The organism is Streptomyces goshikiensis, from assembly GCF_014650555.1.
Lineage (GTDB): Bacteria > Actinomycetota > Actinomycetes > Streptomycetales > Streptomycetaceae > Streptomyces > Streptomyces goshikiensis.
The window spans coordinates 344,253-799,597 of the sequence record NZ_BMVE01000001.1 but is presented as its reverse complement, the minus strand read 5'-3'; the positions used below and the strand labels follow the sequence as shown (position 1 = coordinate 799,597).

Genomic DNA, 455,345 nt, shown 5'->3' with positions numbered 1-455,345 from the left:
CCGACCTCGACGACGACCGTCTCGCGGCCCGGCTCGTCCTCCGCGTCGTCCGCGGCGGGAGCCGCGAACGCCGGGATCTCGTTGACGAACTCGGTCTCGATCCACCGGGTGTGGACCCGGAAGGGGTCCGAGGTGAACGCCGGGTCGACGACGACCGCGCGGTGGAACGGCACGGCGGTGGCCATGCCCTCGATCTCGAACTCGGCCAGCGCGCGGGCCGCGCGCTGCAGGGCCTGCTCGCGGGTGGCGCCCGTGACGATCAGCTTGGCGAGGAGCGAGTCCCACGCCGGGCCGATCACGGAGCCGGACTCGACGCCCGCGTCGAGGCGGACGCCCGGACCCGACGGCGGGGCGAACCGGGTGACGGTGCCCGGGGCGGGCAGGAAGCCGCGGCCCGGGTCCTCGCCGTTGATGCGGAACTCGAACGAGTGACCGCGCAGCACGGGGTCCCCGTAGCCGAGCTCCTCGCCGTCGGCGATGCGGAACATCTCGCGGACCAGGTCGATGCCGGTGACCTCTTCGGTGACCGGGTGCTCGACCTGGAGGCGGGTGTTGACCTCCAGGAAGGAGATCGTGCCGTCGGTGCCGACGAGGAACTCGACGGTGCCGGCGCCGACGTAGCCGGCTTCCTTCAGGATCGCCTTCGACGCGGCGTACAGCTCCGCGTTCTGCTCCTCCGTCAGGAACGGCGCGGGAGCCTCCTCCACCAGCTTCTGGTGGCGGCGCTGCAGCGAGCAGTCACGCGTGGAGACGACGACCACGTTGCCGTGGGAGTCGGCCAGACACTGGGTCTCGACGTGCCGCGGCCTGTCGAGGTAGCGCTCGACGAAGCACTCGCCGCGGCCGAAGGCGGCCACGGCCTCGCGCACGGCGGAGTCGTAGAGCTCGGGCACCTCTTCGAGGGTGCGGGCGACCTTGAGGCCGCGGCCGCCACCACCGAAGGCGGCCTTGATCGCGATGGGCAGGCCGTGCTCCTTCGCGAAGGCCACGACCTCCTCCGCACCCGAGACCGGGTCCGGGGTGCCGGCGACCAGCGGGGCGCCGGCGCGCTGCGCGATGTGACGGGCGGCGACCTTGTCACCGAGGTCACGGATGGCCTGCGGCGGCGGACCGATCCAGGTCAGGCCCGCGTCGAGGACGGCCTGCGCGAATTCGGCGTTCTCCGACAGGAACCCGTATCCGGGGTGAATGGCGTCGGCACCCGAATCGGCCGCGGCCTGAAGGACCTTCGCGATGTCCAGGTAACTCGCGGCCGGGGTGTCACCGCCCAACGCGAAAGCTTCGTCGGCCGCGCGGACGTGCAGAGCGTCCCGGTCCGGATCGGCGTAGACGGCTACGCTGGCGATCCCGGCGTCCCGGCAGGCCCGGGCAACGCGGACAGCGATTTCGCCACGGTTGGCGATGAGCACCTTGCGCACGATGGCTCCCTCCTTGGAACAAGCTGAGTTTAGGGACAGCCCACACGGCCTTTCGACCCTTCCCCATAGGTGAGCTTGCCCACACGGAGTGTGATTCGAGTACACCTTGAGTCCGGAAAACCCTTGTGGCGCCCCAGGTCAGGGGGATCCCCGACTGCACAGTAACCCCGTCGCCCATACGAGGTCTCTGTCCACCGGGCCAGCGGGCCGCGCCGATTCTTTGTGGAGTCCCTACGAACGGCCTAGGCATTCTTTGCTGCCGGGCCCCCGCGCGCCGCTTTTCCGGGCCGTGCGCGAGGGGGTGAGGAGGCGCCGCCGCGCAACGAACAGGCGCCGAACCCTTGTCCACCGGATTACCCGTTAGTAGCCTCCAGGCGTCGAACGGGCTTGTGCCGTGCTGTGCCGTGCTGTGCCGGGTGGGAGTGGGTGCGTCGTGCTGCTGCGCAGAATCGTGGCCGGGCTGGCCGCGATCGTGCTCGTCGCGGAAGCGGCCGTCCTCGTCCTGGTCCACGTCGTCCTGGGCCGGACCACCGCGAACCAGTCGATGTCCATCGCGGGCAGCGATCCCGATGTCATGTCGAAGGCGACCTACGCGCTGGGCGCCGTCATGGGCGCCTTCCTGCTGCTGTGCGCGGTCCTGCTCGCGGTGGCCGCCGTACGGGACCTCGGGCCCGGGCGTGTCGCCCGGGTCGTGCTCATCGCCGCCGCCGTCGTCCACGGAGTGCTCGGCGCCCTCGCCGTCGGGCTCGCCGGCTGGGGCGTCTTCGCCGCCGTGATGGTGATCTTCTGCCTGATCGTCCTGTCCCTGACGCTCTACGCGGTCAGGGGGGCGGGCGAGGGCCGCCTCGGGGAGGTCACGCCCACAGGTCCGTGATGGACACGCCGAGTTCGCCCAGCAGCGAGCGCAGCAGCGGCAGCGACAGCCCGATGACGTTGCCGGGGTCGCCGTCGATCCCGTCGATGAACGGCGCCGACAGCCCGTCCAGGGTGAACGCGCCCGCCACGTGCAGCGGCTCGCCGCTCGCCACGTACGCGGCCACCTCCGCGTCCGTCGGCTCACCGAAGCGGACCGTCGTCGAAGCCGTCGCCGAGACCCGGCGCCCGCTCGCCGTGTCGATCACGCAGTGCCCGGTGCGCAGCACGCCGGCCCGCCCGCGCATCGACTTCCAGCGGGCCGTGGCCTCCTCGGGGTCCGCCGGCTTGCCCAGCGCCTCGCCGTCCAGTTCCAGCACCGAGTCGCAGCCGATCACCAGGGCGCCCGCGGCCTCCTCCAGGGCGGCCACGACGGCCGCCTTGGCCTCGGCCAGCGCCAGCGCCAGCTCCGCCGGGGTGTCCGCGTTCCGGGTGTCCTCGTCGAAGTGGCTGACGATGACGTGCGGGGCGAGCCCGGCCTGCCGCAGCAGGTTCAGCCGGGCGGGCGAGGCGGAGGCGAGGACGAGGGCGCGGGGTTCGGCAGTCATGGGAGCCATCGTAGGGGCCCCTCCGCGGCCGCCCGGCCGGGCTCAGAAGCCGACGCCGAGGACGTACACCACCACGAGCATGGCGAGCGCGAGCACCACGATCAGCCGCCGGAGCATGGCCTGCGCGTCGCGCATGTCCTGGGGCGGCTCGTCCTTGGGATCAGACCAGAGCATGCCCCGATCCTGACCCCGCGGCGGCCGTGGCGCCTGAGTACGAGTACTCAGGCGCCACCGTCCGTTCACGCCATCTTCCCTACGCGGGCCAGTACGTACGCCCCCACGCGCGCGGCCCCGGCTGCGGCAGGTGCCGCCGGGCCACGCGGGACGGCGCCGCCCACTCGTCCGCCACCGGGGGCGCGCCCGACGGCGCCGAGGCCAGCGCCGCCGCGCGCGCCTGGACCACCGCCAGTGCGGCGGCCAGCTCCTCCGGGGTCGGGTTCCCCTTGACGACCTTGATCACCACAGGACTGACCTCCTACAGGGGGATGTTGCCGTGCTTCTTCGGGGGCAGCGACTCGCGCTTGGTGCGGAGCTGGCGCAGCCCCTTCACCACGTGCGCGCGGGTCTCGGACGGCATGGTCACCGCGTCGATGTAACCGCGCTCGGCGGCCGTGTACGGGTTGAGCAGGGCGTCCTCGTACTCGGTGATGAGCCGGGCCCGGGTCTCCTCGGCGTTGCCCGCCTCCTCCGCCTCGGCGATCGCGCGGCGGTGCAGGATGTTCACCGCGCCCTGTGCGCCCATGACGGCGATCTGCGCGGTCGGCCAGGCCAGGTTCAGGTCCGCGCCGAGGTGCTTGGAGCCCATGACGTCGTACGCGCCGCCGAAGGCCTTGCGGGTGATGACGGTGATCAGCGGAACGGTGGCCTCGGCGTAGGCGTAGATGAGCTTCGCGCCGCGCCGGATGATTCCGTTGTACTCCTGGTCGGTGCCGGGCAGGAAGCCCGGGACGTCGACGAAGGTCAGCACCGGCACGTTGAAGGCGTCGCACGTGCGGACGAACCGGGCGGCCTTCTCCGAGGCGTTGATGTCCAGGCAGCCGGCGAACTGCATCGGCTGGTTGGCGACGATGCCCACCGGGTGCCCCTCGACGCGGCCGAAGCCGGTCAGGATGTTCGGCGCGAACAGCGACTGCGTCTCCAGGAACTCCCCGTCGTCGAGCACGTGCTCGATCACGGTGTGCATGTCGTACGGCTGGTTCGCGCTGTCCGGGATGAGGACGTCGAGCTCGCGGTCGGTGTCGGTGACCTCGGTGTCCGCGTCCTCCGGGAAGGCGGGCGGCTCCGAGAGGTTGTTCGACGGCAGGTACGCGAGCAGGGACTTGACGTACTCGATGGCGTCCTTCTCGTCGCCGGCCATGTGGTGGGCGACGCCGGAGGTGGAGTTGTGGGTGCGGGCGCCGCCCAGCTCCTCGAAGCCCACGTCCTCGCCGGTGACCGTCTTGATGACGTCCGGGCCGGTGATGAACATGTGCGAGGTCTGGTCGACCATCACGGTGAAGTCGGTGATCGCGGGGGAGTACACCGCGCCGCCCGCGCAGGGGCCCACGACCAGGCTGATCTGCGGGATGACCCCGGAGGCGTGGACGTTGCGGCGGAAGATCTCGCCGTACATGCCCAGCGCGCTGACGCCCTCCTGGATGCGGGCGCCGCCGGAGTCGTTGATGCCGACGAGCGGGCAGCCGGTCTTCAGCGCGAAGTCCATGACCTTCATGATCTTCTGGCCGTAGACCTCGCCGAGGGCGCCGCCGAAGACGGTGAAGTCCTGCGAGAACACCGCGACCGGGCGGCCGTCGACCGTGCCGTAGCCGGTGACGACGCCGTCACCGTAGGGGCGGGTCTTCTCCAGCCCGAAGTTGGTGGAGCGGTGCCGGGCGAACTCGTCCAGCTCGACGAACGACCCCTCGTCCAGCAGCAGCGCCACCCGCTCACGCGCCGTCAGCTTGCCCTTGGCGTGCTGCTTCTCCACCGCCCGTGCGGAACCGGCGTGGGTGGCTTCGTCGATGCGGCGCTGCAAGTCCGCGATCTTGCCCGCGGTCGTGTGCGTGTCGATCGGCTCTGAGGGTTGTGACATCGGGGTCGCGGCTCCCTGCGTGGTGTCGTCAACTGCCTGGTCAATTGAATGACTACTGCTGGCTACTGGTGCGTAGCGTATCGGCGGGCAGGGCGCTCGACAGTGCGGCGTTTGACACACCTGAAGTGCCTTGCTTGGCCCCGCCGCCTTGCCTAGGGGCGTGTCGCGCCGCGCGCCGGCCGGCGGTCGCGTCGCATCGCGTCCGTGACGGCCGCGCGGGCCGCGCGTCGGTAGGGTTGTCGCGGAACTTCACTGCCCGTTTCGCCGGAGAAGACGCGCTTGCGCCCGGCCCGGGGCCGGGCATCCAGGCAAGGGGAACTTTGATGCCGTCAGACGCTTCCGCAGGCCACTGGTCGAGCCTCGACCGGCCGCCGCTGAACGCCGCCGCGCTGCGGCGGGCCCTGGTGACCGACGGGGGGCTGTGGACCTCCGTGGAGGTGGTCCCCTCGACCGGGTCCACCAACAGCGACCTCGCCGCCCGCGCCGCGGAGCTGCCCGAGGGGGCCGTGCTCGTCGCCGAGGAGCAGACCGCCGGGCGCGGCCGGCTCGACCGGAGCTGGGTGGCCCCGGCCCGGTCGGGGCTGTTCTTCTCCGTCCTGCTCAAGCCGGGCGCGGCCGTCCCGCAGGAGCGGTGGGGCTGGCTGACCCTCCTCGCCGGGGTGGCCGCCGCGACCGGGCTGTCCCGGGCGGCGGGCGTGGACACCGCGCTCAAGTGGCCCAACGACCTGCTGGTCATCGTGGACGGCGAAGAGCGCAAGACCGGCGGGATCCTCGCCGAGCGGGTCGGTGACGGCGTCGTCCTCGGCATCGGGCTCAACGTCACGCTGACCGACGCCGAGCTGCCGGTGCCAGAGGCCGGGTCGCTGGCCCTGGCGAAGGCCTCCGTCACGGACCGGGAGCCGCTGCTGAAGGCCGTGCTGCGGTCCCTGGAGGAGTGGTACGGCGAGTGGCGCGCCGCCGGCGGCGACCCGGCCGCCAGCGGCCTCCAGGAGACGTACGCGGCGGGCTGCGCCACCCTCGGCCGCCACGTACGGGCGGAGCTGCCCGGCGGCCGCCGGCTCACCGGAACGGCCGAGGCGGTGGACGCGGACGGACGGCTCGTCGTCAGGACGGCCGACGGGGAGCGGGAGCCCGTGGGCGCCGGGGACGTCATCCACCTGCGGTCGGTGCGGTAGCGGCTGACGGGGAGCGGGCCGGGGAACCGGACCGGGGAGTGAGCTACGGCACACCTGCCGTATGGTTTAGGCGATCCCGGCCTTCCCGGCGATCACCCGGTTCGGCAGTGCGCACGGAATGGACAGGAGGCGGCCCTTGACCGTCGACGACTCTACGTCCAGCGCGTCGTCCGGAGGGGGCTCCGGCCCCGGCGGACCCACCGGGCCGGCCGGACCCACCGGGCCGACCGGCGCCGGTACGGGCGGGGGCGCGGGTACCGGGACGCCGATCGGGCGGGACCAGCACACCCCGCACCACGAGGTCGACCACACCGCCCAGCCCACGGCCGACCCGCTCGCCATCCGCCTGGAGCAGCTCATCCTGGGCGCCGAGCGCCGCTACACGCCGTTCCAGGCGGCCCGCAGCGCCGGGGTCTCGATGGAGCTCGCCTCCCGCTTCTGGCGGGCGATGGGCTTCGCGGACATCGGCCAGGCCAAGGCCCTCACGGAGGCGGACGTACTGGCACTGCGCCGCCTCGCCGGCCTGGTCGAGGCGGGGCTGCTGAGCGAGCCGATGGCGGTCCAGGTGGCGCGCTCCACGGGGCAGACCACCGCCCGGTTGGCCGAATGGCAGATCGATTCCTTCCTGGAGGGCCTGACGGAGCCGCCGGAGCCGGGGATGACCCGTACGGAGGTCACGTACCCGCTGGTCGAGCTGCTGCTGCCCGAGCTGGAGGAGTTCCTCGTCTACGTGTGGCGGCGCCAGCTGGCGGCCGCGACCGGGCGGGTCGTGCAGGTCGCGGACGACGAGGAGATGGTCGACCGGCGGCTCGCGGTGGGCTTTGCGGACCTGGTGGGCTTCACCCGGCTGACCCGGCGGCTGGAGGAGGAGGAGCTCGGCGAGCTCGTCGAGGCCTTCGAGACGACGGCGGCGGACCTGGTGGCGGCGCACGGCGGCCGGCTGATCAAGACCCTCGGCGACGAGGTCCTGTACTGCGCCGACGACGCGGGCACGGCGGCGGAGATCGCGCTGCGGCTGATCGAGACGATGGAGGCCGACCCGCAGATGCCGGAGCTGCGCGTCGGCATCGCCTTCGGGACAGTGACGACCCGGATGGGCGATGTCTTCGGGACCACGGTGAACCTGGCCTCGCGGCTGACGTCGATAGCGCCGAAGGACGCGGTGCTGGTGGACGGGGCGATGGCCGAGGAACTGGGCCGCACCGGCGCGGCGCCGGTGTCGGAGAAGGAAGCCGAGTCGGAGGAGGGTGGCGGCGCGTACCGCTTCGCGCTCCAGCCGATGTGGCAGCGCCCGGTACGCGGCCTGGGCGTCGTGGAGCCCTGGTCGCTGACGCGCCGGAAGCCTAAGATCCCCGGGTAACGTTCGTTAACCGGGAGGGTCCGCTGTGCCTGAGGTATCGGAGTTCGTGGCAGTGCGCCGGCATGACGGCGGGGTCGCCGAGCTGGTCCTGGACCGGCCGAAGGCGATGAACGCGGTGTCGACGCAGATGGCGCGGGCCATCGGTTCGGCGTGCGCCTCGCTCGCGGCGGACGCGTCGGTGCGGGTGGTCGTGGTGTCCTCGACCGCGGAGCGGGCGTTCTGCGTCGGCGCGGACCTCAAGGAGCGGAACTCGCTGTCGGACGCGGAGCTGGTGCGGCAGCGGCCGACCACGCGGGGCGCGTACGGGGGCGTGCTGGAGCTGCCGATGCCGACGATCGCGGCGGTGCACGGGTTCGCGCTGGGCGGCGGCTTCGAGCTGGCGCTGGCGTGTGACGTGATCGTGGCCGACGAGACGGCGGTCGTGGGCCTGCCGGAGGTCTCGGTCGGTGTCATCCCGGGCGGTGGCGGTACGCAGCTGCTGCCGCGGCGCGTGGGCGCGGCGCGGGCCGCGGAGCTGATCTTCACGGCGCGGCGGGTGGAGGCGGCCGAGGCGCTGGCGCTGGGCCTGGTGGACTCGGTGGTGGCGGCGGGCACGGACCGCGAGGCGGCCCTCGCCCTGGCCGGGCGGATGGCGGCGAACTCCCCGGTGGGCCTGCGGGCCGCCAAGCGGGCGCTGCGCCTGGGCCACGGCATGGACCTGGCCGCCGGCCTGGAGATCGAGGACGCGGCCTGGCGCACGGTCGCCTTCTCCGCCGACCGGGCGGAGGGCGTGGCCGCGTTCAACGAGAAGCGCCGCCCGGAGTGGCCGGGCATGTAGCCGCCACCGCGGCTCGCGCTTTCCGCCCCCGTGGTCCGGGGGCGGAAGCGGGGAAACTCCCTAACCTGGGGTGATGGGAGTCGACGGGCGGCTGCGGGCCGTCGTGGAGCTCGCGCAGGCCATGGCGGCCGCCTGCGCGCCGCGGGACAGCGTGCGCGCGGCCGCGCGCGGGGCGCGGCTGGCCATGGACGGGTCGTTCGCCGCGATCTCCGCCTGGGAGCGCGAACGCGGCCGGCTCCGGGTGCTCGTCAACGAGGGGGAGCGCCGCCCGGGCGAGGAGGAGTTCCCCGAGGACGAGTCGTATCCCGTGCACGACTTCCCCGAGATCGCCGAGTTCCTCCACGAGCGCTGGGTCGGCGGCGGCGGGCCCCACGCGTGGGTGGTGGGCGCGGGCGCCGGCCGGCGCGGCGAGGCGCTGCGGCGGCGGGGGCGCGGGAGCTGCGTGGTCGCGCCGATCGTGCTCAGCGGACGGGCCTGGGGGGAGCTGTACGTCGCGCGCGATCAGGGGCTGCCCGGGTTCGACGAGGACGATGCCGAATTCGCGACCGTGCTGGCCGCCGTGGTCGCGGCGGGGCTCGCGCAGAACGAACGGCTCGAAGAGGCCCGGCGGCTCGCCTTCACGGATCCCCTGACCGGGCTCGCCAACCGGCGCGCCGTCGACATGCGGCTGGACGAGGCCCTGGAGGAGCACCGGCGCTCGGGGGTCGTCGTGAGCCTCGTCGTATGTGATCTGAACGGGCTCAAGAAGGTCAACGACACCCTCGGGCACGCCATGGGGGACCGGCTGCTGGAGCGGTTCGGGTCCGTTCTGAGCCTGTGCGGCGCGATGCTGCCCGGCGCGCTCGTGGCCCGGCTCGGCGGGGACGAGTTCTGTCTGGTGAGCGTCGGGCCGTCCGCCGACGAGGTGGTGCGCGTCACCGAGGAGGTGTGCCTGCGCGCCGCCGGACTGGAGCTGGGCGAGGGCGTGGCCTGCGGGGTGGCCTCCACCGGGGACCCGATCGGAGTGGTGAAGTCCTCCCGGCGGCTGTTCCGGCTGGCCGACGCCGCCCAGTACAAGGCGAAGGCCGCGCGCTGCGTCCAGCCGGTCGTGGCGGGCCGGGACACCGCCGTCGTACGCCTCGCCGACGCCGCCCAGGAAGGCGCGGGCGAGCGGCGCCGCTTCCGCGGCCGTGCCTGAGGCTGGCTAGTGACATGAAGCGATTCAGTCCGTAGGGTGCTGAATATGGATATGCACACTGTCGTGGTGGGGACGTCCGGGACCACCGCCGAGGATGTCATCGCCGTCGCCCGCGGCAACGCGCGCGTCGAGCTGTCCGGCGAGGCGCTCGACGCCCTGGCCCGCGCCCGCGGGATCGTCGACGCACTGGCGGCCAAGCCCGAGCCGGTCTACGGGGTGTCCACCGGGTTCGGCGCCCTCGCCTCCCGGCACATCAGCCCCGAGCTGCGCGCCCAGCTCCAGCGCAACATCGTCCGCTCGCACGCCGCCGGCATGGGCCCGCGCGTCGAGCGGGAGGTCGTGCGCGCCCTGATGTTCCTGCGCCTGAAGACCGTCGCCTCCGGTCACACCGGCGTGCGCCCGTCCGTCGCCCAGACCATGGCCGACGTGCTCAACGCCGGCATCACGCCGGTCGTGCACGAGTACGGCTCGCTCGGCTGCTCCGGCGACCTCGCGCCGCTCTCCCACTGCGCGCTCGCGCTCATGGGCGAGGGCGACGCCGAGGGCCCGGACGGGGTCGTCCGGCCCGCCGGGGAACTGCTCGCCGAGGCCGGCATCGAGCCCGTCGAGCTGCGCGAGAAGGAGGGCCTGGCCCTCCTCAACGGCACCGACGGCATGCTCGGCATGCTGATCATGGCCCTCGCCGACCTCGGCAAGCTCTACACGTCCGCCGACATCACCGCCGCGCTGACCCTGGAGGCGCTGCTCGGTACGGAGAAGGTGCTCCAGCCCGAGCTGCACGCCATCCGGCCGCACCCCGGCCAGGGGGCCTCCGCCGCCAACATGGCCGCCGTCCTGAAGGGCTCCGGGCTCGTCCGCCACTTCCAGGAGGAGACCGCGCCGCGCGTGCAGGACGCCTACTCGGTGCGCTGCGCCCCCCAGGTCGCCGGCGCCGGCCGCGACACCATGGCGCACGCCGCCCTGGTCGCCTCGCGCGAGCTGGCCGCCGCCGTCGACAACCCGGTCGTGCTGCCCGACGGCCGCGTGGAGTCCAACGGCAACTTCCACGGCGCGCCGGTCGCGTACGTCCTGGACTTCCTGGCCATCGCGGCCGCCGACCTCGGCTCGATCGCCGAGCGCCGCACCGACCGCCTGCTCGACAAGAACCGCTCGCACGGCCTGCCGCCGTTCCTCGCGGACGACGCCGGCGTGGACTCCGGCCTGATGATCGCCCAGTACACGCAGGCCGCCCTGGTCAGCGAGATGAAGCGGCTCGCGGTGCCGGCCTCCGCCGACTCGATCCCCTCCTCCGCCATGCAGGAGGACCACGTCTCCATGGGGTGGTCGGCGGCGCGCAAGCTCCGTACCGCCGTCGACAACCTGACGCGGATCATCGCCATCGAGCTGTACGCGGCCACCCGCGCCATCGAGCTGCGGCACGGGCTCACCGCGGCCCCGGCGAGCCTCGCGGCCATCGCGGCGGCCCGCGCGGCCGGTGTGCAGGGTCCCGGGCCGGATCGTTTCCTCGCCCCCGACCTGGCGGCCGCCGACGAGTTCGTCCGCTCGGGCGGGCTGCTCGCCGCCGTCGAGCCGGTGACGGGCCCGCTCGCCTGAGCGGCCCCGTGACGCTGGAAAGGGCCGCCCCCGGGATCATCCCCGGGGGCGGCCCTTCCTTCGTGTACGGGGACCCGCGCGGGCCGCTATCCGGCCTGGGAGCGGCGTACCGAGAACGCCACGAACCCGGCGCCGAGGCCCAGGCAGAGCGTGCCGCCCAGCAGGTACGGGGTGGTGTCCACCCCGCCGGTGTCGGCGAGCGCGAGCGTGGTCGCGCTCGCGGGGTGCGGCTCCGGTGCGCCGGGCCCGGAGACGGGATCGGTGGCGGGGGCGGTGACGGGATCGGCTACGGGATCCGTGACGGGTCCGGCAGTGGGATCGGTGGCGGGCTCGGCGGCGGGATCCGTGGCGGGTCCGGCGGCGGGGGCGGTGACGGGATCGTTGGCGGGGGCGTCCAGGGTCTGGGTGGTCAGCGCGTTCAAAGTGGTGTGCGTATCGGCGTCCCCGGGGGCGGTGGCGTTCGCCGAGGGGACGAACCAGAGGGCGGCGAGGAGGCTGGTCGCTCCCAGAGCGGTGAGCAGCGGTCGACGTGCGGACACGTGCGATCCCCCTTGGTGCAGCAGCGAATTGGCCGTGTGCGGTGATGCTAAGCAAAGGGGCGGGTCGCGGGAAAGTCGGGGGTCCCACGGGCTTACGCTCCGTTGTATGAACCCTTCTGAAGCATCACGATTTGTCCGTCTCCAGGTTGATTTGGTGCTTGAGGTGCCTGACGCTGAGGCACTCACCGGAGCGGCGCTGGAACACATCAAGGCCGACGAGTTCATGCCCGACGAGGAGCGCGGCCACGCCGGGTCCGCCGTCCGGCAGGACGAATCGGAGGCCCTCGCCTACCTGATCGACCCCACTGACCTGGTCGCGGGCATCCCCGGAGTGGAGCTCGTACAGGCCTCCTGGAGCAGCGAGCCCGTCGAATACGACCCCGAGTCCATGGAGTGGGACATGGACGGGGAAGATGGGGAAGAAGAAGAGACCGACAACGCCTGACCGTGCGGTGGCCCACATTCGAACGGGATGTGGAACCGGCCCGGGCCGATCATGCGTCGTCGGACGAGGCAGGGGGGTGCACCCCCCTGCCGGGTGGGGATGCCTTCCGGCGCGAGCCGGGGGCTCTCGGGGTTCCGGCAACGATGGAGTGACGTGTGAGGACGGACAGCAAGCGACGGAGGAGGTCCCTCGTGGCCATCTCCGCCGTACTCGGTGGCGTGCTGGTGCTTTCGGCGTGCGACGGCGGCGGAGACGACCCGAAGGGCGCCGGCGAGGCGACCGCCAAGTCCCAGGCGGAGGTCGACGCCGCGGCGGCCAAGGACGCCTCGAAGGCGAAGATAGTCATCACCCCCAAGGACGGCGCGACCAACATCGCGCTGAACGAGGGCACGACCGTCGCGGTCACCGACGGCACGCTCACCCAGGTCGAGCTGAAGACCTCCGAAGGCGCCGCCGTGACCGGCAAGATAGCCGCCGACGGAAAGACCTGGAAGCCGGACGCCGCGCTGAAGCGCTCCACGAAGTACGCCCTGTCGGCGACCGCGAAGGACACCGAGGGCAAGGAGGCGCACGAGAACGCCTCCTTCACCACCCTCTCCCCGGAGAACACCTTCGTCGGCTCGTTCGTGCCGGAGGCCGATCAGACCGTCGGCGTGGGCATGCCGGTCTCGATCACGTTCAACAAGCCGATCAAGGACAAGAAGGCCGTCCAGGCGGCCATCAACGTCTCCTCCAGCAGCGGCCAGGAGGTCGTGGGCCACTGGTTCGGCGAGCAGCGTCTGGACTTCCGCCCGGAGGAGTACTGGAAGGCGAACTCCACCGTCACCCTGAAGCTCGCGCTCCAGGGCGTGCAGGGCGCGCCGGGCATCGCGGGCGTCCAGAACAAGACGGTCAACTTCAAGATCGGCCGGAGCCAGGTCTCCACGGTCGACGCGAAGACGAAGAAGATGACCGTCACCCGGGACGGCGCGGTCCTCAAGACCATCCCGATCTCGGCGGGCTCCCCGGCGAACCCGACGTACAACGGCCAGATGGTGATCTCCGAGAAGTTCAAGGAGACCCGGATGAACGGCGCCACGGTCGGCTTCACCGACGGTGACGGCAAGGGCGAGTACGACATCAAGGACGTCCCGCACGCGATGCGGCTGTCGAACTCCGGCACCTTCATCCACGGCAACTACTGGGGCCCCGACTCGGTGTTCGGCTCGGCCAACACCAGCCACGGCTGCGTCGGCCTGAACGACAAGCAGGGCGCGAACGACCCGAGCCAGCCCGCCGCGTGGTTCTTCGACAACTCGCTCATCGGCGACGTGGTCACCGTGGTGAACTCCCCGGACAAGACCATCAAGCCGGAGAACGGCCTCAACGGCTGGAACCTGAGCTGGGCGGACTGGAAGGCCGGCTCGGCCGCCTGACACCATCCGTGAGCGGTGACGGCGGGGACCCCCTGGGGGTCCCCGCCGTCCGTCGTTTCCGGGTGGCCGCGCCGCCCTCCGGCGCCGAAGCGGGCGCCTGGCGGGCGGTGTTCCGGCTCAGGCCCTGACGGGGCCGGAGCCGGGGGGCTTCGTCGCGCGCCCGGCGGGCTGTTCCGAGGCGCCGGAGGAGGCCGAGGAGCCCGAGGAGGCGGAGCCGGCCGCCGGCGCCGACCAGGAGGCCAGCAGGCGCAGGGCGTCCGCCGAGGGGGAGCCCGGGGGCGCGTGGAAGGCGACCAGGGACTGCGCCGAGCCGTCGGGCAGGGCCAGGGTCTCGAAGGCCAGGTCCAGCTCGCCCACCACCGGGTGCCGCAGCTCCATCACCCCGCGCGTCTTGTTGTCCGCCAGCGTGTGCGCCGCCCACAGCTCGCGGAACCGCTGGCTCTTCACCGACAGCTCCCCGACCAGCGCCGACAGCTGCTCGTCCTCCGCGTGCCGGCCGGCGTAGATCCGCAGATTGCTCACCACCTGGCAGGCCCGGCACTCCCAGTCCCGGTACAGCTCTCCCATCGCCTCGTCCAGGAACACCTGCCGGACGAGGTTGCGCTCCTGCGGCGGCAGCGCGCCGAAGTCCCCGAAGACCGCCGCGCCCAGCCCGTTCCAGGCGATGACGTCCAGCCGCCGCCCCACCAGGTACGCCGGTACGCCCTCCATCGCGTCCATGAGGGCCCGCAGCTCCGGCCGGACCTGTTCCGTCCGGGCGTAGGGGCGGCGCATCCGGGTGCGCGGGCTCGCCAGGTGGGTCAGGTGCGCCGACTCCGTGCCGTCCAGGCGCAGCGCCCGCGCGATCGAGTCCAGGACCTCCGCCGACACGTTCTGGCCGTGGCCCTGCTCCAGCCGCGTGTAGTACGCGACGGAGACCCCCGCCAGCTGGGCCAGCTCCTCCCGGCGCAGCCCGGGCACCCGGCGGTGGCGCCCGTAGTCCGGCAGGCCCACGTCCTCGGGGCGCAGCCGCGCCCGGCGGGAGCGGAGGAACTCGCCCAGTTCGGCTCGCTGATCACGCTGGTCCATGCCCCGATTATCCCCGGCCCGGGATGGCCCGCGGCGGCTTGTTCCTGACCCCGCCAGTGGTAGGAACGCCGGTCATAGGCAGGACAGGGGTCTGGGAAGCCCGCCCGGGGCCGGGCATCGTTGGCACGGCACCACCCATGGCCACACCCCGAGGAGCACCCCCATGACCGTCACCCAGGTCGCCGCCTACGCCGCACCGGCCGCGAAGGCCCCGCTGGAGCGCACCACCGTGCCGCGCCGGCCGGTCGGCGCGCACGACGTGCTCATCGACATCAAGTACGCCGGCATCTGCCACTCCGACATCCACCAGGTCCGCGACGGCTGGGGCGAGGGCCTGTACCCGATGGTCCCGGGGCACGAGATCGCCGGTGTCGTCGCCGAAGTCGGGCCGGAGGTCACGCGGTTCGCGGTCGGCGACCGGGTCGGCGTCGGCTGCATCGTCGACACCTGCCGGACGTGCGAGTACTGCCTGGCCGGGCAGGAGCAGTACTGCGTCGAGGGCATCACCGGCACCTACAACGCCGTCGACCGTCAGGGCGAGCGCACGTACGGCGGCTACTCGTCGCACATCGTCGTCGACGAGAACTACACCGTCCGCATACCCGACGGCCTCGCCCTCGACGTCGCCGCCCCGCTGCTGTGCGCGGGCATCACCCTCTACTCGCCGCTGAAGCACTGGCAGGCGGGCCCGGGCAAGAAGGTCGCGGTGGTCGGCCTGGGCGGCCTCGGCCACATGGGCGTGAAGATCGCGCACGCCCTGGGCGCGGAGGTCACCGTCCTGTCGCAGTCGCTGCGCAAGCGCGAGGACGGCCTGAAGCTGGGCGCCTCGCACTACTACGCCACGAGCGACGAGACCACCTTCGAGAAGCTCGCCGGCAGCTTCGACCTGATCCTGTCGACGGTCTCCGCGCCGCTGGACCTGGGCGCGTACCTGGGCCTGCTGCGGGTGGACGGCGCGCTGGTCAACGTGGGCGCCCCGGAGGAGCCGGTCGCGCTGAACCTGTTCTCCGTGATCGGCGGCCGCAAGACCCTGGCCGGCTCGATGATCGGCGGCATCGCCGAGACCCAGGAGATGCTGGACTTCTGCGCCGAGCACGGCCTCGGCTCGGAGATCGAGCTGATCCGCGCCGACGAGGTCAACGAGGCCTACGAGCGCGTCCTGGCGAGCGACGTCCGCTACCGCTTCGTCATCGACGCCTCGACGATCTGACCCCCGGCGCCCCGCACACCGCCCCGCACCCGCCCCGCCCACCGAAGAGTGGGCGGGGCGGGGGCGCGTCACCTCACTCGGCCGCCGGCGCCTGGGCCACGCCGATCGGGCAGGAGACGCCCGTGCCGCCGATGCCGCAGTAGCCCGCGGGGTTCTTGTCGAGGTACTGCTGGTGGTAGGCCTCCGCCGGCCAGAAGGGGCGCTCCGCGGCCGGGAGGACCGCCGTGGTGATCTCCCCGTGGCCCGCGCCGGTGAGGACGCGCTGGTAGGCCGCGCGGGAGGCCTCGGCCTCCGCCTGCTGGGCGGGGGAGTGGGTGTAGACCGCCGAGCGGTACTGGGTGCCCACGTCGTTGCCCTGGCGGAAGCCCTGGGTCGGGTTGTGGGACTCCCAGAACAGCTTCAGCAGGGTGGCGTACGGGACCAGCTCCGGGTCGAAGACCACGCGGACGACCTCCGTGTGGCCGGTCATGCCGGAGCAGACCTCCTCGTAGGTCGGGTTCTCGGTGAAGCCGCCCTGGTAGCCGGCCAGCGTCGTCCACACCCCGGGGGTCTCCCAGAACTTGCGCTCAGCGCCCCAGAAACAGCCCAGGCCGAAGTCCGCGACCTGCAGCCCGGCCGGGTACGGGCCGGCGAGGGGGTTGCCCAGGACGGTGTGCACGGCGGGGAGGTCGAACAGGGGGGTCGCGCGGCCCGTCAGGGCCTCCTCGCGGGTGGGGAGCTCGGGCGTGCGGCGGTACGAGAACATGATTCCCTCCTAGTGGTCTCCCGTTAACGGGAGACGGCGGCCCGGGATTCCCCGGACCGTCCGCTCAGCCCAACGCGGTGACCCGTACCGCCCAGTCCCGCGCGTACACGTACCGGGACCTCGGGCTGGCCGCGTACGACCACGGCGGCGCCCCGATGTGCCCGTCGACGTGCCGGAACTGCTCGACGGCCGCCGCGTCCCGGTCCTGCCAGAACAGCAGGTACGCCAGCATGTGCCGCATCCGCACGGCCCGCGGGTCGTCCGGGTCGGCCGCCGCGAGGTCGGCGAGCGCCGCGTCCACCGCCTCGCGGATCTCCGGCGCCTTGTAGAACACCTCCGCGGTCAGCTCCGGGTCGTGCGCGTCCTGCTCGAAGTAGGCGAGGAGCGGGAGCAGCGTCAGCAGTTCGCCCGGCTCGCCGGCGGCCGCCGACTCCCGGGCGAAGGACAGCGCCAGCTCGTGGGAGCCGTGCCACTTCTCGCACCAGTACTGGAGGGCGTGCGTGTGCGCCGTCAGCACCTTCGGGCCGCGCGCCGTGATCTGAGCCCACAGCCGCTCGTAGTCCTCGTGCGGGTAGCCCAGGCCGATGCCGACGGACTGCTCGACCATGTACGGGACCGGGTCCGCGGGGTCCGCCACCCGCTGGGCCTCGCGGGCGGCCGCCTTCGCCTTCTCCAGCAGGTCGTGGAAGGTCCGGAGGCGCTCCTCGGCGATGTCGCCGGCCGCCCCCTCGCCGCGCGCGTTCCACGCCACCACCACGGCCGTGTCGGCGGCGACCAGCGCGAGCGCCGGGTGGGAGGGCTTGGCCTCGCGCCAGGCCCGGAGCCAGCCGTCGTCCCCGGCGGCCGCCCCGGCCAGCACGCGCACGCGCAGCCAGCGCTCCTCCCAGTCCCGGCCGGCCGCCTTCAGGTAGGCGGCGCCGACCTCCCAGTCCCCGTCGGCCAGCGCCGCGAGGACCGCGGTCCGCTCCGCCGGTACGGGCGCCGGGTGGGCGGTGTCGAGCTCCGCCTCCGGTACGAAGCCCAGCGCGACCACCTCCGCCGCCCGGCGGGACTTCAGGTCGGCCTCGTCGGCCCCGGCGGCCTCTGCGGCCTCGCCGGCCCCGATGACGGCCCGGACCGGGCGGAGGCCGCGCAGCGCGTACACGGCGCCGGCGAGCAGCAGCGCGCCGAGCAGCAGCACGCCGAGCAGGATCGGGAGGGTCACGGGGCAAGCACCGGCTTCCGCAGGGGTTCGGTCTCGGACTGGTCCGCGAGGGCCGCCGGCGGGACGGGGCCGGGCGGGCGGAAACCCGCGAGCAGGACCGGAGCGCGCTCGGCGCGCAAGGTTGCGCCCATATGAAAGATCCCCCCACGGGCTGGTGCGTTGTTACGCGCACCCTATGAGCTGTGGTTTTGCCCCGTGGGGGCCGGGTCGGCAGAGCCCGTTCGCCGGGGCCGGGCGCCGGGGCCGGGGCGTCACAGCGGCAGCGTCGCCGGGGACCCGCCGTTCGCCTCGTAGCCCGCCACCGCCAGGGCGCGGTAGACCGCGTACATCTCCGCCGGGTCGTCCGAGAAGGACCACGGCAGCGCGCCCACGTAGCCGTCCACGTGGCGCACCTGCTCCATCGCCTCCGCCCAGCGCCCCATCGGCACCAGGCACCACAGCAGCATGTGCCGTACGTGCGCCGACATCGGGTCGTCCGGGCGCGCGGTGCCCACCGCGTACAGCGCGCCCTCCACCGCCCGCGTCACGGTCGCGCTGCCCCAGAAGTTCGTCAGCACCACCTCCGGGACGTGCTCGTACACCGCGAACAGCGGCAGCGCCGCCAGCAGCGAGCCCCGCGGCGCCCGGGCGGCCGCCGTCTGCGCGAACGCGTCCGCCTTCTCCCGCGAGCCGTGCCACTTCTCGCACCAGTAGTGCAGGGCCGCCAGGTGCGCGCCCATGTGCTCCGGCGCCCGGTCGATGATCTTCGCCCAGAGCGCGTCGAACTCCGCCTCCGAATACCCCAGCGCCCGCGCGACCGCGAGCTCCGTGATGTACGGGACCGGGTCCCCCGGCGCCAGCAGCGCGGCCTTGCGGCAGGCCTCGCGGGCCTCCTCCAGGATGATCCGGTGGTCGGCCGAGCCGACCCCGCCCGAGGCCCGCCAGGCCTGCTGCACCAGCAGCTCCGCGTGCACCTGCGCGCCGCCCGGGTCCTTCTCCGCCTCCAGCCGCCACGCCTTCAGCCACGGGGCGCCGGTGCCGGGCTGCTCCACCAGCTCCAGCGCCGCCGCGCCGCCGAAGGCCTGCACGCGCTGCCAGCGCCGCTCGCCCTGCCTCGGGGTCCCGGCCAGCAGCTGCGAGGCCGCCTGCCACTGCCCGGTGCGCCGGACGTTCTCCAGGGCGTCCATCAGGTCCTCGTCGGGCCCGGGGACGCGGATGTCGAGCTGCTCCTGGCGGGCGAAGCCGTAGTTCTCCGGGTCCGCCGCGTCGCTGCTGCCGGGGACGGCGAGGCGGATGCCGGCGCGCCTGCGCCTCAGGTACGGCCCCATGATGACCACGAGCATGGCCATCGCGATCAGGATCCAGAGAATCTCCATGGCCCCAAGCGAACCAGACGCACCCGGCCGAAGGCCAATGCCCGGACGACGGGGCATAGCATCAGCCCATGAGCGACGACAGCCACGAGCACCAGAGCTTCGAGACCCGCGCGATCCACGCGGGCAACACCGCGGACCCGCTGACGGGCGCGGTCGTACCGCCCATCTACCAGGTGTCCACCTACAAGCAGGACGGCGTCGGCGGGCTGCGCGGCGGTTACGAGTACAGCCGCAGCGGCAACCCGACCCGGACCGCGCTGGAGGAGAACCTCGCGGCGCTGGAGGGCGGCCGGCGCGGCCTCGCCTTCGCGTCCGGGCTCGCCGCCGAGGACTGCCTGCTGCGTACGCTGCTCTCCCCGGGCGACCACGTGGTCATCCCGAACGACGCGTACGGCGGCACGTTCCGCCTCTTCGCCAAGGTCGTCTCCCGCTGGGGCGTGGAGTGGTCGGTGGCCGACACCTCCGACCCGGCGTCCGTACGGGCCGCCCTCACCCCGAAGACGAAGGTCATCTGGGTCGAGACCCCCTCCAACCCGCTGCTCGGCATCACCGACATCGCCGTCGTCGCCGACATCGCGCGGTCGGCCGGCGCCAAGCTGGTCGTCGACAACACCTTCGCCTCCCCCTACCTCCAGCAGCCCCTCGCGCTCGGCGCGGACGTGGTCGTGCACTCGCTGACCAAGTACATGGGCGGCCACTCCGACGTGGTCGGCGGCGCGCTGATCGCCGCCGACGCGGCGGTCGGCGAGGAACTGGCCTACCACCAGAACGCGATGGGCGCGGTCGCCGGTCCCTTCGACTCCTGGATCGTGCTGCGCGGCATCAAGACGCTGGCCGTGCGCATGGACCGGCACTCGGACAACGCGACGAAGGTCGCCGACATGCTGACCCGCCACCCGAAGGTCACGAAGGTCCTCTACCCGGGCCTGCCCGACCACCCGGGCCATGACATCGCCGCCAAGCAGATGCGTTCCTTCGGCGGCATGATCTCCTTCCAGGTCGCCGGCGGCGAAGAGGCGGCCGTCGAGGTCTGCAACCGCGCCAAGCTGTTCACCCTGGGCGAGTCCCTCGGCGGCGTCGAGTCCCTCATCGAGCACCCGGGCCGCATGACCCACGCCTCGGTGGCCGGTTCGGTCCTGGAGGTCCCGGGCGACCTGGTCCGCATCTCCGTCGGCATCGAGAACGCCGACGACCTCCTCGCGGACCTCACCCAGGCCCTGGGCTAGCCCCCACCGCCCGGCCCGCACCCCGGGCCGGGCTCCGGGTCCGCGGCCCGCTGCCCGGGCTCGCTGCCCGGGCGGGCCCCGGCCCGCGCCGGGCCGGGCCCTGGGCCCGGTGGCGTCACCAGCCCTCCAGGGGTGGGGAGACGCCGCTCGGCGGGACGGTCCAGGGGTGGGTCAGCAGGGCCCAGACGGCGAAGACGGCCACCGCCGCGAACAGCACCGTCCAGCCGAACCGGCCGGCCGCGCGGCGGCGCCGCAGCAGCCGGTCCCCGCGCTCGGCGGCGCTCGCCGCCAGCCCGGCCGGGACCACCGGATGCGGCCCCTCCAGCAGCTCCCTGACCTGGATCTCCTTGCGGTCCGGCATGCTCATGCGGCGCCCTCCGCACCCCGGCCGGAGGCCGGCCGCATGGCCGACACCGCCCGGTTGCACAGCACCCGCACCCGCTCGGGCGTCAGCCCCAGCTGCGCCGCGGCGACCTCCTCCGCGACCCCCTCGTACACCCGCAGCACCAGCACCAGCCGCTCCGGCGGGCTCAGCCGGGCGAGGATCCCCGTACCGGCGGGATGCCGGCGCGCGGTGCGGGCGTAAGCGACGCACAGCTCCCGGCGGGTGTCGTCGTACGGGTCGTCGCCGCGCACCCGCCCCCAGTGCGCGTACGTCCGCGCCAGCGCCCCCGCGAGGAGCCGGCGCGCGACGGGGCACTCGGCGCCCGACGCCGGGTCCGCCTCGGCGGTCAGCAGCACCGCGACGTGCAGCAGCCGCCCCGCCGCGCCCGCGACGAAGGCCTCGAACTCCGCGTAGGGGCCGGCTCGGTGGTCCACAGCCTCATACTGCGGCCGGTGGGACCACCCGGGTCAAGAGGCGGGACGCACCCGCCTCGACCGGTTCTCAGGAGGCGGGTCCGGCGTCGGCGACCGCGGCCATCAGCTCGGACAGCGAGACGTTGAAACGGGTGAGGAGTCCGGTGAAGGACTCGCGCTCGTCCTCGCTCCAGCCGTCGGTCACACGGGCCATCAGCTCGCGCCGCGAGGACCGCACTTCCTCCAGCCGGGCCAGCCCGCGCGGCGACAGGGCGAGCACCACGGCCCGGCCGTCCTCGGGGTGCGAGGTGCGCTTGACCAGGCCGCTGTCGACCAGCGGCGCGACCTGGCGGGTGACGGTGGAGGAGTCGATGCCCATGCCGCACGCGAGCGCCTTGACGCCCATCGGGCCTTCCAGGTCGAGCCGGTTGAGCAGCAGGTACGCGGCGCGGTCCATCGAGTTGCGGGCCTGGCCGACCCCGCCCAGGCGGGTCTGTTCGGCCCGGCGGGCGAAGACCGCCACCTGGTGCTGGAGCGCGTCGAGGAGACCGGCTCCGGCGGGTGCCTCGGTCTGCGCGGGCAGATCGGAATTGGCCGGGTTGGAGGGCATGGCCGTGGGCTCTCTTCGCGTGGTCGGACAAGGATGGGGGACAGAGTACGCGGCCGTACGGCGGCCCGTACGGCTCGTACGAGAACTCGTGCGGGCACTTCAGAACCGACCGGAGAGGCTGTTCCGGCTGGCGGGATTTCGCCCCTGCCGGACCTGTCGGACACGTCCCGCCGGGTTCCGCGCGGGCTGCGAGACTGGCGGCATGAACTACCGCGTGCCCACGCCCGTCCCCCAGGTCATCCTCGACGACGTCCGGGGGGCCCAGAAGATGCTGTCGGGCGTCTCCCGGGTCACCGCGATGGAGGGCAGCCGGCACCTCTCGGCCCTGACCGGTTCCCCGGTGCACCTCAAGTGCGAGAACCTCCAGCGGACGGGTTCCTTCAAGCTGCGCGGCGCATACGTGCGCATCGCGGGCCTGCGCCCCGAGCAGCGCGCCGCCGGGGTGGTCGCGGCCAGCGCCGGCAACCACGCGCAGGGCGTCGCGCTGGCGTCCTCCCTGCTCGGCGTCCGCTCGACGGTGTTCATGCCCGTCGGGGCGCCGCTGCCGAAGGTGGCGGCCACGCAGGAGTACGGCGCCGAGGTGGTCATGCACGGGCAGGTCGTGGACGAGACGCTCGCGGCCGCCCAGGAGTACGCCGACCGCACCGGGGCGGTGTTCATCCACCCCTTCGACCACCGCGACATCATCGCGGGCCAGGGCACGGTCGGCCTGGAGATCCTGGAGCAGTGCCCCGAGGTACGGACGATCCTGGTCGGCATCGGCGGCGGCGGGCTCGCCGCGGGCGTGGCGGTCGCGGTGAAGGCGCTGCGGCCGGACGTGAAGGTCATCGGCGTCCAGGCGGCGGGCGCGGCCGCCTACCCGCCCTCGCTGAAGGCCGGGCACCCGGTCTCGATCGACAACCCGGTGACGATGGCCGACGGCATCAAGGTCGGCCGCCCCGGAGACGTCCCCTTCCACATCATCGGCGAGCTCGTCGACGACGTCCGCACGGTCTCCGAGGACGCCCTCTCCAGCGCGCTGCTGCTCTGCCTGGAGCGGGCCAAGCTGGTCGTCGAACCGGCGGGGTGCAGCCCGGTGGCGGCCCTGCTCAGCGAACCCGGGCTGTACGGGAACGGCCCGGTGGTCGCGGTGCTGTCCGGCGGGAACGTCGATCCGCTGCTGCTCCAGCGGGTCCTGCGGCACGGCATGGTGGCGGCGGGCCGCTACCTGTCGCTGCGGCTGCGCGTGGCCGACCGGCCGGGGGCCCTGGCCGGACTGCTGGGGGTGTTGTCAGTGGTGGATGCGAACGTGTTGGACGTGAGTCACGTACGGACCGATCCGCGGCTCGGGCTCACGGAGGTGGAGGTGGAACTGCACCTGGAGACCAAGGGCCCGGAGCACTGCGCCGAGGTCGCGCGGTCGCTGCACGGCGCGGGATACGCGGTGGTCGGCTGAGGCCGGTCCGGACCACGACCGTGACGGCGGTGACAGTCGCGGACGCTCACGCGGGACGTGTGACGCCGGAGTTCCAAGGCGTTGCGGGCGTTCCCGTGGTGTGACGCGACATGACGCGATACGGTTTTTCCGGCCCGTGGATCCTTCGTACGGCCGGGCGCGGCCTGCCCGGCGATCCTGGATCCGCCTAGGACCGCGGGCGATTGCGCTCGCCCCATCCGCTGGGAGAACCCATATGCCAGGCGCCATTTACGCCGAGGGTCTGGTCAAGACCTTCGGTGATGTCCGGGCTCTGGACGGCGTGGACCTCGATGTCCCCGAAGGCACCGTGCTGGGCCTGCTCGGCCCCAACGGCGCCGGCAAGACCACCGCCGTGCGCGTCCTGACCACCCTGCTCCAGCCCGACAGCGGCAAGGCCGTCGTCGCCGGGATCGACGTCCTCAAGCACCCCAACGAAGTCCGCCGCGCCATCGGCCTCTCCGGCCAGTTCGCCGCCGTGGACGAGTACCTGACCGGCCGGGAGAACCTCCAGATGGTCGGCCAGCTCTACCAGATGAGGAGCAAGGCGGCGAAGGCCCGGGCCGGCGAGCTGCTGGACCGCTTCAACCTCGCCGACGCCGCCGACCGCACCGCGAAGACGTACTCCGGCGGCATGCGCCGCCGCCTCGACCTCGCGGCCGCCCTCGTCGTCCGCCCGCCCGTGATGTTCATGGACGAGCCGACCACCGGCCTCGACCCCCGCAACCGCCAGCAGCTGTGGGAGGTCATCCAGGAACTCGTGGCCGGCGGCACCACCCTGCTGCTCACCACCCAGTACCTGGAGGAGGCCGACCACCTCGCGGACGACATCTGCGTGGTCGACCACGGCAAGGTCATCGCCCGCGGCACCTCCGACCAGCTCAAGGCCCGCACGGGCGGCGAGCGCGTCGAGGTCGTCGTCCACGAGCGGGACCGGATGCCCGAGGCGCGGGCCGTCCTCGCCGGCTTCGGCAAGGGCGAGGCGACGGTCGAGGAGCACACCCGCAAGCTGACCGTGCCGGTCGCGGGCGGCGCCAAGCTGCTCGCCGAGGTCATCCGCGAGCTGGACGGCCGGGGCATCGAGATCGACGACATCGGCCTGCGCCGCCCGACCCTCGACGACGTCTTCATCTCGCTCACCGGCCACGCGGCCGCGCTGACCGGGGAGGAGCCGGGCGAGGGCCAGGCGGGGACCAAGGGCCACGGCCGCAAGGCCCACAAGGCGGCGAAGGAGACGGCCCAGTGACCACCATGTCCCCGACCCCGGAGCTCGCCGCACCCCGGCCGCGCGGCGGCGTCGTACAGAGCGTCAACGACTCCCTGGTCATGGCCAAGCGGAACCTGATCCGCATGTCCAGGATCCCCGAGATGATCATCTTCGGGGTCATCCAGCCGGTGATGTTCGTCGTGCTCTTCAGCTACGTCTTCGGCGGCTCGATCAGCGTCGACGGCAGCACCTCGCCGGCCGCCTACCGCGAGTTCCTGATGGCCGGCATCTTCGCCCAGACCGTCACCTTCGCCACCGCCGGCGCGGGCGCCGGCATCGCGGACGACATGCACAAGGGCCTGATCGACCGGTTCCGCTCACTGCCCATGGCGCGCGGCGCGGTCCTGACCGGCCGCACCCTCGCCGACCTCGTCCAGACCACCCTCACCCTGGTCGTCCTGGCCGTGGTCGCCCTGCTCGTCGGCTGGCGCACCCACACCAGCCCCCTGGAGGTGCTGGGCGGCTTCGCCCTGCTGCTCCTGCTCGGATACGCCTTCTCCTGGATCGGCGCCCTGATCGGCCTGTCGGTGCGCACCCCGGAGGCGGCCACCTCGGGCGGGCTGATCTGGCTGTTCCCGCTGACGTTCATCTCGAACGCCTTCGTCCCCTCCGAGAACATGCCGCCGTTCCTGCGGCACATCGCGGAGTGGAACCCCTTCAGCGCGACCGTCCAGGCGGCCCGCGGGCTGTTCGGCAACTTCCCGCCCGGGTACGAGGCGCCGGCGGCCTGGCCGATGCAGCACCCGATCATCGCGTCGGTGGTGTGGTCGGTGCTGATCATCGTGGTCTTCCGGACCCTCGCGGTCCGTAAGTACCGCTCGGCGACGGCCTGAGCCCCGGACGTACGGGAGCCCCCGCCCGGACCGTGGTCCGCAGGCGGGGGCTCCCGTACGTACGTCTTTTCGCGCGGGGGTGATCAGCCGGTGAAGGGCTTGACGTCAAGGATCTTGACGGTGGCCTTCTTGCCGTTCGGCAGTTCGTACTCGGCGTCCTCGCCGATCTTCTTGTTCAGCACCCCGCTGCCCAGCGGGGACTGGGGGGAGTACGTCTCGAACTCCGAGGACGCGTACTCGCGGGAGGCCAGCAGGAACTCCATGGTGTCGTCCTCGTCGCCGTCGAAGGCGATCTTGACGAGCGTGCCCGGAGCCACCACACCGTCGGAGGCGGGAGCCGTCCCGACCTTGGCGTTCTCCAGGAGCTGCGTCAGCTGCCGGACCCGGAGCTCCTGCTTGCCCTGCTCCTCCTTGGCCGCGTGGTAACCGCCGTTCTCGCGCAGGTCGCCCTCCTCGCGGGCGGCTGCGATCTTGGTGGCGATCTCCGTGCGTGCGGGACCAGAGAGGTAGTCCAGCTCGGCCTTCAGCTGGTCGTACGCCGCCTGGGTCAGCCAGGTGACGCTCTCGCTCGTCTGGGTCACGGGTGCTCCTCGTCGGTACAGGGGACTACAAAGCCGCCAGCGGCGGGCGAAACCACGAGCCTAACAATTCGGGAAGAAAAGGGGGAGGACACCCACTGTATGAAGTGTGTCATTGACCGCGCGTGGCATTCCAGATCTCGCTCGTGCCGAAGTGGCTGTCGTACAGCTCCTGCACCTCCAGAAGGCTTTCCGGAGGCACCTTTCCGTACCGGATGCGCTCCAGGTGACGGAAGTACTCGAACCGCTCCACGCCGGGCGTGATGATGACCAGCATGTCGGCGATCTCCCCGGGCGCGGCGGCGAAGGCGTGCTGCTGCCCGGGCGGCACGATCACCACGTCGCCGCGCTCGGCGGTGACGACCCGCTCGCCCGCGAGCAGCTGGGCCGTCCCGTCCAGGATGTAGAACATCTCGGCCGACCGGCCGTGGTGGTGCGGGCGGGCGCCGTTCGCGCCCTTGCCGAGGGTCACGCGCATGCTGGACAGCGCCCCGCCGACCGCGTCGCTGTCGACGAGCAGCCGGTTGGTGGAGTCGGGCGCCGACCGGATGACCTCGGCGTCGGCGGCCCGGACGACCACGGAGTCGTCGAAATCCGGAATGAACAGGGACATGGCGTCTCTCCTCGCGGGGCGGGGCGGGCAGGGAGATCCAGTCGACCGCAGGGGCGGGGCGATCCGCCCGTCCGCCGGACGTCTGTGTCAGGTCGCCGCGCTGCCGGGGCGGGGAAGCCGGGGAAAGAGAGCGGGGTCAGCCCGCGGTGGTGGTGGCGGTCGACGGCTGGCAGCCGACCAGGTCGATCATCGTGGCGCGGCCGGTGGTCTTCAGCGTGACCACCTCGTCGACCCGGCTCTCCCGCTGGCCGAACGTGTAGTCCGCGCGGCCCACCTCGGCGTGCTCCTTGTTCTGCGAGATCAGGGTGCAGACACCGGTGACCGAGGCCTCCTTGCGGACCTCCAGGTGCACCTTCACCTCGGAGTCCGAGACCACCTGGAACTTGATCACCTCGGCGCTGACGGCCTGGCCCGCCACGTAGTCCCAGCCGATCCAGCCGACCACGCCCAGCAGGCCCACGCCCAGCACCGAGCCGACGATCTTGAGCTTCCGGTCGGCGCGCTCGTCCGCCGACCGGCCGTAGCGGCCCTCGGGGAGGCCCTCGCGCACCGAGCTCATGATCGTTCCTTCCATGGAATTTTCCGCCCCCCGATTCGGTCAGTATAGGAACCGCCCACGCTGACGAATCACAGAGGATCCTGTCTTGACCGAGCAGCTTCGACTGATGGCCGTCCACGCCCACCCCGACGACGAGTCGAGCAAGGGCGCGGCCACCATGGCCAAGTACGTGTCCGAGGGGATGCCCGTGCTGGTGGTGACCTGCACCGGCGGCGAGCGCGGCTCGATCCTCAACCCCAAGCTCCAGGGCGACAAGTACATCGAGGAGAACATCCACGAGGTCCGCGCCAGGGAGATGGACGAGGCGCGCGAGATCCTCGGCATCGAGCAGGAGTGGCTCGGATACGTCGACTCCGGCCTCCCCGAGGGCGACCCGCTGCCCCCGCTGCCCGACGGCTGCTTCGCCCTGGCGGACGTGGAGGAGGCCGCGGGCCGGCTGGTGAAGAAGATCCGCGCGTTCAAGCCGCAGGTCATCACCACGTACGACGAGAACGGCGGCTACCCGCACCCCGACCACATCATGACCCACAAGATCTCGATGGTGGCCTTCGACGGCGCCGCCGACACCGAGAAGTACCCGGAGGCCGAGTTCGGCCCGGCGTACCAGCCGCAGAAGCTGTACTACAACCAGGGCTTCAACAAGCCGCGCACCGTCGCCCTGCACGAGGCGCTGCTCGCGCGCGGCCTGGAGTCCCCCTACGGCGAGTGGCTGGAGCGCTGGAAGGAGTTCGAGCGCACCGAGCGGAACCTGACCACGCACGTGCCCTGCGCGGACTTCTTCGAGATCCGTGACAAGGCGCTCATCGCGCACGCCACCCAGATCGACCCGGACGGCGGCTGGTTCCGCGTTCCCCTGGACCTCCAGAAGGAGGTCTGGCCCACGGAGGAGTACGAGCTGGCGAAGTCGCTCGTCGACACTTCCCTCCCCGAGTCCGACCTCTTCGAGGGCATCCGGGAGAATGCGTAGTCATGAGCGCTACGCAGGCAGCACTGAACGAGCTCCTTCCGCTGGCCGGTGACACCTTCGACAAGAACAAGGTGACCCCCGGACTCCTGGGGTTCCTGGTGTTCGCGGCCCTCGCCCTCGGGGTGTGGGGCCTGATGAAGTCGATGAGCCGGCACATGGGGCGGGTCGACTTCCAGGAGGCCCCCGAACCGGGCACCGCGTCCCCCTCGCCCGACCGGGCCCCGTAGGCCCCACCCCGCGGCGACCCCCGAGCGCCGCCCGCCCCCAGCGGGCCGGGCGGCGACTCACCCCTGCGCGCCGGCGGGCCGGGGCTCACGCGTCCCGGGCTCACGCGCCGCGGGCTCACGCGCCGCGGGCCGGGGTGGCCTCGGGCTCACGCGCCGCCGGCTTACGCGCCGCGCGCCCCGGCGGCCGCCGGCTTACGCGGCCGGTACGCCCATGATCTCCCGCGCCCGCAGGTCCGGCACCATGCCCAGCCGCCACGCCTGCCAGCCCTCCGCCGGGTCCACGCCCCGGCCGAGGACCACCGCGTACGTCTCCAGGCAGTCCTCCAGCCGCGCGTCCCGCGCCGGGTGCGGGGCCGCGGACAGCCGGCCCAGCTCCACCTCCGCCTCCTCCGGGCCGCCCGGGAGCGCGTACGGCAGCAGCGTGCAGCGCAGGAACCGCGCCCAGTCTTCCCCGCGCCGGTCCCCGTACGAGATGAACAGCCGGACCGCCTCCTCGCACAGGTCCACCGCCTGCGGCACCCGCCCGTTGCCCGCGTCCACGACGGCCAGCTCCAGGCAGGTCCACGCCTCGCCGTGCGCCAGCCCGATCCTGCGGAAGTCCGCCCGGGCGTCGACCAGCAGCTGCCGCGCGAACCCGGAGTTCTTCAGGTTCCCCGTCTGCGCCGCCCGCTGGTCCCGGGTCACCCGGCCCGAATGGTGGCGGGCGTGCGCCAGCCCGTACACGTCCCGCATCCGCGAGAACATCGTCCGGGCCCGCTCCAGCTCCCGCACCGCCGGATCCAGCTCGCCGCCCTCCTCCAGCGCCTGCCCGAGGTAGTACAGCGTCCACGCCTCCCCGCGCGCGTCCTCGGCCTCCCGGTGGCGGGCCAGCGCCTCACGGAGCCGCTCCACCGCCGGCCCCGGGTCGCCGTCCAGTACCCGGGCCCGGCCCAGCTGGGTCAGGGCCCAGGCCTCTCCGCGGTCGTCGCGCGTGCGCCCGTACAACTCCAGGGCCCGGCGCAGCTCGGCCTCCGCGCGCTCGACCCCGCCCATCCGCAGGTACACCTGGCCGAGCTGGAAGTGCGCCCAGGCCTCCCCGTGCACGCTCTCGCTCTCCCGGTGCAGCTCCAGCGACCGCTCCAGCAGCCCCACCGCCTCCCCGAGCCGCGCCCGGTCCCGCTCCACCGCGCCCAGCGCGTGCAGCCCCCACGCCCGGTCGCCCGCCAGCTCCTGCGGCTCCTGGAGCACCAGCGCCTCGCGGATCCGGGCCGAGGCCTCCGTCAGCTGGCCCTGGTGGTGCAGGGTGATCCCGAGGGAGATCAGCGCCATCCCGGCGCCCGCGTCCTGGTGGGCCTCCCGGTACTGGTCCACCACCGAGGTCAGCGTGGTGCGCGCCTTGTCCAGCTCGCCCAGCTGGCGCGCCGCGATACCGGTGCGCCACTGCACCGAACGCGCCAGCCGGCCCTGGTCCACCGCCCGCGTCAGCTCGTTGATCTCGCCGAGCCGGTACAGGTCCCCGCGCAGCAGGCAGAAGTCGCAGAGCGCGCCCAGCAGGTCCAGGACGGCCTGCTGGTCCACGCCCTCGGAGTGCCGCAGCGCCGCCGTGATGAAGCTGGACTCGTCGTCCAGCCAGCGCAGCGCCGCGTCGAGGGAGGCGAAGCCGTGTCCCCCGAACTGGTTCGACCGGGTCGACATCTTCCCGTCGACCATCCGGATCACCGAGTCCGCGAGCTGCGCGTAGTTCCGTATCAGCCGCTCGTGCGCGGCCACCGACGCCTCCCGGTCCTCGTCCGCCGCGAGCCGCTCCGCCGCGAACGCGCGCACCGCGTCGTGCATCCGGTACCGCTCCCCGCGTACGTGGTCCAGCAGACCGGCCTGCGCCAGCTCGCGCAGCAGCCGCCCGGCCTCCACCCGGTCCGCGTCGATCAGCGCCGCCGCGGCCGACGGGCCGAGGGAGGCCCGCCCGGCCAGGGTGAGCAGGCGCAGCAGCCGGCGCCGCTCCTCGGCCAGGTCCGCGTAGGCGAGGCCGAGCGCCCGGCGCACGGGCTCGGCCGCCCCCTCTCCCTCTCCTTCTGCTTCCGCTTCCGCTTCGGCGAGGGCGGCCTTCGGGCCGAGCGGCGCCAGCACCCGCAGGGCCAGCGGCAGCCCGGCGCCCAGCGCGAGGAGCCGGCCGAGGACGCGCTCCTCGTCCTCGTACGGGGCCAGGCCCGCCTCCTGCGCCACCGACAGCACCAGCTCCGCCGCCTCCGCCTCCTCCAGCCGCGCCAGCGGCAGCTGGTGCACCCAGGCGGAGAGGCCCGCCGGGAGCTCCAGCGGCTCCCGCGCCGTCACCAGCACCAGGCTGTCGGAGCGCTCCGGCACCAGGATCCGCAGCTGCGCCGCGTCGACCGCGTCCTCCACCACCACCGTCACCGGCTGGCCCTGGAGGTGCTGGTGGTACAGCTCGGCGAGACGCCTGACCTGCTGCTCCGCCGAGGAGCCCTCGCGGAACAGCAGCTGCTCGCGCGGGGCGCCCAGCCGGTTCAGCAGGTGCAGCAGAGCCTCCCGCGTCGACAGTGGGGCCTCCCCGGGGGAGCCGCCGCGCAGGTCCACCACGCAGGCGCCCTTGAACTGGTCCCGCAGGCCGTGCGCCGCCCGCAGCGCGAGGGCGGTGCGGCCCACGCCGGGTTCGCCGTGCAGCACCACCACGACCGGGCGGGTCTCGGTACTCGCCCGGGCGGCCCGCACCCACTGCTCGATCCGGGTCAGCTCCGGACGCCGCCCGGCGAACGTGCCCGCCGTGCCAGGGAGTTGGCCGAAGGACTGCTCCAGCGTGCTGCGCCGGCGGGCTTCCGCGCTGCGGTCGGAGCGGCGCGGCTGCGGCACGGCCGGACGGGGCGCCCGTGCGGCGGCCGCCACGGTGCGCTGCTGCTCCAGGAAGGGGCGGATGCCGCGCACCTCCAGCGCCGTCAGCCACTGGAGCTTCAGCTGCTCGGGCCCGCCCGGCCGGCCGAGGGCGCCGGCCCGCCGGTTCGCGGCCGGCAGGTGCAGGGCCGTCACCTTGGCCACCGTCGTGGCCGCCCCCGCGACGCCCACGACGGCCCCGGTGGTCAGCGCCGTACCCGCCGCGACGCCGAACGCGAGGTCCGCGCCGATCGCGGCGGCCGCCGCGACGGCCGTCACCAGTAAGGCCGTGGAGGCGTTGCCGCGCCGGAACGCCTCGCCGAGGGACTCGTCCCCGTCGGCCGCCTCGTCGAGGGCCCGGACGTACGCCTCGTACTCGGTGGCGGCGCTCGTCGCCAGCCCGTCGAGCGCCTCCCGGCCCCGCGCCAGCAGCGCCTCCCGGTCGGCGGGCGCCCCCGTCACCGCCGCCCGCCGCACCTCTTCCCCGACGGCCCGCTCCAACAGCCGCTCGGCCTCACCGCGATGGCTGTCCCGCATCGGCATCCTCCTGAGAGAGCTCCGGCAACGTGCGCCAAGTGTCCGCCGGGAGGTCCGTGAACGCGAGAGAATCTGAGCTAGTTCAGAGGGAGCGCTCCAAAATTGCCAAGTTTCCCCACCCAAACAGGAGTTGTGCCGCTCCAGCCCCCAACCCGGCGCCCGCACCGCCGCCGCCGCTGACACGCTGCGACCGGAACCCGCCCGCGAGGGACTGCGCGGCGCCCTCCGAGGAACCACCACCGCAGCGCGGGCTACAGCGGCTGCCACCGGTGCCAACGCACCTACTGAACTCGCAGGTGCCCCTACCAGGCGCGACCCCATGGAGTGGTGGCATAAGTGCCAGTAGTTACGATCTCGGCGTGAAGATCAATGCCCGGATATAGGAGCAGCTTGCCGCCTCACCTGACTGATTCACGGAACCTTGCAGGCAGCGATGGCCGCTGCTGCCGGGCAGCTGGTTTCCTTCCCGAGGCGCATCCAGCCCATGAGCTGTTTGTGCGTTGTTGGCTGTTCTAGCCTTGCCCCGAAGATCAAGAGGGGGTCGGATGCCGAAGGTGCCTGAGAGTCGGCGCGTTGGGCGCATGGCTGTGAATGAGGTGCGTGCGCTCCTGGAGCGGCATGGGCACATCGTGCAGGAGGTCGACGGCGGTAACGACCACGGTGAGGACCTGCACGTCACCTTTGTGCAGAACGGCGAGCGAACAGCGGACTCGCTGGTCGTGCAGGTCAAGGGCGGGGTCTCGACGCGTACCAGAAGGGGCCATCGCGTCCGAGTCGGGGATCACGGGGGCAACTGGCGCGACAGTAGCCTGTCGGTGCTCTGTGTAGTCCATGATCCTGAGCGGGGAGGCCTCTTCTGGGCCAATGCGACCCGTCAGCTCCGCCGAGCCGAAGCGCTCCGCAAGGAGCTGAAGTCTGTTGTCGTCTCACGGGAGTCCGTGCTGGATGACGACACCATCGGGACTTTCGTGCAGAGCATGCGGAACCGCTTGGTTTGGGAACGTCAAGGGGTTGGCCGTTGGGCTGACATGGCGGATGTCGAGTTCACTCCAAACGACATCGTTAAGCCCTTCGAGAACGAGTACGGCGAACCCATGATCTTCTGGCAGCAGCGTGGGGAGCCGTTCGCAGTCCTGCTTCATCATGATCTCGAATGGGATCCCGTGCGCGTTCAAGAGAAAATGCTCCGCTTCTATCCCATCCCGATGATCGGCAGTGTCATCCTCAACAGCGCGGAGGCGCACTGGCTCATGGGGTGCTTCAAGTCCACGGAGTGGTGGCGCCGACCGGTCGAGCAGCGCGATCTTGCCTGACCTCTGGGGTTCCTTGAAGTTGCCTGTACCTGACGTCGTGCGGGTCGCTTCCATGGCCCGTCAAAGCAGGTGAACTGAAGGAGAGCGTCGGGCTGATCGTGCGGAACTACGCGTGGGTTGATTACTCACGTCCGCAACTGCTCGGGCAAAGGCACGGAAGGTCAAGACCCGCTCGGGGGCGCTCAGGCCACGCAGCGTTGACAAGAGGCCGACCAGAAGGGCCAGCGGGTAGATGGCGCGCTGGAAGGAGAGTGCGCCAGTGCAGATCGCGGTAGACAGCAGTGCCACGGTCACGATGTTTTCCCTTTCGGAGTGACGGCGCACCGCCCGGTGCGCTGACGCTCATACAAGGTTGCGTGGTACCGGGACTCCTAGGCGCCTTGTGCGCCAGAGGGCTCGAAGTGCCTGGTCAGGCAGATAGTGTCCGGACTTCCGGTCCGGATGCGTATGAGGTGTTGCCGTCAGATGTCACGCCCACATCAGGACCGAGGCGAGAGTGATGGCTGCTTGGGGGGCCTCGACTCTCTCGTCGCAGCGGGTCGCGATGCCGCGCCATGCTTGAGGCGGCTGAAGCATCGCTCCACGGCGTTGCGTCGTTTTCAAGGTTCTTTCTTGCTGTCGCGATGAGCCTGCTGGGAAACGGAATGCGGGATGGCTCGGCGTCACAGCCAGGTCCGAATGGCCCCGGAAGTGCGGCCATTGTCGTCCGGGAAGCGGTGAGTAGTACCTGGGGCCACCCCGGCCCTATCCATGGGACATCCAGCGGCCCTGTTCAGGAGGTTCCGACCACCAAGCCGCTTTCGATCCTGCATGGGCTCGGGTAGTAGGAGATGGGTAAATGCCTCCTCGACATTGGATAGTTAGGGTCGTGTCAGTGCACGAACCCTCGGGTCGGATCGCGTGGTGGCACGTTCCTGAACTCCTCGAACCACCCCTCGGGGCGAAGGTCTCCAATGCCCATGCGCTGGTTCAGTGGGTCGTCCGGGTGTTCCAATCCCTGCATCATCGGGTCGTAGAGGAAAAGTACATCGTGGTCCTGAAAGAGTAGATCTGAACAAACGGGCCAGTCGTAGTCGCCTTGCTGCTCGGGGAGCCCTTGGGTGAAGTCGTCGACTAGATCCGGTTCATCGCATGTCATTCCCGAAGCGCTTTCCAGGGCAAAGTGGAGCGCCAGTTCCTCTGCCGTGCATCGTGGTTGAGGCGGATGGCCGAGGGTGATGTCCGCGTTGAGATCGTCCAAGGCTCTTAGTACCCTGCGTCGCCAATGCCGTGGCTGGCCCCATGTGGACGCGGGCAAGCATGCGAAGAAGATCCCGAAGCTGTTCGCGGATATTGGCTGGTCGCCCAGTTCATCCAGCTCATCATGAGCCATATCGGCGAGGATCTCCAGGTTGCAACTAAGGATGCGAGACGTGCGGGGCGTCATCCGCCACGGCTTTTCGTCCTCCTCGTCCCAATCGGCGTCAGGGTCCCAAGTTTCCAACCCTGGCTCGTGGCCCTTTTCGGGCCGGTAGATTCCCGGTCTATTGAAGTACGCGATCGCTACCGCATCTCCACCCTCTGCAGCGCGGACATACCACTCGTGGGCTTCGTCATGTTGGCTGTGCCGCTGGGCGATCACACCCCGGAGCCGCATGGCCAGGGCATCCCCCTGGGCTGCGGCCCTCTCGTAGCAGGCCGCTGCTTCGTCCCATTGCCTTTCAATCTCGTGCAGGGCGCCAAGGGCTCGGGCTTGCAATGGAGTACCTGTCTCAGCCACCGTCCGGTACCACGAGGACCACGTGTGTTCGGGACGCCGTTCGCGCTGTACGAACGCTAGGTCGTGCATAGCGGCATGGTCACCTCTGGCCGCCAGCGGAGAGAAGCAGCGCTCGGCGAGTACCAGGTGACCGAAGCGGTAGGCAGACCGCCCGACAGGCAGCAGCTCGCTACCGCCATTCGCGTGCGTAACTGCCGCTTCCCACACCTCGTCAGGGATGTCCACAGCTTCGCCGACGCCGGCATTGGCGTCCACGAGGTAGTCGAACGGCCGCCAGGATTCCGCGGTATCCGTGGCAACTAGCATTCCCGCTACACCGAACTGGACCTCGGTTGCCCAGCTCAGAGCCTGCTCGAGGCTCTCGGCTTGCAGACGGGAGGCGTCCCCGGCAGTGAGATAGCACGTAGTCAATGCCACCAGGGTCTCAGCGGGCAGAGGAGTGGAGATGCCTGCTCGTGCAAGATCGATGGCTGCTTGGACTATGGCCGCGCCACGAGGATGGCCGCTCGGCTGACGTCGGGTCGTTAGGAATTCTTCGAGAAGTTTTGGCCCGGCCGCGAGGTACTCTGCGATGCCGTGAACGCCGTGGTGGCGGGCTGCGTCAGCCAGACGCATGTCGGGGTTCGGGTTTGCCAGGTGCGTGCGGAGCCTACGCATTTCCGCCTCGGACCACTGTCGTTCCAGAACGAGAGGTTCGATGAGGTTCAGGATCCGGGATCCTAGGCGGCGCGCAGACGCCAAGCCGGCTCCCGCGCCCCTCAATGCGCGCTCACTGTAATTGCAGTACACCTCGGAACGCATGGTGGCCATGACCACGACCTGCTGCTCCAGGAGCGCGGACAACATGCCTTGGTCGAGGCCGCCAGGGAGAAGGAAGCGGTCGAGGTCATCCAGCCAGAGCACCCACTTCCGGCGGCCGGGTCCCGGTAGGGATATGTGCGACAGCACGGGGCTCAGGTCGCTTGCCGCTGGTGGTGCAACGATCCAGTGATCGGGCAGTTCGCGTCGTACGGCCTCGAAGGCGCACCGTGATTTTCCGGCCGTGGATTCGCCAACCAATAGGACGAGACCCCCGCTCTCTCTGGCTTCTGCCAGTTGAGCCGATACTGTGCTGTCTGCGTCCCGTGGCACATAGGCCGGTAGTGGAGGAGCACCCTCGAGGCGAGTCGTTCGGTGTACGCCCAGTTCCAGGGGCTTGGCGTCAGCCACCGGGCGGATCGGGATCCGGGCTGTGCCTGCGGTGAGGTGCTGCAATTCGTTTCGTGTCGGAGTGGGATTCTTGGCTCGCGCCGCGCGCAGAAGGCGATCCCAAACTGCCGGGTCGGCGAGTGCGGCTGGGAGGACAGTGTTTCGCTGGCGAGTCAAAGCATCGACAGCGCGGAGAAACTCTTGGAAGAGTTTATTCGTCGGTGTGTGCTTTCCGCTTCGCCAATCGCTGATGCGTTGCACGGACAGCGAAGTTCGCCCTAGACGATCTCTGCTCGCAGAGCATATGGTGGCTGGCTTAGGGTAGTCGGCCGCAGCGAAAAGAGCCTCCAGGTGATCCCGGAATTTCCGCTTTCCCCTGTGCTCACCCATGAGGAAATGATCTTCCGGCGCCGTCAGATGGTTCCCAGGTCGACAATGACGGAGAAGGGTGCGGCAGCCTTGATCACGCCGGTGAACATCTCCCCGTCCCTGTAGGCCTTGGTGGCGGGGTCCAGAACGTAGGTGTAGATGATCGGGACGCCGGTGGCGGCCTGTTCGACCCGCCAGTAGAAGGCGATGCCGGCCTTGGCGTACTGGTCCACCTTCACGATCCGGTCGGTGGTCTCCGAACCGGGCGACACGACCTCGACGACCAGGAGTACGTGCTCGGGGCGGGTGGGCGTGAGGTCGATGGTCTCCGCCCGGTAGACGATGACGTCCGGACGACGGTTGGTGAGCGGAACGTCCTGCAGGCGGACGTCGAAGTCCGTGTCTGCGTTCCAGTCCGGGCCCGCAGCGGCGTCCAGGGCATTGGCCAGGACCCGAGCCAGCCGGTTGTGCCGTTTGGAGGCGCTCGGGCTCACGACGACCATCCCGTCCACGATCTCGATGCCGGCGCACTGCTCCTCGGACCAGGAGTCGTACTGCTCCGCGCTGATCTGCGTATGCATCCACGCGGGCGCCACCATCTCGGCGGTCATGGTGTACCTCCTTCGAGGAGCCTCGGCAGGCCCAGCGCTGCTGCGCCCAGCCTACTGTTCCGAGGTGTCGGGCAGCCCGATTCGGGGGAAGGCCGCGAAAAGTTCGACGCCGACTCCGAGGGGAAGGAGCCGCCCGCCACGTGATGGCTCTCAAGTGCAGTTCAGCCAAGCGAGGCGGGCTCGCGAGGGTTTCGTCGGTCGCGCCAGCCGTTGTGAGAGGCTGGATCTTATGAACCGGTTGGCTGGTGTGACCTCGCCTTATCTGCTTCAGCACGCTGACAATCCGGTCGACTGGTGGCCGTGGGAGCCGGCGGCGTTCGAGGAGGCGCGGCGGCGCAATGTGCCCGTCTTGCTGTCGGTCGGTTACTCGGCGTGTCACTGGTGCCACGTGATGGCGCACGAGTCCTTCGAGGACGGGGCGACGGCTGCGTATATGAACGAGCACTTCGTGAACGTCAAGGTGGACCGGGAGGAGCGGCCCGACGTCGATGCCGTCTACATGGAGGCGGTGCAGGCGGCGACCGGGCAGGGGGGATGGCCCATGACCGTGTTCCTCACCGCCGACGCCGAGCCGTTCTACTTCGGGACCTACTTCCCGCCCGAGCCCCGGCACGGGATGCCCTCCTTCCCGCAGGTCCTCGAAGGCGTGCACACCGCCTGGACGGGGCGGCCCGAGGAGGTCACGGAGGTCGCGCGGCGCATCGTGGGGGATCTGGCCGGGCGCCGGCCGGACTACGGCAAGGCCGCCCTCCCCGGCCCGGAGGAGCTCGCGGGGGCGCTGCTCGGGCTGACCCGCGAGTACGACGCCGCGCACGGCGGATTCGGCGGCGCGCCGAAGTTCCCGCCGTCCATGGTGCTGGAGTTCCTGCTGCGCCACCACGCCCGCACCGGTTCCGAGGGCGCGCTCCAGATGGCCGCCGACACCTGCGAGGCGATGGCCCGGGGCGGGATCTACGACCAGCTCGGCGGCGGGTTCGCCCGGTACTCCGTCGACCGGGAGTGGGTCGTGCCCCACTTCGAGAAGATGCTCTACGACAACGCCCTGCTGTGCCGGGTGTACGCGCACCTGTGGCGGGCCACGGGGTCGGAGCTCGCGCGGCGCGTCGCGCTGGAGACCGCTGACTTCATGGTCCGGGAACTGCGCACCCGCGAGGGCGGCTTCGCCTCCGCGCTCGACGCGGACAGCGAGGATCCGGAGACCGGGAAGCACGTCGAGGGGGCGTACTACGCCTGGACCCCGGACCAGTTGCGGGAGGTGCTGGGCGAGGCCGACGGGGAGCTGGCCGCCGGCTGCTTCGGCGTCACCGAGGAGGGCACCTTCGAGCACGGCACCTCCGTACTGCGGCTGCCCCAGGACGGGCCGGCGGTGGACGCGGAGCGGTTCGCGTCCATCAGGGCGCGGCTGCTCGCCGCGCGCGGCGGCCGGCCCGCGCCCGGGCGGGACGACAAGGTCGTGGCCGCCTGGAACGGGCTGGCCATCGCGGCGCTCGCCGAGTGCGGGGCGTACTTCGAGCGCCCGGACCTGATCGAGCGGGCGACGGAGGCCGCGGACCTGCTGGTCCGGGTGCACTTCGACGCGGCGGCCGGCGGCCCGCGGCTGGCGCGGACCAGCAAGGACGGGCGGGCCGGCGCCAACGCCGGGGTGCTGGAGGACTACGGGGACGTCGCCGAGGGGTTCCTCGCGCTGGCGGCGGTGACCGGCGAGGGGGTCTGGCTGGAGTTCGCCGGGTTCCTCGTGGACCTGGTCCTGGACCTGTTCACCGCCGAGGACGGCTCCCTGTACGACACCGCGCACGACGCGGAGCGGCTGATCCGGCGCCCCCAGGACCCCACCGACTCGGCGGCCCCCTCCGGCTGGACGGCCGCCGCCGGGGCGCTGCTCTCGTACGCCGCGCACACCGGTTCGCAGGCGCACCGTACGGCGGCCGAGCGGGCGCTCGGGGTGGTCCACGCGCTGGGTCCGCGCGTCCCCCGCTTCATTGGGCACGGGCTGGCGGTGGCCGAGGCGCTCCTGGACGGGCCGCGCGAGGTGGCGGTCGTGGGCGACCCGGACGATCCGCAGTGGGCGGCGCTGCACCGCACCGCGTTGCTGGGAACGGCTCCCGGGGCGGTCGTGGCGGCCGGACCGCCGCGGGCGGCGGACGGGAGCGGCGGGGAGTTCCCCCTGCTGGCCGAGCGCACACCCGTACGCGGCCTCCCGGCGGCGTACGTGTGCCGGCACTTCGTCTGCGCGCGGCCCACGACGGATCCGGTCGAGCTCGCGGAGCAGTTGGGTACGGTTCGCCCCTGAAGGAACGGGAGGGCATCGTCCATCCCGCACCGTCAATCCCGCATCCTCCCGGGCGTGTTGAGGAACGCGATCGCTAGTGCTGGTACGCCGCGAGGGAGATGCCGACGTAGTGCGCGACGAAGGCCGCGAGGGTCAGCGAGTGGAACACCTCGTGGAACCCGAAGAAGCGGGGTGAGGGGTTGGGCCGCTTGATCCCGTAGATCACGCCGCCCGCGCTGTAGAGCAGACCGCCGACGATCACCAGGACCAGCACCGCGATACCGCCGGTCCGCAGGAAGTCGGGCAGGAAGAAGACCGCCGCCCAGCCCATCGCGATGTAGCACGGCGTGTACAGCCAGCGCGGGGCGCCGACCCAGAACACGCGGAAGGCGATGCCGGCCGCGGCCGCGATCCAGACCGCCCACAGCAGCGTCCGCCCGGTGGACGGCGGCAGCAGCAGGACCGTCAGCGGGGTGTACGTCCCCGCGATGATCAGGAAGATGTTGGCGTGGTCGAGGCGGCGCAGGATGGCCTCGCCGCGCGGCCCCCACGTCCCGCGGTGGTAGACCGCGCTGACGCCGAAGAGCAGGCAGGCCGTGAGGATGTAGACCCCGCAGGCCACCCGGGCCCGGGTCGAGCTGGTGAAGGCCATCAGCACCAGGCCCGCGACCACCACGGCGGGGAACATCCCCGTGTGCAGCCAGCCGCGCATCAGCGGCTTAATCTCCGGTCCCGGCACGGCCACCGCGGCGGCATCAGAAGTCATGGCCGCCATGGTACCTACGGGTCCGTAGGTTTCTGTTAGTCCTCTTTACGGAAGATTGACGGGAGTGGCGATGCTCACGTGAGAGGCCCTCTGGACATATGCGCACATGCACCGGATGATCAGATGAGTGCGGTCGGCACCGGATGAGCGGAGCGCGAAGCGTCCGGGTCGCAGCCCCCACGGGGCAAACACCAAACAAACCCCTCAACAAGGAGCAATCGTGGCGCGCGACAACGCGGCTCCCACTTCCGTCCCGACGACCCGCCCGACGGAGCACGCAGAACTGATCTCCTGGGTCGACGAGATCGCAGCCCTCACCCAGCCGGACCGCGTCGTCTGGTGCGACGGCTCCGAGGCCGAGTACGAGGCCCTGTGCGAGGACCTCGTCTCGAAGGGCACGTTCAAGAAGCTCGACCCGGCGAAGCGCCCCAACTCGTACTACGCCGCCTCCGACCCCTCCGACGTCGCGCGCGTCGAGGACCGGACCTTCATCTGCTCCGAGAAGGAAGAGGACGCGGGCCCGACCAACCACTGGAAGGCCCCTTCGGAGATGAAGGAGCTGTTCGCGGGCGAGCAGGGCATCTTCCGCGGCTCCATGAAGGGCCGGACGATGTACGTCGTCCCGTTCTGCATGGGCCCCCTCGGCTCCGAGCTCTCCGCGATCGGCGTCGAGATCACCGACTCCGCCTACGTCGCGGTCGCCATGCGCACCATGACCCGCATGGGCAAGCCCGTCCTCGACGAGCTCGGCACCGACGGGTTCTTCGTCAAGGCCGTCCACACCCTCGGCGCTCCGCTCGCCGAGGGCCAGGCCGACGTGCCGTGGCCCTGCAACACCACCAAGTACATCTCGCACTTCCCCGAGACCCGCGAGATCTGGTCCTACGGATCCGGCTACGGCGGCAACGCCCTCCTCGGCAAGAAGTGCTACGCGCTGCGCATCGCCTCCGTCATGGCGCGCGACGAGGGCTGGCTCGCCGAGCACATGCTGATCCTCAAGCTCACCCCGCCGCAGGGCGAGGCCAAGTACATCGCCGCCGCGTTCCCGAGCGCCTGCGGCAAGACCAACCTCGCCATGCTGGAGCCCACGATCCCCGGCTGGACCGTCGAGACGGTCGGCGACGACATCGCCTGGATGCGCTTCGGCGAGGACGGCCGCCTCTACGCGATCAACCCCGAGGCCGGCTTCTTCGGCGTCGCCCCCGGCACCGGCGAGCACACCAACGCCAACGCCATGAAGACGATGTACGCCAACACCGTCTTCACCAACGTCGCGCTCACCCCCGACGGCTCCGACGTCTGGTGGGAGGGCATGACCGAGGAGGCCCCGGCCCACCTCATCGACTGGAAGGGCAACGCCTGGACCCCGGAGTCCGAGACCCCGGCGGCCCACCCCAACGCCCGCTTCGCCGTCCCGGCCTCCCAGTGCCCGACGATCGCCCCCGAGTGGGAGGACCCCAAGGGCGTCCCGATCTCCGCGATCCTCTTCGGCGGCCGCCGCGCCTCCGCCGTCCCGCTGGTCACCGAGTCCTTCGACTGGAACCACGGCGTCTTCATCGGCTCGAACATCGCCTCCGAGAAGACCGCCGCCGCCGAGGGCAAGGTCGGCGAGCTGCGCCGCGACCCGTTCGCCATGCTGCCGTTCTGCGGCTACAACATGGGCGACTACATGGGTCACTGGGTCGACGTGGCCAAGGGCAAGGACCAGGCCAAGCTCCCGAAGATCTACTACGTGAACTGGTTCCGCAAGAACGACGCGGGCAAGTTCGTGTGGCCCGGCTTCGGCGAGAACAGCCGCGTCCTGAAGTGGATCGTCGGGCGCCTCGACGGCACCGCCGAAGGCATCGAGACCCCCATCGGCGTCCTCCCGACCGTCGCGTCCCTGGACACCGACGGCCTGGACCTGCCCGCCGAGGACCTCGACTTCCTCCTCACCGTCGACAAGGAGATCTGGCGCGACGAGGCCGCCCTGGTCCCCGAGCACCTCAACACCTACGGCGACCACACTCCGAAGGAGCTGTGGGACCAGTACCACGCGCTCGTCGAGCGCCTGGGCTGAGCCCGACCGCCCGGACCACGCTCCGGGCCCATGAATGTGGGAGCCCCCGACCAAGCGGTTCCCACCGCAGCACCGGCCAAAAAGTCATATCTGCCAGGAGTGTTGTCCGCTCTCCTGACAGGTAGGCCGTGTGCGTCTTCTGACGGCGGGTCTCTGCTTCGCGGAGGCCCGCCGTCAGGCGTTTCCGGCACCTTCGAAATGCTGTGTGAGTCCGTGGGTGCTGGTGGGCGGGGCGGGGGGCCGGGAGGATCGACGCCATGGGCGTGAGTGCGTTGAAGTGGCAGGGGTGGCTGGTCGGGCTGCTGGTTCTGGCCGGACTGCTGGTGTTCGCCCCGCTGGGGCTGTACGTGTGGGCCAGCGGCGAGCCGGCGCCACAGGCGCCCGCGACGGCGGCGGGCTCGGTACGGGTCACCGGATGCCGAATCGATCCGGCGAGCCGCCGCGTGGTGGCCGGGGTCGAGGCCACGGGCCAGGGGTCGTACGTCGTCACGGTCGAGTTCCGGGACCAGGCGGACCCGGGACCGGGAGTCCGCTCGGCGCAGGCCCTCGTCAAGATCCCGGGCGTCACCCCCGCCACCCCGGAACGAGCCGAAGCCATCGGCCCCGTCTGGCCCCCGGCAACCATTCCCTGGTGCGGGGTCGCCCAGTCCACCCGAACCGAAGACGAGCCCGTCCCGGGCACCGGCTGAGGGGCGCGGGGCCCGCCCCGGGCCCGGTCAGCCCCGCAGGACGTGGCACCCGGTCCGGAGCCTCCGCGGCACCGGACCGGGGCCGTCAGTGGGCGCCGGCCATCCCGACGGAGTCGAGGGCGGCGGCGTGCGCGTCCATCCGCTCGGCGGCGAGGATCGCGGCGGTGGTGTCCGCGCGGGACGCGGCGACGAGCAGCGCGCGGGCGGCGAGGTCGTGCGCCCGCTGGTGCAGCGTCACGGTGTCCCCGGTGTCCCCGGTGGGCGCGTGCGGCAGACGGGCGGGCTGCTCCCCGCGCAGCCGCGCGACCTGGCCGGCGATCCGCTCGGCGCTCTCGACGAGCCCGAGCTCGTCGGTGACGGCGAGCAGGGCCGCCAGATGCCCGGCGAGCTGGATGTCCAGCGCCTCGCCGCGGCTGCTGTGGGGGTAGTCGGGATGGTCGCCGTTGCCGGTGCCCACACGGTGGACGACCGACTTGGTGCGGATCGGCTCGTACATGAGGGGGCCTCCTGCGTGGTCAGGAGGCCAGCCTACATTGGATTGGTTCTAAAGTTGAGCCGCATCCGGATATGAGACGGCGTCTGTCTGACGGTGGCCGGATGACTACATCTGTCCGTAACCGTCGAGGAAGTTGCCGATCCGGGTCACCGCGTCCGCCAGGTCCGTCGCGTTCGGCAGCGTCACGATCCGGAAGTGATCGGGCTCGGGCCAGTTGAAGCCCGTCCCGTGCACGACCATGATCTTCTCTTCCCGCAGCAGGTCGAGGACCATCTGCCGGTCGTCCTTGATCTTGTAGACGGACGGGTCCAGCTTCGGGAACAGGTACAGCGCGCCCTTGGGCTTCACGCAGGTGATGCCGGGGATCTGCGTCAGCAGGTCGTACGCCGTGTCGCGCTGCTCCAGCAGGCGGCCGCCCGGGAGCACCAGCTCGTTGATCGACTGCCGGCCGCCGAGGGCGGTGGCGACCGCGTGCTGCGAGGGCATGTTCGCGCACAGGCGCATGTTGGCCAGGATCGTCAGGCCTTCGATGTACGAGGAGGCGTGCTTCTTCGGGCCGCAGACCGCCATCCAGCCGGCCCGGTAGCCCGCGACGCGGTAGTTCTTGGAGAGCCCGTTGAAGGTGAGCGTCAGCAGGTCCGGGGCGATCGCGGCGGTGTTCGTGTGCGTGGTGCCGTCGTAGAGGATCCGGTCGTAGATCTCGTCCGAGCAGACGACCAGGTTGTGGCGGCGGGCGATGTCCGTGAGCCCGCGCAGCATCGCGTCGTCGTAGACGGCGCCGGTCGGGTTGTTCGGGTTGATGATCACGATCGCGCGGGTGCGGTCGGTGACCTTGCGCTCGATGTCGGCGAGGTCGGGCATCCAGTCGGACTGCTCGTCGCACCGGTAGTGCACGGCGGTACCGCCGGCGAGGCTGACGGAGGCGGTCCACAGCGGGTAGTCCGGCGCGGGGACGAGGACCTCGTCACCGTCGTCGAGCAGCGCCTGCATGGACATCTGGATCAGCTCGGAGACGCCGTTGCCGAGGTAGATGTCCTCGACGTCCAGCTCGATGCCCTTGGTCTGGTAGTGCTGCACGACCGCGCGGCGCGCGGAGAGCAGCCCCTTCGCGTCCCCGTAGCCGTGGGCGTTGCCCAGGTTGCGGAGCATGTCCTCAAGGATCTCCGGCGGGCACTCGAAGCCGAAGGCCGCGGGGTTGCCGGTGTTGAGCTTGAGGATGCGATGACCTGCTGCTTCGAGCCGCATGGCCTCTTCGAGGACGGGGCCGCGGATCTCGTAGCAGACATTGGCGAGTTTCGTTGACTGGATCACCTGCATGACGGGAGCTTACGGGCCCTGCGGGAGGCCTGCAGGGATATTGGGGTCGGAGAGCAAGGTTGATATGCCCCGTTTCGCGCGATGCGGAGGCGCTGCCCCGGCGCGCCCTTGGAAAGGGCGGCCGTGCCGGCGCCCTGGCCTGCGGAATGGGTGGGTCCGGGAGGCGGGCGGGGGGCGGTGTTGCGCTCGTCACCCCGGGAGGGCGGGTGCGCCGTATGAGTACGTGGCATGAGTACGCCGGATGAGTACGCGCACTCATGCGGCGGGGTGCCCTCGCGGCGAGGCTTGCCCGGTGAGCCGGCGCGGGGTCGCGGGGTGTGGGTCGGGGGTTGTGCGTCGGGCCTGACGTTCGTGCTGGTGGCGCTGGTGTTGGCCAACTAAGGGGTAGGCAGTGAAGTTCGTAGTCGGTGATATGGCGATCACCACGGCGGGTATGGACGGCGACGACCGCGCGATCGAGTTCCAGGTGACGGCGGAGTCCGAACCGGAAGGCACGACCCGCCCGGGCCACTTCGCGATCCACCGTGACCACGAGGCCGGCTGGGAAGCCGCCCGCCTGACGGTCGACCCGGACTCGGGCGGCATACCGGTGGCGGCGGTGGAGTGGGCGGTGGAGTTCGCGCGGGAGTACTTGTAGGGGGAGCGGGGGTGGGGCGCGGGGGCGAGCGGTGTCTTCGTCGGGCGGGATGGAACCGTACTGGGGACTTCCCGCCAGTCTCACTGTCCTTCCGTGTCGGTCCGCCCTGTCAAGGGCGCTCACTGCGTTCGCGTCGCTTCGCGATGGCCTTCGGCCACCCTTGACAGCCCGGCCCGCCCCGGAACGCCAATAAGCCTGCCGGGAACCCCCCAAAGAAACGGTCAGGGGGGAGCGAGACCGCCCAGCCGTCGCGAAACGCCCGACCGGGACCCGCGCAGAGCGGAACCGCCGCCCTCCGGGCGGAACCCCCTCCGAGCCTGCACCCCACGGCATTCCAGAGCACCCAGCCAGCGGTCAGGCGCCCCAGATCGCTACCCGCCTGCTTCTCGGCTTGGCGGCTGCGGCCCGTCTTGGGCTGGACATAAGCCGCCGACGGCCAGAACGCGGTGCGGACCGGCCGGCGGCCGCAGGTAGTCGGGTGGTGTGGCCTGAGGCGGTCGGATGCGTCATTTCGTGCAGGTTGGAGGCCATCGGACCTCCAGAGACCCCAACCTCACCCCATTCCTGTCCGGATTGGGGTGGTTTGGTGGGTGGGTGTGGGCTGTTGGGTCGCCCTGACTGCAATCCAGGCTGATCTCTTCGTCTTCTGGCTACAAGAAGCCACCAACAAGCCGCAGTCGCGTGGGCGAGAAGCACATGGAGAGTGTGGGCGGCTTGTGTCCAGCCACGGCCGGTCCGCAGTCGCGTGGGCGAGAAGCACATGGCGAGTGTGGGCGGCTTGTGTCCAGCCACGGCCGGTCCGCAGCCGCTGAGCCGAGTGGCAGGCGGGTAGCGATCTGATGCGCGGTAGGCCCCCTTCGCTGCGCTCGGGGCTTTCCGGGGCGCCGCCCCAGGCCCCGCGCCTCAAACGCCGGCGAGGCTGGAACGCGGGGCGGCGTTTCCCGCCGAGCGGGAGCCCCGGCCGGGCGTTTCGCGATGGCTGGGTGGTCTCGCTCCCCCCTGACCGTTCTTTGGGGGTTTCCCGACAGTCTTTGGCATTCCGGGGCGGGCCGGGCTGTCAAGGGTGGCCGAAGGCCATCGCGAAGCGACGCGAACGCAGTGAGCGCCCTTGACGGGCCGGACCGACACGGAAGGACAGTGAGACTGGCGGGAAGCCCCCAGCACTGTCCTGTCCCGCCCCGCGTGGACCCCGCACACCCCCCGCCCCGCCGAGCCCCCCACCCCCGCCCCGGCGGTGACAATGGCCCCGTGAAGCCACTCGAGATCATTGCGGGGGATGCGACCTGTCCCCAGGCCAAGGGGCCGAAGATCATCGCGCATGTCTGCAACGACATCGGCGGCTGGGGCAAGGGCTTCGTGCTGGCTGTTTCGAAGCGATGGCCCGAGCCCGAGGCGCGGTACCGGGAGTGGCATCGCGGGCGGAGCGGCAACGACTTCGGGCTGGGCGCGGTCCAGCTGGTGCGGGTGCAGCCGGACGTGTGGGTGGCCAACATGATCGGCCAGCGCGGCACCCGGACCGGCAGCAGTGGCCCGCCGATCCGCTACGACGCGGTGGAGCGCTGCCTGGCGACGCTCGCCGACCACGCCGTCGAGCTGGGCGCCTCGGTGCACATGCCGCGCATCGGGTGCGGGCTCGCCGGCGGCAAGTGGTCCCGTATCGAGCCGCTGATCACCGGCGCGCTCTGCGCGCGGGACGTGGACGTGACGGTCTACGAGGTCACGTGAGCCGCCCGAGCCGGGCCGCGCCGTGTCGCCAGAGCCGCAGCAGGTGCGGGGCCTTCGGGGGCGCGCCCAGCGGGCACACGGCGAAGTGGGTGATCCGGCAGGTGCCGTCGGCGGCGGCGTGGGCGAGGTTCGCGGCGGTGCCGTCGCCCGCGATGTGCCAGCGCTGACCGGCGGGGACCAGGTGGTACGGCACGCCGCCGGGCTGGATCAGGACCCACCGGCCGTCCGCCGTGCGGTGCCAGACCGCCGGATCGCCGCAGGCCCGGCAGGTCGCGGGGCGGCCGGCGCGGGCGTCGGGCCTGCCGATGCCCGCGAGGGCCTCCGCGAGGACCTGCCCCAGCAGCACCGGGCCCTCCGGCTGCACCGGGCTCGGCATCGTCGCCATCACCGGATCACCGGAGCCGGGGTGCGTGGCCACCGCGACGCGGTCGCCGGCTGCCTCCGCGCTGGCATGCCTCACTCATCGCCCGGCCTCCCCCTGATCCCACTGATCCCAACTGATCCCGCGATCCCGCGATCCCCTGCCCCGAGCGGGTGTTCGCCGGGACACCTACCCATGCGGCCGGTGGGCGGAACCTCGATCGCCGCACCGGCCGCGGGCGGTGCGGGCCTTCCGCTCAGGGGTCGAGCAGGCCCACGGCGATGCCGCCGCCGAGCAGCAGGCCCACGTGCGTACCGAACAGGGCGAACCACTCCCAGGGGCCCATCCGGAAGCGGACGCGGGCCGACACGGACCACCCGTACGCCGTGACGAGGGCGGCCAGGATCAGCAGCGGTGCCCACAGGGCGATCCACCAGCCGGCCGTGCCGCCGTGGCGGACGCAGGCGAGCAGGGCGCCGGAGAAGAGGGCCGCGAGGCCCCAACCGGGCTTCTCGTTCGCGTCGGTGGTCGGGGTGCGCGCTGTCGTGTCCATGCTTGGCACGCTACCGAGAGCCCCGGGCCGCTTCCCAGGCATTGCGGCCCGGTCCCCGTACGTGGCGGGCCGGGCGGCTTCAGCCAGCGCTCTTCGCGGGCTGCGGCGCGACGGTGATCGTGCACAGGCGCTTGGTGGCCCGGGTGAGGGCGACGTACAGGTCGCGCTCGCCTCCGGGGCGGGCGGCGGTGATCTCGTCCGGGTCGACCACGACGGCGGCGTCGAACTCCAGGCCGCGCGCCTGCGAGGCCGGCACCAGCCGGGCGTGCCGCTCGATGCCCGCGGCCGCGAGCTGCTCCACCCTGCCGTCGGCGCAGATCACCCCGGTCAACTCGCCCGGGTGCGCCGCGCCTTGATCCCGCAGCTCCCGCAGCAGGGTGACGACGAGCGATTCGGGGGCGGCGGCAAGGGTGCGGGGTGCTTCGCCGCGCCGGATCGAGCGGATCGGCGGGCGGCCCGGGGAGATCCGGGCGAGCAGCTTCTCCGTCGTGGCGAGGATCTCCCGCGTGGTCCGGTAGCCGACGGTCAGGGTGCGCAGGTCGAAGCGCCGTCCGAGGTGCGGGCCGAGTGCCTCCTGCCAGTCCCGGGCGACCGTGGCCGGGCCGGCCTGCGCGAAATCGCCGACCAGTGTCATCGATCTGCCCGGGCAGCGGCGTACGACCATCTGCCACTGCATGGCGGTGAGTTCTTGCGCCTCGTCGACGACGACGTGACCGAAGACCCGCTCGGGCGGGCCGTCGACCAGGCTCGACGCCTCGTCGAGGAGCGGTACGTCGGCGTCCGTCCAGGGCGCACCGGGTGAGCGCCGCAGCAGGGCCCGCTGCTCGTCGGTGAGCTGTGGCAGGTGCGCGTCGAGCGCGTCGGCGTCCGTCAGCAGGGCGCGGACCACGTCGCCGGGAGTGAGGCGCGGCCACAGCTCCTCGACGGCCCGGTCGAGCGGGGCGTCGTCCAGGAGGTCGGCGCGCACGGCGTCGGCGTCGAACTCGCCGGCGCCGGTGGCCGGCGCGTCGTCAACACCGAGGCGGCGCAGGTCCGCCGCCGCGATGCGGTCGAGGTCGAGGCCGGTCAGTTGCTCGACCTGGGCGTCGATGAGTTCGAGCGCTTCGGCGCCGCTGCGGGCGAGCTCGCGGACGAGGTCGTCGACCAGCAGCTCCTTGAACAGCCGGCGCGCCCGGTTGTGCGCGAGCCCGCTGGTCTGTGCCGATGTCCGCGCCCGTGCGACGTCCTCGTCCCGCAGCCGGATCCACTCCTGTCCGACCCGGACGTCGAATTCCGTGTCCGGGGCCTGCCGCGAGCGGACCACGGCGGCGAGCGCGCCGGCCAGCGCGGAACTTCCCTTCAGGCGCGCCGTCTCGAAGGCGTCCGCGGCGCCCGGTGCGACGCCGGCCAGTTCCTCGCAGGTCGCGAGGACGACATCGTTCTCGCCGAGGGAGGGCAGGACCTGGCAGATGTAGTCGAGGAACCGCGCGTTCGGTCCCAGGACGAGCACGCCGCGTTCGGCGGCCTTCGGGAACGCGTACAGCACGTACGCGGCGCGGTGCAGTGCCACCACGGTCTTTCCGGTGCCCGGGCCGCCCTGCACCACCGTCACCCCGCGGTGCGGCGACCGGACGATCGCGTCCTGCTCGGCCTGGAGCGTGGCGACGGCCGCGCCCATCCGTCCCGTGCGCCGTTCCTGGAGCGCCGCCGTCAGCGGGCCGTCGCCGATGAGGTCCCGGGCGGTGGGTGCGGAGCCGTCGAGCAGCTCATCGCTGACCCCCAGCACCGTGCGGCCCTTCAGGCGCAGGTGGCGGCGCCGGCGCAGGCCCATGGGGTGAACCGGCGTCGCCTCGTAGAAGGGCCGCGCGGCCTCGGCCCGCCAGTCCAGCAGCACGGGCAGCTCGTCGGCGTCCCGGTGCAGCCCCAGCCGCCCGATCCGCAGGACGGTCCCGTCCGCCAGGTCGATGCGGCCGAAGACCAGCCCTTCCTCGGCGCCCTCCAGCCGGCGGACCTCCCCGGCCAGCCGCCCGGCCGTCACGTCCCTCTCGTAGGTCTCGGCCGCACCCTGCGGCGGAGTGGCGAGCACGTGCGCCAGCTGCTCCCGCGTTCCGGCGAGCCGCTCGTCGAGCAGCTCGCCGATGACGGACACCTGCTCCCGCTCCCGCTCCACCTCGTGCGCGGCAACATCGTCGATCTGAGTCAAGAAATGGCCCTCTCGAATGGATCGCCACTAGGTCGAGGCGCCACTATGCGGAGGGATTTCGGAAAAGTAAACATTGACCAGACCGGCCGGAATGTGGCCTGTTATTCATCGCGCGGGCCGTATTACGGGAGGTAGCGCTCGATGACCTCCGGGCCCTCCTTCTCGATCAGCTGGCGGGCCTTTTGGATCCGCTCCGGAGTCGGGTCCGCGCCGGTGGCCATCACGAGGTCTTCGGGGTCGTACGGGCGCTCGCCGCCGGTGTAGAGCTTGGCCGGCCGGCCGGGCTGCTGGTCCGATTCAGTGTCCATCGCATGCTCCCTCCAGTTGCCCCCTGGCCCCCATCGTGCGGCGACATCGCCATGAACGCACTTCGGCCGCCCCGCGCCCCCGCTCAGGTGGTGACGGCCACCAGCGCCGTCAGGGCCGCGATGGCGGCGCAGATGCCCAGGTTGACCACCCGGTGCTCCCAGAAGACCGCGACGAACTCGCGGATCGTGGCGCTCGGCCAGAAATACGCGGCCGTCGGCGAGCCCAGCACCTGGCCGTTGACCCCGGCCCTGCGGGCCGTCATCGCGGCCCGGAAGGCGTGGAAGCTGTTGGTGACGACGACGCAGCGGTACCCGGGGTTCTCCTCCGCCATCAGTTCCCGGCTGAAGCGGAGGTTCTCCTCCGTGGTGCGGGAGCGGTCCTCCAGCCGTACGTGTTCCCGCGCAACGCCCCGCGCGATCAGCCAGTCCGCCATGGCCCGGGCCTCCGGGACCGCCTCGCCCGGCCCCTGCCCGCCCGAGGCGAGCAGCAGCGGCGCCGGGCCGCCGCGGGCCAGCTGGGCGGTGTGGATCCGGTGGCCCTTCTCCAGGCGGGAGGCCAGCAGCGGCGGGACGTCCTCGCCGCCGGTGAGGCCGGAGCCGAGCACCACGACGTAGTCGACGTTCCCGCGCACCGTGATCCGCCCGTAGAGGCAGGCGTAGGCGAGGAAGCAGACGAAGAGGAAGGAGACGTAGCCGGCGAGCAGCACCAGGCACACCACGAGCGAGTCCACCAGGCGCGAGCCCCGCTCGGGGACGGTGGCGACCAGCGCGATCAGGGCGAAGATCCCCACTCCCGCCGCCAGGGACAGCAGGTTGGCCGGGCTGGTGCCCTCCTTGCGGACCATCGTCAGGCCGTTGCCGATCAGGAAGGCGCCGAGCGCGAGGATGCCGAGGGACGGTACGAGGAAGACCAGCAGCATCGCGATCGTGTCGAGCGGCGACGGCAGGCCGGGGAGCAGGAACACCACGCCGATCGAGGCGAACATCAGCGTGAGGCCGAGGAGGACGGCGTTCTGGAAGCGCCTGCGGTCCGCCCGCGCGCTCACGCAGAAGAGGAGGAGGCAGAGCGCGGCGGGGCCGAAGGCGATCATGGCGCCCATGGTAGGCGGGGGCGGTGACCCCTCAGCGGCCGTCGTGCGGCGTGCGGCGGACGGAGCGGCCGGCGAGGACGTCGGTGCGGCGGCCGTCGCTCATGACGAAGCGGCCGTCGATCAGGACGTACGGGATCCCGGCCGGCAGCACGCGCGGGTGCTCGTAGGTGGAGCCGGCCGCGACGGTCTGCGGGTCGAAGAGGACCAGGTCGGCGCGGTACCCCTCGCGGACCAGGCCCCGGTCGGGCAGCCGCAGCCGGGCCGCGGGGCGCCCGGACAGGTGGGCCACGCACTCCTCCAGGGACAGCACGCCGAGTTCGCGGACGTAGCGGCCGAGGTAGTGGGGGAAGGTGCCGTACGCCCGCGGGTGCGGCTTCGCGCCGCGCAGGATGCCGTCCGAGCCGCCGGTGTGGACGGGGTGGCGCATGATCGCCCGGACGTTCTCCTCGTGGCCGACGTGCTGGAGGACGGTGGACCCCAGGCGGTCGCCGAGGAGCAGCCGGCGGGCGCTGTCCCAGCCGTCGAGGCGGGTGCCGACGTACGCCCCGTACGCGGGGTCCGCCGTCCCCGAGATCTCGATGGCCGACCAGTCGACGGGCACCCCGTGGCAGCCGTCGGCGCCGGTGACCTCCAGCGCGTACCGGATCCGCTCGGCCTCGGCGTCGTCGCGCAGCCGGGCCAGCACCGCCTCGGGGCCGCCCTCGCCCGCCCAGCTGGGCAGCAGCGCGACGAGGGTGGTGCAGCCCGGGGTGTACGGGTAGGAGTCGAGGGTGATGTCGGCGCCGCCGGCGAGGGCGTCGTCGAGGAGGGCGAGGAGCTCGCCCGCGCGGCCCTCGTTCTCGCCGAAGTTCATGGTGGCGTGGGCGAGGTGGAGCGCGCAGCCGGCGGCCCGGGTGAGCTCGACCATCTCCGCGTAGGCGCCGAGCGCGCCGCGCCCGTACGAGCGGTGGTGCGGGCAGTAGTAGCCGCCGTACGCGGCCACCACCCGGCACAGCTCGGTGAGTTCGGCGCCGGAGGCGTACATGCCGGGGGTGTAGGTGAGCCCCGAGGACATGCCGACGGCGCCCTGCGCGAGGCCCTCGGCGACCAGCCGCCGCATCCGGTCGAGCTCGGCGGGGGTCGCGGGGCGGTCGTCCCAGCCGAGGGCGTACGCGCGGACGGTGCCCTGGGGGACGAGGTAGGCGGCGTTCACCGCGATGCCGGTGGCGTCGAGGCGGTCGAGGTACTCGCCGACGGTGCGCCACCCGAAGTCGACGTCGTCCTCCGGGTCCCAGGGGGCGCCGCCGTTCCAGCCGGCGATGGCGGCGCGGACCTCGGTGAGAGTGCGGTCGTCCACGGGGGCGTACGAGAGGCCGTCCTGGCCGAGGACTTCGAGGGTCACGCCCTGCGCGGCCTTGGCGCTGTGGTCCGGGTCGCGCAGCAGCGCGAGGTCGCTGTGGGCGTGCATGTCGATGAACCCGGGCGCCAAGGCGAGCCCGTGGGCGTCCAGGGTGCGCCGGCCGCCCGCGCGGACGCGGCCGATCTCGGTGACGCGGCCCGCGTGGACGGCGACGTCCGCGGTGTAGGAGGGCCCGCCCGTGCCGTCCACGACGCGGGCCCCGCGGATGACCAGGTCCACCGGCGCGGCTAGAAGAAGGTCCGGACGTAGTCGGTGACGGTGCCGTCGGCCGCGACGACCGGGATCAGCGGCCACTTCTCGAAGATGGTGCAGGGGTGGGACATGCCGAGGGCCACCCAGTCGCCGACGGCGACGTCGTCGGCGGAGTCGGTCTCCAGCCAGGCGTGCTGGTCGGAGAGCTTGACGAGGCGGATGCCGGTGGCGGGCCGCTCCTCGCCGGTCAGCGCGTCGCGCACCAGCTCGGCCTCGGGCAGGCCGAGGTCGTACGCGACGTCGCGCTTGCCGGCGTTGACGAAGGCCTGGGTGGGGGAGGGGCGGGAGACGACCTGGGTCCACAGGCGGAACGCGGGGCGCAGGCCGCCCTCCTCGGGGACCCGGTTGAAGGGGGTGAGGCGGGTGTACCAGCCGTGGTCGTGGGAGACGTACGCGCCGGAGCGCAGCAGCCGCAGGGTGGGCCGGGACAGTTCGGGCAGCTCGGCGAAGACGTCGGCGACGGCGTCGAACCAGGCGGAGCCGCCGGCGCTGACGACGATCTCGTCGAGACCGGCGGGGAAGCGGCCGGCCTTGTCGAACTCGACGACGAGGCCGGTGAGGCGGCGCAGGTAGGCGTGGACGGACTCCGGGTCGGCGCCGGGGACCTCGGCCTCGTACCCGGCGATGCCGACGAGGCGCAGGGTGGTGGTCTCGGCGACGGCGTCGGCGACGGCGCGGACGTCGTCGTCGCTCCGGGCGCCGGTACGGGCCCCTTCGCCGGCGCCGAGTTCGACGACGACGTCTACGGTGGCGCCCTGCCCCTGGAGGGCCCGGTCCATCAGCTGGACGCCGCGCACGGAGTCGACGTAGCAGACGAAGCGGAAGCCGGGGTCGGCGGCGAGTTCCGCGGCGACCCAGCGCAGGGCGGCGGGGTCGACGAGCTCGTTGGCGAGGAAGATCCGCTGGATGCCGAAGGCGCGGTAGACGCGGGCCTGGTGGGGCACGGCGGCGGTGATGCCCCAGGCGCCGTGGTCCAGCTGGCGGCGGAACAGCTGCGGGGCCATGCAGGTCTTGCCGTGGGGCGCGAAGGCGAGGCCGTGGCGGCCGGCGTACTCGCCGAGGGCGGCGAGGTTGTGCTCCAGGGCGTCCGCGTCGAGGGTGAGCACCGGGGTGGTGAACCCGCCGGTGTGCAGGTTCCGGCGCTCGGCGGCGAGGTCGCCGACGGTGAGTCCGAGCGACGCCGCGTCCGGGGGCAGGCCCTTGAAGCGGTGGTCTGCCGGTTCGGCCGCGAGGGCCTGGACGGGGTCGCTGGGCATGTGCGGTGCCTCCCGGGGCGTTGCGGGTGGTGCAACGGTCGTTGCGTATGGCGCTGCGAGCTGTCTAACATCCCGGGTGACGGCGGGTCAACGTCCGCCCTGCCGCACGCTCCCGCCGCGCAGCGGTGCGCGGAGCGGAAACGGGAGGGGCACGGCGTGAGCCAGTCGGTGGAGCGGGCGCTGGGGATCCTGCCGCTGCTCGCGCGGGGTCCGGCCGGGCTCGGCGAGGTGGCCGAGGAGCTCGGCGTGCACAAGAGCACCGCGCTCCGCCTGCTGCGCACCCTCGGGGAGCACGGCTTCGCCTACCGGCAGCCCGACGGCCGCTACCGCCTCGGGTCCCGCCTCTTCGCGCTGGCCGCCGAGGCCGTCGAGAACCTCGACGTCCGCGCCGTGGCCCACCCCCACCTCGTCGACCTGGGCCGGCTCACCGGCCACACCGTCCACCTCGCCCTCCACCAGGACGACGAGGTCGTCTACATCGACAAGGTCGAGAGCCGCTACCCCGTCCGCCTGTACTCCCGCATCGGCAGGCCCGTCCCCCTCACCGTCGCCGCCGTCGCCAAGCTGCTCGTCGCCGACCTCCCGGAGGACGACCGCGAGGCGCTGGCGGGGCGGATCGAATACCCCCGCTACACCGCCCGCTCGACCCCCGGACCGGAGGCTTTCCTGCGGGAGCTGGCCCTCGTACGGGAGCAGGGCTGGGCCGCCGACCTCGGGGGGCACGAAGAGGCCGTCAACTGCGTCGGCGCGCCCGTCCGCGGGCCCGACGGGCGGGTCGTCGCCGCCCTGTCGGTCTCCGCGCCCACCGTGGTGGTGGACGCCGAGGGGCTGCTCGAACTGCTGCCCCTGGTGCGCCGTACCGCCGACACCATCAGCCGGGAGTACTCCGGCTCCGCACAGAGGGACCCGTCGCCGTCATGACCGAGAAGACCGCCGTCACGCCCGCCACCCACACCGCCCCGCCCGCGAAGTTCTCGCACGGCGTCCGCAAGGGGAACATCCTCCAGGTCGCCGGCCAGGTCGGCTTCCTCCCGCACGTGGAGGGCCGGGCGCCCACCCCCGCCGGGCCGACGCTGCGCGCACAGACCCTCCAGACGCTGGAGAACGTCCGCTCGGTGCTGGAGGCCGGCGGCGCGAGCTGGGACGACGCGATGATGATCCGCGTCTACCTGACCGACACCGGCCACTTCGCCGAGATGAACGACATCTACAACGCCTACTTCGAGGAGCAGGGCCTGAAGGAGGCCCCCGCCGCCCGGACGACCGTGTACGTCGGCCTGCCGGCCGGGCTGCTCGTCGAGATCGACGCGCTCGCCGTCCTGTCGTAGGGCACGCGGAGGGGCGCCCCCCTGGCGGTGGGGCGCCCCGGATCACCTGAGCGCTATGCGCCGAGCGTCACGCGTCGCGCGTCACGCACCCGTGCAGTACTGCGCTTCCTTGCCGATCGCGCGGTACATGCAGTCCGCGTTCTCCAGCAGCTGGAGCACCGCGTCCTTGTTCCGCGCGGTCTCGCGGTCGATCACCTCGTCGGGCGGGTAGAAGCCGCCGCCGCCCGAGGACGGGTACATCTCGAAGGTGTAGGAGAAGATCTTCTGGTTGCCCCACAGCCAGTCGTCGATCGTGCCGTCGGTGATGTAGAGGTCGCTCGACTGCTCCGCCGTGTAGCCGTTGCTGGCCGCCATGCTGAGGCCGGTCTTCTTGTACGCCGCGAGGTCGTCGGCGGTCATGCCCGGCGCGGTGTCGTTGTACGTCCACCCGAACGGCCACATCACGAGCTCGCTGTACGTGTGGAAGTCGATCGCGGCCTTGATCTGCTGCTTGCCGCCGACCACCCGGCTGCGCACGAAGTCCGCGACCACCTTCACCTCGGGCGCCGACTCGCCGGCCGCGCCCCGGTAGGTCTCGGAGCTCTTGCTGCCGCTGGAGCCGCCGCAGCAGCCCCACTTGTAGTCCCAGTTCCGGTTCTCGTCCGTGCCCACGTACGAGGAGCCCGAGTTCGGCTGCCGGTTCTTGCGCCAGGAGCGGTACGAGCCGGTCGCGATGTCGTACTCGCCGCCGTCCGGGTTGAGGTCCGGGATGATCCAGATCTCGCGGCCGTTGACCATGTTGGTGACCCGGCTGTCGCTCCCGTACTTGGAGCCGAACTCCTTGAGCAGGTACAGGGCCATCTCGACGGTGAGGTGCTCGCGGGCGTGCTGGTGGTGCGTGAAGAGCACCTCGGGCTCGTTCTCGTCGGTCGCGACGTTGTCGCTGATCTTGATCGCGACGAGATCGCGGCCCTGGTACGACTTCCCGATGACCCGCTTGCTCATGATCCCGGGGTACTGGGCGATGCGCTGGTCGATCTCCGCGTTCGCCTCGGCGTAGTTGTGGTACTTGGAGTCCGCGGACGGGAAGTCCATCGGGCTCGCCGCGATGCCGGGCAGGGAGCGGTCCGGCGGGCCGGGCAGGGCGGTCATCTCGTAGCCGAGCGCCTTCAGGCTCCTGGCCTGCATGGTGTCGGCGCTGACGACGACGGTGTGGTCGTCCACCTCGTCGATCGAGACGCCCGTGCGCAGCAGGGCCGTGCGGTCGGCGACCGTGGAGGGGCCGTGGATCCGGTACTGGGTGACGGCCTCGTCCTGGGTGGCGGTGGACGGGGTGGGCGGTGGCGACGCCGTGGCGCTCATCCCGTAGGCGGGTGCGCCGAGTGCGAGCGCCAGGAGGGCGGCCGTGACGGCCGCCCTTCGGCGGGTGTGGAGCCGCATGCGATCTCCTGGGTGGGGAGTGTGGGGGTAGCCGTGCGGACGTGCGCACAGCGTGCTCTCGTGGCATGTCACGGTCAAGAACCCGGTGTGTTCGCCGGGCCGATTCAGGCCACCCCCACACGTACCGCCTACGGGAGCGCGTGGACCTTCGGACCCACCGCGTTCGACCAAGCGTGACCCGCCTTGGCGTCCCAGTTGGTCGACCAGGTCATCGCGCCGCGCAGCCCCGGGTAGGTCTTGGACGGCTTGAAGGACCCGCAGCCCGTTCCGCGCGCCAGGCAGTCGAGGGCGTTGTTCACGACGGCCGGGGAGACGTAGCCGCTGCCCGCGCCGCTCGGCGAGGCCGGTACGCCGATGCCCACCTGCGAGGGGTCGAGGCCGCCCTCCAGCTGGATGCAGGCGAGCGCGGTCAGGAAGTCCACCGAGCCCTGGGAGTAGACCTTGCCGTCGCAGCCGTTCATCGAGCCGCTGTTGTAGTACTGCATGTTGACGACGGTGAGGATGTCCTTGATGTTCAGGGCCGTCTTGAAGTAGCCGCCCTGGGTGGACTGCATGTCGATGGTCTGCGGCGCCATCGTGATGACGAGCGAGGGGCCCGCCTTCGACGACAGCGAGCGCAGCGCCTGGGTCATGTAGGTCGGGTTCAGGCCGTTCTCCAGGTCGATGTCGATCCCCGTGAACCCGTACTCCTGCATCAGCGCCCACGCCGAGTTCGCCAGGTTGTTCGCGGAGGCCGGATCGTTGACCGAGATGGTGCCCTTCTCGCCGCCGATCGAGAGGATGACGGACTTGCCGGCGGCCTTCTTCGCGGCGATGTCGGCCTTGAACTGGGCGACCGTGTAGCCGCCGAGGCCCGCCGAGTCGAGGTTGAAGGTGATGGCGCCGGGCGTGGCGGTGGCGTCGGCGAAGGAGACGGCGATGATGTCGTACTGCGCCGAGACGTCGGAGAGCTTCTGGACGGTCGCGCCGTTGTTGAAGTTCTGCCAGTACCCGGTCAGGGCGTGCCTCGGCACCGACGGGTTGGGGTTCGGGTTGCCGCCGCCGGTGGTGGTGCCGGTGACGGGCGCCGATCTGGGCCCCTCGCCCGCCGCGTTGTACGCGCTCACCTGGAAGGCGTACGAGGTGGCCGGCGCGAGCCCGGTGATCTGGGCGGAGGCCGAGGGGACGGTCTGGACGCGGACCCCGTCCTGGTAGACGTGGTACCCGCCGGCCCCGCCGACCGGGTTCCACGAAAGGGTGAGCCCGTTCGCGCTCTGGCCGGAAACGGCGGCCCCGCCCGGGGCGCCGGGAACCGACGGGCCGGGGTCGGTGCCGCCGCCCCCGTCCGGGCCGAGGACGCTGAACTCGTCGACGGTGTAGGCCGGCTGGCCGTACCAGCCGTGCGTGTAGACGGTGACCTGGGTGGTGTTCGGGCCGGTGGAGAAGGTGGTGGAGAGCTTCTGCCAGCCGGAGCCCGAGCCGGGGGTCCAGGTGGAGACGTCCTGGGTGCCGGTCCCGGTCGCGCCGAGGTAGACGTAGGAGCCCTGCACCTGGGCGCTGAGCGTGTACGTGGAGTTCGGCTTGACCGTGACGGTCTGGCCGCAGCGGGCGTTGTCCGGGCCCGCCGGGGTGGCCTTGAGGGCGCCGGCCCCCGTGTGGACGGGCGAGGAGACGGCGGCGCCGCTGCCGGCCGAACACGACCAGCCGGCGAGGCCGGACTCGAAGCCCCCGTTGCGGACGACGTTGACGTCGGCGGCCTGCGCGGTGCCGGTGGCGAGGGCGGTCAGACCGCCGGCGGTCAGGGTGGCGGCGCCCAGCAGGGCGAGGGAGCGTATGCGGTTCACGTGGGCTCCGGTGGGGGGAGAAGGGGATGTGAAGAACGCGCCGGGGGCATGTGGGGTGCCCCGCAGCCAAGTTGGTCTAGTCCAATCCCCGTGTCAAGGGTCTGTGCGATGTGGCTTGTAACGACCGTCCGGCCGATCCCTGTTGTCCGGATTTCCCGCCACCTGTGACAGGTGCTCAGGGCACGGGAATTCCCAAGGCCCTGCCCTGCCAGGGGTGACGCGGATATGGTGCTGGGGCAAGGGGGAAGGGCGCCGATCGGGTGCGGTCGCGCAGCACGTGCGCGTACGCGCCGGCCGTCGGGAAGGCCCGGGGCGTACAGGGTGAACGGGGGTATCCGCGTGCTGACCGCCATCGCTGTCACCAGCGCCGACCTGGTACTGCCGGCCCCTGACCGGCACACTCCGGCGGCCGCCGTCCTGCACCCGCCGGACCGGCTCGACCTGGAGGGCTCGCTCGCCGAGACCACCGCCCTGCTGGAGCGGTACGGACACCTCGTGGTCGTCTTACCGCCCTGGCTGCCCGCCGCGACGACCCGGCGGCTGCACACCGTACGGGCGATCCTGGAAACCGACCGGATCGCGCTCCTCGACATCGACCTGCCACCGCTGGCCACCGCCCTGCTGGTACGCCAGCTGCGCCAGCTCAGCGTCTGCGACTTCAGCCCCGGAGTCATCGCCTCCGCCGCCCGGCTGCTCTCCCACTACATCTACGCGGGCGCCCTGCTGGGCTCGGTCGCCAAGCTCGACCGCGTCCCCGTCGGCCTCGGGGCCCACGCCCGGTCCTGGTCCCCGAGCGCGCAGTTCGCCGTACTGGCCAACCCCGCGCCGCACCTGGTCAAGCTGGGCGGCGGAGGCGGCAGGGGCGGGGGCGGGGCGCACGCCGGGGGCGCGGGACTGCCGCCCGGGCCCGAGTTCGCCACCCACCTCACCTTCGCCCGGGGCCAGCTCGCCTCCGACTGGGTGACGGCCGAACTCGCCCCCGCCTGGCAGGTCCAGGGCGTCATGGAGAACCCGCTGCCCGCCGACTCGCCCGGCTGGTGGGCCACCGGAAAGCTCGTCGAGTTCGCCGCGGCCATCCCGGATCCCGCCGTGCTCTACCAGCTGGTCGCCTCGGTCCGCCGCGAGGAGTGCCGCTGGTGCGGCGCCGAGCTGATCGGAGACCGCTGCGGCTTCTGCTCCGCCCCGCTCACGGCGCCGCCGCCGCAGGCCGCCGCCGACGCCACCGCCCCGTACAGAGCCAGATCCTGACCGCCCGAACGATCGAAGAACGGCGAGGTAGTACGGCACATGAACTCACGCCAGCGCCGCGGCGTCATCCTGTTGCTCCTCTCGGTCCTGTGCGCCCTCGCGGCGTTCGCCGGGGTGGTCATGGTGATCGGCGACGTCAACTCCAAGGTCGGGTCCGAGGTCGTGGCCTACCGCGTGAAGGGTGACATCGCGCCGTACAGCCCGCTGTCGGCCGGGCAGTTCGAGCAGATCACGGTTCCCAAGCGCTGGCTGTCGGACACCGCCGTCAGCGACCTCGGCGCGCTCAAGGACAAGATCGCGCTGACCACCCTCAAGAAGGGCTCGCTGCTCCAGACGGACATGTTCGTCGCCCGGCCGCAGCTCCAGGCCGGGGAGCAGGAGATCGCCATCATGATCGACGCGGCGACGGGGGTGGCGGGCAAGATCACCCCCGGGGCCAGGGTCAACATCCTGGGCACCTTCAAGGGCAAGAAGCCGACCGACCCCGACCAGTCCCTGGTCATGGTCGCGGGCGCCCGGGTCATCAACGTCGGCAAGCTCACCCCCCTCGACAAGACCAGCGACAAGAAGGGCCCGAGCGAGGCCGTCCCGATCACCTTCGCCCTCAGCACCAAGGACACCCAGCGCGTCGCGTACGCCGAGTCCTTCGCGGAACACGTCCGCCTGGCCCTGGTGGCGGCCGGCCCCGAATCACCGGTGAGCCCGGGCGACCGTTCGTACACCCTCGAAGGGGACAAGTGAGGCCCGGATGACGACCCGAATCCTCCCCGCGGTCGGCGACCCGGACGCCGCCCGCGCCATCTCCACCCTCCTCAGCCAGCTCCCGGCCGCCGAACCGGCCGCGCCCGTCACCGACTCCACCACGCTGCTCGACACGCTGGGCCGGCTGGCCACCGAGTCGATCGACGAGCTGCCCGAGGTGGTCCTCGTACACGAGCGGATCGGCCCCCTGCCGGCCCTGGAACTGATCCGCGAGGTCGCCCTCCGCTTCCCGGCGGTGGGGGTCGTCCTGCTGTCCTCCGACGCCGGGCCCGCCCTGTTCTCCGCCGCCATGGACTCGGGCGCGCGGGGCCTGATCGGCCTGCCCGTCGCCTACGAGGAACTCGCGGCCCGGGTCCAGGCCGCCGCCCAGTGGTCCGTGGGCGTACGCCGCCACCTGGGGCGCGGCACCGACGTGTTCACGGGCCCCGGCGGCCGGGTGGTCACGGTGACCGGCGCCAAGGGCGGCGTCGGCACCACCTTCACGGCGGTCCAGTTCGCGCTGGCCGCGGCCGCCTCGGGGCGGCGCACCGCGCTGGTCGACATGGACCTCCAGGCCGGGGACGTGGGCTCGTACCTCGACGTGCGGTTCCGGCGCTCGATCGCCGACCTCGCCGGGATCCAGGACATCTCGCCGCGCGTGCTCCAGGACGCGGTGTACGACGACCGGACCGGCCTCGCGCTGCTGCTGGCCCCGGGCGACGGGGAGCGGGGCGAGGAGGTCGACGACCGGGCCGCCCGGCACATCGTCGGCGCCCTGCGCGGCCGCTACGAGCTCGTCGTCATCGACTGCGGGACCCAGGTCACCGGCGCCAACGCGGCCGCGGTGGAGATGGCGGACGTGGCGGTGCTGGTGACCACCCCGGACGTGGTCGCGGTGCGGGCGGCGAAGCGGATGGTCCGGATGTGGGAGCGGCTCCAGGTGCGCAAGGCGGAGGACACCTCGATGGTCGTCAACCGCTGGAGCAAGCACACGGAGATCCAGCCCTCGCTGATCCAGAAGATCACCAAGACCCGGTCCACCCGCACCCCGGTGCCCGCGGCGTTCAAGGAGCTCCAGGCCGTCGTGGACGCGGGGCGGGTGCAGGACCTGGACAACCGGTCGAGCGTGAAGCAGGCCCTGTGGACGCTGGCCGGGGAGCTGGGACTGCTGTCGGCGCCCCAGGAGGCGGCCGGGGCCTCCGGGGCGGCGGGGGCCGGCGGTTCGGGCGGGGCCGGTGGTTCCGGCGGTGCGGCCGGGGCCGGGGCCGCGCTGGCGGTGCGCGCCGGCGGGCCGGTGGCCCGGCTCGGCCGCGGCGACCGGGGCGCGCTCGGCATCTGGTCGCGGCGCGGGCGGGAGGGCTGAGGCATGCCCCCACGCGGACGCGGACGGGTACGGGACGGGGGGCAGGTGGCGATCGAGTTCGTCGGCATGCTGCCGCTGATCCTGCTGCTCGTGGCGGCGGTGTGGGAGTGCGTCCTGATCGGGTACGCGTTCTCGCTGGCGGGCAACGCGGCGGACGAGGCGGCGCGGGCCGGGGCGGTGAAGGGCGACGGGGCGTGCCAGGAGGCGGCGGCCCGGCATGTCGGCGGCGCCTGGGAGGCGAAGGCGGACTGCGGAACCTCGGGCGACCTCTACACGGTCACGGTCACCCTGAACGTCCCCGTATTCGTCCCGGGTCTCAACACCGGGCTCAAAATCGAGGGCCACGGCGGCTCCCCGAACGAGAGGGAGGAGTGACATGGCACCGCACGCGCACTCCACCTGGAGCCGTCGCCGCCGGGACGGTGGCGACCGGGGCCAAGTCGCCCTGGAGTACCTCGGCTTCGTCCCCATCCTGCTGCTCGTCGCACTGTGCGGCATCCAGCTCGGCTGGGCCGCGTACGTCGTCCAGCAGGCGGACACCGCCGCCCGTACCGCCGCGCGCGCGGAGGCCCGCGAGCCCGGCGCCGGCGCGGCGGCCGGCAAGCAGGCGATCCGGCCGAGCCTCGCGGGCGTGACGAGCGTGGACGTCGCGAAGACGGCCGATGCCGTGACCGTGACCGTGACCATCCCGATCAAATCGATCGTGCCCGGAGTGGCCGCGACGAGCGCCAAACGCACCGCCGTCATGCCCAACGACGACCCGGAGGTGACCGGACCATGAGCCTGCGTTCCCGGGTCAGCACGCCCGACGACCGCCACAGCCCGCGCGAGGACGGCCGGCTGGTCTCCTCGTACCGCGCCAAGCTGCTGGAGGAGATCGACCTCGCCGAGATGTCCGCGCTCGCGCCCGCCGAACGCCGGGCGCGGCTGGAGCGCGTGCTCGGGCACATCATCAGCCGCGAGGGCCCGGTCCTGTCCACCGCCGAACGGGCCCAGCTGATCCGCCGGGTCGTGGACGAGGCGCTCGGCCTGGGCGTGCTCGAACCGCTCCTCGAAGACGCCTCGATCTCCGAGATCATGGTCAACGGCCCCGACCAGATCTTCGTGGAGCGCGGCGGGCGGGTGGAGCAGCTGCCGCTGCGCTTCGCCTCCAACGAGCAGCTGATGCAGACCATCGAGCGCATCGTCTCCACCGTCAACCGCCGGGTCGACGAGGCCAATCCGATGGTCGACGCGCGGCTGCCCAGCGGCGAACGCGTCAACGTCATCATCCCGCCGCTCTCGCTGACCGGCGCGACCCTCACCATCCGCCGCTTCCCGCGCGCCTTCACCCTGCACGAGATGATCGGCCTCGGCTCCCTCGACGAGCAGATGCTCCTGCTGCTGTCCGGGCTGGTCCAGGCGAAGACGAACCTGATCGTCTCCGGCGCCACCGGCACCGGGAAGACCACCCTCCTCAACGCCCTCTCCGGTCTGATCCCGGAGGGCGAGCGGATCATCACCATCGAGGACTCCGCCGAGCTCCAGCTCCAGCAGGCGCACGTCATCCGGCTGGAATCCCGCCCGGCGAACGTGGAGGGCAAGGGCCAGATCACCATCCGCGACCTCGTCAGGAACTCCCTGCGGATGCGCCCCGACCGCATCATCGTCGGCGAGGTGCGCGGCGGCGAGACGCTCGACATGCTCCAGGCGATGTCCACCGGCCACGACGGCTCGCTGGCGACCGTCCACGCCAACAGCTCGGGGGACGCCCTGATGCGGCTCCAGACCCTCGCCTCCATGTCGGAGGTGGAGATCCCGTTCGAGGCGCTCCAGGACCAGATCAACAGCGCCGTGAACGTCGTCGTCCAGCTCACCCGCTTCGGCGACGGCTCGCGCCGGATCACCGAGATCTCCGTCCTGGAGTCGCACGGGCGCGAACCGTTCCGGATGACCACGGTCTGCCGGTACGCGGCCCGGCCGATGGGGCCCGACGGGCGCGTCCAGGGCCACTTCGAGTACTACCCGCTGCCGCGCCGGATCGCGGACCGGCTCTACATGAACAACCAGCCGATCCCGCAGGCGTTCGGGGTCGCGCCGCAGGACGCCCTGAACGACCCGCTGACCGGGCACTTCCCGTACGCCCCGCAAGCCCTCCCCCCGCACCCCCGGAACCCCCGGACCGCCCTGTGAACCCACTGATCCTGCTCACCCTCGGTGCCACGGTGCTGGCCTGCCTGTTCGTCGTGCTGGGCCTGCACGCGTACGCCGCGGGCCGAGCCCAGCGCGCGGCGCTCATCGAACGGCTGTCGGCGAGCGGGGCCCCGCCGCCGCTGGGGCGCAGACGCCGCTTCCAGGGCGTCGACCGGCGCCTGCGGAGGACGGAGCTGGGCCGGAGGATCGAGCGGAAGCTCGGCGTCACCGGCCTGGACCTCACCCCGGGCGAGTTCCTCGTCTACGTGCTGGCGGCCGTCGTCGGCGTCTGGCTGGTCTCGGCCTCCTTCCTGGCCCCCTTCTTCGGCCCGGTCGCCGCCGTGATCGGCCTGTGGGCGGCCAACGCCTTCCTCAACTGGCAGCGCTCGCGCCGCAACGAGCGGTTCATCAACCAGCTCCCCGAGCTCGCGCGGATCCTGGCCAACGCCACCCAGGCGGGCCTGGCCCTGCGCACCGCCATCGGGATGGCCGCCGACGAACTGGAGGCCCCGGCGGGCGAGGAACTGGCCCGGGTGGCCGACCGGCTCGCCATCGGGCACTCCATCGAGGAGTCCCTCGGCGAGATCACCGAGCGGCTGCCCTCGCGCGAGCTGGTCGTACTGGTCTCCACCCTCGTGCTGTCCGCGCGGGCGGGCGGCGCGATCGTGGGCAGCCTGCGCAACCTCACGGTGACGCTGGAGCAGCGCAAGGAGACCCGCCGCGAGATCCGCACCCAGCTCTCGCAGGTGACGGTGACGGCCTATCTGGTACCGGTCATGGGGCTGGGCTCGCTGCTGCTGGTGGACGCGATGATGCCGGGCGCCCTGGACCGTATGACGGGCGCCGTCATCGGGCAGACCGCCGTCCTGGTCGCCATCGGGCTCTTCACGCTCGGGTTCGTCCTCATCCGCCGCCTGTCCAAGATCGACGTATGAGGAGGCCGGCATGATCGCCCTGCTCCTGGCCTTGGCCGTGGCCCTCTCGGTGCTCGGCGCCTTCCACGGCATCCGGCTCTACCGGGCCGACGTCAAACTCCCCACCGACCTGGAACTCGCCCTCGAAGTCGGCGCCACCCGTACGACGGCGGTCGGCTCGGCCGTCGACCGCGCCGGCATCCGCTACGCGCCGCTGGTGCTGCGCCTGATGGGCCCGGACCGGGTGGCCCGCAAACGCCGCCAGATCGACACCGCGGGGAACCCGTCCGGCCTGACGATCGACCGCTACGCGGCCCGGCGCGCCGTCTACGCCTTCCTGGGGGCGGTCGGCGCGTTCGCGATGCTGCTCAACGGGCAGTTGGTGCTGGCGCTGCTGATGGTCGCGTTCGGGCTGTTCTGGATCGAGTTCGGCCTGTGGTCGGCGATCCGGATCCGGCGCGACCACATCGAGCGGACCCTGCCCGACTTCCTGGACGTACTGGCGGTCGTCGTCAGCGCCGGCCTGGGCTTCCGGCCCGCGCTGGAACGGGTCGCGGACAAGTACGAGGGGCCCTGGTCCGACGAGATCCGGATCACCCTCCAGCAGATGACCATGGGCGTCAGCCGCCGCCAGGCCTTCGACGAGCTGCGCCGGCGCAACGACTCCGAGCAGGTCGCCCAGTTCGTCACCGCCCTCCAGCAGGGCGAGGAACTGGGCTCCCCGATCGTGGAGACCCTGATCGCCCTCGCCGAGGACATGCGCCGCACGGACGCCCAGAACGCCCGCCGCCGGGCGGCCCGGGCGGTGCCGAAGGCGACGCTGGTGGTCACGATGTTCATGCTGCCGGGCACCATGATCCTGCTGATCGGCGGATTCGTGTACGGCGCGGACGTCGACTTCGGCGCGATGTTCGGGGGCGGCTGAGCCATGGCGGTACTCGATGTCACCCTCGGCTCCCGGGACCGGCCGGCCGCCGCCCGCGCGATGGCGCCCTCGCCGGCGCTCCAGGCCGGCGCGTTGCAGGCGCTGTGCCGCCAGGTGTTCGCGTTCCGGCTGGTGATGATCGGGCTGGGCACGCCGCTCGCCCTGGGGCGGACGGCGCCCGGGGGGCCGACGTACCTGGTGGGCGGGGCCGTCCTGGTCACCTTCATGCTCTCGTACGGGCTCTTCCGCGACTGGGAGCGGTTCGGGCCGCTGCTGCTGAGGCACCGCTGGCTGCTCGCCGCGGACATGGCGTTCAGCGCGCTGTTACTGATCGCGGCGCGGCCCGCGTCGCCACTCGGCCTCGTCGCGGTGTGCACCCCGCTGCTGGCCGGGCTCGTCTACGGCTGGCGCGGCTCGGCGGTGTACGCGGCGGTCCAGGCGGTCATCGTGGCCCTGGCGGCCGAGGGGCTGACCCTGGCGGTCCTGTGCGTACTCGCGGGCGCCGCCGGTGCCTGCCTGCGGGACCTCCTGTTCCGTTTCGGCTCGGCGAGCCAGGCCCTGACGGAGACCCGGGCCCGGCTCGCGGTGGCCGAGGCGGTCCGGGGCGAACGGGAGCGGCTGGCCCGGGAGATGCACGACTCCGTGGCCAAGACCCTGCACGGCCTGGCCCTGTCGGCGGACGCCCTGGCGCGGACGACGGACCCGGCGGCCATCCGCCGGCAGGCCGAGCTGCTGTCCGGCGCGGCCCGCCGGGCCGCGGCCGAATCCCGCGAGCTCCTGACGGACTTGCGCCGTGACCTGGACGCCCCGGGCGTCTCGTTGCTGGGCGAACTGCGCCGCCTCGCGCCCGCCGGTACGGAGATCCGCGCGACGGGCACCCTGCCGGTGGTGCCCGGCGTGGTGGCCCGGCAGCTGCTGGCGGTGACGGCGGAGGCGCTGGAGAACGCCCGCCGGCACGCGGGAGCCGCGCGCGTCGAGGTCGAGGCGGGCGCCGACCAGACCCGCCTCACCCTGGCGGTACGGGACGACGGCCGCGGCCTGCCGGCCGCCGGGGCCGACCTCTCGCTCCTTCGGGAGGCGGGGCGTTTCGGGCTGCTCGGCATGACGGAACGCGCCGCCTCGATCGGCGCCCGCATCCACATCGGCGCCCGCCCGGACGGCCTGCCCGGCACCGAGGTCCGCCTGGACCTCCCGCTCGCCGCTCTGACCGGGGAGGGTGGCGCATGACGCCCCTGCGCGTCCTGATCGCCGACGACAACCCGGTCGTCCGCGCGGGCCTGACCGCCCTGCTGGCCACCGCCGAGGGCATCGAGGTGATCGCCCAGGCCGCCGACGGCGGCGAGGCCCTGCACCTCACGCGGCTGCACACCCCGGACGTCGTCCTGCTGGACGTGCGGATGCCCGGGGTGGACGGCATCTCGGCGCTCCCGCACCTGGTGCGGCTGGCGCCGGTGCTGATGCTGACGTACAGCCGCGAAACCGAAATCGTCCGGGAGGCGCTGCTGTTGGGTGCGGGCGGCTATCTGGTCCACGGTGAATTCACGCCGGAGCTCCTGGTCACAGCCGTCCACGACGTCCACGCGGGCCGCCCCCACCTCAGCCCGACGGCGGCGGGCACGCTGCTCTCCGACCTACGGGCCTCTTCGCATCCGCAACGAACTGTGGCACAGTCTTCTCAGCGCCTGCCCAACCACATTGCTTTCGGGTTGAGTTCACGCGAGGAGGAGGTCATGGATCTCATCGCGTCCGGGATGAGCAACCAGCAGATCGCGGCCACCTGCTTCATCAGTGAGAAGACGGTCAAGAACCACATCAACCGGATCTTCGCGAAGCTCCAGAGCGCGACGCGCAGCGAGGCCATAGCCCGCTGGCTGGGAACCGCCCGTCCGGGGGTGGCCGGACATGGGTAGACACCGTGCGCAGTGGGTCCGTAATTGGGCCCCGGGACCCTTTGCAGCTGCTGTCCTCCCGCCGTACCGTCCGCGAATCGACACCGGCGACGGACCTGGAGAGGCCCCCTATGCAGAATCTGATCCTGCTCAAGGAGATCGTCGAACAGCGCATCCGGATGCGCACGAGCCGGGGCGGGGACGAGGGCCAGACGGTCTTCGAATACCTCGGGATCATCGTGATCATCGTCCTGATCATCGGGGCGATCGTGGGGTCGGGGCTCGCGGCGAGCATCGCGAACGCCATCACCCAGGCTCTGGCGGACATCACGGCGCACTGATGGGCGCGGCGGGGGCGCGGGACCAAGGGCAGGCCTTTCCCATCTACATCGTGGTGGTGACGGGCCTGCTCTTTGCCGCGCTCGCCTTCTTCGTCGTCGGAATGGCCGGTGACACCCGCAGTGACGCGCAGGGCGCCGCCGACGCGGCGGCGCTCGCGGCCGCCCGTGAAGCCAGGGACACGGTCTTCGCGGGCGGTGACCTCCTTGCCCTCACCTCGGCCGACTGGGAGAGGATCCTCGGCGGTGACCGCTTCGAGCTGACGGGAGCGTGCGCCAAGGCCGCGGCCTTCGCCGCGTCGAACGGCGCCACTGCCGAGTGCGAGCCGCACCTCCCGAAGTTCACCGTCGCGGTGACCACGGACGACACCGTCGGGAAGTCGGTCGTCCCGGGCAGCGAGAGCGTGCACGGCAAGGCCACGGCCACGGCTGTCATCGAGTCGCGCTGCACCCTCGTGTCCGGGCCGCCCCCCAGCCCCGCCCCCGAGCCCACCCCCACCGGAACGGCCAGCCCGTCGCCGTCACCGAGCGGAACGCCGAAGCCCAGTGTGGTTTCCCTCAGGTGCAAGGGCGGCACATCCGTGGACGTGGACCCCTCGAAGCCGGGTCCGCTGACCCGGCTGGCGAGGAAACTCTTCAGCGTCCGACTGACCGACTGACAACGAACGACAGACAAGGAAGCGGCGTACATGAGCATTCGGCAGAAGGTGAAGGTCCGCGGGGGAGCGGTCGTTGCGGTGGCGGCGGCCTTGACCCTCACGCTGGCCGGATGCGGTGGCGGCGACGACAAGCCGAAGGAGCCGCAGAAGTCCGCGCCCGCGCAGGGCCAGGGCAGCACTCCCCAGAAGTCCGCGTCGGGTGAGGGGAAGAGCCCCGCGCCCACCGAGGTGATCGCATCGGTGAAGGGCCTGGCCGGCCTCGTCATGGACATCAATGAGGTCGCCCGCGACCAGGACGGGTATCTGACCGTCAGCGGTCAGATCAAGAACACGGGCACCAAGACGTTCGCCCAGATGGCCACTTGGCGCGGCGACGAGAAGAACGCCAGCCCCGGGTCGGTCGCCGGAGCCACCCTGGTCGACAGTGTGGGCAAGAAGCGGTACTACGTGCTCCGTGACACGGAGGGCCGGTGCGCGTGCACGATCGGCCTCACCATGATCAACGCGGGGGAGAGCGTCCCCTTCTTCGCCCAGTTCCCCGCACCGCCGACCACGACCACCGAGGTCGTCTTCGGCCTGCCGACCTTTGACACGGCCACACTCAAGATCTCCGGGTGACCCCATGACCACACGCCACCGCACCTCCGCCGCGACGGCCGTCGTCGGGCTCGTCATCGCCGGCGCTCACTTCATGGGCGCGGCCAGCGCCCACGCCGACGACGTCAAGCCGTCCACACCCCCCGGTACCGAGGCTTCCGCCTCGCCGCCCGTGGCCGTCAAGCCGGACTCGCCGCGCCTCAAACTCCCCCAGGGCGGGGTCCTCGCGGCGCCCAAGGTGCTCGACATGGTCGAGGTCGTCGAAGACCTCGGTGGTGAGCAGCGCCGGCAGGAGACCAATCAGACCGTCATGATGGCGCTGCAGTCCGAGGTGCTCTTCCCGGAGGACAGCTCGGTGTTCAACGCCCAGGCGGCCGCGCGGATCCAGGCCATCGCCAACGAGATCAACCAGCAGAAGGCGACCCGCGTCCGGGTCTTCGGGTTCACCGACGACCAGGGCAGCTACGAGCACGGCAAGGAGCTGTCCAAGAAGCGCGCCGACGCCGTGCAGGTGGAGCTGGCCAAGACCGTCACCAACCCCAGCGTCGTCTTCGACGTCCGGGGTTACAGCGAGGACTACCCGATCGCCGACAACGGCACCGAGGAGGGCCGCAAGAAGAACCGCCGGGTCGAGATCACCTTCCCGCGCGGCGCCGCCGGCTAGGCGTTCGGCGGTAAGGGGGGTCGGGCTGATGGCCGATCATGGGGTGATGCCGCTCCGTTCGCACGAGGTCGATCTGTTCGAGAGCTCCAGGGGCCGTCTGGAGGCGATCGCCTACCGGCTGTTGGGGTCGGCCGGGGACGCCGAGGACGCCGTGCAGGAGGCGTTCCTGCGGTGGCACGCGGCGGACCGGGAGCGGATCGAGACGCCCGAGGCGTGGCTGACGAAGGTGCTCACCAACCTCTGCCTCAATCAGCTCACCTTGGCGCGGGCCAGGCGCGAGACCTACGTGGGGCAGTGGCTCCCGGAGCCGGTCCTGGCGGGGGACCGGATGCTCGGTCCCGCCGACACCGCCGAGCAGCGCGAGTCGGTGTCGATGGCGGTGCTCACCCTGATGGAGCGGCTGTCGCCCAATGAGCGCGCGGTGTACGTGCTGCGCGAGGCGTTCGGCTACGCGCACCGTGAGATCGCGGAGATCCTCGACCTCACCGAGTCGAACTGCCAGCAGATCCACCGCCGCGCCAGGCAGCACCTCGGCGCCGAGCGGTCCCGCACCGAGGTCGACGGGGCCGCCGCGGAGAAGGTGGTCCGGGAGTTCCTCGCCGCGGCGCTCAGCGGCGACACCGAGCCGCTGATCCGGCTGCTCACCGCCGACGCGGTCAGCGTGGCCGACGGCGGCTCCGGGGTTCCGGCCCGCAGGACGCCGGTCGTCGGTGCGCTCGGTATCGCGCGCTACCTGCGCGGTCTGTTCCGGCCGGGCAAGGCGAAGCGGGACCGCGTCGGCGGCAGCGTCGCCCTCCATGCCGCCGTCGTCAACGGCGGCCCCGCCGTGGTGATCGTGGCCGGCGGGCGCGTCCTCGGCGTCATGTGCCTCGATACGGCCGCCGACGGCGCCGTCGGGGCGATCCGCATCCAGGTCAATCCCGACAAGCTGGAGCGCATCACGCGCCAGTGGGCGGCCGCGGGCCCCCGCCAGGCCCTCGCCGAGGTGTGGTGACCCACGTCACCTCCGCGACCTGTCAGGGATCGCGGGGCTGTCCGGTTCAAGGGGGGAGTCCAACCGGATAGGGAGCCAGCCATGAAGCACCGCATAGTCGTCCTCGGAGCCGGGTACGCCGGAGCCGTCACCGCCGGTCGCCTCGCCAGGCGGCTGCACCGCGACGACGTCGAGATCACCCTGGTCAACGCAGACCCCGAGTTCGTCGAGCGGGTGCGTCTGCACCAGCTCGCGAGCGGGCAGGAGCTGCGCAGCCGCCCGCTGCGCGACCTCTACGCCGGCACCGGCGTCCGGGTCCGGTCGGCGTGGGTCACCGCGGTCGACGCGGACCGCAAGACCGTCGACCTCGCCGGAGAGGACCCCGCCGGCGAGACCCTCGGCTACGACAGCCTCGTGTACGCCCTGGGCAGCACCAGCGCCGGTCAGGGCGTCCCCGGGGTCGCCGAGTACGCCCACAACGTGTCCGGCAAGCGGGACGCGCTGCGGCTGCGGGCGCGCCTGGCCGAGTTGGAGCCGGGCGGGACCGTCCTGGTCGTCGGCGGCGGCCTGACCGGGATCGAGGCGGCCGCCGAGTTCGCCGAGGCGCGCCCGGACCTCAAGGTCGCCCTCGCCGCCCGCGGCGGCGTCGCAGACCAGCTCAGCGACAAGGCGCGGCGCCACCTGCGCGGCGCGTTCGACCGCCTCGGCGTCACGGTCCACGAGGGCGTCGACGTCACGCGCGTCGAAGCGGACGGGGTGGTCACCGGTGCGGGCGGCCGGCTCCCGGCCCAGGTGACCGTGTGGACCGCGGGGTTCGCCGTGCACCCGATCGCGGCCGCCACCACCCTGGAGGTCTCCGACACGGGCCGGATCGTCGTGGACGCCACCATGCGTTCGCTCTCGCACCCCGATGTGTATGCCGTCGGTGACGCCGCCCTCGCCGAAGGGGCGGACGGCAAGCCGCTGCGGATGGCCTGCGCGACGGCGTCGCCGATGGCGTGGCAGGCGGCGGACGCCCTCGCCGCGCGCCTGACGGGACGCAAGGTCCCGGAGACCACGATCGGCTACGTCACCCAGTGCGTCAGCCTGGGGCGCCGCGACGGAATCCTCCAGAAGGTGACCCCCGAGGACGAGGCCACCTCCACCGTCCTCACCGGCCGCGCCGGCGCCCGCGTCAAGGAACTCATCTGCGCGGGCGCGGCCTGGAGCGTCTCGCACCCGACGCTGATGCTGCCGAGCCGCCGCCACCGCCTCGCCCCGGCCCCCGCCCGGGAGGCTCGTCTCACCACGACCTGACGGGACAGCGCCTAGCCGACGCGGCTCGCGTTCAGCAGGACGTGGGCCGCCTCGCGGGCCCGGACGGCCGGGGCGGGGCCCGGGGTGAGGGCCGCGACCGCCGTCGCGCCCTCGGCCAGCAGCAGGAGCTGGTCCGCCAGGTCCTCGCGGTCCGGGCCGACCAGGTCGCCCAGCAGGGCCCGTAGCTCCGCCTTGTGGCGGCGCACCACGTCCAGAACCCCGGCCGGGCCCGCACCCAGTTCCCCGTATGCGTTCAGGAACGCGCAGCCGCGGAAGTCCGGCTCGGAGAACCAGCGGCCGAGCCAGTCGAAGACGGCCGCGACCGGATCGGCGGAGCCCGCCACCGCCTCGCGCAGGCTCGCCGTCCAGCGCTGGTCGCGGCGCTCCAGGTAGGCCGTGACCAGGGCTTCCTTGGCGGGGAAGATCCGGTAGAGCCGCTTGAGCGGGACGCCCGACTCCGCGCGGATGCGGTCCATGCCGACGGCCTGGACCCCCTCGGCGTAGAACAGCGCCTCGGCGGCGTCCAGCAGGCGGGTCCGCGCCTCTTCGTCGTCCATGGCAGCAGCGTAATGCAGATCCCTTGCCAGGAGAACGGTCGTTCTCTACGGTTGAGAACGATCGTTCTCGCAGCTCGTCCCGAGAGGTTCCGCCATGACCGCTGACGCCGTTCGCCCACCCCTGCCCCCGTTCACCGAGGAGAGCGCCCTCGCCAAGGTCCAGGCCGCGGAGGACGCCTGGAACAGCCGTGACCCCGAGCGCGTCGCCCTCGCCTATACGGAGGACTCCGTCTGGCGCAACCGCGACCGCTTCCTCTCCGGCCGCGCCGAGATCCGCGCCTTCCTCGCCGACAAGTGGCGGCGCGAGCTCGACTACCGGCTCCGCAAGGAGCTGTGGGCGTACACCGGCAACCGCATCTCCGTCCGCTTCGAGTACGAGTGGCACGACACGACCGGCCAGTGGTGGCGCAGCCATGGCAACGAGCAGTGGGAGTTCGACCCCGACGGCCTGATGCGCCGCCGCGAGGCCAGCATCAACGACGTCCCGATCGCCGCCTCGGAGCGTCGCCTCGGCTGAGCCGGACCCGCGAGCGGCCGCGACGAGCGCGGCGAGGGCCGCGCCGGCCGCGGTCGCCGCGGCGAAGGTGAGGGTGAGGGGGAAGGTGGGGGTGGGGGTGAAGCGGGGGCGGCGTGACATGGCGGCGTCCTGTTCAGGGGCGGTGCGCCGCGGTCGGTTCCGACGGCGCGCATGTCACCGAAGGTAGCCGAGTTGGTTACGGAGCGTAATGACCTCTCCCCTGAATCCCCCGATCGAGTGAGGGGGGAGCCCCTGGCCGCTACTCGTGGGAGTGGGCTTGCGTGATGAGGTCCATGGCGATCGTGAGGGCCGCCTGCCGGGTCTCCTCCGGGTCGGCCTCCACGTGCTGGAGGAACATCATCCCGGCGTGCAGTGTGAACAGGGCGCTCACGCACCGCACCTGGTCCTCCAGGGGCCGGTCCGCCGCCTGCAGGAGGCCCACCAGGAGGAAGAGCCGGCGCTTCATGGTCTCGCCGATGCTCAGCTCCCGCATCGTCGCCTGGTTCTCCTGCATGAAGCGGAACAGCGACGCGCCCGCCGCCATCGCCTCGCTGTAGCGGCGCAGCACTTCCCGCCTCATCTCCAGCGTCTTCGGCTGCTCCTGCGCCCACTCGATCAGCTCGTCGACCGGTCCCGTCAGGTCGTCGAAAAGGCTGATGATGATGTCTTCCTTGGTCTTGAAGTGGTAGTACAGCGCCGCCTTCGTGACCTCCAGCCGTTCCGCGATCTCCCGCAGTGAGGTCTTCTCGTAACCCTGTTCGGCGAAGAGCTCCAGCGCGACGTCCTGGATTCGCTGGCGCGTATCGCCCCGCCGCTGCTGCGGACCGCTGCTGCTGGACATGACGCTCTCCCCAAAAGTTACTTACTTGACGACCGGCTAGTGACCGGTTTACCTTCCCCAGTGTAGAGAACTAGCCGGGCGACAAGTAAGTCCCCGGCGCTCGGGTGCCAGGGGAGTGGAACAGCATGGGCGACGTGACGAACAAGGCGGAGACCTCGGAGGAGGTGAAGCCGCGCAGCGTACGCGTCGTACTCATGGCGCTCATGATCGCGATGCTGCTGGCCATGCTCGACAACATGATCATCGGCACCGCGATGCCGACGATCGTCGGTGAACTCGGCGGTCTGGAGCACCTGTCGTGGGTGGTCACGGCGTACACGCTCGCCACCGCCGCATCCACCCCGATCTGGGGGAAGATCGGCGACATGTACGGGCGCAAGGGCGCCTTCCTCACCTCCATCGTGATCTTCCTGATCGGCTCCGCCCTCAGCGGCATGGCCCAGGACATGGGGCAGCTGATCGGCTTCCGCGCCGTCCAGGGCCTCGGCGCCGGCGGTCTGATGGTCGGCGTCATGGCGATCATCGGTGACCTGATCCCGCCCCGCGAGCGCGGCAAGTACCAGGGCATGATGGCCGGCGTGATGGCCCTCGCCATGATCGGCGGCCCGCTGGTCGGCGGCACCATCACCGACCACATGGGCTGGCGCTGGTCCTTCTACATCAACCTGCCGCTCGGCGCGGTCGCGCTGGCCATGGTCACCGCCGTCCTGCACCTGCCCAAGAAGCGGGCCAAGGGCAAGATCGACTATCTGGGCGCGGCGCTGCTGACCCTCGCCATCACCTCCACCGTCCTCGTGACGACCTGGGGCGGCACCGAGTACGCGTGGGGCTCCGCAGAGATCCTCGGCCTCATCGCCGTCGGCGTCCTGTCGACCGCCGCATTCCTCTACGCCGAGACCAAGGCCGCCGAGCCGGTCATGCCGCTGCACATCTTCCGCAGCCGCAACTTCACCCTCATGAGCGTGATCGGCTTCCTCGTCGGCTTCGCGATGTTCGGCGGCGTGCTCTACCTGCCGCTCTTCCAGCAGTCGGTCCAGGGTGCCTCCGCCACCAACTCGGGGCTGCTGCTCCTGCCGATGCTGCTCTCGATGATGCTCGTCTCGCTCATCGCGGGCCGCATCACCACCAGCAGCGGCAAGTACAAGATGTTCCCGATCATGGGCGGCGCCCTCATGGTCGTCGGCATGTTCCTGCTCGCGCAGATGGACACCGGTACGAGCCGCCTCATGTCCGGCGTGTACATGGGCATCCTGGGTGCGGGACTCGGCTTCCTGATGCAGATCACCATGCTGGTCGCGCAGAACAGCGTGGACATGAAGGACATGGGCGTCGCGTCCTCCTCGGCCACCCTCTTCCGTACGCTCGGCGGCTCGTTCGGCGTGGCGCTGATGGGTTCCCTGTTCACCACCCAGGTCACCAACACCATGGCCGACCGCCTCGGCCCGGAGGCCGCGGGCGCCGCGGGCTCCGCGCAGCTGGACGCCGCGAGCCTGGCCAAGCTGCCGGAAGCGATCCGCGAGGCGTACCAGTACGCCGTCGCCGCCGGCACCCACTCGGCGTTCCTGCTGGGTGCGGGAGTCGCCGTACTGGGCTTCGTTGCCGCCTGGTTCGTCAAGGAGGTCCCGCTCAAGGGAGCGGGTCCGGCGGCCAAGGCGCCCGCCGACGGCGCGAGCGAAGGCGACGCCGGCGCGGCCACCGGTGACGGCGGTCCGGCCCGGGCGCACGAGGCCCTCGCCCACTGACCGACGCCCCGACGCACCCCCGCCCACCGCCCCGGCCGGGTCAGGAACTTCCTGACCCGGCCGGGGTCTTTGCGTTTGATCTGATGCCAATTCAGGACGATCATGGACCAAGTTCCCGCGACGTAAACGTAGATTTTATGGCTATTGGGTGGGAACCCCTCAGCTGGGGCGGACGTCATGACCCTTGGAGGGATCACAACGGCGGATGAGGAGGGGACGGTTCATGGGGTTCATGGCGCGGATACGCAGCCAGGGGGTACGGGCCCGGATAGCCGTCGCGGCATCGGCCGCGGCCGTGGCGGCGACCGTGTGGGGAGCGGTGGCGCTCGTCGACCCCGGCCACCACGGCTCGCGGGACGGCGCCTCAGGGCAGACGCAGAATCAGAACCGCACCCCGGACGGCAAGAACGGCAAGAACGGCGAAGGTGAGGGCGGCGGGAACGGCGGCCCCGCCGGCAGCGGCCCGCTCGTGCCCGAGACCATCGCCCACGCCTCCGAGAGCGGCGGCGACGCCGTCAACATCACCATCGACGACGGCCCCGACCCCCGCTGGACCCCCCGGATCCTCGACGTGCTGAAGCGGTACGACGTCAAGGCCACCTTCTGCATGGTCGGCCCGCAGGCCAAGGCCCACCCCGACCTGGTCAAGAAGGTCGTTCAGGGCGGGCACCGCCTCTGCGACCACACCATGGACCACGACACGCGCATGGACAAGAAGCCCGTCGCCTACCAGGAGCAGCAGATCCTGGAGGCGAAGAAGCTGATAGAAGAGGCCGCGGGCGGCGCCAAGGTCGAGTACTACCGGGCTCCCGGCGGCGCGTTCACCCCCGACAGCCGGCGCATCGCCGCCGCGAACGGGATGCGCCCCCTCGGCTGGAACGTCGACACCAAGGACTTCGAGAAGCCCGGTGTCGCCGCGATCGTCAACGCGGTCAAGCGCGAGATCGACAACGGCCCGACGGTCCTCTTCCACGACGCCGGCGGCAACCGCACGCAGTCCGTCGAGGCGCTCGACCAGGTGCTCGCCTGGCTGGGGGAACAGGGCCGCCCGACCGGCTTCCCCGTGCGCACGGAGGCCGACACGCCCAGCGCCTCGGCTCCGCCCTCCTGACATGCCGTCCGACGCGCCTTGCCGACGCGCCCTCCCGACGTGCCTTGCCGACGCGCCCTCCCGACACGCCTTGCCGGCGTGACCTCCTGACACGCCGTCCGTCGCCGAACGGGTGAGGGTCGGCGCCCCGGCCGCGCCCGCGGTGTTCCCTGGTCGGCAGCAGCATCCTTACGCCTGACCAGGAGGCCCCCGTGATCGCCCCGAGCCAGCTGTCCGAACCCGCCGTCCGCGCCTTCGTCAACGCCGTCAACGCGGGCGACCGGGCCGCCTTCCAGGAGGCCCTCACCCCGGGCGCGACCATGTCCGACGACGGCTCGGACCGCGACGTCGCCCAGTGGGCCGACAAGGAGATCTTCTCCTCCGGCGGCCACATGGACGTCGAGACCGAGGCCGACGGCGGACGCTCCCTCGTCGTCGCCTACCGCAACGACACCTGGGGCGAGATGCGCACCGCCTGGCGGTTCGAGGTCACCGCCGACGGGCGCGTCAGCCGCTTCGAGACCGGCCAGGCCTGAGGAGCGCTCAGAACGCGCTCCCCGGGCCCGGCCCCGCCCCGTGGCGGCCCCTATCCGGCGGCCCGCGCCGCCTTCATCACCGCCGCCGTCAGGCGCTCGTTCTCCGGAGCGGCCCCACCCGGGAAGCCGAACCGGCGGCGCGTGTACGCGTACGCCACGCCCGACTCAGGGTCGCCGAAGCCCACACCGCCCGCCGCGCCGCTGTGCCCGAGGGCCCGCGGTCCGACTCCGGGCATCAGCTCGAAGCCCAGCGCGAAGTGGTCCGGCTCCGGCGTGACCAGGCCCTGGCCCGGGGTGTGCGGCTTCGCGAACTCGGCGGCCGTGTCCGGCTTCAGCAGCGGGGCCCGGCCGTCCACCTCGCCGATCGCCGCCGCGTACATGCCCGCGATGCCGCGCGCCGAGCCGACCCCGCCCGCCGAGGCCGGGCCGAGCTCCTTGACCTTCGGGTGGTTGGCGAAGGCCACCAGGTCCATCGGCGGGTCGGTGTGCCAGTTGAACGCGATCGGCATCAGCGCGGGTGGCGCCGGCTGGTCCGCCATCCGGGCCAGCTGCTCCTGCGTCGGCAGCGGCTCCAGGATCGGCTTCCAGCGGCCCTCCGCCTCACGGGGCAGTCCCAAGAACAGCTCCAGGCCGTACGGGGCGCGGATCCGCTCCTCGTAGATCTCCTGGATGGAGCGCCCGGTCGCGCGCCGCACCACCTCGCCGGTCAGCGCGGCGATGACGAACGCGTGGTAGCCGTACGCCGTTCCCGGTTCCCAATACGGCTTCTGGCCGACCAGCGCCGCCGCGATCCCCGCGTCGTCCGCGAGCTCCTCGACGGTGAACCCCTCGGGCCGGTTGATCAGGCCCGACTTGTGCGCCACCAGCTCCCGTACGGTCAGCCGCTCCTTGCCGTCGCCCGTGAACTCGGGCCAGTACCGCGACACCGGAGCGTCCAGCTCCAGTACGCCGTCCTGCACGAGCAGCGCCACCACCAGGTGGGCCGCTCCCTTGGTGATCGAGTAGACGCCGGTCAGGGTCTCCCCGTCGGTGTCCTCGCCGGCCCACAGGTCGACCACGGGCCGCCCGTGGTGAAGCACCACCAGCTGGGCCTCGGGCGAGTGCGGTTCGGCCGCGGCGAAGGCCGCGAACTCGTCCCGCACCGACTCCCAGCCCGCCGCCACCGTGCCGTTGACGCTCGCGTTCCCACTCATGTCATCCCCCGTACTCGGATCGTCAGGTCCTGTCCGTCCCGACCAACGGAAGATCATCAGCTCGTATTCCTGGGGTCGCACAGAACGTGTCACCTCCGTGTCCGCCCCGGCCTCCCTTACGGGTGAATGCGCGCCCGGTGTCGTTCCGGCCCGCGCCGGGCCCCCGTTGGGCCGGGCATGAACCGCACCCGCATCGTCGCCCTCGCCCTCGCCGCCACGGCGGCGGCCCTCGTCCCCGCCCTCGGCCAGGGCGCCACGGCGGCGGAGGGGACGTACCTCCAGGACCCGGCCGGCGGCGAGAAGTCGATGAAGTCGATGTGGACCAAGGACGAGATGCACAAGGTGGAGGGGCAGCTCCGCTTCTTCCCCGGGGTCCAGTACAAGACGGTGACCCGGCCCGGCCCCTCCGGCGCCCCGGAGTTCGAACGGAAGGCGGGGGACCCCAAGACGCTGGCCTGGCAGCCCTCGTACGAGTTCGGCTGGACGGTGTCCGACTCGACGCTCGTGAAGAAGGCGCTGAACACCAAGGAGGGCAGGCACCCGATCGTCGTGCACGCCGTCCTGCGCGCCCCCGACCGGAGCAAGGCGGGCGAGGTGCGGCGCGAGCTCCGCGATCGTCCGGCCACCGGGCGGGAGAAGGTCCCGGGCGGGAAGCGGATCGCATGTGACACCGGCGAGTACACGGTGGAGTGGTCGGTGACCCGTTCCGGATACGGGACGGTGTCGGGGACCCTGCGCTGGGACTCCAGCTGCGAGCAGTACCGCACCGCGTTCACGACGGGCGAGGGGCCGCGGTAGGAGAGCGGCAGGGGAGAGGGGCCGGCCGCCCCGCGCACCTCGTGAGTGCTCGTCGGGCGGCAGGGCCGCGGCCTTGGATCAAGGGCCGTAGCAGCCATCATGCCGCACGGGATGGGTGGCGGCAGGGTCGAAAGTCCCGGATCGGGCGGCCGTTCAGTGCTTCTTGGTGGCCTTGTTCGCCGTGGCGGCGATCTCCTCCAGGACGGCCTTCGGATCGCCGTTCGGCGCGACGGCGCGGCCGATGTTGCGCTTGACGGTGTCGCTGACCGTCACCCAGGACGGGTCGTTGACCGGGTAGAGCTGAGCACCGCGCAGGGCGGTCAGGAAGAACAGGTCGTTCTTGTCGAGGCCGCCGCCGGCCAGGGTGCGGGACGCGGAGACAGTCGAGGGCAGCAGGTGGTAGCGGTTCGCGAAGTCCGACAGGTTCTCGTCCTCGTAGACGAAGTCCAGGAACCTGCCGATCTCGGCCCGCTTGCCGTTCTGCTTGAACGCCATCATCCAGTCCGCCACGCCCACGGCCGGCGGGGTCTCGCCGGCGCCGAGCGAATCCGAGACGGGCATGGGGAGGGTGCCCACGCTGACGCCCTTGGCGCGCGCCTCGTGGAGCAGCGACGGGTAGCCGTTCAGCATGCCGACCTCGCCGCGCACGAAGGCGGCGAAGGCGTCGGCGCGGTTGAGCTGCGCGGGCGGGACCGGGCCGGTCAGGCCGGGGGAGACCAGGTTGGTCTTGATCCACTGGAACGTCTCGATGTTCTGGTCGGAGGCCAGGCTGTAGTTGCCGCTGCTGTCGGCGTAGCCGCCCCCGTTGCTCAGTTCCCAGATCATCGCCTCGGCGTGCGCCTCCTCCGGGCCCAGCGGCAGGGCGTACGGGTACTTCACGCCCTTGTCCTTGAGCGCCTTGGCGGCGGCCTTCAGGTCGGCCCAGGTCTTGGGCTCGCCGACGCCTGCCTTGGAGAACAGGGTCTCGTTGTAGAAGAGGAGACGGCTGCTCGCCACGAACGGCAGGCCGTAGAGGGTGTTCCCGACGGATCCGGCCTCGGCGAGCGGCTGGAGGAAGTTCGCCTCGGCGGTGACCGGGAGGAGTTCCTCCGCGGAATAGAGCTTGTCCTGCGCCGCGAAATCCGAGTACGAGCCCATGAGTGCCATGTCCGGCGCTTTTCCGGACCGGACCATGGCGGAGACCTCGCGGTCGATGTCGGCCCACGGCAGGAGCCGGACCTCGACCTCGATGTCCGGGTTGGCGGCGGTGAAATCCTTCGAGACCTTGTCCCAGAAAGCCTTGGAACTGGTGGCCGGGCCGTCGCCGTATTCCGCGGCGACCAGGCGCAGCGTCGCGCTGCCGCCCGCGTCGTCCGCGGAGCCGCCGCAGCCGGAGAGCGGTATCAGCATGCCGAGCGCCACGGCGCCCGCGGCCGCGCTGAAGATTCTTCGTTGCACGGGTGGGTTCCCCTGAATTTCTTTCGAGTCCCGTTACTGCTGGTGAGTTGCTCCGGGCCGGGGGTGTTCCTCCGTGGCCCGTTGGCCGGAATTCTCTCCTGACGGCGGGGCAGTTGATGTCATTGGGGCGGTACTTGTGGTCAATGCTCCAAGTGGGGGATTTCCGGCTGGTGTTTTCCGATATGTGATCCACAATTCCCACGCGCGTAGACATGCCGAAAGGCCCGTTTTCGGTGCGGGAGGGCGCGCGGGACGGCGGGCGGCGGGCGGGATGGCGGGCGGCGGGCGGGATGGCGGGCGGGGCGCCGCTCAGACGACCAGGACCCGGCGCCCCCGGGTGTGGCCGGCGCGGCTGTCGGTGTGCGCCGCCGCCGCCTCGCCGAGCGCGTACGACTTCTCGACCGGGATGTGGAGCCTGCCCCGGGAGATGAGGCCGACGGCCTCGGCGAGCGCCTCCGGCACGCTTCCGGCCACGCCGGAGAACCGGACGCCCAGCCGCGGCGCGCCGAGGTCGGCGATGGAGACGACCTTGCGCGGGTCCCCGGTCAGCTCGACGAGTTCGCGGATCACGCCCGAGCCGGCCAGGTCGAGGGCCGCGTCGACCCGGCCCAGGCCCCGCACCCGTTCGGCCCAGCCCTCGCCGTAGGTCGTGGCGAGGGCGCCCAGGCCGCGCAGGTAGTCCTGGTTCGCGGCCCCGGCCGTGCCGATCACCGCGATGCCGCGCGCGCGGGCGATCTGCAGCACCGCCGACCCGACGCCGCCGGACGCGCCGCTGACCAGCAGCGTCTGCCCGGGCCGCACGCCGACCTCGCGGATGACGCGCAGCGCGGTCTCCACCACCGACGGGTACCCGGCCGCCTCCTCGAAGGTGAGCCCCTCGGGCATCCGGGCCCAGGCCGTCAGCACGGCGAATTCGGCGTACGTGTCGGCGCCTTCGCCGAACACGCGGTCGCCGACCTCGACCCCCTCGACGCCCTCGCCGACCTCGTCCACCACCCCGGCGGCGTCCAGGCCGACCCCGGCGGGCAGCTCGACCGGATGGGCTCCCAGGACCTGGCCCTCCCGGATCCTCCAGTCCACGGGGTTGACGCCCGCCGCCCGTACGGCGATGCGTATCCGGCCGGGGCCCGCGTGGGGCTCCTCGGCTTCGACCAGGTGCAGGACCTCGGGACCGCCGAACTCGGCGAAGCTGATTTTCCTCATGCGGTCGAAGGTAGCCCTAACCGTTAGGATTTCACAACGGTTGTGGATTCATACCTGGTAGCGTCAGCGTATGATCGAGCCGTCCGGACGCCGCGAACGCAAGAAGGCCGCGACCCGTCAGAAGATCGCTGACACCGCGCTGAGCCTCTTCCTGGAGCGCGGGTACGACGCCGTGGGCATCCGTGAGGTGGCGGCCGAGGCCGATGTGGCCGTCACCACCGTCTTCGCCCACTTCGCCTCGAAGGAGGCCCTGGTGTTCGAGCGGGACCAGGACTTCGAGGAGCGCCTCACCCGGGCGGTGACCGGCCGGCCCGCGCACGAGCCGCTCATCGCGGCGCTGCACCGCGAGGTCCGGGCCCTGGTGCGGCACTGCACGGCGGAGGGCAGTGCCCCCGTCCGGCGCATGATCGAGGGATCGCCCGCCCTGCGGGAGTACGAGGAGTCGATGGGCCTGCGTCACGCGCAGGCGCTGGCGGCGGCGCTGGCCGCCGATCCGCACCTGTCCCGGAGTACGACGGCCTGCCGGGCGACCGCGCGGTTCGCCATCGACGCCTACGCGCTGGCCTGCCGGGCGGACGATCCCGGGGCCACGGTGGACGAGGTCTTCCGGATGATCGAGGCGGCCTGGGAGGCCACCGCGCCCTGAGCTACTGGTCGGCGAACTCGCCGGCGTACGGGTCGGGCTCGCCCGTCTCCGGGTTGCGGCCCTCCTGCCAGCGCCGCTGGGCCTTGCGCCAGTGCACGAAGCTGAGGTGGCCGCCGTCCCAGAAGGTGATGCTGACGGGGCTCACGTCGAACTCGTCGGAGCACAGCCGGTAGAGGAATTCGGCCATCCCGTACGGATACACGGCGAACGTGTCGGCCGAGTGCCGCCCGCAGACCAGGACCGGCCAGCGGTCCGGATCGGGGTCCGTGGTCAGCCAGCACAGGATGTCCGAGCCGCCGGTGACGCCCCAGGCGATGATCGACTCCGGGTCCACGTCGAAGGCGGCGCGCCCGCCCTCCGCCTCCCAGGCGTGCCGGGCGTTCGCGGTCTCCTCGGCCATCTCGGCCGGATCCCACTGGAGTCCGGGCTTCGGCAGCGGCAGCAGGATGCTGGCCTCGCCGTTGATGGAACCGGCCCCGAAACGGCCCATGAAGGCGACGAAATCGGCCGGGAACCGGGTGGCCCAGGCCGCCTCGGCGGCCCGCCAGTCGATGTCCTCGTCAGCGCCATGCGTCGCCGGCATGATCTGCTCCAGCGCCTTGATCCGCGCGTTCTCCGTCATGCCGCTCCCCTGACACCCCAGCCCAACCGCCCCAACCTACCGCCGGGCCGGGCGCGGGACCTAGGGGGTGTCCGCCGCGGGCTCCACCGCGAGCGCGGTTCCGACCCGCAGGCCCCAGCCGGCCATGGCCCCCGCCTCGGCCTCCAGGACGTGCCGGGAGCGCGGGCGGGGCAGGCCGAGCCGGCCGGGGGGCATCGTGGTCAGGGCGATGACGCGCAGACCGCGGTCGAGGTAGGCCACGTCGATGGCGAACCGCATCCGGAAGGTGTGCACGCTCGCCGCCGGGGTGAGCAGCAGCGCCCCGTCGATGCCGTCGCGGCCGAGGAGGCCGCGGGTGCGGGCGCGGTAGGAGGCGGCGATCTCGACGGGGACCGTCGCGGGGGCGTCGCCGACGCGCAGCGCGGCCGCGCCGTCGCGCCACCGCCGGTACGGGTGTCCGTGCATGCCGTCCGCCCCCCTCGGCCCCGCAGCCCGGGGCCCGCGCTCGCCGGTCGCCGCTCGCCGGTCAGCCTAGGCCCTGTCGCCGCAGCCGCAGCCGCAGCCGTCGCCGCCGTCGCCGCCGCGGCGACCGGCGCTCGGCGGGGCTCCGGCCCCGTGGTTGGGTCCCCGGGCCCATGCCCGGGGCGGCGGCGGGGCCTACCGTCGGCGGATGAGCGTGGTCGTGATCACCCTTCTCGCCGCCGCGTACGGCGCGGCCGGCGGGCTGCTGCTGCCCCGCGCGGCGTACCGGCTGTCGGTGGCCCCGGGCGAGCCCTGGCGGGCCCACTGCCCCGCGGGGCACCCGGTCCCGCGCTGGCTCGGCCCCGCCCGCTGCCACGGCGCGCCGTACGGGGCGTCCGCCCCCGGGGTCGCCGCCGTGTGCGCCCTCGTCTGCGGGGCGCTGGCGGCGGCCGGCGGGGCGCGGCCCGAGGTGGGCGTGTACGTGGGGCTCGCGCCCGGGCTCGTCCTGCTCGGCCTCGTCGACCTCGCGGTGCACCGGCTGCCCGACGTACTCACCCTGCCGCTGGCCGCACTGGCCGCCGCGCTGCTGGGGGCGGCGGCCCTGGCGCCCCGCGCCGCCGGGTCGTGGCGGCTCGCGCTGCTGGGCGGGGCCGCGCTGGCGGGCGCGTACCTCCTGCTGTTCCTGATCAACCCGGCCGGCATCGGCTTCGGAGACGTCAAGCTGGCGCTCGCCCTGGGGGTCGCTCTTGGGTGGTACGGGTGGGGGGTATGGGCCCTCGGGGCCTTCCTCGGCTTCGCCTACGGGGCCCTCTACGGCCTCGGACTCCTGCTGGGAGGCCGTGCGGGGCGCCGTACGGCGTTCCCGTTCGGGCCCTTCATGGCGGCCGGAGCCCTCACCGGAGTGCTGCTGGGCGGATTCGGAGCGTAATCATCTTGCGCCAATGCACGCATCACGCTTTACGAAGGGTTATGGTGGAACCCCCCCCTCGGGCCGGTCCGTATCCCCCCCCACGGACCGGCCCGTTTTATTTTTTCCCCGCCCTCGGGCCAAAAGCGCAGGTCAGCCGCGCTGGGCCCAGATGTTGGTGCCGGGGGTGGAGACGGCGAAGGAGTCGATCTCCTTCAGCTCCTCCTCCGAGAGGGGCGCGCCGGCCAGAGCCGCCAGGTTTTCCTCCAGCTGGGACACGCTCGAAGCGCCGATCAGAGCCGACGTCATCCGCTCGTCGCGCAGCACCCAGCTCAGCGCCAGCTGCGCCAGCGACTGCCCGCGACGGGTCGCGATGTCGTTCAGCCCGCGCAGCCGCCGCAGCACGTCCTCCGACAGCAGATCCGGGTCCAGGGACTTGCCCTGGGTGGCCCGCGAACCCTCCGGGATGCCCTTCAGGTACTTGCCCGTCAGCAGCCCCTGCGCGAGCGGCGCGAAGGAGATGCAGCCCATGCCGTTCTCCTCCAGGGTGTCCAGCAGCCCGTCCTCCTCCGTCCAGCGGTTGATCATGGAGTACGAGGGCTGGTGGATCAGCGGGCGCACACCCATCTCGCGCAGGATCCCGGCCGCCTCGGCCGTCTGCTCCGCGCTGTAGGAGGAGACGCCGACGTACAGCGCCTTGCCCTGCTGGACCGCGGACGCGAGGGCGCCCATGGTCTCCTCCAGCGGGGTGTCCGGATCGAAGCGGTGCGAGTAGAAGATGTCGACGTAGTCCACGCCCATGCGCTTCAGCGAGGCGTCGAGCGAGCTCATCAGGTACTTCCGGCTGCCCCACTCGCCATACGGGCCGGCGTGCATCTCGTAGCCGGCCTTGGTGGAGATGATCAGCTCGTCGCGGTGGGACGCGAAGTCCTGCGCGAAGATCTTGCCGAAGTTCAGCTCGGCGGAGCCGGGGGGCGGCCCGTAGTTGTTGGCCAGGTCGAAGTGGGTGACGCCGAGGTCGAAGGCCCGGCGCAGGATCGCCCGCTGGGACTCCAGCGCCTTGTCGTCGCCGAAGTTGTGCCAGAGGCCGAGGGAGACGGCGGGGAGCTTGAGGCCGCTGCGGCCGGTGCGCCGGTACTCCATGGAGTCGTAGCGCGAGGGCTCTGCCCGATAGGGATTGTTATCAGTCACGATGTCCTCCCTATCACGGACTTGTGACACACCGGGTTGGGTACCCGATCCCGCCGAGCAGTAATGTGGCCGCCTCGGGGGAGACCGCAATCCGCACGGGGGCATTGCACGGAGGGGCTCGAAGATCGTGAAGCTGCGCGACCTGGTGTACAGGCTCTATGCACGCCGGGTGGAGGGCCGCATCGACCATGACGCGGCGCCCAAGCACATCGGCGTCATCCTGGACGGGAACAGGCGCTGGGCGAAGGCGTCCGGCGGTACGACGGAACAGGGCCACCAGGCGGGGGCCGACAAGATCTCCGAGATGCTCGGCTGGTGCACCGAGACGGACGTCGAGGTCGTCACCCTGTGGATGCTGTCCACGGACAACCTGGACCGCCCGGAGGTCGAGCTCCGACCGCTGCTCAACATCATCGAGAACACCGTGCGGGGCCTCGCCGCGGACGGCCGCTGGCGCGTCCACCACGTCGGCAACCTCGACATCCTGCCCGAGCGCACGCAGTCCGTGCTGAAGGAGGCCGAGCAGGCCACCCACGACGTCGACGGGATACTCGTCAACGTCGCGGTCGGCTACGGCGGCCGCCAGGAGATCGCCGACGCGGTCCGCTCGCTCCTGCTGGAGCACGCCGAGAAGGGCACCTCCTTCGAGGAGCTCGCCGAGATCCTCGACATCGACCACATCGCGGAGCACCTCTACACGCGCGGCCAGCCCGACCCGGACCTCGTGATCCGCACCAGCGGCGAGCAGCGCCTGTCCGGGTTCATGCTGTGGCAGAGCGCGCATTCGGAGTACTACTTCTGCGAGGTCTTCTGGCCGGCCTTCCGTAAGGTCGACTTCCTGCGCGCGCTGCGCGACTACGCGGCGCGCCACCGGCGGTACGGGTCCTGACCCCGCCGGATCCCGGGCCCGCCCCCGGGATCCGGCCATCACCTGATGCCCCCTCGGGAACACCGGGGCGTCACCTCGGGAGCCCCTCGGGCCCCTCTCCGTCCTCCGCGCAAAGCCTTCACCAGCGATTCACCGAGCGTCCGTCATATGCCATGGCATGGCCGGGCGCGTTCGGGGAATATCCCTTTCAGGTCGACGCCCGATCCACGGGTGTCGAGTCTCAGCGGACGGCATGGGGTCGTCCGCCCGGGAGGCCCTTTGCACCAGGACGCACGTGCGGTTCGCACGGACGGAGTGGGAGGGCCGGAAGTCGGCCCTGGCATGGGTGCCGATGACCGGTCCGGTCTTCATGGCCCGACCTCTTCCGAGGGGGTACGTCCTTCCGTGGTGACCAGCACAAAGCGCCGCCTGCCCGACAGGCGGACCTACGTCCTCGACACCAGCGTCCTGCTGGCAGACCCCAACGCGATCTCGCGCTTCGACGAGCACGAGGTCGTGCTCCCGATCGTGGTGATCACCGAGCTGGAGGCAAAGAGGCACCATCCCGAACTCGGCTACTTCGCCCGCCAGGCCCTGCGCCTGCTCGACGACTTCCGGGTTCGCTACGGTCGCCTCGACGCCCCCATCCCACTGGGCGATCTGGGCGGAACCCTGCGCGTCGAGCTCAACCACTCCGACCCCGGTGTCCTGCCGGCCGGCTTCCGGTTGGGGGACAACGACTCGCGGATCCTCGCCGTCGCCCGCAACCTCCAGGCCGAGGGCTACGACGTCACGGTCGTCTCGAAGGATCTCCCGCTGCGCATCAAGGCCTCCTCGGTCGGGCTGCTCGCCGAGGAGTACCGGGCGGAGCTCGCGATCACCGACGCCGGCTGGACCGGCATGAGCGAGCTCAGCCTCTCCGGGGAGCAGGTGGACCTCCTCTACTCCGAGGAGCGCCTCTACGTCCCGGAGGCGGCGGAACTTCCCGTGCACACCGGTCTGGTCCTCCAGTCCGAGCGCGGCAAGGCCCTGGGCCGGGTCACGGCGGACGGCAACGTGAAGCTCGTGCGCGGCGACCGCGAGGCCTTCGGGCTCCACGGGCGCAGCGCCGAGCAGCGCATCGCGCTCGACCTGCTGCTCGATCCGGAGATCGGCATCCTCTCCATGGGCGGCCGGGCCGGCACCGGGAAGTCGGCGCTGGCGCTGTGCGCGGGCCTGGAGGCCGTGCTGGAGCGGCGGCAGCACCAGAAGGTGATGGTCTTCCGGCCGCTGTACGCGGTGGGCGGCCAGGACCTCGGCTACCTGCCCGGTGACGCGTCCGAGAAGATGAGCCCCTGGGCGCAGGCGGTCTTCGACACCCTCTCGGCCGTGGCCGGGCGCGAGGTCATCGAGGAGGTGCTGAACCGGGGGATGCTGGAGGTCCTGCCGCTCACGCACATCCGGGGCCGGTCGCTGCACGACGCGTTCGTGATCGTGGACGAGGCGCAGTCGCTGGAGCGGAACGTCCTTCTGACCGTTCTGTCCAGAATCGGCGCGAATTCGCGGGTGGTTCTCACCCATGACGTCGCCCAGCGGGACAACCTGCGGGTCGGCCGCTACGACGGAGTCGTCGCCGTGGTCGAGAAGCTGAAGGGGCATCCGCTCTTCGCGCACATCACGCTGACGCGTTCCGAGCGGTCGCCGATCGCCGCGCTCGTCACCGAGATGCTCGAAAGCCTGTAACCCTCGAAAGGGTCAAATCCCCCATAGCGGGAAGGCGAGTTGGCGCCGCCCGGCAAAGGCCCGAGAGCCTAGCCGGGCGGCGCGTCGCTGCACAGCCCTTTGCTCAAAACAGCGTCGTCACAGCAGGTGTGACCTTTCCCACGCAACTCAGAATTGCCTTGCGGCGTCGGGGTCCGGCAGAGTCTGTTTTCCGTCAGGCCCCGCATACGGCACACCTGTAGCACTTGCACCACCCGCACCCCTCGTGGGTGCGAGCAGCACCCACAACTCCAGACCCGACCGCCGTATGCCGCCCGAGTTTCACGCGCGGCTCCTCGCAGAGGAGTTGCCCACGGGCCCGCGCCTCCAGTGACCGCATCACCACGGAGGCCAGTGTCGAGGGGCACTATTGCGCCCGCGCGGTCACTGCGGACGCTGCTGGAAGGACACCGTGTGAGCCGGATCTCGGTCCGGGGGTTCGCCGTGGCTTCGGCCACCGCGGTCACCACCGTCGGCGCAGTCGTTGGCGTCGCGACGGGCGACCCCGCCGCCACCAACGACCTTGAGACGACCGCGTCCGGCGCGACTCTCCTCACTGACATCCCGGTCGGCGACCAGGCCGTCGTCCAGAGCGCGTCCCTGACGCAGCAGGCCGACGCCATCGCGCACGCCGCCGACGCCGACGCCAAGCGCTCGGCCGAGGAGGCCGCGCGCGTCCAGGCCGCCGAGGACGCCAAGGTCAAGAAGGCCGAGGCGCAGAAGGCCGCGGACGAGAAGGCCGAGAAGGAGAAGAAGGAGCGGGAGGAGAAGGAGCAGGTCGCCAGCCGCTCCGCCACCCGCGACGCGGGCGACTTCGAGGTCCAGGGCTCCTACACGGTCGCCCAGGTCAAGGCCATGGCCCAGCAGATGATCCCGGCCGGGCAGTTCCAGTGCTTCTCCAACATCGTGAACCACGAGTCGACCTGGAACTACAAGGCGGTCAACGCCGGGTCGGGCGCGTACGGTCTGGTCCAGGCGCTCCCCGGTTCGAAGATGGCCTCGGCCGGTGCCGACTGGCGCAGCAACCCCGCCACCCAGATCAAGTGGGGCCTGAACTACATGAACGAGCGCTACGGCAGCCCCTGCGGCGCGTGGAGCTTCTGGCAGGCCAACAGCTGGTACTAGGAACGGGTCCGGCCCCGTGCCGGTCGCCCGCCCCGGGGGAGCCCCGCACCGTATCGACGGTGCGGGGCTCCTCGCGTGTACGGTCGTCGAGGTGCGATCGCACGGGACAGACGGGGGTAAGAGAGCGACATGGTGAACACTGCAGGCTGGATCGGCCGGCTGGGGAGCCGGCTGAGCCGGATGGAGGCGCGCCTCGACGAACGGCGCGCCGAGGTCGAGGCCGAGACCATGGGCGTACCCCAGAAGCCCGCCGCCTCAGGCGTGGCCGTGGCGCCGCCGGTCGTCGTGGCGGGTCCGCGCGAGCGCCCCGACCCCGTCACGGCCGTCCCGTGGGGGATGCGGGTCGCCGCCGAGGTCAGCTGGCGGCTGCTGCTGCTCGCGGGCATGCTCTGGGTGCTGATGAAGGTGATCAGCGAAGTCCGCCTGGTCGTCCTCGCCTTCGTCGCCGCCCTGCTCGTCACCGCGCTGCTGCAGCCCTTCGTGGTCCGGCTGCGCCGGCTCGGGCTGCCGCGCGGGCTGGCGACCGCCGTGACCGCGATCCTCGGCTTCGTGGTCATCGGGCTCGTCGGCTGGTTCGTGGTCTGGCAGGTGATGGAGAACCTCGACGACCTCTCCGACCGGGTCCGCGACGGCATCAACGAACTCAAACTCTGGTTGCTGGACAGCCCGTTCCACGTGACCGAGAAGCAGATCAACGACATCGCCAAGAACCTCACGGACACCATCGGCACCAACACCGAGGAGATAACCTCCGCCGGTCTGCAAGGCGTGACGGTCCTCGTCGAGGTGCTGACGGGCATGCTGCTCGCGATGTTCTCGACGCTGTTCCTGCTGTACGACGGCAAGCGGATCTGGAACTGGGTGCTGGGCCTGGTCCCCGCCCCCGCCCGGCCGGGAGTCGCGGGCGCCGGCCCGCGCGCCTGGCGGACGCTGACCGCGTACGTGCGCGGCACGGTGCTGGTCGCGCTCATCGACGCCGTCTTCATCGGCCTCGGCCTGTACTTCCTCGACGTGACGATGGCGGTGCCGCTCGCGGTCTTCATCTTCCTGTTCGCGTTCATCCCGCTGGTCGGCGCGGTGATCTCCGGGGCTCTCGCGGTGGTGGTGGCCCTGGTGACCCAGGGCGTGTTCACGGCGCTGAGCGTGCTGGCCGTGGTCCTGCTCGTGCAGCAGATAGAGGGGCACGTGCTCCAGCCCTTCATCCTGGGCCGGGCGGTACGGGTGCACCCGCTCGCGGTGGTGCTCTCGGTGGCCGCCGGCGGCATGATCGCGGGCATCGGCGGCGCGGTCGTCGCCGTCCCGCTGGTCGCCGTCACCAACACGGTGGTGGTCTACCTGCGGGCGTATTCACAGGACCACCAGCACGGTGGTGCGCCCGTGGCCGGCGCGGCGCCGCACGGGGCGACGGCGCTGGGCGAGGGCGTCGACGACCCGGTCTGAGGCGGACCGGGACGAGGGGTAACGGGGCGAGGGGGGCGGGGATGATCGGCGAGCCCGAGTTCGACGGGGAGTGGGAGAGCGCGCGGCCGGGAGAGCGGGCGGAGCCGGAGCGGCTGCCCGGGCCCACGGGGGCGCCCCGAGGGCGCTGGTGGTGGCTGCTCGGCGGCGTGGTGCTGGCCTCGGCGGTGTGGGGCGGCGCCCTGGTGGTGCAGGATCGTTTCGCCGCCTCTGCTGCCTCCGCCGGGCCGAGGATCTCGTACCGGCACGTCGAGGACCTGTGCGCGCGGGCGCGGCTGTCGGAGCTGGTCCGGCTCACCGGGCAGCCCTTCCAGGAACGGCACACGACGCACGGCAGCGACCCCGCCCTGGACTGGGCGAGCTGCGGGACCTCCGCGGTGTGGAGCGAGGGTCGGACCTCGTACGGGAGCGAGGTGCTGGTCGAACTGCACCGCCGGAGCGAGCCCGGGACCGAGTTCGGCCTCGGCCCCGGCCGCAGGCTCGGCATGCCACCGAACGCCTTCGACGTGTCGGAGGTGCCCGGCCTCGGCGAACGGGCCCTGTACAGGCGGGGGATCGGGCTCGACAGGGCCGAACTCATCGTCCTCGACGGCGGCGCGGTGTTCACGCTCAGCACGGAGTGGTTCGAGGACACCGGCCCCGATCCGACCGCTCCCGCGCCCACGGGCGGCCCCGACGAGACCGGGCTCCAGACGGCCATGATCGAGGACATGCGGAGCCTGATGGAGCGGCTGCGCGCCTGAACGCGCGGTGCCCCCGCCGCCGGTGACGGCAGCGGGGGCACTGGGCTTCGTACGGGGTACTACTCGGCGGCGAGGGCGGCCTCGGCGTCGAGGGTGACCGCGACGGCCTGGATCACCGAGGCGATCTTGAAGGCTTCCTGGATCGTCTCGCGGTCGACACCGGCCTTGCGCAGGACCTGCTCGTGCGAGTCGAGGCACTGGCCGCAGCCGTTGATCGCGGAGACCGCGAGCGACCACAGCTCGAAGTCGACCTTCTCCACGCCCGGGTTGCCGATGACGTTCATCCGCAGACCGGCGCGCAGGGTGCCGTACTCCGGGTCGGAGAGCAGGTGCCGCGTGCGGTAGAAGACGTTGTTCATCGCCATGACCGCGGCGGCGGACTTGGCGGCGGTGTACGCCTCCGGCGACAGGGCCGCCTTCGCCTCCGGCTCCAGCTCACGCAGGACGCGCGGGGAGCGGGCGGCGATCGCGCAGGACAGTACGGTGCCCCACAGCTGCTGCTGCGGGAGGCCGCTGTTGCCGATGACCGAGCCGAGGTTCAGCTTCAGGTCCTTGGCGAAGTCCGGAACGGCGGCCTTGAGGGAGTCGAGGGACATCCGTCACTCACCGGCCAGCAGCGCGCCGGCGTCCAGGGTGCCCTCGCCCTTGTTCCAGTTGCAGGGGCACAGCTCGTCGGTCTGCAGGGCGTCGAGGACCCGCAGGACCTCCTTGGGGTTGCGGCCCACGGAACCGGCGGTCACCATCGTGAACTGGATCTCGTTGTTCTGGTCGACGATGAAGACGGCGCGCTGCGCGAAGCCGTCCTCGCCCTCGACGCCGCAGGCGCGCATGAGCTCGTGCTTGGAGTCGGCCAGCATCGGGAAGGGCAGGTCACGCAGGTCGGCGTGGTCCTTGCGCCAGGCGTGGTGCACGAACTCGGAGTCACCGGAGACGCCCAGGATCTGCGCGTCGCGGTCGGCGAACTCGTCGTTCAGCTTGCCGAACGCGGCGATCTCGGTCGGGCAGACGAAGGTGAAGTCCTTGGGCCAGAAGAACACCACGCGCCACTTGCCCTCGTAGGTCTTGTGGTCGATCTGGGCGAACTCGCTGCCCGCTTCGAGCGAGACACAAGCGGTCAGATCGTACGAGGGGAACTTGTCGCCGACAGTGAGCACGCGCTCTCCTAGTGCATTGGAAAGTGGCCCTTTTGGGGGCTTTCCGAGAGGGTTGGACGGATCTCACATGCTGGCACACCTGCATTGATTACAGAAATAGATACTCTTGTCCCGGGTGATCGGAGGTACCTATCAGTGGCTGTCGGTAATAGAGGACTCAAGCAGGCGACGCTCGCGCAGCTGCGCGCCTTCGTGGCCGTCGCGGAACACCTGCACTTCCGCGACGCGGCCGCCGCCATCGGCATGAGCCAGCCCGCGCTCTCCGGATCGGTCTCCGCGCTGGAGGAGGCCCTCGGCGTCCAGCTGCTGGAGCGCACCACCCGCAAGGTGCTGCTCTCCCCGGCGGGCGAGCGGATCGCCGCCCGCGCGCGCGTGGTGCTCGACGCCATGGGTGGGCTGCTGGACGAGGCCGAGGCGGTACGGGCGCCCTTCACCGGCGTGCTGCGCCTCGGGGTGATCCCCACGGTGGCCCCGTACCTGCTGCCGACGGTGCTCGGGCTGTTCCACCGGCGCTACCCCGGCATGGACCTCCAGGTGCACGAGGAGCAGACCTCCTCGCTGCTGGAGGGGCTGACCGGCGGGCGGCTCGACCTGCTGCTGCTCGCCGTACCCCTGGGGATGCCCGGGGTCAGCGAACTGCCCCTGTTCGACGAGGACTTCGTACTCCTCGCGCCCCGGGACCACCCGCTCGCCGGGCGGCGCGACATCCCGCGCGAGGAACTGCGGGGCCTCCAGCTCCTGTTGCTCGACGAGGGGCACTGTCTGCGGGACCAGGCGCTGGACATCTGCCGCGAGGCGGGGCGCACCGACGGGGCGGACGTCACCACGACCGCCGCCGGGCTGTCCACGCTGGTCCAACTCGTCGCCGGGGGACTGGGGGTGACGCTGCTGCCGCGCACCGCGCTGCGGCTGGAGACCACCCGCAACGAGTACCTGGCCACAGGCTGCTTCGCCGAGCCCGCGCCCTCGCGGCGGATCGCCTTGGCGATGCGCACCGGCGCGGCCCGGCAGGAGGAGTTCCGGGCCATCGCGGCCGCGCTGCGCGAGGCCGTACGCCCGCTCCCGGTGTGGCCGACGGACTGATCCGGGCCTGCGGGAACGGGCGTACGGGCGTACGGGTCGTAAGGCGCGAGGGGGGCGTACGGGCCCGCCCGCCCGGTGTCACTCCGTGCGCAGGCCGTCCGGGCGCATCAGCCGCAGCAGCGGCGGCAGGCTGAGCAGGGTGACCACCAGGGCGACCCCGGCGCCGATGCCGGTCATCGCCGCCACCGAGGCCCAGTCGACGCGGACCCGTACGTTGCTCATCCGCATCAGGACCGCGCCGAGCGCGAGGCCGACGGTGTTCGCCAGCGCCAGGCCGAGGCCGATCGGCAGGGCCGTCTGCCAGAGCACCGACAGGCTCAGCGTGGAGCGCTTCGTACCGAAGGCGACCAGCGAGGACAGCAGCTTCCTGCGCTCGCGCAGCTGCTCCAGCTGGGAGACCAGCAGGCTGGCCCCGATCAGCACCAGCACCAGCGTCGCGCCGACGAACAGGCCGGTCCGGATGGAACCGAAGCGTGCGGAGGTCCGGGTCTGCGTGAGGGTCATGGCCGTGGCCAGCGGCTCGGCCTTGAAGGACGCGTTGCGGGCCAGCTCCAGCCCGTCCGGCACGGCCGGGTCCACCAGCACGTACACCTGGGCGAACTGGTGGGTCCCGAGGCTCTTGGGGGCGGCGGCCGGGGTGAGCAGGACGCCGGTGCGCAGCAGCCCGATCGGGTCCTTGTGGGCGGGCGCCGGGCGGGCGTCGGCGGGCACGGTCCAGGCGACCGGCGCGGAGCCGTCCGCTCCGGCTTCGGTGCCGCGCGGGTCGCCGACGTACAGCGTGGTGCCCGGGGCGGCGGGGGCTCCCTGCGGCGCGGAGGGGTCGGGGGCGCCGGTCAGGACGAAGGCGTCGCCGTCCTCGCAGGAGGGCAGCCGGGCGAGTTCGGCGAGGGCGGCGCAGCTGCCGATGTGGAGGTTGACGTCCTGGTCGGCCCGGTCCGGGTCGGGTGAGCCCGTGGTGGAGCGCAGCGCGACGGCCTTGGTGATGCCCTTGCTGCGGGCGACGGTCGCGGCCAGCTCGTCGAGCTTCGCATCGGTGCCGTGCCGGGGCATGATCGACACCGTGGCCCGGGCCGGGTCCTGGCCGGTGTCCTTGGTGTATTCGCCCTCCGTGCCGGCGAAGAGCATCTGGAGGGCGATGGCCCCGGCGACCGCGACCGCGATGCCGCCCACCAGCCGGGCGGCGGTGCCGCTGGTGAGCTGGAGCCGGCGGACGGCCAGCTGCCAGGAGACCCCGCCGGAGCCGCCGAGCCGGCCGACGACCCGCTCCAGGAGCCAGGGCAGCAGCACGGTGATGCCGACCAGCAGCAGGACGACGCCGCCGGAGACCTGCCACTGGTTGAACTGCCCGCCCTCGTTGCCGCGGCCCATCATCGGGGCCAGCAGGCCGAGTCCGGCGAGCGGCAGCAGCAGCCGCCACCAGATCCGGCGCCTGCGGGGAGTGGCCGTACGCACCACGCCCAGCGGTTCGATGACCACGCCCCGCAGCGCGAGCAGGGTCACGGCGACGGCCGCCGCCGGGACCGCCAGCGCGATGAGGGAGGCCAGCCAGAACTCCGGGTTGAGGTCGTGGGGGAAGACGCTGCGCTGGGAGATGCTCACGGCCCCGGCCAGCTGCCGGGCGACCAGGAAGAATCCGGTGCCCACCAGCAGGCCGATCACCGAGCCGGCGAAGGCCTCGCCCGCCGCGATCCGGCGCACCATCCGGCCGTCGGCGCCGACCAGGCGGAGCGCGGCGAGCCTGCGGTCGCGGCGGTCGCCGCCGAAGCGGACGGCGGCCGCGATGAACACGGCGACCGGCATCAGGAGCGCGACGAAGGTCAGCACCACCAGGAGGGTGAGGACGGGATCGAGCGGCGGGGCCTCGATGTGGTTCTCGAAGGCCGTGATCCGTTCCACGTACGTGCCGTCGGCGATTTTCCCGAGCTGGTCGGAGCCGATGTAGAAGTAGAGGTCGCCGGGGCCGACCAGGCCCTCGTCCCCGATGGTGGAGACGATCTTCCCGTCGAGGCGCTCGCGCAGCAGCTTGCCCTCGGCGGTCTTCATCAGCTCGTCGAGGGCGGGGGAGACGGCCATCTCGCCCGGGCCGGGGAACGCGGTGAGCCCGGGCGGCAGCGGGGCGTCCGGGCCCTCGGGCTGCAGCAGCCGGCCGTCGACGCCGTACGAGCGGTACGACTGGTCGACCTGCGCGGTCAGCAGGGTGTCGCGTCCGGGCCGCTCGGCGGTCGGGGAGCTGAACGTGGTGCGCGCGGCGCCGCGCTCGTCGCGGGCCGACATCGCGGACGGCAGCGCGCTGGTGATCAGCAGCAGCGCGACGCCGAGGCCGACGCCGATGCCGGTGAGCAGGGTGCGGGTCCAGCCCTCGCGGCCGCCGGCGAAGGCGAACCGGGTGCCGAGGGCGAGGTCGCGCGCCCAGGTGCGGGGCTTGCTCATACGATGCGCTCCATGTCGCGGGACTTGCCGTCGCGCACGACGATCTCGCGGTCGGAGTAGGCGGCCACCCGGGTCTCGTGGGTGACGAGGACGACGGCCGCGTTCGCGGACCGGGCGGCCTCGGTGAGCAGTTGCATCACCAGCTCCCCGTTGAGGGAGTCGAGGGCGCCGGTGGGCTCGTCGGCGAATATCACGCGCGGCTGGGTGACCAGGGCGCGGGCGACGGCCACGCGCTGGCCCTGGCCGCCGCTGACCTCGCCGGGGCGCTTGGAGCCGAGATCGGCCACCTCCAGCTCGGACATCCAGTGCAGGGCGGTCCGCTCGGCCTCCTTGCGCCTGACGCCGGCGAGGCGCAGCGGCAGGGCGACGTTCTCCACGCAGGTGAGCTCGGGGACGAGCTGGCCGAACTGGAAGACGAAGCCGAACTCGCCGCGCCGCAGGGCGCTGCGCTCGGAGTCGTTCATCGCGGACAGCTCGCGGCCGGCGTAGGTGATGGTGCCGGAGTCGGGCGTGACGATCCCGGCGAGGCAGTGCAGGAGCGTCGACTTGCCGGAGCCGGAGGGCCCCATGACGGCGACGACCTCACCGGGGTGGATCGAGAACTCGGCGCCGTCGAGCGCCTTGGTGGGCCCGTACGCCTTGCGGAGGTCCGTGGCGCAGAGCAGGGTGCCGGCCGGGGTCATCGGCGTACCTCCTGGGCGAGCTGGCCGAGGCGGGCCGCGGTGAGTTCGAGCCACCGCAGGTCCGCTTCGAGATGGAACAGGGCGTGGTCGCAGACGAGCTGGTCGGCGAGGTCGCCCTTGCGCTTGCGCTGGGTCAGGATCCGCATGAGCCGCAGGTGCTCGGCGCGCTGGACGTCCAGCAGCTCGGCGGCGCCGCGGCCGGTGAGCAGGGCGAGGACGACCTTGGTGTAGAGGGTCGAGTGGAGGTACGGCTCCGGCTTCTCCGGCTGGGAGAGCCAGGTCTCGACATCGGTGATGCCGGCGTCCGTGATGGCGTACCGCTTGCGGTCGGGACCGCCGCCGCTCTCTATCCCGTCGACCTCGACGAGGCCGTTCTTCAGGAGGCGGGACATGGTCGAGTAGACCTGCCCGTAGGCGAGGGGGCGGTCGTGGCCGAACTTCTCGTCGAAGGCGCGCTTGAGGTCGTAGCCGTGGCGCGGGCCGGCCTCCAGGAGGCCGAGCAGGGTGTGACCGATGGACATGCCGGTGACTCTACACCGGGTGTATACCCTCGGTGTATACGCACCGGGTATAGATCCGGAAACGGGCGCGGCCCCGGATCTCCGCAGAGGTCCGGGGCCGCTGTCTTCCGTACGGGCTAACCCTGCGGGCTCCGCCCGGCGCCCTGGTCGGGGGGCTTGGGCGGGCGGCCGCGGGGCGGGATCGGGCCCGCGCCGCCGGGGAGGCGGCCGGCCTCGCCCAGGGCGCGGCGGAGCAGGAACTCGATCTGCGCGTTCGCGCTGCGCAGTTCCTCGCCCGCCCAGCGCGCGAGGGCGTCGTACACCTGCGGGTCGAGCCGGAGGAGTACCTGCTTGCGCGCCTGCCGGCCCGCCTTCGCGGGCTGCTCCGGTTCGCCGTCGGTGTCGGGGCTCACTGGTAGAGGGTGCCCGTGTTCACGACGGGCTGGGCCGCGCGGTCGCCGCAGAGGACCACCATCAGGTTCGAGACCATGGCCGCCTTGCGCTCCGGGTCCAGATCCACGATGCCCTCCTCCGCCAGCCGGGTCAGGGCCAGCTCGACCATGCCCACCGCTCCTTCGACGATCTGCTTGCGCGCCGCCACGACCGCGCCCGCCTGCTGGCGCTGGAGCATCGCGGAGGCGATCTCCGGAGCGTACGCGAGATGCGTGAAGCGGGACTCGATGATGTGCACGCCGGCCGCCTCGACCCGGGCGTGGAGCTCGACGGCGAGCTTCTCGGTGATCTCCTCGGCGTTGCCGCGCAGGGACAGGCCGCCTTCGTCGTGCGAGTCGTAGGGGTACTCGATGGCGATGTGGCGCACGGCCGCCTCGGTCTGCGTCTCCACGAACTCCGTGAAGTCATCCACCTCGAACACCGCCCGCGCGGTGTCCTCGACCCGCCAGACCACGACGGCGGCGAGCTCGATGGGGTTGCCGTATGCGTCGTTGACCTTCAGGACGGCCGTCTCGTGGTTGCGGACGCGGGTGGAGATCTTCTCGCGGGAGGTCAGCGGGTTGACCCAGCGCAGTCCGTCGGCGCGGATGGTGCCCCGGTAGCGGCCGAAGAGCTGGACCACGCGGGCCTCGCCCGGCGCGACCGTGTTGAGTCCGCTCATCGCGATGATCGCGGCGAGGACCAGCAGGATGCCGCCGAGGATGAGCGCGACCTTGGCGCCGACCGTCGTGGCCGCGGCTCCGAAGGCGATCAGGCCCGCGCCGGCTATGACGCCCAACAGGCCCAGCAGCAGGGCCAGTCCGCCTCCGACGGAGCGCGCCGCGACCTCCCGTACGCCGTGCGAGGTCCCCGTAGCGGCGTTCGTGTCCGCGTCGATGGCTGATGCGTTTGTCATGGACTGCCCCCGTTTGTTCGGTCGTGGTCGCTCGGACCCTCTAGCAAAGTGATATCACTTTTTGGGTTCTCCGCAACCCTTCCGCCATCCTGTACGTCGGTTCCAGTGATGTGGGTGCTGATTCTCACGTCCGAAATGACCTGTATTGATCAGGGTTAGCCAACCTTTGTCACAGCCTGCGGTGTTAGCTTTCTGAGCTGACGTCGGGGGGGTAATCGAGCGGAGCGGGAGCGATGGGCCGAGCAGAAGCGCGACGGGCGCAGCAGCAGCGCGGAGCGCGGCGGGCACCGGGCGGGCGCGCCAAGAGTGGCAAGGACGGCAAGGGCAGCGCCGGCAAGCCGAAGGGCATACGTCGCTTCTTCACCTGGAAGAAGGTCCTCGGAACCTTCTTCGGGCTGATGCTGCTCGGCATGGGCGCTCTGGTGTTCCTCTACTACTCCGTGGAGCCGCCGGACCCGAACGAGAAGGCGACGCTCCAGAGCAACGTCTACAAGTACTCCGACGGCACGCTCATGGCGCGCACCGGCGGCCTCAACCGCGAGATCCTCCCGATCAGCAAGATCCCGGAGGACGTCCAGACGGCCTTCATCGCGATCGAGAACAAGTCCTTCTACAAGGACAGCGGCATCGACGTGATGGGTGTGGCCCGAGGCCTCTTCAACACCGTCACGGGCAAGGGCAAGGCCGGTGGTTCGACGATCACCCAGCAGTACGTCAAGAACTACTACCTGACCCAGGACCAGTCGGCGACGCGCAAGGTCCGGGAGCTGATCATCTCCCTCAAGGTCGACCAGCGCATGGAGAAGCCCGAGATCCTCGCCGGTTACCTGAACACCAACTTCTACGGCCGCAACGCCTACGGCATCCAGGCCGCGGCCCAGGCCTACTACGGCGTCGACGCCGAAAAGCTGACGCTGGAGCAGGGCGCCTACCTCGCCGCCGTCATCCAGGCCCCCAGCCAGTACGACTGGGCGACCGCCGGACCGAACGGCAAGCGGCTGGTCATGATCCGCTTCAACGCCGTCCTCGACAACATGGTCGAGATGAAGAAGCTGACCCCGGAGAAGCGCAAGGAGATCAAGTTCCAGGAGCCGATCCAGCCCAAGGCGCCCCCGGGCATGGAAGGCCAGAAGGGCTACCTGGTCCAGGCCGCCGAGGACGAGCTCGACCGGCAGGGCATCCCCGAGTCGGAGCTCAAGGCCGGCGGCTGGACGATCACCCTCAACATCGACAAGAACCGCCAGGCGGCGATGGAGAAGGCCGTCCAGGACGAGCTGGAGTCCAAGCTCGACCGCAAGGACACCAAGAAGCGCCCCGTCGACCAGAGCGTGCAGGCCGGCGCCACCTCCGTGGACCCGAAGACCGGCGCGATCGTCGCCATGTACGGCGGCCTGGGCCGGTCCCAGCAGTGGAACAGCAACGCCCTGCGCACCGACTATCAGCCCGGCTCGACCTTCAAGCCGATCGTGCTCGCGTCCGCCCTGGAGAACAAGGCGACCACCCAGGACCACAAGCCGATCAACCCGAACACGCTCTACGACGGCACCAGCAAGCGCAAGGTGGTCGGCAGCGACGTCCCGTTCAACCCGCAGAACCAGGACGACAAGGACTACGGCGACCCGATGATGACCGTGCAGGAGGCCACCAACTGGTCGGTGAACTCCGTGTACGCGCAGATGATCGTGGACACCAAGCCGTCGGCCGTGAAGCAGACGGCCCTCGAACTGGGCATGCAGGACCGTGACGGCTGGCCCGGCGACAAGCCGGCCATGACGCTCGGCACCATGAGCGCCAACACGCTGGAGATGGCCGGCGTCTACGCCACCTTCGACAACCACGGCAAGAAGGTCACCCCGACCATCGTCAAGAGCGCGACGCACAAGGACCGGCAGTTCAAGCCGGCCCCCGCCATCGGCGGCCAGGCCATCACCCGCGAGACCGCCGACACCGTCACCAAGGTGCTCACCGGTGTCGTCAACGAGGGCTCGGCGAAGGTCGTCAAGAGCTCCGCCTACGAGGCCGCCGCCAAGACCGGTACCACCGAGAAGAACGTGGCCGGCTGGTTCACCGCCTACACCCCGGAACTCGTCACCGTCGTGGCGATCTTCGGTGAGGAGCCGGGCACCCACACGCAGGTCACCCTGACCGGCGCCGCCGGTGGTGGCCGCGCCGGTGGTGGTACCTTCCCCGCCGAGATCTGGCAGGCGTACACCCTCGCCGCGCTCAAGGGCGTCAAGACGGGCGAGTTCAAGCTGCCGGACGCCGAGATGGGCACCCCGCAGGTACCCAGCCGCAGCGCCTCCCCGTCGTCCTCGCCGAGCCAGTCCGCGAGCACCAGCTCGTCGCCGAGCACCAGCCGCTCGCCGAGCAACAGCCCGGACCCGAGCCAGAGCTCGACCAAGCCGGACCCGAGCACCAGCCAGAGCCCGGTCAAGCCGAGCACCAGCCAGAGCCCGGTGAAGCCGAGCACGAGCCAGAGCCCGGTCAAGCCGCCGCCGATCCTGCCCGTCCCGGGCAACTGACGCCCACCGGCAGCCGGTACCGACACCGCCGCCCCGCAGCGCTCGCGCTACGGGGCGGCGGTGTTTTCGCTTCCGGTCCGCTTACGGTTCCGCTTCCGGGCGCCCGCGCCTCAGCCGCCCGAGACCGCCGCCGCGATCCGGTCGCCGACGGCCTTGTCGATGGCGCGCCAGTACTGGAAGGCGCGCTCCAGCACCGGGCCGCTGACCCCGTCCGACAGGTGCCCGCTGACGTTCGCCACGAGACGCTCGCGCGCCGCGTCGTCCAGCACCTGCCGCACCATCGTGCCCGGCTGGCCCCAGTCGTCGTCGGCGCTGCGCAGCGCGTACGCCTCCCGCACCATCTCGCCCGCCGTGGCCCAGCCGGCCGGCTCGCCGAAGCGGCCCACATCGGCCGCCGGGCCCCCGTACGAGTTCGGCGCGTACGGGCGGGCCGCGGCCGACGCCTCGAAGCGCATCGCGCCGTCCTTCGCGTACGAGGAGACCTGCGAGCGGGCCCGGTTCGGCGGGAGCTGCGCGTAGTTCGCCCCGATCCGGTACCGGTGCGTGTCGGGGTACGAGAACAGCCGGCCCAGCAGCATCTTGTCCGGCGACGGGCCGATGCCCGGCACCAGGTTGGAGGGCTCGAAGGCGGCCTGCTCGATGTGGACGAAGTAGTCGTCCGGGTTCTTGTCCAGGGTCATCCGGCCGACCTCGATCAGCGGATAGTCCTCGTGCGGCCACACCTTGGTCAGGTCGAACGGATTGAAGCGGTAGTCCGGCGCGTCCTCGAAGGGCATGACCTGGACGTACATCGTCCACGTCGGCGCCTCGCCGCCCGCGATCGACTCGTACAGGTCACGGCGGTGGAGGTCCGGGTCCTCGCCCGCCATCCGGTCGGCCTCGTCCTGGGTGAGGAACTCGATGCCCTGGTCGGTCTTGACGTGGTACTTCACCCAGAACTTCGCGCCGCCGCCGTTGACCCACAGGTAGGTGTGCGAGCCGTAGCCGTTCATGTGCCGGTACGACTTCGGGATGCCCCGGTCGCCCATCAGCCACGTCACCATGTGCGCGGACTCGGGGGACAGGGTCCAGAAGTCCCACTGCATGTCGTGGTCGCGCAGCCCGTTGTCGGGACGGCGCTTCTGCGAGCGGATGAAGTCCTGGAACTTGCTCGGGTCGCGTACGAAGAAGACCGGCGTGTTGTTGCCGACCAGGTCGTAATTCCCCTGGTTCGTATAGAACTTCAGGGCGAAGCCGCGCGGGTCCCGCCAGGTGTCGGGGGAGCCCTGCTCGCCCGCGACCGTCGAGAACCGGGCCAGCATCTCGGTCCTGCGGCCAGGCTGGAAGAGGTCGGCCTTGGTGAACTGGCTGACGTCGTTGGTCACCTGGAAGACGCCGTACGCGCCCGACCCCTTGGCGTGCACCACCCGTTCGGGGACCCGTTCGCGGTTGAACTGGGCCATCTTCTCGATCAGGTAGTGGTCCTGGAGCAGGATCGGGCCGTCCGGGCCGATGGTGAGCGAATGCTCGTCGCTCTCCACCGGAATCCCGGTGTTGGTGGTCGTGTACGGGATCTTCCGCGCTTCCTGGGTCACGAGGCGTCCTCCCCTGGGGTCGGTCGGTTCGTCTCCTCACACGCCTACCCAGTCAACGCCGATCATGCGCTCCCGGCAACGGGAGCTCGAACCAGACCACCTTTCCGCTGCTCAGCCTGGTCGCGCCCCAGCGGCGGGCCATCCGGTTGACCAGGAACAGGCCGCGGCCGCCCTCGTCGGTGTCCCGGGCGCGGCGCTGGCGGGGCAGCTGCGGGGAGTCGTCCCCGACCTCGCAGCGCAGCACGTCCGTACGCAGCAGGCGCAGCGTGACGGGCCGCTCCGCGTACCGCACGGCGTTCGTGACGACCTCGCTCACCAGCAGCTCCAGGGAGTCCTGGAGCTCCTCCAGGCCCCACCGGGTCAGCGCGCGGCGGGCGAACCGGCGGGCCCGGCCCGGAGCGGTCTCCTCCGGGTCCAGGAACCAGTACGCGACGTCGCTCGGCGCGATCCCGTCGAAGCGGGCCGCGAGCAGCGCGATGTCGTCGTCGCGGTCGCCCGGGCCGAGCATGTCGAGGACGTCGTCGCAGAGCGCCTCCAGCGGCGGCGGGTGGTCCAGGCCGGTCAGCTGGGCGGTGGTGGCGAGGCGCTCGCGGAGCTGCTCGATGCCGGTCCACACGTCGCGCAGCCGGGACTCCACCAGGCCGTCGGTGTAGAGGAGCAGGGTGGCCCCGGCGGGCGCGTCCAGCTCCACGGCCTCGAAGTCCACGCCGCCGACGCCGATCGGGGCGCCGGGAGGCACCCTGAGCACCTCGGCGCGGCCGCCCAGGTGCAGCAGCACGGGCGGTGGGTGGCCGGCGTTGGCGATGGTGATCCGGTGCGAGACGGGGTCGTAGACGGCGTAGAGGCAGGTGGCCATCCGGTCGGAGCCCAGGCGCTGCGCCTGCTCGTCGAGGTGGTGCAGCACCTCGGCCGGGGGCAGGTCGAGCTGCGCCAGCGTCTGGGCCGTCGTCCGCAGCTGGCCCATGATCGCGGCGGAGGTCATGGAGTGGCCCATCACGTCGCCGACGACGAGCGCGACCCGGCTGCCGGGCAGCGGTATGGCGTCGTACCAGTCGCCGCCGACCCGGGCCGTCTCGGCGGCGGGCAGGTAGCGGGAGGCGAGGCGGACCCCGGTGGGCTGGGGCAGGCCGTCGGGGAGCATGGTGCGCTGGAGCTCGTCGGCGATGTACGCCTCGCGGCCGTACAGGACGGCCTTGTCGATGCCGAGCGCGGTGTGGGTGGCCAGCTGGGCGGCGACCAGCAGGTCGTTGGTCTCGAAGGCGGGCCGGTCCGGGGTGCGCAGGAACACGGCCGCGCCGATGACGCGGCGGCGGCCCCGCAGCGGCGCCAGGATGGCGCGCTGCCCGCGCGGTACGGGGTGCTCGGAGCCCAGCAGCTCCGGGAGGGCGGCCTTGGCGGCGGCGGAGGACCCGAAGACGGGCCGGACGCCGCGCAGCACCTCGGCGAGCGCCCCGCCGGAGCGGATCTCGCACAGCTCGGCGGCGGGCAGGTCACCCTGCGGGCCGACCAGCGGCAGCTGGCTGAAGTCGAGCTCGCCGGAGGGCCCGAGGAACCCGGCGCCGCCGAGCAGCCCCGCGCCGCCCATCAGGCCGGTGGGCGCCGGGACGCCCGCGGTCCGGTCGCTCTCGGCTCCGGTCAGGTCGTCGATCGGCCGGAGCCGGTCGGTGCGCCGGAGCCTTAAAACGACCGGGCCGACGGGGCGTTCGTCGCCCACGGGCAGGGGGTCGCGCAGGTAGACGAGGATGGCGTCCGAGAACGTCGGCACGGTGGCCCGGCACAGGCCGAGCACGATCTCGTCGAGGTCGATGCCGCGCGCGATCCGCCGGGTGGCGGCGCCGACGAACCGCAGCCGGTCGCCTTCCCGCCGGGCGGAGTTGATCTCCGGGATCACGCCGCCGCCGGACAGGCCGGCGCCGGCGCCGGCCTCGCCGTCCAGGACGTCGGCATCGGCGCCGGTGTCGATGGCGTCCGCGGCGTTGCGGGCGGCCGCGCCGTCCCGGGTGCGGGCCGTGACCTGGCCGCCCTCGCCGGCGGCCGGATCGGCCGTGGCCCGGGGCCGGGGCAGGCCGGAGGCCTCGGAGTGCGGGCGGGCGTCGGAGCCCGCCGCGCCGGCGCCGTCCGGTTCGTTGCCCGGGACCTGCGCATGCGTGCGCACGGCCTCGGCGGCCGCGATCGGCGCCTTGCCGTGGCCGGCGTCATCCGTTCCTCCGCCGGAGGCGACGGGCTGCGGGCCCTCCTGGGAGGTGGGGTACTCCGTCACGCGTGGAATTCCGTCCGTTTGCGCTCGATGTGCGCTGCACTCAACTCGGTCAGTCGCGGTATACCCGCTCAGCGGCAGGGGCACCACCGCCCCGAGGTTCCGCGTCCCGCTCGTTACCTCTCGCTCTGCGTTGATCTCCGGTCAAGTTCCGTGTACGGCACGTTATTTACGGATGTACAAGCACGCGGTGCACCGCGTGCCACCCAGCGGAGGACGATCCTACGTTTGAACCCCGGGGGCGCATCAAGGGTCTCATGAGGTCATATGCGCCGGGGTGCGGTCCCAGTCCTCGGGGAGGACCGGAACACCCCAGGCCGGATCCGGTCTCCAGTCCTGCCAGCGGTCGCGGAAAGGCGGTCCCCACGCCCGGATGACCTCGACGGCGGCGAGCCCGGCCTCCCGGACCCGCTCCGCCTGCTCCCGGCCCATCAGGCCGAGCTGCTGGGCCTGCGCGAACTCGTCCTCGTCCAGCCACTGCCAGCTGCGGTCCGGGTGCACGGCGATGTCCAGGAAGTGGTCCTCGGAATCCACCCCGCCGGCCCACCGGGCGCGGGGCTCCTCCAGGTTCACGTACCAGTTCTTGAACCGCCAGCCGCGCTCCCAGAACAGCCACACCGACCACGGGTCCCGGGGCCGGGCCAGCTTCAGCACCCCGGTGCCGAACCAGCGCGCCCGTACGGTGGTGCGCGGCGCGGTGTAGCGGGTGGCGAGCGGCTCCGCATGGACGGGGGTGCCGTCGGCGAGCACCGGCTTGACGCACTCGGTGCCGGGGGCCATCCACACGGCCAGCAGCTCCGGGGTGTCCTCGACCACGGTCACCGGGCGGCAGATGTGGACCTGGCCCTTCGACCCCGGGGCGTGATCGCGGTACCGCCACAGGATCTGCTCCCCGGGTGCCCAGCGCGTACCCGTCCAGCGCGTGTTCTGCGCGTCGCCGCCCCCGCGACCTCCGGTGCCTGTCATGCGCAGATCTTAGGGCTGGTGCCCCCGCGCCCGCTGCGGTGCAGGTCACCGAGGTGTGCGGGCGCGGGAAACGACCGGATCCGGCCCCCGGGGAGAAACGTTTTTCAGGGTCGCGTCATGCCCAGGACGTCGAGGGCGGCGTCCAGCTGTTCCAGGGTCAGGTCACCCCGGTCGACGTAGCCGGAGTCCAGTACGACCTCCCTGATCGTCTTGCGTTCGGCGAGGGACCTCTTCGCGACCTTGGCGGCCTCCTCGTACCCGATGTAGCGGTTCAGCGGGGTCACCACGGAGGGCGAGGACTCGGCGTACTCCCTGGCCCGCGCCACGTTGGCGGTGATTCCGTCGATCGTCCGGTCGGCCAGCAGCCGGCTCGCGTTGCCGAGCAGCCGGATCGATTCCAGCAGGTTCCGTGCCATCACCGGGAGCATCACGTTGAGCTCGAAATTGCCCGCCGCGCCCGCCACGGCGACCGCGGTGTCGTTCCCCGTCACCTGCGCGGCGACCATGAGCACGGCCTCCGGGACCACCGGATTGACCTTCCCGGGCATGATCGAGGACCCCGGCTGGAGGTCGGGCAGATTGATTTCGGCCAATCCTGTGCGCGGGCCGGAGGCCATCCAGCGCAGGTCGTTGCAGATCTTGGTGAGCGAGACGGCGATGGTGCGGAGCATCCCCGAGGTCTCGACCAGCGCGTCCCGCGCCCCCTGGGCCTCGAAGTGGTCGCGGGCCTCGGTCAGCGGCAGCCCGGTGGCGGCGGCCACCTCGGCGATCACGGCGGCCGCGAATCCGGGCGGGGTGTTGATCCCGGTGCCCACCGCGGTCCCGCCGAGCGGCAGTTCCGCGAGCCGCGGCAGGGCGGCGCGCAGCCGCTCGACCCCGTAGCGCACCTGGGCGGCGTACCCGCCGAACTCCTGGCCCAGGGTGACGGGGGTGGCGTCCATCAGGTGCGTGCGGCCGGCCTTGACCACCTCGGCGAACTCGGCGGACTTGCGCTCCAGGGCGGCCGCGAGGTGCTCCAGGGCCGGGATCAGCTCGCGGGTGACGGCGGCCGTCGCGGCGATGTGGATGGAGGACGGGAACACGTCGTTGGAGCTCTGCGAGGCATTGACGTGGTCGTTGGGGTGGACCTCGCGGCCGAGCCGCTCGGTGGCCAGGGTGGCGATCACCTCGTTGACGTTCATGTTGGACGAGGTCCCGGAGCCCGTCTGGAACACGTCGACGGGGAAGTGCTCGTCCCAGCGGCCCTCCGCGACCTCGGCGGCGGCGGAGCGGATCGCCTCGGCGAGGTCCTCGTCCACCACACCCAGGCGCGCGTTCACCGCGGCGGCCGCGCCCTTGACGCGGGCGAGGGCCTCGATGTGGGCGCGCTCCAGGCGCTGCCCGGAGACGGGGAAGTTCTCCACGGCGCGCTGGGTCTGGGCCCGCCACTTGGCGTGCGCGGGGACCCGTACCTCTCCCATCGAGTCGTGCTCGATCCGGTGGGAGCCGGGGGTCGCGCTGGGGGTCGCACCGGGGGTTGCACCTGCGCTCTGATCATCGGTCATGTTCATTGCCTCCTCAAAAAGTTGAGCAATTGTCTTGTCCGCGGTGTTCCCAACTCCCCTACCGGCCAGTAAATACCGTGGGTAACACCGACAGGGGAGGCGTTCATGGCACGTGTGCGTACCAGACCCGGGCTCAGATCTACCTTCGCCGCCGTCGCGGCGATCGCGGCCGCCCTCGGGGGCGTCACCGCCGTCACCCCCATGGCCCAGGCGGCCACCCCCGCCGCGGCCGTGACCCCGCTGCCGCCCGAACTGGAGGCCGTCCGCGCGGCGGAGGCCACCCGGATCTACGGCGACCCGGCGATCCGCCCGCTGAGCGAGCGCAAGACCGGCCTGATCTCGCTCGGCGACAGCGAGATCTCGGGCGAGGGCGTCGGCAACTACGACCCCGCCACGAACACGTCCGCCAACCAGTGCCACCGCTCGCCCGACTCCGCGATCCACCGCACCGGCATCCCGGCGGACCTCACCTTCAACGTCGCCTGTTCCGGCGGCTACACCGGCAACATCCGGATCGGCGGCAGCAAGCAGTACGCCGACGAGCTGGTGCAGAGCGACAGCCTCGCCATCAAGGCCCGCAACACGAAGATCAAGATGGTGCTGCTGGTCGCCGGCGCCAACGACGACCTCCAGTTCGGCCCGGTCATGACCGACTGCGTCACCCGCTGGGTGCTCAGCCAGGGCACCTGCGAGCCCAAGTACTCCGCGGGCTGGCAGGCCCGCGTCGACGGCCTGAAGCCCAAGGTGGAGGCGACCGTCGCCGACCTCAAGACGGTCATGCGCGGCGCCGGCTACGCCGACTCCGACTACAAGCTCGTCGTGATGGGCTACCCCAGCCCGATCGGCCCCGACTTCTACGACAACCCGGCCTTCCCCGGCAAGCTCCCCGGCGGCTGCGCCGGCTACGACTCCGACGCGCAGTGGGGCCGCAACGTCGCGGTGCCGGCCTTCGAGAAGGGCGTGCGCGCCGCCGCCCTCGCGGCGGGCGCCACCTACCTCGACAACTCCCGCCTCTTCCACGGCCACGAGGTGTGCATGGAGGACGCCTGGGCCCGCGGCCTCTACCTGGACCTCGGCGACCACTTCCCGTGGGACGAGAACACCGCCCGGCAGTCCTTCCACCCCAACTACCGGGGCCACGGCGCCTTCGCGTCCTGCCTGACCCAGCTGTACGACTCGGGCCTGCGCGAGGCCTCCTGCGCCGACCCGGCGAGCACGGGCACCCCGGTCCTCCAGGCCGGAGCCTGGGACTCCCTCTACGCGCCCCTGAGGAACGAGGCGACCGGCAACTGCCTCGACTCCTTCGGCGGCGCCAGCGCGAACGGCACCAAGGTGGTCGGCTGGGACTGCCACGCCGGCCGCAACCAGGGCTGGTGGTACGACCCCGCGACGAAGTCCGTCCACGTAGAGCTCACCCACGACCGCTGCCTGGACGTCCCCGGAGCCAACTACGGCGCCGGCGCCGCCCTGATCCTCTGGAACTGCCACGGCGGCGCCAACCAGCGGTTCGTCCGCGACGGCGCCACCCTGCGCCCCGCGGCCGCCACCGGCATGTGCCTCACCGTGGCCGCCGCGCACGAGCCGCTGCGCCTGCAGACCTGCGACGGCTCGGCGAAGCAGCGCTTCGCGTAGCGGAGCTGACCGCACTCCGATCGACCCGCACTCCGATCCCGAATCCCCCCACACCCGGCCGGCGCACCCCGGCCGGGTGCCCGTACGCCGGACGCTCACAGGGCGTACAGGTGCTCCCGTACCTCCCGGGGCCGGTTGGTGATGATCGTGTCCACGCCGAGGCGCAGGCACAGCTCCACGTCCTCCGGCTCGTCCACGGTCCACACCCGCACCGACAGCCCCCGGGCCTTCAGCCGGCCGACCAGCCCCGGATCCCGGCGGACCAGCTCGATCCCCGGACCCGCGTGCGTGGCGAACGGCGGCCGCACGGGCCGCAGCCGCCGCTCCATCAGGTACACGGCCGGCAGCCCCGGCGCGAGCCGGTGCATCCGGGTCAGAGCGGTCCGGGAGAAGCTCATCACCTCGACGCGCCCGTCGGAGCCGTCGGCGAGCCCGTACGCCCGCAGCACCCTCACCAGCTCGGCCTCCAGCGCCCCGCCCGCCCGCGTCGGGTGCTTGGTCTCGACGGCCAGCCCGACGGGCCGGTCCGCGGCCAGCGCCTCCTCCAGCAGGTCCTCGAAGAGCAGCACCCGCGCGCCGCGGTGCTCCGCGCCCTTCCAGCCGCCGAAGTCGAGCGCGGCCAGCTCCTCGTACGTCATCTCGGAGACGACCCCGCGCCCGTCGGAGGTCCGCTCGACGCGCCGGTCGTGGACACAGACGAGGCGGCGGTCGGCGGTGAGCCGCACATCGCATTCGAGGGCGTCGGCCCCGTCGGCGATGGCCTGCCGGTAGGCGGCGAGCGTGTGCTCGGGATGCTCGTGGGAGGCCCCGCGATGGGCGACCACCCTGGTCGCGCGGGCGGTGGAGAGGAACAGCCGGGTCATGCCACCGACGTTATCCGGCCGCGCCGCCCCGGCGGGCGCAGCATGCCGCACCAATGGGCGAACAGCTCGTGACGCTTCACCGCGCCCGTGCGCGGCGCCCCCGGGGCGGGGGCGCCGCGGGTGGGTCAGGCCAGGCCCGGGCCGCGGACCGGGATGTGGGTGAAGGTCGGCTCCGGGGCCGGGTTCTGGAAGAAGTCGTTGCCCTTGTCGTCCACGACGATGAACGCCGGGAAGTCCTCGACCTCGATCTTCCAGACCGCCTCCATGCCGAGCTCCTCGTACTCCAGGACCTCGACCTTCTTGATGCAGTCCTGCGCGAGGCGCGCCGCCGGGCCGCCGATCGAGCCGAGGTAGAAGCCGCCGTGCGCACCGCACGCGTCCGTCACCTGCTGCGAGCGGTTGCCCTTGGCCAGCATGACCTTCGAGCCGCCCGCCGCCTGGAACTGCTCGACGTAGGAGTCCATCCGGCCTGCCGTGGTCGGGCCGAAGGAGCCCGAGGCGTAGCCCTCGGGGGTCTTCGCCGGGCCGGCGTAGTAGACCGGGTGGTCCTTCAGGTACTGCGGCATCGGCGCGCCCGAGTCCAGCAGCTCCTTGATCTTGGCGTGCGCGATGTCGCGCGCCACGACCAGCGGGCCGGTCAGGGACAGCCGGGTCTTGACCGGGTGCTCGGTCAGGGTCGCGAGGATGTCGTCCATCGGCTGGTTCAGGTCGATGGAGACGACGTCCGAGGAGTCGCTGAGGTGCTCGTCCGTGGTGTCCGGGAGGAAGCGGGCCGGGTCGCGCTCCAGCTGCTCCAGGAAGACGCCCTCGGCGGTGATCTTCGCGGTCGCCTGGCGGTCCGCCGAGCAGGACACGGCGATCGCCACGGGAAGGGACGCGCCGTGGCGGGGGAGGCGGACGACGCGCACGTCGTGGCAGAAGTACTTGCCGCCGAACTGAGCGCCGATGCCGATCTTCTGGGTCAGCTCGAAGACCTGCTGTTCGAGGTCGACGTCGCGGAAGCCGTGGCCGAGCGGCGAGCCCTCGGTGGGGAGCTCGTCCAGGTAGTGGGCCGAGGCGTACTTCGCGGTCTTGAGCGCGTGCTCCGCCGAGGTGCCGCCGACCACGATCGCCAGGTGGTAAGGCGGGCAGGCCGCGGTACCGAGCGAGCGGATCTTCTCCTCCAGGAACTTCATCATGGAGGCCTCGTTCAGGACCGCCTTGGTCTCCTGGTAGAGGAAGGACTTGTTGGCCGAGCCGCCGCCCTTGGCCATGAAGAGGAACTTGTACGCGCCGCCGTCGGTCGCGTACAGCTCGATCTGCGCGGGCAGGTTCGAGCCGGTGTTCTTCTCCTCCCACATGGTGAGGGGGGCCATCTGCGAGTAGCGCAGGTTCAGGCGCGTGTACGCGTCGAAGATGCCGCGGGACAGGGCCGCCTCGTCGGCGCCCTCCGTCAGCACGTTCTGGCCGCGCTTGCCCATCACGATCGCCGTGCCCGTGTCCTGGCACATCGGCAGGACGCCGGCCGCCGCGATGTTCGCGTTCTTCAGCAGGTCGAGCGCGACGAACTTGTCGTTCGACGAGGCCTCGGGGTCGTCGATGATCCGGCGCAGCTGCGCGAGGTGCGCGGGGCGCAGGAAGTGCTGGATGTCGTGGATCGCCTCTTCGGCGAGCTTGCGCAGCGCCTCCGGCTCGACCTTGAGGAACGTACGGCCGTCGGCCTCGAAGGTCGAGACGCCGTCCGCGGTCACCAGCCGGTAGGGGGTGGCGTCCTCGCCCAGGGGGAGGAGATCGGTGTACTGAAACTCTGGCATGACGGCAGTCATTCCTCACTCGGCAGACAGCACTGACGACCATTTGGCAGCGCGGCTATCCAGCGTAGGACCTCCCTCCGGCGCCGTGCTTGTGAGGTAAGGCTCACTAGCCGCCGCGACGCGGATCTCGGCCGCTATCGCGATCTATCGTGTCTGGCTATGCTGAGCGGCGTGGACTTGGAAAAGCACCCCGCCGCCCCCGCCCCCGCCGCGCCCGCCGGTCTGCGCGCCTCCGACGCCGACCGGGACCGGATCGCGTCGATCCTCGCCGACGCCCTCGCGGAGGGCCGGCTGACCGCCGACGAGCACTCCGAGCGCCTCGACTCGCTGTACGCCGTGAAGACGGTCGGCGAGCTGGAGGTGCTGGTACGTGACCTGCCCGTGCCCGGCACCACCCCGCAGGTCCCGGCCGCCGGGGCCGGTTACGCCGTCGGTCCGGCGGCGGGCGCGGCCGTCGACACCGTCGTCGCCGTGTGCAGCAGCTCCGCCCGCAAGGGCCGCTGGCGGCCGGGCGCGCACACCCGGGCCGTCTCCGTCATGGGCGACATCAGCATCGACCTCACCGAGGCCGTCTTCGAGCAGCAGGTCACGGAGATCAACGTGACGTGCGTCCTCGGCAACGTCGAGGTCCTGGTCCCGGAGAACGTCACCCTGCGCGGCTACGGCAGCGGCGTCCTCGGGAACTTCGAGGTGCGCGGCGAGGGCCGGGGCGAGAGCGACCCGCAGGCGCCCGTCGTGATCGTGCGCGGCTTCGCGCTGCTGGGCAACATCGAGGCCCGGCCCAAGCCCGGCGCGCGCCTGGTGAACCTGGCGCTGAAGTTGCAGAAGCGCCCGAAGGGGTAGGACCGTCCCACGGGCGCATGTCAGCGTCATGTTTCGGTCGAAGCCCCGCCCCACGCGGCACGGGGTGCATAGGGGCGCGCACAGCGGGTAGGGACAGGTGCATCGTCTCTCGCTCGCGTATACGTCGTCAGGAGTAGACCGTGCAGCATCCGCCGCATCAGTCCCTGCAGGTAGCCGCCGTACAGAGCCTTCAGGGGCGTCCGGCCGCCGTGCCGAAGCCGCGGGTGGCGGCGAGGGAAGAGGACGGCCCATGGCACGCGGAGGCGGTGTGCCGCCGGGACGAGGCGGGGCTCTTCTTCGCCCCCTCCAAGGAGCCGACCGCCGCCAGGCTCTCGCGCGAGGAGGCCGCCAAGCGGGTCTGCGCCCGCTGTCCGGTCATGGTCGCCTGCCGGGAACACGCGCTGCTCCAGCCGGAGCCGTACGGGGTCTGGGGCGGGCTGACGGCCGCCGAGCGCCGGGTGGTGCTGGCCCGCAGGCGCCGCCGGGCGGCGGAATTGCGCCAGGCTCCGGGGGCCGGACCGATCGCCGCCGCCGGCTAGGAAGCCGCCGTTCGGACTCGCGAGAGCCGATCCAGCCGTTCAGGAAACGCCGGAGGGGCGGTCCCGCCGCACACGGGAACCGCCCCTCTCGTCTGCCGTCGGCCGGACCGGCGGCCGTCCCTACTGGGCGCGGTCGAAGTCGATCGCGCTGTACGCGCGCAGCTTCGACAGGCGGTGGGTCGAGTCGATCTGCCGGATCGTGCCCGACTTCGAGCGCATGACCAGCGAGGACGTGGTGGCGGTCTCGGAGCGGTAGTGGACGCCGCGCAGCAGCTCGCCGTCCGTGATGCCGGTGGCGACGAAGAAGACGTTGTCGCCGGAGACCAGGTCGTTGGTGTGCAGGACCCGGTCCAGGTCGTGGCCCGCGTCGATGGCCTTCTGGCGCTCGGCCTCGTCCTTCGGCCACAGCTTGCCCTGGATCGTGCCGCCGAGGCACTTTATGGCGCACGCCGAGATGATGCCCTCGGGGGTGCCGCCGATGCCCAGGAGCAGGTCCACGCCGGTGCCCTCGCGCACTGCCATGACCGAGCCCGCGACGTCGCCGTCGGAGATGAACTTGATGCGCGCGCCGGTCTCGCGGATCTCCTTGACGATGCCCTCGTGGCGGGGGCGGTCCAGGATGATCACCGTGACGTCCTCGACAGCCATGTTCTTGGCCTTGGCGACGCGGCGGATGTTGACCGAGACCGGGGCGTTGATGTCGACGAAGTCGGCGGCCTCGGGACCGGTGACCAGCTTCTCCATGTAGAAGACCGCGGACGGGTCGAACATGGTGCCGCGGTCGGCGGCCGCGAGCACGGCGATGGCGTTCGGCATGCCCTTGGCGTTCAGGGTGGTGCCGTCGATCGGGTCCACGGCGATGTCGACCTCGGCGCCGGTGCCGTCGCCCACCCGCTCGCCGTTGAAGAGCATGGGGGCCTCGTCCTTCTCCCCCTCGCCGATGACGACGACGCCGTTCATCGAGACGGTGGAGATCAGGGTGCGCATGGCGTTGACCGCGGCGCCGTCCGCGCCGAGCTTGTCGCCGCGCCCGACCCAGCGGCCGGCGGCCATGGCGGCGGCCTCGGTCACCCGGACGAGTTCGAGGGCGAGGTTGCGGTCGGGGGCCTCGGGAGAGACTTCGAGCTGGGGCGGCAGGTTGTGCTCGGTCATCGGAGCGCACCTTTCTGTACGACGACGGCCGGGATGTGAGGGTGCTGGAACTCTATCGGTACGTCGATAAATTGAGCAGACCGGGTCACGTATGAGCGGCGTATCGGTCAGCTGATTGGCCTGAGCGGACGTCTTGCGTCCCACCGGGTGCGCCGCGCCGCCCCCCGGGCGGTGATCGCTCCCGGGGATGCGGGACGATGGTGCCGTGGCAGGTATGAAAGGCAAGCAGACGATCTGGGACATGGTCCGGTCGCTGGCGGTGATCGGTCTCGTCGTCGGGGGGATCTACATCTTCATCCCGCATGACGAGGACGGCGATCCGACACGCGTGGTCGACTACCGGGTGGAGACGATCACGGCCCGGCGCGCGGCCCCGTACCCGCTGGCCGCGCCCGTCGGCCTGGCCAAGGAGTGGCGGGCGACCTCGGTGGAGTACGAGCGCAAGAACGCCAACTCCTGGCACCTCGGCTTCCTCGACCCGCAGGACCAGTACGTGGCCGTCGAGCAGTCCAGCGAGCCGTCGGACAAGTACCTCGCGAAGATCACCCAGCAGGCGAAGGCCACCGGGCAGACGCAGCAGGTCGGCGACACCGCCTGGGAGCGCTGGGAGGGCGAAAAGTACGACGCGCTCGTCCGGCGGGGGGAGGGCTACGTCACCGTCGTGACCGGTACGGCCCCCTTCGAGCAGCTCGGCGCGATGGCGTCGGCCCTGGAGTTCAAGCAGACGCCCGCCGCCGGCTAGGGCCTGTCCTCCGGACGTGAAGAAGCCGCCCGCCCCGGGATCCGGGGCGGGCGGCTTCTTCGTGGCGCGGGGCTCAGACGGTCGTGACGACCTGGTCGAACTCCAGGCGCGGGGCGCGGCCGAACGCGGCGGGCTCGTCGCTCGGCTTGCCGATGTTGACGACCATCAGCGGGGTGTGGTCGTCGTCCAGGAACTCCTTCTGGAGGCCCGCGAAGTCCGCACCGGTCATCGGGCCGGCGGCGAGACCGGCGGCGCGGACGCCGACGATGAAGTACGCGGCCTGCAGCGCGGTGTTCAGGAGCGCGGACTGCTCGCGGACCGGGCGCTCGGCGAAGAAGACGTCCTTGGCCTGCGGGAAGTGCGGCAGCAGAGCCGGGAGCTCCTCGTGGAACTCGTTGTCGGCGGAGAGGATCGCGACCAGCGGGGCGGCGGCGGTCTTGGCCTTGTTGCCCTCGGCCATGTGCCGCACGAGGCGCTCGCGGGCCTCGGCGGAGCGGACCAGGGTGATGCGCAGCGGCGTCTGGTTGAAGGCGGTGGGGCCGTACTTCACCAGGTCGTAGATCGCCTGGACCTGCTCCTCGGTCACCGGCTCGTCGGAGAACGAACCAACGGTGCGAGCCTCGCGGAACAGCAGGTCCTGCGCGGCGGAGTCAAGAACGAGAGACATCGGAAAGCCTTCTTACGTACAGGGGGGTGAAGCCGATGTCCCGACTCTACGACGCAGATAGATGAAACTTCAACTAAATCCGCTCCGAGGTGAGGCGGATCACTTTCGGCCACCCTCCGGATCCCCGTCCGGGGTCCCGGCCTCCCGGGCCGCCAGCGCCGAGTCCAGCCGGGCGCGGGCCCCCTCCAGCCAGTGCCGGCAGACCTGCGCGAGCTCCTCGCCCCGCTCCCACAGGGCCAGGGACTCCTCCAGCGAGGTACCGCCGGCCTCCAGCCTGCGGACGACCTCGACGAGTTCGTCGCGCGCCTGCTCATACCCAAGCGATGTATCGGTTTCAGCCATTCCCGTTTCCCACCTCGAATGTATCCAGTGTCAGTTCAGTGCTGCGGCGGGCCGTCGACCCGTACGTGGAACTCGCCCTCCGCGACCCGCGCGCGCAGCTCGTCGCCCTCCGCGACCTCCTCCGGCGAGCGCACCACGTGCCCGTCCGCCCGCTGGAGCACCGCGTACCCCCGCTCCAGCGTCGCCGCCGGGGACAGCGCCACCACCCGGGCCAGGGTGTGCGTCAGCTCCGAGTCCGCCCGGTCCAGCAGGTGCCCCAGGGTCCGCCGGCTGCGCGCCAGCAGCGCCTCCACCTCCTCCTCCCGGGTCTCCACCATGCGCTGCGGGTGGACGAACACCGGGCGCGCGAGCGCGTGGGCCAGCCCCCGCTCCTCCCGGTCGAGCAGCCCCCGGACCGCGCGCAGCCCCCGGCCCTGCAGCTGACGTACGCGTTCCAGCTCCTCGTTGACGTCCGGGACCACCTTCTTCGCGGCGTCCGTCGGCGTGGAGGCCCGCAGGTCCGCCACCAGGTCCAGCAGCGGGGAGTCCGGCTCGTGCCCGATTGCCGAGACCACCGGGGTCCGGGCCGCCGCCACCGTCCGGACGACCTCCTCGTCGGAGAACGGCAGCAGGTCCTCCACGCTGCCGCCGCCGCGGGCCACGATGATCACGTCCACCTCGGGCAGCGCGTCGAGCTCCTGGACCGCCCGGATCACCTGTGCCGCCGCGTGCACCCCCTGGACCGCCACGTTGCGCACCTCGAAGCGGACCGCCGGCCAGCGCCGCCGGGCGTTCTCCAGTACGTCGCGCTCGGCCGCCGAGGCCCGCCCCACCACCAGCCCGATCAGCTGCGGCAGGAACGGCAGCGGCTTCTTGCGGTCCAGCGCGAACAGCCCCTCGGAGGCCAGCGACCGCTTCAGCCTCTCCAGCCGGGCCAGCAGCTCGCCGATGCCGACCGGCCGTATCTCCGTGGCCCGCAGGGACAGCTGCCCGCGCGGGGCGTACCACTCCGGCTTGGCCAGGACGACGACCCGCGCGCCCTCCGTCACGGCGTCCGCGACCTCGTCGTAGACCTGCCGGAAGCAGGTCACGCTGAGCGAGATGTCATGCGAGGGATCGCGCAGCGTCAGGAAGACCACCCCCGCCCCCGGCCGCCGCGAGAGCTGCGTGATCTGCCCCTCCACCCACACCTGGCCGAGCTTGTCGATCCAGCCCCCGATGAGCCGGGACACCTGCCCGACCGGCAGCGGCGCGTCAGCCGACGTATTCAGACCCATGCACGCAGGCTAACGGGCCGCGCCGACAGAGGTCAGGGGGCGTCCCCCGGGGCGTCCTCCGCGCGTCGCCCGCGCTGCGCCACCAGCACGCACAGGCCCACCACCAGCCACACCGCCCCCACCAGCTGCGCCGTCCAGGACGCCTCGACGATCACCGCGACGGTCACCAGCGCGCCCAGCACCGGGATCACCAGGTGCTTCCACCAGATCGGCGGACCCTCGGCGCGCCGGACCACGAACCAGCCGACCACCGAGGCGTGCAGCAGGGTGAACGCCACCAGCGCCCCGATGTCGACCACCGAGACCAGGTGGTCGAGACCGTCGTCGCGGCGCGCCGCCCACACCGCCGCGACCAGCGTGATCGTCGCCGCCACCAGCAGGGCCGGCCGGGGCGTCCCGTCCGAGGTGCGCGCCAGCGCCCGCGGCAGCCGCCGCTCCCGGGCCATCGCGAACACCAGCCGGCCGGCCGCCGCCTGCCCGGCCAGCGCCGCGAACGCCGCCCCGATCGCCTTGCTGGCGGCGACCAGGTCGTGCAGCCAGCCCCCGACCGAGAACTCCACCGCGTCGTAGAACGCCGGCCCCTGCCGCCCCGGATCGGCCGCCAGCTCCGCCGAGGACACCGGCATCAGCAGCGCCACCAGATAGCTCTGCGCGATGAACAGCACCCCGGCCATCGCCAGACAGCACAGCACCGCCCGCGCCACCTTCTCCGAGCCGCCCGTCGCCTCCTCCGCGAAGGAGGCGATGGCATCGAAGCCCAGGTACGAGAGCACCGCCACCGACACCGCGCCCAGTACGGCGGCCGTCGGGAAACCCAGCGAGCCGTCACCGGTGAACGGTGACAGCCAGCCGCGCTGCGCCCCGCCCTGGACCAGCACCGACACCGCGGCCACCACGAACACCAGCAGCACCGCGATCTCCAGGGCCAGCACGGCGAACCCCACCCGCGCGGCCGCCCGTACGCCCCACAGGTTCAGCAGGGTCGTCACGATCACCGCCAGAGCCGTCCACACCCACCGGGACACCTCCGGGACCAGCGCGTTCATCGCGATCCCGGAGAACAGATAGGCCACGGCCGGGATCAGCAGGTAGTCGAGCATCGCCATCCACCCGGCGATCAGCCCCGGCCCCTCGCCGAGGCCCTTGCGGGCGTAGGTGAACACCGAGCCGGCCTGCGGGGCGACCCGCACCATCTGCGCGTAGGAGAAGGCGGTGAAGCCCATCGCGACCGTCGCGAACAGGTAGACGAGGGCGACCGCCCCGTGCGACTTGGCGTCGAGGGTGCCGAACACCCCGACCGGGGCCATCGGAGCGATGAACAGCAGCCCGTAGACGACCAGGTCCCGGAAGCCGAGGCTGCGCCGGAGCGAGGTCCGCTCCGCACCGGGCTCCGTCACGGCCGCCATCGTTCCTCCGGGGTATGGGCAGTACGGACATTCGACCCAGTCTGTGCCGAACGGGCGACGACCGGCCTGCTGGAGTCCCCCGTACGATGGAGCACATGACTGCTCCCGCTTCCCGCCGTGTCCTGCTCGCCGCCCCCCGCGGCTACTGCGCGGGCGTCGACCGAGCCGTGATCGCTGTCGAGAAGGCTCTCGAGCAGTACGGTGCGCCGGTCTACGTCCGCCACGAGATCGTGCACAACAAGTACGTCGTCCAGACGCTGGAGAAGAAGGGCGCCATCTTCGTCGAGCGGACGGAGGAGGTGCCCGAGGGCTCCATCGTGATGTTCTCCGCGCACGGCGTGGCCCCGGTGGTGCACGAGGAGGCCGCCCGCGGCAAGCTCGCCACGATCGACGCGACCTGCCCGCTGGTCACCAAGGTGCACAAGGAAGCCATCCGGTACGCGAACGAGGACTTCGACATCCTCCTCATCGGCCACGAGGGCCACGAGGAGGTCATCGGCACCTCCGGCGAGGCCCCCGAGCACATCACCATCGTGGACGGCCCCCACGACGTGGAGAAGGTCCAGGTCAGGGACGAGTCGAAGGTCGTCTGGCTGTCGCAGACCACCCTCTCGGTCGACGAGACGATGGAGACGGTCGACGCGCTGAAGACCAAGTTCCCGCTGCTCGTCTCGCCGCCGAGCGACGACATCTGCTACGCCACCTCCAACCGCCAGGCCGCGGTCAAGGTGATGGGCGCCGACTCCGACCTGGTCATCGTCGTCGGCTCGAAGAACTCCTCGAACTCCATCCGGCTCGTCGAGGTCGCCCTGGACGCCGGCGCGCGCGCCGCGTACCTCGTCGACTTCGCCAGCGAGATCGACGAGGCCTGGCTGGAGGGCGTCACCACCGTCGGCCTGACCTCGGGCGCCTCGGTGCCGGAGGTCCTCGTCGAGGAGGTGCTGGAGTGGCTCACCCAGCGCGGCTTCGCGGACGTGGAGATCGTCAAGACGGCCGAGGAATCGATCGTCTTCTCGCTGCCGAAGGAGCTGCGCCGCGACCTGCGCGCGGAGGCGGCTCGGCTGATCGCCGAGAAGTAGCGCGCGTCGTTTCGTACGGTGAGTCCATGCAGATCTTCGGTGTGGACATCGGCGGTTCCGGGATCAAGGGCGCTCCCGTGGACCTGGAGCGCGGCGACCTGGTGCAGGAGCGCCACAAGGTACTGACACCACAGCCGGCCACCCCCGACGGGGTGGCCGGCTGTGTCGTCGAGGTGGTGCGCCACTTCGACTGGGACGGGCCCATCGGGGTGACCTTCCCCGGGGTCGTCACCGGCGGTGTCACGCGGACGGCCGCCAACATGGACAAGGCCTGGGTCGGCGTCGACACGGCGACCCTGCTCAGCGACCGGCTCGACGGCCGTCCGGTCACGGTGCTGAACGACGCGGACGCCGCCGGGGTCGCGGAGATGACGTACGGGGCGGGGCGCGGGCGCTCCGGCACGGTCATCCTGCTCACCCTGGGTACGGGCATCGGCAGCGCCCTCTTCACGGACGGGCACCTGGTCCCGAACTCGGAGCTCGGCCACCTGGAGCTCAAGGGGCACGACGCGGAGACCCGGGCGTCCGTCAAGGCCAAGGAGGACGGGGACCTCACCTGGGAGCGCTGGGCGCACCGGCTGCACAAGTACCTGGCGCACGTGGAGATGCTGTTCTCCCCGGACCTGTTCATCATCGGGGGCGGGGTCAGCCGCAAGCCCGAGAAGTTCCTGCCGCTGATCGAGGGCATCAGGGCCGAGATCGTGCCGGCGAAGCTGCAGAACAACGCGGGCATCGTCGGCGCGGCGATGGCGGCGAAGCACTAGCCGGGGCCGGGAAGCGGTCAGGCCGTGCGCCGCTCGGTCTCGCGCTTGGTCCAGCGCTTGGTCCAGCGCTTGGTCTAGCGCTTGGCCTTGGGCCGCTTCCCGATCAGCGCCGCCTTGCGGACGAGCGCGATCAGCGCGGCCACGAGGGTCCCCGCGTACAGCCAGCCGGCGTGCAGGGACAGCGCCGAGACCACCCCCATCAGCTGACCGCCGAAGCCGCCGGAGCCGCCCGCGATGGGCCACACTCCGGCGGCGAAGGCGAGGGGGGCGCTGATCGGCGCGGTGATCAGGTCGGCCGGCCGCACCCAGAGGGCGATGGCGGCGGCGACGGGCAGGAAGAGCAGCCCGTACACGAAGAGCGACGAGCCGAAGAGCAGCCAGACGATGCCGCCGGCCAGCAGCATCGTCACGCACCCGAACAGGCCGCCGCCGAGGCCGGTCAGCTTCGGGCGGGGCAGCCGGCGGCCGGCCACGGGCGCACCGGGCCGCCCGCCGCTCTGGGCGGGCACACCGGCGCCCGTGTGCGCGGCGGCGTCGCCGGCGGCCGGAGCGCCCGGCTGCTGTCGCTGCGGGTGAACGACGGGTCGCGTCCTGTATTGCTCCACCCCACCAAAGTAGGCGCGGACCGTGCGGTTCCGGCGGCCGGACACGCGTACATCCACCCCCACTCATCGGAAAGTAAACTGTCCGGTGGCCCACTCCCGGGCCGCCGCCCCCTCCAGCTACGGGAAGTCGCCAACGTGTCGCTCACGATCGGAATCGTCGGCCTGCCGAATGTCGGCAAGTCGACCCTGTTCAACGCCCTGACCAAGAACGACGTGCTGGCGGCCAACTACCCGTTCGCCACGATCGAGCCGAACGTCGGCGTCGTCGGCGTCCCGGACCCGCGCCTCGCGGTCCTGGCCGGCATCTTCGGCTCGCAGAAGGTCCTCCCGGCGACGGTCGACTTCGTCGACATCGCCGGCATCGTGCGCGGCGCCTCCGAGGGCGAGGGCCTGGGCAACAAGTTCCTCGCGAACATCCGCGAGTCGGACGCGATCTGCCAGGTCATCCGCGCCTTCAAGGACGAGAACGTCGTCCACGTCGACGGCAAGGTCTCGCCGAAGGACGACATCGAGACGATCAACACCGAGCTGATCCTCGCGGACCTCCAGTCGATCGAGAAGGCCGAACCGCGCCTGACGAAGGAGTCCCGCCTCCAGAAGGAGAAGGTCGCGGTCCTCGCGGCCGTCGTCGAGGCCAAGAAGATCCTCGAAGCGGGCGACACCCTCTTCTCCAAGGGCATCACCAAGGGCACGGAGCAGGGCGACCTCCTCCACGAGCTGCACCTGCTGACCACGAAGCCGTTCCTCTACGTCTTCAACGTGGACGAGGACGAGCTGACGGACGACGCCTTCAAGGCGGAGCAGAGCGCCCTGGTCGCCCCGGCCGAGGCCATCTTCCTGAACGCGAAGCTGGAGCAGGACCTCTCCGAGCTGGACGACGAGGAAGCCCTGGAGCTCCTCCAGTCGGTCGGCCAGGAAGAGCCCGGCCTCGCCACCCTCGGCCGCGTCGGCTTCGACACCCTGGGCCTCCAGACGTACCTGACGGCCGGCCCGAAGGAAACCCGCGCCTGGACGATCAAGAAGGGCGCCACCGCCCCGGAGGCCGCCGGCGTCATCCACACGGACTTCCAGCGCGGCTTCATCAAGGCCGAGGTCATCTCCTTCGCGGACCTCGTCGCCTGCGGCTCGGTAACGGAAGCCCGCGCCAAGGGCAAGGCCCGCATGGAAGGCAAGGAATACGTCATGCAGGACGGCGACGTGGTCGAGTTCCGCTTCAACGTCTAGCGGCTGCCGTGTCACCACGTCACTGACGTGGCAGACGCGCAGGTCAAAAGGGGTCGGCTCCGTCTGGAGCCGACCCCTTCTGCATGCCCGTGCTTTGCTTTCAGCTGGTTCGGGGTGGTGTGAGCTTGTCGAGGTCCAGGCTGACCTCGAAGGGCACCGGGCGCTGGAGGGCGCCGCGGAAGATGCCGGCGGGTGCGTAGGCGCCGCTCGGTTCGTCGAGCTCGTAGACGTGGACGACGGGTGCGCCGTCCTCGCGGTTGCGGGCATCGAGGCGGATCGTCATCTCCCGCTCGACCTCGAAGCCGGCCGGCGCCTGCGCCATGAGCGTGGTGGTCAGGGCGGTGACGAGGCGGCCGTGCCAGGACCGCTGCGGCGACAGCACGAAGACGAGGGCTCCGTCGATCAGCTCGGTGTGGCGGGGTGCCTCGGGGAGGCGGTCGAGGTCCTCCGCGAACCAGCCTTCCGCGCGCGGCGGGCGCATCCCGTCGGGCAGTGCGGTCATGGGGCAACCCTAGCGATCGCGGCCGTCGGGAGAGGGGGTTGGTTACAGGGCCTGGACCGCGGCGATGGTGAAGGTGGTTGGGGTGCCTGTGGAGGGGGTGAGGGGGCCGTCCTTGTCGAATTGGGAGCGGACGACCAGGGTGCGGCCCGGGGTGTGGGTGAGGGTGGTGGGGATCTGGAGGGCCGGGTCCGTGAGGGTGCGGGTCAGGCGGGCTCGGGTGCCGTCGGGGGAGAGCCGCCAGCGGGTCAGGGTGTTGGTGGTGTTGTGGGCCGCGCGCAGGGTGCCGTCGGGGGAGAGGTCGAGGCCGTCGGCGTGGAGGAGGTCGCCGCCGGTCAGGGTGACCCGGGTGATGGCGCCGGTGCGCAGGTCGAGGCGGTGGAGTTCGCCGGCCGTCATGTCGACGGTGAGCAGGTAGCGGCCGGTCCGGTCGGCGGTGATGCCGTTCAGGGTGACGGCGCCGGCGGGCTGCGGCCTCAGGTGGCCGCGCAGGTCGAACGCCGTGCGCAGGGCGCCGGAGCCGGCGGCCAGCTGGGCCGGGGTGACGCGGTAGACCACCCCGCGGAAGCTGTCCGTCAGGTAGGCGGTGCCGTCGGGGGTGATGGCCAGGTCGTTGACGAAGGAGGCCTCGCCGCCCTCGACCTCGAAGTGGGCCAGGCGGGTTCCGGTCCGGGGGTCGTAGACCGCGACGCCGGCGGTGGAGTCGGTGACCCACAGGCGGCCCCGGGCGTCGACGCGCAGTCCGTTCGCGGTGTGGCGGCCGTCGGTGCCGGCGGGCAGGAACACCTCGGCGGTGCGGGCGCCGGGGCGGGCCCGGTAGATGGTGCCGTCCGCGTACGAGCCGACGTAGACCGTGCCCGTGCGCGGGTCCGCGGCGATGCCCTCGGGGTAGACCTTCTCGCCGGGGAGGGTGAACGCCGTGGAGATCTTGGGGGTGGGGGGTGTGGCGTGGGCGGTCGTCGTGGCGGTGAGGGTGGCCGCCGCCGTGAGGGTGAGTGCGGTGAGGGGGAGGAGGGCGCGTCGCATGTTGTGTGTCCTCTTCTTGGTAGGTGAAGGCGAAGGTATGTTAGAGCTCTAATGTTTGCAAGGGGCCGTAGGATGCGGCCATGACCTCCATGCCCGCCGAGGAGCGCATCGGCTCCCACATCAAGCGCGCCGAGCAGGCGCTCCTCGCGGCGAAGAACGGGGCCCTGAAGCCCGCCGGCGTAACGGTTCCGCAGTACGCCGCCCTGCTCTGGCTCTCCGAGAAGCCGGGCATCTCCGCCGCCGCCCTCGCCCGGCTCTGCGGGGTCACGCCGCCGACCATGAACACCGTGCTGAAGAACCTCCAGGAGCGCGGGCTCATCGAGCGGACCCCGCACGAATGGCACCGCAACGTCCTGGAGACCCGGCTCACCGAAGAGGGCGACGCGGTGATGCGGCGAGCCGACACCGATGCCGTCCGCGTCGAGCGGGCGCTCGCCGCCGCGTTCTCGGACGAGGAGCGGGAGCTGCTGATCGCGCTGCTCGGGCGGTGTGCGCGCGTGCTCGACGAGCAGCGCTGAGCGCGCCCCGGCGATCGTGTTTTTTGCCTGGATTTGGAACTTTCCCGGGTGTTCCGCCATCAGGACATGTGGGGATGCCCAGCCGTTCTGTCCCGTCCCCCGGGGCAGTCATGACCGTTCGGAGCGAAGTTCGTGCACGACTACCCGCAGCGCCCGCAGTCCGATGGCCAGGAGCCGTACGAGCCCGCGCGCCGCTCGCCCGGGCGGTCGCGCCGCGTGGTGTGGATCAGCGCGGGCCTGGTCTGCGCGCTCGCGCTCGGCGGCAGCGGCTTCGCGGCCTGGAAGTACGAGTGGTTCTCGGGCAACGGGGAGACCGTGAGCTTCGGCAAGAACCGGCCGCCTGCCGCGAAGCGGCAGGAGACGCCCGCCCCGGCTGCCTCCGGCGAGCCCTCCCCGGCCGCGCCGACCGGTGACCCGGACGTGCTCATGCCGGCGGGCCCGAAGGCCGCCTTCAAGCAGACCGCCAAGCTCGACGACGGCACGATCATCGCCAAGACCCGCCTCGCGGGAGCGAAGTCCGGCTTCGAGGGCGACGTGTGGGTGTGGGCGCCCAAGGAGTACGACGACCCGAAGTACGCCGAGAGCGCCTTCCCGGTCCTCATCGCCCTCCCCGGCGGCAACGGCTACCCGGGCAACTACTGGTCCGACCGCAGCCTCGGCCTCCAGAAGGCCATCAGCGAGGGCGTCAAGGCGGGCACCAGCCTGCCGTTCATCGTGGTCATGCCGGTGCTCAACCCGGACGCCAAGTACTACTACGACGGCTCCGACATACCCGGCCGGGCCAAGATGGGCACCTGGCTCTCCGAGGACATACCGGACTTCACCCGCGCCAACTTCCGTACGTACAAGTCCCGCGACGGCTGGGCCTTCATGGGCTCCTCCTCGGGCGCGTTCGTCGGCATGAAGCTGCTCCTGCAGTACCCGGACCGGTTCAAGGCCGTGATCGCCAGCGGCGGCGAACTCGTCCCCGACTCCCCGCTCTGGAAGGGGCACCAGGCGGAGATGGACGCGAACAACCCCGAGAAGCTCGCGGGCAAGCTGATCGACACCAACGGGCCCGAGGTCTACATCAACTTCCAGATCGGGACCAAGGAGAGCGGCAAGCCGGCGATGACGCGCTTCAAGGACACCTACGGCAAGGGCCCGGTCAAGATGACCATCCGCGACATCCAGAACGGCGAGCACAACGGCTGGCACTACGTGCGGGGCATGCGGGAGGGCTCGCTGGAGTGGATCAGCAAGGTGCTCAAGGCACCCAAGCCCGCGACCACGGGCTGAGCCGGCCGGCGCGGAGTGGCGTTCGCCACGCCCCCGCGCCCACGCGGGCGGTCCGGTCGTTCAATCCTCTGTAATGGGTGTGAGGGGGACCGACCGGTCCCACCCGCGCTCCCTCGGAAGCGCCGGAGAGGAAACGGACATTTCCGTGCGGCAACACGACGACCACGACGACCACGACGACCAAGGCCCCCGGCGGCGCAAGCGCCTCCTCCTGATCAGCGGCGGCCTCGCGCTCACCCTCATCGCCGGGGGCGTGGCGGCGTACCAGTCGGGCCTCTTCTCCGACACGGGGGATCCCACCTCCTTCGGGAAGACCGAGCAGAAGACGGCGGCCGCCGCCGAGATCCAGCCCGGCATGAGCATGCCCACCGGCCCGGCCGCGGAATTCGTCCGCACCTCCCGGCTGCCCGACGGCACGCAGATCGCCCGCACCACCCTCAAGGGCAAGAAGTCCGGCTTCACGGGTGACGTGTGGGTGTGGGTCCCCAAGGAGTACGACGACCCGCGCTACGCCAAGAGCGGCTTCCCGGTCCTGATCTCCCTCCCCGGCGGCCGCGGCTACCCCAAGAACTACTGGGGCACCGGTCCCGCCCTCGGCCTCCAGCAGGCCGTGACCGACGGGGTCAAGGAGGGCACCAGCCTGCCCTTCATCCTCGTCATGCCGGTGATCAACGCCGACACCAAGCACCACTACGACGGCTCGGACATCCCCGGTGAGCCCAAGATGGGCACCTGGATGGCCGATGACGTCCCGGATTTCACGAGGGCCAATTTCCGCACCTTCACCGACCGCGACGGCTGGGCCTTCATGGGCTCCTCCTCGGGCGGCTTCGGCGCCTTCAAACACGTCCTGAAGTACCCCGACCGCTTCAAGGCGGTGATCGCCAGCGGCACCGACTTCGTCCCCGACTCCCCGCTGTGGAGGGGGAACACACGGGCCATGGACGAGAACAACCCCGAGAAGCTCGCCGAGAGGCTGATCGAGGAGGGCGGCCCGGACGTGTACGTGAACTTCCAGATCGGCACCGAGGAGAGCGGCCGCGAACGGGCCGAGCAGTTCATGCGGGAGTACGGGAAGGGCCCCGTGCACACCCGGCTCCAGGTGATCGAGGATGGTCAGCACAACGGAAAGTCGTACGTGCGCGGCATGAGGGAGGGCTCCCTGGAGTGGATCAGCAACGTGATGCGGGCGCCGACACCCGACCCCGCCGTGGGATGAGCCCCGCGGTGAAGGGGGCCTACGCCGCTGCCGCGGCCGGGGTCGCCGCGGTGGTCGCGGTGGCGGTCCTCCAGGTGCCGGCCGATTCCGACGGGGTGGCCGCCCGCCCCTTCCCCACCGTCGGCGTGCTCATGGCGGGCGGGGAGCACTGGTGCACGGCCAGCGTGGTCGACAGCCCCCACGGCAACGTCGTCGCCACCGCCGCGCACTGCGTGGCCCCGGCGGGCGAGGACGGGGAGCCCGGCGAGGTCGCGCACGACGGCCTCGCCATCGGTGAGCTCGCCTTCGCCCCCGGCTTCTCCGGAGAGGGAGCGGGGAGCCAGCCCTTCGGGGTGTGGAAGGTCCGCTCGGTCCACGTCGACGACCGCTGGACGAAGTGGGGCGACGACACCGCCGACTTCGCCTTCCTGACCGTCGAGCCCGACGGGGAGGGCCGCAGCCTCCAGGAGACCGTGGGCGAGGGCGGGGCGCCCGGCCCCGACTGGACCTCCGGCTACGAGCGGGAGGTCACGGTGGTCGGCTACCCGGAGTCCGACCGCAACCCGGAGAACAAGCCCGTCTCCTGCACCACGCAGACCCGCCACGACGAGGACGACCCCGACATGCTGTACATCGGCTGTTCGGGCTTCTGGACGGGCACCAGCGGGAGCCCCTGGATCGCCGACCGGGGCGGGCCGGGGGAGCCGGGCCGGCTGATCGGCGTACTGAGCGGCGGGGACACGGACGTGGACTCCACTGCCGCCCTCTTCGACGAGCGGGCGAAGGCCCTCTACGACCGGGCCGCCCGGGACTGAGCCGCGCCGCCCGCGCCACGCCGCCAGGGTGCCGCGGCCAGTGCGCCGGCCCTAGTGCGCCAGGCCCGTCTTCGCGCCCGCGCCGCACAGCGGCAGTACCGCGGTGCGTCCGCGCAGCGGGTCGCCGGGCGCGCCCGGGCCCACCGCCGCCCAGCAGGCCGCGGCCGTCGGCTCCACGAACAGCCCGCGGCGCGCCAGGTCGAGCTGGGCCGCCCGCAGCCGGTCGTCCGGGACGGTCAGGAAGGTGCCGCCGCCGGCGCGGACCGCCGCCAGGATCTGCCGGGCCCGCGGCGGGGCCGGGATCGCGATCCCCTCGGCCAGGGTCGGCCGCTGCTCCACCGGGGCGGCGTCCTCGGCCCCCGCCGCGAAGGCCTCGGCCAGCGGGGCCACCGCCTCGGACTGCACCGCGATCAGGTCCGGCGGCCGCACCCCGCGCCGGGCCAGCTCCGCCACCGCCAGGGCGGCGCCGAGCAGCAGGGTGCCGTTGCCGACCGGGACGACCAGGGCCTGCGGCAGCCGGCCGCCGAGCTCCTCCCAGATCTCGTACACGTACGTCTTCGTACCGTGCAGGAAGTACGGGTTGAAGACGTGGCTGGCGTAGAAGACGCCGGGCTCGTCGGCGGCAGCCCGGGCGGCCAGCGCGGCGGCCTCCCGGCCGCCGGGGACGACGCGGACGGCGGCCCCGTGGGCCCGCATCTGTCCGGTCTTGCGCTCCGAGGTGCCCTCGGGCACGAAAACTTCACAACTCAGCCCGGCCCGCGCGCAGTAGGCGGCGACGGCCGTTCCCGCGTTGCCGCTGCTGTCCGCCACCACCCGCCGCGGGGCCAGCCGGCGGGCCACCTCGGCGAGCATCACCGCGCCCCGGTCCTTGAACGACAGCGTCGGCATCAGGTAGTCGAGCTTGGCGTGAATCCGCTCGGCCATCGGGACCAGCGGGGTGTTGCCCTCCGACAGCGTCACGGCGAAAGCCCCCGGCAGCGGCAGCGCGGATCCGTACCGCCAGAGCGAGGGGGGTCCGGCGGCCGGGTTCAGGGGCGCGGCCGGGTCCGGCGTGAAATCGAGGTCCCAGGGCCCGGCGCACAGGGGGCAGCGCCACGGCGCCGTCCGTACGTCCGCACGCGCGCCGTCGTCGGGGCAGACGTAGCCGGGCAGTGCGTGCGTCATGTGCGCTTCACCTTTGCTCAATCATGGCCGGTGTATGGCACGGATGTTACGCGTCCGTTGTCCTCTTGTGGGATGCCGGGACGGTGGGTCAACCTTTCGGAGGCGGCGGTCCGGCCGACAGGAATTCTTGTCATGGACATGCCCGCACGGGCGGTCCTGCGTGCCCACGCACCCCCACGCACGTCCGCCCGGATCCCCATGTCCCACCCGGACCGCCGCCGCCACCCCCGCCAACCAGGAGGACCCCCACATGTCCGTGATGCGTCACACCCGCCGGAGGATCGCCGGCATCAGCGCGACCGCCGTCGTGGCCCTCGCGCTCGGCGCGGCCGCCGCGTTACCCGCCGCCGCGGCGGACGGCGCCCCGCAGGGCGTCATAGAGAACGCGGGCGCCGCCGACGCGGTCCCCGGCAGCTACATCGTGACCTTGAAGGACTCCGCCGCCCGCTCCACCACCGACAGCGGGAAGGCCGTCGCCAAGCGGTACGGCGCGAAGATCGACCGGACCTACAGCGCCGCCCTCAACGGCTACTCCGTCGCCGTCTCCGAGGCGCAGGCCAGGAAGCTCGCCGCCGACCCGGCGGTCGCGTCGGTCGTGCAGAACCGGGTGTTCACCGTCGACGACGCCCAGGGCCCCCAGGGCACCCAGCCCAACCCGCCGTCCTGGGGCCTGGACCGCATCGACCAGCGCGCCCTGCCCCTCGACAACAGCTACACCTACCCGGACAAGGCCGGCGAGGGCGTCACCGCGTACATCATCGACACGGGCGTGCGCATCACCCACGGCGAGTTCGGCACCCGCGCCTCCTACGGGTACGACGCCATCGACAACGACAACACCGCCCAGGACGGCCACGGCCACGGCACGCACGTCGCCGGCACCGTGGCGGGCAACACCTACGGCGTGGCCAAGAAGGCCAAGATCGTCGGTGTCCGCGTGCTCGACAACAACGGCTCCGGTACGACGGCCCAGGTCGTCGCGGGCATCGACTGGGTGACCCGCAACGCCGTCAAGCCGGCCGTGGCGAACATGTCCCTCGGCGGCGGCGCGGACTCCGCGCTCGACACCGCGGTACGCAACTCCATCGCCGCCGGCATCACCTACGGCGTCGCGGCGGGCAACGAGTCCACCGACGCGAGCACCAAGTCCCCGGCGCGCGTCGCCGAGGCCATCACGGTCGGCGCGACCACCAGCACCGACGCCAAGGCCAGTTACTCCAACTACGGCTCCATCCTGGACATCTTCGCCCCCGGCTCCTCGATCACCTCCTCGTGGGGCACCGGCGACACCGCCACCAACACCATCTCCGGTACGTCGATGGCCACGCCGCACGTCGTGGGCGCGGCCGCCCTCTACCTCTCGCAGAACCCGGCGAGCACCCCGTCCCAGGTCTCCGCGGCCCTGGTGGGCGCGGCCACCCCGAACGTGGTCACCGGTCCCGGATCCGGCTCCCCGAACCGGCTGCTGTACGTCGGCGCCGGCACCACCCCGCCGAACCCGGGCACCCGCTTCGAGAACACGGCCGACTACGCCGTGGCCGACAACGCCACGGTCGAGTCCCCGCTCACCGTCAGCGGGATCCCCGGCAACGCCCCGGCGGCGCTCCAGGTCGCGCTCGACATCAAGCACACGTACATCGGTGACCTGAAGGTCGACCTGATCGCCCCCGACGGCACCGCCTACAACCTGCACAACCGGACCGGCGGCAGCGCGGACAACATCATCAAGACCGTCACGGTCAACGCCTCGTCCGAGGTCGCGAACGGGGTCTGGAAGCTGCGCGTGAACGACAACGCGAACGCCGACACCGGGAAGATCGACTCCTGGGCGCTGCAGTTCTGAGCGGCTGAGCCGAGGGTTAGGTGAACAGCTGGGGCGGCCGCCGGTGCGGTCGCCCCAGCTGCATGCATTCGCGGCTTTCGGGTAACGCGTGGCCATGGGGTTTGAGTGACCAGGCTTCATCACTTCGGGTGAAACTCTGGCCCTTGCTTGCGGTGCACAACCGTCGGTTGCCAGGGTGTAGCTGTCTGTCAACCTGATGGGAGTGGCCAGTGACTTTCGGTGAGCAGCCGGCCTATCTGCGCGTCGCCGGGGATCTGCGACGGAAGATCGTCGATGGGTCCCTGCCCCCGCACGCCCGGCTTCCCTCGCAGGCCCGGATCCGCGAGGAGTACGGGGTCTCGGACACGGTCGCGCTGGAGGCGCGCAAGGTCCTGATGGCGGAGGGGCTGGTCGAGGGCCGGTCCGGGTCGGGTACGTACGTACGGGAGCAGCCGGTGCCGCGGCGGGTCGCGCGCTCCGGGTACCGCACGGGCGGCGTCTCGACGCCGTTCCGGCAGGAGCAGGCGGAGGCGGGTGCGCGCGGGACCTGGGAGTCGGGCAGCGAGCAGACGGCCGCGCCGGCGGAGATCGCCAAGCGGCTCGGCATCGCGGCGGGCGACCGCGTGATGCGGACGCGGTACGTCTTCCGCGACGCGGGCGAGGCGATGATGCTGTCGACCTCGTGGGAGCCGCTGGCGGTGACAGGGCGCACGCCGGTGATGCTGCCGGAGGAAGGGCCGCTCGGGGGCTCGGGGGTCGTCGACCGGATGGCCGCGATCGACGTCGTCGTGGACAACGTGGTGGAGGAGGTCGGCGCGCGGCCGGGGCTGGCGGAGGAGATCCTGCTCCTCGGCGGGGTGCCGGGACACGTCGTGCTGGTCATCGGGCGTACGTACTTCGCGTCCGGACTGGCCGTCGAGACCGCCGATGTGGTGGTTCCGGCCGACCGGTACCGGCTCGCCTACCACCTGCCCGTGCGGTGAACCGGGCGGTGTGACGAGGCGTCATACCGGCCGGATCCGGTGCGAAGAAGAGCGCCCGCACCTGCGTCGTCGCCGGACTCGCCCCCGGCGCGCGTCCGTTGGGCCGCGCGTGAGTACTGCCGCGCCCGCCCCCGCCGCCGCCGTCACCTGGGAGGACGGCCGCCGGTGACCCCGTGCGCCCGCTGTGAACCGGCGCGCACGGCGCACTCGTACGCATGGCCGGATGCGTACGCCTGTGAGGTACCTCTTCGTGAAAAACCGTATCCGCTCTGTAAAGGTCGGGCGTAAGGTCGGGCATATGCGCAATGGGGTTTCCCGGGCGGGTACATCGGCGGAGGGTGAAGCGCGATGAGCGAGAGCGGTGCCCTGCTCCCATGGCTGGTCATACGTCAGGACGACAACGGCAACCGCTATCGGGTGGGCCGGTACGCCACCCGGTCCGAGGCCCAGAAGGTCGTCGACAGCCTCGGCGGCCACGGGCACAAGCAGCTCTACTGGGTCGAGCGGCTCGGTCAGGGCAGCCAGACGGCCACGAAGAACTGAACGGCGGGCCGGCCGGGCCACTGACATAGGCTCCGCCCATGACTGTACGCGTGGTCGTGGGCGGAGCCCTTTGTCATGACGGGCGCCTGCTGGCCGCCCGCCGCAGCGCGCCGCCGGAGCTGGCCGGCCGCTGGGAGCTGCCGGGAGGGAAGACCGAGCCGGGCGAGTCCGTACCCGAGGCGCTGGTGCGCGAACTGCGCGAGGAGCTCGGCGTCGAGACGCAGGCGCTGGAGCGGATCCCGGGGGAGTGGCCCCTCAAACCGGGCCTCGTGCTGCACGTGTGGACCGCCCGGCTGGTGTCCGGGGAGCCCGTTCCGCTGGAGGACCACGACGAGCTGCGCTGGCTCGGGCCGCAGGAGCTGGATTCGGTGGACTGGCTCGACCAGGACCGGCCGGCGGTCGCGGAGGCCGGCCGCAGACTGCGCGCCGAAGGCCGGGCCTGACGACCGGGCCCGATGCCCTCCCGCCCGATGCCCTCCCGCCTGACGCCCCCGCCTGACGCCCGCGACGCCCCCGCGCGATGCCCGCGCCTGGTCCGCGCCGGGGCGGAGGCGGGGGGCCGGGAGCACGTCGGGTCGCACCGGGGCGCATGGTGCTCGCGCTGTAGGCCGTCTGCGCCACAGTGCGCCGGTGCGTGTGGGATCGAGTGGTACGACGCCCCAAATGTGGGGTATGTCGCTATTGGTTCCTCTCTCATGCTCCTCCTCGTGGCTCTGTCCCTGCTGAACCCGACTGGGGTCGCTGCCGGCCCGGGAAGTGATCGGCGTGATCGACACAGACGGTGAATGCGCCGAGTGGGCCTTCCCCGCCGAGCCCGGCGCCGTCCGCACCGCCCGCCACGCCGTGCGCGGAAAGCTCCGGGCCTGGGGCCTTGAGGCGGTCGGCGACGTGACCGTCCTGCTGGTCAGCGAGCTGGTCACCAATTCCCTGCGCCACGCGTCCGGGCCCATCGGGGTCCGGCTGGTACGGCCGGATCCGGCCGCCGGGAACTCCGAGGGGGGCGCAGCACTGCTCGTGGAGGTTTCCGATCCGCTTCCGGATCCGCCCCGCGAGCGCGTCGCGGAGCCCGATGACGAAGGTGGCCGCGGACTCCACCTCGTGGCCGTCTCGGCGCGGCGCTGGGGGACCCGGCACGGGAAGTCGGGCAAGACGGTGTGGTTCGAGTTGGCTCTTCCTGGTCAGTAACAAGGGGAAGGATGGCCGACGATCACCGGACGTGGCCGGAAACTAACGGGACCTTTTTGTGATCGTGAACGTCGTGCCGTCCGGGGCCGTGGTGCTGAATACTTCGGTCATGGCCGGTCCGGTTGCGGTGAGCTGGAGGGGACGGTCGCGTGAGCGAGATACCTGCGCAGGCACATCAGGCCCGAGTGCCCGAGGAGTCATGGCACGACTCCATGTGGCACAGCAGCCCGCCTGGCTCGATATATGACTACATAAAGGTCGCGTCGTTCTCGATCGGTCCGGACGGGCTCGTCGACCAGTGGAGCCTGCGCGCCGAGGAGCTGTTCGGCCTCACCGCGGCCCAGACGGTCGGCCGCGATCCGGTCGAGGCCTTCATGCCGCCGGAACTGCGCGCCGGCGGGCACCGAAAGGTGGCCGAGATCCTCGACGGCAAGGAATGGACGGGTCTCGTCCCGTTCCGGATCCCCGGCGGCGACGGTGCGCACGGGGTGGCCGAGATCTATGTGATGCCGACCAGGGCGGAGACCGGTGAGCGAGCCGCGCTGTGCGTCGTCGTCGACGTACGCGCGCTGCGGCGGATCGAATCCGATCTCGCCGCCTCGCAGGCCATATTCGGCCAATCTCCTTTCGGATTCCTCCTCTTCGGTACGGACCTCACCGTGCAGCGCGCCAACCGCCGTTTCGCGACCGTGTTCGGCGGCGACGCCGAGGAGCACCGCGGCCGCACCGTCCACGACTACCTCCCCGCCCACGAGGCCGACCGGATGTCCGACGCCCTGCGCCGGGTGCTGGAGACCGGGGAGTCCGTCACCGATCTGCGGATCACCGGCGCCGCCCCGGGCAGCCGGGACAACCGCCACTGGTCCATCAACCTCTACCGGGTGCACGGCGGCTCCGGCCGCCCCATCGGCGTCGCCGGTCTCGGCACCGACGTCACCCGGCGCCACCTCGCCGCCCGCGAGGCCGCCGGGGTACGGCGCAACCTCGCCCTCCTCAACGAGGCCGGGCACCGGATCGGGAACTCCCTCGACCTGGAGACCACCGCCCGGGAACTCCTCGACGTCACCGTCCCCGGCTTCTGCGACCTGGCCTCCGTCGACCTGTACCAAGGGCTGCTGCTCGGCGACGACGACCGGCCCGCCCGGCCGCAGGGCCCGGGGCTGCCGTCGCTGCCCGGACAGGGGGCCGGGCGGGCCCCGTCCGCGCCGCTGCGGCGGGTCGCCTTCGCCTCGGCGGTGTCGGACGCGCCGCTGTCGGGTCCCGGCGCGCTGGTCTCCGTAGGGGAGGTACACCGCTACCCGGCCGCCTCGCCCGGAGCGCTCGCGCTGCGGACGGCGCAGCCCCGGCTGCTGGTGTCCGGCGGGGCGGACGACCTCGTGCAGTCCACGCTCGTGGTGCCGCTCGTGGCGCACGACACCGTGGTCGGACTCGCCCAGTTCTCCCGTACGAAGGGCAGCGAGCCCTTCGGGGAACGCGACCGGGCCGTGGCGGTGGAGCTGGCCGCGCGGGCCGCGGTCTGCATCGACAACGCGCGGCTGTACCGGCGCGAGCACGAGCGGGCGCTGATACTCCAGCGCAGCCTGCTGCCCCCGGGCGACCCGGAGGCGGCGGGACTGGACATCGCCTGCCGCTACCTGCCGGGCAACGCGGCGACCGAGGTCGGCGGCGACTGGTTCGACGTCATCGAGCTGCCGGGGCACCGGACGGCGCTGGTCGTCGGGGACGTCATGGGCCGCGGACTGCGGGCGGCGGTGGCCATGGGCGAACTGCGCACGGCCGTAAGGACGCTCGCGCTGCTGGACCTCGAACCGGCGGAGGTGCTGAGCGCGCTGGACGAGATCGCCCGGGGGCTCGGCGCGCCCGGCGGCTCCCAGCAGGCCTCGCGGGCGGCGCTGCACTCACGGGACGCGGACCGCTCGGAGGTCTACCTCGCCACCTGCGTGTACGCCGTCTACGACCCGGTGACGCGCCGCTGCACGATCGCCAACGCCGGCCACATGCCGCCGGTGCTGGTCGAACCCCCGGAACCGGGAGGCGCGCCGCGGCCGGGGCTGCTGCTGGAGGTGCCGACGGGAATGCCGCTGGGCGTGGGCGGGGAGCCGTTCGAGGAGGTGGAGGTCGACCTCCCCGAGGGCGCGCTGCTGGCGCTGTACACGGACGGGCTGGTCGAGTCGCGGGACCACCCGCTGGAGGAGGGCCTGCGGGGCCTGCGGGAGGCCCTGGCCGATCCGGTGCGGCCGCTGGAGGACGTCTGCGACCACGTACTGAACACGCTCGACACGCGGCACGGGGAGGACGACATCGCACTGCTGATGGCACGGGTGCAGGGGCTGCCGGTGGACGCGGTGGGGGACTGGCAGCTGCCGAGGGAGGCCCGGTCGGTGGGGCGCGCGCGGGAACTGGCGCGCGCGAAGCTGCCGGCCTGGGGGCTGGAGGGGCTGCTGGACACCACCGAACTGCTGGTCAGCGAGCTGGTGACGAACGCGCTGCGGTACGGGGAAGGGGAGATCCGGCTGCGGTTGCTGCTGGACCGGACGCTGGTGTGCGAGGTGTGGGACGCGAACCTGGTGCAGCCCCGGCGGCGGCGGGCGCGGGACACCGACGAGGGCGGGCGGGGGCTCCAGCTGGTCGGGATGCTGTCGGCGGGCTGGGGCACGCGGCGGACCCACCGGGGGAAGACGGTGTGGTTCGAACTCCCGCTGCCGGGGGCTGACGGGGAGTCCGTCTCGGAGCTGTCGGCGGAGCAACTGCTGAGCATGTACGGCTGACCGGCCCCTCCGGGGGCGTGTCGGCGCCGCCCGTGCCGGGGGCGCCGCGGCCCCCGGACCCCGGCCCTCCGACCGCCGGACGGGCCGGATCAGCGGGACTTGAGGGCCGCCAGGCGGGCTTCGATCTCCGAGGACGTGCCGAGGTCGTCCAGGGCCTCGAACTGGGCGTCCAGGGAGGAGGCCGCCAGTTCCTGCTTGCCCAGGGCCTTGGCCTCCTCCCGGCGGACCTTGTCCTCGAAGCGGGCCAGGTCGCTCGTCGGGTCCATCACGTCGATGTTCTTCACCGCGTCCATCATCGTGTTCTGCGCCTGCGCCGTCTTCGCCCGCGCGACCAGCTCGTCGCGCTTCGCCTTCAGTTCCGTCAGCTTGTTCCGCATCGAATCCAGCCCGGACTTCAGCTTGTCCACGACCTCCGTCTGCGCCGCGATCGTCGGCTCCGCCGTCTTCGCCTCCTTCTCCGACTGGAGCTGGCGGCCCAGCGCGACCTTCGCGAGGCCGTCGAACGTGTCGGCGTCCCCCGCCGCCCCGGACGCCCGCAGCTCGTCCGCCTTGCGGCTCGCCGCGAGCGCCTTGCGGCCCCACTCCGCGGCCGCGTCCACGTCCTCCGTGTGGTCCGCCTCCAGCATCCGCAGGTTGCCGATGGTCGTCGCGACCGCCGTCTCCGCCTCCGTGATGTTGTTCGTGTAGTCGCGGATCAGCTGGTCCAGCATCTTCTGCGGATCCTCCGCCTGGTCCAGCAGGGCGTTGATGTTGGCCTTCGCCAGCTGGGTGACGCGGCCGAGGACGGTCTGCTTGCTCATGATCCTGATCTCCTTGGGTGAAGGGGTGCGGCGCATCGGTCGCGGCCGCCTCAGAAGCGGCCGCCGCCGCCCATCCGGCCGCGCGTGCCGCCGCCGCCGAAGGAGCCCGGGCCGGGTCCGCCGCCCCCGCCGAAACCGCCGCCGCCGAAGCCCCCGCCGCCGAAGCCGCCCCGGCCACCGCCGCCCCCGCCGCGCAGGATCTCGCCGAGGATGATCCCGCCGAGCACCGCGCCGCCCATCCCGCCGCCCTGCCGCCGGCCGCCACCGCCGGCGTAGGGGTCCTGGTAGCCCCGTACGTCCTGTTCCGCCAGCTGCTGCGCCTGCCGCGCCAGCGCGTCCGCCTGCTGGGCCTCGGCGAGGGCCGCCGCCGGATCCGAGTCCGTCAGGGTCAGCGACCGCTCCAGGTGGCGCTGCGCCTCCGCGAGCCGGGTCCGGGCCTGGCTGCCGACCGCGCCCCGGCTGGTGGTGACGTAGTCCGCCGCCGCGCCGATCGCGCTGCGGGCCGTCAGCAGCGCCTGGTCCAGCAGCGCCACCGCCCGCCGGCGCCCCGATTCGCGCTCGCGCGCCCCCGCCAGGGCCTCGTCGAGGGCCGCGTCCGCCTCCTCGGTGCGCCGCAGTGCGTCGATCGGGTCGTAGCGGCCGCCCGCCCGCTCCCGCCGTACGTCGGCCAGGACCGCCTCCGCCCGGCCGATCCGGCCGCGCAGGTCCGCCGTGGAGACCCCCTCCGCGGTGCCGCTCAGCAGGCCGCGCGCGTCCGCGAGGTCCGTCTCCGTCTCGGTGAGGGCGCCGTCCAGCTTCCCGGCCGCCTCCGCGAGTTCCTGCGCCCGCCGCTCCACCGCGTCGACCAGGGTCGCCACCTGGTCCACCGCGCCCTCGGCGGCCCGTACGTGCACGGCCGCCCTGCCGTTGTCCCCGGCGTCGATCGCGACCCGCGCCTCGCCGAGGTTGGTCGTCGCGAACAGCAGCCGGGCCTTGGCCTGTTCGGCGTTGGAGGCCACCGGGGCCGAGGCCGAGTCCGCGTACCGGCCGGCGAGGGCGGTCAGGGTGGCCTCCGCCGTCGTCGTACGGCCGGCCAGCTCGCTGAAGTGCGCCTCCACGGTGGCCAGCGCCGCCGGGGCGTTCTTCTCCAGGTCACGCAGCCGGTCGAAGTCCGCCGACTCGGCGTCGAGCCGCCGGTTCGCCTCCGTACAGCGGGCCACGATCTCGTCCAGCATCCGCCGCCGGGTCGCGTCGTCCTCCGGGTAGGCGTCGTCGAGCTGCTGGCGCAGCCGGAAGGCCTGGGTGAGCTCGCTCTTGGCGTGCTCCAGGGCGGCGGTGAAGGTGCCGACCGCCTCGTCGCCGAACTGGGCCGAGGCGAAGCCGAGTTCCTCGGTGCTGGTGCGGACCGCGTCGTCGGTGTCCACGAGCAACGCCTTGGCCTTGGAGTCGAGTTCCGGCAGCGGCAGGGCGGTCGTGGTGGCCGGCTGCGCGCCCCAGCCGGTGGTGCCCCTCGCAGCGGCTCCGGTCTTGCGCCGGCGCCGGGTGTACGCGAACGCCCCGACGGCGCCTGCCGCGCCCACGACGACCACCGGGAGCACGAAGTCCCCGGCCCCGCTCTGGCCGCCCGCCCCGCCGCCCGGGTCCGCCTCGCCCGGGGTGATCTTCGGGACGGGTACGGGCTGCCCGCCGAGCACCGCGTCGTAGCCGTTCGCCGCGCCGATCGCGGCGCCCGCCCAGTCGTTCTGCCGCAGGGCGGGCTCGATGGCGGTACGGGCCACCGCCGCGAGCTGCTCCTCGGTGAACCCGGAGTCCGCGTCGGCCGAATAGGCGTACTGCCGGGCCCCGGTCGCCACCGCGAGCAGTACGTCGTCCTGGCCGAGGCCGTTCTTCTGCGCGGTGGCGTCGGCCCAGCTCTGGGCGGAGCGGCCGGAGAAGTCGTTCACGTAGGTGACGAAGAGCTGGATCTTCCGGTCCGCGTACAGCTTGTCGAGCGCGGCCACGACGGCCGGCCGCCGGTCGCCGAGGGCGCCGACGCGGTCGGTGATCTGGCCCTGCGCGGACAGGGTGACGGGGTCGTCCGCCCGGGCCGACGGCGCCCCGGCCACCCCCCACCCGCCGAACGCGAGCAGCGCGGCGGCGAGGGCGGACAGCGTCCTGCTACTCGGCGGGGTCACATTTGGGAGATTATGGGCGCTTCCCCGCCCCCGCACCCGGAGTGGCCCCGACCGGGCGGGTGCGGGGCGGGGCCACCGCCGCCGGGAACGGCCGGGGTCGCTACGGGGCGGTCCGGCGCCGGATCTTGTTCCCGAGCCACACCAGCGGGTCGTACGCGCGGTCCACGGCCCGCTCCTTCAGCGGGATCAGCGCGTTGTCGGTGATCTTGATGCCCTCGGGGCAGACCTCCGTACAGCACTTGGTGATGTTGCAGAGGCCGAGCCCGTGGTCCTCCTGGGCGGCGCGCTTGCGGTCCAGGCCCGCCTCCTGCGCCGCGTCCAGCGGGTGCATGTCCAGTTCGGCCACCCGCATCAGGAAGCGCGGTCCCGCGAACGCGGGCTTGTTCTCCTCGTGGTCCCGCACCACATGGCAGGTGTCCTGGCACAGGAAGCACTCGATGCACTTGCGGAACTCCTGCGAGCGCTCCACGTCCTCCTGCCGCATCCGGTACGCGCCCGGCGCCACCCCCTGCGGCGGCACGAAGGCCGGCACCTCCCGCGCCTTGCGGTAGTTGAACGACACGTCCGTCACCAGGTCCCGGATCACCGGGAAGGCCCGCAGCGGGGTGACGCTGATCGTCTCCTCCCGGGTGAAGGTCGACATCCGGGTCATGCACATCAGCCGCGGCCGCCCGTTGACCTCCGCGCTGCACGAGCCGCACTTGCCGGCCTTGCAGTTCCAGCGGACCGCCAGGTCCGGGACCTGGGTCGCCTGGAGCCGGTGGACGATGTCCAGGACCACCTCGCCGTCGTGCACCTCGACGGTGAAGTCCCGCAGCTCGCCGCCCTCCGTGTCGCCCCGCCAGATCCGGAAGCGGGCGTCGTAGGTAGTCACTCGTAGAGCTCCTCTTCGGCGAGGTACTTGACCAGCTCGTCCTTCTCGAACAGCGCGAGCAGGTCGGGGCGGATGGGTTCGGTACGGGTGCGGACGAGGGCGATCCGGCCGGCCGCCGGATCGGCGGGCGCCGGGTCCACCGGGCGGCACAGCAGGTTCACCGGCCGCCAGTCCCGCTCCATCGAGGGGCAGTCCTCGCGGGTGTGCCCGCCGCGGCTCTCGGTGCGTTCCAGGGCCGCGCGGGCCACGCACTCGCTGACCAGCAGCATGTTCCGCAGGTCCAGGGCGAGGTGCCAGCCCGGGTTGAACTGCCGGTGCCCCTCGACGCCGGCCCGGGCCGCCCGTACCCGCAGGGCGGCGAGCCTCTCCAGGGCCTCGGCCATCTCGCCCGCGCGGCGGATGATGCCGACCAGGTCGTTCATGGTCGTCTGGAGCTCCTGGTGGAGCGTGTACGGGTTCTCCGCGCCCTCGTCGGCGTGGAACGGGGCCAGCGCCTCCGCGGCGGCGGCCTCGATCTCCGCCTGCGACACTGCGGGGCGGCCGGCGGAGGCGGCGTACCCGGCCGCGTGCAGCCCGGCGCGGCGCCCGAAGACCAGCAGGTCGGAGAGGGAGTTCCCGCCGAGCCGGTTCGAGCCGTGCATGCCGCCCGCGACCTCGCCCGCCGCGAAGAGCCCGGGGACCCCGACGGTGGCGGCGCTGTCCGAGTCGACCGCGATGCCGCCCATCACGTAGTGGCAGGTCGGGCCCACCTCCATCGCCTCGGCGGTGATGTCCACGTCCGCCAGCTCCTTGAACTGGTGGTACATCGACGGCAGCCGCCGGCGGATCCGCTCCGCGGGCATCCGCGTCGACACGTCCAGGAACACCCCGCCGTGCGGGGAGCCGCGGCCCGCCTTGACCTCGGAGTTGATGGCCCGGGCCACCTCGTCGCGGGGGAGCAGCTCGGGCGGGCGCCGGTTGTGGTCCGGGTCCTCGTACCAGCGGTCGCCCTCCTCCTCGGACTCCGCGTACTTCTCCTTGAAGACGTCCGGGACGTAATCGAACATGAACCGCTTGCCCTCGCTGTTGCGCAGCACCCCGCCGTCGCCGCGCACCGACTCGGTGACGAGGATCCCCTTGACCGAGGGCGGCCAGACCATGCCGGTGGGGTGGAACTGCACGAACTCCATGTTCAGCAGGGGAGCCCCCGCGAGCAGGGCCAGCGCGTGGCCGTCGCCGGTGTACTCCCAGGAGTTCGAGGTGGTCTTGAAGGACTTGCCGATGCCGCCGGTGGCCAGCACCACCGCCGGGGCCTCCAGGACGAAGAACCGGCCGGACTCGCGCTCGTAGCAGAAGGCCCCCGAGACCCTCGGCCCTTCCTTCAGGACCCTGGTGACCGTGCACTCCTGGAAGACCTTGAGCCGGGCCTCGTGGTCCCCGTACTCCTTGAAGTCCTCCTGCTGGAGCTGGACGATCTTCTGCTGGAGGGTGCGGATCAGCTCCAGGCCGGTCCGGTCGCCCACGTGTGCGAGGCGCGGGTACTCGTGTCCGCCGAAGTTGCGCTGGGAGATCCTCCCGTCGGGCGTGCGGTCGAAGAGCGCGCCCCAGGTCTCCAGCTCCCAGACCCGGTCCGGGGCCTCCTTCGCGTGCAGCTCGGCCATCCTCCACTGATTGAGGAACTTGCCCCCGCGCATGGTGTCGCGGAAGTGCACCTGCCAGTTGTCGCCCTCGTTGACGTTGCCCATGGAGGCGGCGATCCCGCCCTCCGCCATCACGGTGTGGGCCTTGCCGAACAGGGACTTGCAGATCACGGCCGTACGGGCGCCCCGCTCGCGGGCCTCGATCGCGGCCCGCAGTCCGGCGCCTCCCGCGCCGACCACGACCACGTCCCACTGCTGCCGGTCGACTTGAACCATGTCAGAAGATCCTCGGGTCGGTGAAGGTGCCGCTGGCCAGCAGGTACACGTAGAAGTCGCACAGGGCCACGCTGATCAGGGAGGACCAGGCCAGCAGCATGTGGCGGGCGTTGAGCCGGCTGACCCACCCCCACAGCCGGTAGCGCACCGGGTGCTTGGAGAAGTGCTTCAGGCGGCCGCCCATGATGTGCCGGCAGGAGTGGCAGGACAGCGTGTACGCCCAGATCAGCGTGATGTTGACCAGGAACAGCAGGGTTCCGAGGCCCATGTGGCCCCACGCGTAGTCGCCGTCGCGGAAGGTCAGCACGGTGTCGTACGTGAGGATGCCCGCGACGGGCACCGCCGCGTAGAAGAAGTACCGGTGCGCGTTCTGCAGGACCAGCGGGAAGCGGGTCTCGCCGCTGTACGCGGCGTGCGGCTCGGCGACGGCGCAGGCGGGCGGCGAGGCCCAGAAGCCCCGGTAGTACGCCTTGCGGTAGTAGTAGCAGGTCAGCCGGAAGCCGAGCGGGAAGACCAGGATCAGCAGGGCGGGGGACAGGCCCCACCAGCTGCCGAACAGGTCCAGGTTCGGGCCGCTGCGCATCTCCCGGCAGTTCTCCGCGAGACACGGGGAGTAGAACGGCGAGACGTACGGGGCGGCGTAGTAGTCGGCGTTCGCGAAGGCCCGCCACGTCGAGTAGACGATGAACGCGAGCAGCCCGGCCGCGGTGCCGGCGGGGGCCAGCCACCACCGGTCGGTCCGCAGGTGCCGGGCCGCGATCGCGGCGCGGGTGGGGCCGTGGACGCCGGTCGGCTGCCGGGATGGTTCCGTACCTGTGGCCAAAGGGAACTCCGGGTGGAGTGATGAAGGGTGACCGGGGGCGTGCGGACCGGATCAGGGCGCCCGGCGGTTCCGGGCACCGAGACCCTCGTCGTCGGTGTCCGTCCACAGCGAGCTGTCGTACGGGGTGTCGGGGATGGTCACCATCCCCGACGGGTCCGGGGGCGCGGATCCGCCGCCCGCCGGGGGCCGGTGCGCGGCCTGCCGCTCCAGCTGCTCCACCTTGCGGGTGAGCTCGTCCAGGTTCCGCCGTACGGCGGTCAAATCGTCTTGCAGGGACATGACTTGCCCTCACTTCCGCGGGGTGCGGTGGCAACGCTCATGTGCGCCTGAGAGTGTCGCGCCTCCCGTCCCCGGTTGTGAAGGGACGTGCGGCGATTGCGGGCGCGCAGGCGCGATCCGTGCGCCCCTGCCCGCCCCCTTCCCCTCCCCTTCCCGGTGGTCCGCACCCGCGTCCGGCGCCGCGGCCGCAAGCCGGATTGGTCCGCACGGGTGGGGTTGGCGGCGTGGCGCGGGCCCGCTGCGGGAGGTCCGGCGGGCGGTGGATTTCAGTGGGTTCCGGCACCCAGTGTGATCAGCTCCATATACCGCCAAACGTGATCAAGCCGCCTGAGCCCCCGCTTCCCCACGCCCCGCCCCGGAGGTACCACCCATGTCCCAGAGAAGGCGCAGGTCCTTGGCGTTCCTGACCTCGGGAGTCCTCGCACTGCCGCTGCTCGCGGGCTGCGGCGCGGGTGACGAGGAGGGCGGTCCCGTCGCCGCCGGACAGGACATCGCGATGACCTCCCGCGACAGGGTCGCCGACGGCGGGGTCGTGCGCTGGGCCGTGGACACCCTCCCCGACACCCTGAACACCTTCCAGGCCGATGCGGACGCCACCACCGCCCGGATCGCCGGGGCGGTGCTGCCGCAGCTCTTCGTCATGGACGCCAAGGGCCAGCCGGTGGCCAATCCGGACTACCTGGAAAAGGCCGAGATCGTCGCACGCGAGCCCAAGCAGGTCGTCCTGTACAAGCTCAACCAGCAGGCGGTGTGGAGCGACGGCCGGGAGATCGGAGCCGCCGACTTCGTCGCCCAGTGGCGGGCCCTGAACGGCAAGGACTCGGCCTACTGGACGGCCCGCAACGCCGGGTACGAGCGGATCGAGAAGATCGAGCGCGGCAAGACGGACCTGGAGGTCAAGGTCACCTTCGCCAAGCCGTACACCGACTGGCGCTCCCTGTTCACGCCGCTCTACCCGAAGCAGGTCACGGGCACCCCGGATGCCTTCAACGAGGGGGCCCGCGGCGCCCTCAAGGTCACCGCCGGAGCCTTCAACCTCGGCGCCGTCGACAAGAAGACCGCGACCGTCGCCCTGACCCGCAACGCGCGCTGGTGGGGCCGGCCCGCCAAGCTGGACACCCTGGTGCTGACGGCGGTGCCCCGGGCGGAGCGGCCGGCCGCGCTGGCCGCCGGCAAGCTCGACATGGCGGAGATCGACCGCACCGGCGCAGACCGGATCGCGCTGGCCCACCGGGACGCGAAGGCCGCCAAGGGGGCCGAGGGGGCCGGCGGAGCCCCGGCGCACGGGCCCGGGGCCTCGGTGACCGCCGCGCAGGCCACGATGTCCTGGGCGATCGCCTACGGCGCGGACGAGAGCAAGGCCAAGGAGGAGCAGGCCAGCCGGGCCGCGAACGCCGAGGCCGCCAAGAAGTACGCCGAGGAGCAGAACGCCCTGCGCACCTTCGCGGTCCGCAAGTCCCTGGAGCCGGCCTACACCCAGCTCGCCATGAACGGCGCCTCGGGGCCGCTGGCCGACGAGCGGGTCCGGCGGGCCGTGGCCCGGGCCCTGGACCGCAAGGCGCTGGCGGAGATCGTCCTGAAGCCGCTGGGCCTGCCCGCCAAGCCCGTCGGCAGCCACCTGGCCCTGGCCGGGCAGCCGGCGTACGCCGACAACAGCGACGCCCTCGGCGGCCAGGACACCCAGGCGGCCCAGGCACTGCTCGCCGACGCGGGCTGGAGGCGGGGCGGGAAGATCACCGAGCCGGCGGGCGCGAAGGCCGGCCCCGAGGCGAGCTCCGAGGACGACGGGAAGACCCCGGCCGGGCCGGGCACGGGGAACGACGGCCTGTACGTCGTCGGCCAGGACGACGAGCGCAACGGCGACGAGCGGGGCGGGGACGAGCGGGCCGGGGACGAGCAGGGCGGGGCCGGGAACCCGCAGGACGCCCGGCCCGCCGCCGGTCCCGGACTGTCCCCGGCGCTCACGGTCACCCCGCTCGCCGCCCAGCAGCAGGCCTCGCTGCTCGCCCAGGCCGACGTGGCCCGGGCGGCCGCCGGCCCGGACGCGGCGCGGGACACCGCCACCACCGACACCGACGCCAAGGGCGCCCCGGTCCGCGAGGGCGACGGGGCCGGGCAGGGGAAGGCCTCGGCGGCGCCCGCCCCGGCCAAGCAGGCCCGTACCTCCGGCAGCATGCTGGCCAAGGACGGCAAGGCGCTCAGCCTGCGCTTCGTCCTCCCCTCGGGCCCCGGCTCGGAGTCGCTGCGCGCGGTCGGCGAGCGCATCGCCCAGATGCTCCAGAAGGTCGGCATCCAGGCCGAGCTGAAGAAGGTCGCCGACGAGAGCTTCTTCAAGGACCACATCGCCTCGGGCCAGTACGACCTGGCGCTCTACTCCTGGCCCGCGACCGCCTACCCGGCCACCGACGCGCGGCCGATCTTCGCCAAGCCGGAGCCGGCCGCCGACGGCTCGCTCCTCGTCGAACAGAACTACACCCGGGTCGGCACCGACCACATCGACCAGCTGTTCGACCAGGCCCTCGGCGAGCTGGACGAGGGGGCCTCCCGCGATCTGATCCGCAAGGCGGACGCCCGGATCTGGGCCGCCGCCGGATCCATCCCGCTCTACCAGCGTCCCGAGCTCGTGGCGGTCAAGCCCAGCCTGGTCAACGCGGGTGCCTTCGGCCTCGGCGCCCCCCGTTTCCAGGACATCGGCTGGAAGAAGTCCCCGGCCGCCACGGAGAAGAACGCCAAGGAGAAGAAGTAGTGACAAAGAGGTGCCAGTCAGGTTGACCCGCGGGTCACAAGCTCAGATGTGACTCAATTCCCTTGCCCGCCGGACACCCCGGCGGGCAAGGTCGTGCATACCCGTTGACCCGCGTGTTTTCCCTTAGTTTCACCGCTCCACCGATGCCCGGGACCCCCCACCCCAGACCCGGTCCTCCTCAGTCATCCGGCCTCTTGACAGACCCCCCGGCGGGCAGTTCCCGCCACGCGACGTACGATGGGGTAAGGCCGTGGCAGGTTTTCCGCCCGGTCGAGGCGCGCGTGCCGGACCGTACGCGACGCCATCCACGATCCCGGGAGAAGCGCCGAAGTGCCCACGCGCCACGACATCCGTAACGTCGCCATCGTCGCCCACGTCGACCATGGCAAGACGACCATCGTCGATGCCATGCTCAAGCAGGCCGGTGCCTTCGCCGCCCACCAGCACCTCGACGACCGCATGATGGACTCGAACGACCTGGAGCGTGAGAAGGGCATCACGATCCTCGCCAAGAACACGGCGGTGAAGTATCACCCCAAGGACGGCGGGGCCCCGATCACGATCAACATCATCGACACCCCCGGCCACGCCGACTTCGGTGGTGAGGTCGAGCGCGGTCTGTCGATGGTGGACGCCGTAGTCCTGCTGGTGGACGCCTCCGAGGGTCCGCTGCCCCAGACCCGCTTCGTCCTGCGCAAGGCCCTGCAGGCGAACATGCCGGTCATCCTCTGCATCAACAAGACGGACCGCCCGGACTCCCGGATCGACGAGGTCGTCAACGACACGTACGACCTGTTCCTGGACCTGGACGCCACCGAGGAGCAGATCGAGTTCCCGATCGTCTACGCCTGTGGCCGTGACGGCGTCGCCTCGCTGACCAAGCCCGAGGACGGCACCGTCCCCGCGGACAGCGACAGCCTGGAGCCGTTCTTCTCCACCATCCTGGAGCACGTCCCCGCCCCGGTGTACGACGACGAGGCGCCCCTCCAGGCCCACGTCACCAACCTGGACGCCGACAACTTCCTCGGCCGCATCGCCCTGGTCCGCGTCGAGCAGGGTGAGCTCCGCAAGGGCCAGACCGTCGCGTGGATCAAGCGTGACGGCACGATCTCCAACGTCCGCATCACCGAGCTGATGATGACCGAGGCGCTCACCCGCAAGCCGGCCGAGGTGGCCGGCCCGGGTGACATCTGCGCGGTCGCCGGTTTCCCCGACATCATGATCGGTGAGACCCTGGCCGACCCGGAGAACCCGATCGCGCTCCCGCTGATCTCGGTCGACGAGCCGGCGATCTCCATGACCATCGGTACGAACACCTCCCCGATGGTCGGCCGCGGCGGCAGCGGCAAGGGCGCGGACGCCAAGTCCGCGGTCAAGGACCGCAAGGTCACCGCCCGCCAGGTCAAGGACCGTCTGGACCGCGAGCTGATCGGTAACGTCTCGCTCCGCGTCCTCGACACCGAGCGCCCGGACGCCTGGGAGGTCCAGGGCCGAGGTGAGCTCGCGCTCGCCATCCTGGTCGAGCAGATGCGCCGCGAGGGCTTCGAGCTCACCATCGGCAAGCCGCAGGTGGTCACGCAGGAGATCGACGGCAAGACCCACGAGCCGGTCGAGCGCATGACGGTCGACGTCCCCGAGGAGCACATGGGCGCGGTCACGCAGCTCATGGGCGTCCGCAAGGGCCGCATGGACAACATGTCGAACCACGGCTCCGGCTGGGTCCGCATGGAGTTCGTCGTCCCGTCGCGCGGCCTCATCGGCTTCCGTACGGAGTTCCTGACGAACACCCGCGGTACGGGTATCGCCCACTCGATCCACGAGGGCCACGAGCCGTGGTTCGGCCAGCTGGTGACCCGTAACAACGGTTCGCTGGTCGCCGACCGCGCCGGTTCGGTCACGCCGTTCGCGATGATCAACCTGCAGGAGCGCGGCGTCCTGTTCACCGAGCCCGGCACCGAGGTGTACGAGGGCATGATCGTCGGCGAGAACTCGCGCTCCGACGACATGGACGTGAACATCACCAAGGAGAAGAAGCTCACCAACATGCGTGCGGCTTCCGCGGACAACACCGAGAACGTGGTGCCGCCCCGCAAGCTCTCCCTGGAGCAGTCCCTGGAGTTCTGCCGCGACGACGAGTGCGTCGAGGTGACCCCGGAGGCCGTCCGCATCCGCAAGGTCGTCCTGGACCAGAAGGAGCGCTCGCGCACCGCGTCGCGCGCCAAGTCCGGTAAGTAGTACCGGGGTTCCCCAGGCGGCGCCTGGGGACCGCCCGTAGTCCGGCTGACGAACAGCCCCTCCCGTCACAAGTGTGGTGACGGGAGGGGCTGTTCGCGTTTGTCAAGCGGATTATTGCGTTCAGGTGTCCGCATTCCGACCGTGACACTCCGGAAGGTGAGCTAACCGTCCGTTTCGCACGTGTCTGTCTCCTATCCGTTTGTCCGGATTTCGGGTTTTCGCCATGCGGTGATGTTGTGAAAACGAGACCACTTAAGTGTGGTTTACGGTCTGGGCGTCCCTGAGGATGGCTCCATTGAGCTCGGGTCAATGGGTCACGCGCTGTGGGGAGCGCCGACTCACGAGCACACACGATGGGACCGGATTTCGCTGTCAGGGGTGTCAGCGGGAGCCGGGTCCTTCACGTATCGACAGTGACTCCTGAGGAGGCAATTACCCATGCGCGGAGCAACGAGCGCCAAGTGGGTCGCGGGTGCCGTCGTCGTGGCGATGGCCGCTACGGCTTGCAGCACCAGCAAGGACTCTGACTCCGCCGGCAAGTCCGGCGGCAACATCACCGTGGTGCTCGGCGAGCCGCAGCACGGCCTGGTGGGTCAGAACACCGCCGAGTCGGAGGGCGCGGAGGTTCTCCACGCGCTCTTCACCGGTCTGGTCGACTACGACAACAAGACCAACGAGCCGAAGCTCGCGGTCGCCGAGGCGATCGACACCACGGACTCGAAGACGTGGACGATCAAGCTGAAGGACGGCTACACGTTCCACAACGGCGAGAAGGTCGACGCGCAGTCGTTCGTCCGCGCCTGGAACTGGGGCGCCAACCAGGACAACGCCGCTGAGGGCCTGCCCTTCTTCGACAAGATCGAGGGCTCCGAGGAGCTGGCGCCGGGCAAGGACAAGAAGCCCACCGCCACCGAGCTCAAGGGTCTGAAGGTCGTCGACGAGAAGACCTTCACCGTCACGCTGAAGGCTCCGTTCTCCCAGTTCAAGACCATGCTGGGCTACAACGCCTTCTACCCGCTGCCGAAGGCGTTCGAAGCCGACCCGAAGAAGTTCGGCGAGGCCCCGATCGGCAACGGTGCCTTCCAGATGGACGGCGCGTGGGACCACAACAAGCAGATCAAGGTCAAGCGCTACGACAAGTACCCGGCCGAGGGCCGCGCGAAGCTCGAAGGCGTCACCTTCAAGATCTACGACAACCTGGACACCGCGTACAACGACCTGCGCGCCGACAACATCCAGATCGTCGACAAGCTCCCCGTGTCCGCGCTCGCCACCGTCTCCCAGGAGTTCGGCGACCGCTACATCTACAAGCCCGAGTCGGGCGTGGGCTACCTCGGTCTGCCGCTGGCCACCAACCCGGAGGCGTTCGGCAAGATCGAGATCCGGAAGGCCATCTCGATGGCCATCGACCGGGACGCCATCACGAAGACCATCTTCAACGGCACCCGCAAGCCGGCCGACGACTTCATCAACCCCATCATTCCGGGCTACCGCAAGGGCGCCCTCGGCGAGGTCGGCACCTACAACCCGACCAAGGCCAAGGAACTGTGGACCCAGGCGGGCGGTGTTCCGGGCAACAAGATCGAGCTCGGTTACAACGCCGACGGTGGCCACAAGGAGTGGATCGAGGCCGTCGCCAACCAGCTGAAGGCGAACCTCGGCGTCGACGTCACGGCCAAGCCGTACGCCAAGTTCGGCGACATGCTGGACGACCTCCAGGCGAAGAAGTACAAGGGCGCCTTCCGTATGGCGTGGTCCATGGACTACCCGGCGGCCGAGAACTACCTGCGTCCGATCTTCTCGAAGGTCGCGATCGAGACCGGCTCCAACTACGGCGGCTATGTCAACGAGGAGTTCGAGACCACCATGGCGGAGGCCGACAAGGCCACCGACCCGGCCGAGGGCCTGAAGCTGTACCAGAAGGCCGATGACATCGTCATCAAGGACCTTCCGTACATCCCGGTCTTCACCTACATGTCTTCTTCGGCCTACTCCAAGTCCGTGAAGAACGTCGAGATCGACGCCCAGGGCCGTATGGACCTGGCCAAGGTCGAGCTCAACTAACACCCCTCTTCACCAAGGGGACACAGGGGGCGGGCAGACGGAATCAGGTTTCCGTGTGCCCGCCCTATCCCCTGTTCTTCATGTTGGAGGTCTGATGGGCCGCTACCTCATCCGCCGACTCATACAGGCGATCCCTGTACTGCTCGGTGCCACGTTCCTGATCTACCTGCTCACGTTCGCCATGCCGGGCGCTGACCCGATCCAGCTCCTCGCGGGCGAGAAGAAGGCAGACCCCCTCGTCGCGGCGATGCTGCGCGAGAAGTACCACCTCGACGACCCGTTCCTGCTGCAGTACTGGAACTACATCACCGGCGTCTTCCAGGGCGACTTCGGTGAGACCCTGTCCGGTCGCAAGGTCCTCGACATGATCACCGAGGCCTTCCCGTACACGATGAACCTCGCCATCGTCGCCTTCGTCATCGAAGCGATCGTCGGTGTCGTGGCCGGCATCATGGCTGCCCTGCGCCGCGGCAAGTTCATCGACCAGCTGGTGCTGATCTCCACCCTGCTCGTCATCTCGATCCCGGTCTTCGTCACCGGTTTCGTGCTCCAGCTGACGCTCGGCGTCAAGCTCAAGAACGAGTGGGGCATCGACTTCTTCTCCCCCTCCTTCAACGAGGCCGACGGGTTCCGCGCCTACCTCCTCCCGGCGTTCGTGCTCGCCTCGACGTCCCTCGCGTACGTGGCACGGCTGACGCGTACGAGCCTGATGGAGACGATGCGCGCGGACTACGTCCGCACCGCCACGGCCAAGGGCCTGCCCCGGCGCCGCGTCGTCGTGAACCACGGTCTGCGCAACGCCATGATCCCGATCGTCACCTTCCTCGGCGCCGACCTCGGTGGCCTGATGGGTGGTGCGGTCATCACGGAGCGCATCTTCAACATCCACGGAGTCGGCGGCCTGCTCGCCAAGTCCGTGTATCTGAAGGAAGGCGCGGTCGTGGTCGGCGGTGTGACGCTGCTCGTCCTCGTCTACCTCATCGCCAACTTGATCGTGGACCTGCTCTACGCCGTGCTCGACCCGAGGATCCGCTATGCGTGACACAACTACGGTGGAGGACTCGATGACCGACACCCAGATCGCCGGAGCCCCCTCCGCCGGCGCCGTGGTCTCCAAGGGCGGCCGCAAGAAGAAGAAGGACCGCGAGGCGAGCCTCTGGTCCGACGCCATCGACGACCTGCGCCGCAACCCGGTCTTCCTGATCGGCGCGTTCCTCGTCCTGTGCCTGCTGGTCATCTCGGCCGTGCCGCAGTGGTTCACCGACGGCAGCCCGTTCGACAGCACCGCCTGCGTCCTCCAGGACTCGCTCAAGACGCCGTCCGCCGAGCACTGGTTCGGCTACGACATCCAGGGCTGCGACGTCTACACCCGTACGGTGTGGGCCGCCCGCAACTCCGTGATCGTCGGCATCGTCACGACCACCCTGGTGACCGTCATCGGCGGCGCGCTCGGTCTGCTGGCCGGCTGGACCGGCGGCATCGTGGACAGCATCCTGTCCCGCTTCACCGAGATCTTCTTCGCGATCCCGCTGCTCCTCGGCGGCATGCTCATCATGTCGGCCCTGCCGGGCAACGCCTGGACGGTCTCCCTGGTGCTCGCGATCCTCGGCTGGCCCCAGATCTTCCGCATCATGCGGTCGTCGGTGCTGCAGAACAAGAACAACGACTACGTCGTTGCCGCCCGCGCCCTCGGCGCCGGGACCCTGCGCATCACCCTGCGCCACATCCTGCCGAACGCCATCGCCCCCGTCATCGTGGTCGGTGCGATCAGCCTGGGTGTCTACATCTCCGCCGAGGCGGCCCTGTCGTACCTCGGCATCGGTGTCCAGCCCCCCGAGATCTCCTGGGGCCTGATGGTCAGCGACGCCTCCGTGCGCTGGCTCCAGGCACCGCATGTGCTGCTGTTCCCGGCCGTCGCGCTGAGCATCACCGTGCTCGCGTTCATCATGGTCGGCGACGCGGTGCGCGACGCCCTCGACCCGAAGCTGCGCTGAGGAAGGGCGTACGTTGACCATCATCGACAAGACCTCGAACGTCCCCGCGCCCCGTTCGGCGCCGGAGGGGACCCCCCTGCTCGAAGTGCGCGACCTGCACGTCGAGTTCCACACCCGCGACGGTGTCGCCAAGGCCGTGAACGGTGTCTCGTACTCCGTGAGCGCGGGCGAGACCCTCGCCGTCCTCGGCGAGTCCGGTTCCGGCAAGTCCGTGACGGCGCAGGCCATCATGGGCATCCTGGACATGCCCCCGGGCAAGATCCCGCACGGCGAGATCCTGTTCCAGGGCACCGACCTGCTCAAGCTGCCGGCCGAGGAGTTCCGCAAGGTCCGCGGTTCGAAGATCGCCATGATCTTCCAGGACGCGCTGTCCTCGCTGAACCCGGTTCACACCGTCGGCGCCCAGCTCGGCGAGATGTTCCGCGTCCACCGCGGGATGTCCAAGAAGGACGCCACGGCCAAGGCCGTCGAGCTCATGGACCGCGTGAAGATCCCCGCCGCCAAGGCGCGCGTGGGTGACTACCCGCACCAGTTCTCCGGCGGTATGCGCCAGCGCATCATGATCGCCATGGCGATGGCCCTGGAGCCCGACCTGATCATCGCCGACGAGCCCACCACGGCTCTCGACGTGACGGTCCAGGCCCAGGTCATGGACCTGCTCGCGGAGCTCCAGCGCGAGATGAACATGGGCCTCATCCTGATCACCCACGACCTCGGCGTCGTCGCCGACGTCGCGGACAAGATCGCCGTCATGTACGGCGGCCGGATCGTCGAGACCGCCCCGGTCCACGAGATCTACAGCCGCCCCGCGCACCCGTACACGCGCGGCCTGCTCGACTCGATCCCGCGCCTGGACCAGAAGGGCCAGGAGCTCTACGCGATCAAGGGCCTGCCGCCCAACCTGCTGAACATCCCGAGCGGCTGCGCGTTCAACCCGCGCTGCCCGAAGGCCCAGGACATCTGCCGCACCGACGTGCCGGTCCTGCACTCGGTCACCGAGCAGGACGGCACCGAGATGCCGGGCCGCGGCAGCGCGTGCCACTTCTGGAAGGAGCAGCTCCATGGCTGAGCTCACCAAGAACGCCACCGAGCGCGAGCCGATCCTCCAGGTGCGCAACCTGGTCAAGCACTTCCCGCTGACCCAGGGCATCCTGTTCAAGAAGCAGGTCGGCGCGGTCAAGGCCGTCGACGGGGTCTCCTTCGACCTCTACCGCGGTGAGACCCTCGGCATCGTCGGCGAGTCCGGCTGTGGCAAGTCCACCGTCGCCAAGCTGCTGATGAGCCTGGAGAAGGCCACCGCCGGCGAGGTCTTCTACAAGGGCCAGGACATCACCAAGCTGTCCGGCAAGGCCCTGAAGGCCGTCCGCCGCAACATCCAGATGGTGTTCCAGGACCCGTACACCTCGCTGAACCCGCGCATGACGGTCGGCGACATCATCGGCGAGCCCTTCGAGATCCACCCCGAGGTGGCCCCGAAGGGCGACCGGCGCCGCAAGGTCCAGGAGCTCCTGGACGTCGTGGGCCTGAACCCGGAGTACATCAACCGGTACCCGCACCAGTTCTCCGGCGGCCAGCGCCAGCGCATCGGCATCGCCCGCGGCCTCGCGCTCAACCCGGAGATCATCATCTGCGACGAGCCGGTCTCCGCGCTCGACGTGTCGGTGCAGGCCCAGGTCATCAACCTGATGGAGAAGCTCCAGGACGAGTTCGACCTGTCCTACGTCTTCATCGCGCACGACCTCTCGATCGTCCGGCACATCTCGGACCGCGTGGGCGTCATGTACCTCGGGAAGATGGCCGAGATCGGCTCCGACGCCGAGATCTACGAGCACCCGACGCACCCCTACACCCAGGCGCTGCTGTCGGCCGTCCCGGTCCCGGACCCGGGCGCCCGCGAGGGCCGCGAGCGGATCATCCTCACCGGTGACGTCCCCTCGCCGGCCAACCCGCCGTCGGGCTGCCGCTTCCGCACCCGCTGCTGGAAGGCGGAGGAGCGCTGCGCCACGGAGGAGCCGCTGCTGGCGATCCCGTCGCGCTTCCACGGCGTGAACACCCCGGCCGCGCACGAGTCGGCCTGCCACTTCGCGGAGGAGAAGGCCATCCTGGCCGTCTGATCCCGCACGGCGGTACGCAGTCCCGGCAGCGCCCGGGACCGGAGGAATCCGGTCCCGGGCGCTGCCCGTTCCGCAACCCGGTTGCGTACGGGGCGGGGCCGGGCCGAGGGTGGGGGCATGTCCTTCATCGTCCGACCCGCCGGGCCCGGTGACGCGGCCGACATCTGCGCCCTGCTCAACGCCGTTGACGTGGCCGAGATCGGCAGACCGGAGACGGACCTCGCCGCCGTCGAGGCCGACCTCAACCATCCCGACGTGGACCTGGCCACCGACTCCTGGCTCGCCTTCCAGGACGGCCGGCTCCTGGCCTACGCCCTGGTCTGGGCGGACTCCGGCCCCGGCCGCGTCGACTGCGACCACTACGTCCTGCCCGGCCACCCCGGGGCCGCCGCCGCGCTGTTGGACCGGATGGCGGTGCGCGCCCGCGCCATGGGCGGCGCCGCCGGGCCGGGCGTGCTGCGGCTCCAGCTCAACGTGCGGCCCACCCTCGACCTCGCGCTGCTGACCGCCCGCGGCTACCGCACCGTGCGCCGCCACCAGGTGATGACGCGGGCGCTGGAGCGCGCGGCCGACCTCCCGCCGGCGCCGCCCGAGGGCCTCACCCTGCGCCACTGCGCCACCGACGAGGCCGACCGGCGCCGCGCCCACGCCCTCGTCGAGGAGACCTTCGCCGCCCACTTCGGCCATGTGGACCGCGCGTACGAGCCCTGGCTTGACCACCTCGACGCCCGCGACCTCGACTGGTCGCTGGTGTGGATCGCGAGCCTGGCCGGCCACGGCGACGCGGCGGTCCTGCTCACCCGCGACGACCGCACCAGCATGGGCTGGGTCAGCCACATCGGCGTACGGAAGGAACTGCGCGGCCGCGGCGTCGGCGGATTCCTGCTGCGCCACGGCTTCGCCGCGTACGCGGCGCGCGGCCGGGACACCATCGGTCTGGGCGTGGACGTCCACAACGAGACCGGCGCGCTCGGGCTCTACGAGGCGCACGGCATGCGCCTGCACTACGCGGTCGACACCTGGGAGCTGGCGTTGCACCCGCAGGGGTGACAGGCGGGGGACGCGAGGGTGCAATCGGCCGAACCGTGAGTGCTCGGCGCCCCACATAGGGTGACATGGGGCCCAAGTGAGTCTTGGGATCCATGAGGAGGCACTCCATGCGCGGAGCCACCCACGCCAAGTGGGCCGCATGTGCGGTGGCCGTCGCCCTCGCGGCGACGGCCTGCGGCGGCGGTAGCGACGGCGGCGGAGGCGGTGGCGGCGGCGCGGGGGTCGTCAGCTCCTCGTGGGGTGACCCGCAGAACCCGCTGGAGCCGGCCAACACCAACGAGGTGCAGGGCGGCAAGGTCCTCGACATGCTCTTCCGGGGCCTGAAGCGGTACGACCCGAAGACCGGCGCGGCCCTCAACATGATCGCCGACAAGATCGACACGACGGACAGTCAGAACTTCACCATCACCCTGAAGGACGGGTGGAAGTTCAGCAACGACGAGCCGGTCACGGCCCAGTCCTTCGTGGACGCCTGGAACTACGGCGCCGACGTGCGCAACAAGCAGAACAACTCCCCGTTCTTCTCCGACATCGTCGGCTACGCGGACGTACACCCCGCCTCCGGTGAGCCCAAGGCCAAGACGATGTCCGGACTGGTCGTCAAGGACCCCAAGACCTTCACGGTCGCCCTGAAGAACAAGTTCTCCACCTGGCCCGAGACCCTCGGCTACCAGGCCTTCTCCCCGCTGCCCAAGGCCTTCTTCACCGACCACGCCGGCTGGCTGAACAAGCCGGTCGGCAACGGCCCGTACCTGGTGGACTCGTACACCAAGGGCACCGGCATGAAGCTGCGCACCTGGAGCGGCTACCCGGGCCCCGACAAGGCGCTGAACAGCGGAGTCGACCTCAAGGTCTACACCGACAACAACACCGCCTACACGGACCTGATCTCCGGGAACCTCGACCTCGTCGACGACGTTCCCGCGCAGCAGCTCAAGAACGTCAAGAACGACCTCGGCGACCGGTACATCAACCAGCCGGCCCTGATCATCCAGACCCTCACCTTCCCGCTGTACGACCCGCAGTGGAGCAAGGAGGGCATGGAGAACGTCCGCCGCGGCATCTCCATGGCGATCAACCGCGACGAGATCACCAAGCAGATCTTCCGCGAGACCCGCACCCCCGCCAAGGACTGGACCTCCCCGGCCCTCGGCCAGAAGGGCGGCTTCAGCGCCACGCTCTGCGGCGACGCCTGCAAGTACGACCCGGCCGCGGCCAAGAAGCTCATCCAGGACGCCGGCGGGCTCCCCGGCGGCAAGGTCACGCTGACCTCCAACGTGGACACCGGCTCGCACCGCGACTGGATGGACGCCGTCTGCAACAGCATCAACAACGCGCTCGGCGAGGGCCCGGTCTGCACGGTCAACCCGGTCGGCACCTTCGCCGACTTCCGCAACCAGCAGAGCTCCTTCAAGCTGACCGGCCCCTTCCGCTCCGGCTGGCAGGCCGACTACCCGCTGATCCAGAACTTCCTCCAGCCGCTCTACTACACCGGCGCCTCCTCCAACTACGGGAAGTTCAGCAACCCGGACTTCGACAAGCTCGTCGACGAGGCCAACCAGGAAAGCGACGCGGCCAAGGCCATCACCAAGTTCCAGGACGCCGAGAAGATCCTCGTCCAGCAGATGCCGTCCATCCCGCTCTGGTACCAGAACGGCAGCGCAGGCTACGCCGAACGCCTCACCGACGTGGCGCTCAACCAGTTCAGCGTCCCCGTCTACAACGAGATCAAGGTCAGCTGACCCACCGTCGGATCGATCCTGGAGCAGTCCATGGGACGTTATGTGATCCGGCGGCTGCTCCAGATGATCCCGGTGTTCATCGGCAGCACGTTCCTGATCTTCTTCATGGTGTACGCGCTCGGCGACCCCGTCGCGGCCCTCTTCGGCGACAAGGCGCCCGACCCGGCCACCGCGGCGCGCATCCGCAAGGACCTCTACCTCGACCGCCCCCTGTGGCAGCAGTACCTCCACTACATGGGCCAGATCTTCCAGGGCGACTTCGGCACCGCCTTCAACGGCCAGCCCGTCACCGAGCTGATGGCCTCCGCCTTCCCCGTCACCCTGCGCCTGACCCTCGTCGCGATCTTCTTCGAGATCGTCATCGGCATCACCCTCGGCGTGATCAGCGGCCTGCGCCGCGGCAAGTCCGTCGACACCTCCGTGCTGGTGCTCACCCTCGTCGTCATCTCGGTGCCGACCTTCGTGACGGGCTACCTGCTCCAGTACCTCTTCGGCGTCAAATGGGGCTGGGTGCGCCCCACCGTCTCCCCGGACGCCCCCCTGAACGAGCTGATCCTGCCCGGCATCGTCCTCGCGCTGGTCTCCCTCGCCTACGTCACCCGGCTCTCGCGCACCTCCATCGCCGAGAACGTCAAGGCCGACTACGTCCGCACCGCCACCGCCAAGGGCCTGCCGCGCCACCGGGTCGTCACCCGGCACCTGCTGCGCAACTCCCTCATCCCGGTCGTCACCTTCATCGGCACCGACATCGGCGCGCTGATGGGCGGCGCCATCGTCACCGAGCGGATCTTCAACATCCACGGCGTCGGCTACCAGCTCTACCAGGGCATCCTGCGCAACAACTCGCCGACGGTCGTCGGCTTCGTGACCATCCTCGTCATCGTCTTCCTGGTGGCGAACCTGCTCGTCGACCTGCTCTACGCGGTCCTGGACCCGAGGATCCGTTATGCCTGAGCCGGAGCGGCCGGAGCCGCCCGAGCGCTACGAGCCCCCCGCCTACGACCCGCTGCAGCCCGGAAAGGGAGAAGCCATCGCGCCCACCGGCCAGGGAGGGCCCATAGACCTCGCGCTGGACGAGGCCGAAAGCCTCGAAAAGCCCCTGGGCGACGACCCCACCGGGCCCGGGCCGCGGGAGAAGGCCCGCTCGCTGTGGTCCGACGCCTGGCACCAGCTGCGCCGCAACCCCGTCTTCGTCATCGCCTCGCTGGTGATCCTCTTCCTCGTGGTCATCTCCATCTGGCCACAGCTCATCGCCAGCGGCGACCCGCTCCAGTGCGAGCTGTCCAAGTCCCAGCAGGGCGCTGAGCCCGGCCACCCCTTCGGCTACGACACCCAGGGCTGCGACGTCTACACCCGCACCGTCTACGGAGCCCGCGCCTCCATCACCGTCGGCATCTGCGCCACCGTCGGCGCGGCCCTGCTCGGCTCGGCCCTCGGCGGGCTCGCCGGGTTCTTCGGCGGCTGGGGCGACTCGCTGCTCTCCCGGGTCGCCGACATCTTCTTCGGCATCCCCGTCGTCCTCGGCGGCCTCGTCTTCCTGTCCGTCGTCACCAGCACCACCGTCTGGCCGGTCGTCGGCTTCATCGTGCTGCTCGGCTGGCCGCAGCTCGCCCGCATCGCCCGCGGCTCGGTCATCACCGCCAAACAGAACGACTACGTCCAGGCCGCCCGGGCCCTCGGCGCCGGGAACGGCCGGATGCTGCTGCGGCACGTGGCCCCCAACGCGGTCGCGCCCGTCATCGTCGTCGCCACCATCGCCCTGGGCACGTACATCGCCCTGGAGGCCACCCTGTCCTTCCTCGGCGTGGGCCTGCGCCCGCCCACCGTCTCCTGGGGCATCGACATCTCCAACGCCGCCTCCCAGATCCGCAACGCCCCGCACATGCTGCTCTACCCGGCCGGCGCGCTGAGCATCACCGTGCTCGCCTTCATCATGCTCGGCGACGCGGTGCGCGACGCCCTCGACCCCAAGCTGCGCTGAGGAGTGGGCACCATGCTGCTCGAAGTCCGCGACCTCCACGTGGAGTTCCGTACGCGGGACGGGGTCGCCAAGGCCGTCAACGGCGTCAACTACTCGGTGGCCGAGGGCGAGACCCTCGCCGTGCTCGGCGAGTCCGGCTCGGGCAAATCGGTGACCGCCCAGGCCGTGATGGGCATCCTCGACACGCCGCCGGGCCGGATCGCGGGCGGCGAGATCCTGTTCAAGGGCAAGGACCTCCTGAAGATGAAGGAGGACGAGCGCCGCAAGATCCGCGGCGCCGGCATGGCCATGATCTTCCAGGACGCGCTGTCCTCGCTGAACCCGGTGCTCAGCGTGGGCGCGCAACTCGGCGAGATGTACGAGGTCCACCGCGGGATGTCCCGCAAGGCCGCCCGGGCCAAGGCCGTCGAGCTGATGGAGCGGGTGAGGATCCCGGCGGCCAGGGAACGCGTGGGGGACTACCCGCACCAGTTCTCGGGCGGCATGCGCCAGCGCATCATGATCGCCATGGCGCTGGCCCTGGAACCCTCCCTGATCATCGCCGACGAGCCCACGACCGCACTGGACGTCACCGTGCAGGCCCAGGTGATGGACCTGCTCGCCGAGCTCCAGCGCGAGCTGAACATGGGCCTCATCCTGATCACCCACGACCTCGGGGTCGTCGCCGACGTCGCCGACAAGATCGCCGTCATGTACGCGGGCCGGATCGTCGAGTCGGCGCCCGTCCACGAGATCTACGCCGCCCCCGCCCACCCGTACACGCGCGGCCTGCTCGACTCGATCCCGCGTCTGGACCAGAAGGGCCAGGAGCTCTACGCGATCAAGGGCCTGCCGCCGAACCTCCTCGCCATCCCGCCCGGCTGCGCCTTCAACCCGCGCTGCCCGATGGCCCGGGCCGCCTGCCGGGCCGAGGTGCCGCCGCTGGCGGAGGTCGCCCCGGACCGCGCCAGCGCGTGCTTCTTCTGGAAGGAGTGCGTCGGTGCCTGAGCCGATCCTCGAAGTGCGCGACCTCGTCAAGCACTACCCGCTGACGCAGGGCATCCTCTTCCGGAGGCAGATCGGCGCGGTCAAGGCCGTCGACGGGGTCTCCTTCGAGCTGCGGGCCGGTGAGACCCTCGGCATCGTCGGCGAGTCCGGTTGCGGCAAGTCCACCGTCGCCAAGATGCTGGTCAACCTGGAACGCCCGACCGCCGGCTCGATCGCTTACAAGGGCGAGGACATCACCAAGCTGTCCGGCCGCGCGCTGAAGGCCGTCCGCCGCAACATCCAGATGGTGTTCCAGGACCCGTACACCTCGCTGAACCCGCGCATGACGGTCGGCGACATCATCGGCGAGCCCTTCGACATCCACCCCGAGGTGGCGCCCAAGGGCGACCGGCGCCGCAAGGTCCAGGAGCTGCTGGACGTCGTCGGCCTGAACCCGGAGTACATCAACCGCTACCCGCACCAGTTCTCCGGCGGCCAGCGCCAGCGCATCGGCATCGCCCGCGGCCTGGCCCTGCGGCCGGAGATCATCGTCGCGGACGAGCCGGTCTCCGCGCTGGACGTCTCCGTCCAGGCCCAGGTGGTCAACCTGCTGGCGCGGCTGCAGAGCGAATTCCGGCTGTCCTACGTCTTCATCGCGCACGACCTCTCGATCGTCCGGCACATCTCCGACCGGGTGGGCGTGATGTACCTCGGCCGGGTCGTGGAGATCGGCACCGACACCCAGATCTACGACCACCCCACCCACCCGTACACCCAGGCCCTGCTCTCGGCGGTGCCCGTCCCGGACCCGCTGGCCCGCGCCCACCGCGAACGGATCATCCTCACCGGGGACGTCCCCTCGCCGGCCAATCCGCCGTCGGGCTGCCCCTTCCGCACCCGTTGCTGGAAGGCGGAGGAGCGCTGCGCGAAGGAGGTCCCGCTGCTGGCGGTCCCGGAGGCGTTCCGGCCGGAGGGGGCGGCGGATCCGGCGGCGGACCGGGCGGCGGACCGGGCGGCGGACCCGGCGGTGGAGCCGGCGGCCGGCCGGACGGCCCATCCGGCGGCCCACCCCTCGGCCTGCCACTTCGCCGCCGAGAAGCGGGTGGTCCCGGGGCCGGGGGACCTCGCGGCGCCGCCCGCGCCCCCGCCGGTCCGGCCGGACGGCCCCGATGTGCCCGGTTCGCCGTCGAAGGAGTAGCCGGGGCCCGCGCCCCCGGTCAGTCCGGCAGCAGTCCCAGCTGGCCCACGTGGGCCAGGGAGTCCGCCAGCTGGGCGGCCAGCCGGACCTCCACGGACTCGGCCGTGCCGAGCGTCGGGCTCGGGGCGGTCCGGGCCAGGTCCCCGGCCGGGGCCGCCGCCAGGTAGCCCTCCACCCTGTCGTGTACGGCGTCCAGGTAGCCCAGCAGCACCGCCGCGCCGGGGGCGTCCGCGCCCCGGAAGGCGGCCGCCTCGGCGGGCGTGTGCCCGTAGCCGGTGTCCGAGGGGTCCGCCGGGCGGCCGAAACGCGCCGCCCAGCCCTGCTCCACGTACACCTGGGGGAGCCCGGCGAGCTCGGACAGGTTCCGGTCCTGGCCGCGCGCGACGTGCCAGACGAGCCAGGCGGCGCTGTTCGCGTCCGGCCCGGGCTCCCGGCCGAGCGCCCCGGCATCGACCATCCGGGTGAGTTCCGCCCGTACCTGTCGGAACATCAGCAGCGCCAGCCCCTGCCAACCGCTCATTTCTCGCCACCCCCGAAAACCGCTGTGAACCCTGCCGTCACCACCGTAACTCGGTTTACACGGTGGCAACTTGACCGTTTCTGTCCCGAGATCTGGCCCGTGCAGCCTGGCTGACGTGCGGCCGTGCGGGTGCCGACAGCCGGCCGGGAGGTGAACGAGCCCCCCGGCCGGCCTTTCCGTGCTCCTGAACATGCGCGGCATGCGCCCCTCGTGCTGCCGGATTTCGATCGATGCGCTGGTACGGAAAGTTATGATCGGTAGCGCACGGTGGGTATGAGTCCGCCGAGCACGAGTACGCGTACCGATGTCCGCTCGACGTGGAGGTGAAACGCCGTGGCACTATCGATCTCTGCCGTGGTGCTGCTGGCGATCATCGTCTTCCTGCTGGTGCGCAGGTCGGGGCTGAAGGCCGGGCACGCGTGCGTCTGCGTGCTGCTCGGCTTCTATCTGGCGAGCTCTTCGATCGCCCCCACCCTCAGTCAGCTGACCACGAACGTGGCCGGCATGATCAGCGGCCTCAAGTTCTAGGCGGTCGCCCGGTCGGGCCGGCCCGCGGCCGGTCCGGCGGCGCCGGGGGGACACCCTCTACGCTGACCCCATGAACGGTCTTCCCGCCCGTCGTCTGCTCCTCGTGCACGCGCACCCGGACGACGAGTCGATCAACAACGGCGTCACCATGGCCAAGTACGCCGCCGAGGGCGCCCACGTCGCGCTGGTGACCTGCACCCTCGGCGAGGAGGGTGAGGTCATCCCGGCCGCGCTCGCCCACCTGACGGCCGACCGCGAGGACGCCCTCGGTGCCCACCGGGTCGGCGAGCTCGCCGCCGCCATGGCCGAACTCGGCGTCACCGACCACCGGTTCCTCGGCGGCCCCGGCCGCTTCCGCGACTCCGGGATGATGGGCACCGAGCAGAACCGCCGCCCCGGGGCCTTCTGGTCCGCCGACGTGGACGAGGCCGCCGCGTACCTCGTGGAGGTGATCCGGGAGCTGCGCCCGCAGGTGCTCGTCACCTACGACCCGGACGGCGGGTACGGGCACCCCGACCACATCCAGGCCCACCGCGTCGCCGTCCGCGCCGCCGAGCTGGCCGAGGAGGCGTCGTACCGGCGCGACCTCGGCGAGCCGCACCGGATCTCGAAGGTCTACTGGAACCGGGTGCCGCGCTCGGTGGTCGAGGAGGGCTTCGCCGCGCTGCGGGCCGCCGGCGGCATGGCGGCCTTCCCGCAGCCGGCCGCGCCCGAGGACGTGCCGGGGGTGATCGCCGACCGGCGGGTCACCACCGAGATCGAGGGTGACGAGGCGTCGGTGGCGGCGAAGGCGGCCGCGATGCGGGCGCACGCCACGCAGATCGTCGTGGACCGGCCCTTCTTCGCCCTGTCGAACAACCTGGCCCAGCCGCTGTTCGCGCGCGAGTACTACGAGTTGGTGGCGGGCGAGCCGGGCGCTCCGGCCGGCGAGCGCGAGCGCGACCTGTTCGCCGGGGTGACGGCGTGACGGGCCCGGTGGCCGGCGGCGGGCTGACACCGGCCCGGATCGCGGCCTGCCTCGGCCTGTTGGTCGCCGGGGCCGTGGTCGGCGCGGCCGGCTGGCTCGCGCTGGACCTCTGGTTCCCGGGCGGGCTGCTGCTGGCCCTGGCGGCCCTCCTCGGGCTCTTCCTCGTGGGCCGGATCGCCCTCGGCGGCGGCATCGGGGTGGGCGCGGCGGCGGCGGGCTGGTTCCTGTCCTACGTCCTGCTCAGCGCCCCGCGCTCGGAAGGGGACTTCCTGCTCACTTCGTCCGGAATCAGCCTGTACGCATACCTTTTGGGCGGGACGGTGCTGGCTGTGATCTGTGCCACGGTGCGCGGCCCGTACGACCGGCCCGTTCCTGCTCCGCGGCCGCGGGGCTGACAAGTCGTCGGTCTCCGTTCCCGGACGGGTATCGGCTGGTTGACGACGGGTCGGCGCGGCTCGGACGCCGCTGTCACGGGCGTGCGCGGGGGGCTTGCGGGGGGTCAAGAGGAATCCCTGATTCCCTGGCGTCAATTGCGCGCGGGCGACGGCCAGTATGGTGGACGGGCCGCCGAGCTGCCCGCGCACGGTATGACGGGCGGCGGAGCCAACCGGGAGAACCTGCCTTGAGTCGTGAAACTGACAGTTCGTCCTCCGGGCCCCAAGGGCGCGGTGGAGCCGCTTACCCCTCGGGTACGCCGCCGTATGGAACCGGCCAGTATCCGTCCACGGACGCTGCGGCGACCACCCCGGAGGAGAACCCTGTGACGTCGAAGCCGTCCACGCCCGACACCGACGGGCCGAAGACCGAGACCACCCTGACGACCCGGATCCGGATCAACATCCCGGGTTCGCGGCCGATCCCACCGGTCGTGGTGCGCAAGCCGGTCGCCGCCGCCGACGCCGAGGCCGGCGCCGAGGCCGCCCCGGCGCCCCCGCGCGAGCCGAAGCCGAACGGGCGGCCCCGGCCGACCCGGGTCGAGGCGGCGCCCGAGCCCGGCGACGGGCCGGTGCGCGCCGCGCTGCCGCCGTCTTCCTCCGCGCCCGCCGGGGGACGGCCGCCGGCTCCCGCGCAGGGGCAGGCCCCCGCGCCGGCTCCGGCCGAGCCCGCCGAGCCCGCCAGCAACTGGTTCGCCCCGCGCAAGGCGGCCCCCGCCCCGCCCGCGGCCCTGCCGACCCGGCAGCCCGGCGCGAGCGCCGGCTACCCGAACCCGGCGGGACAGCGGCCCGGCAACCCCGGTGGCCCCGGCAACCCCGGCGGCCCCGGCAGCCCGGGCGCTCCCGCCGCGGGCGGCCGCCCGGCGGGCTACCCCTCCGCGCCCGCCCCGGCGGGCCAGGGCCCGGGCGCGCCCGGCCCCGATGCCCGTACGGCCGGGCCCGGCGCGCCCGCGGGTCCCGGATTCGACGGACGCCCCGACGGCGGCTACGGCCGCCAGCCCGGCGGGAACGGTTTTCCCCCGGCCGGCGCGGGCCCGCGGCCCGGCGCCCCCGGCGCGGGCTACGCCCAGGCGCCCACCGCACCCACCGCCCCCGGCGGGCCCCGCCCCGGGGCCGGCTATCCGGCCGCGCCCACACCCGGCGGCCCGGGCGTCGGCGGCCCCGGCGGCCCCGGCACCCAGGACTTCCCGGCGTACGACGGCGGGCCCACCACCGAGGCCTTCCCCGCCTACACCGAGCCCGCCGGCCCCACCGGCGGCCCCGCCCTCGGGACCGCGCCCGTGGGCGCCGACGAGCCCGTCTGGCCCGGCCCGGACCTGAACGCCCCGGCGACAGGCGCCGTACCGGGCGGCCCCGGCCCGCTGCCGGTCCCGCCGCGCGGCCCGGAACCCGTCGCCCCGCCCCGGGACGCGGCGCAGCCCGCGAAGGGTGCCAAGGCCGCGGCCCAGCCCGCCAAGCCCGCCAAGAAGGGCCGCTCCAAGGTCGCCCTGCTCGGCGGCGCCGTCCTCGGCCTGATCGGCGTGGCCTACGGCGCGGGCCTGCTCCTGAACCACTCCGACGTGCCCAAGGGCACCACCGTCCTCGGCGTGGACATCAGCGGCAGCCGCGACGAGGCCGTCGCCAAGCTCCAGCGGGCCTTCGGCAACCGCGCCGAGGCCCCGCTCCAGCTGAGCGTCGGCGGCAAGCAGGTCGAGCTGAAGCCGGACAAGGCCGGGCTCACCCTGGACGCCCAGACCACCGTCCGCAACGCGGCGGGCAGCGACTACAACCCCGTCACGGTCATCGGCTCGCTCCTCGGCAACGAGCGCAAGGCCGAACCCGTGCTGCCGAAGGACGACGAGAAGCTCCAGGTCGCCCTCCAGGAACTCGCCTCGACCTCCGGCACCGCGACCGAGGGCACCATCAAGTTCGAGCCGGGCAAGGCCGTCGCCGTCCCCGGCAAGGCCGGCACCAGCATCGACGTGGACGCCTCCGCGGAACTGGTCTTCAAGGCCTTCCAGGCCATGGTGGCCTCCGGCAAGGCGCCCGTGGCCGAACTCCCGGTCGCCACCAAGGAGCCCGTCGTCGGCCAGGAGGAACTCGACCGGGCCATGAAGGACTTCGCCGCCCCGGCGATGTCGCAGAACGCGGTCGTCACGGCGGGCGGCAAGTCCATCCCCTTCGGCCCGAAGGTGTCCCTCCCGAAGATCCTCAGCATGCAGGTCGTCGACGGCCACCTCGTCGAGAAGTACGACCTCGAAGCGCTCAAGCAGCTCTACGGGAACACCTTCGACGGGGTCATGATCATGCGCGGCACCGGCGAGAAGACCGCCGTCACCCCGCAGGACGTCGCGGGCGCCCTCGGCAAGGCCCTGCGCGGCAGGACCGTCGCCGAGCGGACCGTCACGATCGACACCAACCCGAACTGACCCGCACCACCCCGCGCGCCCCGCGCGGGCGCCGCATGGCCGAGCCCCCACCCGGACCCCGGGCGGGGGCTCCGTCGTACCGCGTCGTCGCACGTCGTCCCGCGTCGTCCCCCGTCACTCCGCGGCCATGACATCTGTCATCCGCAGCCCACGACCGGCGACACTGCCGCGCGCACCCCCGTACGGGCGATCCTCGACGCATGACGACGACCGCGACGCACACAGCCGCCGCCCCGGACACCGGCCACCCCGGCGCCGTGGTGAGCTTCGAGAACGTGACCAAGAGCTACGGCGCCGTCCGGGCGGTCGACGGCCTCTCCTTCGCGCTCCACCCGGGCGAGACCGTCGCCCTCCTCGGCCCCAACGGAGCCGGCAAGTCCTCCACCCTCGACCTGCTGCTCGGCCTGCGCCCCGCCGACTCCGGCTCCGTCCGGCTCTTCGGCACCACCCCGCGCGAGGCCATCGCCGCCGGCCGGGTCGGCGCGATGCTCCAGACGGGCGGCCTGATGGAGGACGTCAGCGTGCGCGAGCTGGTCACGCTCGCCTGCGCCCTGCACCCGCGCCCGTACCCGGTGGACGAGGTGCTCAGCCGCGCCGGAGTCGCGGAGATCGCGGGCCGGATGGTCAACAAGCTCTCCGGCGGCCAGGAGCAGCGCGTCCGCTTCGCCCTCGCCACGGCCGGGCACAACGACCTGATCGTCCTCGACGAGCCCACCACCGGCATGGACGTCACCTCCCGCCAGGCCTTCTGGGCCACCATGCGCGAGCAGGCCGCCGCGGGCCGCACGGTCCTGTTCGCCACCCACTACCTGGAGGAGGCGGACGCGATCGCCGACCGGGTGATCGTCCTGAACCGGGGCCGGGTCCTCGCCGACGGCACCGCCGCCGAGATCAAGGCCAAGGCCGGCGCCCGCCGGATCGCCTTCGACCTCGACGGCTCCTGCGCGGACGAGACGGCGCTGCGCGGACTCCCGCACCTGACCGGCTACGAGCGCCACGGCGACACCGTCAAGCTCCAGTCGAGCGACGCCGACGCCACCGTCCACGCCGTCTACGCCCTCGGGCTCTACCCCCGCAACCTGGAGGTCGCGGGCCTGGGCCTGGAGCAGGCCTTCATCGCCCTCACCGAGGCCGAGGAGGCCGACGCGTCATGCTGAACACCGGATCGACGAAGCTCATCAAGCTCGAAGTCACCCGCGCCCTGCGGAACAAGAAGTACCTGTTCTTCACCGTCCTCTATCCGGCCGCCCTCTTCCTGATGCTCGGCGGCACCCTGAGCGGCTCCACGAAGGTCATGGGCACCGAACTGACCATGCCCGCCTTCTACATGGTCGCCATGGCCTCCTTCGGCGCCCTGACGGCCGTCCTGGTGGGCAACAGCGAGCGGATCGCCAAGGAGCGCGAGTCGGGCTGGGTGCGCCAGCTGCGGCTGACCGCGCTGCCCGGGCGCGGCTACGTCCTCGCCAAGACCGCCAGCGCCGGCGTGCTCTCGCTGCCCGCGATCCTGGTCGTGTTCGCGGTCGCCGCCGTGGTGAAGGGCGTACGGTTCGACCTCTGGCAGTGGTTCGCCCTGACCGGCGCGATCTGGGCAGGCAGCCTGGTCTTCGCCGCCCTCGGCGTGGCGATCGGCTACCTGGCCAGCGGGGACAACGTCCGCCCCATCACGATGCTGTTCTACTTCGCCCTGTCGATCCTCGGCGGCCTGTGGATGCCCACCGCCGCGTTCCCGCAGTGGCTGCAGTCCGTCTGCGAGTGGCTGCCGACCCACGCCTACGCCGGTCTCGGCCAGGCCATCGAGCTGGGAGGCGCGCCGCACGCCAAGGACGTGGCGATCCTCGCCGTCTACTTCGTACTGTTCACTGGTGCCGCCGCCTGGCTGTACCGCAAGGACTCCCTGAAGGCGTGACGAGAGTGACGAGACCGAGCGGCGTGACGGGGCCGGTGACCGAGACCGGCGGGACGGGGCGGGCGGGGCCGAAGGGCGGGCCCCGGATCGGGCTCCGCCCCGAGACCCGCCGGCAGAAGGCCGTGAAGGCGCTGTGGGTCGGCCTCTGGCTGTTCTACCTCAGCGCCCCCGTCACCGACCTCGTCAGCGGCGGACACAGCCTCGGGGCCCGGCTGCTCGGCGGCCTGGGCCTCGCGGCCTTCGTCGCCTCGTACCTGCTCCTGGTCTTCCGCACCGCCCGGCAGACCGAGGTGCGGCGCGTGCTGGTCTCGGTGGCGGCGCTCTCGCTGACGGCCACGGTGCTGTCGCTGTCGCTGGGCCGCGAATGGCTCGTCCTGTTCGTGTTCGTGTCGGTCTCCTCCGGCGCCGCGCTGCCGGGGGAGATCTCCCGCTTCACGGTCCCCGGCGTCACCGCCCTGCTGGCGCTGACGGCCTTCGCGGTGCCCGACGGCGACGAGTACCTCGCCGGGCTGCTGATCCCGGCGCTGATGGGCGGGTTCGCGATGGTCGGCATCCGCGCGATGATCCGCACGACCATGGAACTGCGCGAGGCGCGGGCCACGGTGGCGCAGCTCGCGGCCAACGAGGAGCGGCTGCGGATGGCCCGGGACCTGCACGACCTCCTCGGCCACTCGCTGTCGCTGATCACGCTCAAGAGCGAGCTGGCGGGGCGGATGCTGCCCGGGCAGCCCGACGCGGCGGCCCAGCAGGTCGCGGACATCGAGCGGGTCAGCCGGCAGGCGCTGGTGGACGTACGGGAGGCCGTGAGCGGCTACCGGCGGCCCACCCTGCCCGGCGAACTGGCGGGCGCGCGGACCGCGCTGACGGCGGCGGGCGTGCTGGCGGACCTCCCGGCGGAGCCGGTGGAGGGCCTGCCCGAGGAGGTGGAGTCGGCGCTGGCGTGGGCGCTGCGGGAGGCGGTGACGAACGTGGTCCGGCACAGCGGTGCGCAGCGCTGCACGGTCCGGGTGGAGCTCCTCCAGACCCTCGCGGGGAAGGTGGTGGAGCTGTCGGTCGCGGACGACGGCGGGGGCGGCGGAGCGCCGCCGGTGCCGGGGAACGGCCTGACGGGCCTGACGGAGCGGCTGGAGGCGGTGGGCGGCACCCTGTCGGCCGGTCCGGCCGGAAAGAAGGGCTTCCGCCTGCTGGCCCGCGCCCCCCTAGGATCGGGATCATGAGCGAACTCCCCATCCGGATCCTCCTCGCGGAGGACCAGTCCATGGTCCGGGAAGCCCTCGCGGCCCTCCTCGGACTGGAGCCGGACATCGAGGTGTTGGCACAGGTCGCGCGCGGGGACGAGGTGCTGGCGGCGGCGCGGGCGCACGACGTGAACGTCGCGCTGCTGGACATCGAGATGCCGGGCATGACGGGCATCGAGGCGGCGGCGTCGCTGCGGACCGCCGTCCCGCACGTCAAGATCGTCATCCTGACGACCTTCGGCCGCCCGGGGTACCTGCGGGGCGCGATGGAGGCGGGCGCCTCGGCGTTCCTGGTCAAGGACGCGCCGGCCGCGCAGCTCGCGGACGCGGTGCGCAAGGTCCTCGCGGGGGAGCGGGTCATCGACCCCACGCTGGCGGCGGCCGCCCTGGCGGAGGGCGCGAACCCGCTGACGGACCGCGAACGGGAGGTCCTGCGGGCGGCGGAGTTCGGCGCGACCAACGCCGAACTGGCCGAGCGGCTGCACCTGTCCCCGGGGACGGTCCGGAACTACCTCTCGACGGCGATCCAGAAACTGGCGTCGCGCAACCGCGCCGAGGCGGTGCGCGTGGCCCGCGAGAAGGGCTGGCTCTAACCCGCGCCCGCCGCCCCCCCCCGGGCCTGCGTCCCGGGCCGTTCCGGGCCTGCGCCCCGTGCCCGGGCTCCGGGCCGCGCCGGGTCCGGCCCGTCCCGGGTCCGGGCTGTGGCAGGCCGGGCCATCGGGCCGCCGGGGCGGGACGGGTCAGTTCAGCAGGGCGCGGGCCGAGCCGGCTTCCGCGCGGATGCGGGCGGCGGCGCCGGGGTCGACGGCGTCCACGACCTCCGCGTACGCCTCCAGCTCGGCCGCCCCCGCCGTGAACTCGGCGCGTTCCACCAGCAGCCGCGCCCGCTCGTACCGCAGCGACGCCGGGTGCGAGGGCAGCAGGAGCGAGAGGTCCAGCGCCCACAGGGCCACCGCCGACTGCTCGGGGCGGGCCGAGGCCCACGCCCGGATGTTGTTCAGGATGCGCAGGACGATGTCCAGCGTGCGCGCCGGCTCCCGCGGGGCCCGCGCCAGCTCGGCCGTTCCGGCGCCCAGGGACGCGCCGCCCGCGAAGGGGTCCACGACCACGCCCTCCTCCGGATCCCCGAAGCCCACCACGAAGTGCCCCGGCAGGGCGAGCCCGTACACCGGCGCCCCCGCCCGCCGCGCGACCTCCGTCCACACCACGGACAGCAGGATCGGCAGGCCCCGGCGCCGCCGCAGCACCTCGTGCAGTAGCGAGGACGAGAGCCGTTCGTAGTCCGCCGGGGTGCCGTGGAAGCCCAGCCGCCCGCCGAGGAGTTCGGTCACCGCCGACGCCCACGCCCTCGCGCCGCGCAGCCCGTACGGCAGCATCCCCGCCAGCCGGTCCAGCTCGATCTGCGCCCAGTCCATGGCCCGTTCGTCCAGGTCCGGGTCCGCCTCCGCCGCCAGCAGCAGGCACAGCGCCGCCAGGTCCGGACGCTGCGAGCGCGCCTCCGCCGCGAACCGCTCCCGCGCCTCCCGCGCCGCCCCGGAACTCACGCCGCCGCCCGGAAGTGGTGGTACATGTGGTGCGTCGTGAAGCCCATCCCGTCGTACAGGCCCCGCGCCCCCGGGTTGTCCGCCTCCACCTGGAGCCACGCCGCCGACGCGCCCTCCTCCAGCGCCCGCCGCGCCAGGGCCGCCATCACGGCGGTCGCCAGGCCCCCGCGCCGGTGCTCCGGGTCGACCTCGACCGCCCCGAACCCGGCCCAGCGCCCGTCCGTCACCATCCGCCCGATCGCCCGGCCGGGCAGCGTCGCGAACCACACCGACGGGCCCTCCACCAGCATCCGCCGGGCCGGCCCGGGGTCGCGGACCCTTCCGTACCGGGCCAGCCACTCCTCGTCCGGGACCCGGGTCAGCCGTACGTCGTCGGCCGCCGCGGCGTCCAGGTCGCCGACCGGCGCCAGCGCCCCGACACGGACCTCCGCCGACACCTCGTTCACCCAGCCCCGCGCCTCCAGCTCCGCGCACAGCGCCTCCTGGGTGCCCACGGCCCCCGTCGCGGCCTGCACGTACGCCGGGAGCCCGCGCTCCGCGTACCAGGACGTCACCCGCGCGAGTGCTTCGTCCAGCGGCACCCCCGGGTCGCCGATCGGCAGCACGGAGTTGGCACGGCGGGTGAACCCCCCGGACGCGCGCAGGACCCACTCGCCCAGCGGCTCGCTCTCCAGCGGCACCCAGGCCCGCGCGGTGATGCGGGCCAGCTCCTCGAAGGAGGCCGCGGGGCCCCGCCGCCGGGCCGGCGCCGCGGGCACGACCTTGCCCGCCACCAGTGACGATTCCGCGATGCGGACCGTCTTCGCGTTCTTCTGTGTGATCACGAGCACACCCTCGTTCCAGGATGTGAGAACCCCTACCGCGTCACTGAACCCGGGGGGTCCGCCGCGCCCTGGATCCACCCGTCGTACAGAGACTCGTTTACCCACGTCAGCGGGGGTGATACGGATCTCCAGCAGTCCACCGGCAGTGATTTCCACAGCTCTGTCCGCCCCTCCTGTTCGGATCGTGCCCGGGAACGGAGATACTAGGTGTGGGCATCGACGACGCCGCGCTCCCGCGCGATATGGAAAGCCCTACCGAGGAGGAACGAGAGCGTGACCTACGTCATCGCGGAGCCTTGTGTCGACGTCAAGGACAAGGCATGCATCGAAGAGTGCCCCGTCGACTGCATCTACGAGGGCCAGCGGTCCTTGTACATCCACCCGGACGAGTGCGTCGACTGTGGTGCGTGTGAGCCGGTCTGCCCGGTCGAGGCCATCTTCTACGAGGACGACACCCCGGAGGAGTGGAAGGACTACTACAAGGCGAACGTCGAGTTCTTCGACGAGCTCGGTTCGCCCGGTGGTGCCTCCAAGCTGGGCCTGATCGAGCGGGACCACCCCTTCGTCGCCGCGCTGCCGCCGATGGGCGAGGGCCACTGACGCCCTGCGCCCCAGGCGCTTCGCGTGCTTCGGTCCCGTACGGCCCTCCGGCCGCGCGGGACCGAGCCGTTTCCGGCGCCGGGAGCGCGGATCGCACCGCTCCCGCCGCCCCCACCCCTCCACGCCCCAGAGAGAGCAGAGCACCGTGGCCGCACTTTCCGCACGTCTTCCCGCCTTCCCCTGGGACAAGCTGGAGCCGTACAAGGCGACGGCGGCGGCCCACGCGGACGGCATCGTCGACCTGTCGGTCGGCACCCCCGTCGACCCGGTGCCGCAGCTGATCCGGCGCGCCCTCGTCGAGGCCGCCGACTCCCCGGGTTACCCGACGGTATGGGGCACGGTCGCCCTGCGCGACGCGATCACGGGCTGGGTGCGCGGCCGTCTCGGCGCGAGCGCCGCCGGGCACCGCAACGTGCTGCCGGTGGTGGGCTCCAAGGAGCTGGTGGCCTGGCTGCCGACCCAGCTGGGGCTGGGCGCCGGGGACAAGGTCGCCTACCCGCGGCTCGCCTACCCGACGTACGAGGTCGGCGCGCGCCTGTGCGGCGCCGAGGCGGTCGTGTACGACGACCCGACCGAGCTCGACCCGGCGGGCGTGAAGCTGCTCTGGCTCAACTCCCCGTCCAACCCCACCGGGAAGGTCCTCCCCAAGGAAGACCTGATCCGGATCGTGGCCTGGGCGCGCGAGCACGGCATCCTCGTCTTCAGCGACGAGTGCTACCTGGAGCTGGGCTGGGAGGCCGAGCCGGTCTCCGTCCTCCACGACGAGGTCTGCGGCGGCTCCTACGAGGGCCTGGTGGCCGTCCACTCGCTGTCCAAGCGGTCGAACCTGGCGGGCTACCGGGCCGCGTTCGTCGCCGGTGACGCCGCGGTCCTCCGCGAGCTGCTGGAGATCCGCAAGCACGGCGGCATGATGACCCCCGCCCCGGTGCAGGCGGCGACGGTGGCGGCGCTCGGCGACGACGCGCACGTCGAGGAGCAGCGCGGCCGCTACGCCGCCCGGCGTGCGGCGCTGCGCGGGGCCCTGGAGGCGCACGGCTTCCGCATCGAGCACAGCGAGGCCAGCCTCTACCTGTGGGCGACCCGGGACGAGCCCTGCTGGGAGACGGTGGCCCACCTGGCCGGGCTCGGCATCCTCGTCGCCCCGGGCGACTTCTACGGGGAGGCCGGCGAGCGTTTCGTGCGGGTCGCCTTCACGGCCACGGACGAGCGGGTCGCGGCGGCGGTCAAGCGCCTCGGCTGACGGGGCGGCCTGAAGGCCCAAGGCCTGACGGCCCGACGGCCCGCCGCCCTGACAGCCCGAAGGGCCGGGAGCACCAGCTCCCGGCCCTTCGGCGCGTGCGCGGGGCGGTGGTCAGCCGCCCAGGCCGGCCAGCGGCAGCCCGCCCAGCGGCAGCTCCGGCGCGGCGGGCAGACCCGAGGTGGCCTGCCCCGCGGCCGGCAGACCGCCGAGCAGCGATCCGGCGGTGCCGGTGAGCTCGCCGGGCGCGACCGGAACGGCCTGGGCGGCCGCGTCGGGGGCGGTGAGCCCGCCCAGCTGCGGAAGCTGCGGTACGGCGTCCAGGCCCGCGGCGCTGGCCGCGCCGGCCGCACCGACCACGGGAGCTGCGCCGGCGGCGAGCAGCAGCGCGGCGCGGGCGATCCGGCGGGTCAGGGGGAGGGTCATGATGCTCCTAAGCGGTAGCGGCTGAGTACGCCGTGTACAACCGCTCGTGGGGCGGGCGAAGTTGCGGACTCCGAAGGTAAAGGATCGGTAACGCATCGTTTAATCGGCTTCCGCGACAACCGCATTGGATGTGCGCCGACCAGGCCTTTGTGCCCCTCCCGGCCCCCGTGGGGCGGCCGCGCCGGTCACCCCCGTGCGGGGGACGCCCCGTACACCTGAACGCGGCTCACTGGGCCACGAAGATCCGTACCTCGTTGTCGGTCGCGCCGTGCGGGTCCGCGCCGCCCCGCTTGCCGGCGCCGCTCGTGTCCTGCCAGGCGCCCCTGGACTCGCCCGCGACCCAGCCCTGCTTGGCGTAGGAGACCCGGGTGATGCCCAGGGAGCGCGAGTTGGCGACCGCCCAGTGCGCCAGCGCCTTGCCCCGGCGGGACTCGGCCTCGTCGCCGTCCGGCTTCAGGGGCAGGTTGATCTCCGCCTCCCCGCGCGCCTTGCCGGAGTGCCCGGCCGCGGCGGGTGCGCCGGCCAGCACCTTCTTCCCGAAGATCCGCACCAGTTGGGTCCGTACCTTCTCCGGGTCGCCCGGCGCGGTGGGCGCGGGGCCGCCACAGGTCAGGGAACCCCGGCCGCCGAACGCCGCCGTCAGCACCATGGCGTCCGGCTCGTGCTTCGCGTACGCCTGCGGGAAGCCGCTGCGCTGCACCTTCTGCGCGGCCACCGTCAGCGGGAGCCGCGAGTAGCCCGGGACCTCGACCAGGTGGTCGTAGAAGATCCCCGACGAGTACACCGGGTCCCTGATCTCGTCCGGGCTGCCCCAGCCCATCGAGGGCCGCTGCTGGAACAGGCCGAGCGAATCCCGGTCGCCGTGGTTGAGGTTGCGCAGCGCCGACTCCTGCATCGCGGTCGCCAGCGCGATGGTCACCGCCCGGTCCGGCAGGCCCTTGGAGACGCCGACCGCGGCTATCGTCGCCGCGTTCGCCGCCTGCTCCAGCGACATGTCGAACGACTCGCGGGTGCCGCCCCGCCCCGCCTCGTCCGCGCCGGTGAGGACACTGGCCGTGCAGTGCGGACCGCCACCACCCTCGTTCGACTCGTACTGCACGGCGAGATATCCGGCGAGCGCGAGCAGCACGAGCAGGCCGGCGGCCTTGCGGCGCGGGCGACGGCGCCGCTGACGGGAGTGATCGCTCTGAGACACGCGGCCCACCGTACTTGAGCCATCTGACGCGTCCAGCGGCCGGACGTACCGGGCTTCGTCACACCACGGGGCGTTATGGTCAGAGCCATGTCCGAATCCGAGCTGGACCTCACCCTGGACGCCGCCGAGCTGACCGCCCGGCTCGTCGACATCCCCTCCGTGAGCGGGGACGAAAAGGTACTCGCCGACCTCGTGGAAAACGCGCTGCGCGCCCTGCCGCACCTCACGGTGGACCGCCACGGCAACAACGTCGTCGCCCGTACGGACCTCGGCCGCGCCGAGCGCGTCGTACTGGCAGGTCACCTCGACACCGTGCCGATCGCCGACAACCTCCCGTCGCGCCTCGACGAGAACGACGTCCTGTGGGGCTGCGGCACGACCGACATGAAGTCCGGCGTCGCCGTACAGCTGCGCATCGCCGCGACCGTGCCCGAGCCGAACCGCGACCTCACCTTCGTCTTCTACGACCAGGAGGAGGTCGCCGCCGACCTCAACGGCCTGGGTAAGGTCGCCGAGGCCCACCCCGAGTGGCTGACCGGCGACTTCGCGGTCCTGCTGGAGCCCTCCAACGGCGAGGTCGAGGGCGGCTGCCAGGGCACCCTGCGCGTGCTGCTGCGCACGGCCGGCGAGCGCGCCCACTCCGCCCGCAGCTGGATGGGCTCCAACGCCATCCACTCGGCGAGCCCGATTCTCGCCAAACTCGCCGCCTACGAGCCCCGCAAGCCGGTGATCGACGGGCTGGAGTACCACGAGGGCCTCAACGCGGTCCGCATCGAGGGCGGCGTCGCGAACAACGTGATCCCCGACGCCTGCACGGTGACGGTGAACTTCCGCTACGCCCCGGACCGCTCCGCCGAGGACGCCCTGGCCCACGTCCGGGAGGTCTTCGCGGACTGCGGCGTCGCGGAGTTCGTGGTCGACGACTCCTCTGGCGGCGCCCTCCCCGGCCTCGGCCACCCGGCGGCCGCGGCCTTCATGGAGGCCGTCGGCGGCCGCGCCATGCCGAAGTTCGGCTGGACCGACGTGGCCCGCTTCAGCGCCTTCGGCATCCCGGCCGTCAACTACGGCCCGGGGGACGCCCTGCTGGCCCACAAGGTCGACGAGCGCGTCGAGACGAAGGCCATCTTGCACTGCGAGGAACGACTCCGCGCCTGGCTGACCTCCTGAATTCCGCCTCTCGTCACCTTTGTGCGCCTACCCTGATCCAACGATCAGCAGGAGGGAGCACATCATGGGCAACCCCGAAGGCAACGCTCGTCGCCGGCCCCACGAGCAGCAGCTCGGGCCGGTGCTGCGCAGGCGGAGCCAGGTGCAGGCGGGCAGTACGACGGACCAGCGGCTGCTGGATTCGGACGGGCCCTCCGAGTGGGTGCACACCGATCCCTGGCGGGTCCTGCGCATCCAGTCGGAGTTCATCGAGGGCTTCGGCACGCTGGCGGAGCTGCCGCCGGCGATCAGCGTGTTCGGATCGGCCCGTACTCCGGTGGACTCGCCGGAGTACGAGGCGGGCGTACGGATCGGGCACGCGCTCGTCGACGCCGGCTTCGCCGTGATCACGGGCGGTGGCCCGGGGGCGATGGAGGCGGCCAACAAGGGCGCCCGCGAGGCGAACGGCGTCTCGGTCGGCCTGGGCATCGAGCTGCCCTTCGAACAGGGCCTCAACCAGCACGTCGACCTGGGGCTGAACTTCCGGTACTTCTTCGTCCGCAAGACGATGTTCGTGAAGTACAGCCAGGGCTTCGTGGTCCTGCCGGGCGGCCTCGGCACCCTGGACGAGATGTTCGAGGCACTGACCCTGGTCCAGACCCAGAAGATCACCCGGTTCCCGATCGTGCTGTTCGGCACGGAGTACTGGGGCGGCCTGATCGACTGGCTGAAGAACACGGTCATCGCCCAGGGCAAGGCCTCGGAGCGCGACCTCTACCTGTTCCACGTCACGGACGACGTGGACGAGGCGATCGCGCTCGTCACGAAGGAAGTCGGCAAGTAGGACCCGCCGGGCCTCAGGCCAGTCCCCGGCGGCCGACCGCCGGGGGCCGGTGGCCCTGGATCGAACGCACCATGTCGAGGACCTGCCGCGTCTCCGCGACCTCGTGGACGCGGTAGACCTGGGCGCCCAGCCAGGCCGAGACGGCCGTCGTGGCCAGGGTGCCCAGCAGGCGCTCCTTGACCGGCGCGTCGAGGGTCTCGCCGACGAAGTCCTTGTTGGACAGCGAGACCAGCACCGGCCAGCCGGTGTCGGTCATCTCCGACAGCCGGCGGGTGGCCTCCAGCGAATGGCGGGTGTTCTTCCCGAAGTCGTGACCCGGGTCGATCATGATCCCGTCGCGGCGGACGCCGAGCGCGACCGCCCGCTCCGCGAGGCCCACCGTGACCCGCAGGATGTCCGCCATCACGTCCTCGTACGCCATCCGGTGCGGCCGCGTCCGCGGCTCGACCTCGCCCGCGTGCGTGCAGACCAGCCCCGCCCGGTGGCGCGCGGCGACCTCCGCCAGCTTCGGGTCCACGCCGCCCCACGCGTCGTTGAGCAGGTCCGCGCCGGCCGCGCAGACCGCCTCGCCGACCTCGTGCCGCCAGGTGTCGACGCTGATCACCACGTCCGGGTGGCGGCGCCGGACCTCGGCGACGAAGCCGACGGTGCGCCGGGCCTCCTCGGCCGCGTCCACGTGCTCGCCCGGACCCGCCTTGACCCCGCCGATGTCGATGATCGCGGCGCCCTCGGCCACCGCCTGCTCGACCCGGTCCAGGGCGGGCTCGTCGCGGAACGTCGCGCCCTGGTCGTAGAAGGAGTCCGGCGTCCGGTTCACGATGGCCATGATCACCGGCTCGTGGGTGTCGAACTCGCGCCTGCCCAGTCGCAGCATCCCGTTCTTTCCTCCTCCGGCGGCCCTCGCGCCTCGCTCGCGACCTTAACCTGATGGCTGAAGCCGCCCTCAGTCTGTCAGGGAGTTGATCGTGTTCTGGTTCTTGCTGATCGCGCTGGTCGTGGTCGTCGCCGCGGTCACCCTCGCGGTGGTCGGCGGCGGTTCGCAGGCCGTACTGCCCGAGGCCGAGCCGGACCGGGTGGCCGACGGGCTGCCGCAGGCCCGCCCGGTGGCGCGGGCCGACATCGACGCGCTGCGGCTGCCCGTCGCCGCGCGCGGCTACCGGATGGCCGAGGTGGACGACGTACTGGACCGGCTGGCGGCGGAGCTGGCCGAGCGGGACGAGCGGATCGCCCTGCTGGAGGCCTCGGTGGAGGCCGCCCGCGCCGGATCCGCGCCGGGACCCGACCTGACGAAGCGGGCCGGGCAGTGACGGCCGTGGCCGGGGCGGACGGCGGGCTGCGCTGCCCGTGGGCGCTGTCCACGCCGGACTACGTCGCCTACCACGACACCGAATGGGGCCGTCCGGTCCACGGGGACGACGCCCTGTACGAGCGGCTGTGCCTGGAGGCCTTCCAGTCGGGGCTGTCCTGGCTGACGATCCTGCGCCGCCGGGAGGGCTTCCGGAAGGCCTTCTCCTCCTTCGAGATCGCGAAGGTCGCCGCGTTCGACGAGAGCGACGCGGAGCGCCTCCTCGCCGACGAGGGGATCATCCGGAACCGGGCCAAGATCGCGGCCACCCTCGCCAACGCCAAGGTCCTGGCCGGCTGGGAGCCGGGCGAGCTGGACGCCCTGATCTGGTCCCACGCCCCGGAGCCGGGCCGGGCCCCGCGCTCGATCGCCGACGTACCGGCGGTCACCGCGGAGTCCACGGCCCTGTCCAAGGACCTCAAGAAGGCGGGCATCCGCTTCGTCGGCCCCACCACGGCCTACGCGCTGATGCAGGCCTGCGGCCTCGTCAACGACCACCTGGCGGCCTGCGTCTCGCGGGAGACGGCAGCGCCGCCGCGGGCCTGAGCGGGCTCAGCGGCCCAGGTACCGCGGCGGCTGCTTGGCGAGGAAGGCCTTGACGGCGATCCCGTGGTCCTCGGAGGCGCCGGCCCGGGTCTGGAGGACGTCCTCGTGGGCCAGGGAGTCCGCGAGGGAGTGCGCGGCCCCGTACGCCAGGGACTCCTTCAGCGCGGCGTAGGCGACCGTCGGCCCGGCGGCCAGGGCCCGGGCGACCGACTCGGCCTCGGCGGCCAGCGATTCCGCGGGGACCAGGCGGTTGGCGATGCCCAGGTCGTAGGCCTCCTGCGCCTTGAGCGAGCGCGGGAAGAGCAGCAGGTCACTGGCGCGCGAGGCGCCGATCAGGCGCGGCAGGGTCCAGGAGACGCCGGAGTCGGCGGTCAGCGCCACGCCCGCGAACGAGGTGTTGAAGGACGCCGTGTCGGCGACGACGCGGAAGTCGGCGGCCAGCGCGAAGCCGAAGCCCGCCCCGGCGGCGACCCCGTTCACGCCCGCGACCACCGGCTTCGGCATCTCGGTGAGCGCCCGCACGATGGGGTTGTAGTGCTCGGAGACGGTGCTCATCGTCAGCGTGGTGCCGTGCTCGCGGTCCGAGGCGAGGTTCCCGATGTGCTCCTTGAGGTCCTGGCCGACGCAGAAGGCGCGGTCACCGGCGGCGGTGAGCAGCACGGCCCGTACCGCGGAGTCGCCGGCGGCGGCCTGGACCGCGTCGCGCAGGGCGACCTTGGCCTCCGTGTTCATCGCGTTCATCGCGTCGGGACGGTTGATCGTGATGGTCGCGAGTCCGTCGGTCACTTCGTAGAGCACGCTGTCGGCCATGGCAGGGGGTCCCCCTTCGTCGCGGGCTTGGCTACCGGCCGGTACCGGCCGGTGCAAGGGCCAGCATGGCGGACCGGACCGCCGCCGGACATGTGATGTGCGTCAAAGAAAGCGAACGGCGGTCCCGGCGCGGAGCGGCGAAGTATCGCAGGCGGCTCCCCGAAATGAGTGGTTTTGGTCAAGCGCGTTGCACAAGCGTTCCCTGCCGATGTTGGTCATCGGGTCCTGACATGCGGGATAATGGCCAAGAAGCATTGTGTTCGATGCCGGGCATTAGGCGCCTGAATGGGGCCGTCGGCTGACGATGAGCTGGTTTCAGGAAGGGGAACGAGCATGGCGGCCATGAAGCCGCGGACGGGCGACGGCCCGCTCGAGGTCACCAAGGAGGGGCGGGGCATCGTCATGCGCGTACCGCTTGAGGGCGGCGGTCGGCTTGTCGTCGAGCTGACTCCGGACGAGGCGGACGCCCTGGGTGACGCCCTGAAGAAGGTCGTCGGCTAACCCGCTGACCGCACTTTCAGCAGTCTGAACTCTGCGCTGCCCCGATCGCTACCAGCGGTCGGGGCAGTGTTGTGTCCACCGGGTGCCGCGCCCCCGGTCCTCCCGTACGGCCCATCCGGGTCATCCGGTCCGTCCGGCTCTTCAGCGCCGGACCACGCAGAGCAGGCCGTCGCCCACCGGGAGCAGCGCCGCCTCCAGGACCGGGCTCTCGCGGACGGCGCGCAGCAGCTCGCGGACGCGGAGCACCTCGACGGCCTGGGCGGTGGAGTCGACCGTCTGGCCGTCGGAGAAGACGCCCTCGAAGCAGACCAGCCCGCCGGGGCGCAGCAGGCGCAACGATTCGGCGAGGTAGTCGAGGGACTCGGTGGGGTCCCCGTCGCAGAAGACGAGGTCGTACCCGCCGTCCGCGAGCCGGGGCAGGACGTCGAGCGCACGGCCGGGGATGAAGCGGGCGCGGTTGCCCGCGAAGCCGGCGGCGCGGAAGGCCTGGCGGGCGAAGGCCTGCCGGTCGGGCTCGGGATCCACGGTGGTGAGCACCCCGTCGGGGCGCATCCCGTGGAGGAGGTGGATGCCGGAGACGCCGGTTCCGGTGCCGATCTCCGCGACCGCCTTGGCGTCCGCGGTGGCGGCGAGCAGGCGCAGCGCGGCACCGGTGCCGGGGGAGACGGAGCGCAGGCCCGCTTCCCTGGACCGGTCGCGGGCCCATCGCAGAGCGTCGTCCTCGGCGACAAACGCGTCGGCGAACGCCCAGCTCGTCTGCCGGTTGCCGCTAATGACCCTCTCCTGTCCCCATAGTTGGCGCAACGGTGACTGTATCCGCTGACGTCGGGAACCCGCAGATGGGACCGGGCGTTGTGAAGGAGAGACGCCGGATGGATGAGGGATAGACAGGGACGGTGCCGGGCAGATCGCCGGTCCGGGGCCGTCGGGGAACTGAATGCCCGTGCAAAGTTACTGCAAAAACACTTATCCCAAGCTGACGGAGGGGGTGGCTATGGTAGGGACTCCACTGGACACCACCAGAGCCGACAGGGGAGGTGCGGCTGCGCCTGTGGATCGTGGGGGCGTGTTGAAACGCCTCTTCTGGTCATCGGGTGAGCCGAAATCCGTGACCTACATTGCTGACCGCTTCCACACCGCCACCGCAACCACCGCGACCTTCGCCACCGATGCGGGCTCGCAGGCGTGGACCCCTCCTTCCTGGGAGGAGATCGTCAGCACGCACAGCGCGCGGGTCTACCGCCTTGCCTACCGTCTGACGGGTAACCAGCACGATGCCGAGGACCTGACGCAGGAAGTCTTCGTCCGCGTCTTCCGCTCGCTGTCCACCTACACGCCCGGCACCTTCGAGGGCTGGCTGCACCGGATCACCACGAACCTGTTCCTCGACATGGTGCGCCGCAAGCAGCGGATCCGTTTCGACGCCCTCGGCGACGACGCGGCCGAGCGGCTGCCGAGCCGCGAGCCCTCCCCGCAGCAAGTGCTGCACGACACCCACTTCGACGCGGACGTGCAGCAGGCGCTGGACACCCTCGCGCCCGAGTTCCGCGCGGCCGTGGTGCTGTGCGACATCGAGGGCCTGTCCTACGAGGAGATCGCCGCCACCCTCGGCGTGAAGCTCGGCACCGTGCGCAGCCGTATCCACCGGGGCCGTTCCCACCTGCGCAAGGCGCTCAAGCACCGGTCCCCGCAGGCCCGCGCGGAGCAGCGCGCGCTGGCGGGCGCGGCCGTGGGTGCCCCGGGCGCCGGGGGAGAGGGCGGAGCCGAGTGAGCGGAGCCAGTCCGACCCCCGCCGAACAGCACCTGGGCGACCGCCTCGCCGCCCTGGTGGACGGGGAACTCAGCCATGACGCGCGCGAGCGGGTACTGGCCCACCTGGCCACCTGCGCCAAGTGCAAAGCCGAGGCCGACGCACAGCGCCGTCTGAAGACGCTGTTCGTGGAGAGCGCGCCACCGCCGCTGTCCGCCGGGCTGCTGGCCCGGCTCCAGGGCCTGCCGGGCGGGGACCTCGACGGTTCCTCCGGGCTGCCCGGCCAGGTCGGCTCCGCCGGTTCCGCCCTTTCCCACGGCCCGCCCGGCGCTTCCGGTCCGGGTTCCCCGGCCCGCTCCGACCCCTTCGCCACCTTCGGGTACGCCGCGGCGGCGATGCCGCGCGAGGGCTTCCGCATCCACGAGGTGGGCCGCTCCCGGCGCCGCTTCGCGTTCGTCGCGGCCGGAGCGGTGTCGCTGGCCGCGCTCGCGCTCGGCGGCACCCTGCCGATCGAGACCGTCGAGCCCCAGGTGCGCGGTGACGTACCCGCCACGCGGCCCGGTCCCGCCGTGTCGGTGACCGATGCCGTCATCCTGGACCGGCTGCCCACCCCGAGCGTGGCGCTGCCCGGCCTGCGGCCCGGCGGACCACAGCCGCCGGTCCGGCCCTCGCAGACCCCGTCGGCCCGGCCCGTGTCCCTGTCCCGCTGACGGGGTGGGCCCCCGGCGGGGGCGCGGACCTGGTTGAATCTGGGGCAGATGCGCCGCCCGGGCGGTGCGCCAGGTACGCGGGGAGCGCCCATGTCCGACAGCCAGCAGACCGATCCGGCCACGCTGTGGTGGAGCCGGCCCGACGGGCTGGCGGACGCGCGCCGCGACGGGGTACCGGCCCCGCGCCCGCACGCCGAGGGTGACACCGCCGCGGGAGGCGCGGGAGGCGCGGGAGCGTCCTCCCCGGACCCGTCGGAGCCGGGGACGGAGGCGGGTTCCGGGCCGCGCTACGACCCCTGGGCCGTCCGCCCGCTGCACGTCGTGGACACCGGCAAGGTGCCGCGCGGGATCCGGATCTGGCAGGTCGTCGCGATCAGCCTGGGCGCCGCCCTGCTCGCCGGCGGTACCGGCGGCTACCTCGGTGTCCTCGCCGAGCGCCGCAGCAGCACCCGGCTGGAGCTCCCCCAGGCCGCCGCGGTCAGCAGGGACCGCGCTCCCGAGAGCGTCGCCGGGATCGCCGCCGGCGCCCTGCCGGGCGTGGTCACCCTGCACGTCAGCGGCGGCGGGGGCAGCGGCACCGGAACCGGCTTCGTCCTCGACCCGCAGGGCCACATCCTCACCAACAACCACGTGGTCGCCGACGCCAAGCGGATAACGGTCACCTTCAGCACCGGCGAGAGCGTCGGCGCCGAACTCGTCGGCCGCGACAGCGGCTACGACCTGGCCGTGGTCAAGGTGACCGGAGTCCGGGGCCTGCGGCCGCTGACGCTCGGCAACTCCGAGAACGTGAAGGTCGGCGACCCGGTGGTGGCCATCGGGGCGCCCTTCGACCTCTCCAACACCGTCACCGCCGGCATCATCAGCGCCACGGGCCGCCCCATCACCGCGGGCGGCGACAAGGGCGACGGCGGCGACGTCAGCTACGTCGACGCGCTCCAGACCGACGCCCCCATCAACCCCGGCAACTCCGGCGGCCCGCTCCTCGACGCCCAGGCGCACGTGATCGGCATCAACAGCGCGATCCGGGGCGCCGACGAGGGCCAGGACGGCAAGGACGGGGCGCGGCAGAGCGGCAGCATCGGCCTCGGCTTCGCCATCCCGGTCAACCAGGGCAAGCGCGTCGCCGAGGAACTGATCCGCACCGGCCACGCCACCCACCCCGTCATCGGGGTCACCCTCGACATGCAGTACACCGGCGACGGTGCCCGCGTCGCCGCCAAGGGCGACGACGGCGCGTCCGCCGTCCCTCCCGGCCCCGGGGCGCGCGCCGGGATCAGGCCGGGCGACGTGATCACCAAGGTGGACGGGCAGCGGGTCCACGGCGGCGACGAGCTGATCATCAAGATCCGGGCGCACCGCCCGGGCGACGCGCTGAAGCTGACGGTCCTGCGGGAGGGCCGGGAGCACACCCTGAATGTGGTGCTGGGATCGTCGAGCGGGGCCTGACGCGCCGGAACGACACCTTCCGGCCGAACTCCGGTCGGGAAACGACTTTCGGGACCATTCGCGTGTAGTGGCCCGGCGAGAACGGCGGGTACCGTGGTCGGGGCCGGACGTGGAGAGATTCGAGGAGCGGCAGGGTGTTCAACGACATAGGCGGCCTTGAGCTGGTCACGATCGTGGTGCTGGCCATCCTCGTTTTCGGACCGGACAAGCTCCCCAAGGTCATCCAGGACGTCACCGGGTTCATCCGGAAGATCCGCGCGTTCTCCGACAGCGCCAAGCAGGACATCCGCTCGGAGCTCGGGCCGGAGTTCAAGGACTTCGAGTTCGAGGACCTGAACCCCAAGACGTTCATCCGCAAGCAGATGGGCGAGAACGAGGACCTCAAGGAGCTCCGCAGCAGCTTCGACCTCCGCAAGGAACTGAACGAGGTCACCGACGCGGTCAACGGCAGGGAGCCGGAGTCCGCGCCGGCCGCCGCCACGCCGGGCGCCGCCGCCGCTTCCACCGGCCCGGACCTCCTCAAGAAGCCCGCCGCCCCGGCCCCCGAGGCCCGTACCCCCTTCGACGCCGACGCCACCTGAGTTCCCGGCCTGCCCGGCGATCCGCGGTCGGATGGCTATCCTCCATCTGTCCGGACGCAGGAAAGCGTGGGGGAGCCCCGTTCCGGACCCCACGGAACGAGAGGCCGCTCAGATGGAGACGACGAGCAGTAGCCGGGTAGGCGTACAGCCCGCCGAAGCACCTGCCCCCGCTGCCGCACCCCCGCAGACCCCCGCGCCGGGCGTGCCCCTGGAAGCCGCCGTGCCCGTTCCGGCGGCCCGCCGGACGGCCCAGGGGTACCTGCGGGCCGACTTCCCCTGGTACGGGCTGGACGGGGCCTTCACCGGCCCCCGCTGGCTCATGCAGGTCGCCGCCGCCGCCGACGGCACCGTGGAGCACGGCTCCACCGGCCACGGGGACGAGCCCTCCGCGCGCGGCGAGCTCGCCACCGGGGAGAAGGAACGCTTCGCGGTGGTCGTCACCGTCGCCAGCAACCCGCTGCGCCGCAGCGGCGACGGCACCGGAGTCCTGGAGGCCACCTCGGTCTCCTCGGCGGCATGGCTGGCCGGCTCGGGCCTGCTGTCCTACAGCTGGCCCGGCCAGATGGACCACGGCCTGCGCAACGAGTGGCTCGACCAGCAGACCGAGGCCGCGTGGGAGCTCGCGGACGACCTCGGCGGGGACGACTGGTCGACGCTGTCGCTCCCGGTCGACGGGGAGCCGACGCCGTTCCACTACCGCGAGTCCGAGTTCGGCTGGGTCCTCGCCGGCTCCGCCCCGGGCGGGGTGCACCTGGGCGCGTACGGGCGGGGCATGAGCGCGTACGGGATCGGCTTCTCGGTCATCGGCGACCTGACCACGTACGAGTAGCGGGGCGCGGGTACGGAAAAGGGCACCGCCCGGTCGGCGGTGCCCTTCACGCTGTACGGCCCGCGCGGGCCGGTGGGGCGTCAGAACTTGTTGCGCGGGGTGATGCCCAGGGACATGCCCGACAGGCCGCGGGCGCGGCCGCCCAGCTTGCCCGCGATCGTGCGCAGCGCCGCGCCGGCGGGGGAGTCCGGGTCGGACAGCACGACCGGCTTGCCCTCGTCGCCGCCCTCGCGCAGCCGTACGTCGATCGGGATCGAGCCCAGCACCGGCACCGTCGCACCGACCGTCTTGGTCAGCCCGTCGGCGACCTTCTGGCCACCGCCGGAGCCGAACACGTCGACCATCTCGTCGCAGTGCGGGCACGGCAGGCCGGACATGTTCTCGACCACGCCGACGATCTTCTGGTGGGTCTGCACGGCGATCGAGCCGGCCCGCTCCGCGACCTCGGCCGCGGCCTGCTGCGGGGTGGTCACGACCAGGATCTCCGCGTTCGGCACGAGCTGGGCCACGGAGATCGCGATGTCACCCGTGCCCGGCGGCAGGTCGAGGAGCAGCACGTCCAGGTCGCCCCAGAACACGTCGGCCAGGAACTGCTGGAGCGCGCGGTGCAGCATCGGGCCGCGCCACACCACCGGCGCGTTGCCCGGGGTGAACATGCCGATGGAGATGACCTTCACGCCGTGCGCCGACGGCGGCATGATCATGTTCTCGACCTGGGTGGGACGGCCGTCCACACCCAGCATGCGCGGCACGCTGTGGCCGTAGATGTCCGCGTCGACGACGCCGACCTTGAGGCCGTCCGCCGCCATGGCCGCGGCCAGGTTCACCGTCACCGACGACTTGCCGACGCCGCCCTTGCCGGACGCGACCGCGTACACACGGGTCAGCGAGCCCGGCTTGGCGAAGGGCACCTCGCGCTCGGCGGTGCCGCCGCGCAGCGTGGCCGCCAGGTCCTTGCGCTGCTCGTCGCTCATCACGTCGAGGGTGACGGCGACCGAGGTGACACCGGCGACCTTCTCGACGGCCTCGGTGACGTTCTTGGTGATGGTCTCGCGCATGGGGCAGCCCGACACCGTGAGGTAGACCGTGACGGCGACCGCGCCGCCCTCGCCGATCTCCACCGATTTGACCATGCCGAGTTCGGTGATCGGCCGGTGGATCTCGGGGTCGTTCACCGTCGCCAGCGCGTCCAGGATCGCGTCCTGCTCAGGCACGGCGGCGGAGCTTGTGTCGGTAGCCATGTCCCGATGGTACGGCTCGGTAGCAGGCGTCAGGAAAGCCTGTCAGCGGTCACCTTCGTCACGTTCCTTCGGGAATAGCCGCCGCTCGTCCATCTCCTTGATCAGGTCCTGGAACTCCGACCTGATCCAGTCGCGCGTCGCGACCTCGCCCAGGCCCATGCGCAGCGAGGCGATCTCCCGGGTCAGGTACTCGGTGTCGGCGATGGAGCGCTCGTTCTGCTTGCGGTCCTGCTCCAGGTTGACGCGGTCGCGGTCGTCCTGCCGGTTCTGCGCGAGCAGGATCAGCGGGGCCGCGTACGAGGCCTGGAGGGACAGCATCAGCGTCAGGAAGATGAAGGGGTACTCGTCGAACCGCAGGTCGTCCGGCGCGAAGATGTTCCACAGCACCCAGACGATGATGACCAGGGTCATGTAGACGATGAACCGGCCCGTGCCGAGGAACCGCGCCACCCGCTCCGACAGCCGCCCGAAGGCCTCCGGGTCGTACACCGGGAGCAGCCGCCTCCGGTCGGCCCGCGGCTGGTCCAGGCGCCCCCGCGGCGAGCGGGTCAGCGCGCTCGACCCGGCCCCGGAGCCGGCCGCCTTGGCCCGCAGCCGCTCGGCGACCTCCTCCTCGCGCCCCGAGAGCCCGTGCTCGCGCGAGTACTCCCGGGCGTGCTCGCGGGCCAGCTCGCGCCGTACGCGGGCCTGCTCGCGGCGTCCCTCGCGCGCCGGGTCGCGCCGTCGTTCAGCGCCCATCGGGAACCTCCTCGGAGTGGAAGTCCGTCTCCCGCCAGTCGTCGGGCAGCAGGTGGTCCAGTACGTCGTCCACGGTCACCGCGCCCAGCAGCGAGCCGCTCTCGTCGACGACCGGCACCGCGACCATGTTGTACGCGGCGAGGTAGCCGGTCACCACCGGGAGCGAGGCGTCCGGCCGCAGCGGCGGCAGGTCGGTGTCCACGATCGAGCTGACGAGGGTGAACGGCGGATCGCGCAGCAGCCGCTGGAAGTGCACCGTGCCCAGGTACTTGCCGGTCGGCGTCTCGTCCGGCGGGCGGCACACGTACACCTGCGCCGCGAGCGCCGGCGACAGGTCCGACTGCCGTACGCGCGCCAGCGCGTCCGCGACGGTGGCGTCCGGCCGCAGCACGATCGGCTCGGTGGTCATCAGACCGCCCGCGGTGTTCTCCTCGTACTCCAGCAGGCGGCGCACGTCGGCCGCGTCGTCCGGCCGCATCAGGGTCAGCAGCCGTTCCTTGTCGTCCTCGGGCAGCTCGGAGAGCAGGTCGGCCGCGTCGTCCGGGTCCATCGCCTCCAGGACGTCGGCGGCGCGCTCCTCCTTCAGCTTGCCGAGGATCTCCACCTGCTCGTCCTCGGGCAGCTCCTCCAGGACGTCCGCGAGCCGGTCGTCGTCGAGGGCGTTGGCCACCTCGGCGCGCCGCTTCGGCGTCAGGTGGTGCAGGACGTTCGCCACGTCGGCCGGGCGCATCTGCTCGAAGGTGGCGACCAGGTTCTCGGCGCCCTGCCCGTGCTCCTCCAGCGAGAAGCCGGTCACCGCCGACCACTCCACCGTCAGGGTCTCGCCGCGCCGGCGCAGCGCGCCGCCCTTGCCCTTGCGCACGAAGATCCGGTCGATCTCCCAGTCGCGGCGGGCCGGCAGCTGCTGGATGGCCACGTCCAGGACGCTGACCTCCTCGCCCGTGGCGACCAGCGTCACCCGGCGGTCCAGCAGTTCGCCGAGGACGAGCCGCTCGGTGGGGCGCTGCTCGAAGCGCCGCATGTTCACCACGCCGGTGGTGATGACCTGCCCGGACTCCACGCCCGTCACGCGGGTCATGGGGACGAAGATCCGGCGCCGGCTGACCACCTCGACCACCAGGCCCAACAGCCGCGGCGGGCGGCCGCCGACGCGCAGCATCGCGACGAGGTCGCGGACCCGGCCGACCTGGTCGCCGTTGGGGTCGAACACCGGCACACCCGACAGATGCGAGACGAAGATCCGCGGGGCGCCTGCAGCCATCCGAGCGCCTCCTAGAGCGTTCATCACCAGTCCTGCCGTGCCTCAGGCTAGCCCGTGCCCCGCCGGGCCGCCCTGGTGGGGCGGCCGCCCAGGTGTCCCACCGGGCCACCCCGGCCGGGAGCGGGCCGCGCCGCGCGGCCGGGTACGCTGCCTGCTGCCCACGGAACCGACGAGAGGCACCAGCTCGTGACCGCGTACTCCCTTGTCGCCCGGCTGCGCCGGGCCGCGTTCGCCGGCGCCCTGTGCGCGGGCCTCGCCGTCGCCGGCACGGGCTGTGGAGCGGATCCGGACGAGGGCACCAACGGGGTCGGCAAGCTCCCCGCCGACAAGATCGCGGGCAAGGCGAAGGAGGCGGCCACCGCCGCCGACGCCGTGCACCTGTCCGGCACGCTGGTCAGCGGCGGCGGAACCTTCACCCTGGACATGAGGCTGGGCGCCGACGGCGGCTCGGGCGAGGTGAAGTCGAAGGAGAACACCTTCCGGCTGCTGCGGGTGGGCGAGCAGCTCTACCTGAAGGCCGACGCCGCGTTCTGGGGGCAGTCCGACTCCGCCGGGAAGCTCGGCGACAAGTACGTGAAGGTGCCCGCGAACGACCCCTCGTACAAGCAGTTCCGCGGCTTCACCGACATGGACGTGCTGCTGGACGTGCTGCTCACGCTGGACGGCAAGGTCGCCAAGAACGAGGAGTACGCCAAGGTCGGGCACACCCGGGCGGTGCAGCTCACCGGGGACCAGGGCAAGGGCGGCAAGCTGTCGGTCTCCCTGGAGGGCACCCCGTACCCGCTGCTGATGGAGCGGGCCGGCGGCGCCGGGCGGGTGGAGCTCGGGGAGTGGGGCAAAACCTTCCCTCTGGCGGCGCCCGCCCAGGACGAGACCGTCGACTACGGCTCCCAGCTGCCGACGACCAAGGGCCAGAACACCGGCGGCGGGGCCTCGCCCGCGCCGAAGGGCTCCGGGCAGGGCAGCGACCCGGGCAAGCCCTGACGTACGGGGATCCGCGCGGGCGCCGTGGCCGGCGCCCGGGGTCTCAGCGGGCCGGCGTCCGGCGCCCCGGGTCTCAGCGGGCCGTCTTCCTCCGCTTCAGCAGCAGCTTCGGCAGGCCCGCAGGAACCGGCTCGCGGGTGATCGCGGGGGACTCCAGCGGGGCCGCGGCCAGCGAGCCGTCCGGCAGACCGGCGGCGACCGCGACCGGCTCCAGGCGCAGCAGCCGGCACTCGCGCGCCCACCGGTCCGTCATCGTCTCCGAGTCGGGGGCGTTCAGCCGCTTGCCCTTGAGCTCGGCGACCGCGGCCTCCCATTCCTCGCCCCGGGGCGGGAGTTCCCGTACCGCCGCCGTCCAGGCGACCAGCCGCCCGCCCTTGTCCTTGCTGCGCACGGTGACCTCGGCGGCCGCGCCGTCCGCGAGCCCCGGGAACGGCTGCTCCCCGGGCCCGTCGCCCAGCACGTGCGCGGCGCCGTCCAGCCAGGCGTGCCACAGGGCCCGGTCGGCCCCGGCGCCCCGGACCCAGATGAGGCCGGACTTCTTCGTGGCCTCCTCGACGAGGGCCAGATCGAGCGTGCTGAGAGTCATGCGCACAGCGTAGGGGGTGCCCCCGGGGCGCTCAGAGCCAGCCGTGGCGGCGCAGCGAGCGGTGGATGGTGAAGCAGGACGCGGCGATCGCGGCCATCACCATGGGGTAGCCGTAGCGCCAGTGGAGCTCCGGCATGTGCTCGAAGTTCATGCCGTACACCCCGCAGATCATCGTGGGCACGGCGATGATCGCCGCCCAGGAGGTGATCTTGCGCATGTCCTCGTTCTGCGCGACGGTCGCCTGCGCGAGATTGGCCTGGAGGATCGAGTTCAGCAGCTCATCGAAGCCGACGACCTGCTCGTGCACCCGCGCCAGGTGGTCGGCGACGTCACGGAAGTACTTCTGGATGTCCGGGTCCACCAGCCGCATCGGGCGCTCGCTCAGCAGCTCCATGGGCCGCAGCAGCGGGGAGACGGCCCGCTTGAACTCCAGCACCTCGCGCTTGAGCTGGTAGATCCGGCCCGCGTCGCCGCCGCGCGCGGCGCCCTTGGCGGGGGCGGCGAAGACCTCGCTCTCCACCTCGTCGATGTCGTCCTGCACGGCCGCGGCCACCGCGATGTAGCCGTCGACGACGTGGTCGGCGAGGGAGTGCAGGACCGAAGAGGGGCCCTTCGACAGCAGGGCGGGGTCGTCCTGGAGGCGGCGGCGCAGCCCCTTGAGGGAGCCCTGGCCGCCGTGCCGGACGGTGATGACGAAGTCGGGGCCGGTGAAGCACATCACCTCGCCGGTCTCCACCACCTCGCTGGTGGCGGTGAGTTCGGCGTGCTCCACGTAGTGGATGGTCTTGAAGACGGTGAAGAGGGTGTCGTCGTAGCGCTCCAGCTTCGGCCGCTGGTGCGCGTGCACCGCGTCCTCCACGGCCAGCGGGTGCAGCCCGAAGATGGCGGCGATCCCGGCGAACTCGCCCTCGGTCGGCTCGTGCAGGCCGATCCACGCGAAACCGCCGTCCTCGCGGACCCGGCGCATCGCCTCACGGGGCGTCAGCCGGTCGGATCCCAGCAGGCGCCGGCCGTCGCGGTACACGGCGCAGTCGACGACCGCGCTGCTCGCGGACGGGTCACGGGTGGCGTCGTAGCCGGGCTGTGCGGGAGTGGACCGGCGCAGCGCGGGACGTACGGCGGCACGGAGGTAGGGCAGCATCGACATCGCAGGCTCCTTCGCACGCACGGCTGCGGACCGTACGGGTGGGAGGCCTTCCGCACCGCGGGCGGGCAGGCCCGGGCAGACGGAAGGAGCAGGACGGGAGGACAAAGGTCTGCCGTCGCTCTTCTACTGATCGAGGGATCAGAGGGGCCGCAATGCGCCCGTCGTGGAAGTGGAAGAGCGATTGGTACTGCACGATCGACTTCGATCCATCGCAGCCCCACCTCCTCCGGCCGGTCCCCCGTGAGGGACGTCCTGTCGTTCACAGCCTTGACAACGGGCTTCTGCACGCGGCCTGAACCAGCTGTCAACACTATCAGCCGACGGATGGTCAAGAGCCGCCCTTTACCCGGGGGATACGAGTTCTATGCTCGTTCCATGGCAGAAATTCTGGCCCTTGTGGAAGCCCGGCTGCGCGACGCGTTCGGTGACCCCGACGCCCGCGCGGCCGTCACCTTCCTCGGCACCGACCGCATCGAGGTACTCCGCTTCGTCGAGGGCGACCTCGTGCGCTACGCGACCCTCGGGATGTCCGCACAGCCCATGACCGACCCGACCGCCGTGGTCGCCGACCCGGTGCGCGGCCCGCGCGCCGAACTGGTGCTGACCGTGCGGGGCGGACTGGCCCCCACCGACCGGGTGCTGCGCCCGCTCGCGGTGCTGGGCGCCTCCCCGCAGGTGGAGGGGCTCGTCGTGGCCCCCGGCGCCTCGCTCGACGTGGGCGAACCGCTCTGGGAGGGCGCCGCGTTCACCTCGGTGCTCGTCGGCGAGCCGGGCGGTCTGGTGGCGGACCTGGAGCTGGCCGAGCCCATGGACCCGGTGCTCTTCTTCCCCCTCCTCCCCATGACGGCCAACGAGGCCGCCTGGAAGCGGGTGCACGGCGCGGCGGCGCTCCAGGAACGCTGGCTCGCGCGCGGCACGGATCTGCGGGACCCTCTGCGTACGGCCGTCGCGCTGGACTGACCGCCCGGACGGGTGATCGCGTCTTGACGGGGCGCGCGGCGGGGAGGAGCGTGGCTTCCTATGAGGGGCGAACCAAGTTGCCCGAAGTGCGGTGGCCGGGTCAGGGCGCCCGGTCTGTTCGCCGACTCCTGGCAGTGCGCGGTGCACGGTACGGTCCACCCCTTGCAACCCGTGATCCCGCCGAGCGTCGAGGGCCTGAGCGTGGTGGTGCACCGGGCGCAGGTGCCGGTGTGGATGCCGTGGCCGCTCCCGGTGGGCTGGCTGTTCACCGGGGTCGCCTCGGCGGGTGACGACCGCAGCGGGGGCCGGGCCACGGCCGTGGCCTGTTCGGGCCCCGGGCCGCTGGGCGGCATCGGGGAGCTGCTGCTGGTCGCCGAGGAGCTCGGCGTCGGCCTGGGCGCGCGGTACGCGGGCATCGACGGCCCGGACCCGGGCTCGTACATCAACGTCTCGTCCCCGCCGCACGCCAAGGTGGTCGCGGCGGGCCGCCCCACCCCGCTGTGGCACGTCACCGACACCCCCGACGACCGCGCCGTGTTCGCGGGCGAGGCGCGGGGCCTGTGGCTGTGGGCGGTCGTCTGGCCGGAGCAGTCGGGCCTGCTGATGTACGACGAACTCGTCCTGACGGACCTGCGCGACGCGGGCGCGGAGGTCGAACTCCTCCCCTGCGGCGCCCTGAGCCCCCGCATCCTCGGACCGGCCTAGGTCGCGGCGGAGCGGGGGTCCGGGGCGCGGGTATCCTGGGGTGTCCCCCCGTACGCGCGAAACCATGGAGCTCGGCTGTGCGCATCGACCTGCACGCCCACTCCACGGCTTCCGACGGAACCGACAGCCCCGCCGAGCTGGTGCGCAATGCCGCCGCCGCCGGGCTGGACGTCGTCGCGCTGACCGACCACGACACCGTCGGCGGATACGCCGAGGCCATCGCGGCGCTCCAAGGGATCCCGGCGGGCCTGACCCTGGTGACCGGCGCCGAGCTGTCCTGCCGGCTCGACGGCATCGGGCTGCACATGCTCGCGTACCTCTTCGACCCCGACGAGCCCGAGCTCGCCCGGGAGCGGGAGCTCGTCCGCGACGACCGCGTCCCGCGCGCCCGGGCCATGGTGGCCAAGCTGCGCGACCTCGGCGTGGACATCACCTGGGAGCACGTCGCCCGGATCGCCGGCGACGGCTCCGTCGGGCGGCCGCACATCGCGACCGCGCTGGTGGAGCTGGGCGTCGTACGCAGCGTCTCCGACGCCTTCACCCCCGCCTGGCTCGCCGACGGCGGCCGCGCGTACGCCGAGAAGCACGAGCTCGACCCGTTCGACGCCATCCGCCTGGTGAAGGCGGCCGGCGGGGTCACCGTCTTCGCGCACCCGGCCGCCGTCAAGCGCGGCCGGTGCGTTCCCGAGGCCGCGCTGGGCGCCCTCGCCGCCGCCGGTCTCGACGGCATCGAGGTCGACCACATGGACCACGACACCGACACGCGCGCCCGGCTCCGCGGCCTGGCCGGCGACCTCGGTCTGCTGACCACCGGGTCCAGCGACTACCACGGCAGCCGCAAGACCTGTCGCCTCGGGGAGCACACCACCGACCCCGAGATCTACGGCGAGATCACGCGCCGCGCCACCGGGGCCTTCCCCGTCCCCGGCGCGGGCGGAAGCACCGGGCGGTAATTCCCGCCCCTGGCCGCTTTTCCCCGCTTCCCCCATCCCGCGGGGCTCGCCCTGTTGTGCACACCCCTCTCTCCTGCAAGGCATCACTGTGTTTGACTTCGCCGTCTTCGGATCCCTTTTTCTCACGCTTTTTGTGATTATGGACCCGCCGGGCATCACGCCGATCTTTCTCGCGCTGACCTCCGGCCGGCCCGCCAAAGTCCAGCGCCGCATGGCCTGGCAGGCCGTGTGCGTGGCCTTCGGCGTCATCGCCGTCTTCGGCATCTGCGGCCAGCAGATCCTGGACTACCTGCACGTCTCCGTCCCGGCGCTGATGATCGCCGGCGGTCTGCTGCTCCTGCTGATCGCGCTCGACCTGCTCACCGGCAAGACCGACGAGCCGAAGCAGACCAAGGACGTCAACGTCGCGCTCGTCCCGCTCGGCATGCCGCTGCTCGCCGGGCCCGGCGCCATCGTCTCCGTGATCCTCGCCGTCCAGAAGGCCGACGGGTTCTCCGGCCAGGTCTCGGTCTGGGCCGCGATCGCCGCCATGCACGTCGTGCTGTGGGTGACGATGCGCTACTCGCTCGTGATCATCCGGGTCATCAAGGACGGCGGTGTCGTGCTCGTGACGCGGCTGGCGGGCATGATGCTCTCCGCGATCGCCGTCCAGCAGATCATCAACGGCGTGCTCCAGGTCATCCACACCTCCTGACCTGCGGCCGGACACACGAACGCCCCCGCGACCTTCGGGTCGCGGGGGCGTTCGACGTTTTCACGAGGTGTCAGGAGGACGCACTCTCGGCCGGTCGGATCAGAATGCGCTGGCCGATCGCGGCCGCCTGCTGCACGATCCGGTTGACGGAGGCCGCGTCCACGACGGTGCTGTCCACGGCGGTTCCGTCGACATCGTCCAGGCGCAGAATCTCGAAGCGCACGGGCTTCTCCCTTCGTCAGTGTTCTCCATACACAGGGTTCAACGAAGTGTAAGGCGCAAACATTCCCTACGCTAAGGAAATTTTTTCACTGACTAACTACCGGGGCTAACGACCGGACGGCGTCACCGCGCGGAGGCCTCCCAGAACGCGGCCAGCGCCGCCGCCGTCGCGGCCGGCTCCTCGGCGTTCGGCGAGTGCTCCGTACCCGGGATCACCACCCGCCCCGCGCCGAGGCGCCGGGCCATGTCGTCCATCGCGGACACCGGCCAGACCGGGTCGCTGACCCCCGACAGCACCAGCTTCGGCAGCTCCGGGGCCACCCGCACCAGGTCGTCGATCCGGTCGGGCTCCGATATCAGCGCCCGGCCGGTGCCGATCAGCTGCTCCGGGACCGTGGCCAGCCACCGCCCGCGCAGGAACTCCAGCATCTCGGGGGAGTCCGCGGCGGCGTCCCGAGGGTCCTGGGCGCGCATGGCCGCCCAGATGGCCGGCATGTCGTCCCCCATCGCCTCCAACGCGGCGACCAGCAGCTTCGTCCGGCCGCGCTGGTCCTCGCAGACGGCTCCGGGGCCGGTGCTCAGCAGCGCGAGGCTCGCGAACGGGGCCGGATCGCGCACCACGGCCGTCCGGACGACCAGCCCGCCGAGCGAGTGGCCGAGCAGGTGCAGCGGGCCGGCGGCGCCGAGGGCGCCGGCCTGGGCGAGCACGTCCCGGGCCAGCTCGTCCAGCGTGTACGCGGACTCCTCGCGCGGGCCCGGGCTCTCGTGCTGGCCGCGCCCGTCGACCGCGACCACCCGGTAGCCGGCCGCCGCCAGCGGCTCCAGCATCCCGATGAAGTCCTCCTTGCTGCCCGTGTACCCGGGCACCAGGAGGGCGGTGCCGCGCACCGGCGCACCGGCCTCGTGCACGGCGAACTCGCCCCGTGCGGTGGCCAGGAGGTACGCGCGGGCGTCGGAGGGCAGTGTGAGGCGCGGCGGCTTGCTCATGTCCCGAGGTTACCGGCCCGTAGGGAAGTACGCAGAAGGCCCCGACCCCCTGGAAAAGGGGATCGGGGCCATCATGCGAGCGGGGTTACGCCTCCGGCGCGGCCTCGGCGACCTTGCGGGTCCGCGTGCGCTTCGGCTTGACCGGGGCCTCCTCGGCGGCGGCAGCGGCCTCGACGGGGGCGGCCTCGGCGACCTTGCGGGTCCGGGTGCGCTTCGGCTTGACCGGAGCCTCGTCGGCGACGGCGTCGACCGCGGCGGCCTCGACCGGCGCGGCCTCGGCGACCTTGCGGGTCCGGGTCCGCTTCGGCTTGACCGGAGCCTCCTCGGCAACGGCGACGGCGGCGACGGCCGGGGCCGGAACCTCCACCACGGGGGCCTGCGCCACGACCTCGGCGACCGGAGCCTTGCGGGTCCGGGTGCGGCGGGCCCGGACGGGCTCCACCGGCGGGGCCATCTGGAAGTCCGGCTCGACGACCGGGGCGGCCGGAGCCACCACGGCCGGGGCGGCCTCGACCAGCGTGCCCGGAGCCGACGCACGGGTACGGCGACGGCGCGGCCTGCGCGGCTCGTCGGCGGCCGGCGCCTCGGGAGCCTCGACCGCCGGGGTCACCGGAGCGGCGACGACGGCGGCCTCGGAGCCCAGCTCCGAACCACCGCGGGTACGGCGGCGCTGACGCGGCGTACGGGTGCGCGCGGGACGCTCCTCCGCGACCGGCGCGGCGGCGGCCGGGCCGCGGCCGCCACGGCCACCGCGGCCGCCGGTCTCGCCCAGGTCCTCCAGGTTCTCGGCCTTCAGGCCGGCCCGGGTGCGCTCGGCGCGCGGCAGGATGCCCTTGGTGCCGGCCGGGATGTTCATTTCCTCGAACAGGTGCGGGGACGTGGAGTACGTCTCGACCGGGTCGTGGAAGTCCAGCTCCAGCGCCTTGTTGATCAGCTGCCAGCGCGGGATGTCGTCCCAGTCGACGAGCGTGACGGCGATGCCCTTGTTGCCCGCGCGGCCGGTGCGGCCCACGCGGTGCAGGAAGGTCTTCTCGTCCTCGGGCGCCTGGTAGTTGATGACGTGCGTGACGCCCTCGACGTCGATGCCGCGCGCGGCGACGTCGGTGCAGACCAGCACGTCGACCTTGCCGTTGCGGAACGCCCGCAGCGCCTGCTCGCGCGCGCCCTGGCCCAGGTCGCCGTGGACGGCGCCGGAGGCGAAGCCGCGCTTCTCCAGCTGCTCGGCGATGTCGGCCGCCGTGCGCTTGGTGCGGCAGAAGATCATGGCGAGGCCACGGCCCTCGGCCTGCAGGATGCGGGAGACGAGCTCCGGCTTGTCCATGTTGTGCGCACGGAAGACGTGCTGCTTGATGTTGGCGACCGTCACGCCCTCGCCCTCGGGGGAGGTGGCGCGGATGTGCGTCGGCTGCGTCATGTACCGGCGGGCCAGTCCGATGACCGCGCCCGGCATGGTCGCCGAGAACAGCATCGTCTGACGCTTCGGCGGCAGGTAGTTGATGATCTTCTCGACGTCGGGCAGGAAGCCCAGGTCGAGCATCTCGTCGGCCTCGTCGAGGACGAGGGCCTTGACGCGGGAGAGGTCGAGCTTCTTCTGCCCGGCCAGGTCCAGGAGGCGGCCCGGGGTGCCGACGATGACGTCGACGCCCTTCTTGAGCGCCTCGACCTGGGGCTCGTACGCGCGGCCGCCGTATATGGCGAGGACGCGGACGTTGCGGACCTTGCCCGCGGTCAGGAGGTCGTTGGTGACCTGGGTGCACAGCTCGCGGGTCGGAACCACCACGAGGGCCTGCGGGGAGTCGGTCAGCTGGTCGGGGGTGGCCCGGCCGGCCTCGACGTCGGCGGGGACGATGACCCGCTCCAGCAGCGGAAGGCCGAAACCGAGCGTCTTGCCGGTTCCGGTCTTGGCCTGGCCGATGACGTCCGTGCCGGAAAGGGCGACGGGGAGGGTCATCTCCTGGATCGGGAAGGGGGACACGATGCCGACGGCCTCAAGGGCTTCGGCGGTCTCGGGAAAGATCCCAAGGTCTCGGAACGTAGTCAGGGTGCTGCCTCTTCTGTGAGACGCGGCGCGAGGCGGCGAGGGGGGTCGTACCGTGCCGGGCTTGCAGTACTGCGCCCCCACGTTCGGGGGCGCCACACAAAGCTGCGCGGGACCACTGGCCTTCGCTCAAGCGCTTCTGCCGCTGAGGGGGCCCCTCGTGGGACGCGGTACGCATGAACGTACGCATCACGCCGAGGGCGGTCAGGTGGAGCCGATCGGGCCACCGACCGGGCATCCTCATTCTGATGGCCCGCCGAGTATTCGGCAGGCGCATTACCACTGTACCCCGGATTCGCGCAGCTGTGTTGGGTGAATTCACCTGGGAGTCGCGTTTACACGGGCTGACTGCGACAAGAGGCGGTGCCTTGCGGGCCCTTTCGGCGGGCTATTGTGCGGTGCATGTCGACCGTTGAAAACGCATCGCCCGCCGACGACAGCAACCCCGCCGAGGCGGTCGGAATCGCAGCCCAGGACTGGGCCACCGCCTCCGCCTCGCCGCAGTACCGGGCCGCCGTCGAGGACCTGCTCGGCGCGCTCGCGTACGGAGAGCTCGCGGCCTTCGAGCGCCTGGCGGAGGACGCGAAGCTCGCGCCCACCCTTGACGACAAGGCCGAGCTCGCGAAGATGGCCTCCGCCGAGTTCCACCACTTCGAGCGGCTGCGCGACCGGCTCTCGGCGATCGACGTCGAGCCCACCGCCGCGATGGAGCCCTTCGCCAAGGGCGTCGACGACTTCCACCGCCAGACCGCACCCTCGGACTGGCTGGAAGGCCTGGTCAAGGCGTACGTCGGCGACTCGATCGCCAGTGACTTCTACCGCGAGGTCGCCAGCCACCTCGACACCGACACCCGCGCCCTCGTCCTCGGTGTGCTCGACGACACGGGCCACGGCAACTTCGCCGTCGAGAAGGTGCGCGCCGCGATCGAGGCCGATCCGCGCTGCGGCGGCCGGCTCGCGCTGTGGGCCCGGCGGCTGATGGGCGAGGCCCTCTCGCAGGCCCAGCGCGTGGTCGCGGAGCGTGACGCGCTCTCCACGATGCTGGTCGGCGGCGTGGACGGCATGGCCGCCGGTTTCGACCTCGCCGCCGTCGGCGAGATGTTCACCCGCATCACGAAGGCGCACACCAAGCGGATGGCCGCGCTCGGCCTCGCCGCCTGAGCCCCGCCCGTACGTACGCCGGCCCCGGCGCGGAAACACTCCGCGCCGGGGCCGGCGTACGCCGTGCTCCGGAAGACGGCTACTCGCGGTGTTGGTGTTCACCCCCGCGACGGAAGTGAAAACGGAGCCCTCTGGGGCGACCTCCCGGCCCCCGCCGCGGGACGCAGCAGCAGCGACAGGACGACCGCCGACACCAGCACCCCGCCGCCGAAGACCGCGGGCAGGTTGTTGTGGCCCGGGCCGAGCGCGGTGTGGGTGAGATACGCCCCGAAGAGCGCCCCGAGCATCCCGCTGACCAGCACGATTCCGGGAGCCGGCAGCCGGGTCGCGAGCAGGCGCACGGCCGCCGCGGACAGGGCGAGGCCCAGCAGAGCGGAGCCGAGCACTTCGATCAGCAGCATGGATTTCCCTCCCGAGGTCAGGCAACCGGTTCAACTGCGGTCCTACCCGAAGCGGAAGACAAGGAAACGGCCTGGTGGAATCATCCACCAGGCCGTTTCCCGTGTTCTCGGTGCTTTGCAGCCGACTCCTCAGAGCGCTCCGAAACCGACCTTGCGCGCGCTGGGCTCGCCCAGATCCACGTACGAGAGCCGCTCGGACGGCACGAGGACCTTGCGGCCCTTGTTGTCGGTCAGGCTCAGCAGCGGCGCCGAGCCGGACAGCGCCGCGGTGACGATGCGCTCCAGCTCCTCGGCGCTCAGGTCGCTCTCCAGCACGATCTCCCGGGGTGCGTGCTGCACGCCGATCTTGACCTCCACGGCTTTGTCCCTCCGACGGTCCGGTTCGCGCGATCAGCCGCGCCGTACCCGGACCACATTAGCCCGGAGAGGGGACGCGCACGCCGCGCTCCGAGCACGCTCGCAGCGAACATCGGCATGTCAGGCGCGGTCGGGCGGCGCCGGACACCGCCGGACGCCGTCAGGCCTGGCCGGCCTCGGCGGCGTGCAGCGGGAAGCCGGCGATGCCGCGCCAGGCGAGCGAGGTCAGCAGACCGACCGCGGTGTCGCGGGCGACCGGGCTCTCGCTCGACAGCCAGTACCGGGCCACGACCTGGGACACCCCGCCCAGGCCCACGGCCAGGAGCATCGACTCGTCCTTCGACAGGCCGGTGTCCTCCGCGATGACGTCCGAGATCGCCTCCGCGCACTGGAGCGAGACCCGGTCGACGCGCTCGCGCACCGCCGGCTCGTTCGTCAGGTCGGACTCGAAGACGAGGCGGAAGGCGCCGCCCTCGTCCTCGACGTACGCGAAGTAGGCGTCCATCGTCGCGGCGACGCGCAGCTTGTTGTCGCTCGTCGAGGCGAGCGCGGTGCGCACGGCCAGCAGCAGCGCCTCGCAGTGCTGGTCCAGCAGCGCCAGGTAGAGGTCGAGCTTGCCGGGGAAGTGCTGGTAGAGCACCGGCTTGCTGACACCCGCACGCTCGGCGATGTCGTCCATGGCCGCCGCGTGGTAGCCGTGCGCGACGAAAACCTCCTGGGCCGCGCCCAGCAGCTGGTTGCGCCGGGCTCGGCGCGGCAGTCGCGTGCCCCGGGGACGCGCTGCCTCCGTCTGCTCGATGGCTGTCACGCCGCCTCCCACTTTCTCTAAGAACACAGTGCGATCTGCGCCGCGCCGCCATCGTACTTTTCGGTAACCGAATCTGGAGGGTTCAATCCGAGTTTTCTCGCGGTACGGACCGGTCTGACGCGCTGGTCAGCGGTAGTCGTCCTCGTCCAGGGGAACCACCCGCGCCTGCTCGAAGGCGTCCCCGTCGGCCGCTTCGCTCCCGTCCACGGAGGTGAGCGGGTCGTCCTCGCTCGGCTGCAGCTCGGTGTGCTGCTCAGCCGCGTCCGCCTCGGGCGCTTCCGCGTCGAGGGCCTCTCGGAGCTGCTCCCGGAAAGTGTCCGGTTCCGCAGGGTCGACAGTCATGCCGCTCCCCTCGCCTTCCACGCCGCCTGATCGAGCACGGCCGTACTCACTACGAGCCTAGGAGGATCGCGGGGGAGCCGCCAGAGCAGACCTGTGACGGCGAACACAAGAGGCCGGGCGTGATCGTCTCGTAACATTGCCCCATGTCTTCGACCGAGCTGCCGGGCGTACGGGCCAATCCCGAGCCGTCTTCCCAGGTGGGAGCGGTCCGAGTGGCCGACGGAGAGCAGCTGCGCACCGTCCGGCTGTCCGGACTGGAACTGAACGTCCGGGTACGCCCGCCGGAGCGGGAGGGGTTGCCGCCCGCGCTGTTCGTGCACGGACTCGGCGGTTCCTCGCAGAACTGGTCCGATCTGATGGCGCGGCTGGCCGACACCGTCGACGGCGAGGCCCTGGACCTGCCGGGCTTCGGCTGGTCCCCGCCGCCCGCCGACCGCGACTACTCCCTGACCGCGCTCGCCCGCGTCGTCATCCGCCACCTCGACGCCGCCGGGCGCGGGCCCGTGCACCTCTTCGGCAACTCCCTCGGCGGCGCGGTCTCCACCCGCGTCGCGGCCGTCCGGCCGGACCTGGTGAGCACGCTGACGCTGGTCTCGCCCGCGCTGCCGGAGCTGCGCGTGCAGAAGTCGGCGGTGCCGACCGCACTGTTGGCGCTGCCCGGGATGGCGGGGATGGTCGGGCGGCTGACCCGGGAGCTGAGCGCCGAGCAGCGCACCCGCGGAGTGATGGGCCTCTGTTACGGGGACCCCGGGCGGGTGACGCCGCAGGGCTTCCGCGACGCGGTCGAGGAGATGGAACGGCGCATGGCGCTGCCGTACTTCTGGGACGCGCTGACCCGCTCCTCGCGGGGCATCGTCGACGCGTACACCCTGGGTGGGCAGCACGGACTGTGGCGCCAGGCGCAGCGGGTCCTCGCTCCGACCCTGCTGATCTACGGCGCCCGGGACCAGTTGGTCTCGTACCGTATGGCGCGCAAGGCGGCCGCGGCCTTCCGGGGTTCGCGGCTGCTGTGTCTGCCGCAGGCCGGGCACGTGGCGATGATGGAGTACCCCGAGGTGGTGGGAGCCGCCTTCAGGGAGATGCTGAGCGACACCGGAGTGGGCGCGGGTGCCACCGACCGGAACGCCGGCAACGACGACAACGACAACGACGACGGCAGAGGCTGACACCGTGGGACGACATAGTCGCAAGGAGCCTGCCCCTGGGAGCGGGCCCGCCCCCGCCCGGCCGGCGCCGGCGGAGCCCGCGCCCTACGAGGCGCACGAATCGTACGGAACGCAGGAGGAGTCGGGGGCCTACGAGGCGTACGCGCCGCCGCAGGACTCGCACGCCTCCGCCGACGGATTCGACGCCTTCAGGGCCTCGCGCGATCCGTTCGGGCAGTACGGGCGCACCGCCGAGCCCACCGTCACGCACCCGGGGTACGTGCCCCCGGTGAGGCCCGGCCCGGCGGCGCGCGGCGGGGACCACCCGCAGCTGCGCGAGCCCGGTGGTGCCTGGGGGGCCGCTCCCGAGGCGCCGTCCGCCGGGGGTCCGGCCTCCGACGGCCCGGCCGGCGACGGCCCGGCCGGCGACGCCGCCCACGGGGAGTGGCAGGGGGTGCCGCGCACCCGGCTCTCCGGGGCGGCCACCGTCCCGGAGACCGTCGCACCGGCCTCCGTGACCCCGGCCGCCGGGTTCCCGCGGGTCACGCTCGGGCAGTCGGAGCTCGACGCGGAGACCTCCACCGGCTCCCACCGCCTGGTGCCCGGACCCCGCAGACCGGCCGGGCCCGCCGGTCCGGTGACGCGGACCGGTACGGCGGGCCCGGCAGGCCCGGACGCGACGGCCTACCCGGCCTACCCGGTCGACCTGGACGACCCGATCGACCCGGCCGAGGACGAGGACGTCCCGTCGGCCGGCCCCTCGCGGAGCCGGAAGGCCCGCGTGTACACCGGGATGGCCGCCCTGGCCGTCACCACCGTCCTCGCCGTGGTCGTCGCCGGGCAGCTGACGACGACGGGCAAGACCAGGTCCGACGCCGTCAGCGCCGGGGACGACTCGGGCCGCGCCGTGCCCGGCCAGTCCGCCGCCTCGCGCGGCGACGGCCGTGCCACCCCCGGCGCGGCGGCCCCGGCCGCGCCGGAGCTGACGTTCGAGCAGAAGATGGCCCTGCAGTTCCCCATCGACGCGAAGCTCAAGGGCCCGGGGACCTTCGACACCGTGCCCGGCGTGGCCAAGGCGCCCGGCAAGGGCAAGCTGGTGCGCTACCGCGTCGATGTCGAACAGGGCCTGGGCCTGGACCCGCAGCTGTTCGCCGAGGCGGTCCAGCGCACCCTCAACGACGACCGCAGCTGGTCCCACAAGGGCGCGATGACCTTCGAGCGGGTCCCGGGCGGCGAGGCCGACTTCGTGATCACGCTGGCCAGTCCGGGGACCACCGGGTTCTGGTGCGCCAAGTCCGACCTGGACACCACCGTCGACAACGTCTCCTGCGACTCCGCCTCCACCCAGCGGGTGATGATCAACGCCTTCCGCTGGGCGCAGGGCTCGGTGACGTTCGGCCCGAACGCGATGTTCGCCTACCGGCAGATGCTCATCAACCACGAGGTCGGGCACCGGCTCGGACACGGGCACGTGAGCTGCCGGACGCCCGGCGCGCTCGCTCCGATCATGCAGCAGCAGACGAAGTCCCTGGACCTCGAAGGAATTCACTGTCTGCCCAACCCTTGGGTGTTTCCGAGCAGTTGACGGGAAATGGCGGTGCGTGGACCGAATTCGGCATTGACAACCTGTCCGATGATCGGTAATTGTTCTCCGCATGTCGCACCGCCACACCACTTCCGCGAGCGCCGCCATTGAGCGGGCGCTGCTTGGTGTGACCGCGCACAGCGTGTCCGACGTTCTCTGTCGCTGACGCCTGCCTGAGCGCGCGACGCATTTCTTCTCCCCGTTTCGCCGCGCCCGGGCCCGCCCATGCCCGCGGGTGCGGCTTTTCCTTTGACGCCGTTCATTGATCCGGCATTCGACGACTGCCGGACGCCGCCCCTCGCGTGGCCCCCTTCCGCATTCCCCTTCACGCCGAGAGGTCCCTTTCCCATGCTCCGTCAGTCCCACACATCGCGCCGCGTGGCCGCGGTCGCCGTCAGCCTCGTACTGGCCGGGGGCGCCGCGGCGTGCGGGCCCAAGGGCGGTACGGAAAAAGCCGGTTCGGGCTCCGGCGCGCCGGGCGGTGCCCCGCGCGAGGGCGGCACGCTGACCGTCCTGAACGCCGAGCCGCAGAGCGACTTCGACCCGGCCCGCCTCTACACCTCGGGCGGCGGAAACGTTCCCTCGCTGGTGTTCCGCACGCTCACCACCCGCAACCGCGAGGACGGCGCGGCCGGCACCAAGGTCGTACCCGACCTGGCCACCGACACCGGCAAGGCGAACGCCGACGCCACCGAGTGGACGTACACCCTCAAGGACGGCCTGAAGTACGAGGACGGCACCCCGATCACCACCGCCGACATCAAGTACGGCATCGAGCGCTCCTTCGCCGCCGAGCTGTCGGGCGGCGCCCCCTACCTGCGGGACTGGCTCGTCGGCGGCGAATCGTACGAGGGCCCGTACAAGAACGGCGGCAAGGGCCTCGACTCGATCGTCGTCCCCGACGAGAAGACGATCACCTTCAAGCTGCGCAAGCCCGAGGGCGAATTCCCCTTCCTCGCCACCCAGACCCAGTTCGCCCCCGTGCCCAAGGCCAAGGACACCGGCGTCACCTACGAGGAACACCCGGTCTCCTCCGGCCCGTACAAGGTCGTCAAGAACGAAGGCGACGGCGAGCACCTTACCCTGGAGCGCAACGAGCACTGGGACCCGAAGACCGACGAGGAGCGCAAGGCCTACCCGGACAAGATCGACGTCCGCTCCGGTCTCGACGTCGCCGTCATCAACCAGCGGCTCTCCACCAGCTCCGGCGCCGACGCCGCCGCCATCACCACCGACACCAACCTCGGCCCCGCCGAACTGGCCCAGATCGGCGGCGACAAGCAGCTCGCGGCGCGCGTCGGTACCGGCCACTTCGGCTACACCAACTACCTCGCCTTCAACCCCAAGGTCGCCCCCTTCGACAACCCGAAGGTGCGCCAGGCCATCTCGTACGCCGTCAACCGCACCAGCGTCGTCAACGCGGCGGGCGGCTCGGCGCTGGCCGAGCCCGCCACCACCTTCCTGCCCGAGCAGGAGGCCTTCGGCTTCACGAAGTACGACCACTTCCCGGCCGGCGCCACCGGCGACGCGGCGAAGGCCAGAGAACTGCTGAAGGAGGCCGGCTTCCCCGACGGCATCAGCATCACCCTGACCCACAACACCGCCCAGAACCGGCAGACCGGCCCCGAGATCGCGACCGCCGTCCAGCAGGCCCTCGCCGCGGCCGGGATCACCGTCAAGCTGGAGGGCCTGGAGAACAACGCCTTCAACGAGCGGCGCTGGGACGCCAAGAACACCCCCGGCTTCTTCCTCTCCCGCTGGGGCGCCGACTGGCCGTCCGGCGGCCCCTTCCTCGCGCCGATCTTCGACGGCCGGCAGATCGTCACCAACGGCTCCAACTACAACCACGCGCAGCTCGACGACCAGGCCGTGAACACCGAGATCGACGAGATCGCCAAGCTCACCGACCTCGCCGCCGCCGGCAAGCGCTGGGGCGCGCTCGACAAGAAGATCGGCGAGCAGGCCCTCGACGTACCGCTGTTCCACCCGGTCTACAAGCGGCTCGTCGGCAAGGACGTCAAGAACGTCGTCATCAGCGACTGGACTGGCGTCCTCGACATCTCGCAGGTCTCCGTCAAGTGACCGTCCTCCTCGAACCGGCCGCGCCCGCGCCCGGGGCCCTCGCCCCGGGCGCGGGCCCCGCGCCCCGGGCCTGGCGCCGGCTGCGCCGCCGGCCCGCCGCCCTCCTCGCGGGCGGCGCACTGGCGCTGCTCGTCCTCCTCGCCCTCGCCGCGCCCCTGCTCGCCCAGCTCAGCGGCCAGGACCCGAACGCCTACCACGACGACCTCGTCGACTCCGCGCGCGGCGGCGTCCCGCTCGGCTCCTTCGGCGGGATCTCCGGCGACCACTGGCTCGGCGTCGAACCCGGCACCGGCCGCGACCTGTTCACCCGGCTGCTCTACGGGGCACGGGTCTCGCTGCTCGTCGCCCTCGGCGCGACCGTCCTCCAGGTCCTCCTCGGGGTCGTCGCCGGACTCACCGCCGCCCTCGGCAACCGCCTCCTCGGCCGGCTCATCGCCCGCGTCACCGACGTGATGATCGCCCTGCCGCTGCTGGTGCTCGCCATCGCGCTGACCGCCGTCGTACCGCCCGACTTCCCGAGGCCGCTGCTGCTGGTCCTGGCCATCGGGATCCTCGACTGGGGCGGCGTCGCCCGCATGGTGCGGGCCCAGACCCTCTCCCTGCGCGGCCTCGACTTCGTCGAAGCCGCCCGGCTGTCGGGCAACTCCACCCTGCGGATCGCCCGCCGCGAACTGCTGCCCTCCCTCGCCGCGCCCGTCATCACCCTCGCCGCGCTCAAGGTCCCCACCAACATGGTGATCGAGGCCTCGCTCTCCTTCCTCGGGGTCGGCGTCAAACCGCCCACCCCGTCCTGGGGACAGATGCTCTCCGGCGCCCAGACCTGGTTCCGCGCCGACCCCGCCTACGTGCTCCTCCCCGCCGGGCTGCTCTTCGTCACCGTGCTCGCCTTCACCGTCCTCGGCGACGGCGTCCGCACGGCCCTCGACCCGCGCGCGGGCTCGCGCCTGCGGGTCGGCACCAGAAAGGAGCGCACGGCGTGACCCGCTTCGTGCTCGGACGGCTCGGCGGGGCCCTGCTGGTCCTGCTCGTCCTCTCCCTCGCCGTCTACGCCCTCTTCTACGTCGCCCCCGGCGACCCCGCCCGCCTCGCCTGCGGGGAACGCTGCAACCCGGCGCAGATCGCCCAGGTGCGCGAGCAGCTCGGACTGAACGACTCCGTCGTCGTGCAGTACCTGCACTTCCTCCAGGGACTGCTGGCCGGCCGCGACTACTCCGGCGGCGCCGCCGTGCTGCACTGCGACGCGCCCTGCCTCGGATTCTCGTACCAGAACGACCGGCAGGTCACCGAGCTGCTCCTGGAGCGGCTGCCCGCCACCTTCTCGCTGGCGCTCGGCGCGCTGGTGATCTGGCTCGTCGTCGGCGTGGGCACCGGACTGCTGTCCGCGCTGCGCCGAGGCGGGGCCACCGAGCGGGTCCTGACCGTGCTCACCCTCGCCGCCACCGGCACCCCCGTCTTCATCCTCGGGCTGCTGCTCCTCATGGCCGTCTGCGCCTACCTCCAGTGGCTCCCCTTCCCGACCTACGTGCCGTTCGGCGAGGACGCCGAGCAGTGGGCGTGGAACCTGCTGCTGCCCTGGATCACCCTCGGTGTCTTCGAAAGCGCCAAGTACGCCCGCATCACGCGCAGTTCCACCCTGGAGACGCTGGCCGAGGACCACATCCGCACCTTCCGCGCCTACGGGGTGGGGGAGCGGGCCCTGGTCACCCGGCACGCGGTGCGCGGCGCCGTCGCGCCCGTGATCGCCCTCAGCGCCGTGGACTTCGGGACGATGATCGGAGGCGCCGTGCTGACCGAGTCCCTGTTCGGCATCCCCGGCCTCGGCAAGACCCTCATCGACGGGGTCCGGGTCGTTGACCTGCCCGTCGTCGTCGGAGTCGTCCTGGCCATCGGCACGGCCGTCGTGATCGCCGGAGCCGTCGCCGACCTGCTGTACGCCGTCGCCGACCGAAGGGTGACCCTGTCATGAGCGACCTCCTCGTGGACGTGCGCGACCTCGTCGTCGACTTCCCGGTCGGGGGCCCCGGCGCGTACGTACGGGCCGTGGACGGCGTCTCCTTCACGATGGGTCCGGGGCACGCCCTGGGCATCGTCGGCGAGTCCGGGAGCGGCAAGTCCACCGTGGCCGCCGCCCTGCTGGGCCTGCACCGGGGCACCGGCACCCGGCTCGGCGGCACCGTACGCGTGGCCGGCACCGACGTCGGCGGCGCCTCCGCCGCCGAGCTGCGGCGGCTGCGCGGCGCCACCGCCGCGATGGTCTTCCAGGACCCGCTCAGCTCCCTCGACCCGTACTACGCCGTGGGCGACCAGATCGCCGAGGTGTACCGGGTCCACGCGGCCGTCTCCCGGCGGGCCGCCCGCGCCCGCGCCGTGAGCGTCCTGGACCGCGTCGGCATCCCCGACGCCGTCCGCCGCTCCCGCGCGCGGCCGCACGAGTTCAGCGGCGGCATGCGCCAGCGGGCGCTGATCGCCATGGCCCTGGTCTGCGAACCGCGGCTGCTCATCGCCGACGAGCCGACCACCGCGCTGGACGTCACCGTGCAGGCGCAGATCCTGGACCTGCTGCACGGGCTGCGCCGGGAGGAGGGGCTCGGGCTGCTGCTCGTCACGCACGACGTGGGCGTGGCGGCGGAGAGCGTGGACGAGCTGCTCGTCATGCGGGACGGCCACGCGGTGGAGCGGGGACCGGTGGCGGAGGTACTGGCCGGCCCGGCGGACCCGTACACCCGGGCCCTGCTGGCGGCCGTACCCCGGCTGGACGCACCGCGAAAGCCCCGCCCGTCCCGGGAGACGGCCACGACGGCCGCCGGGGTGGCCGGGGTGGCGGGTGGGGACGGGGCGGAGGTGCCCGTCGTCGAGGCGCTCGGGCTGCGGCGGGAGTTCGGGCGCGGCAAGCGCCGGGTCACCGCCGTCGGCGGCGTCTCGCTCGCCGTCCGCGCGGGCGAGACCCTCGGCGTCGTCGGCGAGAGCGGCAGCGGCAAGAGCACCCTCGGCCGGATGCTCGTCGGGCTGCTGGAACCCAGCTCCGGACGGGTCCGCCACGCCGGCGACGAAGCCCGCGGCATCCCGGCCGGGGTCCAGATGGTGTTCCAGGACCCGGTGTCCTCCCTCAACCCGCGCCGCTCGGTCGGCGAGTCCATCGCCGACCCGCTGCGCGCCGCCGGGGAACGCGACGAGGCGGCCATACGGGCCCGCGCCCTGGCGCTCCTCGAACGCGTCGGACTGGAGCCCGGGCACTACGACCGCTACCCGCACGAGTTCAGCGGCGGCCAGCGCCAGCGCGTCGGCATCGCCCGCGCCCTGGCGCCCCGGCCCCGGCTGATCGTCTGCGACGAACCCGTCTCCGCCCTCGACGTCACCACGCAGGCGCAGGTCACCGCCCTGCTGGCGGAGCTCCAGCAGGAGCTCGGCATCGCGCTCGTCTTCATCGCGCACGACCTCGCCGTGGTCCGGCAGGTCAGCGACCGGGTCGCCGTCATGCGCAGCGGCGAGATCGTCGAGGAGGGCCCGGTGGACGAGGTGTACGACCGGCCGGCGCACCCCTACACCCGGCAGCTGCTGGACGCGGTACCGGTCCTCGACCCGGAACTCGCCGCCGCCCGCCGCCACAGGGCCGTAGGCCCTTCCTAGCGCGCTCGAACGCGAACCGTACGGGAAAGTTACGACTCTTCACCCCTTCCGGTGGCGCGACGGACAACCGTCCGTCGCGCCTTCGGCATATCCGCTTGAGTTCTTCCGCGGCGGGTCGCCGGACCGACGACGACCGCCTGGACGGGAGATCGGGGGTGCCACTCGTGCGGATCGGACTGCTCACCGAAGGTGGTTATCCGTATGCGACGGGAGAGGCGAGGCTGTGGTGTGACCGGCTGGTGCGCGGGCTCCCGCAGCACGAGTTCGAGCTCTACGCGCTGAGCCGCAGCGCCGAGCAGGAGGAACACGGCCGGGTCCTCCTGCCGGAGCACGTCACGCGCGTCTGGACCGCCCCGCTGTGGGCCCCCGCCGACGACGGCCGCAGCTACAACTGGCGCGAGCGCCGCCGCTTCGCCGAACGCTTCCGGGAACTGGTCCGCGGGATCTGCGCGGCCGAGGCCGAGCCCTTCGCCGCCGGACTGTACGGACTGGCCGAACTCGCCCGGGAACAGGGCGGGCTGTACGCGGCGCTGCGCTCCGAGACCGCCGTGCGGGCCGTGGAGTCGGCCTGCCGGGCGCCGGGCGCGAGCCGCGCCGTAGGGACCGCGCAGGTGCCGGACCTGCTGGAGTTCGTCGACGAACTGGAGCGCGCGCTGCGGCCGCTGTCCCTCGACTGGTACGAGGAGCTCGGCGCGGTGGACGTCTGCCACGCGGCCGCCGGCGGGGTCGCGGCCCTCCCCGGGCTGCTGGCCAAACGCTTCTTCGGGGTGCCGCTGCTCGTCACCGAGTACGGGGTCCGGCTGCGCGCCCACTACCTGGAGCACTCCGACGGGAGCCGGCGGCCCGCCGTGCACGCCCTGCTCGCCGCCTTCCACACCCGGCTCGCCGGCGAGATCTACGCCGAGGCCGACTTCCTGACCCCCGGCAACGCCCACGCCCGCCGCTGGCAGGAGCGCTGCGGCGCCCGCCGGGACCGGCTGCGGACCGTCCACCCGGGGATGGAGGCGGACCGATTCGCCACCGTCGGGGAGGCCGGCGACTGCGGGGACCCGGACACGCTGGTGTGGGTCGGCCGGGTGGAGCCCGCCAAGGACCTCATCGCCCTGCTGCACGCGTTCGCCGAGGTGCGGCGGGCCGAACCGGGCACCCGGCTGCGGATCTTCGCGACCGGCGCGGCGCCCGACTACCTCGCCGACTGCCGGTCGCTGGCCGCGCAGCTCTTCCCGGACGAGGCCGCCGACGCGGTCACGGCGGGGGAGAACCCCGTCACCTTCGAGGAGATCGGCGGCCCCGAGGTGCCCTCGTCGGCCGATGCGTACGGGGCCGGGCGGGTGGTCGTGCTGTCCTCCGTCGTCGAGGGCTTCCCGATCACCCTGGCCGAGGCCATGTTCTGCGGCCGGGCCACCGTGTCCACCGACGCGGGAGCGGTCTGCGAGGTGATCGGCGGGACCGGGCTCGTGGTGCCGCCGCGCAACCCCCGGGCGCTGGCCGACGCCTGCCTGTCGCTGCTGCGCGACCCGGACCGGGCGCGGCGGCTGGGTGCGGCCGCGCGGGCGCGGGCGCTGGAGCTGTTCACCGTCGAGCAGAACGTGGCCGCCTTCCGGGAGATCTACCTCCAGCTGCTGGCCCGGGGCCCCGCCCGGCCGGACGGGGACGTCCCGTTCGCCCAGCCGCCCGAGGCGCGGGTCCCGGGCCACTGGACGACGCCGACATGGGCGCCGCTGCCGGACCCTGCGGGGGCGGCGGGCGCCGGCGGCGCGCGTGCGGGCACCGGGCGGGCCGGTGCGGACGCGGATGCGGACACGGGTGCCGAACGGGCCGGTGCGGGTACCGGGCGGGCCGGTGTGGACGTCGGTGCCGAACGGGCCGGTGCGGGTGTCGGTGTGGGTACCGGGCGGGCCGGTGCGAGCGCCGGGGGTGGCGAACGGCCCGGTGGCGGGGGTGTTGGCGGCGCTGCGGGCGGGGGCGACGCCGCCGCCGGGGCCGCCCGGAGCTCGGAGGCCGCCGTATGAGCGTCGAGGAAGCGGTACCCGTGACCCCCCGGCGGCGGCCCGCCGGGGACCCCGTCAAAGCACTGCTGCACCGGCACCGGGCGCTCTGCGAGCGGGCCGTTGACCCGCTGGAGATCGCCGCCGGCCTGGAGGCGCACGGCCTCACCGACCGCACCGCCGCGCGGTTCCGGCACCGGGACGTCTTCTCCCTCGCCGAGGAGCTGTACGCGCGGACCCCCCGCGGGGACGCCCCGCCGGGCCCCGCCCGGCCGGCCCGTACCGCGGCCCCGCCGGCAATGCGCCGCCTCGGGTACGCCCTGCTGCCCGGGGCCCTCGCCCTCGGCGCGAGCGCCGCCGGGGTGGCGTGGGCCGGGCCCGTCGCGGTCGCGGCGGTGGCCGCCGCCCTGGTGTGGCCCGGCCGGACCGCCGGGGGGCGGTTCCCCGGGCTCGCGCACCTGCTCGCGGCGCTCGCCGTCGGCTGGGCCACGTACCGGCACGGCGCCGTCCTCGCCGTCGCCCTCGCCCTGGCCGTCCTGCCCGGGTACCTGGCCGCCGCCGGATACGCGGCCCTGGCCCGGCGCAGGCTCGCCGGGAGCCGGGCCCTGGAGGAGTTCGCCGCCGGGGCGAGGCCGCTGTTCCTCGGGGCGCTCACCCTGTTCACCGCGGCCGCCGCGGGGGCGGCCGCGCTCGCCGGGGCGCCGCTCGCCGAGGCCGTACCGCTCGCGGTGCTGCTGTTCCTGACCCGGCTGCTGCTCAGCCACGGAGCCCGCGGCGCCCACCGCAGGCCCGTCGCCGCCGCGCTGGCCCTCGCGCTGGTCCCGGCGGCCGCGGCCGCCGCCGCCGCGGGGCTCCTCGTACTCGCCGTCCTCGCGCTGTCCCGCGCGTCGGCGCACGCACCCGTCGGGGACGACCGGCCCTGACACCCGTAACCCCTCTGTCCCTCTGTCCCCTTCTGTTCCCCGTCTTTTCGCCACCCGTCCTTCGGAGCCGACGCCGAAGCCCCGTACCCCCTTCCCACCGACCAAGGAGAAACAGGATGACCGGCCAGCCAACCAACCAAGGGGCCGCGCGATGAGGGTGCTGCTGATCGGAGCCAACGGATACCTCGGACGCTACGTCGCCGACCGGCTGCTCGCCGACCCCGCCGTCCAGCTCACCGCGCTCGGCCGCGGTGACGACGCGGACGTCCGCTTCGACCTCGCCACCGGGAGCCCCGGCGCGCTCACCCGGTTCCTCGACGCCGTCCACCCGGGCGTCGTCATCAACTGCGCCGGCGCCACCCGCGGCGGCGCCCGGGAGCTGACCCGGCACAACACCGTCGCCGTCGCCACCATCTGCGAGTCGCTGCGCCGCAGCGGCTGCGGGGCCCGGCTCGTCCAGCTCGGCTGCGCCGCCGAGTACGGGCCCAGCCAGCCCGGTTCGTCCACGGCCGAGGACGCCGTGCCGAGACCCGGCGGGCCGTACGGCGTCAGCAAGCTCGCCGCCACGGAGCTGGTCCTCGGGTCCGGGCTGGACGCGGTCGTCCTGCGGGTCTTCTCGCCCGTCGGACCCGGCACCCCGGCCGGGTCCCCGCTCGGCCGGCTCGCCGAGGCCATGCGGCGGGCGATGCAGGCAGGGGACGGCGAGCTCAAGCTGAGCGGGCTCGGCGTGCAGCGCGACTTCGTGGACGTACGGGACGTGGCGCGGGCCGTGCACGCCGCCTCGCTCTCCGCGGCCCAGGGCGTCGTGAACATCGGCACCGGCCGCGCGGTCCGGCTCCGGGACGCGGCGGCCGTGCTCGCCAGGGTCGCCGGGTACGGAGGCTCGCTGTACGAGCTCGACGTACCGAACGCGGGGGACCGGCAGCACGGCGCCGGACACGGTCCCGGTCACGGTCCCGGACACGGCCTCGGCGCGGGCCACGGCCACCCGGGGCGGCAGGCCGGCCTGGCCGCGATCGGCTCCCCGCGGTCCGAGGCGACGCCCGAGCAGCTCGCGGGCGCGCTGCCGCCCCCGTACCCCTACCCGGACGGCTGCGGCGCCTGGCAGCAGGCCGACGTGCGCACGGCCCGCGACCGGCTCGGCTGGCGGCCCCGGATCAACCTGGAGGAGTCCCTCGCGGACATCTGGATGGAGGCGGCGTGCCGCATCTGACCACCCCGCCGGGGGCCCGGCTGCCGGGCGCCCGGGCCGGCGGCATGGGCTTCGGGATCCCCGGGTACGCGCACCCGCTGCTCGCCCCGGTGGAATGGGCCGAGCTGACCCGGCCCGGGACCCCGCTGCACTGGGCCGTGCTCAACGTGACGGACGGGCCGGGCGGCCGGCCCGACCCGCACTGCACGGAGGCGGCGGCCAGGCTCCGGGAGGCCGGCGGGACCGTACTCGGCCACCTCGCGATGCGGAACGGGAAGCGCTCCTTCGGGGAGCTGGTCTCCGACGCCCACCGCTTCCGGGACTGGTACCGGGTGGGCGGGTTCTACCTCGCCGACGCCCCGGCCGACCGGGGGGAACTCGAAGCGGTGCGCCGGGTCGTGGACACCCTGCGGGGGCTCGGCGACGGGCTCCGGATCGTCCTCGGGCACGGCACCCACCCGTACGCGGGCTATGCGGACGCGGCCGACCAGCTGGTGACCTTCTCCGGGGCGTGGGCCGACTACCGCTGGTCGCAGGTGGCCGAATGGACCTCCGAGCACCCGCCGGAGCGGTTCTGCCACCTGGTGCACGGGGTGCCGCGCACGCATCTGGAGGAGGCCGTCCGGATCGCGCGCTGGCAGGGCGCCGGCACCGTCTGGTTCACCGACCGCAGGGGCGCCGGGGACCGGGACCCATGGGCCTCGATGCCCGCGTACTGGGACGAAATCGTCTCACGCATCGGACTGGGTGTCTCGGAATGAAGAGGGGCGTGGCAGTGTTACGGGAAGAACAACCGTTCAGACATAGCAATCTACGGAGTCCCCGTGTCGCTGCCACCCCTGGTCGAGCCGGCTGCTGAGCTCACCGTTGACGAGGTCCGTCGGTACTCCCGCCACCTGATCATCCCGGATGTCGGGATGGACGGTCAGAAGCGCCTGAAGAACGCCAAGGTGCTGGCCGTGGGCGCGGGCGGCCTCGGCTCGCCCGCCCTCATGTACCTGGCCGCGGCCGGCGTCGGCACGCTGGGCATCGTGGAGTTCGACGAGGTCGACGAGTCGAACCTGCAGCGCCAGATCATCCACAGCCAGGCGGACATCGGCCGTTCCAAGGCCGAGTCGGCCCGTGACAGCGTGCTGGGCATCAACCCGTACGTCAACGTGGTCCTTCACGAAGAGCGGCTCGAAGCCGAGAACGTGATGGAGATCTTCAGCCAGTACGACCTCATCGTCGACGGCACGGACAACTTCGCCACGCGCTACCTCGTCAACGACGCCTGCGTACTGCTGAACAAGCCGTACGTGTGGGGTTCGATCTACCGCTTCGACGGCCAGGCCTCGGTCTTCTGGTCCGAGCACGGGCCGTGCTACCGCTGCCTGTACCCGGAGCCGCCGCCGCCGGGCATGGTCCCGAGCTGCGCCGAGGGCGGCGTGCTGGGCGTGCTCTGCGCGTCCATCGGGTCCATCCAGGTCACCGAGGCCATCAAGGTCCTCACCGGCGTCGGCGAGCCGCTGGTCGGCCGTCTGATGATCTACGACGCCCTGGAGATGCAGTACCGCCAGGTCAAGGTCCGCAAGGACCCCGACTGCGCGGTCTGCGGCCCGAACGCGACCGTCACCGAGCTCATCGACTACGAGGCCTTCTGCGGCGTCGTGTCGGAGGAGGCCCAGGAGGCGGCCGCCGGCTCCACGATCACTCCGAAGCAGCTCAAGGAGTGGATCGACGGTGACGAGCCGATCGAGATCATCGACGTCCGCGAGGTCAACGAGTACGAGATCGTCTCGATCCCCGGTGCGAAGCTGATCCCCAAGGGCGAGTTCCTGATGGGCACGGCCCTCCAGGACCTGCCGCAGGACAAGCGCATCGTCTTGCACTGCAAGACGGGTGTCCGCAGTGCGGAAGTTCTCGCCGTCCTGAAGTCCGCGGGCTTCGCGGACGCGGTGCACGTCGGTGGCGGCGTCATCGGCTGGGTCCACCAGATCGAACCCGAGAAGCCGGTCTACTAGGCCGCACCGGAAGCCGTATCGGAAGCAGTACCGAGGAAGGGCCGTGCCCGCGCCGAATCGCGCGGACACGGCCCTTCTCTCACACCCTCTCCTCTCACACCCCGAGGGGCTCGGGAGGGGCGGAAGGCGCGACCGACGGAGTCTTGGTCGGCGTGCAGACCGTGTTCGCGCCCGGCACCTTCCCGTCCAGCAGGTAGGAGTTCACCGCCGCCTGCACGCACGCGTCGCCGCTGTTGTACGCGCCGTGCCCCTCGCCCTTGTAGGTGAGCTCCACCCCGACGCCGGGGCCGAGCCGCTCCACCATGTTGCGGGCGCCCTCGTACGGGGTCGCGGGGTCCCCGGTGTTGCCGATCACCAGGATCGGCGCGGAACCCGGGGCGGACACGTCCGGGGTCTCCCACGCGCCCGGGACCGGCCAGTCGGTGCAGCTCATCAGCGCCCAGCCGAGGAAGTCCCCGAAGACGGGCGAGGCCGCGCGGAAGGCCGGCAGCTTGGCCTTCGTCTGCGCCAGCGTGTAGCGGTCCTTGAAGTCGGCGCAGTTGATCGCCGTGTTGGCCGCGCCGATGTTGCTGTAATTGCCGTTCTGGTCCCGGCCGTTGAGCGCGTCGGACAGCGCCATCAGCAACTGCCCCTGCCCGCCCTCGGCCTCGTCCAGCCCCTGCTCCAGCAGCGGCCAGAGCTCCTTGGAGTACAGGGCCTGGGCGATGCCGTTGGTGGCGGCGGACTCGGTCAGCTTCCGGTCGCCGATACCGGGGATGGGGTGCGCGGCGAGCTCCTTCTGTAGCTTGATGATGTTGTCCTCGATCTCCTTGGCGGTGCTGCCCTGGATCCGGCAGTCGTCACCCCGGTTCACGCAGTCCTGCGCCCAGTTGCCGAGGGCCAGCTGGAAGCCCTTCGCCTGGCCGAGCGCCCCCTCCTCGGAGGTCTTGGTCGGGTCCACGACGGCGTCGAAGACGGCCCGGCCGACGTTCTTCGGGAAGAGGTGGGCGTAGACCCCGCCGAGTTCGGTGCCGTAGGAGATCCCGAAGTAGTTCAGCTTCTCGTCGCCGAGCGCCTGGCGGATCCGGTCCAGGTCGCGGGCGGCGTTCTCGGTGCCGACGTGCGGCAGCACCTTCCCGGAGTTCGTCTCGCAGGCCTTCTGGTACTGCTTGATGCCGTCGACGAAGGCCTTCTCCTGCTGCGCGGACGCGGGGGTGTTGTCCTGCGCGTAGTACGCGTCGAGCTGCTTGTTGTCCTCGCAGCGGACCGGCGCGCTGCCGCCGACCCCGCGCGGGTCGAAGCTGACCAGGTCATAGCGCTCGCGCAGCGCCTCGTACTCCTTGGCCGCGCCGGGGAGCGTACTGATCCCGGATCCGCCGGGCCCGCCGAAGTTGAAGACGAGCGACCCGAGCCGCTTGTCCTTGTCGCGCGCCTTCGCGCGGATGAGGGCGATCGGAATGGTCTCCCCCTCGGGCTTCGCGTAGTCGAGGGGCACGTGCAGGGTGGCGCACTGCCAGTCCTTCGGCGGCGCCTGCCCACCCCCCTCGGCGGGGGTCGGCGCCTCGCACTCCCCCCACTTCAGCGGCTCGGCCCCCTCGGTCCCGCCGGCCCTGGTCTTCTGCTCCCCGCCACTGTCGGAACAGCCCCCGGCCAGCCCCACGGCGACGACGACGGCAACGGCGGCCCGCAGCACATTTCTCGACATGCCCCCATCCTGCGTTCCCCGCCTCCCCCCCGCCCCCGCGCTGACCCATTCGGGTAGCGCCGGCGCGGGGCCCCGCCGGGCGTCAGATCGCTTCCTTGCGGGTCAGGAAGTTGAAGGAGATCCAGCCGGGGAGGACCGGGAGCCAGAAGGTCATCAGGCGGAACAGCAGGACCGCCGAGATGGCGACCTGCTTGTCCAGGCCCGCCGCGATCAGGCCCAGGGTCAGGGTGGTTTCCACCGCGCCCATGCCGCCGGGGGTCGGGGCTGCCGAGCCGAGGGCGTTGCCGGCGAGGAAGACGACCGCGATGCTCGCGTAGCTGATGGCCTGCCCGCCGCCGAAGGCACGGATCGAGGCGTCCAGGCACATCACGAAGCAGCCCGTCAGCAGCAGCATCCCGCCGATGCCGGTCACCAGCTTCTGCGGCCGCTGGAGCACGTCCAGCATGCGCGGCACCACGCCCGCGAACAGCGCCCGTACCCGGGTCACCACGAACTTCCGCAGGAACGGCACCGCCGTCACGACGAGGACCAGCACCGCGACCGTCAGCAGACCCGCGATGACCGTCCTCGACGGGGTCATCTCCGGGGTCTTCTCCGTCCCCGTCAGGTAGCCGAACGCGAGCAGCAGCAGGACGTGGCTGGCCAGCCCGAACAACTGCGAGGCGCCCACGCTGGCCACCGCCAGACCGGGCCGGACCCCGGAGCGCTGGAGGAAGCGGGTGTTCAGCGCGACTCCGCCGACCGCCGCCGGCGCCACCAGCTTCACGAACGAGCCCGCCACCTGCGCGAGCACCGTCCGCAGGAACGACACCCGCTCCGGTACGAAGCCCAGCAGGCTCATCGCCGCCGCGAAGTACGTCAGGACCGAGAAGGCCAGCGCCGCCCCGACCCAGCCCCACTGCGCCGAGCTGATGATCGTCGCGAAGTCCACGTGGGCCAGCTGCGTCAGCAGGAAGTACGCGCCGAACGCGCCCGCGATGAACGAGACCAGCGTGCGCGGCCGGATCCGCTCCAGCCGGGCCGGCTCCACCGGCGCCTGCGGGCGGATCAGCAGCACCTGCCGGCGGATCTGGCTCAGCAGGTCCTCCTCGCGGGCCTCTTCGAGCGCGTCGTCCAGCGCCCGCTTCTCGGCCTTGCGGTCAGCGGCCGGAGTCGTGCCCGTGGCCGTGCCCGAGACCGCCTCCCGCGCCGCCTTCGCCGCCCGCGAGGACTCCAGTACGGCTTCCCGCTCCCGGTCCGCCCGCTCCCGGGCGAGCCTGCGCAGCGTCGCCCGCGTGGAGCGGCTCAGCGCGATCGGCTGGAGCAGCGGCAGGCAGTCCGCCACCGCGTCCGGGCCGAGCACCGACACCGCCGAGGCCACCGACCGCTCCGCGCCGACCCGTAGGCCCAGCGTGGTCAGGAGCTGCGCGATGTCCATCCGCAGCACCAGGTCGCCGGCCGCGATCTCGCCGCCGCGCAGGTCGGTGAGGATGACGTTGCCGGAACGATCCACCACGAGGGCGTCACCGGTCAGCCTGCGGTGCGCGATCCGCCGCGACTGCAGCGCCCGCACCTGCTCCCAGGCGTTGCGGGCCAGCCCGTCGGTGATCTCCTCGTCGGGGAGGGAGTCCAGGGACCGGCCGCCCAGGTGCTCGTACACGAGCATCACGGCGTCCGGGCCGAGCTCGGAGGTGGCGATCAGCTTCGGCGCGTTCGCCCCCGCCGCGATCGCCGCGTACGCGAGCAGCGCCTCCTGCTCCAGCGCCTGGCGCAGCGAGGAGTTCAGGCTGCGCCGGACGGTGATGCCGCGCAGGGTGAGCCGGCGCCAGACCCGGTAGAAGAACCCGTGGGCCTGCTGTTCGCGGTCCACGACCGTGACGTCGAGCGCAGGCCCGTCCTCCAGGGTGACGTGGTAGCTGCGCCCCCGGTCGGCGTCGTAATCGGATCCGTCGGGTGATTCGGCGCGCCTCGCGCTGACCGGCTGGAAACCGACCCGGCGCAGCCCGGCGAGGAGGTTCTGCCCGGTGGGCCGGACGTTCGGCGAGCCGACGGCGTAGAGGGTCCCGTACGCGACGCTCCAGCCGATCAGCACGGTCAGGATGATCGAGAACGGTGTGGTGTAGCCGCCGACCAGCATCGCGAACGCGTCGAGCAGCAGCACCAGCCACAGCGCGACCCGCCAGCGCGGCCTGCGGGACATCCCCACGGCCGTCATGTACGCGATGACCGGCGCGAGGTATCCGTGCACCGGGTCGGTGAGCGCCCCGCCGGCGCCGGCGGAGCGGGTCAGGGCGTCCTGGATGCTCTCCGGGGCGGCCTCGGAGACCCACAGGTCGGTCGCGAGCGTCACCCCGTGCGCGAGGACGGCGGCGAGCACGCCGTCGGCGATGCGCAGTCCGTCGCGTTTGATCAGCCGCTCGATGGCGAAGGCGACGGGCACGAGGAGCACGGCGATGCTGGAGACCAGCCCGGCGACCTTGATGAGCAGGTCCGGCGCCTGGCCGGTGCCCTTGCTGATGTCCGCTTCCAGGCCGACGGTGGTGCCGTGCGCGAAGGCGGCGATGGCGAGGACGACGGCGATGCCGAGGACGCCGACGAGCAGCCGGACGAGGTCGGACGGCCGGTGGACGCGGGCGGCGAGCAGGGGCTCGTCCACCTCGACCTGGTCGGCCGCCGTCGGGGCGTGGTCGTGGTCGCCGTTGCCACCGGGCTTCGGGGCCTGCGGGTCCTGTGGGGCCCGCGGGGCCTGGGGTTTCCGGGCGTCGGGGCGCGTGGAGGCGCCGCCGTCCGCCCGCGGTGAAGGAGCGTCGGAGTGCGCGGCGGAGCCGCCGTCTGGGCGCGCGCCGTCGTCCGTCGCATCGCCGTCCGGAGGGCTCACACCCTGCTCCTTCGCCTTCACATCCGTCTCTTCTTGATCACGTATCACGCGTCACCGCCCGGAAGATGGTGGCACGGACGGGCGGGCGGGGGAGGCATCAGGGTGCGCGCCATCGCGGAAGGAAACCTTCCAAGGTCTTGTCGGTGACGTACGGCACCATGTGCCGAATGAGCGAAGAGCTGCCCGCGTACGCGGAGCGGGTACTGGACGCGGCCGAGCGGATTCCGCCCGGCCGGGTGATGACGTACGGGGACGTCGCCGAGTGGCTCGACGAGGGCGGACCGCGCCAAGTCGGGCGCGTCATGGCCCTGTACGGGGGAGCCGTGCCCTGGTGGCGGGTGGTCAGGTCGGACGGCAGGCCCCTTCCCGGGAGCGAGCTGCGCGCGCTGGAGCACTACCGGACAGAGTCCACCCCGCTGCGCGAGACCGCCACCGGAGAGCAGCGGCTCGACATGCGCAGGGCGCGCTGGGACGGGCGGGACGGGGGATCCGGGCCGGGCGGAAGGGACGAGGCTCACATCTGACAGCTTCCGCCATGGGGCGCCCGGGCGGGAGGTCGAAGACGCGTACGGGGGAGTGCGCGCGGGACCCCGCGCGCCACCCGGGGTCCCTGCGGGGGACGTGCCCGTTGGCGTAGCGTTGCCTCTTCGGCCATCGCCGCGACCGCGGCGCCGGCGGACCCGGCAGCCCGGGCGGACCGTGCAGACCCCGCAGACCCCGTAGACCCACCAGGACCGGCAGCTCACGTGATCACCTCTCCCTCCGACCGCTCCGAGCGGCGTACGCGGACCCCTGACGCGTACCGCCTGGTGCGCACCGGACCGGACCGGGTGGTTCCTCCTGTTCTGGACGCAGCGCAGCGCGCTGTGGTTGACCACCCCGGCGGACCGCTCCTCGTCCTGGCCGGCCCCGGTACGGGGAAGACGACCACGCTGGTCGAGGCGGCCGCCGCCCGCGTCGAGGCCGGCACCGACCCCGCCCGGATCCTGATCCTCACCTTCAGCCGCAAGGCGGCGGTGGAACTGCGCGACCGGGCCGCGCTGCGCCTCGGCGGGGCGCGGGCTCCGCAGGCCACCACATTCCACTCCTTCTGCTACGGGCTGGTCCGCGCCCACCAGGACACCGACCTGTTCGCGGATCCGCTGCGGCTGCTGTCCGGTCCCGAGCAGGACGTGATGGTCCGCACCCTGCTGGAGGGCCAGCGCCGGCAGCGCTCCATCCGCTGGCCCGACGACCTGCGGGCCGCGCTGACCACGCGCGGCTTCGCCGACGAGGTCCGCGCGGTGCTGGCCCGGGCCCGTGAGCTGGGCCTGGGCCCGCACGCCCTGTCCGACTTCGCGGCCCGGCTGGGGCGGCCGGACTGGCAGGCGGCGGCGGCCTTCCTCTCGGAGTACCTGGACGTCCTGGACCTCCAGGGCACCCTCGACTACGCGGAGCTGCTGCACCGGGCGGTGCTGCTGGCGGAGCGCACGCCGTCGCTCGCGGCGGCGTACGACGTGATCTACGTCGACGAGTTCCAGGACACCGACGCCTCGCAGCTGCGGCTGCTGCGGGCGCTGACCGGACCCGGCGGGACGCTGGTCGCCTTCGGCGACCCCGACCAGTCGATCTACGCGTTCCGCGGCGCCGACATCAACAACACCCTGGACTTCGAGGGCGCCTTCCCGGGCGCGCGGGTGCGGGCGCTGACCGTCGGCCGCCGCTCCGCCTCGGCCCTGCTGGCCGCGACCCGCCTCCTGACCTCCCGGATGCCGCTGACGCGGCTGCCGGCGGCGGCGGTCCGCGCGCACCGGGGCCTCACGCCCATCCGGGAGGGCGGCCGGGTCGAGGTCTTCACGTACCCGACGGCGGGCGCGGAGCTGGACAACATCGCCGACGTCCTGCGCCGGGCGCACCTGGAGGAGGGCGTGCCGTGGCAGGACATGGCCGTCTTGGTCCGCGCCGGCGGCCGCACCCTGCCGGCGATGCGCCGCGCCCTGATCTCCGCCGGAGTCCCCGCCGAAACCGACGGCACGGACACCCCGCTGCGCCACGAACCCGCCGTCACCCCCCTCCTCACCGCCCTCCGCCTGGCCGCCCTCCCCCTGACCACCACGGCCGTGGACCCCGCCACCGACGGGGCCGAGCCGGCGGCGGGTGCCGTGGTGATTCCGGCGCAGTCGGCCGGGCCCTCGGCCGCCGAAGGCGCCGACGCGGGCGAGCGGGAAGGCTTCCCCGCCGCCGCGCTCGCGGACGACCCCGCGGCGGAGCCGGACGGCGACGTCGGCTCGGCGGTCGCGGAAGCGGACGCAGCCGCCGACGCGGTCGCGGTCGCCGACGCTGACGCGGTCGCCGATGCCGACGCGGACGCCTACGCGGACGGAGTTGCCGACGCCGACGGGGACGGCAGCTCCGCTGCGGAGGCGGGTGCCGGGGACGCGGGGATCGGGGTCGAGGCGGCCATCGCGCTGCTCGGGTCGCCGCTCGGGGGGATGGACGCCGCCGATCTGCGGCGGCTCGGGCGGGCGCTGCGCGACGAGGAGCGGGCCGCCGGGGTCAAGGTGCCCGCGCCCTCGGACGTACTGCTGGCCCGCGCCCTCGCGGAGCCCGAGCGGCTCACCGCCCACGACCCCGCCTACGCCCGCGGAGCGCAACGCCTCGGCCTGCTCCTGCGCAAGGCCCGCGAGCTGCTCCAGGGCGGCGGCACCGCCGAGGAGGCCCTGTGGGTCCTCTGGGACGGCACCCCCTGGCCCCAGCGCCTGGAGCGGAGCGCCCGCCGCGGCGGCGCGGCCGGCCGCAACGCCGACCGCGACCTCGACGCGGTGTGCGCCCTCTTCGACACCGCCGCCCGCGCGGAGGAACGTACCGGCGGCCGCGGCGCGCTCAACTTCCTCGAACAGCTCGAAGCCGAGGACATCGCCGCCGACACCCTCACCGGCAAGACCGCCCGCACCGACGCCGTACGGCTGATGACCGCCCACCGCTCCAAGGGCCTGGAGTGGTCCCTCGTCGTCGTGGCCGGCGTCCAGGAGGGCCTCTGGCCCGACCTGCGCCGCCGCGGTTCCCTCCTCGAAGCCGACCGCATCGGCCGCGACGGCCTCGCCGAACCCCTCACCCCCGGCGCGCTCCTCGCCGAGGAACGCCGCCTGTTCTACGTCGCCGCCACCCGCGCCCGCGACCGCCTCGTCGTCACCGCCGTCAAGGCCCCCGCCGACGACGGGGACCAGCCCTCCCGCTTCCTCACCGAACTCGGCGTCACCCCGAAGGACGTCACCGGCCGGCCGCGCCGGCCCCTCGCCGTACCCGCGCTCGTCGCCGAACTCCGCGCCACCACCGTCGACCCCGAGGCCTCCCCGGTCCTGCGCGACGCCGCCGCCCGCCGCCTCGCCCGCCTCGCCGCGCTCACCGACGAGGACGACCGCCCGCTGGTCCCCGCCGCGCACCCGCAGCGCTGGTGGGGCCTGTACGAGCCCACCCGCAGCAGCGTCCCGCTCCGCGACCGGGAGCGGCCGGTGGCCCTCTCCGGCTCCGCCCTGGACCAGCTCGCCAACACCTGCTCCCTCCAGTGGTTCCTCGGCCGCGAGGTCAAGGCCGACGCCCCCTCCACCGCCGCCCAGGGCTTCGGCAACGTCGTCCACGTCCTGGCCGACGAGGTCGCCTCCGGCCGGACCCCCGCCGACCTCGCCGTCCTCATGGAGCGCCTCGACACCGTCTGGGACGCCCTCGCCTTCGACGCGCCCTGGAAGTCCCGCCAGGAGAAGGAGAACGCCCGCGCCGCCCTGGAACGCTTCCTGCGCTGGCACACCACCGACCGCGGCGGCCGCGAGCCCGTGGCCACCGAGCACGACTTCGACGTCACCCTCGAAGCGGGCGAGTACGCCGTCCGCATCCGCGGCTCCATGGACCGGGTCGAGGCCGACCCGCAGGGCCGCGCGTACGTCGTCGACTTCAAGACCGGCAAGGGCGCCCCCACGAAGGACGAGGTCGCCCGCCACCCCCAGCTCGCCGTCTACCAGCTCGCCGTCCGCGAGGGCGCCGTGGACGAGGCCTTCGACGGGCTGCGCCCCGAGGCCGGCGGCGCCGAGCTCGTCCAGCTGCGCCAGGGCGCGGCCCAGCGCGACGGCGGCGACGCCGTGCCCAAGATCCAGGCCCAGCGGCCGCTGGAGGGGGAGTGGGTCGGCGACCTGCTCGCCACCGCCGCCGGGCGGGTCCTGGACGAACGGTTCGCCCCCGCCGCGGGCAAACACTGCGACCACTGCTCGTTCCGCAGCGCGTGCACGGCCCGCCCGGAGGGACGCCAGACCGTGGAGTGAGTCCGCGGGCCGAGACGGCGGCGGGGAGTGTCAGTCGGTCGGGCTAGCCTTTTCACGTGTCCGCGCGTCCGTCCGTCCTCACCGACCCCGAGCAGCTCAAGGAGCTCCTCGGTATCCCTTTCACGCCCGAACAGATGGCCTGTGTCACCGCTCCCGCCGCCCCGCAGGTGATCGTCGCGGGCGCCGGATCCGGCAAGACCACCGTCATGGCCGCCCGCGTGGTCTGGCTGGTCGGCACCGGCGCCGTCGCGCCCGAGCAGGTCCTCGGCCTGACCTTCACCAACAAGGCGGCCGGTGAGCTCGCCGAGCGCGTCCGCACGGCCCTCGCGCGGGCCGGCATCACCGACCCGGATCCGTCGCCCGTCCCTTCCACCGCCCCTTCCCCGGACCTATCCCCGGCCGGGGACGGCGCGGCCGGCGGCGAGCCGCGGATCTCGACGTACCACGCCTTCGCCGGGCAGCTCCTCAAGGACCACGGCATGCGCATCGGGCTGGAGCCCAGCGCCCGGCTGCTCGCCGACGCCACCCGCTTCCAGCTCGCCGCCCGCGTGCTGCGCGAGGCCCCCGGCCCGTACCCGGCGCTTACCAAGTCGATCCCCGACCTGGTCAGCGACCTCCTCGCGCTCGATGCGGAACTCTCCGAGCACCTGGTCGCGCCGGCGGACCTGCGCGCGTACGACACCGCGCTGCTGGATGTGCTGGCCGGCACCAAGCTCGGCAACGAGGACCTGCGCAAGGTGCCCGAAGCGGTGCGCGGCCGCCTCGAACTGGTCGAGCTCGTCGCCCGCTACCGCGCCGCCAAACGCTCCCGCGACCTGCTCGACTTCAGCGACCAGATAGCCCTCTCCGCGCAGCTCGCCACCACCCGGCCCGAGGTGGGCGCGCTGCTGCGCGAGGAGTTCCGGGTGGTCCTGCTCGACGAGTACCAGGACACCTCCGTCGCGCAGCGGCTGCTGCTGTCCGGCCTCTTCGGGGGCGGCACGGGGCACGCGGTGACCGCCGTCGGCGACCCCTGCCAGGCGATCTACGGCTGGCGCGGCGCCTCCGTCGCCAACCTCGACGACTTCCCCGAGCACTTCCCGCACGCGGGCGGCCGCCCCGCCACCCGCTTCTCGCTGAGCGAGAACCGGCGCAGCGGCGGCCGGCTGCTGGACCTGGCCAACGGCCTGGCCGCGCCGCTGCGCTCGATGCACGAGGGCGTCGAGGCGCTGCGCCCGGCGCCGGGGGCGGAGCGGGCCGGCTCGGTGCGGTGCGCGCTGCTGCCCACGCACGCCGAGGAGCTGGAGTGGCTCGGCGACTCGGTGGCCCACCTGGTCCGCACCGGGACGGAGCCGCGCGAGATCGCGGTGCTGTGCCGCTCGGGCGGCGATTTCGCGCGGATCCAGGCCGCCCTGGTGGCCCGGGACGTGCCGGTGGAGGTGGTCGGCCTCTCCGGGCTGCTGCACCTTCCGGAGGTCGCCGACCTGGTCGCGGTCTGCGAGGTCCTCCAGGACCCGGGCGCCAACGCCGCGCTGGTCCGGCTGCTGATCGGGCCGCGCTGGCGGATCGGCGCGCGCGACCTGGCGCTGCTGGGCCGCCGGGCGCGGCAGCTGGTCGCCCGGACCCCGGGCGAGGTGGATCCGGACGAACGCCTCGCGGCGGCCGTCGAGGGCGTGGACCCGGTCGAGGTCGTCTCCCTCGCGGACGCGCTGGAGACGTTCCTGGACGGCTCGGGGCACTCCTCCGCCGCGCCCGTGGACGAGCTGCCGTTCTCGGCGCAGGCCCGGGTCCGGTTCGCGCACCTCGCCCAGGAGCTGCGCGACCTGCGGCGTTCGCTCGCCGACCCGCTGATGGACGTACTGCACCGGGTGCTGGCCACGACCGGGCTGGATGTGGAGCTGTCGGCGTCGCCGCACGCGCTGGCGGCCCGCCGCCGGGAGACGCTCTCCAACTTCATGGACGTGGCGGCCGGCTTCGCCTCCCTGGACGGCGAGGCCTCGCTGCTCGCCTTCCTGTCCTTCCTGCGTACGGCCGCCCAGTACGAGAAGGGCCTCGACCACGCGCTGCCGGGCGGCGAGAACACGGTGAAGGTGCTCACCGCGCACAAGTCCAAGGGCCTGGAGTGGGACGTGGTCGTGGTCCCGGACCTGTGCGCGGGCTCGTTCCCGAAGGAGAAGGCCCCGGAGGCCTGGACCTCGTACGCGAAGGTCCTGCCGTACGCGCTGCGCGGGGACGCGGAGACCCTGCCGGGGGACCCGGCGTGGACCTCGGCGGGCCTGAAGTCCTTCAAGGCGGCCCTGAAGTCCCACAAGGAGGTCGAGGAGCTGCGCCTCGGGTACGTGACGTTCACGCGCCCGCGTTCCCTCCTGCTCGCCTCGGGCCACTGGTGGGGGCCGACCCAGAAGAGGCGCCGGGGCCCCTCGGCGTTCCTGGACGCGCTGCGCCGCCACTGCGAGGCGGGCCACGGCGAGATCGAGGCCTGGGCGGACGAACCCGATGAGGAGGCGGTCAACCCGGCCCTGGCGACCTCCGACACCCCGGACCACTCCTGGCCCCTCCCGCTGGACCCGGCCTCCCTCGCCCTCCGCCGCCACGCGGCGGCCCTGGTCGAGTCCCACCTGGCCGCCCCGCCCCCGGCGGCCCCCGCGGCCCCGGCGGACGACCTGTGGCCGGAGGCGGACCTGTGGGGCGCCGACGGCGACGCGGTGCCCGCCGACCCCACCGACCCCGCCGGGGACGAGCCGTGGCCGCAGGACGACCCGTGGCCGGAAGCGGACCCCTGGCCGGCCGACGACGCCGACGCCGCCGACGTCGAGGACGCCCCCGCGCCGGGCCGGGACGACCCGTGGCCGGACGCCGGCGCAGCCCTGCCCGGCGGAGCGCCGGTTCCGGGAAGGGACGGGGCCGGGGAAGCGCCCTCCCCGCGCGGGCTCACGCCCGAGGAGGCGCGGGCCGTCGCCTCCTGGGACCGGGACCTCGACGCGCTGGAGGGCGAGCTCCGCCGAGCGCGGGCGGTCGTCCGCGACGTCCCGCTCCCGTCGGCCCTCTCCGCCAGCCAGCTCCTGCGCCTCGCCGCCGACGAGCAGGCCTTCGCCCGCGACCTCGCCCGCCCCATGCCCCAGCCCCCCCAGCCCGCGGCGCGTCAGGGCACGCGCTTCCACGCCTGGGTGGAGTCCCGCTTCGACGAGCTCCCGCTCCCGCTCCTCGACGTCCTCGACCCCGAGACCGAGCTCCCCGGCGGCGACCAGGAGATCGCCGACGAGGCCGACCTCGACTCCCTCAAGGCGGCCTTCGAGCGGAGCGACTACGCCGAGCGCACCCCCCACCGCATGGAGGTCCCGGTCCAGCTGACCCTCGCCGGCCGCGTGATCCGCGGCCGGATCGACGCGGTCTACGCGAACCCCGACGGCACGTTCGAGATCGTCGACTGGAAGACCGGCCGTTCCACCGACGCCGACCCCCTCCAGCTCGCCGTGTACCGACTGGCCTGGTCGGAGACCACCGGCACGCCCCTCACCCACATCACCGCCGCCTTCCTGCACGTCCGCAGCGGCCGTGTGATCCGCCCCCGCAACCTCCCGGGCCGGGCCCGCCTTGAGCGGATCCTCCAAGGCGGATCCGACGCGGACGGTGACCTCGGAGCGGACGGATAGGCTCGTGGCCATGAGCGCATCCCCGGCGGACAGTGCCGTCCGCACGTACATCGACACCCACCGCGCGGACTTCCTCGACGACCTCGTCGACTGGCTGCGCATCCCTTCGGTCTCGGCGCAGCCCGAGCACGCGGGCGATGTACGCCGCAGCGCCGAGTGGCTCGCCGCGAAGCTCAAGGAGACCGGCTTCCCGGTCGCCGAGGTGTGGGAGACGGACGGCGCCCCCGCCGTCTTCGCCGAGTGGCCCGCCGCCGACCCGGCCGCCCCCACCGTCCTCGTCTACGGGCACCACGACGTCCAGCCGGCCGCCCTCGCCGACGGCTGGCACACCGACCCGTTCGAGCCGGTCGTCAAGGACGGCCGGATGTACGCCCGCGGCGCCGCCGACGACAAGGGCCAGGTCTTCTTCCACACGCTCGGCGTCCGCGCGCACCTCGCCGCGACCGGCGCCGACGCGCCCGCCGTGCACCTCAAGCTGCTCGTCGAGGGCGAGGAGGAGTCCGGCTCCCCGCACTTCCGCGCGCTGGTCGAGCGCGAGGCGGAGCGCCTGGCCACCGACATCGTGATCGTCTCCGACACCGGCATGTGGTCCGAGACCACGCCCACCGTCTGCACCGGCATGCGCGGCGTCGCCGACTGCGAGATCGACTTCCACGGCCCGGACCAGGACATCCACTCGGGCGCCTTCGGCGGGGCCGTGCCCAACCCGGCCACGGCCGCCGCCCGTCTCGTCGCCGCCCTGCACGACGAGGACGGCCGCGTCACGGTCCCCGGCTTCTACGACAACATCGCCGAGCTCACCGACGCCGAGCGCGAGCTGATCGCCGAGCTGCCGTTCGACGAGGCCGAGTGGCTCCGTACGGCCAAGTCGCACGCCGCCGCCGGCGAGAAGGGCTACTCGACGCTGGAGCGCGTCTGGGCCCGCCCCACCGCCGAGGTCAACGGCATCGGCGGCGGCTACCAGGGCCCCGGCGGCAAGACCATCGTGCCCGCCTCCGCACACCTGAAGCTCTCGTTCCGCCTGGTCTCCGGACAGGACCCGTACGAGGTCGAGGCCGCCGTCCGGGAGTGGGTCGCGGCCCGGATCCCGGCCGGGATCCGGCACTCCATCACCTTCGGCGCCCCCACCCGGCCCTGCCTGACCCCGCTGGACCACCCGGCGCTCCAGTCGGTCGTCCGGGCTATGGGCCGCGCCTTCGGCCAGAAGGTCCGCTTCACCCGCGAGGGCGGCTCGGGGCCCGCGGCGGACCTCCAGGACGTCCTGGACGCGCCCGTCCTCTTCCTCGGGATCTCCGTACCCTCCGACGGCTGGCACTCGCCGAACGAGAAGGTCGAGCTGGACCTGCTCCTCAAGGGCGTCGAGACGACCGCCCACCTCTGGGGAGACCTCGCGGAGAACTGGCCCGCCCCCTGACCGCCGCGCGCCGCGCCGCCCGGCGCGGCCGCGCCCACCCACGTCCGTACGCCTGCCTTGTCCCACCACCGGGGGAGTTGGAAGTACCTGTGAGCACCCATACCGAGCCCGAGCGCCCGATCTCGCTCGCCGCGCCCAGCGGAATCGACCGCGCCGCGCACCACCGCCTCGACGAGGCCTGGCTCGCCGCCGCCTGGAGCCACCCGACGACCCGCGTGTTCGTCGTCTCCGGCGGCCAGGTCCTGATCGACGACACCCCCGACGGCGGCTCCGGGATCGTGATGACCCCCGCCTTCGAGGCCCCCGTCACCGAGACCCACCGCTACTTCCTGGGCACCGACGAGGACGGCGTACGGTACTTCGCGCTGCAGAAGGACGCGCTGCCGGGCCGCATGGACCAGTCGGCCCGCCCGGCCGGTCTGCGCGAGGCCGGGCTGCTGCTGTCCCCGCGCGACGCCGGGCTGATGGTGCACGCCGTCGCGCTGGAGAACTGGCAGCGGATGCACCGCTTCTGCTCCCGCTGCGGCGAGCGCACCGTGGTCGCGGCCGCCGGGCACATCCGGCGCTGCCCGGGCTGCGGCGCCGAGCACTACCCGCGCACCGACCCGGCCGTCATCATGCTGGTCACCGACGAGCACGACCGGGCGCTGCTGGGCCGCCAGGTGCACTGGCCCGAGGGGCGGTTCTCGACGCTGGCCGGGTTCGTGGAGCCGGGCGAGTCCATAGAGCAGTCCGTGATCCGCGAGGTGTGGGAGGAGGCGGGCGTCCGCGTCGGCACCGTCGAGTACGTCGCCAGCCAGCCCTGGCCGTTCCCGTACAGCCTGATGCTGGGCTTCACCGCCCGGGCCGTCACCTCGGAGATCACCGTGGACGGCGAGGAGATCCAGGAGGCCCGCTGGTTCTCCCGCGAGGACCTGCGCGCCGCCTTCGAGAGCGGCGAGGTGCTGCCCCCGGCGGGGATCTCCATCGCCGCGCGCCTGGTCGAGCTCTGGTACGGCGAGCCGCTGCCGCGCCCCACTCCGTAACGTTCGTCACAGCAGAAGGCCCCCGCCGGGAGGCGGGGGCCTTTCTGAGCACAGCGGGTCAGACGGCGAGGGCCTGCTTGACCTGGGCCAGGCTCGGGTTGGTCATGACGGACTCGTTGCCGCCGACCGACTTCACGAGGACGGTCGGAACCGTCTGGTTGCCGCCGTTCGCCTGCTCCACGAACGCCGCGGACGCCGGGTCGAGCTCGATGTTGATCTCGTTGTACGCGATGCCCTCGCGGTCCAGCTGCTTCTTGAGGCGGTTGCAGTAGCCGCACCAGGTCGTGCTGTACATCGTGACGGTGCCCGTGTCCTGCATGCTGCGCTCTCCTTCGTGGGGGCTCGTTGGTCCGAGTACTCGAACGTACGGGACCGCCCCGCCATTCCCGGCCGCCACCGGTACGACGGATCCACCGTGCCTGTGGACAGATTTCTCGCCCGACCCACCAGACCTGGCAGCATGGCGGGGTGACAGCAGCAACGCACTCCTCAGCTTTCCCCGCCGCCGCGGACTCGGCCGACGCGGTGCTCCTGGGCCTGGACCCGGAGCAGCGCGAGGTCGCGACGACCCTGCGCGGACCGGTGTGCGTGCTGGCCGGTGCCGGTACGGGCAAGACCCGCGCGATCACCCACCGCATCGCCTACGGGGTCCGCTCCGGCCAGCTGATGCCCGCCAGCGTGCTGGCCGTCACCTTCACCAACCGCGCCGCGGGCGAGATGCGCGGCCGTCTGCGCACCCTCGGAGCGGGCGGGGTCCAGGCCCGGACCTTCCACTCCGCCGCGCTGCGCCAGCTCCAGTACTTCTGGCCCAAGGCCGTCGGCGGCGAGGTGCCCCGCCTCGTCGAGCGCAAGATCCAGCTCGTCGCCGAGGCCGGCGCGCGCTGCCGCATCCGCCTGGACCGGAGCGAGCTGCGCGATGTCACCGGTGAGATCGAGTGGGCCAAGGTCACCCAGACCGTCCCCGCCGACTACCCGGCGGCCGCCCTCAAGGCCGGCCGCGAGACCCCCCGGGACCTGGCGGAGACCGCCCAGATCTACGGGACGTACGAGCAGCTCAAGCGCGACCGCGGCATGATCGACTTCGAGGACGTGCTGCTCCTCACCGTCGGCATCCTCCAGGACCGCCGCGACATCGCCGAGCAGATCCGCACCCAGTACCAGCACTTCGTGGTGGATGAGTACCAGGACGTCAGCCCGCTCCAGCAGCGCCTGCTGGAGCTGTGGCTCGGCGACCGCGACAGCCTCTGCGTCGTCGGCGACGCCAGCCAGACGATCTACTCCTTCACCGGCGCGACCCCCGATCACCTGCTGTCCTTCCGCACCCGGTATCCGCAGGCCACCGTGGTCAAGCTGATCCGCGACTACCGCTCCACCCCGCAGGTGGTCCACCTCGCCAACGGGCTGCTGAACCAGGCCAAGGGCCGCGCCGCCGAGCACCGGCTGGAGCTGGTCTCGCAGCGCGAGCCCGGCCCCGCCCCGGTCTACGCCGAGTACCCGGACGAGCCCGCCGAGGCCGAGGGCGTCGCCGGCCGGATCAGGGACCTGATCGCCGCCGGCGTCCCGGCCGGCGAGATCGCCGTCCTCTACCGCATCAACGCCCAGTCCGAGGTCTACGAGCAGGCCCTCGCCGACGCCGGGGTGCCCTACCAGCTGCGCGGGGCCGAGCGGTTCTTCGAGCGCGCCGAGGTCCAGAAGGGGCTCCTCGCCCTGCGCGGGGCGGCCCGCTCCGCCGGCAGCGGCAACGACCCGCTGCTCGACGGCGTCGTGGAACTCGGCTCCCAGGTCCGGGCCGTGCTCAGCTCCACCGGCTGGAGCACCGAACCGCCGGCCGGCTCCGGCGCCGTGCGCGACCAGTGGGAATCCCTGGCCGCGCTCGTCCGGCTCGCCGAGGATTTCGCCCGGGCCCGGCCCGGCGCCACCCTGGCCGACCTCACGATCGAGCTGGAGGAGCGCAAGGCCGCCCAGCACGCACCGACCGTCCAGGGCGTCACCCTCGCCTCGCTGCACGCGGCGAAGGGCCTGGAGTGGGACGCCGTGTTCCTCGTCGGCCTCACCGACGGCATGATGCCGATCACCTACGCGAAGACCGATGAGCAGGTCGAGGAGGAACGCCGGCTGCTGTACGTCGGCGTCACCCGGGCGCGGCTCCACCTGACGCTCTCGTGGGGCCTCTCGCGGGCTCCGGGCGGCCGGGCCTCCCGACGCCCCAGCCGCTTCCTGAACGGCCTGAGGCCGGGCTCAGCGGCCCCGGGCGCCCGCGAGGGCGCGGCGGCCGAGCGCGGCGTCCGCAAACGCGGCCGCCGAGGGCCGGTGCTGTGCCGGGTCTGCGGCAAGACCCTGACCGAGGCCGGCGAGCTGAAGCTGATGCGCTGCGAGGACTGTCCGTCCGACATGGACGAGGGCCTCTACGAGCGGCTGCGGGAGTGGCGCGCGACACAGTCGCAGGAGCAAGGTCTGCCCGCGTACTGCGTCTTCACGGACAAGACCCTGATGGCGATCGCGGAGGCCGCGCCCTCCGAGGCGGGCGAGCTCTCGATGATCTCGGGGGTGGGCGGCCGCAAGCTCGACCGGTACGGGGCCGACGTCCTGGCCATATGCGCAGGTGGGGACCCCGGGGGCAGTGGTGCTGACGACGCGTAGAAACTCGTCGGAAAAATAGTTTGCACATGCCCAGCGAATCCCCATAGGTTCTTAGCAACGGAAACGGTGGCTTCTCCGAAGCCCCGGATCCGTGCTGTACTTATCCGAATACGCATGGGACAGGCCCTCCGGGGCCGAGTCCCCGAGACGCCGAGAGGAGGCGAGACCAGTGACCAGCTTCATGACCTTCACCAAAATGACCGATCGCTCGGTTGCCGCTTCCTGCCTGCTCGGCTCCTCTGCTCTCCTGCCCTCCCTCCGTGGTACCGGTCTGTCCGCGATTTCCGCCGACAGCCGCGCCTTCCTGGCCGCGCCCTCCGCGCTGTCGGCGAGTGAGCGCAATGAGCGACCGATCCAGGCACCGGTGGCAGTAGTGGCTGAAGCCCAGGCGCATGGCGCCTATGGATTCGCCGCCGCAGCCGGTGCCGGATCCCTGAAGAAGCAGACGACGACGCAGCACCACCTGATGTGGGCCTTCCGCGGGCTCGAACCCTGGAGTGATCCAGCCTGATCTCACGATCAGGCCGGCGCCTTCAGGGCCGCGGAACCCCACCCGGGATCCGCGGCCCTTCTGTTTGTCCCCGACCGGGGACGGACGCCCGAAGGTGCCTCGGGACTGGAAAGACCAGGTACCAGCCGACCCCGGCCGACCCCGGCCGGAACGACTAGACGACAAAGACGAGGAAGAAAACACCGTGCAACTCGAAGCGCACGCCCCGTCCGTACCGCAGACCCAGACCCTCTCCCCGCCCGCAGTCCCGGAGGACTCCACCTTGACTCCGCTCACCGCGCTCACCGCGCTCGACGACGCCATCGAGAACCTCGGCGTACCCGTTCCCTGCCGCACCTTCGACCCCGAGGTCTTCTTCGCCGAGTCCCCGGCCGACGTCGAGTACGCCAAGTCGCTCTGCCGCACCTGCCCTCTGGTCGAGGCCTGCCTCGCCGGGGCGATCGAGCGCCGCGAGCCCTGGGGCGTCTGGGGTGGCGAGCTCTTCGTCCAGGGAGTCGTCGTGGCCCGCAAGCGCCCGCGTGGTCGTCCGCGCAAGAACCCGGTCTCGGCATGACCGCCCTCGGAACCATCGACCGTCCCCTCACGCACGACCCGCTGAAGCAGGCCCTCATGACCCCCAACACCACCACGAGCGAGCAGCCGCACGGCTCCGCCACCGCAGACTTCATCACCGCAGGCGCGATGACCTCGCGTCAGAACAGGACCCGCGAAATGCAACTCATCCCAGAAGCCCTGGCTCGTGCCCATATGGACGACCGCATGCGTGAGGTCGACGCCGAGCGTCAGGCCCTGCGCCTGGTCGCCGCGCGCCGCATGCAGCGGCGAGCCGAGCGCGTTTCCCTGCGCGCCCGGCGGGCCCTCGCCATGGCCGTCATGCACTAAGGAGCCGGCAACGGCTCAACCCCGGGGGGACCGGTCCGAAGGGACCGGTCCCCCCGGTGCGTTGCTGTGGGCCGTCCCGCCCCGGCGGGGATATCGTCTGGTGGTGGACCAGCCGAATCCCCACCCCACCCCGTCGGGACATCAGGCCCAGCCCGTCGTCTGCGCGCGCTGCGGCACACAGTCCCCTGACGGCGCCCCGCCCACCTGGACCTGCTCGGTGGAGAACGGGAGCAGACAGTACTTCTGCGTCGACTGCGCGCGCGCCAACCTCCGCGCGATCGAGGGCCGGCTCGACTCCTCCTGGTGGTGACCGGCCCGCAGCCGCTCAGTCCTCCGGCAGGAACCCCGGAAGCCACTCCTCCAGCTCGTCCCGCAGCCGCACCGTCGCACCGAGCTGGCACAGCACCCCGATGGTGCTCAGCGTCACCCGGTGGATCAGCAGGTACGAGGGCGGCAGGTTGATCTGCCGGCCCAACTGGTGTGCGGGGGAGCGCGGATCGCCGATCCTGGCCGCCTGGCCGCGCAGCCACGGCCGGGTGAAGGTGAACTCCTCGGCCTCGGCGGGCTCGATGATCGGCTTCAGGTAGTCCAGCACCGCATCGGGATCCAGCTCGATGCTCTCCCGCACGAACCCCTCGTCGCGCAGGTGCCCGTAGACCCCCTCGGCGTCACCGTCCAGCGTCATCCGCAGCGACCTGCCGATGGGCTTGGGCCAGCCGCCGGGCAGCCGGTCCACCGTGCCGAAGTCCAGCACGCCCAGCCGCGTCCGCCCGTCGGCCCCCGATATCAGCCGGAAGTTGCCCGGGTGCGGATCCGCGTGCAGCAGCCCGGTGCGCGCGGGCCCCGAGAAGAGGAACCGGGCCAGCAGCTGGCCCGCGCGGTCACGCTCCTCCGGCGTGCCGTCCGCGATCACCTCCGACAGCGGGGTCCCGTCCATCCACTCGCTGACCAGCACCTGCTCGCCCTGGTGCACGACATCCGGGACGACCACGTCATCGTCGTCCACGAAGGCGTCCGCGTGGCTGCGCTGCGCCTCCGCCTCCAGCTCGTAGTCCAGCTCCTCCGCGACCCGGTCGCGGAGCTCCTTGATCAACGGCTTGATGTCCATGCCGGGGATCAGCGGGCCCAGCAACCCGGCGAACCGGCCCAGCTGTTTGAGGTCCGACAGCAGCGCCTCCCCGGCGCCCGGGTACTGGATCTTGACCGCCACCGGGCGGCCGTCGTGCCACACCGCCCGGTGCACCTGCCCGATCGAGGCGGCCGCGGCGGGCTTCTCCTCGAACTCCTCGAACAGGTCCCGCCAGTCCTCGCCGAGCCGCTCGGCCAGCACCTGGCGCACCGTCCCCGCGGGCAGCGGCGGGGCCGCCTCCTGGAGCTTGGTCAGCGCCGCCCGGTAGGGCCCGGCGACCTCCTCCGGCAGCGCCGACTCGAAGACCGACAGGGCCTGCCCGAACTTCATCGCACCGCCCTTGAGCTCACCGAGCGTGCGGAACAGCTGCTCGGCCGTGCGCTGCTGGAGCTCGCGCGCCACCAGCTCCGCCGACTTGCCCCCGATGCGCTTGCCGAGCCCCCAGGTGGCCCGGCCCGCGATACCGAGCGGCAGCGCGGCCAGCTTGACCGTGCGGGTGACCGCTTTCCGGGGAAGATCAGACACAACGCCCCTCCAGTTCCCAGACAGCTGTGCCGCGAGCGGCAGCTCAGGGATGTCCCCCGAACCTTCAGACACAGGCATCCTGTCATGGCCGTCCCGGCGGCCCCGGGGCAGGCGCCCGCCCGATCGTGGCGGGATCCTGCCGTCGCCGGACAGTGCCCGCCCCCATGGGACAGCATGGTTGCCCGGCAGCCGTTGCCGGCGGTGAGGGGGCTGTGGATGGCGGGGCGGGGACCTTCGAGGCAGGAACTGATCCGACGGCGCCGCTCCAACGGATTCATCGGACGGCAGGGGCAGGTCACGGGCTTCCGGGAGGCCCTCAAACAGCCCCTGGACGAGGCCGGGCAGTTCCTCTTCCACGTGCGCGGCCCGGCCGGCGTCGGCAAGTCCACCCTGGTGCGGCAGCTGGAGACGATCGCCCGCGAAGGGCAGGCGGTCACCGCCTGTGTGGACGAGGCGGCCGCGGACGCCGTCGAGGCGATGGAGGCCATCAGCGCGCAGCTCGCCCAGCAGGGCGCGCCGCTCAAGGCCTTCGACAAGCTGCTGACCACCTACCGCCAGCGCAGGCACGAGGCCGACGCCGGAGTCGCCGGGGCCGCCGCGGGCGCGGACCCGGCGGCCGGCGGGGCGCCCGCCCCGTCCCCGTCGAGCGTGATCGCCTCCCAACTGGGCCTGGTGGGGCTGGGCATGATCCCCGGTGTCGGCGCCTTCACCGGCGCGGTCGACCCGAACCAGGTCGCGGCCGGCGCGGACCGCGTCAAAGCGCTCCTCAGCACCCGGTTGCGCACCCACGGCGACGTCGAACTCGTGCTCTCCCCAATGGACGCCCTGACCCCGGTGTTCCTGGAGGAGCTCTCCGACGTCGCCCGCCGACACCCGTGGGTCGTGCTGTTCTTCGACACCTACGAGCGCACGGGACCGGTGCTGGACACCTGGCTCCGGGACGTACTGGTCAGCGAACGCCACGGGGAGCTGCCCGCGAACGTACTGGTCACCCTCGCCGGACAGTCCCGGCTGGCCGCCCGCTGCTGGGAGGACTGGTACGACCTGGTCACCGACTGGCCCCTTGAGGTGTTCACGGACGCCGAGGCCCGCCAGCTGCTCGCCGGAAAGGGAGTGACGGACGAGCGGGTCGTCGAGGTGATCCTGCGCCTGTCGGGGAGGCTGCCGGTCCTGGTCTCCACCCTCGCCGAGAGCCAGCCCGGCAGCGTGGAGGAGATCGGGGACCCCAGCGGCACCGCCGTCGAGCGGTTCCTGAAGTGGGAGGCCGATCCCGCCCGCCGGGCCGCCGCCCTGGCCTGCGCCTTCCCGCAGGAGCTGGACGAGGACGTCTTCCGCGCGGCGGTCGAGGAGGAGGCCGCCGAACTGTTCGGCTGGCTGCGCTCGATGCCCTTCGTCACCGACCGCTCGGGCCACTGCCGTTACCACGAGGTCGTCCGCGGTGCGATGCTCCGCCTCCAGCGCCGGCAGTCCCCGGCGCGCTGGGAGCAGTTGCACACCCGGCTGGCCGACGCGTTCGGGCGGCGCCGCGCGCGGCTGGAGGAAGCCGCCGCTCCGGCCGACGGCTGGTGGGAGGACGAGCGCTGGCGCGGCCACCGGCTCCAGGAGACCTACCATCGCCTGTGCGCCGACGCCCGCGCCGCTCTCCCGGCTGCCCTGCGGGAACTGCTCGACGCCTACGACCACGGCACGATCAGCCTGCGCCGCTGGGCCCAGACCCTGATCACGGCCGGCCGGGACTGCGACGAACCCGCCGTCACCGGCTGGGGCGAGCAGGTCATGGAGTCCCTGGGGGAGGAGCCGCACGACGAGATCGCCGTGCTGACCCTCCTCCTGGCCCGCGCCGGTCTCGACCCCGAGGGCCAGTCGCTGGCCCTGACCCTGCGGGGCAGGAACCACCGCAACGCGGACGCCTATCCGCAGGCCCTCGCCGACTACGAGTACGCCCTCGCCCTCGACCCGGAGAACGAGCGCGCCCACTTCGGCCGCGGCCGGACCCGTCATCTGACGGGGCGGCTGGACGAGGCGATCGCGGACTACACCCGCGCCGTCGAACTCGCGCCCGAGGACCTCACGAACGTCTCCTACCGGGGCCTCGCCCTCCAGGTCGCGGAGCGGTACGAGGAGGCCATCGCCGACTTCGACCGGAGCCTGGAGCTCAGGAGCGACTACGAGTGGGCGCTCACGAGCCGCGGCGCCACCTTCCGGCTGATGGGGCGGTACGAGGAGGCATTGGCCGACTTCAACCGCGCCGTCGACCTCGATCCCGGCAGCGCCTGGGCCCACGCCAGCAGAGGCGCCGCGTTCAACTCGATGGGGCGGTACGAGGAGGCGCTCGCCGACTTCGACCGCGCGATCGAGCTCAAGCCCGACTTCGACTGGCCGCTCGCCGGCCGGGGAGACGTCTACCGCTCCCTGGGCCGCCACGAGGAGGCGGTGGCCGAGTTCACGCGGGCCATCGCGCTCACACCGGACTACTGGTGGGCCCTCGCGGGCTGCGGATACTCCTACACCTCCCTGGGCCGCAACGAGGAGGCGGTGGCCGTCTTCACGCGGGCCATCGCGCTTGCCCCGGACGACCGCTGGGCCCTCGCCGGCCGCGGCGACGCCTACCGACGGCTGGGCCGTCCCGAGGAGTCCCTGGCCGACTTCGACCGCGCGATCGACATCGAGCTCACCTACTCCTGGGTCCTGGCCCGCCGGGGTGACGTCTACCGCTGCCTGGACCGGTACGGGGAAGCCGAAGCCGACTTCACCCGGGCGATCGCGCTCGATCCGGACGACGGCTGGGCGCTCACGCACCGCGGTATGACGCGGGCGATGCTGGATCGGCAGGATGAGGCCGTGGCCGACTACGACGCGGCCATCGGGCTCGATCCGGACGACGGCTGGGCCCTCGGCCACCGGGGCATGTCCCACCGGATGTCGGGTCGGTACGAGCAGGCGCTCGCCGATCTCGACCGGGCCGTGGAGATTGCCCCGGACGACTCCTGGCCGCTCACCAGCCGCGGTCTCCTGCACCGGCTGCTCGGCCACCACGACGCGGCGCTGGCCGACCTCACCCGCGCCCTCACCCTCGAACCCGACAACGCCTGGTCCCACTACGAGAGCGCGGTGGTGCTCCATGCCCTGCGGAACCCCGATCGCGACGGACACCTGACCCGGGTGGTCGAACTGCTCACGCCCGAGGCGGCCGAGGAGACCCCGGACCCGGCGGACGTGGGCAACCTCCTCCTCGCGCACTGCCTGTGGGACCGACGGGAGGCGGCCGAGCGCCACCTCGCCCGGTTCCTCGGGACCAGCCCGCCGCCCGGGCAGCTGCACGAGCTGCTCCTGGCCCTGCGCAGTCTGCTCCCGCTGGTCCCGGCCGCCGGGCCCTGGATCTCGGAGTTCTGCCGCACCGTCGAGGCGGCCCGCGCGGCGCCCGCCTAGCCACCTCCTCATGAGGGCACCGCCTGCTCCGAGGGGACGGCCGCAGCGCAGGGGCAGTCCCGGTGGGGGCGGACCGGTGAGGAGTCCCAGTGCAGGGCGGGCAGCGCCGCCTCCCAGCGGGTGGCCGTCGAGGCGGGGAGTTCCCCGTCGAGGAAGGACAGGGCATGGGCCGCGGCCAGGCCGGCCACCGCCGTGGACAGCCCCAGGTCACAGGCGGCGGCCGCGCGCCGCCGGTGCGCCGAACGCCACTGGACCAGCATCCGGGGCCAGGCCGGGTCCCGGTCGACCCGGTCGCGCTCCATGCACCCCGCGCAGGCCGTGGCGCCCGGGAGGACCAGGGGGCCCACCACCCCGGTGCCCTCCAGCACCCCCGCGTACAGATGCGGGGTGCCGGAGGCGATCCAGTCGGCCGCGCCGCCCGGATCCGGGGCCCAGGCCTGGAGCCCGTCCCTGGGGGCGACCACCACCAGGGCCAGCCCCGGCTCCGGCCCCTCGGCCTCGGCGGCCCGAGGCGCCCGCCCCGGGGCCGACTCCCGCACCAGCGCCCCCGCAGCCTCGGCCCGCAGCCGGCCCACGCAGCCCGGGCCCAGCCCGCCCGGCGCCACATCGGCCGCCTCCACCCGGCCCCCGTCCATCACATCGACCCGGCCCACCCCGGCCCCCGCCAGGACGGCGGCGATCAGCGCGCCCACCCGGCCGCTGCCGCGCACCTGCACCCGTATGGCCCGGCGGGCGGCGATCCCGCGCAAGTCCCCGCCGGGCTGCCGGCGCACCAGCGAGAGCGAGGCCAGGTCGGGCCCGAGCCGCTCCAGAGCCTCCGGCCGGCGCCGCACCTCCTGGGCGCGCGGTCCGCCCGCCGTGGCGTCATCGAGCAGCCCCGCCCCCGCCAGCCGCCGGACGAGCTCCGCCACCTGTCCCTCCGGCAGGCCCATCCCCGCCGCCTCCTTCCGCAGCAGCTCCATCCCCCGCGTGCCGTCGATCCGGTCGATCAGCGATCCCGTCGCCGTGTCCACCGGGCCGAGCACCACCGCGTGCGCGGGCGTCACCCCGAATTGCACCGTCTGAAGGTCCCGCCAGGCCCGGGCGAGCGCCGGCTTCACTTTCGGATACATGGCAATCCCCCTCGTACGAGAGCGGCCGACCGCCGCCCCAATTGCTCGTGCTCACAGCGTGCCCGTCCACCGCATTCGGTGCGGGAATTTGTCCACAGGCAAGGGGTATTAGGCATATGAGATGAAGAAAAGGGGTGTTTCCCGCGCGATCCCGCGCGTTCCCCCGCGACCGGCGAATCGATCATGATCGAAGGCCGCACGGGTGGCACTTCCGCCGCGACGAACGGGTACCTTCGGTGGCGTGTCCGCCGACCCTTCGCAGCGCGCCGTGGAAGTCCGCCGGAGCGCGCGCCGCCGCAGGACCGTATCCGCCTACCGTGAGGGTGACCGGACGGTCGTCCTGATCCCCGCCCGGATGTCCGAGGCGGAGGAACAGCGCTGGGTGGGCGTCATGCTCGACAAATTGGCCGCCCAGGAGAGCAAACGCACCCTCGGCGACACGGAACTCACCGAGCGGGCCGAGCGTTTGTCGGAGCAGTACTTCAGCGGCCGCGCCCGCCCCCGCTCGGTGCGCTGGGTCACCAATCAGAACACCCGCTGGGGCTCCTGCACCCCCGCCGAGGGCAGCATCCGGCTCTCGCACCGCCTCCAGGGCATGCCGGAGTACGTCGTCGACTACGTGCTGCTCCACGAGCTGGCCCACCTGCTCGTACCCGGCCACGGCCCCCGTTTCTGGGAGCTGCTGGAGGCCTACCCGCGCACCGAGCGGGCCCGCGGCTACCTGGAGGGAGTGGTCGCCGCCGAGCGCCTCCCCAAGGTCCCCGCGGCCCGGGAGGAATGACCCGGCGTAACGCAGAGTGATGTGTACCGGCTCGGTACCGACTTGGCCGGATGTCGGCAGGAGCCGTTAGCCTGGGCCGCACGCATTCACAGTCGGGATGGGGGACGGTCGTTACGTATGGCCAGGGAATTCCAGCGAGGTCACAAGGCCAAGATCAGCGATCTGACGGCGGGCACCGACCTGTACGTGGGCGTGTCGATCGCCGGGCCCGGACTCACCTTCGACATCAGCTGTTTCGGGCTCGACGCGAATGAGCAGCTGTCGGACGACCGTTACTTCGTCTTCTACAACCAGCCGAAGTCTCCGGAAGAGTCCATTCAGCAACTCGGCGCGCAGGCCGGTGACAGCGAATCCTTCCGGGTGACCCTCGACCGGATTCCGGCGGGCATTCACCGGCTCTCCTTCACCGCGTCCGTCGACGGCGACGGCCAGATGTCACAGATCGGTCCGGGCTACATCCGGATCGTGGCCGGCGGCGAGGAAGTCGTCCGCTACTCCTTCACCGGTTCAGAGTTCAGCACCGAGCGCGCGCTGATGATCGGTGACTTCTACCTGAAGGACGTATGGCGCTTCGCCGCCGTCGGCCAGGGTTTCGACGGCGGGCTCGCCGCGCTCCTGAAGAACTTCGGCGGCGAGGTCGCCGAGGAGGAGGCGGCGCCGGAGCAGCAGGTCCCGGCCCAGGCCACCGGTGCGCCCGGGTTCGCCCCGCCGCCGCAGGCCGCCGCCCCCGCGCCCTCCTTCGGCGCGCCCGCGCAAGCGCCCGCCCAAGCGCCCGCCCAAGCGCCCGCGCCCGCCGCGGCGTTCGCCGCCCCGCCCCAGCCCGCGGCCCACCAGCCCGCCGCCCCGCAGCAGCAGCCGGTGCACTCGGCCCCCACCATGGTCGGCCCGCTCACCACGCCCCCGGCCGCGCCGTACGGCCAGCCGCCGCACCCCCCGCAGCAGCCCGGACCGCCCTCCTACGGCCAGGTCCCGGGCCGCCAGCCCGGCTACGGCGGCCAGGTGCCGCCGCCCGCCCCGGCCCCCGCGCCGTACGGCCAGCAGCCCGCTTACGGCCAGCAGCCCCCGTACGGGCAGCAGCCCTCCTACGGCCAGCAGCCCCCGTACGGCCAGGCCCCGGGCCAGGCCCCGGGCCAGGTCCCCGGCCAGCAGCCCGCCGCCGGAGCCGGCCTCGCCGCCGCCCTCCAGCCGTACAAGGAGGCCCCCACCGGGGCCCGCTGGACCCCGCAGAACCAGCAGCTCATGCGGGTCGACCTGTCGATGGGCGGCCAGGCCGTCCTCGCCCGCCAGGGCAGCATGGTCCTGTACCAGGGCAAGGTGGACTTCAGCTACAAGGGCGCGGGCTTCGCCGGCCGCATCGTCGGCAACGCCACCGGCCAGGAGATGCAGCTGATGCGCTGCACCGGCCGCGGCCAGGTCTTCCTCGCCGAGACCGGCGCCCACCTGCACGCCATCGAGCTCCAGGGCGACGGGATCTGCGTCTCCGCCGAGAACGTGCTCGCCTTCGACGAGTCCCTCCAGCACGAGGTCCGCCGCATCGAGGGCCACGGCATCCCCGGCGGCGCCCTGTTCACGATGCAGTTCCAGGGCTCCGGCACGGTGATCGTCAAGACGCACGGCGTGCCCGTCGTCCTGCCCGTCACGCCGACCACCTTCGCCGACAGCAACGCCATCGTCGCCTGGTCCTCCGCCTCGCAGGTGATCATCTCCAGCCAGGTCCGGCTGCGGCGCAACGCCTACCCCGGCCACAGCGGCGAGACCGTGAACCTCCAGTTCCGCGGGGCGCCCGGCAACTTCATCGTCGTCCAGCCGTACGAGGTCTGAGGGAGCCCGTCATGAACGCAATGAACCAGCAGCTCGCGGGCTACGCCCCGACCCCCGTCACGGCCCGCATGGAGAACCACGGCCGGGCCATGCTCAAGGTCGCCATGCAGTCCGGCCAGGACCTCTTCGCGCGCACCGGCTCGATGGTCGCGTACGAGGGCTTCGTCCAGTACGAGCCGAACCCGCCCGCCGTCCGCCAGATGGCCTCGCAGTGGCTCACCGGCGAAGGCGCACCGCTGATGAAGTGCACCGGGGACGGCCTGCTCTACCTGGCCGACTACGGCGCGGACGTCGTCGTCATCAACCTCAACAACGACGCGCTCTCCGTCAACGGCACCAATCTGCTCGCCTTCGACGCGCACCTCCAGTGGGGCGTGGAGCGGGTCAAGGGCATGGCCAAGTTCGCCGGCCAGGGCCTGTTCAACGTGCAGATCTCCGGCACCGGATGGGTCGCGATCACCTCCCGCGGCACCCCGATCGTGGTCGACTGCGGCCGCGGCGAGGACGAGACGTACGTCGACCCGGACGCGCTCGTCGCCTGGTCGCCGAACCTCAAGGTCAAGGGCAAGCGCAGCTTCAAGGCCTCGTCGATGATCGGCCGGGGCAGCGGGGAGGCCTACCAGATGGCCTTCTCCGGCCAGGGCATCGTGGTCGTACAGCCCAGCGAGGACAGCACCGACCGGCTCCGGGCCCGGGGCTGAGGGGGAGAAGGCACATCATGCAGAGCTCACTTTTCGCCCACGCCGAGGCGCAGTCCCAGGAGCGGTACGCCGTCCAGAACCCGCAGCTGCTGCGGGTCTCGCTGACCGGCTCCGACGACGTCCTCGCCCGCAAGGGCGCGATGGTCGCCTACCAGGGCATCATCGACTTCGACGGCGAGTACCAGAGCGCCAATCAGCGGGGTGCCCGCCGCCGCACCGGCGAGGGCCTGGACCTGATGCGCTGCTCCGGGCAGGGCACGGTCTACCTGGCCAACCTCGCCCAGTACGTGCACGTCGTGGATGTGGACCAGGACGGCCTCACGGTCGACAGCAGCTACGTCCTGGCCCTGGACTCCACCCTGCACACCGAGGTCATCGCGGTGGACAGCCAGTACGGAATCTCCGGATCCGGCAAGTACCAGCTGAACATCACCGGCCGGGGCAAGGTCGCCCTGATGACCTCCGGGCAGCCGCTGATGATGCAGGTCACACCCGACAAGTACGTCAGCGCCGACGCGGACGCCATCGTCGCCTGGTCGACCTCGCTCCGGGTCCAGATGCAGGCCCAGACGCACTCCACGGGCGTGTGGCGGCGTCGCGGCAACACCGGCGAGGGCTGGGAGCTCAGCTTCCTCGGCACCGGCTTCGCGCTGGTGCAGCCCAGCGAGGCGCTGCCCCCGCAGAACGCCCAGCTCGGGCAGGGCATGGCCGCGCAGTTCGGCATGGGGCAGCAGGGAGCGCACGCCCAGAACCAGAACAACGCCTGGAACTGATTTTTTACGAGAACACCTGGAAGGGGCGCTCCCGCCGATGCGGGGCCGCCCCTTCCGTCCACTCCTCCACCCTTCGCCGGGGCGGTCCCTCAGAGCCGGGCCAGCGTCCCCTCCAGCAGGCGCACGACCGAGGTGTCGGCCACCGCCGCCACCGTCTCGTACGGGAACCAGCGCAGGTCCAGCGATTCCTCGCTGATCTCCGCGACCGCATCGGCCGGAGCCAGCGCCGCGTACTGGACGTCCAGGTGCCAGTTGCAGGGCGCCGGGATCGGGTGCCGGTCCAGCCGCACCGGCCCGCCCGGCAGCAGGTTGAGCCCGGACGCGATGCCGGACTCCTCGACGGCCTCGCGCAGCGCCGCCTCGGCGAGGGTGCTGTCCCCGGGCTCGCAGTGTCCGCCCATCTGCAGCCAGATGCCGAGCTTCTTGTGCAGGGTCAGCAGCACGCGCCGCCCCGCCGGGTCGATCACCAGAGCGCTGCCGGTGACGTGCCCCGCCTGGCAGGGCTTGTAGACCCCGTCCGGATGCGCGGCCAGGTGCTCCAGGTAGACGTCCCGCAGGGCGCGCTGCTCCTGATCCTGACCCTCGTACTTCTCCAGGACCAGGACCGTGTCGTCGTAGAGGCTCACTTCTGCTCTTCGCCCTCGCCGTCGCCCTGCTCGCCCTGCTTGCCCCGCTCGTGCTTCTGGGCGGCCTCGCCGAGCATCTTGTCGATCTCGGAGAAGTCCAGCTGCTCGCGGTGCACGAACCCGTCCGGGTCGTCCAGGTCGGAGGCCGTCGGCAGCATGTCCGGGTGCTCCCACAGGCCGTCCCGGCCGTCCACGCCGCGCGCGTCGGTGAGCGAGGCCCACAGCCGCGAGGCGTCGCGCAGCCGGCGCGGCCGCAGCTCCAGGCCGATCAGGGTCGCGAAGGTCTGCTCCGCCGGACCGCCCGAGGCGCGCCGCCTGCGCATGGTCTCGCGCATGGCGTCCGCCGAGGACAGACGGGGCTTGGCCGCCTCGTGCACGACGGCGTCCACCCAGCCCTCGACCAGCGCGAGCGCCGTCTCCAGGCGGGCCAGGGCGGCCTTCTGCTCGGGGGTGTCCTGCGGCTGGAACATGCCGCCCTGGAGCGCTTCCTGAAGCTGCTCCGGGTTCGACGGGTCGAGCTGGCCGACCACGTCCTCCAGCTTCGAGGTGTCGACGGTGATGCCGCGGGCGTAGCCCTCGACGGCGCCGAACAGGTGCGAGCGCAGCCACGGCACGTGCGCGAAGAGCCGGGCGTGCGCCGCCTCGCGCAGCGCCAGGTACAGCCGGACCTCCTCGGCGGGCACGCCGAGGTCCTTGCCGAAGCCGGCGATGTTCAGCGGCAGCAGCGCGGCCTTGCCGGCCGGGCCGAGCGGCAGTCCGATGTCGGTCGAGCCGACGACCTCACCCGCGAGGGTGCCCACGGCCTGGCCGATCTGCTGGCCGAACATGGCGCCGCCCATGGAGCGCATCATGCCGAGCAGCGGGCCCGCCATGGCCTGCATCTCCTCGGGCAGCACGCCGCCCATGGCCGCGCCGACGCGCTCGGCGACCGGGTCGACGAGTTCCTTCCACACCGGCAGGGTCGCCTCGACCCACTCGGCACGGCTCCAGGCGACGGCGGTGGTGGCGCCCGAGGGCAGCGAGGTCACCCCGTCCAGCCAGTGGTCCGCGAGGCGCACGGCCTCCTCGACGGCCGACCGCTCGGCGAGGCCGACGCTGGCGTCCTTCACGCCGTCCGGCGTGCCCTGGGCGACGGTCTGGCGGGCGATGTCCTTCGCCATGTCCCAGTTCACGGGACCGCCCTCGTAGCTCAGCATCTGGCCGATCTGCTGGAAGGCCGCGCCGAGGTCGTTCGGGTTCATGGAGCCGAACATCGCCGCGAACGGGTTGTCCGCACCTCCGAGGCCCGCGGGGCCGCCCGCGCCGCCCGGCAGCCCGCCGGCGAACCCGAACGGATTCGGGCCGCCCTGACCGCCCTGGTTGCCCTTCTTCTTGCCTTCGTCGCCGTCTTCCGGCTCCTCCGGCGGAAGGCCGAATCCGAATGGGGTGTCGCTCACGGGTTTCCTCGGCTCGTAGGGCCGTCGGCGGGTGCCGACGGGCAATGGTCCGACAACACCACCCAGCGTAGACACCACACCCGCTTCGGGGCTCGGTGCTCCGCCGGGTCCTGGGCTGCGGCAGGATGGACATCACCTGGTAGGTACGCGTTCACGCGCGTCCCCTACTGAAGACAACCGCTGGAGACGCCTGGTGAGTTCCCCAGATCCGCATGCGTTGGACAAGCACAGCCCGGACAAGCACAGCCGCGCGCCGCACGACGCCGAAATCCGCCCCGAGCACGGCGACGGCGCCCAGAGCGTTCGCCAGCCGCGAAATCCGGCGGGTCCCGCCCGCCGGGGCCCCGTGATCGCCGTCACCGGCGCCGCGGGCGGGGTCGGCGCTGCCCTGGTGAGCCGGCTGGTCGCCTCCGAGGAGGTCAAGGCGGTCGTCGCGATCGACGAGCGGCGGGGCGACTGCGCCGAGGCGCAGTGGCACGTCCTGGACGTACGGGACCCCGCGATCGCCGAGAAGCTGCGCGGCGCGGACGTGGTGGTCCACCTCGCGCTGGACCTCGACCTGGAGACGGACCCGGCGGCCCGTACGGCGTACAACGTGCGCGGCACCCAGACCGTGCTGACCGCCGCCGCCGCGGCCGGCGTGCACCGGGTCGTGCTGTGCACCTCGGCGATGGTCTACGGGGCGCTCCCGGACAACGACATCCCGCTCTCGGAGGACTCCGAGCTCCGCGCGACCGCCGAGGCGACCGGTCTCGCCGACCTCCTGGAGATCGAGCGGCTGGGCCGGCGGGCGCCGCGCGCGCACCCGGGCCTGAACGTCACGGTGATCCGCCCCGCGGTCCTGGTCGGCGGTACGGACACGGCGCTGACCCGGTACTTCGAGTCCCCGCGCCTGCTCGTGGTGGCGGGCTCCCGGCCGACCTGGCAGTTCTGCCACGTGGAGGACCTGGTCAGCGCCCTGGAGTACGCGGCGCTGGAGAAGGTCGAGGGCGAGCTGGCGGTCGGCTGCGAGGGCTGGCTGGAGCAGGAGGAGGTCGAGGAGCTGAGCGGCATCCGCCGCATGGAGCTCCCCTCGGCGGTGGCGCTGGGCGCGGCCGCCCGGCTGCACCGGATCGGCCTGACGCCGTCCCCGGCCGGGGACCTGGCGTACACGATGCACCCGTGGGTGGTCAGCGTGAGCGGGCTGCACGCGGCCGGCTGGCGGCCCCGCTGGACGAACGAGGAGGTGCTGGCCGAGCTCCTCCAGGAGGTCGCGGGCCGCCACACGGTCGCGGGCCGCCGGCTGGGCCGCAAGGACGCCGCCACGGCCGCCGGCGCCGCGGGCGCCACGGTCGCCCTCCTCGGCGCCGCCGCCGCGGTCCGCCGCGCGCGCCGCCGCCGCGGCATCTGACCCGGGGTGGAGGCCCCAGGGCCTCCAGGCTGCCCCCGGGCGTCGACCGGGGCCCCGGAGCCCCTGCCCGGGGGCTCCGGAACCTCACCTGGCGGCCCCCGGAGCCGCTCCCCGGCTCCCCGGTGGACTGGATCCTCACCCTGTGGGCCCTGGCGGCGGTCCCGGGTGCGGGAAGCCCCACCGGTGGGCACCGGAGCCCCTGCCAGCGCCCCGGATCCTCACCCTTGGGCTCGGGATCCTCGCCCCGGCGCTCCCGGCGCTCCCGGCGCTCCCGGCGCTGCTCCCGGGGGACCGGAGGCCCCGCCCGTGGGCACCGGAGCCTGTCCCCGGGGGTCCCGGGGGTCCCGGGGGTCCCCCGAGCCGCCCCGGCGGGGCCGGGGGTTCTGTAGGAGGCTCCATATCCGCAGGTCGTACACCCGGTCGAATCGGCTCTATCGCCGGGCGGGACGGGTGGTGCACGATGGCTGCATGGCACCGCATTTCGACCACCCCGGCGAGCAGGCCGCCCAGGACCCCGTCCGGCTGCTCGCGATCCGTGAGACCCCGCTCTCGCTCGACGAGGTCTTCAAGGCCGTCGGCGACGACGCGACGGGCGGTACGGCGCTCTTCGTCGGCACGGTGCGCAACCACGACGGCGGGGCGGACGTCGATGCGCTGGGCTACTCCTGCCACCCCTCCGCCGAGGCGGAGATGCGCCGCGTCGCCGAGCGCGTCGTGGCGAAGTACCCGGTCCGCGCGCTCGCGGCCGTGCACCGGACCGGGGACCTGGCCGTCGGCGACCTGGCGGTCGTCGTCGCCGTCTCCTGCCCGCACCGCGGCGAGGCCTTCGAGGCCTGCCGCATGCTGATCGACGACCTCAAACACGAGGTTCCGATCTGGAAGCACCAGCGGTTCTCCGACGGCACCGAGGAGTGGGTCGGGGCCTGCTGACCCCGGTGAAGCCCCCGCGTGCGGGGTTGCCCCCGCAAGGCGGTACCGTCACACCCGTTCGGCCGCGCAACACGCCCTCGATTTGCGTAACCCCCCTCCGGGCATGAGCGTTGAAGCCACCAACGACAGGTACTTTTCGGGGTAGGGAGGCAGGCCGATGGCGTCTCTGGCGTGGTTGCTGATTCCGCTCTTCGCCGCGATCGGGGCGGCGATATGGGGCAGCTGGGCGGCCCGCGACCGCACGCAAGGCGACATATCCGAGCTCGCGGGTTACGCGCGATTCCGCGAGGCGATGGACCGGTCCGACCGGTCCGAGTCGAGGGCTCCGGCAGCGAGGGCCACGGCGCATTCCGGTTCCGACGCCGTCTGAGCGTCCCGGGAGCGCGCCGGTGAGGATCCCCGCCGGTGAGAATCCCCTGAGAGTTCCGCGCACGGCGCTCGTACGGACCGGCCCCGGGGGCCGCCCGCCAGGGCAGTCCCGTACTGTCGATCCATGCCACGCCGCACTGCGACGATGCTCGCTTCCACCCTCATGCTGTTCGTGCTGTTCTGCACGGGGTTGTTCATCAAGGTCCCGTACGCCGAGATGAGCCCGGGCCCGACCGTGAACACGCTCGGGGACTCGCGCGGCGAGGCCGTCCTCAGCATCTCGGGGCGCAAGACGTACCGGACCAGCGGGCACCTGAACATGACCACGGTCCGCGTCACGGGCGCGGACTACGACATGAACCTGCTGGAAGCGGTGTACGGCTGGCTGGCCGGCGACAACATCGTCGTGCCGCACGACAACCTGTACCCGAACGGTAAGACGGACAAGGAGTCCACGCAGGAGAACGCCGAGGAGTTCAGCCAGTCGCAGGAGAGCGCCAAGGTGGCCGCCCTCAAGCAGCTCGGCATCCCGGTGAGCGCCCGCGTCGTGGTCTCCTCCGTCGTCAAGGCCAGCCCCTCCGAGGGCAAGCTGCACGCCGGCGACGTGATCCAGGCCGTGGACGGCACCCCGGTGAAGGAGCCCGGCGACGTCGCCAAGCTCGTCACCAAGCACAAGGCCGGCGAGCCCGTCGAGTTCACGATCGTGCCCGCCGCCGAGGCGGCCGAGGCCGAGCGCGCGCACCGTGAGCCCGGCGCCCCGACCAAGATCACGATCACCTCGGGCAAGGCGGAGGGCGACGGTCACGCCATCGTCGGCATCCGGGCGGGCACCGACCACACCTTCCCGTTCACGGTCGACATCAAGCTCGCGGACGTCGGCGGCCCGAGCGCCGGCCTGATGTTCGCGCTCGGCATCGTCGACAAGCTGACCCCCGAGGACCTGACCGGCGGGAAGTTCATCGCGGGCACCGGCACCATCGACGACGAGGGCAAGGTCGGCCCGATCGGCGGCATCCAGATGAAGACCATCGGCGCCCGCCAGGCCGGAGCCGAGTACTTCCTGACCCCGGCCGAGAACTGCGCCTCCGCCGCCGCCCACGTGCCCGACGGGCTCACCCTGGTGAAGGTCTCCACCATCGGCGACGCCACGAAGGCGCTGGAGAAGATCGGCAAGGGGGACACGGCCGGGCTGCCGCGCTGCGACAAGCCCTGACCGGCCCCCACGGCCGTACGGCGCGCCCTACGAGAAGGTCGCGGCCAGTGCCTCCGCCAGCCCGGGCACCAGGCCGCCGCCGGTGAGCACCTCGGTGGAGGAGTCCTTCTCGCGCAGCCGGACGGCGGACTCGCGCGACCCGTCGCGCAGGACGGCCACCGTCAGCCGCACCTCCTGGCGCTCCGGGTGCCCGGCGACCCACTTCGCCAGCTGCTTGTCACTGAGCCCCTCCGGTACGGAGGCCTCCGCGGACGGCGGCAGCATCAGCCGCTCCACCGTCAGCGCGCAGCCGGCGACCGACGGGGGCCACTGGATCGTGCCCAGGAACTTGTCGAGGGCGGTCCCGGCCGGCAGCTTGTCCTGCTCGATCGGGGTGAGGGAGGACTTGCCGGTGTCGTCCTGGTCGAGGCCGAGCTGGCTCGCCAGGCGCGGCTCCTGCCTGCGGAGCTTTGCGGTGTCGACGAGGGCGAACAGCCGGGCGGGCTGGTCCCAGCCCAGGCCGGCCGCGTACTCGTCGATCTCAAGGCAGGCACGGGTCAGCGGACTGGCCGCCATGGGAGTGCCGGGGGAAGGCGAAACGTTGGACATGGACAACATCCTGCCTCCTTTCCGACGGATACCGGGAACTGACTAAAGCCTCAGTAAGTTGCATGAGTGGGCCCTACGATCGGGGGCCCCGTTGAATACGAGACCCAGCGACTTTCAGAGGTGCGCACCTTGGCTTTCCAGATGCCGGACCGCGGCGGAGGCCCTTCGGGGCCACGGATGAGAGTCGGCCGCCCGTCCCGGCGTGCCCGCACTCTGCTGATGACCTTGGGTGTCCTGGCCGTTCTGGCCATGGCGTTCATCATGTTCGCGGGCTTCTGGACGGACTGGCTCTGGTTCCGCTCCGTGGACTACACCGTGGTCTTCACCACCACGCTGTGGACCAAGATCGGCCTGTTCGCCGTCTTCGGCCTGCTGATGGCGGGCGCCGTGGGCCTCAACATCTGGCTGGCGTACCGGCTGCGGCCGCCGCTCAGCGCGATGTCGATGGAGCAGCAGAGCCTCGACCGTTACCGGATGAGCATCGCGCCGTACAAGAGGTGGCTGCTCCTGGGCATCGCCGCGCTCGTCGGCATGATCGCGGGAGCCTCGGCGGCGGGCCAGTGGAAGACCTGGCTCATGTATGTGAACGGGGTGCCCTTCGGCACGAAGGACCCCCAGTTCAAGATGGACGTGTCGTTCTACACGTTCGACCTGCCCTGGTACCGCTTCCTGCTCGGCTTCGGCTTCGCCGCGGTCGTCCTGTCGGTGATCGCCGCCGCCGTCGTGCACTACCTCTACGGCGGACTGCGCGTGACCAGCCCGGGCGCCCGGGCCACCGACGCGGCGACGGGGCACCTGTCGGTGCTGCTCGGCCTCTTCGTCGCCTTCAAGGCGGTCGCGTACTGGCTCGACCGGTACGGGCTGGCGGTCAAGTCCAGCGACTTCAAGGCCGCCGACAACTGGACCGGCCTGCGGTACGTGGACGCCAATGCCTACCTGCCCGCCAAGACGATCCTCGTCGCGATCGCAGCGATCTGCGCCGTGCTGTTCTTCGCGACGCTGTGGCGCCGCGCCTGGCAGCTGCCGGTCATCGGCTTCGGCCTGATGGTGCTCTCGGCGATCCTGATCGGCGGGCTCTACCCGGCGATCGTGCAGAAGTTCCAGGTCCAGCCGAACGAGCAGGCCAAGGAATCCCCGTACGTCCAGAAGAACATCAAGGCGACGCGCGACGCCTACGGGATCGCCGGCTCCGAGGTCTCGGACTACCCGGGCGTGCCGCAGACGGACGACAAGACCAAGCTGCGGCAGGCGGCCGACACCACGGCCAGCGTCCGGCTCCTCGACCCGAACATCGTGTCCCCGGCCTTCCAGCAGCTCCAGCAGGTCAAGGGCTACTACGCCTTCCCGTCCACGCTCGCCGTGGACCGGTACAGCGGCCAGGACACCGTCATCGGGCTCCGTGAGCTGAACATCGGCGGCATCCCGAAGAACAACTGGATCAACGACCACTTCAAGTACACGCACGGCTACGGCGTGGTCGCGGCCAAGGGCACCACCGTGAAGGACGGCGCCCCCGACTTCACCCAGTCCGACCTGCCCTCCAGGGGCATGTTCGGCACCGACTTCGAGCAGCGCATCTACTACGGCGAGCGGACGAAGCAGTACTCGATCGTCGGCGGCCCGCAGAAGGAGCTCGACTACTCCGACGACAAGGGCGAGAAGGAGACGAGCTACCAGGGCAAGTCCGGGGTCAACCTGGACAACCCGGTCAACCGCGCCGCGTACGCGCTCGCCTTCAGCGAGCCGCAGATCCTGTACTCGGGCGCCATCGGCGAGGGCTCGCGGATCCTGTACAACCGCACGCCCAAGGAGCGCGTCGAGGCCGTCGCGCCGTGGCTGACCATCGACGGCGCGCCGTACCCGGCCGTCGTCGACGGGAAGGTCGTCTGGATCGTCGACGCGTACACGACCACGAACGGTTACCCGTACGCCTCGCGCACCACGCTGGGCGACACGACCGCGGACTCGCTGACCAACAGCCAGCGCGCGGTGGTGGCGCAGGAGAACCAGGTCAACTACATCCGGAACTCGGTGAAGGCCACCGTCAACGCCTATGACGGCACGGTCAACCTGTACCAGTGGGACACCAAGGACCCGGTCCTGAAGACCTGGATGAAGGCGTTCCCGGGCACCGTGAAGCCCAAGAGCGACATCTCCAAGGCGCTCATGGACCACCTGCGCTACCCGCAGGACCTCTTCAAGGTCCAGCGCGAGCTGCTCACCCGGTACCACGTCACCGACCCGCAGACCTTCCTCAGCGGCAGTGAGGCCTGGGCCGTCCCGGACGACCCGACGGCCAAGGCGGGTACGGCGCTGCCGCCGTACTACCTGTCGATGAAGATGCCGGGCCAGCAGGAGAAGGACCAGGTCTTCTCGCTCACCACGACGTTCACGCCGAACGAGCGGCCCAACCTGAGCGCCTACATGGCGGTCAACGCGGATCCGGGCACCCCGGATTACGGGAAGATCAGAATCCTGAAGCTGCCGACGAGCAAGCCCGTCGACGGCCCCAAGCAGGTGCAGAGCAAGTTCCAGTCGGAACCGAAGATCGCCGAATCCATCCGCCTGCTGCGCGGTGGCGACTCCGAGGTCGAGTACGGGAACCTGCTCGCGGTACCGCTCGAAGGCGGGATGCTCTACGTGGAGCCGGTGTACGTGCGCAGCTCCACGCTGAAGTACCCGCTGCTGCGCAAGGTGCTGGTGACCTACGGCAACCAGACGGCCTTCGAGGACACCCTGGACAAGGCGCTGAACGTGGTCTTCGGTGCCGAGGCGCCGACCACGCCCGTGCCGCCGCAGCAGCCGCCGGGCGAGGGCACCGTCACACCGCCGACCGCGCAGAACCCGACCGTCAAGGCGGCCCTGGACGACGCGACGAAGGCCATCGACGCCGCCGAGAAGGCCCGTCAGGCCGGCGACTGGGCGGCCTACGGCAAGGCCCAGGACGAGATCAAGGCCGCGCTGCAGCGGGCGATCGAGGCCGAGGCGAAGGCGACGGCGCCCAAGACGGGCGGCTAGGCCGGGGCTGGACCGCCCGCCGGTCCCTTGGTAATGGCTCCGTCCCGCGTCGTGATACTGTGGTTTCACCGACGCGGGGTGGAGCAGCTCGGTAGCTCGCTGGGCTCATAACCCAGAGGTCGCAGGTTCAAATCCTGTCCCCGCTACTGAAGATGAAGGCCCGGATCCATGGGATCCGGGCCTTCGTCATGTCCGGGGCGGACGTGGTTTCACGACGTGGGGTAGCTGGGGCGGGTGAGTTGGGGCAAGACCGTGTTTGACTTGTCTCCCTGTGGGCATGTCGACAAAACGCTGTAGTGACCTCACTGGCTGCGACATACCAGGTGTACGCGGGTAGCAGGTGATGCGACGATGGGATTTATGGGGGACAGGTCAACTCTGCTGGAGACAGGGCGGTTTGTGAGGGCGGAGGCCGAGCCGGACGCGGGTGCCGTGGAGGAGGCTCAGACCGTTAACGCGCAGACCGCACTGACCGATGCGGATTTCGCGGATGAGGCGTTCGTCGAGGCGGACGCGGCGAGCGACGCCGAGCTCGAAGCCCGGCACCGGGTGGCCGCCGACAAGGGGGACGCGGGTGCCATGAGCGTGCTCGGCGCCCTGCTGCTGCGCCGCGGCGACCTGGCCGGGGCTGAGCCCTACCTGCGCGGCGCCACCGCGGAAGGGGACCGCGCCGCCGCGAACAACCTGGGCGTGCTCCTGCACCAGCGCGGCTACCCCGACGAGGCGGCCGGCTGGTGGCGGGTCGCCGCCGTCGCCGGATCCGCCCCGGCCGCGCACGCGCTGGGCCGCCACTACCGCGAGCGGGGGGACGAGCCGGCCGCCGAGTACTGGATGCGCCAGGCGGCGGAATCCGGCCACGCGCTCGGCGCGTACGGGCTGGCCGACCTGCTGGAGCACCGCGGCGACAAGGGCGTCGAGCGGTGGTTCCGGGCCGCCGCCGAACAGGGGCACCGCGAAGCGGCGTACCGGCTGGCCCGGCACCTGCGCAAGGGCGACCCGGCCGAGGCCGAACAGTGGTACAGACAGGCCGCCGCGCGCGGGCACCGGCGCGCCGCGCTGCACCTGGGCGCGCTGCTGGAGGCGCGCGGCGAGCTGAAGGAGGCCGGGCGCTGGTACCTGACCTCCGCCAAGCAGGGCGAGGCGCGCGCGGCGTGCGCGCTCGGTTTCCTGCTGCGCGACGCCGGGGACGAGGAGAGCGCGGCCGCCTGGTGGCACCGGGCCGCGCAGGACGGCGACGGCAATGCGGCGAACGCGCTGGGCGCCCTGCACGCGGCGCGCGGGGAGACCCAGACCGCCGAGCGCTGGTACCGGGCCGCGATGGACGCGGGCGACCAGAACGGGGCGTACAACCTCGCGCTGCTGTGCGCGGCGCAGGAGCGGACCGCGCAGGCCGAGCAGTGGTACCGGCGCGCGGCGTACGCGGGGCACCGCGAGGCCGCCAACGCGCTGGCGATCCTGCTCCTCCAGGGCGGCGACGCGGCGGGCGCGGAGCCGTGGTTCTCCAAGGCGGCGGAGGCGGGGAGCGTCGACGCCGCGTTCAACCTCGGCATCCTGTTCGCCAGTCGCGACGAGGACCGGACGGCGCTGAAGTGGTACGAGCGGGCCGCGTCGGCCGGGCACACCGACGCGGCGCTCCAGGTCGGGATCGCGCTGGTCCGGGACGGGGAGGAGCGCGCCGCCGAGCGGCACCTGCGGTGCGCGGCGGGCGGCGGCAGTGCGGAGGCCGCGTTCCGGCTGGCCTCCCTGCTGGAGTCGCTGGCCCCGGCGCCGGAGCCGGTGGCGCTGGGCGAGCCCGCGGGCGGCGTCGCGCGCACCGAGAGCGAGGAGTGGTACGAGCGGGCGGCCGAGCAGGGGCACCGGCGGGCGCAGGTCCGGGTCGGGATGCTGGCCGCCGCGCGGGGCGACCTGGCGGTCGCGGCGCGGTGGTACCGGGAGGCGGCGGAGGCCGGCTCCCGCAACGGGGCGTTCAACCTGGGGCTGCTGCTGGCCCGGGAGGGGAACGAGCCGGAGGCGGCCCTGTGGTGGACCCGGGCGGCGGTGGCCGGGCACGGCCGGGCCGCGCTGCGGCTGGGGCTGCTGGCGGCGCGGCACGGGGACCTGGCGGAGGGGCAGAAGTGGTGCGTGCGGGCCATGGAGCTGGGGCCGGCCGAGGTCTCGGAGCGGGCCGCCCGGTTGCGCGACGCGCTGGCGGAGGAACTCTCGGCCTGAGCCGGCTGCTGCCGGCCCGGCCGGCCGGCCTGCCGCCCGCCTGGCCTGCCCGGATGCCGTCCGTTAAGCGATTTGCATCTGCTGGCAGCGTCCCCGTACAGTTGGGTTTACCGACGCGGGGTGGAGCAGCTCGGTAGCTCGCTGGGCTCATAACCCAGAGGTCGCAGGTTCAAATCCTGTCCCCGCTACTGAAGTACTCAGGGCCCGGATCCAATGGATCCGGGCCCTGAGTCGTTGGCCCGTGGAAATTTGGCCGTGGAAATTTGGCCCGTGAGAAGTCGGGCGGCACGAAGGGGCCCCGGGAGCGATCGCTCCCGGGGCCCTTTTTCGCGTGCTCGGCGGCCAGGCGCTACGCGCAGTTCGGGCAGAGGCCGCGGTACGTCATCTCGACGCCCGACACCGTGAAGCCGAAGCGCTCCGAGTCGGGGAGGTCGGCCAGCGGGTTGCCGGCCGGGTGGACGTCTCGGATCGCGCCGCACTTGGCGCAGACCAGGTGCTGGTGCGGGCGGTGCGCGTTCGGGTCGTACCGCTTCGCGCGCCGGTCCGTGGACACCTCCAGGACCTCGCCGAGGGTCACGAGCTCGCCGAGCGTGTTGTAGACCGTCGCCCGGGAGATCTCCGGCAGCTTGGCCACGGCGCGCGCGTGCACCTCGTCGGCCGTCAGGTGTACGTGGTCACCGTCGAGCACCTCGGCCACGACGCGCCGTTGTGCGGTCATGCGCCATCCGCGTCCGCGAAGTCGTTCCAGCAGGTCACTCATACCCGCCAGCCTAACAGCGCGGCGATCCCGTGTAGAAGTCGAAGCAGTGTGGAATTGGATACCAGCTTGACTTAGACAAAGTCCATCGTAGGATCGATTACGGCACACGCCAAGGACAGGTGCAGGTGGCAGGAATGACGCAGGAGGCGCACGTGACGCAGGGACCGCTCACCACGGAGGCCGGGGCTCCGGTCGCAGACAACCAGAACAGCGAGACCGCCGGCATCGGCGGGCCCGTTCTCGTCCAGGACCAGCTGCTCCTCGAAAAGCTCGCCCACTTCAACCGCGAGCGCATCCCGGAGCGCGTGGTGCACGCCCGCGGCGCCGGTGCGTACGGCACCTTCACGCTGACCCGGGACGTCTCCCAGTGGACCCGCGCGAAGTTCCTGTCCGAGGTCGGCAAGGAGACCGAGACCTTCCTGCGCTTCTCCACCGTCGCAGGCAACCTCGGCTCGGCCGACGCCGTGCGCGACCCCCGCGGCTGGGCGCTGAAGTTCTACACCGAGGAGGGCAACTACGACCTCGTCGGCAACAACACCCCGGTGTTCTTCATCAAGGACGCCATCAAGTTCCCTGACTTCATCCACACCCAGAAGCGCGACCCGTACACGGGCTCGCAGGAAGCCGACAACGTGTGGGACTTCTGGGGCCTGAGCCCCGAGTCCACCCACCAGGTGACCTGGCTCTTCGGCGACCGCGGCATCCCCGCCTCCTACCGCCACATGAACGGCTACGGCTCGCACACGTTCCAGTGGAACAACGAGGCGGGCGAGGTCTTCTGGGTCAAGTACCACTTCAAGACCGACCAGGGCATCAAGAACCTCACCCAGGCCGAGGCCAACGTCCTCGCAGGCGAGGACCCGGACTCCCACCAGCGCGACCTGCGCGAGTCCATCGAGCGCGGCGACTTCCCGAGCTGGACCGTGCAGGTCCAGATCATGCCGGCGGCCGAGGCGGCCCAGTACCGGTTCAACCCGTTCGACCTCACCAAGGTGTGGCCGCACGAGGACTACCCGCCGATCGAGATCGGCAAGCTGGAGCTCAACCGCAACCCGGAGAACGTCTTCGCCGAGGTCGAGCAGAGCGTCTTCTCCCCGGCGCACTTCGTCCCCGGCATCGGTCCCTCCCCGGACAAGATGCTCCAGGGCCGGCTCTTCGCGTACGGCGACGCCCACCGCTACCGCGTCGGCATCAACGCCGACCACCTGCCGGTGAACCGCCCGCACGCCACCGAGGCGCGCACCCACTCCCGCGACGGCGCCCTCTACGACGGCCGCCACAAGGGCGCGAAGAACTACGAGCCGAACAGCTTCGGCGGCCCGTTCCAGAGCGACCGTCCGCTGTGGCAGCCCATCGCGGTCACCGGCGGTACGGGCGACCACGCCGCCCCGGCGCACTCCGAGGACACCGACTTCGTGCAGGCGGGCGACCTCTACCGGCTGATGTCCGAGGAGGAGAAGTCGCGCCTGGTCGAGAACCTGTCCGGGTTCATCGCCAAGGTCTCCCGCGACGACATCGCCGAGCGGGCGATCGACAACTTCCGTCAGGCCGACGGGGACTTCGGCAAGCGTCTGGAGGCCGCGGTCCAGGCCCTCCGCGGCTGAGCATCCGCACGCGCCGAGGGCCGAGGGGCCGGACCCGCCCGGGGTCCGGCCCCTCGGCCTGCGCGGTCAGGCGGCCAGGCGCCGGGCGGCTACGCGGCCACGCGGCTGCGCCGGGCGGGTACCCAGCAGCGGATGATGTCGCGTACGGAGACGATGCCCACCGGGCCGCCGTCCTCCAGCACGATCAGGTGCCGGAAGCCGCCGTGCGCCATGGCCTCGGCGGCTTCCTGGAGCGTTGCCTCCGGGGTGCAGAAGACGACGTTGTTGGTGGTGTGGGCGCCCACGGACTCCCGGTCGGGATCGTGGCCGGCGCCGATCGAGTTGAGGATGTCGCGCTCGGTCAGGATGCCGATGCCGCTGTGTTCGGGATCGAGGACGACGGCGGCGCCGACGCGCCGGCCGGACATCAGGCAGGCCGCCTGACGGAGGGAATGGGCGGGTCCGAGGGTGAGGATCACGGTGCTCATGGCGTCGCGGACGAGCATGAAGGGAGCCACCTCCTGGGTGAGCCGTCCGCCTCGCACTTAGAGAAGGGCTTCACAAGCGCACAAGCGGGCGGATCCTCAGATTCCCACGAACACGGAGGGTCATCAAGAGGGCGCGCTCAGCACGCGCTCGGCACGCGCGTGCCAAGGGAGCGCACGGGCCGCGCGTCAGGCGCGCGGGCGCAGGTGCCCCAGCATCTCCTCGTGCAGCAGCCCGTTGGACGCCGCCGCGTTGCCGCCGTCCACCCCGTCGGCCCCGTCCAGGCTGGTGAAACGGCCGCCCGCCTCCTGGACCACGACCGCGAGGGCCGCCATGTCCCACAGGTTCAGCTCCGGCTCGGCGCACAGGTCCAGCGAGCCCTCCGCGACCATCATGTACGGCCAGAAGTCGCCGTACCCCCGCGTGCGCCAGCAGGCCCGGGTCAGCTCCAGGAACCCGGGGAGCCGGCCCTGCTCCTCCCAGCCGGTCAGCGAGGAGTACGCGAAGGAGGCGTCGCCCAGGGAGCCCACCTTCGAGACGCCGAGCCGCACCGGGTCGCCGCCCAGCGCGCCGCCCGCGAACGCGCCCCCGCCCTGCGCCGCCCACCAGCGGCGGCCGAGCGCCGGCGCGGAGACCACGCCGACCACGGGACGGAAGACCCCGTCCGCGCCCTCGGCCATCAGGGAGATCAGGGTCGCCCAGACGGGGACGCCGCGCACGTAGTTCTTCGTACCGTCGATGGGGTCCACGACCCAGCGGCGCGGGCCGGAGCCCTCCAGGCCGTACTCCTCGCCCAGGATGGCGTCGTCCGGCCGCGCGGCCAGGATCCCGGCCCGGATGATCTCCTCCGCGGCCCGGTCGGCCTCGCTCACCGGCGTCATGTCCGGCTTGGTCTCGACCTTGAGGTCGAGGGCGCGGAAACGCCGCGTCGTGGCGGCGTCCGCCGCGTCGGCGAGTTCGAGGGCAAGGCGCAGATCATCGTCATACTCGGGCATGGCCGAACAGTATCGGGACTGCCCCGGCCCGGCGAACGAGGTCCGCGGTGCGGCCGCCCACGCGCCCTTGACAGGATCTGTCGGCCCGTCAACTCTGGCGGCAGGGAGTCCGGGGGAGCCGAGGGGAGGCGCGGATGCCGGCAGCGCGGGAGTCCTTGCTGGAGGCGGCGGGAGCGGCGCTCTCGGCGCGCCCCTGGCCGGCCGTCCGGATGGTCGACGTGGCGGCGGCCGCCGGGGTGTCCCGGCAGACCCTCTACAACGAGTTCGGCGGCAAGGCGGGCCTGGGCCGCGCCCTGGTGCGGCGCGAGGCCGACCGGTACCTGTCCGGGGTGGACCGGGCCCTCGCCGCCCCGGCGGAGCAGGGCGAGCGCCTCGCCGCCGTGGCGGAGTGGACCGTACGGGCGGCCCGCGCGCATCCCCTCGTACGGGCCCTGCTGACCGGGTTCTGGGACGGGAGCCTGCCCGTGCCGCCGGGGGAGCCCGCCCGGCCCGGGGCGGCGGCGCTGGGCCCCGGGGACCTGACCCGGGCCGTGCGCGAGCGGGCGGCGCTCGCGCTCACCCCGGAGGACGGGGCGCGGCAGGGGGAGCTGGCGCTGCGCCTCGCGCTCTCCTACGTGATCGTCCCCGGCGAGGAGCCCGGGATCGGGGAGCTGCTGCGGCTGCTCAGTGCGCCGAGCCGGACAGCTGGAGACCGATGACGCCGAGGATCACCAGCGAGATCGAGACGAGTTTCAGCGTGGACACCAGGTCGCCGAGGAAGACCATCCCGTAGATCGCGGTCCCGGCCGCGCCGATGCCCGTCCACACCGCGTAGGCGGGGCCCACGTCCAGCTTCTTGAGCGCCAGCGTGAGCAGGCCGAAGCTGCCGAGCGCGAAGCAGGCGAACGCCACCGTCGGCCACATCCGGGTGAAGCCGTGGGACAGCTTGAGGCAGACCGCGAAGCCCGTCTCCAGGATCCCGGCGACAATGACGAGCAGCCACGCCATGGCGAATGCCTCCCCGCGTCACGTGACGACACGTCACTTGGTGCGATGATGGATTTATCCCGACACGGCCGTCGACAAACACGGCGCACCCGGCTGCGACCCGCCCGCGACCCCGCCGGCGCGCCCGGCGGCCGCTCGGCGCCACCCGGCGGTCAGTCGCCCTCGCGGCGCTCCCGCGTCTCCAGCAGCCGCCGCAGCGAGTACAGCCGCGCCGGGTCCGCGTGACCGTCCTCCACCCACGCGTCGAGCGCGCAGTCCTGCTCGTCGTGGCTACAGGCGCGCGGGCAGCCCTCCGTCCCCGGCACCAGGTCCGGGAAGGCCAGGATCACCCGGGACGGATCCACGTGGTGCAGGCCGAAGGAGCGCACGCCCGGGGTGTCGATGACCCAGCCGTCGCCCGAGGGCAGCGGCAGCGCGAGCGCCGAGGTGGTGGTGTGCCGGCCGCGGCCGGTCACCGCGTTGACGTGGCCGGTGGCGCGCTGGCGGCCCTCGGCGACGAGCGAGTTGACCAGGGTGGTCTTGCCGACGCCGGAATGGCCGACGAAGGCGGTGATCCGGCCGTTCAGGCGCTCGCGCACCCGCTCCGCCGCGTCCCCCGTCGCCAGCTCCTCGCGGTTGGTGACGACGTAGTTCACACCCAGCGTCGAGTAGATCTCCAGGATCTTGTCCGCTGAGGTGAGGTCGGACTTGGTGAGCACCAGCAGCGGCTCCAGCCCGGCGTCGTACGCGGCCACCAGACAGCGGTCGATCATGCGGGGCCGGGGTTCCGGATCGGCCAGGGCCGTGACGATGGCCAGCTGGTCGGCGTTGGCGACGACCACGCGCTCGTACGGGTCGTCGTCGTCGGCGGTGCGCCGCAGGACGGACTTGCGCTCCTCGATCCGCACGATCCGGGCGAGGGTGTCCTTCTTGCCGGACAGGTCGCCGACGATCCAGACCCGGTCGCCGACCACCGCCGCCTTGCGGCCCAGCTCACGGGCCTTCATGGCGTGCACCGTGCGGTCCTCGACCAGGCAGGTCAGCCTGCCGCGGTCCACGGTGAGGACGAAGCCCTCGGCCGCGTCCTCGTGCTTGGGGCGGATGCTGGTCCGCGGCCGGTTGCCCTTGGGATTGGGCCGCTGGCGGATGTCGTCCTCGTCGGTGTGCTTGCCGTACCTGCGCATGACCGGCCCTACGCTCCCGCGCCCCGGGCCGTTCGGCCGAGCATGTCGGCCCACATCCGCGGGAAGTCCGGCAGGGTCTTGGCGGTCGTCGCCACGTTCTCGATGAGGACGCCGTCCACCGCGAGGCCGATCACCGCGCCGGCGGTGGCCATCCGGTGGTCGTCGTACGTGTGGAAGGTGCCGCCGCGCAGCGGGCGCGGGCGGATCCGCAGGCCGTCGGCGGTCTCGGTGACGTCGCCGCCGAGGCCGTTGATCTCCCTGGTGAGCGCCGCCAGCCGGTCCGTCTCGTGCAGCCGCAGGTGGGCGACCCCGCGCAGCACCGACTCGGAGTCGGCGAGCGCGGCGACGGCCGCGATGCCCGGGGTGAGCTCGCCGACCTCGCCGAGGTCCACGTCGATGCCGTGGATCTTGCCGGTGCCGGTGAAGACGAGACCCGCGTCGGTCAGCTCGCAGGAGCCGCCCATCTCCGTGAAGATCCGGCGCAGCGCGTCACCGGGCTGCGTGGTGCGGCGCGGCCAGTCCGGGACCGTGACGGTGCCGCCGGTGATCAGGGCGGCCGCCAGGAACGGCTGGGCGTTGGAGAGGTCCGGCTCGACGGTCATGTCGCGGCCCAGCAGCGCGCCGGGCGAGACCCGCCAGACGTCCTTCTCGCCGCCGGCCTCGGGGGTGTCGACCTGGGCGCCCGCCGCGCGCAGCATCTCCACCGTCATCCGGATGTGCGGCATCGACGGCAGGTTGTCGCCCACGTGCCGGACCTCGACGCCCTGGTTGAAGCGCGGGGCGGAGAGCAGCAGCGCGGAGACGAACTGGGAGGAGTTGCTGGCGTCGATCTCGACCGTGCCGCCCTCCAGGGCCCCGCCGCCCTGGACGGTCAGCGGCAGGGCGCCGCGGCCGTCGTCGTCGATCCGGGCGCCGAGGGTGCGCAGCGCGGTGATGACCTGGCCGAGGGGGCGCTCGTAGGAACGCGGGTCGCCGTCGAAGCGGATGTCGCCCGAGGCGAGGGTCGCGACGGGCGGCAGGAAGCGCATGACCGTGCCCGCGTTGCCCACGTCCACGGTGGCCGGGCCGTGCAGCGCGGCCGGGATGATCCGCCAGGCCTCGCCGCCGGCTCCCTCGCCGCCGGAGCTGGAGGAGACGGTCTCCTCGATGCCGACGCCCAGCGCGCGCAGCGCGTCCGACATCAGCTGGGAGTCGCGCGAGCGCAGCGGGCGGCGCACCCAGCCCGGTTCGGAGGCGAGCGCGGCCAGGACCAGCGCGCGGTTGGTGACCGATTTGGACCCCGGCACGGTCACGGTGGCGTGGACGGCCCCGTCCGCGAGCGGGGCGGGCCAGAGGGCGTGGAGCGCGGAGGTCTCGGTCATGGGGCCCACTTTAGTGGCTACCCACGGGCCCCGATCTTGATCACGGGCCCGTCTCAGAGGCCGAGGAGCCAGCGCCCGCCGCCGATCAGGGAGCACAGCGCGACGGCGTGGAAGAGGAACAGCCAGACCACCGGGTGCACATGGGTCAGGCGCCCCAGCTGGTCCGCATCGGAATCGGGCGCTCCGCCGTGCCTCCGTTTGGCTTGAAGTTCGAAGACCGGCCGGACCCCGCCCAGCAGCAGGAACCACACCACCACGTACGCGAACGCCGCCTGGACCTCGGCCGAGGTCAGCCAGGACACCAGCACGAACGCCGCACCGGTGAGGACGACCGTCAGCGCCCCGTACGCGTTGCGGATCATCACCAGCATCGCGACCAGCAGCGCGGTCGCCGCCCACAGCAGCAGGGTGATCCGGTGCGCCGACAGCAGCGCCGCCCCGCCGAGGCCGAGCAGCGAGGGGGCCGTGTACCCGGCGGCGGCGGTCAGGATCATGCCGAGTCCGGTCGGCTTGCCGCGGCTGACGGTGACCCCGCTGGTGTCCGAGTGCAGCCGGATCCCGTCCAGGCTCCGCCCGGTCAGCAGGGCGAGCAGCCCGTGTCCGCCCTCGTGCGCGATGGTCACGGCGTTCCGGGACAGCCGCCACAGCGGGCGGGGGCCCACGGCGGCCAGCGCCACCAGGCCCGTCACGATCACCAGCCACAGCTCGGGCGGGGTCTGTATGCCCGTGAGCCGGTCCCACAGGCCGGCCGTCGTGGTGCTGTCCATAGAGTGGCGGACTCCTTGCGGTGGTGGTCGGGTGTCGTGGCAGTGTGGCAGCCATGTGCGGACGGTATGCGGCGGGTCGTGGGCCCGAGGACCTGGTGGAGCTCTTCGGCATCGAGAAGTGGGAGCCCGAGGAGACCCTGGCGCCCGACTGGAACGTGGCGCCGACGAAAGAGGTCCACGTCGTCCTCGACCGTCCTGTGAAGGACGCCGCGGACCCGCGTCCGGTTCGTCAGCTGCGCGTCCTGAAGTGGGGCCTGGTCCCCTCCTGGGCCAAGAGCCCCGAGGGCGCCGCCCGGATGATCAACGCCCGGTCCGAGACCGTCGCCGAGAAGCCGTCCTTCAAGCGCCCCTTCGCGCAGCGCCGCTGCATCATCCCGGCCGACGGCTACTACGAGTGGGTCACCGCCCACGACGAACGGCAGCTGGAGGTCGAGGGCAAGCGGAAACGGGCCCGCAAACAGCCCTACTTCGTGCTCCCCGCCGACGGCTCCGTCTTCGCCATGGCCGGGATATACGAGTTCTGGCGCGACCGGACCCTGCCCGACGAGCACCCGATGGCCTGGTGGGTCACCTGCTCGGTGATCACCACCGAGGCCGAGACCGGCCCGCTGGCCGTCGCCCCCGCCGAGGGGCCGGGCTCCCTCTCGGAGATCCACCCCCGGATGCCGCTGATGCTGACCCCGGACAAGTGGGACCCCTGGCTGGACCCCGCCCGCACCGACCCCGACGAGCTCGGGCACCTGCTGGCACCGCCGGCGGGCGCCCTGATGCGCGCCTACCCGGTGTCCACCGCCGTGAGCAACGTGCGCAACAACGGGGCCGAGCTGCTGACGGAGCTGGCCGCGCCGGAGGAGGCGACCCTCTTCTGACCCGGCATGATCGGCGCATGACCACGCGTACCGAGAGTGTCGACACCCCGGCGGGCGAGGCCCGTGTCACCTGGCACCCCGCGACCGGCGGCGCCGCCCGGCTCGTGCTCGCCGTGAGCCACGGGGCCGGCGGCGGCATCGAGGCCCGGGACCTGCGGGCCCTGGCGGCGGCGCTGCCCGCCCGAGGCATCACCGTCGCCCTGGTCGAGCAGCCCTGGCGGGTGGCCGGGAAGAAGGTCGCCGCCGCGCCGAAGGTGCTGGACGAGGGCTGGCGCGGGCTGTGGCCGGCGCTGACGCGGCCCGGGCTGCCGGTGGTGGCCGGCGGGCGCAGTGCCGGGGCCCGGGTGGCGTGCCGGACCGCCGCGGGGCTGGACGCGGCCGGGGTGCTGGCGCTGTCGTTCCCGCTGCACCCGCCGGGCCGGCCGGAGAAGTCCCGGGCCGCGGAGCTGCTGGGCGCCGGGCGGCCCGCCCTGGTGCTCCAGGGCGGCCGGGACCCGTTCGGCCGACCCGAGGAGTTCCCACCGCCGGCCGCGGACCATCCGTACCGGCTCGTCGAGGTCCCGTACGGTGACCACGGCTTCGCGGTGCCCAAGAAGGCCGGGACCACGCAGGACGAGGCCCTCGCGGTGATCACGGAAACGGCGGCCGAATGGCTCCTGGAACTCCCGCTCTGAGCGTGACCTGACATATTCGGGGGTGATCCGCCTCACCTTTGCCGCCGGAGCCGCCCACCGGACCGGAAACGGGCCGAAATCCCGTGCCGCGCCTGGGAATGCGCCGCCCGGCCGGGCTGTTGACCCACATGTCGGTAAGCACGGGAAACGTCGGAGGAGAGGGAGCGCATGCCCCAGGTCATCAGCCAGAACCGTCCGCAGGCCGCTGACCTGGACTGGACGGTGCTTCCTGCCCCCAAGCGCGGTCGGCTTCGGGCGGCGGAAGCCCGGGATGGTCGACTATTCTCCGATTCGAGCGGGTCCGCTTTCGGAGCCGCCACGCAGTCGGAGGAGGTGGGTCCTGTCGCTGGGACCGACGAAGGCCACGCGGAGGAGACGACCCCCGAGCGCAACGCGCGCTTCGAGCGGGACGCCCTCGGCTACCTCGACCAGATGTATTCGGCCGCGCTGCGCATGACGCGCAATCCGGCCGACGCCGAGGACCTGGTCCAGGAGACGTACGCGAAGGCATACGCGTCCTTCCACCAGTTCCGCGAGGGCACCAACCTGAAGGCGTGGCTCTACCGCATCCTGACCAACACGTTCATCAACTCGTACCGCAAGAAGCAGCGCGAACCCCAGCGCAGTGCGGCCGAGGAGATCGAGGACTGGCAGCTGGCGCGGGCCGAGTCGCACATGTCGACCGGTTTGCGTTCCGCCGAATCGCAGGCGCTCGACCACCTGCCCGATTCGGATGTGAAAGAAGCGCTGCAGGCCATTCCGGAGGAGTTCCGCATCGCGGTCTATCTTGCCGACGTAGAGGGCTTTGCGTACAAGGAGATCGCGGACATCATGGGTACACCCATAGGGACAGTCATGTCGCGACTGCACCGTGGCCGCCGTCAACTCCGCGGAATGCTGGAGGACTATGCCCGTGAGCGCGGGCTGGTCCCCGCCGGCGCGGGAGAGTCGAACGACCTGAAAGGCTCGGGCTCATGAGCTGCGGAGAGCCGCACGAGACGGAGTGCTCTGAGGTCCTGGACCACCTGTACGAGTTCCTAGACCACGAGATGCCCGACAGCGATTGCACGAAGTTCGAGACGCACTTCGGCGAGTGCAATCCCTGTCTGGAGAAGTACGGCCTCGAACAGGCCGTGAAGAAGCTGGTGAAGCGCTGCTGCGGGTCGGACGACGTGCCGAGCGACCTGCGGTCCAAGGTGATGGGGCGGATCGAGCTGATCCGCTCGGGGCAAGCCGTGCCCGAAGGTGACATCACCGATGTCACCGCCGGGCCGGCCAGTCCCGCGACCGGCTGACGGTCGGCCTTTCGAACAACCGCCCCCGGAAGGGCACTTCGTTCACTCGAAGGTGCTAATCCGGGGGCGTCCGCATGGCCCAAAGTGAAAATGCGGCTCGGTTCAACCGGGCCCCCCTTTATTCTCCCCATTCGGTGCCGGTCGGACCGGCGCCGGGGAGGAGAGCGCCATGCGGGTACTTCCGCCGGCGGCGCGCGGCTACATCCTGTGCGCCGTCCTCGCCGCGTCCGCCTGCGCCGTCCCGGCACTGCTGCGGCCCGCCGCGACGCCCTGGGCGGCGGTGGCCGTCCTCGCGGTCCTCTACGCCGGATGCGAACTCGTCAAGGTCTGCCCGCCGGCGGGCCGCCGGGTGCCCGAGGGCATCGGCTCCTTCTTCCCCGTGCTGCTGGCCGCCGTGTTCCTGCTGCCGCCCGCCGCCGCCGCGCTCGTCGCGATGCCCGGCGGGTACGCCGCGACGGTGACGGACCCGCCCGTCCGGGTACGCCGGGTCTGGCACGCGGCGCAGCAGGCGCTGGCCGCGTGGACCGCCGGGCAGGTGTACGGGCTGCTGAACGGGCCCGCCACGCTCGGCGCGGGCCCCGTCGGCCGGACGGGACCGCCCGATCCGGCCGGCCGGATCGCCGACTTCCCGTACGCGCTGCTGCCCGCGGCGGCCGCCGCGGTCGCCTTCTGCCTGGTGCTGAGCGCCCTCGAAGCGGGCGTCCTGGCCGCCGCCGAGCGCCGCTCCGCCGCCTCCGTCCGGCGCGGGCCGCCGGCCGCCGCCCTCGCCCTCGTCCCGCACTGCGTCCACGGCCTCGCCGGGCTGATGATGGCCGTGCTGTGGCGCAGCCCGTACGGGCTGCCGGCCGCGCTGCTCGTGCTGCTGCCGATGTACATCTCCTGCTGGGTCTTCGCCCAGTACCACCGCGAGCACGCCGCGCACCGGGCCACGATCCGGGCACTGGTCCAGGCCGTGGACATCAAGGACCGCTACACGCGCGGGCACAGCGAGCGGGTCGGCCAGGCCTCCGCGATGATCGCCCGCGAGCTGGGGATGGCCGGGGAGCGCCTGGAGGTCGTCCGGATCGCCGGGATCCTGCACGACGTCGGGAAGCTCGGCGTGCCGACCCGGCTGCTGCGCAAGGACGGGCCGCTGACCCCCGAGGAGCGGCGGGTCATCGAACTGCACCCCGAGTACGGGCACGAGATCGTGCGCGGCATCGGCTTCCTCGGCGAGGCCCGGTCGGCGATCCTGCACCACCACGAGCGGATCGACGGCTCGGGCTATCCCTACGGGCTCGCCGGTGCGCAGATCCCCGAGCTGGCCCGGGTGGTGGCGGTGGCCGATGCCTTCGACGCGATGACCTCGACCCGCTCCTACAGCCGGGCCCGGCCGGTGCCGGCGGCGCTGGCCGAGCTGGAGCGGTGCGCGGGGGCGCAGTTCGACCCGGCGATGGTGAGCGCCCTGACCGACGCCATCGCACGGCACGGCTGGCACCCGGTGGTCACCTCGGACGAGGACCTCCAGGTCATCCCCGCGGGCGACGCCGGGAACGCCGGAGCTGCCGGGAACGCCGGAGCTGCCGGGCCCGCCGGAGCTGCCGGGCCCGCCGGGCAGGCCGGGAACTCCGCGAACTCCGCGAACTCCGCGAACTCCGCGAACTCCGCGAACTCCGCGAACGCCGGGAACTCCGCGAACTCCGCCGACTCCGGCGACGGGGCCGCCCGCGCCCCGGCGGCCGCGGGGCAGCGGCCCGTGCCCGCCGGGGAGAGCGGCCGGCGCCGGGGCGGCGGCGGGGGCGGGGGCCGGGGATGAGGCCCTGGGACGCGTGGGCGGTGCGCGGCGCCGCGGTGGCGCTGGCCGCCGCCGGACTGGGGCACACCCTGTGGCACGGCGTCGCCGAGCCCGGCACCGCCCTCGCCTTCGCCGCCCTCGTGGCCCTCGGCGAACTCGCCCGCCGCGACCACCACGAGCACCGCGCCGCCTCCGCCGGGCACCTGCCCGCCGAGGACCGCCGGCCCGCGCCGCTCGGCTCCGCCGCGGCCCTCACGTACGCCCTGCTCGGCGAGGCCGCCGGGCATCCCACCCGGCACGGGGCGCTCCAGACCGTGGCCGTCGTCTTCGCCGCCGCCCTGGCCGCCGCCGTCCCGTACATCGCCCGCGGCGGCGGCCACGCCCTCGACCACGTGGCCCGGCGGGTGCTGACCGTCGCCTTCGCCGCCGCCTGTTTCCAGCCGCTCCACGACTCGGGGCGGCTGGAGGACCTGACCGGGCGGGGCCCGTGCCTCGTCGGCTTCCTGCTCGCCCTGCTGGGCCTGACCTCCCTGTGCGACGCGGTGCTCGCCGCCGCGCTGGCCCGGGCCGGGACCGGCTGGCCGTACGGGCCGCTGCTGCGCGACGAGCTGCGCGCCCAGCTCGGCATCGGCTCGGCGATCTGCGCGACCTGTGTGGTCATGGCCCTGGGCGTGGCGGTCGCCGGGCTGTGGGCCCTGCCCGTGTTCAGCGTGCCGCTGCTGCTGACCCAGATGTCCTTCCACCGGATCACCGAGATCCGCGTCACCTACCGCCAGACCATCACCTCGCTGGCCCGGGCCACCGAGATCGCCGGCTACACCCGCCCCGGCCACGCCCGCCGGGTCGCGGCCCTGAGCTGCGCCGTCGGCCGGGAGCTGGGGCTCTCCGAGCGGGAGCTCACGGTGCTGGAGTACGCGGCCCTGATGCACGACATCGGGCAGCTCTCCCTCGTCGACCCCGTCCCGGCGGGGGCCACGGCCGAGCTGCCCGCCGCCGAGGCCCGCCGGATCGCGGAGCTCGGCGGGGAGGTGGCCCGCCGGACCGGGGTCCCGGCGGAGGTCGCCGTCGTGGTGGAACTCCAGGCGGACCCGTACCGCCGCCAGCCCGTCGCCGCCCGTATCGTGCGCACGGTCAACGCGTACGACGACCTGGCGGCGGCGGTCCTTCACCCGGGCGGCTCACTGGCGGCCCTGGAGCAGCTCAGGCTGGGCACCGGGCGGGACCACCACCCGGAGGTGGTGGAGTCCTTGGCGAGGGTTCTGGCCAGGGGAGGACGTGCCAGAGTTGTTCCCGCCCGACCGGGGTAACCCATGGGTAATGAGCGGTCGTCCGAGCGGGCATGGTTGGATGCCAGTGAGAGTGTCAGTGTGTCCGCAAGGCTGCACCGTAGTCCCCCAGCCACCGCTGGGAGGGTGCCCCCAGGCAGGCGGGAATCGTGAGGATCTTCGGGAAGGTACGGCATAGGCCCTCCGCCTCGTGGCGGCAGGCCACCGACCGCGCGTTCACGCTGATCGGCGACGGTCGGTACGAGGACGCGGGAGCGCTCCTGACCAGAGCGGCGGACCTGGAGCCCTGGCTGTCCGAGTCCTGGTTCAACCTGGCGCTGCTGCACAAGTTCCGGCACGACTGGGAGCAGGCGCGGGCCGCCGGGCTGCGCGCCGTGGCCCTGCTGGACCGGGAGAACGGCGCCCCGGACTGGTGGAACGTCGGGATCGCCGCGACCGCGCTCCAGGACTGGCCGCTGGCCCGGCGCGCCTGGCAGGCGTACGGGCTGAAGGTGCCCGGGGAGGCCGCCGGGAACGGCGAGCCGGTCGGCATGGAGCTGGGCAGCGCCGCCGTGCGGCTGTCGCCGGAGGGCGAGGCCGAGGTGGTGTGGGGCCGCAGGCTGGACCCGGCGCGGATGGAGGTCCTCTCGATCCCGCTGCCCTCCTCCGGGCGGCGCTGGGGCGAGGTGGTCCTGCACGACGGGGTGCCGCACGGCGAGCGGGTCACCGCGGCCGGGCCCTCGTACCCCGTGTTCGACGAGATCGAGCTGTGGGCGCCCTCGCCGGTGCCGACCTGGGTGGTGCTGCTGGAGGCGGCGACCGAGGCGGACCGCGACGCCCTGGAGCAGCTCGCCTCGGACGCGGGATTCGCAGCCGAGGACTGGTCCTCCTCGGTGCGGCTGCTGTGCCGGACCTGCTCGGAGAGCGCGATGCCGAGCGGCGAGGGTGACGGGGAGCACCTGGACCCGCACGACCACAGCGAGCCGGGGCACCCCGGGCCGCTGGGTCACCGTACGACCGGATCGGGCTCGTTGTGGGTCCCCGAGCGCGAGTGCGGGATCGCGGCGCCGGCCGGGCTGGTCCGCGGGCTGCTCGACGGCTGGGTCGCGGACAGCCCGGACAGCCGGGAGTGGCGGGATCTCGAAGAAGTCTGCTGAGCCGGGGCCGTAGGCTGTACGGGCACATCGGTGGCCATCGGCGACCACGGGTGAACGGGACTTACGGAAGGCGTACGGCGGACATGGCGCAGCAGGAGAACGAGGTTGTCGGTGTGGTCGGGGACCCGAACGACGGGTACGTCGTGGACACCGAGAACTGTGCGGAGCGCGAGCTCGCCCACCGCGAGCGCGGCACCGCCCGCCCGATCACCGTCGTCGGCAACCCGGTGCTGCACCGGGAATGCAAGGACGTCACCGAGTTCGGCGAGGACCTGGCGCGGCTGATCGACGACATGTTCGCCAGCCAGAAGGCCGCCGAGGGCGTGGGCCTGGCCGCGAACCAGATCGGCGTGGACGCCAAGGTCTTCGTCTACGACTGCCCCGACGACGACGGCGTGCGCCACACCGGCGTCGTGGTCAACCCGAAGCTGGTCGAGCTGCCGGCCGCCTCGCGCGTGCTGGACGACTCGAACGAGGGCTGCCTGTCGGTCCCGACCGCCTACGCCGCGCTGGCGCGCCCGGACTACGCCGAGGTCGAGGGCCGGGACGCGCAGGGCAACCCGATCAAGGTGCGCGGCACGGGCTACTTCGCGCGCTGCCTCCAGCACGAGACCGACCACCTGTACGGGTACCTGTACATCGACCGCCTCTCCAAGCGCGACCGCAAGGACGCCCTGCGGCAGATGGAAGAGGGCACCCCGCGCTACGAGACGGTTCCGAACGCCTGAGCCGCGGTCCGCGGGTCCGGCCCGCGGAAGGCGCGCCGGAAGGCGTTCGGCGTGGTGCCCAGCGCCCGCAGGAAGTGGTGGCGCAGGGCGGCCGCGTTGCCGAAGCCGCAGCGTCCGGCGATCGCGTCGACGGTGTCCTCCGTGGACTCCAGGAGCTCCTGCGCCAGCAGCACGCGCTGCCGCAGCACCCACTGGTACGGGGTGGTGCCGGTCTCCTGGAGGAAGCGGCGGGCGAAGGTGCGCGGGGACATCGCCGCCCGCTCGGCCAGCTGCTCGACGGTGATCTCGTCCTCCAGGTGACGGGCCATCCAGCCCATCACCTCGCCCACCGTGTCGCACTCGGTGCGCGGCAGCGGCCGCTGGATGAACTGGGCCTGGCCGCCGTCGCGGTGCGGCGGGACGACCATCCGCCGCGCCACCGTGTTGGCCACCTCGGCGCCGTGCTCCTGGCGCAGGAGGTGCAGGCATGCGTCGATCCCCGAGGCCGTGCCCGCGGCGGTGATCACCGGGCCCTCGTCCACGTACAGCACGTCGGGATCCACCCGGGCCTTCGGGAAGCGCCGGCTCAGGGTCGGGGAGTGCATCCAGTGCGTGGTGCAGCGCCGGCCGTCCAGGAGACCGGCCGCGCCGAGCAGGAAGGCCCCGCTGCACACGCTCAGCACCCGCGCGCCGCGCTCGACGGCCCCGCGCAGGGCGGCCAGCAGCGGCTCGGGGTACTCGCGGGTCGTGGCCTCGCGGTCGGCGGGGACGCAGATCAGGTCCGCGCTCTCCAGCCGCTCCAGCCCGTACGGGACGACGATCTCGAAGTGCCCGTCACCGGTGGGGGAGCGGCGGTCCTCCGCCGAGCAGACGGCGAAGTCGTACACGGGCAGCCCCATGTCGCTGCGGTCCACTCCGAAGACCTCGCAGAAGATCCCCAGCTCGAAGGGGGCGACACCGTTGACGAGGGCGACGGCCACATTGGTCAGCATGCCCTCAGTGTGGCAGTAATTCGCTCTTCCATGACAGTGCTGCCACTGTCGATCATGGCGGATCGGGCGGACAGTAGAGACATGAGCACCTTCGTGAGCTACCTCGCCGTCCTGGCCATCGCCGCCGTCCTGCTCGGCCCCAGCCTGTACGGGGCCCTGCGCGACCGGCGGACCGACCGGCAGCTGCGGGCCGCCCTGACCCGGCTGGTGTGGCTCCCCCGCCAGCGGGCCGGAGGCCTCCCGCCCACCCCGCGCCGGCGCGGCATCCGGCTCGCGGGCCGGTACCGGGGACGGCGCCTGGCCCACTAGCCCGCAGGGCCGCCGGGCCCGTCGGCCCGGGAACGCGAAGAGCCGGCACGCGGTCGTCCACCGCGTACCGGCTCCCGGTGCCCGTGCGCCTGCGCGCACGGGCGGGTCGCTGCCGTGCCTAGAAGTCCTCGTCCAGGTCGACCGTGCCCTCGACCGCGACCTGGTAGGCCGACGGACGGCGCTCGAAGAAGTTCGTCAGCTCCTGGACGCCCTGGAGCTCCATGAACGAGAACGGGTTCTGCGAGCCGTACACCGGCGCGAAGCCGAGGCGCACCAGGCGCTGGTCCGCGACGCACTCCAGGTACTCGCGCATCGACTCGGTGTTCATGCCCGGCAGGCCGTCACCGCACAGGTCGCGGCCGAACTGCAGCTCCGCGTCCACGGCTTCCTTCAGCATGTCGGTGACCTGCTGCTGGAGGGCGTCGTCGAAGAGCTCCGGCTCCTCCTTGCGGACCGTGTCCACGACCTCGAACGCGAAGTTCATGTGCATGGTCTCGTCGCGGAACACCCAGTTGGTGCCGGTGGCGAGGCCGTGCAGCAGGCCGCGCGAGCGGAACCAGTACACGTACGCGAAGGCGCCGTAGAAGAACAGGCCCTCGATGCACGCCGCGAAGCAGATCAGGTTCAGCAGGAAGCGGCGGCGGTCGGCCTGCGTCTCCAGCCGGTCCAGCTTCTCGACCTCGTTGATCCACTTGAAGCAGAACTGCGCCTTCTCGCGGATCGACGGGATCTCCTCGACCGCGTCGAAGGCGGCCGCGCGGTCGTCCGGGTCGGGCAGGTAGGTGTCGAGCAGCGTCAGATAGAACTGGACGTGCACGGCCTCCTCGAACAGCTGGCGCGACAGGTACAGGCGCGCCTCCGGGGAGTTGATGTGCTTGTAGAGCGTCAGCACCAGGTTGTTCGAGACGATCGAGTCACCCGTCGCGAAGAACGCGACCAGCCGGCCGATCATGTGCTGCTCGGCGGGCGTCAGCTTCGCGAGGTCTGCGACGTCCGAGTGGAGGTCGACCTCCTCGACGGTCCAGGTGTTCTTGATCGCGTCCCGGTAGCGCTCGTAGAAGTCCGGGTAGCGCATGGGGCGCAGGGTCAGCTCGAAGCCCGGGTCGAGGAGGTTCTTCTGGTCGGTGGAGCTCATTACTGGCAGGCCTCGCAGGACTCGGGGTTCTCAAGGGAGCAGGCCAGCGCCTCGGCGTCGACGACGGCCTGGGGCAGCGCGACGGGGGTGGCCGCCTGCGCGGCGCGGGCGATCTTCGTCGCCGGGCGCGAACGCAGGTAGTACGTGGTCTTCAGGCCCTGCTTCCAGGCGTACGCGTACATCGAGGAGAGCTTGCCGATGGTCGGCGTCTCCAGGAACAGGTTCAGCGACTGCGACTGGTCGAGGAACGGCGTACGGGCGGCCGCCATGTCGATCAGACCGCGCTGCGGGATCTCCCACGCCGTGCGGTACAACTCGCGCACCTCGGCCGGGATCCAGCCGAAGCCCTGGACGGAACCGCTGGCCTCGCGCAGCGCCTCGCGGCTCTGGGCGTCCCACACGCCGAGCTTCTTCAGCTCCTCCACCAGGTAGCCGTTGACCTGGAGGAACTCGCCCGACAGGGTCTCACGCTTGAAGAGGTTGGAGACCTGCGGCTCGATGCACTCGTACACACCGGCGATGGAGGCGATCGTCGCCGTCGGGGCGATGGCCAGCAGCAGTGAGTTGCGCATGCCGGACTCGGCGACCCGGGCGCGCAGCGCGTCCCAGCGCTCCGGCCAGTTCAGCTCGGTGTCGTAGTGATCCGGGTGCAGGACGCCGCGGGCGGTGCGGGTCTGCTCCCAGGCCGGCAGCGGGCCGCTGCGCTCGGCGAGGTCGCAGGAGGCCTCGTACGCGGCCAGCATGATGCGCTCGGAGAGCTTGGTGGACAGCGCCTTCGCCTCGGGGGAGTCGAAGGGCAGCTTCAGCTTGAAGAAGACGTCCTGGAGGCCCATCGCGCCCAGACCCACCGGACGCCAGCGGGCGTTGGAGCGCCCGGCCTGCTCGGTCGGGTAGAAGTTGATGTCCACCACGCGGTCGAGGAAGGTCACGGCGGTGCGGACGGTCTCGTCCAGCCGCTCCCAGTCGATCTCGCCGGTCTCCGTCAGGACGAACGCGCCCAGGTTGACCGAGCCGAGGTTGCAGACGGCGGTCTCGCCGTCGTTGGTGACCTCGATGATCTCGGTGCACAGGTTCGAGGAGTGGACGACGGTGCCCGGCTCGGCGGTCTGGTTCGCCGTGCGGTTGGAGGCGTCCTTGAAGGTCATCCAGCCCTGGCCGGTCTGCGCGAGGGTGCGCATCATCCGGCCGTACAGGTCGCGGGCGGGCATGGTCTTGCGGGCCAGGCCGTCCGCCTCGGCCTTGCGGTAGGCGGCGTCGAAGTCGTCGCCCCACAGGTCGACCAGCTCGGGCACGTCGGCCGGGGAGAACAGCGACCAGTCGGCGTCGGCGTTCACGCGGCGCATGAACTCGTCCGGCACCCAGTGCGCCAGGTTCAGGTTGTGGGTGCGGCGCTGGTCCTCACCGGTGTTGTCGCGGAGCTCCAGGAACTCCTCGATGTCCGCGTGCCAGGTCTCCAGGTAGACGGCGGCGGCGCCCTTGCGGCGGCCGCCCTGGTTCACGGCGGCGACGGAGGCGTCGAGGGTCTTCAGGAACGGCACGATGCCGTTGGAGTGGCCGTTCGTACCCCGGATCAGCGAACCGCGGGCGCGGATGCGGGAGTACGACAGACCGATGCCACCGGCGTGCTTGGAGAGGCGGGCGACCTGGTGGTAACGGTCGTAGATCGAGTCGAGCTCGTCCAGCGGGGAGTCCAGCAGGTAGCAGGAGGACATCTGCGGGTGCCGGGTGCCGGAGTTGAAGAGCGTGGGGGAGGACGGCAGGTAGTCCAGGCGGCTCATCAGCCGGTAGAGCGAGGCCACTTCCTCGACGGCCTGGACGCTCTCGTCCGCGGCGAGACCGCAGGCCACGCGCAGCATGAAGTGCTGCGGGGTCTCGACGACCTGGCGGGTGATCGGGTGGCGCAGCAGGTAGCGGCTGTGCAGGGTGCGCAGGCCGAAGAAGCCGAAGCGGTCGTCCGCGCCCTCGGCGAGCGTGTGCTCGACCAGCGCGTCCAGGCGGGCCGCGTGGGCCTCGACGAACGCGGCGGTGCGGTCGGCGATCAGGCCCTCGCGGTGGCCGACGGCGACGGAGGCGGAGAAGGAGGTGGCCCCCTGGCCGGCGGCCTCGTCGCGGACGGCGAGCGTCAGCAGGCGGGCGGCGAGCCGGGAGTACGCCGGGTCCTCGGAGATCAGACCGGCCGCGGCCTCGGTGGCGAGCGAACGCAGCTCGGCCTCGTCGGCGGCGGCGCTGCGGCCGCGCAGGGCGGCGGCGGCGACCCGGCCCGGGTCGGTGTCGGGAAGGTCGGCGGTCAGCTCGGTGAGGGTCCGCAGCAGCGCGGCCCCAGGTCCCCCGGTCTCGATTCCGGTGTCGGACGGGTCGGACTCGGCGCGCGGTGCGGAAGGCGCGATGGTCACGGGGGGAGCTCTCCCTCGCTCGGCTCCGGGGCACCTGCGGTGCGGGGCGCGAGCGGGCGCGCGCGGACAGGGACCTCGGAGGGCACACCGCGCGGCGTCCACCGGCCCAACCGCGGGGCCCGGACGTATCGGCACCCGGTTCGGTCGAGCCGGGCGCACTGTCGGCAGGTCATCGGACTTGCGGTGACACCAATGGGTGTACTTCATACCGTTGCGGGACAGTTCCGGATTCCCACCGGATTCCCCTGCGACGACAGCGAGGATGAGCATACATGTGGGGGGCCGTTGATGCGCGACCCCCCACATCTTGTGTCGGGCTGCTACCAGTCCAGTACGCGCAGCTCCAACGCGTAGGTCGGCGGCGCCGCCGTGGGGACCGGTGACCAGTCCCGTTCCGGGGCCCGTACGAAGCCCGGCCGCTCGTGGATCCGGTGCGCGGCGGGGCTCCGCGCCCGGGTGGAGAGCAGCGGACGGTTCACCCCTTCGATGGCCGCGGCGCGCTCGGCGTAGGCCCGCACCAGCGCCTCACCGACCCCTTCCCCCGCCCCGCCCGGCCGACGGCCGGCATCTCGCGGGAACGACTCCGGGACCGCTGTCGGTGCCCGGCGCTATCGTCGGATCAGACCGTCGAGCAAGGCATGACCGTGATGACCGATCAGCGCCCCCACATGCGGACCGAGGATTTCGAAGCCGTCGCGCGCATAGCGGCCGGCGAGCGACGGCCGCCGGTACGAGAGCATCCACATCGTTCCGTACGGCTCGGACATCGCGCTCCCCGACCCCGTCGGGATCACCCTCCAGACCGAGGTGCTCAAGGACTGGGTGCGCTGAGGAACGGGGAAGGGCCCCGCCGCATCCGGCGGGGCCCTTCGCGGAACCGGTTCAGCAGCAGCGGAAGCCCTCGCGGGGGTCCGCCTCGCGGGAGTCCGTGCGGGCCCGCTCGAAGGCGCGGCGGGTCAGGACCTCGGCCGCGGGGTCGTGCGCGCGGGCGTGCGCGACGTACCGGTCGTAGGCCGCCTCGCCCGAGAACTCCCGGACGAAGTACCGCGCCCTCGCCAGCGCCGCGCGGACCCCGCTCACGCCACGGGCTCCTTCGTGCGGCCGCCGCCCGAGTCCAGGCCGGCCGCGGCGAGCTCGGCCCGCTCCTCGGCCGTCGGGATCAGCCCGGCGGGGGCGACGATCTTCGACTCGGTCCAGGGGACCTCGGAGAGCCGGACGCTCGAAGGGTCGCTGATGGCCTTGAAGCAGGTCCGCGCCGCGTCCAGCAGCACGATGACGATGAGCAGCGCGAACAGCGCCGACAGGGCGCCGTCCACCGTGGCGTTGGTGACCACGGTGTGCATCTCGTCCATGTTCTTGGCGGGCGGCAGCACCTTCCCGGCGTCGATCCCGGTCTGGTACTTGTCGCGCTGCGCGAAGAAGCCGACCTTCACGTCGTCCGAGAAGATCTTCTGGTAGCTCGCGGTGAGCGTGACCGCCACGTCCCAGGCCAGCGGGACCCCCGTCACCCAGGCCCACCTGAGCCGGCCGGACTTGATCAGCAGCGTCGTACAGACGGCCAGGGCCACCGCGGCGAGCAGCTGGTTCGCGATGCCGAACAGCGGGAACAGCTGGTTGATGCCGCCCAGCGGGTCCTTGACGCCGACCCACAGGAAGTAGCCCCAGCCGCCGACGACGACGGCGCTGGCCAGCCACACGCCGGGCTTCCAGCTGATGTCCTTGAAGGACTTGTGCACGTTGCCGAGGGTGTCCTGGAGCATGAACCGGCCCACGCGGGTGCCCGCGTCGACGGTCGTCAGGATGAACAGGGCCTCGAACATGATGGCGAAGTGGTACCAGAAGGCCTTCATGCCGGCCCCGCCGATGACGGAGGAGAAGATCTGCGACATCCCGAGTGCGAAGGTCGGCGCGCCACCGGTACGGGAGAGGAGGCTGGTCTCCTCGACGTCCTTCGCGGCCTGCGCGAGCGCCTCGGGCGAGATGGCGAACCCGAAGTGGGTGACGGCCTGGGAGGCGGTCTCCACGCTGGTGCCGATGACGCCGGCGGGGGAGTTCACCGCGAAGAACAGGCCGGGCTCGATGATGCAGGCCGCGATGATCGCCATGACGGCGACGAAGGACTCGGTCAGCATCGCGCCGTAGCCGATGACCCGGACCTGGGTCTCCTTCTGGATCATCTTCGGGGTGGTGCCCGAGGAGACCAGGGAGTGGAACCCGGACAGGGCGCCGCAGGCGATGGTGATGAACACGAACGGGAACATCGAACCGGCGAAGACCGGGCCGTCGCCGCGCGCCGCGAAGTCGGTGACCGCGGGCATCTTCAGCGTCGGCATCGCCAGCACCACGCCCACCGCCATCAGCGCGATGGTGCCGACCTTCATGAAGGTGGAGAGGTAGTCGCGGGGCGCGAGCAGCATCCACACCGGCAGCACCGACGCGATGAACCCGTACACGATCATCCAGACGACCAGCGTCTCCTTCTCCAGGGTGAAGGTGGAGGCGAACGAGGACTCCGCGACCCAGCCGCCCGCGACGATGGCGAGCAGCAGCAGCGCGACGCCGATGACGGAGACCTCGGTGACCCGGCCCGGTCGCAGGACGCGCAGGTAGACGCCCATGAAGAGGGCGATCGGGATGGTCATGCCGATGGAGAAGACGCCCCAGGGGGAGTGCGCCAGCGCGTTGACGATGACGAGCGCCAGCACCGCCAGCAGGATGACCATGATGGCGAACACGGCGATCAGGGCGGCGGCTCCGCCCACGGGGCCGATCTCGTCCCGGGCCATCTGCCCGAGCGAACGCCCGTCGCGGCGGGTGGAGAAGAAGAGGGTGACCATGTCCTGGACGGCGCCGGCGAAGATGACGCCCGCGACGATCCAGATGGTGCCCGGCAGGTAGCCCATCTGCGCGGCCAGTACGGGACCCACCAGCGGGCCGGCCCCGGCGACGGCGGCGAAGTGGTGGCCGAAGAGCACCCGGCGGTCGGTGGGGTGGAAGTCGACACCGTTGTCAAGGCGTTCGGCGGGGGTGGCACGGGTCTTGTCCACCTTCAGTACGCGGTCCGAGATGAACCGCGCGTAGAAGCGGTAGCCGATGGCGTACGAGCCAAGGGCGGCGGCCAGCAGCCACGCGGCCGAGATCTCCTCGCCGCGGGAGAGGGCCAGGACGCCCCAGCCGATGGCGCCGATGAGGGCGACGAGCACCCAGGCGGCGACCGACTTGGGCGAAAGGCCGCCTGTGGGGGGAGGCGAGTCCGGAATGGTGTCCGGACTCGCCGTGTTCCGTTCTGTACCAGTTGCTTCCGGTTCCGGCATGATCCCTCGTCCCCTCGTCGATCATCTGCGTAAGCGCAGGGAATCTACGGGGGCCTGCCCGGTGAACGTAAGCCCCCGTCCGCATAGCGGTACGAGAGTCAACTACGGATCAGACGGCGGGGCGCTGGAGTCGGGCGACGAACTTGTAACGATCGCCCCGGTACACCGATCTGACCCACTCGACGGGCTCGCCGTCGGCGTCCAGCGAGTGCCGGGAGAGCATCAGCATGGGCAGCCCGACGTCGGTGCCGAGCAGCCCGGCCTCGCGCGGGGTCGCCAGGGAGGTCTCGATGGTCTCCTCGGCCTCAGCGAGCCGTACGTCGTACACCTCGGCCAACGCCGTGTAGAGGGAGGTGTACTTGGCCAGCGAGCGGCGCAGCGCGGGGAAGCGCTTGGCCGACAGGTGGGTGGTCTCGATGGCCATCGGCTCGCCGCTGGCCAGGCGCAGCCGCTCGATGCGCAGCACCCGCCCGCCGGTGGCGATCTTCAGCAGTCCGGCGAGGGTGTCGTCGGCCGTCACGTAGCCGATGTCCAGGAGCTGGGAGGTGGGTTCCAGGCCCTGGGCGCGCATGTCCTCGGTGTACGAGGAGAGTTGGAGGGGCTGGGAGACCTTGGGCTTGGCGACGAAGGTGCCCTTGCCCTGGATGCGCTCCAGCCGGCCCTCGACGACGAGCTCCTGCAGCGCCTGCCGGACCGTGGTCCGGGAGGTGTCGAACTCGGCCGCGAGCGTGCGCTCCGGCGGTACCGGCGTGCCGGGGGGCAGCGTCTCGGTCATGTCGAGCAAGTGCCGCTTGAGTCGGTAGTACTTGGGCACGCGCGCCGTGCGGGTCGCCGCCCCGCCCTCCGGCTCCGTGTTCGCCCCTTCGGTGGCCATCGCCGCCCGCCTTCCCGACTCCAGTTTCGCTGCCGTCACCGGCTCCTCCGATATGTGCGGTCACATCGTGACACGGGTGGGAGGACAGGCCTCCTCCCTCCCCCAGGTGTCGGTCCGGTAACGGACCGATCACCCGCTCATTAGACCCTTGACACCCCTATAGGTCTAGGCCAAGCTCCGGTTACTGGTCTACACCAATATGGATCAGATCCCGGCCCCACGTGCAGTACTTCGCGTATGTCGCCGCGGCGGGCAAGGGAAGTGCAGGCAGGCATCCCTGAGGAGGGTGGCGTGAAGCGCAAGCTCATCGCGGCGGTTGGAGTCGCGGGCATGGTGATCGGCCTCGCGGCGTGCGGTGATTCCGACAGCAAGGGGGGCGACGGCAAGGCCTCCGGTGCCAAGGAGCTGACCGTCTGGCTGACGGTCGACGCCCAGAACAACTGGCCGGAGCTGGTGAAGGCGGCCGACGACGCGATTGTCGCCAAGCACCCCGGTCTCACGGTCAAGCACGAGTACTACGGCTGGCCGGACAAGAACGCCAAGCTGGACGCCGTCCTCGCCACGGACAAGGCCCCCGACGTCGTCGAGATGGGCAACTCCGAGATGATCGGCTACATGTCGACCGGCGCCTTCTCCGAGGTCGACGCGTCGAAGTTCGAGAACTCGGCCGCCTGGCTGGACGCCCTCAAGGAGTCCGTGACCTACGACGGCAAGACCTACGGCGTCCCCTACTACGCCGGTGGCCGCGTGGGCACCTGGCGCAAGGACATCGCCGCCGAGGCGGGCGTCACCGCCGCGCCGAAGACCTGGGCCGAGTACACCGCCGCCCTGGACAAGATCCAGGCCGCCAAGGGCGACAAGTTCAGCGCCCTCTACCAGCCCTCGCCGGACTGGTACGCCGCGATGTCCTACGTCTACGACGCCGGCGGCGCCATCGCGAAGAAGGACGGCGACAAGTGGAAGGGCACCCTGTCCTCCGCCGAGTCGCTGAAGGGGCTCCAGCAGTACAAGGAGCTCATCGACAAGTACATGCACGCGGACAAGACCAAGGACGAGTCCGACCGCCCGGTCGTCTTCGGCCAGGGCAACGCCGCCGCCATCTTCGCCGCCGCGTGGGAGGGCGCCACCGCGGCCGACCCGAAGAACGACAAGGTCGGCGGGCTGAAGGACAAGCTGGAGAACTTCGTCCAGCCCGGCCCGAACGGCAAGAACCTCCCCGTCTTCCTCGGCGGTTCGGACCTGGCGATCCCGGCCAAGTCCAAGGCCAAGGACATCGCGGCCGAGTGGATCGGCGCCTTCACCGGCGCCCAGGGCCAGAAGGGCCTCATCGCCAAGGGCAACCTGCCCAACAACAAGACGGACCTCGGCCCGCTGAAGGCCGACCCGAAGACCCAGGTCGGCGCCACCGCGGCCGAGTCCTCCTGGTTCGTCCCGACCGCCCCGGGCTGGGGCCAGATCGAGAAGGGCAAGGTCCTCCAGACCATGCTCCAGGAGATCGGCACCGGCAAGAAGTCCGTCGAGGACGCGGCCAAGGCCGCCGACGCGGAGATCGACAAGGTCATCAACACCAAGTGACCTGTAGCCGGCAGGGCCCCGCCAGGGCGGCGGGGCCCTGCCGCCCGTCAAGAGAGGGACCTGCGAGGAGCGCGCGATGAGTGCCGCACAGACAACCGCCGCCGACCTGCCGCCGGCGAAGCAGAAGACGTCCACCGGGCCCGGAGCCGGGACGGGCAGCACGGGCGCAGCCGGGAAGCCGGCCCGCAAGGGGGCCGTCGCGACCCCCTGGCTGCTGCTCGCCCCGTGCCTGCTGGTCATCGTCCTCGTCATGGGCTACCCGCTCTACAGACTGGTGTCCCTCTCCTTCCAGAGCTTCGGCAAGTCCGAGCTGTGGGGCTTCAAGGAGGCGGAGTTCGTCGGCTTCGACAACTTCGCCAAGATCCTCGGCGACGGCGTGTTCTGGTCCGTCGTCCTGCGCACCGTCGTCTTCACGGTCGGCGCGGTCGTCCTGACCATGGTCATCGGGATGCTGATCGCCCTGCTGCTGCAGAAGGTCTCCGGCGTGGTCAAGGCGCTCATCAGCATCGCCCTGGTGGCCAGCTGGGGCATGCCGATCATCGTCGCCACCGCCGTCTTCAAATGGCTCTTCGACGCCGACTACGGCGTCCTCAACTACCTGATGAGCCGGCTGCCGGGCGTCGACATGATCGGCCACAACTGGTTCGCCAGCGGCCCCCAGGGCCTGATGGTGATCATGCTGCTGGTGGTCTGGGGCGCGGTGCCCTTCGTCGTCATCACCCTCAGCGCGGGCCTCACGCAGGTGCCCAAGGAGCTGGAGGAGGCCGCCCGGCTCGACGGGGCGGGCGCCATCGGGGTGTTCCGGCACGTCACCCTCCCGATCCTGAAGCCGATCATCGTCATGCTGACGACCCTCTCGGTCATCTGGGACATGGGCGTCTTCCCGCAGGTGTTCGTGATGCGCAACGGCAACCCCGAGGCCGAGTTCGAGCTGCTGACCACCTACTCGTACCAGCAGGCCTTCGTGGTCAACGACTACTCGGGCGGCTCCGCGATCGCCCTCGTGACCGTCCTGCTGCTGCTCGGGGTGGTCGCCGTCTACATGCGCCAGATGCTCAAGATCGGAGAGGTGGAATGACCCTCACCACCCCGTCCACCCGCAAGGGCGGCACGTCCAGGCTCGGCTGGAACGTCATCGGCCTGCTGGTCTTCGCCGTCGTGGGCTTCCCGGTCTACTGGATGCTCAACACGGCCTTCAAGCCCGCCAAGGACGCGATCGACCCCAGCCCGCAGTTCTTCCCGCGCACCTTCACGCTGGACAACTTCCGGCGCGCGCTGGAGATATCCGACTTCTGGGGTCCCGTCGGCCGGAGCCTGATCGTCTCCCTCGTCGTGGTCGTCATCGGCATCGCCGTCGGCCTGCTGGCCGCCCTGGCCATCTCCCGCTTCGCCTTCCGCGGCCGCAAGATCGTCATCGTCGGCATCCTCGCCGTCCAGATGGTCCCGCTCGTCGCGATGATCATCCCGGTCTTCCTGCTGCTGAACGACCTCGGCCAGTACGACAAGCTCACCGGCCTGATCATCACGTACCTGACCTTCATCCTGCCCTTCACGGTGTGGACCCTGCGCGGCTTCATCGTGAACATCCCCAAGGAGCTGGAGGAGGCCGCCCAGGTCGACGGCTGCACCCCGACCGGTGCGTTCCTGCGCGTGGTCTTCCCGCTCCTCGCCCCCGGCATGGTGGCCACCTCCGTCTACGGGTTCATCCAGGCGTGGAACGAGTACCTCTACGCCCTGATGCTGATGAGCCAGCAGAACCAGACCGCCACCGTGTGGCTCGGCAACTTCACCACCAAGAACGGCACCGAGTTCGCGCCGATGATGGCCGGCTCCACGATGATGGCGATCCCGATCGTCGTCCTCTTCCTCATCGTCCAGCGCAAGATGGCCGCGGGCCTCACCGCCGGCGCCGTGAAGGGATGACGCCGTCATGACCGTCCTCGCGCACCGCGCAGACACCCTGACCCGCGACGCCCTCGCGGTGCTCCAGCCCGGCTTCGAGGGCACCACCGCCCCCGCCTGGCTGCTCCGCCAGGTCGGCGAAGGCCTCACCGCCGTCGGCCTGTTCGGCCGCAACATCGCCTCGCCCGAGCAGCTCGCCTCGCTCACCGCGCAGCTGCGGGCCGAGCGGGAGGAGGTGCTCGTCGCCATCGACGAGGAGGGCGGCGACGTCACGCGCCTGGAGGTGCGGGGCGGCTCGTCCTTCCCCGGCAACCTGGCCCTCGGCGCCGTCGACGACACCGGCCTGACCCGGGAGGTCGCCCGCGAGCTGGGCCGCCGCCTCGCCGCGTGCGGGGTCAACCTCAACTGGGCCCCCTCCGCGGACGTCAACTCCAACCCGGACAACCCGGTCATCGGCGTACGGTCCTTCGGCGCCGACACCCGCCTCGCCGCCCGGCACACGGCCGCGTACGTGGAGGGCCTCCAGGCCTCCGGAGTCGCCGCCTGCACCAAGCACTTCCCGGGCCACGGCGACACCAGCGTCGACTCGCACCACGCGCTGCCCCGCATCGACGTGGACCTCGACACCCTGGCGGCGCGCGAACTCGTCCCGTTCCGCGCGGCCATCGAGGCGGGCACCAAGGCCGTCATGAGCGCGCACATCCTGGTGCCCGCCCTCGACCCGACCCGGCCCGCCACCCTCAGCCCGCGGATCCTGACCGGTCTGCTGCGCGAGGAGCTCGGCTACGAGGGCCTGATCGTCACCGACGGCATGGAGATGAACGCCATCGCCGGGACGTACGGCATCGAGCGCGGCTCGGTGCTGGCCATCGCGGCCGGCGCCGACGCCATCTGCGTCGGCGGCGGGCTCGCCGACGAGGCCACCGTCCTGCGGCTGCGCGACGCCCTGGTCGCGGCCGTGCGCGAGGGGTCGCTGCCCGAGGAGCGGCTCGCCGAGGCCGCGGCGCGGGTACGCGTCCTGGCCGAGTGGACGCGGCGGGGCGGGCCGGGCGCGCGGCCGGAGGGGAGCGGCGCGCCCGGCATCGGCCTGGAGGCCGCCCGCCGCGCGGTGACCGTGTCGGGCACGGCGGCGCCGCTCGCGACGGCCCCGTACGTGGCCACGCTGGCACCCGTCGCGAACATCGCGGTCGGCGACGAGACCCCGTGGGGGGTCGCCGCCGAGCTGGCCGCGCTGCTGCCGGGGACCGGCTCCGGGGTCTATCCGGAGGGCGCCACCGCCGGGGACGTCCTGGCCGCCGCGGGCAACCGCAGGGTCGTCGCGGTGGTCCGCGACGCGCACCGGCACCCGTGGATGACGAAGGCGGTGGACGCGCTGGTCGAGGCCCGGCCGGACACGGTCGTCGTGGAGATGGGCCTGCCGCGGGCCGAGCCGAGGGGGGCGCTGTACATCGCGACGCACGGGGCGTCGCGGGTGTGCGGCCGCGCGGCGGCGGAGGTCATCGCCGGGGTCGCCGGGGCGTAGCCGGTACGCAGGAAGGGCCGGGCTCCCCGTGAGGAGCCCGGCCCTTCCTGCGTACCCGCGCACTGCCTAGATGCCCTGCCAGGAAGGCTTGTTGGCGTAGGTGTGGCGGAAGTAGCCGGCCAGCTTCAGCTTGGAGGCGGCCGCCTCGTCCACGACGACGGTCGCGTGCCGGTGCAGCTGGAGCGCGGAGGCCGGGACCAGCGCGGACAGCGGGCCCTCGACGGTCTGCGCGACGGCCTCGGCCTTGCCCTCGCTGGTGGCGAGGAGGACCAGGTGGCGGGCGTCGAGGATGGTGCCGATGCCCTGGGTGATGACGTGGTGCGGGACCTGGTCCATGTCCTCGTCGAAGAAACGGGCGTTGTCGACGCGGGTCCGCTCGGTCAGCGTCTTGATGCGGGTGCGCGAGGCGAGGGAGGAACAGGGCTCGTTGAAGCCGATGTGCCCGTCGGTGCCGATGCCGAGGAGCTGGAGGTCCACGCCGCCGGCGGCGGCGAGCGCCCGGTCGTACGCCTCGCAGGCCGCCTGGATGTCGGCGGCGGAGCCGTCGGGGCCCATGAACGAGGCCTCGGTCAGCCCGAGGGGCTCGACGACCTGGCGCAGGACGACGGAGCGGTAGGACTCGGGGTGCCCGGGCGGCAGGCCGACGTACTCGTCGAGCTGGCAGACGCGGGCCTTGGATACGTCGACCGCACCGGCCTTGACCTTGGCGGCGAGGGCCTCGTAGACGGGCAGCGGGGTAGAGCCGGTCGCCACGCCGAGCAGGGCGTCGGGCTTGCGGCGGACCAGGGCGGCCATGGCCTCCGCGATGAGCTCGCCGCCTGCCTTGGCGTCCGGGACGATGACAACTTCCACGCGGGGCCTGCCGATCTGGAGAGGACGGTGTGGTATAGACCAATCTACCAGAGCCGCCCCCCTTCCGGCCGAACGCGGCCCCCTTCCATGGTGATCCCGTCGGCCCCCCGTCGCCCGCCCGTGGGGCCCCGCCGCCGCGCGACCTGCCGCGCGGCGGCGAGGGGTTCACAGGAGGGCCAGCTGGAGGCCGCCCGTGGCGCGCAGGTGCTGGCCCGTGATCCAGCGGGAGTCCGGGGAGGCCAGGAAGGCCACGACGTCCGCGACCTCCTCCGGGCCGCCGATCCGGCCGAACACCGAGCGGGACGCGGCGTGCGCCCGGGCCCCGGGGTCGGCCAGCCAGCCCGCGTTCAGATCGGTGTCCGTGATGCCGGGGCCCACGGAGTTCACCGTGATCCCCCGCGGCGCGAGCTCCGCCGCCAGTGAGACCGTCAGCGCGTTCACCGCGCCCTTCGCCGCGATCGTGGCCAGGATCGCCGGCAGGGCGATGTCCGGGGTGCCGGTCACGTTCACGATCCGGCCCCCGTCCCGCAGCCGCGCCAGCCCGTGCCGGATCACGAAGAACGGGGCCTTGGCGTTCAGCGCGTGGACCCGGTCGTACGCCGCCTCGTCCGTGTCCGCGATCCCCCCGAAGTGCGGCGCGCCCGCGTTGTTGACCAGGATGTCCACCCCCTCCGTGGCCAGCGGATCGGCCGCGTACGCCGCCCACAGCGCCTCCGCGTCCCCCGGCACCCCCAGCTCCGCCCGTACCGCGAACGCCTCGCCCCCCTCGGCCCGGATGCCCGCGACGACCGTCTCCGCGGCCGCCGCGTCGCGCCCGTAGTGGACGGCCACCCGCGCCCCGTCCCGCGCCAGCCGCTCCGCGATCGCCCGCCCGATGCCCCGGCTGCCGCCCGTGACCAGCGCCGTCCTGCCCTTGAGCACGCCCATGACGCGCCCCCCTCCGCAATGTCTAGTGGTCGCTACAGAAAGGGACCGTACCAGATTCCATAACGCCCGCTATAGAATCGGCGCATGGTGACCGGACAGCGCGGCAGGCCCCGCTCCTTCGACCGCGACGCCGCCCTCGACACGGCCATGCACGCCTTCTGGGAGCGCGGCTACGAGGCGACCTCGATCTCCGATCTGACCAGGGAACTCGGGATCGGCGCCCCCAGCCTGTACGCCGCCTTCGGCGACAAGCGCAAGCTCTTCGACGAGGTCGTCGTCGTGTACGGCAGCCGGTACGCGGACTTCGCGGCCGTGGCGCTCGCCGAGGAGCCCACCGCCCGCGCGGCCGTGGGCCGGATCCTGCGCGAGGCCGCCGAGATCTACACCGACCCGGCCCATCCGCCGGGCTGCCTGGTGATCAGCGCGGGCACCAACACCACCTCGGCGGAGGTCGCGGACGCCCTGCGCCGGCGGCGGGACGACAGCCTGGCGATGTTCGAGAGCCGGATCCGGGCCGACGTGGCGGCCGGCGCGCTGCCCGCCGACACCGACGCGCGGGCGCTGGCCCGCTATGCGGGGGCCGTGCTCCAGGGGATGTCGCAGCAGTCGCGCGACGGGGCGACCCGGGCGGAGCTGGAGGCGGTGGCGGAGCTCGCACTGCTGGCCTGGCCCGCGTAGCGGAACCGGCGCGAGTGCGGGGGAGTGGGGCCGCACGTTCCTCTGGGCCACGGTGCCGGGGCGGGACCCTCAGCCCGCCCGGCACCGTAGCCCGGAGTACTAACGGCCACAGGGTGTGCGGTTCCCGGCGGCCGGTTGGGAGGTGCCTGCGCGGTCAGGGCAGAGCGCGCGGCTTACCTCGATCCGTCCTCCTGTGCGGGGAGGGCGGAAGCTTAGAGCAATTGTGGACTAGACCAATCTCTTCTGTCCATCCAATGACAAGGCCTTCGTTGCCGTCACTTTCTCCAACAGTACGCGGGTTCCGGCCATCCTGGATACTCCTGAGTATGCGCCGTGGGGAAAGTCATGGCCCGTACCCGGGGTACGCTCGCCGGGTGCCCTCCATGAACGACCTCGTACGCCAGCACACCGCTCTCAGTGAAACCGACCTGGAGTGGCTCCACCTGCTGGTCTCGGAGTGGCAGCTGCTCTCCGACCTCTCCTTCGCCGACCTCGTGCTGTGGGTTCCGACCCTCGACGGCACCCGGTACGTGTCGGTCGCGCAGATGCGCCCGAACACCGGTCCGACCTCGTACCAGGACGACATGGTCGGGCACCTCGTGCCGCGCGGCCGCCGTCCGCTCCTCGACGCCGCGCTCGACGAGGGCCGGATCGTGCGCGAGGGCGACCCGGAGTGGCGCGAGGAGGTGCCGGTCCGCGTCGAGTCGATCCCCGTCCGCCGCGAGGGCCGGGTCCTGGGAGTGATCGCCCGGAACACCAATCTGCTCACTGTGCGTACACCGAGCCGGCTGGAGCTGACCTACCTCCAGTCCGCCTCCGACCTCGCCCAGATGATCGCGGCGGGCTCGTTCCCGTTCCCCGGCCAGCAGGTCGACATGGACGCGTCGCCGCGCGTCGGCGACGGCCTGATCCGTCTCGACGCCGACGGCGTGGTCACCTACGCGTCCCCGAACGCGCTCTCCGCCTACCACCGGCTCGGCCTCGCCTCCGATCTGGTCGGCCAGCACCTGGGCACCACCACCACCGAGCTCGCCCCCTCCCGCGGCCCCGTCGACGAGGCGCTCGTCAAGCTCGCCAGCGGCTGGGCGCCCCGGGAGACCGAGGTCGAGGGCAACGGCGGGGTCATCCAGCTGCGGGCGATCCCGCTCAAGCCCAAGGGCACCCGGATCGGCTCCCTCGTGCTCTGCCGCGACGTCACGGAACTGCGGCGTCGCGAACGTGAATTGATCACGAAGGACGCGACCATCCGGGAGATCCACCACCGGGTGAAGAACAACCTCCAGACGGTGGCCGCACTGTTGCGGCTCCAGGCCCGGAGAATGGATTCTCCTCAAGGGCGCGAGGCGCTCAACGAGGCCGTGCGCCGCGTCGGTTCGATCGCGATCGTGCATGAGACGCTCTCTCAGAACCTGGACGAGCGCGTCGAGTTCGACGAGATCGCCGACCGGGTGATCGCGATGGTCGCGGAGATCTCCCCGGGCAAGGTGGTCTGCCGGCGCGCCGGCCGCTTCGGGATCCTGGACGCGGAGGTCGCCACCCCGCTGTCGATGGTGCTGACCGAGATCCTGCAGAACGCCCTGGAGCACGCCTTCACCCAGGGGGAGGGCGGCGCCGTCGAGGTGACCGCGTCCCGCTCCGGCGCCGGCCGCGCCGACGCCCGCCTGTTGATCACGGTGGTCGACGACGGCTGCGGTCTGCCCGAGGGATTCGACCCGCAGCGGGCCGGCAACCTCGGGCTGCAGATCGTACGGACCCTCGTCGAGGGAGAGCTCGGCGGAACGTTCGACATGCTCCGGGTGGAGCCGCGCGGCACCAAGGTCGTCCTCGACATCCCGGCCAGCCCGCAGAAATGACCCGCGGGGCCGGTCACCCAGGGTGACCGGCCGGTGTCGCCGCCGGACCCCGCACAGCACTGAGCCCCGGACCGAAGGTTCTCGGTCCGGGGCTCAAGAGCACGTTGCTGAGCGCTTGTCAGGTACTACGCGCTGCGGCTCGAGGCTCGAAAGTCGATGTCAGGCGGTGGCGTTGCGCGCCCGATTGCGAGCGGCGCGGCGCTTCATGGCGCGGCGCTCGTCCTCGCTGAGACCGCCCCAGACGCCGGAGTCCTGACCGGACTCGAGCGCCCACTGCAGGCACTGCTCCATGACGGGGCAACGGCGGCAGACGGCCTTGGCTTCCTCGATCTGCAGCAGCGCAGGACCGGTGTTGCCGATGGGGAAGAAGAGTTCCGGGTCTTCCTCGCGGCAAACGGCGTTGTGACGCCAGTCCATGGCTGCTCCATCTCCTTGTATTGCGGGCAGGTTGCTTGTGAATGTGAACGCTTTCACGAATCCCCTCGTGAGGGAAGGGCCGACGCCCAGTTTCCTGGTGCGGTCCGTGATTCGTGGTGGGGTTCTGGCGGTCTGTGTGGGTGCCGGGTTGTGCGGGCTGTCCCGATCGCCATGTAGAGATTCGCAAACCTCGGACGGGGATACAACCCCTTCCGGAAAGTTTTTTTTGATTCGTCGGTGTCTACTAGGTCACAGCCCTACTTCCTAGGGGTGGACCGACGTGTATACGTTCGAGTGAAAGGACTTTCGGCCCCTCCACTCACACAATCACACGCAGTGCACGGCGAACGCCTGTGAACCGAACGCTGGTGCGCAGACCGAGGTGGTCTCCGTCCATCTGGAACGGAAGCGGAACCTTCGAATGCAAGGTGAAGTCGGTCAGATCGTGCAGAGACACCGCATGCTTGCCGTGCGGACCGCGCTCAGGAGTCGAGGTCAGGAGCTGTGTCGCGTAGCGGGCGACCGCCGGAGTTGACAAACGGTTGAGGGCCAATACGTCAAGTGCGGTATCGAACGATGCGTCGGGAGAGGCGTACAGCGGACGATTGCCCAGGTATGTCCACGGCGAGGTGTTGCAGACTATGGACAGCACCAGATCCGGCACCGGATCCTCGCCGGGCCGCTCCAGCGTGACCGTGCCGTGCCGCCGGTTCGGCTCCTCCAGGAACTGGCGCACGAGCTGTCGTACATAGAGGGCGTGCGTCGAACGCTTGCCGCGCTCCCGCTGCTGCTCGACCCGCCCCACCACACCCGCGTCGAAGCCGAAGCCCGCGCAGAAGGTGAACCAGCGCTCCGGAACCGACTCGTCCGCCGTGCCCGGGGTGCCGCCCGCCAGGCCCAGGCCCACCGTCCGCTCGCGCCGCTCCCGCAGCGCGTCCAGCAGGGCGCCGGTCGCCTCGACCGCGTCGTTGGGCAGTCCGAGCGCGCGGGCGAACACATTGGTGGAGCCGCCGGGGACCACCGCCAGCCTCGGCAGCCGCTCCGGGTCGGGCCCGTCGTGCAGCAGCCCGTTCACCACCTCGTTGACGGTGCCGTCGCCGCCGAGCGCGACCACCAGGTCCATGCCCTCCAGGGCCGCCTTGCGGCCGAGGTCCCGGGCGTGGCCGCGGTACTCGGTGGTGACCGCCTCCAGCTTCATCTCGCTGGCCAGGGCGTGGGTCAGGACGTCACGCGTGCGCGCACTGGTGGTGGTCGCTGCTGGGTTGGCCACGAGAAGTGCACGCATGAGCGCCAGCCTACCCACCCGTCCACGGGCGACCCATACTGGCCGTCCCCTCCCGGGCCGGCGGGGCGCGGCTACCCTGCTGGGGTGAGTAAGAAGCCTGCCTCGAATGCCCCCGCGACCGAAGCGACCGGTGCGACCGGTACGGGTGCCGCTGCCGCCGCGCTGCCCGGCCGGCTGACCGCCGCCGCCGCGCTCACCGCGCTGGAGGGCCTGGCGCTGGCCGGCCTCGGCGTCTACATGCTGTTCGTGGGCATCGCCGGCGACCCCGACTCCCCGCAGCAGGCCGAGACCGGGGGCGTGACCCTGCTCGCGCTCGCCGCGCTGCCGCTGATCGCGGCCCGCGGGCTGCGCCTGGGCCGCCGCTGGAGCCGCGGCCCGGCGCTGATCACCCAGCTGATGGCGCTCCCGGTGGCGTGGACCCTGTGGACCACGGGCGGGGCGATGGCCGCCGCCGCCGTGGGTCTGGCGCTGGCGGCCGTGGCCGTCGTGGCCCTGCTGGTGAACCCGACGGCGACCGAGGCTCTGGGAATCGGGCCCGGCGAGCGGACCCGATAGCCCCTGCGGCTACTCCTCGACGAGGAGCTTCTCCCGGAGCTGGGCCAGGGTCCGGGCCAGCAGGCGGGAGACGTGCATCTGCGAGATGCCGACCTCCTGCGCGATCTGCGACTGGGTCATGTTCCCGAAGAACCGCAGCAGCAGGATCCGCTTCTCCCGCGGTGGCAGCCCCTCCAGCAGCGGCTTGAGGGACTCCCGGTACTCGACGCCCTCCAGCGCCTCGTCCTCCGAGCCCAGCGTGTCCGCGACCGCCGGGGACTCGTCGTCCGTGTCCGGGACGTCCAGGGACAGGGTGCTGTAGGCATTGGCCGATTCCAGCCCCTCCAGCACCTCCTCCTCGGAGATCCCGAGCCGCTCCGCCAGCTCGTGCACGGTCGGCGAGCGGCCGTGCTGCTGGGACAGTTCCGCCGTGGCCGTCGTCAGCGAGAGCCGCAGCTCCTGCAGGCGCCGGGGCACGCGCACCGCCCAGCCCTTGTCGCGGAAGTGCCGTTTGATCTCTCCCACCACCGTGGGGGTGGCGTACGTGGAGAACTCGACGCCGCGGTCGGGGTCGAACCGGTCCACCGACTTGATCAGGCCGATCGTCGCGACCTGTGTCAGATCGTCCAGCGGCTCGCCGCGGTTGCGGAACCGCCGCGCCAGGTGCTCGACCAGCGGCAGGTGCATCCGGACGAGCCGGTTGCGCAGTTCCGCGCGCTCCACCGAGCCCTCGGGCAGCTCCCGCAGCTCGAAGAACAGGGCCCGCGCGCCACTGCGGTCGCGCGGATCCGCCGCCGCCAGGGGCGGCGCCGGTGTCACCGGGGCCGTGGCAGCGGCCTCCGGTGACTCTGGCTGGTCGTGCTGGTTGTCGCTCATAGGGCCCGCCCGTCGCTCCGCCGAGTCCAAAAAGCCGTATTCCGCATCCGCGTCAGCCGGGTGCGGCCGGGCGTGCTGCTGCTCCGGGATGCCGCCGTCGACCTCGTGCCGTACCCGGGGCAGATCCCCGCCCCGCACCGGGATCTCCCCGCCGCTCACGCCGGGCCTGGTCCCGCGCCGCGCTGTTTGTAGAGGCTGATGCTCACTGTCCGGTTCTCCTCGACGGTGGCCTCGACCTTGCCGGCCAGGGCCGAAAGGACCGTCCACGCGAACGTGTCGCGTTCCGGTGCGCGGCCGTCGGTGGTAGGTGCCGAGACGGTCACCTCCAGCGAATCGTCCACCAGCCGGAAGACGCAGCTGAGGACGGAGCCCGGCACGGCCTGCTGGAGCAGGATCGCGCAGGCCTCGTCCACCGCGATGCGGAGGTCCTCGATCTCGTCGAGAGTGAAGTCCAAACGTGCCGCGAGTCCGGCCGTGGCCGTTCGCAGCACAGACAGGTAGGCACCCGCAGCCGGCAGCCGGACTTCCACGAAGTCCTGGGTCCCGGGCTCGCCTGCGATCTGGGACACCCTCACCTCCAAGGTGGTACGAGCTCTGTTCGCCGGTGACGCTACCGCGATCCGGTCGATCGTGTCGCGGCACCCCTCATGGCACCCGAAAGGAGCGCCCAGGACGGCCATGCCTCTGTCAGTGACTGATGGTAAGCCCATGGGCACGCACAGTGGCTAGGGGTCTGCGGGGCCCAAATCAGGGGAACCGGCGGAGGGTTGAACTACCCCGCCTCAGACGATCGAACCGTCGACATAGCACCACCGCCACGTCTCGCCCGGTTCGAAGCTCCGGATCACCGGATGGCCCGTCTCCTGGTAGTGCGCCGTGGCGTGCCGGTGGGGGGAGGAGTCGCAGCACCCCACGTACCCGCACCACAGGCAGAGCCTCAGTTGCACCGGGTGGCTTCCGAGCGCCAGACAATCCGGACAGGTCTGCCCACGTGGGACAGGCTCGGGGCGCGGCAGTTCGGGAACATGGGTGCACTCGCTCATGATGGCCAGCGTACTGAGGTACGGGCGTGCTCAGTCGGATGAAATCGAGCGAGGGTGATCTTCGATGGAGGTATTGCCACTGGTGGCGCTGGTCGCCGGCAGTGCCGTCGTGGCGGCAGTGGCCCGCCGGACGCCGGTGCCGGCACCGCTGCTGCTGGTCGCCGCCGGGCTGATCGCCGGGTACGTCCCCGGCGTGCCGCCGTACGCCCTGGACCCGCACATCGTGCTGCCGCTGCTGCTCCCGCCGCTGCTGTACACGGCCGGCGTGGACAGTTCGTACCTGGACCTGCGGGCGAACATCCGGCCCGTCGCGCTGTTGTCGGTCGGGTACGTGATCTTCGCGACGGTGGTCGTCGGGTACGCGGCGTTCCTGCTCGTGCCGGGGCTGTCGCTGCCGGTGGCGCTGGTGCTGGGGGCGGTGATCGCGCCGCCGGACGCGGTGGCGGCGACCGCGATCGCCCGCAAGCTCGGGCTGCCGAACAGGATCACGACCATCCTCCAGGGTGAGTCGCTGGTCAACGACGCGACCGCGATCACCGCGTACAACGTGGCGCTGGCGGCGGTGATCGGGACGAGCGCCGGCTGGGCGGGCGGCATCGCGGAGTTCCTGCTGGCCTCGGTGGGCGGCGTCGGCGTCGGCCTGCTGCTGATGGTGCCGATCCACCACCTGCGCAAGCGGCTGCGCGAGCCGCTGCTGCAGAACACGCTGTCGCTGCTGATCCCGTTCGTGGCGTACGCGGCGGCCGAGCGGGTGCACGCCTCCGGGGTGCTGGCGGTGGTCGTGGTCGCGCTGTACCTGGGGCACCGGAACTGGCAGGTCGACTTCGCGACGCGGCTCCAGGAGGCGGCGGTCTGGAAGATGGTCGCCTTCATCCTGGAGTCGGTGGTCTTCGCGCTGATCGGACTCCAGCTGCCGGTGGTGATGAAGGGGCTGGGCGAGTACCAGGGGGTGGACGCGGCCTGGTACGCGGTCGTGGTGTTCCTCGTCGTGGTGGTGGCCCGGTACGTGTGGGTGTTCCCGGCGACGTTCCTGCCGCGGGTGCTGTCGGAGCGGGTCCGGCGGCGCGAACCCGAGGTGAACTGGAAGGCGCCGGTCGTGGTGGGCTGGGCGGGGATGCGGGGCGTGGTCTCGCTGGCGATCGCGTTCTCCGTGCCGATCAGCGTGCCGCACCGGAACCTGATCCTCTTCCTGACGTTCACGACGGTCATCGCGACGCTGGTGGTGCAGGGACTGACGCTGCCGCCGCTGATCCGGGTGCTGAGGCTGCCGAAACGGGACGTGCAGGCGGAGACCCTCGCGGAGGCGCAGGCGCAGAGCGAGGCCTCGCGGGCGGCGGAGGAGCGCCTGGAGGAACTCCTCGCGGACCCCGGCAACGACCTGCCGCCACCGCTGGTGGAACGGCTGCGGACGGTGCTGGAGCGCCGGCGCAACGCGGTGTGGGAACGGCTCGGCGAGGTCAACGCGGTGACGGGGGAGTCGGCGGACGACGTGTACCGACGGCTCGCGGGCGAGATGATCGAGGTCGAACGGGAGGTGTTCGTGGCCCTCCGGGACCGCCGCCAGATCGACGACGAGATGCTCCGCGCCCTCCTGCGCCGCCTGGACCTGGAGGAGGCGGCGGCCTACCGCGAAGAGTCCCCGTAGCCCCTGCGGGCCGGGGCCGGGGGCCGGACGCCCGGGGGCTACGGGCGTCCCGTGACGACGGCGGCGAGGGTGGTGCCCGGGGGGAAGGCGCCGGAGCGGGTGAGCTCCGTCAGGGCCCAGAGCAGTTTCGCCACGTAGATCCGCTCGACCGGGAGGCCGTGCCGGGCCTCGAAGTCGGCGGCGAACGCCTCCAGCTCCGCCGGGACGCGGGCGTAGCCGCCGTGGTGGAAGCCCTCCGCGAGGCTCCAGTCGCCCGCCGGGGCGCCGAACGCGGCCAGCTGGAGGGAACGTATCTCCGCCCCCAGGAAGCCGCCCGCAAGGACCGGCACGCCCAGCGCGCGCCCGCCCGGGCCGAGGCCCGCCGCCAGGCCCGCGAGGGTGCCGCCGGTGCCGCAGGCCACCGCGACCACGTCCGCCGCGCCCCGCAGCTCCCGCCCCAGCTCCGCACAGCCCCGCAGGGCCAGTGCGTTGCTGCCGCCCTCCGGCACCACGTACGCCCCGGCCGCGCCCGCCCCGGCGAGCAGCCGGGCCAGTACCTCCGGCTCGGCCTTGCGGCGGTACTCCGCCCGGGAGACGAACCGCAGCCGCATGCCGTCCGTCGCGCACCGCGCGAGGGACTCGTTCAGCGGCCGCCCGGCCAGCTCGTCCCCGCGGACCACGCCGATCGTCGGGAGGCCCAGCAGCCGCCCGGCCGCCGCCGTGGCCCGCAGGTGGTTCGAGTACGCCCCGCCGAACGTCACCAGCGCCGGGAAGCCGCCCTCCACCGCCGCCCGCAGGTTCGGCGCGAGCTTGCGCCACTTGTTCCCGGGCAGCTCCGGATGTACGAGGTCGTCCCGCTTCAGCAGCAGCCGTACCCCGCGCGCGGCGAACCGCTCGTCGGTGACTTCGACGAGCGGGGACGGCGGCCGGGGCTGCAAGGGGTTCACCCGCCCATTGTCGGCGGAGCCCGGCCCGGCCGCCGCGCTACTTCAGGCGCTCCGCGACGCGCACGCGCATCGCGTCCATCGTGAAGCCCCTGGGGTCGATCTTGCCGGGCTGCCATTCGCGGTGGCCGATCACCGAGCGCGCGGTCCAGCCGTGCACGCGGCACAGCGCGGCCGCCGCGCGGGCGATCGCGTCGAGCTGCACCGCCGGCCAGGGGTCTTCGCCGTTGCCGAGGTTCTCGCACTCGAAGCCGTAGAAGTGCCGGTTGCCGTCGGTGTCGGCGCGGTGGTCCACGGGGAGGCGCTTCTCCGCGATCACCGCCGCCAGGACGTCGGAGTCGCCCGCGCCCGCGTGGTTGGCGCGGCCGTAGCCGACCAGGTGGACGCGGCCGTCCTTGGTGATCACGCCGTGGCAGAGCGGGCCGGGCAGGTCCTCGTCGCCCTCGCGGCAGAGCCGGACGGTGTACCCGGTGCCGTGCGTGACGGTGTGGTGGACCATCACCCCGTGCACGGGGCCCCAGGGGCCCTTGTGGTTGCGGTTGTGAGTGCGCCAGGCGCCGACCTCCACGACGGTCAGGCTTTCGTGCCGCAGTGCGCTGATGAACCGGTCCGCGGACATGGGTGAGGCCATGACCGCCTCCTTTGCGGTGCGTGGTGGTGACCTTTCGTGGTCACCCCGTTACGTACCGGTGTAGTGGAGGCGATCCTTCCGCCGCTAGTGGATTCGTACGGCGAGCGAGCCGATCCGGACACCCGTCCCGGCCGCACCGGCCACCCCGGCCGGCCCGCCCGCCGCGGGGGTCACCCGGCTGCCAGCCAGAGGTCCGGGCCGAACACCTCGTAGTGGATGTCCGCGGCGCGGACCCCCTTGGCCAGCAGCTGCGCACGCGCGGCCCGCATGAACGGGAGCGGCCCGCACAGGTACGCGGTGGTGCCGGGCGCGACCGGGACGTCCGTCAGGTCGAGGCGGCCGTGGGAGTCGCCCGGCTCGGCGTCCGCCTCGTACCAGAACCGGGCCGAGGCGTCCGGCAGCTTGTGCGTCAGGCTCCGGTGGTCGCCGCGCAGCGCGTGGTCGGCGGGGGAGCGGTCGGCGTGCAGGACGGTCACGGGCGCGGTGTGCCCGGTGTCGGACAGGTGCTCCAGCATCGACAGCATCGGGGTGCAGCCGATCCCGGCGGAGGCGAGCAGCACCGGCGCGCCGGAGTCCCGCAGGACCAGGTCGCCGTACGGGGCCGAGACGCGCAGGGTGTCGCCGGTGCGGACGCGGGTGTGGAGGTGGTGGGAGACCTCGCCGTCGGGGCCCGCCGCGGCCGGGCCGTGGACCCGCTTGACGGTGATCGCGCGCACCGCGGAGCCGGGCGAGCGGGAGAGGCTGTACTGGCGGATCTGCCGGGCGCCGTCGGGGAGTTCGACCTGTACGGAGACGTACTGGCCGGGCGCGAAGGCGGGGGCGGGGGCGCCGTCGGCCGGGACGAGGTGGAAGGTGGCGCAGTCGGCCGTCTCCTCGAACCGGGCGGCGATCCGCCAGTCGCGCCAGACGTCGCCCGCGAGCACCTGCCGCTGCGCGTAGAGGCGGTCCTCGATGGCGACGAGGGCGCCCGCCATCAGCCAGTAGACCTCGTCCCAGGCCTCGGCGACCTCGGGGGTGACGGCCTCGCCGAGGATCTCCGCGATGGCCTCGAAGAGGTGGTGGTGGACGATCTCGTACTGCTCGCGGGTGATGCCGAGCGAGGCGTGCTTGTGGGCTATCCGGTTCAGCATCACGTCGGGGCGGGTGCCGGGGTGGGTCAGGAGGTGGGTCGCGAAGGCGGCGATGGAGCCGGCCAGGGCCTGCTTCTGGGCGCCGGAGTTCTGGTTGCCGCGGTTGAACAGGTCGCGCAGCAGGGCCGGGTGGGCCGCGAACAGCTTCGCGTAGAAGAGCTCCGCGATGTCGCCGATGGCCGCGCCGACGGCGGGCAGGGTGGCTCGTACGGTCTCGGTCGACTTCTCCGACAGCATGCGGAACTCCTCGGTCGCGTTAATTGGAATCTGAAATGCGTATTTTTGGGCGTGGTGCGTGGGGGGATGGGGGCACCTGTTCGAGGCGTGGGGTCCGGGCAGCGGGAACCGGCCACCCGGCCCGGGGTCAGGGGTCTACGGTCCGCCCCGGCGGGCCGCTCGAAATGCCCAGCAGCAGCGGCCCGGTCGGGGCCGCCACCAGGTCGTTCACCGTCAGGGGGTCCAGGGCGGCGAAGAACGCCTCCTGGGCCCCGCGCAGCGCGCCGCGCAGCACGCACGCGCCGCGCAGCGGGCAGGGCACGGCCCCGTCGCAGTCCACGACGTCACCGGCGCCCTCCAGTTCACGGACCACCCCGCCCACCGAGGCGGCCCGTCCGGCGGCGGTGAGCGCGAGCCCTCCGCCGCGGCCGCGCCGCGCCTCGATCAGCCCGAGGTGCCGCAGCCTGGCCACCACCTTGGCGCTGTGCGTGTACGGGACCTCCATGGTCGCCGCCACGTCGCGCGTGGTGGGGAGGTCCGCGTCCGCGACGGCCAGGCGCATCAGGACGCGGAGCGCCAGATCGGTGAATCGGGTCAGCCGCATGGCGCCACCGTACGGAAAGTTGCATCTGTCTTGCAAGTTAAAGCTGACGGTTGGCGTGAGGTGGCTGAAACCGGTGGGGCTCAAGGGGCCTGGGACGCGGGAGCTGACCCCAAAGAGTGCCCAGACCCACACGGAGTAGTCCCACCCTTTTGTGTAATGGTCCCACCACGTCGTGTGCTGAAGGCTGGCCCAGCAGACCCATGGAGTGATCGAAAGGGAAACACATGTCGGTCCAGGCAGGTTCCGAAACCGAGGCCCAGTCTCCGCCGCAGCGCAGTCTCGCGACCTCGGCCGCACGGAACTTGGCAACCACGACGAAGTCCGCGCCGCAGATGCAGGAGATCACCTCGCGGTGGCTCCTGAAGATGCTGCCGTGGGTGTCGGTACAGGGCGGCACCTACCGGGTCAACCGGCGGCTGAGCTACTCCGTCGGCGACGGACGCGTGGAGTTCATCAAGACCGGGACCCAGGTCCAGGTCATCCCGGCCGAGCTCGGCGAGCTCCCGCTGCTGCGCGCCTACGAGGACCTCGACGTCCTCACCGAGCTCGCCGCGCGGTGCCAGCAGCTCGACTTCGCGGCCGGCCAGGAGCTGACCTCCTTCGGCAGCCCCTCCGACAAGGTGTTCCTGCTCGCTCACGGCCGCATCGACCAGGTCGGCCCCGGCCCCTACGGCGAGGACGCGGTCCTGCAGACCGTCGCCGACGGCGCCTACTTCGGCGAGGACTCCCTCGTGGACGAGGAGGCGATCTGGGAGTACACCGCCCGCGCCGCCACCTCCGGCACCGCCCTCGTCCTGTCCCGCCAGGACTTCCAGCTCCTCGCCGACCGCGTCGACAGCCTGCGCGCGCACGTCGAGTCCGTACGGTCGCTGCCCGCCCAGCGGACCAACAAGTACGGCGAGGCCGCGATCGACCTCTCCGCCGGCCACCAGGGCGAGGCCGTCCTGCCCGGCACCTTCGTGGACTACGAGGCCAAGCCGCGCGAGTACGAACTCTCCATCGCGCAAACGGTCCTGCGGGTGCACACGCGCGTCGCCGACCTGTACAACCAGCCGATGAACCAGACCGAGCAGCAGTTGCGGCTCACGGTCGAGGCGCTGCGGGAGCGCCAGGAGCACGAGATGCTCAACAACACCGACTTCGGCCTGCTCCACAACGCCGACTACGACCAGCGCATCCAGCCGCACGACGGCGTGCCCAGCCCCGACGACATGGACCAGCTGCTCAGCATGCGGCGCGGTTCCAAGATGTTCCTCGCCCACCCCAAGGCCATCGCCGCCTTCGGCCGCGAGTGCAACCGGCGCGGCCTGTACCCCGAGTCGATCGACGTCGGCGGCCACCGGGTGCCGTCCTGGCGCGGCGTGCCGATCTTCCCGAGCAGCAAGATCCCGATCAGCGACGCGCGCACGACGTCCATCCTCTGCATGCGCACCGGTGAGGAGGAGTCCGGGGTCGTCGGCCTCCACCAGCCCGGGATCCCGGACGAGATCGAGCCGAGCATGTCGGTCCGCTTCATGGGGATCAGCGAGCAGGCGATCATCTCCTACCTGGTCACCGCCTACTTCTCCGCCGCGGTCCTCGTGCCGGACGCGCTCGGCGTCCTGGAGAACGTCGAGATCGGCCGCTGGCGCTGAGCCGGCCGGCCGGAACGCGGGAGCGGACGCAAAGGACACACGGGACACGCCATGGCGACCACTGAGACCATCACGGCCGGCGAGGGCCACGAAGCCGCGGCCCTGCTGGAGCGGACGAGAGACGCCGTCAATCCGGAACTGCGCCGGACGGTCGAGAGCCTGCCCGGTTCGATGCGGCGCGTCGCGATGTACCACTTCGGCTGGGAGCACGCGGACGGCACCCCGGCGGCGGGCAACGCGGGCAAGGCCATCCGGCCCGCCCTCGTGCTCGCCGCGGCCCGGGCCCTGCGGGGGCCGGCGGACACCGGGGACGGGGACGGGGACGACGGTCTGCGGGCCGTCGTGCGGGCGGCGGTGGCCGTGGAGCTGGCGCACAACTTCACGCTGCTGCACGACGACGTCATCGACAAGGACGTCCGGCGTCGCGGCCGGGCCACGGCCTGGACCGTCTTCGGGACGCCGGACGCGATCATCACGGGCGACGCCATGCTCGCGCTCGCGCTGCGGCTGCTGGTCCAGGACGGGCATCCGGCCTCGGCCGCCGCCTCGGCCCGGCTGGCGACCTGCATCATCGAGCTGTGCGCCGGCCAGCAGGCGGACTGCGCCTTCGAACAGCGCCCGGACGTCTCGCTCGACGAGTGCCTGACGATGGCCATGGCCAAGACCGGGGCCCTGCTGGGCTGCGCCTGCGCGCTCGGCGCGCTGTACGCGGGCGCGGGGCCCGACGAGGTCGACGCGATGGACGCCTTCGGGCGGGAGGCCGGGCTGGCCTTCCAGCTGATCGACGACCTGATCGGCATCTGGGGGGATCCGGGGCACACCGGCAAGCCCGCCGGGGCCGATCTGATCGCCCGCAAGAAGTCGCTCCCGGTCGTGGCCGCCCTCACCTCGGGCACCACGGCGGGCAAGGAGCTGGCCGCGCTGTACGCGGGCCCCATGACCGGGGACGACGTGCACGCGGCGGCCGCGGCGGTCGAGCGGGCCGGCGGCCGCGACTGGGCGCAGGCCCATGCCGCGGACCGGATGGGCCGGGCGGTGCAGCAGCTGTCCCGGGCCGTTCCCGACCTCGCGGCGGCGGGCGGGCTGCTGGCGCTGGCGGAGTTCGTCACGCGCCGTACCAGGTGACCTCGTAGGACGCGTCCGGCGGCGGCGCGCAAGCCCTGTTCCGGCACCATCAGGTGCCGGAACAGGGCTTTCCGCGCATTCGGGGTCAACTCTAGGATCGCTCAAGGCTGTTGAGGCGTGAGCGAAGGGTGTGACCCATGGTGCTGGAGATACGTCAGGCGGACCAGTCCGACCGGGACGCGGTGGCGCGGCTGCTGGACGTGGCCTTCCGCGACGACCCGGTGAGCGGCTGGGTCTTCCCGGATCCGGAGCACCGGGCGGCGGTGCACGGGAAGTTCCTCGGCGTCTTCGTGGACGTGGCGCTGGAGGAGGGCCGGATCGACTGCGCGGTGGACGGCTCGGCGGCGGCGCTGTGGCTGCGGGTCCCGGCTGGTGACCCCGACGCCGAGGCCGCCGAGGACGAGGTGCCGGCGCGGATGCGGGCGGCGGCCGATCCCGACAACGAGCGGTGCGAGCTGGTGGGGCGCCTGACGGGCGCGGTGCACCCGACCGCCGAGGAGCACGAGTACCTGCTGATGATCGCGGTCGCGCCCGGCCGGCAGGGGGAGGGGCTCGGCACGGAACTGATGCGTCCGGTGCTGGAGCGCTGCGACCGCGAGGGCCTGCCGGCGTATCTGGAGGCGAGCAGCGAGCGCAGCAAGGTGCTGTACGAGCGGCTCGGCTGGGAGGTCACGGGGGAGCCGGTGCGGCTGCCGGGCGGGCCGCTGATGTGGCCGATGTGGCGCAAGCCGCGGGGCTGAGACGGGGCGGGCCGAGGGGTAAGGGGCTTGTCGAAGTACTTCAGGTGCAGTACTTTGCCTGACGTGCCCTGATCGAGGGGTGCGGTCGAGCGAAAGAGATCTACTTGCGCAAGCTCACGTATTACGTCGGCACGTCCGTCGACGGGTTCATCGCGGACCCGGATGGGGACGGTGACTTCCTCACCCGCTGGACCGACCCGGAGTACATCGCCCACATGGCGGCGGAGTTCCCGGAGACCCTGCCCACCCACGTCCGGGCCCTCATGGGCGTCGGCGCGGGCGCCGCGAAGCGCTTCGACACGGTCCTGATGGGGCGCGGCACCTATGACCCGGCGCTCAAGGCGGGGATCACCAGCCCCTACGCCCACCTGGAGCAGTACGTGCTGTCCCGGTCCCTGACCGAGTCGCCCGACCCGGCCGTGAAGATCTTCAGCGGGGACGCCGTGGCGCTGGTGCGCGAGCTGAAGGCGCGGCCCGGCCTCGGGATCTACCTGTGCGGAGGCGCCGACCTGGCCGGCCGGCTGGCCGACGAGATCGACGAGTTCATCGTCAAGACGTACCCGGTGTTCGCGGGCTCCGGCATCCCGATGTCGCGCGCCGGCTTCGCGCCGCGTGGGCTGGAGCTGACCGGGGTCAAGACCTTCGGCGGCGGCCAGCTCGTCACCACCTACGCCCGTGCGCTCTGACCCCCCGCGCGGAGGGAAACCGGCCTACCGTGGAGGTATGACCGGTCAGCAGCGCGGCGAAGAGCAGGCACGCATCAGGGTCGCACCGCAGGCCGGACACGCGCAGCGCGTGTGCCCGGCCTGTGGCGGATCCGTCGACACCGTCGTCAGGCGGCGCAAGTCCCTGGGCATCTTCGTACCGGAGTGGGTGGCGGGTTCCTGCCGGAACCCGGACTGTCCGGCGTCCGTCGCCCCGGCGGCCGGCTAGCCCTTCGACCCCAGGCCGGAGCCGACCAGGCCGTTGGCCCACAGCTGGTTCACGCGGGAGCGCTCCGCGGCGTTCGGGTTGGGGTTCTGGCACGAGGTGCCCGGACCGCCGCCCGACATCAGCTCGGAGCACGGCCCCGAGTAGTGGTCCGGCAGACCCAGCACGTGGCCCGTCTCGTGCGCGGTCACCCGGGTGGAGTTGTACTGCTGGTTCTGCTGGTAGTCGAGGAAGATGTAGCCCCGGCCGTGGCCGTCGGTGCTCGCGTAGGAACCGCGCGAGTCGTTGCCCTCGTAGTACGAGAAGTTCCCGCCGGAGGAAACCTCCTGGAGCTTGACGTTGGACACCGAGCTGTTCCAGATCTGCGTGGAACGGGCTATCTGGCTACGGAAGCTCGGGGCGTTGCGGGTGTTGTACGTGACGGTCACGGCCCGGATGCCGGGGTTCGCGGCACGCTGCTCGGCCACCGAGCGCCGGACCGCGTCGAAGAACGCGGCGTTGGCGGACTCGTTCTCCTGCGAGCGCTCGTACGCGGCGTAGCTGGCGGCGTTGCCGACGGGCGCCGGGGCAGCGCTGGCGGTGGGGGCGACGCCGACGACGGCCGTGGCCAGGCCGAGGCCGAGGGTGGCGGCCAGTACGGCCGTTCGGGAGGTACGGGAGTGGCGCATGTGGGGGGGCTCCTACTCATCCGGTGCGGGGGGTGGGTGGTTCGGTACCGGATTCTGCGGGAGCGGAAGGGGGCGGGGGATGATGTCAGCCACCGATAGCTCCGGGTTATCGGAGGGTTTCGGCAGGCCAACTTCCCTGAGAATGGCGGGATTCGGTGGGTCGTCAGTGGCTGGTGCGGTCCACTGGCCCCGGCCTACCCTCTGGACATGGAGCTTGAGGTCAGGCACCTGCGCGCCCTGTGCGCCATCGCCGACGCCGGCAGCCTGCACAAGGCGGCGCGGCAACTCGGCGTGAGCCAGCCCTCGTTGACGACCCAGCTGCGCCGGATCGAACGGGCCCTGGACGGCGAGCTGTTCCTGCGCGAGCGGACCGGCTGCCGGCCCACCCCGTTCGGGCGCACCGTACTCGGCCGGGCCCGTCCGCTGCTCGCCGAGATGGCCGCGCTGGTGGCCGAGGCGCGTGCGGTGGCCCGGGGGCCGAGGCTGCGGCTGGGCTCCACGGCGAGCCGCGCCCTGCCGGGATGGCTGCGCCGGCTGCACCGCAGGCTTCCGGACACCGAGACCACGCTGGTGGTGGACCTCTCGGCCAACGCGCTGCTGCGGATGGTGGATTCGGGTCAGCTGGACGTGGCGTTCGTGCACGAGGTCGAGGGCAGCCCGCTGCGGGTGCCCGCCGGGCTGGAGATGCGGGTCCTGATGGAGCGGGAGCCGCAGTTCGTGTCGATGTCCCGGGACCATCCGGCGGCGGCGCGGGCGGTGGTGGACCTACGGGACCTGGCGCGCGACCGGTGGACGGTCGACCCGTCGGTCGACGGCGAGTGGGACGGCCTGCGGCGGGTCTTCGCGGGCGCGGGGCTCGATCCGCCTGTCCTGCACGCCGACTACCACACCGCGACCTCGCTGATCATCTCCGGCGAGGCGGTGGCGCCGTGCCAGCCGACGTCCGGGCCGCGGGACGACATGGCGATCCGGCCGCTGTCGGGGGACCCGCTGGCGGTGCGGCTGCTGCTGGCGACCCGGCCGGGGGCGCACGCGGAGGTCTTCGAGGACCTCCGCTCGGCCTATCGCGAGGCCGCGCTGCGGACGCCGCCGTACCGGGCGTGGCTCCACCACCACGAAAGCCCCCTCCTAGCCGCCTAACCCCTCCGGGGCGCTACCCCGACCACCTGCCCGCGCCGGCCCCCGGCTGCTCCTGCCCCGGTCGCGCCCGCGCCCGCCCTGGCTACGTCGCCTGCCCGTACGCCCGCCAGCGCCGTCTGTCCGGGTGCTCCGGCCGCACCGCTTGGCCGCGCCTGCCTGGTTGCTCGGGTGGCTCGTCTTGGGCTGTGGCCCGGGCCATTTCAGCCTCGCCGGCGTTTGAGGCGCGGGGTCTGGGGCGGAGCCCCAGCAGACGGCCCGCGGGGCCGAAGCCTGCCCTGACGTGCGGCGCCGTCGCCGGGGGCCAGCCCCCGGACCCCCGCGCCTCAAACGCCGGCGGGGCTGAGATCGCGCCGTCGCCGGGGGCCAGCCCCCGGACCCCCGCGCCTCAAACGCCGGCGGGGCTGGGGTTGCGCCGGCCGGGCCGAGTGGCGGGGCGGGGCGGGGCCCCAGCAGGCGGCCCGCGGGGCCGAAGCCTGCCCTGACGTGCGGCGCCGTCGCCGGGGGCCAGCCCCCGGACCCCCGCGCCTCAAACGCCGGCGGGGCTGGGGTTGCGCCGGCCGGGCCGAGTGGCGGGGGCGGGGCGGAGGTCCAGCGGGCGGCCCCCGGACCCCCGCGCCTCAAACGCCGGCGGGGCTGAGGCCGGCGGCCGGAGGCGGGTGGCTTGACTTCGGGGGGGCGCGATATATCGTGTCTTTCGGGAGACGCGATATGTTGCGAGCGTCGAGACCCAGTCCGCGCACGTCCGAGGAGGATCCGCAATGACAGAGCAGACGTCGACGCGGTCGGTCGCCGAACCGCAGAAGCTCACCTTCGACGAGCCCGTCGCCGAGCTCCACGTACGCCTGGTCGGCGGGACCGTCAACGTCGTCGCCTCCGACGAGGGCCCCGCCCGGCTGGAGGTCGCCGCGGTCGACGGGCCGCCGCTCCAGGTCGTGCAGGACGGCGGCGTCCTCACCGTTTCCTACGAGGACCTCCCCTGGAACGGCACCCGCGGCTTCAAGGAGTGGCTCGCGGCCAAGCCCTGGAAGGCCTGGTCCGCCGGCTCCGGCGACGGCAGCGGCCGCAAGGCCTGGGAGCGCAGCGCCACCGTCACCCTCACCGTCCCCGCCGCGACCCGCGTCCAGGTGGCCACCGTCAGCGCCGCCGCGTTCGTCTCCGGCATCCGCGGCGGCACCGACGTCAACGGAGTCTCCGGCGACGCCACGCTCGTCGGCCTCTCGGGCAGGGTCAAGGCGCACACCGTGTCCGGCAGCGTCGAGGCCCAGTCCGTCACCGGCGAGCTCGGTTTCCACTCCGTCTCCGGCGGCCTGACCGTGGTCGACGGCGCCGGCGGCAGCGTACGGGCCGACTCCGTCAGCGGCGACATGCTCATCGACCTGGCCCTCGACCCGGCCGCGCCCAGCCCGGTGGACATCTTCCTCAACTCCGTCTCCGGCCAGGTCGCGATCCGTCTGCCGCACCCGGCCGACGCCCGCGTCGAGGCCAACACCGCCACCGGCGGGGTCTCCAACGCCTTCGAGGACCTCCGGGTCTCCGGCCAGCTGGGCGCCAAGCGGATCACCGGCACCCTCGGCGCGGGGACCGGCACCCTGCGGGCCACCACCGTCTCCGGGGCCATCGCCCTGCTGCGCCGACCGGCCGCCGACGCCGCGACCCCCTCCGCCCCCCTCACGCTCGACAAGAAGGTGCTCTGACATGCCGCCCGTCTTCGCCCACGGACGCCTCCGCCTCTACCTCCTGGGGCTCCTGGACGAGGCGCCGCGCCACGGGTACGAGGTGATCCGCCTGCTGGAGGAGCGCTTCCAGGGCCTGTACGCGCCCTCCGCGGGCACCGTGTACCCCCGGCTCGCCAAGCTGGAGGCCGAAGGCCTGGTCACGTACGCCACCGAGGGCGGGCGCAAGGTGTACTCCATCACCGAGGCGGGCCGCGCCGAACTGGCCGACCGCCGCGGCGAGCTCGCCGACCTGGAGCTGGAGATCCGCGATTCGGTCTCCGAGCTGGCCGCCGAGATCCGCGCGGACGTCAGGGGCGCGGCCGGCGATCTGCGGCGCGAGATGCGGGCCGCGGCCTCGGCGACCGCGACCCCCGTCGAGGACGCGTCCTGGGCGGCGGCCAAGGAGGAGCTGCGCAAGGCGAAGCACGAGTGGAAGGAGCAGGCGCGGCGGGCGAAGGACGAGAGCCGCCGGGCCCGCGAGGAGGCGCAGCAGGCCCGCCGCCAGGCCAAGGAGGCGCAGGAGCGGGCCCGTGAGGAGGTCCAGCGCATCGCGGCCCAGTTCCAGGAGCAGTTCGCGAAGTCGGGCGGCATGCTGGGCAGCCTGGCCGGCGCCTGGCTCGGCGGCGGATCCGCGGGCGCGGGCTCCGGCGGCGGTGCCACCGGTGCCGGCGGCGCCGCCAACGCCACGAGTGCCACCGCCTCGGCCGCCGCCGGCTCCGACTGGGCCGAGGACCTGGCCCCGACGGCCGACCCGGCCCGGGACCTGGACCGGCTGCTCGACCGGTTCCGCGACGACGTCCGCGACGCCGCCCGCGACCACGGGGTCTCCCCGGCCCAGCTGGCCGAGGCCCGCGCCCATCTGGCCGCGGCCGCCGCCCGCGTCACCGGCACGCTCAGGGGTTAGGGGCCCGTCAGGCCCGACTCGGCCGCCTCGTAGGTGACCCCGTGGTCCGCGAGGACCTCGCAGACCGTGCCCGGGCGGGACAGCAGGGCCAGGAGCAGGTGCGGGGCGGCGATGTGGCGGTCCCCGCGGCCCACGGCGATCCGGAGGGACCCTTCCAGCACCCGCTTCGAGCCCGGGGCGAAGGGGACGTGGCGGCCGGCCGGCTCCGGGCGGCCGAGGGCCGAGCGGAGCGAGGTCCCGAGGGTCCGCCGCCGGGGGGCCGTGGCCGCGAGGGCGCCCTCGCCGTGGGTCTCCTCCACCCGGGACAGGATCCGGGTCAGGTCGATCCCGAGGCCGGCCAGCGCCTCCTCGTCGGCCCTGGACATCCCGCCCCGGCGGCGGGCCCGGGCGAGGCCGGCGGCGACCGCAGCCCGGTCCACGCCCAGCGGGTCCAGCGCTCCCTGGGCGAGCAGCGCCAGCAGCAGGTGTTCCTCGGTGACGGTGGCCGCCCCGGCCCGCCGGGCCTCGGCCACGGCGCCCGTCACGGCGTCCCGGGCCGCGGTCGTGAAGCGCTCGAACATCAAACCCTCCCGTGCTTCTTGTGCACGGCCTGCCGGCTCACGCCCAGCTCGGCCGCGATCTCCTGCCAGGACCACCCCTGCGCGCGGGCACTGCGCACCTGTACCGCCTCCAGCTGCTCCAGCAGTCTGCGGAGGGCGGCCACGGCACGCAGGCCCACGCGCGGGTCGCGGTCACCGGCCCGTTCGGCGAGATCAGTGGCTTCCGTCATGCCCGTCAATGTAGGTTGACGAGCGGAGGTCGTCAACCCCGGTTGACGTGAGTGGGAGGGTGAGGGGTGCGCGGCCGGTCCGGTCAGACCGTCAGGACCACCTTGCCGAACAGGTCGCCCGACGCGAGCTTCTCGAAGCCCTCCCGCGCCCGGTCCAGCGGCAGCACCTCGTCGATCACCGGCCGCACGCCCGTCGCCGCGCAGAAGGACAGCAGGTCCTCCAGCTCGTCCTTCGAGCCCATGGTCGAGCCGACCACCTTCAGCTCCAGGAAGAAGATCCGGGTCAGCTCGGCGTGCGCCGGCCGGTCCCCGCTGGTGGCGCCGGAGATGACCAGCGTCCCGCCCGGCCGCAGCGACTTCACCGAGTGCGACCAGGTGGCCGCGCCGACCGTCTCGATCACCGCGTCCACCCGCCGGGGGAGCCGCGCGCCCGGCTCGTACGCCTCCAGCGCGCCCAGCTCCACGGCCCGCTTGCGCTTGGCCTCGTCCCGGCTGGTGGCGAAGACCCGCAGGCCCGCCGCCTTGCCGAGGGCGATCGCGGCCGTCGCGACCCCGCCGCCCGCGCCCTGGACCAGTACGGAGTCACCGGGGCGGACGCCCGCGTTGGTGAACAGCATCCGGTACGCCGTCAGCCACGCCGTCGGCAGGCAGGCGGCCTCCTCGAAGGACAGCTCGGCGGGCTTGGGCAGGACGTTCCAGGCCGGGACGGTCACCTGCTCGGCGAAGGTCCCCTGGTAGCGCTCGGTCAGGATGGAGCGCGGCTCGTCGGGGCCGACCCCGTGGCCGCTCTGGCCGATCACGGAGTGCAGGACGACCTCGTTGCCGTCCTGGTCGATCCCGGCGGCGTCGCAGCCGAGGATCATCGGGAGTTTGTCCTCGCCGAGGCCCACCCCGCGCAGCGACCACAGGTCGTGGTGGTTGAGCGAGGCGGCCTTGACGTTCACGGTCACCCAGCCGGGGCGGGCCTCGGGGGCCGGGCGCTCGCCCAGCTCAAGGCCGCTCAGCGGCTGGTCACGGTCGATTCGGGCGGCGTAGGCAGCGAACATGCCGCCAGACGCTACCGCTCGGTAGGGGCTGCCACCAGGCCCGGCTTCCCCGGCGGGTTCGGATCAATGGGATCCGCGGGAACCGGGCGGGTGCGGGGCTGCGTCCAGATGGGTGGGCGGGGGACCGGAGCGGAATAGTGAGACACCTTGTCAACTGCGGCTCCCCCATGGGTTCTTGCGCCATCGGAGGATGGAACCGGAACGTCATGAACCAGCCCCGGGGCGGGGTAATATTCAAGCCGCGCGGCACTGCTCGTCATGAGCCTGTCATTCCGGCTCGACGGCCCCACGACGAACGACCCCTCCCGGTTCGGGGGCCAGGAGGGTGCGTTCCGCCGCGTCCCCCGGACGCCCGTACGGGTGTCCCGGGTGCCGCGTCACGCGAAAGGGCCCGGCCGGAGTGATCCGGCCGGGCCCCTTCACGTGGAACCGGGTGACGCTCAGGCCAGGCGGGCCACGCCGTCGGCCTTCGCCGCGGCGGCGACCGCGGCCGAGACGGCCGTGGCGACGCGCTCGTCGAACGGCGAGGGGATCACGTAGTCGGCGGCGAGCTCGTCACCCACGACGCCGGCGATGGCGTCGGCGGCGGCGATCTTCATGCCCTCGGTGATCCGGGTCGCGCGGACCTTCAGGGCGCCCGCGAAGATGCCCGGGAACGCCAGCACGTTGTTGATCTGGTTCGGGAAGTCCGAGCGGCCCGTGGCCACGACCGCGGCGTACTTGTGCGCGACCTCCGGGTGGACCTCCGGGTTCGGGTTGGCCATGGCGAAGACGAAGGCGTCCTTCGCCATCGAGGCCACCGCCTCCTCGGGCACCGTGCCGCCGGAGACGCCGATGAACACGTCGGCGCCCGCGAGGGCGGACTCCAGCGAGCCGTTCAGGCCGCTCTTGTTCGTCAGGCCCGCGATCTCCGCCTTGACGTCCGTCAGGTCGGAGCGGTCCGCGGAGACGACGCCCTTGCGGTCGGTGACACAGACGTCGCCGATGCCCGCGTCCACCAGGATCTTGGCGATGGCGATGCCCGCCGCGCCCGCTCCCGAGATCACGGCGCGCAGGTCGCCGAGGGTGCGGCCGGTCAGCTTCGCCGCGTTGCGCATGGCGGCCAGCGTCACGATCGCCGTGCCGTGCTGGTCGTCGTGGAAGATCGGGATGTCCAGGGCTTCCTGGAGCCGGCGCTCGATCTCGAAGCAGCGCGGGGCGGAGATGTCCTCCAGGTTCACGCCGCCGAACGAGGGCGCGAGACGGATGACCGTCTCGATGATCTCCTCGGTGTCCTTGGTCGCGAGCGCGATCGGAACCGCGTCGACCCCACCGAACTGCTTGAACAGAATGGCCTTGCCCTCCATCACGGGGAGGGAGGCCTCGGGCCCGATGTCACCGAGTCCGAGCACGGCCGTACCGTCGGTGACGACGGCCACGACGTTGGACTTCCAGGTGTACTCGTGGACGAGCTCCGGGTTCTCCGCGATGGCGGTGCAGACCTTGGCCACACCCGGCGTGTACGCGAGGGACAGGTCGTCCTTGTCGTTGACGGGCACGGTGGCCTGCACGGCCATCTTGCCGCCCCGGTGCAGCGCGAACACCGCATCGGGGTTGTTGTCCGTCCCGCTGTCGCTGCGAGGATTGACGATCTCCGCTGCCACTTTCTTGGCCCCTTAAGTTTTTGAATCGTTGAGGGTGACCACTCCTGGTTAAGGGGTGGGCGGGCACCGCGTCCGTACTCCGCGCCGACGGCTTGCCCGTCTGCGCGGAGGGGAGGTTCGTACGCGCGGGCGCGCCGCACGCGCGCCCTGAGCCCCTGGTGAGGGGTGTAAGGATCCGTTTTACCGGAAGAACGCTCGCCCAGACGAGTCGATTCCTGCTCGACCCTAAGCCTGCTGTCCCGGTTTTGGCGAAAGGTCCAAACCTTACTGTCCAACAGTCGAGACGCACAGTAAATGCTGCGGTGAAAGTCGCTGGTCACAGCGCATAGTCCGGCCGGAAGAGCCAGCGCCCGCAGGGCTGATGGGCCGCCGGGGATGTCCGTTATCCGATTTTGACCTGACGAGCTGCCTGAATGCGTCAGTCCGAATGGCAAGATGCCGTAACCACACAAGGTCGCGACACTCGATGGTGCGTGCCACGACCGTTTTCGGATGCTTTCCACCTGTCGGAGGAACCAGCCCATGACCGCAAGCACCACCCGTCGTACGACCGCCGCCCGGTCCCGCATCGCCGCGGTCGGCGCGATCGCGGTCGCCGGCGCCCTCGTCCTCACCGGCTGTGGTGACCAGACCGAGAGCGGCGGCTCGTCCACTCCCTCCTCCTCGGCCAAGAAGGACAACACGGCCCCCCTCTTCTCGGCCCTGCCGAAGAAGATCCAGGACGCCGGTGTCATCAAGGTCGGCACGGACTCGGCGTACGCGCCGATGGAGTTCGTCGAGGGCGGCAAGATCGTCGGTGTCGACCCCGACATCGCCGAGGCGCTCGGCAAGCAGCTCGGTGTGAAGTTCGAGTTCACCGCGGGCACCTTCGACGGTCTGATCACCTCGATCTACACGGGCCGCCAGGACGTGATCATGTCCTCGATCACCGACAACAAGAAGCGCCAGGAGGGCCTGGACGACAAGGGTCAGAAGATCGGCAAGGGCGTCGACTTCGTCGACTACTTCTCCTCCGGCCTCTCGCTCCTCGTCAAGAAGGGCAACCCCGAGGGCATCAAGTCGATGGACGACCTCTGCGGCAAGACCGTGGCCGTCCAGCGCGGCACCATCTACGAGGACACCTTCAAGGCGCAGGCCGAGAAGTGCGGTGACAAGAAGCTCACCATCCAGGCCTTCGACACCGACGCCGAGGCGCAGACCCGCGTCAAGGCCGGCGGCGCCGTCGCCGACCTGAACGACTACCCGGTCGCCGCCTACACCGTGAAGACCTCCGGCGGCGGCAACGACTTCGAGATCGCCGGCCAGCAGAGCGACGTCGGCCTCTTCGGCATCGGCGTGAGCAAGGAGAACACCCAGCTCCGCGACGCCCTCAAGCAGGCCCTCGACGCCGCCATCAAGGACGGCTCCTACGGCAAGGCTCTTGAGAAGTGGAACGTGCAGGACAGTGCCGTCAAGTCCGCGACGGTCAACGCCGGTCAGTAAGTCCCGCGCTCCACGCTCCACTGAAGGGCAGTCATTGTGACTGACAAGATCGAAAAGGGTCCGGCCGACACCCCGCCGGCCGGATCCGGCGCCTCGGACACCCCGTACGAGGCCATCAAGGCAATCCCGGTGCGGCACTACGGCCGCTGGGTCAGCGGCGTGATCGTGGTCGCGCTGCTCGGCTGGCTCGTCTACGCCTTCTCCCAGGGCAACGTCATCTGGGCGACGGTCAAGGACAAGCTGTTCGACCCGGCGGTCCTCAGCGGCCTCGGGAACACCGTGATCATCAGCGTTTCCTCCATGGCGCTGGGCCTCCTGCTCGGCATCGTGTTCGCGGTGATGCGCCTGTCCAAGAACCCGGTGACGGGCGCCGTCTCCTGGCTCTACATCTGGTTCTTCCGCGGTACCCCGGTGTACGTCCAGCTGCTGGTGTGGTTCAACCTGTCGCTGATCTTCCAGTACATCAACCTCGGTCCGATCTACAAGAACGAGACCGTCGACGTCATGACCCCGTTCATGGTCGCCCTCCTGGGCCTCGGCCTGAACGAGGGCGCGTACATGGCGGAGATCGTCCGGGCCGGCATCCAGTCGGTCGACGAGGGCCAGACCGAGGCCGCCCACGCGCTCGGCATGCCGCAGACGAAGACCATGCGCCGGATCGTGCTCCCGCAGGCGATGCGCGTGATCATCCCGCCGACCGGCAACGAGTTCATCAACATGCTGAAGACCTCGTCACTGGTCTCGGCGGTGCAGTACACGGAACTCCTGCGGGCTTCGTCGAACATCGGCAACACGGCCGGTGCCATCATGGAGATGCTGTTCGTGGCCTCCTTCTGGTACCTGGCTCTGACCAGTGTGTTCAGCGTCGGCCAGTACTACCTGGAGCGCCGCTTCGCCCGTGGTTCCACGCGGAACCTGCCGCCGACGCCGTTCCAGCGCCTGCGTGCCAACCTGAACATGTTCCGCCGTACGGAGGTCGCGCGATGACCGCTCAGCCGATGGTCAAGGCCGAGGGCGTCCACAAGTCGTACGGCGCCGCCCACATCCTGCGCGGCATCGACCTCGAAGTCGCCCCGCGCGAGGTCTTCTGCCTGGTCGGCCCGTCCGGCTCCGGCAAGTCGACCTTCCTGCGCTGCATCAACCACCTGGAGCGCATCAACGCCGGGCGCCTCTCGGTGGACGGCCAGCTGGTCGGGTACAAGCAGAAGGGCGACAAGCTCTACGAGCTGAAGGACAACGAGGTCGCGGCCCAGCGCCGCGAGATCGGCATGGTCTTCCAGCGCTTCAACCTGTTCCCGCACATGACGGCCATCGAGAACGTCATGGAAGCCCCCGTCATGGTCAAGGGCGAGAGCAAGGCCGTGGCGCGCGAGCGCGCGGTCAAGCTGCTCGACCGCGTGGGCCTCGGCGACAAGGGCGGCAACTACCCGACGCAGCTCTCCGGCGGCCAGCAGCAGCGCGTGGCGATCGCCCGCGCGCTGGCCATGGAGCCGAAGCTGATGCTCTTCGACGAGCCCACCTCGGCGCTCGACCCGGAGCTCGTCGGTGACGTCCTCGACGTCATGCGGGACCTGGCCGAATCGGGCATGACCATGATCGTGGTCACGCACGAGATGGGCTTCGCCCGCGAGGTCGGGGACAACCTCGTCTTCATGGACGGCGGCGTGGTCGTCGAGTCCGGGCACCCGCGCGAGGTCCTGGGCAACCCGCAGCACGAGCGGACGAAGGCGTTCCTCTCCAAGGTGCTGTAGGCGCGTCACGTGGTTGAGGGGCGGTACGGGAATCCCGTACCGCCCCTCACGCGTGGCCGGGCCGCCCGGCCTCCGGCTACCTGACGCCGAGCACCAGGGCGTCCGAGGGCGAGCGCCAGACCGTACGGGCCTCCGAGAAGCCCGCCTCGCGCAGCGTCCGGGCGTGCCAGGCGGCGTCCGGGGTGTCGCCGTCGGCGTGCTCCCCGTAGATCTCGAAGCGGCGCTTGGTCGGCTCGGCCAGCACCGGGTCGGCGGCCGCCTCCGCCCACCAGTCGGCCCAGTCGAGGGCGCCCGCCGCCCGCGCCCGGTCCATGCCGGCGTGCCGGTGGGCCCGCTCGGCGGCGTTGATCAGCGGGGTCGTCGGGTCGGGCATGTGGTCGGCGTTCATGAAGACGCCGCCCGCGCGGACCAGCGGGGCCAGCTGCCCGTAGAGCACCGCGAGCCGGGGGCTGTGCAGCCAGTGCAGGGCGGTGGCCGTCAGCACCGCGTCGTACGAGTCGTACGGGAGCGCCGAGGGCCAGTCCGGGTCCTTCAGGTCGGCGGTGACGAAGCTGACCCGCTCGTCCCCCGCGAAGTGGCCCCGGGCGATGGTCAGCAGCGCGGGGTCCAGGTCGACGCCCGTGCTGGTGGCGTCCGGGAAGCGCTTGAAGACGCGGTCCGTGATACTTCCCGTACCGCACGCGAGGTCCAGCACCCGGGGGGCGGGGCCCACCAGGGCCTCGACCATGTCCAGCATCACCCGGAACCGCTCCTCGCGGTCGGGCATGTACCACTCCTGCTGCCGGTCCCAGCTCGACTGCCAGGCCTGCCAGTCGGTCACGGTGTCCACCATCCCGAACCCCTCCACACGTAATACCCTCGAAGACGTCTCAGCCGTTACCCGAGACCCTAATCCGCAGCCGTAAGGACTACAAGTGGAACTGGCCCATTACTCGGACCACGCCGTGCGTCTGGTCAACACCGAGGAGCCGGCCCGCAACAAGGACGCGCTCACCTCCGTGGACGCCGTCCGTGCCCTCTTCGGCCCCGGAGTGCAGGCCGCCCGCCGCGTCACCGACGCCGACGTGACCCGCTTCCGCAACGTGCGCGGCCGGCTGCGCGCCGTGTTCGAGGCCGCCGACGGCGGCGACCACGTCCTCGCCGTCGACCTGCTGAACTCGCTGCTCATGGAGTTCCCCGTCAGCCCCCAGGTCTCGGGCCACGAGACCCTCGGCGAGGACGGCGCGCCCAACTGGCACATCCACCTCGCCGACCACCCCTCGAACGCCTCCGCCGGATACGCCGCCATCGCGTCCTTCGGGCTGGCCTTCCACCTCACCGAGCACGGCCCCGACCGCCTCGGGCTGTGCCAGGCCGCGCCCTGCCGCAACGCCTACCTCGACACCTCGACCAACCGCTCCCGGCGCTACTGCTCCGACCGCTGCGCCACCCGCGCCAACGTCGCCGCCTACCGCGCCCGCAAGCGGCTGGAGGCCGAGACGTCCGCCCACAGCGGGCGCAGCGCCGAGGCCGCCCAGGACAGCCGCGCCCTCAGCGAACGCTGATCCGCCGGGAGCGGCCGCAGCCGCAGCACGGCCGTCGCCAGCACCAGCTCCTCGGGCACCGTCCCGTAGACGGTGCTGTCGCCGGTCTCGTTGTACGGGTTGTCCCCGAGCACCCACCAGCCGCCCGGGCGCCGCTCCACGGCCCGCTTCACCACCAGCAGGTCCTGCTGGAAGGGATGCCGCAGCACCACCACGTCACCCGGCCGGACCGCCTTGCCGTGGCGCACCACCAGCCGGTCCCCGTGCAGCAGCGTGGGCACCATCGACGGGCCCGTCACCTCGAACACCTCGAAGCGCGTCCGCGAGCGCCTGTTCTCCACCATCGCCTGGCCTCCTCGGCCTCCTCGTCCCTCCCCGCATGCTGCCGCACGCGCCCGTACATTCGCTCACCCCGCCTCCCGGCACCCTGGACTTTTGTCCTAAGCCCACGGGGGCGGCCGAGAATTCCGGTATCCGAGCGAGTAATCTCCCCCTTGAGAAGACGATCACGAGGAGGAATTACCCCATGCTTTCCCGCCTCTTCGCCCCCAAGGCGAAGGTCTCCGCCCACTGTGACCTGCCGTGCGGCGTGTACGACCCTGCCCAGGCCCGCATCGAGGCCGAGTCCGTCAAGGCCGTCCAGGAGAAGTACCAGGCCAACGAGGACGCCGACTTCCGCGCGCGCGCCATCACCATCAAGGAGCAGCGGGCCGAGCTCGCCAAGCACCACGTCTCGGTGCTGTGGAGCGACTACTTCAAGCCCCCGCACTTCGAGAAGTACCCGCAGCTGCACACGCTGGTCAACGACACCCTGAAGGCCCTCTCGGCCGCGAAGGCGTCGAACGACCCGGCGACGGGCCAGAAGGCCCTTGAGCTCATCGCCGAGATCGACCGGATCTTCTGGGAGACCAAGGCCGCCTGATCCGGCAGCCCCGGCTCACCGCCGGCCGCACAGCAGAAGGGGCCCGACCGCACACCGGTCGGGCCCCTTCGCGCGTCCCTGACGTCCGCCTGACGTCCGCCGGGCGTACGCCGTGGCTACTCGTCGTCGGCCTCGTCGTCGTCCAGGCGGGCCAGCCAGGTGGCCAGACGCTCCACCGGGACCTCGAAGTCCGGGTTCAGGTCGACGAAGGTGCGCAGCTGCTCGGCGAGCCACTCGAAGGTGACCTCCTCCTCGCCGCGCCGCTTCTCCAGCTCCTCGATGCCGCGATCGGTGAAGTACAAGTCGGGCTCCGTGCCGTGATGAGGGTGAAGGGGTGTTTCCCGCCAGGATAATCCGCTTACTGGGAGAGATCTCCCGCCCTCCCCATTCCCGGCGCTAGCCTGGAATGCCTAGGCGGGGCACGTGGGAGTCGGGGGCCAGCGGATGCCGGACGGGCGCACGGGCGGCTCCGCACGCGCCTTCGAGCTCCTGGAACCCCTCGTCCGGGCCGCGACCGTACGCGTCCACGCCCCGCCGGACGGGTATGGATCCCATGGCACCGGACCCACGTGGGGGAGCGGCTTCTTCATCGCCCCCGGCTGGGTGCTGACGTGCGCGCACGTGGTCGGCGAAGGGGGTGCTGCGGTGCGTCTGGTGGGACGGGAGATCGGCATCACCTTCTCCGCCGGCGCGGGCGGCGCCACCGGGACCGTCGCCGGGCGCGTGGAATGCGTCCTGCCCGAACGGCTGGAGCGGCAGCGGCCCGGCCGGCTCGCCCTGTGGGACCTGCCCGACCTCGCGCTCGTACGGGTCCTCGCGCCCGTCACGCACGCCTGCGTCTGGCTGACCGACCGGGCCGGGCCCCGGCTGGCGGAGGCCGCCTACTTCGGCTGCACCGAGGACCTCGGGATCGCCGAGATCACCGGCCGCACCACCCGGCTGCGCGGCACCGCCGCGAACGGGGCCGCCATCCGGCTCGGCGACGACGACGAGATCGAGCCCGGCATGTCCGGCGGGCCCGTGGTGGACCTGGCCCGCGGCGAGGTCGTCGGCGTGGTCAAGGCCCGCCGGCACACGGGCGGCGGCGGACTCGCCGTGTCCGTGGCCCAGTTGCGCACCCTGCCCATGGCCGCGACCGGGCAGACCGGGCTCTACCGCCGGGTCATGCAGGCCCACGACCTCTACCACCACGACCAGCACCTCAGCGACCTCGACAGCCGGCGCACCTGGACCGACGTCCACGAGGAACTCGCCGCCGCCGACCCCGACCCGTACGGCGGCCGCCGGCTCACCCCCGGCGAACTCACCACCCTGTGCGGGCTGCTCGCCGAGCTGCCCCCGCCCGGCTCCTCCGAGGCCGTCCGCGCACTCGCCGAGGCCGCCCGCGGCGAGGAACCCGACCCCGCCCTGCCCGCCCCGCTGAGCTGGCGCGACGGCCTGGGGCTGCTGCACGATCCGCCCGGCGGCTCCGGCGAGGCCGCCGCGATGCTCCGCTACGCCACCGACGTGAGCGTCGCCGACCACCGGGAGCCGCCGTCCCCCGGAGCCGACGAGGAACTCTGGGACTGGGTACGGGTCACCGCGGCGCGGCTGTGGCGGCCGCTGCGCCGGGAGCTGGCCGAGCGGCACGACCGCGGCCTCGCCGAACGGGCCCGGCGGCGGCGGGCGTCGGCCGGCCGGGCGCCGCACGGACGGGCCCGCGCGGCCGAGGGGCTGCCGCCGGGGCCCTCGGTCCTGCTGGAGGCGTGGGCGCACGGCTGGGAGGACGTCTACGACTGGCGGGTGTCCGTCCTGGCGGGCCCGACCCGGCCCGCGCAGGCCACCCCGGTGGACTCGGGCGTACGGGCCACCCTGGCGCGGCTGCCGGAGGCGCTGCGGGCGCCGCTGGCCGAGGGCTTCCGGCGCTGCGACACGCACGAGGCGGCCGCGCTGCTCGAAGTGGCGGTCGAGCCGGAGCTGTTCGGGCTCGCGGTGGACGAGTGGGTGGTGGCCGGCGGGGTACCGGTGGGCACGCAGCGGCCGGTGGTGTTCCGCTACGCCGGGGTCTCGCAGACCGCGGGCGGCCGCTGGGCGCGGGTCCAGGCGGGCCCGCCGGCCGGTCAGCGGGCGGACTGCTCGCGGGGGCGGCCCCGCAGCCCCTCGCCCCCGTGGCTGGCCGGGCTGGCGGAGCACACCGTCCCGGTGCTGTGCCGGGCGGCGGAGCGGGAGCCCACGCTCGGGGCGCTGCACGGGGTGCGGGAGGCGGGGTACGGGGTGGCGGTGTGCCGGCGGCCCCCGGGGGACCCGGGGGTGTCGTGCGCCCCGTTCCACCGGGGGCTGCGGGAGGAACTGGCCGAGGCGGGGCGCGGCGAGGTGCTGCCCCTGCGGCTACGGGCCCTGCGGGCACGGGCGCACGGGGCGGACCCGGACGCGTACTGGGCGGTGGGGGTGGGGCTGGTCTGGGACGACCCGGGCCGGCCGCTGCCGGAGGACGAGCCGTTGCGGGGTGACCTGTGACGTGCGCGAAGGAGCGTCCATGAATGACGAGTGGCTCATCTACCGGGGGGTCGGCGAGCCCCACGACGGGATCGGCGCGCTGCCCGGTCCGCCGCCCTGGCGGGACTTCGACGGGGGCCCGGCGGCGGAGCCCGCCGACGCCGCCGCGGGCGAAGGCGGCGGGGCCGCGGGCGCGGGGGGCGGCCAGGGACCGGACGCGCCGGACGGGAACGTGGCCCGGCGCCTCGGCGCGCACCGGCAGGCCGCCGAGGCGCACCGGCCCGAACCGGAGGAACTGGAGGCGGTCAACGCCGCCCTCTACCTGCGCCGCCCGCTGCTCGTCACCGGCTACCCCGGAACGGGGAAGTCCACCCTGGCGCACGCCGTGGCCCACGAGCTGAAGCTCGGCCGGGTGCTGCGCTGGCCCGTGGTCTCGCGCACCGTCCTCCAGGAGGGCCTGTACCGCTACGACGCCATCGCCCGGCTCCAGGACGTCCAGATCGCCGCCGGCGGGCGGGCGGGCGGCGCGTCCGGCGGGGCGTCCGGAGGATCGTCCGGGATCGGCAGGTACATCCGGCTCGGGCCGCTGGGGACGGCCCTGCTGCCCACCGCCCGGCCCCGGGTCCTGCTCATCGACGAGCTGGACAAGAGCGACATCGACCTGCCCAACGACCTCCTGAACGTGCTGGAGGAGGGCGAGTTCACGCTGCCCGAGCTGGAGCGGGTCGCCGACACCGAGCCCGAGGTGCGGGTGCTCACCGACGACGGGGCGAAGGTGACCGTCCGGGACGGCCGGGTGCGCTGCCGGGCCTTCCCGTTCATCGTCCTGACCAGCAACGGCGAGCGGGACTTCCCGGCCGCGCTGCTGCGCCGGTGCATCCAGCTGAAGCTCGGCCAGCCCGGGGAGAAACGGCTCGCCACCATGGTGCGGGCCCATCTCGGCGAGGAGGCCGCCCGGCTCGGCGCCGACCTGATCCGGGAGTTCCTCAGCCGCTCCCGGACCGAGCTCGTCGCCGCCGACCAGCTGCTCAACGCCATCTACCTGACCCACTACGCCGCCCCGCCCACCCGGGAGGACCTCGCGGACCTGCTCATCCAGCGCCTCGACCGGCCGAGGTGACGCCATGCGGGAGCTGATCGCCCTGCTCCGCGCGGCCGGGCTCGATCCCTCCGCCGCCGAACTCGCCGACGCGCTCTGGCTGGCCGGGCGCACCGCCCGGGCCGCGGCCGCCGGGGAGCCGCCGGGGACGCCGGGGACCCCGGAGGGGAGCCCGCCCCCCGAGGGGCCGCCGCAGGGGCCGGAGCCGCCGCGCGAGCAGGCACCCGTACGGGAGGAAGCGGCCCCCGAGGATCCGGTCAGCCTCTACGCGCCCCGGGCCCGCCGGGCCGCCGGACCCGAGGCGGAGGCGGGGACCCCGCTCGGGGGCGGGGTGCCCGTACGGGTGCCGGGGGCGGCCGCGCTGCCGCGCGTCCTGGAGGTCCAGCGGGCCCTGCGCGCCCTCCAGCGGCACCGGCCCGGCGTCCCGCCGACCCGTACGGTGCTCGACGAACAGGCCACCGCCGAGGCCAGTGCCCGCGCCCTCGGGCTGGTCATCCCGGTGTTCCGGCCGCAGACGCGGCGCGAGGCGACCGTACGGCTGGTGATGGACGCCTCGCCCTCCATGGCGGTGTGGCAGGACATGTTCGAGGAACTGCGGGCCGTCTGCGAGCGGCTCGGGGCCTTCCGGGACGTCCGGGTCTCCTATCTGCACCGGCTCGCGGACGGCAGGGCCGTCCTCGCGCGCGGGCCGGCCGCGGGATCCGGGGAGCGCTCCGGGGACCAGCTGCGGGACCCGACCGGGCGGGCGCTGACCATGGTGGTGTCCGACTGCGCCGGCCCCGTGTGGCGGGAGGGCGAGGCCCAGCGGCTGCTGTACCGCTGGGCCGAGTGCGCGCCGTGCGTGGTCGTCCAGCCGCTGCCGCAGCGGCTGTGGGGCCGCAGCTGGCTGCCGACCGAGCGGGGCGGCCTGTGCCGCGTCGAGGGCGGCGGCGGAAAGCTGGCCTTCACCCCGGACCGCTCCCGCCGTCCCGGCCGCCCGGCCGGCCGGCCCGCGGAATCCGCGGGCGGGCGTGCGGGCGGGGACGGGCTGGTGGTGCCGGTGCTGCCGCCCAGCGCGATCGCGCTCGGGAGGTGGGCCCGGCTCGTCGCGGGGCTGGGCACCGGGCCGGTCCCGGCCGAGGTGGGGCGGGTGTTCGCCGACCATCCGGCGGCGCCGCTGCCGCCGCCCCCGGCCGCGCGCCCGCCGCGCGAGCTGGTGCGGCGCTTCCGCTCCTCGGCCGCGCCCCGGGCCGTACAGCTGGCGGTGTACCTGTCGGCGGCGCCGCTCACGCTGCCGGTGATGCGGCTGGTGCAGCGCACCATGTTGCCGGACTCGGAGCCCTCCGACCTGGCGGAGGTGCTGCTGAGCGGGCTGCTGCGGCGCACCGGGGACCCGGGCTGGTACGAGTTCGTACCCGGGGTGCGCGAGGTGCTTCTGGGGCCGCTGGGGCGGGACGAGGCGGCGCTGGTGCTGAAGCACTCCTCCGAGTACGTGCTGGCCCACTTCGGGCGGGGCGTACGGAACTTCCCGGCGCTCGCGGTCACCCGGCTGACCGGGACCCCGGTGGCGGAGGCCGACGTACGGACCGGCGTACCCGGCGAGGCGTCCGGCGAGGCGCCCGTCGAGGGGGAGACTCCGGAGCCGGTGCCGGACGGGCCGGTGCCGCAGGCGTTCGCGGAGGTCTCCGCCCAGGTCGTACGGCGCTACCTGCCGGAGCCGCCCCCGCCCGACCGGGAGGGCGCACCCCCGCCGGCGGCGCCCGCGCGGGACTGGGCCGTGCGGACGGCGCGGGCCCGGCTCGCCGACGGCGACGAGCGCGCCCTGTACGAGGCGGTCACGGTGCTGCGGCGGGCCGTGACCGTACCGGCCGGGCCCGAGGACCCGCCGGGCGAGGCGGAGTGCGAGCTGGCCGGGGCGCTGCTGCGGCTGTGGGCGGTGCGGCGGGAGACGGACCTGCTGGCCGAGGCGGAACGCGCCGCGCGGGCCGCGCCCGGGCCGCCCGGGCGGCTGGCGCTGGGCCGGGTGCTGCACGAGCGGGCCCTGGCCGCCGCCGGCGAGCCGGACGCCGCGCTGCTGGCCGCGGCGGAACGGGAGTTCGCGGCCGTCGGCTCCGACCCGGCGGCCGGCCGGGAGCTCCGGCTGGAGGGCGCGGTGCGCCGGGCGGAGTCCCTGATCCTGCTGAGCGGGCTCCGGGACGACACCGGGGCCCTGCGGGAGGCGCGGGACACCCTGGAAGCCCTGGCCGGCCAGGACGCGGGCGTACGGCTCGCGCTCGGGCGGGTGCTGCTGGCCCTGGCGGCGCACGCGCCGGACCCGGCGGAGCGCGAGGAACTCGCCGCTCTGGCGGCGCGGCGGCTGGAGGCGGCGCTGGCGACGGCGCCGGAGGAGCCGGAGGAGCCCGGGAGCGAGGCGCGGCGGCGGATCCGGGTGGAGCTGGCGACGGCCCTGTCGTACCTGCCCGGGCGGCTGGAGGAGGCGGCCGCCGAGCTGGCGCGGGCCCTGACGGAACCCACCGGGGACCCGGAGCTGCGGGTGGCCGCGCTGGTGTGCCTGGCGCGCGTGCACCGGGCGCGGTACGCGCGGGACGCGGACCCGGCGGCGCTGGAGGAGGCGGCCGAGGCGTACGGACGGGCCCGCCGGCTGATCCCCCGGGACGGGGACGCGTACGGGGAACTCCTGCCCGAGTGGGGGGACGTGCTCCTGGAGCGGGCCCGGGCGACCGACGGGCGGCCGTTCGCGTCCACGGCGGTACGGGTGCTGCGCGAAAGCCGGGCGGCGGTCCCGAGATCGGACCCCCGCTCGGCGCGGAGGCTGCTGCGGCTGGCGGAGGGGCTGCGGCTGCGCCACGCGTACGAGGGGGACCTGGTGGACCTCCGGGAGGCGGAACACCTGCTGGACCTCGCGGTCCGGCAGGGCCGGGGGCCGCTGGAGCGGGCGCGGGGGTGGCGGGAACACGGCGACGTCCAGCGGGAGATCCACCGCCACACCGGGGCCGCGGAGCGGCTGGACCGGGCGGCGGACTCCTACCGGCGGGCGTGGCGGGCGGCGATGGAGGCGGACGAGGAGGGGTGCGGGGTCGCCTGCGGCGATGCGGGGGCGGCGGTGCGGCTGGGGGCGGTGGTGCAGGGGCTGCGGGGGGAGGTGCTGGAGGCGCTGGCGCGGCCCCGGGCGGCCGTCGCCGCCTATCGCTCCGCGCTGGACCTGTGGAACCGGGCCGGGGTCCCGCCCCCCGAGGCCCTGACCGCCCGCCTCCGGGCCCTGGAAACCGACCTCTGATGCCCCGCGCGGCGCCGTCGCCGGGGGCCGGCCCCCGGACCCCCGCGCCTCAAACGCCGGCGGGGCTGGGTCTGCCCGGCGGGGCTGGGTCTGCTCGGCGGGCTGGATTGCCCGGAGGGCAATTTCAGCCCCGCCGGCGTTTGAGGCGCGGGGGCTCGGGGGCAGGCCCCCGCAACGGCGCCGCAGTGACGACACGACGACCAACGGAGGTACACGCATGGGGACTCGGCCGTACGGGACCGGCGAGGTCATCGGCGGGGCGGGCTGCGCCGGGGGCCTGCCGGACCTCTCGGGGCTGGATCTGGCCGCGTTGCGGGGGATCGAGCACCCCGTGCTCGCGCAGGTCATCGCCGGCATGGTGCAACGGGTCACGCATCCCGCCGAGATCCTCAACGCCTTCGACTCCGGAGTCGACTGACCCGAGAAGGGCCGGAGTTGACCGCTTTCCGCCGTTAGCCGCGCCCCCGGGCAGGGCAGGGATGGACAAGTCCGGAGGGAGGTGCGGCGATGAGGCAGACGGGCACGAGCGACGCCGTGCTGCCCGCCCACCGGTTCCACGCGCCGTGGCCGTACGTCCAGCTCGACGTGCCCGCCCTGCGCGCGGCCGGGCAGCGGCCGCACCCCATCCGGCAGTTCGTGCTCAAGACCCGCAGCCGCTGCAACCTCGCCTGTACCTACTGCTACGTCTACGCCATGGCCGACCAGGGCTGGCGCGACCAGCCCCCCGCCATGACCCCCGCCACCATCGCCCGCGCCGCCCGCCGGATCGCCGAGCACGCCGCCGCGCACCGGCTGGCCCGCGTCGACCTGGTCCTGCACGGCGGCGAGCCCCTGCTCACCGCCCCCGCCGGGCTCGCCGCGCCCGTCGAGGCCGTGCGGGAGGCGCTGCGCGAGCTGTCCCCGCAGACCAGGGTGACCGCCGCCGTCCAGACCAACGGCACGCTCCTCACCCGGGGCCGGATCGCCGCCCTCGCCGCCGCCGGGATCCGGGTCGGCGTCAGCCTCGACGGCGGGCTCCCCCTCCACAACGCCCGCCGCGTGGACCACGCCGGGCAGCCCGGGTTCGGCGCCGCCGCGCGCGGACTGCGGCTGCTCGCCCGGCATCCCGAGAGCTACGCCGGGGTGCTCTGCGTCATCGACCTCGCGCAGGACCCGGTGGAGACGTACGAGAGCCTGCTGGCGTTCCACCCGCCCTCGCTCGGCCTGCTGCTGCCGCTCGCCAACTGGAGCGACCCGCCGCCGGGCGGTCCGGGGGGCGGCGGCACCCCGTACGCCGACTGGCTCCTCGCCGTCTTCGAACGCTGGTGGCACGACCGCGTGCGCCGCACCCGGGTCCGCGTCTTCGAGGAGGTCATCGCCCTGCTGCTCGGCCTGCCCGCCGCCACCGAGACCCTCGGCCTCGCCCCCGCCAGCACCGCCGTCATCGAGACCGACGGCAGCATCGAACAGGCCGACTCGCTGAAATCCGCCTACGAGGGCGCCGCCGCCACCGGCCTCACCCTCGACCGGCACACCTTCGACGACCTCCTCGACCATCCCGGACTCGCCGCCCGCCAGCTCGGCCGGGAGGCGCTGGCCGACGGCTGCCGCTCCTGCGAGCTCGTCGAGGTCTGCGGCGGCGGGCACTACCCGCACCGCTACCGCGCCGGCGAGGGATTCCGCCAGCCGTCCGTGTACTGCGCCGACCTCAAGGTCCTGATCAGGCACATCGGCCAGGCACTGCACGAAGCCGCCCAACAGCCCCGGCAGGCCGCCTCATGACCCACCGCACCCACCACCACGACGCCCCCGCCCGAGCCGCCTCCGCGCCGCCGGGCGCCCTCTCCGCGTTCAGCGTCACCCACCACACCCTGCACGCCCTGGCCTCCACCGAGCCCTCCGCCGAGGGCAGCCGCCTGGTGAGCGACGTCCGCCGCTCCAAACGGCTCGTCCTGCTGCGCGCCGTCCTCGACGCCGCCCCCGGCGGGCCCGGCGGCGAGAGCGGCGAGCACTGGGCCCTGCTGGAGGAGGCCGAACGGCACGACCCCGCGGCGGTGCGCGACGTACTGCACTACCCGGCGACCGGGGCGTGGGCCGAGGAGACCCTGCGCCGGCTGCACGCCCCGTACGGGCCCGCGCCCGACCTCGGCCACCTCGGGGCGCTCGCCGTCGCCGCCGCGCTGCGCGCCGGGATCGGCTTCAAGGCCACCCTGCGGCCCGTGCACGGCCGGCTCGTGCTGCCCACCCTCGGGCTGCTGCGCCCGGCGCGCCCCGGCCCGCTCGCCCTCGACGAGCGCTCCTGGGACGCCGACGCGGACACCGCCGCCGGAGCCGCCGCCTCCGACGCGCTGCCCCTGCACGTCCTGCCCGGCGGGCGGACCGCCCTCGACGACCTCGACCCCTACCGGGCCCCCGCCGCCGGGCACCCCGCGCCCGTCCGGCCCGCCCGCAGGCTCACCCCGAAGGGCCACAAGCGCTGGGACACCCAGTGGTCCGGCGCCCTCACCCTGCTGGAGCGGTACGACACCGCCCGCGCGGAGGAGATCGGCCGGCTGCTGCGCTCCGTGGTCCCCCTCGCCGGCGGCTCCCGCTCCAACGGCGCCACCCTGCCCGCCGCCGCCGGCTCCCTGCTGGCCCGGGCGCAGGCCCCGCCCGCGCTCGCCGCGACCCTCGTGCACGAGGTCCAGCACGGGAAACTGGCCGCGCTCGCCGACATCCTCACCCTGCACACCGCCGACCGCACCCCCCGCTTCTGGGCCCCCTGGCGCAGCGACCCGCGCCCCCTGGAGGGGCTGCTGCACGGCGCGTACGCCCATCTGGCCCTGGCCGGGTACTGGCAGCGCGCCGCCCTCTACGGGGCCCGCGGCGCGTGGGCCCAGCACGCCCGGATCCGGGCCCAGGTCGCCGCCGCCCTCCCCGTCATCCGTGCCTGCCCGGAACTCACCCCCGCCGGGCGCGAGTTCACCGACGCCATGGCCGCCGCCGAGAAGGCCATGGACGAACTGCGCCCGCCCGGCGACCAGTACGCCACCGCCCGCCGGGCCCTGGACAGGGAACGGCGCGCCTGGTGCGCGGCGCACCCCGAACTCTCCGCCTTCATACGGGCCTGACGACCCGTCCGCTGCGATACCTTTCAACCCCGTCCACCACCGCCCGGAGCCCAGGGAGACGGCCCTATGACCGGTACCGGTAGTCGTCAGGACCGCGACTCGGCCGCGCGGCCGCAGCGGTTCGTCATCAGCTTCGCGGGCTTCAACCGCCCCTGGGCCGTGTGGATCGCCCACCGCCTGGAGGAACACGGCCACCGCGCCACCCTTCAGCGCTGGGACCCGCAGAGCACCCCGGGCGTCAGCCAGGCCCTCGACGACCTCGCCCGGGGCGGCGGCCGGGTCCTCCTCGTCCTCAGCGAGCGCTACTTCTCCGCCGGCACCCACACGGAGGAGGAGTGGAACGCCGCCCTGCGCGAGGTCACCGACCGCCACCCCGGCGCCTTCGCCGCCGTCTGCCTCACCGACGCGCCGCTGCCCAGCGCCGTCGCCGCCCTGGAGAAGACCGACCTGTGGGGCCTGGACGCGTACGAGGCCGAGTACCGCGTCCTGCGCCGGCTGGAGCTGCCCACCGACCGGGTCGGCGCCGAGACCGGCCGCCGGGGGCCCCGCTTCCCCAACGACCCGCCCGAGATCTGGGGCCGGGTGCCGCGCCGCAACCCGCGCTTCACCGGCCGCAACGACGTCATCGGCAGGCTGCGCGCCGCGCTCACCGACGCCCCGCCCGGTGCCTCCACGGTGACCCTGCTCGGGCTGTCGGGCGTCGGCAAGACACAGGTCGCCACCGAGTACGCCTACCGGTTCGCCTCCGAGTACGAGGTGGTGTGGTGGGTCCCCGCCGAGGACCGGCCCACGCTGCGCGAGCGGCTCGCCGACCTCGCGCCGGCGCTCGGCCTGCCGCGCGGGGCGGGCAGCTACGGCGAGCTGATCCGGGCCGTCCTGGAGGCGCTGCGGCGCGGTACCCCGTACGGGCGCTGGCTGCTGGTCTTCGACGGCTGCGACAACCCGGACGACCTCGCCGACCTGCTGCCCTCCGGCACCGGCGACGTGATCATCACCTCCCGGAACCGGGAGTGGGCCTCCCGGCACACCAGCCTCGTCGAAGTCCCGCTCTACGCGCGGCCCGAGTCGGTCACCTTCATCCGCCGCCGCGCCCAGCGCCTGACCGGCCCGGAGGCCGACCAGCTCGCCGAGGCCCTGGAGGACTACCCGCTGGCCCTCGACCAGACCGCCGGCTGGCTCGCCGACTCCCCGCTGAGCGTCGGCGACTACCTCGCGCTGCTGCGGCGCCGGCTGGACTCCCACGAGGCCGTCACCCTCTCCGACGACTACCCGCTGCCCTTCCCCACCGCGCTGGCGATACTCCTCAACAACGTGCGGGAGAACTTCCCCGACGCCCTCGCGCTGCTGCGGCTGTTCGTGTTCTTCGCGCCCGGGCGGGTGCCGCTGCGGCTGCTGCGCGAGTTCCCCGCCGACGACGTGCCCGAGCACCTGGCCGGGCTGATCAACGACCAGATCCGGTGGAACGCGGCCCTCAACAAGCTCGTGCAGTTCTCCGTGGTCCGCCTGGAGTACTCCGACCTCTCGGTCGAGGAGGGCGGCGGCGGGCTGGAGACCGTCCAACTGCACAGCATGGTCCACAACATCGTCCGCGAGAACCTCGGCGAGGAGGAGTCCGCGCAGCTGTCCCGCGCCGTCCGCCAGGTCCTCGCGGCCGCCGACCCCGGCCGGCCCTCCGACGCCCGGCTGTGGCCGCAGTACGCCGAGCTGATCCCGCACCTGGAGACCGCCGGGGTACTGACCAGCACCAACCCCCGCATCCAGGCCTTCCTGTTGCAGTGCCTGCGCTACCTGGCCCTCGCCGGGGAGTACCGCACCTGCATGCGGCTGTGCGAGGAGACCGACCACGTCTGGCGGTTCATGCTGGGCGAGGACCACCCCAACGTCCGCGAACTCGGCTACCAGTACGGGGGAGCGCTGCGCAACCTCGGGCTGTTCCGCCGTGCCGAGACGCTGACCCGCGCGGTCGCCGACCGGCTGAAGGAGGAGCGCGGCGAGCGCGACCTGGAGACGCTGCGGGCCACCGCCGCGTACGGGGGCGTCCTGCTGTGCATCGCCAAGTTCGAACCGGCGCGGGAGCTGTTCGAGCACGGGCTGGCGACGTACCGGGAACTGCTCGGGGAGGACGACTCCACGACCCTGAACGCCCAGAACAACCTGGCGGCGACGTACCGGCTGCTGGGGCGCTACATGGACGCGTACGAACTGGACCTGGACACCCTGCGGCGGCGCGAGCGGGTGCTGCGCGCGCAGCACATCTCGACGCTGTCCTCGGGCATCGCCTGCGCGATGGGGCTGCGGCTGATGGGCCGCTACCGGGAGGCGCAGACCCGCCAGGAGCAGGGGCTCAAGCTCAACACCCAGGTGCTGGGCCCCGACCACCCGCAGACCCTGCGGGCCGAGCACAACCTCGGCATGTGCCTGCGCCGGTCCGGGGACATCCCGGGCGCCGGGCTGCGGCTGCGGGGGGTGTGGGAGCGGGCCACCCGGGTGCTGGGGGTGGACTACCCGTGGACGCTGATGGTCGCCTCCGACTACGCGACCTACCTGCGGGAGTACGGGGACGTCGGCGAGGCCCGCCGGATCTCGGAGCACGTGATCCGCGGCTACCAGTCACAGCTGGGGCTGGCCCACCCGTACAGCATCGGCACGGTCGGCAACCTGGGGCTGGTGCTGCGGGCGCAGGGCGAGCGGGCGGAGGCGCTCTCGCTCGCGGAGCAGGCGCTGGTCGGCATGCGGGGCGCGCTGGGGGACCTGCACCCGTGGACGCTGGGCTGCGCCCTGAACGCGACCGGGCACCGCAACATCACGGGCCGGCTGGAGGACGCGCTGACCCTGAGCCGGGAGACGCTGCGGGGCGCGGAGCGGGTCCTGGGCCCCGACCACCCGATGACGCTGAGCGCGCAGATCGCGCTGGCGGCCGATCTCCGGTCGGTACGGGAGGACGAGGAGGCCGCGAAGCACGAGGAAGCCGGCATCAAGGCCCTCACCCGCACCCTGGGCCCGCAACACCTCCACACGGTCGTCGCCAAACAACGCACCCGCCCGTACTGGGACTTCGAACCCCAGCCCTAGCCAGACCCCGCGCCTCAAACGCCGGCGAGGCTGGATTTGCCGGCCGGGGATGCCGGAAGGCCCGGTCCCCTTGGGGGCCGGGCCTTCCTGTTCAAGCCAGCGCAGCGGTTACGCCTCGAAGACCTCGTTCATCAGCAGCTGCTGCTCCGCCTGGTGGCGCTTCGCGGAGCCCACCGCCGGAGAGGAACCGTGCGGACGCGACACGCGCCGCAGGCGCTCGGCCGCCGGGACCTCCGCGCCGACCGCCAGGTCGAGGTGGTCGATCAGGTTCAGCGCGATGAACGGCCACGCACCCTGGTTCGCCGGCTCCTCCTGCGCCCAGATGTAGTTCGCCGCGTTCGGGAACTTGGCGATCTCCGCCTGGAGCTCCGCACCCGCCAGCGGGTACAGCCGCTCGATGCGGATGATCGCGGTGTCCGTGATGCCGCGCTTCTCCCGCTCGGCCTCCAGGTCGTAGTAGACCTTGCCCGCGCAGAAGACGACCTTGCGGACCGCGTTCGGGTCCACCGTCGCGTCGCCGATCACCGGACGGAACGCACCGCTGGTGAACTCCTCCGCCTTCGACGCCGCCGCCTTCAGACGCAGCATCGACTTCGGGGTGAAGACGATCAGCGGCTTGTGGTGCGGGTTGTGGACCTGCCAGCGCAGCAGGTGGAAGTAGTTCGACGGCAGGGTGGGCATGGCCACCGTCATGTTGTCCTGCGCGCACATCTGGAGGAAGCGCTCGGGACGCGCGGACGAGTGGTCCGGGCCCTGGCCCTCGTAGCCGTGCGGCAGCAGCAGCGTGACGCCGCTCGTCTGGCCCCACTTCTGCTCCGCGGAGGAGATGAACTCGTCGACGACGGTCTGCGCGCCGTTGACGAAGTCACCGAACTGGGCCTCCCAGAGGACCAGCGCGTCCGGGCGGGCCAGCGAGTAGCCGTACTCGAAGCCCATGGCCGCGTACTCGGAGAGCAGCGAGTCGTAGACGTTGAAGCGGGCCTGCTCGTCCGACAGGTACTGCAGCGGGGTGTAGTCCTCGCCGGTCTCGCGGTCGATCAGCACCGCGTGGCGCTGGCCGAAGGTGCCGCGGCGGGAGTCCTGGCCCGACAGGCGGACCGGGGTGCCCTCCATCAGCAGCGAGCCGAAGGCGAGGGTCTCGCCCATGCCCCAGTCGATGGTGCCCTCGTCGATCATCGCCGCGCGGCGCTGCAGCTGCGGCAGCAGACGCGGGTGCACGGTGACGTTCTCGGGGATGTTGACCTGGGACTCGGCGATCGCCTTGACGACGTCCTGGGAGACCGCGGTGCTCACGGCGACCGGGAAGTCGCCCTGGCCCTGGGTGCCCGGGGCGGCCGGCGGGGCGACCGCCGGCTGCGTGGCGGCCTCGCGGACCTCCGCGAAGACCTTCTCCAGCTGGCCCTGGAAGTCCTGGAGCGCCTGCTCGGCCTCTTCCAGGGTGATGTCGCCGCGACCGATGAGGGACTCGGTGTACAGCTTGCGCACCGAGCGCTTCTTGTCGATCAGGTCGTACATCAGCGGCTGCGTGAACGCCGGGTTGTCCGACTCGTTGTGACCGCGGCGGCGGTAGCAGATGAGGTCGATCACGACGTCCTTGTTGAACGCCTGGCGGAACTCGAAGGCGAGGCGCGCGATGCGGACCACGGCCTCCGGGTCGTCGCCGTTCACGTGGAAGATCGGCGCCTCGATCATGCGGGCCACGTCGGTCGCGTACATCGAGGAACGCGAGGACTCCGGGGCGGCGGTGAAGCCGACCTGGTTGTTGATGACCACGTGCACGGTGCCGCCGGTGCGGTAGCCGCGCAGCTGCGACATGTTCAGGGTCTCGGCGACGACACCCTGGCCGGCGAAGGCCGCGTCACCGTGCAGGGCCAGCGGGAGGACGGTGAAGTCCGTGCCGCCCTTGTTGATGACGTCCTGCTTGGCGCGGGCGACACCCTCCAGGACCGGGTCAACGGCCTCCAGGTGCGAGGGGTTGGCGACGAGCGAGACCTTGATCTGCTCCCCGTCGAGGCCCGTGAAGGTGCCCTCGGCGCCCAGGTGGTACTTGACGTCGCCGGAGCCGTGCATCGACTTCGGGTCGAGGTTGCCCTCGAACTCGCGGAAGATCTGCGCGTACGACTTGCCGACGATGTTGGCCAGCACGTTCAGGCGGCCGCGGTGGGCCATGCCGATGACGACCTCGTCGAGGCGGGCCTCGGCGGCGGAGTCGATGACCGCGTCGAGCAGCGGGATGACGGACTCGCCGCCCTCCAGGGAGAACCGCTTCTGGCCGACGTACTTCGTCTGCAGGAAGGTCTCGAAGGCCTCCGCAGCGTTCAGGCGGCGCAGGATCCGCAGCTGCTCCTCGCGCTCCGGCTTGGAGTGCGGGCGCTCGATGCGGTCCTGGATCCAGCGGCGCTGCTTGGGGTCCTGGATGTGCATGAACTCGACGCCGGTGGTGCGGCAGTACGAGTCGCGCAGCACGCCGAGGATGTCGCGGAGCTTCATCATCGACTTGCCGGAGAAGCCGCCGACCGCGAACTCGCGCTCCAGGTCCCACAGGGTGAGGCCGTGCTCGGTGATGTCGAGGTCGGGGTGCTTGCGCTGCTTGTACTCCAGCGGGTCGGTGTCGGCCATGACGTGGCCGCGGACCCGGTAGGAGTGGATCAGCTCGAAGACGCGGGCGGCCTTGGTGACGTCGTCGTCGTGCGAGGCGTCGATGTCCCGGAGCCAGCGGACCGGCTCGTACGGGATGCGCAGCGCCTCGAAGACGTCGTCGTAGAAGCCGTTCTCGCCGAGCAGCAGGTTCGCGACGATGCGCAGGAACTCGCCGGAGGCCGCGCCCTGGATGACCCGGTGGTCGTAGGTCGAGGTCAGGGTCATGACCTTGGAGATGCCCAGCTTGTTCAGGGTGTCCTGCGAGGTGCCCTGGAACTCGGCGGGGTAGTCCATGGAGCCGACGCCCATGATGACCGACTGTCCGGGCATCAGGCGGGGCACGGAGTGGACGGTGCCCAGGCCGCCGGGGTTGGTCAGGGAGACCGTCACACCGGTGAAGTCGTCCATCGTCAGCTTGCCGACGCGGGCGCGGCGGACGATGTCCTCGTAGGCCTGCCAGAACTCGAAGAAGTTGAGGGTCTCGGCCTTCTTGATGCCGGCGACGACGAGCTGGCGGTCGCCGTTGGGCTTCACCAGGTCGATCGCGAGGCCGAAGTTGACGTGCTCCGGCTTGACCAGGGTCGGCTTGCCGTCCTTCTCCGCGAAGGAGTGGTTCATGGCCGGCATGGCCTTGATCGCCTGCACCATCGCGTAGCCGATCAGGTGCGTGAAGGAGATCTTCCCGCCCCGGGCGCGCTTGAGGTGGTTGTTGATGACGATCCGGTTGTCGAACAGGAGCTTCACCGGGACGGCGCGGACGGACGTGGCCGTCGGGACGTCGAGGGAGGCGTTCATGTTCTTCGCCACGGCGGCGGCCGGGCCGCGGAGCGTCACCAGTTCGGGGCCCGCGGGGGCCTCGGTGGCGGGCGCGGCCTTCGAGGCGGCGGGGGCGGCGGCCGGAGCCTTGGCCTGAGGGGCGGGCGCGGCCGGTGCGGCGGCCTGGGCCTGGGAGGTGACAGTCACAGCAGGGGCACCAGAGGGGGTGGCAGGAGCAGGGGCAGGAGCTGGCGACACGGGCGTCGGCGCGGCCGTCGAGGGGGCCGCGGCGCGCGCCGCCCCCGTGGCGGCGGCGTCGGCGGCCTGCGGGGCCTTGGCGGCGGGGGCGGCGGCCTGTGCGGAGGCGCCGTCCGTCGTCGTGGAGGACTTCTCGTTCTCATCCGCCTTGACCGGAGTGGCGGCGCCGCCCGGCTTGTAGTCGGCGAAGAAGTCCCACCAGGCCCGGTCGACCGAGTTCGGGTCCTGGAGGTACTGCTGATAGATCTCGTCGACGAGCCACTCGTTCGCGCCGAAGCCTGAGGCGGGGTTCTTCCCGCCCCCTGCTGCTTCGGTCGTGGTGCTCGGGTTACTGGGGGACTGTGGCGACACGGCGGCAACCGCCCTCTTCCGCTTCACAAGGTATGGACAGCGGGAATAAAGGCTACGCCTCCCGAACCGCTGGATGCAGACCGGGCGGGACTTACGTCGCGTAGGTCACATCGAACGGCGGGTTTCGCCGCCTGGAATGGCGGGAAACTAGCGTGGTTCGGGTAGGGGGCACCCAGGTTGCGGCCCCCTTGGCTTCGCACCCCTGACGGACCCCGGCGCATGTGGCCGAGATCATGTCCTTCCCACTCGAACCCTACGTCAAGGTGACGCCTGGGAGCTGCCCGGAAGGGTGACGAGGATTCGGCAGCCCCGTGACGATTCGGCCACGCCGATGTGCCCTCCGTGCAGTTCCACGGCCCAGCGGGCGATGGCCAGGCCCAGGCCGGTGCCGCCGTCGCCGCCGCTGGAGCTGCCCCGGTTGAACCGCTGGAAGACCCGGTGCCGCTCCGCCTCCGGGATCCCGGGGCCCTCGTCCCGCACCTCCACGGCCAGGCTCCCGGGCGCGTCGCCGGGCCGGGCGCGGACGGTGACCCGGCCATGGGTGGGGCTGTGCTTGACCGCGTTGTCGATCAGGTTCGCCACCACCTGGTGCAGCCGCTCCACGTCCGCGTACGCGGTCAGGTCGGGCGGGAACACGTCCAGGTGGAGGTGGACGTCGTTGCGGGTGTGCCCGCCCGAGCCGGTGGACAGCCCCGGCCGCCCGGCGGCCGCCAGCCCCGACTCCTTGAGCACCCCCGACAGGTACGGCCACACCTCGAAGCGGCGCGCCCGCAGCGGCACCACCCCGTTGTCGACCCGGGACAGGTCCAGCAGGGTGCCCACCAGCCGGCCGAGCCGCTCGGTCTGCTTCAGCATCGTGCGCATGGTCTCGGGATCGGCGGCCGAGACCCCGTCGACGACGTTCTCCAGCACCGCCCGCAGCGCCGCGATCGGGGTGCGCAGCTCGTGGGAGACGTTGGCGACCAGCTCCTTGCGGTGCTGGTCCACCGCCTCCAGGTCGTCGGCCATCAGGTTGATGGTGGAGGCCAGGTCGCCCAGCTCGTCGCGGCGGCCCGCGCCGCGCACCCGGCGGGTGTAGTCGCCGCGGGATATCGCCCGCGCCACGGTGGTCATGTCGTCCAGCGGCGCGGTGAGGCTGTGCGCCACGAACTGGGTGATCAGCATCGAGGCGATCACCGAGAAGACCGTGATGAAGCGCAGCTCCGTCGCGGTGCGCAGGGCGACCAGCAGCAGGCCCGTCGTGATGAAGACCGAGACCACGACGAGCGTGCCCAGCTTGGTCTTGATCGAGAACGGCGAGAAGGGCCGCAGGCCGTTCGCCGGGCGCGGCCGGCCCGCGCCGTGCCGGAGCCCGCCGCTCGGCCGCGGTCCCGCGGCCTGTCGCGGCGGCCCGCCCGGCGGTCGGCCGCTCACGCCTGGGCCGGGGTCTCCAGGGCGTACCCGACGCCGTGGACCGTACGGATCCGCTCCGCGCCGATCTTGCGGCGCAGGGCCTTGATGTGGCTGTCGACCGTACGGGTCCCGGACGCGTCGGCCCAGTCCCACACCTCGGCCAGCAGCTGCTCCCGCGAGAGCACCGCGCGCGGCGTCCCGGCCAGGCAGACCAGCAGGTCGAACTCGGTCGGCGTCAGGTGCACGTCCTCGTTGTGGACCCGGACCCGTCGCTGCGCGTGGTCGATCTCCAGATCGCCCAGGCGCAGGGTGGCCCCGCGCGGCGCCGTCGCGGCGATGGTGGCCCGCTCGACCCGGCGCAGCAGTACGTGGACGCGCGCCGCGAGCTCGCGCATCGAGAACGGCTTGGTCATGTAGTCGTCCGCGCCGACCCCGAGCCCGACGAGCATGTCGGTCTCGTCGTCCCGGGCGGTGAGCATGAGCACGGGGACCGGCCGCTGGGCCTGGACCCGGCGGCAGACCTCCAGCCCGTCGAACCCCGGCAGCATGACGTCCAGTACCAGCAGCTCGGGCAGCCAGGTCTCGGCGGCCGCCACGGCGGCCGGGCCGTCGTAGGCGGTCTGCACCTGGAATCCCTCGGCGCGAAGCCGGGCCGAGATGGCGTCGGCGATGGTGTGGTCGTCCTCGACCACGAGCACGCGCCGCTGGGCACCTGGAGTGGCCGCGGCGCCATTGTGGGTGGTGTGTGTCTGTTCCATGTCCCGCCCCTGAAGATCCCGCGTGATGGGGTGCAGCGTAGAGGAGCCACCGGCCTGCGGCTATGCGGGGTCCGGACAGGAACGGCTGCGGAGAGTGAGGGACGAGGGGTGCCCGCCCTTCACGGAACGGTCACCGGGCATATGCGGGATCGTCAGGAACCCCACAGCTAAGCGGAATTAGAGCTTCAGCTCATGGCCGTCGGGGGAGGACCGGGCTCTCCGTGGCGTTCGGCACATCCGGCCCGATCCGGACGGCAGGCCTATCCCTCGGAGGGGGGCAGGGCGGAGAGGACGTCCTGGAGGGCGGGCGGGACGGAGCCGTCGGCGGTGACCACCTCGAAGCCGCCGTGGACGATCGTGTACTCGAAGCCGTCGTAGACCGGCGTGCCGCTCTTCGAGACCCGGGGCAGGTGGGCGAAGTCCGCCGCCGCCAGCGCGGAGCGCAGCCGCTCCAGCTCCTCCGGGGTCAGCTTCCCGCTCCCGGTCGGCTTCGCGTCCCCGTCCAGCCGGGTCCACGAGCCGTCGCCCTTGACCAGCACGCTGCTTGTCCTCCCCGCGAAGCCCCCGGTCCGGGTCATCCGGACCAGGCTCTCGGCCGGGGAGGGCGACGGGGGCGCGGACGCGCTCGGCGTCGCGCTCGCCGTCGGGCTCGCGGAGGCCTCCCCCGAGCCGCCGCCCGCACCGCACGCACACAGGACCACCACGCTCACCAGCGCGGCACCCACCACTCGCAGCCCTCGCACGCCCCCACCTCTCCGCGGAACCCGGTCGAACCCCGAGTATGGAGTCCCCCGCACCCCCACGGACAGCACCCGGAGGCAGTGATCAGCCGCATGGCCCCCTGGCGCTGGCTCCCCCCGCTGCTCGCCCTCCTCCTCGGCCTCTGGGGTCTGGAACGCGGCGGCCCGGGCGGCAGCATGTGGCGCGACGAGTCCGTCACCTGGCAGGTGGCCCACCGCCCGCTCGGCGGCCTGTGGCGCCTCCTCGGCGAGGTGGACGCCGTCCACGGGCTCTACTACCTGCTGATGCACGGCGTCTTCGGCCTCTGGGACGGCGGCCTGTGGGCCCTGCGCCTGCCCTCCGTCGCCGCCACCGCGCTGGCCGCCGCCGGGGTCGCCGCCGTCGGGCACCGGCTGGCGGGGGAGCGGGCCGCGCTGTGCGCCGGGGCCGTCTACGCGGTGCTGCCGCCCGTGCAGATGTACGCCCAGGAGGGGCGCTCGTACGCCCTGGTCGCCGCTGCGGTGGCGTGGGCGACGTACCTGATGCTGCGCGAGCGCTGGGTCGCCTACACGGCCGTGCTGCTGCTGGGCTGCTGGCTGCACGAGTTCGCGGTACTGGCGCTGCTCGCCCACGCGTTCACCGCCGGGCGCTCGCGCGGCTGGCGGTGGAGCGCCGGGGTGGTGGCGCTGCTGCTGTTGCCGCTGGCGGTGGTGAGCGTGCGCCAGGCGGAGCGGCAGCTCGGCTGGCTCGGGCGGCCGAGCTGGCAGGACTGGGCGGCGTACGGGGTGGTCGCGGCGGCGGCGCTGCTGCTGGCGCGCGGGGCCGGGCGGGAACTCGTACGGGTGGCGCTGCCGCTCGTCCTGTTGCCGCCCGGCCTGCTGATGGTGATCTCGCTGATCAACCCCTGGTACGTCGACCGGTACGTGCTGTACGCGCTCGCGGGGCTCGCCCTGCTCGCCGGGGCGCGGCTGGCGCGGGCGCGGGCCCGGTGGGCGTGGGCGGCGGTGGCCGCGCTCCTGGTGCCGTTCGCGCTCTGGTCGGTGTGGCTGCGGACCCCCGAGAGCCGCAAGGACGACGTGCTCGCGGTGGCCGCCGCCGTACGGGAGCGGGCCCGGCCGGGTGACGCGGTGCTGTTCATGCCGGCACGGCGGCGCGAGTGGCTGCTGTCCTCGCCGGACGTGTACGCGTCGGTGCGCGACCTGGCCCTCGACCGCTCCCCGGCCGCCTCGCACAGCCTCTGGGGCACCGAGCTGGGCCCGGCGGCCATCCGGGGCCGACTGGCGCACGCGCCGCGGGTGCTGGCGCTGCTGGACCCGGTGGGGCAGCCGCTGGACCCGTACCCGGCGGAGGCGGCGAAGCGGGAGGCGCTGGCGGCGGGGTTCGAGCTGTGCGGGGTGAGCGAGGTCCGGGGAGCCCGGGTGGCGCTCTACGCACGACCGGGACGCTGTGCAACGTAGGGCGTCAAATTACACCGATATCAAGGGAATTGCGGCTCGTCGGGATGACTTTCCGCATTCGCTCCTCTTCCGTCCGTGCGCGGGTCTACCGTTTTTTCTGACCTGATCGGCGCTGTATCCGGTGGAGTGGGGATGCCCTGTGGCGAAGGCGGACAACAAGGCGATGGCGGGTGGGGCGACGCGGCTGGTGTCCCATCTGGCGCGGGCGTTAAGGGAGAAGGAGAACCTCACCCAGAAGGCGCTGGGGGAGAAGCTGGGGTACACGGGGTCGGCCATCAGTGCGATGGAGACCTGCGCGCAGCCCCCGAGTGACCAGATGCTGGTCAAGCTCGAAGAGGCGATCGGCGCCGGTCTCGGGGTTTTCGAGGAGGCGAGGGAATGGGTGCGGCTGGAGAAGTTTCCGCTGCACTTCCAGGATTTCGCCGTCCTGGAAAAGGAAGCCTTGACCCTGTGCATGTTCGAGACCCATGTGATCAACGGGCTGTTCCAGATCCCAGCCTACGCACGTGGTCTGATTGCGGGCGGCTTCCCGGTTCTCTCAGACGAGCGGGTCGAAGAGCTGGTAGAGGGGCGGATGGCACGCGCAGAGCTATTTAAGCGCGAGCCCGTTGCGCTCATCGAGCTGATCCTGGACGAGTCCACGCTGTACCGGGGCGTTGGCAGCAAGGCCATCATGCGAGAGCAGCTCCAACATCTCGCCGAACTCGCTCAGCGTCGCAATGTGACCGTGCAGGTCCTTCCGCTCGACAGCGGATTTTCCGGTGAACATGCAGGCGCACGTGGGGGGATGACCCTCATCGAAACCCCCAAGCATGACCGGCTCGTCTACATGGAGACTCAGGATGAAAGTCTGACGATCAGCGACCGGGCAAAGGTAAGCCTGTACTCCCAGCGGTATGCGAGGATGCGCGCACAGGCCCTTGGCCCACGTGAATCACTGGGCCTTATCCAGCGGTTGGCGGGAGAGAAGCAGTGAGCAACACCCTGCGGTGGTTCAAGTCCAGCTACAGCGACGCCAGCGGCGGCCAGTGCGTCGAGGTGGCCTACGACTGGCACAAGTCGAGCTACAGCAACGACAGCGGCGGCCAGTGCGTCGAGGTGGCGGCCTGCGCCCACGCCGTTCACGTCCGGGACTCCAAGGACCTCGCCGTCCCGTCCCTGGCCCTGGCGCCCTCCGCCTGGGCCGACTTCACCACCTGGGCCGCGCGCTAGGTGAAGGAGGATGTACGGCGGGCCGCTCTCCGGCGGCCCGCCGACTCTTCCGGAGGTTGTGCGATGACCGGCCCGCTCGTGGGGACCGACTGGCTGGCGGAGCGCCTCGGGGCGCCCGGACTCGTGGTGTTCGACGCCTCCGTCGGCGCGCACCGTGGTGCGGACCACCAGATTCCGGGGGCGCGGCCCTTCGACCTGGACGGCGACCTGTCCGACCACGAGGCCGCCGCCCCGCACACCATGCCGGGAGCCGCCGCGTTCACTGCGGCGATGCGGGATCTGGGCGTCGACGACACCAGCACCGTGGTCGTCTACGACGGCTTCGGCATCTACTCCAGCGCCCGCGCCTGGTGGATGTTGCGCGCCATGGGCTTCGACCGGGCGGCCGTGCTCGACGGCGGACTGCCCGCCTGGAAGGCGGCCGGGCTGCCCCTGGAGGCGGCCGGTCCGGCGTACGACGGACCGCGCGGCTCCTTCACGGCCCGCCCCCGCCCGGGGCTGGTGGTGGACAGCGCCGCCATCGAGGCCGCCCTGGCCGACCCGGCTGCGGCCGTGCTCGACGCCCGTACCCGGGGGCGGTTCGCCGGTACCGCCCCCGAGCCGAGGCCCGGGCTGCGCGGCGGGCACATGCCGGGAGCGGTGAACCTGCCCTTCGGGGACCTCCAGGACCAGGCCGGGCGGATGCGGCCCGCCGCCGAACTCCGCGAGGCCTTCGCGGCGGCGGCCGGGGAGCGGGAGCGGCTCTACGTCAGCTGCGGCTCCGGGGTCACGGCGTGCGTCCTGGCCCTCGGCGCCGACCTCGCCGGGTACCGGCAACTGGCGGTGTACGACGGCTCCTGGAGCGAGTGGGGCATGCCCTCGGCGCTGCCGGTGGTGACGGGGGGTTAACCCCACCCCCGATCCGGGTACCGGCCCCATCGGCCGGGCGGGTCGCGGTCCGCAGACTCGGGGCATGACTTCCCACGCCATGTCAGCCCGGCTCTTACCCACGGCGGTCGTCGCCCTCGCGGCGGGGCTGCTGCTGTCCGGCTGCCATCCCAGCGACGGCTACCGCAAGACCGACCGCGCCGACACCGAGGTCACCGAGGCGGTCACGGCGGTCGAGGTGACCGAGGGCCGGTCCGGCTCCGTCGAGGTCACCCCCGGCAAGGGGCCCGGAGTCACCGTCCGCCGGGTCGTCCACTACCGGGGCGACACCCGGCCCACGCCCGGCCAGCGCGTCTCGGACGGGGTGCTCACCTTCAGCGACGGCTGTACGGGGAGCTGCTCCATCGACTACCGGCTGGAGGTCCCGGCCTCCGCGACGGTCCGGGTCGACAACAGCAGCGGCCGGATCTCGGTGACGGGCGTCGCGGGAGCCGAGCTGGTGTCGGACTCCGGGAAGGTCACGGCCGAGCGGATCGCGGGCCCGCTGAAGGTCCGTACCTCCTCGGGCGACATCACCGCCGCCGCGCTGGGTGGTTCGAGCGCGGACATCCGTACCGACTCGGGCGACGTCCGCGCGGACTTCGCGGCAGCGCCCGCCGCGCTCGCGGCGAGGAGCAGCTCGGGCGACGTCACCCTGAAGGTGCCCGCCGGCCCGTACCGGGTGGAGGTCTCCACCGACTCCGGCAGCCGCGAGGTGTCGGTCCCGACGTCCCCCTCGGCCGAGGCCCGGATCTCGGCGAAGACCAGCTCGGGCGACGTCCGGATCTCGGCGCCGTAGCGGGCGGCCCGACACCGCCCGTCCTCCGGCGCCCGGGACCCGCCTTCCCCCTACGATGTCCGGCATGTCCGCCTTGCGGGGTTCGCTGGGGCCGGCCGCCCGGCTGATCGTGTGCGCCGTCGTCCCCTGGGGACTGTGCGTCTGGCTCGGCACCAGCAGCGCCCCGGTGCCGGCCGCCCTCCCGGCGGTCCTGATCCTGCGCGAGGACGTCTTCGCGGCGCCCCGGCTGGCCCTGGAGCGGATGGCGGGGGTGGTGGTGGGCGTGCTGATCGCCGTGGCCGTCCTGCACTGGCTGCCGCTGTCCACGGCCTCGTTCCTGCTCGTGACGGTCTGCGGCTGCGCGGGCATGTACCTGCTGGGCGGAGCCGCCGGCCCGAACCAGCAGGTCCTGATCTCCGCGCTGATGATCTACGCGACCGCGACCCCGGGCTACCCGCTGGCCCGGCTGGAGGAGAGCGCGGTCGGGGTCGCCGTCGTGGCCCTCCTCGGGCCCCTGCTGTGGCCGCCCGACCCCTACCGGACGGCGCGGGCCGGGCTGGACGCGTACCGGACCGAGGTGGCCGCCCGCCTCGGCGCCATCGCCGACCGGGCCGCCGCCGGGCAGCCCGCTCCCGCCGGGCCGGAGGCCGCCCGGCTCTGGCGACGCCCGCAGGCCCTGGCCGCCGCCCTGGACGGAACCCTCGCCCGGCTGCGGCTCGTCCCGCTGAAGCGCGCCGACGGCGCACGCCTGGCGGGCCTGCGGCCCCGGCTGGGGCTGGCCGCGCGCACCGCTCTCACCCTCCAGTTCTTCACCGGCGAACTCACCGACCGGGCCCGCGCCACCGCCGCCACCATCGGCCCGGACCCGGCCGTGCGCGCGCTGGAGCCCCTCCTGCGGGCCACCTCCCGGGCCCTGGACGAGGCCCTGCGCGGAGCGGACTGCACGGCGGAGCTGACCCGCGCCCGCGCCCTGGACGCCGCGCACCGGGCCGCCTTCCCCACCCGCCACGACGCGGTCCTGCGCGCCGGCCTCCACCTCACCCACGAGGCCCTCGCCGACCACCTGTCCACCGCGCCCTGACCGGGTCGTCGGAGGTGTTCGCCCGGGGCGAACGGGAGTTGGGGAACATCCGGCCGCGCAGGTGCATTGAGTCGGCATAGCTCAACTTGACTGCCGGAGGGAAGATCATGGCTTCGACGTCCGTCACACTCACTCTGCCCGTGCTGCCGCTCGACGAAGAGGTCGTGCTGCCGGGGATGGTCGTTCCGCTGGACCTGTCCGACGCCGAGGTGCGGGCCGCCGTGGAGGCCGCCCAGGCCGCCGCGACCAGCGGGAAGCCCCGGGTGCTGCTCGTACCGCGGATCGACGGCACGTACGCGGGCACCGGGGTGCTCGGCACCGTCGAGCAGGTCGGCCGGCTCTCCGACGGAGACCCCGGCGCGCTGATCCGCGGCCGCGGCCGCGTCCGGATCGGCGCCGGCACCACCGGGCCCGGGGCCGCGCTCTGGGTCGAGGGCCAGACCGTGGAGGAAAACGTCCCCGATCCGCTGCCCGGGGCCGTCGCCGAGCTGGTCACCGAGTACAAGGCGCTCGCCACCAGCTGGCTCAAGAAGCGCGGCGCCTGGCAGGTCGTGGACCGGGTCCAGCAGATCGAAGGGGTCTCGGCGCTCGCCGACAACTCCGGGTACTCGCCGTTCCTGACCGTCGCCCAGAAGGTGGAACTGCTGGAGACCGCCGACCCGGTCGCCCGGCTCCGCCTCGCCATCAAGGCGCTCAGCGACCACCTCGCCGAACAGGACGTCGCCGACTCCATCGCCAAGGACGTCCAGGACGGCGTGGAGAAGCAGCAGCGCGAGTTCCTGCTCCGCCGCCAGCTGGAAGCCGTGCGCAAGGAACTGCGCGAGATCAACGGCGAGAAGGACGGCGAGGAGTCCGACGACTACCGGGCCCGCGTCGAGGCCGCCGACCTGCCCGAGAAGGTGCGGGAGGCCGCCCTCAAGGAGGTCGACAAGCTGGAGCGGTCCAGCGACCAGTCGCCCGAGGGCTCCTGGATCCGGACCTGGCTGGACACCGTGCTGGAGCTGCCCTGGAACGAGCGCACCGAGGACGAGTACGACATCCTCGGCGCCCGCGCCGTCCTCGACGCCGAGCACGCCGGCCTCAGCGACGTGAAGGACCGCATCACCGAGTACCTGGCCGTCCGCAAGCGCCGCACCGAGCGCGGCATGGGCGTCATCGGCGGCCGCCGGGGCGGCGCCGTACTCGCCCTCGTGGGTCCTCCGGGCGTCGGAAAGACCTCCCTCGGGGAATCGGTGGCGCACGCCATGGGCCGCAAGTTCGTCCGCGTCGCCCTCGGCGGCGTCCGCGACGAGGCCGAGATCCGCGGCCACCGCCGCACCTACGTCGGGGCGCTGCCCGGCCGGATCGTGCGGGCCATCAAGGAAGCCGGCTCCATGAACCCGGTCGTGCTGCTCGACGAGATCGACAAGGTCGGCTCCGACTTCCGCGGCGACCCGGCGGCGGCCCTCCTGGAGGTCCTGGACCCCGCCCAGAACCACACCTTCCGGGACCACTACCTGGAGGTGGAGCTGGACCTGAGCGACGTCGTCTTCCTGGCCACCGCCAACGTGCTGGAAGCCATCCCCGAGGCGCTCGCCGACCGCATGGAACTGGTGCGCCTCGACGGGTACACCGAGGACGAGAAGGTCGTCATCGCCCGCGACCACCTGCTGCCCCGGCAGCTGGAGCGCGCCGGGCTCGGCGCCGACGAGGTCGTCCTCGGCGAGGACGCGCTGCGCAAGCTGGCCGGCGAGTACACCCGCGAGGCGGGCGTGCGCACCCTGGAGCGGTCCCTCGCGCGCCTGCTGCGCAAGGTGGCCTCCCAGCACGAGCTGGGGCAGCGGGAACTGCCCTTCCGGATCGGCGCCGACGACCTGCGCGGGCTCATCGGGCGCCCGCACCACGTCCCGGAGTCCGCGCAGGACCCCGCCGAGCGGCGCACGGCCGTCCCGGGCGTGGCCACCGGCCTCGCGGTGACCGGGGCCGGCGGTGACGTCCTCTTCGTCGAGGCCTCGCTCGCCGACCCCGAGACCGGCGCCGCCGGCCTCACCCTCACCGGGCAGCTCGGCGACGTGATGAAGGAGTCCGCGCAGATCGCGCTCAGCTTCCTGCGCTCCCACGGCGCGGAGCTGGAACTGCCCGTCGCCGACCTGAAGGACCGGGGCGTGCACATCCACTTCCCGGCCGGCGCGGTGCCCAAGGACGGCCCGAGCGCGGGCATCACGATGACGACGGCGCTGGCCTCGCTGCTCTCCGGGCGGCAGGTGCGCACCGACGTCGCGATGACCGGCGAGGTCTCCCTGACCGGGCGGGTCCTGCCGATCGGCGGGGTCAAGCAGAAGCTGCTCGCCGCGCACCGGGCCGGGCTGACCACCGTGATCATCCCCAAGCGGAACGAGGCCGACCTGGACGACGTCCCCGCGGAGGTGCTGGAGGGGCTGGAGGTCCACCCGGTGACGGACGTCCGCCAGGTCCTGGAGCTGGCCCTCGCGCAGACGGAGGCCGCGTTCACCACGGCCGCCTGACCCGCCGCACCCGGCGCCGCACCCCGCCTCCCTCCGGGCGGCCGCACACGGCCCGGGACCCCGCTCCGGCGGGGCCCCGGGCCGTCGGCGCGCCCGCTGGGAAATACTGGGCACTTCACACCAGACCAGGTGCCACACACCACCGACGGGAGCAGCACGTGCACGCGAGCGAAGACCAGGAGTTCCTTGCCTTGGAGCGGGAGCTGTCCGTCTTCCTCCGGCGTGCCCGCGCCTCCTCCGGCGAGATGGCCCGCGCCCTCCACCCCGAGCTGGAACCGGCCGCGTACGGACTGCTCGTCCGGCTGGAGGACGCCGGGCAGCAGCGGGCCACCGAACTCGCCGCCTACTTCGGCGTCGGCAAGGCCACCATGAGCCGGCAGCTGCGGGCCCTGGAGGAGCTGGGCCTGGTGGCCCGCGAGCCGGACCCGGCCGACGGCCGCGCCTTCCTCGTCGGGCTCACGATCGAGGGCCGGGCCCGCTTCCTGAAGGTGCGGGTGGCCCGGCGCGAGCAGTACATGCGCAAGCTGTCCGGCTGGGACCGGGGCGAGGTGGCGGAACTGGCCCGGCTGCTGAACCAGCTGAACACCCTGCAACAGGGTGAGGAGTAAGGGCGAGGAGTAGCGGCCGGGGGCCGCCCGGCTCACAGCTCCGCGTACACCGCCGAGGCGTCGTCGTGCCGCTTGTGGCGGGCCGGGGGCCGCGCCGGATCGGACTCGATCGCGCGGACCCGGCGGATCAGGCCCTCCGCGCCCTCCTTGCGGAGCACCGCCAGGCAGTCCGCCCAGTCGCCCTCCCCGAACGTGTCCGTCCAGCGGCTCGCGCCGTCCGTGAGCGCGGCCACCGCCCGGACCTCCCCGCGCGGGGTCCGCCCGGTCACGGCCCGCGAGGCCACCGCCGGGTCCGCGGCCGCCGTGAAGAAGCCGCCCTCCGCGTTGCGCAGCGCGTCCGTCGCCGCCACCGAGGCGAGGACCTCGGCGGGCACCCGGTCCAGCCGGTCGTCCAGCACCGCGGTCACCCCGCCGCCGGGCGCCTGGAGCAGCAGCACGGAGTCCGAGAGCACCAGGTGCTCCACGTACGCCCCGTCCCAGCGCACCACGACCACCGTCGCCTGCGGGGTGCGGACGTGAGAAAGGTCACAGGTGTCCCGGTGCGCGTCGGCGGTTTCGCGGATGGACTCGGCCAGAATCCGGTCCAGCGGCATGTCCCGCCGCGATCCGGACAGTTCGGTCAATCGGCCGCCGAGCCGGGCCGCGAACCACGGCACGCCGTGCGCGCAGCCGACCTCGCCGCGCGGTGGGGTGACCCCGTCCAGGACCACCAGGACGCCGCCGCCCGAGGCCGGGATCGCCGCCGACACCCAGTCCTCGTTGGGGTGTTCCGGGTTGCCCGCGAGGGAGGCCAGGTCGATGCGCATACGGACATTCTGCCCGGCAGGCGGTTCATCAGGGGAAGGGACCTCCACCGAAGGTCCGTACCAAGTGGGGTGGATGAGGACCGCCCGTCCCCGCCCGCCCCCGGGATGTGGGCGGGCATACTGCCAAAGGCCGTGTCGATGTTTCAACCGACCGTCCACGGCGGCGCCCTGACGCACGGACTCCGAGTTGGTCGCCAACTCTTCCGTACTGTTCACTCGTTCAGGTGGCCGGGCGGGCGATGTGCGTCTCTCTCCCCAACACACTGCGAAGGTCTGAGGCGGTACGAGGGGGCAGGGGGCGTTTACTTGTTGACCGGCCGTTACCTCGGCCACACGAGTAGACGAGCTAGAGCACACGTACAGGATTGCGAGCACCGGTGCAGAAGAAGCGGTCTCGGAAGAACGGCACCGCCAGCGACGGACCAGCCCCCGCTCCCACAGGACGTCGTGTCCGTGTGCGCAGCAGGCTGGTCGTCGGCGTCGCCGTCGCCGGTCTCAGCGTCCTGGCGGCGGGCAGCCCCGCCGTCGTCTCCGCCATGGCGGAACTGAACGACTCCCAGCGGCTGGTCACCCTCGCGGAACAGTCCGGGCAGACCCTCACCCTCGCGCACCTCCTCGGCGACGAGCGCGACGCCGTCGTCGAGTACGCCGCCAAGGGGCGCCCCGCCGCCGGCAAGGCCACCGTCCAGGAGCGCGTCACGCGCACCGACCGGCAGCTCGCCGAGGTCCGCGCCGAAGCCGACGAGGAACTCGCCCGCGCCCTCGCCCGGGTCCAGGGCGTCCGCACCGAGGCCGTCGACGGCAAGGGCACCGCCCTCGCCGCGCACCAGGCCTACGCCGGCGTGATCACCCAGCTCCTCGCACCCGGCGACCGGCTCACCGAGCTCACCCCGCCGCGCGCCGAGGCCGCCCTCGCCACCACCCGCCCGCTCGCCCCGCTGGGCCAGGCCGTCGAGCAGGCCTCGGCCACCCGCGGCCTGCTGCTCGCCGCGCTGGCCGTCCCGCGCGGCGATCAGCCCGCGAACGCGGCCGTCGTGGACGAACTGACCACCGCCGCCCAGCGCACGCGGGTACGGGAACAGGCCGCCCTCGACGAATTCACCCGGGTCGCCCGGCCCGACGTGCGCCAGACGCTCGCCGCCACGGTCACCGGCCCCGAGGTCAAGACCGCCGACGACTACCTGAGCCGCCTCACCGACCGGCCCACCCTCAGCGCGGCCGACCGCAAGCTCGACGGCGCCGCCGTCGGCTCCGCGCTCACCGCCCGCATCGACCGCATGCGGTCCGTGGAATCCACCCTCGCCGGCCAGCGCGCCACCGCGCTCGCCACGCTGCGGGACGACGACGTGACCGCGCTGGAAGCGCTCGTCGCCGCGCTCGGCCTGCTCTTCCTCGTCGTCGTCGGCGTCTCCACGGCCATCGCCCGCTCGCTGACCCGGCCGCTGTCGGTGCTCAGACGCGGCGCGGCGCGGCTGGCCACGCCCGAGGGCTCGGTCGAGCCGGTCCGCTTCACCGGCCGCAACGACGAGTTCGCCGAGGTCGTACGCCACCTCAACGCCGTACGCGACCAGACGGTCTCGCTGCACACCCGCATCGCCGGCCTCGACGCCGACCGGCGCCGTCTCATCGGCCGGGGCGAAGCGCTCGTGGCCGGCCGGGAGACGCTCGAAGCGGAGCTCAGGGAGCTGCGGGCCGGGCTGGAAGAACACCGCCGCGTCATGTCGACGACCTCGGTGTCGCTCTCGCTGCGCACCCTCGGCCTGGTGGAACGCCAGCTGACGGTGATCGAGGAGCTGGAGTCCAGGGAGCAGGACCCGGACCGGCTGGCGACCCTGTTCAAGCTGGACCACCTGGCGACGGTGATGCGCCGCCACAACGAGAACCTGCTGGTCCTGGCCGGGCAGGAACACGGCCCGGGCGCGGGCGGACCGGTGCCGCTGGTCGACGTCATGCGGGCGGCGGTCAGCGAGATCGAGCGCTACGAGCGGGTCGAGCTGGCGGCGCTGCCGTCGTTCACCCAGGTCGCGGGGCACGCCGCCGACGACATCTCGCACGTGCTGGCCGAGCTGCTGGAGAACGCGACGACGTTCTCGCCGCCGGAGGCGCGCGTGAAGGTCTCCGGGTGGCTGACGGACGCGGGTGAGGTGGTGCTGTCCGTGGTGGACCGCGGCATCGGCATCACCGGGGACCGCCTCGCGGCCCTGAACCTGCGGCTGTCCACCCCGGAGGCGTACGACGAGGAACCCGAGGCGGAACACGGCCTGGGCCTCGGCCTGTACGTGGCCGGCCGGCTCGCGGCGCGGCACGGCGTCACCGCCGAGCTCCGGGCGGCGCGGGACGCGGGCACGGAGGCGCTGGTCGTCGTCCCCGCGACCCTGCTCCCGACGGCGCCGCCGCTGCACGCCATGACGGCACCGGACCTCGTCCTGCCGGGCGTCGTCGCGGAGGCCAACGAGAACACCCTGCCCTGGGGGCGCGGCGCCCGCCGCCCGTCGCCTCCGGCGCAAACCCCGGCCGAGCCCGCCCCGGCGGCCCCGGAGGCCGGGGCTCCCGCCCTGGAGGAGGGCGAGCAGCTGCCGTCCGCCGACGAGGTGTTCACCGTTCCGGGGCCGGAGGCCGAGCTGCTGGCCCGGGTCGTCCCGGACGCGGCGGAGGCCGAGGCGTTCGCGGCTCCCGCCCCGGAAGCGGACGTACCGCCCGCCGCTCCGGTCGCGGACGGTGACCTGCCGTCGGCCGACGAGGCCGCGGAAGCGGACGTACCGTCCGGGGACGAGACCGGGGTTCCGGATCCGGCCGGTGTGACCGGGACGGTGCCGGGGGAGATGCGGTGGCCCGTGCCGCTGCACGAGGCCGCGCCGCTGGCCGCCCCGCCGGCCGCGCCCGCCGAACCGGCTGCACCCGCTGAACCGGCTGCACCCGCTGAGCCCGCCGAACCGGCCGCGCCGTATGCGCCGGCCGCGCCCGCTGAACCGGCTGCGCCCCATGCGCCGGTCGCGCCCGCTCAGCCCGCCGCGCCCGGCGGACCTGCCGCGCCGGCCGCGCCCGCCGAACCGGCCGCGCCCGCCGAACCGGCTGCACCGGCTGCACCCGCTGCGCCCGCCGAACCGGCTGCGCCCCATGCGCCGGCCGCGCCCGCCGCGACCGGCGGACCGGCTCTGACCGCCGAACCGACCCCGGAGGGGCACAGGCGGGCGGAGGACGCCCACGGCAGCTGGGTGCCCCGTCAGGGCAGCCACCCCGACGAGGCCGTCACCGACAAGGGCCTGCCCAAGCGCACCCCCCGCGCCGTGGCCGCCCCCCGCGTGGACAGCGCCGCAGGCGCGCGCCCCGAGCCGCCGCGCCGCGTCGACGCCGACGAGCTGCGCCGCCGGCTCGGCGGGTTCTACCAGGGCGCCCAGGACGGCCGCCGCGTCGTCGCCGCCGAACTCGCGCACGAGCAAGACACCGACCAGGGGGACACCGCACAGGAGGCACGCACATGACCGCGCCCAGTACGTACGGACTGAGCACCCAGGCCCGCAACCTGCAGTGGCTGCTGACCGACCTGGTCGAGGAGGTGCCCGGCGTCAACTCCGTCGCGGTCGTGTCCTCGGACGGTCTGCTGCTGCTCTCCTCGGAGCCCGCCGCGGTCAGAGACGACTCCGGCCAGGCCACCGGCACCGGCCGCCCCAAGGGCCCCCGCGGCGCGTCCGCCGACCTGGCGACCATCGTCTCCGGTCTCGGCAGCCTCACCACCGGCGCCGCCGCCCTCATGGACGGCGGCGGGGTCAAGCAGACCATGGTGGCGATGGAGCACGGCTCCGTCTTCGTCATGGCCATCAGCGACGGCTCCCTGCTCGGCGTGCACGCCGCCCCGGACTGCGACATGAGCGTCGTCGCCTACCACATGGCCCTGTTCGTCGGCCGCGCCGGCCACGTCCTGACCCCCGAAGTCCGCAGCGAGCTGCGCCAGTCGATGGAGAAGACCCCGTGAGGAGTACGGCCTCCGACCGGCTGCCGATACGCGGCGCCGACCGCCGCCCCGCCCGTGTGCGCCCGTACTCCCTCACGGGCGGCCGCACCCGCTTCACGCAGGTGCTGCACGTCGAGACGTTCGTCGCCGCCCTGGAGCCGAAGGCGTCCGAGCCGCAGCCCGGCGAGGGCAAGGGCGACCGCATGCCCGAGATGCCCGCCATCGTCGAGGTCTGCCGCCGCATGCGCACGATCGCCGAGATATCCGCGCTGCTGAAGCTGCCCCTCGGGGTCGTCCGCGTCCTCGTCAGCGACCTCGCCGACCAGGGCCGGATCCGCGTCTACGGGACGGGGCACGGCGCCGGCCGCCCCGAACGCGCGCTGCTCGAAAGGGTGCTCGGTGGCCTTCGCCGTCTCTGAAACCGCCGCCGCCGCTTCCGCCGCCGCGATCCTCGACGACGAGCCCGTCCAGCCGTGGCAGTACGACCGCTCGCGCGCCCCCGTCGCCGTCAAGGTGCTGGTCGCGGGCGGGTTCGGGGTCGGCAAGACCACCTTCGTGTCGTCCGTCTCCGAGATCACCCCGCTGCGCACCGAGGCGGTGATGACCCAGGCCAGCGTCCCGACCGACGACCTGTCCGGCACCCCGGACAAGGCCACCACCACCGTCGCCATGGACTTCGGCCGCGTCACCCTCGACGACGACCTCGTCCTCTACGTGTACGGAACCCCCGGCCAGGAGCGGTTCTGGTTCATGTGGGACGACCTCGTCCGCGGGGCCATCGGCGGGCTGGTCATGGCCGACACCCGCCGGCTGCGCGACTGCTTCCCCGCGCTCGACTACTTCGAGAGCTGCGGGCTCCCGTACGCCGTCGCCGTCAACCACTTCGAGGGCTCCCGCTCGTACGAGCCGGAGGACGTGCGCGAGGCGCTCAGCATCCCGCCGTCGGTACCTGTCGTGATCATGGACGCGCGGAGCCGGGACACGGTCGTCGAATCCCTGCTGGCGCTGGTGGGCCACGCCCTCGACAACACCCCCGAATAGACCCGAATCGAGAACGTGAGATGCGCAGGATACTCGTCGTCGGGGCCGGCCAGTCCGGTCTCCAGCTCGCCCTCGGACTCCAGGACAAGGGGTACGAGGTCACCCTCATGTCCAACCGGACGGCGGACGAGATCCGCACCGGCCGGGTCATGTCCACGCAGGTCATGTTCGACACCGCGCTCCAGCACGAGCGGGACCTCGGGCTGAACTTCTGGGAGCGCCAGGCCCCCCGGATCGAGGGCATCGGCGTCTCGGTCGCCGGCCCCGACGGCAGCCGCCCCGTCGACTGGCTCGGCCGGCTGAGGGGCTACGCCCAGTCCGTCGACCAGCGCCTGAAGATGGCCGGCTGGATCGATACCTTCGTCCAGCGCGGCGGACAGCTCGTCATCCACGGGGCGTCGGTCGCCGACCTCGACTACTTCTCCCGTACGTACGACCTGGTGCTGGTCGCCGCGGGCAAGGGCGAGCTGGTGTCGATGTTCGGGCGGGACGCGGCGCGCTCCCCGTACGAGGCGCCGCAGCGCGCGCTGGCGGTCTCGTACGTCCACGGGCTGGAGCCGCGCCCCGAGCACCCGCGGACGGAGGCCGTGCGCTGCAACCTGGTGCCGGGGGTCGGCGAGCTGTTCGTGATGCCGACGCTGACCCTGTCGGGGCGGGCGGACATCCTGTTCTGGGAGGGCCTCCCGGGCGGTCCGCTGGACGTCTTCAGCGGGGTCAAGGACCCGGCGGAGCACCTGGCGCTGACGCTGCGGCTGATGGAGCGGTTCACCCCCTGGGAGTACGAGCGGGCGGCGAAGGCGGAGCTGACGGACGCGGGCGGCACGCTCGCCGGCCGGTACGCGCCGGTCGTCCGCAACCCGATCGGCCGGCTCCCGGGCGGCGGTCTGGTGCTCGGCGTCGCGGACGTGGTCGTCGCGAACGACCCGATCACGGGGCAGGGTTCGAACTCGGCCGCCAAGTGCGCGGCGTCGTACCTGTCGTCGGTCCTGATGCACGGGGACAAGCCGTTCGACGAGGCGTGGATGAAGGCGACGTTCGACAAGTACTGGTTCACGACGGGCAAGCCGGTGACCCAGTGGACGAACGCGATGCTGGGCGTCCCGCCGGAGCACGTGCTGAACCTGATCGGCGCGGCCGGGCAGCTCCAGCCCGTGGCGGATCGTTTCGCCAACGGCTTCGACAACCCGGCCGACTTCGACGCCTACTTCTACGACCCCCAGGACACCGCGGACTACCTGGCAGAAGCCTCCGCGAAGCCCCAGGGCTGACCCCGACGCCTCAGCCCCCGATCCCGGGGGCCTCCGTCCGTATGCCTCGCGGTCGAGCAGGGGGAGCGAAGTGGACCGGAAGAAGACGACGCTCCTGGCCGGTCTCGGAGTGCTCGGGCTCGGGCTCGCGGCCACGGGGGCCTACGCCCTTTCAGGGGGGTACTCCGTGGAGTCCGGCCCCTTCGCCCCCGATCCCCATTGCCGGACGGTCCTCGCGCGGCTGCCCGGTGAACTGCTCGGGAAGGAGCGCGACCCGGTGGAGGGGCGCGGCGTGGCGGGCTGGGGCGGCGGCTCCATCGTGCTGCGCTGCGGCGTCGAGCCCCTCGCCCCCACGGTCAACACGTGCATGAACGTCAACGGCACTGACTGGGTCCTCGACGAGGAGCGGGCCAAGCGCGGCGGGCCGCGGGTGCTCACCACTTACGGGCGCGTCCCCGCCGTGGAAATCGCCTTCGAGGACGACGGCCTCCTGGCGGGGGACGCCCTCGTCGTCATCGACGGGGCCGTGCGGGACCTCCCCCAGAAGTCCAAGTGCCTCAGCCTGAGCGACACGTGACACCTGCCCGAGGGGCTAACCCGGGGCCTCCTCGGCGGAGTAGCCGGTGTCGTCGCCGGCGGCCGGGTCCGAGGGGTCGGGTTCCGGCAGGGGCGGTGGGGTGAAGCGGGTGAGGGGGGTGCCGTCGGAGTCGGGGCGGACGGCGCCGAGGAGCGGGTTCGCGGCGATCGGCGAGACCTTGACCTTCGTTCCCGGCCGGGGCGCCTGGATCACCTTGCCCTCCCCGATGTAGAGCGCCACGTGCGTGGCCTTCGGGAAGTAGACCACCAGGTCCCCGGGCCGCAGCTGGTCCAGCGGCACCCGGGGCAGCCGTTCCCACTGCTCCTGGCTGGTCCGGGGGATGGACCGGCCGGCGTGCGCCCACGCCTGCGAGGTGAGGCCGGAGCAGTCGAAGGACCCCGGCCCCTCGGCGCCCCAGACGTACGGTTTGCCGATCTGGGCGGTGGCGTAGGTCAGCGCCGCGCCGCCCGCGGCGGTGGGCGTACGGGTACGGGGGCTGCCGAGGGCCCCGGACCTCAGCAGCTCCCGCTGTGCGTCGGCGGTGTCGGCGGCCTCCCGCTCGTCGAGCTGCGCGAGCTCACCGGGGGTGAGCGCGGCCAGCGTCCGCTCGACCTCCTTCAGCTGCCGGCCGACCTCCTCCTTGCGCTCCCGCATCTCCCCGACCAGCTCGGCCTTGGTGTCCCGGGCCTTGCGGGCGGCCGCCGCGAGCCGGCCGGTCTGCCGCTCGCCCTTGGCCAGCCGGGCCAGCAGGGCGGCCTGCCGGGCGCCCTCGCGGGCGGCGATACGCCGCTCGTCCAGGGCGGCCTGGGGATCGCCGCTGAGCAGCATCCGGGCGTACGGGGAAAGCCCCCGGGCCCCCTGGTACTGCTCCCGGGCCAGCCGGCCGGCGACGGCCCTCTCGGTGGTGAGGGCCCGGCGGGTCCTGCCGAGCTCGGCGGTCAGCCGGTGCTCCTCGTCCTGGCGGGACCTGAGGGCGGCCTCGGTGGAGTTGTAGGCCTCGGCGGCCTCCTCGGCCTTCTGGTACAGACCCTGCAACCGGGTCAGCAGCGCCCCCACCGGTTCCGCCCGCGCCTGCTGGGGCGGCGGGCCGACGACGAGGAGCGCCGCGGCGACGCAGGCCGCGCGGAGCAGCCGGTTCGACATGTGATCACCTCCGGGCGGCCGATGCTGCCACTCCCGGTATGACAAATCGCCGCCCCCGCACCGGGGGTGCCGCCCGGCTCACCCGTCCGGCCGGTCAGGGGTGGAGGAGCAGGGCCTTGGCGGCCGCGAACTCCTCCGGGGTGAGCAGGCCTTCGCGGGCCAGCCCGGCCAGCTGTGCCAACTCCGCCGGCAGCCCGGCGTACGGCTCCGCCGCCCGATCCGCGGCCCGGGCCCCGGCCCCGCTGCCGGCCCCGGGCTCGCCGCCGGGTCCGGCCGCCCGGCCGACGCCGCCCGGCTCCGCCCCGCGTTCGGCGGGCTCCGACCAGTCTGGCTCGTCGGCGTCGTCCGGCTCGGGGTACGGCGGCTCCTCGGCGTAGGCGCCCGCCTGCTCCGGGTACGGGGGGTGCGCGGGGTACCCGCGCCGCGCCGGCTCCCCGGCGCCGTCCGGTTCCGGCGGCTCCTCGGTGTTGGCGTCGGCGTCGGCGTAGGGGTCGGCATAGGCGTAGGCGCCGGCGCCCTGTTCGGCGGAGCGGGAGCGTCCGGCGTCCCCGTAGCCCGGCGCGGTCCCCGTGGTCGCCCGCGCGAGCAGGCCCCGTAGCAGGGGGCGCCCCGCAGGGCGGATCGCCGCCGACACCGTCACGCCCACCGGTCGGATGAACATCAGGCCGCCCCCACCCGTTCCACCGGGATCCGGACCGAGCCGGCGATCCGCCCGCCCGCCGCCCGTACGGCGATCGCCGCGTCCTCGGCCCACACGTGCTCCACCACCAGCAGCAGCGCGCAGCTGCCCCGGTCCAGGAGGTCCGCCGCCTCCCGTACGTCCTCCGGCCCGATCAGCCGCGCCGCCTCCCGGTGCGCCAGCAGCCCCCGTAGCTCCATGAACTCGTCGAACTCCGCGGCCATCACCTCGCCCGCCGCCGTCTTCGTCGCCACCAGCCCGTCGATCAGCCGGACGACCCCCGCCTTGCGGAGCCCCATCACGGCCTCCACCGCCGGTACCCGCAGCTGCTCCTCGGGGAAGGCGAGGACGATGAATTCCACAGGTCCCATGTGCCGCGGCACCCCACTCCTGACCGTTGCGACCACTTCTGACCGCACATCCGGACATCAGGCAAACGCTTCTGACGACTCTTCGGCACACTATGACATAACCGGACATAGAGCCCGCCCGCTTGCTACGTTTCCGGTATGAGCGCTCTGACGGCGAAGGTGGCCGAGCCCGCCCCGCCCCCGCCCCCCGGCGCCCACGCCCACCGGCGCCGCCGCGGCGTCGAGCTGACGCTGCTCGCCGGCGCCGTCCTCGTCTGCGTCCTCGGCTACCTCTACGTCGCCGTCGCGGACGGCGGCCACCTGCCGCGCCCCACCCCGCGCTACGCCGGCGGCCTCGCCGCCGCCGCGCTGCTCGCCCACCTCGCCGTCCGCCTGCGCGCCCCGTACGCCGACCCGCTCGTGCTGCCGATCGCGTTCCTCCTCAACGGCCTCGGCCTCGTCCTCATCCAGCGCCTCGACCTGACCACCCCCGGGCACCCCACCGCCGGGGAGCAGCTGCGCTGGTCGGCCCTCGGGCTCGCACTGTTCGTCCTCGTCGTCGCCGCGCTCCGCGACCACCGCGCGCTCCAGCGCTACGCGTACCTCTCCGTCGCCGTCGCGCTCGCGCTGATGCTCGTCCCGGTGTTCTTCCCCGCCGTCAACGGCGCCCACATCTGGATCCGCTTCGCCGGGTTCTCCTTCCAGCCCGGGGAGTTCGCCAAGATCCTGCTCGCGGTCTTCTTCGCCGCCTACCTCGCCGCGAACCGCACCGCCCTCGCGCTCGGCGGCCGCCGGCTGTTCTGGAAGCTGAAGCTCCTCCCGGGCCGGGTCCTCGGCCCGATCCTCGCCATCTGGCTGCTCAGCGTCGGCGTGCTCGTCCTCGAACGGGACCTCGGGACCTCGCTCCTCTTCTTCGGCCTCTTCGTCATCATGCTGTTCACCGCGACCGGCCGGATCGGCTGGATCGCCATCGGGCTGATCCTCGCCGCCCTCGGCGCCTACGCCGTCGGCACCTTCGAGCCCCATGTGCACAGCCGCGTCGAGGACTGGCTGAATCCTTTCGCCTCGATCGAGCGCGGCGAGGGCCCCGGTCAGCTCGCCCAGTCCCTGTTCGCCTTCGGCGCCGGCGGACTCCTCGGCTCCGGCCTCGGCCACGGCCAGTCCTTCCTCATCGGCTTCGCCGCCAAGTCGGACTTCATCCTCGCCACCGCCGGCGAGGAGCTCGGCCTCGTCGGCCTCAGCGCGATCCTGCTCCTCTACGGCCTCCTCGTCGCCCGCGGCTTCCGCGCCGGGCTGGGCCTGCGCGACCCCTTCGGGCGGCTCCTCGCCACCGGGCTCGCCTCGATCGTCGCCCTCCAGGTGTTCGTCATCACGGGCGGCGTCACCGGACTGATCCCGCTGACCGGCATGGCCATGCCGTTCCTCGCCCAGGGCGGATCCTCCGTCGTCACCAACTGGATCATCGTCGCCCTGCTGGTCCGGCTCAGCGACTGCGCCCGAAGGCCCCGCCCGGACGGCCCGGACGGCCCGGACGGCACGGAGCCGACGGGCCCGCCGGAGCCGCCGACGGGGCCGGCGGATCCGGCGGAGACCACGGGGGTCGCCCGGTGATCCGCTACATCCGCTGGTGCGCGTACTTCTGCGCCCTCCTCCTCGCCGCCCTGCTCGTGAACGTCGCCCGCGTGCAGGTCTGGGAGTCCGCCGCCGCCGCGTCGAACCCGGCCAACAAGCGGCCCGCGATCCAGCGCTACGCCGAGCGCCGCGGCGACATCCTGGTCGACGGGCGGCCCGTCACCGGCTCCCGCGACAGCGGCCAACTGCTGCGCTACGAGCGGACGTACCGCAACGGCCCGCTCTACGCGCCCGTCACCGGCTTCTCCTCCCAGACGTACGGGACCAGCTTCATCGAGCGCGCCGAGGACCGGATCCTGGCCGGCACCGACCCGGGGCTCTCCGCCTTCCCCCTCTGGTACGAGCTCTCCCGCGGCCGCCCGCCCGGCGGCGACGCGGCGACCACCATCCGGGCCGCGGTCCAGCTCGCCGCCTACACCGGGCTCGGGGGCAAGCGCGGCGCGGTGGCCGCCGTCGAACCGGCCACCGGGCGCGTCCTCGCCCTCGTCAGCAGCCCCTCCTACGACCCGTCCGAGCTCTCCGGCACGGGCGCCCGGGTCAAGGCGGCCTGGGCCCGGCTCAACGCGGACCCGGCCCGGCCGATGCTCAACCGGGCGCTGCGCGAGACGTATCCGCCGGGCTCCACGTTCAAGATCGTGACGGCGGCGGCCGCCCTCGACTCCGGGGTCGTCACCGATGTGGACGCGCCCACCGAGACCCCCGACCCGTACCCGCTGCCCGGCACCAGCACCCTGCTGCCGAACACGAGCACCGGCTGCGCCGACGCCTCGATGGCGGAGGCGGTGCAGTGGTCCTGCAACACCGTGATGGCCAAGATCGGGGTCCGGGTCGGGCTGCGCGGGATGGTGGAGGCGGCGCGCCGGTTCGGTTTCAACGACGGCGGGCTGTACGTGCCCTCCTGGGTGTCGCGCTCGAACTTCGACACCGACATGAGCCCCGACCAGCTGGCGCTCTCCGCCATCGGGCAGTTCAACACCACGGCCACCCCGCTCCAGATGGCGATGGTCGCGGCGGCCGTCGCCAACGGCGGGGAGGTGCTGTCCCCGTACCTGGTGGACCGCACCACCCAGGCCGACGGCTCACAGGTGCGGCGCGGCGACCGGCGGGGCCTCGGCCGAGCCATGAGCCCGGCCACGGCGCTGCGGCTACAGGAGCTGATGGTGAAGGTGGTGGAGGACGGCACCGGCCGCAACGCCGCGATCCCGGGCGCGACCGTCGGCGGCAAGACGGGCACCGCCCAGCACGGGGTCGGCAACGCGGGCACCCCGTACGCCTGGTTCATCTCCTGGGCCAAGGCGCAGGACGCGCCCTTCCCGGCGGTCGCGGTGGCGGTCGTGGTCGAAGACGCCTCGGCCCGCCGCGGCGACATCAGCGGCAACAGCGCGGCCGCCCCCATCGCCCGCGCGGTCATGCAGGCCGCCCTCGCCACCCCCACCCGCCGCCGCTAGCCCACGCCCCGCCGCCCGTGCCTGGCGGCGCAGCCGCGGGAGAGGTGGCTGGCAGCCCCGGGCAGCTGGGCCGCACCCCGGACCGGTTCGCCCGGCGGGGTGGCGTACCCGGCCCCGGCGTCAGCCCGGCCGGTGGCCGTCCGCGATGGCGGCCTCGACCTCCGCCACCCGCTCCCGCTCCTCCGTCGCGAACCGCTCGCGGTCCAGCGCCTCGGCCATCTCCTCGTCCTGGCGCATCAGCAGGTCCAGGTTGGAGTCGCCCATCTCGAAGACGCCCATCTCCAGGTACGCCTTCTGCAACCGCTCGCCCCACAGCCCGATGTCCTTCACGCACGGCACGATCCGGCTGAACAGCAGCCTGCGGAACAGGTGCAGGAACTCCGACTGCTCGCTGAACTCCCGCGCCTCCTTCTTCGAGACGCCGAAGTTCTCCAGTACCTCCACGCCCTGCAACCGGTCCCGCATCAGATGGCAGCCCTCGATGACGAACTCCTCGCGCTCGCGCAACTCCGCGTCCGTCAGCTGCTTGTAGTAGTCCCGCAGCGCCATCCGCCCGAACGCCACGTGCCGGGCCTCGTCCTGCATGACGTACGCGAGGATCTGCTTCGGCAGCGGCTTGTCCGTCGTATCGCGGATCATCCCGAACGCGGCCAGCGCCAGCCCCTCGATCAGCACCTGCATGCCCAGGTACGGCATGTCCCACCGGGAGTCGCGCAGCGTGTCGCCGAGCAGCCCCCGGAGGCTGTCGTTGACCGGGTAGAGCATCCCGACCTTCTCGTGCAGGAACCGGCCGAAGATCTCGGCGTGCCGGGCCTCGTCCATGGTCTGGGTGGCGGAGTAGAACTTCGCGTCCAGGTCCGGCACGGATTCGACGATCCGGGCCGCGCACACCATCGCTCCCTGCTCACCGTGCAGGAACTGGCTGAAGTTCCAGGCGGTGTAGTGCCGGCGCAGCTCGCCCTTGTCCTTCTCGGTGAGTTTCGCCCAGTGCCGGGTGCCGTGGAGCGTCAGTGCCTCGTCCGGGGTGCCGAGCGGGTCGTACGGGTCGACCTCCAGCTCCCAGTCGATCCGCTTGGCGCCGTCCCACTGCTTGTCCTTGCCCTTCTGGTAGAGCGCGAGGAGCCGTTCGCGACCGTCGGCGTACTCCCAGCTGAACCGGGCCGCGCCGGTGGCCGGGACCTGCCAGACGCCCTCGCCCGGGCCGGTGGTGTAGAGCTCGTGCGTCGACACTGACGCCCCCTCGTCTCGCGTACTGCCGTACAAGACCGGACAGTTGGCAGGGTCACACGTTGGTAGACAGCGGGTCAACAAGTCGTGCGCGGGGGATTGACGACCTTGCTGACAGGCAGTCTCATAAGAAGTGACCGCTGGTAACGCCGGAAACAAGGGCGAGGTGCCCCCGCCATGACGACCACCGCAGACCGCACGGGCCACGAGGGCCTCACCGTCCTCCGCGACGCGCTCGGCACGCTCAAGGACCGCGAGGAGATCGCCGCACGGCTGCTCGACTCCTCCGCCAAGCACTCCTTCGACCCCGACAGCGAACTCGACTGGGACGCCCCGCCGATCGACGGCAAGTACTACTGGCCCCCCGAGCTGCTCTCCCTCTACGACACCCCGCTCTGGAAGAAGATGGGCGAGGAGCAGCGCATCGACCTCTCCCGCCACGAGGCGGCCGCCCTCGCCTCCCTCGGCATCTGGTTCGAGATCATCCTGATGCAGCTCATGGTCCGGCACATCTACGACAAGTCCCTGACCAGCAATCACGTCCGTTATGCGCTCACCGAGATCGCCGACGAGTGCCGCCACTCGATGATGTTCGCCCGGATGATCAAGAAGTCCGGGGTGCCCGCGTACCCGGTCTCCCGCGCCAACCACAACCTCGCCCGGGTCCTCAAGACCATCTCCACCACCCCCGGATCCTTCGCCTGCACCCTGCTCGGCGAGGAGGTCCTCGACTGGATGCAGCGCCTGACCTTCCCCGACGAGCGCATCCAGCCCCTCGTGCGCGGCGTGACCCGCATCCACGTCATCGAAGAGGCCCGGCACGTCCGGTACGCCCGCGAGGAACTCCGCCGCCAGATGCTGACGGCCCCGCGCTGGGAGCGGGAACTCACCCGCGTCAGCTGCGGCGAGGCCGCCCGCGTCTTCTCGCTGGCCTTCGTCAACCCCCAGGTCTACGACAACATCGGCCTGGACCGGCGCGAAGCCGTCGCCCAGGTGAAGGCGAGCGGCCACCGGCGGGAGGTCATGCAGACCGGCGCCAAGCGGCTCACCGACTTCTTCGACGACATCGGCATCCTGCGCGGGGTCGGCCGCCGGCTCTGGCAGAGCTCCGGGCTCCTGGCCTGAGCAGGTCGCCGCCCCGGGGCCGCCCCACGGGCTACCCTGCGGGCATGACCGTACGCGCGTACCGCAGGCTGAGCGTCGAGGAGCGGCGGGCCCAACTCCTCGACGCGGCCCTGTCGCTGTTCGCGCACCGCGCCCCGGAGGACGTTTCCCTCGACGACGTCGCCGAAGCCGCCGGCGTCTCGCGCCCGCTGGTCTACCGCTACTTCCCCGGCGGCAAGCAGCAGCTCTACGAAGCCGCCCTGCGTTCGGCGGCCGACATCCTGGAACTCTGCTTCGCCGAACCCCAGGCCGGCCCGCTCACCCAGCGGCTCTCCCGGGCCCTGGACCGCTACCTGGCCTTCGTCGACGAACACTCCGCCGGCTTCTCCGCCCTCCTCCAGGGCGGCAGCGTCGTCGAGACCTCCCGCACCACGGCCACCGTCGACGGCATCCGCCGGGCCGCGGCCGACGCGATCCTCCTCCACCTGGGGGTCCCGCAGCCGGGGCGGCGGCTGCGGATGATGGTCCGCACCTGGATCACCGCCGTGGAGGCGGCCTCGCTGATCTGGATCGACGAGGGCAAACAGCCCGGCATCGACCAGCTGCGGGACTGGCTGCTGGACCAGTTCATCGCCCTCCTCACCGCCACCGCGGCCACCGACCCCGAAACGGCCGCGGCCGCCAGGGCCGCACTCGCGCTGGAATCCCCGCAGGGCCCGGTCGGGGTCCTGGCCCGGCGGGTGATCCCCGTGGTCTCCGGGGCGGCGCACCTGCTGTGACACTGGTGGGGTGAGAAGCGAACCCACCCCCTTCGAGGGCGGCCCGATGGACGGCCGGGTCCTCCCGGTCCTGGTCGGCCCGACCGGGCACCCGCCGAAGTGGTACGAGATCCCCGTCCCGACCCCGGACGGCGGCCCCCCGACGGTCCTGCTCTACGAGCGGGTCCCGGCGGGCTACTCGAAGCGGCTGCACCTCCAGAAGGGCTGGAAGTACGCCTACGCCCCGTCAGGCCAAAAGCCCAAGATCCGCTGGCCCTGGACCAAACCCCAGCCCCCGGCGTAACCAGACCCCCGCGCCTCAAACGCCGGCGAGGCTGAAGACGCCAGCCGGTGTCGGGGGTGGGGTGGGGTGTTGTCCGGGACGTAAAACGTGATTTGTGGCGCGCGGTACCGCCGCACGGCGACAGCACCCGCCCAACCGCCATAAATCATGCAGTCCCGGACAACACCCCACCCCACCCCCGTCACCGGCCCCCGCCGCGGCCCGGGATCACCGGGAGGCGCCGCCGGGGGCGACCGACCCGGGGCCACCGGCCGGGCGCTGCCAGCTACCGGTGGCTAGCCGTCATGCCCCGCCGGACCCCTAGCACCCGGCCGCCGGAGGCCACGGCAGGGTGAGCACGGCCTCCGCCCCGCCGCCGCTCCCCGCGTTGCGGAACTCCAGCCGCGCCCCGATCGCCTCCGCCTGCCCCGCCGCGATCGTCAACCCGAGCCCGTGCCCCTTCCCCCCGCCGCCGCCCCCGCCACCCGCGCCCCCGCTGCGGAACCGCTGTGGCCCGTGCGCCAGCAGGTACTCCGGGTACCCCTCCCCGTGGTCCCGTACGGTCACCACCGGCCCGGCCACCGTCAGCACCACCGGCCCCCGCCCGTGCCGATGCGCGTTGACGACCAGATTCCCCAGCACCCGCTCCAGCCTCCGCCGGTCCGTCTCCACGTGCGCGTCCCGTACGACGACCACCTCCGTGTCCGTCCCCGCCGCCCGCACGACCCGCTCCGCGACCCGCCCCAGCCGATGCAGGTCCGTCTCGACGACCCCGCTCCCGGAATCCAGCCGCGAGATCTCCAGCAGGTCCTCCGTCAGCCGCCGCATCGTCCGCACCCGCTCCCGCACCAGGTCCGTCGCCCGCCCCTCCGGCAGCAGTTCCGACGCCGCCTGCAACCCCGTGAGCGGCGTGCGCAGCTCATGCGCGACGTCCGCCGTGAACCGCTGCTCGCTCACCAGCTTCGCCTGCAACGTCCCCGCCATCGTGTCCAGCGCCCGCGCGACCGTCGCCACCTCATCAAGCCGCGCGGACCGCGCAGACGCACCGCGCCCCGCACCCCCGGCGTCCCCGACCCTCGCGTCCAGCTCGCCCCGCGAGATCCGCCGCGCCACCGTCGCCGTCTGATGCAGCCGCCTCGTCACCCGCCGCACCGCGAACCCGCCCACCAGCAGCGTCCCGCCGATCGCCAGCACCGAGGACCCGATGATCGCGTTGTCCAGCCCCGTGATCGTCCGCGCGCTCTGCTCGTAGTCCACGGCCGTGGCCAGCGCCCGCCCGTCCGCCGGGGCCGCCGCCCACATCGTCGGCCGGCCGTCCCGCTCGGCCACGACCGTCCCCCGCCGCCCGCTCAGCGCCAGCTGCCGCAGCGACTGCGGCAGGGCCGCCGGGTCCAGCCCCGACTCCGGCGGCAGCGCCTCACCCGCCTCGTACGCCCGCGTCGCGTCGTGCAGTTGCTCCAGCGCCTTGTCCCGCGCCGCCGACACCGTCTGACGCGTCACCCCCACGTGCACCAGCACGCCCAGCACCGCCGCCAGCGAGCAGCACATCAGCACGATGAAACACGCCGACTTCCAGGTCAGCGAAGCACTCCAGGCGGGCAGCCTCACGCCGCCCCACCCGAACCAGTCGCCCCACCCGAAGCACCCGAACCACTCGGCACCCGCACGATCTGCTCCCGGGTCGGCAGCATCGTCCGCTGCCCCTCGTCCCACGACCACGCGGTGATCAGCTCGTACCCCGGGTTGCCGCTCGGCATCCGCAGCACCACGTCCCGCCCGGCCAGCTCCACGCTGACCAGCGTCTGCGTCGTCGCCATGATCCGGTTCAGCCGCCCGTCGGGATCGGCCGTGTAGACCCGTACGGACATCATCTTGTCGGGCAGCTCGATGCCGACCACGACCTCGTCCCGCCCGTTCCCGGTGAGGTCCCGGTAGTAGGGCTTCAACACGGGACACCCCGAACCCGAACCCGCACCCTCGCCCGCATCCGCACCCTCCGCCGCGCACGCCCGGATCGCCGCAGCCGTCTCCTCCGGCATCCCGTCGGGCCCGACCTCGGCCCCCGGGCGCGCCCGCAGCTCCGCCTGGACCAGCGCCACGGGGTCGACCTCGTGCACGTTCTGGTTCCGGACCCGCGGCAGCCCCTTCACGTACTCCGGCGGCGCCCCGCCCGGATCGGCGGGCGGTACGTCGGCGCCCGCGCGCTCCGGCCACAGGTGTACGGGACCACGGGCGGTCGGGACCGGCCCGGCGCTCGCCAGCCCGCCGGTGTCACCGCAGCCGGTCAGCAACGGCAGCAGCGCGGGCAGCAGCAGAACGGCTGAGGCGGTACGCAAGGGAAACATCTTCACGGCCCCGAGGGCCCTTTCTGCATGGCGGTCGTATGACGTGACGATCGGTCCCGTCAACCTTATGCAGAGGAACGCCCCTTTTGCCCCCGTGTCCGCGCGCTGGACACTCAGCCGCTCGTATGGCCCCGGCGCAGCATCGCGAAACCGAGCCCGGCGGCGCCGGTGGCCGCGATCCCGCCACAGGCGGCGAGCAGCAGCAGGCCGTCGCCCGGCCCGCCGGCCGGCGCGTCCGGCCTCAGCGCCTCGGCCGCACCCGCCCGCCCGGCCGCGACCGCCCCGCCCTTCCCGTCCGCCCCGGCCCCCGAAGCGGCCCCCGCCCCCACCGGCGCGGCCCGCTCCGACGCCCGCTCCGACGCCACCACGACCTGCCCGTCCCGGACCCCGGTCTTGTGCCCGCCCCCGTCGATCCGGTGCGAGCCGTCCGCGGCCGGCCGGGTCTCGCCGACCCACGAGGACAGCCGCCCGTCGGGCCGCAGCGCGGCGTGCAGCTCGCCCGCGTCGCCCCGGGCGGGCACTCCGTCGCGGCTGGTGAGCGTGGCCACCGTCGCCCCGTCGCGCAGGATGTCCGCCTGGTACGCGTTCTTCGCGACCCGGTAGACGCGCGCGGTGGACACCCCGTCCGCCAGCGAGAGGCTCTTGAGCAGGACCCGCTGCGAAGCGGTGACGGCGGGGGCGCCCGAGGCGGCGGCCGCCGGCAGTCCCTCGGCGAGGGCCGCGGCGGCGGGCAGCGCCAGCAGGCTTCCGGCGCATGCGGTCACGGCGGCGGCGCGTACGAGGGTGCGACGGCTGACGGTGCTCACGGAAACCCTTCGGTGGTCGGCTGGCAACGGGAGGCGGCCGGACGGGCCGCCACGGGCCGCACGGGCCCCGCCACCACGCCCGACCCCGACGGCGCCAGACCCGACGGCCCGGCCCGGACGGCCCCGGCCCCGACGGCCCACGGCCAACCTAGACGCCCGCCGTTGCGAAAGGCCGGTGACCGTGTAACAGCGAGGCGGCGAGGTCCCGGCGGAGTTGTTACACGAACGCCGGGTTGTCCACAGGTACTCAACCGGGGGATTGCCGCACGCGCCCCGGCCTGCTCCCATGGACGGCGGGGGTGAGGACGATGCGGGGACTCAGAGTGCTGCCGAGCGGCCGGCCCGGCCGCGGCAGGCTGTATGTGAACCTGCCCGACGGCCAGGCCGTGGCCTGGTACGACCGGGAGACCAACCGGATCAGCGTGCTCCGGGACGAGCACCGCGAGGCGGTCCTGGCGGCGTTACGCCCGTACCTGCACCAGGGCTACACCCTGGGCCCGCCCCCCGTCCCCACGCCGGTGGACCTGCGCAGACTGGCCCTCCCGCCGGATGAGGACCTGGCCCCGAACCGCCCGGGCGAGGCCCTGCTCGGCGAGCTGGCGTACGGCTCGGCCGGAGCCAGGGCCCGGCACCGGCTGCGCCCGGAGGTACTGGCCCAGCAGCGGATGGGGGAGGAGCTGGACGCCCTGGAGTCACCCGACTGGCGGGTGCTGCATGCCGTGGCGCTCCCCGGGGCCGGGGTGATCGACCACCTGGTGATCGGCCCGTCCGGCATCCTCTGCGTCCGCACCGTCCCGGGCCGCCGCCAGCGCGCGGCCGTCGGGGACCTGCTGCTCACGGTGGGCCGCGCCGAACCCCGCCAGGACCCTCGCTGGATCCGGCAGGCCGCCGCCCGCGCGAGCCGGGCCCTGACGGCGCCGGTGACCCCGGCGCTGGCCCTGGTGGAGGCCTCCCGCATCGAGGTGGCCCCCACCGTGCGCGACATCCGCGTCCTCCAGCCGGCCACGGCCCTCCCGTACCTCTCCGAGGCCCCGGCGACCCTCAAACCCCCGGATGTCGAGGCCCTGTTCGCCCTGGCCCGCGACCGCCGCACCTGGGCGGGGCGGTCCGCCGGCCCCGTACCGCGCGGGCCCCGCCGGTAGCGGGGGAGCCCCGCGCGGGCGCCGTCACCGGATGGGACGGCGCCGAGTGTCGCGCGCCCGGACCCCGGCATAGCCTGAGGGCCCCAGGGAAGGAGCCACCCATGAGAGCCACCTGGAAGGGGGCCATCTCCTTCGGCCTGGTCACGATCCCGGTCCAGCTCTTCACGGCCACGGAGGAGCACGACATCCCGCTCCGCCAGGTGCACGAGAAGGACGCCTCCAGGGTCCGGCTGCGGCGCGTGTGCGAGGCCGAGGACGTGGAGATCCCGTACCAGGAGATCACCAAGGGCTACGAGGCCCCGGACGGCAGCATGATCATGCTCTCCGACGAGGACCTCGCCGACCTCCCCCTGCCCAGCAAGAAGCTCATCGACGTGCTGGCCTTCGTCGACGCCGGGAGCATCGATCCGCTGATGTTCTCCAAGGCGTACTACGTCGGCACCTCCGACAAGGCCGCGGCCAAGCCGTACGCCCTGCTCAGGGAGGCCCTGACCGAGTCGGGGCAGATCGCCGTCACCAAGATCGCCATCCGCTCGCGGGAATCCCTCGCGGTGCTGCGGGTGCACGAGGACACGCTCGTCCTCCAGACCTGCCTGTGGCCCGACGAGGTCCGCCCGGCCGCCGGGATCACCCCCGAGGGCGATGTCACCATCCGCCCGCAGGAACTCCAGATGGCCAAGTCGCTCATGGAGATGCTGTCCCAGGACTTCGACATGTCCGCGCTGCACGACGACTACCAGGAAGCGCTCCAGCAGGTCATCGAGGCTCGGCTGCAGGGCATCGAGCCCCCGCACGAGGAGGCGGCCGCCCCGGCCGGCGGAAAGGTCATCGACCTGATGGCTGCCCTGGAGAACAGCGTCCGCGCGGCCCGCGAATCCCGCGGCGAGCCGGGATCGGGTGCCGAAGCGGCGCAGGTGCACGAGCTGCCCGTCCGTACGGGGGCCGGCAAGACGCCCGCGAAACGAGCCGCGAGGACGGCGTCGAAGACAGCCGCGAAATCCGAGGCCCCGGCCCGCAAGGCGACCGGCTCGGCCGCAGCCAGGAGCGCGGCCGCGCCCAAGGACACCGGCGGCAAGAAGACGACCGCGAAGGGGACCACGGCCAAGAAGACGGCATCGAAGACGGCCTCGAAGACGACGAAGAAGGCGGCCTCGAAGACGGCCACGGCCAAGAAGACGCCACAGAAGCGCGCATCGGCCTGAACCGACGTCCCCCCACGCCGGACGCCCTGAACCGCCCCCTTTGCCCCGATCCATGGCAGTCTCATCGTATGGCGCCGATCACGATGGTGGAGGGGCGTCGCATCTCCCTCAGCAATCTCGACAAGGTCCTGTACCCCGAGACCGGCTTCACCAAGGGCGAGGTGCTGCACTACTACGCCACCGTCGCGGGATCGCTGCTGGCCCACGTCCACGACCGGCCGGTGTCGTTCCTGCGCTACCCCGACGGCCCGGACGGCCAGCTGTTCTTCACCAAGAACCCGCCGCCCGGCACCCCCTCATGGGTTCCGACCACCCCCGTGCCCCGCTCCGACGACCCCGCCGCCGAGCAGATCGTCGTCGCCGACCTGCCGTCCCTGATGTGGGCCGCGAACCTCGTCGTCGAGTTCCACACCCCCCAGTGGACCGTCGGCAGCCCCGCCGTCGCCGACCGTCTGGTCTTCGACCTCGACCCCGGACCGCCCGCCACCGTCGTCGAGTGCTGCGCCGCCGCACTGTGGCTGCGCGGTCGGCTCGCCGCCGACGGCCTGGACGCCTACGCCAAGACCTCCGGCTCCAAGGGCCTCCACCTGGCCGTTTCCGTGGAGCCGACCGCCTCCGACCGGGTGTCCGCGTACGCGAAGGCGCTCGCCCAGGAGGCCGAGCGCGAGCTCCCCGGGCTCGTCGTCCACCGGATGGCCAAGGCGCTGCGCCCCGGAAAGGTGTTCGTCGACCACAGCCAGAACGCCGCCGCCAAGACCACCGCCGCGCCGTACACGCTGCGCGCCCGCGCCCGGCCCACCGTCTCCGCGCCCGTGTCGTGGCAGGAGGTGGAGGCCTGCCGCACCCCCGCCGACCTGGTCTTCCTCGCCGGTGACATCCCGCCGCGGCTGGCCCGCGACGGCGACCTGCTGGCCCCGCTCACCGACCCCGGCCGCGCAGGCCGCCTCCCCGGCGGGACCCCGCCGTGATCACCGTCGCGCTGGCCGAAGCCGTCACCACGCTGCCGCGCGCGCCCGGACTGGCGTACGAGCCGAAGTTCGACGGACACCGGCTGGTCGTGGTGCGGACCGTGGAGGACGTGGTGCTCCAGGCCCGCTCCGGCCGCATCGTCACCGCCGCCTTCCCCGATCTGGCGGCCGCCGCCCGCCAGTTGCCCGCCGGAACCGTCCTCGACGGGGAGGTGGTGGTGTGGCACGAGGGCCGGACGGACTTCGCCCTGGTCCAGCGCCGGGCCGCCGCGACGGCCGCGCGGGCCGCCGTGCTCGCGCAGAGCCTGCCGGCCTCGTACGCGGCGTTCGACGTCCTGGAGCTGGCCGGGCTCGACCTGCGCGCCCGCCCGTACGAGCGCAGGCGCGCCCTCCTCGTCGACCTGCTGCTCCCGCTCGGCCCGCCGCTCCAGCCGGTGCCCATGACCACCGACCCGGAACTAGCCGCGACCTGGTACGAGACGCTGCCGGCGAGCGGGATCGAGGGCCTCGTCGTCAAACGGCTGGACCAGCCCTACCCGGCCGGGCGGCGCTGCTGGCGCAAGCTCCGGCACACGAACGTGCGGGACGCGGCGGTCGTCGGGTACACCGGGTCACCGCGCCGACCGGTGGCGCTGGTCCTCGTACTGCCGGTCGGGGACGAGACGCCGCTGGTGTCGAGCCCGCTGACGCCGGCGCTGCGGGCGGAGGTGGCGGCGGTGGTGGCGTCCGGCCCGGGAGCCGTCGGCGCCGCCGGTGCGACCGTCACGGCGATCGGCCTCGGTGAGGTCCCCTTCCGGCCGCTCGACCCGCCGCTGACGGCGGAGGTCCGGCACGCCTCCGCACGCCACCCGCCGCCGGAGGTACTCCGGCTGCGCACGGACCTCTAGGAAGGCGGTCCGGATTTCGTGATGGCTAGGCGTGGGCGCCGCGCCCCGCGTCCGGGGGAGCGCCGGGCTGTACGTGCGGGTGCGGCCCCTTCACCTGCTGGTGGCCCGCTTCCCGTTCGGCGCGCACCTCGTCCGGGTGGGTGGAGGTGGTGGAGCCGAAGTTGCCGTAGCCCTGCATCTCGTGCGGCCGAAGGCCCCCCTCGGGGATCTCCACCGGGTCGCGCTCCTCGCGGACCTCGTAGACCGCGCCGCCGTCGGGCAGGTGCGGCTGGCTCTCGGGGGTGGGGGGCGGGGGCTCCTTGGCCCGGACGCGCTGGCCCAGTTTGAAGGCGCCGAGCAGGAACCCGACGATGACCAGCCCCGCGAAGAAGAACCACACGATGTGGCTGATGATCGCGTCCACGCTGAGAGTCATGTCCATACGGTCAGTTTCACTTACTTATGTCTGATATGCGCACCTCTGGCCGGATGGCTTGACCCGTTCGGGGTACGCGCCAAGAGCAAGCGCACCCCGGGCGGAAGGAGCCCCCGTCATGCCCCGCGGATCTTCCCCGAAGCGGGAACGCCAGTACGAACACATCAAGGAAAGCGCCGAGCGGCGCGGCGAGTCCGAGGAGCGGGCCGAGGAGATCGCCGCCCGGACCGTCAACAAGGAGCGGGCCCGGGCGGGCGAGTCCAAGACCGCGAGCAAGCAGTCGCTGGAGGACATGTCCTCGTCCCGGCGCGGCGGCCTGCACTCCCACTCGGGCGCGCAGGGCCCCACGTACGACCAGCTCTACGCCGAGGCCAGGCGCCGCAACATCCACGGCCGCTCGGACATGAACAAGGCCCAGCTCGAACGAGCCCTGAACACCACCTGACCCTCACCCGCACCATCAGCCACGCAAGGGCCCGTCGGAATCCCGCACCCCGCGGGCGTCCCGCCCGCCGAGCACCGCCAGCATCTCCGCGCAGATCGCCAGCGCGGTCTCGGCGGGCGTCCGCGCCCCGAGGTCCAGCCCGATCGGCCCGTGCACCGTCTCCAGCCGGGCCTGCGCCACCCCGGCCGCCAGCAGCCCGTCCCGGCGCCGGGCCGTGGTCCGCCGGGAGCCGAGCGCGCCGACGTACGGGATCCCGAGCGCGAGCGCCGCGCGCAGCGTCGGAACATCGAACTCCGGGTCATGGCTGAGCATCGCCAGGCAGGCCGCGTCACGCCGCGCCGCCAGCACCTTCTCCGCCTCCGCCGGCTCCGTCACGATCACCGCCTCCCAGCCCAGCAGCCCGGCCTGACGGGCGATGAGCTCCCCGAGCTCGCCGCCCCCGCCGATCACCACGTACGGGGCCGAGGGATACGCCTCCACCAGCACCAGCCCCGACCCGCCGTACAGGGCGTCCCGCCCGGGCCGGCGCGTCGCCAGCAGCTCACCCGCCCGCCGCTCGGAATCCGTACCCGGTACGTCGGTGGCCCGCACCACTTCGCTCACGGCCCGGTCGGCCCCCTCGCTCAGCCGGGTCACCAGCGCCACCCCGACCCCCTCGGCGAGCAGCTCCCACCACGCCGCCGGCACCGAAGCCAGCGGCTGCAGCAGGATCTCCGCCCGGCCCCCGCAGGTCAGCCGCGCCCGGGCGGCCTCGTCCGCCCCGACGGAAACCTCGCACACCCGCGCCGTCTCCCCGTCGCGCAGCGCCCCGGCCTCGGCGACGAGCTCCGCGTCGAACACCCCGCGGTACAGCGCCCCGACGCACTCCCCGCGCGGATCGATCAGCACCGCCCCGGCCGGATCCCGCGGCCCGAACCCCTCCTCGGCCACGGGCCGCGCCAAGAACCCGCCGCGCCCCTCGGCCGCCCACAGCCGCGCCGTCTCCGCAAGCTCCCGCATCGCGATGCCCCATCCTCGTCGTCAGAGCCGCCCAAGCCCCGGTCGCGGCCTCACCGTCAACCTACGCACGCCCCCCACCCCAATCCACCCCCCAAACCCCCAACCCCACCCACCCCCCCTCGTACAGACCACCGGAACCCCCACCACTGCGAGTGCCCGCCGCTCGCCCGCCACGGCGCCCGTTGGGGCAAGCGCCGTGGCGCGGAACAAGAACCGGGGTGGCAGATCCCTTGGAGCGGCGAGCGCTCGCGAAGACCTCGCCGGGATCCGTTCCTGCACAGGTGAGTTGCCCAACATCGGACCCTCCGCGCAGTACGGCTACGTCGAGCACGCCGACGCCCGCGCCTACGCCGACCAGGCCGGGCAGGCGGTCTCCGCCAGCCAGACTTCGACAGCGGTGCCGCGTCCGCCACATGGGAAACCGGGCTGACAGAGGTGGCCACGCGCAGGCGGCCAGGGCAGAGCGGGCCGCCACGAGCCCCCTGCCGACCCCACGAGTTCGTCATCGGAGGCCGACCGAGGAGGGCCCGGGTAAGGGCCCGCAGGGTGGCGCCGTTGCTCAACGACGTTGTCAGTGGGGCGTGTGAGCCTAGGCGGCATGATGCACTCCGCGACCGTCCTTCTTCCGGGGCGCGAGGAACTCGCGCAGGGGACTCCCGAGACCGCGGCCTGGCTGGTCATGTTCCTCCTGGACTTCAGTACCGTTTGGATACCCCTTCTCTGGATCGTCACGGGGCTTCTTCTCTTCTGCCCGCGCAGACGGCCCGGGGGATGGCTGACTTCCGGCCCGCTGCGTGGGAACAGCTCGGCCCGGAAGCGAATCGATGAACTGCGGACGGCACTCTCGGCCGCGGATGGGGCGCGGGTCGCTCTGCCGGACGCCGCCGTGCTCGCTGCCTGGGTGTGCGCACACCGGCGCTGGGCAACGGCACGACAGTTGCTGTACGGCCCGCCGGGCTTGGCAGCAGGCCTGATGCTCTACGGAGCGCTCGGAGGATGGGGCGGGCCTTTGCTTCCGACCACCGCTGCTGTCAGTGCCTGCTTGTTGGCCCTCACGGCTGCGGCGACAGCTGCTGAGGCGGTCTCGCGGCGCAGAGCGGATCCCTATGGAGAAGCCGCGTTCCGAGGTGTCGTGGCCCTGGAGGCACTGGTGCTGCCGGACAGCGCGGACAGCAGGGTCAGGACTCTGTGGGAGTCCCTCCGGGGGCGGGACCGGCGGCCGACGGGGTACTTCCCCGTGGACTGGTCGTACCGCACCGTCGAGGAGTTCTGTGTCGCGCTGGAACGGCTGGCGCGCTGTGCGGTGCTCAGCGGCGACCGGGTGGGCAGGGGGCGAAGGGAGGCCCAGGTCCGCGTGTACACGGCACATGTGTTGGAGTCCCTTGAGAATTACCGGCTGGCTGCCGTGGCGCACGCCGCCGCGGTCGATGCCTCAGCCGGCGCACCGGACCGCGGAGCCGACGAGAGTGCCGCGGTGCGTGAGGCTCGCAGCCGGGTGCTGTCTCTGGTCTCCGGTGTGCTGGCGGATGTCTGCCGAAACCGGTTGATCGTTCCGGAGCTGGCCTGGGAAGACTTGCCCGAGGACCGGCGGACAGCGCCGAGCCGTGGGACGCGGCGACAGACCGTCTGGCAGGCCGCAGCGGCCGTCACGATTCTGATCGTGCTAGCGGGCCTGTTCACCTGGGCCGGTGCACCCGGCGAGTTCGTCTCCCCGATTCTCTTCGGACTCAGTGGCGCCATCGGCATCCTTCTGCCCCGCGCGCGCTGGACGGCCTGACCCTACGGCCGGGCGATCACGGAACCCGGCGCCCCACACCCGCGTCGATCCCGCGCCTGTGACTGCAGGTGGCGGACTACACGCAAGGCCACAGGGGGAGGGGCACGATCCGCAGACCAGTTCTACGAGCGCGCCCGACGGATGAGCGGTGACGCGTCAGGCTGACGTGTGGCCCGCATGCCCCTCGCACGGGACCACCGCGTGACAACGACAAAGGCCCGGACTCAGTTGGACTGAGTTCGGGCCTTCATGCTTGGCAGGTCAGCAGGTTGAACACGCTGGTCTTGCTGAAGTGCCCCGGCAGGATTCGAACCTGCGCACACGGCTCCGGAGGCCCCGTGCGTCTCACGCGTTTCAGGAGGCCAGAGCCTCGGGGGTGCCTCTTCGTAGCTGATTGGTCCACAGATAGGCCGTGACTGGCTCGGCCAGCGATGCCTCGCCGTGTTGGTGGTCCTTATGGATTCGACTGTGATGGGCCTGCTGCTCCCTCGATGCAATGCTGGTGAAGCTGTCAGTGCGGTGATCTAGGGTCAACCCATGACCGCTAGCGTTGAAGTGATCAACCCCGGCGACGTGCGCACACGCACTGAGATCCGTGCAGCGTTCGGGGGAAGCCCGCAGGGAGGGATCTGTCCCTCTGACGACATGCACAGCGTCAACCTCTACTCGGACCCGGACGTCGGTGAGCAGGCTGGCTACTACGACGGCTGGTTGGCTGAGGAAGACGAGCTTGGGCCTGTCTTCGAGTACACCGGTGCCGGCAAGTCTGGCGACCAGACCTTTGACGGAGTCGCAGGCTCAGGTAACCGGGCGATTCTGCGGCACGCGGAGCAGGAACGGGTACTCCGCGTATTCACGCGGGTCGGCAAGCTGCCTGGAAGCGACACGAAGACGCACCGATACCTAGGGATGTTCACGCTGGACGGCATGCAGCCGTATGTGTGGCGCAGAGTCCATGGTGAGGACGGCGAGGAACGCAGTGTCGTTGTGTTCCGGCTGCGCCCCGAAGGTGCTGTCCAGCATGCCGCGCAAGACGTGATCCCTGTTGCCGAAGAGACCATTGCCGAGCTCGTTCCCTTTCAGGCCGTCACCGCGGCGATGTTCCAGTCAGAACCGGCGACAAGTGGCGCTCTGCCGCTTCCCAAGCAGCGCGTCCGCAAGGGGACTACCGGACGGAAGGCGGCTCCCAACGCGGAGACCAGCGGCACCTTTGTGGTTCCTGAGGCATTCGGCACCAAGCTGAGCATTCGTGCTGCCACGGCCGCCACGGTTGCCGTCCGGCATGAGGCTGAACTGACGCAGGCCTACAAGGCGCACCTGGAGTCTGCCGGACACCAAACCGGTGCCTTTCAGATCAAGGTGAAGGGCCTCACCTCAACGCTCCGTACCGACCTTTATGACGCGACGGATCACGTGCTGTACGAGGCGAAGGGATCGAACTCGCGAGAGGACATCCGGATGGCCCTGGGCCAGATCCTCGACTACAGCCGCTACGTCAAGACGCCGGAACATGAGGGTGAGCCCAAGCGTGCCATCCTGCTGCCTGCGGCTCCCGCGCCCGACGTGTATACGCTGCTCGATCGATATGACGTCGAGGTGGTATACCGATCCGACGATGGCCGTTTCGTTGGATCGCTAGTTCCTTAGGGCGGTCGCAACCGCAGCTAGCTCCTCTCCGCCGCCGCGTTGCTAGCAGGGGAGAGGAGCTAGCGCATGCTCGCTAAATCGTCCAATGCCTGGATAGCTGCCCCAATGGTGTGGCGCCAGAATAGGGGATGAGGTCGAGAGGATTCATCCATGCGTCTGAGAAATGGATGTTGAGATGAAGAGCCAGTGCAAGCAAGATGTCTTGTTCTGGTTCGGCATCTACCTGGAAAAGCGACGCGCCCGCCACCGGAGACCTGAAGAGTGAACCCGTGCGGGCATCTCCCCACTGCAAGTGCCCCTTGCCCGCAACCCACACGCTGTCCGGCCACTCAATAGGGTTTCGGCTTCGGCACCAGTCCACAAGATGGGCTCCGATGGTCTCCAACTTGAGGCTGTCGAACGCGACAACCATGCCCGACGTCGGGAAGAAGTCATATCTCTCGCCGTATGCCTTAGTGGAGCGAGGGATGATCCCAGAGATCGGCCGGTATGCCGTCTTGGGCATCTTGCGCATCCTGCTGATCTTGCTGCAGGCATCCGTGAGTTGTGTCCGATCGAGCTTGGTCTTGACTTCGACTACGCCGTACACGCATTCATTCGGGATGATGCGGAAACCCTGAAGGCTGGTAAATGGGGGTGTTCCGCGATCAATGAGGACAATGTCAGACTGCGGCGATACGTCGCCATTCGTTGCGATGACCTCTACATTGTGAACCGCTTCGACGTGAGTCGGTAGATATCCAGAAAGAAACTGCTGGATGAGGACCTCGCGCGACGTGCCGGCTTCGCCGTTGTGATTAAAGTTCTGAGACTGTTCAAAGTCGGCTCGCATCCTCTTCGCCACTGAACCTAGGATCTTTCCAAGCTTCTCTTGGGTCATGCACGGATCTTAAAGGTGTTGCCTGCTTGCCGGGAGATCAGAAGTGGCGGCGAGCGTGGCCTGAAATCAACTATTCGGCCTGTCTGGTTTAGGCCAGATCGCATCGTGGTTGTGGCTTGCGTTGGCGACTACTGCCACCCAGTCTCGGCCCTCGGCCTGAGTGCTGAGTCCCCAGGCCCTCTTGCGTAGCTCCGTTCCAGGAAGCACGGTTTGTGGGGATGCTGCTCGGCGCTTCGGCGCCACCAGGGGAGGGCGGTACGTCTTGGGCACAGCGACTTCATGGGCACGCACAACCTTCGGGGACGTGGCCGACCAGCTTGCCGAGGTGATTCCGCATTGCCTCGTAAGAGCCCACGACAGGGCTCGCCACGGACATGAAGGTGTCCACACTCAGACGCTGGAGGCGTATGGCCACGGCCTGCACGCCGTGCAGTACGAGGAGCTGGCAGCAGGCCTAGCTTCCATCGGTGATGCCACCCCCGTCCGCTTGCAGGGGCGTACGGTGATGATTGTCGGCGGCCAAGTGATCTACCCGATCCGTTACGCGAAGAAGGACGTGCCCGTCACTGCCGCCCGACTGCGTAAGGCTGTCGGCTTCCGTGCAGACCTCATACGCCGCCATGGACCGGAGCCGATGCAGCAAGCCTTCGACTTCGGCCTGGAGGAACTAGACGGGCCCGAGGCTCATCCAGACCTCGGACTTCTCCCTGAGGACGTCCGCCTAGTCCTCGTCGCCTATGCGTGCTCCATGGAACGCGGCATCATGCGCATCGAGTGGGGCTCCGCGGAACTGCGCCACGAAGACCGCTACCTCATCTGGCACCACCACGAACCACTTGTGCACAGCTCCAACGGGAGCCAGCTCTAACGGTGTTGATCAGCGGTCAGCCGGATTCGTATCAACCGACCACGCGAACCGTGCGAACCTTAGGGCTCGCCCTGGCCCCCGCCGTTGAGCGCTGTTCCCCGCCCTACCTGGCATGCGTCTGGCACGGCCGACCTTCTGATCCGTAGCTCTAGCCAGACCGGTCAGCGGCGGTCATACCGGCCGCTTCACGGCCTCGCCCATTCGTTACCAGTCAGGCTCGGTTGTTGTGGTTGCAGTACGCCGCTGCCGTACCGAGGCCCCTGCTGCGTCACTCAAAGGCTGGTGCGACGGAGCGGCATCGTCGCCCGAGTGCAAGGGTGACGCTCCCCACCAGCAGAGCTACCACGGGAGACGGTGCAGGTATCCGATCCCACCTCATCGCCGGCAATCAACCCCATCCAGAGGCCCGGTGAAACCAAGCTGCGACGCATAGAGTGGGGCGTGCAGCGTCCAACAGTCGCGCGCGGGAACCCACGGCGCCCGAAAACCCTGAACAAATAACCCAGGGGGGGAATTGTTCGAGACGGTAACCATCTCAGCAGATCAGGCAGCTACACTCCTTGAACGACAAGAGGGACATTTCCTCGACTTCAAGGACAAGAGAATCGCGCCAGCAAAAGTGGCTCGAGCCGTATCTGCTTTCTGTAACGCAGATGGCGGAGACCTCTACGTTGGCATAGGCGAGCGATCGCCAGGCTTTCAATGGGATGGTTTCAGTGACCCCGAAGATGCAAATCAGCTAATCCATGCACTTGAGGACGTCTCTCCTTTCGGAACGGACCTTGATGCAGAGTTTCTCCTTGCAGATCAACTGCCAGGATATGTTCTGCACATCAACGCGAGGAAATCTCGCGCCATCCGAAAGACAGCCGACGGAAAAATATACAAACGCCTTAGCGCTCAGAATACTCCCGTAATTTCCGAGGATGCACTTACCGCCCTACGCAGACAAAAAGGGCTTGAATCGTTCGAATCCGAGACCCTACCAATCGATGTAGACGTCGTAACGAACTCGGAAGCAATTATCGAGTACCTGCTTAGCGCTGTTCCCGTCGCAGAGCCCGAGACTTACCTCAGGAAGCAACATCTTCTGGCATCAGGAAAACCGGTCGTAGCCGCGGCCCTTCTCTTCGCTGATGAACCCCAGGCCTGCCTCCCGAAGCGATGCGGCATCAAGATTTACAGGTACAGCAGCGAGGAACAGTCCCGAGACAGGCTGGTGGAAGACCCGGTCACCGTCGAGGGAGCCCTCTACAAGCAGATCTACGACGCTGTCGACAAGACTGTCGAGATCGTCGCTGCGGCAGCCTATCTTGACGAGGATGGCCTTCGAAGCGTCAAGTACCCACACGAAGCCCTGCATGAGATCATCGCAAATGCCGTCCTGCATCGAGACTATTCAGTAACGGACGACATTCACATTCGAATCTTTGAGAATCGAATCGAGATCCAGAGCCCTGGGCGACTTCCTGGCCACATCACAACCAGCAATATTCTCGACGAGCGCCTCAGTAGAAATCCCTACCTGGTTCGCCATCTAAACCGCTTCCCGAATCCTCCAAATAAGGATGTAGGCGAAGGCCTAAACACTGCCTTCGAATCGATGAAGAAGCTGAACCTTCGGTCTCCCATCATCGAAGAAGGAGAAAATTCGGTCCTCGTAGTCGTTCGACATGAGAGCCTCGCTTCTCCCGCCCAGCAGGTCGTTGAGTATCTGAACAGCAGCGAGTCAATCAGAAATGAACAGGCTCGCAAGATGACTGGCATCGGAAGCGAAAGCAAGATGAAGAAGATCTTCGAGAGTTTGATCGAGGCGGGCGAAATCGAGCATAAGCCTGGAACAGCTGGTCGTGGGTACGCGTACCAGTTGAAGCAGAAACGCAGTGATTCGGTCTAGCTAACTGGGGGACACCTTGGCAGGGCCGTCAGAGTCAGGCGGCCCGCCATCGTCGCCCACCACTTACCCCAACTCCCATCCCGTCTGCCGTGGCTGCTCGGCTTGTCCTGGGCCGACGGCAGACGGGATGGGAGTTCCCCGCCTCAACCCTCCACGGGCCGGCCCCCGCTAACGGTGCCCCCGCCATCCCGGAGTCGGAGCGCCCCCGCCGGAGGCATGTCGGTGAGTGATGGCACCGCCGGCCGTATGGGACTGCCTCATGCCGTTTGGCCTATCCCGCCTTGCAGGGGCGGCCGGCGGCGGAGCGGAGCGCAGCCGGGTGCTTGATGAGGTAGAGAAACCTGTAACAGCTCGCTCTGTCATCGGCGGTCTTGCCGACCCAGCCACCAGCTGCTGGCATATGTGTGGCGACGGCACGCAGGGGGGGGCGACTGATGAGCGATCTGACGGTGCATCCGTGGAAGAGGCATGGCAAGGATCGGCTCTATGTGAACCTGCCGGACGGAACCGCTGTCGCTTGGGCGGATCGAGCGACGATGACCGTGACGATCAAGGTTCGGAAGTATCAGGACGAGGTTTTGGCTCTTCTTCAGCATCACCTCGGAGAGGGGCTTTCTGTCAGCTCCACCCCTTCGTCTCCTCGCGGACCCCGCCCTGCGGCTCCTTCTCGGCAGCCTGGACATCCCACTCACGCGACCCCGAAACACCGATCCGAACGGCCGGCGCCTCTCCCACCCCTCAGCCCTAGTGAGGACTTGGCCAGGAACCGGCCCGGCTCCCGGGTCGTCGGGATGATCGCCGAGCGAGGTCCGTCGACAGTTCAACGGCTCAAGGCGAAGTTACTGCGGCAGTCCTCGGAGTGGGACAGCTGGTACGCCGGCCTGGAAGGCGAACGACGGGTGGGACGCGAGCTGGAACGCCTGTCCCCACTCGGTTGGCGGGTGCTTCACGGCGTCGAGAAGAGCAACGGCGGAGACATCGACCACTTGCTGATCGGCCCCGGCGGCGTGTTCAGCATCAACACCAAGAACCACCAGGGCGCCTCGGTCTGGGTCGGCGACTCGATGGCCAAAGTCAACGGCGGGAAGCCACGGCCGTACGCTGCGGCGAGCCGGGCAGAGGCGGACTTCGTGCGGCGGGTGCTGGGGCGGTACTGCGCCTTCGAGGTGCCCGTCGAACCGGTCCTGGTCTTCGTCGGCATCGCATCCCTGAACCGAGCAGCGACGCAGTATGCCGTCCGCATCTACCAGGAGAGGGAAGTGGCGGCTCTGGGCCCGCTCGCCGGAAAGCTCACTCCGGAGCAGGTGGAGCACGTACACAGCGTCGCTCGTCACCGACGTGTCTGGCTACGCGCCTGAAGCCATGCCGGCACGGTCGTTCGTAGGCCTCGGCCACGCTGTTCGGGACGTGCTGGCTGATCATGTAGCCCTGTTCGGGGGAGACCAGCAGCCGCTGCAACGCGCCGACCAGCATGTCGATGACCAGACGGGCATGCCCTATGGAGTCGACGTACGCCGGGATGTACTCCGGGGGCTTCCAGTCGGCCGAGGTCGTGGGGCTGGTCGAGTCGGATCTGACGCTGCCGGAATCCGGTTGGGGAACCGCTGTGCTCCACCGGACTCGACCCAGTGCGGGCCAGAGGTGGACCGATTCAGGGGAGAGCCACGACGACCGCGGGCTGAAAGAACCGGCCCGCCAAGGAGGTGCGGCGTGTGCTGATCCCGCCCCAGCTCGTCTCCGTCCTTCAGAGGCACATCGACACCTTCGGGGCGGCCGAGGACGGGCGGCTTTTCTTCAGCGAGTGTGGGGGAGTGGTGTCGTCTTCGACGTACTACCGGGCCTGGCAGGAGGCGCGGCTCCTGGCTCTGCCGCCGGCCGTCGTCGCGTCCCCGCTCGCGCGGCGACCGTATGACCTTCGGCACTCCGCTCTCTCTGCCTGGCTCAACGCGGGCGTCGACCCGACCGAGGTTGCGGCGCGAGCGGGCAACAGTGTGGAGGTCCTGCTCGGCCGGTACGCCAAGTGCCTCGACGGCCGCCAGGAGGTCGGCAACCGGCGGATCGAGGAGCTGCTCCGCGAGTACGAGTGAGAGGTGGGCCGTTGTGGCCCGAGGCCCCTGGGGAAACCCGGGGGCCTTCGTGTTTCCCTGGCTGACCTGGGGAGTTGTGGAGAGGTCCAGGCCGCGAATAGGCCGCAGAGGCTGTCATGGGGCTGCATCGCTTGGCACATGGCTGCGCATACGCGAAGACCCCGGTCTCAGCGTTGCCGCTGATGGCGGGGTCTTTGGGCACTTCTTGCGAAGTGCCCCCGGCAGGATTCGAACCTGCGCACACGGCTCCGGAGGCCGTTGCTCTATCCCCTGAGCTACGGGGGCGTGTCGTTCGCGTTGCGGCGACGGGTTGAACACTACCAGCTTCCGCGGGGTGATCAGGAACGGATTGCGGGGCTGGGGGAAGTGGGTCGCTCTGAGGGGGTGGAAGTGGCAAAAACCCGGACGCGGGGGCCGCCCCGGACCTACTCTCGAGTTGTGCCAGGCGTCTCGGGCCGGGTGCTTGTTGTCGACGACAACAAGGTCATCCGGCAGCTGATCAAGGTCAATCTCGAGCTGGAGGGCTTCGAGGTCGTGACCGCGAACGATGGTGTCGAGTGCCTGGACATGGTCCACCGGGTGTGTCCGGATGTGATCACCCTTGATGTGGTCATGCCGCGGCTCGACGGGTTCGGGGCCGCCGCGCGGTTGCGGGCCGATCCGCGGACGCGGCATCTGCCGCTCGCGATCGTGAGCGCCTGTACGCAGAACGAGGTGGAGGCCGGCATCGCCGCCGGGGTGGACGCGTTCATCGCGAAGCCCTTCGAGCCCGCCGAGTTGGTGCGTGTCGTGCGCCGGCTGGTCGAGAGGAAGGACCGGTGGGAGCGGAAAGGAGCTCCCGCCGGGAGAGGCAGAGGGTGAGGGCGAGGGTGAGGGGGAGGGCGAGGGGAAGTCGTAGGGGGAGTCGTGGGGGCGGCTTTCCTGTGGTGGTGGGTGGTGGTGTTCACATGGCGAAACCCTTCGCGTGACGCGGGGGTCTCTCCCCTAGGCTGGGTCCCGTGACCCCCGCTGACCTCTCCCGTACCGTCGTGCGCGCCGTGCGCCGCGCCGTCGAGGAGGGTGAGCTGCCGGCCGGGACCGGGGTTCCGGAGCGGGTGGTCGTCGACCGGACGCGGCCCGGTGGGGTGGGGGAGTACGCCACCGCCGTCGCCTTCCAGATCGCCAAGCGGGCCGGGACGGCTCCCGCCGAGGTGGCCCGGGTGATCGCCGGGATGCTGGCCGGGGTCCCCGGCATCGAGCGCGTCGAGATCACCGGCGCCGGGTTCCTGAACTTCGTACTGGCCGAGCGGTCCGCCGCCGAGCTGGTGCGCGAGGTGCGCGAGCGCGGGGCGCGGTACGGGTTCGCGTCGCCCGACGGGGAGCTTCGGGCGCGGGTGGTGGGGGACGCCGTGCGGCGGATCCTGTGGAGCCAGGGGCAGGAGGGTGGCGGCAGGCTTTCCGTTGCGCCGCTCGCGCGGCGGGACCGGGGGGTCGTCGCCCTGTACGGGGCCGACGCCGCCGCCTGGGCGATGCTCGCGGTGGCGCCGCACGAGACGGCCGTCTTCTCCCCGCGGCTGCTCCTCCAGGACGAGGCCGCCAACGAGTTCTTCCGCGTCCGGTACGCCCACGCCCGCAGCCGGGCCCTCACCGTCAACGCCGCGCAGTTGGGGTTCTCCGCCGAGCCCGGGCCCGTGGGCGGCGAGGGCGGGGCGGTGGTGCGGGGGCTGCTCGACCACCCGCTCGTGCTCGAAGCCGCCGCGCACCACCGGGCGCCCGAGCGGGTCGTGCGGCATCTCGTCGAGCTGGCCGACGCCCTGCTCGACTTCCAGTACCGCGTCCTGCCCAAGGGGGACGAGAAACCCTCGGCCGCCCATCGGGCCCGGCTGGCTCTTGCCGAAGCCGCCGGGACGGTGCTGGCCGGCGGCCTGGCCCTGCTCGGCATAGACGCTCCCGACTGCCTGTGATCAGCCTGTGATCAGTGAAGAGAGATTCCGATGAGCCGTTCCGCGCACCCCGCCGGGCCCCGCCACGCCGACGTCCTGCCCGAGGGGCACTACTCCCCGCCGCCCGCCGACCTCAACGCGCTCGACGAGAAGGTCTGGTCGCGCACCGTCGGCCGCGGCGAGGACGGCGTCGTGAGCGTGGGCGGCGTACCGGTGACCGAGCTCGCGCAGGAGTTCGGCACCCCGGCCTTCTTCCTCGACGAGGAGGACTTCCGGGCCCGCTGCCGCGCCTGGGCGCACGCCTTCGGGCCGGACGCCGACGTGTTCTACGCCGGCAAGGCGTTCCTCTCCAAGGCCGTCGTGAAGTGGCTGAAGGAAGAGGGGCTCAACCTCGACGTGTGCTCCGGCGGGGAGCTGACCACCGCCCTCGCCGCCGGGATGCCCGCCGCGCGGATCGCCTTCCACGGGAACAACAAGTCCGTCGCCGAGGTCACCCGCGCCGTCGAGGCGGGCGTCGGGCGCATCGTGCTCGACTCCTTCCAGGAGATCGCCCGCGTCGCGCACATCGCCCGGGAGCGCGGCGTGCGCCAGCCCGTGCAGATCCGGGTGACCGTCGGCGTCGAAGCGCACACGCACGAGTTCATCGCCACCGCGCACGAGGACCAGAAGTTCGGCATCGCCGTCGCCGACGGCTCCGCCGCCGAGGCGGTCCGGCGTGCCCTCGGGCACGACAGCCTGGAGCTGCTCGGCGTCCACTCCCACATCGGCTCCCAGATCTTCGACATGGCCGGCTTCGAGGTGTCCGCCAAGCGCGTCGTACGGCTGCTGGCCGCCGTGCGCGACGAGCACGGCGTCGAACTCCCCGAGATCGACCTCGGCGGCGGGCTCGGCATCGCCTACACCTCCGCCGACGACCCGCGCGAGCCGCACGAGATCGCCAAGGCGCTGCACGAGATCGTCGCCCGCGAGTGCGAGGCGGCGGGCCTGCGCGCCCCGCGGATCTCCGTCGAGCCGGGGCGCGCGATCGTGGGCCCCACCGCCTTCACGCTGTACGAGGTCGGGACCATCAAGCCCCTCGAAGGGCTGCGGACGTACGTCTCCGTCGACGGCGGCATGTCCGACAACATCCGTACGGCCCTCTACGACGCCGAGTACGCGGTCACCCTGGTCTCCCGTACCTCCGACGCCGAGCCCATGCTCGTCCGCGTCGTCGGCAAGCACTGCGAGAGCGGCGACATCGTCGTCAAGGACGCGTTCCTGCCGGCGGACCTCGCGCCCGGTGACCTCCTCGCGGTGCCGGCCACCGGGGCGTACTGCCGGTCGATGGCCAGCAACTACAACCACGCGCTCCGCCCGCCCGTCGTCGCCGTGCGCGACGGACAGGGGCGCGTGATCGTCCGGCGCGAGACGGAGGAAGATCTCCTGCGCCTCGACCTCGGATGATGAAATAGGTGTCTCACTCAATGGACCGAGGATGGAAACTGCTGTCCATTGAGTGAGACTGGGTGACACCCGGTGCGCAAAACGCGCACCGGGAGCGATGGAAGATCGAAAGGCGTAGGTCGAATGATGCGTACGCGTCCGCTGAAGGTGGCGCTGCTGGGCTGTGGAGTGGTCGGCTCAGAGGTGGCGCGCATCATGACGACGCACGCCGACGACCTCACGCAGAGGATCGGCGCGCCCGTCGAGCTCGCCGGCGTGGCCGTGCGCCGCCCCTCGAAGGTGCGCGAGGGCATCGATCCCGCGCTGATCACCACCGATGCGACCGCCCTCCTCAAACGGGGTGACATCGACGTCGCCATCGAGGTCATCGGCGGCATCGAGCCGGCCCGCGGCCTGATCACCACCGCCTTCGAGCACGGCATCTCCGTCGTCTCGGCCAACAAGGCGCTGCTCGCCCAGGACGGCGCCGCGCTGCACGCCGCCGCCGAGCGGCACGGCCTGGACCTCTATTACGAGGCCGCCGTCGCCGGCGCCATCCCGCTGGTCCGCCCGCTGCGCGAGTCCCTCGCGGGCGACAAGATCAACCGGGTGATGGGCATCGTCAACGGCACGACGAACTTCATCCTCGACAAGATGGACTCGACGGGAGCCGGCTACCAGGAGGCGCTCGACGAGGCCACCGCCCTCGGGTACGCCGAGGCCGACCCCACCGCCGATGTCGAGGGCTACGACGCCGCCGCCAAGGCCGCGATCCTGGCCGGCATCGCCTTCCACACCCGGGTCCGCCTCGACGACGTCTACCGCGAGGGCATGACCGAGGTCAGCGCCGCCGACTTCGCCTCCGCCAAGCGGATGGGCTGCACCATCAAGCTCCTGGCCATCCTGGAGCGTGCCGCCGACGGCGCGTCCGTCACCGCCCGCGTGCACCCGGCGATGATCCCGCTCAGCCACCCGCTCGCCTCCGTCCGCGAGGCGTACAACGCCGTCTTCGTCGAGGCGGAGGCCGCCGGGCGGCTCATGTTCTACGGCCCGGGCGCGGGCGGTTCGCCGACCGCGTCCGCGGTCCTCGGCGACCTCGTCGCCGTCTGCCGCAACAAGATCGCCGAGGCAACGGGGCCCGGCGAGTCGGCGTACACCCAGCTGCCGGTCAGCCCGATGGGCGACGTCGTCACCCGGTACCACATCAGCCTCGACGTGGCCGACAAGCCGGGCGTCCTCGCCCAGGTGGCGACGACGTTCGCGGAGCACGGTGTGTCGATCGACACTGTCCGCCAGCAAGGACGTCCGGACGGGGTCGGCAATGAGGCCTCCCTCGTCGTCGTTACCCACCGCGCCCCCGACGCCGCCCTCTCCGGGACCGTCGAGGCGCTGCGGAAGCTGGACACCGTCCGCGGTGTGGCCAGCATCATGCGCGTTGAAGGGGAGTAAAGGACCCATGAGCAGCAATCGCACCCACCAGTGGCGCGGCATCATCGAGGAGTACCGGGACCGCCTGCCGGTGACGGACACGACCCCGGTGGTCACGCTCCGTGAGGGCGGTACTCCCCTCGTCCCGGCGCAGGTGCTCTCCGAGCGCACCGGCTGCGAGGTGCACCTCAAGGTCGAGGGCGCGAACCCGACGGGGTCCTTCAAGGACCGCGGCATGACCATGGCGATCACCCGGGCCAAGGAGGAGGGCGCCAAGGCCGTCATCTGCGCCTCCACCGGCAACACCTCCGCCTCGGCCGCCGCCTACGCGGTGCGCGCCGGGATGGTCTGCGCGGTGCTCGTGCCGCGCGGCAAGATCGCGCTGGGCAAGATGGGCCAGGCCCTGGTGCACGGCGCCAAGATCCTGCAGGTGGACGGCAACTTCGACGACTGCCTCGACCTCGCCCGCGCGCTGTCCGACAACTACCCGGTCGCGCTGGTCAATTCCGTGAACCCGGTGCGCATCGAGGGCCAGAAGACGGCCGCGTTCGAGATCGTCGACGCGCTCGGCGACGCCCCCGACATCCATGTGCTGCCCGTCGGCAACGCCGGCAACATCACCGCGTACTGGAAGGGCTTCAAGGAGTACAAGGCCGACGGCCTGGCCTCCCGTACGCCCCGCGTGTGGGGCTTCCAGGCTTCCGGTTCCGCGCCCATCGTGCGCGGCGAGGTCGTCAAGGAGCCTCACACCATCGCCACGGCGATCCGGATCGGCAACCCGGCTTCCTGGGACTACGCCCTGGCCGCGCGGGACGAGTCGGGCGGCTTCATCGACGAGGTGACGGACCGCCAGATCCTGGCGGCGTACCGGCTGTTGGCCGCCCAAGAGGGCGTCTTCGTCGAGCCCGCCTCGGCCGCCTCGGTCGCCGGTCTGCTCAAGGCCGCCGAGCTCGGCCTGGTCGACCCGGGCCAGAAGATCGTGTGCACCGTCACGGGCAACGGTCTGAAGGACCCCGACTGGGCCGTCGCCGGCGCCCCGCAGCCGATCACCGTCCCGGTCGACGCCGAGGCCGCCGCGGTCCGTCTCGGCCTGGTCTGACGCGGTAACCCCGTTGCCGGGTTCCGGCAGGCGCGGAGATGACTCCGCACGCCCGCCGGAATCCGGCAACTCGCCCCGTAAAGCACCAGAAGTCCACCAGAAGTCCACCAGAAGTGAAGGCGGAACGGCCGGATCCGCGCGGAGGGGCCGACACGCATCGTGCGCCTCCCGTGCGCCCTATGTCGCGAGAGAACCTTCCTTCGATACGCTGTACTTACATCCGCCACCGCGCATATGACCGCGGTGCTGCCCCAAGGGCCTTCGGGTGTCGTACGTTCTCCAGTACATTCGCAGCGAAGATCCCGCCCGTCACCCGATCTCGCACAGTCACAAGGAGTGTCATCAACCGATGGCAGGTCCCGCGTTCCGCGCCGCCGCCGTACGGGTGCGCGTCCCCGCCAGCAGTGCCAACCTCGGCCCCGGCTTCGACGCCCTCGGTCTGGCCCTGGGGCTCTACGACGACGTGGTCGTCCGGGTGGCCGACTCCGGCCTGAACATCGACATCGCGGGCGAGGGCGCCGACACCCTGCCGCGCGACGAGAGCCACCTCCTCGTACGTTCCATGCGCACCGCGTTCGACCTGCTGGGCGGTCAGCCGCGCGGCCTTGAGGTCGTCTGCGCCAACCGCATCCCGCACGGCCGCGGCCTCGGCTCCTCCTCCGCCGCCATCTGCGCCGGAATCGTCGCCGCCCGCGCCGTGACCATAGGCGGCGAGGCCAGGCTCGACGACGCGGCGCTGCTGGAACTCGCCTCCGAGATCGAGGGCCACCCCGACAACGTCGCGGCCTGTCTGCTCGGTGGATTCACCCTGGCGTGGACGGACGGCGGCAGCGCCAAGGCCATCAGGATGGAGCCCTCGGATTCCATCGTTCCGGTGGTCTTCGTCCCCTCCAAGCCCGTCCTCACCGAGACCGCGCGCGGCCTGCTGCCGCGCAACGTCCCGCACGTGGACGCGGCCGCCAACGCGGGCCGCGCGGCCCTGCTCGTCGAAGCCCTGACCAGGCGTCCCGAGCTGCTGCTCCCCGCGACCGAAGACCGGCTCCACCAGGAGTACCGGTCCCCGGCGATGCCCGAGAGCGTGGCACTCGTCAACCGGCTGCGGGCGGACGGCATCCCCGCGGTCATCTCCGGCGCGGGCCCCACGGTCCTCGCGCTGGCCGACAACGGTGCGGCCGACAAGGTCGCGCAGCTCGCGGGCGAGGGGTGGGCGGCCAACAGGCTGGCCCTCGACGCCGCGGGCGCGAGTGTCCTTCCGCTGGGCACCCAGGGCGGCTAGGCCGTCAGGGTGCGCCGTGAAAGCGGGCGGTCAGGGCAGGCCGCCCGCCCGGAAGGCGCGATTGCCGGTGATTGAGAGGGGGAATATCTTTTGGATCCGGTAGTGTTAATCTCAAGTGCGCATCCGAAGCCGCCATGGCTCGGTGCTCAGTGTCCCCATCCGGGACCACCTTTCTTCCGGGAGCCTCCCCGACTGCTTTGATCGCTGCCAGCAGTTTCGGGCACGCTCCGGAATCGGCGTGACATTCCCACGCTTTCAGCTCGGGGGCTTCTCGCCGGAACCACCCACGCACGTTTCTTTCCGCCGTATTTCTACCGGCGGACCACCGCCCCGGCACGGTCCACACCTAGGGCCGTCGTCGGACAGCACAACCGGTCGCCGAGCCAGACAGGCCGACGTCCGCTCCAGGGAAGGACCCTTCGTGAGCGACACCACCGATCTGATGGGCGCTGCCGACACCAACGTCGACACCAGTGCCCCCGCCGCGGGCGCCGCACCCAAGCGCCGCCGCTCCGGCACCGGCCTTGAGGGCATGGTCCTGGCCGAGCTGCAGCAGGTCGCGTCGGGCCTCGGAATCAGGGGCACCGCGCGGATGCGCAAGAGCCAGCTGATCGAGGTCATCAAGGAGACGCAGGCGGGTGGCGGCAGTGCCCCCAAGGCCGCCTCCACCGCGGACACCGCCGAGGCCAAGCCGAAGCGCCGCGCCACCAGCAAGGCCCGAACGGGTGAGGCCGCCGAGCAGGCGCCCGCCTCGAAGCCCGCCGCGCAGGCGCAGATCGAGATCCCCGGCCAGCCGGCCAGCGACGACGCTCCGGCCGGCGAGCGCCGCCGCCGTCGGGCCACGGCCCCCTCCGGCAGCCCGGAGTCCTCGGCCCCCGCCGCCGTGCAGGTCGAGCAGAAGACCGAGACCGTGCCGGCCGCCGCCGCGCCGGCCGAGACCAAGGCCGAGGCCGCCACCGCCGTCTCCGCCCCGCAGGGCCAGGAGGCCGGCGAGGGCCGCGGCCGCCGTGACCGCCAGGGCCGCGGTGAGCGCGGTGAGCGCGGCGACCGCCAGAGCCGCCGCGAGCGCGGTGCCAAGGCCGACGACCAGGGCGGTCAGGGCCAGGGCGGCCAGGGCCAGGCCGGTCAGGGCCAGGGCCAGGGTCAGGGCGGTCGTCAGGACCGCGCCGACCGCGCCGACCGCCAGCAGCAGGGCGGCCGTCAGGGCCAGCAGAGCCGTCAGGACCGTCAGGGTCCCCAGGACAACGGCCCGCAGGACGACTTCGACGAGGACGGCCGTCGCGGCCGTCGCGGCCGCTACCGCGACCGCCGAGGCCGTCGCGGGCGCGACGAGTTCGCCCCGAACGAGCCGCAGGTCGCCGACGACGACGTGCTGATCCCCGTCGCGGGCATCCTCGACATCCTCGACAACTACGCGTTCATCCGGACCTCGGGCTACCTGCCCGGCCCCAACGACGTGTACGTCTCCCTCGCCCAGGTCCGCAAGGCCGGCCTGCGCAAGGGTGACCACACCACCGGTGCCGTGCGCCAGCCCAAGGACGGCGAGCGCCGCGAGAAGTTCAACGCCCTGGTGCGCCTGGACTCGGTGAACGGCATGGCGCCCGAATCCGGCCGCGGCCGCCCGGAGTTCCAGAAGCTGACCCCGCTGTACCCCCAGGACCGGCTCCGTCTGGAGACCGACCCGGGCGTGCTGACGACCCGCATCATCGACCTCGTGTCGCCGATCGGAAAGGGCCAGCGAGGCCTGATCGTGGCCCCGCCGAAGACCGGCAAGACCATGATCATGCAGGCGATCGCCAACGCGATCACCACGAACAACCCCGAGTGCCACCTGATGGTCGTCCTGGTCGACGAGCGTCCGGAAGAGGTCACCGACATGCAGCGGTCGGTCAAGGGCGAGGTCATCTCCTCGACCTTCGACCGCCCGGCCGAGGACCACACCACCGTCGCCGAGCTGGCCATCGAGCGCGCCAAGCGTCTCGTCGAGCTGGGTCACGACGTGGTCGTCCTGCTGGACTCCATCACCCGTCTGGGCCGCGCGTACAACCTCGCGGCGCCCGCCTCCGGCCGCATCCTGTCCGGTGGTGTCGACTCGACCGCGCTGTACCCGCCGAAGCGCTTCTTCGGTGCCGCGCGCAACATCGAGGACGGCGGCTCGCTGACCATCCTGGCCACCGCGCTCGTCGACACCGGCTCGCGCATGGACGAGGTGATCTTCGAGGAGTTCAAGGGCACCGGCAACATGGAGCTCAAGCTCGACCGCAAGCTCGCCGACAAGCGCATCTTCCCGGCCGTCGACGTCGACCCGTCGGGCACCCGCAAGGAGGAGATCCTCCTCAACGCGGAGGAGCTCGCCATCGTCTGGAAGCTGCGCCGGGTGCTGCACGCGCTCGACTCGCAGCAGGCGATCGAGCTGCTGCTCGACAAGATGAAGCAGACGAAGTCGAACGCCGAGTTCCTGATGCAGATCGCGAAGACGACCCCGGCGGGCAAGAACGACGACTGACCGTCGCCGGGCCCGCCGCGCCGCCGGCGCCGCACCAACGGGACCGCCCCCACCGCAACCGCGGTGGGGGCGGTCCCGCGTTGTGGGTGCCCGCCGTGTCCGGAGTGCGAGCTTCGCCACATTCCTGACCCGCGCGGATCCTCGTACGTCTCCTCGCGCCGCCCCGCGAAGCCGCAGGTGGGCGGCGCACCGTACGGGCCCCGGCCCCGTACCCCGGCCGTCCGGCCCGGGCCCGCGGGGGCCCGGCCCCCGGGCCGCGGTGGAACCCCGGGGTCCCCGAAGCCGTCTGTGTCAGCGGAACAGCGGGGGGAAGAAAGGCCTTAGCGGCCGGGGACCGGATCAGGACCGAGGAGAGCATGAGCCAGGACAGCACCGGCCAGGGGGGCGGCCGCGCCGCCGCACGGCGCCTGCGCAAACCGCCCGCGCGCCGCAGGGCACTCCGCGCCGCCGCGTGGAGCGCCGCGGGCGTGGTCCTGCTCGGCGGCGCCGGGCTCGGGTACTACTACGTCAAGTTCAACGGCAACCTGAAGACCGTCGACATCGACGCGGCGCTCGGCAGCGACCGCCCGCAGAACGTGGACAACGGCTCGATGGACATCCTCGTCCTCGGCTCGGACTCCCGCGGCGGCGCGAACTCCGAGTACGGCCGGGACGACGGCGGCTCGGCCCGCTCCGACACCGCGATGATCATCCACCTGTACGAGGGCCACCAGAAGGCCAGCGTGGTGTCCATACCGCGCGACACGATGATCAAACGGCCCTCCTGCGCCACCTCCGAGGGCAAGACCGACCCCGGCAGCTCGCGGGCGATGTTCAACGAGTCGTTCACCGTCGGCGGGGCCGCCTGCGCGGTCAAGACCGTCGAGAAGATGTCGGGGATCCGCATGGACCACTACATCGAGGTCGACTTCACCGGCTTCAAGAAGATCATCGACAAGCTCGGCGGCGTCGAGGTCACCACCACCAAGCCGATCAAGGACGGCGCCAGCCACCTCAACCTGGCGGCGGGCACCAACAAGCTGAACGGGGAGCAGGCCCTCGGCCTCGTCCGGACCCGCAAGAGCGTCGGCGACGGCAGCGACCTGGGCCGAATACAGCTCCAGCAGGCCTTCATCAAGGCCCTGATCAAGCAGGTCAAGGGCATCGGGGTGTTCGACAACCCCAAGCGGCTGCTCGACGTCGCCGACACCGCCACCAAGGCGATCACGACCGACAAGTCCCTCGGGGACGTGAAGTCCCTCATGGGCTTCGCCCAGAGCCTCCAGGGCATCGACGCCCAGGACATGCAGATGATCACCCTCCCGGTGGCCGGCGACCCGCGTGACCCCAACCGCGTGGTCCCGCTCACCAAGGAGTCCAAGCTGGTCTGGGACTCGCTGCTGGCCGACAAGCCGATCCCCGCCGAGGCCACCGAGAACTCCGCCGGCGACAAGGGCACGGCCGGCTCGATCGTCCAGTAGTCGCAGGTCAGGGGCGCCCGCGGGCGGGGTGGAATAGATGCCGTCCCCGTCCCGTTGAGGGAGGCGTCCTCAGAATTTTGACAGGCGGCCCGGTCCTGGCAGACTGGTCTGTCGGCCCCGGTTCACGCAGTGCGCAATTCGGCTCCTGCGACCCGGCGCCCTCCCGAATCTAGGAGACACCTTGAAGCGCGAAGTTCACCCCGAGTACGTCGAGACCCAGGTCAGCTGCACCTGCGGCGCGTCGTTCACCACTCGTAGCACCCTGACCGAGGGCACCATCCGTGCCGAGGTCTGCTCCGAGTGCCACCCGTTCTACACGGGCAAGCAGAAGATCCTCGACACCGGTGGCCGTGTCGCCCGCTTCGAGGCCCGCTTCGGCAAGGCTGCGCAGAAGTAGCGCGCTTCCGGCGCCGGATCCCGGTCGTTTCCCTGTCCACACGGGGGCGGCCGGACCGGCGCCTTTGTCGTCCCGCAGCCCTTTTTCGCACTTTTCACCCCAGGAGCCCCCGATGTTCGAGGCGGTCGAGGAACTGATCGGCGAGCACGCCGATCTTGAGAAGAAGCTCGCCGACCCTTCGGTCCACTCGGATCAGGCCAACGCGCGCAAGCTCAACAAGCGCTACGCGGAGCTGACCCCGATCGTCGCGACCTTCCGCGCATGGAAGCAGTCCGCCGAGGACATCGAGACGGCCAAGGAGTTCGCGGCCGACGACCCCGACTTCGCGGCCGAGGTCAAGGAACTGAGCGCGCAGCGCGAGGAGCTCACCGAGAAGCTCCGCCTGCTGCTCGTTCCGCGCGACCCCAGCGACGACAAGGACGTGCTCCTGGAGGTCAAGGCCGGCGCGGGCGGCGACGAGTCGGCCCTGTTCGCGGGCGACCTGCTGCGCATGTACCTGCGCTACGCCGAGCGCGTGGGCTGGAAGACCGAGATCATCGACGCCACCGAGTCCGAGCTCGGCGGCTACAAGGACGTCCAGGTCTCCGTCCGCACCAAGGGCGGCAACGGCGCGACCGAGCCCGGCCAGGGCGTGTGGGCCCGCCTGAAGTACGAGGGCGGCGTGCACCGCGTCCAGCGCGTTCCGGCCACCGAGTCCCAGGGCCGCATCCACACCTCCGCCGCCGGCGTGCTCGTCACCCCGGAAGCCGAGGAGGTCGAGGTCGAGATCAACATGAACGACCTCCGCATCGACGTGTACCGCTCCTCCGGCCCCGGCGGCCAGTCCGTCAACACCACCGACTCGGCCGTGCGCATCACGCACATCCCGACCGGTGTGGTCGCCTCCTGCCAGAACGAGAAGAGCCAGCTCCAGAACAAGGAGCAGGCCATGCGCATCCTGCGCTCGCGGCTGCTGGCCGCCGCCCAGGAAGCCGCCGAGCAGGAGGCCTCCGACGTGCGCCGCAGCCAGGTGCGCAGCGTGGACCGCTCCGAGAAGATCCGTACGTACAACTATCCGGAAAACCGGATCTCGGACCACCGGACCGGCTTCAAGGCGTACAACTTGGACCAGGTGCTCGACGGGGACCTCGACTCGATCATCCAAGCCTGCGTCGACACCGACTCCGCCGCGAAGCTCGCGGCCGCGCACTGACACCCGCTCCACCCCCCCGTACGACAGCAGCCCGGAGGACCAGCGTGAACTTGCTGCTTGCCGAGGTGGCCCAAGCCACCCAGCGGCTGGCCGCCGCCGGCGTGCCCTCACCGCGCTTCGACGCGGAGGAGCTCGCCGCCTTCGTGCACGGCGTCAAACGGGGGGAACTGCACCACGTCAAGGACACGGACTTCGACGCCCGCTACTGGGAGGCCGTCGCCCGCCGCGAGGCGCGCGAGCCGCTCCAGCACATCACCGGCCGCGCCTTCTTCCGGTACCTGGAGCTCCAGGTCGGGCCCGGGGTGTTCGTGCCCCGGCCCGAGACCGAGTCCGTCGTGGACTGGGCCATACACGCCGTCCGCGCGATGGACGTAGTCGAGCCGCTGATCGTGGACCTGTGCAGCGGCTCCGGCGCGATCGCGCTGGCCATGGCGCAGGAGGTGCCGCGCTCGCGCGTGCACGCCGTCGAGCTGTCCGAGGACGCGCTGCGCTGGACCCGCAAGAACGCCGAGGGCTCCCGGGTCACCGTCCACCAGGGCGACGCGCTCAGCGCGCTGCCCGAGCTGGACGGGCAGGTCGACCTCGTCATCTCCAACCCGCCGTACATCCCGCTCACCGAGTGGGAGTACGTCGCCCCCGAGGCCCGGGACCACGACCCCGAGATGGCGCTCTTCTCCGGCGAGGACGGCCTCGACACCATCCGCGGCATCGAGCGCACCGCGCACCGGCTGCTGCGGCCCGGCGGCATCGTCGTGATCGAGCACGCCGACACCCAGGGCGGCCAGGTGCCGTGGATCTTCGCCGAGGAGCGGGGCTGGGCCGATGCGGCCGACCACCCGGACCTCAACAACCGCCCGCGCTTCGCCACCGCCCGCAAGGCCCTGCCGTGACGGACGCGACCCTTTCCGCCACCCCCCTGCTGCACGAGGAGTCCCGCTGATGGCCCGGCGATACGACTGCAACGACGCGACGGACCGCAAGACGGGTCTGCGCGAAGCGGCGTCCGCCGTGCGCCGCGGCGAGCTCGTCGTGCTGCCCACCGACACCCTGTACGGGATCGGCGCGGACGCCTTCAGCGCGGAGGCGGTCGGTGACCTGCTCGCCGCCAAGGGGCGGGGCCGCAACATGCCCACCCCCGTCCTCATCGGCTCCCCGAACACCCTGCACGGGCTGGTCACGGACTTCTCCGAGCAGGCGTGGGAGCTCGTCGACGCGTTCTGGCCGGGTGCGCTGACGCTCGTCGCCAAGCACCAGCCGTCGCTGGCGTGGGACCTGGGCGAGACCCGCGGGACCGTGGCCGTACGGATGCCGCTGCACCCCGTCGCGATCGAGCTGCTGACCGAGGTCGGGCCGATGGCGGTGTCCTCGGCGAACCTGTCCGGGCACCCGGCGCCGGAGGACTGCGACGCGGCGCGCGAGATGCTGGGCGACTCGGTGTCGGTGTACCTGGACGGGGGCCCGACCCCGGGGATCCAGCCGTCCTCGATCGTCGACGTCACCGGGAAGGTTCCCGTCCTGCTGCGGGAGGGGGCGCTGACCGCCGAGCAGCTGCGGGAGGTCGTACCCGACCTAGAGGTGGCCCCGTGAGCCCTGAGGGGCGTGGCATAGCAAGCGGGCACTCCCTGGCCCCGGCCGGGGGAGCGACCTTTCGCATCCTCCACGTCAGCACCGGCAACGTCTGCCGCTCGCCCATCACCGAGCGGCTGACGCGGCATGCGCTCACGCACCGGCTGGGCGGTCTCGTGACCGGGGACCTCATCGTCGAGAGCGCCGGCACGTGGGGCCACGAGGGTGCGCCCATGGAGGCGAACGCGGCGGCCGTGCTCGCGGACTTCGGCGCGGACGCGACGGGGTTCACCGGCCGGGAGCTGCTGGACGAGCACGTCATACGCGCGGACCTGGTCCTCACGGCGACCCGTGACCACCGGGCGCAGGTCATCTCGATGGGCCACTCGGCGGGGCTGCGGACCTTCACGCTCAAGGAGTTCACCCGGCTGGTACGGGCGATAGACCCGGCCACGCTGCCGCCGCTGGACGACGGCATGGCCGAGCGGGCGCGGGCCCTGGTCCGGGCCGCCGCCGCGCTGCGCGGGTGGCTGCTGGCGCCGTCCCCCGACGCCGACGAGGTCTACGACCCGTACGGCGCCCCGATCACCTTCTTCCGCTCGATCGGCGACGAAATCAACCAGGCGCTGGACCCGGTGGTCACGGCCCTGACGGGCGTCACGGCGCCGCACTGACCGTCCGGCGGCCGGAGGCCGCCGCAGGGCCGTCACGGCACCGTAGGGCGCCCTAGGGGTCCCGGGGGCGGCGGGGGCGCCGGACGGGCGTGGCCGGCGGGCGTGAGCGGCGGGCGGGGAATAGGGTGGCGATACCGGTTCACCCCTCGGGAGTCGCGCCATGAGCGTCATCACCCAGCCGACGGACCTGCTGCGCCGGCAGGACCCGCAGATGGCCGACGTGCTCGCGGGGGAGACCCGCAGACAGGCCGGCACGCTCCAGCTGATCGCCGCCGAGAACTTCACCTCGCCCGCCGTGCTCACCGCGCTGGGCTCCGCGCTCGCCAACAAGTACGCCGAGGGCTATCCCGGCGCCCGCCACCACGGCGGCTGCGAGTACGCGGACCTCGCCGAACGGACCGCCGTCGAGCGCGCCAGGGCCCTGTTCGGCGTCGAGCACGCCAATGTGCAGCCCCACTCCGGATCCGCCGCCGTGCTGGCCGCGTACGCCGCGCTGCTGCGCCCCGGGGACACCGTCCTCGCCATGGGCCTCCCGTACGGCGGACACCTCACCCACGGCTCGCCCGCGAACTTCTCGGGGCGCTGGTTCGACTTCGTCGGGTACGGGGTCGAGGCCGAGACGGGCCTGATCGACTACCGGCAGGTGCAGGACCTCGCCCGGACGCACCGCCCCAAGGCGATCGTGTGCGGCTCGATCTGTTACCCCCGCCACCCCGAGTACTCGGTGTTCCGGGAGATCGCCGACGAGGTCGGGGCGTACCTGATCGCCGACGCCGCGCACCCCATCGGGCTCGTCGCGGGCGGCGCGGCCCCCAGCCCCGTCCCGTACGCGGACATCGTCTGCGCGACCACCCACAAGGTGCTGCGCGGTCCGCGCGGCGGGATGATCCTGTGCGGCGCCGAGTTCGCCGAGCGCGTCGACCGGGCGGTGTTCCCCTTCACACAGGGCGGCGCCCAGATGCACACCATCGCCGCCAAGGCCGTCGCCTTCGGCGAGGCCGCCGGCGCCGCGTTCACCACGTACGCCCACCGGGTCGTCGCCAACGCGCGGGTGCTGGCCGACGAGCTGGAGGCGCACGGGTTCCTGCTGACGACCGGCGGCACCGACACGCACCTGATCAGCGCCGACCCCGCGCCGCTCGGGCTGGACGGGGCGACCGCGCGCGCCCGGCTGGCGGAGGCCGGGATCGTCCTGGACACCTGCGCCCTGCCGTACGGGGACCAGCGCGGCATCCGGCTGGGCACGGCGGCGGTGACCACCCAGGGGATGGGGGAGCGGGAGATGGTCCGGATCGCGGAGCTGTTCGTGGCGGCCCTGCGGGGCGGGAGCGGGGAGATCGAGGTGGCGCGGATCCGGGAGGACGTCAGCGACCTGACACTGGAATTTCCCCCGTACGCGGTTTAAAGAGGGCAAGCAGGACGTAGTGCAACCGTGATACTGGCCCCTCGCGTCCTCGATGCGGGGGACATCGCAGCTAATGTGTGGGGCTGAGATGGCCGGCGATACATCTGGGGCAGCCCGTGCGTGAATATCTGCTGACGCTTTGCGTCACGGTCGCGGTGACCTATCTGCTCACCGGGCCCGTGCGGAAGTTCGCGATCGCGGTCGGAGCGATGCCCGCGATCCGGGCCCGTGACGTGCACCGGGAGCCGACACCACGGCTCGGCGGCATCGCCATGTTCGGCGGTCTGTGCGCCGGCCTGCTGGTCGCGGACCACCTGCAGAGCCTCAACGGCGTCTTCGAGCTGTCGAACGAACCGCGGGCGCTGCTCTCCGGGGCGGCGCTGATCTGGCTGGTCGGCGTCCTCGACGACAAGTTCGAGATCGACGCCCTGATCAAGCTCGGCGCCCAGATGATCTCGGCCGGTGTGATGGTCATGCAGGGTCTGACGATCCTGTGGATCCCGGTGCCCTTCATCGGCACCGTCGCGCTCACCCAGTGGCAGGGCAACCTGCTCACCGTCGCCCTCGTCGTGATCACCATCAACGCGGTGAACTTCGTGGACGGCCTCGACGGCCTCGCCGCCGGCATGGTGTGCATCGCTTCCTGCGCGTTCTTCCTCTACGCGTACCGGATCTGGTTCGGCTACGGGATCGAGGCCGCGGCCCCGGCGACGCTCTTCGCGGCGATCCTGATGGGCATGTGCCTCGGCTTCCTGCCGCACAACATGCACCCCGCCCGGATCTTCATGGGCGACTCGGGCTCGATGCTCATCGGTCTGGTCCTCGCCGCCGGCGCGATCTCCATCACCGGACAGGTGGACCCGGACGCCATGGCCCTGTTCGCGGGCGGCGAGCGCAACGCGACGCACGCGATGCTTCCGGTCTTCATTCCGCTGCTGCTGCCGCTGACGATCATCGCGATCCCGATGGCGGACCTGATCCTGGCCATCGTCCGGCGCACCTGGAACGGCCAGTCCCCCTTCGCCGCCGACCGCGGCCACCTGCACCACCGGCTGCTGGAACTCGGCCACTCGCACAGCCGCGCGGTGCTGATCATGTACTTCTGGTCGGGTCTGATCGCCTTCGGAGCGGTGGCCTACTCGGTCCACTCCACCTCGATGTGGATCGTGCTCGCCATCGCCGCCCTGAGCGCGGTGGGCCTGATCCTGCTGCTCCTGCCGCGCTTCACGCCGCGCACCCCGCGCTGGGCCGAATTCCTGGTCCCGCCGCGCTACCGGCACTCCGCACGGCGGGCGGAGGCCGCCGCGGAGGCGGCCGCGCGCGAGGCCACGGCCATCGAGCCGGCCCCGGCCCGGCCCGTCGTGGCGGGCGTCTCCGGAGTCAACGGGGCGACCGCGGTGGGCGCCCGGTCCCGCTTCCCCGACCGGCGCAAGGCCGAATCCACCCGCTGACGCAGCTGCCGTGGGCCCCGCGCGAGAGCCGGGGCCCACGCTCATGTGTACGGTCAAGCCGGTGTGTCAACCGTCCCCGATCGAGGGCGCTTGCCTGGGTGTGCATTCCGGACGTCAGGTCCCAATACCAGACAAGACGGCTCGCCGTCGCGCACACACGGGCGGGTTCACTCTCATGTGTGACAGTCAGCACACCAACCAGGTAAAGCTCTCATCAAATAGTTTGTGATACCGTTCACTAAACCCGGCGACAGAGCCGAAGGACCGTAGTGCGACGGTCCATTGGCCCGAGGCCCCCTCTCGGACCGGGCTTACGCTCGTCCCGTACGAGTTCCGTACGAGTCCGTGCCCCCACCACCACGCGGAGCAACCCGCCATGCGGTCAGATGACGTCCGATCCCTCCTGCAAACCGCCGTACCGACAGCTGTGGCCGGCGCACTCGCCGCCGTGATCAGCGCGTTGGTCGTCGGCGGCAAGGGGGCGGTGGGCGCCATCGTCGCGACGCTGGTCGTGATCCTGTTCATGGGCATCGGATTCATCGTTCTGCAGCGCACGGCGAAGGCGCTTCCGCATCTCTTCCAGGCCATGGGGCTCATGCTCTACGCGGCCCAGATCCTGCTGCTGTTCGTCTTTCTCGCCGCGTTCAAGAACACCACTCTGTTCCACCCGAAGACCTTCGCCATCACGCTCGTCGTGACCACCCTGGTGTGGACCGGCGCTCAGACGCGTGCGCACATGAAGGCCAAGATCCTCTACGTTGAACCGGACTCGACGAAGGGCGAAAAGCCCGACAACTCGGGGCCGAAGTCGTGAGGGGTAGGGCCGGAATAAGTACGAGTTCGGGATCCTGCTATCGTCCGGTGCCAACTGCGGCACTGCGGGCGCGGGCATCTGAGCTGACGCCTGTTCCATCGCGAGGCTCGATGCCTGAACGCCGCCCCCACACCTGTAACACCAGTCCAGTGCCGAACAGCGGCTGTGCGCCGCGCCGACACAACGAGGTTGCCGTACCTATGCGCCACGCTGAAGGAGCCCGCGGTGAGTGCTGACCCGACGACGGTGCTCGCCTTCGAGACCGATTGCCACATCTTCGACGGTTGTGGCTTCCCGGCTCCCGGCCTGCACTCGTTCCTGTTCCAGCCGATCTTCGGCGACGGTGACAGCAACATCTACTTCAACAAGACGATGCTGCTGGCCCTGCTCGGCACGGTCATCATCGTCGGCTTCTTCTGGATGGCCTTCCGCAAGCCGAAGGTCGTCCCGGGCAAGCTGCAGATGGTTGCCGAAGCCGGCTACGACTTCGTGCGCCGCGGCATCGTGTACGAGACGCTGGGCAAGAAGGAGGGCGAGAAGTACGTCCCCTTCATGGTCTCGCTGTTCTTCTTCGTCTGGATGCTGAACCTCTGGTCGATCATCCCCGTGGCCCAGTTCCCGGTGACGGCGATCTTCTCGTACCCGGTCGCGCTCGCCGCGATCGTCTACGTGATCTGGATGAGCGTCACGTTCAAGCGCCACGGATTCGTCGGTGGCCTGAAGAACCTCTCCGGCTACGACAAGTCGCTCGGCGCGGTCCTTCCGCTGGTCATGGTCATCGAGTTCTTCTCGAACGTCCTCGTCCGGCCCTTCACCCACGCGGTCCGACTGTTCGCGAACATGTTCGCCGGTCACACCCTGCTGCTGCTGTTCACCATCGCCAGCTGGTACCTGCTGAACGGGATCGGCATCGCGTACGCGGGCGTCTCGTTCGTCATGGTCATCGTGATGACCGCGTTCGAGCTCTTCATCCAGGCTGTCCAGGCGTACGTCTTCGTCCTCCTGGCCTGCAGCTTCCTGCAGGGTGCGCTCGCCGAGCAGCACTGAGCTCAGCCCGCTCCTGCAAACCCCCCGAATCGTCCGGTGGCCAACCCCCACCGGTCCATGAAAGAGAAGGAAGAACTGGCATGTCCCAGATCCTCGCTGCCACCGAAGGCGTCACCGGCTCCCTCAGCTCCGTTGGTTACGGCCTCGCGGCGATTGGCCCCGGCGTCGGCGTCGGCATCATCTTCGGTAACGGTACGCAGGCTCTTGCCCGTCAGCCCGAGGCTGCCGGTCTGATCCGCGCCAACCAGATCCTCGGCTTCGCCTTCTGTGAGGCGCTCGCCCTCATCGGTCTGGTCATGCCGTTCGTCTACTAAGACGAACCCGACGACTAGTCCGAATCGACGAAAGGCACTGATGTGAACCTCCTGGTTCTCGCGGCCGAGACGGAAAACCCGCTCGTCCCGCCGATCCCCGAGCTCGTCATCGGTCTGATCGCCTTCGTCATCGTCTTCGGTTTCCTGGCGAAGAAGCTCCTCCCGAACATCAACAAGGTTCTGGAAGAGCGTCGCGAGCAGATCGAGGGCGGTATCGAGAAGGCGGAAGCTGCTCAGACCGAGGCACAGAGCGTCCTGGAGCAGTACAAGGCCCAGCTCGCCGAAGCCCGGCACGAGGCCGCGCGCCTGCGCCAGGAAGCGCTGGAGCAGGGCACTGCGCTCAAGGAAGAACTGCGCGCAGAGGGCCAGCGGCAGCGTGAGGAGATCATCGCTGCCGGCCACGCCCAGATCGAGGCCGACCGCAAGGCCGCCTCTCAGGCGCTGCGTCAGGACGTGGGCAAGCTCGCCACCGACCTGGCCGGAAAGCTCGTCGGCGAGTCCCTTGAGGACGCCGCCCGGCAGAGCCGCACCATCGACCGTTTCCTCAGCGAGCTTGAGGAGAAGGCCGAGGCGGCCCGATGAACGGAGCGAGCCGCGAGGCGCTGGCCTCCGCGCGCGAGCGTCTCGACGCGCTGACGGACAACACGTCCGTCGACGCGGCGAAGCTCGCCGGTGAGCTGGCTGCCGTCACCGCGCTGCTCGACCGTGAGGTCTCGCTGCGTCGGGTCATCACGGACCCGGCGCAGTCCGGCGAGGCCAAGGCCGAGCTGGTCGGTCGACTGCTGGCGACCCAGGTGGGCGGGGAAACCCTCGACCTGGTGTCCGGCATGGCCCGGTCCCGCTGGTCGCAGTCCCGCGACCTGGTGGACGCGCTGGAGGAGCTGGCGAACACCGCCGACCTCACGGCGGCCCAGCAGGCCGGCGCGCTCGACGACGTCGAGGACGAGCTGTTCCGGTTCGCCCGGATCGTCGTCTCGAACACCGAGCTGCGCTCCGCGCTGACCGACCGCGCGGCCACCGCCTCCGCCAAGAGCCAGCTGCTGCGCAGCCTGCTCGGCGGCAAGGCGAGCGCCGTCACCGAGCGTCTGGTCACGCGTCTTGTCACCCACCCGCGGGGACGTAGCCTGGAAGCGGGACTGGAGTCCCTTTCCGTGCTCGCCGCGGAGCGCCGCAACCGCATGGTCGCCACCGTGACCAGCGCGGTTCCGCTCAGCGACGTGCAGAAGCAGCGTCTCGGCGCGGTGCTGGCCAAGGTCTACGGCCGCCAGATGCACCTGAACCTCGACGTGGACCCCGCGGTCCTCGGCGGGATCTCGGTGCGGGTCGGTGACGAGGTCATCGACGGCACCATCGCGGACCGCCTCGCCGAGGCGTCCCGCCGCATGGCCGGCTGACCAGCCAGCAACAGAACAAAAGCATTCCTAGCGGCCCGGTTGGGCCGTGCAGAACTTGCAGAAGATTCCTGGGGGTCACCCCCAGACCCCTAAGAAGCTTCAGGCCCAACAAGGAGAGCAGGGAACCCAGATGGCGGAGCTCACGATCCGGCCGGAGGAGATCCGGGACGCACTGGAGAACTTTGTCCAGTCGTACCAGCCGGACGCGGCCTCGCGCGAGGAGGTCGGAACGGTCAGCGTTGCCGGCGACGGCATCGCGAAGGTGGAGGGCCTGCCCTCCGCCATGGCGAACGAGCTGCTGAAGTTCGAGGACGGCACCCTCGGTCTCGCCCTCAACCTCGAGGAGCGCGAGATCGGTGCGGTCGTCCTCGGCGAGTTCAGCGGCATCGAGGAGGGCCAGCCGGTGCAGCGCACCGGTGAGGTGCTCTCCGTCGGCGTCGGCGAGGGTTACCTCGGCCGCGTTGTCGACCCGCTCGGCAACCCGATCGACGGCCTCGGCGAGATCGCGACCGAGGGCCGCCGCGCCCTTGAGCTGCAGGCCCCCGGCGTCATGGTCCGCAAGTCGGTCCACGAGCCGATGCAGACCGGTTACAAGGCCATCGACGCGATGGTGCCGATCGGCCGTGGCCAGCGTCAGCTGATCATCGGTGACCGTCAGACCGGCAAGACCGCTCTGGCCGTCGACACGATCATCAACCAGCGCGACAACTGGCGCTCGGGCGACGTGAACAAGCAGGTTCGCTGCATCTACGTCGCCATCGGCCAGAAGGGCTCGACCATCGCGTCCGTTCGCGGCGCCCTGGAAGACGCCGGCGCGCTGGAGTACACGACGATCGTCGCCGCCCCGGCGTCCGACCCGGCCGGCTTCAAGTACCTGGCGCCGTACACCGGTTCCGCCATCGGCCAGCACTGGATGTACGCCGGCAAGCACGTCCTGATCATCTTCGACGACCTGTCGAAGCAGGCCGACGCCTACCGCGCCGTGTCGCTGCTGCTGCGCCGCCCGCCGGGCCGCGAGGCCTACCCGGGTGACGTCTTCTACCTGCACTCCCGTCTGCTGGAGCGCTGCGCGAAGCTCTCCGACGACATGGGCGCCGGTTCGATGACCGGTCTGCCGATCGTCGAGACCAAGGCGAACGACGTGTCGGCGTTCATCCCGACCAACGTCATCTCCATCACCGACGGCCAGTGCTTCCTGGAGTCCGACCTGTTCAACGCGGGCCAGCGCCCGGCGCTGAACGTCGGTATCTCGGTCTCCCGCGTCGGTGGCTCCGCCCAGCACAAGGCGATGAAGCAGGTTTCCGGCCGTCTGCGCCTGGACCTCGCCCAGTACCGTGAGCTGGAGGCGTTCGCCGCCTTCGGTTCCGACCTGGACGCCGCTTCGAAGGCCTCGCTGGAGCGCGGCAAGCGCCTGGTCGAGCTGCTGAAGCAGGGCCAGTACCAGCCGATGCCCGTCGAGGAGCAGGTCGTCTCCGTCTGGGCCGGTACCACCGGCAAGATGGACGACGTTCCGGTCAACGACATCCGTCGCTTCGAGTCGGAGCTTCTGGAGCACCTGCGCCGCGAGCGCAAGGACCTCCTGACCTCCATCTCCGACGGCGGCAAGATGTCGGACGACACGCTGGGCTCCATCGCTGACGCCATCGCTGCCTTCAAGCAGCAGTTCGAGACCTCGGACGGCAAGCTCCTGGGCGAGGACGCGCCGGCCGTCAACGTCTCCAAGTGACGACGGAAGGGACCTGACTCATGGGAGCGCAGCTCCGGGTCTACAAGCGTCGCATCCGTGCCGTCACGGCGACCAAGAAGATCACCAAGGCGATGGAGATGATCGCCGCCTCGCGCATCGTCAAGGCGCAGCGCAAGGTGGCGGCATCGATGCCGTACGCGACCGAGCTCACCCGTGCGGTGACCGCGGTGGCGACCGGTTCGAACACCAAGCACGCCCTGACCACGGAGGTCGAGGCGCCGGTGCGCGCCGCGATCGTGCTCATCACGAGCGACCGCGGTCTGGCCGGCGGCTACTCCTCGAATGCCATCAAGCAGGCGGAGCGGCTCACCGAGCGGCTGCGCGGCGAGGGCAAGGAGGTCGACACGTACATCGTCGGCCGTAAGGGCGTGGCCTACTTCGGCTTCCGCGAGCGCAAGGTCGCGGAGTCGTGGACCGGCTTCACCGACAGCCCGGCTTACGCCGACGCCAAGCGTGTCGCGGTACCGCTGATCGAGGCCATCCAGCAGGACACGGCCGAGGGCGGCGTCGACGAGCTGCACATCGTCTACACGGAATTCGTGTCGATGATGACGCAGAGCGCGGTGGACGGCCGGATGCTGCCGCTCAGCCTCGACCAGGCTCAGGAAGAGGACGGCACGAAGGGCGAGATCCTTCCGCTGTTCGACTTCGAGCCGTCGGCGGAGGACGTCCTCGACGCCCTGCTGCCGCGCTACGTCGAGAGCCGCATCTACAACGCACTGCTGCAGTCGGCCGCTTCCGAGCACGCCGCCCGCCGCCGCGCGATGAAGTCGGCGACCGACAACGCCGGAGACCTCATCAAGAGCCTCTCCCGGCTTGCCAACGCGGCCCGCCAGGCCGAAATCACCCAGGAAATCAGCGAGATCGTCGGTGGCGCCAGCGCCATGGCAGACGCGACCGCGGGGAGTGACAAGTAATGACGACCACTGTTGAGACGGCCGCCGCCACGGGCCGCGTCGCCCGGGTCATCGGCCCGGTCGTCGACGTGGAGTTCCCCGTCGACGCCATGCCCGAGATCTACAACGCGCTGAAGGTCCAGGTCGCCGACCCGGCCGAGGACGGCGCGCTGAAGACCCTGACCCTTGAGGTCGCGCAGCACCTGGGTGACGGCCTCGTCCGTACCATCTCGATGCAGCCGACCGACGGTCTGGTCCGCCAGGCCCCGGTGACCGACACGGGCGAGGGCATCACCGTCCCCGTCGGTGACTTCACCAAGGGCAAGGTGTTCAACACCCTGGGTGAGGTGCTGAACTACCCGGAGGAGAACGCCAACGTCACCGAGCGCTGGCCGATCCACCGCAAGGCGCCCCGCTTCGACGAGCTCGAGTCGAAGACCGAGATGTTCGAGACCGGCGTCAAGGTCATCGACCTTCTCACCCCGTACGTCAAGGGTGGAAAGATCGGTCTGTTCGGTGGTGCCGGTGTCGGCAAGACCGTTCTGATCCAGGAAATGATCTACCGCGTCGCCAACAACCACGACGGTGTGTCGGTCTTCGCGGGCGTCGGTGAGCGTACCCGTGAGGGCAACGACCTCATCGAGGAAATGGCCGACTCGGGCGTCATCGACAAGACGGCGCTCGTCTTCGGCCAGATGGACGAGCCGCCGGGCACGCGTCTGCGCGTCGCCCTGGCCGGTCTGACCATGGCGGAGTACTTCCGCGATGTGCAGAAGCAGGACGTGCTCTTCTTCATCGACAACATCTTCCGGTACACCCAGGCGGGTTCCGAGGTGTCGACCCTGCTCGGCCGTATGCCCTCCGCGGTGGGTTACCAGCCGAACCTGGCCGACGAGATGGGTCTCCTCCAGGAGCGCATCACCTCGACCCGTGGTCACTCGATCACCTCGATGCAGGCGATCTACGTCCCCGCGGACGACCTGACCGACCCGGCGCCGGCGACCACCTTCGCCCACCTCGACGCGACGACGGTTCTTTCCCGTCCGATCTCCGAGAAGGGCATCTACCCGGCCGTGGACCCGCTGGACTCGACGTCCCGCATCCTCGACCCGCGGTACATCGCGGCGGACCACTACGCCACGGCGATGCGCGTCAAGGGGATCCTCCAGAAGTACAAGGACCTCCAGGACATCATCGCGATCCTCGGTATCGACGAGCTGGGCGAGGAGGACAAGCTCGTTGTCCACCGTGCCCGTCGCGTCGAGCGCTTCCTGTCGCAGAACACCCACGTCGCCAAGCAGTTCACCGGCGTGGACGGTTCGGACGTTCCGCTGGAAGAGTCGATCACCGCGTTCAACGCGATCTGCGACGGTGACTACGACCACTTCCCCGAGCAGGCGTTCTTCCTGTGCGGTGGCATCGAGGACCTGAAGGCGAACGCCAAGGAGCTGGGCGTCTCCTGATCCGGCGCGCTCCGCGAGGGGCGCATCCGGTTCACATGTTTCACGGAGAGGGGCGGGTGCGTCCCGTCCCTCTCCACCCGCCCATTAGAATTTGACCCAACACCCGGCTGACCCGCCGGGTGGTGACCCGAGGAGCCACCTTGGCTGCTGAGCTGCACGTCGAGCTGGTCGCGGCGGACCGCAATGTCTGGTCCGGCGAGGCCACCCTTGTTGTCGCCCGCACCACGTCCGGCGACATCGGCGTCATGCCCGGTCACCAGCCGCTTCTCGGTGTGCTGGAATCGGGCCCGGTGACCATCCGTACCAGCGAGGGCAACACTGTCGTCGCCGCGGTGCACGGCGGTTTCATCTCGTTCGCGGACAACAAGCTGTCCCTGCTGGCCGAGATCGCCGAGCTCGCGGACGAGATTGACGTCCAGCGGGCGGAGCGGGCACTGGAGCGCGCGAAGTCGGAGGCCGACGCGGCCGCCGAGCGTCGCGCCGATGTCCGTCTGCGCGCGGTTACGGGGCACTGAACCCCGTACCGAAGAGTGTGCGTCCTCAGCCGCGGTCCGTTCCGGAATTTTCCGGAGCGGGTCGCGGCTGAGGCGATGCAGGTGCTTTTTTTGTCTGCTGTTTTCGATGAGCGAGGAGGTCGGTGAAGATGCTCCTCGCTCTGCTTGTGAGCGGCCTGGTCGTAGCCCTGGTGGTGATCGGGCTCTTTGTGTTCGGTCTGCGCCGCAGGCTCATCCAGCGGTCCGGCGGTACCTTCGACTGCAGCCTGCGCTGGGGCGTGTCCGAGGAACCCGACGTGTCCGGCAAGGGCTGGGTGTACGGGGTGGCCCGCTACAGCGGTGACCGCATCGAGTGGTTCCGCGTCTTCAGCTACGCCCCGCGGCCGCGCCGGCTGCTGGAGCGTTCCTCCATCGAGGTGGTCTCCCGCCGCGCCCCGGAGGGCGAGGAGGAGCTGGCCCTGCTGTCCGACGCCGTCGTGCTCGGCGCTCTCCACCGGGGGACGCGCCTGGAGCTGGCGATGAGCGAGGACGCGCTGACCGGATTCCTCGCCTGGCTGGAGGCCGCGCCTCCCGGGCAACGCGTGAACGTGGCCTGAGCGGCTGAGCGGCTGAGCGGCTGAGCGCCTGAGCGCCTGAGCCGGCCGAAGCCGGGGAGACGGGGGCGGACCCGTCTCCCCGGCTTCGTCGTTCACCGGGTCCCGTGCGTGGGGGCTACTGGAGCCCGGCGTGGATGGCGCTCGCGAGTTCGCCGCTCGCGGTGTCGCCGCTGAACTCCCAGAAGAAGGCGCCCCGCAGGCCCTGCTGCTTCGTCCAGGCCATCTTCGCGGTGACCGTGGCGGGGGTGTCGTAGCTCCACCAGTTGCTGCCGCACTTGGCGTAGGCCGTGCCGGCGATGGTGCCGGTGCTCGGGCAGCTGGTCTTGAGCACCTTGTAGTCCTCGATGCCCTGCTCGTACGTGCCGGGCGCCGGGCCGGTGGCCGTGCCTCCGGGGGCCGCCTGGGTGACGCCGGTCCAGCCGCGCCCGTAGAAGCCGATGCCGAGGTTCAGCTTCGAGCCGGCGATGCCCTTGCCCTTCAGCTTGGTGATGGCGGCCTCGCTGTTGAAGCCGTCCTGGGGGATGCCGGAGTAGGCGGTGAGCGGGGAGTGCGGGGCGGTCGGGCCCTGCGCCGCCCAGGCGCCGAAGAAGTCGTACGTCATGACGTTGTAGAAGTCGACGTACTGGGCCGCGCCCGCGTAGTCGGCCGCGTCCAGCTTGCCCCCGTTCGAGCCGTCGGCGGAGATGGCGGCGGTGACCAGGTTGTTCGCGCCGAACTTGCCGCGCACGGCCTGCATCAGGTTCTTGAGGCTGGCCGCACCGCTGGTGTCACAGGTCAGGCCGCAGGCGTTCGGGTACTCCCAGTCCAGGTCGATCCCGTCGAAGACGTCGGCCCAGCGCGGGTCCTCGACCAGGTCGTAGCAGGACTGGGCGAAGGCGGTGGGGTTCTGGGCGGCCTGGCCGAAGCCGCCGGACCAGGTCCAGCCGCCGAAGGACCACAGCACCTTGAGGTTCGGGTACTGCTTCTTCAGCTTGCGCAGCTGGTTGAAGTTGCCGCGCAGCGGCTGGTCCCAGGTGTCGGCGACGCCGTCGACGCTCTGGTCGGCGGTGTAGGCCTTGTCGTAGTCGGCGTAGGAGTCGCCGATGGTGCACTTGCCGTTCTGGACGTTGCCGAAGGCGTAGTTGATGTGGGTGATCTTCGCGGCGGAGCCGGAGGTGACCAGGTTCTTCACGTGGTAGTTGCGCTGGTAGACGCCCCAGTTGGTGAAGTAGCCGAGCTTGACCTTGCCGCCCGGGTCCGGCGGGACGGTGCCGCCGGGGGTGGTCACCGACAGGGAGCCCGAGGAGGGCCCGGTCTGGTCGGCGGTGTCGCGGGCGGTGACGGTGTAGTTGTACGTGGTGCCCTTGGTGAGGCCGGAGTCGCCATAGCTGGTGCCGGTCACCGTCGTGATCTTGGTGCCGCCCCGGTAGACGTCGTAGTTCTTGACGCCCTTGTCGTCAGTGGCCGCGGACCAGTTCAGGGTCAGCGAGGTCTCGGTGACGTTGCTCGCGGTGGGGGTGCCGGGCGCGGAGGGCGGGTTGTCGCCGGGCTGGCTGCCGCCGTCGCAGGGGGCGCCGTTGATCTTGCAGCCGCCGGGGGCGCCGGGGCCGGCGCCGTTGAAGCCGAAGCTGACGCTGGCACCGGGGGACAGGGTGCCGTTCCAGCCGACGTTCTTGCCGGTCCAGTGGGTGCCCGAGCTGGTGACGGTGGCGTCCCAGGCCGAGGTGACGCCGGTGCCGGACGGGTAGTCCCACTCGACGGTCCAGCTGCCGATGGTGGTGGTGCCGGTGTTCTTGACCGTCCACTTGCCCTCGAAGCCGGAGCCCCAGTCGGAGACCTTCGTGTACGTCGCCGTCGCGGAGGTCGCGGCCTCGGCGGGGCCGGCGAGGGCCACGAGTCCGGCGATCGGCAGGGCGAAGGCGGCCAGGGTCGCGGCCACCCTCCTGAACAGTCGAACGCGTTGCGGGGGTGCTGTGCTCAAGGGTGCTCCTCCGTAGGTCCGTCGCGGTCGTGGGGACGACCGCGGCATGGGGGTGGGACCTGCGCCGCCCGTGAGCACGCTTGTCATGGCACGCTCACCACAGTGTTTCGGCGAGCGTAGAAAGGTCTGGACCAAGCGTCAAGAGGTCCAGACCTATGGGGCGGGAGAGTCGCCGCCCGCCCCCGGGATCCCCAACTCCCGCGCGAGTACGGCCGCTTGGGCCCGGCTGCGCAGCTCCAGCTTCCCCAGCACCCTGCTGACGTGCGTCTTCACCGTGCCCTCCGCCAGCTCCAGCCGCCCCGCGATCTCCGCGTTCGACAACCCCTCGCCCAGGCGGCCGAGCACCTCCCGCTCCCGCCGGGTCAGCGAGGCCACCGCCGCGGCCGTCTCCGGCGGCACGGCCGGCCGCGGCGGACGCGGCGCCGCGAACTCCGCGATCAGCCGCCGGGTCACCGCCGGGGCGATCAGACCCTCCCCGCGCCCGACCGTCCGGACCGCCTCGATCAGCTCCGCCGCCTCCGCGTTCTTCAGCAGGAAGCCCGCCGCCCCGGCGCGCAGCGCCCCGAAGACGTACTCGTCCAGGTCGAAGGTGGTCAGCACCAGGACGTCCGCCAGACCCTCCGCGACCACCTGACGGGTCGCCGAGACCCCGTCGAGCCTCGGCATCCGCACGTCCATGAGGACCAGATCCGGCCGCAGCTCGCGGGCCAGGCGCACCGCCTCCTCGCCGTCGGCGGCCTCACCCGCCACCTCGATGTCGCCCGCGCTGCCCAGGATCAGCACCAGGCCCGCCCGTACCGCGCTCTGGTCCTCGGCCACCAGGACCCTGACCTTGCCGCCGGCGCCCCGCGTACCCCGCGTGTCCCGCTGCTGGTTCATTCCGCCACCACCCTCTCCTCGGCGGGCAGCGAGGCCTCCACCCGCCACACCGGTCCAGCCGCCCCCGCGTCGAACCGCCCGCCGAGCAACTCGGCGCGCTCCCGCATGCCGACCAGACCCGCCCCGGAGCCGGGGACGCGCGGGCCCGGCCGGTTCCCGTACGGCGAGTCCACCCGTACGGTCAGCCGCCCGTCGGCGCGCGCCACCTCGACCCGGACGGTACCCGGGGCGGCGTGCTTGAGGGCGTTGGTCAGCGATTCCTGCACGATCCGGTACGCCGCCAGTTCCACCGGCGTCGGCAGCGGCTCCCCGGGCGGCCTGCGGTCGTCCAGCACGAAGTCGAGCCCGTTGCCGGGGCCGTTCGTACGGGCGTGGCCGATCAGGCTGTCGAGCCCGTCCAGCGAGGGCACGGCGACGGCTTCCTGCCCGGCCCCGGCGTCCCGCAGCAGTCCGATCAACCGGCGCATTTCGGCCAGCCCCTGCACGCTGTTCTCGCGGATCACCCCGAGCGCGTCGCGGCTCGTCGCGGGGGAGTCGATGGACAGCGCGGCGGTGGAGTGCAGGGCGATGGCCGACAGGTGGTTCGCCACCATGTCGTGCAGCTCCCGCGCCATCCGGGCCCGCTCGGCGACCACCGCCTGGGCCCGGTCCATCTCCGCCAGCAGCGCGGTCTGCTCGGCGCGCAGCCGGGCGGCCTCGGCGGCCTCGCGGTGATTGCGCAGGGTGGCGCCGGTCAGGGCCGGGCCGAAGGTCAGGACACCGGTGACCACGCCGATCACCAGGGCCTGCGGGGTGCGCAGCCAGGCCACGCCCGCGATCGTGACGGCGACGGTGAGCATCCCGGTGGAGATCGGCAGCCGGCGGGCCAGCGCGGGTTTCCCGTAGACGACGGCCGCGTAGACCAGGTCGGTGAAGATCAGGAGGGTGGCCAGATTTCCCACCGTGAACCGGTCGAAGACCAGCCCCGCGACGGCGACGGGCAGGGTCACCGCGGGCGCGGTGCGGCGCAGCAGCTCCATCGAGCCGAGGACCAGGAGCGGGACGAGGGCCACCCAGGCGGGGAGGTGCCGGTTGCCGGTGCTGTGGACGCCGAGGGACCAGAGCAGCGCGCCCGCGAGCACGCTGGACACGGCCAGGAGGACGTCGTCGCGGTGGGGGCGCCGGCTCTCGGGGATCACGCTCCCATCCAACAGGGTGCGGGGCGGCGCGGCCTCGCCACCGGGGCGGAGGCGGGAGCGCACCGCGGTACATCGAAGGGTGCAGTCACGGTTCGTCACTGGTGAGGAGGGTTCGGGCCGGACCGGACGGGAGGCTGGGAGGAGGAACACGGATCACGGAACACAGATCCCCTGAACGGACGGAGAGACCCGTGCTCGTCGCGCTGATCGTCACCTGCGAGGTCGGCTTCTGGGTGCTGCTGGCCGGCGGACTCGCCCTGCGCTACCTCGCGAAGATGCCGAGGCTGGGCGCGGCGGTGCTGCTGTGCGAGCCGCTGCTGGAGCTGGTGCTGCTGGTGGTCACCACCCTGGACCTCAAGAACGGCGGGGAGCCGAGCTGGAAGCACGGCCTCGCCGCCCTCTACATCGGCTACACCGTCGGTTTCGGCCACTACACCGTGAAGTGGCTCGACGCCCACGCCGCGTACCGGCTGGCCGGCGGTCCGAAGCCGGCCGGCGCCGGGTACGGCAGGGCGCGGGCCGTCCACGAGTGGAAGCTGTGGGGCCGGACGGTGCTCGCTGCGGCCGTCGCGCTCGGGCTGCTCCAGATCGCGATCTGGTACGTCGGCGACGCGGCCGACCCGGGCTCGCTCCGGGCCTGGCAGTACGGCGCGCTGCGGGTGGTCGCCATCCACGGGGTCATCGCGGCGACGTACTCGATCTGGCCGCGCAAGGCCCCGGCGGGCGCGCGGGAGCGGGACCGCGCCGACGAGCGGGTGAAGCGCTAGGCCCTGTCGGCCCTCAGCGTTCGCCGCCGGGGACCCAGAGGACGTCGCCGACCTCCTTGTTGGCCGTCCGGGCCAGAATGAACAGGAGGTCGGACAGCCGGTTCAGGTAGGTCGCGGTCAGCGGGTTCATCACCTCGCCGTGCACCTCCAGTGCCGCCCACGTCGAGCGCTCAGCCCGCCGGACCACCGTGCAGGCCTGGTGCAGCAGGGCCGCGCCGGGCGTTCCGCCGGGGAGGATGAAGCTGCGCAGCTTCTCCAGCTCCTCGTTGAAGCGGTCGCAGTCCGCCTCCAGCTTGTCCACGTAGAACTGCTCGACGCGCAGCGGCGGGTACTCCGGGTTCTCCACCACCGGGGTGCACAGGTCCGCGCCGACGTCGAACAGGTCGTTCTGCACCCGGACCAGGACCTTGACCACATCGGCCGGCAGCGCGCCGAGCGCGACCGCGGTCCCGATGGCCGCGTTGGCCTCGTTGGCGTCGGCGTAGGCGGAGATCCGCAGGTCGGTCTTGGCCGTACGGCTCATGTCGCCGAGCGCGGTCGTGCCCTTGTCGCCGGTACGGGTGTAGATGCGCGTGAGGTTCACCATGCGGCCAGCGTAGTGAGGCCCACCACGAAACCGCACGCGGTGCCGCCTTTCCCGGGGCCGCCGGCCGGCCCGGGCGGCCCGGGCCGGGGGTGCGGAAAGCCCCGCGACTGGGGGCGATCCGGGCGGGGTTGGCGGGCGGGAGGCGCCGAGCCGTACCAGTGTGATGTCCGTCATCTGAGACGTGACGCGTGTTACTTCAGGGTCACACCGCCGCCCCCGGGCGCTAGTCTCCGGCCGAGAGGCTACGAGACTGGGCCGTTTTGAAGAACGTGGGGTGTGCAGTGGCTGGGAAGCTCGCCGTCATCGGTGCCGGACTGATGGGTTCCGGGATCGCGCAGGTCTCCGCTCAGGCGGGTTGGGACGTCGTGCTGCGCGATGTCACCGACGCCGCGCTGACCCGGGGCACGGACGGAATCAAGGCCTCGTACGACAAGTTCGTCTCCAAGGGCAGGATGACGGCCGAGGACGCCGAGGCCGCGCTCGCCCGGATCTCCACGACCACCGACCTCGACGCCGTCTCCGACGTCGACATCGTCGTCGAGGCCGTCTTCGAGAAGCTTGAGGTCAAGCACGAGATCTTCCGCGCGCTCGACAAGCTCGTCCGCGAGGACGCGATCCTCGCCTCCAACACCTCCGCCATCCCGATCACCAAGATCGCGGCCGTGACGGAGCGTCCGGAGCGGGTCGTCGGCGCGCACTTCTTCTCGCCCGTCCCGATGATGCAGCTGTGCGAGCTGGTGCGCGGCTACAAGACGAGCGACGAAACCCTCGCCACCACCCGGGCGTTCGCCGAGTCCGTCGGCAAGACCTGCATCGTCGTCAACCGCGACGTCGCCGGCTTCGTGACGACCCGTCTGATCTCCGCGCTGGTCGTCGAGGCCGCGAAGCTGTACGAATCGGGCGTCGCCTCCGCCGAGGACATCGACATCGCCTGCAAGCTGGGCTTCGGTCACGCGATGGGTCCGCTGGCCACCGCCGACCTCACCGGCGTCGACATCCTGCTGCACGCCACCAGCAACATCTACACCGAGTCGCAGGACGAGAAGTTCGCGCCGCCGGAGCTCATGCGCCGCATGGTCGACGCGGGCGACATCGGCCGCAAGAGCGGCCAGGGCTTCTACAAGCACTGAGCACCAGTTCGAACCCCCGCACCCCATGGGGTGAATTAGGTATCGGTTCGCTCACGGTCGGCAACTTCGCCACCCCGGTGGCAGTCAGTTGCAGTGAGAGTTGCCGACCACGGACCAATCGGACCATACGTACGCGGGACTGCCGGGAGTACACATGCACATCAGGGGCGACCACGCCGAACTCGCTGTCGGGGGCCGCCTCGACGTGCGCAGCGCGGCGGACGCCCGTACGGCCCTGCACAGCGCCCTCGACGACGGGCGCGGCGACCTCGTGCTGGACCTGACCGGGCTCGACTCCTGGGACGCGACCGGCCTCGGCGTGATCATGGGCGCCCACCGCAGGGCCGGCCGCACCGGCCGGCGCCTCGTCCTGCGCGGGGTGCCCCCGCAGATGCAGCGCCTCCTCGTCGCCACCCGGCTCCACCGCATCCTCGCGATCGAGGGCGGCCTGGAAGCGGAGTCCCTGCCGCGGGTGTGATCTCCGCGTGTTGCCTTGACTGCGGAAACGTAACGGAACGGTGGTGAAGGCCCCCCGGCGGTTCCGGCGCGACCGGGCACCGTCTAGGGTCGGGCGGAAAACCGGACCAGTAGCGACTGCGGCTGTGCGAGCGAAGGCCGGGCGAAACGACGGCGGCGACGCGATCGGCGCGATCGGGAGACTGGGTCATGGACCGTACACAGGGACAGGTCGATCCGGCGGAACCCTCCTCGGGGCCCGCGCGGGTGGTCACGCTGACGGCCGGTGACTTCACCCTCACGGTGAACCCCGTCGACGGCAGCGAGATCGAGCCGCTTCGGCCCGGCGCGGAACGCGCCCGTCCCCGCAGGCGCGACGCCGCCGGCCGCGCCGCGCGCGACACCGCCGCACGGCCGCCCGTACTCCCCGGAGCCCCCGCCTCCGCACGGCTGACGCCGGCGCGCGAGGAGGAGCGGGCACGGCTCGTACGACTGCTCTCGCACGGGCGTTCCGTACGGCTCACCGGACCCTCCGGTTCCGGTCGCTCCGGGCTCCTCGACGCGGTCGCCGCCGACTGCGCGGGCGTCGCGCCCGACGGGGTCGTACGGCTGTCCGGATACGGGCAGCAGCAGCCGGGCGAGCTGCTCCACGCGCTGTACGCCGCCGTGTACGAGGCGCCCGACGAGCGGCCCCTGCGGCCCGACCGGGAGGAACTGCTCGCCCGCGTAAGGGAGATCGGGGCCGTCGTCCTCCTCGACGACCTGGAGATGGGCGGCGCCGCCCTCGACGAGCTGCTGCGCGCCACCCCCGAATGCGCCTACCTGCTGGCCGCTACCCCGGACACCAAGGCCCCCTCCGACGCCTCGCACCTGGAGGAGGTCTTCCTCGGGGGCCTCGGCCGGGCCGAGGCCGTCGAGTTCCTGGAGGCCGGTGTCGGCCGGGCGCTGACGGAGGAGGAGACCGCCTGGGCGGGGGACCTGCGGTTCGCCTCGGAAGGGCTGCCGCTGCGCTTCGTCCAGGCGGCCGCGCTGCTGCGGCAGCGCGACGAACTCAACGGGACCCGGGGCGGCGACGAGGACGAGGAGCCCGGCGTCTTCGAGGAACGGCCGCGCTACGCGGCGTTCGTACCGCTGCCGACGCTGGCCGAGGGCGCGGCCCCGGCGGAACTGCTGGCCTCGCGGGTGAGCGAGTCGGCGCGGGCGGTCCTGCGGATCGCGTGCGCGCTGGGCGGGGAGCTGCCGCACCACGCGCACCTGCCGGCGCTGGTGGGGGACACCCACGCCGACGCGGCGGTGGCGGAGCTGCTGGGCTGCGGGCTGCTGACCCCGGTCGGCACGCGGTACCGGCTGGCCTCGGGGGTCGCGCGGCAGCTGGAGGAGGTCGGCTACGGGGACCCGGCCGCCGAGGAGGCCCGTACGGCCGCCCGGCACTACGCCTGGTGGACCGGGCACGCCTCGGTGACGCCGGAGCGGGTCGCGGCGGAGGCGGACGCGGTCCTGGCGGCGCTGGCCGGCGCGGACGTGGTCGCGGCGGTGCTGCTGGCGCGGACGGCGGCCCCGGCGTTCGCGGCGTCGCTGCACTGGGAGGCGTGGGAGCGGGTCCTGCGGTCCGGGGCAGAGGCCGCGCGGAAGGCGGGGGAGGTCGCCGAGCAGGCGTACTTCCACCACGAGCTCGGCGTGCTCGCGCTGTGCGAGGGACGGCTGGAGCGGGCGCGGGCCGAGCTGGAGGCGTCGATCGGGCTGAAGGGGGCGCTGGCCGACAAGCGGGGGACCGTGGCGGGGCGGCGGGCGCTGGCGCTGGTGACCGACCGCGAGGCGGCGGGAGCGGCGGCGGTGTCGCCGCCGCTGCGGTTGGCTCCGCCGGTGGGCGGGGCGGTGGCGCTGGCCGCGCCGGGTCCGGTGGCAGCGCTGGGTCCGGCGGTGCCGGTGGCTGCGACGGGTCCGACGGTTCCGGTGGCTCTGGCCGCTCCGGTCGGGCCGAGGGCCTCGGAGGCGGTGACGGCTGTGGTGCCGGCGCGGCGGGACGCGCCGGCGAACCTGGCGGAGGTGTTCGCGGAGCCCTTCCCGATGTCGCTGAAGCCGTCTCCGGCGCCGGCGCTGGCTCCGCCGGTCGCTGCGCGGCCGGTGGCGGGGTCCCGCAAGCGGACGGTGCTGCTGGCGGCCGCCGGGGCGCTGACGGTCGCCGCGCTGGGCACGGTGGTGGCGCTGGCGGTGGGCTCCGGGGACGAGGAGACGACGCCGGCCGGGCCGGGGCCGAAGGTGTCGTCGACGACGCCGGATGTTCCGGCGGCGGGAACGGATACGGCCGGCGAGCCGGGAGGGAACGATTCTGCGGGGGATCCGGCGGATCCGGCGGGTTCGGGTTCGGGTTCGGGTGCGGTGACGGAGGCCGAGCCGGGGGCGACGACACCGGGGGAGGGGGCGGACGCTCCCACGCCGGGGGTCAGCCGGGGCGCCGGCGCGAAGCCGAGCGGTGGGGCGACGCCGTCGAGGAAGCCGCCGGTGGTGCCGCCGAAGACTTCGCCGGTGGCTTCGCCTCCGACGACCTCGACGTCGCCGAGCTCGTCGCCGAGTGCCAGCGTGACGCCGACTGCGACGCCGACCCCGACGACGTCGGTCTCGGCGCCGACCGCGACGGGCACCGGTACCGGCACGTAGCCCCCCGCGCTGCCGTTCCTAGGGGCCGGCCCCCGGCCCCCCGCGCCTCAAACGCCGGCGGGGCTGGAGGTGCGGCGCCGTTCCTGGGGGCCAGCCCCCAGACCCCCGCGCCTCAAACGCCGGCGGGGCTGGAGGTGGCGCCGGGGGTGGTTGGAGGGTGCGGCGCCGTCGCTGGGGACCAGCCCCCAGACCCCCGCGCCTCAAACGCCGGCGGGGCTGGGGGTGGCGCCGGAGGTGACGCCGGTGGGGCCGGGGTGGGTCAGAAGAGGCGGAGTTTGTCGTCTTCGATGCCGCGGAGGGCGTTGTAGTCCAGGACCACGCAGTCCATGCCGCGGTCCGTCGCGAGGACGCGGGCCTGGGGCTTGATCTCCTGGGCCGCGAAGACGCCGCGGACCGGGGCCAGGTGCGGGTCGCGGTTCAGGAGCTCCAGGTAGCGGGTCAGCTGCTCGACGCCGTCGATCTCGCCGCGCCGCTTGATCTCCACCGCCACCGTCGCGCCGGAGGCGTCCCGGCACAGGATGTCCACCGGGCCGATCGCCGTCATGTACTCGCGGCGGATCAGGGTGTAGCCCTCGCCCAGCGTGTCGATGCGGTCGGCCAGGAGCTCCTGGAGGTGGGCCTCGACGCCGTCCTTGATCAGGCCCGGGTCGATGCCCAGCTCGTGGGAGGAGTCGTGGAGGACTTCTTCCATGGTGATGATGAGCTTCTCGCCCGCCTTGTTGACGACCGTCCACACGCCGGCGTCGTCCCCGCTCCCCTCCTTGAGGGTGCAAGGCGGCGACATCCAGTTGAGCGGTTTGTACGCCCGGTCGTCCGCATGGATCGAGACACTGCCGTCGGCCTTCACGAGGATCAGACGGGGTGCCGAGGGCAGATGGGCGGTGAGCCGGCCCGCGTAGTCGACGGAGCAGCGGGCGATGACGAGACGCATGGTCGGCAACGCTACTCGACCGATGGGCCTCCACGCGATTCGCCCCTGAAAGCCCCGTTCGCCGATGGCGCGTTGTATGCGCATTCTCCTGGTGCGGTACCCCCGGGGCGCCTACCGTGGTTAGCGGGAGGTCGTCGAGCGTGCACGCTGCGTCGCCGCCTCCTTCCCTGCCCGTAAGGCTCCGGCAATCCAACGGCCGGGGTCACGAGAGGAGAACCCATGTCGCTCGACGTCTCACCGGCCCTACTCGAACAGGCCGAGCGAGGCGAGGTCGACGAAGCCGCCTTCGTCGACTGCGTCCGGACCTCCCTGCCCTACGCATGGGAGATGATCAGCTCGCTGGTGGCCCAGCTCAAGGTGGACGGCGGACAGTTCGCCGACAACCAGACGCCGCCGCCGGACGAGCAGGCGCGCGGGCAGCTGCTGCGCGCGCTCGCGAGTGACGCGATACGCGGTGCGCTCCAGCGGCACTTCGGAGTGCGCCTTGCCTTCCAGAACTGCCACCGGGTCGCGGTGTTCCCGCTGGACGCCGCGGTTGACGAGCGGCTGGCGAAGTTCACTTCGATCCGCGGCCAGCTGCTCAACCAGTCGCCCGAACTGCGGGACTGCTAGTCGGTCCAGTACCTCGCTGCCGCTCCGTATCGCGGGAGGTGCGTGTCTGATACCGGAGCGGCAGTCCCAGCTTCTCAGTGCCTCAGCCGAGGCGGGGGAGGACCTCGGCACCGAGGCGTCGTACGTTCTCCTCCGTCGCGGCGAGATCGCCGGAGCCCTCCGTGAGCAGGGCGAACCTGGTGATGCCCGTACGTTCGGAGGTGGCGGCCAGCCGGTCCGCCGCGAGCCGCGGGGTGCCGACGGGGTGCAGCCGGCACAGCAGCTCCGTGTAAGCGACCGGGTCGCGCATCGCGCGTTCCCGGTGGTCCACGGTGACATGGGCGTCCAGGCCCAGCCTGAACCAGCCCGGCATCGCCTTCAGCAGCGTCTCGCGGGCGTCCGCCGCCCGGTCCGCCAGCTGGCACAGACCCGCCGACACGTGCCCCGGATCGCGGACCAGGTCCTGCGGGTGGCCCGCCGCCAGGGCGGTCCGGCGCCACAGCGCGACCATGCCGGCCTTCTCCTCGTCCCCGCAGTGCATGCCGAGCAGCATCGGCAGTCCGCGCTCGGCGGCCAGCCGTACCGAGCCCGGCGAGGTGCACGCGACGATCACTTCCGGCCCACTCCCGTCACCGTCCAGCGCCTCCGACGGGCGGGGTACGACGGCCACCTCGCGGAACCCGTGCCGCTCGCCGGCGGCCGCGACCCGGGGCTCGGCGAGCCAGCGCCGCAGCAGGTCCAGATCCTCCGGGAAGCCCGTTTCGTACGAGTCGAGGCCGCCGCCGAACACTTCCAGGTCCACCCACGGCCCGCCGCGGCCGACACCGAGGCTGAAGCGGCCGCCCGACGTCAGGTGCAGCAGCGCCGCCTGTTCCCCGAGGGCCACCGGATGCGTGTTCGGGAGCACGCTCACGGCCGTCCCCACCCGGAGCCGCTTGGTCCGGCCCAGCAGCAGGGCCGCCAGGGTCACCGCCGAGGGGCACACCCCGTACGGGACGAAGTGGTGCTCGGCCAGCCAGACGGAGTCCAGCCCCGCCTCCTCGGACACCTCCGCGGTCCGTACCGCCCGGTGCAGTGGCTCGCCCTGTCCCTGGCCGGGGAACTGGGCAGCCAGTACAAAAGCTCCTACACGCATCGCCTTAGCCTTCCTCGCGGCTGACGCGGCCTCCCCCAGGTGGACCGGTTTCCTTACCGGCAACAACGTCTGACACGTGCCAAAGGCACGGCCTGACAGGAAAGTTATTGAGATTGTCGGGCCAGTTCCTCGCCCGCCCGCGTCTCCTTCAGCCACCCTGCGGGTACCCGGGCTCGCTGCGCGTAGTCTGGGAGAAAGTCACTGCCGTCCGCGCCTTCGTGAGGTATACGTGTCACCGCGCCACAACCGCCCCAGGGGCGGCGGGAATCCAGCCGACCGTTCCGACTCCGGCTCCGGCCCGGGCTCGGGGCAGGGCGCGGCGGGCATCGACCGGTACGGCCTGGAGCGGACCGAGGAGTACCAGGGCGAGGAGTGGAAGGTCCGGCACGTCGCGGGCGCCAGCGCGGCCGGCAAGCGCTACCGCTGCCCCGGCTGCGACCAGGAGATCCCCTCCGGCACCCCGCACCTGGTGGCCTGGCCCGAGTACGGCGGCGTCGACGACCGGCGGCACTGGCACAAGGCCTGCTGGAACGCGAAGGACCGCCGCACCACACGGGTGCAGCGGTCCAGGAACGCGCCCAAGCACTGAGCGGAGCGGGGAGCGGCGGAGCGGGAGAGCCGCGGCTAGATGTCCCGGCGGCCGACCACCACGTACGAGGCCGCCACCGCGGTGCCCGTCACCAGCAGGACCAGCGTCATCTGCGCCGTGTCGCCCGGTACCGCGTTCAGCCCGCCGTCGTTACTGGTCAGGCCGAACAGCTGCATCAGCGCCACCGGGGCGTTGTACTGGAGCAGGGTCTCCCCGGCCGACTTGCCGGCCTCCCAGATGTTGAGCACCGCCCCTATCACCGGCGGCAGCGTCACGACGCCGATCATCGTGGCGATCGCCCCGGCCGCGTGCCGCAGCAGCGCCCCGAGGGCGAGCGCGAGCACCCCGAGCAGGGTCACGTAGAGGCTGCCGAGCAGGGCGCCCGTCCACTCCGAGCTGCCGTGCCGGCCGGCGCCGGCGCCGCTGTGGACGATGGTGGCCGCCAGCGTCACCACGAAGACGGAGGCGGCGGTGACCAGGAACGCGGTGAGCGAGAAGACGATGTACTTCGCGGTGAGGACCCGGTGCCGCTCGGGCGCGGCGGTGAAGGTGGTGCGGATCAGCCCCGTGCCGTGCTCCGAGGTCATGGTCAGCACCCCGAGGACCATCACCGAGAGCTGCCCGATGAGCAGGCCGAAGATCGCCGGGGTGGTGAAGGGGATCCTGTCGTAGTCCTCGTTGTTGGTGTTGGCGATGAGGAGCAGCCCGATGCCGACGACGGTCGCCACGAGCAGGCTCAGCGTCCACATCGTGGAGCGGACCGAGGTCATCTTGGTCCACTCCGAGGCCAGGGCGTGCCCCAGGTGCGGCCGGGGGCTGGGCAGCGGGGAGCTGTACCCCGCCTTCTCGGCCGCGTTCGTCGTGGTGCCGCCCGGCGTGGAGCCGCCGGAGGCGGGGGCGCTCGTCGAGGAGCCGCCGCTGGTCATGGGGCCGGTCGTCGGGAGGCCGGTCATCGGGATTCCTCGGGCTGGTTCGGGCTGGTGTTCCCGGCGGCCGAGGCGAGCTTCCCCGGATCGCTCGGCATCAGGAAGGGCGCTCCGCCCGCTCCGGGCGGGGGAGGGGCGAAGAAGCCCGTACGCGGCACCTCGGGGGCAGCCGGGCCGTCCTCCCACTCCGGGACGGTCAGCGGCTCCGGCTCCCACAGCTCGGCCCGCGGGTCCTCGCTGGAGGTGTACTCGACGGAGGACTGCGTCATCCGCATGTAGGCCTCCTCCAGCGAGGCCCGGTGCGGGGACAGCTCCCACAGCCGTACGCCGGCCTCGTGCGCCACATCGGAGATGACGGGCAGCTCCAGGCCCGTCACCCGCAGCGCCCCGTCGGGCTCCTGGAGCACCCGGCCGCCCGCCTTGGTCAGGGCGGTGCCGAGGGTGTTCCGGCCGTCGGGGCCGGTCCCGGCCGCGCGCACGCGTGCGAATCCGGCCGAGTTCCGCGTGATGAACTCCTGGGTGCCCATGTCGGCCAGCAGCCTGCCGCGGCCGATCACGATGAGGTGGTCGGCGGTCAGCGCCATCTCGCTCATCAGGTGCGAGGAGACGAAGACGGTCCGGCCCTCGGCGGCGAGCTGCTTCATCAGGTTCCGGACCCAGAGGATGCCCTCGGGGTCGAGGCCGTTGACCGGCTCGTCGAAGAGCAGCACCTTCGGGTCGCCGAGGAGCGCGGTCGCGATGCCGAGCCGCTGGCCCATGCCGAGCGAGAAGCCCTTCGCGCGCTGTCTGGCGACGTCCTGGAGGCCGACGACGCCCAGGACCTCGTCCACCCGCTTCTCGGGGATCCCGGAGAGCTGGGCGATCGACAGCAGGTGCGTGCGGGCCCGGCGGCCGCCGTGCACGGCCTTGGCGTCGAGCAGGGCGCCCACGTTGCGCTGGGCGTTCGGCAGGTCCCGGAACGGCATGCCGTTGATCGTGACGTGCCCGGAGGTGGGCCGGTCCAGCCCGAGGATCATGCGCATGGTGGTGGACTTCCCGGAGCCGTTGGGCCCCAGGAATCCGGTGACGTGACCAGGCCTGACCTGGAAGGACAGCTGGTCGACGGCGGTCTTCGCGCCGAAGCGCTTGGTCAGTCCGACTGCCTCGATCATTGTTCTGCCCCTTACCAGGCCGGGACGGCTCTCGCCCGCGTAAGGCTTAAGAGGATATCGAGTCCCGCGTGGTTCCATCCCGGGCGGATCCCTGAGCTTCCCCTGAGGCGGGCCCGGGGATCTCCCGTAGTACGCCGGACGTCCGTCTCAAGACGGACGTCCGGCCGCCCTGTCCGTCAGGCGTCCCGCTTCTTGAGGACCAGGTAGCCTCCGAGTACGGAGGCCAGCACCCACAGGACCATGATCCCGAGGCCGCCCCAGGGGCCGTACGGCGTCTCGCCGCTGTCCATCGCCCCCGGGACCACCTGCATGATCCTGGAGCCGGCCTGGTCGGGGAGGTACTGGGCGACCTTCCGGGTGGCGGAGACCCCGTTGAGGATGTTGGAGATCAGCAGGAAGAACGGGATCAGGATGCAGATCGCCAGCACCGAGCTGCGCAGCATCGCGGCCACGCCCATCGAGAACAGCGCGATCAGGGCCATGTAGAGCCCGGCGCCGAACACCGCGCGCAGGACGCCCGGCTCGTCGATGCCGGTGCTGTGCTCGCCCAGGATGGCCTGGCCCAGGAAGAAGGAGAGGAAGCTGGTCGCCAGACCCACGACCAGGGCCAGGACGGTCGCGACGGTGAGCTTGCCGAGGAACAGCTCTCCGCGCCGCGGCACCGCGGCGAGCGAGGTGCGGATCATGCCGGTGCTGTACTCGGTGCCGACCACCAGCACACCGAAGATGATCATTGCCAGCTGGCCGAGGGACATGCCCACGAAGCTCGCCAGCGTCGGGTCGAAGGTGAGCTGCTGCTCCTTCGGCATCTCGGTGAAGGTGGAGTTGAAGAGCGTGCAGAGCCCGGCGCTGATCCCGACGGTGACCACCAGGGCGGCGACCAGGGTCCAGGTGGTGGAGGCGACCGTGCGGATCTTGGTCCACTCGGAGTTGAGGACGGCGGGGAAGGAGGACATGGTCACTTCCCGCCCTTGTGCGTCGCGTCGAACCCGGCGCCCCAGGCGGGGACGTCGGCGGGCCGGGCCGGGTTGTCGGCGGCCGCGCCCGGGGGAAGCTCCCCGGCGCCCGGCGCGTGGGCGTGGTATTCGACGGAGTCCGCCGTCATGCGCATGAACGCCTCTTCCAGTGAGGCCCGTTGCGGGCTGAGTTCGTGCAGCACGATCTGGTGCTGGGCGGCCAGCTCGCCGAGCTGCTCCGCGGCCACGCCGTTGATCTCCAGGGTGCCGGTGGCCGGGACGTCGATTGCATCGATTCCGGCCTCGTGCAAGACATCTTTCAGCCGCTCTTGCTGCGGTGAGCGCATCCGGACGTAACTACGGGAGTTCTGCTGGATGAAATCGGCCATCGACAAGTCGGCGAGCAGCTTTCCTTGACCGATCACGATCAAATGTTCCGCGGTCAGCGCCATTTCGCTCATGAGATGGGAGGAAACGAAGATCGTCCTCCCTTCGGCCGCCAGCCCCTTCATCAGATTCCTGATCCAGAGAATTCCCTCGGGATCCAGGCCGTTGACGGGTTCGTCGAACATGAGGATCTCCGGGTCGCCGAGGAGCGCGGCGGCGATTCCCAGCCGCTGCCCCATTCCGAGCGAAAATCCTTTCGACTTCTGCCGGGCCACGGGCGTCAGGCCGACCAGGTCCAGCACCTCGTCCACCCGGCTCGTGGGGATCCGGTTCGACTGGGCGAGGCAGAGCAGGTTGTTGTACGCGCTGCGGCCGCCGTGCATGGCCTTCGCGTCCAGCAGTGCTCCGATGTACTTCAGCGGCTCCGGCAGGTCCCGGTAGTGCTTCCCGTCGATCCGGACCGTCCCGCTGGTCGGATTGTCGAGGTCGAGCATCATGCGCATGGTCGTGGACTTGCCGGCCCCGTTGGGGCCGAGGAAGCCGGTGACCACCCCCGGTCTGACCTGGAAGCTGAGGTTGTCCACGGCGACCTTGCCGCCGAATCGTTTCGTAAGGCCCTCTAGCTCGATCATTGGGCCACGCTAGAACGCCCGAGGGCCCCACGCCACCTCAAAACGGGTGGCACGGGGCCCTCGGGCACACTGTTCTGCCGCCGTTCTCCTGCCGGAGAGGCGACGGGGTTTGCGGCTAGCGGCTCTGCTGCGCCGGAACGCCGCGCGTGACCGGCTCGTCGTCGACGATCGGGTTGGCGGCGGCGACGGCCGCGCCGGTCAGCGTCGCCAGCATCTCGCGGACGTTGGTGAGCTGCGCGTTGATCGAGTCGCGGCGGTTGGTGAGCGCCGCCAGCTCGCGCTCGGACTCGCTGCGGATCCGGTCGGCCTTCGCGTTGGCGTCGGCCACGATGTCCTCGGCCTGCCGCTGCGCGGTCTCCACGGTCTGGCGGGCCCGGCGCTCCGCGTCCGTACGAAGCTTTTCGGCCTCCAGGCGCAGCTGCTCGGCGCGGTGCTCGATCTCCGCGAGGCGCTTCTCGGCCTTGGCCTGACGGGAGGCCAGGTCGCGCTCGGACTGCTCGCGGCGCTTGGCCAGGTTGGTCTCGAAGTCCGCCGCGGCCTGGGCGGCCTTGGCGCGGGTCTCCTCGAAGAGGGCGTCGGCCTCCTCGCGCTTGGAGGCCGCGTCCTTCTGGGCCTCGGAGCGCAGGGTGGCCGAATCCGCCTTGGCCTTCTCGACGATGCGGACGCCCTCGTCCTCCGCCTTCGACTTGCGGTCGGCGGCGAACGACTCGGCGTCGTTGCGCACCTGCTGGGCGGCCGACTCGGCGAGCTCACGGTGCTGCTCGGCCGCGCGACGGGCCTCCTCGCGCAGGTCCTTCGCCTCCTCCTCGGCCAGCCGCAGGATCTTCTCGACCCGGGCGCCGAGACCGGCGTACGACGGCTCGGCGTCGCTCACCTGGGCCTGGGCGTTCTGCGTTTCGAGGTGCAGTTCCTCGATGCGCTTTTCCAGAGAGTTGATACGTCCAAGGGCGCTGTCGCGGTCGGAGACCAGCTTGGTAATGCGGTCGTCCACCTGACCGCGGTCGTAACCGCGCCGCACGAGCTCGAAGCCGAAGGGGGAGTGAGAGTCGCTCATGGGGTTCCTGTCGAATGAGACCGGTGAGGTGCTACGTGAGGTGTTAGGGGAATCCTAGGCGCCCAGACGGCGTGTCATCGAGTCAATCCACGTTTGATCTGGACAATGACACCCCTTTTGAGTGGCAAGGCGGCAGAATGCTTCGCACCCGTACGCGTGAACCTTCATCAGGTGCACACAAACACGGGTTTCGGCTAGCCCTCTGACGCCTTACCACCCGAACGAGTGGAACCCGCTGTCACGCCGGCCTTCACGCCCCCCGTGCCCTGGCCACCGACCCCGGGCTTCGTGGCACCCGAAGGTGCCTCGAATGACTCCAACGCCTCAAGAACGTCCTGGACACGGGAGATCTCCGCCTGAATGTCCTCGCGCCTGCGCACCAGGACCTCCAGCTCGCGCCGCCCCTCCTCGACGAGCCGCTCGGCCTCCGCCTTGGCCTCCGACAGGGTCGACTCGACCTCGCGGACCACGTCGGCCTTCTTCTGCTCGGCCTCCTTCAGCAGCGCCTCCGCCTTGCGGACCGCCGCGATCCGGACCTTGCTCGCCTCACTGCTCGCGTCCGACACCAGGGCCTTGGCCTTCGCCTCGGCCTCGACGCTCTGCTCCGTCGCCGCGCGCACCAGCTTGTCCACGCGCTCGCCGGCCGACTTCATCTGCTCGGCCGACTCCCGGCGCGCACGCTCGTGCAGCTCCTCGACCTCGCCCTCGACGCGGGAGCGCAGCTCCTCCACCCGCTCCCGTATGGCCGAGGCGTCCGTACGCGCGCCGACCAGCAGCTCGTCCGCGTCCGTACGGGCCTTCTCCACAAGGGAGTTGCCCTCTATCGTCGACTCCGCGGTGATCCGCGCGGCCTCCTTGCGGGCCGCGTCGACCATCGCGTCCGCCTGCTCCTCGGCCGCCGTGGTGGCGGCCAGGGCCTGCTTGCGGGCATCGGAGGTCAGCTTCTCCGCCTCTGCCGAGGACTCGGTGATGAGTCGGTCCACCTGCTCCGCGGCCTCGGTACGACGCTTGTTGGCCTCCTCGCGCGCCTCGTCCAGCAGCCGCTCGGACTCGGTGCGGGCCTCCGTACGGGTGCGCTCCGCCGCGGCCTTGGCCTCCGCCTTGACGCGCTCCGCCTCCGACCGGGTACGGGTCGCGTGCTCCTGCGCCGAGGCCAGGGCCTCCGACGCCTCCGCGCGCAGCCGCTCGGCCTCCGTCTGGGCTTCGCCGACCGTCCGCTCGTTGTCCTTGCGGGTCTGCTCGACGAGCTTGTCCGACTCGGACGCCGCCTCCGTGATGAGCCGGTCCGCCTGCTCCGCGGCCTCGGCGCGCAGCCGGTTCGCCGCCTCGCGGGCCTCGTCGAGGGTCTGCTCGGACTCCCGCTCGGCGCTCTCCAGCGTCTCGTTGGCCGCGATCGTGACGCGCTCCGCCTCCGCGGTGGCCTCGCCGATGATCCGGCCGCCCTCCGCGCGGGCGTCGTCCAGGGACCCGGCCGCCTCCGTGCGCAGCCGCTCGGCCTCCGCAGCCGCCTCGCCGACCGTGGCCTCGTTGGCCACACGGGTCTCGTCGACCAGCCGGTCGCCCTCGGTCCGGGCGTCGACCAGGATCCGCGCCGCGTCCCGCTCGGCCGCGGCCATCGTGTCGGCCGCCTGCTTCGTGAGCCGCTGCGCCGCAGCCGTGGCCTCGGAGACCAGGCCGTCGGCCTGCTCGGCGGCCTCGGTGCGCAGCCGGTTGGCCTCCGCGCGGGCCTCGTCCAGGATGCCGGCCGCCTCCGTGCGGATGGCGTCCGCGAGGGCCTCGGCATCGCCGACGGTCGCCTCGCTCGCCGCGCGGGTCTCCTCCGCGAGGCGCTCGGCCTCGGCCGCCGCCTCGCTGATGAGCCGGTCCGCCTGCTCGGCGGCCTCGGTGCGCAGCCGGTTGGCCTCCGCGCGGGCCTCGTCCAGCGTGCCCGCCGCCTCGGCGCGGGTGGCATCGGCCGCGGCCTCGGCCTCCGTGGCCGTCGCCGCGTTCGCCGCGAGGGTCTCCTCGGTGAGGCGCTCGGCCTCCGCCGTCGCCTCGGCGACGATCCGGGCGCCCTCGGTGCGGGAGGCCTCCAGGGACTCCGCCGCCTCGCCCCGGATGCGGTTCGCGTCGTCGCGGGCGTCGGCCCGGGTACGGGTCGCGTCGCGCTCGGCCGCGGCCAGCGCGTCCGTCGCCTCGGTGCGCAGCCGCTGCGCGTACTCCGCGGTGTCGCCGCGCAGCTGCTCCGCCTCGGCGAGCGCGTCGCCGACCGTGCGCTCGGCCAGTGCCTTCGCCGCGTCCGTCTCGGCGCGGGCCTCACCGCGGATCCGGTTGGCGTCCTCGGTGGCGCGCTCGCGCTCGTCGTAGGCGTCCGCGCGGACGCGGGCGGCCTCGGCCTCCGCCTCCGTCGTCGTACGCTCCGCCGCGTGCTCGGCGGCACTGCGCAGCCCGGTGATCTCCTCCTCGGCCTGCTCGTGCAGACCGGCCACGGAGTCCCGTACCTGCTGGGCGGTGGTCTCCGCCGCCGCGACCAGCTCCGAGGCGCGCCCCTCCGCCTCCTCGGTCAGCCAGACCGCCTCGGCCTGCGCCTCCTCGGAGCGCTTGCGGGCCTGCGCCAGCAGTTCCTCGCTCTGCTCGCGGGCCTGGGCCCGCTCGTTGCCCGCGTCCGTACGGGCCGCGGCCAGGGTCTCCTCGGCCTCGCGACGGCGCCGGGCGGCCTCCTCCTGGGCGGCGGTCAGCGCCTCGGCGGCCTCCGCGGCGACCCGCTCGGCGGCGGCCTTCGCCTCCGCGCGCAGCCGGTCCGCGGTCTCCTGGGCCTCGGAACGCACCCGCTCCGCCTCGGCCTCGGCCTCGCCGCGCAGCCGTACGGCCACCTGCTCGGCCTCCGCGCGCGTCCGGCCGGCGTCCTGCGCCGCCTCGGTGCGCAGCTGGTCGGCCTCCGCCTCCGACTGCGTCTGGAGGGTGCGGATCCGCTCCGCCGACTCGGCCCGCAGCCGGTCGTTCTCCTCGCTCGCCTCCCGGCGGACGTTCTCCGCCGCCGCGCGGGCGTCGCGCAGCGTCTGCTCGGCGGTGGACAGCCGGCCCTCGGCGTCGGTGTGCAGGCGGACGAGTTCCTCGTCGGCCTCCGCCCGCTTCGCGGCCAGCGCCCGGTCGGTCTGCTCGCGCCGCTCGCGCGCCGTCTCGTCGGCCTCGGCCCGTACGGCCTCGGCCTGCTCCTCGGCCTCCGCGCGCAGCCGCTCGGCCTCGGCGCGGGTCCGCTCCAGGGTCTCCTCGGCCTGCCGGCGCACGGTGGTGGCCCGCTCGACGGCCTCGGCGCGCACCCGCTCGCTCTCGGCGGTGGCGCCGCCGCGCAGTTCGTCCGCGTCGGACTTGGCCTTGCCCAGCAGCTCCTCGGCGGTCCGGGCCGCCTCCTCGATCTGCTGGACCGCCTCGCGGCGGGCCTCGCCCCGGATCCGCTCGCCCTCGGCGACGGCCTCGGCGCGCAGCTGCTCGGCCTCGCCGCGCAGCCGCCGGGCCTCCTCCTGGAGCTCGACGGTGCGGGCCCGGTACTCCTCGGTGTCGTCCTTCGCGGCGCCCTTGAGCTCATCGGCCGTGGTCGCCGCCTGCAGGCGCAGGCGGTCCGCCTCGGTCTCGGCCTCGCGGCGGATCCGCTCGGCCTCCTCGGACGCGGCGCGGGTGGTGGCCCGGGCGTCCTCCGAGGCCTTGTTCAGTACGTCCTCCGCCGTGCGGGCGGCCTTCGCCAGCTGCGCCGCGGTGTCCTCGGCGGCCGCGGTACGGGCCTGCTCGCCGGCCTCGGTGCGCATCCGCTCCACATCGGCGCGGGCGTCGGCCAGGGTCTGCTCGGCCTCCGCCTTGAGGGCCTCGGCCTCCTTGGTGGCCTGGCCGACCAGCCGGGCGACCTGCTCCTTGGCGGTCCGGGTGCGCTGCTCGTTGACGGACTCGACCGAGGTGAGCTGCCGGGCGGCGCTCTCCTTGGCCTCCGCGAGCAGCTTCTCCGCCTCGGCGCGGGCCGTGCGCAGCGCCCCGTCGGCCTCCTGGACCCGGGCTTCGGCGACCCGGCCGAGGTCCAGGGTCTGCTGCCGGGTCTGTTCGGCCTCGGCGGAGGTGGTGGAGCGCAGCCGCTCCGCGTGCTCGCTGGCCTCCTGGGCCTGCGAGGAGGCGGCGGTCAGCAGCCGCTCGGCCTCCTTGCGGGCGCGCAGCAGGGTGTTCTCGGCCTCGGCGCGGGCGGCCTCGGCGTCGGAGGTCAGCCGGCGGCGGGCCTCCTCGGCGAGCCGGGCGGCCTCGGAGCGGGCGGCGTTCAGCGCCTGCTCGGACTCGGCGCGGGACTCCTCCATGAGCCGGCGCGCCTGCGCCTCGGTGCGGGCGCGCAGCTGCTCGGCCCACGCCACGTTCTCGTTGACGTGCGCCTCGACGGTCTGGCGGCGCTCGTTGAGCTCCTGGTCCAGCCGCTGGCGCCGGTTGACGGCCTCGCTGTGCAGCTCGGCCTGCAGGCGCGCCTGGTGTTCGGCGTGCTCCTGGAGGATCCGCTGGGTCTGCGCCCGGGCGTCGCGCAGCTCGCGCTCGGCGTCGGAGCGCATCTGGTCGGCCTGGATCTGGGCATTGCGGAGCAGCTGCTCCGCCTGGTAGCCCATGTCCGCGCTGTCGTAAGCGGGACGGGACGCCAGGCTGCGGCGTACCTCGTGGAGCTTGGCGCGCAGCACCTCGACCTGGTAGCCCAGGTCCTCGGCGTGCTGGACGGCCTTCCCGCGCTCCTTCTTCAGCCGCTCCATCTCGGCCTCGAAGCGCGAGAGATGGTCGGCTTCAGCCTGTTGGCTCTCCTGGCTTTCGTAGCCCCGCACAGCGCGGTCCCATCCGTCCCCTGGTCGCAAGCTCACTCCCAATTGAGCATCGCTCGCCCGCTGAACGACGCCCCCGGGGGAATGGTGTCAGATGGGGGCAGGGTCCACAGGCCCCGACCCCGTCTCCGCACCGAACCCCGGCCGAGCCACGGCCACTCTACCGGCCGGGGAATCGGGCCATCAGTGGTCCGTCAGTGCTCGGGGTTGGAGGTGACCAGTTCGGTGAGGACTCCGTGGCAGTCCTTGGGGTGCAGGAAGGTGATGGAAGAGCCCATGGAACCGGTGCGCGGCTGGTCGTACAGGACGCGGACTCCCTTGCCCCGGATGGCCTCCGAGTCGCCCTGGACGTCCTCGGTGCCGAAGGCGATGTGGTGGACCCCCTCCCCGTTCTTGGCCAGCCACTTGCCCACTGCGGAGTCCTCGCGGGTGGGCTCCAGGAGCTGGAGGTACGAGGCCCCGCCGTCGGAGGTCTCGTTGATCTTGAGCATGGCCTCGCGGACGCCCTGTTCCTCGTTGACCTCGGAGTGGAACACCTCGAACCCGTAGGTGGCACGGTAGAACTCGACGGTCTTGTCCAGGTCGAAGCAGGCGATCCCGATGTGGTCGATTCTTGTCAGCATGGGACCAGTGCACCGCTGAGGAGGGTCGTCACGCAACGTGCCAGCGATCACACCGACTGCCCGATGACGGAGCGGGTACCGCTCAGTACATTCAGGTAAACCCTCGTTCACTCCTCATCTGCAAGGGGCTGTGCCTCATGTCCGGATCGAACAACACCACGTCAGTGATCGTCGCAGGGGCCCGCACGCCCATGGGGCGGCTGCTCGGCTCGCTGAAGTCCTTCTCGGGCGCCGACCTCGGCGGCTTCGCCATCAAGTCCGCGCTGGAGCGGGCCGGGATCTCCGGCGACCAGGTCCAGTACGTGATCATGGGCCAGGTGCTCCAGGCCGGCGCGGGCCAGATCCCCGCCCGCCAGGCCGCCGTCAAGGCCGGCATCCCCATGAACGTGCCCGCGCTCACCGTCAACAAGGTGTGCCTCTCGGGCCTGGACGCCATCGCGCTGGCCGACCAGCTGATCCGCGCCGGTGAGTTCGACATCGTGGTCGCCGGCGGCCAGGAGTCCATGACGAACGCCCCGCACCTGCTCCCGAAGTCCCGCGAGGGCTACAAGTACGGCGCCATCGAGATGCTCGACGCCATGGCGTACGACGGTCTCACCGACGCGTTCGAGAACATCCCGATGGGGCTGTCCACCGAGCACCACAACACCCTCCTCGGCATCGAGCGCGCCCCGCAGGACGAGTTCTCGGCCCTCTCGCACCAGAAGGCCGCCGCGGCGCAGAAGAACGGCGTCTTCGACGCCGAGATCACCCCGGTCGAGGTCCCGCAGCGCAAGGGCGACCCGGTCGTCTTCGCGCACGACGAGGGCGTCCGCCCTGAGACCACGGTCGAGTCCCTCGCCAAGCTCCGCCCGGCGTTCACCAAGGACGGCACCATCACCGCCGGTACGTCCTCGCAGATCAGCGACGGCGCCGCCGCCGTGGTCGTGATGAGCAAGGCGAAGGCCGAGGAGCTGGGCCTGGAGTGGCTCGCCGAGATCGGCGCCCACGGCAACGTGGCCGGCCCGGACAACTCGCTGCACCCGCAGCCGACGAACGCCATCCTGGCGGCCCTGGAGAAGGACGGCCTCCAGGTCGGTGACCTGGACCTCGTCGAGATCAACGAGGCCTTCGCAGCGGTCGTCGTGCAGTCCGTCAAGGACCTCGGCGTGTCCCCGGAAAAGGTGAACGTCAACGGTGGCGCGATCGCCCTGGGGCACCCCATCGGCATGTCCGGCGCCCGCGTGGTGCTGCACCTGGCGCTGGAGCTCAAGCGCCGCGGCGGCGGGGTCGGCGCGGCCGCCCTGTGCGGCGGCGGTGGTCAGGGTGACGCGCTGATCGTGCGCGTCCCGGGTTCCGGCGCGAAGGCGTAGGTGCTGCTCGGATGACGACGGTGGACGTCCCCACGCTGGTGGCACAGGCCCGTGAGGGCCGGCCGCGGGCGGTGGCCCGGCTGATCTCACTGGTCGAGGGGGCGTCCCCGCAACTGCGCGAGGTGATGGCGGCCCTGGCCCCGCTGACCGGCGGGGCGTACGTGGTGGGCCTGACGGGCTCCCCGGGCGTGGGCAAGTCCACGTCCACCTCGGCGCTGGTGTCCGCGTACCGGAAGGCCGGCAAGCGCGTCGGCGTCCTGGCCGTGGACCCCTCCTCGCCCTTCAGCGGGGGCGCGCTCCTCGGCGACCGGGTGCGGATGTCGGACCACGCCTCGGACCCGGGGGTCTACATCCGCTCCATGGCCACCCGCGGCCACCTGGGCGGCCTCGCGTGGGCCGCACCGCAGGCGATCCGGGTGCTGGACGCGGCCGGCTGCGAGGTGATCCTCGTCGAGACGGTCGGCGTCGGGCAGTCGGAGGTCGAGATCGCCTCGCAGGCCGACACCTCGGTGGTGCTGCTGGCGCCCGGGATGGGCGACGGGATCCAGGCCGCCAAGGCGGGCATCCTGGAGATCGGCGACGTGTACGTGGTGAACAAGGCGGACCGGGACGGCGCGGACGCCACCGCCCGGGAGCTGAACCACATGCTGGGCCTGGGCGAGGCCCGGGGCCGGCACGACTGGCGGCCGCCGATCGTGAAGACGGTCGCGGCGCGCGGGCAGGGCATCGACGAGCTGGTCGAGGCGCTGGAGAAGCACCGGGCGTGGATGGACGAGCGCGGGGTGCTCGCCGAGCGCCGCGCGGCCCGGGCCGCGCGCGAGGTGGAGACCATCGCGGTGACGGCCCTGCGGGCGCGGATGGCCGATCTGAGCGGCGACGCGCACCTCGACGCGCTGGCGGCGCGGGTCGCGGCGGGGGAGCTGGACCCGTACGCGGCCTCGGACGCACTGCTGGCGACGCTGACGGAGGCCTGAGCCGCTCCTGGACGCACGCGAGCGCCGCGCCCCGGTTCCTTCCCGGGGCACGGCGCTCGCGTGTCTGTACGGCTCCGTGCGGTGCCGTACGGCGCAGCGGTCAGGCGTTGGGACGCTTGCCGTGGTTCGCCTTCTTCTTCTTGCGTGCTCGCTTCTTGTTGCCGCGCTTGGCCATGACGCCACTCCCTCGAAGATCGGGGTACTCCGGGCGTTCGCCAGTCTAGGGTCGCCCGGTCCGTCGCGCAGGCTCAGTCGTCGTTCTCGTCAGGAGTCGTTGTCGTTGTCGTCGTCCGAGTCCGAGTCCGACGAGGACACGGTGGCCTTGCCCGTCGTGGCGTCCACGTGGACGTGTTTGGTGGCGCCGCCGCCCTTGGGCTGGATCTCCACGTCCCAGTAGCGGGCGCCGCCGTTGTCGTCGTCGTCCCAGTCCACCGACCGGACCTGGCCGGGATGGGCGGCGAGGGCCGCCTTGACCGCCTTCTGTGCGTTGACCTTCGCGGCGAGCAGCTGCTTCTTCTCCTGGGCGTTGTCGCCGTCGTCGTCGTCGCCGTCCGCGTGCTCGGTGAAGACCTTGCCGCTGCGGGTGTCGACGGTCAGCTCCGCGTGCTTGCCGTTCTTGCCGACCACGTCGACGTGCCAGACCGCGCCGTCCTTGTCGAGGGACACGACGGTGCCGGGGTAGTGCTTCACGGCCGCCTCGGCGGCCCCCGTGGCGTCGACGTCGGCGCGCACCGCCGCCGTGGCGGCGGAGGGGGTTCCGGCCGCGCCGGAGGTGGCCGCGGCGGCGGCCGCGACCGGGCCCCCGACCATCAGGACCACGGCCGCGGCCGTCGAGATGTACGTGTTGCGCTGCATGGCAGACCTCCTCGGGCCGGCCAGGCGCTTACGGTTGCTCGGCGGGTGACCGGCGAGTGAGCGATACGGCTCATTCTCCGGGACGGCCGCGCGGACGGCGCGCGGTCGCCTCAGCCCTTGCCGCGGTTGGTGCGCAGGTGGTCGGCGACCGGGTCCAGCGAATCCCGGAGCGCCGTGAGGGCCTGCGGGGACAGCAGGTCGATGAAGTGCTTGCGGACGGACGCCACGTGGTGCGGGGCGACCTTCCGCATGAGCTCCATGCCCTCGTCGGTGAGGACGGCGAACAGACCGCGGCGGTCGGACTCGCAGCTCATCCGGCGGACGAGGCCCGCTGCCTCCATTCGGGTGATCTGGTGGGACAGCCGGCTCTTGGACTGCAGCGTCGACGTCGCGAGGTCGCTCATCCGCATCCGCAGTCCCTCGGACTCCGACAGGTTCACGAGGATCTCGTAGTCGTTGTTGGTGAGTCCGAAGGGCTGGAGATCCTTTTCCAGCTGGTGCATCAGCAGTCTGCTGACGTCCAGGTGGGTGCGCCAGGCGCACTGTTCGGCGTCGGTCAGCCAGCGGGTGGCCGTCTCGGTCTCCATGGTCTCCATGAATGAACTCTACCTAAGAAGTTGAATTACGTACAAAAATAGGAAGATCTGGGAAGTCGCCCACGGGCGCTCACAGGCCGAGCCGCCGCTGGATGTCACCCAGCTGTCCGGGCATCCGCGGAACACCCAGCTGGCCCAGCGGCCCGCCCTGCCCGCCGCCGTACCCGGCCCCCGGGACCCCGGCGGACTCCGCGCCCGCCCCCACGGCGCCGACGGCCTGCTCCGCCATCAGCATCTCCGAGGACTGGAGCAGCACCGTGCCCGCGCCCACGAACTCGAACTGGTGCTCCTCGCCCGAGGCGCCCCCGATGCCCGAGAGCGAGCGCAGGCCGCCCATCACGCCCGACATGTAGCCGTGGTCGTAGTGGTGGCAGGGGGAGGGGCAGTCGGCCCAGCCCACCAGCGCCTGCGGGTCCACGCGCAGCGGCGGCTCCATGAACACCACCGGCCCGTTGGACGCCGCCACGAACTTCCCGGTTCCGATCAGCGTGAGGAAGCCGGGGACGATCGACTGCTTCAGCGCCAGGGTCGGCTGGTAGGCGAGCAGGTTGCCCGACCTGATGGTCAGGTTGCCGTTGTCCAGGTCGTACGAGTTCACGTCGAAGGCCCGGTCGGCGAGCAGCATCTTGCCCTGCCCCTCGGCCACCACCCAGTCGCTCGCGTGCAGCGGCGAGTGGAAGCTGGTGCGCAGCAGCCGGTCGAAGCGGCCGTTGCCGACGCCGTTGAACTCGATGCGCCCGTAGTACGAGATCATCTTGCCCTTCTGCAGGAACCACTGGCTCCCCTTGAGCTCCACGCAGAAGGTGTACGCGTTCACGTTGTCGTCGGAGGGCAGGGAGTACGGGTCGAACACGGTCGGGCCGCCAGGCCCACCGGGCACGGGTCCAAAGTTCACAGCTTCTCCTCCGAGGCCTGCACGTACACGGCGCCCTGGCCGGACAGCTCCAGCTGGAACGCCTCACCCGAACCGCGCCCCACCATGTCCCGCCAGCCGAGCGCGGCGGAGAGCTTGTTGCGGACCTCGCCGTGGTGGGCGACGTACGCCTGCGGGTCCACGTGCACCGGGCGCTGGGGGGTGATGGGGAGTTCGATGACCCCGCCGTGGGCCATCACGGCGACCGAGCCGTGGCCCTTGAGGGTGGTGGTGAACAGGCCCTGGCCGGTCACCTGGCCGCGCACCATGCCCATGACCCCGCCCTGCGAGCCCATGAACATCGTGCCCTGCTGGAGGGTGCCGTCGAAGGCGAGCAGCCGGTCGGCCTCGACGTAGAGGGTCTCGCCGGTCAGGTTGATCACCTGGATGTGGTGGCCGCCGTGGCCGAACATCACGGTGCCGCTGCCCTCGACGCTCATCAGCGGGGTCTGCTCGTTCGCCACGCGGCGGCCGATCATGCCCATCACCCCGCCCTGACCGCCCGTCAGGCTCGGGGTGAAGGAGACCTCGCCGCGGTACGCGAGCATCGCGCCGCGCTGGCTGTACATCTTCTGCCCCGGGATCACCTGGGCCTCGACCATTTTGGAGTTGATCTCGCGGAACGGCATCAGATGTCGCCCCCGATGGTGTTGCGCTCGCTGGGCTGCACGTACACCAGGCCCTCGCCCTCGAAGCGGATCTGGAACGCCTCGCCGGAGCCCTCGCCGATCAGCGTGCGGAAGTTTACGCCGGACTGGAAGGACTGCTGGAGGTTGCCGGTGTGCGCGATGTACGCCCCCGGGTCGACGGAGAGCGGGTACTGGGCGCTGACGCGCAGCACCACCGCCGGGCCGTCCGACATGATCGCCGCCTGCCCGCTGCCCTCGACGGTCGTGGTGAACAGGCCGTTGCCCGTCGCCCCGCCGCGCAGCCCGGTGAAGGTGGTGCCGGTGCGCAGCCCGGCGTCGGTGCACAGCAGGTTGCTGGACTCCACGTAGAGCTTCTCGCCGCGCAGGCTGACGAGGTTGATCTCGCTCGCGCGGTCGGCGAAGAAGCAGGTGCCGTGCCCCTGTACCTCCATCACGGTCATCTGCTCGCCGGTCAGCCGGCGGGTCACCATCCCGCGGAGGCCTTCGCCACCGCCGGTCATCTTCTTGAAGGCCATCTGCCCGTCGTACGCGACCATGGAGCCGTTCTTCGCTTTCACGGCGTCCCCGGTCAGATCGACGGCCAGCACCTTGCTGCCTTGGAGTCGGAACTGAGCCACGGGATGACGTTATCGGCAGGGAGCGCACCCGAACAGGGCCTCGTGGCCGATATGCGCCACACTCGGGCACGATCGGGCACACCCGGCCACCTCCGGCCCGGCCGCGGCCGGCGCGGGCCGCCCCGCGCGCCGCCCGCGCCACGCCCGCGCGCGGAGCGGGACCCGGGTCAAGATCCCGCAAAGCGGCTGAGACACTGGGACCGACCTCCAGCCCCGTCCCGAAGGTTCCACGTGGACATCAAGACCGCCTCCGCCCTGCACCGGCTGCGCCTCATCTCCGTTCCGGAGGCGCTCTCCTTCCCCGCCCTGCTGATCTTCGGGACGCTGCTGAGCTGGCTCACCGACATCGACTACCTGAAGATGCCGCTGGGCATGCTGCACGGCATCCTCTTCCTCATCTACTCGGTCTTCCTGCTGGATGTCTGGAACCGGGCCAAGTGGCCGTTCAAGAAGGCCGCCCTGTTCTTCCTGCTCTCGCTGGTGCCCTTCGGCGGCCTCTACGGCGACAAGCTGCTCAAGCGCGAAGAGGCCGACAGCGTCATCGCGGCCCGCGCGCGCGAGGCGGCCGACGCGTGATCGTCGCGTTCTCGGTGACCCCGCTGGGGGTGGGCGAAGAGGTCGGCGAGTACGTGGCCGACGCGGTCCGCGTCGTGCGCGAGTCCGGTCTGCCGAACCGCACCGACGCGATGTTCACCACCGTGGAAGGCGACTGGGACGCCGTGATGGACGTCGTCAAGCGGGCGGTCGCCGCCGTGGAGGAACGCGCCCCGCGCGTCTCCCTCGTCCTCAAGGCCGACATCCGCCCCGGCGTCAGCGACGGCATGACCTCGAAGATGGAGACGGTCGAACGCCACCTCGCGGGCGGCTGAGCGGAGTCGGCGCGCGGGTACGGAGCCCCGGCGGTCCTGCTCAGGTGGGCTCGGGGGGTGTGCCCGTGGTCAGGGCTATCGCCAGGGGGGTGCGCTCGTAGTGGACCCGGTGTCCGTGGCGGGCGGAGATCAGCAGGCCCGCCCCGTGCAGGGCCTTGAGGTGCGCCGACACCGTTGACGGCGCGAGCCCCAGGCGGTGCGCGAGCGCCGTCGTCGAGGCCGGCTCGGTCAGGGCGCACAGCACGTCGGCCCGGGCCCGCCCGAGCAGCCGGGCCAGCGCCCGCGGGGCCGGACCGGCCGGAGCCGTCCACAGCGCGCCGATGCCCCGGGCCGGGTAGACGAGCGTCGGCTGCCAGGGCGGGTCGTAGCCCCCGACCACCTCCGGCCACACGAACGCGCTCGGCATCAGCAGCAGCCCCTGCCCGTTCAGCTCCCGGTCGTGGTGCGCCCGGCGCCGGATGGTGAGCGTGTCCTCGCACCAGCCGAGGTCCGGATGGAGGCCGTCGAACAGGGCCTCCAGACCGCCGGCCGTGAGCCGGCGCGAGTGGAACAGGATGTCCGCCTCCAGCACGGCGCGCAGCCGCGGCCAGTGCGGGGCGATCAGGGCGGCCCAGGCCCGCTCGTACAGATCGGCCAACTCCCGTACCGCCCGGGCCGGATCCGCGAGCATCCGCTGCCCGAGGTCGCTCTCCAGGGCACCCGGGGTGCAGACGAGCGCGCGCCGCAGGTCCTCCCGTACCGCCTCCGGGTCCTCGGTGCCGGCGGCGCGCACCCGGGCCAGCTCCTCCTCCATCATGGCGGAGGGCCCCAGCGGCGGCGGGCCGAGGAAGTCCGGGTTGTGCCCGCTGCGCGGCATCAGCAGCCACAGCGGCCGCAGGTCCAGCCCGTCGGCGGCCGCCCGGATCCGGCGCAGCCAGGGCAGGTGGTACGCCTGCCGGTGCGGGCGGCGCAGGGTCCGCACCGCCTCCTGCGTCTCCCAGCGCGGGGAGATCGCGAACCGGCAGCGCAGCAGGTCACCCGGCCCGAAGCGGAAGTGGAACGCCATCGGCCGTACCTCCCGTCGCCGCCCCGAGAGGCCCCGGTGATTCGGCCTGCGCCGAATCCCTGTCCGCGCCACCGTAGCCCGCGCAGGGTGGTCCGCATGCCAACCGTCAACCGGGCCACGGCGCTCACCCCCGCCGGCGGCTACCGCACGGTGTTCCGGATCCGTGAGTTCCGGGCCGTCTTCGCCGCGCACCTGCTGTCCGTCCTCGGCGTCGTGATCGCCGAGATCTCCCTCACCGTCCTCGTCTACCGCCTCACCGGCTCGCCCCTGATGAGCGCGCTCACCTTCGCCCTCGGCTTCCTCCCCTACGCCCTCGGCGGGACCCTGCTCGCCGGGACCGCCGACCGGTACCCCGCCCGGCGGGTGCTCGTCGGCTGCGACCTCGTCTGCGCCGCGTGCGCCGCCGCCATGGTCCTGCCGGGCACCCCGGTCGCGGGGATCCTCGTACTGCGCTGCGCCATGGCCTTCGTCGCGCCGCTCTTCCAGGGCGCCCGCGCCGCCTCCCTCGCCGACGTCCTCGGCCCCGGCGACGCCTTCGTCCTCGGCCGCTCGCTGCTGCGCATGGTGGCCCAGAGCGCCCAGCTGACCGGCTTCGGGATCGGCGGACTGCTGCTCACCGTCCTCGCACCGCGCGGGGCCGTCGCCCTGACCGCCGCCGGGTTCCTCGGCTCCGCGCTGCTGCTGCGGTTCGGCACCCGCTCCCGGCCCGCCCGCGCGGGAGCCGGCGCACCGCCGATGTCCGTCGGCGCGGGGCTGCGGGCCGTACTGGGCGAGCGCCGGCTGCGGGCGCTGATCCTGCTGTTCTGGCTGCCGCCCGTCTTCGTCATCGTCCCGGAGGCCCTGCTCGCCCCGTACGCCGACGGCATCGGCGCCGGCACCGCCGCCCTCGGGCTGCTGATGTGCGCGCAGCCCGTCGGCGTGATCGCGGGCGAGCTCTGGGCGGGTTCCGCGCTCTCCCCCCGGACGCGCTCGCGGATCGTGGTCCCGCTCGCCACCGCCGCGCCGCTGCCGCTGCTCGGCTACGCGCTCCGGCCCGGCGCCGCCGTCCTGTTCGTTCTGCTGCTGCTCTCGGGGCTCGCCCACGCCCACACCCTCGGCCTCGACCAGATGTACGTGGACGCCGTCCCCGGGGAACTCCGGGGCCGGGCCATGACCTTGCTCAGCACCGGCCTGATGACCTTCCAGGGCGTCGGCATGGCACTGGCCGGGCTCGCCGCCGAGTTCCTCCCGGTGCACGTGGTCGTCACGGGCGCCGCCGCCCTCGGCACGGTGGTCGTCGTCCTGCTGTTCGCCGAACTGAGGGCCGCCGGCCGCCCGTCGGGAGGGCCGGGGAATGAGACGGGACCCCCCGGCAAATGACCGCCCGGTAGGGTCTGGTCCGTGCCCAAGCCGCTCAGTCTTCCCTTCGATCCCATCGCCCGCGCCGACGAACTCTGGCAGCAGCGCTGGGGGCCGGTGCCCTCGATGGCCGCCATCACCTCGATCATGCGCGCGCACCAGATCCTGCTCGCCGAGGTCGACGCGGTGGTCAAACCGTACGGACTGACCTTCGCGCGCTACGAGGCGCTGGTGCTGCTCACCTTCTCCAAGGCCGGTGAGCTCCCGATGTCGAAGATCGGCGAGCGCCTCATGGTGCACCCGACGTCGGTGACGAACACCGTGGACCGGCTGGTCCGCTCCGGTCTCGTCGACAAGCGCCCCAACCCGAATGACGGACGCGGCACCCTCGCCTCCATCACGGACAAGGGCCGCGAGGTGGTCGAGGCGGCCACGAAGGACCTGATGGAGATCGACTTCGGCCTCGGGGCGTACGACGAGGAGGAGTGCGGCGAGATCTTCGCGCTGCTGCGCCCCCTGCGGGTGGCCGCCGCCGACTTCCAGGAGAAGTAGGGGAAGGGGCGGGGGAGCAGCCGGCGTCACCCGGCCCCTCGTCAAGATCGAGCAAAAGGGACGGTTAGGCTCGTCCGCATGAAACGAAGCGTGCTGACCCGCTACCGCGTCATGGCCTACGTGACGGCGGTCATGCTCTTGATCCTCTGTGCCTGCATGGTGGCGAAGTACGGCTTCGACACCGGCGCCGACCTGACCTTCGCGGTCTCGCAGGCCCACGGTGTGCTGTTCATGATCTACCTGGTGTTCGCCTTCGACCTGGGTTCCAAGGCCAAGTGGCCCTTCGGCAAGCTCCTCTGGGTGCTCGTCTCGGGGACGATCCCGCTGGCCGCCTTCTTCGTCGAGCGCAGGATCCGCGCCGAGGTCGAGCCGCTGGTCGAGGGCGGCCTGGCCACCGCCGAGGCCTGACCCCCTTCCGTTCCGACCCCGGGACTCCCGCCCGAAGCCCGTCGCCGCCGCGACGGGCTTCGTCGCGTCACGGGGAGTCACCTCAGGACTACCGGAGGTTTGCCATCGACATTTACTAGGACGTCCTAGTAAATTTGAAGCATGGATGCTGACGCCATCGAGGAGGGCCGCCGCCGCTGGCAGGCCCGTTACGACAAGGCCCGCAAGCGCGAGGCCGATTTCACGACGCTCTCCGGAGATGACGTCGACCCCGTCTACGGGCCCCGCCCCGGCGACGCCTACGAGGGGTTCGAGCGCATCGGCTGGCCGGGCGAGTACCCCTACACCCGGGGCCTGCACGCCACCGGCTACCGAGGCCGGACCTGGACGATCCGGCAGTTCGCCGGGTTCGGCAACGCCGAGCAGACCAACGAGCGCTACAAGATGATCCTGGCCGCCGGCGGCGGCGGGCTCTCCGTCGCCTTCGACATGCCGACCCTCATGGGCCGCGACTCCGACGACCCGCGCTCGCTCGGCGAGGTCGGCCACTGCGGCGTCGCCATCGACTCCGCCGCCGACATGGAGGTCCTGTTCAAGGACATCCCCCTCGGCGACGTGACCACCTCGATGACGATCTCCGGGCCCGCCGTGCCCGCGTTCTGCATGTACCTGGTCGCCGCCGAGCGGCAGGGCGTGGACCCGGCCGTGCTGAACGGCACGCTCCAGACCGACATCTTCAAGGAGTACATCGCCCAGAAGGAGTGGCTCTTCGAACCCGAGCCGCACCTGCGCCTCATCGGCGACCTCATGGAGTACTGCGCGAAGGGCATCCCGGCGTACAAGCCGCTGTCCGTCTCCGGCTACCACATCCGCGAGGCCGGGGCCACGGCCGCGCAGGAGCTCGCCTACACCCTCGCCGACGGCTTCGGGTACGTGGAACTCGGCCTCTCGCGCGGCATGGACGTGGACGTCTTCGCGCCCGGGCTGTCCTTCTTCTTCGACGCCCACCTCGACTTCTTCGAGGAGATCGCCAAGTTCCGCGCGGCCCGCCGGATCTGGGCGCGCTGGATGAAGGAGGTCTACGGGGCCAAGAGCGACAAGTCGATGTGGCTGCGCTTCCACACCCAGACCGCCGGGGTCTCGCTGACCGCGCAGCAGCCGTACAACAACGTCGTCCGCACCGCCGTCGAGGCCCTCGCCGCCGTCCTCGGCGGGACGAACTCGCTGCACACCAACGCCCTCGACGAGACCCTCGCGCTGCCGAGCGAGCAGGCGGCCGAGATCGCCCTGCGCACCCAGCAGGTGCTCATGGAGGAGACCGGCGTCGCCAACGTGGCCGACCCGCTGGGCGGCGCCTGGTACGTCGAGCAGCTCACCGACCGCATCGAGGCCGACGCCGAGAAGATCTTCGACCAGATCAAGGAGCGCGGGCTGCGCGCCCACCCGGACGGGCAGCACCCGATCGGTCCGATCACCTCGGGCATCCTGCGCGGCATCGAGGACGGCTGGTTCACCGGCGAGATCGCCGAGTCGGCCTTCCAGTACCAGCGCTCCCTGGAGAAGGGCGACAAGCGGGTCGTCGGCGTCAACGTCCACCACGGCTCGGTCACCGGCGACCTGGAGATCCTCCGGGTCAGCCACGAGGTGGAGACCGTCCAGGTCCGCGAGCTCGCCGCGCGCAAGTCCCGGCGCGACGACGCGAAGGTCACGGCCTCGCTCAAGACGATGCTGGAGGCCGCGCGGGACGGGTCGAACATGATCCCGGCCATGCTCGACGCGGTACGGGCCGAGGCCACCCTCGGCGAGATCTGCAACGTGCTGCGCGACGAGTGGGGCACCTACACCGAGCCGCCCGGCTTCTGAGCCGGGCCCTCGCGGGACGACCGGGCGGGCGTCCGCGCGCTCACAGACGGCAGGCGTGGATGGCCGTCGTGAGGATCGCGCGGGCGCCCAGCTCGTAGAGGTCGTCCATGATCCGCTGGGCCTCCGCGGCGGGGACCATCGCGCGGACGGCCACCCAGCCCTCGTTGTGCAGCGGGGAGACGGTGGGCGCTTCGAGGCCGGGCGTGAGGGCGACCGCGCCCTCCAGGTCCTCGGCCCGGCAGTCGTAGTCCATCATCACGTACGCCCCGGCGACCAGGACGCCCTTGAGGCGCCGCAGGAACTGCCGGGCCTTCGCCTCCTGGGAGCCCGCGTCGGCGCCCGGGCGGCGGATCACGACCGCCTCCGACTCCATGACGGGCTCCCCGATCACCTCCAGCCCGGCGTTGCGCAGCGAGGTCCCGGTCTCGACCACATCGGCGACGACCTGGGCGACCCCGAGCTCGATGGCGGTCTCCACCGCGCCGTCGAGGTGGACGACGGAGGCCTGGATCCCGCTCGCCGCGAGGTGCTTGGCGACGATGCCCTCGTACGAGGTGGCGATGGTCAGGCCGTCGAAGTCGGCGGTGTCCCGAGCCCAGCCGGGCTTGACGGCGTAGCGGAACGTCGAGCGGCCGAAGCCGAGCGCCAGCACCTCCTCGGCGTTGGCCCCGGACTCGACGAGCAGGTCGCGGCCGGTGATGCCGAGGTCGAGGCGGCCGGAGCTGACGTAGACCGCGATGTCCCGCGGTCTGAGGTAGAAGAACTCGACCGCGTTGCCGGGATCGACGAGGACCAGCTCCTTGGCCTCCTTGCGCTGCTGGTAGCCGGCCTCGCGGAGCATCGCCGAGGCCCGGTCGGACAGGGAACCCTTGTTGGGGACCGCGATCCTTAGCATCCGTCGGACTCCTCACGTCGTGAACGGTCGAACGATCAGGGGCTGTGCCGTGCCGTGCTGTTCCGTGCCGTGCTGTTCCGTGCTGTGTCGTGCCGGGGTCCGGAGCGGCCCCGCGGGGCCGCTCCGGACCGGTGGGGCTACTCCGCGAAGGTCAGGACCGCGGCCGCCTCGGCCCCGCTCGACGCGTTGATCGTCGATTCGGGCCGCGGCGGGGCCTGCCGCAGGAACGTTCCGGCGTACCGGCCGCCGAACACCAGCGGCGCCAGCACCATCTCGCGCCCGGGCGGGTTCGCCCCCGGCAGCACCACCACGGCCGGCCGCAGCCGCCGCTGGAGCACGTAGCGCTCGCGCGGATCGGCGAGCCGCTCCGCCATCAGCGCCCGCCAGGCCGCGTCGTCCGAGGCGAAGCCGAACGCCATGTCCTTGCCGCCGTACGCCGAGGCGGGCTTGCAGATGAGCTCCTCGCGCCCGGCGACCGCCCGGTCGAGGGTGTCGGCCCGCAGCCGGAACGTCGGCGGCACGTGCGCCCGTACCAGCGCGCGCTCCTCCTCGGTCAGGAGGGCCTCGAACTCCGGCTCCGAGAACAGCGCCAGATTGGCCTTGTTGTCGTACAGCGCCGTCGCGGGCGCGCCGATGAAGTCCACCTTCAGCGCCCGGTCCAGCTCCATCAGCCGGCGGGTGAGCGCCGGCGGCACGTGGTTCTTCGTCTCGTGCCAGGTGTACATGGTGACCACCGCGTCGATCCGCTCGCCCTCGAAGAACACGCCCTCGTCGGTGAGTTCCAGATCGGCGATCAGACCACAGCTGATCTCGTACCCGCCGGAGCGGATCATGTCCACGAAGAACCGGCGCCCCGAGTCGATGTCCGCCGGGTTCGCGATCGCCTCGAAGACGCGCAGCGGCCGGTCCGCCGGGACCCGCACCAGCCCGGCGAGCATGTCGAGCCAGATCCGCGAGGTCGCCGGCCCGCCCGGGGTGAGCCCGCGCCCGGCCAGGAACCGCCCGAACGCCGAGTCCAGGGTGGCCGCCGTGTACGGGGCGAGCGTGCTCAGGCCGCCCATCGGGGTCGACACGTTCAGCTCGACCAGCTTCAGCCCGTCGTCGGTCACCACCAGGTCGGGGCGCATGACCGCGGTGGCCGCCCGGCCCGTCCGGGGGTGCCGCAGCGCCTGCGCCATCAGGTCCGCGTCCTCGGCCGGGATGCCGAGGTACGCCGCCCAGGCGCCGAGGTCGTCGCCGAAGACCCGCCGCGGGAAGGCCGTCACCAGCCCGGCGAGCCGTACGCCCACCTCCGCGACCTCCTCGGCGGCGGCCTTGTGGAGGACCGGCGGCGGATACATGTGCACCCAGCCGGGGCGGTGCAGCCGCGCCTGGAAGCGCTCGGCGTCGGCGGCGGCCGCGGCGGCCCCGGCCTCCCCGCCGCTCGCGATGAAGTCCGCCCAGGCGTCGGTGGCGCGCGGGTCGAGGGAGGACCAGGCGCTCACGAGATCTTCCCGGCGGCACGCAGCGCGGCCAGCACCGTGTTGACGGTCTCGGAGGACTGGTCGATCCCGGTGGCGCGGAACGAGTAGTTCAGGCCGCCCGGGTTCACCAGGTTGAACTCCATGACGTACGGATACGCGATGTCGATGCCCGAGTAGAAGATGCCCAGGTCCATCATCCGCTTGCCGAGGGCGCGGACGAACTCGTCCTCCTCCGGGGTCAGCGTCAGGCCCTCGAACCTGGTGCCGAGCGTGACGTTCGCCCGGTCGTCGTTCTCGAAGTGGAAGCGGCGGAACCCGCACACCGGGACGTCGCCGGCGATGATGACGCGCTTCTCGTTCTCCCGGACGTTCGGGATGTACTCCTGCACGGCCGTGTAGCGCTTGGCGAGGCCGATGATGTTGCGGCTGTACATCTCGTAGCGCGGCACCGCGTTGCCGGTGGCCGCCTGGAGCAGCGCCGGCCGGTTGCGCTCGTTCTTGCCGACGAAGTAGACGCCCGCGCCACAGCCCTCGTTGGTGGGCTTGAGCACCCAGGTGCGGTCCTCGTCGGACTCGACCAGGCCGGTGAGGTACTCGAAGTCGTTCGAGACGTACGACGCGGGCAGGTTCGCCTGCGGCACGGCCGCGCCCAGGGTGATCTTCGAGTTGAGGTAGAAGAGCGCGGCGGCGTCGTTGACGAACGGCACGCGCTGGTTGAGCAGCCACAGCAGCTGGAAGGAGTCGGCGAGCGCCTCGGGGTGGGTGCCGGTGAGGACCCAGACCAGGTCGAAGTCCTCGGCGGAGGCGTAGGGCTCGCTCAGCGCCGGGAAGTCGTTGCCGGTCAGGTACTCCTCGGACAGCCGCACCCGGTCGACGACCACGACGGAGTCGTGCACGGACAGCGTGTCGATGTCGCCGATGTGGACGTCGTGGCCCTCGCGGTAGAGGGCGCTGGGGATGATCGAGTGGTTGTCGAGGCGGAACTTGGCGGCCTCGGAGACCAGGACGAGGATCTTGTACGACACGGGAGGTGCCTTTCGGGAGCGTGCGGGCGTGCGAACGATGGGAAAGGGGGCGGGGCACAGGCCCCAGGCAGCCGCCGGGTCAGCGGCCGGCGGTGAGCGTGCGCACCGCGACGTCGAGGTGGCTCTCCAGCTCCTCGCGGTCCGCGCCGACGGCGACGACGAACCCGTGCCGGTCCCGGGACCTGAGGACCTCCGGGGGCAGCTGCCCCGCCGGGACGCTGACCACGACCTCGGTGACGCCGGGCAGCGAGCCGACCAGCTCGGTGCTGATGTCCTGGACCGGGGTCGTCCGGCCGAAGGTGACGTAGCGGATCCCGGCGACCCGGTCGCGGGTCGGGGCGCCGGCTACGGGCAGGCCCAGGGCGTCGGCCATGGCCTGCTCGAAGACGTCCTCGCCGAGCGCGAGGTCCAGCATGTCGCTGATCCGGTCGCCGCCGGGGCGCCCGTGCGACTCGATGAGGCGCGGACCGTCGGCCGTCAGCATGACCTCGGTGTGCGAGGGGCCCGTACGGTAGCCCGCCGCGTCCAGGGTCGCGGCGACCAGCGCCCCGATGGCGGCCTCGGAGGCCGGGTCGAGGCGGACGGGCAGGGTGTGCCCGGTCTCGACGAACCCGGGGGCGCCGGTGGTCATCTTCTCCGTGATGGCCAGCACCCGGTGGCCGGCGGAGGAACTCATCGCCTCCACGCTGTACTCGGTGCCGACCAGGAACTCCTCGACCACGTACGGGGTACGGAAGTCCAGCTCGGCCACGTACCGTTCGGCCTCCTGCGGACCGGCCAGGTAGCGCACTCCGGCGCTGCCGGTGCCGTCGACCGGCTTGACCACGCACGGGTAGCCGATCAGCTCGACGGCGGGCAGGATCTCGTCCTTCTCGGCGCAGGTCCGGTACGCGACCGGCTTCCCGGCCCGGTCGCCGACGGCGGCCCGCAGCTTCGCCTTGTCCTTGAACGCGACCAGCGCCCCGGGCGGGTTGCCCGGCCAGCCCAGCCGCTCGTTGACCACCGCGGAGACCGCGCAGCCGAGCTCGCCGAAGCCGAAACAGCTGACCGGCGCGGCCAGTTCGAGCTTGCCGAGCTGCCCGATCAGGTCCTCGGGGTCGGAGATCCACTCGGACTCGACGGGGACGACGGGCAGGTCCGCGGGCAGCGGGGCCCCGGGGTCGGACACGATCACCAGCGCCGCGCCGAGCCGCTGCGCCGCGGCGATGACGTGCTCGCGGGGGTTGAGGAGGACGACGGTCGGTCGGGTTTCAGGCATGGCGCGTACGCACTTTCGGTAGGAGGAGACAGATCGCCGCGGCGGCGAGGGAACACCCCACGAGCAGCACCCAGGCCCGGCTGCCGCCCCGCGTGGCCTGGAGCAGCTGGCCGCCCAGACTGGAGCCGAGCAGGCTGCCCAGGGCCCCGGCGGCGCTCATGGTGCCGAGCGCGAGCCCGGTGCGGCGCAGCGCGGCGGCGTTCACGGCCTGCTCGTCGAGGCTGGGGCCGATCAGCATCTCGGCCAGCGTCACGGGCAGGACGAACGCCAGCAGCGAGTACCACCCGGCGAGCGGGATGAGCACGGCGTAGGCGCAGGCGAATGCGAGGAAGCCGAGGGCCAGCAGGGTGCGCGCGGTGGCGCGGCGGAAAACCCTGCTCAGCAGCGTGTACTGGAACAGCACGACGAGCAGGCCGTTGGCGGTGAAGACGACCGAGATGGCGGCGGTGCTGCCGGTCAGCTCGTTCGCGGCGATCGGGAGGAGGACGTTGAGCTGGCTGTAGATGGCCCAGTACGCGACGCCCAGCGCGGCCAGCGGCGCCCAGTGGCGCAGCAGGGTCCAGCGCGTGACCTCACCGGGCCGGCCGGCGGCGGCGTCCGGCGCGGCGCCGGGATCGGCGTCCGGCCCGGCGCCCGGGCCGGTGGCCTTCGCCGCCGTCCGGCCCGGGACCGCGGCCGCCGTCCGCCCGGACACCAGGCCGATGCCGAGGACGAGGTGCGAGAGCACGCACGCCGCCAGGATGTAGCGGAACCCGAGCGGGTACACCAGGGCCCCCAGCGCGGGCCCGACCACGACGCCGATGTTCACGAAGGTGGAGCGCAGCGCGAGCATCGTGCGCGGGTCGGAGCCCTCCTGAGACACCAGCAGGGTCTTGGTCGACAGGCCCAGCATCGAGCCTCCGACGCCGACCGCCACGATCCCGGCCACGAGCGGGGCCGGCCGGCCGGCCCCGCCGAGCCCGAGCAGTACGTAGCCCGCGATCCGCAGCAGGAACCCGGCCGCCATCACCCGGCGGGGGCCCAGCCGGTCCACCAGCAGCCCGCTCAGCAGCGAGAACGCCTGGCTGGAGAAGGCCAGCAGGCCCACCAGGAACCCGGTCCGGCCCGCCGGTATGCCCTGCGCCGTCAGCTCGATGGCCAGCAGCGGCAGGAACATGAAGGTGGTCAGGCCGGTCAGGAGCACGGCCACGAGGAGGAGGCGCGCGGTCGGCGACGCCCCGCGCCACCCGTTCACGGCGCGGGAACCCGGTCGGCCTCGGTGGAGTCCTCGGGGACCTCGACGAGGTTGCCGAGGATCCAGGCCTCGGCCTCCAGCAGCCGGCTCTCCACCTCGGCGGTGCTCGCCCCGCGCACCAGTGCGAAGCACAGGTGGGAGGTGCTGTTCTGCGGCACCGCGCCCAGCGCGAGCTGCTCGTTGACCTGGTACTGGTCGACCCACTCGAACGGCAGCGACTGCGGCGCCCGCACCGGGCGGCCCTGCGGGACGACGGCGATCGAGCCGCGCACCTCGGCCGGCACGGCCGTCGGCGCGGGCTCCACGGGCAGGCCGCACGAGAGCCGCAGCCAGGTGGCGTGCAGGTCCAGGCCGTACGTCAGCCGGGTCAGGGCGGGGATCCGGGAGCCGCCGACGCGCGAGGCGATCTCGCACAGCAGGAACTCGTCGTCGCGGGTGCGGAACACCTCCAGGTGGTACGCGCCGACCTCGGGGGTGTCGAAGGCGTCGAGGACGCGGTCGAGGAACTCCTCCAGCCGCCGGGCCAGCTTGTCGCGCGGGTCCAGCTGCAACGAGCCGTTGTTCTGGCCCGAGATGACGCCGAGACAGTCGCGCAGGTACCGCGAGGAGGCCACGAACCGGTAGCCGGGGGCCAGGATCGCGTCGACGTGGTAGATCTCGCCGTCGATGAACTGCTCGGCCATCAGGTCCTCGCGCCAGTGGCGGCGGCTGAAGGCGATCAGCTCGTCCTCGTCGCGCAGCACGGTGATGTCGCGGGAGCCGCCCTGGCTCACCGGCTTGACGACGACGGGGTAGCCGTTCTCCCCGATGAAGTCCGTCAGGTCGACGATCGTCCGCAGCCGGGCGTAGCGAGGCGTCCCGACCGTACGGCTCGCGGTGTCCTTCATGACGACCTTGTCGCGGAAGGAGGTGGCGCTGGCCGAGGACTGGCCGGGGACACCGAGGTCCTCGCGGATGCGCGCGACCCGCTCCAGGTCGTACTCGTTGTCGGTGATGACGTACGCGAACGGCTCGCTCTCGGCCAGCTGCCGGATCCGCAGCTCGGCGTACGGGACGAACTCGCAGTCCACCACGTGTTCGTAGGAGGCGAGTCCCTCGTGCCGGGCCAGGGGGTTGTGGCTGAACACGTGGACGCCGTCGGCCAGCTCGTGCAGCATGGCCGCGTAATCGTGCTGGGCGCCGTAATTGATGATGGCGACATTGGTCATGGGTGTGGCCTTTTGTCGTGTGCGGGGAGAAGAAAGAGAAAGGACCGCTCAGCCCTGGAGGGAAAGCGCCGGCAGATCGTCCTGGACGCTGAAATGTCTTCGGCCCCAATTCATCGTGCACCAGGGTCCGGTCATCTGGTCGAGTTCGGTGATGACCACCGGGCGGTAATCGGGGTCCTCGGCCACCGGCCCGTCGGGCGGGAAGACCTGCTGGACGTAGCGGTGTCCCGGATCCGCGGCCATGAAGACCACGGGACCGGCGTCGGGGCGCGTCCGGCGGATGTGCCGGGCGGCCTGCCAGCCGGCGCCGGCCGAGAGCCCGGCGAAGACGCCGGTGCTGGAGAGCAGGTGGCGGCAGCCCGCCGCCGACACGTCGAAGTCCAGCCAGTGGACGTCGTCGTAGGCGCTGTAGTCGATGTTGTCGAAGCGGATCCCGCTGCCGATCCCGGCGATGATGAACCCGTCGAGGGGGAAGCCCTCCGCGCCGAAGGAGCGGCTGCCGAACGGCTGGATGCCGGCGACCCGCACGTTCGGGCACCCGGCCCGCAGGTAGCGGCTCATCGCACTGGTCGACGAGCCGGTGCCGACCCCGCCCACCAGCGTCATCTCGGCCGAACCCAGCTCCTTGAGCAGCATGTTCGCGACGTGCTCGTAGCCGACGTAGTGCACGTCGTCGTGGTACTGCCGCATCCAGTACGCGTCGGGGTTGCGCCGCAGGTAGTCGTGGACGAGCCGGACGCGGACCTCCTGGTCGTGCTGGAGGCTGCCCGTCCCGCCCGCGACCTGGTCGTACGTGGCGCCGAGGTACTTGAGCTGGGTCCTGATCGAGTCGTCGACCGCCACCGAGGCGAAGGCATGGCATTTCAGCCCCAGTTCGCGGCACACCAGGGCGAGCGCGTGCCCGTAGATGCCGCTGGAGCTGTCCACGAGGGTCTGGCCCGGGCGGATCACGCCGCGGGCCAGCAGGTCCTTGACCGCCGAGTAGACCGACGTCACCTTCATGACCTCGAACCGCAGGACGTAGATTCCGTCGCCCAGGTCTATCAGATCCGGTTTCGACATCTTCTCGGCGAATGACGAATACATAGCGCCCCTTTCTCGTGTGGTTCACGGGCGTCGACCGGATGGAATCTAGATCAGGCCGATACCGAACCGTTCCCGGTCGGTTCCCGGGCCGTTCGGGAAGAATCCGGGAAGGCCGGATGCGTCAATCGACGGGCGGTCGCCGGTGCTGCCGTCCGCGCCGTTCTCGCCGGAATCCCTAAGGACCTCGCCTTGTCTCAGCCCGTCGTTCTCCCCGCGGACCCGCGGCCGCCCCGGACGCCCGCCGCCCCCGACACCGAACGCGCCGGCGCATGACCGGCCGCAACGACGTCGCCGGGGCCCACCGGATCGTGGTGAAGATCGGCTCGTCCTCCCTCACCTCGGAGTCCGGCCGGCTCGACCCCCACCGGCTCGACGCCCTCGTCGAGGTCCTCGCCGCACTGTGCGCGCGGGGCAAGAGCGTCGTGCTCGTCTCCTCGGGCGCCGTCGCCGCCGGGCTCGCCCCGCTGGGCCTGGCGGCCCGGCCCACCGAACTGTCCGGCCAGCAGGCCGCCGCCAGCGTCGGCCAGGGGCTGCTCATGGCCCGCTACGGCGCCCAGTTCGGCCGGTACGGCATCCAGGTCGGCCAAGTCCTGCTCACCGCCGACGACATCACCCGCCGCGACCACTACCACAACGCCCGGCGCACCCTGAAGAAGCTCATGCAGATGGGGATCGTGCCCGTCGTCAACGAGAACGACGTCGTCGCCACCCACGAGGTCCGCTTCGGGGACAACGACCGCCTCGCCGCGCTGGTCGCCGAACTGATCGGCGCCGACCTGCTCGTCCTGCTCTCCGACGTGGAGGCGCTCTACGACGGCGACCCGCTCGCCGCCGGGAGCAGCCCCGTCGCCGAGGTCCGCGGCCCCGCCGACCTCGCGGGCATCCGTACGTCCGCCCCCGGCCGCTCCGGCGTCGGCACCGGCGGCATGGCCGCCAAGGTCCAGGCGGCGACGACCGCCGCGGGCGCCGGGATCCCCGTCGTGCTGGCCGCCGCGTGGAACGCGCGGGAGGCCCTGGCGGGCGGACGGACCGGTACGTACTTCCACGCCGCCCGCCAGCGCCCCGCGGAGCAGCTGTTCTGGCTGGCCCACGCCACCGCCCCGCGCGGCAGGATCACCATCGACGCCGGAACGGTCCAGGACGTACGGGAACACCGCCGGCCCGTCCTGTGCGGCGGGGTCACCGCCGTCGAGGGGCAGTTCGCGGTGGGCGACCCGGTGGACCTCGTGGACGGCTCCGGCGGGGCGGTCGCGCGCGGGCTGGCCCGGCAGGCGGCCGGCGACCTGATCCGGCTGCTCGCCGGAGTGCCGGTGACGGACGGACCCGGGGCCTCGGCGTACTTCGAGGTCGTCGGCGCGGACGACGTGGCGCTGTTCGCGCCCCACGACCAGGTGGGGACGGGGCCGGCATGACCGGCGATCCGACGGTGAGCGAGAAGGAGCAGCACATGACGTGCGATGTCGCCGTGCTCGGCACGGGCAAGATGGGCGAGGCCCTCCTCGGCGGTCTGCTGCGGTCCGGCTGGCCCGCGTCCGGACTGCGGGCGACCAGCCGCCGCAAGGAGCACGCGGCCGCGCTGGAGGCCCGCCACGGAGTCCCCGTGGTGGACAACCAGGAGGCCGCCTCCTGGGCCGACGTCCTCGTCCTCGCGGTGAAGCCGCAGGACATGGGCGCGCTGCTGGCGGAGATCGCCCCGGCGCTCACCCCCGCCACGCTGCTGGTCAGCGTGGCGGCCGGGCTCACCACCGGCTTCTTCGAGGAGCGGCTCCCGGCCGGCACCCCGGTGGTCCGGGCCATGCCCAACACCGCGGTCCTGGTCGACGAGGGCATGACCGTCCTCTCCGGCGGCGCCCACGCCTCGCCGTACCACGTGGACCGGGCCGGCGCGATCTTCCGCAGCGTCGGCCACACCCTGGTGGTGCCGGAGTCCCAGCAGGACGCCGCGACCGCCCTGTCGGGCTCGGGACCGGCGTACTTCTACTTCCTCGTCGAGGCGATGACCGACGCGGGCGTGCTCCTCGGACTGCCCCGGGACAAGGCCCACGAGCTCGTCGTGCGCAGCGCCGTCGGCGGCGCGGTGATGCTCCGCGACACCGCGGAGCACCCGGTCCGCCTCCGCGAGGCCGTCACCTCGCCGGCCGGTACGACGGTCAGCGCGATGCGGGAGCTGGAGCGGCACGGCGTGCGCGCCGCGCTGATGGCGGCCATCGAGGCCGCCCGCGACCGCAGCCGGGAACTGAGCGCCTCCTCCTAGCCGGTACGCCGGTACGCCGGCCGGTACCGGTTCGGGAACGGTTCGGGAACGCGTCCGGCCAGAGTCTTCCGTGTCGGGACGGCACACCGCCCCGGCGCACTCCACCACCACACCGCACAGAGGGAGTCATCATGCGCAGCAAGATCGCCGCTTGCGTCGGGGTCCTCACCGTCGCCCTGGTCCTCGGGACCGCCGCCGTCCCGCGGCCGTCCGGCGCCGAGGTCCGGGCGATCGAGGTCGGCCCCGCCGTCAGCCCCCGCTGACGCCCGGTCCCCGACCCCTACGCCGAGGCCGGCGCGGGGTCCGCGGCCGGGCCCGGCGCGACGGGCGGCCGGGCGGGCCGTGCGGCGGGCCGAGCCGCCTCGGGGGCCGCAGGCCGACGGTCCACCGGTACGCGCATGCTCTCCATGACGTCGTCCGCGCACCGGCGCAGGATCTCCGCCCGCCCCGTCCGTCCCGTCGCCGCCAGGGCCGCCGACATCCCCCGCAGCGCGCGGGCCGCCTCGATGCGGTACTCGATGGCCGACGCTAGCTCGTAGGCGCTCTCGTGGAGGGCGAGCGCCCGGTCGAACTCCCCGCGCCGGCAGTGGACGTCGCCGAGGATGTTCTCCACCACGGCCTGCCGCAGCGCCGTCCCCTTGGCCCGGATCAGCCCGTACGCCCGGTCGGCGTGGGCCACGGCCTGCCGGGTCCGGCCCAGGTGCAGGGAGGCGTCCGCCGCCAGCGCGAGCGTCAGCGCCAGGTTCTCCGGCATCCGGGACTCGTCGCTCAGCTCCAGCGCCTGCTCGGCGGCGGAGCGGGCCGCGGAGTGGTCCCGCGTCGCCAGCCGGGCGATCGCCAGGTCGTTCAGCGCGGAGATCTCCTCGTTGCGGGCGCCGAGGCGGCGGCTGATGGCCACCGCGCGCTCGGCGGCCGAGGCGGCCTCCCGGTGGCGCCCGAGCCAGGTGTACACCGAGCTGAGGTTGCACAGGGCGTACGTCTCCTGCCGGTTGCTCCCGGCCTCCCGGTACAGCTCGACCGCCCGCTCCAGGTGGCTGCGCCCGGCCGCGAGGTGGCCGAGGCAGCTGTGCAGCATGCCGAGCAGGTCGCGGCAGTACGCCTCGCCGTGCCGGTCGCCGAGGGACACCGCGATGTCCAG

General features: G+C 72.1%; 424 protein-coding genes, 3 tRNA genes, 3 pseudogenes and 1 riboswitch (2 of these 431 cut by a window edge). Of the genes and pseudogenes, 255 read left to right on the top strand and 175 right to left on the bottom strand.

Annotated features, from left to right (window positions below; genetic code table 11):
• Positions 1-1,418, bottom strand: the 5' portion of a protein-coding gene (locus IE248_RS03630; protein WP_073773685.1) for an acetyl/propionyl/methylcrotonyl-CoA carboxylase subunit alpha. It extends 337 nt beyond the left edge of the window; only the first 1,418 of its 1,755 coding nucleotides appear in the window; its start codon is at positions 1,416-1,418; its stop codon lies beyond the left edge, outside the window.
• 436 nt (positions 1,419-1,854) lie between these two features.
• On the opposite strand from IE248_RS03630, the gene IE248_RS03625 reads away from it, so the two are divergent.
• Complete coding sequence (locus tag IE248_RS03625) at positions 1,855-2,292, top strand: hypothetical protein (RefSeq protein ID WP_373301471.1); 438 nt, start codon at positions 1,855-1,857, stop codon at positions 2,290-2,292.
• Here IE248_RS03625 and IE248_RS03620 read toward each other — a convergent pair.
• From IE248_RS03620 to IE248_RS03610, 4 genes are all read right to left on the bottom strand, one after another.
• Positions 2,273-2,887 (bottom strand): nucleoside triphosphate pyrophosphatase, encoded by a 615-nt coding sequence (locus IE248_RS03620; protein WP_190029935.1) that lies wholly within the window; start codon positions 2,885-2,887, stop codon positions 2,273-2,275. The genes IE248_RS03625 and IE248_RS03620 overlap by 20 nt on opposite strands.
• Before the next feature lie 33 nt (positions 2,888-2,920).
• Positions 2,921-3,052 (bottom strand): morphogenic membrane protein MmpB, encoded by a 132-nt coding sequence (gene mmpB / locus IE248_RS38105; protein ID WP_086025410.1) that lies wholly within the window; start codon positions 3,050-3,052, stop codon positions 2,921-2,923.
• Between the two features lie 79 nt (positions 3,053-3,131).
• Positions 3,132-3,341 (bottom strand): acyl-CoA carboxylase epsilon subunit, encoded by a 210-nt coding sequence (locus tag IE248_RS03615; RefSeq protein ID WP_037798083.1) that lies wholly within the window; start codon positions 3,339-3,341, stop codon positions 3,132-3,134.
• A 12-nt stretch (positions 3,342-3,353) separates the two neighbouring features.
• Positions 3,354-4,949 carry an acyl-CoA carboxylase subunit beta gene (locus IE248_RS03610; protein WP_008742010.1) on the bottom strand — a complete coding sequence of 532 codons (1,596 nt, stop codon included), beginning with the start codon at positions 4,947-4,949 and terminating at the stop codon, positions 3,354-3,356.
• 323 nt (positions 4,950-5,272) lie between these two features.
• On the opposite strand from IE248_RS03610, the gene IE248_RS03605 reads away from it, so the two are divergent.
• The 5 genes from IE248_RS03605 (at position 5,273) to hutH (ending at position 11,071) form a co-directional block, all read left to right on the top strand.
• Entirely contained in the window at positions 5,273-6,124 is an 852-nt protein-coding gene (locus tag IE248_RS03605; protein WP_100581909.1) for a biotin--[acetyl-CoA-carboxylase] ligase, read from the top strand.
• A gap of 136 nt (positions 6,125-6,260) precedes the next feature.
• Positions 6,261-7,484, top strand: coding sequence for an adenylate/guanylate cyclase domain-containing protein (locus IE248_RS03600; protein ID WP_073795101.1), 1,224 nt, complete (start codon positions 6,261-6,263; stop codon positions 7,482-7,484).
• Positions 7,485-7,509: 25 nt separating this feature from the next.
• Complete coding sequence (locus tag IE248_RS03595) at positions 7,510-8,301, top strand: enoyl-CoA hydratase/isomerase family protein (protein WP_008742007.1); 792 nt, start codon at positions 7,510-7,512, stop codon at positions 8,299-8,301.
• A gap of 73 nt (positions 8,302-8,374) precedes the next feature.
• On the top strand, positions 8,375-9,478 hold the full coding sequence (locus tag IE248_RS03590) for a GGDEF domain-containing protein (RefSeq protein ID WP_037793688.1): 1,104 nt from the start codon (positions 8,375-8,377) through the stop codon (positions 9,476-9,478).
• A 51-nt stretch (positions 9,479-9,529) separates the two neighbouring features.
• Entirely contained in the window at positions 9,530-11,071 is a 1,542-nt protein-coding gene (gene hutH / locus IE248_RS03585) for a histidine ammonia-lyase (RefSeq protein ID WP_008742005.1), read from the top strand.
• An 86-nt stretch (positions 11,072-11,157) separates the two neighbouring features.
• Here hutH and IE248_RS03580 read toward each other — a convergent pair whose 3' ends face one another.
• On the bottom strand, positions 11,158-11,610 hold the full coding sequence (locus tag IE248_RS03580) for a hypothetical protein (RefSeq protein ID WP_190029934.1): 453 nt from the start codon (positions 11,608-11,610) through the stop codon (positions 11,158-11,160).
• Positions 11,611-11,773: 163 nt separating this feature from the next.
• Between IE248_RS03580 and IE248_RS37145 the strand changes: the two genes are divergently transcribed.
• Both IE248_RS37145 and IE248_RS03570 read left to right on the top strand, forming a co-directional pair.
• A complete protein-coding gene (locus IE248_RS37145) occupies positions 11,774-12,055 on the top strand; it encodes a hypothetical protein (protein WP_229895105.1) in 282 nt (93 codons plus the stop codon).
• Positions 12,056-12,210: 155 nt separating this feature from the next.
• A complete protein-coding gene (locus IE248_RS03570) occupies positions 12,211-13,470 on the top strand; it encodes a L,D-transpeptidase (protein WP_073773677.1) in 1,260 nt (419 codons plus the stop codon).
• A 117-nt stretch (positions 13,471-13,587) separates the two neighbouring features.
• On the opposite strand, the gene IE248_RS03565 is transcribed toward IE248_RS03570, so the two are convergent.
• Positions 13,588-14,538, bottom strand: coding sequence for a helix-turn-helix domain-containing protein (locus IE248_RS03565; RefSeq protein ID WP_073795104.1), 951 nt, complete (start codon positions 14,536-14,538; stop codon positions 13,588-13,590).
• A 163-nt stretch (positions 14,539-14,701) separates the two neighbouring features.
• Here IE248_RS03565 and IE248_RS03560 point away from each other — a divergent pair, with 163 nt between their 5' ends.
• Positions 14,702-15,748, top strand: coding sequence for an NAD(P)-dependent alcohol dehydrogenase (locus IE248_RS03560; protein ID WP_037798084.1), 1,047 nt, complete (start codon positions 14,702-14,704; stop codon positions 15,746-15,748).
• Positions 15,749-15,821: 73 nt separating this feature from the next.
• Here the strand turns inward: IE248_RS03560 and msrA are convergent, their stop codons facing one another.
• From msrA to IE248_RS03545, 4 genes are all read right to left on the bottom strand, one after another.
• Positions 15,822-16,493, bottom strand: coding sequence for a peptide-methionine (S)-S-oxide reductase MsrA (gene msrA, locus IE248_RS03555; RefSeq protein ID WP_073795105.1), 672 nt, complete (start codon positions 16,491-16,493; stop codon positions 15,822-15,824).
• 64 nt (positions 16,494-16,557) lie between these two features.
• Positions 16,558-17,697 carry a hypothetical protein gene (locus IE248_RS03550; protein ID WP_190029933.1) on the bottom strand — a complete coding sequence of 380 codons (1,140 nt, stop codon included), beginning with the start codon at positions 17,695-17,697 and terminating at the stop codon, positions 16,558-16,560.
• Positions 17,694-17,828, bottom strand: coding sequence for a hypothetical protein (locus IE248_RS38100; RefSeq protein ID WP_267896582.1), 135 nt, complete (start codon positions 17,826-17,828; stop codon positions 17,694-17,696). Before IE248_RS38100 ends, IE248_RS03550 begins: the two co-directional genes overlap by 4 nt.
• 120 nt (positions 17,829-17,948) lie before the next feature.
• Positions 17,949-19,052: a tetratricopeptide repeat protein gene (locus IE248_RS03545; RefSeq protein WP_037798087.1), complete on the bottom strand. Its 1,104-nt coding sequence runs from the start codon at positions 19,050-19,052 to the stop codon at positions 17,949-17,951.
• A gap of 68 nt (positions 19,053-19,120) precedes the next feature.
• Here IE248_RS03545 and IE248_RS03540 point away from each other — a divergent pair, with 68 nt between their 5' ends.
• Positions 19,121-20,278 (top strand): cystathionine gamma-synthase, encoded by a 1,158-nt coding sequence (locus tag IE248_RS03540; protein ID WP_190029932.1) that lies wholly within the window; start codon positions 19,121-19,123, stop codon positions 20,276-20,278.
• Positions 20,279-20,393: 115 nt separating this feature from the next.
• On the opposite strand, the gene IE248_RS03535 is transcribed toward IE248_RS03540, so the two are convergent.
• From IE248_RS03535 to IE248_RS03525, 3 genes are all read right to left on the bottom strand, one after another.
• On the bottom strand, positions 20,394-20,645 hold the full coding sequence (locus IE248_RS03535) for a hypothetical protein (RefSeq protein ID WP_037790930.1): 252 nt from the start codon (positions 20,643-20,645) through the stop codon (positions 20,394-20,396).
• Positions 20,642-21,097 carry a sigma factor-like helix-turn-helix DNA-binding protein gene (locus IE248_RS03530; protein WP_073773669.1) on the bottom strand — a complete coding sequence of 152 codons (456 nt, stop codon included), beginning with the start codon at positions 21,095-21,097 and terminating at the stop codon, positions 20,642-20,644. The genes IE248_RS03535 and IE248_RS03530 overlap by 4 nt, the downstream gene beginning before the upstream one ends.
• Positions 21,098-21,164: 67 nt before the next feature.
• Entirely contained in the window at positions 21,165-21,686 is a 522-nt protein-coding gene (locus IE248_RS03525) for a MarR family winged helix-turn-helix transcriptional regulator (protein WP_047960675.1), read from the bottom strand.
• A 202-nt stretch (positions 21,687-21,888) separates the two neighbouring features.
• On the opposite strand from IE248_RS03525, the gene ilvA reads away from it, so the two are divergent.
• The 3 genes from ilvA (at position 21,889) to IE248_RS03510 (ending at position 25,239) form a co-directional block, all read left to right on the top strand.
• Complete coding sequence (gene ilvA / locus IE248_RS03520; protein WP_008737487.1) at positions 21,889-23,121, top strand: threonine ammonia-lyase; 1,233 nt, start codon at positions 21,889-21,891, stop codon at positions 23,119-23,121.
• 235 nt (positions 23,122-23,356) lie between these two features.
• Complete coding sequence (locus tag IE248_RS03515; RefSeq protein ID WP_100581917.1) at positions 23,357-24,385, top strand: ATP-binding cassette domain-containing protein; 1,029 nt, start codon at positions 23,357-23,359, stop codon at positions 24,383-24,385.
• 5 nt (positions 24,386-24,390) lie between these two features.
• Positions 24,391-25,239 carry an ABC transporter permease gene (locus tag IE248_RS03510; protein WP_100582002.1) on the top strand — a complete coding sequence of 283 codons (849 nt, stop codon included), beginning with the start codon at positions 24,391-24,393 and terminating at the stop codon, positions 25,237-25,239.
• Between the two features lie 83 nt (positions 25,240-25,322).
• Here IE248_RS03510 and greA read toward each other — a convergent pair whose 3' ends face one another.
• The 3 genes from greA to IE248_RS03495 all read right to left on the bottom strand — a co-directional run bounded on the left by greA (position 25,323) and on the right by IE248_RS03495 (position 26,989).
• The gene (gene greA, locus IE248_RS03505) at positions 25,323-25,820 is read right to left on the bottom strand and encodes a transcription elongation factor GreA (RefSeq protein ID WP_008737482.1); all 498 of its coding nucleotides are present in this window, start codon (positions 25,818-25,820) and stop codon (positions 25,323-25,325) included.
• A 109-nt stretch (positions 25,821-25,929) separates the two neighbouring features.
• Entirely contained in the window at positions 25,930-26,430 is a 501-nt protein-coding gene (locus IE248_RS03500; RefSeq protein WP_073795109.1) for a cupin domain-containing protein, read from the bottom strand.
• Positions 26,431-26,566: 136 nt separating this feature from the next.
• On the bottom strand, positions 26,567-26,989 hold the full coding sequence (locus IE248_RS03495; protein WP_073795110.1) for a DUF4307 domain-containing protein: 423 nt from the start codon (positions 26,987-26,989) through the stop codon (positions 26,567-26,569).
• Positions 26,990-27,074: 85 nt separating this feature from the next.
• On the opposite strand from IE248_RS03495, the gene mca reads away from it, so the two are divergent.
• Entirely contained in the window at positions 27,075-27,956 is an 882-nt protein-coding gene (gene mca / locus IE248_RS03490) for a mycothiol conjugate amidase Mca (protein WP_008737475.1), read from the top strand.
• Between the two features lie 2 nt (positions 27,957-27,958).
• Entirely contained in the window at positions 27,959-28,183 is a 225-nt protein-coding gene (locus IE248_RS03485; RefSeq protein WP_008737473.1) for a hypothetical protein, read from the top strand.
• Between the two features lie 192 nt (positions 28,184-28,375).
• Here the strand turns inward: IE248_RS03485 and IE248_RS03480 are convergent, their stop codons facing one another.
• The gene (locus IE248_RS03480; RefSeq protein WP_190029931.1) at positions 28,376-31,582 is read right to left on the bottom strand and encodes a tetratricopeptide repeat protein; all 3,207 of its coding nucleotides are present in this window, start codon (positions 31,580-31,582) and stop codon (positions 28,376-28,378) included.
• A 581-nt stretch (positions 31,583-32,163) separates the two neighbouring features.
• Here IE248_RS03480 and IE248_RS03475 point away from each other — a divergent pair.
• Positions 32,164-32,895, top strand: a complete 732-nt coding sequence (locus tag IE248_RS03475) for a DUF4365 domain-containing protein (RefSeq protein WP_190029930.1) — start codon at positions 32,164-32,166, stop codon at positions 32,893-32,895.
• Between the two features lie 871 nt (positions 32,896-33,766).
• Here the strand turns inward: IE248_RS03475 and IE248_RS03470 are convergent.
• Together IE248_RS03470 and IE248_RS03465 are read right to left on the bottom strand one after the other, a co-directional pair.
• Complete coding sequence (locus IE248_RS03470) at positions 33,767-35,557, bottom strand: hypothetical protein (RefSeq protein ID WP_190029929.1); 1,791 nt, start codon at positions 35,555-35,557, stop codon at positions 33,767-33,769.
• 698 nt (positions 35,558-36,255) lie between these two features.
• A complete protein-coding gene (locus IE248_RS03465) occupies positions 36,256-36,822 on the bottom strand; it encodes a Uma2 family endonuclease (RefSeq protein ID WP_190029928.1) in 567 nt (188 codons plus the stop codon).
• A 229-nt stretch (positions 36,823-37,051) separates the two neighbouring features.
• Here IE248_RS03465 and IE248_RS03460 point away from each other — a divergent pair, with 229 nt between their 5' ends.
• Entirely contained in the window at positions 37,052-39,112 is a 2,061-nt protein-coding gene (locus tag IE248_RS03460) for a thioredoxin domain-containing protein (RefSeq protein WP_190029927.1), read from the top strand.
• 73 nt (positions 39,113-39,185) lie between these two features.
• Here IE248_RS03460 and trhA read toward each other — a convergent pair whose 3' ends face one another.
• A complete protein-coding gene (gene trhA, locus IE248_RS03455; RefSeq protein WP_037790999.1) occupies positions 39,186-39,857 on the bottom strand; it encodes a PAQR family membrane homeostasis protein TrhA in 672 nt (223 codons plus the stop codon).
• Positions 39,858-40,077: 220 nt separating this feature from the next.
• On the opposite strand from trhA, the gene IE248_RS03450 reads away from it, so the two are divergent.
• The gene (locus IE248_RS03450; protein ID WP_008737460.1) at positions 40,078-41,916 is read left to right on the top strand and encodes a phosphoenolpyruvate carboxykinase (GTP); all 1,839 of its coding nucleotides are present in this window, start codon (positions 40,078-40,080) and stop codon (positions 41,914-41,916) included.
• Positions 41,917-42,179: 263 nt separating this feature from the next.
• A complete protein-coding gene (locus tag IE248_RS03445; protein ID WP_159032031.1) occupies positions 42,180-42,605 on the top strand; it encodes a hypothetical protein in 426 nt (141 codons plus the stop codon).
• Positions 42,606-42,690: 85 nt separating this feature from the next.
• Here the strand turns inward: IE248_RS03445 and IE248_RS03440 are convergent, their stop codons facing one another.
• Together IE248_RS03440 and IE248_RS03435 are read right to left on the bottom strand one after the other, a co-directional pair.
• Positions 42,691-43,101 carry an SCO4983 family protein gene (locus IE248_RS03440; RefSeq protein WP_008737456.1) on the bottom strand — a complete coding sequence of 137 codons (411 nt, stop codon included), beginning with the start codon at positions 43,099-43,101 and terminating at the stop codon, positions 42,691-42,693.
• 105 nt (positions 43,102-43,206) lie between these two features.
• Entirely contained in the window at positions 43,207-44,418 is a 1,212-nt protein-coding gene (locus IE248_RS03435; RefSeq protein ID WP_008737454.1) for a pyridoxal phosphate-dependent aminotransferase, read from the bottom strand.
• Positions 44,419-44,830: 412 nt separating this feature from the next.
• Here IE248_RS03435 and IE248_RS03430 point away from each other — a divergent pair, with 412 nt between their 5' ends.
• Together IE248_RS03430 and IE248_RS03425 are read left to right on the top strand one after the other, a co-directional pair.
• Complete coding sequence (locus IE248_RS03430) at positions 44,831-45,055, top strand: hypothetical protein (protein ID WP_037798089.1); 225 nt, start codon at positions 44,831-44,833, stop codon at positions 45,053-45,055.
• 1,248 nt (positions 45,056-46,303) lie between these two features.
• Positions 46,304-46,780 (top strand): macro domain-containing protein, encoded by a 477-nt coding sequence (locus IE248_RS03425; protein ID WP_073795120.1) that lies wholly within the window; start codon positions 46,304-46,306, stop codon positions 46,778-46,780.
• Here IE248_RS03425 and IE248_RS03420 read toward each other — a convergent pair.
• The 7 genes from IE248_RS03420 to IE248_RS03390 form a co-directional block, all read right to left on the bottom strand.
• Positions 46,773-47,240, bottom strand: coding sequence for a DUF6083 domain-containing protein (locus IE248_RS03420; RefSeq protein ID WP_190029926.1), 468 nt, complete (start codon positions 47,238-47,240; stop codon positions 46,773-46,775). The two genes, IE248_RS03425 and IE248_RS03420, sit on opposite strands and share 8 nt — an antisense overlap.
• Before the next feature lie 157 nt (positions 47,241-47,397).
• The gene (locus IE248_RS03415) at positions 47,398-47,694 is read right to left on the bottom strand and encodes a hypothetical protein (protein ID WP_190029925.1); all 297 of its coding nucleotides are present in this window, start codon (positions 47,692-47,694) and stop codon (positions 47,398-47,400) included.
• Positions 47,695-47,773: 79 nt separating this feature from the next.
• Positions 47,774-49,876 carry a HelD family protein gene (locus IE248_RS03410; RefSeq protein ID WP_190029924.1) on the bottom strand — a complete coding sequence of 701 codons (2,103 nt, stop codon included), beginning with the start codon at positions 49,874-49,876 and terminating at the stop codon, positions 47,774-47,776.
• Between the two features lie 122 nt (positions 49,877-49,998).
• Entirely contained in the window at positions 49,999-50,184 is a 186-nt protein-coding gene (locus tag IE248_RS03405) for a hypothetical protein (protein WP_008737444.1), read from the bottom strand.
• An 83-nt stretch (positions 50,185-50,267) separates the two neighbouring features.
• Positions 50,268-51,275 carry a YdcF family protein gene (locus tag IE248_RS03400; RefSeq protein WP_073795227.1) on the bottom strand — a complete coding sequence of 336 codons (1,008 nt, stop codon included), beginning with the start codon at positions 51,273-51,275 and terminating at the stop codon, positions 50,268-50,270.
• Positions 51,276-51,306: 31 nt separating this feature from the next.
• The gene (locus IE248_RS03395) at positions 51,307-52,893 is read right to left on the bottom strand and encodes an N-acyl-D-amino-acid deacylase family protein (protein WP_190029923.1); all 1,587 of its coding nucleotides are present in this window, start codon (positions 52,891-52,893) and stop codon (positions 51,307-51,309) included.
• Between the two features lie 8 nt (positions 52,894-52,901).
• Complete coding sequence (locus IE248_RS03390; RefSeq protein WP_008737438.1) at positions 52,902-54,182, bottom strand: amino acid deaminase; 1,281 nt, start codon at positions 54,180-54,182, stop codon at positions 52,902-52,904.
• Positions 54,183-54,338: 156 nt separating this feature from the next.
• On the opposite strand from IE248_RS03390, the gene IE248_RS03385 reads away from it, so the two are divergent.
• Complete coding sequence (locus IE248_RS03385; RefSeq protein WP_008737435.1) at positions 54,339-55,103, top strand: IclR family transcriptional regulator; 765 nt, start codon at positions 54,339-54,341, stop codon at positions 55,101-55,103.
• Positions 55,100-55,510, top strand: a complete 411-nt coding sequence (locus tag IE248_RS03380) for a RidA family protein (protein WP_190029922.1) — start codon at positions 55,100-55,102, stop codon at positions 55,508-55,510. Before IE248_RS03385 ends, IE248_RS03380 begins: the two co-directional genes overlap by 4 nt.
• 81 nt (positions 55,511-55,591) lie before the next feature.
• On the opposite strand, the gene IE248_RS03375 is transcribed toward IE248_RS03380, so the two are convergent.
• The gene (locus IE248_RS03375; protein WP_073795126.1) at positions 55,592-56,929 is read right to left on the bottom strand and encodes a M14 family metallopeptidase; all 1,338 of its coding nucleotides are present in this window, start codon (positions 56,927-56,929) and stop codon (positions 55,592-55,594) included.
• Between the two features lie 128 nt (positions 56,930-57,057).
• Entirely contained in the window at positions 57,058-58,752 is a 1,695-nt protein-coding gene (locus tag IE248_RS03370; RefSeq protein ID WP_190029921.1) for a chitinase, read from the bottom strand.
• A 342-nt stretch (positions 58,753-59,094) separates the two neighbouring features.
• On the opposite strand from IE248_RS03370, the gene IE248_RS03365 reads away from it, so the two are divergent.
• From IE248_RS03365 to IE248_RS03290, 16 genes are all read left to right on the top strand, one after another.
• Positions 59,095-60,000, top strand: a complete 906-nt coding sequence (locus IE248_RS03365) for a hypothetical protein (RefSeq protein WP_073773332.1) — start codon at positions 59,095-59,097, stop codon at positions 59,998-60,000.
• 39 nt (positions 60,001-60,039) lie between these two features.
• Positions 60,040-60,741: a Flp pilus assembly protein CpaB gene (gene cpaB / locus IE248_RS03360; protein ID WP_037790922.1), complete on the top strand. Its 702-nt coding sequence runs from the start codon at positions 60,040-60,042 to the stop codon at positions 60,739-60,741.
• Between the two features lie 7 nt (positions 60,742-60,748).
• Positions 60,749-62,104 (top strand): CpaE/TadZ family protein, encoded by a 1,356-nt coding sequence (locus IE248_RS03355; RefSeq protein ID WP_190029920.1) that lies wholly within the window; start codon positions 60,749-60,751, stop codon positions 62,102-62,104.
• A gap of 3 nt (positions 62,105-62,107) precedes the next feature.
• On the top strand, positions 62,108-62,479 hold the full coding sequence (locus IE248_RS03350) for a TadE/TadG family type IV pilus assembly protein (protein ID WP_190029919.1): 372 nt from the start codon (positions 62,108-62,110) through the stop codon (positions 62,477-62,479).
• Between the two features lies 1 nt (position 62,480).
• Positions 62,481-62,885 (top strand): TadE/TadG family type IV pilus assembly protein, encoded by a 405-nt coding sequence (locus IE248_RS03345; RefSeq protein ID WP_073795133.1) that lies wholly within the window; start codon positions 62,481-62,483, stop codon positions 62,883-62,885.
• The gene (locus tag IE248_RS03340) at positions 62,882-64,276 is read left to right on the top strand and encodes a TadA family conjugal transfer-associated ATPase (RefSeq protein WP_008737415.1); all 1,395 of its coding nucleotides are present in this window, start codon (positions 62,882-62,884) and stop codon (positions 64,274-64,276) included. Before IE248_RS03345 ends, IE248_RS03340 begins: the two co-directional genes overlap by 4 nt.
• Entirely contained in the window at positions 64,273-65,211 is a 939-nt protein-coding gene (locus IE248_RS03335) for a type II secretion system F family protein (protein WP_190029918.1), read from the top strand. The genes IE248_RS03340 and IE248_RS03335 overlap by 4 nt, the downstream gene beginning before the upstream one ends.
• Before the next feature lie 13 nt (positions 65,212-65,224).
• The gene (locus IE248_RS03330; RefSeq protein WP_079195939.1) at positions 65,225-66,115 is read left to right on the top strand and encodes a DUF5936 domain-containing protein; all 891 of its coding nucleotides are present in this window, start codon (positions 65,225-65,227) and stop codon (positions 66,113-66,115) included.
• A 3-nt stretch (positions 66,116-66,118) separates the two neighbouring features.
• Complete coding sequence (locus IE248_RS03325) at positions 66,119-67,342, top strand: sensor histidine kinase (protein WP_190029917.1); 1,224 nt, start codon at positions 66,119-66,121, stop codon at positions 67,340-67,342.
• On the top strand, positions 67,339-68,025 hold the full coding sequence (locus IE248_RS03320; protein ID WP_190029916.1) for a response regulator: 687 nt from the start codon (positions 67,339-67,341) through the stop codon (positions 68,023-68,025). Before IE248_RS03325 ends, IE248_RS03320 begins: the two co-directional genes overlap by 4 nt.
• A 110-nt stretch (positions 68,026-68,135) precedes the next feature.
• The gene (locus IE248_RS03315) at positions 68,136-68,345 is read left to right on the top strand and encodes a hypothetical protein (protein ID WP_073773258.1); all 210 of its coding nucleotides are present in this window, start codon (positions 68,136-68,138) and stop codon (positions 68,343-68,345) included.
• Positions 68,345-69,001 carry a pilus assembly protein TadG-related protein gene (locus IE248_RS03310; protein WP_190029915.1) on the top strand — a complete coding sequence of 219 codons (657 nt, stop codon included), beginning with the start codon at positions 68,345-68,347 and terminating at the stop codon, positions 68,999-69,001. The genes IE248_RS03315 and IE248_RS03310 overlap by 1 nt, the downstream gene beginning before the upstream one ends.
• A 30-nt stretch (positions 69,002-69,031) precedes the next feature.
• Positions 69,032-69,619, top strand: a complete 588-nt coding sequence (locus IE248_RS03305; protein WP_190029914.1) for a hypothetical protein — start codon at positions 69,032-69,034, stop codon at positions 69,617-69,619.
• Between the two features lie 4 nt (positions 69,620-69,623).
• Positions 69,624-70,262 (top strand): OmpA family protein, encoded by a 639-nt coding sequence (locus IE248_RS03300; protein ID WP_190029913.1) that lies wholly within the window; start codon positions 69,624-69,626, stop codon positions 70,260-70,262.
• Between the two features lie 46 nt (positions 70,263-70,308).
• Positions 70,309-71,256: an RNA polymerase sigma factor SigJ gene (sigJ, locus tag IE248_RS03295; RefSeq protein ID WP_190029912.1), complete on the top strand. Its 948-nt coding sequence runs from the start codon at positions 70,309-70,311 to the stop codon at positions 71,254-71,256.
• Positions 71,257-71,337: 81 nt separating this feature from the next.
• A complete protein-coding gene (locus IE248_RS03290; protein ID WP_190029911.1) occupies positions 71,338-72,531 on the top strand; it encodes an NAD(P)/FAD-dependent oxidoreductase in 1,194 nt (397 codons plus the stop codon).
• Positions 72,532-72,542: 11 nt separating this feature from the next.
• On the opposite strand, the gene IE248_RS03285 is transcribed toward IE248_RS03290, so the two are convergent.
• On the bottom strand, positions 72,543-73,088 hold the full coding sequence (locus tag IE248_RS03285) for a TetR/AcrR family transcriptional regulator (RefSeq protein ID WP_037790912.1): 546 nt from the start codon (positions 73,086-73,088) through the stop codon (positions 72,543-72,545).
• A gap of 94 nt (positions 73,089-73,182) precedes the next feature.
• Between IE248_RS03285 and IE248_RS03280 the strand changes: the two genes are divergently transcribed.
• Positions 73,183-73,605, top strand: a complete 423-nt coding sequence (locus IE248_RS03280) for a nuclear transport factor 2 family protein (protein ID WP_190029910.1) — start codon at positions 73,183-73,185, stop codon at positions 73,603-73,605.
• Positions 73,606-73,864: 259 nt separating this feature from the next.
• Here IE248_RS03280 and IE248_RS03275 read toward each other — a convergent pair whose 3' ends face one another.
• Entirely contained in the window at positions 73,865-74,446 is a 582-nt protein-coding gene (locus IE248_RS03275) for a TetR/AcrR family transcriptional regulator (RefSeq protein ID WP_190029909.1), read from the bottom strand.
• Positions 74,447-74,571: 125 nt separating this feature from the next.
• On the opposite strand from IE248_RS03275, the gene IE248_RS03270 reads away from it, so the two are divergent.
• The 3 genes from IE248_RS03270 (at position 74,572) to IE248_RS03260 (ending at position 77,814) form a co-directional block, all read left to right on the top strand.
• Positions 74,572-76,188: an MDR family MFS transporter gene (locus IE248_RS03270; RefSeq protein WP_190029908.1), complete on the top strand. Its 1,617-nt coding sequence runs from the start codon at positions 74,572-74,574 to the stop codon at positions 76,186-76,188.
• 232 nt (positions 76,189-76,420) lie between these two features.
• A complete protein-coding gene (locus IE248_RS03265) occupies positions 76,421-77,299 on the top strand; it encodes a polysaccharide deacetylase family protein (RefSeq protein WP_190030070.1) in 879 nt (292 codons plus the stop codon).
• Between the two features lie 191 nt (positions 77,300-77,490).
• Entirely contained in the window at positions 77,491-77,814 is a 324-nt protein-coding gene (locus IE248_RS03260; protein ID WP_073773249.1) for a hypothetical protein, read from the top strand.
• A 50-nt stretch (positions 77,815-77,864) separates the two neighbouring features.
• On the opposite strand, the gene IE248_RS03255 is transcribed toward IE248_RS03260, so the two are convergent.
• Complete coding sequence (locus tag IE248_RS03255) at positions 77,865-79,007, bottom strand: serine hydrolase domain-containing protein (protein ID WP_190029907.1); 1,143 nt, start codon at positions 79,005-79,007, stop codon at positions 77,865-77,867.
• A 177-nt stretch (positions 79,008-79,184) separates the two neighbouring features.
• Here IE248_RS03255 and IE248_RS03250 point away from each other — a divergent pair, with 177 nt between their 5' ends.
• Positions 79,185-79,805: a hypothetical protein gene (locus IE248_RS03250; RefSeq protein ID WP_190029906.1), complete on the top strand. Its 621-nt coding sequence runs from the start codon at positions 79,185-79,187 to the stop codon at positions 79,803-79,805.
• A gap of 153 nt (positions 79,806-79,958) precedes the next feature.
• On the opposite strand, the gene IE248_RS03245 is transcribed toward IE248_RS03250, so the two are convergent.
• Positions 79,959-81,242 (bottom strand): extracellular solute-binding protein, encoded by a 1,284-nt coding sequence (locus tag IE248_RS03245; protein ID WP_373301454.1) that lies wholly within the window; start codon positions 81,240-81,242, stop codon positions 79,959-79,961.
• 309 nt (positions 81,243-81,551) lie between these two features.
• Positions 81,552-82,445 (bottom strand): NADP-dependent oxidoreductase, encoded by an 894-nt coding sequence (locus IE248_RS03240; RefSeq protein ID WP_190029905.1) that lies wholly within the window; start codon positions 82,443-82,445, stop codon positions 81,552-81,554.
• A gap of 70 nt (positions 82,446-82,515) precedes the next feature.
• Between IE248_RS03240 and IE248_RS03235 the strand changes: the two genes are divergently transcribed.
• Complete coding sequence (locus IE248_RS03235; RefSeq protein ID WP_190029904.1) at positions 82,516-83,091, top strand: TetR/AcrR family transcriptional regulator; 576 nt, start codon at positions 82,516-82,518, stop codon at positions 83,089-83,091.
• A 1-nt stretch (position 83,092) separates the two neighbouring features.
• Here IE248_RS03235 and IE248_RS03230 read toward each other — a convergent pair whose 3' ends face one another.
• Both IE248_RS03230 and IE248_RS03225 read right to left on the bottom strand, forming a co-directional pair.
• A complete protein-coding gene (locus IE248_RS03230) occupies positions 83,093-83,713 on the bottom strand; it encodes an SMI1/KNR4 family protein (protein ID WP_079195933.1) in 621 nt (206 codons plus the stop codon).
• Between the two features lie 60 nt (positions 83,714-83,773).
• Entirely contained in the window at positions 83,774-84,157 is a 384-nt protein-coding gene (locus IE248_RS03225) for a DUF192 domain-containing protein (protein WP_100581942.1), read from the bottom strand.
• Positions 84,158-84,362: 205 nt separating this feature from the next.
• Between IE248_RS03225 and IE248_RS03220 the strand changes: the two genes are divergently transcribed.
• Positions 84,363-85,082, top strand: coding sequence for a prepilin peptidase (locus IE248_RS03220; protein WP_190029903.1), 720 nt, complete (start codon positions 84,363-84,365; stop codon positions 85,080-85,082).
• 132 nt (positions 85,083-85,214) lie between these two features.
• Here the strand turns inward: IE248_RS03220 and mgrA are convergent, their stop codons facing one another.
• The gene (gene mgrA / locus IE248_RS03215) at positions 85,215-86,252 is read right to left on the bottom strand and encodes an L-glyceraldehyde 3-phosphate reductase (RefSeq protein WP_008737364.1); all 1,038 of its coding nucleotides are present in this window, start codon (positions 86,250-86,252) and stop codon (positions 85,215-85,217) included.
• 127 nt (positions 86,253-86,379) lie between these two features.
• Here mgrA and IE248_RS03210 point away from each other — a divergent pair, with 127 nt between their 5' ends.
• The 5 genes from IE248_RS03210 to IE248_RS03190 all read left to right on the top strand — a co-directional run bounded on the left by IE248_RS03210 (position 86,380) and on the right by IE248_RS03190 (position 92,186).
• The gene (locus IE248_RS03210) at positions 86,380-87,141 is read left to right on the top strand and encodes an isoprenyl transferase (RefSeq protein ID WP_008737362.1); all 762 of its coding nucleotides are present in this window, start codon (positions 86,380-86,382) and stop codon (positions 87,139-87,141) included.
• 384 nt (positions 87,142-87,525) lie between these two features.
• Positions 87,526-88,842 carry an RNA 5'-3' helicase PhoH2 gene (phoH2, locus tag IE248_RS03205; protein ID WP_008737360.1) on the top strand — a complete coding sequence of 439 codons (1,317 nt, stop codon included), beginning with the start codon at positions 87,526-87,528 and terminating at the stop codon, positions 88,840-88,842.
• A 432-nt stretch (positions 88,843-89,274) separates the two neighbouring features.
• Positions 89,275-89,985 (top strand): aggregation-promoting factor C-terminal-like domain-containing protein, encoded by a 711-nt coding sequence (locus IE248_RS03200; RefSeq protein ID WP_413253124.1) that lies wholly within the window; start codon positions 89,275-89,277, stop codon positions 89,983-89,985.
• 129 nt (positions 89,986-90,114) lie between these two features.
• Positions 90,115-91,425: an AI-2E family transporter gene (locus IE248_RS03195; protein WP_073795160.1), complete on the top strand. Its 1,311-nt coding sequence runs from the start codon at positions 90,115-90,117 to the stop codon at positions 91,423-91,425.
• A 41-nt stretch (positions 91,426-91,466) separates the two neighbouring features.
• A complete protein-coding gene (locus tag IE248_RS03190) occupies positions 91,467-92,186 on the top strand; it encodes a hypothetical protein (protein WP_008737354.1) in 720 nt (239 codons plus the stop codon).
• A 59-nt stretch (positions 92,187-92,245) separates the two neighbouring features.
• Here IE248_RS03190 and IE248_RS03185 read toward each other — a convergent pair whose 3' ends face one another.
• Positions 92,246-92,782 (bottom strand): alkyl hydroperoxide reductase, encoded by a 537-nt coding sequence (locus IE248_RS03185; protein ID WP_008737352.1) that lies wholly within the window; start codon positions 92,780-92,782, stop codon positions 92,246-92,248.
• 3 nt (positions 92,783-92,785) lie between these two features.
• Complete coding sequence (locus IE248_RS03180; RefSeq protein ID WP_008737350.1) at positions 92,786-93,340, bottom strand: peroxiredoxin; 555 nt, start codon at positions 93,338-93,340, stop codon at positions 92,786-92,788.
• Between the two features lie 135 nt (positions 93,341-93,475).
• Here IE248_RS03180 and IE248_RS03175 point away from each other — a divergent pair, with 135 nt between their 5' ends.
• Positions 93,476-94,423 carry a hydrogen peroxide-inducible genes activator gene (locus tag IE248_RS03175; RefSeq protein ID WP_190029902.1) on the top strand — a complete coding sequence of 316 codons (948 nt, stop codon included), beginning with the start codon at positions 93,476-93,478 and terminating at the stop codon, positions 94,421-94,423.
• Between the two features lie 78 nt (positions 94,424-94,501).
• Here IE248_RS03175 and IE248_RS03170 read toward each other — a convergent pair whose 3' ends face one another.
• The 5 genes from IE248_RS03170 to IE248_RS03150 all read right to left on the bottom strand — a co-directional run bounded on the left by IE248_RS03170 (position 94,502) and on the right by IE248_RS03150 (position 99,384).
• Positions 94,502-96,853 carry an ABC transporter permease gene (locus tag IE248_RS03170; RefSeq protein WP_190029901.1) on the bottom strand — a complete coding sequence of 784 codons (2,352 nt, stop codon included), beginning with the start codon at positions 96,851-96,853 and terminating at the stop codon, positions 94,502-94,504.
• Positions 96,850-97,536, bottom strand: a complete 687-nt coding sequence (locus IE248_RS03165; protein WP_008737345.1) for an ABC transporter ATP-binding protein — start codon at positions 97,534-97,536, stop codon at positions 96,850-96,852. Before IE248_RS03165 ends, IE248_RS03170 begins: the two co-directional genes overlap by 4 nt.
• Complete coding sequence (locus IE248_RS03160; RefSeq protein ID WP_008737343.1) at positions 97,533-98,057, bottom strand: PadR family transcriptional regulator; 525 nt, start codon at positions 98,055-98,057, stop codon at positions 97,533-97,535. Before IE248_RS03160 ends, IE248_RS03165 begins: the two co-directional genes overlap by 4 nt.
• 116 nt (positions 98,058-98,173) lie before the next feature.
• Positions 98,174-98,449: a type II toxin-antitoxin system antitoxin gene (locus IE248_RS03155; RefSeq protein ID WP_008737340.1), complete on the bottom strand. Its 276-nt coding sequence runs from the start codon at positions 98,447-98,449 to the stop codon at positions 98,174-98,176.
• The gene (locus IE248_RS03150; RefSeq protein ID WP_073795166.1) at positions 98,446-99,384 is read right to left on the bottom strand and encodes an SPFH domain-containing protein; all 939 of its coding nucleotides are present in this window, start codon (positions 99,382-99,384) and stop codon (positions 98,446-98,448) included. The genes IE248_RS03155 and IE248_RS03150 overlap by 4 nt, the downstream gene beginning before the upstream one ends.
• 233 nt (positions 99,385-99,617) lie before the next feature.
• Here IE248_RS03150 and IE248_RS03145 point away from each other — a divergent pair, with 233 nt between their 5' ends.
• Positions 99,618-101,906 carry a transglycosylase domain-containing protein gene (locus IE248_RS03145; RefSeq protein ID WP_190029900.1) on the top strand — a complete coding sequence of 763 codons (2,289 nt, stop codon included), beginning with the start codon at positions 99,618-99,620 and terminating at the stop codon, positions 101,904-101,906.
• Between the two features lie 110 nt (positions 101,907-102,016).
• Here the strand turns inward: IE248_RS03145 and IE248_RS03140 are convergent, their stop codons facing one another.
• The 4 genes from IE248_RS03140 to IE248_RS03125 all read right to left on the bottom strand — a co-directional run bounded on the left by IE248_RS03140 (position 102,017) and on the right by IE248_RS03125 (position 108,247).
• Complete coding sequence (locus IE248_RS03140; protein ID WP_073795169.1) at positions 102,017-103,480, bottom strand: catalase; 1,464 nt, start codon at positions 103,478-103,480, stop codon at positions 102,017-102,019.
• Between the two features lie 52 nt (positions 103,481-103,532).
• Positions 103,533-105,740 carry an ATP-binding SpoIIE family protein phosphatase gene (locus tag IE248_RS03135; protein WP_190029899.1) on the bottom strand — a complete coding sequence of 736 codons (2,208 nt, stop codon included), beginning with the start codon at positions 105,738-105,740 and terminating at the stop codon, positions 103,533-103,535.
• Positions 105,741-105,992: 252 nt separating this feature from the next.
• Entirely contained in the window at positions 105,993-106,703 is a 711-nt protein-coding gene (gene fomD / locus IE248_RS03130; RefSeq protein ID WP_190029898.1) for a cytidylyl-2-hydroxypropylphosphonate hydrolase, read from the bottom strand.
• A gap of 104 nt (positions 106,704-106,807) precedes the next feature.
• Positions 106,808-108,247 carry a class II fumarate hydratase gene (locus tag IE248_RS03125; RefSeq protein ID WP_190029897.1) on the bottom strand — a complete coding sequence of 480 codons (1,440 nt, stop codon included), beginning with the start codon at positions 108,245-108,247 and terminating at the stop codon, positions 106,808-106,810.
• Between the two features lie 105 nt (positions 108,248-108,352).
• On the opposite strand from IE248_RS03125, the gene IE248_RS03120 reads away from it, so the two are divergent.
• Positions 108,353-109,879: a ricin-type beta-trefoil lectin domain protein gene (locus tag IE248_RS03120; RefSeq protein WP_100581949.1), complete on the top strand. Its 1,527-nt coding sequence runs from the start codon at positions 108,353-108,355 to the stop codon at positions 109,877-109,879.
• 95 nt (positions 109,880-109,974) lie between these two features.
• Here the strand turns inward: IE248_RS03120 and IE248_RS03115 are convergent, their stop codons facing one another.
• Together IE248_RS03115 and IE248_RS03110 are read right to left on the bottom strand one after the other, a co-directional pair.
• Positions 109,975-110,742 carry a glycerophosphodiester phosphodiesterase gene (locus IE248_RS03115; RefSeq protein WP_073795175.1) on the bottom strand — a complete coding sequence of 256 codons (768 nt, stop codon included), beginning with the start codon at positions 110,740-110,742 and terminating at the stop codon, positions 109,975-109,977.
• A 125-nt stretch (positions 110,743-110,867) separates the two neighbouring features.
• Positions 110,868-112,535: a fumarate hydratase gene (locus IE248_RS03110; protein WP_037790900.1), complete on the bottom strand. Its 1,668-nt coding sequence runs from the start codon at positions 112,533-112,535 to the stop codon at positions 110,868-110,870.
• 171 nt (positions 112,536-112,706) lie between these two features.
• Here IE248_RS03110 and IE248_RS03105 point away from each other — a divergent pair, with 171 nt between their 5' ends.
• Complete coding sequence (locus tag IE248_RS03105; RefSeq protein ID WP_100582010.1) at positions 112,707-113,378, top strand: DUF1707 SHOCT-like domain-containing protein; 672 nt, start codon at positions 112,707-112,709, stop codon at positions 113,376-113,378.
• Positions 113,379-113,518: 140 nt separating this feature from the next.
• The gene (locus tag IE248_RS03100; protein WP_008737317.1) at positions 113,519-113,917 is read left to right on the top strand and encodes a WhiB family transcriptional regulator; all 399 of its coding nucleotides are present in this window, start codon (positions 113,519-113,521) and stop codon (positions 113,915-113,917) included.
• Between the two features lie 120 nt (positions 113,918-114,037).
• Here the strand turns inward: IE248_RS03100 and glpX are convergent, their stop codons facing one another.
• Positions 114,038-115,069, bottom strand: a complete 1,032-nt coding sequence (gene glpX / locus IE248_RS03095) for a class II fructose-bisphosphatase (protein WP_030159594.1) — start codon at positions 115,067-115,069, stop codon at positions 114,038-114,040.
• A gap of 214 nt (positions 115,070-115,283) precedes the next feature.
• On the opposite strand from glpX, the gene IE248_RS03090 reads away from it, so the two are divergent.
• Complete coding sequence (locus IE248_RS03090; protein WP_229895134.1) at positions 115,284-115,811, top strand: DUF4245 domain-containing protein; 528 nt, start codon at positions 115,284-115,286, stop codon at positions 115,809-115,811.
• A 73-nt stretch (positions 115,812-115,884) separates the two neighbouring features.
• Here IE248_RS03090 and IE248_RS03085 read toward each other — a convergent pair whose 3' ends face one another.
• From IE248_RS03085 to IE248_RS03070, 4 genes are all read right to left on the bottom strand, one after another.
• Entirely contained in the window at positions 115,885-116,478 is a 594-nt protein-coding gene (locus tag IE248_RS03085) for a malonic semialdehyde reductase (RefSeq protein ID WP_190029895.1), read from the bottom strand.
• Between the two features lie 99 nt (positions 116,479-116,577).
• Positions 116,578-116,820 carry an exodeoxyribonuclease VII small subunit gene (locus IE248_RS03080; RefSeq protein ID WP_190029894.1) on the bottom strand — a complete coding sequence of 81 codons (243 nt, stop codon included), beginning with the start codon at positions 116,818-116,820 and terminating at the stop codon, positions 116,578-116,580.
• Positions 116,821-116,855: 35 nt separating this feature from the next.
• Positions 116,856-118,076, bottom strand: coding sequence for an exodeoxyribonuclease VII large subunit (gene xseA / locus IE248_RS03075; protein ID WP_073795178.1), 1,221 nt, complete (start codon positions 118,074-118,076; stop codon positions 116,856-116,858).
• A 32-nt stretch (positions 118,077-118,108) separates the two neighbouring features.
• Positions 118,109-119,482 (bottom strand): APC family permease, encoded by a 1,374-nt coding sequence (locus IE248_RS03070; protein WP_190029893.1) that lies wholly within the window; start codon positions 119,480-119,482, stop codon positions 118,109-118,111.
• A gap of 86 nt (positions 119,483-119,568) precedes the next feature.
• On the opposite strand from IE248_RS03070, the gene IE248_RS03065 reads away from it, so the two are divergent.
• Positions 119,569-120,561, top strand: coding sequence for a 4-hydroxy-3-methylbut-2-enyl diphosphate reductase (locus IE248_RS03065; RefSeq protein ID WP_008737301.1), 993 nt, complete (start codon positions 119,569-119,571; stop codon positions 120,559-120,561).
• 26 nt (positions 120,562-120,587) lie between these two features.
• Positions 120,588-121,325 carry a polyphosphate--glucose phosphotransferase gene (gene ppgK, locus IE248_RS03060; protein WP_008737299.1) on the top strand — a complete coding sequence of 246 codons (738 nt, stop codon included), beginning with the start codon at positions 120,588-120,590 and terminating at the stop codon, positions 121,323-121,325.
• A gap of 74 nt (positions 121,326-121,399) precedes the next feature.
• Here ppgK and IE248_RS37140 read toward each other — a convergent pair whose 3' ends face one another.
• The gene (locus tag IE248_RS37140; RefSeq protein WP_073795182.1) at positions 121,400-121,930 is read right to left on the bottom strand and encodes a DUF6542 domain-containing protein; all 531 of its coding nucleotides are present in this window, start codon (positions 121,928-121,930) and stop codon (positions 121,400-121,402) included.
• A gap of 135 nt (positions 121,931-122,065) precedes the next feature.
• Between IE248_RS37140 and ychF the strand changes: the two genes are divergently transcribed.
• A complete protein-coding gene (gene ychF, locus IE248_RS03050) occupies positions 122,066-123,154 on the top strand; it encodes a redox-regulated ATPase YchF (RefSeq protein WP_008737296.1) in 1,089 nt (362 codons plus the stop codon).
• Positions 123,155-123,254: 100 nt separating this feature from the next.
• Here ychF and IE248_RS03045 read toward each other — a convergent pair whose 3' ends face one another.
• Both IE248_RS03045 and IE248_RS03040 read right to left on the bottom strand, forming a co-directional pair.
• Positions 123,255-123,656: a PDDEXK family nuclease gene (locus IE248_RS03045; protein WP_190029892.1), complete on the bottom strand. Its 402-nt coding sequence runs from the start codon at positions 123,654-123,656 to the stop codon at positions 123,255-123,257.
• 42 nt (positions 123,657-123,698) lie between these two features.
• On the bottom strand, positions 123,699-124,679 hold the full coding sequence (locus IE248_RS03040; protein WP_190029891.1) for an SMP-30/gluconolactonase/LRE family protein: 981 nt from the start codon (positions 124,677-124,679) through the stop codon (positions 123,699-123,701).
• 80 nt (positions 124,680-124,759) lie between these two features.
• Between IE248_RS03040 and IE248_RS03035 the strand changes: the two genes are divergently transcribed.
• The 4 genes from IE248_RS03035 to IE248_RS03020 all read left to right on the top strand — a co-directional run bounded on the left by IE248_RS03035 (position 124,760) and on the right by IE248_RS03020 (position 128,488).
• A complete protein-coding gene (locus tag IE248_RS03035; protein WP_008737292.1) occupies positions 124,760-125,197 on the top strand; it encodes a MarR family winged helix-turn-helix transcriptional regulator in 438 nt (145 codons plus the stop codon).
• Between the two features lie 132 nt (positions 125,198-125,329).
• Positions 125,330-126,475: an alpha/beta hydrolase gene (locus IE248_RS03030; RefSeq protein WP_008737291.1), complete on the top strand. Its 1,146-nt coding sequence runs from the start codon at positions 125,330-125,332 to the stop codon at positions 126,473-126,475.
• Positions 126,476-126,548: 73 nt separating this feature from the next.
• On the top strand, positions 126,549-127,694 hold the full coding sequence (locus IE248_RS03025) for an alpha/beta hydrolase (protein WP_073795187.1): 1,146 nt from the start codon (positions 126,549-126,551) through the stop codon (positions 127,692-127,694).
• Between the two features lie 8 nt (positions 127,695-127,702).
• Positions 127,703-128,488 carry a trypsin-like serine peptidase gene (locus IE248_RS03020; protein ID WP_229895102.1) on the top strand — a complete coding sequence of 262 codons (786 nt, stop codon included), beginning with the start codon at positions 127,703-127,705 and terminating at the stop codon, positions 128,486-128,488.
• A 51-nt stretch (positions 128,489-128,539) separates the two neighbouring features.
• Here the strand turns inward: IE248_RS03020 and IE248_RS03015 are convergent, their stop codons facing one another.
• Positions 128,540-129,652 carry a pyridoxal-phosphate dependent enzyme gene (locus IE248_RS03015; RefSeq protein WP_008737288.1) on the bottom strand — a complete coding sequence of 371 codons (1,113 nt, stop codon included), beginning with the start codon at positions 129,650-129,652 and terminating at the stop codon, positions 128,540-128,542.
• 250 nt (positions 129,653-129,902) lie between these two features.
• On the opposite strand from IE248_RS03015, the gene IE248_RS03010 reads away from it, so the two are divergent.
• The 6 genes from IE248_RS03010 to IE248_RS02985 all read left to right on the top strand — a co-directional run bounded on the left by IE248_RS03010 (position 129,903) and on the right by IE248_RS02985 (position 136,953).
• Positions 129,903-131,495 (top strand): S8 family peptidase, encoded by a 1,593-nt coding sequence (locus IE248_RS03010; RefSeq protein WP_073795190.1) that lies wholly within the window; start codon positions 129,903-129,905, stop codon positions 131,493-131,495.
• A 209-nt stretch (positions 131,496-131,704) separates the two neighbouring features.
• Complete coding sequence (locus IE248_RS03005; RefSeq protein WP_073795191.1) at positions 131,705-132,457, top strand: GntR family transcriptional regulator; 753 nt, start codon at positions 131,705-131,707, stop codon at positions 132,455-132,457.
• A 348-nt stretch (positions 132,458-132,805) separates the two neighbouring features.
• A complete protein-coding gene (locus tag IE248_RS03000) occupies positions 132,806-133,000 on the top strand; it encodes a hypothetical protein (protein ID WP_037790894.1) in 195 nt (64 codons plus the stop codon).
• 38 nt (positions 133,001-133,038) lie between these two features.
• Complete coding sequence (locus IE248_RS02995; RefSeq protein ID WP_008737284.1) at positions 133,039-133,443, top strand: (deoxy)nucleoside triphosphate pyrophosphohydrolase; 405 nt, start codon at positions 133,039-133,041, stop codon at positions 133,441-133,443.
• A 313-nt stretch (positions 133,444-133,756) separates the two neighbouring features.
• A complete protein-coding gene (locus IE248_RS02990; protein ID WP_073795194.1) occupies positions 133,757-134,185 on the top strand; it encodes an ATP-binding protein in 429 nt (142 codons plus the stop codon).
• 212 nt (positions 134,186-134,397) lie between these two features.
• Positions 134,398-136,953 (top strand): SpoIIE family protein phosphatase, encoded by a 2,556-nt coding sequence (locus tag IE248_RS02985; RefSeq protein ID WP_037798093.1) that lies wholly within the window; start codon positions 134,398-134,400, stop codon positions 136,951-136,953.
• An 89-nt stretch (positions 136,954-137,042) separates the two neighbouring features.
• On the opposite strand, the gene IE248_RS02980 is transcribed toward IE248_RS02985, so the two are convergent.
• From IE248_RS02980 to IE248_RS02955, 6 genes are all read right to left on the bottom strand, one after another.
• A complete protein-coding gene (locus IE248_RS02980; protein WP_073795195.1) occupies positions 137,043-137,753 on the bottom strand; it encodes a PspA/IM30 family protein in 711 nt (236 codons plus the stop codon).
• A 50-nt stretch (positions 137,754-137,803) separates the two neighbouring features.
• Entirely contained in the window at positions 137,804-139,906 is a 2,103-nt protein-coding gene (locus IE248_RS02975) for a TPM domain-containing protein (protein WP_190029890.1), read from the bottom strand.
• Between the two features lie 100 nt (positions 139,907-140,006).
• Positions 140,007-140,780: a succinate dehydrogenase/fumarate reductase iron-sulfur subunit gene (locus IE248_RS02970; RefSeq protein ID WP_037798095.1), complete on the bottom strand. Its 774-nt coding sequence runs from the start codon at positions 140,778-140,780 to the stop codon at positions 140,007-140,009.
• On the bottom strand, positions 140,777-142,675 hold the full coding sequence (locus IE248_RS02965; RefSeq protein WP_073795197.1) for a fumarate reductase/succinate dehydrogenase flavoprotein subunit: 1,899 nt from the start codon (positions 142,673-142,675) through the stop codon (positions 140,777-140,779). Before IE248_RS02965 ends, IE248_RS02970 begins: the two co-directional genes overlap by 4 nt.
• A gap of 1 nt (position 142,676) precedes the next feature.
• Positions 142,677-143,498: a succinate dehydrogenase subunit SdhC gene (gene sdhC / locus IE248_RS02960; protein ID WP_190029889.1), complete on the bottom strand. Its 822-nt coding sequence runs from the start codon at positions 143,496-143,498 to the stop codon at positions 142,677-142,679.
• A gap of 51 nt (positions 143,499-143,549) precedes the next feature.
• Positions 143,550-143,777, bottom strand: a complete 228-nt coding sequence (locus IE248_RS02955) for an Rv0250c family protein (RefSeq protein WP_190029888.1) — start codon at positions 143,775-143,777, stop codon at positions 143,550-143,552.
• Between the two features lie 370 nt (positions 143,778-144,147).
• Between IE248_RS02955 and IE248_RS02950 the strand changes: the two genes are divergently transcribed.
• The 13 genes from IE248_RS02950 to IE248_RS02890 all read left to right on the top strand — a co-directional run bounded on the left by IE248_RS02950 (position 144,148) and on the right by IE248_RS02890 (position 161,867).
• The gene (locus IE248_RS02950) at positions 144,148-146,523 is read left to right on the top strand and encodes an ABC transporter family substrate-binding protein (RefSeq protein ID WP_190029887.1); all 2,376 of its coding nucleotides are present in this window, start codon (positions 144,148-144,150) and stop codon (positions 146,521-146,523) included.
• Positions 146,524-146,853: 330 nt separating this feature from the next.
• On the top strand, positions 146,854-148,758 hold the full coding sequence (gene typA, locus IE248_RS02945) for a translational GTPase TypA (protein ID WP_008737269.1): 1,905 nt from the start codon (positions 146,854-146,856) through the stop codon (positions 148,756-148,758).
• A 438-nt stretch (positions 148,759-149,196) separates the two neighbouring features.
• Complete coding sequence (locus IE248_RS02940; protein ID WP_073773201.1) at positions 149,197-150,822, top strand: peptide ABC transporter substrate-binding protein; 1,626 nt, start codon at positions 149,197-149,199, stop codon at positions 150,820-150,822.
• A 94-nt stretch (positions 150,823-150,916) separates the two neighbouring features.
• On the top strand, positions 150,917-151,864 hold the full coding sequence (locus tag IE248_RS02935) for an ABC transporter permease (protein WP_073795200.1): 948 nt from the start codon (positions 150,917-150,919) through the stop codon (positions 151,862-151,864).
• A complete protein-coding gene (locus tag IE248_RS02930) occupies positions 151,857-152,816 on the top strand; it encodes an ABC transporter permease (protein WP_100581972.1) in 960 nt (319 codons plus the stop codon). Before IE248_RS02935 ends, IE248_RS02930 begins: the two co-directional genes overlap by 8 nt.
• Positions 152,817-152,829: 13 nt before the next feature.
• On the top strand, positions 152,830-153,885 hold the full coding sequence (locus IE248_RS02925; protein WP_073795201.1) for an ABC transporter ATP-binding protein: 1,056 nt from the start codon (positions 152,830-152,832) through the stop codon (positions 153,883-153,885).
• Positions 153,878-154,930, top strand: coding sequence for an ABC transporter ATP-binding protein (locus tag IE248_RS02920; RefSeq protein WP_073795202.1), 1,053 nt, complete (start codon positions 153,878-153,880; stop codon positions 154,928-154,930). The genes IE248_RS02925 and IE248_RS02920 overlap by 8 nt, the downstream gene beginning before the upstream one ends.
• A 117-nt stretch (positions 154,931-155,047) precedes the next feature.
• A complete protein-coding gene (locus IE248_RS02915) occupies positions 155,048-155,980 on the top strand; it encodes a GNAT family N-acetyltransferase (protein WP_073795203.1) in 933 nt (310 codons plus the stop codon).
• A 107-nt stretch (positions 155,981-156,087) separates the two neighbouring features.
• Complete coding sequence (locus tag IE248_RS02910; RefSeq protein WP_008737239.1) at positions 156,088-157,722, top strand: peptide ABC transporter substrate-binding protein; 1,635 nt, start codon at positions 156,088-156,090, stop codon at positions 157,720-157,722.
• Positions 157,723-157,752: 30 nt separating this feature from the next.
• The gene (locus tag IE248_RS02905) at positions 157,753-158,676 is read left to right on the top strand and encodes an ABC transporter permease (protein ID WP_008737237.1); all 924 of its coding nucleotides are present in this window, start codon (positions 157,753-157,755) and stop codon (positions 158,674-158,676) included.
• On the top strand, positions 158,669-159,703 hold the full coding sequence (locus IE248_RS02900; RefSeq protein ID WP_229895101.1) for an ABC transporter permease: 1,035 nt from the start codon (positions 158,669-158,671) through the stop codon (positions 159,701-159,703). The genes IE248_RS02905 and IE248_RS02900 overlap by 8 nt, the downstream gene beginning before the upstream one ends.
• A 12-nt stretch (positions 159,704-159,715) precedes the next feature.
• Positions 159,716-160,690 carry an ABC transporter ATP-binding protein gene (locus tag IE248_RS02895; protein ID WP_037790884.1) on the top strand — a complete coding sequence of 325 codons (975 nt, stop codon included), beginning with the start codon at positions 159,716-159,718 and terminating at the stop codon, positions 160,688-160,690.
• Positions 160,683-161,867, top strand: coding sequence for an ABC transporter ATP-binding protein (locus IE248_RS02890; protein WP_190029886.1), 1,185 nt, complete (start codon positions 160,683-160,685; stop codon positions 161,865-161,867). The genes IE248_RS02895 and IE248_RS02890 overlap by 8 nt, the downstream gene beginning before the upstream one ends.
• Positions 161,868-161,886: 19 nt before the next feature.
• Here IE248_RS02890 and IE248_RS02885 read toward each other — a convergent pair whose 3' ends face one another.
• Positions 161,887-162,387 (bottom strand): DinB family protein, encoded by a 501-nt coding sequence (locus tag IE248_RS02885; protein WP_079195934.1) that lies wholly within the window; start codon positions 162,385-162,387, stop codon positions 161,887-161,889.
• 333 nt (positions 162,388-162,720) lie between these two features.
• On the opposite strand from IE248_RS02885, the gene IE248_RS02880 reads away from it, so the two are divergent.
• From IE248_RS02880 to IE248_RS02845, 8 genes are all read left to right on the top strand, one after another.
• Positions 162,721-162,915 carry a hypothetical protein gene (locus IE248_RS02880; protein WP_008737225.1) on the top strand — a complete coding sequence of 65 codons (195 nt, stop codon included), beginning with the start codon at positions 162,721-162,723 and terminating at the stop codon, positions 162,913-162,915.
• Positions 162,916-162,985: 70 nt separating this feature from the next.
• The gene (gene mshB, locus IE248_RS02875; RefSeq protein ID WP_073795207.1) at positions 162,986-163,882 is read left to right on the top strand and encodes an N-acetyl-1-D-myo-inositol-2-amino-2-deoxy-alpha-D-glucopyranoside deacetylase; all 897 of its coding nucleotides are present in this window, start codon (positions 162,986-162,988) and stop codon (positions 163,880-163,882) included.
• Positions 163,879-164,277, top strand: coding sequence for a DUF6113 family protein (locus tag IE248_RS02870; protein WP_190029885.1), 399 nt, complete (start codon positions 163,879-163,881; stop codon positions 164,275-164,277). The genes mshB and IE248_RS02870 overlap by 4 nt, the downstream gene beginning before the upstream one ends.
• 365 nt (positions 164,278-164,642) lie before the next feature.
• Entirely contained in the window at positions 164,643-166,724 is a 2,082-nt protein-coding gene (locus IE248_RS37135) for a hypothetical protein (protein ID WP_308438119.1), read from the top strand.
• Positions 166,725-166,924: 200 nt separating this feature from the next.
• Positions 166,925-167,881 (top strand): ABC transporter ATP-binding protein, encoded by a 957-nt coding sequence (locus IE248_RS02860; protein ID WP_073797623.1) that lies wholly within the window; start codon positions 166,925-166,927, stop codon positions 167,879-167,881.
• A complete protein-coding gene (locus IE248_RS02855) occupies positions 167,875-168,630 on the top strand; it encodes an ABC transporter permease (protein ID WP_073797624.1) in 756 nt (251 codons plus the stop codon). Before IE248_RS02860 ends, IE248_RS02855 begins: the two co-directional genes overlap by 7 nt.
• Positions 168,631-168,665: 35 nt before the next feature.
• Positions 168,666-169,847 carry a sensor histidine kinase gene (locus IE248_RS02850; RefSeq protein WP_373301470.1) on the top strand — a complete coding sequence of 394 codons (1,182 nt, stop codon included), beginning with the start codon at positions 168,666-168,668 and terminating at the stop codon, positions 169,845-169,847.
• A complete protein-coding gene (locus IE248_RS02845) occupies positions 169,844-170,461 on the top strand; it encodes a response regulator transcription factor (RefSeq protein WP_008737207.1) in 618 nt (205 codons plus the stop codon). Before IE248_RS02850 ends, IE248_RS02845 begins: the two co-directional genes overlap by 4 nt.
• 147 nt (positions 170,462-170,608) lie before the next feature.
• On the opposite strand, the gene IE248_RS02840 is transcribed toward IE248_RS02845, so the two are convergent.
• The gene (locus tag IE248_RS02840) at positions 170,609-171,412 is read right to left on the bottom strand and encodes a transglutaminase-like domain-containing protein (RefSeq protein ID WP_037790881.1); all 804 of its coding nucleotides are present in this window, start codon (positions 171,410-171,412) and stop codon (positions 170,609-170,611) included.
• Positions 171,409-172,392: a GNAT family N-acetyltransferase gene (locus tag IE248_RS02835; protein WP_073797625.1), complete on the bottom strand. Its 984-nt coding sequence runs from the start codon at positions 172,390-172,392 to the stop codon at positions 171,409-171,411. Before IE248_RS02835 ends, IE248_RS02840 begins: the two co-directional genes overlap by 4 nt.
• A 117-nt stretch (positions 172,393-172,509) precedes the next feature.
• Here IE248_RS02835 and fdxA point away from each other — a divergent pair, with 117 nt between their 5' ends.
• Entirely contained in the window at positions 172,510-172,836 is a 327-nt protein-coding gene (gene fdxA, locus IE248_RS02830; RefSeq protein WP_008737202.1) for a ferredoxin, read from the top strand.
• Between the two features lie 145 nt (positions 172,837-172,981).
• The gene (dapC, locus tag IE248_RS02825; protein ID WP_008737201.1) at positions 172,982-174,076 is read left to right on the top strand and encodes a succinyldiaminopimelate transaminase; all 1,095 of its coding nucleotides are present in this window, start codon (positions 172,982-172,984) and stop codon (positions 174,074-174,076) included.
• Between the two features lie 111 nt (positions 174,077-174,187).
• On the opposite strand, the gene IE248_RS02820 is transcribed toward dapC, so the two are convergent.
• Complete coding sequence (locus IE248_RS02820) at positions 174,188-174,499, bottom strand: hypothetical protein (RefSeq protein ID WP_037798097.1); 312 nt, start codon at positions 174,497-174,499, stop codon at positions 174,188-174,190.
• Between the two features lie 226 nt (positions 174,500-174,725).
• A complete protein-coding gene (locus tag IE248_RS02815; RefSeq protein WP_100583737.1) occupies positions 174,726-175,694 on the bottom strand; it encodes a hypothetical protein in 969 nt (322 codons plus the stop codon).
• An 87-nt stretch (positions 175,695-175,781) separates the two neighbouring features.
• On the opposite strand from IE248_RS02815, the gene dapE reads away from it, so the two are divergent.
• Together dapE and IE248_RS02805 are read left to right on the top strand one after the other, a co-directional pair.
• Positions 175,782-176,861, top strand: coding sequence for a succinyl-diaminopimelate desuccinylase (dapE, locus tag IE248_RS02810; protein WP_190029884.1), 1,080 nt, complete (start codon positions 175,782-175,784; stop codon positions 176,859-176,861).
• Positions 176,862-176,925: 64 nt separating this feature from the next.
• Entirely contained in the window at positions 176,926-177,684 is a 759-nt protein-coding gene (locus IE248_RS02805; RefSeq protein ID WP_008737193.1) for an LOG family protein, read from the top strand.
• Positions 177,685-177,697: 13 nt separating this feature from the next.
• On the opposite strand, the gene folP is transcribed toward IE248_RS02805, so the two are convergent.
• Positions 177,698-178,558, bottom strand: a complete 861-nt coding sequence (gene folP, locus IE248_RS02800) for a dihydropteroate synthase (protein WP_190029883.1) — start codon at positions 178,556-178,558, stop codon at positions 177,698-177,700.
• An 85-nt stretch (positions 178,559-178,643) separates the two neighbouring features.
• Between folP and IE248_RS02795 the strand changes: the two genes are divergently transcribed.
• Positions 178,644-178,991 (top strand): DivIVA domain-containing protein, encoded by a 348-nt coding sequence (locus IE248_RS02795; protein ID WP_008737188.1) that lies wholly within the window; start codon positions 178,644-178,646, stop codon positions 178,989-178,991.
• Positions 178,988-179,575, top strand: coding sequence for a DNA-3-methyladenine glycosylase I (locus tag IE248_RS02790; RefSeq protein ID WP_073773183.1), 588 nt, complete (start codon positions 178,988-178,990; stop codon positions 179,573-179,575). Before IE248_RS02795 ends, IE248_RS02790 begins: the two co-directional genes overlap by 4 nt.
• A gap of 6 nt (positions 179,576-179,581) precedes the next feature.
• On the opposite strand, the gene chcB is transcribed toward IE248_RS02790, so the two are convergent.
• Positions 179,582-180,385 carry a 2-cyclohexenylcarbonyl CoA isomerase gene (chcB, locus tag IE248_RS02785; RefSeq protein WP_190029882.1) on the bottom strand — a complete coding sequence of 268 codons (804 nt, stop codon included), beginning with the start codon at positions 180,383-180,385 and terminating at the stop codon, positions 179,582-179,584.
• A 333-nt stretch (positions 180,386-180,718) separates the two neighbouring features.
• On the opposite strand from chcB, the gene IE248_RS02780 reads away from it, so the two are divergent.
• On the top strand, positions 180,719-180,886 hold the full coding sequence (locus IE248_RS02780) for a DUF3117 domain-containing protein (RefSeq protein ID WP_003966491.1): 168 nt from the start codon (positions 180,719-180,721) through the stop codon (positions 180,884-180,886).
• 141 nt (positions 180,887-181,027) lie between these two features.
• On the opposite strand, the gene IE248_RS02775 is transcribed toward IE248_RS02780, so the two are convergent.
• A complete protein-coding gene (locus IE248_RS02775; protein WP_073797629.1) occupies positions 181,028-181,690 on the bottom strand; it encodes an O-methyltransferase in 663 nt (220 codons plus the stop codon).
• Between the two features lie 190 nt (positions 181,691-181,880).
• Here IE248_RS02775 and sigE point away from each other — a divergent pair, with 190 nt between their 5' ends.
• The 5 genes and pseudogenes from sigE (at position 181,881) to IE248_RS02750 (ending at position 186,202) form a co-directional block, all read left to right on the top strand.
• On the top strand, positions 181,881-182,657 hold the full coding sequence (gene sigE, locus IE248_RS02770; RefSeq protein ID WP_174261724.1) for an RNA polymerase sigma factor SigE: 777 nt from the start codon (positions 181,881-181,883) through the stop codon (positions 182,655-182,657).
• Positions 182,654-183,139, top strand: a pseudogene (locus IE248_RS02765) (zf-HC2 domain-containing protein); the annotation flags it as partial. The gene sigE and the pseudogene IE248_RS02765, both read left to right, overlap by 4 nt.
• 297 nt (positions 183,140-183,436) lie before the next feature.
• Positions 183,437-184,792 carry a S1C family serine protease gene (locus IE248_RS02760; RefSeq protein ID WP_373301451.1) on the top strand — a complete coding sequence of 452 codons (1,356 nt, stop codon included), beginning with the start codon at positions 183,437-183,439 and terminating at the stop codon, positions 184,790-184,792.
• 134 nt (positions 184,793-184,926) lie between these two features.
• Positions 184,927-185,373, top strand: a complete 447-nt coding sequence (locus IE248_RS02755; protein ID WP_008737176.1) for a sec-independent translocase — start codon at positions 184,927-184,929, stop codon at positions 185,371-185,373.
• Between the two features lie 112 nt (positions 185,374-185,485).
• On the top strand, positions 185,486-186,202 hold the full coding sequence (locus IE248_RS02750; protein WP_190029879.1) for a hypothetical protein: 717 nt from the start codon (positions 185,486-185,488) through the stop codon (positions 186,200-186,202).
• A gap of 80 nt (positions 186,203-186,282) precedes the next feature.
• Here IE248_RS02750 and IE248_RS02745 read toward each other — a convergent pair whose 3' ends face one another.
• The 3 genes from IE248_RS02745 to IE248_RS02735 all read right to left on the bottom strand — a co-directional run bounded on the left by IE248_RS02745 (position 186,283) and on the right by IE248_RS02735 (position 189,442).
• Positions 186,283-187,398: an Mrp/NBP35 family ATP-binding protein gene (locus IE248_RS02745; RefSeq protein ID WP_037790952.1), complete on the bottom strand. Its 1,116-nt coding sequence runs from the start codon at positions 187,396-187,398 to the stop codon at positions 186,283-186,285.
• A gap of 87 nt (positions 187,399-187,485) precedes the next feature.
• Positions 187,486-188,181: a DUF1003 domain-containing protein gene (locus tag IE248_RS02740; protein WP_008737171.1), complete on the bottom strand. Its 696-nt coding sequence runs from the start codon at positions 188,179-188,181 to the stop codon at positions 187,486-187,488.
• A complete protein-coding gene (locus IE248_RS02735; RefSeq protein ID WP_073797633.1) occupies positions 188,171-189,442 on the bottom strand; it encodes a magnesium transporter MgtE N-terminal domain-containing protein in 1,272 nt (423 codons plus the stop codon). Before IE248_RS02735 ends, IE248_RS02740 begins: the two co-directional genes overlap by 11 nt.
• A gap of 186 nt (positions 189,443-189,628) precedes the next feature.
• Here IE248_RS02735 and IE248_RS02730 point away from each other — a divergent pair, with 186 nt between their 5' ends.
• Complete coding sequence (locus tag IE248_RS02730; protein ID WP_229895099.1) at positions 189,629-190,426, top strand: hypothetical protein; 798 nt, start codon at positions 189,629-189,631, stop codon at positions 190,424-190,426.
• Between the two features lie 73 nt (positions 190,427-190,499).
• Here IE248_RS02730 and IE248_RS02725 read toward each other — a convergent pair whose 3' ends face one another.
• Both IE248_RS02725 and IE248_RS02720 read right to left on the bottom strand, forming a co-directional pair.
• Positions 190,500-191,012 carry a hypothetical protein gene (locus tag IE248_RS02725; protein ID WP_190029878.1) on the bottom strand — a complete coding sequence of 171 codons (513 nt, stop codon included), beginning with the start codon at positions 191,010-191,012 and terminating at the stop codon, positions 190,500-190,502.
• A gap of 31 nt (positions 191,013-191,043) precedes the next feature.
• Entirely contained in the window at positions 191,044-192,159 is a 1,116-nt protein-coding gene (locus IE248_RS02720; protein WP_008737163.1) for a magnesium and cobalt transport protein CorA, read from the bottom strand.
• 375 nt (positions 192,160-192,534) lie between these two features.
• Between IE248_RS02720 and IE248_RS02715 the strand changes: the two genes are divergently transcribed.
• The 4 genes from IE248_RS02715 to IE248_RS02700 all read left to right on the top strand — a co-directional run bounded on the left by IE248_RS02715 (position 192,535) and on the right by IE248_RS02700 (position 195,471).
• Positions 192,535-193,119 carry a suppressor of fused domain protein gene (locus IE248_RS02715; protein ID WP_073797635.1) on the top strand — a complete coding sequence of 195 codons (585 nt, stop codon included), beginning with the start codon at positions 192,535-192,537 and terminating at the stop codon, positions 193,117-193,119.
• A gap of 60 nt (positions 193,120-193,179) precedes the next feature.
• Entirely contained in the window at positions 193,180-193,824 is a 645-nt protein-coding gene (locus IE248_RS02710; RefSeq protein ID WP_190029877.1) for a DUF6758 family protein, read from the top strand.
• A 77-nt stretch (positions 193,825-193,901) separates the two neighbouring features.
• A complete protein-coding gene (locus tag IE248_RS02705) occupies positions 193,902-194,777 on the top strand; it encodes a PHP domain-containing protein (RefSeq protein ID WP_190029876.1) in 876 nt (291 codons plus the stop codon).
• A gap of 88 nt (positions 194,778-194,865) precedes the next feature.
• A complete protein-coding gene (locus IE248_RS02700) occupies positions 194,866-195,471 on the top strand; it encodes a MarC family protein (RefSeq protein ID WP_008737156.1) in 606 nt (201 codons plus the stop codon).
• Positions 195,472-195,541: 70 nt separating this feature from the next.
• Here the strand turns inward: IE248_RS02700 and IE248_RS02695 are convergent, their stop codons facing one another.
• The 3 genes from IE248_RS02695 to IE248_RS02685 all read right to left on the bottom strand — a co-directional run bounded on the left by IE248_RS02695 (position 195,542) and on the right by IE248_RS02685 (position 198,655).
• Positions 195,542-195,694 carry a DUF8834 family protein gene (locus tag IE248_RS02695; RefSeq protein ID WP_007266367.1) on the bottom strand — a complete coding sequence of 51 codons (153 nt, stop codon included), beginning with the start codon at positions 195,692-195,694 and terminating at the stop codon, positions 195,542-195,544.
• A 122-nt stretch (positions 195,695-195,816) separates the two neighbouring features.
• Positions 195,817-196,680: an alpha/beta fold hydrolase gene (locus tag IE248_RS02690; protein WP_190029875.1), complete on the bottom strand. Its 864-nt coding sequence runs from the start codon at positions 196,678-196,680 to the stop codon at positions 195,817-195,819.
• Positions 196,681-196,765: 85 nt separating this feature from the next.
• Positions 196,766-198,655 (bottom strand): DEAD/DEAH box helicase, encoded by a 1,890-nt coding sequence (locus tag IE248_RS02685; protein ID WP_229895098.1) that lies wholly within the window; start codon positions 198,653-198,655, stop codon positions 196,766-196,768.
• A gap of 465 nt (positions 198,656-199,120) precedes the next feature.
• Between IE248_RS02685 and IE248_RS02680 the strand changes: the two genes are divergently transcribed.
• Complete coding sequence (locus tag IE248_RS02680; protein ID WP_037790866.1) at positions 199,121-199,879, top strand: ferritin-like fold-containing protein; 759 nt, start codon at positions 199,121-199,123, stop codon at positions 199,877-199,879.
• 98 nt (positions 199,880-199,977) lie between these two features.
• Here the strand turns inward: IE248_RS02680 and IE248_RS02675 are convergent, their stop codons facing one another.
• From IE248_RS02675 to IE248_RS02660, 4 genes are all read right to left on the bottom strand, one after another.
• On the bottom strand, positions 199,978-200,280 hold the full coding sequence (locus IE248_RS02675) for a hypothetical protein (RefSeq protein ID WP_008737147.1): 303 nt from the start codon (positions 200,278-200,280) through the stop codon (positions 199,978-199,980).
• Positions 200,281-200,409: 129 nt separating this feature from the next.
• Positions 200,410-200,637: a DUF3107 domain-containing protein gene (locus tag IE248_RS02670; protein ID WP_008737145.1), complete on the bottom strand. Its 228-nt coding sequence runs from the start codon at positions 200,635-200,637 to the stop codon at positions 200,410-200,412.
• 160 nt (positions 200,638-200,797) lie between these two features.
• Positions 200,798-201,445 (bottom strand): TetR/AcrR family transcriptional regulator, encoded by a 648-nt coding sequence (locus IE248_RS02665; RefSeq protein WP_037798100.1) that lies wholly within the window; start codon positions 201,443-201,445, stop codon positions 200,798-200,800.
• Between the two features lie 126 nt (positions 201,446-201,571).
• Positions 201,572-201,787, bottom strand: a complete 216-nt coding sequence (locus IE248_RS02660) for an Rv3202a family protein (RefSeq protein WP_037790944.1) — start codon at positions 201,785-201,787, stop codon at positions 201,572-201,574.
• 143 nt (positions 201,788-201,930) lie between these two features.
• Between IE248_RS02660 and IE248_RS02655 the strand changes: the two genes are divergently transcribed.
• The 12 genes from IE248_RS02655 to moeZ all read left to right on the top strand — a co-directional run bounded on the left by IE248_RS02655 (position 201,931) and on the right by moeZ (position 216,332).
• A complete protein-coding gene (locus IE248_RS02655) occupies positions 201,931-202,953 on the top strand; it encodes an alpha/beta fold hydrolase (RefSeq protein ID WP_008737139.1) in 1,023 nt (340 codons plus the stop codon).
• Positions 202,895-204,517 (top strand): DUF3152 domain-containing protein, encoded by a 1,623-nt coding sequence (locus IE248_RS02650; RefSeq protein ID WP_190029874.1) that lies wholly within the window; start codon positions 202,895-202,897, stop codon positions 204,515-204,517. The genes IE248_RS02655 and IE248_RS02650 overlap by 59 nt, the downstream gene beginning before the upstream one ends.
• A gap of 70 nt (positions 204,518-204,587) precedes the next feature.
• Positions 204,588-204,683: an Ms4533A family Cys-rich leader peptide gene (locus tag IE248_RS38535; RefSeq protein ID WP_322870819.1), complete on the top strand. Its 96-nt coding sequence runs from the start codon at positions 204,588-204,590 to the stop codon at positions 204,681-204,683.
• Between the two features lie 182 nt (positions 204,684-204,865).
• On the top strand, positions 204,866-206,599 hold the full coding sequence (locus tag IE248_RS02645) for an ABC transporter substrate-binding protein (RefSeq protein WP_190029873.1): 1,734 nt from the start codon (positions 204,866-204,868) through the stop codon (positions 206,597-206,599).
• Positions 206,596-207,579 (top strand): ABC transporter permease, encoded by a 984-nt coding sequence (locus IE248_RS02640; protein ID WP_008737134.1) that lies wholly within the window; start codon positions 206,596-206,598, stop codon positions 207,577-207,579. The genes IE248_RS02645 and IE248_RS02640 overlap by 4 nt, the downstream gene beginning before the upstream one ends.
• Entirely contained in the window at positions 207,576-208,565 is a 990-nt protein-coding gene (locus IE248_RS02635) for an ABC transporter permease (protein ID WP_008737132.1), read from the top strand. Before IE248_RS02640 ends, IE248_RS02635 begins: the two co-directional genes overlap by 4 nt.
• Positions 208,562-210,226 (top strand): dipeptide ABC transporter ATP-binding protein, encoded by a 1,665-nt coding sequence (locus IE248_RS02630; protein ID WP_190029872.1) that lies wholly within the window; start codon positions 208,562-208,564, stop codon positions 210,224-210,226. The genes IE248_RS02635 and IE248_RS02630 overlap by 4 nt, the downstream gene beginning before the upstream one ends.
• 164 nt (positions 210,227-210,390) lie before the next feature.
• Entirely contained in the window at positions 210,391-212,238 is a 1,848-nt protein-coding gene (locus IE248_RS02625) for a DUF3492 domain-containing protein (RefSeq protein WP_229895096.1), read from the top strand.
• Positions 212,235-213,137, top strand: a complete 903-nt coding sequence (locus tag IE248_RS02620; protein ID WP_190029871.1) for a hypothetical protein — start codon at positions 212,235-212,237, stop codon at positions 213,135-213,137. The genes IE248_RS02625 and IE248_RS02620 overlap by 4 nt, the downstream gene beginning before the upstream one ends.
• Positions 213,138-213,288: 151 nt before the next feature.
• Positions 213,289-214,350 carry an SDR family oxidoreductase gene (locus IE248_RS02615; protein WP_037798105.1) on the top strand — a complete coding sequence of 354 codons (1,062 nt, stop codon included), beginning with the start codon at positions 213,289-213,291 and terminating at the stop codon, positions 214,348-214,350.
• Entirely contained in the window at positions 214,338-215,090 is a 753-nt protein-coding gene (locus IE248_RS02610) for a spherulation-specific family 4 protein (RefSeq protein WP_190029870.1), read from the top strand. Before IE248_RS02615 ends, IE248_RS02610 begins: the two co-directional genes overlap by 13 nt.
• Before the next feature lie 63 nt (positions 215,091-215,153).
• Positions 215,154-216,332 carry an adenylyltransferase/sulfurtransferase MoeZ gene (gene moeZ / locus IE248_RS02605; RefSeq protein ID WP_008743835.1) on the top strand — a complete coding sequence of 393 codons (1,179 nt, stop codon included), beginning with the start codon at positions 215,154-215,156 and terminating at the stop codon, positions 216,330-216,332.
• Positions 216,333-216,426: 94 nt separating this feature from the next.
• Here moeZ and IE248_RS02600 read toward each other — a convergent pair whose 3' ends face one another.
• Together IE248_RS02600 and IE248_RS02595 are read right to left on the bottom strand one after the other, a co-directional pair.
• The gene (locus tag IE248_RS02600; protein WP_190029869.1) at positions 216,427-218,016 is read right to left on the bottom strand and encodes an alpha/beta hydrolase; all 1,590 of its coding nucleotides are present in this window, start codon (positions 218,014-218,016) and stop codon (positions 216,427-216,429) included.
• Positions 218,017-218,098: 82 nt separating this feature from the next.
• Complete coding sequence (locus tag IE248_RS02595; RefSeq protein ID WP_008743828.1) at positions 218,099-220,921, bottom strand: flippase-like domain-containing protein; 2,823 nt, start codon at positions 220,919-220,921, stop codon at positions 218,099-218,101.
• Positions 220,922-221,031: 110 nt separating this feature from the next.
• On the opposite strand from IE248_RS02595, the gene IE248_RS02590 reads away from it, so the two are divergent.
• The 5 genes from IE248_RS02590 to nudC all read left to right on the top strand — a co-directional run bounded on the left by IE248_RS02590 (position 221,032) and on the right by nudC (position 231,236).
• The gene (locus tag IE248_RS02590; RefSeq protein ID WP_190030065.1) at positions 221,032-221,397 is read left to right on the top strand and encodes an MGMT family protein; all 366 of its coding nucleotides are present in this window, start codon (positions 221,032-221,034) and stop codon (positions 221,395-221,397) included.
• Positions 221,398-221,622: 225 nt separating this feature from the next.
• On the top strand, positions 221,623-225,165 hold the full coding sequence (locus tag IE248_RS02585; RefSeq protein WP_373301468.1) for an ATP-dependent helicase: 3,543 nt from the start codon (positions 221,623-221,625) through the stop codon (positions 225,163-225,165).
• A gap of 56 nt (positions 225,166-225,221) precedes the next feature.
• Positions 225,222-228,797, top strand: a complete 3,576-nt coding sequence (locus IE248_RS02580) for an ATP-dependent helicase (RefSeq protein WP_229895095.1) — start codon at positions 225,222-225,224, stop codon at positions 228,795-228,797.
• A 10-nt stretch (positions 228,798-228,807) separates the two neighbouring features.
• Entirely contained in the window at positions 228,808-230,211 is a 1,404-nt protein-coding gene (locus IE248_RS02575) for a dipeptidase (protein WP_037793298.1), read from the top strand.
• A 77-nt stretch (positions 230,212-230,288) separates the two neighbouring features.
• Positions 230,289-231,236 carry an NAD(+) diphosphatase gene (gene nudC / locus IE248_RS02570; RefSeq protein WP_008741471.1) on the top strand — a complete coding sequence of 316 codons (948 nt, stop codon included), beginning with the start codon at positions 230,289-230,291 and terminating at the stop codon, positions 231,234-231,236.
• 58 nt (positions 231,237-231,294) lie between these two features.
• Here the strand turns inward: nudC and IE248_RS02565 are convergent, their stop codons facing one another.
• Complete coding sequence (locus IE248_RS02565) at positions 231,295-231,555, bottom strand: mycoredoxin (RefSeq protein WP_008741472.1); 261 nt, start codon at positions 231,553-231,555, stop codon at positions 231,295-231,297.
• Positions 231,556-231,704: 149 nt separating this feature from the next.
• Between IE248_RS02565 and IE248_RS02560 the strand changes: the two genes are divergently transcribed.
• The 5 genes from IE248_RS02560 (at position 231,705) to IE248_RS02540 (ending at position 235,579) form a co-directional block, all read left to right on the top strand.
• Complete coding sequence (locus IE248_RS02560) at positions 231,705-233,876, top strand: ATP-dependent DNA helicase UvrD2 (RefSeq protein WP_190029867.1); 2,172 nt, start codon at positions 231,705-231,707, stop codon at positions 233,874-233,876.
• Positions 233,877-234,045: 169 nt separating this feature from the next.
• Positions 234,046-234,387 carry a hypothetical protein gene (locus IE248_RS02555; protein ID WP_373301449.1) on the top strand — a complete coding sequence of 114 codons (342 nt, stop codon included), beginning with the start codon at positions 234,046-234,048 and terminating at the stop codon, positions 234,385-234,387.
• 184 nt (positions 234,388-234,571) lie between these two features.
• Complete coding sequence (locus IE248_RS02550; protein WP_008741475.1) at positions 234,572-234,940, top strand: WhiB family transcriptional regulator; 369 nt, start codon at positions 234,572-234,574, stop codon at positions 234,938-234,940.
• Positions 234,937-235,269, top strand: a complete 333-nt coding sequence (locus IE248_RS02545) for a putative WhiB-interacting protein (RefSeq protein WP_008741476.1) — start codon at positions 234,937-234,939, stop codon at positions 235,267-235,269. Before IE248_RS02550 ends, IE248_RS02545 begins: the two co-directional genes overlap by 4 nt.
• 103 nt (positions 235,270-235,372) lie before the next feature.
• The gene (locus tag IE248_RS02540; protein WP_073773308.1) at positions 235,373-235,579 is read left to right on the top strand and encodes a hypothetical protein; all 207 of its coding nucleotides are present in this window, start codon (positions 235,373-235,375) and stop codon (positions 235,577-235,579) included.
• A 15-nt stretch (positions 235,580-235,594) separates the two neighbouring features.
• Here IE248_RS02540 and IE248_RS02535 read toward each other — a convergent pair whose 3' ends face one another.
• On the bottom strand, positions 235,595-236,923 hold the full coding sequence (locus IE248_RS02535; protein ID WP_037793258.1) for an ABC1 kinase family protein: 1,329 nt from the start codon (positions 236,921-236,923) through the stop codon (positions 235,595-235,597).
• Between the two features lie 216 nt (positions 236,924-237,139).
• Between IE248_RS02535 and IE248_RS02530 the strand changes: the two genes are divergently transcribed.
• Positions 237,140-240,352: a tetratricopeptide repeat protein gene (locus tag IE248_RS02530; RefSeq protein WP_190029866.1), complete on the top strand. Its 3,213-nt coding sequence runs from the start codon at positions 237,140-237,142 to the stop codon at positions 240,350-240,352.
• An 8-nt stretch (positions 240,353-240,360) separates the two neighbouring features.
• Here the strand turns inward: IE248_RS02530 and IE248_RS02525 are convergent, their stop codons facing one another.
• Positions 240,361-241,464 (bottom strand): ThiF family adenylyltransferase, encoded by a 1,104-nt coding sequence (locus IE248_RS02525; protein ID WP_190029865.1) that lies wholly within the window; start codon positions 241,462-241,464, stop codon positions 240,361-240,363.
• A gap of 241 nt (positions 241,465-241,705) precedes the next feature.
• Between IE248_RS02525 and IE248_RS02520 the strand changes: the two genes are divergently transcribed.
• The 4 genes from IE248_RS02520 to IE248_RS02505 all read left to right on the top strand — a co-directional run bounded on the left by IE248_RS02520 (position 241,706) and on the right by IE248_RS02505 (position 245,540).
• A complete protein-coding gene (locus tag IE248_RS02520; protein WP_229895094.1) occupies positions 241,706-242,245 on the top strand; it encodes a M48 metallopeptidase family protein in 540 nt (179 codons plus the stop codon).
• Between the two features lie 117 nt (positions 242,246-242,362).
• Positions 242,363-244,066: a TerD family protein gene (locus IE248_RS02515; protein WP_190029864.1), complete on the top strand. Its 1,704-nt coding sequence runs from the start codon at positions 242,363-242,365 to the stop codon at positions 244,064-244,066.
• Positions 244,067-244,086: 20 nt separating this feature from the next.
• The gene (locus tag IE248_RS02510) at positions 244,087-244,767 is read left to right on the top strand and encodes an AIM24 family protein (protein WP_008741483.1); all 681 of its coding nucleotides are present in this window, start codon (positions 244,087-244,089) and stop codon (positions 244,765-244,767) included.
• A 17-nt stretch (positions 244,768-244,784) separates the two neighbouring features.
• Positions 244,785-245,540 carry an AIM24 family protein gene (locus tag IE248_RS02505; protein ID WP_073798207.1) on the top strand — a complete coding sequence of 252 codons (756 nt, stop codon included), beginning with the start codon at positions 244,785-244,787 and terminating at the stop codon, positions 245,538-245,540.
• An 89-nt stretch (positions 245,541-245,629) separates the two neighbouring features.
• Here the strand turns inward: IE248_RS02505 and IE248_RS02500 are convergent, their stop codons facing one another.
• Entirely contained in the window at positions 245,630-246,166 is a 537-nt protein-coding gene (locus IE248_RS02500) for an NUDIX hydrolase (protein ID WP_190029863.1), read from the bottom strand.
• On the bottom strand, positions 246,163-247,602 hold the full coding sequence (locus IE248_RS02495) for a zinc-dependent metalloprotease (RefSeq protein WP_008741486.1): 1,440 nt from the start codon (positions 247,600-247,602) through the stop codon (positions 246,163-246,165). Before IE248_RS02495 ends, IE248_RS02500 begins: the two co-directional genes overlap by 4 nt.
• 268 nt (positions 247,603-247,870) lie before the next feature.
• Here IE248_RS02495 and IE248_RS02490 point away from each other — a divergent pair, with 268 nt between their 5' ends.
• From IE248_RS02490 to IE248_RS02475, 4 genes are all read left to right on the top strand, one after another.
• Entirely contained in the window at positions 247,871-248,992 is a 1,122-nt protein-coding gene (locus tag IE248_RS02490; protein ID WP_037799844.1) for an SDR family oxidoreductase, read from the top strand.
• Positions 248,993-249,460: 468 nt separating this feature from the next.
• Positions 249,461-249,922 carry a molybdenum cofactor biosynthesis protein MoaE gene (locus IE248_RS02485; protein WP_008741488.1) on the top strand — a complete coding sequence of 154 codons (462 nt, stop codon included), beginning with the start codon at positions 249,461-249,463 and terminating at the stop codon, positions 249,920-249,922.
• Positions 249,923-250,079: 157 nt separating this feature from the next.
• Positions 250,080-250,292 carry a hypothetical protein gene (locus IE248_RS02480; protein ID WP_008741489.1) on the top strand — a complete coding sequence of 71 codons (213 nt, stop codon included), beginning with the start codon at positions 250,080-250,082 and terminating at the stop codon, positions 250,290-250,292.
• A 123-nt stretch (positions 250,293-250,415) separates the two neighbouring features.
• The gene (locus tag IE248_RS02475) at positions 250,416-251,504 is read left to right on the top strand and encodes a YlbL family protein (protein WP_073798209.1); all 1,089 of its coding nucleotides are present in this window, start codon (positions 250,416-250,418) and stop codon (positions 251,502-251,504) included.
• A gap of 27 nt (positions 251,505-251,531) precedes the next feature.
• Here IE248_RS02475 and IE248_RS02470 read toward each other — a convergent pair whose 3' ends face one another.
• Entirely contained in the window at positions 251,532-252,092 is a 561-nt protein-coding gene (locus IE248_RS02470; RefSeq protein WP_037793263.1) for a PPA1309 family protein, read from the bottom strand.
• A 141-nt stretch (positions 252,093-252,233) separates the two neighbouring features.
• Between IE248_RS02470 and IE248_RS02465 the strand changes: the two genes are divergently transcribed.
• The 4 genes from IE248_RS02465 to IE248_RS02450 all read left to right on the top strand — a co-directional run bounded on the left by IE248_RS02465 (position 252,234) and on the right by IE248_RS02450 (position 257,506).
• Positions 252,234-255,110 carry a UPF0182 family membrane protein gene (locus IE248_RS02465; protein WP_047960682.1) on the top strand — a complete coding sequence of 959 codons (2,877 nt, stop codon included), beginning with the start codon at positions 252,234-252,236 and terminating at the stop codon, positions 255,108-255,110.
• 72 nt (positions 255,111-255,182) lie between these two features.
• Positions 255,183-255,256 (top strand) — tRNA-Met (locus tag IE248_RS02460).
• Between the two features lie 214 nt (positions 255,257-255,470).
• On the top strand, positions 255,471-257,318 hold the full coding sequence (locus IE248_RS02455) for a tetratricopeptide repeat protein (RefSeq protein ID WP_037793267.1): 1,848 nt from the start codon (positions 255,471-255,473) through the stop codon (positions 257,316-257,318).
• Positions 257,319-257,432: 114 nt separating this feature from the next.
• Positions 257,433-257,506, top strand: a tRNA-Met gene (locus tag IE248_RS02450).
• 161 nt (positions 257,507-257,667) lie between these two features.
• Here IE248_RS02450 and IE248_RS02445 read toward each other — a convergent pair.
• Positions 257,668-258,078, bottom strand: coding sequence for a Fur family transcriptional regulator (locus tag IE248_RS02445; RefSeq protein WP_190029862.1), 411 nt, complete (start codon positions 258,076-258,078; stop codon positions 257,668-257,670).
• Between the two features lie 134 nt (positions 258,079-258,212).
• On the opposite strand from IE248_RS02445, the gene IE248_RS02440 reads away from it, so the two are divergent.
• The gene (locus tag IE248_RS02440; protein WP_190030063.1) at positions 258,213-259,682 is read left to right on the top strand and encodes a catalase; all 1,470 of its coding nucleotides are present in this window, start codon (positions 258,213-258,215) and stop codon (positions 259,680-259,682) included.
• A gap of 89 nt (positions 259,683-259,771) precedes the next feature.
• Here IE248_RS02440 and IE248_RS02435 read toward each other — a convergent pair whose 3' ends face one another.
• Both IE248_RS02435 and hisN read right to left on the bottom strand, forming a co-directional pair.
• The gene (locus tag IE248_RS02435) at positions 259,772-260,167 is read right to left on the bottom strand and encodes a CBS domain-containing protein (RefSeq protein ID WP_008741496.1); all 396 of its coding nucleotides are present in this window, start codon (positions 260,165-260,167) and stop codon (positions 259,772-259,774) included.
• Between the two features lie 168 nt (positions 260,168-260,335).
• On the bottom strand, positions 260,336-261,142 hold the full coding sequence (gene hisN / locus IE248_RS02430; protein WP_073773146.1) for a histidinol-phosphatase: 807 nt from the start codon (positions 261,140-261,142) through the stop codon (positions 260,336-260,338).
• Between the two features lie 134 nt (positions 261,143-261,276).
• Between hisN and IE248_RS02425 the strand changes: the two genes are divergently transcribed.
• Complete coding sequence (locus tag IE248_RS02425; protein ID WP_073773145.1) at positions 261,277-261,840, top strand: TetR/AcrR family transcriptional regulator; 564 nt, start codon at positions 261,277-261,279, stop codon at positions 261,838-261,840.
• On the opposite strand, the gene IE248_RS02420 is transcribed toward IE248_RS02425, so the two are convergent.
• The 4 genes from IE248_RS02420 to IE248_RS02405 all read right to left on the bottom strand — a co-directional run bounded on the left by IE248_RS02420 (position 261,806) and on the right by IE248_RS02405 (position 265,420).
• On the bottom strand, positions 261,806-262,129 hold the full coding sequence (locus tag IE248_RS02420; RefSeq protein ID WP_008741499.1) for a DMT family transporter: 324 nt from the start codon (positions 262,127-262,129) through the stop codon (positions 261,806-261,808). The two genes, IE248_RS02425 and IE248_RS02420, sit on opposite strands and share 35 nt — an antisense overlap.
• Before the next feature lie 152 nt (positions 262,130-262,281).
• Positions 262,282-263,292 (bottom strand): ribosome small subunit-dependent GTPase A, encoded by a 1,011-nt coding sequence (gene rsgA / locus IE248_RS02415; protein ID WP_037793271.1) that lies wholly within the window; start codon positions 263,290-263,292, stop codon positions 262,282-262,284.
• 8 nt (positions 263,293-263,300) lie between these two features.
• Complete coding sequence (aroA, locus tag IE248_RS02410; RefSeq protein ID WP_008741501.1) at positions 263,301-264,653, bottom strand: 3-phosphoshikimate 1-carboxyvinyltransferase; 1,353 nt, start codon at positions 264,651-264,653, stop codon at positions 263,301-263,303.
• A 53-nt stretch (positions 264,654-264,706) separates the two neighbouring features.
• The gene (locus tag IE248_RS02405; RefSeq protein ID WP_008741502.1) at positions 264,707-265,420 is read right to left on the bottom strand and encodes a M50 family metallopeptidase; all 714 of its coding nucleotides are present in this window, start codon (positions 265,418-265,420) and stop codon (positions 264,707-264,709) included.
• Between the two features lie 53 nt (positions 265,421-265,473).
• Here IE248_RS02405 and IE248_RS02400 point away from each other — a divergent pair, with 53 nt between their 5' ends.
• From IE248_RS02400 to def, 8 genes are all read left to right on the top strand, one after another.
• Entirely contained in the window at positions 265,474-266,289 is an 816-nt protein-coding gene (locus tag IE248_RS02400) for an SOS response-associated peptidase (RefSeq protein WP_008741503.1), read from the top strand.
• Between the two features lie 17 nt (positions 266,290-266,306).
• A complete protein-coding gene (locus IE248_RS02395; RefSeq protein WP_190029861.1) occupies positions 266,307-266,963 on the top strand; it encodes an alpha/beta hydrolase family protein in 657 nt (218 codons plus the stop codon).
• Between the two features lie 333 nt (positions 266,964-267,296).
• Positions 267,297-267,941, top strand: coding sequence for a sigma-70 family RNA polymerase sigma factor (locus IE248_RS02390; RefSeq protein ID WP_008741505.1), 645 nt, complete (start codon positions 267,297-267,299; stop codon positions 267,939-267,941).
• Complete coding sequence (gene rsrA, locus IE248_RS02385) at positions 267,938-268,258, top strand: mycothiol system anti-sigma-R factor (protein WP_008741506.1); 321 nt, start codon at positions 267,938-267,940, stop codon at positions 268,256-268,258. Before IE248_RS02390 ends, rsrA begins: the two co-directional genes overlap by 4 nt.
• Positions 268,259-268,427: 169 nt before the next feature.
• On the top strand, positions 268,428-270,053 hold the full coding sequence (locus tag IE248_RS02380) for an HD-GYP domain-containing protein (protein WP_229895093.1): 1,626 nt from the start codon (positions 268,428-268,430) through the stop codon (positions 270,051-270,053).
• Complete coding sequence (locus IE248_RS02375) at positions 270,050-271,339, top strand: HD-GYP domain-containing protein (RefSeq protein WP_073798215.1); 1,290 nt, start codon at positions 270,050-270,052, stop codon at positions 271,337-271,339. The genes IE248_RS02380 and IE248_RS02375 overlap by 4 nt, the downstream gene beginning before the upstream one ends.
• Before the next feature lie 128 nt (positions 271,340-271,467).
• Entirely contained in the window at positions 271,468-272,454 is a 987-nt protein-coding gene (locus IE248_RS02370; RefSeq protein WP_190029860.1) for a tetratricopeptide repeat protein, read from the top strand.
• 83 nt (positions 272,455-272,537) lie between these two features.
• Positions 272,538-273,182, top strand: coding sequence for a peptide deformylase (gene def / locus IE248_RS02365; protein WP_073798216.1), 645 nt, complete (start codon positions 272,538-272,540; stop codon positions 273,180-273,182).
• On the opposite strand, the gene IE248_RS02360 is transcribed toward def, so the two are convergent.
• Complete coding sequence (locus tag IE248_RS02360) at positions 273,158-274,153, bottom strand: helix-turn-helix domain-containing protein (RefSeq protein ID WP_073798217.1); 996 nt, start codon at positions 274,151-274,153, stop codon at positions 273,158-273,160. The genes def and IE248_RS02360 overlap by 25 nt on opposite strands.
• Before the next feature lie 81 nt (positions 274,154-274,234).
• On the opposite strand from IE248_RS02360, the gene IE248_RS02355 reads away from it, so the two are divergent.
• Positions 274,235-274,462: a hypothetical protein gene (locus IE248_RS02355; protein ID WP_050779359.1), complete on the top strand. Its 228-nt coding sequence runs from the start codon at positions 274,235-274,237 to the stop codon at positions 274,460-274,462.
• A gap of 118 nt (positions 274,463-274,580) precedes the next feature.
• On the opposite strand, the gene IE248_RS02350 is transcribed toward IE248_RS02355, so the two are convergent.
• The 7 genes from IE248_RS02350 to IE248_RS02320 all read right to left on the bottom strand — a co-directional run bounded on the left by IE248_RS02350 (position 274,581) and on the right by IE248_RS02320 (position 282,178).
• Entirely contained in the window at positions 274,581-275,597 is a 1,017-nt protein-coding gene (locus tag IE248_RS02350) for a ribonucleotide-diphosphate reductase subunit beta (protein WP_008741512.1), read from the bottom strand.
• Positions 275,597-277,990 (bottom strand): ribonucleoside-diphosphate reductase subunit alpha, encoded by a 2,394-nt coding sequence (locus IE248_RS02345; RefSeq protein WP_073773137.1) that lies wholly within the window; start codon positions 277,988-277,990, stop codon positions 275,597-275,599. Before IE248_RS02345 ends, IE248_RS02350 begins: the two co-directional genes overlap by 1 nt.
• A 146-nt stretch (positions 277,991-278,136) precedes the next feature.
• A riboswitch (cobalamin riboswitch) is annotated at positions 278,137-278,260 on the bottom strand.
• Between the two features lie 50 nt (positions 278,261-278,310).
• Positions 278,311-278,508 (bottom strand): hypothetical protein, encoded by a 198-nt coding sequence (locus IE248_RS02340; RefSeq protein ID WP_190029859.1) that lies wholly within the window; start codon positions 278,506-278,508, stop codon positions 278,311-278,313.
• Between the two features lie 90 nt (positions 278,509-278,598).
• On the bottom strand, positions 278,599-278,757 hold the full coding sequence (locus IE248_RS02335; protein WP_190029858.1) for a hypothetical protein: 159 nt from the start codon (positions 278,755-278,757) through the stop codon (positions 278,599-278,601).
• A 115-nt stretch (positions 278,758-278,872) separates the two neighbouring features.
• On the bottom strand, positions 278,873-279,070 hold the full coding sequence (locus IE248_RS02330) for a CstA-like transporter-associated (seleno)protein (protein ID WP_008741516.1): 198 nt from the start codon (positions 279,068-279,070) through the stop codon (positions 278,873-278,875).
• Positions 279,067-281,304, bottom strand: a complete 2,238-nt coding sequence (locus IE248_RS02325) for a carbon starvation CstA family protein (protein WP_008741517.1) — start codon at positions 281,302-281,304, stop codon at positions 279,067-279,069. The genes IE248_RS02330 and IE248_RS02325 overlap by 4 nt, the downstream gene beginning before the upstream one ends.
• Before the next feature lie 109 nt (positions 281,305-281,413).
• Positions 281,414-282,178, bottom strand: a complete 765-nt coding sequence (locus IE248_RS02320) for a GntR family transcriptional regulator (protein ID WP_008741518.1) — start codon at positions 282,176-282,178, stop codon at positions 281,414-281,416.
• A gap of 291 nt (positions 282,179-282,469) precedes the next feature.
• Here IE248_RS02320 and IE248_RS02315 point away from each other — a divergent pair, with 291 nt between their 5' ends.
• The 4 genes from IE248_RS02315 (at position 282,470) to IE248_RS02300 (ending at position 287,177) form a co-directional block, all read left to right on the top strand.
• Positions 282,470-283,753: an extracellular solute-binding protein gene (locus IE248_RS02315; RefSeq protein WP_008741519.1), complete on the top strand. Its 1,284-nt coding sequence runs from the start codon at positions 282,470-282,472 to the stop codon at positions 283,751-283,753.
• A gap of 76 nt (positions 283,754-283,829) precedes the next feature.
• A complete protein-coding gene (locus IE248_RS02310; protein WP_073798219.1) occupies positions 283,830-284,831 on the top strand; it encodes a carbohydrate ABC transporter permease in 1,002 nt (333 codons plus the stop codon).
• Positions 284,828-285,676, top strand: coding sequence for a carbohydrate ABC transporter permease (locus tag IE248_RS02305; RefSeq protein ID WP_008741521.1), 849 nt, complete (start codon positions 284,828-284,830; stop codon positions 285,674-285,676). Before IE248_RS02310 ends, IE248_RS02305 begins: the two co-directional genes overlap by 4 nt.
• Before the next feature lie 7 nt (positions 285,677-285,683).
• A complete protein-coding gene (locus IE248_RS02300) occupies positions 285,684-287,177 on the top strand; it encodes a glycoside hydrolase family 3 protein (RefSeq protein ID WP_190029857.1) in 1,494 nt (497 codons plus the stop codon).
• Between the two features lie 66 nt (positions 287,178-287,243).
• On the opposite strand, the gene nagB is transcribed toward IE248_RS02300, so the two are convergent.
• On the bottom strand, positions 287,244-288,029 hold the full coding sequence (nagB, locus tag IE248_RS02295; protein WP_190029856.1) for a glucosamine-6-phosphate deaminase: 786 nt from the start codon (positions 288,027-288,029) through the stop codon (positions 287,244-287,246).
• Positions 288,030-288,194: 165 nt separating this feature from the next.
• Complete coding sequence (locus IE248_RS02290; protein WP_190029855.1) at positions 288,195-288,956, bottom strand: SDR family oxidoreductase; 762 nt, start codon at positions 288,954-288,956, stop codon at positions 288,195-288,197.
• 84 nt (positions 288,957-289,040) lie between these two features.
• On the opposite strand from IE248_RS02290, the gene IE248_RS02285 reads away from it, so the two are divergent.
• Together IE248_RS02285 and IE248_RS02280 are read left to right on the top strand one after the other, a co-directional pair.
• On the top strand, positions 289,041-289,634 hold the full coding sequence (locus IE248_RS02285) for a TetR/AcrR family transcriptional regulator (RefSeq protein WP_073798222.1): 594 nt from the start codon (positions 289,041-289,043) through the stop codon (positions 289,632-289,634).
• Between the two features lie 383 nt (positions 289,635-290,017).
• On the top strand, positions 290,018-291,487 hold the full coding sequence (locus tag IE248_RS02280; protein ID WP_100583713.1) for a sensor histidine kinase: 1,470 nt from the start codon (positions 290,018-290,020) through the stop codon (positions 291,485-291,487).
• Between the two features lie 159 nt (positions 291,488-291,646).
• Here the strand turns inward: IE248_RS02280 and IE248_RS02275 are convergent, their stop codons facing one another.
• The gene (locus IE248_RS02275) at positions 291,647-291,904 is read right to left on the bottom strand and encodes a WhiB family transcriptional regulator (protein ID WP_004937597.1); all 258 of its coding nucleotides are present in this window, start codon (positions 291,902-291,904) and stop codon (positions 291,647-291,649) included.
• Positions 291,905-292,223: 319 nt separating this feature from the next.
• A complete protein-coding gene (locus IE248_RS02270; RefSeq protein ID WP_037793281.1) occupies positions 292,224-293,189 on the bottom strand; it encodes a diacylglycerol/lipid kinase family protein in 966 nt (321 codons plus the stop codon).
• Between the two features lie 84 nt (positions 293,190-293,273).
• Between IE248_RS02270 and IE248_RS02265 the strand changes: the two genes are divergently transcribed.
• On the top strand, positions 293,274-293,744 hold the full coding sequence (locus tag IE248_RS02265) for a hypothetical protein (RefSeq protein ID WP_008741528.1): 471 nt from the start codon (positions 293,274-293,276) through the stop codon (positions 293,742-293,744).
• A gap of 9 nt (positions 293,745-293,753) precedes the next feature.
• Here the strand turns inward: IE248_RS02265 and IE248_RS02260 are convergent, their stop codons facing one another.
• The 3 genes from IE248_RS02260 to IE248_RS02250 form a co-directional block, all read right to left on the bottom strand.
• Complete coding sequence (locus IE248_RS02260; RefSeq protein ID WP_079196278.1) at positions 293,754-294,743, bottom strand: RNA polymerase sigma factor SigF; 990 nt, start codon at positions 294,741-294,743, stop codon at positions 293,754-293,756.
• Between the two features lie 11 nt (positions 294,744-294,754).
• On the bottom strand, positions 294,755-295,168 hold the full coding sequence (locus IE248_RS02255; protein ID WP_008741530.1) for an ATP-binding protein: 414 nt from the start codon (positions 295,166-295,168) through the stop codon (positions 294,755-294,757).
• Positions 295,169-295,381: 213 nt separating this feature from the next.
• A complete protein-coding gene (locus tag IE248_RS02250) occupies positions 295,382-295,642 on the bottom strand; it encodes a UBP-type zinc finger domain-containing protein (RefSeq protein WP_008741531.1) in 261 nt (86 codons plus the stop codon).
• 64 nt (positions 295,643-295,706) lie between these two features.
• On the opposite strand from IE248_RS02250, the gene IE248_RS02245 reads away from it, so the two are divergent.
• Positions 295,707-297,287, top strand: coding sequence for a Na+/H+ antiporter (locus IE248_RS02245; protein WP_073798223.1), 1,581 nt, complete (start codon positions 295,707-295,709; stop codon positions 297,285-297,287).
• Between the two features lie 38 nt (positions 297,288-297,325).
• Here IE248_RS02245 and IE248_RS02240 read toward each other — a convergent pair whose 3' ends face one another.
• From IE248_RS02240 to IE248_RS02225, 4 genes are all read right to left on the bottom strand, one after another.
• A complete protein-coding gene (locus IE248_RS02240) occupies positions 297,326-298,213 on the bottom strand; it encodes a 1-aminocyclopropane-1-carboxylate deaminase/D-cysteine desulfhydrase (protein WP_190029854.1) in 888 nt (295 codons plus the stop codon).
• Between the two features lie 37 nt (positions 298,214-298,250).
• The gene (locus tag IE248_RS02235; protein WP_190029853.1) at positions 298,251-298,841 is read right to left on the bottom strand and encodes an N-acetylmuramoyl-L-alanine amidase; all 591 of its coding nucleotides are present in this window, start codon (positions 298,839-298,841) and stop codon (positions 298,251-298,253) included.
• Between the two features lie 170 nt (positions 298,842-299,011).
• Positions 299,012-300,208, bottom strand: coding sequence for a globin domain-containing protein (locus tag IE248_RS02230; RefSeq protein WP_190029852.1), 1,197 nt, complete (start codon positions 300,206-300,208; stop codon positions 299,012-299,014).
• A gap of 127 nt (positions 300,209-300,335) precedes the next feature.
• Positions 300,336-300,791, bottom strand: a complete 456-nt coding sequence (locus IE248_RS02225; RefSeq protein WP_037793285.1) for an RrF2 family transcriptional regulator — start codon at positions 300,789-300,791, stop codon at positions 300,336-300,338.
• A gap of 224 nt (positions 300,792-301,015) precedes the next feature.
• On the opposite strand from IE248_RS02225, the gene IE248_RS02220 reads away from it, so the two are divergent.
• From IE248_RS02220 to IE248_RS02200, 5 genes are all read left to right on the top strand, one after another.
• On the top strand, positions 301,016-302,425 hold the full coding sequence (locus IE248_RS02220; protein ID WP_073798226.1) for a family 2B encapsulin nanocompartment shell protein: 1,410 nt from the start codon (positions 301,016-301,018) through the stop codon (positions 302,423-302,425).
• A gap of 51 nt (positions 302,426-302,476) precedes the next feature.
• Entirely contained in the window at positions 302,477-303,550 is a 1,074-nt protein-coding gene (locus IE248_RS02215) for a family 2 encapsulin nanocompartment cargo protein polyprenyl transferase (RefSeq protein ID WP_073798227.1), read from the top strand.
• A gap of 137 nt (positions 303,551-303,687) precedes the next feature.
• Complete coding sequence (locus IE248_RS02210) at positions 303,688-304,290, top strand: GNAT family N-acetyltransferase (protein ID WP_190029851.1); 603 nt, start codon at positions 303,688-303,690, stop codon at positions 304,288-304,290.
• Between the two features lie 104 nt (positions 304,291-304,394).
• Positions 304,395-304,976, top strand: coding sequence for a dihydrofolate reductase family protein (locus tag IE248_RS02205; protein WP_190029850.1), 582 nt, complete (start codon positions 304,395-304,397; stop codon positions 304,974-304,976).
• A 37-nt stretch (positions 304,977-305,013) separates the two neighbouring features.
• On the top strand, positions 305,014-305,223 hold the full coding sequence (locus IE248_RS02200; protein ID WP_008741542.1) for a hypothetical protein: 210 nt from the start codon (positions 305,014-305,016) through the stop codon (positions 305,221-305,223).
• On the opposite strand, the gene snpA is transcribed toward IE248_RS02200, so the two are convergent.
• Positions 305,220-305,888: a snapalysin gene (gene snpA, locus IE248_RS02195; RefSeq protein ID WP_008741543.1), complete on the bottom strand. Its 669-nt coding sequence runs from the start codon at positions 305,886-305,888 to the stop codon at positions 305,220-305,222. The genes IE248_RS02200 and snpA overlap by 4 nt on opposite strands.
• 207 nt (positions 305,889-306,095) lie before the next feature.
• Between snpA and IE248_RS02190 the strand changes: the two genes are divergently transcribed.
• From IE248_RS02190 to IE248_RS02180, 3 genes are all read left to right on the top strand, one after another.
• Positions 306,096-307,028 carry a LysR family transcriptional regulator gene (locus IE248_RS02190; RefSeq protein WP_037793289.1) on the top strand — a complete coding sequence of 311 codons (933 nt, stop codon included), beginning with the start codon at positions 306,096-306,098 and terminating at the stop codon, positions 307,026-307,028.
• Positions 307,029-307,786: 758 nt separating this feature from the next.
• Complete coding sequence (locus IE248_RS02185) at positions 307,787-308,722, top strand: DUF4097 family beta strand repeat-containing protein (RefSeq protein WP_073798229.1); 936 nt, start codon at positions 307,787-307,789, stop codon at positions 308,720-308,722.
• A gap of 1 nt (position 308,723) precedes the next feature.
• A complete protein-coding gene (locus IE248_RS02180) occupies positions 308,724-309,647 on the top strand; it encodes a PadR family transcriptional regulator (RefSeq protein ID WP_073798230.1) in 924 nt (307 codons plus the stop codon).
• Here the strand turns inward: IE248_RS02180 and IE248_RS02175 are convergent.
• From IE248_RS02175 to IE248_RS02160, 4 genes are all read right to left on the bottom strand, one after another.
• On the bottom strand, positions 309,644-310,207 hold the full coding sequence (locus IE248_RS02175) for a Clp protease N-terminal domain-containing protein (RefSeq protein ID WP_190029849.1): 564 nt from the start codon (positions 310,205-310,207) through the stop codon (positions 309,644-309,646). The genes IE248_RS02180 and IE248_RS02175 overlap by 4 nt on opposite strands.
• Positions 310,207-310,416 carry a helix-turn-helix domain-containing protein gene (locus IE248_RS02170; protein WP_008741547.1) on the bottom strand — a complete coding sequence of 70 codons (210 nt, stop codon included), beginning with the start codon at positions 310,414-310,416 and terminating at the stop codon, positions 310,207-310,209. Before IE248_RS02170 ends, IE248_RS02175 begins: the two co-directional genes overlap by 1 nt.
• Before the next feature lie 83 nt (positions 310,417-310,499).
• Entirely contained in the window at positions 310,500-311,462 is a 963-nt protein-coding gene (locus IE248_RS02165; RefSeq protein WP_008741548.1) for a zinc-binding dehydrogenase, read from the bottom strand.
• A gap of 440 nt (positions 311,463-311,902) precedes the next feature.
• Complete coding sequence (locus IE248_RS02160; protein ID WP_008741550.1) at positions 311,903-313,105, bottom strand: NAD(P)-dependent malic enzyme; 1,203 nt, start codon at positions 313,103-313,105, stop codon at positions 311,903-311,905.
• A gap of 522 nt (positions 313,106-313,627) precedes the next feature.
• On the opposite strand from IE248_RS02160, the gene IE248_RS02155 reads away from it, so the two are divergent.
• The 3 genes from IE248_RS02155 to IE248_RS02145 are packed head-to-tail and all read left to right on the top strand — an operon-like array spanning position 313,628 to position 316,338.
• Complete coding sequence (locus tag IE248_RS02155; RefSeq protein WP_073798233.1) at positions 313,628-314,587, top strand: ABC transporter substrate-binding protein; 960 nt, start codon at positions 313,628-313,630, stop codon at positions 314,585-314,587.
• Positions 314,588-314,623: 36 nt separating this feature from the next.
• Positions 314,624-315,574, top strand: a complete 951-nt coding sequence (locus IE248_RS02150; protein WP_008741553.1) for an amino acid ABC transporter permease — start codon at positions 314,624-314,626, stop codon at positions 315,572-315,574.
• A complete protein-coding gene (locus IE248_RS02145) occupies positions 315,571-316,338 on the top strand; it encodes an amino acid ABC transporter ATP-binding protein (protein WP_008741554.1) in 768 nt (255 codons plus the stop codon). The genes IE248_RS02150 and IE248_RS02145 overlap by 4 nt, the downstream gene beginning before the upstream one ends.
• Positions 316,339-316,414: 76 nt before the next feature.
• Here IE248_RS02145 and IE248_RS02140 read toward each other — a convergent pair whose 3' ends face one another.
• The gene (locus tag IE248_RS02140; RefSeq protein ID WP_073798234.1) at positions 316,415-317,170 is read right to left on the bottom strand and encodes a class I SAM-dependent methyltransferase; all 756 of its coding nucleotides are present in this window, start codon (positions 317,168-317,170) and stop codon (positions 316,415-316,417) included.
• An 82-nt stretch (positions 317,171-317,252) separates the two neighbouring features.
• On the opposite strand from IE248_RS02140, the gene IE248_RS02135 reads away from it, so the two are divergent.
• Positions 317,253-317,882, top strand: coding sequence for a CGNR zinc finger domain-containing protein (locus IE248_RS02135; RefSeq protein ID WP_008741556.1), 630 nt, complete (start codon positions 317,253-317,255; stop codon positions 317,880-317,882).
• On the opposite strand, the gene sodX is transcribed toward IE248_RS02135, so the two are convergent.
• Positions 317,786-318,205 carry a nickel-type superoxide dismutase maturation protease gene (gene sodX / locus IE248_RS02130; RefSeq protein ID WP_073773106.1) on the bottom strand — a complete coding sequence of 140 codons (420 nt, stop codon included), beginning with the start codon at positions 318,203-318,205 and terminating at the stop codon, positions 317,786-317,788. The genes IE248_RS02135 and sodX overlap by 97 nt on opposite strands.
• Before the next feature lie 182 nt (positions 318,206-318,387).
• On the opposite strand from sodX, the gene sodN reads away from it, so the two are divergent.
• Positions 318,388-318,783, top strand: coding sequence for a superoxide dismutase, Ni (sodN, locus tag IE248_RS02125; RefSeq protein ID WP_008741558.1), 396 nt, complete (start codon positions 318,388-318,390; stop codon positions 318,781-318,783).
• A gap of 116 nt (positions 318,784-318,899) precedes the next feature.
• Here sodN and IE248_RS02120 read toward each other — a convergent pair whose 3' ends face one another.
• The gene (locus IE248_RS02120) at positions 318,900-319,085 is read right to left on the bottom strand and encodes a DUF6104 family protein (protein WP_008741559.1); all 186 of its coding nucleotides are present in this window, start codon (positions 319,083-319,085) and stop codon (positions 318,900-318,902) included.
• Between the two features lie 142 nt (positions 319,086-319,227).
• On the opposite strand from IE248_RS02120, the gene IE248_RS02115 reads away from it, so the two are divergent.
• The 7 genes from IE248_RS02115 to fxsT all read left to right on the top strand — a co-directional run bounded on the left by IE248_RS02115 (position 319,228) and on the right by fxsT (position 331,774).
• Positions 319,228-321,279, top strand: coding sequence for a VMAP-C domain-containing protein (locus tag IE248_RS02115; RefSeq protein WP_190029848.1), 2,052 nt, complete (start codon positions 319,228-319,230; stop codon positions 321,277-321,279).
• Between the two features lie 19 nt (positions 321,280-321,298).
• On the top strand, positions 321,299-322,378 hold the full coding sequence (locus IE248_RS02110) for an AAA family ATPase (protein WP_100583704.1): 1,080 nt from the start codon (positions 321,299-321,301) through the stop codon (positions 322,376-322,378).
• A gap of 4 nt (positions 322,379-322,382) precedes the next feature.
• Positions 322,383-325,613, top strand: coding sequence for an SAV_2336 N-terminal domain-related protein (locus tag IE248_RS02105; RefSeq protein WP_190029847.1), 3,231 nt, complete (start codon positions 322,383-322,385; stop codon positions 325,611-325,613).
• 217 nt (positions 325,614-325,830) lie between these two features.
• The gene (fxsA, locus tag IE248_RS02100; RefSeq protein WP_037798119.1) at positions 325,831-326,031 is read left to right on the top strand and encodes an FxSxx-COOH cyclophane-containing RiPP peptide; all 201 of its coding nucleotides are present in this window, start codon (positions 325,831-325,833) and stop codon (positions 326,029-326,031) included.
• Between the two features lie 89 nt (positions 326,032-326,120).
• Positions 326,121-327,374, top strand: a complete 1,254-nt coding sequence (locus IE248_RS02095) for an FxsB family cyclophane-forming radical SAM/SPASM peptide maturase (RefSeq protein WP_190029846.1) — start codon at positions 326,121-326,123, stop codon at positions 327,372-327,374.
• On the top strand, positions 327,371-328,702 hold the full coding sequence (locus IE248_RS02090; protein ID WP_124289300.1) for an HEXXH motif domain-containing protein: 1,332 nt from the start codon (positions 327,371-327,373) through the stop codon (positions 328,700-328,702). The genes IE248_RS02095 and IE248_RS02090 overlap by 4 nt, the downstream gene beginning before the upstream one ends.
• 66 nt (positions 328,703-328,768) lie before the next feature.
• On the top strand, positions 328,769-331,774 hold the full coding sequence (gene fxsT, locus IE248_RS02085) for an FxSxx-COOH system tetratricopeptide repeat protein (RefSeq protein ID WP_100582668.1): 3,006 nt from the start codon (positions 328,769-328,771) through the stop codon (positions 331,772-331,774).
• Between the two features lie 108 nt (positions 331,775-331,882).
• Here the strand turns inward: fxsT and IE248_RS02080 are convergent, their stop codons facing one another.
• The 4 genes from IE248_RS02080 to IE248_RS02065 all read right to left on the bottom strand — a co-directional run bounded on the left by IE248_RS02080 (position 331,883) and on the right by IE248_RS02065 (position 338,672).
• The gene (locus IE248_RS02080) at positions 331,883-335,779 is read right to left on the bottom strand and encodes a multifunctional oxoglutarate decarboxylase/oxoglutarate dehydrogenase thiamine pyrophosphate-binding subunit/dihydrolipoyllysine-residue succinyltransferase subunit (RefSeq protein ID WP_073798240.1); all 3,897 of its coding nucleotides are present in this window, start codon (positions 335,777-335,779) and stop codon (positions 331,883-331,885) included.
• A 258-nt stretch (positions 335,780-336,037) separates the two neighbouring features.
• On the bottom strand, positions 336,038-337,090 hold the full coding sequence (locus tag IE248_RS02075; protein WP_073798443.1) for a HAMP domain-containing sensor histidine kinase: 1,053 nt from the start codon (positions 337,088-337,090) through the stop codon (positions 336,038-336,040).
• Between the two features lie 98 nt (positions 337,091-337,188).
• Positions 337,189-337,929 carry a response regulator transcription factor gene (locus IE248_RS02070; RefSeq protein ID WP_008743590.1) on the bottom strand — a complete coding sequence of 247 codons (741 nt, stop codon included), beginning with the start codon at positions 337,927-337,929 and terminating at the stop codon, positions 337,189-337,191.
• Between the two features lie 260 nt (positions 337,930-338,189).
• Positions 338,190-338,672 (bottom strand): hypothetical protein, encoded by a 483-nt coding sequence (locus tag IE248_RS02065; protein ID WP_159032082.1) that lies wholly within the window; start codon positions 338,670-338,672, stop codon positions 338,190-338,192.
• Between the two features lie 78 nt (positions 338,673-338,750).
• On the opposite strand from IE248_RS02065, the gene IE248_RS02060 reads away from it, so the two are divergent.
• From IE248_RS02060 to IE248_RS02025, 8 genes are all read left to right on the top strand, one after another.
• The gene (locus IE248_RS02060; RefSeq protein ID WP_229895090.1) at positions 338,751-340,106 is read left to right on the top strand and encodes a glycosyltransferase family protein; all 1,356 of its coding nucleotides are present in this window, start codon (positions 338,751-338,753) and stop codon (positions 340,104-340,106) included.
• A 139-nt stretch (positions 340,107-340,245) separates the two neighbouring features.
• The gene (locus tag IE248_RS02055; RefSeq protein ID WP_373301447.1) at positions 340,246-341,082 is read left to right on the top strand and encodes a helix-turn-helix domain-containing protein; all 837 of its coding nucleotides are present in this window, start codon (positions 340,246-340,248) and stop codon (positions 341,080-341,082) included.
• Positions 341,079-341,318 (top strand): DUF397 domain-containing protein, encoded by a 240-nt coding sequence (locus IE248_RS02050; protein WP_073798244.1) that lies wholly within the window; start codon positions 341,079-341,081, stop codon positions 341,316-341,318. Before IE248_RS02055 ends, IE248_RS02050 begins: the two co-directional genes overlap by 4 nt.
• A 63-nt stretch (positions 341,319-341,381) precedes the next feature.
• On the top strand, positions 341,382-342,206 hold the full coding sequence (locus IE248_RS02045) for a sulfurtransferase (protein WP_190029845.1): 825 nt from the start codon (positions 341,382-341,384) through the stop codon (positions 342,204-342,206).
• 64 nt (positions 342,207-342,270) lie between these two features.
• Positions 342,271-343,023 carry a DUF4097 family beta strand repeat-containing protein gene (locus tag IE248_RS02040; RefSeq protein ID WP_190029844.1) on the top strand — a complete coding sequence of 251 codons (753 nt, stop codon included), beginning with the start codon at positions 342,271-342,273 and terminating at the stop codon, positions 343,021-343,023.
• A gap of 64 nt (positions 343,024-343,087) precedes the next feature.
• The gene (locus tag IE248_RS02035; protein WP_190029843.1) at positions 343,088-344,083 is read left to right on the top strand and encodes an FUSC family protein; all 996 of its coding nucleotides are present in this window, start codon (positions 343,088-343,090) and stop codon (positions 344,081-344,083) included.
• 107 nt (positions 344,084-344,190) lie between these two features.
• Positions 344,191-346,587, top strand: a complete 2,397-nt coding sequence (lon, locus tag IE248_RS02030) for an endopeptidase La (RefSeq protein ID WP_073773091.1) — start codon at positions 344,191-344,193, stop codon at positions 346,585-346,587.
• Between the two features lie 158 nt (positions 346,588-346,745).
• Entirely contained in the window at positions 346,746-347,195 is a 450-nt protein-coding gene (locus tag IE248_RS02025) for a MarR family winged helix-turn-helix transcriptional regulator (RefSeq protein WP_073798248.1), read from the top strand.
• Between the two features lie 32 nt (positions 347,196-347,227).
• Here the strand turns inward: IE248_RS02025 and IE248_RS02020 are convergent, their stop codons facing one another.
• The gene (locus IE248_RS02020; RefSeq protein WP_100582680.1) at positions 347,228-348,001 is read right to left on the bottom strand and encodes a protein phosphatase 2C domain-containing protein; all 774 of its coding nucleotides are present in this window, start codon (positions 347,999-348,001) and stop codon (positions 347,228-347,230) included.
• A 455-nt stretch (positions 348,002-348,456) separates the two neighbouring features.
• On the opposite strand from IE248_RS02020, the gene IE248_RS02015 reads away from it, so the two are divergent.
• The 6 genes from IE248_RS02015 to IE248_RS01990 all read left to right on the top strand — a co-directional run bounded on the left by IE248_RS02015 (position 348,457) and on the right by IE248_RS01990 (position 354,818).
• Positions 348,457-351,483, top strand: a complete 3,027-nt coding sequence (locus IE248_RS02015; RefSeq protein ID WP_229895089.1) for a sensor histidine kinase — start codon at positions 348,457-348,459, stop codon at positions 351,481-351,483.
• A complete protein-coding gene (locus tag IE248_RS02010) occupies positions 351,480-351,974 on the top strand; it encodes a roadblock/LC7 domain-containing protein (protein ID WP_073798251.1) in 495 nt (164 codons plus the stop codon). Before IE248_RS02015 ends, IE248_RS02010 begins: the two co-directional genes overlap by 4 nt.
• Entirely contained in the window at positions 351,971-352,372 is a 402-nt protein-coding gene (locus tag IE248_RS02005) for a DUF742 domain-containing protein (protein ID WP_008738068.1), read from the top strand. The genes IE248_RS02010 and IE248_RS02005 overlap by 4 nt, the downstream gene beginning before the upstream one ends.
• On the top strand, positions 352,353-352,994 hold the full coding sequence (locus IE248_RS02000) for a GTP-binding protein (protein WP_008738069.1): 642 nt from the start codon (positions 352,353-352,355) through the stop codon (positions 352,992-352,994). The genes IE248_RS02005 and IE248_RS02000 overlap by 20 nt, the downstream gene beginning before the upstream one ends.
• A 20-nt stretch (positions 352,995-353,014) precedes the next feature.
• Positions 353,015-354,262: a styrene monooxygenase/indole monooxygenase family protein gene (locus tag IE248_RS01995; protein WP_073798252.1), complete on the top strand. Its 1,248-nt coding sequence runs from the start codon at positions 353,015-353,017 to the stop codon at positions 354,260-354,262.
• A 70-nt stretch (positions 354,263-354,332) separates the two neighbouring features.
• Entirely contained in the window at positions 354,333-354,818 is a 486-nt protein-coding gene (locus IE248_RS01990) for a DUF3515 family protein (RefSeq protein ID WP_190029842.1), read from the top strand.
• A 15-nt stretch (positions 354,819-354,833) separates the two neighbouring features.
• Here the strand turns inward: IE248_RS01990 and IE248_RS01985 are convergent, their stop codons facing one another.
• The 3 genes from IE248_RS01985 to IE248_RS01975 all read right to left on the bottom strand — a co-directional run bounded on the left by IE248_RS01985 (position 354,834) and on the right by IE248_RS01975 (position 357,011).
• Positions 354,834-355,961, bottom strand: coding sequence for a C40 family peptidase (locus tag IE248_RS01985; RefSeq protein WP_073798253.1), 1,128 nt, complete (start codon positions 355,959-355,961; stop codon positions 354,834-354,836).
• A gap of 94 nt (positions 355,962-356,055) precedes the next feature.
• A complete protein-coding gene (locus IE248_RS01980; RefSeq protein WP_190029841.1) occupies positions 356,056-356,622 on the bottom strand; it encodes an SHOCT domain-containing protein in 567 nt (188 codons plus the stop codon).
• Complete coding sequence (locus IE248_RS01975; RefSeq protein WP_037791263.1) at positions 356,622-357,011, bottom strand: DUF6325 family protein; 390 nt, start codon at positions 357,009-357,011, stop codon at positions 356,622-356,624. Before IE248_RS01975 ends, IE248_RS01980 begins: the two co-directional genes overlap by 1 nt.
• Before the next feature lie 138 nt (positions 357,012-357,149).
• Between IE248_RS01975 and IE248_RS01970 the strand changes: the two genes are divergently transcribed.
• Together IE248_RS01970 and IE248_RS01965 are read left to right on the top strand one after the other, a co-directional pair.
• On the top strand, positions 357,150-358,601 hold the full coding sequence (locus IE248_RS01970) for an FtsW/RodA/SpoVE family cell cycle protein (RefSeq protein WP_229895088.1): 1,452 nt from the start codon (positions 357,150-357,152) through the stop codon (positions 358,599-358,601).
• Entirely contained in the window at positions 358,598-360,070 is a 1,473-nt protein-coding gene (locus tag IE248_RS01965; RefSeq protein WP_190029840.1) for a penicillin-binding transpeptidase domain-containing protein, read from the top strand. The genes IE248_RS01970 and IE248_RS01965 overlap by 4 nt, the downstream gene beginning before the upstream one ends.
• A gap of 120 nt (positions 360,071-360,190) precedes the next feature.
• On the opposite strand, the gene IE248_RS01960 is transcribed toward IE248_RS01965, so the two are convergent.
• Positions 360,191-361,300 carry a ferritin-like domain-containing protein gene (locus IE248_RS01960; RefSeq protein ID WP_100582684.1) on the bottom strand — a complete coding sequence of 370 codons (1,110 nt, stop codon included), beginning with the start codon at positions 361,298-361,300 and terminating at the stop codon, positions 360,191-360,193.
• A gap of 174 nt (positions 361,301-361,474) precedes the next feature.
• On the opposite strand from IE248_RS01960, the gene IE248_RS01955 reads away from it, so the two are divergent.
• From IE248_RS01955 to IE248_RS01945, 3 genes are read left to right on the top strand one after another with little or no spacing between them, the layout of a single operon-like run.
• A complete protein-coding gene (locus IE248_RS01955) occupies positions 361,475-362,422 on the top strand; it encodes an AurF N-oxygenase family protein (RefSeq protein WP_073798257.1) in 948 nt (315 codons plus the stop codon).
• Between the two features lie 44 nt (positions 362,423-362,466).
• Complete coding sequence (locus IE248_RS01950) at positions 362,467-363,180, top strand: TetR/AcrR family transcriptional regulator (protein ID WP_073798258.1); 714 nt, start codon at positions 362,467-362,469, stop codon at positions 363,178-363,180.
• Between the two features lie 10 nt (positions 363,181-363,190).
• Positions 363,191-363,463, top strand: coding sequence for a DUF8847 domain-containing protein (locus IE248_RS01945; protein WP_073798259.1), 273 nt, complete (start codon positions 363,191-363,193; stop codon positions 363,461-363,463).
• A 300-nt stretch (positions 363,464-363,763) separates the two neighbouring features.
• On the opposite strand, the gene IE248_RS01940 is transcribed toward IE248_RS01945, so the two are convergent.
• The 3 genes from IE248_RS01940 to IE248_RS01930 all read right to left on the bottom strand — a co-directional run bounded on the left by IE248_RS01940 (position 363,764) and on the right by IE248_RS01930 (position 366,593).
• Positions 363,764-364,990 carry a histidine kinase dimerization/phospho-acceptor domain-containing protein gene (locus IE248_RS01940; protein ID WP_190030057.1) on the bottom strand — a complete coding sequence of 409 codons (1,227 nt, stop codon included), beginning with the start codon at positions 364,988-364,990 and terminating at the stop codon, positions 363,764-363,766.
• Between the two features lie 56 nt (positions 364,991-365,046).
• Positions 365,047-365,787 carry a hypothetical protein gene (locus IE248_RS01935; RefSeq protein ID WP_229895129.1) on the bottom strand — a complete coding sequence of 247 codons (741 nt, stop codon included), beginning with the start codon at positions 365,785-365,787 and terminating at the stop codon, positions 365,047-365,049.
• A 113-nt stretch (positions 365,788-365,900) separates the two neighbouring features.
• Entirely contained in the window at positions 365,901-366,593 is a 693-nt protein-coding gene (locus IE248_RS01930; RefSeq protein ID WP_190029838.1) for a hypothetical protein, read from the bottom strand.
• 308 nt (positions 366,594-366,901) lie between these two features.
• On the opposite strand from IE248_RS01930, the gene IE248_RS01925 reads away from it, so the two are divergent.
• The 4 genes from IE248_RS01925 (at position 366,902) to IE248_RS01910 (ending at position 370,792) form a co-directional block, all read left to right on the top strand.
• Positions 366,902-367,735, top strand: a complete 834-nt coding sequence (locus tag IE248_RS01925) for a nuclease-related domain-containing protein (protein WP_190029837.1) — start codon at positions 366,902-366,904, stop codon at positions 367,733-367,735.
• Positions 367,736-367,836: 101 nt separating this feature from the next.
• A complete protein-coding gene (gene ku, locus IE248_RS01920) occupies positions 367,837-368,937 on the top strand; it encodes a non-homologous end joining protein Ku (protein WP_190029836.1) in 1,101 nt (366 codons plus the stop codon).
• Positions 368,938-369,005: 68 nt separating this feature from the next.
• Positions 369,006-369,905 carry a non-homologous end-joining DNA ligase gene (ligD, locus tag IE248_RS01915; protein WP_190029835.1) on the top strand — a complete coding sequence of 300 codons (900 nt, stop codon included), beginning with the start codon at positions 369,006-369,008 and terminating at the stop codon, positions 369,903-369,905.
• Positions 369,905-370,792, top strand: coding sequence for an ATP-dependent DNA ligase (locus tag IE248_RS01910; RefSeq protein WP_190030056.1), 888 nt, complete (start codon positions 369,905-369,907; stop codon positions 370,790-370,792). The genes ligD and IE248_RS01910 overlap by 1 nt, the downstream gene beginning before the upstream one ends.
• Before the next feature lie 25 nt (positions 370,793-370,817).
• On the opposite strand, the gene IE248_RS01905 is transcribed toward IE248_RS01910, so the two are convergent.
• Positions 370,818-371,207 (bottom strand): DUF6479 family protein, encoded by a 390-nt coding sequence (locus tag IE248_RS01905; protein ID WP_229895086.1) that lies wholly within the window; start codon positions 371,205-371,207, stop codon positions 370,818-370,820.
• A 118-nt stretch (positions 371,208-371,325) separates the two neighbouring features.
• On the opposite strand from IE248_RS01905, the gene IE248_RS01900 reads away from it, so the two are divergent.
• Positions 371,326-371,652 (top strand): plasmid stabilization protein, encoded by a 327-nt coding sequence (locus IE248_RS01900; RefSeq protein ID WP_073798266.1) that lies wholly within the window; start codon positions 371,326-371,328, stop codon positions 371,650-371,652.
• Positions 371,653-371,667: 15 nt separating this feature from the next.
• Here the strand turns inward: IE248_RS01900 and IE248_RS01895 are convergent, their stop codons facing one another.
• Positions 371,668-372,651: an XdhC family protein gene (locus IE248_RS01895; protein ID WP_190029834.1), complete on the bottom strand. Its 984-nt coding sequence runs from the start codon at positions 372,649-372,651 to the stop codon at positions 371,668-371,670.
• A gap of 1,237 nt (positions 372,652-373,888) precedes the next feature.
• On the opposite strand from IE248_RS01895, the gene IE248_RS01890 reads away from it, so the two are divergent.
• Together IE248_RS01890 and IE248_RS01885 are read left to right on the top strand one after the other, a co-directional pair.
• Positions 373,889-374,428: a hypothetical protein gene (locus tag IE248_RS01890; RefSeq protein ID WP_190029833.1), complete on the top strand. Its 540-nt coding sequence runs from the start codon at positions 373,889-373,891 to the stop codon at positions 374,426-374,428.
• A 537-nt stretch (positions 374,429-374,965) separates the two neighbouring features.
• The gene (locus IE248_RS01885) at positions 374,966-376,075 is read left to right on the top strand and encodes an SRA domain-containing endonuclease (protein WP_190029832.1); all 1,110 of its coding nucleotides are present in this window, start codon (positions 374,966-374,968) and stop codon (positions 376,073-376,075) included.
• 73 nt (positions 376,076-376,148) lie between these two features.
• Here the strand turns inward: IE248_RS01885 and IE248_RS01880 are convergent, their stop codons facing one another.
• Positions 376,149-376,955: a DUF6602 domain-containing protein gene (locus IE248_RS01880; protein WP_190029831.1), complete on the bottom strand. Its 807-nt coding sequence runs from the start codon at positions 376,953-376,955 to the stop codon at positions 376,149-376,151.
• A 304-nt stretch (positions 376,956-377,259) separates the two neighbouring features.
• On the opposite strand from IE248_RS01880, the gene IE248_RS01875 reads away from it, so the two are divergent.
• The 3 genes from IE248_RS01875 (at position 377,260) to IE248_RS37125 (ending at position 381,078) form a co-directional block, all read left to right on the top strand.
• Positions 377,260-377,823, top strand: a complete 564-nt coding sequence (locus tag IE248_RS01875) for a hypothetical protein (RefSeq protein WP_229895085.1) — start codon at positions 377,260-377,262, stop codon at positions 377,821-377,823.
• 514 nt (positions 377,824-378,337) lie between these two features.
• A complete protein-coding gene (locus IE248_RS01870; protein ID WP_190029829.1) occupies positions 378,338-379,720 on the top strand; it encodes an RNA/DNA-binding domain-containing protein in 1,383 nt (460 codons plus the stop codon).
• A 791-nt stretch (positions 379,721-380,511) separates the two neighbouring features.
• Positions 380,512-381,078, top strand: a complete 567-nt coding sequence (locus IE248_RS37125; protein ID WP_229895084.1) for a nuclease-related domain-containing protein — start codon at positions 380,512-380,514, stop codon at positions 381,076-381,078.
• On the opposite strand, the pseudogene IE248_RS37120 reads toward IE248_RS37125, so the two are convergent.
• Positions 381,011-381,235 (bottom strand): annotated as a pseudogene (locus IE248_RS37120) (hypothetical protein); the annotation flags it as partial. The gene IE248_RS37125 and the pseudogene IE248_RS37120 overlap by 68 nt on opposite strands.
• Here IE248_RS37120 and IE248_RS01860 point away from each other — a divergent pair.
• Positions 381,231-381,807 (top strand): annotated as a pseudogene (locus IE248_RS01860) (site-specific integrase); the annotation flags it as partial. The pseudogenes IE248_RS37120 and IE248_RS01860 sit on opposite strands and share 5 nt — an antisense overlap.
• 213 nt (positions 381,808-382,020) lie before the next feature.
• Here IE248_RS01860 and IE248_RS01855 read toward each other — a convergent pair.
• Positions 382,021-382,092: transfer RNA gene (locus tag IE248_RS01855), tRNA-Arg, on the bottom strand.
• Between the two features lie 72 nt (positions 382,093-382,164).
• Between IE248_RS01855 and IE248_RS01850 the strand changes: the two genes are divergently transcribed.
• From IE248_RS01850 to IE248_RS01730, 25 genes are all read left to right on the top strand, one after another.
• Positions 382,165-382,668, top strand: coding sequence for a response regulator (locus IE248_RS01850; protein WP_190030055.1), 504 nt, complete (start codon positions 382,165-382,167; stop codon positions 382,666-382,668).
• A 137-nt stretch (positions 382,669-382,805) separates the two neighbouring features.
• The gene (gene nrtL, locus IE248_RS01845) at positions 382,806-383,750 is read left to right on the top strand and encodes an ArgS-related anticodon-binding protein NrtL (protein ID WP_190029827.1); all 945 of its coding nucleotides are present in this window, start codon (positions 382,806-382,808) and stop codon (positions 383,748-383,750) included.
• A gap of 30 nt (positions 383,751-383,780) precedes the next feature.
• Positions 383,781-385,172, top strand: a complete 1,392-nt coding sequence (lysA, locus tag IE248_RS01840; RefSeq protein ID WP_008738137.1) for a diaminopimelate decarboxylase — start codon at positions 383,781-383,783, stop codon at positions 385,170-385,172.
• 123 nt (positions 385,173-385,295) lie between these two features.
• Complete coding sequence (locus IE248_RS01835; RefSeq protein WP_190029826.1) at positions 385,296-386,600, top strand: homoserine dehydrogenase; 1,305 nt, start codon at positions 385,296-385,298, stop codon at positions 386,598-386,600.
• A gap of 7 nt (positions 386,601-386,607) precedes the next feature.
• The gene (thrC, locus tag IE248_RS01830; protein ID WP_073798283.1) at positions 386,608-387,678 is read left to right on the top strand and encodes a threonine synthase; all 1,071 of its coding nucleotides are present in this window, start codon (positions 386,608-386,610) and stop codon (positions 387,676-387,678) included.
• A gap of 349 nt (positions 387,679-388,027) precedes the next feature.
• Positions 388,028-388,954, top strand: a complete 927-nt coding sequence (thrB, locus tag IE248_RS01825) for a homoserine kinase (RefSeq protein WP_008738141.1) — start codon at positions 388,028-388,030, stop codon at positions 388,952-388,954.
• 421 nt (positions 388,955-389,375) lie between these two features.
• A complete protein-coding gene (gene rho, locus IE248_RS01820) occupies positions 389,376-391,460 on the top strand; it encodes a transcription termination factor Rho (RefSeq protein WP_190029825.1) in 2,085 nt (694 codons plus the stop codon).
• Positions 391,461-391,816: 356 nt separating this feature from the next.
• Positions 391,817-392,920 (top strand): LCP family protein, encoded by a 1,104-nt coding sequence (locus tag IE248_RS01815; protein ID WP_190029824.1) that lies wholly within the window; start codon positions 391,817-391,819, stop codon positions 392,918-392,920.
• A gap of 181 nt (positions 392,921-393,101) precedes the next feature.
• Positions 393,102-393,317, top strand: a complete 216-nt coding sequence (gene rpmE, locus IE248_RS01810; RefSeq protein ID WP_008738144.1) for a 50S ribosomal protein L31 — start codon at positions 393,102-393,104, stop codon at positions 393,315-393,317.
• Between the two features lie 112 nt (positions 393,318-393,429).
• The gene (prfA, locus tag IE248_RS01805) at positions 393,430-394,509 is read left to right on the top strand and encodes a peptide chain release factor 1 (protein WP_008738145.1); all 1,080 of its coding nucleotides are present in this window, start codon (positions 393,430-393,432) and stop codon (positions 394,507-394,509) included.
• A 44-nt stretch (positions 394,510-394,553) separates the two neighbouring features.
• Positions 394,554-395,399 carry a peptide chain release factor N(5)-glutamine methyltransferase gene (prmC, locus tag IE248_RS01800; protein WP_073798286.1) on the top strand — a complete coding sequence of 282 codons (846 nt, stop codon included), beginning with the start codon at positions 394,554-394,556 and terminating at the stop codon, positions 395,397-395,399.
• Between the two features lie 49 nt (positions 395,400-395,448).
• Positions 395,449-396,096, top strand: coding sequence for an L-threonylcarbamoyladenylate synthase (locus IE248_RS01795; protein ID WP_008738155.1), 648 nt, complete (start codon positions 395,449-395,451; stop codon positions 396,094-396,096).
• On the top strand, positions 396,093-396,749 hold the full coding sequence (locus IE248_RS01790; RefSeq protein ID WP_008738157.1) for an arsenate reductase/protein-tyrosine-phosphatase family protein: 657 nt from the start codon (positions 396,093-396,095) through the stop codon (positions 396,747-396,749). Before IE248_RS01795 ends, IE248_RS01790 begins: the two co-directional genes overlap by 4 nt.
• 160 nt (positions 396,750-396,909) lie before the next feature.
• Positions 396,910-398,154 (top strand): serine hydroxymethyltransferase, encoded by a 1,245-nt coding sequence (gene glyA, locus IE248_RS01785; RefSeq protein ID WP_008738158.1) that lies wholly within the window; start codon positions 396,910-396,912, stop codon positions 398,152-398,154.
• A 104-nt stretch (positions 398,155-398,258) separates the two neighbouring features.
• Positions 398,259-399,605: an MraY family glycosyltransferase gene (locus tag IE248_RS01780; RefSeq protein ID WP_190030054.1), complete on the top strand. Its 1,347-nt coding sequence runs from the start codon at positions 398,259-398,261 to the stop codon at positions 399,603-399,605.
• A 376-nt stretch (positions 399,606-399,981) separates the two neighbouring features.
• The gene (locus IE248_RS01775; protein WP_008738170.1) at positions 399,982-400,419 is read left to right on the top strand and encodes a Cg1360 family ATP-synthase-associated protein; all 438 of its coding nucleotides are present in this window, start codon (positions 399,982-399,984) and stop codon (positions 400,417-400,419) included.
• A 210-nt stretch (positions 400,420-400,629) separates the two neighbouring features.
• Positions 400,630-401,466 carry a F0F1 ATP synthase subunit A gene (atpB, locus tag IE248_RS01770; protein ID WP_073773297.1) on the top strand — a complete coding sequence of 279 codons (837 nt, stop codon included), beginning with the start codon at positions 400,630-400,632 and terminating at the stop codon, positions 401,464-401,466.
• A gap of 80 nt (positions 401,467-401,546) precedes the next feature.
• On the top strand, positions 401,547-401,780 hold the full coding sequence (gene atpE, locus IE248_RS01765) for an ATP synthase F0 subunit C (RefSeq protein ID WP_073773063.1): 234 nt from the start codon (positions 401,547-401,549) through the stop codon (positions 401,778-401,780).
• A 42-nt stretch (positions 401,781-401,822) separates the two neighbouring features.
• Positions 401,823-402,362 carry a F0F1 ATP synthase subunit B gene (locus IE248_RS01760; RefSeq protein ID WP_008738176.1) on the top strand — a complete coding sequence of 180 codons (540 nt, stop codon included), beginning with the start codon at positions 401,823-401,825 and terminating at the stop codon, positions 402,360-402,362.
• Positions 402,359-403,174, top strand: a complete 816-nt coding sequence (locus IE248_RS01755) for a F0F1 ATP synthase subunit delta (RefSeq protein ID WP_008738178.1) — start codon at positions 402,359-402,361, stop codon at positions 403,172-403,174. The genes IE248_RS01760 and IE248_RS01755 overlap by 4 nt, the downstream gene beginning before the upstream one ends.
• Before the next feature lie 130 nt (positions 403,175-403,304).
• Positions 403,305-404,900, top strand: a complete 1,596-nt coding sequence (gene atpA / locus IE248_RS01750; protein WP_008738181.1) for a F0F1 ATP synthase subunit alpha — start codon at positions 403,305-403,307, stop codon at positions 404,898-404,900.
• Between the two features lie 20 nt (positions 404,901-404,920).
• Positions 404,921-405,838 carry a F0F1 ATP synthase subunit gamma gene (locus tag IE248_RS01745; protein ID WP_008738183.1) on the top strand — a complete coding sequence of 306 codons (918 nt, stop codon included), beginning with the start codon at positions 404,921-404,923 and terminating at the stop codon, positions 405,836-405,838.
• Entirely contained in the window at positions 405,838-407,280 is a 1,443-nt protein-coding gene (gene atpD, locus IE248_RS01740) for a F0F1 ATP synthase subunit beta (RefSeq protein WP_008738184.1), read from the top strand. Before IE248_RS01745 ends, atpD begins: the two co-directional genes overlap by 1 nt.
• Positions 407,281-407,420: 140 nt before the next feature.
• Positions 407,421-407,795: a F0F1 ATP synthase subunit epsilon gene (locus tag IE248_RS01735; RefSeq protein WP_008738187.1), complete on the top strand. Its 375-nt coding sequence runs from the start codon at positions 407,421-407,423 to the stop codon at positions 407,793-407,795.
• A gap of 128 nt (positions 407,796-407,923) precedes the next feature.
• Positions 407,924-408,370 (top strand): DUF2550 domain-containing protein, encoded by a 447-nt coding sequence (locus IE248_RS01730; protein ID WP_037791323.1) that lies wholly within the window; start codon positions 407,924-407,926, stop codon positions 408,368-408,370.
• 115 nt (positions 408,371-408,485) lie between these two features.
• Here IE248_RS01730 and IE248_RS01725 read toward each other — a convergent pair whose 3' ends face one another.
• From IE248_RS01725 to IE248_RS01715, 3 genes are all read right to left on the bottom strand, one after another.
• Positions 408,486-410,378, bottom strand: a complete 1,893-nt coding sequence (locus tag IE248_RS01725) for a glycoside hydrolase family 18 chitinase (RefSeq protein WP_008738191.1) — start codon at positions 410,376-410,378, stop codon at positions 408,486-408,488.
• 105 nt (positions 410,379-410,483) lie between these two features.
• Complete coding sequence (locus IE248_RS01720; protein ID WP_190029823.1) at positions 410,484-411,209, bottom strand: response regulator; 726 nt, start codon at positions 411,207-411,209, stop codon at positions 410,484-410,486.
• Positions 411,206-412,399 carry a sensor histidine kinase gene (locus IE248_RS01715; RefSeq protein WP_190030053.1) on the bottom strand — a complete coding sequence of 398 codons (1,194 nt, stop codon included), beginning with the start codon at positions 412,397-412,399 and terminating at the stop codon, positions 411,206-411,208. The genes IE248_RS01720 and IE248_RS01715 overlap by 4 nt, the downstream gene beginning before the upstream one ends.
• Before the next feature lie 179 nt (positions 412,400-412,578).
• Between IE248_RS01715 and IE248_RS01710 the strand changes: the two genes are divergently transcribed.
• Positions 412,579-413,154, top strand: coding sequence for a hypothetical protein (locus IE248_RS01710; RefSeq protein ID WP_100582698.1), 576 nt, complete (start codon positions 412,579-412,581; stop codon positions 413,152-413,154).
• Positions 413,155-413,167: 13 nt separating this feature from the next.
• Here IE248_RS01710 and IE248_RS01705 read toward each other — a convergent pair whose 3' ends face one another.
• The gene (locus IE248_RS01705; protein ID WP_073798294.1) at positions 413,168-413,740 is read right to left on the bottom strand and encodes a cob(I)yrinic acid a,c-diamide adenosyltransferase; all 573 of its coding nucleotides are present in this window, start codon (positions 413,738-413,740) and stop codon (positions 413,168-413,170) included.
• 281 nt (positions 413,741-414,021) lie between these two features.
• On the opposite strand from IE248_RS01705, the gene IE248_RS01700 reads away from it, so the two are divergent.
• From IE248_RS01700 to IE248_RS01690, 3 genes are all read left to right on the top strand, one after another.
• Positions 414,022-414,870, top strand: coding sequence for a 3-hydroxyacyl-CoA dehydrogenase family protein (locus IE248_RS01700; RefSeq protein WP_008738202.1), 849 nt, complete (start codon positions 414,022-414,024; stop codon positions 414,868-414,870).
• A gap of 154 nt (positions 414,871-415,024) precedes the next feature.
• Positions 415,025-415,348 carry an STAS domain-containing protein gene (locus IE248_RS01695; protein WP_008738204.1) on the top strand — a complete coding sequence of 108 codons (324 nt, stop codon included), beginning with the start codon at positions 415,025-415,027 and terminating at the stop codon, positions 415,346-415,348.
• 188 nt (positions 415,349-415,536) lie between these two features.
• Positions 415,537-417,984 carry an ATP-binding protein gene (locus tag IE248_RS01690; RefSeq protein ID WP_190029822.1) on the top strand — a complete coding sequence of 816 codons (2,448 nt, stop codon included), beginning with the start codon at positions 415,537-415,539 and terminating at the stop codon, positions 417,982-417,984.
• A 259-nt stretch (positions 417,985-418,243) separates the two neighbouring features.
• On the opposite strand, the gene nucS is transcribed toward IE248_RS01690, so the two are convergent.
• Entirely contained in the window at positions 418,244-418,915 is a 672-nt protein-coding gene (gene nucS / locus IE248_RS01685) for an endonuclease NucS (protein ID WP_037791281.1), read from the bottom strand.
• A 219-nt stretch (positions 418,916-419,134) separates the two neighbouring features.
• On the opposite strand from nucS, the gene IE248_RS01680 reads away from it, so the two are divergent.
• A complete protein-coding gene (locus IE248_RS01680) occupies positions 419,135-419,527 on the top strand; it encodes an SCO5389 family protein (RefSeq protein ID WP_073773057.1) in 393 nt (130 codons plus the stop codon).
• Positions 419,528-419,609: 82 nt separating this feature from the next.
• Here IE248_RS01680 and IE248_RS01675 read toward each other — a convergent pair whose 3' ends face one another.
• On the bottom strand, positions 419,610-420,641 hold the full coding sequence (locus tag IE248_RS01675) for an LLM class flavin-dependent oxidoreductase (protein WP_190029821.1): 1,032 nt from the start codon (positions 420,639-420,641) through the stop codon (positions 419,610-419,612).
• A 229-nt stretch (positions 420,642-420,870) separates the two neighbouring features.
• On the opposite strand from IE248_RS01675, the gene IE248_RS01670 reads away from it, so the two are divergent.
• Positions 420,871-421,230: an Rv1322 family protein gene (locus IE248_RS01670; protein ID WP_073798297.1), complete on the top strand. Its 360-nt coding sequence runs from the start codon at positions 420,871-420,873 to the stop codon at positions 421,228-421,230.
• 35 nt (positions 421,231-421,265) lie between these two features.
• Here the strand turns inward: IE248_RS01670 and IE248_RS01665 are convergent, their stop codons facing one another.
• The 7 genes from IE248_RS01665 to mce form a co-directional block, all read right to left on the bottom strand.
• Entirely contained in the window at positions 421,266-422,183 is a 918-nt protein-coding gene (locus tag IE248_RS01665) for an ABC transporter permease (RefSeq protein WP_229895083.1), read from the bottom strand.
• Positions 422,180-423,307 (bottom strand): ABC transporter ATP-binding protein, encoded by a 1,128-nt coding sequence (locus IE248_RS01660; protein ID WP_229895082.1) that lies wholly within the window; start codon positions 423,305-423,307, stop codon positions 422,180-422,182. Before IE248_RS01660 ends, IE248_RS01665 begins: the two co-directional genes overlap by 4 nt.
• Positions 423,308-423,483: 176 nt before the next feature.
• A complete protein-coding gene (locus IE248_RS01655) occupies positions 423,484-424,263 on the bottom strand; it encodes an ABC transporter permease (protein WP_008738232.1) in 780 nt (259 codons plus the stop codon).
• Positions 424,264-424,265: 2 nt separating this feature from the next.
• Positions 424,266-425,282: an ABC transporter ATP-binding protein gene (locus IE248_RS01650; RefSeq protein ID WP_073798299.1), complete on the bottom strand. Its 1,017-nt coding sequence runs from the start codon at positions 425,280-425,282 to the stop codon at positions 424,266-424,268.
• 115 nt (positions 425,283-425,397) lie between these two features.
• Positions 425,398-426,336 carry a coiled-coil domain-containing protein gene (locus IE248_RS01645; RefSeq protein ID WP_008738235.1) on the bottom strand — a complete coding sequence of 313 codons (939 nt, stop codon included), beginning with the start codon at positions 426,334-426,336 and terminating at the stop codon, positions 425,398-425,400.
• 194 nt (positions 426,337-426,530) lie between these two features.
• The gene (gene scy, locus IE248_RS01640; RefSeq protein ID WP_100582702.1) at positions 426,531-431,153 is read right to left on the bottom strand and encodes a polarized growth protein Scy; all 4,623 of its coding nucleotides are present in this window, start codon (positions 431,151-431,153) and stop codon (positions 426,531-426,533) included.
• A gap of 191 nt (positions 431,154-431,344) precedes the next feature.
• The gene (gene mce, locus IE248_RS01635; protein WP_008738238.1) at positions 431,345-431,773 is read right to left on the bottom strand and encodes a methylmalonyl-CoA epimerase; all 429 of its coding nucleotides are present in this window, start codon (positions 431,771-431,773) and stop codon (positions 431,345-431,347) included.
• A 137-nt stretch (positions 431,774-431,910) separates the two neighbouring features.
• On the opposite strand from mce, the gene IE248_RS01630 reads away from it, so the two are divergent.
• Positions 431,911-433,125, top strand: a complete 1,215-nt coding sequence (locus IE248_RS01630; protein WP_037798139.1) for an acetyl-CoA C-acetyltransferase — start codon at positions 431,911-431,913, stop codon at positions 433,123-433,125.
• A gap of 11 nt (positions 433,126-433,136) precedes the next feature.
• Positions 433,137-434,099 carry a methylmalonyl Co-A mutase-associated GTPase MeaB gene (meaB, locus tag IE248_RS01625; RefSeq protein ID WP_037791289.1) on the top strand — a complete coding sequence of 321 codons (963 nt, stop codon included), beginning with the start codon at positions 433,137-433,139 and terminating at the stop codon, positions 434,097-434,099.
• A 100-nt stretch (positions 434,100-434,199) separates the two neighbouring features.
• On the opposite strand, the gene IE248_RS38530 is transcribed toward meaB, so the two are convergent.
• The 6 genes from IE248_RS38530 to IE248_RS01600 all read right to left on the bottom strand — a co-directional run bounded on the left by IE248_RS38530 (position 434,200) and on the right by IE248_RS01600 (position 437,730).
• On the bottom strand, positions 434,200-434,274 hold the full coding sequence (locus IE248_RS38530) for a 50S ribosomal protein bL37 (protein ID WP_099895366.1): 75 nt from the start codon (positions 434,272-434,274) through the stop codon (positions 434,200-434,202).
• A gap of 89 nt (positions 434,275-434,363) precedes the next feature.
• Positions 434,364-434,954, bottom strand: a complete 591-nt coding sequence (locus IE248_RS01620) for a PepSY domain-containing protein (protein ID WP_190029819.1) — start codon at positions 434,952-434,954, stop codon at positions 434,364-434,366.
• A gap of 110 nt (positions 434,955-435,064) precedes the next feature.
• A complete protein-coding gene (locus IE248_RS01615) occupies positions 435,065-435,541 on the bottom strand; it encodes a MarR family winged helix-turn-helix transcriptional regulator (protein ID WP_073773293.1) in 477 nt (158 codons plus the stop codon).
• A 79-nt stretch (positions 435,542-435,620) separates the two neighbouring features.
• Positions 435,621-436,430 carry an AIM24 family protein gene (locus tag IE248_RS01610; RefSeq protein ID WP_037791293.1) on the bottom strand — a complete coding sequence of 270 codons (810 nt, stop codon included), beginning with the start codon at positions 436,428-436,430 and terminating at the stop codon, positions 435,621-435,623.
• Positions 436,431-436,441: 11 nt separating this feature from the next.
• Positions 436,442-437,092: an AIM24 family protein gene (locus tag IE248_RS01605; RefSeq protein WP_037791294.1), complete on the bottom strand. Its 651-nt coding sequence runs from the start codon at positions 437,090-437,092 to the stop codon at positions 436,442-436,444.
• Positions 437,092-437,730: an AIM24 family protein gene (locus IE248_RS01600; protein WP_073798302.1), complete on the bottom strand. Its 639-nt coding sequence runs from the start codon at positions 437,728-437,730 to the stop codon at positions 437,092-437,094. Before IE248_RS01600 ends, IE248_RS01605 begins: the two co-directional genes overlap by 1 nt.
• A gap of 231 nt (positions 437,731-437,961) precedes the next feature.
• On the opposite strand from IE248_RS01600, the gene IE248_RS01595 reads away from it, so the two are divergent.
• Together IE248_RS01595 and IE248_RS01590 are read left to right on the top strand one after the other, a co-directional pair.
• Positions 437,962-438,306: a DUF3817 domain-containing protein gene (locus IE248_RS01595; protein WP_073798303.1), complete on the top strand. Its 345-nt coding sequence runs from the start codon at positions 437,962-437,964 to the stop codon at positions 438,304-438,306.
• Positions 438,303-438,599: an MTH1187 family thiamine-binding protein gene (locus IE248_RS01590; RefSeq protein WP_073798304.1), complete on the top strand. Its 297-nt coding sequence runs from the start codon at positions 438,303-438,305 to the stop codon at positions 438,597-438,599. Before IE248_RS01595 ends, IE248_RS01590 begins: the two co-directional genes overlap by 4 nt.
• A 40-nt stretch (positions 438,600-438,639) precedes the next feature.
• Here the strand turns inward: IE248_RS01590 and IE248_RS01585 are convergent, their stop codons facing one another.
• Positions 438,640-439,644: an ArsR/SmtB family transcription factor gene (locus IE248_RS01585; RefSeq protein WP_190029818.1), complete on the bottom strand. Its 1,005-nt coding sequence runs from the start codon at positions 439,642-439,644 to the stop codon at positions 438,640-438,642.
• Positions 439,645-439,740: 96 nt separating this feature from the next.
• Here IE248_RS01585 and IE248_RS01580 point away from each other — a divergent pair, with 96 nt between their 5' ends.
• The 4 genes from IE248_RS01580 (at position 439,741) to icmA (ending at position 443,784) form a co-directional block, all read left to right on the top strand.
• Positions 439,741-441,003: an MFS transporter gene (locus IE248_RS01580; RefSeq protein WP_229895081.1), complete on the top strand. Its 1,263-nt coding sequence runs from the start codon at positions 439,741-439,743 to the stop codon at positions 441,001-441,003.
• 21 nt (positions 441,004-441,024) lie between these two features.
• The gene (locus tag IE248_RS01575) at positions 441,025-441,534 is read left to right on the top strand and encodes a MarR family winged helix-turn-helix transcriptional regulator (RefSeq protein ID WP_008738261.1); all 510 of its coding nucleotides are present in this window, start codon (positions 441,025-441,027) and stop codon (positions 441,532-441,534) included.
• A 78-nt stretch (positions 441,535-441,612) separates the two neighbouring features.
• Positions 441,613-441,942 (top strand): DUF3817 domain-containing protein, encoded by a 330-nt coding sequence (locus IE248_RS01570; RefSeq protein ID WP_008738263.1) that lies wholly within the window; start codon positions 441,613-441,615, stop codon positions 441,940-441,942.
• 141 nt (positions 441,943-442,083) lie between these two features.
• Complete coding sequence (icmA, locus tag IE248_RS01565) at positions 442,084-443,784, top strand: coenzyme B12-dependent isobutyryl-CoA mutase large subunit (protein ID WP_008738264.1); 1,701 nt, start codon at positions 442,084-442,086, stop codon at positions 443,782-443,784.
• 40 nt (positions 443,785-443,824) lie between these two features.
• Here the strand turns inward: icmA and hisG are convergent, their stop codons facing one another.
• The 7 genes from hisG to IE248_RS01530 all read right to left on the bottom strand — a co-directional run bounded on the left by hisG (position 443,825) and on the right by IE248_RS01530 (position 451,953).
• Positions 443,825-444,679, bottom strand: a complete 855-nt coding sequence (gene hisG / locus IE248_RS01560) for an ATP phosphoribosyltransferase (protein WP_008738265.1) — start codon at positions 444,677-444,679, stop codon at positions 443,825-443,827.
• A gap of 137 nt (positions 444,680-444,816) precedes the next feature.
• Positions 444,817-446,163: a hypothetical protein gene (locus tag IE248_RS01555; protein ID WP_190029817.1), complete on the bottom strand. Its 1,347-nt coding sequence runs from the start codon at positions 446,161-446,163 to the stop codon at positions 444,817-444,819.
• Positions 446,160-447,167, bottom strand: coding sequence for an ATP-grasp domain-containing protein (locus IE248_RS01550; protein WP_008738267.1), 1,008 nt, complete (start codon positions 447,165-447,167; stop codon positions 446,160-446,162). The genes IE248_RS01555 and IE248_RS01550 overlap by 4 nt, the downstream gene beginning before the upstream one ends.
• Before the next feature lie 79 nt (positions 447,168-447,246).
• Positions 447,247-448,425 carry an ATP-grasp domain-containing protein gene (locus IE248_RS01545; RefSeq protein WP_100582708.1) on the bottom strand — a complete coding sequence of 393 codons (1,179 nt, stop codon included), beginning with the start codon at positions 448,423-448,425 and terminating at the stop codon, positions 447,247-447,249.
• Positions 448,418-449,659, bottom strand: coding sequence for an MFS transporter (locus IE248_RS01540; protein WP_073798309.1), 1,242 nt, complete (start codon positions 449,657-449,659; stop codon positions 448,418-448,420). The genes IE248_RS01545 and IE248_RS01540 overlap by 8 nt, the downstream gene beginning before the upstream one ends.
• A complete protein-coding gene (locus tag IE248_RS01535; protein WP_100582710.1) occupies positions 449,656-450,867 on the bottom strand; it encodes an ATP-grasp domain-containing protein in 1,212 nt (403 codons plus the stop codon). Before IE248_RS01535 ends, IE248_RS01540 begins: the two co-directional genes overlap by 4 nt.
• A 48-nt stretch (positions 450,868-450,915) precedes the next feature.
• Positions 450,916-451,953 (bottom strand): pyridoxal-phosphate dependent enzyme, encoded by a 1,038-nt coding sequence (locus IE248_RS01530; RefSeq protein ID WP_190029816.1) that lies wholly within the window; start codon positions 451,951-451,953, stop codon positions 450,916-450,918.
• Positions 451,954-452,222: 269 nt separating this feature from the next.
• Here IE248_RS01530 and proB point away from each other — a divergent pair, with 269 nt between their 5' ends.
• From proB to IE248_RS38095, 3 genes are all read left to right on the top strand, one after another.
• On the top strand, positions 452,223-453,365 hold the full coding sequence (gene proB, locus IE248_RS01525) for a glutamate 5-kinase (protein ID WP_190029815.1): 1,143 nt from the start codon (positions 452,223-452,225) through the stop codon (positions 453,363-453,365).
• 35 nt (positions 453,366-453,400) lie between these two features.
• Positions 453,401-454,207: a pyrroline-5-carboxylate reductase gene (proC, locus tag IE248_RS01520; RefSeq protein WP_008738305.1), complete on the top strand. Its 807-nt coding sequence runs from the start codon at positions 453,401-453,403 to the stop codon at positions 454,205-454,207.
• 131 nt (positions 454,208-454,338) lie between these two features.
• Complete coding sequence (locus IE248_RS38095; protein WP_256382652.1) at positions 454,339-454,470, top strand: hypothetical protein; 132 nt, start codon at positions 454,339-454,341, stop codon at positions 454,468-454,470.
• A 17-nt stretch (positions 454,471-454,487) separates the two neighbouring features.
• On the opposite strand, the gene IE248_RS01515 is transcribed toward IE248_RS38095, so the two are convergent.
• Positions 454,488-455,345, bottom strand: partial view of an AfsR/SARP family transcriptional regulator gene (locus IE248_RS01515; protein WP_190029814.1) — the 3' portion only. 2,691 nt of this gene lie beyond the right edge of the window; the window shows 858 of its 3,549 coding nt (coding positions 2,692-3,549); its start codon lies off the right edge, out of view; its stop codon occupies positions 454,488-454,490.

Excerpts from the sequence above, each read along its gene's own strand:
- sodN (WP_008741558.1), top strand. The coding sequence starts at position 318,388 with ATGCTTTCCCGCCTCTTCGCCCCCAAGGCGAAGGTCTCCGCCCACTGT.
- IE248_RS02940 (WP_073773201.1), top strand. The coding sequence starts at position 149,197 with ATGCGCGGAGCAACGAGCGCCAAGTGGGTCGCGGGTGCCGTCGTCGTG.
- ilvA (WP_008737487.1), top strand. The coding sequence starts at position 21,889 with ATGAACTACCGCGTGCCCACGCCCGTCCCCCAGGTCATCCTCGACGAC.
- IE248_RS01705 (WP_073798294.1), bottom strand. The coding sequence starts at position 413,740 with ATGGTGAACCTCACGCGCATCTACACCCGTACCGGCGACAAGGGCACG.
- IE248_RS02140 (WP_073798234.1), bottom strand. The coding sequence starts at position 317,170 with ATGGTGGACACCGTGACCGACTGGCAGGCCTGGCAGTCGAGCTGGGAC.
- ppgK (WP_008737299.1), top strand. The coding sequence starts at position 120,588 with ATGCAGATCTTCGGTGTGGACATCGGCGGTTCCGGGATCAAGGGCGCT.
- IE248_RS01950 (WP_073798258.1), top strand. The coding sequence starts at position 362,467 with ATGACCGTACGCGCGTACCGCAGGCTGAGCGTCGAGGAGCGGCGGGCC.
- IE248_RS03120 (WP_100581949.1), top strand. The coding sequence starts at position 108,353 with ATGGCACGTGTGCGTACCAGACCCGGGCTCAGATCTACCTTCGCCGCC.
- IE248_RS03440 (WP_008737456.1), bottom strand. The coding sequence starts at position 43,101 with ATGTACGAGCCGATCCGCACCAAGTCGGTCGTCCACCGTGTGGGCACC.
- IE248_RS02680 (WP_037790866.1), top strand. The coding sequence starts at position 199,121 with ATGTCGACCGTTGAAAACGCATCGCCCGCCGACGACAGCAACCCCGCC.
- sigE (WP_174261724.1), top strand. The coding sequence starts at position 181,881 with ATGGTAGGGACTCCACTGGACACCACCAGAGCCGACAGGGGAGGTGCG.
- IE248_RS01940 (WP_190030057.1), bottom strand. The coding sequence starts at position 364,990 with ATGTGCTGCTCGCTGGCGGCGGTGCTGGGCGTGCTGGTGCACGTGGGG.
- IE248_RS02350 (WP_008741512.1), bottom strand. The coding sequence starts at position 275,597 with ATGAGCTCCACCGACCAGAAGAACCTCCTCGACCCGGGCTTCGAGCTG.
- IE248_RS03535 (WP_037790930.1), bottom strand. The coding sequence starts at position 20,645 with ATGAGCATGCCGGACCGCAAGGAGATCCAGGTCAGGGAGCTGCTGGAG.
- IE248_RS02355 (WP_050779359.1), top strand. The coding sequence starts at position 274,235 with ATGAGCACCTTCGTGAGCTACCTCGCCGTCCTGGCCATCGCCGCCGTC.
- IE248_RS01885 (WP_190029832.1), top strand. The coding sequence starts at position 374,966 with ATGACCGCTAGCGTTGAAGTGATCAACCCCGGCGACGTGCGCACACGC.
- cpaB (WP_037790922.1), top strand. The coding sequence starts at position 60,040 with ATGAACTCACGCCAGCGCCGCGGCGTCATCCTGTTGCTCCTCTCGGTC.
- IE248_RS02435 (WP_008741496.1), bottom strand. The coding sequence starts at position 260,167 with ATGCTCGTCCGCGACGCCATGAGCACCGTGATCCTCACCCTCGGACCC.
- IE248_RS03620 (WP_190029935.1), bottom strand. The coding sequence starts at position 2,887 with ATGGCTCCCATGACTGCCGAACCCCGCGCCCTCGTCCTCGCCTCCGCC.
- IE248_RS02950 (WP_190029887.1), top strand. The coding sequence starts at position 144,148 with ATGTCCCAGAGAAGGCGCAGGTCCTTGGCGTTCCTGACCTCGGGAGTC.
- IE248_RS01585 (WP_190029818.1), bottom strand. The coding sequence starts at position 439,644 with ATGGCGTTCCACTTCCGCTTCGGGCCGGGTGACCTGCTGCGCTGCCGG.
- IE248_RS02710 (WP_190029877.1), top strand. The coding sequence starts at position 193,180 with ATGAGGGGCGAACCAAGTTGCCCGAAGTGCGGTGGCCGGGTCAGGGCG.
- IE248_RS02380 (WP_229895093.1), top strand. The coding sequence starts at position 268,428 with ATGCGGGTACTTCCGCCGGCGGCGCGCGGCTACATCCTGTGCGCCGTC.
- IE248_RS02530 (WP_190029866.1), top strand. The coding sequence starts at position 237,140 with ATGGCGGGGCGGGGACCTTCGAGGCAGGAACTGATCCGACGGCGCCGC.
- IE248_RS02860 (WP_073797623.1), top strand. The coding sequence starts at position 166,925 with ATGACGACGACCGCGACGCACACAGCCGCCGCCCCGGACACCGGCCAC.
- IE248_RS02465 (WP_047960682.1), top strand. The coding sequence starts at position 252,234 with ATGCCGGACCGCGGCGGAGGCCCTTCGGGGCCACGGATGAGAGTCGGC.
- IE248_RS03185 (WP_008737352.1), bottom strand. The coding sequence starts at position 92,782 with ATGTCCCTCGACTCCCTCAAGGCCGCCGTTCCGGACTTCGCCAAGGAC.
- IE248_RS02375 (WP_073798215.1), top strand. The coding sequence starts at position 270,050 with ATGAGGCCCTGGGACGCGTGGGCGGTGCGCGGCGCCGCGGTGGCGCTG.
- IE248_RS02335 (WP_190029858.1), bottom strand. The coding sequence starts at position 278,757 with ATGTCCGAGCCGTACGGAACGATGTGGATGCTCTCGTACCGGCGGCCG.
- IE248_RS02395 (WP_190029861.1), top strand. The coding sequence starts at position 266,307 with ATGACCACGCGTACCGAGAGTGTCGACACCCCGGCGGGCGAGGCCCGT.
- atpD (WP_008738184.1), top strand. The coding sequence starts at position 405,838 with ATGACGACCACTGTTGAGACGGCCGCCGCCACGGGCCGCGTCGCCCGG.
- fomD (WP_190029898.1), bottom strand. The coding sequence starts at position 106,703 with ATGACAGGCACCGGAGGTCGCGGGGGCGGCGACGCGCAGAACACGCGC.
- IE248_RS03010 (WP_073795190.1), top strand. The coding sequence starts at position 129,903 with ATGTCCGTGATGCGTCACACCCGCCGGAGGATCGCCGGCATCAGCGCG.
- IE248_RS02630 (WP_190029872.1), top strand. The coding sequence starts at position 208,562 with ATGAGCGACCTCCTCGTGGACGTGCGCGACCTCGTCGTCGACTTCCCG.
- IE248_RS03275 (WP_190029909.1), bottom strand. The coding sequence starts at position 74,446 with ATGTCCAGCAGCAGCGGTCCGCAGCAGCGGCGGGGCGATACGCGCCAG.
- IE248_RS02320 (WP_008741518.1), bottom strand. The coding sequence starts at position 282,178 with ATGGCCACCGAAGGGGCGAACACGGAGCCGGAGGGCGGGGCGGCGACC.
- IE248_RS01690 (WP_190029822.1), top strand. The coding sequence starts at position 415,537 with ATGGACCGTACACAGGGACAGGTCGATCCGGCGGAACCCTCCTCGGGG.
- IE248_RS03160 (WP_008737343.1), bottom strand. The coding sequence starts at position 98,057 with ATGTCCATCGGTCACACCCTGCTCGGCCTCCTGGAGGCCGGCCCGCGC.
- IE248_RS02805 (WP_008737193.1), top strand. The coding sequence starts at position 176,926 with ATGGGCAACCCCGAAGGCAACGCTCGTCGCCGGCCCCACGAGCAGCAG.
- IE248_RS03515 (WP_100581917.1), top strand. The coding sequence starts at position 23,357 with ATGCCAGGCGCCATTTACGCCGAGGGTCTGGTCAAGACCTTCGGTGAT.
- IE248_RS03435 (WP_008737454.1), bottom strand. The coding sequence starts at position 44,418 with ATGCAGGTGATCCAGTCAACGAAACTCGCCAATGTCTGCTACGAGATC.
- IE248_RS01630 (WP_037798139.1), top strand. The coding sequence starts at position 431,911 with ATGTCCGGATCGAACAACACCACGTCAGTGATCGTCGCAGGGGCCCGC.
- icmA (WP_008738264.1), top strand. The coding sequence starts at position 442,084 with ATGGATGCTGACGCCATCGAGGAGGGCCGCCGCCGCTGGCAGGCCCGT.
- IE248_RS02735 (WP_073797633.1), bottom strand. The coding sequence starts at position 189,442 with ATGGCTGCAGGCGCCCCGCGGATCTTCGTCTCGCATCTGTCGGGTGTG.
- fxsA (WP_037798119.1), top strand. The coding sequence starts at position 325,831 with ATGGGGACTCGGCCGTACGGGACCGGCGAGGTCATCGGCGGGGCGGGC.
- xseA (WP_073795178.1), bottom strand. The coding sequence starts at position 118,076 with ATGGGTCTGAATACGTCGGCTGACGCGCCGCTGCCGGTCGGGCAGGTG.
- IE248_RS02720 (WP_008737163.1), bottom strand. The coding sequence starts at position 192,159 with ATGTCGATGCTGCCCTACCTCCGTGCCGCCGTACGTCCCGCGCTGCGC.
- IE248_RS01900 (WP_073798266.1), top strand. The coding sequence starts at position 371,326 with ATGCCCCGCGGATCTTCCCCGAAGCGGGAACGCCAGTACGAACACATC.
- IE248_RS02715 (WP_073797635.1), top strand. The coding sequence starts at position 192,535 with ATGGCAGAAATTCTGGCCCTTGTGGAAGCCCGGCTGCGCGACGCGTTC.
- IE248_RS01580 (WP_229895081.1), top strand. The coding sequence starts at position 439,741 with ATGCCAACCGTCAACCGGGCCACGGCGCTCACCCCCGCCGGCGGCTAC.
- IE248_RS03500 (WP_073795109.1), bottom strand. The coding sequence starts at position 26,430 with ATGTCCCTGTTCATTCCGGATTTCGACGACTCCGTGGTCGTCCGGGCC.
- IE248_RS03510 (WP_100582002.1), top strand. The coding sequence starts at position 24,391 with ATGTCCCCGACCCCGGAGCTCGCCGCACCCCGGCCGCGCGGCGGCGTC.
- IE248_RS01970 (WP_229895088.1), top strand. The coding sequence starts at position 357,150 with ATGAGCGCTCTGACGGCGAAGGTGGCCGAGCCCGCCCCGCCCCCGCCC.
- IE248_RS02305 (WP_008741521.1), top strand. The coding sequence starts at position 284,828 with ATGACCCTCACCACCCCGTCCACCCGCAAGGGCGGCACGTCCAGGCTC.
- folP (WP_190029883.1), bottom strand. The coding sequence starts at position 178,558 with ATGCTGCGACTGGGCAGGCGCGAGTTCGACACCCACGAGCCGGTGATC.
- IE248_RS01725 (WP_008738191.1), bottom strand. The coding sequence starts at position 410,378 with ATGCCGCGGTCGTCCCCACGACCGCGACGGACCTACGGAGGAGCACCC.
- snpA (WP_008741543.1), bottom strand. The coding sequence starts at position 305,888 with ATGCGCCACTCCCGTACCTCCCGAACGGCCGTACTGGCCGCCACCCTC.
- IE248_RS03590 (WP_037793688.1), top strand. The coding sequence starts at position 8,375 with ATGGGAGTCGACGGGCGGCTGCGGGCCGTCGTGGAGCTCGCGCAGGCC.
- IE248_RS03170 (WP_190029901.1), bottom strand. The coding sequence starts at position 96,853 with ATGAGCAAGCCCCGCACCTGGGCGCGCGACCTCGCCCTCGGCACCCGG.
- mce (WP_008738238.1), bottom strand. The coding sequence starts at position 431,773 with ATGCTGACAAGAATCGACCACATCGGGATCGCCTGCTTCGACCTGGAC.
- atpA (WP_008738181.1), top strand. The coding sequence starts at position 403,305 with ATGGCGGAGCTCACGATCCGGCCGGAGGAGATCCGGGACGCACTGGAG.
- IE248_RS02565 (WP_008741472.1), bottom strand. The coding sequence starts at position 231,555 with ATGCAGGACACGGGCACCGTCACGATGTACAGCACGACCTGGTGCGGC.
- IE248_RS02145 (WP_008741554.1), top strand. The coding sequence starts at position 315,571 with ATGACCGCTCAGCCGATGGTCAAGGCCGAGGGCGTCCACAAGTCGTAC.
- mmpB (WP_086025410.1), bottom strand. The coding sequence starts at position 3,052 with ATGCTCTGGTCTGATCCCAAGGACGAGCCGCCCCAGGACATGCGCGAC.
- IE248_RS02405 (WP_008741502.1), bottom strand. The coding sequence starts at position 265,420 with ATGGACAGCACCACGACGGCCGGCCTGTGGGACCGGCTCACGGGCATA.
- IE248_RS02965 (WP_073795197.1), bottom strand. The coding sequence starts at position 142,675 with ATGGTTCAAGTCGACCGGCAGCAGTGGGACGTGGTCGTGGTCGGCGCG.
- IE248_RS02170 (WP_008741547.1), bottom strand. The coding sequence starts at position 310,416 with ATGACGGAAGCCACTGATCTCGCCGAACGGGCCGGTGACCGCGACCCG.
- thrB (WP_008738141.1), top strand. The coding sequence starts at position 388,028 with ATGGCAGGTCCCGCGTTCCGCGCCGCCGCCGTACGGGTGCGCGTCCCC.
- IE248_RS03165 (WP_008737345.1), bottom strand. The coding sequence starts at position 97,536 with ATGACCCCGGCCGGCACCCTGCTCTGCGCCACGGACCTCCGCAAGGCG.
- nucS (WP_037791281.1), bottom strand. The coding sequence starts at position 418,915 with ATGCGTCTCGTCATCGCCCGCTGCTCCGTCGACTACGCGGGCCGGCTC.
- IE248_RS03280 (WP_190029910.1), top strand. The coding sequence starts at position 73,183 with ATGACCGCTGACGCCGTTCGCCCACCCCTGCCCCCGTTCACCGAGGAG.
- IE248_RS03405 (WP_008737444.1), bottom strand. The coding sequence starts at position 50,184 with ATGGACACTGAATCGGACCAGCAGCCCGGCCGGCCGGCCAAGCTCTAC.
- IE248_RS01995 (WP_073798252.1), top strand. The coding sequence starts at position 353,015 with ATGCGCAGGATACTCGTCGTCGGGGCCGGCCAGTCCGGTCTCCAGCTC.
- IE248_RS03235 (WP_190029904.1), top strand. The coding sequence starts at position 82,516 with ATGATCGAGCCGTCCGGACGCCGCGAACGCAAGAAGGCCGCGACCCGT.
- IE248_RS02905 (WP_008737237.1), top strand. The coding sequence starts at position 157,753 with ATGGGACGTTATGTGATCCGGCGGCTGCTCCAGATGATCCCGGTGTTC.
- IE248_RS02725 (WP_190029878.1), bottom strand. The coding sequence starts at position 191,012 with ATGACTCTCAGCACGCTCGATCTGGCCCTCGTCGAGGAGGCCACGAAG.
- IE248_RS01730 (WP_037791323.1), top strand. The coding sequence starts at position 407,924 with ATGCTCCTCGCTCTGCTTGTGAGCGGCCTGGTCGTAGCCCTGGTGGTG.
- proB (WP_190029815.1), top strand. The coding sequence starts at position 452,223 with ATGACCGGCCGCAACGACGTCGCCGGGGCCCACCGGATCGTGGTGAAG.
- aroA (WP_008741501.1), bottom strand. The coding sequence starts at position 264,653 with ATGACCGAGACCTCCGCGCTCCACGCCCTCTGGCCCGCCCCGCTCGCG.
- hisG (WP_008738265.1), bottom strand. The coding sequence starts at position 444,679 with ATGCTAAGGATCGCGGTCCCCAACAAGGGTTCCCTGTCCGACCGGGCC.
- IE248_RS03080 (WP_190029894.1), bottom strand. The coding sequence starts at position 116,820 with ATGGCTGAAACCGATACATCGCTTGGGTATGAGCAGGCGCGCGACGAA.
- IE248_RS02035 (WP_190029843.1), top strand. The coding sequence starts at position 343,088 with ATGTCCGCCTTGCGGGGTTCGCTGGGGCCGGCCGCCCGGCTGATCGTG.
- IE248_RS03225 (WP_100581942.1), bottom strand. The coding sequence starts at position 84,157 with ATGCACGGACACCCGTACCGGCGGTGGCGCGACGGCGCGGCCGCGCTG.
- IE248_RS03325 (WP_190029917.1), top strand. The coding sequence starts at position 66,119 with ATGGCGGTACTCGATGTCACCCTCGGCTCCCGGGACCGGCCGGCCGCC.
- IE248_RS02220 (WP_073798226.1), top strand. The coding sequence starts at position 301,016 with ATGTCGGTCCAGGCAGGTTCCGAAACCGAGGCCCAGTCTCCGCCGCAG.
- IE248_RS03000 (WP_037790894.1), top strand. The coding sequence starts at position 132,806 with ATGAGCGAGAGCGGTGCCCTGCTCCCATGGCTGGTCATACGTCAGGAC.
- glpX (WP_030159594.1), bottom strand. The coding sequence starts at position 115,069 with ATGACCGAGCACAACCTGCCGCCCCAGCTCGAAGTCTCTCCCGAGGCC.
- IE248_RS03115 (WP_073795175.1), bottom strand. The coding sequence starts at position 110,742 with ATGACCCGGCTGTTCCTCTCCACCGCCCGCGCGACCAGGGTGGTCGCC.
- IE248_RS02525 (WP_190029865.1), bottom strand. The coding sequence starts at position 241,464 with ATGTATCCGAAAGTGAAGCCGGCGCTCGCCCGGGCCTGGCGGGACCTT.
- IE248_RS02985 (WP_037798093.1), top strand. The coding sequence starts at position 134,398 with ATGTGGCACAGCAGCCCGCCTGGCTCGATATATGACTACATAAAGGTC.
- IE248_RS03340 (WP_008737415.1), top strand. The coding sequence starts at position 62,882 with ATGAGCCTGCGTTCCCGGGTCAGCACGCCCGACGACCGCCACAGCCCG.
- IE248_RS01695 (WP_008738204.1), top strand. The coding sequence starts at position 415,025 with ATGCACATCAGGGGCGACCACGCCGAACTCGCTGTCGGGGGCCGCCTC.
- IE248_RS03230 (WP_079195933.1), bottom strand. The coding sequence starts at position 83,713 with ATGACGGAGAACGCGCGGATCAAGGCGCTGGAGCAGATCATGCCGGCG.
- IE248_RS01615 (WP_073773293.1), bottom strand. The coding sequence starts at position 435,541 with ATGGAGACCGAGACGGCCACCCGCTGGCTGACCGACGCCGAACAGTGC.
- IE248_RS02675 (WP_008737147.1), bottom strand. The coding sequence starts at position 200,280 with ATGCTGCTGATCGAAGTGCTCGGCTCCGCTCTGCTGGGCCTCGCCCTG.
- IE248_RS03270 (WP_190029908.1), top strand. The coding sequence starts at position 74,572 with ATGGGCGACGTGACGAACAAGGCGGAGACCTCGGAGGAGGTGAAGCCG.
- IE248_RS01980 (WP_190029841.1), bottom strand. The coding sequence starts at position 356,622 with ATGTTCATCCGACCGGTGGGCGTGACGGTGTCGGCGGCGATCCGCCCT.
- IE248_RS03285 (WP_037790912.1), bottom strand. The coding sequence starts at position 73,088 with ATGGACGACGAAGAGGCGCGGACCCGCCTGCTGGACGCCGCCGAGGCG.
- glyA (WP_008738158.1), top strand. The coding sequence starts at position 396,910 with ATGAGCGTCATCACCCAGCCGACGGACCTGCTGCGCCGGCAGGACCCG.
- IE248_RS02510 (WP_008741483.1), top strand. The coding sequence starts at position 244,087 with ATGAACCAGCAGCTCGCGGGCTACGCCCCGACCCCCGTCACGGCCCGC.
- IE248_RS03560 (WP_037798084.1), top strand. The coding sequence starts at position 14,702 with ATGACCGTCACCCAGGTCGCCGCCTACGCCGCACCGGCCGCGAAGGCC.
- IE248_RS01545 (WP_100582708.1), bottom strand. The coding sequence starts at position 448,425 with ATGCCTGAAACCCGACCGACCGTCGTCCTCCTCAACCCCCGCGAGCAC.
- IE248_RS02545 (WP_008741476.1), top strand. The coding sequence starts at position 234,937 with ATGACCGCCCTCGGAACCATCGACCGTCCCCTCACGCACGACCCGCTG.
- IE248_RS02590 (WP_190030065.1), top strand. The coding sequence starts at position 221,032 with ATGTGCCGAATGAGCGAAGAGCTGCCCGCGTACGCGGAGCGGGTACTG.
- IE248_RS02445 (WP_190029862.1), bottom strand. The coding sequence starts at position 258,078 with ATGAGTGACCTGCTGGAACGACTTCGCGGACGCGGATGGCGCATGACC.
- IE248_RS02480 (WP_008741489.1), top strand. The coding sequence starts at position 250,080 with ATGGCGTCTCTGGCGTGGTTGCTGATTCCGCTCTTCGCCGCGATCGGG.
- IE248_RS02485 (WP_008741488.1), top strand. The coding sequence starts at position 249,461 with ATGGCACCGCATTTCGACCACCCCGGCGAGCAGGCCGCCCAGGACCCC.
- IE248_RS03320 (WP_190029916.1), top strand. The coding sequence starts at position 67,339 with ATGACGCCCCTGCGCGTCCTGATCGCCGACGACAACCCGGTCGTCCGC.
- IE248_RS03465 (WP_190029928.1), bottom strand. The coding sequence starts at position 36,822 with ATGACCGCCGAGATGGTGGCGCCCGCGTGGATGCATACGCAGATCAGC.
- IE248_RS02290 (WP_190029855.1), bottom strand. The coding sequence starts at position 288,956 with ATGGGCGTGCTCAAGGGCAGGACGGCGCTGGTCACGGGCGGCAGCCGG.
- IE248_RS02300 (WP_190029857.1), top strand. The coding sequence starts at position 285,684 with ATGACCGTCCTCGCGCACCGCGCAGACACCCTGACCCGCGACGCCCTC.
- IE248_RS03195 (WP_073795160.1), top strand. The coding sequence starts at position 90,115 with ATGGTGAACACTGCAGGCTGGATCGGCCGGCTGGGGAGCCGGCTGAGC.
- IE248_RS02780 (WP_003966491.1), top strand. The coding sequence starts at position 180,719 with ATGGCGGCCATGAAGCCGCGGACGGGCGACGGCCCGCTCGAGGTCACC.
- IE248_RS02515 (WP_190029864.1), top strand. The coding sequence starts at position 242,363 with ATGGCCAGGGAATTCCAGCGAGGTCACAAGGCCAAGATCAGCGATCTG.
- IE248_RS01570 (WP_008738263.1), top strand. The coding sequence starts at position 441,613 with ATGAAACGAAGCGTGCTGACCCGCTACCGCGTCATGGCCTACGTGACG.
- IE248_RS38095 (WP_256382652.1), top strand. The coding sequence starts at position 454,339 with ATGCGCAGCAAGATCGCCGCTTGCGTCGGGGTCCTCACCGTCGCCCTG.
- IE248_RS02185 (WP_073798229.1), top strand. The coding sequence starts at position 307,787 with ATGACAGAGCAGACGTCGACGCGGTCGGTCGCCGAACCGCAGAAGCTC.
- IE248_RS02820 (WP_037798097.1), bottom strand. The coding sequence starts at position 174,499 with ATGACCCTCCCCCTGACCCGCCGGATCGCCCGCGCCGCGCTGCTGCTC.
- ligD (WP_190029835.1), top strand. The coding sequence starts at position 369,006 with ATGGCGCCGATCACGATGGTGGAGGGGCGTCGCATCTCCCTCAGCAAT.
- IE248_RS01925 (WP_190029837.1), top strand. The coding sequence starts at position 366,902 with ATGCGGGGACTCAGAGTGCTGCCGAGCGGCCGGCCCGGCCGCGGCAGG.
- IE248_RS03035 (WP_008737292.1), top strand. The coding sequence starts at position 124,760 with ATGACCTCCATGCCCGCCGAGGAGCGCATCGGCTCCCACATCAAGCGC.
- IE248_RS02740 (WP_008737171.1), bottom strand. The coding sequence starts at position 188,181 with ATGGGCGCTGAACGACGGCGCGACCCGGCGCGCGAGGGACGCCGCGAG.
- IE248_RS01835 (WP_190029826.1), top strand. The coding sequence starts at position 385,296 with ATGATGCGTACGCGTCCGCTGAAGGTGGCGCTGCTGGGCTGTGGAGTG.
- IE248_RS02760 (WP_373301451.1), top strand. The coding sequence starts at position 183,437 with ATGTCCGACAGCCAGCAGACCGATCCGGCCACGCTGTGGTGGAGCCGG.
- IE248_RS02250 (WP_008741531.1), bottom strand. The coding sequence starts at position 295,642 with ATGAGCGAGTGCACCCATGTTCCCGAACTGCCGCGCCCCGAGCCTGTC.
- IE248_RS03240 (WP_190029905.1), bottom strand. The coding sequence starts at position 82,445 with ATGAGGAAAATCAGCTTCGCCGAGTTCGGCGGTCCCGAGGTCCTGCAC.
- IE248_RS37125 (WP_229895084.1), top strand. The coding sequence starts at position 380,512 with ATGATCGCCGAGCGAGGTCCGTCGACAGTTCAACGGCTCAAGGCGAAG.
- IE248_RS01605 (WP_037791294.1), bottom strand. The coding sequence starts at position 437,092 with ATGCCGTTCCGCGAGATCAACTCCAAAATGGTCGAGGCCCAGGTGATC.
- IE248_RS01660 (WP_229895082.1), bottom strand. The coding sequence starts at position 423,307 with ATGATCGAGGCAGTCGGACTGACCAAGCGCTTCGGCGCGAAGACCGCC.
- IE248_RS01775 (WP_008738170.1), top strand. The coding sequence starts at position 399,982 with ATGCGGTCAGATGACGTCCGATCCCTCCTGCAAACCGCCGTACCGACA.
- IE248_RS03305 (WP_190029914.1), top strand. The coding sequence starts at position 69,032 with ATGAGCATTCGGCAGAAGGTGAAGGTCCGCGGGGGAGCGGTCGTTGCG.
- def (WP_073798216.1), top strand. The coding sequence starts at position 272,538 with ATGGCGCAGCAGGAGAACGAGGTTGTCGGTGTGGTCGGGGACCCGAAC.
- IE248_RS03565 (WP_073795104.1), bottom strand. The coding sequence starts at position 14,538 with ATGGACCAGCGTGATCAGCGAGCCGAACTGGGCGAGTTCCTCCGCTCC.
- IE248_RS02420 (WP_008741499.1), bottom strand. The coding sequence starts at position 262,129 with ATGGCGTGGCTGCTCGTCATTGTCGCCGGGATCCTGGAGACGGGCTTC.
- IE248_RS03605 (WP_100581909.1), top strand. The coding sequence starts at position 5,273 with ATGCCGTCAGACGCTTCCGCAGGCCACTGGTCGAGCCTCGACCGGCCG.
- IE248_RS02360 (WP_073798217.1), bottom strand. The coding sequence starts at position 274,153 with ATGCTGACCAATGTGGCCGTCGCCCTCGTCAACGGTGTCGCCCCCTTC.
- IE248_RS02660 (WP_037790944.1), bottom strand. The coding sequence starts at position 201,787 with ATGACTGTCGACCCTGCGGAACCGGACACTTTCCGGGAGCAGCTCCGA.
- IE248_RS02020 (WP_100582680.1), bottom strand. The coding sequence starts at position 348,001 with ATGCGCATCGACCTGGCCTCCCTCGCGGGCAACCCGGAACACCCCAAC.
- IE248_RS03310 (WP_190029915.1), top strand. The coding sequence starts at position 68,345 with ATGGGCGCGGCGGGGGCGCGGGACCAAGGGCAGGCCTTTCCCATCTAC.
- IE248_RS02285 (WP_073798222.1), top strand. The coding sequence starts at position 289,041 with ATGGTGACCGGACAGCGCGGCAGGCCCCGCTCCTTCGACCGCGACGCC.
- IE248_RS01880 (WP_190029831.1), bottom strand. The coding sequence starts at position 376,955 with ATGACCCAAGAGAAGCTTGGAAAGATCCTAGGTTCAGTGGCGAAGAGG.
- IE248_RS02225 (WP_037793285.1), bottom strand. The coding sequence starts at position 300,791 with ATGCGGCTGACCCGATTCACCGATCTGGCGCTCCGCGTCCTGATGCGC.
- IE248_RS02275 (WP_004937597.1), bottom strand. The coding sequence starts at position 291,904 with ATGGACTGGCGTCACAACGCCGTTTGCCGCGAGGAAGACCCGGAACTC.
- IE248_RS38100 (WP_267896582.1), bottom strand. The coding sequence starts at position 17,828 with ATGGGCGCAACCTTGCGCGCCGAGCGCGCTCCGGTCCTGCTCGCGGGT.
- IE248_RS01645 (WP_008738235.1), bottom strand. The coding sequence starts at position 426,336 with ATGAGCGACTCTCACTCCCCCTTCGGCTTCGAGCTCGTGCGGCGCGGT.
- IE248_RS03300 (WP_190029913.1), top strand. The coding sequence starts at position 69,624 with ATGACCACACGCCACCGCACCTCCGCCGCGACGGCCGTCGTCGGGCTC.
- IE248_RS03040 (WP_190029891.1), bottom strand. The coding sequence starts at position 124,679 with ATGCGACGCGCCCTCCTCCCCCTCACCGCACTCACCCTCACGGCGGCG.
- IE248_RS01720 (WP_190029823.1), bottom strand. The coding sequence starts at position 411,209 with ATGAACCAGCAGCGGGACACGCGGGGTACGCGGGGCGCCGGCGGCAAG.
- rsgA (WP_037793271.1), bottom strand. The coding sequence starts at position 263,292 with ATGCGCAGGTACGGCAAGCACACCGACGAGGACGACATCCGCCAGCGG.
- IE248_RS03110 (WP_037790900.1), bottom strand. The coding sequence starts at position 112,535 with ATGCCAGAGTTTCAGTACACCGATCTCCTCCCCCTGGGCGAGGACGCC.
- IE248_RS02230 (WP_190029852.1), bottom strand. The coding sequence starts at position 300,208 with ATGCTGTCGGAGAAGTCGACCGAGACCGTACGAGCCACCCTGCCCGCC.
- IE248_RS03545 (WP_037798087.1), bottom strand. The coding sequence starts at position 19,052 with ATGGAGATTCTCTGGATCCTGATCGCGATGGCCATGCTCGTGGTCATC.
- IE248_RS01530 (WP_190029816.1), bottom strand. The coding sequence starts at position 451,953 with ATGTATTCGTCATTCGCCGAGAAGATGTCGAAACCGGATCTGATAGAC.
- IE248_RS03090 (WP_229895134.1), top strand. The coding sequence starts at position 115,284 with ATGAAAGGCAAGCAGACGATCTGGGACATGGTCCGGTCGCTGGCGGTG.
- IE248_RS02215 (WP_073798227.1), top strand. The coding sequence starts at position 302,477 with ATGGCGACCACTGAGACCATCACGGCCGGCGAGGGCCACGAAGCCGCG.
- IE248_RS02280 (WP_100583713.1), top strand. The coding sequence starts at position 290,018 with ATGAACGACCTCGTACGCCAGCACACCGCTCTCAGTGAAACCGACCTG.
- IE248_RS03125 (WP_190029897.1), bottom strand. The coding sequence starts at position 108,247 with ATGACCGATGATCAGAGCGCAGGTGCAACCCCCGGTGCGACCCCCAGC.
- atpE (WP_073773063.1), top strand. The coding sequence starts at position 401,547 with ATGTCCCAGATCCTCGCTGCCACCGAAGGCGTCACCGGCTCCCTCAGC.
- IE248_RS01985 (WP_073798253.1), bottom strand. The coding sequence starts at position 355,961 with ATGTCGAACCGGCTGCTCCGCGCGGCCTGCGTCGCCGCGGCGCTCCTC.
- IE248_RS03475 (WP_190029930.1), top strand. The coding sequence starts at position 32,164 with ATGGCTGTGAATGAGGTGCGTGCGCTCCTGGAGCGGCATGGGCACATC.
- IE248_RS03610 (WP_008742010.1), bottom strand. The coding sequence starts at position 4,949 with ATGTCACAACCCTCAGAGCCGATCGACACGCACACGACCGCGGGCAAG.
- IE248_RS03350 (WP_190029919.1), top strand. The coding sequence starts at position 62,108 with ATGCCCCCACGCGGACGCGGACGGGTACGGGACGGGGGGCAGGTGGCG.
- IE248_RS02980 (WP_073795195.1), bottom strand. The coding sequence starts at position 137,753 with ATGAGCAAGCAGACCGTCCTCGGCCGCGTCACCCAGCTGGCGAAGGCC.
- IE248_RS02105 (WP_190029847.1), top strand. The coding sequence starts at position 322,383 with ATGCGGGAGCTGATCGCCCTGCTCCGCGCGGCCGGGCTCGATCCCTCC.
- IE248_RS03485 (WP_008737473.1), top strand. The coding sequence starts at position 27,959 with ATGAGCGCTACGCAGGCAGCACTGAACGAGCTCCTTCCGCTGGCCGGT.
- ku (WP_190029836.1), top strand. The coding sequence starts at position 367,837 with ATGAGAGCCACCTGGAAGGGGGCCATCTCCTTCGGCCTGGTCACGATC.
- IE248_RS02425 (WP_073773145.1), top strand. The coding sequence starts at position 261,277 with ATGCCGGCAGCGCGGGAGTCCTTGCTGGAGGCGGCGGGAGCGGCGCTC.
- IE248_RS02900 (WP_229895101.1), top strand. The coding sequence starts at position 158,669 with ATGCCTGAGCCGGAGCGGCCGGAGCCGCCCGAGCGCTACGAGCCCCCC.
- meaB (WP_037791289.1), top strand. The coding sequence starts at position 433,137 with ATGACGACGGTGGACGTCCCCACGCTGGTGGCACAGGCCCGTGAGGGC.
- IE248_RS03290 (WP_190029911.1), top strand. The coding sequence starts at position 71,338 with ATGAAGCACCGCATAGTCGTCCTCGGAGCCGGGTACGCCGGAGCCGTC.
- IE248_RS01975 (WP_037791263.1), bottom strand. The coding sequence starts at position 357,011 with ATGGGACCTGTGGAATTCATCGTCCTCGCCTTCCCCGAGGAGCAGCTG.
- IE248_RS03430 (WP_037798089.1), top strand. The coding sequence starts at position 44,831 with ATGGCGATCACCACGGCGGGTATGGACGGCGACGACCGCGCGATCGAG.
- IE248_RS02210 (WP_190029851.1), top strand. The coding sequence starts at position 303,688 with ATGGTGCTGGAGATACGTCAGGCGGACCAGTCCGACCGGGACGCGGTG.
- IE248_RS03355 (WP_190029920.1), top strand. The coding sequence starts at position 60,749 with ATGACGACCCGAATCCTCCCCGCGGTCGGCGACCCGGACGCCGCCCGC.
- IE248_RS02955 (WP_190029888.1), bottom strand. The coding sequence starts at position 143,777 with ATGTCCCTGCAAGACGATTTGACCGCCGTACGGCGGAACCTGGACGAG.
- lon (WP_073773091.1), top strand. The coding sequence starts at position 344,191 with ATGGCTTCGACGTCCGTCACACTCACTCTGCCCGTGCTGCCGCTCGAC.
- IE248_RS01935 (WP_229895129.1), bottom strand. The coding sequence starts at position 365,787 with ATGTTTCCCTTGCGTACCGCCTCAGCCGTTCTGCTGCTGCCCGCGCTG.
- IE248_RS02575 (WP_037793298.1), top strand. The coding sequence starts at position 228,808 with ATGAGCGCATCCCCGGCGGACAGTGCCGTCCGCACGTACATCGACACC.
- IE248_RS03345 (WP_073795133.1), top strand. The coding sequence starts at position 62,481 with ATGGCACCGCACGCGCACTCCACCTGGAGCCGTCGCCGCCGGGACGGT.
- IE248_RS02470 (WP_037793263.1), bottom strand. The coding sequence starts at position 252,092 with ATGTCCAACGTTTCGCCTTCCCCCGGCACTCCCATGGCGGCCAGTCCG.
- lysA (WP_008738137.1), top strand. The coding sequence starts at position 383,781 with ATGAGCCGTTCCGCGCACCCCGCCGGGCCCCGCCACGCCGACGTCCTG.
- IE248_RS03065 (WP_008737301.1), top strand. The coding sequence starts at position 119,569 with ATGGAGCACATGACTGCTCCCGCTTCCCGCCGTGTCCTGCTCGCCGCC.
- IE248_RS02620 (WP_190029871.1), top strand. The coding sequence starts at position 212,235 with ATGAGCGTCGAGGAAGCGGTACCCGTGACCCCCCGGCGGCGGCCCGCC.
- IE248_RS01620 (WP_190029819.1), bottom strand. The coding sequence starts at position 434,954 with ATGCAGCGCAACACGTACATCTCGACGGCCGCGGCCGTGGTCCTGATG.
- IE248_RS02690 (WP_190029875.1), bottom strand. The coding sequence starts at position 196,680 with ATGAGCAAGCCGCCGCGCCTCACACTGCCCTCCGACGCCCGCGCGTAC.
- IE248_RS03315 (WP_073773258.1), top strand. The coding sequence starts at position 68,136 with ATGCAGAATCTGATCCTGCTCAAGGAGATCGTCGAACAGCGCATCCGG.
- proC (WP_008738305.1), top strand. The coding sequence starts at position 453,401 with ATGACGTGCGATGTCGCCGTGCTCGGCACGGGCAAGATGGGCGAGGCC.
- IE248_RS02750 (WP_190029879.1), top strand. The coding sequence starts at position 185,486 with ATGGAGACGACGAGCAGTAGCCGGGTAGGCGTACAGCCCGCCGAAGCA.
- IE248_RS02180 (WP_073798230.1), top strand. The coding sequence starts at position 308,724 with ATGCCGCCCGTCTTCGCCCACGGACGCCTCCGCCTCTACCTCCTGGGG.
- sigJ (WP_190029912.1), top strand. The coding sequence starts at position 70,309 with ATGCCGCTCCGTTCGCACGAGGTCGATCTGTTCGAGAGCTCCAGGGGC.
- IE248_RS38535 (WP_322870819.1), top strand. The coding sequence starts at position 204,588 with ATGTCGCACCGCCACACCACTTCCGCGAGCGCCGCCATTGAGCGGGCG.
- fxsT (WP_100582668.1), top strand. The coding sequence starts at position 328,769 with ATGACCGGTACCGGTAGTCGTCAGGACCGCGACTCGGCCGCGCGGCCG.
- IE248_RS03045 (WP_190029892.1), bottom strand. The coding sequence starts at position 123,656 with ATGACCGCACTGCCCGACGGGATGCGCCCGCCGCGCGCGGAAGGCTGG.
- IE248_RS02155 (WP_073798233.1), top strand. The coding sequence starts at position 313,628 with ATGACCGCAAGCACCACCCGTCGTACGACCGCCGCCCGGTCCCGCATC.
- hutH (WP_008742005.1), top strand. The coding sequence starts at position 9,530 with ATGCACACTGTCGTGGTGGGGACGTCCGGGACCACCGCCGAGGATGTC.
- IE248_RS02115 (WP_190029848.1), top strand. The coding sequence starts at position 319,228 with ATGCCGGACGGGCGCACGGGCGGCTCCGCACGCGCCTTCGAGCTCCTG.
- IE248_RS03250 (WP_190029906.1), top strand. The coding sequence starts at position 79,185 with ATGAACCGCACCCGCATCGTCGCCCTCGCCCTCGCCGCCACGGCGGCG.
- IE248_RS02165 (WP_008741548.1), bottom strand. The coding sequence starts at position 311,462 with ATGTTCGCTGCCTACGCCGCCCGAATCGACCGTGACCAGCCGCTGAGC.
- IE248_RS03220 (WP_190029903.1), top strand. The coding sequence starts at position 84,363 with ATGAGCGTGGTCGTGATCACCCTTCTCGCCGCCGCGTACGGCGCGGCC.
- IE248_RS03255 (WP_190029907.1), bottom strand. The coding sequence starts at position 79,007 with ATGAGTGGGAACGCGAGCGTCAACGGCACGGTGGCGGCGGGCTGGGAG.
- IE248_RS03495 (WP_073795110.1), bottom strand. The coding sequence starts at position 26,989 with ATGAGCTCGGTGCGCGAGGGCCTCCCCGAGGGCCGCTACGGCCGGTCG.
- IE248_RS02270 (WP_037793281.1), bottom strand. The coding sequence starts at position 293,189 with ATGCGTGCACTTCTCGTGGCCAACCCAGCAGCGACCACCACCAGTGCG.
- IE248_RS03380 (WP_190029922.1), top strand. The coding sequence starts at position 55,100 with ATGACCGAGAAGACCGCCGTCACGCCCGCCACCCACACCGCCCCGCCC.
- prfA (WP_008738145.1), top strand. The coding sequence starts at position 393,430 with ATGTTCGAGGCGGTCGAGGAACTGATCGGCGAGCACGCCGATCTTGAG.
- IE248_RS02045 (WP_190029845.1), top strand. The coding sequence starts at position 341,382 with ATGACCGGCCCGCTCGTGGGGACCGACTGGCTGGCGGAGCGCCTCGGG.
- IE248_RS02915 (WP_073795203.1), top strand. The coding sequence starts at position 155,048 with ATGTCCTTCATCGTCCGACCCGCCGGGCCCGGTGACGCGGCCGACATC.
- msrA (WP_073795105.1), bottom strand. The coding sequence starts at position 16,493 with ATGTTCTCGTACCGCCGCACGCCCGAGCTCCCCACCCGCGAGGAGGCC.
- IE248_RS02855 (WP_073797624.1), top strand. The coding sequence starts at position 167,875 with ATGCTGAACACCGGATCGACGAAGCTCATCAAGCTCGAAGTCACCCGC.
- thrC (WP_073798283.1), top strand. The coding sequence starts at position 386,608 with ATGAGCAGCAATCGCACCCACCAGTGGCGCGGCATCATCGAGGAGTAC.
- IE248_RS01650 (WP_073798299.1), bottom strand. The coding sequence starts at position 425,282 with ATGATCGAGCTAGAGGGCCTTACGAAACGATTCGGCGGCAAGGTCGCC.
- IE248_RS03525 (WP_047960675.1), bottom strand. The coding sequence starts at position 21,686 with ATGCCCTCCAACCCGGCCAATTCCGATCTGCCCGCGCAGACCGAGGCA.
- IE248_RS01655 (WP_008738232.1), bottom strand. The coding sequence starts at position 424,263 with ATGTCCTCCTTCCCCGCCGTCCTCAACTCCGAGTGGACCAAGATCCGC.
- IE248_RS02655 (WP_008737139.1), top strand. The coding sequence starts at position 201,931 with ATGTCTTCGACCGAGCTGCCGGGCGTACGGGCCAATCCCGAGCCGTCT.
- IE248_RS02600 (WP_190029869.1), bottom strand. The coding sequence starts at position 218,016 with ATGTCGAGAAATGTGCTGCGGGCCGCCGTTGCCGTCGTCGTCGCCGTG.
- IE248_RS02095 (WP_190029846.1), top strand. The coding sequence starts at position 326,121 with ATGAGGCAGACGGGCACGAGCGACGCCGTGCTGCCCGCCCACCGGTTC.
- IE248_RS02200 (WP_008741542.1), top strand. The coding sequence starts at position 305,014 with ATGACCGGTCAGCAGCGCGGCGAAGAGCAGGCACGCATCAGGGTCGCA.
- IE248_RS03150 (WP_073795166.1), bottom strand. The coding sequence starts at position 99,384 with ATGACAAACGCATCAGCCATCGACGCGGACACGAACGCCGCTACGGGG.
- IE248_RS03540 (WP_190029932.1), top strand. The coding sequence starts at position 19,121 with ATGAGCGACGACAGCCACGAGCACCAGAGCTTCGAGACCCGCGCGATC.
- IE248_RS01755 (WP_008738178.1), top strand. The coding sequence starts at position 402,359 with ATGAACGGAGCGAGCCGCGAGGCGCTGGCCTCCGCGCGCGAGCGTCTC.
- IE248_RS03480 (WP_190029931.1), bottom strand. The coding sequence starts at position 31,582 with ATGCGGGACAGCCATCGCGGTGAGGCCGAGCGGCTGTTGGAGCGGGCC.
- IE248_RS01955 (WP_073798257.1), top strand. The coding sequence starts at position 361,475 with ATGACGACCACCGCAGACCGCACGGGCCACGAGGGCCTCACCGTCCTC.
- IE248_RS03400 (WP_073795227.1), bottom strand. The coding sequence starts at position 51,275 with ATGATCGCCTTCGGCCCCGCCGCGCTCTGCCTCCTCCTCTTCTGCGTG.
- dapE (WP_190029884.1), top strand. The coding sequence starts at position 175,782 with ATGTCCGAATCCGAGCTGGACCTCACCCTGGACGCCGCCGAGCTGACC.
- rsrA (WP_008741506.1), top strand. The coding sequence starts at position 267,938 with ATGAGCTGCGGAGAGCCGCACGAGACGGAGTGCTCTGAGGTCCTGGAC.
- IE248_RS02325 (WP_008741517.1), bottom strand. The coding sequence starts at position 281,304 with ATGCCGGAACCGGAAGCAACTGGTACAGAACGGAACACGGCGAGTCCG.
- IE248_RS01535 (WP_100582710.1), bottom strand. The coding sequence starts at position 450,867 with ATGACCAATGTCGCCATCATCAATTACGGCGCCCAGCACGATTACGCG.
- IE248_RS02920 (WP_073795202.1), top strand. The coding sequence starts at position 153,878 with ATGGCTGAGCTCACCAAGAACGCCACCGAGCGCGAGCCGATCCTCCAG.
- IE248_RS02935 (WP_073795200.1), top strand. The coding sequence starts at position 150,917 with ATGGGCCGCTACCTCATCCGCCGACTCATACAGGCGATCCCTGTACTG.
- IE248_RS02245 (WP_073798223.1), top strand. The coding sequence starts at position 295,707 with ATGGAGGTATTGCCACTGGTGGCGCTGGTCGCCGGCAGTGCCGTCGTG.
- IE248_RS01895 (WP_190029834.1), bottom strand. The coding sequence starts at position 372,651 with ATGCGGGAGCTTGCGGAGACGGCGCGGCTGTGGGCGGCCGAGGGGCGC.
- IE248_RS02190 (WP_037793289.1), top strand. The coding sequence starts at position 306,096 with ATGGAGCTTGAGGTCAGGCACCTGCGCGCCCTGTGCGCCATCGCCGAC.
- IE248_RS03415 (WP_190029925.1), bottom strand. The coding sequence starts at position 47,694 with ATGGACACGACAGCGCGCACCCCGACCACCGACGCGAACGAGAAGCCC.
- IE248_RS02175 (WP_190029849.1), bottom strand. The coding sequence starts at position 310,207 with ATGTTCGAGCGCTTCACGACCGCGGCCCGGGACGCCGTGACGGGCGCC.
- IE248_RS02895 (WP_037790884.1), top strand. The coding sequence starts at position 159,716 with ATGCTGCTCGAAGTCCGCGACCTCCACGTGGAGTTCCGTACGCGGGAC.
- IE248_RS03015 (WP_008737288.1), bottom strand. The coding sequence starts at position 129,652 with ATGACGCACGCACTGCCCGGCTACGTCTGCCCCGACGACGGCGCGCGT.
- IE248_RS02505 (WP_073798207.1), top strand. The coding sequence starts at position 244,785 with ATGCAGAGCTCACTTTTCGCCCACGCCGAGGCGCAGTCCCAGGAGCGG.
- IE248_RS02645 (WP_190029873.1), top strand. The coding sequence starts at position 204,866 with ATGCTCCGTCAGTCCCACACATCGCGCCGCGTGGCCGCGGTCGCCGTC.
- IE248_RS03085 (WP_190029895.1), bottom strand. The coding sequence starts at position 116,478 with ATGTCTCTCGTTCTTGACTCCGCCGCGCAGGACCTGCTGTTCCGCGAG.
- IE248_RS02070 (WP_008743590.1), bottom strand. The coding sequence starts at position 337,929 with ATGGAACAGACACACACCACCCACAATGGCGCCGCGGCCACTCCAGGT.
- IE248_RS02930 (WP_100581972.1), top strand. The coding sequence starts at position 151,857 with ATGCGTGACACAACTACGGTGGAGGACTCGATGACCGACACCCAGATC.
- IE248_RS02995 (WP_008737284.1), top strand. The coding sequence starts at position 133,039 with ATGACTGTACGCGTGGTCGTGGGCGGAGCCCTTTGTCATGACGGGCGC.
- IE248_RS03375 (WP_073795126.1), bottom strand. The coding sequence starts at position 56,929 with ATGCGGCTCCACACCCGCCGAAGGGCGGCCGTCACGGCCGCCCTCCTG.
- IE248_RS01675 (WP_190029821.1), bottom strand. The coding sequence starts at position 420,641 with ATGCGTGTAGGAGCTTTTGTACTGGCTGCCCAGTTCCCCGGCCAGGGA.
- IE248_RS03145 (WP_190029900.1), top strand. The coding sequence starts at position 99,618 with ATGGGCCGAGCAGAAGCGCGACGGGCGCAGCAGCAGCGCGGAGCGCGG.
- IE248_RS02090 (WP_124289300.1), top strand. The coding sequence starts at position 327,371 with ATGACCCACCGCACCCACCACCACGACGCCCCCGCCCGAGCCGCCTCC.
- IE248_RS02885 (WP_079195934.1), bottom strand. The coding sequence starts at position 162,387 with ATGAGCGGTTGGCAGGGGCTGGCGCTGCTGATGTTCCGACAGGTACGG.
- IE248_RS01680 (WP_073773057.1), top strand. The coding sequence starts at position 419,135 with ATGTCGCTCGACGTCTCACCGGCCCTACTCGAACAGGCCGAGCGAGGC.
- IE248_RS02010 (WP_073798251.1), top strand. The coding sequence starts at position 351,480 with ATGACCGCGCCCAGTACGTACGGACTGAGCACCCAGGCCCGCAACCTG.
- IE248_RS03070 (WP_190029893.1), bottom strand. The coding sequence starts at position 119,482 with ATGGCGGCCGTGACGGAGCCCGGTGCGGAGCGGACCTCGCTCCGGCGC.
- IE248_RS01665 (WP_229895083.1), bottom strand. The coding sequence starts at position 422,183 with ATGACCGGCCTCCCGACGACCGGCCCCATGACCAGCGGCGGCTCCTCG.
- mshB (WP_073795207.1), top strand. The coding sequence starts at position 162,986 with ATGAACGGTCTTCCCGCCCGTCGTCTGCTCCTCGTGCACGCGCACCCG.
- IE248_RS02615 (WP_037798105.1), top strand. The coding sequence starts at position 213,289 with ATGAGGGTGCTGCTGATCGGAGCCAACGGATACCTCGGACGCTACGTC.
- IE248_RS01815 (WP_190029824.1), top strand. The coding sequence starts at position 391,817 with ATGAGCCAGGACAGCACCGGCCAGGGGGGCGGCCGCGCCGCCGCACGG.
- IE248_RS03025 (WP_073795187.1), top strand. The coding sequence starts at position 126,549 with ATGGGTGTGAGGGGGACCGACCGGTCCCACCCGCGCTCCCTCGGAAGC.
- IE248_RS03390 (WP_008737438.1), bottom strand. The coding sequence starts at position 54,182 with ATGCCCAGCGACCCCGTCCAGGCCCTCGCGGCCGAACCGGCAGACCAC.
- chcB (WP_190029882.1), bottom strand. The coding sequence starts at position 180,385 with ATGGCCGACAGCGTGCTCTACGAAGTGACCGACGGACTCGCGACCATC.
- trhA (WP_037790999.1), bottom strand. The coding sequence starts at position 39,857 with ATGACTTCTGATGCCGCCGCGGTGGCCGTGCCGGGACCGGAGATTAAG.
- IE248_RS01795 (WP_008738155.1), top strand. The coding sequence starts at position 395,449 with ATGGCCCGGCGATACGACTGCAACGACGCGACGGACCGCAAGACGGGT.
- IE248_RS02040 (WP_190029844.1), top strand. The coding sequence starts at position 342,271 with ATGACTTCCCACGCCATGTCAGCCCGGCTCTTACCCACGGCGGTCGTC.
- IE248_RS03265 (WP_190030070.1), top strand. The coding sequence starts at position 76,421 with ATGGCGCGGATACGCAGCCAGGGGGTACGGGCCCGGATAGCCGTCGCG.
- IE248_RS02400 (WP_008741503.1), top strand. The coding sequence starts at position 265,474 with ATGTGCGGACGGTATGCGGCGGGTCGTGGGCCCGAGGACCTGGTGGAG.
- IE248_RS01745 (WP_008738183.1), top strand. The coding sequence starts at position 404,921 with ATGGGAGCGCAGCTCCGGGTCTACAAGCGTCGCATCCGTGCCGTCACG.
- IE248_RS02310 (WP_073798219.1), top strand. The coding sequence starts at position 283,830 with ATGAGTGCCGCACAGACAACCGCCGCCGACCTGCCGCCGGCGAAGCAG.
- hisN (WP_073773146.1), bottom strand. The coding sequence starts at position 261,142 with ATGCCCGAGTATGACGATGATCTGCGCCTTGCCCTCGAACTCGCCGAC.
- sodX (WP_073773106.1), bottom strand. The coding sequence starts at position 318,205 with ATGGTGGAGAACAGGCGCTCGCGGACGCGCTTCGAGGTGTTCGAGGTG.
- IE248_RS02235 (WP_190029853.1), bottom strand. The coding sequence starts at position 298,841 with ATGGCCTCACCCATGTCCGCGGACCGGTTCATCAGCGCACTGCGGCAC.
- IE248_RS02910 (WP_008737239.1), top strand. The coding sequence starts at position 156,088 with ATGCGCGGAGCCACCCACGCCAAGTGGGCCGCATGTGCGGTGGCCGTC.
- IE248_RS02440 (WP_190030063.1), top strand. The coding sequence starts at position 258,213 with ATGACGCAGGAGGCGCACGTGACGCAGGGACCGCTCACCACGGAGGCC.
- IE248_RS02845 (WP_008737207.1), top strand. The coding sequence starts at position 169,844 with ATGAGCGAACTCCCCATCCGGATCCTCCTCGCGGAGGACCAGTCCATG.
- IE248_RS01905 (WP_229895086.1), bottom strand. The coding sequence starts at position 371,207 with ATGACTCTCAGCGTGGACGCGATCATCAGCCACATCGTGTGGTTCTTC.
- IE248_RS03190 (WP_008737354.1), top strand. The coding sequence starts at position 91,467 with ATGATCGGCGAGCCCGAGTTCGACGGGGAGTGGGAGAGCGCGCGGCCG.
- IE248_RS02110 (WP_100583704.1), top strand. The coding sequence starts at position 321,299 with ATGAATGACGAGTGGCTCATCTACCGGGGGGTCGGCGAGCCCCACGAC.
- IE248_RS03460 (WP_190029927.1), top strand. The coding sequence starts at position 37,052 with ATGAACCGGTTGGCTGGTGTGACCTCGCCTTATCTGCTTCAGCACGCT.
- IE248_RS02455 (WP_037793267.1), top strand. The coding sequence starts at position 255,471 with ATGGGGGACAGGTCAACTCTGCTGGAGACAGGGCGGTTTGTGAGGGCG.
- IE248_RS02475 (WP_073798209.1), top strand. The coding sequence starts at position 250,416 with ATGCCACGCCGCACTGCGACGATGCTCGCTTCCACCCTCATGCTGTTC.